At 75.1% G+C, this 461373-nt stretch carries 364 protein-coding genes, 6 pseudogenes, 3 CRISPR repeat arrays and 1 riboswitch (1 of these 374 cut by a window edge); of the genes and pseudogenes, 185 read left to right on the top strand and 185 right to left on the bottom strand.

Features of this window, described 5'->3' with window-relative positions:
* Positions 1-228 precede the first annotated feature (228 nt).
* Complete coding sequence (locus tag OG550_RS28150) at positions 229-3000, top strand: helix-turn-helix transcriptional regulator (protein WP_327684207.1); 2772 nt, start codon at positions 229-231, stop codon at positions 2998-3000.
* Positions 3001-3165: 165 nt separating this feature from the next.
* Here OG550_RS28150 and OG550_RS28155 read toward each other — a convergent pair whose 3' ends face one another.
* The 5 genes from OG550_RS28155 to OG550_RS28175 all read right to left on the bottom strand — a co-directional run bounded on the left by OG550_RS28155 (position 3166) and on the right by OG550_RS28175 (position 7380).
* Positions 3166-3588: a cold-shock protein gene (locus OG550_RS28155; RefSeq protein ID WP_327682171.1), complete on the bottom strand. Its 423-nt coding sequence runs from the start codon at positions 3586-3588 to the stop codon at positions 3166-3168.
* A gap of 419 nt (positions 3589-4007) precedes the next feature.
* Positions 4008-4667 carry a LysE family translocator gene (locus OG550_RS28160; protein ID WP_327682173.1) on the bottom strand — a complete coding sequence of 220 codons (660 nt, stop codon included), beginning with the start codon at positions 4665-4667 and terminating at the stop codon, positions 4008-4010.
* A 254-nt stretch (positions 4668-4921) separates the two neighbouring features.
* Positions 4922-5467, bottom strand: coding sequence for a dihydrofolate reductase family protein (locus OG550_RS28165; RefSeq protein WP_327682175.1), 546 nt, complete (start codon positions 5465-5467; stop codon positions 4922-4924).
* Between the two features lie 65 nt (positions 5468-5532).
* The gene (locus OG550_RS28170; RefSeq protein WP_327682177.1) at positions 5533-6396 is read right to left on the bottom strand and encodes a haloalkane dehalogenase; all 864 of its coding nucleotides are present in this window, start codon (positions 6394-6396) and stop codon (positions 5533-5535) included.
* Between the two features lie 168 nt (positions 6397-6564).
* Positions 6565-7380 carry an SDR family oxidoreductase gene (locus OG550_RS28175; RefSeq protein ID WP_327682179.1) on the bottom strand — a complete coding sequence of 272 codons (816 nt, stop codon included), beginning with the start codon at positions 7378-7380 and terminating at the stop codon, positions 6565-6567.
* Positions 7381-7460: 80 nt separating this feature from the next.
* On the opposite strand from OG550_RS28175, the gene OG550_RS28180 reads away from it, so the two are divergent.
* Complete coding sequence (locus OG550_RS28180) at positions 7461-8042, top strand: TetR/AcrR family transcriptional regulator (protein WP_327682181.1); 582 nt, start codon at positions 7461-7463, stop codon at positions 8040-8042.
* A gap of 496 nt (positions 8043-8538) precedes the next feature.
* On the opposite strand, the gene OG550_RS28185 is transcribed toward OG550_RS28180, so the two are convergent.
* From OG550_RS28185 to OG550_RS28215, 7 genes are all read right to left on the bottom strand, one after another.
* Positions 8539-10761 (bottom strand): MMPL family transporter, encoded by a 2223-nt coding sequence (locus OG550_RS28185; protein WP_327682183.1) that lies wholly within the window; start codon positions 10759-10761, stop codon positions 8539-8541.
* Positions 10762-10848: 87 nt separating this feature from the next.
* The gene (locus OG550_RS28190; protein ID WP_327682184.1) at positions 10849-12180 is read right to left on the bottom strand and encodes an alpha/beta hydrolase; all 1332 of its coding nucleotides are present in this window, start codon (positions 12178-12180) and stop codon (positions 10849-10851) included.
* Entirely contained in the window at positions 12177-13211 is a 1035-nt protein-coding gene (locus OG550_RS28195) for an NAD-dependent epimerase/dehydratase family protein (RefSeq protein ID WP_327682186.1), read from the bottom strand. The genes OG550_RS28190 and OG550_RS28195 overlap by 4 nt, the downstream gene beginning before the upstream one ends.
* Positions 13211-15607: an MMPL family transporter gene (locus OG550_RS28200; RefSeq protein WP_327682187.1), complete on the bottom strand. Its 2397-nt coding sequence runs from the start codon at positions 15605-15607 to the stop codon at positions 13211-13213. Before OG550_RS28200 ends, OG550_RS28195 begins: the two co-directional genes overlap by 1 nt.
* Positions 15608-15615: 8 nt before the next feature.
* The gene (locus tag OG550_RS28205; RefSeq protein ID WP_327682189.1) at positions 15616-17247 is read right to left on the bottom strand and encodes an FAD-dependent monooxygenase; all 1632 of its coding nucleotides are present in this window, start codon (positions 17245-17247) and stop codon (positions 15616-15618) included.
* Positions 17244-17987 carry an HAD family hydrolase gene (locus tag OG550_RS28210; RefSeq protein ID WP_327682191.1) on the bottom strand — a complete coding sequence of 248 codons (744 nt, stop codon included), beginning with the start codon at positions 17985-17987 and terminating at the stop codon, positions 17244-17246. The genes OG550_RS28205 and OG550_RS28210 overlap by 4 nt, the downstream gene beginning before the upstream one ends.
* Positions 17978-19015 (bottom strand): ScbA/BarX family gamma-butyrolactone biosynthesis protein, encoded by a 1038-nt coding sequence (locus tag OG550_RS28215; RefSeq protein WP_327682193.1) that lies wholly within the window; start codon positions 19013-19015, stop codon positions 17978-17980. Before OG550_RS28215 ends, OG550_RS28210 begins: the two co-directional genes overlap by 10 nt.
* Before the next feature lie 507 nt (positions 19016-19522).
* Here OG550_RS28215 and OG550_RS28220 point away from each other — a divergent pair.
* The 10 genes from OG550_RS28220 to OG550_RS28265 all read left to right on the top strand — a co-directional run bounded on the left by OG550_RS28220 (position 19523) and on the right by OG550_RS28265 (position 31230).
* Complete coding sequence (locus OG550_RS28220) at positions 19523-22675, top strand: AfsR/SARP family transcriptional regulator (RefSeq protein ID WP_327682195.1); 3153 nt, start codon at positions 19523-19525, stop codon at positions 22673-22675.
* 149 nt (positions 22676-22824) lie between these two features.
* Positions 22825-23715, top strand: a complete 891-nt coding sequence (locus OG550_RS28225; protein ID WP_327682197.1) for an aminoglycoside phosphotransferase family protein — start codon at positions 22825-22827, stop codon at positions 23713-23715.
* Positions 23716-23902: 187 nt separating this feature from the next.
* A complete protein-coding gene (locus OG550_RS28230) occupies positions 23903-24505 on the top strand; it encodes a DJ-1/PfpI family protein (RefSeq protein ID WP_327682199.1) in 603 nt (200 codons plus the stop codon).
* Between the two features lie 172 nt (positions 24506-24677).
* On the top strand, positions 24678-25832 hold the full coding sequence (locus tag OG550_RS28235; RefSeq protein WP_327682200.1) for an inorganic phosphate transporter: 1155 nt from the start codon (positions 24678-24680) through the stop codon (positions 25830-25832).
* Positions 25829-26089, top strand: coding sequence for a hypothetical protein (locus OG550_RS28240; protein WP_327682202.1), 261 nt, complete (start codon positions 25829-25831; stop codon positions 26087-26089). Before OG550_RS28235 ends, OG550_RS28240 begins: the two co-directional genes overlap by 4 nt.
* 217 nt (positions 26090-26306) lie before the next feature.
* On the top strand, positions 26307-27326 hold the full coding sequence (locus OG550_RS28245) for a DUF4129 domain-containing protein (RefSeq protein WP_327682204.1): 1020 nt from the start codon (positions 26307-26309) through the stop codon (positions 27324-27326).
* On the top strand, positions 27323-27868 hold the full coding sequence (locus OG550_RS28250) for a hypothetical protein (protein WP_327682206.1): 546 nt from the start codon (positions 27323-27325) through the stop codon (positions 27866-27868). Before OG550_RS28245 ends, OG550_RS28250 begins: the two co-directional genes overlap by 4 nt.
* 115 nt (positions 27869-27983) lie before the next feature.
* Positions 27984-29060 (top strand): AAA family ATPase, encoded by a 1077-nt coding sequence (locus OG550_RS28255; RefSeq protein ID WP_327682208.1) that lies wholly within the window; start codon positions 27984-27986, stop codon positions 29058-29060.
* Positions 29057-30502: a DUF58 domain-containing protein gene (locus tag OG550_RS28260; RefSeq protein ID WP_327682210.1), complete on the top strand. Its 1446-nt coding sequence runs from the start codon at positions 29057-29059 to the stop codon at positions 30500-30502. Before OG550_RS28255 ends, OG550_RS28260 begins: the two co-directional genes overlap by 4 nt.
* The gene (locus OG550_RS28265) at positions 30499-31230 is read left to right on the top strand and encodes a hypothetical protein (RefSeq protein WP_327682212.1); all 732 of its coding nucleotides are present in this window, start codon (positions 30499-30501) and stop codon (positions 31228-31230) included. Before OG550_RS28260 ends, OG550_RS28265 begins: the two co-directional genes overlap by 4 nt.
* Before the next feature lie 108 nt (positions 31231-31338).
* On the opposite strand, the gene dnaE is transcribed toward OG550_RS28265, so the two are convergent.
* The 5 genes from dnaE to cobF all read right to left on the bottom strand — a co-directional run bounded on the left by dnaE (position 31339) and on the right by cobF (position 43131).
* Entirely contained in the window at positions 31339-34890 is a 3552-nt protein-coding gene (gene dnaE, locus OG550_RS28270) for a DNA polymerase III subunit alpha (RefSeq protein ID WP_327682214.1), read from the bottom strand.
* 231 nt (positions 34891-35121) lie between these two features.
* Positions 35122-38586, bottom strand: a complete 3465-nt coding sequence (locus tag OG550_RS28275) for an SdrD B-like domain-containing protein (protein WP_327682216.1) — start codon at positions 38584-38586, stop codon at positions 35122-35124.
* Between the two features lie 214 nt (positions 38587-38800).
* The gene (locus OG550_RS28280) at positions 38801-39472 is read right to left on the bottom strand and encodes a TetR/AcrR family transcriptional regulator (protein WP_327682218.1); all 672 of its coding nucleotides are present in this window, start codon (positions 39470-39472) and stop codon (positions 38801-38803) included.
* A 256-nt stretch (positions 39473-39728) separates the two neighbouring features.
* On the bottom strand, positions 39729-41783 hold the full coding sequence (locus OG550_RS28285; protein WP_327682220.1) for an anthranilate synthase family protein: 2055 nt from the start codon (positions 41781-41783) through the stop codon (positions 39729-39731).
* 589 nt (positions 41784-42372) lie between these two features.
* Complete coding sequence (gene cobF / locus OG550_RS28290) at positions 42373-43131, bottom strand: precorrin-6A synthase (deacetylating) (protein ID WP_327682223.1); 759 nt, start codon at positions 43129-43131, stop codon at positions 42373-42375.
* 184 nt (positions 43132-43315) lie between these two features.
* Positions 43316-43538, top strand: a riboswitch (cobalamin riboswitch).
* Between the two features lie 225 nt (positions 43539-43763).
* On the opposite strand from cobF, the gene metE reads away from it, so the two are divergent.
* The 6 genes from metE to OG550_RS28320 all read left to right on the top strand — a co-directional run bounded on the left by metE (position 43764) and on the right by OG550_RS28320 (position 56773).
* A complete protein-coding gene (gene metE, locus OG550_RS28295; RefSeq protein ID WP_327684208.1) occupies positions 43764-46040 on the top strand; it encodes a 5-methyltetrahydropteroyltriglutamate--homocysteine S-methyltransferase in 2277 nt (758 codons plus the stop codon).
* 247 nt (positions 46041-46287) lie between these two features.
* The gene (locus OG550_RS28300) at positions 46288-48894 is read left to right on the top strand and encodes a tetratricopeptide repeat protein (protein WP_327682224.1); all 2607 of its coding nucleotides are present in this window, start codon (positions 46288-46290) and stop codon (positions 48892-48894) included.
* A 75-nt stretch (positions 48895-48969) separates the two neighbouring features.
* Positions 48970-49923, top strand: coding sequence for a Gfo/Idh/MocA family protein (locus tag OG550_RS28305; protein WP_327682227.1), 954 nt, complete (start codon positions 48970-48972; stop codon positions 49921-49923).
* A gap of 166 nt (positions 49924-50089) precedes the next feature.
* Positions 50090-51532, top strand: coding sequence for a glyceraldehyde-3-phosphate dehydrogenase (locus OG550_RS28310; protein ID WP_327682229.1), 1443 nt, complete (start codon positions 50090-50092; stop codon positions 51530-51532).
* A 374-nt stretch (positions 51533-51906) separates the two neighbouring features.
* Complete coding sequence (locus tag OG550_RS28315) at positions 51907-53619, top strand: glycosyltransferase family 2 protein (protein WP_327682231.1); 1713 nt, start codon at positions 51907-51909, stop codon at positions 53617-53619.
* Between the two features lie 16 nt (positions 53620-53635).
* On the top strand, positions 53636-56773 hold the full coding sequence (locus OG550_RS28320; RefSeq protein WP_442906088.1) for an acyltransferase family protein: 3138 nt from the start codon (positions 53636-53638) through the stop codon (positions 56771-56773).
* Between the two features lie 150 nt (positions 56774-56923).
* Here OG550_RS28320 and OG550_RS28325 read toward each other — a convergent pair whose 3' ends face one another.
* Positions 56924-58198: a serine hydrolase domain-containing protein gene (locus tag OG550_RS28325; protein ID WP_327682234.1), complete on the bottom strand. Its 1275-nt coding sequence runs from the start codon at positions 58196-58198 to the stop codon at positions 56924-56926.
* Positions 58199-58627: 429 nt separating this feature from the next.
* Here OG550_RS28325 and OG550_RS28330 point away from each other — a divergent pair, with 429 nt between their 5' ends.
* Complete coding sequence (locus tag OG550_RS28330; protein ID WP_327682236.1) at positions 58628-59044, top strand: YrdB family protein; 417 nt, start codon at positions 58628-58630, stop codon at positions 59042-59044.
* A 148-nt stretch (positions 59045-59192) separates the two neighbouring features.
* Positions 59193-59915: a DUF5995 family protein gene (locus OG550_RS28335; protein WP_327682238.1), complete on the top strand. Its 723-nt coding sequence runs from the start codon at positions 59193-59195 to the stop codon at positions 59913-59915.
* 95 nt (positions 59916-60010) lie between these two features.
* Here OG550_RS28335 and OG550_RS28340 read toward each other — a convergent pair whose 3' ends face one another.
* Positions 60011-61330 (bottom strand): NAD(P)/FAD-dependent oxidoreductase, encoded by a 1320-nt coding sequence (locus OG550_RS28340; RefSeq protein WP_327682240.1) that lies wholly within the window; start codon positions 61328-61330, stop codon positions 60011-60013.
* A 250-nt stretch (positions 61331-61580) separates the two neighbouring features.
* On the opposite strand from OG550_RS28340, the gene OG550_RS28345 reads away from it, so the two are divergent.
* Positions 61581-62297: a flavodoxin family protein gene (locus OG550_RS28345; RefSeq protein ID WP_327682242.1), complete on the top strand. Its 717-nt coding sequence runs from the start codon at positions 61581-61583 to the stop codon at positions 62295-62297.
* 99 nt (positions 62298-62396) lie between these two features.
* On the opposite strand, the gene OG550_RS28350 is transcribed toward OG550_RS28345, so the two are convergent.
* The 4 genes from OG550_RS28350 to OG550_RS28365 all read right to left on the bottom strand — a co-directional run bounded on the left by OG550_RS28350 (position 62397) and on the right by OG550_RS28365 (position 69776).
* On the bottom strand, positions 62397-65039 hold the full coding sequence (locus OG550_RS28350) for a TIR-like protein FxsC (RefSeq protein ID WP_327682243.1): 2643 nt from the start codon (positions 65037-65039) through the stop codon (positions 62397-62399).
* Positions 65040-65260: 221 nt separating this feature from the next.
* Entirely contained in the window at positions 65261-66256 is a 996-nt protein-coding gene (locus OG550_RS28355) for an AAA family ATPase (protein ID WP_327682245.1), read from the bottom strand.
* Positions 66253-68616: a VMAP-C domain-containing protein gene (locus OG550_RS28360; protein WP_327682247.1), complete on the bottom strand. Its 2364-nt coding sequence runs from the start codon at positions 68614-68616 to the stop codon at positions 66253-66255. The genes OG550_RS28355 and OG550_RS28360 overlap by 4 nt, the downstream gene beginning before the upstream one ends.
* Positions 68604-69776: a hypothetical protein gene (locus OG550_RS28365; RefSeq protein ID WP_327682249.1), complete on the bottom strand. Its 1173-nt coding sequence runs from the start codon at positions 69774-69776 to the stop codon at positions 68604-68606. The genes OG550_RS28360 and OG550_RS28365 overlap by 13 nt, the downstream gene beginning before the upstream one ends.
* 426 nt (positions 69777-70202) lie before the next feature.
* Between OG550_RS28365 and OG550_RS28370 the strand changes: the two genes are divergently transcribed.
* Positions 70203-71216, top strand: a complete 1014-nt coding sequence (locus tag OG550_RS28370) for a serine protein kinase RIO (protein ID WP_327682251.1) — start codon at positions 70203-70205, stop codon at positions 71214-71216.
* 130 nt (positions 71217-71346) lie between these two features.
* Here the strand turns inward: OG550_RS28370 and OG550_RS28375 are convergent, their stop codons facing one another.
* Together OG550_RS28375 and OG550_RS28380 are read right to left on the bottom strand one after the other, a co-directional pair.
* Positions 71347-71901, bottom strand: coding sequence for a hypothetical protein (locus OG550_RS28375; protein ID WP_327682253.1), 555 nt, complete (start codon positions 71899-71901; stop codon positions 71347-71349).
* 219 nt (positions 71902-72120) lie between these two features.
* Positions 72121-73440 carry a serine hydrolase domain-containing protein gene (locus OG550_RS28380; RefSeq protein ID WP_327682255.1) on the bottom strand — a complete coding sequence of 440 codons (1320 nt, stop codon included), beginning with the start codon at positions 73438-73440 and terminating at the stop codon, positions 72121-72123.
* Between the two features lie 424 nt (positions 73441-73864).
* Between OG550_RS28380 and OG550_RS28385 the strand changes: the two genes are divergently transcribed.
* The 4 genes from OG550_RS28385 to OG550_RS28400 all read left to right on the top strand — a co-directional run bounded on the left by OG550_RS28385 (position 73865) and on the right by OG550_RS28400 (position 81232).
* On the top strand, positions 73865-74200 hold the full coding sequence (locus OG550_RS28385) for a CU044_2847 family protein (protein ID WP_327682257.1): 336 nt from the start codon (positions 73865-73867) through the stop codon (positions 74198-74200).
* A 17-nt stretch (positions 74201-74217) separates the two neighbouring features.
* Positions 74218-78390, top strand: a complete 4173-nt coding sequence (locus tag OG550_RS28390) for a trypsin-like serine protease (RefSeq protein WP_327684210.1) — start codon at positions 74218-74220, stop codon at positions 78388-78390.
* A 697-nt stretch (positions 78391-79087) separates the two neighbouring features.
* Positions 79088-80329: a family 2 encapsulin nanocompartment cargo protein terpene cyclase gene (locus OG550_RS28395; protein WP_442906187.1), complete on the top strand. Its 1242-nt coding sequence runs from the start codon at positions 79088-79090 to the stop codon at positions 80327-80329.
* A 15-nt stretch (positions 80330-80344) separates the two neighbouring features.
* Positions 80345-81232 (top strand): geranyl diphosphate 2-C-methyltransferase, encoded by an 888-nt coding sequence (locus OG550_RS28400; RefSeq protein ID WP_327682261.1) that lies wholly within the window; start codon positions 80345-80347, stop codon positions 81230-81232.
* Positions 81233-81337: 105 nt separating this feature from the next.
* On the opposite strand, the gene OG550_RS28405 is transcribed toward OG550_RS28400, so the two are convergent.
* The 8 genes from OG550_RS28405 to OG550_RS28440 all read right to left on the bottom strand — a co-directional run bounded on the left by OG550_RS28405 (position 81338) and on the right by OG550_RS28440 (position 96793).
* Positions 81338-82342: a hypothetical protein gene (locus OG550_RS28405; protein WP_327682263.1), complete on the bottom strand. Its 1005-nt coding sequence runs from the start codon at positions 82340-82342 to the stop codon at positions 81338-81340.
* Positions 82335-87839, bottom strand: a complete 5505-nt coding sequence (locus OG550_RS28410; protein WP_327682265.1) for a tetratricopeptide repeat protein — start codon at positions 87837-87839, stop codon at positions 82335-82337. The genes OG550_RS28405 and OG550_RS28410 overlap by 8 nt, the downstream gene beginning before the upstream one ends.
* A complete protein-coding gene (locus OG550_RS28415) occupies positions 87836-89347 on the bottom strand; it encodes a lipase/acyltransferase domain-containing protein (protein WP_327682266.1) in 1512 nt (503 codons plus the stop codon). The genes OG550_RS28410 and OG550_RS28415 overlap by 4 nt, the downstream gene beginning before the upstream one ends.
* A gap of 139 nt (positions 89348-89486) precedes the next feature.
* On the bottom strand, positions 89487-90083 hold the full coding sequence (locus OG550_RS28420) for a DUF6058 family natural product biosynthesis protein (RefSeq protein ID WP_327682268.1): 597 nt from the start codon (positions 90081-90083) through the stop codon (positions 89487-89489).
* 70 nt (positions 90084-90153) lie between these two features.
* The gene (locus OG550_RS28425; RefSeq protein WP_327682270.1) at positions 90154-91470 is read right to left on the bottom strand and encodes an MFS transporter; all 1317 of its coding nucleotides are present in this window, start codon (positions 91468-91470) and stop codon (positions 90154-90156) included.
* 292 nt (positions 91471-91762) lie between these two features.
* Positions 91763-92920 carry a HesA/MoeB/ThiF family protein gene (locus OG550_RS28430; RefSeq protein ID WP_327682272.1) on the bottom strand — a complete coding sequence of 386 codons (1158 nt, stop codon included), beginning with the start codon at positions 92918-92920 and terminating at the stop codon, positions 91763-91765.
* Between the two features lie 310 nt (positions 92921-93230).
* Complete coding sequence (locus OG550_RS28435; protein WP_327682275.1) at positions 93231-95519, bottom strand: prolyl oligopeptidase family serine peptidase; 2289 nt, start codon at positions 95517-95519, stop codon at positions 93231-93233.
* Positions 95520-95929: 410 nt separating this feature from the next.
* Positions 95930-96793, bottom strand: a complete 864-nt coding sequence (locus OG550_RS28440) for a thermonuclease family protein (protein ID WP_327682277.1) — start codon at positions 96791-96793, stop codon at positions 95930-95932.
* A gap of 338 nt (positions 96794-97131) precedes the next feature.
* Between OG550_RS28440 and OG550_RS28445 the strand changes: the two genes are divergently transcribed.
* A complete protein-coding gene (locus OG550_RS28445) occupies positions 97132-97932 on the top strand; it encodes an MBL fold metallo-hydrolase (protein WP_327682279.1) in 801 nt (266 codons plus the stop codon).
* A 159-nt stretch (positions 97933-98091) separates the two neighbouring features.
* Here OG550_RS28445 and OG550_RS28450 read toward each other — a convergent pair whose 3' ends face one another.
* The gene (locus OG550_RS28450; protein ID WP_327682281.1) at positions 98092-99369 is read right to left on the bottom strand and encodes a carbohydrate-binding protein; all 1278 of its coding nucleotides are present in this window, start codon (positions 99367-99369) and stop codon (positions 98092-98094) included.
* A 438-nt stretch (positions 99370-99807) separates the two neighbouring features.
* On the bottom strand, positions 99808-100698 hold the full coding sequence (locus OG550_RS28455; protein ID WP_327682283.1) for a LysR family transcriptional regulator: 891 nt from the start codon (positions 100696-100698) through the stop codon (positions 99808-99810).
* 173 nt (positions 100699-100871) lie between these two features.
* Between OG550_RS28455 and OG550_RS28460 the strand changes: the two genes are divergently transcribed.
* The 5 genes from OG550_RS28460 to OG550_RS28480 all read left to right on the top strand — a co-directional run bounded on the left by OG550_RS28460 (position 100872) and on the right by OG550_RS28480 (position 105597).
* Entirely contained in the window at positions 100872-101897 is a 1026-nt protein-coding gene (locus tag OG550_RS28460) for a DMT family transporter (protein WP_327682285.1), read from the top strand.
* Positions 101898-101906: 9 nt separating this feature from the next.
* Complete coding sequence (locus OG550_RS28465) at positions 101907-103490, top strand: sensor histidine kinase (protein ID WP_327682288.1); 1584 nt, start codon at positions 101907-101909, stop codon at positions 103488-103490.
* On the top strand, positions 103478-104143 hold the full coding sequence (locus OG550_RS28470) for a response regulator transcription factor (RefSeq protein ID WP_327682290.1): 666 nt from the start codon (positions 103478-103480) through the stop codon (positions 104141-104143). Before OG550_RS28465 ends, OG550_RS28470 begins: the two co-directional genes overlap by 13 nt.
* 205 nt (positions 104144-104348) lie before the next feature.
* A complete protein-coding gene (locus tag OG550_RS28475; RefSeq protein ID WP_327682292.1) occupies positions 104349-105044 on the top strand; it encodes an alpha/beta fold hydrolase in 696 nt (231 codons plus the stop codon).
* Between the two features lie 172 nt (positions 105045-105216).
* Entirely contained in the window at positions 105217-105597 is a 381-nt protein-coding gene (locus OG550_RS28480) for a TipAS antibiotic-recognition domain-containing protein (RefSeq protein WP_327682294.1), read from the top strand.
* A gap of 251 nt (positions 105598-105848) precedes the next feature.
* Here OG550_RS28480 and OG550_RS28485 read toward each other — a convergent pair whose 3' ends face one another.
* The 4 genes and pseudogenes from OG550_RS28485 to OG550_RS28500 form a co-directional block, all read right to left on the bottom strand.
* Positions 105849-106304 carry an AraC family transcriptional regulator gene (locus OG550_RS28485; RefSeq protein WP_327682296.1) on the bottom strand — a complete coding sequence of 152 codons (456 nt, stop codon included), beginning with the start codon at positions 106302-106304 and terminating at the stop codon, positions 105849-105851.
* A gap of 167 nt (positions 106305-106471) precedes the next feature.
* Positions 106472-106795 (bottom strand): hypothetical protein, encoded by a 324-nt coding sequence (locus tag OG550_RS28490; protein WP_327682298.1) that lies wholly within the window; start codon positions 106793-106795, stop codon positions 106472-106474.
* 278 nt (positions 106796-107073) lie between these two features.
* A pseudogene (locus tag OG550_RS28495) lies at positions 107074-108198 on the bottom strand (glycosyltransferase family 4 protein); the annotation flags it as partial.
* A complete protein-coding gene (locus OG550_RS28500) occupies positions 108195-109709 on the bottom strand; it encodes a hypothetical protein (protein WP_327682302.1) in 1515 nt (504 codons plus the stop codon). The gene OG550_RS28500 and the pseudogene OG550_RS28495, both read right to left, overlap by 4 nt.
* A 369-nt stretch (positions 109710-110078) precedes the next feature.
* Between OG550_RS28500 and OG550_RS28505 the strand changes: the two genes are divergently transcribed.
* The 9 genes from OG550_RS28505 to OG550_RS28545 all read left to right on the top strand — a co-directional run bounded on the left by OG550_RS28505 (position 110079) and on the right by OG550_RS28545 (position 121419).
* Positions 110079-111125, top strand: coding sequence for a GNAT family N-acetyltransferase (locus tag OG550_RS28505; RefSeq protein ID WP_327682304.1), 1047 nt, complete (start codon positions 110079-110081; stop codon positions 111123-111125).
* 161 nt (positions 111126-111286) lie between these two features.
* On the top strand, positions 111287-112075 hold the full coding sequence (locus OG550_RS28510) for an aminotransferase class IV (protein WP_327682306.1): 789 nt from the start codon (positions 111287-111289) through the stop codon (positions 112073-112075).
* A 380-nt stretch (positions 112076-112455) separates the two neighbouring features.
* On the top strand, positions 112456-112656 hold the full coding sequence (locus OG550_RS28515; protein ID WP_327682307.1) for a hypothetical protein: 201 nt from the start codon (positions 112456-112458) through the stop codon (positions 112654-112656).
* A 249-nt stretch (positions 112657-112905) separates the two neighbouring features.
* Positions 112906-113703: an ABC transporter ATP-binding protein gene (locus tag OG550_RS28520; protein WP_327682308.1), complete on the top strand. Its 798-nt coding sequence runs from the start codon at positions 112906-112908 to the stop codon at positions 113701-113703.
* Positions 113700-116264, top strand: coding sequence for an FtsX-like permease family protein (locus OG550_RS28525; RefSeq protein WP_327682311.1), 2565 nt, complete (start codon positions 113700-113702; stop codon positions 116262-116264). The genes OG550_RS28520 and OG550_RS28525 overlap by 4 nt, the downstream gene beginning before the upstream one ends.
* A gap of 378 nt (positions 116265-116642) precedes the next feature.
* Positions 116643-117218 carry a hypothetical protein gene (locus OG550_RS28530; RefSeq protein ID WP_327682313.1) on the top strand — a complete coding sequence of 192 codons (576 nt, stop codon included), beginning with the start codon at positions 116643-116645 and terminating at the stop codon, positions 117216-117218.
* A complete protein-coding gene (locus OG550_RS28535; protein WP_327682315.1) occupies positions 117215-118810 on the top strand; it encodes a multicopper oxidase family protein in 1596 nt (531 codons plus the stop codon). Before OG550_RS28530 ends, OG550_RS28535 begins: the two co-directional genes overlap by 4 nt.
* Positions 118811-119109: 299 nt before the next feature.
* Positions 119110-120486 (top strand): DUF2252 domain-containing protein, encoded by a 1377-nt coding sequence (locus OG550_RS28540; protein ID WP_327682316.1) that lies wholly within the window; start codon positions 119110-119112, stop codon positions 120484-120486.
* A gap of 117 nt (positions 120487-120603) precedes the next feature.
* The gene (locus OG550_RS28545) at positions 120604-121419 is read left to right on the top strand and encodes a helix-turn-helix domain-containing protein (protein ID WP_327682318.1); all 816 of its coding nucleotides are present in this window, start codon (positions 120604-120606) and stop codon (positions 121417-121419) included.
* Here the strand turns inward: OG550_RS28545 and OG550_RS28550 are convergent.
* A complete protein-coding gene (locus OG550_RS28550; RefSeq protein WP_327682319.1) occupies positions 121404-121817 on the bottom strand; it encodes a hypothetical protein in 414 nt (137 codons plus the stop codon). The two genes, OG550_RS28545 and OG550_RS28550, sit on opposite strands and share 16 nt — an antisense overlap.
* A 400-nt stretch (positions 121818-122217) precedes the next feature.
* Here OG550_RS28550 and OG550_RS28555 point away from each other — a divergent pair, with 400 nt between their 5' ends.
* A complete protein-coding gene (locus tag OG550_RS28555; RefSeq protein ID WP_327682321.1) occupies positions 122218-123858 on the top strand; it encodes a hypothetical protein in 1641 nt (546 codons plus the stop codon).
* A gap of 183 nt (positions 123859-124041) precedes the next feature.
* On the opposite strand, the gene OG550_RS28560 is transcribed toward OG550_RS28555, so the two are convergent.
* On the bottom strand, positions 124042-127890 hold the full coding sequence (locus tag OG550_RS28560) for an RICIN domain-containing protein (protein WP_327682323.1): 3849 nt from the start codon (positions 127888-127890) through the stop codon (positions 124042-124044).
* A 931-nt stretch (positions 127891-128821) separates the two neighbouring features.
* On the opposite strand from OG550_RS28560, the gene OG550_RS28565 reads away from it, so the two are divergent.
* Positions 128822-130057: an IS30 family transposase gene (locus tag OG550_RS28565; RefSeq protein WP_442906188.1), complete on the top strand. Its 1236-nt coding sequence runs from the start codon at positions 128822-128824 to the stop codon at positions 130055-130057.
* Positions 130058-130131: 74 nt separating this feature from the next.
* Here the strand turns inward: OG550_RS28565 and OG550_RS28570 are convergent, their stop codons facing one another.
* Positions 130132-131061, bottom strand: coding sequence for a diacylglycerol kinase (locus tag OG550_RS28570; RefSeq protein WP_327682324.1), 930 nt, complete (start codon positions 131059-131061; stop codon positions 130132-130134).
* Positions 131058-132680 (bottom strand): FAD-binding oxidoreductase, encoded by a 1623-nt coding sequence (locus OG550_RS28575; protein WP_327682326.1) that lies wholly within the window; start codon positions 132678-132680, stop codon positions 131058-131060. Before OG550_RS28575 ends, OG550_RS28570 begins: the two co-directional genes overlap by 4 nt.
* Positions 132681-132700: 20 nt before the next feature.
* On the opposite strand from OG550_RS28575, the gene OG550_RS28580 reads away from it, so the two are divergent.
* Genes OG550_RS28580 through OG550_RS28590 form a run of 3 tightly spaced genes read left to right on the top strand, consistent with a single transcriptional unit; the run spans position 132701 to position 135493 of the window.
* Positions 132701-133300 carry a TetR/AcrR family transcriptional regulator gene (locus OG550_RS28580; protein WP_327682327.1) on the top strand — a complete coding sequence of 200 codons (600 nt, stop codon included), beginning with the start codon at positions 132701-132703 and terminating at the stop codon, positions 133298-133300.
* Between the two features lie 34 nt (positions 133301-133334).
* Entirely contained in the window at positions 133335-134909 is a 1575-nt protein-coding gene (locus OG550_RS28585; protein WP_327682329.1) for a glycerol-3-phosphate dehydrogenase/oxidase, read from the top strand.
* Complete coding sequence (locus OG550_RS28590; RefSeq protein WP_327682331.1) at positions 134906-135493, top strand: hypothetical protein; 588 nt, start codon at positions 134906-134908, stop codon at positions 135491-135493. Before OG550_RS28585 ends, OG550_RS28590 begins: the two co-directional genes overlap by 4 nt.
* A gap of 41 nt (positions 135494-135534) precedes the next feature.
* On the opposite strand, the gene OG550_RS28595 is transcribed toward OG550_RS28590, so the two are convergent.
* The 3 genes from OG550_RS28595 to OG550_RS28605 form a co-directional block, all read right to left on the bottom strand.
* Positions 135535-135828 (bottom strand): hypothetical protein, encoded by a 294-nt coding sequence (locus OG550_RS28595; RefSeq protein ID WP_327682333.1) that lies wholly within the window; start codon positions 135826-135828, stop codon positions 135535-135537.
* Between the two features lie 188 nt (positions 135829-136016).
* The gene (locus OG550_RS28600) at positions 136017-138626 is read right to left on the bottom strand and encodes a collagenase (RefSeq protein WP_327682335.1); all 2610 of its coding nucleotides are present in this window, start codon (positions 138624-138626) and stop codon (positions 136017-136019) included.
* Between the two features lie 400 nt (positions 138627-139026).
* Entirely contained in the window at positions 139027-139791 is a 765-nt protein-coding gene (locus tag OG550_RS28605; RefSeq protein WP_327682337.1) for an SDR family oxidoreductase, read from the bottom strand.
* A 72-nt stretch (positions 139792-139863) separates the two neighbouring features.
* On the opposite strand from OG550_RS28605, the gene OG550_RS28610 reads away from it, so the two are divergent.
* Both OG550_RS28610 and OG550_RS28615 read left to right on the top strand, forming a co-directional pair.
* Positions 139864-140847, top strand: coding sequence for a LysR family transcriptional regulator (locus tag OG550_RS28610; protein WP_327682339.1), 984 nt, complete (start codon positions 139864-139866; stop codon positions 140845-140847).
* 123 nt (positions 140848-140970) lie between these two features.
* Positions 140971-141546: a TerD family protein gene (locus OG550_RS28615; RefSeq protein ID WP_327682341.1), complete on the top strand. Its 576-nt coding sequence runs from the start codon at positions 140971-140973 to the stop codon at positions 141544-141546.
* 160 nt (positions 141547-141706) lie between these two features.
* Here OG550_RS28615 and OG550_RS28620 read toward each other — a convergent pair whose 3' ends face one another.
* Positions 141707-143647, bottom strand: a complete 1941-nt coding sequence (locus tag OG550_RS28620; protein WP_327682342.1) for a protein kinase domain-containing protein — start codon at positions 143645-143647, stop codon at positions 141707-141709.
* 96 nt (positions 143648-143743) lie between these two features.
* Complete coding sequence (locus OG550_RS28625) at positions 143744-145081, bottom strand: FAD binding domain-containing protein (protein WP_327682344.1); 1338 nt, start codon at positions 145079-145081, stop codon at positions 143744-143746.
* A 278-nt stretch (positions 145082-145359) separates the two neighbouring features.
* Here OG550_RS28625 and OG550_RS28630 point away from each other — a divergent pair, with 278 nt between their 5' ends.
* The 6 genes from OG550_RS28630 to OG550_RS28655 all read left to right on the top strand — a co-directional run bounded on the left by OG550_RS28630 (position 145360) and on the right by OG550_RS28655 (position 152005).
* Entirely contained in the window at positions 145360-147408 is a 2049-nt protein-coding gene (locus tag OG550_RS28630) for an NADPH-dependent 2,4-dienoyl-CoA reductase (RefSeq protein WP_327682346.1), read from the top strand.
* Positions 147409-147482: 74 nt separating this feature from the next.
* Entirely contained in the window at positions 147483-148163 is a 681-nt protein-coding gene (locus tag OG550_RS28635) for a PadR family transcriptional regulator (protein ID WP_327682348.1), read from the top strand.
* Positions 148164-148253: 90 nt separating this feature from the next.
* The gene (locus OG550_RS28640) at positions 148254-149153 is read left to right on the top strand and encodes a hypothetical protein (RefSeq protein ID WP_327682349.1); all 900 of its coding nucleotides are present in this window, start codon (positions 148254-148256) and stop codon (positions 149151-149153) included.
* 97 nt (positions 149154-149250) lie between these two features.
* Positions 149251-149658, top strand: coding sequence for a hypothetical protein (locus OG550_RS28645; protein WP_327682351.1), 408 nt, complete (start codon positions 149251-149253; stop codon positions 149656-149658).
* Between the two features lie 340 nt (positions 149659-149998).
* Entirely contained in the window at positions 149999-151390 is a 1392-nt protein-coding gene (locus OG550_RS28650) for an erythromycin esterase family protein (protein ID WP_327682353.1), read from the top strand.
* Positions 151391-151549: 159 nt separating this feature from the next.
* The gene (locus OG550_RS28655) at positions 151550-152005 is read left to right on the top strand and encodes a hypothetical protein (RefSeq protein ID WP_327682355.1); all 456 of its coding nucleotides are present in this window, start codon (positions 151550-151552) and stop codon (positions 152003-152005) included.
* A 78-nt stretch (positions 152006-152083) separates the two neighbouring features.
* Here OG550_RS28655 and OG550_RS28660 read toward each other — a convergent pair whose 3' ends face one another.
* The 3 genes from OG550_RS28660 to OG550_RS28670 form a co-directional block, all read right to left on the bottom strand.
* A complete protein-coding gene (locus OG550_RS28660; protein WP_327682357.1) occupies positions 152084-152737 on the bottom strand; it encodes a GNAT family N-acetyltransferase in 654 nt (217 codons plus the stop codon).
* Positions 152734-153039: a hypothetical protein gene (locus tag OG550_RS28665; RefSeq protein ID WP_327682358.1), complete on the bottom strand. Its 306-nt coding sequence runs from the start codon at positions 153037-153039 to the stop codon at positions 152734-152736. Before OG550_RS28665 ends, OG550_RS28660 begins: the two co-directional genes overlap by 4 nt.
* Before the next feature lie 168 nt (positions 153040-153207).
* Entirely contained in the window at positions 153208-154020 is an 813-nt protein-coding gene (locus OG550_RS28670) for an NAD(P)H-dependent oxidoreductase (protein WP_327682360.1), read from the bottom strand.
* Between the two features lie 98 nt (positions 154021-154118).
* On the opposite strand from OG550_RS28670, the gene OG550_RS28675 reads away from it, so the two are divergent.
* Together OG550_RS28675 and OG550_RS28680 are read left to right on the top strand one after the other, a co-directional pair.
* On the top strand, positions 154119-155120 hold the full coding sequence (locus tag OG550_RS28675; RefSeq protein WP_327682362.1) for a helix-turn-helix transcriptional regulator: 1002 nt from the start codon (positions 154119-154121) through the stop codon (positions 155118-155120).
* 269 nt (positions 155121-155389) lie between these two features.
* The gene (locus tag OG550_RS28680; RefSeq protein ID WP_327682363.1) at positions 155390-156013 is read left to right on the top strand and encodes a hypothetical protein; all 624 of its coding nucleotides are present in this window, start codon (positions 155390-155392) and stop codon (positions 156011-156013) included.
* 74 nt (positions 156014-156087) lie between these two features.
* Here the strand turns inward: OG550_RS28680 and OG550_RS28685 are convergent, their stop codons facing one another.
* Both OG550_RS28685 and OG550_RS28690 read right to left on the bottom strand, forming a co-directional pair.
* Positions 156088-156741: a DUF642 domain-containing protein gene (locus OG550_RS28685; protein ID WP_327682365.1), complete on the bottom strand. Its 654-nt coding sequence runs from the start codon at positions 156739-156741 to the stop codon at positions 156088-156090.
* Between the two features lie 242 nt (positions 156742-156983).
* A complete protein-coding gene (locus OG550_RS28690; protein ID WP_327682367.1) occupies positions 156984-157424 on the bottom strand; it encodes an ATP-binding protein in 441 nt (146 codons plus the stop codon).
* 441 nt (positions 157425-157865) lie between these two features.
* On the opposite strand from OG550_RS28690, the gene OG550_RS28695 reads away from it, so the two are divergent.
* The 3 genes from OG550_RS28695 (at position 157866) to OG550_RS28705 (ending at position 159334) form a co-directional block, all read left to right on the top strand.
* Positions 157866-158060, top strand: a complete 195-nt coding sequence (locus OG550_RS28695) for a hypothetical protein (protein WP_327682369.1) — start codon at positions 157866-157868, stop codon at positions 158058-158060.
* A 94-nt stretch (positions 158061-158154) separates the two neighbouring features.
* Complete coding sequence (locus OG550_RS28700; RefSeq protein ID WP_327682371.1) at positions 158155-158538, top strand: aegerolysin family protein; 384 nt, start codon at positions 158155-158157, stop codon at positions 158536-158538.
* 268 nt (positions 158539-158806) lie between these two features.
* The gene (locus tag OG550_RS28705; protein WP_327682373.1) at positions 158807-159334 is read left to right on the top strand and encodes a peptidylprolyl isomerase; all 528 of its coding nucleotides are present in this window, start codon (positions 158807-158809) and stop codon (positions 159332-159334) included.
* A gap of 506 nt (positions 159335-159840) precedes the next feature.
* Here OG550_RS28705 and OG550_RS28710 read toward each other — a convergent pair.
* On the bottom strand, positions 159841-160353 hold the full coding sequence (locus tag OG550_RS28710) for an ATP-binding protein (RefSeq protein WP_327682374.1): 513 nt from the start codon (positions 160351-160353) through the stop codon (positions 159841-159843).
* 126 nt (positions 160354-160479) lie between these two features.
* Between OG550_RS28710 and OG550_RS28715 the strand changes: the two genes are divergently transcribed.
* The 4 genes from OG550_RS28715 (at position 160480) to OG550_RS28730 (ending at position 162953) form a co-directional block, all read left to right on the top strand.
* Positions 160480-161361 (top strand): helix-turn-helix domain-containing protein, encoded by an 882-nt coding sequence (locus OG550_RS28715; protein WP_327682376.1) that lies wholly within the window; start codon positions 160480-160482, stop codon positions 161359-161361.
* The gene (locus OG550_RS28720) at positions 161358-161546 is read left to right on the top strand and encodes a DUF397 domain-containing protein (protein WP_327682378.1); all 189 of its coding nucleotides are present in this window, start codon (positions 161358-161360) and stop codon (positions 161544-161546) included. The genes OG550_RS28715 and OG550_RS28720 overlap by 4 nt, the downstream gene beginning before the upstream one ends.
* Positions 161547-161640: 94 nt before the next feature.
* Complete coding sequence (locus OG550_RS28725) at positions 161641-161880, top strand: DUF397 domain-containing protein (RefSeq protein WP_327682379.1); 240 nt, start codon at positions 161641-161643, stop codon at positions 161878-161880.
* 104 nt (positions 161881-161984) lie between these two features.
* The gene (locus OG550_RS28730) at positions 161985-162953 is read left to right on the top strand and encodes a DUF4331 family protein (protein WP_327682380.1); all 969 of its coding nucleotides are present in this window, start codon (positions 161985-161987) and stop codon (positions 162951-162953) included.
* 186 nt (positions 162954-163139) lie between these two features.
* On the opposite strand, the pseudogene OG550_RS28735 reads toward OG550_RS28730, so the two are convergent.
* Positions 163140-163379, bottom strand: a pseudogene (locus OG550_RS28735) (GNAT family N-acetyltransferase); the annotation flags it as partial.
* A gap of 109 nt (positions 163380-163488) precedes the next feature.
* Positions 163489-163650 carry a hypothetical protein gene (locus OG550_RS28740; protein WP_327682382.1) on the bottom strand — a complete coding sequence of 54 codons (162 nt, stop codon included), beginning with the start codon at positions 163648-163650 and terminating at the stop codon, positions 163489-163491.
* An 18-nt stretch (positions 163651-163668) separates the two neighbouring features.
* On the opposite strand from OG550_RS28740, the pseudogene OG550_RS28745 reads away from it, so the two are divergent.
* Positions 163669-163904, top strand: a pseudogene (locus OG550_RS28745) (transposase); the annotation flags it as partial.
* A gap of 109 nt (positions 163905-164013) precedes the next feature.
* Here the strand turns inward: OG550_RS28745 and OG550_RS28750 are convergent.
* A pseudogene (locus OG550_RS28750) lies at positions 164014-164175 on the bottom strand (IS5/IS1182 family transposase); the annotation flags it as partial.
* Positions 164176-164438: 263 nt separating this feature from the next.
* Here OG550_RS28750 and OG550_RS28755 point away from each other — a divergent pair.
* The gene (locus OG550_RS28755) at positions 164439-166250 is read left to right on the top strand and encodes a CocE/NonD family hydrolase C-terminal non-catalytic domain-containing protein (protein WP_327682384.1); all 1812 of its coding nucleotides are present in this window, start codon (positions 164439-164441) and stop codon (positions 166248-166250) included.
* An 89-nt stretch (positions 166251-166339) separates the two neighbouring features.
* Here the strand turns inward: OG550_RS28755 and OG550_RS28760 are convergent, their stop codons facing one another.
* From OG550_RS28760 to OG550_RS28770, 3 genes are all read right to left on the bottom strand, one after another.
* Positions 166340-166675, bottom strand: a complete 336-nt coding sequence (locus OG550_RS28760) for a hypothetical protein (RefSeq protein WP_327682385.1) — start codon at positions 166673-166675, stop codon at positions 166340-166342.
* Positions 166672-167187 carry a GNAT family N-acetyltransferase gene (locus OG550_RS28765; RefSeq protein WP_327682387.1) on the bottom strand — a complete coding sequence of 172 codons (516 nt, stop codon included), beginning with the start codon at positions 167185-167187 and terminating at the stop codon, positions 166672-166674. Before OG550_RS28765 ends, OG550_RS28760 begins: the two co-directional genes overlap by 4 nt.
* A 90-nt stretch (positions 167188-167277) precedes the next feature.
* The gene (locus OG550_RS28770) at positions 167278-168315 is read right to left on the bottom strand and encodes an aldo/keto reductase (RefSeq protein ID WP_327682389.1); all 1038 of its coding nucleotides are present in this window, start codon (positions 168313-168315) and stop codon (positions 167278-167280) included.
* A 127-nt stretch (positions 168316-168442) separates the two neighbouring features.
* Here OG550_RS28770 and OG550_RS28775 point away from each other — a divergent pair, with 127 nt between their 5' ends.
* Both OG550_RS28775 and OG550_RS28780 read left to right on the top strand, forming a co-directional pair.
* A complete protein-coding gene (locus OG550_RS28775) occupies positions 168443-169123 on the top strand; it encodes a TetR/AcrR family transcriptional regulator (protein WP_327682391.1) in 681 nt (226 codons plus the stop codon).
* 133 nt (positions 169124-169256) lie between these two features.
* A complete protein-coding gene (locus OG550_RS28780; protein WP_327682393.1) occupies positions 169257-171053 on the top strand; it encodes an immunity 49 family protein in 1797 nt (598 codons plus the stop codon).
* Positions 171054-171101: 48 nt separating this feature from the next.
* On the opposite strand, the gene OG550_RS28785 is transcribed toward OG550_RS28780, so the two are convergent.
* Both OG550_RS28785 and OG550_RS28790 read right to left on the bottom strand, forming a co-directional pair.
* Positions 171102-171608, bottom strand: a complete 507-nt coding sequence (locus OG550_RS28785) for a DUF2199 domain-containing protein (protein ID WP_327682395.1) — start codon at positions 171606-171608, stop codon at positions 171102-171104.
* Positions 171609-171697: 89 nt separating this feature from the next.
* Positions 171698-172372: an SRPBCC family protein gene (locus tag OG550_RS28790; RefSeq protein ID WP_327682397.1), complete on the bottom strand. Its 675-nt coding sequence runs from the start codon at positions 172370-172372 to the stop codon at positions 171698-171700.
* Positions 172373-172554: 182 nt separating this feature from the next.
* Here OG550_RS28790 and OG550_RS28795 point away from each other — a divergent pair, with 182 nt between their 5' ends.
* Positions 172555-173205 (top strand): TetR/AcrR family transcriptional regulator, encoded by a 651-nt coding sequence (locus OG550_RS28795; protein WP_327682399.1) that lies wholly within the window; start codon positions 172555-172557, stop codon positions 173203-173205.
* An 80-nt stretch (positions 173206-173285) separates the two neighbouring features.
* On the opposite strand, the gene OG550_RS28800 is transcribed toward OG550_RS28795, so the two are convergent.
* Positions 173286-176534 (bottom strand): putative bifunctional diguanylate cyclase/phosphodiesterase, encoded by a 3249-nt coding sequence (locus OG550_RS28800; RefSeq protein ID WP_327682401.1) that lies wholly within the window; start codon positions 176532-176534, stop codon positions 173286-173288.
* 256 nt (positions 176535-176790) lie between these two features.
* On the opposite strand from OG550_RS28800, the gene OG550_RS28805 reads away from it, so the two are divergent.
* The 3 genes from OG550_RS28805 (at position 176791) to OG550_RS28815 (ending at position 182525) form a co-directional block, all read left to right on the top strand.
* Complete coding sequence (locus OG550_RS28805; protein ID WP_327682402.1) at positions 176791-180507, top strand: thioester reductase domain-containing protein; 3717 nt, start codon at positions 176791-176793, stop codon at positions 180505-180507.
* Positions 180504-181484, top strand: coding sequence for a leucyl/phenylalanyl-tRNA--protein transferase (locus OG550_RS28810; RefSeq protein WP_327682404.1), 981 nt, complete (start codon positions 180504-180506; stop codon positions 181482-181484). Before OG550_RS28805 ends, OG550_RS28810 begins: the two co-directional genes overlap by 4 nt.
* Positions 181485-181721: 237 nt before the next feature.
* Positions 181722-182525, top strand: coding sequence for a serine hydrolase (locus OG550_RS28815; protein WP_327682406.1), 804 nt, complete (start codon positions 181722-181724; stop codon positions 182523-182525).
* A gap of 71 nt (positions 182526-182596) precedes the next feature.
* Here the strand turns inward: OG550_RS28815 and OG550_RS28820 are convergent, their stop codons facing one another.
* From OG550_RS28820 to OG550_RS28845, 6 genes are all read right to left on the bottom strand, one after another.
* Positions 182597-183685, bottom strand: a complete 1089-nt coding sequence (locus OG550_RS28820) for an aminotransferase class I/II-fold pyridoxal phosphate-dependent enzyme (protein ID WP_327682408.1) — start codon at positions 183683-183685, stop codon at positions 182597-182599.
* A 329-nt stretch (positions 183686-184014) separates the two neighbouring features.
* Positions 184015-185148, bottom strand: a complete 1134-nt coding sequence (locus OG550_RS28825) for an FAD-dependent monooxygenase (protein ID WP_327682409.1) — start codon at positions 185146-185148, stop codon at positions 184015-184017.
* A gap of 121 nt (positions 185149-185269) precedes the next feature.
* Positions 185270-185929 carry a GTP-binding protein gene (locus OG550_RS28830; protein WP_327682411.1) on the bottom strand — a complete coding sequence of 220 codons (660 nt, stop codon included), beginning with the start codon at positions 185927-185929 and terminating at the stop codon, positions 185270-185272.
* Between the two features lie 3 nt (positions 185930-185932).
* Positions 185933-186358 carry a DUF742 domain-containing protein gene (locus OG550_RS28835; protein ID WP_442906089.1) on the bottom strand — a complete coding sequence of 142 codons (426 nt, stop codon included), beginning with the start codon at positions 186356-186358 and terminating at the stop codon, positions 185933-185935.
* 7 nt (positions 186359-186365) lie between these two features.
* Complete coding sequence (locus tag OG550_RS28840) at positions 186366-186797, bottom strand: roadblock/LC7 domain-containing protein (RefSeq protein ID WP_327682412.1); 432 nt, start codon at positions 186795-186797, stop codon at positions 186366-186368.
* Positions 186794-189748 carry a sensor histidine kinase gene (locus OG550_RS28845; protein ID WP_327682414.1) on the bottom strand — a complete coding sequence of 985 codons (2955 nt, stop codon included), beginning with the start codon at positions 189746-189748 and terminating at the stop codon, positions 186794-186796. The genes OG550_RS28840 and OG550_RS28845 overlap by 4 nt, the downstream gene beginning before the upstream one ends.
* A gap of 891 nt (positions 189749-190639) precedes the next feature.
* Between OG550_RS28845 and OG550_RS28850 the strand changes: the two are divergent.
* Both OG550_RS28850 and OG550_RS28855 read left to right on the top strand, forming a co-directional pair.
* Positions 190640-192364: pseudogene (locus OG550_RS28850) on the top strand (2-isopropylmalate synthase); the annotation flags it as partial.
* Between the two features lie 30 nt (positions 192365-192394).
* Positions 192395-192877, top strand: coding sequence for a YbaK/EbsC family protein (locus OG550_RS28855; protein ID WP_327684215.1), 483 nt, complete (start codon positions 192395-192397; stop codon positions 192875-192877).
* A gap of 70 nt (positions 192878-192947) precedes the next feature.
* On the opposite strand, the gene OG550_RS28860 is transcribed toward OG550_RS28855, so the two are convergent.
* The 5 genes from OG550_RS28860 to OG550_RS28880 form a co-directional block, all read right to left on the bottom strand.
* The gene (locus tag OG550_RS28860; protein WP_327682416.1) at positions 192948-193523 is read right to left on the bottom strand and encodes an RICIN domain-containing protein; all 576 of its coding nucleotides are present in this window, start codon (positions 193521-193523) and stop codon (positions 192948-192950) included.
* Positions 193524-193574: 51 nt separating this feature from the next.
* Positions 193575-194225: a hypothetical protein gene (locus OG550_RS28865; protein ID WP_327682418.1), complete on the bottom strand. Its 651-nt coding sequence runs from the start codon at positions 194223-194225 to the stop codon at positions 193575-193577.
* A gap of 124 nt (positions 194226-194349) precedes the next feature.
* A complete protein-coding gene (locus OG550_RS28870) occupies positions 194350-194877 on the bottom strand; it encodes a GNAT family N-acetyltransferase (protein ID WP_327682419.1) in 528 nt (175 codons plus the stop codon).
* A gap of 279 nt (positions 194878-195156) precedes the next feature.
* Positions 195157-195561, bottom strand: coding sequence for a hypothetical protein (locus OG550_RS28875; RefSeq protein WP_327682421.1), 405 nt, complete (start codon positions 195559-195561; stop codon positions 195157-195159).
* Between the two features lie 122 nt (positions 195562-195683).
* Positions 195684-196847, bottom strand: coding sequence for an FAD-dependent oxidoreductase (locus OG550_RS28880; RefSeq protein WP_327682423.1), 1164 nt, complete (start codon positions 196845-196847; stop codon positions 195684-195686).
* 282 nt (positions 196848-197129) lie between these two features.
* Here OG550_RS28880 and OG550_RS28885 point away from each other — a divergent pair, with 282 nt between their 5' ends.
* The 4 genes from OG550_RS28885 to OG550_RS28900 all read left to right on the top strand — a co-directional run bounded on the left by OG550_RS28885 (position 197130) and on the right by OG550_RS28900 (position 199784).
* On the top strand, positions 197130-197867 hold the full coding sequence (locus tag OG550_RS28885; protein ID WP_327682425.1) for a hypothetical protein: 738 nt from the start codon (positions 197130-197132) through the stop codon (positions 197865-197867).
* A 434-nt stretch (positions 197868-198301) separates the two neighbouring features.
* Complete coding sequence (locus OG550_RS28890) at positions 198302-198517, top strand: hypothetical protein (protein ID WP_327682427.1); 216 nt, start codon at positions 198302-198304, stop codon at positions 198515-198517.
* Positions 198517-199146, top strand: a complete 630-nt coding sequence (locus tag OG550_RS28895; RefSeq protein WP_327682429.1) for a restriction endonuclease — start codon at positions 198517-198519, stop codon at positions 199144-199146. Before OG550_RS28890 ends, OG550_RS28895 begins: the two co-directional genes overlap by 1 nt.
* Positions 199147-199340: 194 nt before the next feature.
* Positions 199341-199784 (top strand): SRPBCC family protein, encoded by a 444-nt coding sequence (locus tag OG550_RS28900; RefSeq protein ID WP_327682431.1) that lies wholly within the window; start codon positions 199341-199343, stop codon positions 199782-199784.
* Positions 199785-199883: 99 nt separating this feature from the next.
* Here OG550_RS28900 and OG550_RS28905 read toward each other — a convergent pair whose 3' ends face one another.
* Positions 199884-201359, bottom strand: a complete 1476-nt coding sequence (locus OG550_RS28905; RefSeq protein ID WP_327682433.1) for a helix-turn-helix transcriptional regulator — start codon at positions 201357-201359, stop codon at positions 199884-199886.
* A gap of 264 nt (positions 201360-201623) precedes the next feature.
* Here OG550_RS28905 and OG550_RS28910 point away from each other — a divergent pair, with 264 nt between their 5' ends.
* On the top strand, positions 201624-202580 hold the full coding sequence (locus OG550_RS28910; protein WP_327682434.1) for an NADP-dependent oxidoreductase: 957 nt from the start codon (positions 201624-201626) through the stop codon (positions 202578-202580).
* A gap of 343 nt (positions 202581-202923) precedes the next feature.
* On the top strand, positions 202924-203697 hold the full coding sequence (locus tag OG550_RS28915) for an SDR family NAD(P)-dependent oxidoreductase (protein ID WP_327682436.1): 774 nt from the start codon (positions 202924-202926) through the stop codon (positions 203695-203697).
* A 3-nt stretch (positions 203698-203700) separates the two neighbouring features.
* On the opposite strand, the gene OG550_RS28920 is transcribed toward OG550_RS28915, so the two are convergent.
* On the bottom strand, positions 203701-204672 hold the full coding sequence (locus tag OG550_RS28920; RefSeq protein WP_327682438.1) for an NAD(P)-dependent oxidoreductase: 972 nt from the start codon (positions 204670-204672) through the stop codon (positions 203701-203703).
* A 76-nt stretch (positions 204673-204748) separates the two neighbouring features.
* Between OG550_RS28920 and OG550_RS28925 the strand changes: the two genes are divergently transcribed.
* Entirely contained in the window at positions 204749-205168 is a 420-nt protein-coding gene (locus tag OG550_RS28925) for a MerR family transcriptional regulator (RefSeq protein ID WP_327682440.1), read from the top strand.
* Here OG550_RS28925 and OG550_RS28930 read toward each other — a convergent pair.
* The 4 genes from OG550_RS28930 to OG550_RS28945 all read right to left on the bottom strand — a co-directional run bounded on the left by OG550_RS28930 (position 205116) and on the right by OG550_RS28945 (position 209638).
* On the bottom strand, positions 205116-205790 hold the full coding sequence (locus OG550_RS28930; RefSeq protein ID WP_327682441.1) for an ABC transporter ATP-binding protein: 675 nt from the start codon (positions 205788-205790) through the stop codon (positions 205116-205118). The genes OG550_RS28925 and OG550_RS28930 overlap by 53 nt on opposite strands.
* Before the next feature lie 88 nt (positions 205791-205878).
* Positions 205879-206682 carry an ABC transporter ATP-binding protein gene (locus tag OG550_RS28935; RefSeq protein ID WP_327682443.1) on the bottom strand — a complete coding sequence of 268 codons (804 nt, stop codon included), beginning with the start codon at positions 206680-206682 and terminating at the stop codon, positions 205879-205881.
* Entirely contained in the window at positions 206679-208925 is a 2247-nt protein-coding gene (locus OG550_RS28940) for a branched-chain amino acid ABC transporter permease (protein WP_442906090.1), read from the bottom strand. Before OG550_RS28940 ends, OG550_RS28935 begins: the two co-directional genes overlap by 4 nt.
* A gap of 14 nt (positions 208926-208939) precedes the next feature.
* Complete coding sequence (locus OG550_RS28945) at positions 208940-209638, bottom strand: hypothetical protein (protein WP_327682445.1); 699 nt, start codon at positions 209636-209638, stop codon at positions 208940-208942.
* Positions 209639-209755: 117 nt separating this feature from the next.
* On the opposite strand from OG550_RS28945, the gene OG550_RS28950 reads away from it, so the two are divergent.
* Positions 209756-210394 (top strand): hypothetical protein, encoded by a 639-nt coding sequence (locus tag OG550_RS28950; protein WP_327682447.1) that lies wholly within the window; start codon positions 209756-209758, stop codon positions 210392-210394.
* On the top strand, positions 210385-211866 hold the full coding sequence (locus OG550_RS28955; protein ID WP_327682449.1) for an ABC transporter substrate-binding protein: 1482 nt from the start codon (positions 210385-210387) through the stop codon (positions 211864-211866). Before OG550_RS28950 ends, OG550_RS28955 begins: the two co-directional genes overlap by 10 nt.
* A gap of 100 nt (positions 211867-211966) precedes the next feature.
* Here OG550_RS28955 and OG550_RS28960 read toward each other — a convergent pair whose 3' ends face one another.
* From OG550_RS28960 to OG550_RS28975, 4 genes are all read right to left on the bottom strand, one after another.
* Positions 211967-213163: a PP2C family protein-serine/threonine phosphatase gene (locus OG550_RS28960; RefSeq protein WP_327682450.1), complete on the bottom strand. Its 1197-nt coding sequence runs from the start codon at positions 213161-213163 to the stop codon at positions 211967-211969.
* Positions 213164-213245: 82 nt separating this feature from the next.
* Complete coding sequence (locus tag OG550_RS28965) at positions 213246-213668, bottom strand: MarR family winged helix-turn-helix transcriptional regulator (RefSeq protein ID WP_327682452.1); 423 nt, start codon at positions 213666-213668, stop codon at positions 213246-213248.
* Positions 213669-213707: 39 nt separating this feature from the next.
* Positions 213708-215030 (bottom strand): M48 family metalloprotease, encoded by a 1323-nt coding sequence (locus tag OG550_RS28970; RefSeq protein WP_327682454.1) that lies wholly within the window; start codon positions 215028-215030, stop codon positions 213708-213710.
* Between the two features lie 162 nt (positions 215031-215192).
* A complete protein-coding gene (locus OG550_RS28975) occupies positions 215193-215954 on the bottom strand; it encodes a universal stress protein (protein WP_327682456.1) in 762 nt (253 codons plus the stop codon).
* 626 nt (positions 215955-216580) lie between these two features.
* Between OG550_RS28975 and OG550_RS28980 the strand changes: the two genes are divergently transcribed.
* A complete protein-coding gene (locus OG550_RS28980) occupies positions 216581-217747 on the top strand; it encodes a CapA family protein (RefSeq protein WP_327682458.1) in 1167 nt (388 codons plus the stop codon).
* Between the two features lie 123 nt (positions 217748-217870).
* Here the strand turns inward: OG550_RS28980 and OG550_RS28985 are convergent, their stop codons facing one another.
* From OG550_RS28985 to OG550_RS28995, 3 genes are all read right to left on the bottom strand, one after another.
* A complete protein-coding gene (locus OG550_RS28985) occupies positions 217871-218569 on the bottom strand; it encodes a siderophore-interacting protein (RefSeq protein ID WP_327682460.1) in 699 nt (232 codons plus the stop codon).
* A gap of 122 nt (positions 218570-218691) precedes the next feature.
* Positions 218692-219378, bottom strand: a complete 687-nt coding sequence (locus OG550_RS28990; RefSeq protein ID WP_327682462.1) for a TetR/AcrR family transcriptional regulator — start codon at positions 219376-219378, stop codon at positions 218692-218694.
* Positions 219379-219382: 4 nt separating this feature from the next.
* Positions 219383-220750, bottom strand: a complete 1368-nt coding sequence (locus OG550_RS28995) for an MFS transporter (RefSeq protein ID WP_327682464.1) — start codon at positions 220748-220750, stop codon at positions 219383-219385.
* A gap of 317 nt (positions 220751-221067) precedes the next feature.
* Here OG550_RS28995 and dhbC point away from each other — a divergent pair, with 317 nt between their 5' ends.
* A complete protein-coding gene (gene dhbC / locus OG550_RS29000) occupies positions 221068-222264 on the top strand; it encodes an isochorismate synthase DhbC (protein WP_442906091.1) in 1197 nt (398 codons plus the stop codon).
* A 431-nt stretch (positions 222265-222695) separates the two neighbouring features.
* On the opposite strand, the gene OG550_RS29005 is transcribed toward dhbC, so the two are convergent.
* Both OG550_RS29005 and OG550_RS29010 read right to left on the bottom strand, forming a co-directional pair.
* Entirely contained in the window at positions 222696-223697 is a 1002-nt protein-coding gene (locus OG550_RS29005) for a proline racemase family protein (protein WP_327682466.1), read from the bottom strand.
* A gap of 246 nt (positions 223698-223943) precedes the next feature.
* Entirely contained in the window at positions 223944-224987 is a 1044-nt protein-coding gene (locus tag OG550_RS29010) for a GNAT family N-acetyltransferase (protein ID WP_327682468.1), read from the bottom strand.
* A gap of 619 nt (positions 224988-225606) precedes the next feature.
* On the opposite strand from OG550_RS29010, the gene OG550_RS29015 reads away from it, so the two are divergent.
* The 7 genes from OG550_RS29015 (at position 225607) to OG550_RS29045 (ending at position 241217) form a co-directional block, all read left to right on the top strand.
* Positions 225607-226824: a PQQ-dependent sugar dehydrogenase gene (locus OG550_RS29015; RefSeq protein ID WP_327682470.1), complete on the top strand. Its 1218-nt coding sequence runs from the start codon at positions 225607-225609 to the stop codon at positions 226822-226824.
* A 291-nt stretch (positions 226825-227115) separates the two neighbouring features.
* Positions 227116-227970 carry a DUF4132 domain-containing protein gene (locus tag OG550_RS29020; protein WP_327682472.1) on the top strand — a complete coding sequence of 285 codons (855 nt, stop codon included), beginning with the start codon at positions 227116-227118 and terminating at the stop codon, positions 227968-227970.
* Positions 227967-233141, top strand: a complete 5175-nt coding sequence (locus OG550_RS29025) for a hypothetical protein (protein WP_327682474.1) — start codon at positions 227967-227969, stop codon at positions 233139-233141. Before OG550_RS29020 ends, OG550_RS29025 begins: the two co-directional genes overlap by 4 nt.
* Positions 233138-234319 (top strand): ATP-binding protein, encoded by a 1182-nt coding sequence (locus OG550_RS29030; RefSeq protein ID WP_442906092.1) that lies wholly within the window; start codon positions 233138-233140, stop codon positions 234317-234319. Before OG550_RS29025 ends, OG550_RS29030 begins: the two co-directional genes overlap by 4 nt.
* Positions 234320-234502: 183 nt before the next feature.
* A complete protein-coding gene (locus OG550_RS29035; protein ID WP_327682476.1) occupies positions 234503-238399 on the top strand; it encodes a vWA domain-containing protein in 3897 nt (1298 codons plus the stop codon).
* The gene (locus OG550_RS29040; protein WP_327682478.1) at positions 238396-240600 is read left to right on the top strand and encodes a hypothetical protein; all 2205 of its coding nucleotides are present in this window, start codon (positions 238396-238398) and stop codon (positions 240598-240600) included. The genes OG550_RS29035 and OG550_RS29040 overlap by 4 nt, the downstream gene beginning before the upstream one ends.
* A 149-nt stretch (positions 240601-240749) precedes the next feature.
* A complete protein-coding gene (locus OG550_RS29045; RefSeq protein ID WP_327682480.1) occupies positions 240750-241217 on the top strand; it encodes a MarR family winged helix-turn-helix transcriptional regulator in 468 nt (155 codons plus the stop codon).
* Positions 241218-241281: 64 nt separating this feature from the next.
* Here the strand turns inward: OG550_RS29045 and OG550_RS29050 are convergent, their stop codons facing one another.
* From OG550_RS29050 to OG550_RS29070, 5 genes are all read right to left on the bottom strand, one after another.
* The gene (locus tag OG550_RS29050; protein WP_327682481.1) at positions 241282-241854 is read right to left on the bottom strand and encodes a GTP-binding protein; all 573 of its coding nucleotides are present in this window, start codon (positions 241852-241854) and stop codon (positions 241282-241284) included.
* Between the two features lie 123 nt (positions 241855-241977).
* Positions 241978-242358 (bottom strand): DUF742 domain-containing protein, encoded by a 381-nt coding sequence (locus OG550_RS29055; RefSeq protein WP_327682483.1) that lies wholly within the window; start codon positions 242356-242358, stop codon positions 241978-241980.
* On the bottom strand, positions 242355-242789 hold the full coding sequence (locus tag OG550_RS29060; RefSeq protein WP_327682485.1) for a roadblock/LC7 domain-containing protein: 435 nt from the start codon (positions 242787-242789) through the stop codon (positions 242355-242357). The genes OG550_RS29055 and OG550_RS29060 overlap by 4 nt, the downstream gene beginning before the upstream one ends.
* Positions 242789-245002, bottom strand: a complete 2214-nt coding sequence (locus OG550_RS29065) for a sensor histidine kinase (protein ID WP_327682486.1) — start codon at positions 245000-245002, stop codon at positions 242789-242791. The genes OG550_RS29060 and OG550_RS29065 overlap by 1 nt, the downstream gene beginning before the upstream one ends.
* Positions 245003-245473: 471 nt before the next feature.
* Complete coding sequence (locus tag OG550_RS29070; RefSeq protein WP_442906093.1) at positions 245474-246745, bottom strand: acyl-CoA dehydrogenase family protein; 1272 nt, start codon at positions 246743-246745, stop codon at positions 245474-245476.
* Positions 246746-247164: 419 nt separating this feature from the next.
* Between OG550_RS29070 and OG550_RS29075 the strand changes: the two genes are divergently transcribed.
* The 3 genes from OG550_RS29075 (at position 247165) to OG550_RS29085 (ending at position 252904) form a co-directional block, all read left to right on the top strand.
* The gene (locus OG550_RS29075; protein ID WP_327682488.1) at positions 247165-248241 is read left to right on the top strand and encodes a GAF domain-containing protein; all 1077 of its coding nucleotides are present in this window, start codon (positions 247165-247167) and stop codon (positions 248239-248241) included.
* A 355-nt stretch (positions 248242-248596) separates the two neighbouring features.
* Positions 248597-250162 carry a lipase maturation factor family protein gene (locus tag OG550_RS29080; RefSeq protein WP_327684223.1) on the top strand — a complete coding sequence of 522 codons (1566 nt, stop codon included), beginning with the start codon at positions 248597-248599 and terminating at the stop codon, positions 250160-250162.
* 207 nt (positions 250163-250369) lie between these two features.
* A complete protein-coding gene (locus OG550_RS29085; protein WP_327682490.1) occupies positions 250370-252904 on the top strand; it encodes a hypothetical protein in 2535 nt (844 codons plus the stop codon).
* A gap of 97 nt (positions 252905-253001) precedes the next feature.
* Here OG550_RS29085 and OG550_RS29090 read toward each other — a convergent pair whose 3' ends face one another.
* Positions 253002-254066: a lytic transglycosylase domain-containing protein gene (locus tag OG550_RS29090; protein ID WP_327682492.1), complete on the bottom strand. Its 1065-nt coding sequence runs from the start codon at positions 254064-254066 to the stop codon at positions 253002-253004.
* Between the two features lie 234 nt (positions 254067-254300).
* The gene (locus OG550_RS29095) at positions 254301-255092 is read right to left on the bottom strand and encodes a helical backbone metal receptor (protein WP_327684225.1); all 792 of its coding nucleotides are present in this window, start codon (positions 255090-255092) and stop codon (positions 254301-254303) included.
* A 439-nt stretch (positions 255093-255531) separates the two neighbouring features.
* Between OG550_RS29095 and OG550_RS29100 the strand changes: the two genes are divergently transcribed.
* The 3 genes and pseudogenes from OG550_RS29100 to OG550_RS29110 all read left to right on the top strand — a co-directional run.
* The gene (locus tag OG550_RS29100; RefSeq protein WP_327682494.1) at positions 255532-256623 is read left to right on the top strand and encodes an ABC transporter substrate-binding protein; all 1092 of its coding nucleotides are present in this window, start codon (positions 255532-255534) and stop codon (positions 256621-256623) included.
* A gap of 3 nt (positions 256624-256626) precedes the next feature.
* On the top strand, positions 256627-257706 hold the full coding sequence (locus tag OG550_RS29105) for a FecCD family ABC transporter permease (protein ID WP_327682496.1): 1080 nt from the start codon (positions 256627-256629) through the stop codon (positions 257704-257706).
* A pseudogene (locus OG550_RS29110) lies at positions 257703-258482 on the top strand (ABC transporter ATP-binding protein); the annotation flags it as partial. The gene OG550_RS29105 and the pseudogene OG550_RS29110, both read left to right, overlap by 4 nt.
* 275 nt (positions 258483-258757) lie before the next feature.
* Here OG550_RS29110 and OG550_RS29115 read toward each other — a convergent pair.
* From OG550_RS29115 to OG550_RS29130, 4 genes are all read right to left on the bottom strand, one after another.
* Positions 258758-259759, bottom strand: a complete 1002-nt coding sequence (locus tag OG550_RS29115) for an isocyanide synthase family protein (RefSeq protein ID WP_327682497.1) — start codon at positions 259757-259759, stop codon at positions 258758-258760.
* A gap of 108 nt (positions 259760-259867) precedes the next feature.
* A complete protein-coding gene (locus OG550_RS29120) occupies positions 259868-261268 on the bottom strand; it encodes a cytochrome P450 family protein (protein WP_327682499.1) in 1401 nt (466 codons plus the stop codon).
* Positions 261269-261324: 56 nt separating this feature from the next.
* The gene (locus OG550_RS29125; protein ID WP_327682501.1) at positions 261325-262770 is read right to left on the bottom strand and encodes an MFS transporter; all 1446 of its coding nucleotides are present in this window, start codon (positions 262768-262770) and stop codon (positions 261325-261327) included.
* Between the two features lie 353 nt (positions 262771-263123).
* A complete protein-coding gene (locus OG550_RS29130; RefSeq protein ID WP_327682503.1) occupies positions 263124-263711 on the bottom strand; it encodes a sigma-70 family RNA polymerase sigma factor in 588 nt (195 codons plus the stop codon).
* A 55-nt stretch (positions 263712-263766) separates the two neighbouring features.
* Between OG550_RS29130 and OG550_RS29135 the strand changes: the two genes are divergently transcribed.
* Entirely contained in the window at positions 263767-264042 is a 276-nt protein-coding gene (locus tag OG550_RS29135) for a zf-HC2 domain-containing protein (RefSeq protein WP_327682505.1), read from the top strand.
* A gap of 303 nt (positions 264043-264345) precedes the next feature.
* Here the strand turns inward: OG550_RS29135 and OG550_RS29140 are convergent, their stop codons facing one another.
* Complete coding sequence (locus OG550_RS29140) at positions 264346-265182, bottom strand: hypothetical protein (protein ID WP_327682507.1); 837 nt, start codon at positions 265180-265182, stop codon at positions 264346-264348.
* Positions 265183-265519: 337 nt separating this feature from the next.
* Here OG550_RS29140 and OG550_RS29145 point away from each other — a divergent pair, with 337 nt between their 5' ends.
* Positions 265520-266821 (top strand): cytochrome P450, encoded by a 1302-nt coding sequence (locus OG550_RS29145; RefSeq protein ID WP_327682509.1) that lies wholly within the window; start codon positions 265520-265522, stop codon positions 266819-266821.
* Between the two features lie 65 nt (positions 266822-266886).
* Here the strand turns inward: OG550_RS29145 and OG550_RS29150 are convergent, their stop codons facing one another.
* Positions 266887-267345 carry an Lrp/AsnC family transcriptional regulator gene (locus OG550_RS29150; RefSeq protein WP_327682511.1) on the bottom strand — a complete coding sequence of 153 codons (459 nt, stop codon included), beginning with the start codon at positions 267343-267345 and terminating at the stop codon, positions 266887-266889.
* Between the two features lie 120 nt (positions 267346-267465).
* Here OG550_RS29150 and OG550_RS29155 point away from each other — a divergent pair, with 120 nt between their 5' ends.
* Together OG550_RS29155 and OG550_RS29160 are read left to right on the top strand one after the other, a co-directional pair.
* Positions 267466-268095 (top strand): LysE family translocator, encoded by a 630-nt coding sequence (locus tag OG550_RS29155; protein ID WP_327682513.1) that lies wholly within the window; start codon positions 267466-267468, stop codon positions 268093-268095.
* 21 nt (positions 268096-268116) lie between these two features.
* Positions 268117-269607, top strand: coding sequence for a CoA transferase (locus OG550_RS29160; RefSeq protein ID WP_327682515.1), 1491 nt, complete (start codon positions 268117-268119; stop codon positions 269605-269607).
* 92 nt (positions 269608-269699) lie between these two features.
* Here OG550_RS29160 and OG550_RS29165 read toward each other — a convergent pair whose 3' ends face one another.
* Positions 269700-270344 (bottom strand): HdeD family acid-resistance protein, encoded by a 645-nt coding sequence (locus OG550_RS29165; protein WP_327682517.1) that lies wholly within the window; start codon positions 270342-270344, stop codon positions 269700-269702.
* A 260-nt stretch (positions 270345-270604) separates the two neighbouring features.
* Here OG550_RS29165 and OG550_RS29170 point away from each other — a divergent pair, with 260 nt between their 5' ends.
* Positions 270605-272665 carry an NAD-binding protein gene (locus OG550_RS29170; RefSeq protein ID WP_327682519.1) on the top strand — a complete coding sequence of 687 codons (2061 nt, stop codon included), beginning with the start codon at positions 270605-270607 and terminating at the stop codon, positions 272663-272665.
* A gap of 116 nt (positions 272666-272781) precedes the next feature.
* Here the strand turns inward: OG550_RS29170 and OG550_RS29175 are convergent, their stop codons facing one another.
* The 7 genes from OG550_RS29175 to OG550_RS29205 all read right to left on the bottom strand — a co-directional run bounded on the left by OG550_RS29175 (position 272782) and on the right by OG550_RS29205 (position 281548).
* On the bottom strand, positions 272782-273561 hold the full coding sequence (locus tag OG550_RS29175; protein WP_327682521.1) for an enoyl-CoA hydratase: 780 nt from the start codon (positions 273559-273561) through the stop codon (positions 272782-272784).
* 212 nt (positions 273562-273773) lie between these two features.
* Entirely contained in the window at positions 273774-274829 is a 1056-nt protein-coding gene (locus OG550_RS29180; protein WP_327682523.1) for an enoyl-CoA hydratase/isomerase family protein, read from the bottom strand.
* Between the two features lie 173 nt (positions 274830-275002).
* Positions 275003-276223, bottom strand: a complete 1221-nt coding sequence (gene fahA, locus OG550_RS29185) for a fumarylacetoacetase (protein ID WP_327682525.1) — start codon at positions 276221-276223, stop codon at positions 275003-275005.
* Positions 276220-277212: a hypothetical protein gene (locus OG550_RS29190; RefSeq protein ID WP_327682527.1), complete on the bottom strand. Its 993-nt coding sequence runs from the start codon at positions 277210-277212 to the stop codon at positions 276220-276222. The genes fahA and OG550_RS29190 overlap by 4 nt, the downstream gene beginning before the upstream one ends.
* Entirely contained in the window at positions 277209-278423 is a 1215-nt protein-coding gene (locus tag OG550_RS29195) for a homogentisate 1,2-dioxygenase (protein WP_327682528.1), read from the bottom strand. The genes OG550_RS29190 and OG550_RS29195 overlap by 4 nt, the downstream gene beginning before the upstream one ends.
* A 110-nt stretch (positions 278424-278533) precedes the next feature.
* Entirely contained in the window at positions 278534-279748 is a 1215-nt protein-coding gene (gene hppD, locus OG550_RS29200) for a 4-hydroxyphenylpyruvate dioxygenase (RefSeq protein WP_327682530.1), read from the bottom strand.
* A 402-nt stretch (positions 279749-280150) separates the two neighbouring features.
* Positions 280151-281548, bottom strand: a complete 1398-nt coding sequence (locus OG550_RS29205; protein WP_327682532.1) for a phosphoribosyltransferase family protein — start codon at positions 281546-281548, stop codon at positions 280151-280153.
* A gap of 247 nt (positions 281549-281795) precedes the next feature.
* Here OG550_RS29205 and OG550_RS29210 point away from each other — a divergent pair, with 247 nt between their 5' ends.
* From OG550_RS29210 to OG550_RS29275, 14 genes are all read left to right on the top strand, one after another.
* Positions 281796-283187, top strand: a complete 1392-nt coding sequence (locus OG550_RS29210) for a sedoheptulose 7-phosphate cyclase (protein WP_327682534.1) — start codon at positions 281796-281798, stop codon at positions 283185-283187.
* Positions 283180-283950 carry a cupin domain-containing protein gene (locus tag OG550_RS29215; RefSeq protein ID WP_327682536.1) on the top strand — a complete coding sequence of 257 codons (771 nt, stop codon included), beginning with the start codon at positions 283180-283182 and terminating at the stop codon, positions 283948-283950. Before OG550_RS29210 ends, OG550_RS29215 begins: the two co-directional genes overlap by 8 nt.
* Positions 283947-284351 (top strand): hypothetical protein, encoded by a 405-nt coding sequence (locus tag OG550_RS29220; protein ID WP_327682538.1) that lies wholly within the window; start codon positions 283947-283949, stop codon positions 284349-284351. The genes OG550_RS29215 and OG550_RS29220 overlap by 4 nt, the downstream gene beginning before the upstream one ends.
* A 200-nt stretch (positions 284352-284551) precedes the next feature.
* The gene (locus tag OG550_RS29225; protein WP_327682540.1) at positions 284552-285670 is read left to right on the top strand and encodes a 3-dehydroquinate synthase family protein; all 1119 of its coding nucleotides are present in this window, start codon (positions 284552-284554) and stop codon (positions 285668-285670) included.
* Positions 285671-285987: 317 nt separating this feature from the next.
* Positions 285988-286560: a hypothetical protein gene (locus OG550_RS29230; RefSeq protein WP_327682542.1), complete on the top strand. Its 573-nt coding sequence runs from the start codon at positions 285988-285990 to the stop codon at positions 286558-286560.
* Positions 286557-286967 carry a hypothetical protein gene (locus tag OG550_RS29235; protein WP_327682544.1) on the top strand — a complete coding sequence of 137 codons (411 nt, stop codon included), beginning with the start codon at positions 286557-286559 and terminating at the stop codon, positions 286965-286967. Before OG550_RS29230 ends, OG550_RS29235 begins: the two co-directional genes overlap by 4 nt.
* A complete protein-coding gene (locus tag OG550_RS29240; protein ID WP_327682546.1) occupies positions 286964-288193 on the top strand; it encodes a zinc-dependent alcohol dehydrogenase in 1230 nt (409 codons plus the stop codon). The genes OG550_RS29235 and OG550_RS29240 overlap by 4 nt, the downstream gene beginning before the upstream one ends.
* Positions 288190-289050 (top strand): cupin domain-containing protein, encoded by an 861-nt coding sequence (locus OG550_RS29245; RefSeq protein WP_327682548.1) that lies wholly within the window; start codon positions 288190-288192, stop codon positions 289048-289050. Before OG550_RS29240 ends, OG550_RS29245 begins: the two co-directional genes overlap by 4 nt.
* Positions 289050-290033 carry an SDR family oxidoreductase gene (locus tag OG550_RS29250; protein WP_327682550.1) on the top strand — a complete coding sequence of 328 codons (984 nt, stop codon included), beginning with the start codon at positions 289050-289052 and terminating at the stop codon, positions 290031-290033. The genes OG550_RS29245 and OG550_RS29250 overlap by 1 nt, the downstream gene beginning before the upstream one ends.
* Positions 290030-290635 (top strand): VOC family protein, encoded by a 606-nt coding sequence (locus OG550_RS29255; RefSeq protein ID WP_327682552.1) that lies wholly within the window; start codon positions 290030-290032, stop codon positions 290633-290635. Before OG550_RS29250 ends, OG550_RS29255 begins: the two co-directional genes overlap by 4 nt.
* The gene (locus OG550_RS29260) at positions 290632-291756 is read left to right on the top strand and encodes an NAD(P)-dependent alcohol dehydrogenase (RefSeq protein ID WP_327682554.1); all 1125 of its coding nucleotides are present in this window, start codon (positions 290632-290634) and stop codon (positions 291754-291756) included. Before OG550_RS29255 ends, OG550_RS29260 begins: the two co-directional genes overlap by 4 nt.
* A gap of 155 nt (positions 291757-291911) precedes the next feature.
* The gene (locus OG550_RS29265; protein WP_327682555.1) at positions 291912-292091 is read left to right on the top strand and encodes a hypothetical protein; all 180 of its coding nucleotides are present in this window, start codon (positions 291912-291914) and stop codon (positions 292089-292091) included.
* Between the two features lie 169 nt (positions 292092-292260).
* Positions 292261-292476: a hypothetical protein gene (locus OG550_RS29270; protein WP_327682557.1), complete on the top strand. Its 216-nt coding sequence runs from the start codon at positions 292261-292263 to the stop codon at positions 292474-292476.
* 53 nt (positions 292477-292529) lie between these two features.
* A protein-coding gene (locus OG550_RS29275) for an IS5 family transposase (protein ID WP_442906159.1) occupies positions 292530-293461 on the top strand; the annotation gives its coding sequence in 2 pieces (ribosomal slippage) (positions 292530-292908 and positions 292908-293461; 933 coding nt in all).
* 212 nt (positions 293462-293673) lie between these two features.
* Here the strand turns inward: OG550_RS29275 and OG550_RS29280 are convergent.
* Together OG550_RS29280 and OG550_RS29285 are read right to left on the bottom strand one after the other, a co-directional pair.
* Positions 293674-294831, bottom strand: coding sequence for an IS701 family transposase (locus OG550_RS29280; RefSeq protein ID WP_327682559.1), 1158 nt, complete (start codon positions 294829-294831; stop codon positions 293674-293676).
* Between the two features lie 70 nt (positions 294832-294901).
* Entirely contained in the window at positions 294902-297202 is a 2301-nt protein-coding gene (locus OG550_RS29285) for a sensor histidine kinase (RefSeq protein WP_327682561.1), read from the bottom strand.
* A 436-nt stretch (positions 297203-297638) separates the two neighbouring features.
* Between OG550_RS29285 and OG550_RS29290 the strand changes: the two genes are divergently transcribed.
* The 3 genes from OG550_RS29290 (at position 297639) to OG550_RS29300 (ending at position 302394) form a co-directional block, all read left to right on the top strand.
* Positions 297639-298271: a response regulator transcription factor gene (locus OG550_RS29290; RefSeq protein ID WP_327684227.1), complete on the top strand. Its 633-nt coding sequence runs from the start codon at positions 297639-297641 to the stop codon at positions 298269-298271.
* A gap of 341 nt (positions 298272-298612) precedes the next feature.
* On the top strand, positions 298613-300760 hold the full coding sequence (locus OG550_RS29295) for a sensor histidine kinase (protein ID WP_327682563.1): 2148 nt from the start codon (positions 298613-298615) through the stop codon (positions 300758-300760).
* A gap of 314 nt (positions 300761-301074) precedes the next feature.
* A complete protein-coding gene (locus OG550_RS29300) occupies positions 301075-302394 on the top strand; it encodes a M28 family metallopeptidase (RefSeq protein WP_327684229.1) in 1320 nt (439 codons plus the stop codon).
* 96 nt (positions 302395-302490) lie between these two features.
* Here the strand turns inward: OG550_RS29300 and OG550_RS29305 are convergent, their stop codons facing one another.
* The gene (locus OG550_RS29305; RefSeq protein WP_327682565.1) at positions 302491-304191 is read right to left on the bottom strand and encodes an acyl-CoA dehydrogenase family protein; all 1701 of its coding nucleotides are present in this window, start codon (positions 304189-304191) and stop codon (positions 302491-302493) included.
* A gap of 53 nt (positions 304192-304244) precedes the next feature.
* Positions 304245-304877 (bottom strand): PadR family transcriptional regulator, encoded by a 633-nt coding sequence (locus OG550_RS29310; protein ID WP_327682567.1) that lies wholly within the window; start codon positions 304875-304877, stop codon positions 304245-304247.
* A 247-nt stretch (positions 304878-305124) separates the two neighbouring features.
* Here OG550_RS29310 and OG550_RS29315 point away from each other — a divergent pair, with 247 nt between their 5' ends.
* The gene (locus OG550_RS29315) at positions 305125-305595 is read left to right on the top strand and encodes an SPW repeat protein (protein WP_327682569.1); all 471 of its coding nucleotides are present in this window, start codon (positions 305125-305127) and stop codon (positions 305593-305595) included.
* Between the two features lie 118 nt (positions 305596-305713).
* Here OG550_RS29315 and OG550_RS29320 read toward each other — a convergent pair whose 3' ends face one another.
* Positions 305714-307108 (bottom strand): class II fumarate hydratase, encoded by a 1395-nt coding sequence (locus tag OG550_RS29320; protein WP_327682571.1) that lies wholly within the window; start codon positions 307106-307108, stop codon positions 305714-305716.
* Between the two features lie 259 nt (positions 307109-307367).
* Positions 307368-308123: a carbon-nitrogen hydrolase family protein gene (locus OG550_RS29325; protein ID WP_327682573.1), complete on the bottom strand. Its 756-nt coding sequence runs from the start codon at positions 308121-308123 to the stop codon at positions 307368-307370.
* A 282-nt stretch (positions 308124-308405) separates the two neighbouring features.
* On the opposite strand from OG550_RS29325, the gene OG550_RS29330 reads away from it, so the two are divergent.
* On the top strand, positions 308406-310298 hold the full coding sequence (locus tag OG550_RS29330) for a cholesterol oxidase substrate-binding domain-containing protein (RefSeq protein ID WP_327682575.1): 1893 nt from the start codon (positions 308406-308408) through the stop codon (positions 310296-310298).
* A gap of 94 nt (positions 310299-310392) precedes the next feature.
* Here OG550_RS29330 and OG550_RS29335 read toward each other — a convergent pair whose 3' ends face one another.
* The gene (locus OG550_RS29335) at positions 310393-311052 is read right to left on the bottom strand and encodes a helix-turn-helix domain-containing protein (RefSeq protein ID WP_327682576.1); all 660 of its coding nucleotides are present in this window, start codon (positions 311050-311052) and stop codon (positions 310393-310395) included.
* 69 nt (positions 311053-311121) lie between these two features.
* On the opposite strand from OG550_RS29335, the gene OG550_RS29340 reads away from it, so the two are divergent.
* Both OG550_RS29340 and OG550_RS29345 read left to right on the top strand, forming a co-directional pair.
* Positions 311122-311958, top strand: a complete 837-nt coding sequence (locus OG550_RS29340; RefSeq protein ID WP_327682578.1) for an AzlC family ABC transporter permease — start codon at positions 311122-311124, stop codon at positions 311956-311958.
* On the top strand, positions 311958-312266 hold the full coding sequence (locus OG550_RS29345) for an AzlD domain-containing protein (RefSeq protein WP_327682579.1): 309 nt from the start codon (positions 311958-311960) through the stop codon (positions 312264-312266). Before OG550_RS29340 ends, OG550_RS29345 begins: the two co-directional genes overlap by 1 nt.
* A 43-nt stretch (positions 312267-312309) precedes the next feature.
* Here OG550_RS29345 and OG550_RS29350 read toward each other — a convergent pair whose 3' ends face one another.
* Positions 312310-312642, bottom strand: coding sequence for a hypothetical protein (locus tag OG550_RS29350; RefSeq protein ID WP_327682581.1), 333 nt, complete (start codon positions 312640-312642; stop codon positions 312310-312312).
* Positions 312643-312770: 128 nt separating this feature from the next.
* Complete coding sequence (locus OG550_RS29355; protein ID WP_327682582.1) at positions 312771-313298, bottom strand: GNAT family N-acetyltransferase; 528 nt, start codon at positions 313296-313298, stop codon at positions 312771-312773.
* 103 nt (positions 313299-313401) lie between these two features.
* On the opposite strand from OG550_RS29355, the gene OG550_RS29360 reads away from it, so the two are divergent.
* The 5 genes from OG550_RS29360 to OG550_RS29380 all read left to right on the top strand — a co-directional run bounded on the left by OG550_RS29360 (position 313402) and on the right by OG550_RS29380 (position 318523).
* A complete protein-coding gene (locus OG550_RS29360) occupies positions 313402-314592 on the top strand; it encodes an acyl-CoA dehydrogenase family protein (RefSeq protein ID WP_327682584.1) in 1191 nt (396 codons plus the stop codon).
* Between the two features lie 60 nt (positions 314593-314652).
* Positions 314653-315060, top strand: coding sequence for an ADP-ribosylation/crystallin J1 (locus OG550_RS29365; RefSeq protein WP_442906094.1), 408 nt, complete (start codon positions 314653-314655; stop codon positions 315058-315060).
* 226 nt (positions 315061-315286) lie between these two features.
* A complete protein-coding gene (locus OG550_RS29370; protein ID WP_327682585.1) occupies positions 315287-316165 on the top strand; it encodes an alkaline phosphatase family protein in 879 nt (292 codons plus the stop codon).
* A gap of 397 nt (positions 316166-316562) precedes the next feature.
* Positions 316563-317042 carry a hypothetical protein gene (locus tag OG550_RS29375; RefSeq protein ID WP_327682587.1) on the top strand — a complete coding sequence of 160 codons (480 nt, stop codon included), beginning with the start codon at positions 316563-316565 and terminating at the stop codon, positions 317040-317042.
* Between the two features lie 185 nt (positions 317043-317227).
* Positions 317228-318523: a multidrug effflux MFS transporter gene (locus tag OG550_RS29380; RefSeq protein WP_327682589.1), complete on the top strand. Its 1296-nt coding sequence runs from the start codon at positions 317228-317230 to the stop codon at positions 318521-318523.
* A gap of 138 nt (positions 318524-318661) precedes the next feature.
* Here OG550_RS29380 and OG550_RS29385 read toward each other — a convergent pair whose 3' ends face one another.
* The 11 genes from OG550_RS29385 to OG550_RS29430 all read right to left on the bottom strand — a co-directional run bounded on the left by OG550_RS29385 (position 318662) and on the right by OG550_RS29430 (position 332497).
* Positions 318662-319414 carry an MBL fold metallo-hydrolase gene (locus tag OG550_RS29385; RefSeq protein ID WP_327682591.1) on the bottom strand — a complete coding sequence of 251 codons (753 nt, stop codon included), beginning with the start codon at positions 319412-319414 and terminating at the stop codon, positions 318662-318664.
* Positions 319415-319617: 203 nt separating this feature from the next.
* Complete coding sequence (locus OG550_RS29390; protein ID WP_327682593.1) at positions 319618-321717, bottom strand: glycosyl hydrolase family 18 protein; 2100 nt, start codon at positions 321715-321717, stop codon at positions 319618-319620.
* Between the two features lie 846 nt (positions 321718-322563).
* Entirely contained in the window at positions 322564-323223 is a 660-nt protein-coding gene (locus tag OG550_RS29395) for a hypothetical protein (protein ID WP_327682595.1), read from the bottom strand.
* Positions 323224-323407: 184 nt separating this feature from the next.
* Positions 323408-324349 (bottom strand): ABC transporter substrate-binding protein, encoded by a 942-nt coding sequence (locus tag OG550_RS29400; protein ID WP_327682597.1) that lies wholly within the window; start codon positions 324347-324349, stop codon positions 323408-323410.
* Positions 324350-324549: 200 nt separating this feature from the next.
* Positions 324550-325242: an ABC transporter permease gene (locus OG550_RS29405; protein WP_327682599.1), complete on the bottom strand. Its 693-nt coding sequence runs from the start codon at positions 325240-325242 to the stop codon at positions 324550-324552.
* Positions 325239-325907 (bottom strand): ABC transporter permease, encoded by a 669-nt coding sequence (locus tag OG550_RS29410; protein WP_327682601.1) that lies wholly within the window; start codon positions 325905-325907, stop codon positions 325239-325241. The genes OG550_RS29405 and OG550_RS29410 overlap by 4 nt, the downstream gene beginning before the upstream one ends.
* Positions 325897-327114 (bottom strand): ABC transporter ATP-binding protein, encoded by a 1218-nt coding sequence (locus OG550_RS29415; protein WP_327682603.1) that lies wholly within the window; start codon positions 327112-327114, stop codon positions 325897-325899. Before OG550_RS29415 ends, OG550_RS29410 begins: the two co-directional genes overlap by 11 nt.
* A gap of 349 nt (positions 327115-327463) precedes the next feature.
* Positions 327464-327850, bottom strand: a complete 387-nt coding sequence (locus tag OG550_RS29420; protein WP_327682605.1) for a rhodanese-like domain-containing protein — start codon at positions 327848-327850, stop codon at positions 327464-327466.
* Positions 327844-328530 (bottom strand): cysteine dioxygenase, encoded by a 687-nt coding sequence (locus OG550_RS29425; protein ID WP_327682607.1) that lies wholly within the window; start codon positions 328528-328530, stop codon positions 327844-327846. Before OG550_RS29425 ends, OG550_RS29420 begins: the two co-directional genes overlap by 7 nt.
* Positions 328531-328724: 194 nt before the next feature.
* Complete coding sequence (locus OG550_RS32830; RefSeq protein WP_101948289.1) at positions 328725-328802, bottom strand: putative leader peptide; 78 nt, start codon at positions 328800-328802, stop codon at positions 328725-328727.
* Positions 328803-328849: 47 nt separating this feature from the next.
* Positions 328850-332497 (bottom strand): hypothetical protein, encoded by a 3648-nt coding sequence (locus OG550_RS29430; RefSeq protein ID WP_327682609.1) that lies wholly within the window; start codon positions 332495-332497, stop codon positions 328850-328852.
* 645 nt (positions 332498-333142) lie between these two features.
* Here OG550_RS29430 and OG550_RS29435 point away from each other — a divergent pair.
* The 3 genes from OG550_RS29435 to OG550_RS29445 all read left to right on the top strand — a co-directional run bounded on the left by OG550_RS29435 (position 333143) and on the right by OG550_RS29445 (position 336623).
* Positions 333143-333985 carry a nitrilase-related carbon-nitrogen hydrolase gene (locus OG550_RS29435; RefSeq protein ID WP_327682611.1) on the top strand — a complete coding sequence of 281 codons (843 nt, stop codon included), beginning with the start codon at positions 333143-333145 and terminating at the stop codon, positions 333983-333985.
* A 16-nt stretch (positions 333986-334001) separates the two neighbouring features.
* On the top strand, positions 334002-335417 hold the full coding sequence (gene hydA, locus OG550_RS29440; protein ID WP_327682612.1) for a dihydropyrimidinase: 1416 nt from the start codon (positions 334002-334004) through the stop codon (positions 335415-335417).
* 174 nt (positions 335418-335591) lie between these two features.
* The gene (locus OG550_RS29445) at positions 335592-336623 is read left to right on the top strand and encodes a TIGR03842 family LLM class F420-dependent oxidoreductase (protein WP_327682614.1); all 1032 of its coding nucleotides are present in this window, start codon (positions 335592-335594) and stop codon (positions 336621-336623) included.
* Between the two features lie 144 nt (positions 336624-336767).
* A CRISPR array of direct repeats spans positions 336768-337101; the repeat unit is 29 nt; unit sequence GGGAACACCCCCGCAGGCGCGGGGAGCAG.
* Between the two features lie 239 nt (positions 337102-337340).
* Here OG550_RS29445 and OG550_RS29450 read toward each other — a convergent pair.
* From OG550_RS29450 to OG550_RS29500, 11 genes are all read right to left on the bottom strand, one after another.
* On the bottom strand, positions 337341-337733 hold the full coding sequence (locus tag OG550_RS29450; protein WP_327682616.1) for a hypothetical protein: 393 nt from the start codon (positions 337731-337733) through the stop codon (positions 337341-337343).
* Positions 337730-338020 carry a hypothetical protein gene (locus OG550_RS29455; protein WP_327682618.1) on the bottom strand — a complete coding sequence of 97 codons (291 nt, stop codon included), beginning with the start codon at positions 338018-338020 and terminating at the stop codon, positions 337730-337732. The genes OG550_RS29450 and OG550_RS29455 overlap by 4 nt, the downstream gene beginning before the upstream one ends.
* A 564-nt stretch (positions 338021-338584) precedes the next feature.
* A CRISPR array of direct repeats spans positions 338585-344468; the repeat unit is 29 nt; unit sequence GGGAACACCCCCGCAGGCGCGGGGAGCAG.
* Positions 344469-344599: 131 nt separating this feature from the next.
* Positions 344600-345040 carry a type I-E CRISPR-associated endoribonuclease Cas2e gene (cas2e, locus tag OG550_RS29460; RefSeq protein ID WP_327682620.1) on the bottom strand — a complete coding sequence of 147 codons (441 nt, stop codon included), beginning with the start codon at positions 345038-345040 and terminating at the stop codon, positions 344600-344602.
* Entirely contained in the window at positions 345037-346011 is a 975-nt protein-coding gene (gene cas1e / locus OG550_RS29465) for a type I-E CRISPR-associated endonuclease Cas1e (RefSeq protein WP_327682622.1), read from the bottom strand. Before cas1e ends, cas2e begins: the two co-directional genes overlap by 4 nt.
* Before the next feature lie 5 nt (positions 346012-346016).
* On the bottom strand, positions 346017-346847 hold the full coding sequence (gene cas6e / locus OG550_RS29470; protein ID WP_327682624.1) for a type I-E CRISPR-associated protein Cas6/Cse3/CasE: 831 nt from the start codon (positions 346845-346847) through the stop codon (positions 346017-346019).
* Positions 346848-346849: 2 nt separating this feature from the next.
* Entirely contained in the window at positions 346850-347554 is a 705-nt protein-coding gene (gene cas5e, locus OG550_RS29475; RefSeq protein WP_327682626.1) for a type I-E CRISPR-associated protein Cas5/CasD, read from the bottom strand.
* Complete coding sequence (gene cas7e, locus OG550_RS29480) at positions 347551-348777, bottom strand: type I-E CRISPR-associated protein Cas7/Cse4/CasC (protein WP_327682628.1); 1227 nt, start codon at positions 348775-348777, stop codon at positions 347551-347553. The genes cas5e and cas7e overlap by 4 nt, the downstream gene beginning before the upstream one ends.
* Complete coding sequence (gene casB / locus OG550_RS29485) at positions 348774-349550, bottom strand: type I-E CRISPR-associated protein Cse2/CasB (protein WP_327682630.1); 777 nt, start codon at positions 349548-349550, stop codon at positions 348774-348776. The genes cas7e and casB overlap by 4 nt, the downstream gene beginning before the upstream one ends.
* Complete coding sequence (gene casA / locus OG550_RS29490; protein ID WP_327682632.1) at positions 349547-354289, bottom strand: type I-E CRISPR-associated protein Cse1/CasA; 4743 nt, start codon at positions 354287-354289, stop codon at positions 349547-349549. The genes casB and casA overlap by 4 nt, the downstream gene beginning before the upstream one ends.
* Before the next feature lie 167 nt (positions 354290-354456).
* Entirely contained in the window at positions 354457-354678 is a 222-nt protein-coding gene (locus tag OG550_RS29495) for a hypothetical protein (protein WP_327682634.1), read from the bottom strand.
* A 609-nt stretch (positions 354679-355287) separates the two neighbouring features.
* A CRISPR array of direct repeats spans positions 355288-357394; the repeat unit is 29 nt; unit sequence GGGAACACCCCCGCGGGTGCGGGGAGCAG.
* 105 nt (positions 357395-357499) lie between these two features.
* Positions 357500-358750, bottom strand: a complete 1251-nt coding sequence (locus OG550_RS29500) for a glycosyltransferase (protein WP_327682636.1) — start codon at positions 358748-358750, stop codon at positions 357500-357502.
* 142 nt (positions 358751-358892) lie between these two features.
* On the opposite strand from OG550_RS29500, the gene OG550_RS29505 reads away from it, so the two are divergent.
* The 4 genes from OG550_RS29505 to OG550_RS29520 all read left to right on the top strand — a co-directional run bounded on the left by OG550_RS29505 (position 358893) and on the right by OG550_RS29520 (position 360539).
* A complete protein-coding gene (locus tag OG550_RS29505) occupies positions 358893-359159 on the top strand; it encodes a GlsB/YeaQ/YmgE family stress response membrane protein (RefSeq protein ID WP_327682638.1) in 267 nt (88 codons plus the stop codon).
* 91 nt (positions 359160-359250) lie between these two features.
* The gene (locus OG550_RS29510) at positions 359251-359547 is read left to right on the top strand and encodes a barstar family protein (RefSeq protein WP_327682640.1); all 297 of its coding nucleotides are present in this window, start codon (positions 359251-359253) and stop codon (positions 359545-359547) included.
* A gap of 106 nt (positions 359548-359653) precedes the next feature.
* Entirely contained in the window at positions 359654-360121 is a 468-nt protein-coding gene (locus OG550_RS29515) for a helix-turn-helix transcriptional regulator (protein WP_327682642.1), read from the top strand.
* A 10-nt stretch (positions 360122-360131) separates the two neighbouring features.
* Positions 360132-360539 (top strand): VOC family protein, encoded by a 408-nt coding sequence (locus tag OG550_RS29520; RefSeq protein WP_327682644.1) that lies wholly within the window; start codon positions 360132-360134, stop codon positions 360537-360539.
* 115 nt (positions 360540-360654) lie between these two features.
* On the opposite strand, the gene OG550_RS29525 is transcribed toward OG550_RS29520, so the two are convergent.
* The 5 genes from OG550_RS29525 to OG550_RS29545 all read right to left on the bottom strand — a co-directional run bounded on the left by OG550_RS29525 (position 360655) and on the right by OG550_RS29545 (position 364450).
* Positions 360655-361245, bottom strand: coding sequence for a TetR family transcriptional regulator (locus tag OG550_RS29525; protein WP_327682645.1), 591 nt, complete (start codon positions 361243-361245; stop codon positions 360655-360657).
* 183 nt (positions 361246-361428) lie between these two features.
* Positions 361429-362445, bottom strand: coding sequence for an aldo/keto reductase (locus OG550_RS29530; RefSeq protein ID WP_327682647.1), 1017 nt, complete (start codon positions 362443-362445; stop codon positions 361429-361431).
* Positions 362446-362632: 187 nt separating this feature from the next.
* Positions 362633-363112 (bottom strand): (4Fe-4S)-binding protein, encoded by a 480-nt coding sequence (locus OG550_RS29535; protein ID WP_327682649.1) that lies wholly within the window; start codon positions 363110-363112, stop codon positions 362633-362635.
* Complete coding sequence (locus OG550_RS29540; RefSeq protein WP_327682651.1) at positions 363112-363414, bottom strand: GNAT family N-acetyltransferase; 303 nt, start codon at positions 363412-363414, stop codon at positions 363112-363114. Before OG550_RS29540 ends, OG550_RS29535 begins: the two co-directional genes overlap by 1 nt.
* A gap of 49 nt (positions 363415-363463) precedes the next feature.
* On the bottom strand, positions 363464-364450 hold the full coding sequence (locus OG550_RS29545) for a class I SAM-dependent methyltransferase (protein ID WP_327682653.1): 987 nt from the start codon (positions 364448-364450) through the stop codon (positions 363464-363466).
* Between the two features lie 214 nt (positions 364451-364664).
* On the opposite strand from OG550_RS29545, the gene OG550_RS29550 reads away from it, so the two are divergent.
* From OG550_RS29550 to OG550_RS29560, 3 genes are all read left to right on the top strand, one after another.
* Complete coding sequence (locus OG550_RS29550; protein WP_327682654.1) at positions 364665-366170, top strand: sensor histidine kinase; 1506 nt, start codon at positions 364665-364667, stop codon at positions 366168-366170.
* Complete coding sequence (locus tag OG550_RS29555) at positions 366167-366826, top strand: response regulator transcription factor (protein ID WP_327682656.1); 660 nt, start codon at positions 366167-366169, stop codon at positions 366824-366826. The genes OG550_RS29550 and OG550_RS29555 overlap by 4 nt, the downstream gene beginning before the upstream one ends.
* Before the next feature lie 886 nt (positions 366827-367712).
* Positions 367713-369260, top strand: coding sequence for a M20 family metallopeptidase (locus OG550_RS29560; protein ID WP_327682658.1), 1548 nt, complete (start codon positions 367713-367715; stop codon positions 369258-369260).
* 198 nt (positions 369261-369458) lie between these two features.
* Here OG550_RS29560 and OG550_RS29565 read toward each other — a convergent pair whose 3' ends face one another.
* On the bottom strand, positions 369459-370193 hold the full coding sequence (locus tag OG550_RS29565) for a winged helix-turn-helix domain-containing protein (RefSeq protein WP_327682660.1): 735 nt from the start codon (positions 370191-370193) through the stop codon (positions 369459-369461).
* Between the two features lie 161 nt (positions 370194-370354).
* On the opposite strand from OG550_RS29565, the gene def reads away from it, so the two are divergent.
* From def to paaE, 6 genes are all read left to right on the top strand, one after another.
* A complete protein-coding gene (def, locus tag OG550_RS29570) occupies positions 370355-371011 on the top strand; it encodes a peptide deformylase (RefSeq protein ID WP_327682662.1) in 657 nt (218 codons plus the stop codon).
* Positions 371012-371452: 441 nt separating this feature from the next.
* Positions 371453-372505, top strand: coding sequence for a 1,2-phenylacetyl-CoA epoxidase subunit PaaA (paaA, locus tag OG550_RS29575; protein WP_327684233.1), 1053 nt, complete (start codon positions 371453-371455; stop codon positions 372503-372505).
* Positions 372502-372795 carry a 1,2-phenylacetyl-CoA epoxidase subunit PaaB gene (gene paaB / locus OG550_RS29580; protein WP_030302229.1) on the top strand — a complete coding sequence of 98 codons (294 nt, stop codon included), beginning with the start codon at positions 372502-372504 and terminating at the stop codon, positions 372793-372795. The genes paaA and paaB overlap by 4 nt, the downstream gene beginning before the upstream one ends.
* 17 nt (positions 372796-372812) lie before the next feature.
* On the top strand, positions 372813-373694 hold the full coding sequence (gene paaC, locus OG550_RS29585) for a 1,2-phenylacetyl-CoA epoxidase subunit PaaC (RefSeq protein ID WP_327682664.1): 882 nt from the start codon (positions 372813-372815) through the stop codon (positions 373692-373694).
* Positions 373691-374374, top strand: coding sequence for a 1,2-phenylacetyl-CoA epoxidase subunit PaaD (gene paaD, locus OG550_RS29590; RefSeq protein WP_327682666.1), 684 nt, complete (start codon positions 373691-373693; stop codon positions 374372-374374). The genes paaC and paaD overlap by 4 nt, the downstream gene beginning before the upstream one ends.
* Complete coding sequence (gene paaE, locus OG550_RS29595) at positions 374375-375481, top strand: 1,2-phenylacetyl-CoA epoxidase subunit PaaE (RefSeq protein WP_327682668.1); 1107 nt, start codon at positions 374375-374377, stop codon at positions 375479-375481.
* Between the two features lie 138 nt (positions 375482-375619).
* Here paaE and OG550_RS29600 read toward each other — a convergent pair whose 3' ends face one another.
* Positions 375620-376555 carry an NAD(P)H-binding protein gene (locus tag OG550_RS29600; protein WP_327682670.1) on the bottom strand — a complete coding sequence of 312 codons (936 nt, stop codon included), beginning with the start codon at positions 376553-376555 and terminating at the stop codon, positions 375620-375622.
* A 76-nt stretch (positions 376556-376631) separates the two neighbouring features.
* On the opposite strand from OG550_RS29600, the gene OG550_RS29605 reads away from it, so the two are divergent.
* A complete protein-coding gene (locus OG550_RS29605; RefSeq protein ID WP_327682672.1) occupies positions 376632-377048 on the top strand; it encodes a winged helix-turn-helix transcriptional regulator in 417 nt (138 codons plus the stop codon).
* A 107-nt stretch (positions 377049-377155) separates the two neighbouring features.
* Here OG550_RS29605 and OG550_RS29610 read toward each other — a convergent pair whose 3' ends face one another.
* A complete protein-coding gene (locus OG550_RS29610; RefSeq protein WP_327682673.1) occupies positions 377156-378349 on the bottom strand; it encodes an NAD(P)-binding domain-containing protein in 1194 nt (397 codons plus the stop codon).
* A 191-nt stretch (positions 378350-378540) separates the two neighbouring features.
* A complete protein-coding gene (locus tag OG550_RS29615; RefSeq protein ID WP_327682675.1) occupies positions 378541-378915 on the bottom strand; it encodes a YbjQ family protein in 375 nt (124 codons plus the stop codon).
* Positions 378916-379061: 146 nt separating this feature from the next.
* Here OG550_RS29615 and OG550_RS29620 point away from each other — a divergent pair, with 146 nt between their 5' ends.
* From OG550_RS29620 to OG550_RS29630, 3 genes are all read left to right on the top strand, one after another.
* Positions 379062-379994, top strand: coding sequence for a hypothetical protein (locus OG550_RS29620; protein ID WP_327682677.1), 933 nt, complete (start codon positions 379062-379064; stop codon positions 379992-379994).
* 157 nt (positions 379995-380151) lie between these two features.
* Positions 380152-380724 carry a hypothetical protein gene (locus OG550_RS29625; RefSeq protein WP_327682679.1) on the top strand — a complete coding sequence of 191 codons (573 nt, stop codon included), beginning with the start codon at positions 380152-380154 and terminating at the stop codon, positions 380722-380724.
* Positions 380725-380783: 59 nt separating this feature from the next.
* Positions 380784-381497, top strand: a complete 714-nt coding sequence (locus tag OG550_RS29630; protein ID WP_327682681.1) for an aminoacyl-tRNA hydrolase — start codon at positions 380784-380786, stop codon at positions 381495-381497.
* A 104-nt stretch (positions 381498-381601) separates the two neighbouring features.
* On the opposite strand, the gene OG550_RS29635 is transcribed toward OG550_RS29630, so the two are convergent.
* The 3 genes from OG550_RS29635 to OG550_RS29645 form a co-directional block, all read right to left on the bottom strand.
* Positions 381602-382111, bottom strand: a complete 510-nt coding sequence (locus OG550_RS29635) for an SRPBCC domain-containing protein (protein ID WP_327682683.1) — start codon at positions 382109-382111, stop codon at positions 381602-381604.
* Between the two features lie 122 nt (positions 382112-382233).
* Positions 382234-383025, bottom strand: coding sequence for an ABC transporter permease (locus tag OG550_RS29640; protein WP_327682685.1), 792 nt, complete (start codon positions 383023-383025; stop codon positions 382234-382236).
* Positions 383022-383996, bottom strand: coding sequence for an ABC transporter ATP-binding protein (locus OG550_RS29645; RefSeq protein ID WP_327682687.1), 975 nt, complete (start codon positions 383994-383996; stop codon positions 383022-383024). Before OG550_RS29645 ends, OG550_RS29640 begins: the two co-directional genes overlap by 4 nt.
* 181 nt (positions 383997-384177) lie before the next feature.
* On the opposite strand from OG550_RS29645, the gene OG550_RS29650 reads away from it, so the two are divergent.
* Together OG550_RS29650 and OG550_RS29655 are read left to right on the top strand one after the other, a co-directional pair.
* Entirely contained in the window at positions 384178-385515 is a 1338-nt protein-coding gene (locus OG550_RS29650) for a sensor histidine kinase (RefSeq protein WP_327682689.1), read from the top strand.
* On the top strand, positions 385512-386177 hold the full coding sequence (locus OG550_RS29655) for a response regulator transcription factor (RefSeq protein ID WP_327682691.1): 666 nt from the start codon (positions 385512-385514) through the stop codon (positions 386175-386177). Before OG550_RS29650 ends, OG550_RS29655 begins: the two co-directional genes overlap by 4 nt.
* An 80-nt stretch (positions 386178-386257) precedes the next feature.
* Here OG550_RS29655 and OG550_RS29660 read toward each other — a convergent pair whose 3' ends face one another.
* The 3 genes from OG550_RS29660 to modA form a co-directional block, all read right to left on the bottom strand.
* The gene (locus OG550_RS29660; RefSeq protein ID WP_327682693.1) at positions 386258-387397 is read right to left on the bottom strand and encodes an ABC transporter ATP-binding protein; all 1140 of its coding nucleotides are present in this window, start codon (positions 387395-387397) and stop codon (positions 386258-386260) included.
* Positions 387398-387536: 139 nt separating this feature from the next.
* On the bottom strand, positions 387537-388478 hold the full coding sequence (locus OG550_RS29665) for an ABC transporter permease (protein ID WP_327682695.1): 942 nt from the start codon (positions 388476-388478) through the stop codon (positions 387537-387539).
* Positions 388475-389317: a molybdate ABC transporter substrate-binding protein gene (gene modA, locus OG550_RS29670; protein WP_327682697.1), complete on the bottom strand. Its 843-nt coding sequence runs from the start codon at positions 389315-389317 to the stop codon at positions 388475-388477. Before modA ends, OG550_RS29665 begins: the two co-directional genes overlap by 4 nt.
* Before the next feature lie 458 nt (positions 389318-389775).
* Here modA and OG550_RS29675 point away from each other — a divergent pair, with 458 nt between their 5' ends.
* Positions 389776-390843, top strand: a complete 1068-nt coding sequence (locus OG550_RS29675) for an RNA ligase (ATP) (protein WP_327682699.1) — start codon at positions 389776-389778, stop codon at positions 390841-390843.
* A 112-nt stretch (positions 390844-390955) separates the two neighbouring features.
* On the opposite strand, the gene OG550_RS29680 is transcribed toward OG550_RS29675, so the two are convergent.
* A complete protein-coding gene (locus OG550_RS29680; protein WP_327682701.1) occupies positions 390956-391360 on the bottom strand; it encodes a hypothetical protein in 405 nt (134 codons plus the stop codon).
* Between the two features lie 282 nt (positions 391361-391642).
* Between OG550_RS29680 and OG550_RS29685 the strand changes: the two genes are divergently transcribed.
* Both OG550_RS29685 and OG550_RS29690 read left to right on the top strand, forming a co-directional pair.
* Positions 391643-392269 (top strand): RNA polymerase sigma factor, encoded by a 627-nt coding sequence (locus OG550_RS29685; protein WP_327682703.1) that lies wholly within the window; start codon positions 391643-391645, stop codon positions 392267-392269.
* A 45-nt stretch (positions 392270-392314) separates the two neighbouring features.
* On the top strand, positions 392315-393496 hold the full coding sequence (locus OG550_RS29690) for a hypothetical protein (protein ID WP_327682705.1): 1182 nt from the start codon (positions 392315-392317) through the stop codon (positions 393494-393496).
* Positions 393497-393644: 148 nt separating this feature from the next.
* Here OG550_RS29690 and OG550_RS29695 read toward each other — a convergent pair whose 3' ends face one another.
* Positions 393645-395093, bottom strand: a complete 1449-nt coding sequence (locus OG550_RS29695) for a cation:dicarboxylate symporter family transporter (protein ID WP_327682706.1) — start codon at positions 395091-395093, stop codon at positions 393645-393647.
* Between the two features lie 226 nt (positions 395094-395319).
* Here OG550_RS29695 and OG550_RS29700 point away from each other — a divergent pair, with 226 nt between their 5' ends.
* Together OG550_RS29700 and OG550_RS29705 are read left to right on the top strand one after the other, a co-directional pair.
* Complete coding sequence (locus OG550_RS29700) at positions 395320-396960, top strand: sensor histidine kinase (RefSeq protein ID WP_327682708.1); 1641 nt, start codon at positions 395320-395322, stop codon at positions 396958-396960.
* Positions 396961-397121: 161 nt separating this feature from the next.
* On the top strand, positions 397122-397835 hold the full coding sequence (locus OG550_RS29705) for a response regulator (protein WP_327684235.1): 714 nt from the start codon (positions 397122-397124) through the stop codon (positions 397833-397835).
* Here the strand turns inward: OG550_RS29705 and OG550_RS29710 are convergent.
* Together OG550_RS29710 and OG550_RS29715 are read right to left on the bottom strand one after the other, a co-directional pair.
* Positions 397822-398253 carry a hypothetical protein gene (locus OG550_RS29710; protein ID WP_327682710.1) on the bottom strand — a complete coding sequence of 144 codons (432 nt, stop codon included), beginning with the start codon at positions 398251-398253 and terminating at the stop codon, positions 397822-397824. The genes OG550_RS29705 and OG550_RS29710 overlap by 14 nt on opposite strands.
* Positions 398214-398522: a hypothetical protein gene (locus tag OG550_RS29715; RefSeq protein ID WP_327682712.1), complete on the bottom strand. Its 309-nt coding sequence runs from the start codon at positions 398520-398522 to the stop codon at positions 398214-398216. Before OG550_RS29715 ends, OG550_RS29710 begins: the two co-directional genes overlap by 40 nt.
* A 272-nt stretch (positions 398523-398794) precedes the next feature.
* Here OG550_RS29715 and OG550_RS29720 point away from each other — a divergent pair, with 272 nt between their 5' ends.
* Both OG550_RS29720 and OG550_RS29725 read left to right on the top strand, forming a co-directional pair.
* Positions 398795-400300: a diaminobutyrate--2-oxoglutarate transaminase family protein gene (locus OG550_RS29720; protein ID WP_442906095.1), complete on the top strand. Its 1506-nt coding sequence runs from the start codon at positions 398795-398797 to the stop codon at positions 400298-400300.
* Positions 400301-400356: 56 nt separating this feature from the next.
* Positions 400357-401916, top strand: a complete 1560-nt coding sequence (locus OG550_RS29725; RefSeq protein ID WP_327684238.1) for a pyridoxal phosphate-dependent decarboxylase family protein — start codon at positions 400357-400359, stop codon at positions 401914-401916.
* 39 nt (positions 401917-401955) lie between these two features.
* Here the strand turns inward: OG550_RS29725 and OG550_RS29730 are convergent, their stop codons facing one another.
* The 7 genes from OG550_RS29730 to OG550_RS29760 form a co-directional block, all read right to left on the bottom strand.
* Positions 401956-402639: a signal protein gene (locus OG550_RS29730; RefSeq protein WP_327682714.1), complete on the bottom strand. Its 684-nt coding sequence runs from the start codon at positions 402637-402639 to the stop codon at positions 401956-401958.
* Positions 402640-402683: 44 nt separating this feature from the next.
* Entirely contained in the window at positions 402684-403481 is a 798-nt protein-coding gene (locus OG550_RS29735) for an inositol monophosphatase family protein (protein WP_327684240.1), read from the bottom strand.
* A 274-nt stretch (positions 403482-403755) separates the two neighbouring features.
* Entirely contained in the window at positions 403756-404973 is a 1218-nt protein-coding gene (locus OG550_RS29740) for a type III PLP-dependent enzyme (RefSeq protein ID WP_327682716.1), read from the bottom strand.
* Positions 404970-406781: an IucA/IucC family protein gene (locus OG550_RS29745; RefSeq protein WP_327682717.1), complete on the bottom strand. Its 1812-nt coding sequence runs from the start codon at positions 406779-406781 to the stop codon at positions 404970-404972. The genes OG550_RS29740 and OG550_RS29745 overlap by 4 nt, the downstream gene beginning before the upstream one ends.
* Positions 406778-407080, bottom strand: coding sequence for a hypothetical protein (locus OG550_RS29750; RefSeq protein WP_327682719.1), 303 nt, complete (start codon positions 407078-407080; stop codon positions 406778-406780). Before OG550_RS29750 ends, OG550_RS29745 begins: the two co-directional genes overlap by 4 nt.
* Before the next feature lie 62 nt (positions 407081-407142).
* Positions 407143-408918 carry an IucA/IucC family protein gene (locus OG550_RS29755; RefSeq protein ID WP_327682722.1) on the bottom strand — a complete coding sequence of 592 codons (1776 nt, stop codon included), beginning with the start codon at positions 408916-408918 and terminating at the stop codon, positions 407143-407145.
* Positions 408915-410198, bottom strand: a complete 1284-nt coding sequence (locus OG550_RS29760) for an ATP-grasp domain-containing protein (protein WP_327682723.1) — start codon at positions 410196-410198, stop codon at positions 408915-408917. Before OG550_RS29760 ends, OG550_RS29755 begins: the two co-directional genes overlap by 4 nt.
* A 733-nt stretch (positions 410199-410931) precedes the next feature.
* On the opposite strand from OG550_RS29760, the gene OG550_RS29765 reads away from it, so the two are divergent.
* From OG550_RS29765 to OG550_RS29780, 4 genes are all read left to right on the top strand, one after another.
* Positions 410932-412020: a (2Fe-2S)-binding protein gene (locus OG550_RS29765; protein ID WP_442906189.1), complete on the top strand. Its 1089-nt coding sequence runs from the start codon at positions 410932-410934 to the stop codon at positions 412018-412020.
* A 177-nt stretch (positions 412021-412197) separates the two neighbouring features.
* A complete protein-coding gene (locus tag OG550_RS29770) occupies positions 412198-412599 on the top strand; it encodes a VOC family protein (protein WP_327682728.1) in 402 nt (133 codons plus the stop codon).
* A gap of 50 nt (positions 412600-412649) precedes the next feature.
* The gene (locus OG550_RS29775; protein WP_327682730.1) at positions 412650-413192 is read left to right on the top strand and encodes an AAA family ATPase; all 543 of its coding nucleotides are present in this window, start codon (positions 412650-412652) and stop codon (positions 413190-413192) included.
* Positions 413189-413959, top strand: a complete 771-nt coding sequence (locus tag OG550_RS29780) for a dienelactone hydrolase family protein (protein ID WP_327682731.1) — start codon at positions 413189-413191, stop codon at positions 413957-413959. Before OG550_RS29775 ends, OG550_RS29780 begins: the two co-directional genes overlap by 4 nt.
* Positions 413960-413982: 23 nt before the next feature.
* Here the strand turns inward: OG550_RS29780 and OG550_RS29785 are convergent, their stop codons facing one another.
* Both OG550_RS29785 and OG550_RS29790 read right to left on the bottom strand, forming a co-directional pair.
* Positions 413983-414690: a bleomycin resistance protein gene (locus tag OG550_RS29785; protein ID WP_327682733.1), complete on the bottom strand. Its 708-nt coding sequence runs from the start codon at positions 414688-414690 to the stop codon at positions 413983-413985.
* A gap of 138 nt (positions 414691-414828) precedes the next feature.
* The gene (locus OG550_RS29790) at positions 414829-415341 is read right to left on the bottom strand and encodes a GNAT family N-acetyltransferase (RefSeq protein ID WP_327682734.1); all 513 of its coding nucleotides are present in this window, start codon (positions 415339-415341) and stop codon (positions 414829-414831) included.
* Positions 415342-415593: 252 nt separating this feature from the next.
* On the opposite strand from OG550_RS29790, the gene OG550_RS29795 reads away from it, so the two are divergent.
* Positions 415594-416142 carry a hypothetical protein gene (locus OG550_RS29795; RefSeq protein ID WP_327682736.1) on the top strand — a complete coding sequence of 183 codons (549 nt, stop codon included), beginning with the start codon at positions 415594-415596 and terminating at the stop codon, positions 416140-416142.
* Between the two features lie 86 nt (positions 416143-416228).
* Here OG550_RS29795 and OG550_RS29800 read toward each other — a convergent pair whose 3' ends face one another.
* From OG550_RS29800 to OG550_RS29810, 3 genes are all read right to left on the bottom strand, one after another.
* Positions 416229-416801 carry a GNAT family N-acetyltransferase gene (locus tag OG550_RS29800; protein ID WP_327682738.1) on the bottom strand — a complete coding sequence of 191 codons (573 nt, stop codon included), beginning with the start codon at positions 416799-416801 and terminating at the stop codon, positions 416229-416231.
* Positions 416802-416919: 118 nt separating this feature from the next.
* On the bottom strand, positions 416920-417927 hold the full coding sequence (locus OG550_RS29805; protein ID WP_327682740.1) for an ABC transporter substrate-binding protein: 1008 nt from the start codon (positions 417925-417927) through the stop codon (positions 416920-416922).
* A 164-nt stretch (positions 417928-418091) separates the two neighbouring features.
* Entirely contained in the window at positions 418092-418868 is a 777-nt protein-coding gene (locus OG550_RS29810; RefSeq protein WP_327682742.1) for a MerR family transcriptional regulator, read from the bottom strand.
* Positions 418869-419083: 215 nt separating this feature from the next.
* On the opposite strand from OG550_RS29810, the gene OG550_RS29815 reads away from it, so the two are divergent.
* The 3 genes from OG550_RS29815 to OG550_RS29825 are packed head-to-tail and all read left to right on the top strand — an operon-like array spanning position 419084 to position 422615.
* On the top strand, positions 419084-420733 hold the full coding sequence (locus OG550_RS29815; protein ID WP_327682743.1) for a flavin-containing monooxygenase: 1650 nt from the start codon (positions 419084-419086) through the stop codon (positions 420731-420733).
* Complete coding sequence (locus tag OG550_RS29820) at positions 420730-421725, top strand: alpha/beta fold hydrolase (protein WP_327682745.1); 996 nt, start codon at positions 420730-420732, stop codon at positions 421723-421725. The genes OG550_RS29815 and OG550_RS29820 overlap by 4 nt, the downstream gene beginning before the upstream one ends.
* Positions 421722-422615, top strand: coding sequence for an SDR family oxidoreductase (locus OG550_RS29825; protein ID WP_327682747.1), 894 nt, complete (start codon positions 421722-421724; stop codon positions 422613-422615). The genes OG550_RS29820 and OG550_RS29825 overlap by 4 nt, the downstream gene beginning before the upstream one ends.
* Positions 422616-422801: 186 nt before the next feature.
* On the opposite strand, the gene OG550_RS29830 is transcribed toward OG550_RS29825, so the two are convergent.
* From OG550_RS29830 to OG550_RS29845, 4 genes are all read right to left on the bottom strand, one after another.
* Complete coding sequence (locus OG550_RS29830; protein ID WP_327682748.1) at positions 422802-423938, bottom strand: serine hydrolase domain-containing protein; 1137 nt, start codon at positions 423936-423938, stop codon at positions 422802-422804.
* A gap of 20 nt (positions 423939-423958) precedes the next feature.
* Positions 423959-424897 carry a DUF6895 family protein gene (locus OG550_RS29835; protein WP_327682750.1) on the bottom strand — a complete coding sequence of 313 codons (939 nt, stop codon included), beginning with the start codon at positions 424895-424897 and terminating at the stop codon, positions 423959-423961.
* Positions 424894-425733: a hypothetical protein gene (locus OG550_RS29840; RefSeq protein WP_327682751.1), complete on the bottom strand. Its 840-nt coding sequence runs from the start codon at positions 425731-425733 to the stop codon at positions 424894-424896. The genes OG550_RS29835 and OG550_RS29840 overlap by 4 nt, the downstream gene beginning before the upstream one ends.
* Positions 425734-425957: 224 nt before the next feature.
* Positions 425958-426158 (bottom strand): hypothetical protein, encoded by a 201-nt coding sequence (locus tag OG550_RS29845; protein WP_327682753.1) that lies wholly within the window; start codon positions 426156-426158, stop codon positions 425958-425960.
* A gap of 180 nt (positions 426159-426338) precedes the next feature.
* On the opposite strand from OG550_RS29845, the gene OG550_RS29850 reads away from it, so the two are divergent.
* A complete protein-coding gene (locus tag OG550_RS29850; RefSeq protein ID WP_327682755.1) occupies positions 426339-427115 on the top strand; it encodes an SDR family NAD(P)-dependent oxidoreductase in 777 nt (258 codons plus the stop codon).
* 239 nt (positions 427116-427354) lie between these two features.
* Positions 427355-429280: an ABC transporter ATP-binding protein gene (locus OG550_RS29855; RefSeq protein WP_327682757.1), complete on the top strand. Its 1926-nt coding sequence runs from the start codon at positions 427355-427357 to the stop codon at positions 429278-429280.
* A 242-nt stretch (positions 429281-429522) separates the two neighbouring features.
* Here the strand turns inward: OG550_RS29855 and OG550_RS29860 are convergent, their stop codons facing one another.
* Positions 429523-430191 (bottom strand): lysophospholipid acyltransferase family protein, encoded by a 669-nt coding sequence (locus OG550_RS29860; protein ID WP_327682759.1) that lies wholly within the window; start codon positions 430189-430191, stop codon positions 429523-429525.
* A 282-nt stretch (positions 430192-430473) separates the two neighbouring features.
* Between OG550_RS29860 and OG550_RS29865 the strand changes: the two genes are divergently transcribed.
* A complete protein-coding gene (locus tag OG550_RS29865; protein WP_327682762.1) occupies positions 430474-430686 on the top strand; it encodes an EF-hand domain-containing protein in 213 nt (70 codons plus the stop codon).
* Positions 430687-430826: 140 nt separating this feature from the next.
* Here OG550_RS29865 and OG550_RS29870 read toward each other — a convergent pair whose 3' ends face one another.
* Positions 430827-433043: a bifunctional glycosyltransferase/CDP-glycerol:glycerophosphate glycerophosphotransferase gene (locus OG550_RS29870; RefSeq protein WP_327682764.1), complete on the bottom strand. Its 2217-nt coding sequence runs from the start codon at positions 433041-433043 to the stop codon at positions 430827-430829.
* Positions 433044-433835: 792 nt separating this feature from the next.
* On the opposite strand from OG550_RS29870, the gene OG550_RS29875 reads away from it, so the two are divergent.
* Together OG550_RS29875 and OG550_RS29880 are read left to right on the top strand one after the other, a co-directional pair.
* Positions 433836-434105: a hypothetical protein gene (locus OG550_RS29875; RefSeq protein WP_327682766.1), complete on the top strand. Its 270-nt coding sequence runs from the start codon at positions 433836-433838 to the stop codon at positions 434103-434105.
* A gap of 229 nt (positions 434106-434334) precedes the next feature.
* Complete coding sequence (locus tag OG550_RS29880; RefSeq protein ID WP_327682768.1) at positions 434335-434772, top strand: YjbQ family protein; 438 nt, start codon at positions 434335-434337, stop codon at positions 434770-434772.
* A gap of 124 nt (positions 434773-434896) precedes the next feature.
* Here OG550_RS29880 and OG550_RS29885 read toward each other — a convergent pair whose 3' ends face one another.
* Positions 434897-435496 carry a DUF1990 family protein gene (locus tag OG550_RS29885; RefSeq protein ID WP_327682770.1) on the bottom strand — a complete coding sequence of 200 codons (600 nt, stop codon included), beginning with the start codon at positions 435494-435496 and terminating at the stop codon, positions 434897-434899.
* Between the two features lie 240 nt (positions 435497-435736).
* Here OG550_RS29885 and OG550_RS29890 point away from each other — a divergent pair, with 240 nt between their 5' ends.
* Entirely contained in the window at positions 435737-435991 is a 255-nt protein-coding gene (locus OG550_RS29890; protein ID WP_327684316.1) for a hypothetical protein, read from the top strand.
* An 82-nt stretch (positions 435992-436073) separates the two neighbouring features.
* Here OG550_RS29890 and OG550_RS29895 read toward each other — a convergent pair whose 3' ends face one another.
* Together OG550_RS29895 and OG550_RS29900 are read right to left on the bottom strand one after the other, a co-directional pair.
* Entirely contained in the window at positions 436074-439184 is a 3111-nt protein-coding gene (locus OG550_RS29895; protein WP_327682771.1) for an SMC family ATPase, read from the bottom strand.
* A complete protein-coding gene (locus OG550_RS29900) occupies positions 439181-440350 on the bottom strand; it encodes an exonuclease SbcCD subunit D (RefSeq protein ID WP_327682773.1) in 1170 nt (389 codons plus the stop codon). Before OG550_RS29900 ends, OG550_RS29895 begins: the two co-directional genes overlap by 4 nt.
* Positions 440351-440648: 298 nt before the next feature.
* Between OG550_RS29900 and OG550_RS29905 the strand changes: the two genes are divergently transcribed.
* The 4 genes from OG550_RS29905 to OG550_RS29920 all read left to right on the top strand — a co-directional run bounded on the left by OG550_RS29905 (position 440649) and on the right by OG550_RS29920 (position 444335).
* Complete coding sequence (locus tag OG550_RS29905; RefSeq protein ID WP_327682775.1) at positions 440649-441893, top strand: hypothetical protein; 1245 nt, start codon at positions 440649-440651, stop codon at positions 441891-441893.
* A 207-nt stretch (positions 441894-442100) separates the two neighbouring features.
* Positions 442101-442829, top strand: a complete 729-nt coding sequence (locus OG550_RS29910; protein WP_327682777.1) for a hypothetical protein — start codon at positions 442101-442103, stop codon at positions 442827-442829.
* Between the two features lie 76 nt (positions 442830-442905).
* Positions 442906-443280 (top strand): glyoxalase, encoded by a 375-nt coding sequence (locus tag OG550_RS29915; RefSeq protein ID WP_327682778.1) that lies wholly within the window; start codon positions 442906-442908, stop codon positions 443278-443280.
* 254 nt (positions 443281-443534) lie between these two features.
* Entirely contained in the window at positions 443535-444335 is an 801-nt protein-coding gene (locus tag OG550_RS29920; protein WP_442906096.1) for an SGNH/GDSL hydrolase family protein, read from the top strand.
* Positions 444336-444469: 134 nt separating this feature from the next.
* On the opposite strand, the gene OG550_RS29925 is transcribed toward OG550_RS29920, so the two are convergent.
* From OG550_RS29925 to OG550_RS29935, 3 genes are all read right to left on the bottom strand, one after another.
* Positions 444470-445465 carry a nitroreductase/quinone reductase family protein gene (locus OG550_RS29925; RefSeq protein WP_327682780.1) on the bottom strand — a complete coding sequence of 332 codons (996 nt, stop codon included), beginning with the start codon at positions 445463-445465 and terminating at the stop codon, positions 444470-444472.
* Positions 445466-445842: 377 nt separating this feature from the next.
* On the bottom strand, positions 445843-447066 hold the full coding sequence (locus OG550_RS29930) for a polysaccharide deacetylase family protein (RefSeq protein WP_327682781.1): 1224 nt from the start codon (positions 447064-447066) through the stop codon (positions 445843-445845).
* Positions 447067-447266: 200 nt separating this feature from the next.
* Positions 447267-449111, bottom strand: coding sequence for an AMP-dependent synthetase/ligase (locus OG550_RS29935; RefSeq protein WP_327684244.1), 1845 nt, complete (start codon positions 449109-449111; stop codon positions 447267-447269).
* 537 nt (positions 449112-449648) lie between these two features.
* Between OG550_RS29935 and OG550_RS29940 the strand changes: the two genes are divergently transcribed.
* From OG550_RS29940 to OG550_RS29965, 6 genes are all read left to right on the top strand, one after another.
* Entirely contained in the window at positions 449649-452714 is a 3066-nt protein-coding gene (locus OG550_RS29940) for a sensor histidine kinase (protein ID WP_327682782.1), read from the top strand.
* Positions 452715-452776: 62 nt separating this feature from the next.
* Positions 452777-453196, top strand: coding sequence for a roadblock/LC7 domain-containing protein (locus OG550_RS29945; protein WP_327682784.1), 420 nt, complete (start codon positions 452777-452779; stop codon positions 453194-453196).
* 281 nt (positions 453197-453477) lie between these two features.
* On the top strand, positions 453478-453882 hold the full coding sequence (locus OG550_RS32835) for a DUF742 domain-containing protein (protein ID WP_442906190.1): 405 nt from the start codon (positions 453478-453480) through the stop codon (positions 453880-453882).
* Positions 453863-454510: a GTP-binding protein gene (locus tag OG550_RS29955; RefSeq protein ID WP_442906097.1), complete on the top strand. Its 648-nt coding sequence runs from the start codon at positions 453863-453865 to the stop codon at positions 454508-454510. Before OG550_RS32835 ends, OG550_RS29955 begins: the two co-directional genes overlap by 20 nt.
* A 656-nt stretch (positions 454511-455166) precedes the next feature.
* Positions 455167-455298 carry a hypothetical protein gene (locus tag OG550_RS29960; RefSeq protein ID WP_327682788.1) on the top strand — a complete coding sequence of 44 codons (132 nt, stop codon included), beginning with the start codon at positions 455167-455169 and terminating at the stop codon, positions 455296-455298.
* A gap of 82 nt (positions 455299-455380) precedes the next feature.
* Positions 455381-456196, top strand: coding sequence for a winged helix-turn-helix domain-containing protein (locus tag OG550_RS29965; protein ID WP_327682789.1), 816 nt, complete (start codon positions 455381-455383; stop codon positions 456194-456196).
* 145 nt (positions 456197-456341) lie between these two features.
* Here OG550_RS29965 and OG550_RS29970 read toward each other — a convergent pair whose 3' ends face one another.
* The gene (locus OG550_RS29970) at positions 456342-457124 is read right to left on the bottom strand and encodes an IclR family transcriptional regulator (RefSeq protein ID WP_327682791.1); all 783 of its coding nucleotides are present in this window, start codon (positions 457122-457124) and stop codon (positions 456342-456344) included.
* Between the two features lie 385 nt (positions 457125-457509).
* Between OG550_RS29970 and OG550_RS29975 the strand changes: the two genes are divergently transcribed.
* The 4 genes from OG550_RS29975 to OG550_RS29990 form a co-directional block, all read left to right on the top strand.
* On the top strand, positions 457510-458586 hold the full coding sequence (locus tag OG550_RS29975) for an ABC transporter substrate-binding protein (RefSeq protein ID WP_327682792.1): 1077 nt from the start codon (positions 457510-457512) through the stop codon (positions 458584-458586).
* A 140-nt stretch (positions 458587-458726) separates the two neighbouring features.
* Positions 458727-459749, top strand: coding sequence for an ABC transporter substrate-binding protein (locus tag OG550_RS29980; protein WP_327682794.1), 1023 nt, complete (start codon positions 458727-458729; stop codon positions 459747-459749).
* Between the two features lie 137 nt (positions 459750-459886).
* On the top strand, positions 459887-460693 hold the full coding sequence (locus tag OG550_RS29985; protein ID WP_327684248.1) for an ABC transporter permease: 807 nt from the start codon (positions 459887-459889) through the stop codon (positions 460691-460693).
* Positions 460690-461373 carry the 5' portion of an ABC transporter ATP-binding protein gene (locus OG550_RS29990; protein ID WP_327682796.1) on the top strand. 174 nt of this gene lie beyond the right edge of the window, so 684 of the gene's 858 nt are visible here — the first part of the coding sequence; it begins with the start codon at positions 460690-460692; the stop codon falls past the right edge of the window. Before OG550_RS29985 ends, OG550_RS29990 begins: the two co-directional genes overlap by 4 nt.

Raw genomic sequence — 461373 nt, forward strand, 5'->3', positions numbered from 1 at the left:
CAGGGGCTGACAAAGTGCCACTTTTAGTAGCGCTCCACCCTCGCCGTGATGACGTTTAGTAGTCGACCGGACTGCATATCGTGATGGCCTCAAGCCGGTCGGCCTGGTACGCTGTGCGGGCTGTCGACTCGAATCCTTGAAGGTTTTTCCTTCCGGCGGAGCCAAATTCCCTTCCCGGGAATTCGAATCTGCTGGATTCGTAATTAAAGTTTAGGGGGAGCTTTGATTTTGGTTGACCGGGAAGTAGAGCTGGAGCTGCTGGAGTCGGCCTTTGGCGACTGTCTGGCGGAGAAGTCCGGGGTGGTCGTTGTCGAAGCCGCCTCCGGGTGCGGCAAGAGTGAAATGCTAGAGGCTTTCGTCGAGCAACTTCCGAGAGCCGAAGTGATTGTCCTGAGGGCTAACTCCGCCTCAATGGAGAGTGCCAACCAGCTCGGTGTGGTGCGCCAGCTGCTGGGCGGCGGACGGGTCCCCGAAGAATTCGTGAACCGGTTCCAGGAGCTTTTGCGGAGGGCTGATCGGGCCGAGGCCATGCAGGAGTTCTCCGCAATGTTGCAGAAGCTCTCCACGGTCGCGCCGGTCGTGATCGCGGTCGATGACCAGCAGTACGCGGACTGCGATTCCCTGCACTTCCTGCTCCATGCGGCCCGCCGGTGCCGTGCCGCCCGGCTGATGATGGTCTTCACCGCATCGCTGGCCGGCACCATCCGCGACCCGCTGTTCAGCACCGAGCTGCTGCGCCAGCCCAACCTGCGGCGCATCCAGCTCAGGGGCCTCAGCCGGCGGGGGGTCGAGAGCATCCTGGAGCGCGACGCGGGCATCCCCGCCGACAGCCGGATCGTGGACGCCTTCCACGCCGCCACCGGCGGGAACCCGCTGCTGGTGCGGGCGCTGATGGAGGACTACCACGCGCTGTCCGACCGCGAGCGGTCGGACTCCGAGAACCCCCAGGCCGCTGCGGGGGGCGCCTTCGGCCGGGCTGTCCTGGCGTGCCTGTACCGGGACGGTGCCGCGGCCCTCGCGGTCGCGCAGGGCCTGGCCGTCCTGGGCGGTGTGGACAGCGGCGGCATCCTCGCCCGGCTGCTCGGCATCACCCCGACGGCGGTCGAGCAGGGACTGTGGGCCCTGAAGGCCGCCGGGATCGTCGACGGCCACTCGTACCGGCACCCGATGGCCAGGACCGCCGTGCTGGAGAGCCTGGACCAGCAGGCCCGGGTGGAACTGCACCTCCGGGCCGCGGCGCTCCTCTACTCGGAGAGCGCGACCACCACGGTCGTGGCCACCCACCTGAGGTTCGCCGACCAGGTCCGCTACCCCTGGGGCATCGCCGTTCTGCGGGATGCGGCGGAGCAGGCGCTCGCCGACGACCACGTCAAGTGCGCGTCGTCCTACCTGGAACTCGCGCATGCGATGTGCGAGGACGGTCAGCAGCGGATCAAGATCAAGCTGAGGCTGGCCGACGTCATGCGCCGGGTCAACCTCTCCGACGCGGAGCTGCACCTCAGGGAGCTGCTGTGTGCGCTGACTTCGGACCGCCTGTCGGTCTCGGAGCTCGCACCGCTGGCGAGGCTGCTCTACGCGCACGGCTGGATCGACGATGCGCGGGAGGTGCTCGACACGCTGGAGCGGCTGACGACGGCGGAGGTCCGCGCCGAGGCCGAGGTCCAGTTCATCAGGCCGTGGCTGTCCGCGACCCCCGCCCCCGTCCGGTCGGTGCCCGCCGCGCAGCCGCCGGTGCGGTCCAAGACGGTGCCGATGCAGCCGAAGGCGTCCACCGGTCGGCTGTCGAGGTTCGGACCGCCCGTCAGCCGACCGTCGGGGCGCCGTCGGCCGGACAGCGCCCTCCAGCTGGAGGAACTCCTCGACAGCTCGCCGTTGACCGATTCGACTCTCGACCCGATCGTGAGTTCACTTCGGGCCCTGCTCCATCGGGGCAGGATCGACATGGCCGGAAGGTGGTGCGACCGGTTCCTCAAGGAATCGTCCGCCAGAAATGCGCCGGGATGGGAGGCCGTTTTCTCGTGTATCCGCGCGGAGATCTCTCTCCACCGGGGTGAACTGGCCGGTGCGGAGGAATTCGCGAAGAGGTCGCTGCGTCATATTCCGCAGAAGTACGGAACCTCTTTTTCAGGGGCGCCCATCGGAATTCTCGCGATGGCGTACACGAACATGGGGAAGTGCGACGAGGCGGCTCGTCAGCTCGACCGGCCGCTGACCGACGCCCTGTTCAGGAGCGTCCACTGGCTGGGGTACCGCAGGGCGCAGGGCCGGTACTTCCTCGCCACCAACCGCTTCGATGTCGCACTGGGCGAGTTCCTCGCCGTGGGCCGGCTGGCGGAGCGCTGGGGCGTCGACGACCCGGCCGCGACACCCTGGCGGGCGGACGCCGCCGAGGCGCTGGTCGCCCTGGGGGACCGGGAGCGTGCAGAGGGCCTCATCGCGGAGCATCTCGCGAGGACGCCGCACAACGCGTGGCGCAGCCGCGGGGTCGCGTTGCGGATCAGGGCCTCGCTGGCCGCGGTCGAGAACCGGTCGGCGCTCCTCACCCAGGCGATCGACGAACTCCAGCTCTCGGGCGACAAGTTGGAGCTGGCCAGAGTCCTGTTCGATCTGGGTACCGTCCATCACTCCAGGGGCGAGTCGGGTCGGGCCGGCATGTTGTTGCGCCAGGCCAATCACATCGCCCAGGAGTGTGGAGCCAGGCCGCTGTCCGAGGAGGCCGGAGCCGCCGGGGGTACCAGGCCCGGTGCGGGCGAATCCCGGTTCGAGGAGAGCGCGGAGAACTCGGCCTCCGACAGCACGCTCAGTGAGTCGGAGCGGCGTGTCGCATGGTTGGCGGTGCGGGGGCATACCAACCGTGAGATCTCGTCGAAGCTCTGCATCACGGTGAGCACGGTCGAACAGCACCTCACCCGGGTCTACCGCAAGCTCGACATCACAGGGCGTCAGGAACTGCCGACCGGCATCCAGGTGCACGGTCTCCACTTCGCCGCAGTGCAGTGACGGGAGGCGCCGCGACCGGCGGCCGGGGATCCGGCCGCCGGTCGCGGCGCCTGGGACGCGTGTCCGGGTTCGCGGAGCCGGAACGGCGGGGAGGGCGGGACCGGTACCCGCGTCCCGCCCTCCCCGCCGTTCGACCCACCCGGAGCGGTGGGGCTCAGCCTGCGCTCAGGACTCGATCCAGCCGTGGGCGCGGGAGAGCTCGATCGCACAGGCGCGCACCTGCACCAGCTGGGCACCGGTCAGGGTCGGAACCGTGCGGAGCAGGGCTTCGGTCAGCTCCTGCTGGAACTCGGCGGCCGACAGCACGTCGCACAGGCCGTCCTCGGAGTCGAGCCCCGCCCGCACCGTCTTGGCGCTCGCCGGGGCCGCCGTGGTCTGCCCGCCTTCGATGAGGCGGACGTCGGACGCCTTCCGCCCGCGGTCACCCATCTCCGACTCGAAGGAGACCCGGATGCCCGGCTGGATCACGTGCTTCTCGCTGAGGAGGTCGTTCGCGTGCATGAAGATGTCCTCGCCGCCGTCATCGGGGGCGATGAATCCGTAGCCGCGCACCTCGTCGAATCGCAGAACTTTCCCTGTTGCCAACATCTGACCACAAACCTCGCAACCTCATGAAACGCAACCAATGACGCAACCAGCGCCGAAGGAAGATTAACAGCGGCCTGTATGCCGTGTAAAGATCTCCGTGGACGCCTGACGGAACTCCGCGGAATTCGCGGGCCGGGCAGCGGAATGTCGGGGAGCCTCGAATGTCGGGCCGTCGTGATCCCGGTATCCCGGGCCAGGGCGGGATACCCGGCGTCGCGGCCCCGGCGGGACTTGGCAAACACGCCTTAGCACGCTCGCCCGTCCGGGTGGATCGGACGGCGGTTCCCCGGCCGGGTGCCGACGGACGCGCCCGCGGCGGTGTGCTGACGACGCGGTGCCGGTCGGCCGGTCGGTGGGCCCGGCCGGCCGTCGGCCCGTGCGGACGGCGAGGTGTCGATCGGCGCTGTCCGGTGGCACCGCTAGTCCGGGGCCGTGACCAGCCGGACGGCCAGGGCTCCGAACACGGCGCCGCTGAAGACGTTCAGCCCCCGGGCCACCCGGCGGCTCCGCCGGAGCAGTGCCGCCAGCCTGCCGGCCAGTACGCCCACCGAGGCGTCGACGGCCAGTCCGACGGCCACCAGCGTCACGCCGAGGACCAGGAACTGCCCGGTCACGTGCCCCAGTCCGGGGTTCACGAACTGTGGCAGGAACGCGATGTTGAACATGATCACCTTGGGGTTGAGCAGGTTCGTGACGGCGCCCTTCCAGAAGGCGCGCAGCCGGCCGGACGCGGCACCGTCGGCCTCGCCCCCGCCGTCACCGGTGCCGTCGGTGCCGTCGGCGCCGAGCGGCGAGCGGTCGCGGAACGCCTGGACGGCGAGGAGGACGAGGTAGGCCGCGCCCGCCCAGCGCAACACGTGGTACAGCACGGGGAGGTGGGCGAACACCGACGAGAGGCCGAGCATGGCGGCCACCGCGTGCACCGTCGCCCCGAACGCCACTCCCAGGGCGGCCATCACCCCCGTCGCCGGCCCGCCGCGGCCGCCCATGGCCACCACGAACATCATGTCGGGGCCCGGGGTGACGCACAGGGCCAGAGCGGCGGCCACGAAGGCCAGGTACAGCGGTAGGTCCAGCATGACCAGCATCCTCCTTCTCCCGTGCTCCACGGGGTGGGACCGGGTTGCGTGCCAGTCTGACCATCAGATCGTGTGCGTGACAACGGCCTTCTGATCGTCGGACCGGGGGACGACTGCTTTCGGCCGTGGTTCCAGGCCGTGGTTCGAGGTCGTGGTTCGTGACCGGGATGCGTGACCGGGATGCGCGACCGGGCCCGCGTGGCCGGGGCCCGTCCGCCGGCCGCACCGGCGACCGGCGGACGGGCCCCCTCCCGTCAGGCGGGCTGGTAGGTCAGGTCCAGCACGCCGGTGGAGAAGGTGACCGAGCGGGTGAGCTTGAGCGGCACCCGGGCGGAGCCCTCGGGGAAGAGCCGCAGCCCGGTGCCCAGCACCACCGGGTGGACGAGCAGCCGGAGTTCGTCGACCAGCCCCGCCTCCAGCAGGGTGCGGGTGAGGCCGATGCTGCCGGTCAGGTTGATGTTCCCGCCGGGCTGCTGACGGAGCTCCTTGAGCGCCGTGACGACGTCGCCCTCGATGACGCTGGAGTTGTTCCACTCCACACCGGTCAGGGTGGTGGAGGCGACCAGCTTGCGGATGCCGTTGATGGCGTCGGCCAGTTCGCCGCTCTGGTGCGGCCAGGCGGCGGCGAACGCCTCGTAGGTCTTCCGCCCCAGCAGCAGGGTGTCGGCCGCGGCGTTCATCTCGCCGACGGCGGCGCCCATCTCGTCGTTCATGTAGGGGAAGTGCCAGGTTTCCGGCGCTTCCACGACTCCGTCCAGCGAGATGAACAGGCCGGCCACGATCCTGCGTTGTGCGGTCATACGATTCCTCCTGGGTGGTGGTGGGTGGTGTTCGGGATCCCGCCGGGCCTCGTCGTGCGAGGGCCTCAGCGGAGCTCGTGGCGCTTCGCCCAGCCGGTGAGGGCGGCGGCGATCGCGAGGGGCTGGTCCTCCGGCGTGTGGTGTCCGGCGACGGCGTCGCTGTGCTCGATCTCCAGGGCGGCGATGTTCTCCGCGCACCAGTCGACGATCTCCGGGCCCATCATGGCGCCGGGGCCGGGCGCGAAGGTGAGCAGCAGTTTGGGCACGTCGGTGCTGGTCGCCAGCCACCGGTCGTACGCGCGGATCCTGGCCACGACGTCGGCGGGCTCCTCGCCGAGCGGCATCGACCGCGGCCACTGGAGCAGCGGGCGGCGGCTCTCCCGGGTGGGGTAGGGGCGGCGGTAGACGTCGAGGTCCTCGGGGGAGAGGGGGGTGGCGACCGAGCCGGGAAGGGCCTGCTCGATGAAGAGGTTGTCGTCGAGGACCATGGCCTCGCCCACCTGCGGCGTCCGGATCGCCCGGAACAGGTGGCGGCCGCCCTCGGGGAACTCCTCCCAGGCCATCGGCTTGACGATGGTCTCGGTGAACGCGATGCCGCGCACCCGTCCGGGGTGCCGGGCGGCCCAGTCGAAGGCGAGGGCGCCGCCCCAGTCGTGTCCGACCAGCACCACCTCCTCCAGTCCGAGTGCGTCGAACCAGGCGTCCAGGTAGCGGGCGTGGTCGGCGAAGGTGTAGGCGAGGTCGGGCTTGCCGGACTCGCCCATGCCGATCAGGTCGGGGGCCAGCAGCCGGCCCGGCGCGCCGACGGCCGGGAGGACGTCCCGCCAGAGGTGGGAGGAGGTGGGGTTGCCGTGCAGGAAGACCGTGGGCGCACCTGCGCCGAGCTCCCGGTGGTACATGGTGGAGTCGAGTACGGGCTGAACGGGCAAGGGGTGCCTTTTCTTTCGGACGACCGGGGTCCCGGCCGTCGAGGCGTTCGGGCGTGTGCGCGGGTGTGTGTGCGGACGTCGGCGTGTCGGGCTGATCCGGGATCAGGGATCCGGGGCCGGGGGGGGCGGTTCCGTCCGGAGCGGCCCCCCGGCCCGCCGGCGCGGGGCTCAGCGGAAGGCGGGGGCGGTACGGGCGGCCCAGTCCGCGAAGGTGCGCGGTGCCCGGCCGAGGACGCGCTCGACGTCGGGGCTCACGGCCTGCTCGGCGGGCAGCGGCTCGCCGAGGATGGCGAGGGTGCCCTCCACCACCGGCTCGGGCATGAACGCCAGCATCTGCGCGCGGGCCTCGGCGCGGGTCTGCTCGACGAACCGCACCGCCTCGCCCACCGCCCCGCCGATCGCCCCGGCCCGCTCGCGCGGGGTGACCGGGGCCGGTCCGGTGAGTTCGTACGTCCGGCCCGCGTGGCCGTCCCCGCGCAGGACGGCGGCCGCGACCTCGGCGACGTCGGCCGGGTCGACGGTGGGCAGTCCGACGTCGCCGAACGGCGCGGCGGCGGTCCGGTCGGCCCGGATCGACTCGGCCCAGGCGTAGGCGTTCGAGTCGAGGCCGCCGGAGCGCAGCACCGTCCAGTCGAGACCCGAGCGGCGGACGGCCTCCTCGAAGGCCACGGGGTGGCGGTAGACCTCCGGCCGGGTGCCGGCGCCCTGGGAGGAGAGGAGGACGACGCGTCGCACCCCGGCGGCCCGGGCCTCGTCGAGGATCTCCTCGGGGGCCTCGCCGGCGACGAGCAGGAACAGGGCGTCGGCTCCGTGGAGGGCGGTGCGCAGGCTCGCCGGATCGGCCAGGTCGGCCTGCAGGTGCCGGACGCCGTCGGGCAGTCCGCCCGGTCGCCGGGAGACGCCGGTCACCTCCTCACCGGCCGCGGTGAGGATCCGGACGAGCTCCTGGCCGACGTTGCCCGTCGCACCCGTGATGACGATCATGAGAACCCCCGTGAGTGAGTTAGTTGGCTGACTTAGAAGGACCCTAGCCGACGCCGCGTCAGGCGTCTACACTTAGTCAGGTGACTGACTCAAAGAACTCCCGGCGAGCGCCGGGCAAGCGGGAACGGCTGGCGGCCGCGGCGGCCCGGGTGCTGCACGAGAAGGGGGTCGAACAGACCACCCTCGCCGACATCGCCCGCGCGGCGGACGTCCCGGTCGGCAACGTCTACTACTACTTCAAGACCAAGAACGAGCTGGTCGAGGCCGCGATCGACGCGCACGCGCAGGGCCTGCGGACCCTGACCGACGCGCTCGACGAACTCCCCACCCCGCAGGACCGGCTGAAGGCGCTGCTGAACGGCTGGATCGAGCAGCGCGAACTCACGGCCCGGTACGGCTGCCCCACCGGCAGCCTGGCCTCGGAGCTCGACAAGCGGGCCGACGGCCTCGACGGGGCCGTCGCCGAGGTCATGCGGCGCCTCGTCGACTGGGCGGCGCGGCAGTTCGGGGCGATGGGACGGGAGGATGACGCCCGCGAGCTCGCGGTCGCCCTGGTCGCCTCCTATCAGGGGATCTCGCTGCTCACCAACACCTTCCGCGAGCCCGAGCTGATGGCCGTCGAGGGGCGTCGCCTGGAGCGGTGGATCGACTCGCTCGCCTGATGCGGTGCCGGTGCCGGTGCGGGCGCCGGTGCGGGCGCCGGCGCCCCGCCGAACCCGGCCGCTGCCGACCGGAGTTCATCGGCCGGGCTGCGGAGGTCCGGGCTGCGGAAGTCCGGGGGGTCGGGCGTCCGGGGCGCGGGCGTCCGGGGGTCGGGGGTGGGGGAGTCGAACGCGTGCATGGTGGGGTGCACTCCTGCGGGCTGGTGTTTCTGACAACGGAAAAGCTACGTTGCTTTCCACTTCGCAGCAAAGCGATTGCCGCGTCAAATCACCATAACTGCAGGTGGAAGCCGAATTTTCGTTGCGGCGATCTCGAATAAAACGCAACGATGGCAGCTCATATCGTTGCAATGAAATGGGAGTGAACGCTATGCCCGGGGCCTGCCGGGAGGGCTCGGGCCCCGTCCGGAGGCCGGAAAGCCCGCACCACCTGCCCGGGTTGTGCGGGGCAGGTGGTGCGGGTGGGGGTGGGAAATGGCGGGTGGGTGGTGGCGGGTCAGTCGGCCGCGGCCTCGGTGAGGCCGAAGCGGGTGTGGAGGCGGCGGAGGGGGGCCGGGGCCCACCAGTTGGCGTCACCGGCGAGACGCATCACGGCGGGCAGCAGGACGGCGCGGATGAGCAGCGCGTCGACCAGGACGGCGAGGGCGAGGCCGACGCCGAGCTCCTTGAGGAAGACGACCGATCCGGTGGCGTACACCGCGAAGGTCAGGGCCAGGATCCCGGCCGCCGCGGTGATCAGCGGAGCGCTGCGCTGGATGCCGGTGGCGACGGCCGTCCGGGTGTCGGCGCCGCGGTCGTGCTCCTCCTTGATCCGGGACACGATGAAGACCTCGTAGTCCATCGACAGCCCGTAGGCGATGCAGAACATCAGGATCGGGATGCTGGGCTCCATCGAGCCGGCCGAGGTGAAGTCGAGCAGGCCGGCCAGGTTGCCGTCCTGGAAGCCCCAGACCAGGGCGCCGAACATCACGGTGAGGCTGAGCAGGTTGGAGACGGTGGCCTTGGCGGGGATCAGCAGGCTGCCGGTCATCAGGAAGAGCAGGATGAAGGTCGGCACCAGGATCAGCCCGGCCACCAGCGGCAGGGCGGAGAGCAGGCCGGAGCGGAAGTCCGTCATGTCCGCCGGGAACCCGCCGACCTGGACCTGGTACGGCGCGCCCTCGTCCCGGACCTGGCCGACCAGGCCGGGCATGTCGCCGGCGAGCGCGGCCTCCTCCGGGATCACGGTGAGCCAGACGCCCGAGCCGGTGGCGAACCGGGCGGAGTCGGCGGTCGGGCCGGTGCGCAGCCGGCCGTCGGTGTAGGAGCCGGTGAAGGTGTCGACCTGGAAGACGCCGGGCAGGGCGGAGAGCTTGGCCGCGTAGGCGTCGGTCTGCCCGGTGGTCCCCTTCGGGTCGGCGACACCGGTGGCGACGATCTGGAGGGCGTCGGTCTCACGGGCCGGGAAGCCGTCCCGGATCTGCTGCTGGACGACCCGGCTGGTGGCCTCGGCGGGCAGCACCCGCTCGTCCGGCAGGCCGAACTTGACGCCCAGGAACGGCGCCCCGAGGAGCAGCAGCAGGGCGACCACGGCGGTGCCGAAGGCGAGCGGGCGGGCCATCACCCGCTGGGTGAACCGGTACCAGCGGCCGTCCTCGACGGGGCCGGCTCCGGCGGCGTCCGGCCGCAGCACCCGGTGGCCGACGGCGGCGAGCGCGGCGGGCAGCAGGACCACGGCGCCGACGATCGCGGTGAGCACGACGAACACGCCCGCGTAGGCGAAGGAGCGCAGGAACGGGAACGGGAACGCGAACAGCGCGAGGAGCGAGATGGCCACCGTGATCCCGCTGAAGATCACCGTCCGGCCGGCCCGCTCGACGGCCCGCACCACGGCGGTGTGCTTGTCGTGGCCGGCGGCGCTCTCCTCGCGGAAGCGGGAGATCACGAACAGGCTGTAGTCGATGCCGAGGCCCAGGCCCATCACCAGGGCGAGGTTGGCGGCGAAGGTCGAGACCTCGGTGAACAGGGTGACGCCGCGGAGCAGCGTCAGGGTGGCGAGCACCGAGAAGAGGCCCACGCCGATGGTCAGCCCGGCGGCCGACCAGCGGCGGTAGACGGCGAGCAGGAGGAGCAGCACGGCGGGCAGCACGATCGCCTCGGCGCCGAGGAAGTCCTTCCGGGCCTGGGCGCCGACCTGCCGGAAGACCTCGTCCTGGCCGCCGACCTCGATCCTGACGTCGGCGGTCTCCCGGGTGAACTTCGGTGACAGGTCGGCGAGCCGCTCACGGGACTCGGTGGCGGTGCCGTCCAGCCAGGCCGTCACGAGGGCCTTGGTCCGGTCGGTGGAGGCCAGCGCGGGGCTGTTGCCCTGCCCCCAGTAGGAGCCGGTGGTCCGGACGCCGGCCGAGGTGCCGAGTTCGGTGGCCAGGGCCTGGCCGGCCGCGGCGACGGCGGGGTCGTCGACGGTGCCGTGCTTGGCGGTGACCAGCAGGATCATGTTGGGGCTGCCGTGGCCGAACTCGCGGTGCAGCACCTCCGAGGCCCGGTCGGACTGCGAACCGGGCGCCTCGAAGCGCGAGAGGGAGAGCGCCTTCTGGGCGCCGGCGCCGAGGGCGGCGGCGACCACCAGCAGCACGGTGCCCGTGATCAGGACCGCGCGCCGCCGGTCGACCAGCAGTCGGCCTAGCCTCCGCAACAGCGGCACCCGCTGGTCGGCCGCGGGTTCGAGGGTGAGCGTCATGACAACTGGTCTCCAGACGTGAGGTGGTGGGGCGGTCGGTGCGCCCTGGTCGGGGCGCGCCGGTCGGCGGCCCGGTTCGCAGCCGGGTCAGCCCAGCTGGTGGCCCGCCAGCCAGTCGGCGAGGGCGGTGTGGACCTGGGGGGCGTTGCGGGCCATGCCCATGTAGTGCCCGGCGGCGGGGACTTCGACCAGCTTGGTGTCGGTGGCCCCGGTGAACAGCGCGCGGTGCTCGGCACCGCCCTGGACCCGGGCGTCCTTCTCGCCGTAGAGGAACAGCACCGGGATCCTGATGTCCTTGATGTGCCGCATGTCGACCAGGACGGAGCCGAGCTGGGAGGCCATGTCCCCGCAGGGGTGCCGGTTCTGGTGCGGGGCGGAGAGGGCGAGGACGCCGGGCTCGGTGTCGTGGAAGTTGCCGGACTTGAACTCCTCGGTGCCGAGGTCGTAGTAGGCGTAGCCGCCGGGACCGCCGGCGCCGTCGACCGCCGAGCCGCCGCGCAGGCAGGTCTGGAGGGAGGAGAAGAACCGGGCGTTGGCCTGCGGGGTGAGGCCGAGGTCGGTCCAGTCCATGACGACCAGGCCGTCGACGTCCTGGAAGGAGTAGGCCTCGATCTGGGAGACCTGGCTGCCGTTGGACTGGCCGGCCAGCACGACCTTGTCGAAGGGGACGGCGGCCTGGCCGGGCTGTTCGGTCCGGTAGCTGCCGGCCCGCAGCTGCTCGACGATCTGGTGGGCGATGTCGGCCTGGCCCCCGATGCAGCTGCCGAAGCCGTCCGGCTTGTCGCTGGCGCCGTAGCCGATCCGGTCGATGGTGAGGGAGGCGTGGCCCTTCTTGGCGAGTTCCTCGGTGTGGTGGTAGCCGGGCGCGTCGAGGCGCCAGTACCACTCGCCGGCCGCGATGCCGTGTTCGTAGAGGGTGACGGCGCGCTTGCCGGCGCCGCCGTCGATGACCGCCTTGGGTGCGGTGAGGTGGCCGCTGACCTGGTAGGTCTTGCCGTCCACGGGGCAGGCGGCGAGGGTGCGGTTGACGTTCTGCACGGTGAAGCGGACCGGGATGTCGACGATGTTCTCGGCGGCCAGCCGGGTCTTGGTGTCGGCGGCGGCCTGTTCGGCGCCCGGCGGCAGTGCGGCGGGGCCGGTGGCGGGGCCCGTGGCCGAGGTGCCGGGCGCGGCGGGGGCGTCCGAGCGGGCCGCGACGGCGACCACCGCGGGGGACAGGGCGAGCAGCGCGGCCACGACGGTCAGCAGGGCGGCTTTCCTGGAACGGGGCACGGTCGCGGCCCTTTCGTTGTGCGGGGAGGGGGGTGGGTCCGGGAGGGAGCGGGAGTCGTCGGCGGAGCGGGGGCCGGTGGCGGCGGGCGCGGGACCGGCCGGGTCGGCCGGGTCGGCCGGGTCGGTCGACGGGACGGGGGGTGTCACGACGCCACCCGCCCCTGCTCCCGGTACCAGCTCGCCTCGTCGCTCAGGGTCTGGGCCAACGGGCGGAAGGTGACGCCGAGTTCCTTCTGCGCCCGGGCGGAGGAGAGCCGGGTCCGGGTGCCGTCGAGCAGCACCCGGACCCCCTCCCGCGTGGCCACCGGCGGTCGGCCGCGCAGCTTGGCGCCGTACTCCAGCGCGGTCGCGAAGGCGAGCGCCGCCCCGGCCGGGATCTGCCGGGGCGGGGTGGCACCGGTGGCGGCGGCGATGCCGGTGACGAGGTCGTGCAGGCCGTACCAGGAGCCGGCCACGACGTAGCGCCGCAGTCCGATGCCGTGGGTCAGGGCGCGGACGCAGGCCGCGGCGACGTCGCGGGCGTCCACGACGTGGTTCCCGGCCCGGGGGACGGCGCGCAGTTCGCCCTGCGCGACGGCGAGGAAGAGCCGGCCGGCCGAGGTGGGTCCGGCGTCGCCCGGGCCCCACATCCAGCCGGGCAGCACCAGGGGGACGGTGAGCTGCTCGCGGGCGCAGAACTCGGCGATGGCCTGTTCGGCGCGGACCTTGCTGGCCCGGTACCCGTTGCGCTGCCAGTCGGCGGGCGGCGGGGTGTTCTCGTCGGCGGGGAACTCGGTGCTGCCCCGGCCGATGGTGTTGATCGAGCTGGTGTGGACGACCCGGCGCACCCCGGCGTCGACGGCCTCGCGGAGCAGCGTGGCGACCGCGTCGACGTTGACGGCGTGCAGCCGGCCCAGGTCGGGCTGCGGCTGGTAGTACTCCCGGAAGTAGGCGGCGGTGTGGACGATTCCGCTCGCGCCGGGCAGCGCCCGGCGGTAGTCGGCGGGGTCGGTGATGTCGCCGGCCAGCACGGAGAGCCGTTCGTCGGCGGGCAGCAGCCGTCCGGCCTTGTCCCGGTCCCGGACCAGGGCGGTCACCTCGTGGCCGGCGGCGAGCAGGGCGCGGACCACGGCGCCGCCGAGCAGTCCGGTGGCGCCGGTGACCACGATGCGGCCCGGCGGGGTGCGGACGTCGGTCATCAGGACTCCTTCGCGGTGAGGACGGCGCCGGACCCGGTGTCGGGGCCGGGCGGGGCGGCGGGATCGGATGCGGCGGCGTGATCGGGATCGGTGGCGGGATCGGATGCGGCGCCGGGTGCCGCCCCGGCGGGACCGGCCGCACCGGCGGCGGTCTCCGGGGCGAGCGGCTCCTCGCGCAGCCCGAACCGCTCCTGGAACCGCTTCAGCGGCGCCGGCGCCCACCAGGTGGCGTGGCCGCCGAGGGCCATCACCGCGGGGACGAGCAGGCAGCGCACCACGGTCGCGTCGACGAGCACGGCGAGCGCCACACCGAGGCCGAGCATCTTGGTGTTGGTGATCCGGCTGGTGCCGATCGCCACCAGCACCACCGAGAGGATCAGCGCCGCGGCGGTGATCAGCCCGCCGGTGTGCTGGATGCCGTCGGCGACGGCCTTGCGCGGGTCGCGCCCGCGCCCGTACTCCTCCTTGACCCGGGAGAGCAGGAAGACGCCGTAGTCCATCGAGAGGCCGAAGGCGACGCAGAACATCAGCACCGGCAGGGTGGTCTCGACCGCGCCGGTCGGGGTGAAGCCGAGCAGTCCGGAGAGGTGGCCGTCCTGGAAGACCCAGACGACGACGCCGAACATCGCGGTCAGGCTGAGCGCGTTCAGCAGCACCGCCTGGAGCGGGATCAGCAGGCTGCCGGTGAGCAGGAAGACCAGCACCAGGGTGGCCACCGCGATCAGCGCGCCGGCCGGCAGCAGCCGCACCGCGATGGCGTGCTTGCTGTCCACCAGGGTGGCCGCCTGGCCGCCGACCGAGGGCCGGAGCGCCGGGAAGTCGGCGCCGGCCCGGCGGATCTCGCCGACCAGGTCCTGGTTGGCCTGGGAGACGTCGCCGCGGTCGGAGACGGGCACCACCGAGAGGTGGCCGAGGCCGTCGGCGGAGCGGAGGCTGTCGGCCGGGCCCGCGTCGCCGGAGGTGACGCCCCGCTCGTAGCCGCCGATCGGGGTGGAGACCTCGGTGACGCCGGGCAGGCCGGAGAGCCGGGCGGCGAAGCGGGCGAGCGCGTCGCGCTCCGGGCCGGGGATGGTGCCGTTGCCGGCGGCGCCGGTGTGCACCACCACGTCGATGACGCCGGTGGCGCTGGCGGTGAAGCCGTCCCGGATGGACTGCTGGACCACCCGGGACTCGGAGGCGGTGGGCAGCTGGCGGTCGTCGGCGGCGGCGAACTGGACGCGCAGGAACGGCAGTCCGGCGAGCAGCAGCAGGGCCGTGATGCCGAGCGCGAACAGCGGGGCGCGCCGCATCACCAGGGTGGCGGTGCGGTGCCAGCCGGCGCCGGGCTCCCGGTCCGGCCGGGCGGTCCGGCGGCCCGGCAGCCTGATCTTCAGCGCGTCGATCCGGCCGCCCAGCAGGGTGAGCAGCGCGGGCAGCAGGACGAGGGCCGCGGCGGCGGCGATCAGCACCACGGAGATGCCCGCGTACGCGAAGGAACGCAGGAAGTAGAGCGGGAAGAGCAGCATCGCGGAGAGCGAGACCGCGACGGTCAGCGCGGAGAACAGCACCGCGCGGCCGGCGGTGGCGAGGGTCGTGGCGACGGCCTCGCGGACCTCCAGCCCGCGGTCGCGCTCCTCGCGGAAGCGGCGCACGATGAGCAGCGCGTAGTCGATGGCGAGGCCGAGGCCGAGCGCGGTGGTGAGGTTCTGCGCGAACACCGAGACCTCGGTGAACCCGGTGATGACCCGCAGTGCCGCGTTGGTGCCGAGGATCGCGCAGATCCCGACGGCGAGCGGCAGCAGGGCGGCGACCAGGCCGCGGAAGACCAGCACCAGGATCAACAGGGTGATCGGCAGCGCGATCAGCTCGGCCCGCGCCAGGTCGTCGGCGATGGTGGCCTGCATCTCCTCGCGCACGGCGACGGTGCCGCCGAGCCGGACGTCCAGCGCCTCCAGGCCGGCCGGGCTGCCGCGGTAGTGCGGGGCGATCCGGTCGAAGACCTCCTTGGCGTGGTTCTCGTCGCCCTCGATGTGGGCGAGGATCAGCGCCTTGCTCCGGTCGGTGGAGCGGAGTTCGTCGACGCCGGTCTGCCAGTAGGAGGTGACGCCGACGACCTCGGGCTCGAAGGCGAGCCGCTCGCCGAGCCGGGCGCCCGCCAGGGCGGCCGTGGGGGCGTCGACCGAACCGCCGGCCTTCGCCGAGACCTCCAGGACGAGGTTCGGCGAACTGGCCGGGAAGGACCGCTCCAGCAGTGCGGCGGCGTGCGCCGACTCGGAGGCCGGGTCGCTGGTGCCGCCGTTGTGCAGGCGGTCGGTGACACCGGCGCCCACGACCAGCGCGTTGACCAGGAAGATCACCACGAAGAGGAGGGCGGACCAGGGCCGGGCGGTGACCGCCCGGCCGAGTCGCTTGAGCATCGGGTACCTCACGGAGCGGGGGTGGCGGAGCGCTGCCCGGTCGGCAGCGCGGAGAGCAACTCGCCCACCCGGCCGGGCCGGTCCAGGGCGACGACCCGGCCCACCACCCCGTCCGGGCGGAGGTAGCAGGCCAGGCCCGCCGCCCCCGGCCGCCCGGCGCCGGGCAGCCGGCCGGCCGCGAGGTCGTACGCCGCCGGCCCCGCCGGGACGGGCGCGGGCCCGTCCGGCGGGAGCAGCAGCAGGACGTCGGCGAGGTCGCGCACGCCGCGCCGGGTCAGCTCGGTGGCGGCCTCCTCGGCCGCCGTCGCGGCCCCCGGCCCGGATCCCGCGACCAGCACGGCGTGCCGGCCGGTCGCGAGGTACCGGTGAAGGGTGGTTGCCGTGGCCCCGCCGATCGGGTCGAGGGGGGTGTCACCGAGCCGTCGTCCGGGGGTGGGACCACCCGGCGCGGGCGTGCGCGTGACGGCCGGACTGGCCGTCAGATCGAGGTCCAGCTGGGCGAGTTCCGGAACGATGCGACGTTCCAGGGCGCCACTGCGGGACAGGGTGCCGAGCAGTAGGTCGCGCAGGGCGCGGGCCGGCCGGGGCTTCAGCAGCCAGAGCTTGGTCTGCCGTTCCGAGTTGCGGACGGCCTTGGCCGAGGTGGGGCGGCGTTCCGGGTCGTAGCTGTCCAGCAGCTCCGGAGCGGCGCCGCGCAGCACGGCGGCCAGCTTCCAGCCGAGGTCGAAGCCGTCCTGGACACCGGTGTTGAGGCCCTGGCCGCCGGCCGGGCTGTGGGCGTGCGCGGCGTCGCCGGCCAGGAAGACCGGGCCGTGCCGGAACCGGGCGGCCACCTTGGTGTGCACCCGGAACCGGCTGGTCCACCAGGTCTCCTCGATGGTCCAGCGGCCCCGGCCGCGGGCGTCCAGGAGCTGCTGGAGCTCGGCGTCGTCCGGCGGGCCGGTCCGGTTGCCCGGGGGCAGGTCGAAGAAGACCCGGTGGCCGCCCTCGGGCAGCGCGACCAGGACGAGCACGCCGTCCGGGCTGAGGTGGTACTGCGCCTCGGTGGGCGGCAGGTCGCCCTTGACCCGGCCGTCGCCGAGCACGAACTCCCGGTCGTAGCTGTTGCCTTCGAACGGGATGCCGAGCGCCTCGCGGACCGTGCTGCGGACCCCGTCGGCGCCGATCACCCACGGGACGGCGACGGTCTCGACCGCGCCGCCGGCCGTCTCCATCCGGACCACGGCCCGGTCGCCGGCCGTCTCCACCGAGGTGATCCGGGTGGCCCACTCGACCCGGCCGCCGAGGTCGAGCAGCCGCTCGTAGAGCAGTTCCTCGGTGACGGGCTGCGGGACGCACAGCGGCCCGGGGAAGCGGGTGTCCGTCAGGGTGCCGAACGAGACGCCGGCCAGCCGGCGCCCGTTGGACCAGTAGGAGGCGCCGCTGAGCGGCAGGGCCCGCTCGGCGACCGGCTCGGCCACGCCGAGCCGGTGCAGCGCCTCCAGCGCGCCGCTCCACATCACCAGGGCCTTGGGCTCGGCGGTGAAGCACTCCCGGCGGTCCACCAGGCGGACCGGAACGCCGTGCTGGAGCAGTGTGCAGGCCGCGGTGAGGCCGGTGGGGCCGGCGCCCACGACGAGGACCTGCGGCGGTGCCGTCATCGGAGCGTCCCTCCCGCCGGTCGGCCGAGCTCCTCCACCAGGGGGTGTCCGAGCCGGCTGGAGACCTCCCGCAGGGCCTGGGCGGTCAGCTGCTCGGAGACGTCCCGGACGGTCTGCGCGGTGTTCTCGAAGAGCACCGCGCGGAAGCCGAGCCGCCGGGCGGCGTCGATGTTCTCCGCGGTGTCGTCGATGAAGAGGCAGCGCTCGGCCGGGGTGTCCAGCCGGGCGAGCAGCCGCAGGTACAGTTCGGCGTCCGGCTTGCGGACCCGCTCGGCCGAGGAGTCGACGACCACGTCGAACAGCTCCGCCACCGGGAGGGTGGCCCGCCACCGCGGGCCCCACTCCACGACGTTGTTGGTGAGCAGCGCGATCCGGTAGCCGGAGGACTTCAACTGGAGCGCGAAGTCCACCAGTTCGGAGTTGGCCCGGCGGCCCTGGAACCAGAGCTCGCCGAACGGCCGGTCCCCGAGGACCGCCCCGGAGCCGGGCGGCAGCTCGGCCAGCAGGCGCTCGGTGAACTCCCGCTCGGTGATCGCCGCGACCTCCAGCTCGGCCATCGGGCTGATCCCGTGGCGCTTGGTGGCGGCGGCGAAGGCGGTGCCGATGGTCTGCAGGTCCAGGCCGGTGCGCGCGCCGAACTCGGTGAAGGTCTCGGCGAGCGGGTTGGTCAGGACGCCGCCGTAGTCGAGGACCACGGTGTCGATGCCCCCGGTGGGCGGGGCGAGCCGGTTCAGATCCACTGGGTCACCTCGATGGCGAGGGTGGCGACGGTGGCACCCTCCTGGGAGACCGTGATCGCGACCGGGACGGTGACGGCGCCGAGCGCGCCGTCGAAGGTGGCCTCGCCGACCTCGGCGGCGACCCTGGTCACCAGGTCCAGCTCGGCGAAGTCGGTGAACTCGGCCTTCGAGGCCGTGACCACCAGGCTCTCGGCGGGCAGGCCGTGCAGTTTGGCGACGGCGGCGACGGAGAGCTGCCGGGCCGCCTCCAGCTGGAGGTTGCCGGGCACGTGGTCGAGCTTGTGGTCGAACAGGTGGGGGTGGTCGGTGTCGACGACCAGCAGCGCCGAGGCGGTGCCCGACTCGCTGACGGACGGCTCGGTCAGCACGATGTTGAACGCGTCCCGCCGGCCGACCAGGGACGGCGCGGAGCGCAGCAGCTGCGGGTGGCGGGGCGAACGCCCGTCCAGCTTCTTGCGGTTGCCGGCCCGCAGCATCTGGAAGGCCCGGTTGGAGACGAAGGTCAGCGAGCCGGATCCGACGATGGCGGGCACGCCGTCCAGCCAGAAGGTGCCGGTGAACTCGAAGCCGAGCACCCGGCCCGCCGGGTTGCGCTGCGGGCGGACGGTGGTGGAGAGCACCGCCTGGGCCGGGCTCGACCCGATCCGCAGCGCCTCCAGGCCGAGGATGTTGAGGTTGAGCGCGCTGAAGATGAAGGCGCGGTCCAGCGGCACCTCCAGGTACTGGTGCGCGATCAGCACCCCGGACTGCCGCAGGACCTCGACCAGCAGCAGGAAGTCGTAGCCGCCGCCGCGCTCGCCGACCACGTGTCCGCGCGGCAGCTGGGCCGCCACCTCGAAGGTGTGTTCGTCGCTCTCCGGGGCCGGGTCGCCGACCCGGGCCGAGTCGGTGACGAACACCTCGGCGATGGCGGCGCGGTGCACCAGGCTGCGCGGCACGGTGGCGTCGAATCTCAGTTCGGCCACCGGCTTGCGGGTCAGGTGCTCCTCGAAGTCGCGTGACGGCAGCAGTTCGGGTGTGGCGTTCATGCTGGATCCCCCCGTGGGCAACGTCGGTTACCGGGTAGAAAGACATGGGTGTGGTGAGGTGGGGCGTCGTTGCGGCGGGCCGGTCCCCTCACCGTCCCTGGTCGGGGTTTCGGTGTCTCCCGGCCCGGGGTCAACTGTCCGGCCGGCCACTGACCAGCCGCTGAAGGCCGCGGGAAGGGGTCGGGAAGGGGTCGGAAGGGGTCGGGGCCGGACCGGGACGAGGCGGGAGGAGACGGAAGGTGCACCGGAAAAGCACAGAAAGGACACAATCGGACGTCCGGTCGGCGGCTGGCCGGAGGGGCGGCCGCAACGGCGGTGCGGCCCGCCGGAGTTCGCACTCGACATGTCCTTGCCCAATGGGCTCCGGCGCCCCAAGGATCCAAGCCGATAACGACAACGGTCCGGCCCCCGCACGGTGGTAGCGTCCACGGTGCGGCTGGAGTCGCAACAGCTTTGGGGGAAGCTTTGACCGGTGGGGTGTGGTTCGAGGTGCTCGGACCGGTACGGGTGAGAAGCGGACACGAAGAGGCGGAGCTCGGACCGCCCCGGCAGCGTGCCGTCCTGGCCGTCCTGCTGCTCAACAGCGGGCGCCCGGTGCGGACCGAAAGGATCGTGGACGTGGTCTGGGGCGCCGAGGCGCCCGAGCGGAGCGTCAACCTGGTGCAGAAGTACGTCTCCGGACTGCGCCGGGCACTGGCCGGACTCGCCACCCTGGCCTGGACGGACGCCGGCTACGTCCTGGCGCCGGCCGGCACGGTGGACGTCCAGCGGTTCGAGGAACTGGTCGCCGCCGGACGGTCGAGCCGGACGGCGGGCGACGCCGCCGGCGGCGCCGAGGCGTTCACCGAAGCGGTGGCGCTCTGGCGCGGCCCGCTGGCCCAGGGGGTCGACGGCCCCGGCATCGAACCGCTGCGGCTGCGGCTCACGGAGGCCCGGCTCGGCGCCCTGGAGGACCTCTTCGACCTGGAACTGGAACTGGGCCGACTGGCCGGCCGGATCCCCGAGCTGCGCCGACTGGTCGCCGAACACCCGCTGCGCGAGCGCTTCCACGCCCAACTGGTGCTGGCACTGGCCCAGTCCGGGCGGCAGGCGGAGGCGCTGGAGGTGTACGAGCGGGTCCGCCGCTCGCTCGTCGAGGAACACGGCCTGGACCCGGGACCGCACCTGCGCGCCGCCCAGGAGCGCGTCCTGCGCCTGGCCGCGGCCCCGGCGCCCGGACCGCACGGCGCCGGGTACCCGGCCGGAACGGCCGGACCCGCGGAACCGGGACGGCGGAGGGACACCGGCCACCCGCCGGCCCCGGAGCACGGCCCGGCCGCGGCACGCCGGACCGGGCCGGACCAGGAGCCCCGGCGGCAGGCCCGGCGGCCCGCGCCGGACATTCCCAGACCGGCCCAACTCCCGCCCGGACCACGCGGGTTCATCGGCCGCCAGCACCACATCGAACGTCTCGCCGAACTGCTCTGCCCCGCCGACGGCACACTGCCGCTGGTCTGCCTGGAGGGCACCGCCGGCGTCGGCAAGACCGCGCTGGCCCTGCACGCCGCCCACCGTGCCGCACCGCTCTTCCCGGACGGCCAGCTCTTCGCCGACCTGCGCGGCCACGGCCGGGCCGCACCGGCCGAGCCCGCCGAGCTCCTCGGCGGCTTCCTGCGGGCCCTCGGGGTCCCCGCCGAGCACGTGCCGCAGGGCGTCAACGAACGGATCGGCCTCTACCGTTCCCTGCTGGCCGGCCGCGGCGTCCTGGTCGTCCTGGACAACGCCCGGGACGCCGACCAGGTCCGGCCGCTGCTTCCGGGCGGCGGCGGCAGCGCGGTACTGGTCACCAGCCGGCGCCGACTGGTCAGCCTGACCGCCCGCGAGGGCGCCCACCGGCTCGTCGTGCCGGTGCTGCCCCCCGACGAGTCGCGCCGGCTCGTCGACGTCCTGCTCTGCCCGGGACAGGGGGACAACGCGGCCGCCGTCGACGAGATCGTCCGGCTCTGCGCAGGCCTGCCGCTGGCCCTGCGGATCGTCGCCGCCAACGCGGCCTACCGCTCCGACGTGCCGCTCACCCGGATCGCCCAGGAACTCGCCGTCGACCGGGTGGCCGCGATCTCCTCGCCCGACGAGGCGCAGACCGCACTGGCCGGCTCGATCGGCCTCTCCTACGACCTGCTCCACCCGGCCGCCCGCACCGTCTTCTGCCTGCTCGGCCTCGTCCCCGGACCGGACTTCACCCGGGACGCCGCCGCCGCGCTGGCCGGCTCGGAGTCGGCCGCGGCCGAACGGCAGCTGCGCGAGCTGGAGGTCGCCAACATGCTGGAGCGGGCCGACGCCGACCGGTACCGGTTCCCGCACGAACTCCTCCAGCTGTTCGCCCACGACCGCGCCCACCGGGAACTGGCGGTGTCCGAACGGACCGCGGCGCTGGGCCGGCTGCTCGGCTGGTACCTGGCGACGGCCACCGACGCGAGCGCCGGCGGCCGGGCCCAGCGCCGGACCGTCGACCCGGCGGGCGTCGTCACCCCCGACCCGCACCGCGGACCGCGCGAACGGCACACCGACCTGCACGCCGAGTTCGCCAACCTGACCGCCGTCGTCCGGCACACCGCCGAGTACGGACCGCTCCCCATCGCCTGGCAACTCGCCGACGCCCTCCGGGCGTTCTGCAAGCAGCACGCGCTGTTCGCCGAATGGTGCCGGCTCGCCGAAGCCGGTCTGGCCGCCGCCCGGGAGGCCGGCGACCGCCGGGCCGAGGCCGCCATGCTGCTCAACCTCAGCGACGCCAAGCACAACTCCGGACTGATCACGGCCGGCGAGGAGTACGCCCGGCACGCCCTGGCGCTCGGCCGCGAGCTGCGCCGGCCCGAGGTCGAGGCCTCCGCACTCGACCAGCTCGGCCGCGCCGCATGGCTCCGCGGGACCCTCCACGAAGCCCGCGCCCACCTCACCGCGGCCGTCGGCCTGCACACCCGCACCGGCGACCCGCTCGGCCTCGCCGTCTCGCTCGCCGCGCTCGGCCGCACCGAGTTCGACTCCGGCGACCCGGCCGAGGCCTACCGGCACTACACCCGCTGCCTGCGGCTGGCCCGCACCACCGGGACGGCCGCGATGGAGACCATGACCCTGGTCGAACTCGGCCTGGTGCACGCCGCGCTCGGCCGCCCCGGCAACGCCGCCCAGTCGCTGCGGGCGGCACTCTCGCTCGGCCGCACCGGGTACCACCGGCGTGCCGAGGCACTGGCCCTGACCGGGCTGAGCCTGCTGCACGCCGAGGCCGGGCGCACCGAGGAGGCCCGCGCCGCGGCCCGCGAGGGGCTGCGCGCCGCGGAGTCGCACGGCGACCGCTGGACCGAGGCCGAGTGTCTCAACGCCACCGGCGCCGCCGCGCTCACCGCCGACGACCCGGCCACCGCCGCGGCGCGGCACGGCGCCGCACTCACCCTGGCCGGCCGGCTCGGCTACCGGCGCGCCGAGCTGCACGCGCTGGTCGGGCTCGCCGAGGCCGCGCTCCGGCTGGGCAACGACGAGCGCGCCGCCGACTACGCCGGCCGGGCGTACGCCTCCGCCGCCGCGCTCGGCTACCGGCCGCTCGCCAACACGGCCCTGCGCATCCAGCGCCGCCTGCCGCCGGCCCGCGACCGCACGGAGGAGACGACCGTGCTCGGCGCCTACTGACGGCGGCGCGCGGTGCCCGGTGCGTGGTGCCCGGCGCGCGGTGCGCGGTGCCCGGCGCGCGCCGGGGGTGCTGCTCCACCGGCCTGCCGGACCGACGGTGCGCCGGATCTGGAAGGCTGGGCGGTTCGACGACGGACAGGGGTGCGGGGATGGGGATCGTGGAGATCGACGAGCGGACGGTACGGGCCCTGCTCCGGGAACAGCACCCGGACCTGGCGGGGCTGGACCTCCGGTTCGCCGCCACCGGGTGGGACAACCAGCAGTGGCGGCTCGGGGACGACTACGCCCTGCGCCTGCCGCGCACCGAGCGGGCCCCGGAGCTCCTGCGCAAGGAACAGCGGTGGCTGCCTGTACTGGGGCAGGGTCTGCCGTTGACCGTGCCCGCCATGGTGCGGACCGGTGAGCCGTCCGCGCTCTTCCCGCGCCCCTGGAGCATCGTGACCTGGGTCCCCGGCGAGCCGGCCGACCGCGCCCCGGTCACCCGCGCCGGGGACGCCGCGGACGCGCTGGCCGGCTTCCTCGCGGCGCTCCACCGGCCGGCGCCCGCCGGAGCGCCGGAGAACCCGGACCGCGGGGTCCCGCTCGCCCTGCTCGCGGACGGGTTCGAGTACGCCTTCCAGCCGTTCGCCTCCGACCGGCGGGCCGACGCGGTCCGCGAGGTCTGGGAGCAGGCGGTGGCGGCTCCCGTCCGGCAGGGCCCGCCGAGGTGGCTGCACGGCGACCTGCACCCGGCCAACGTGGTCGTCTCGGACGGCACGATCTCGGGCGTGATCGACTTCGGCGAGCTCTGCGCCGGCGATCCGGCGACCGATGTCGCGGCCGCGTGGCTGCTGCTCCCCGGCGGCGCGGACGAGCGGTTCCTCGCCGGCTACCCGGAGGCGGACGGGGCGATGATCCGGCGGGCCCGCGGCTGGGCGGTGCTGCGCGCCCTCCACCTGCTCGCGATCGGGCGCGCCGGGGACCGCGGCCTGCCCGGCGGGAAGCCGACCTGGGGCCCGGCGGGCCGGGCGGCGATCGACCGCGTCCTCGCCACCGCCTGACCCGCCTGACCCACTTGCCCGCCTGACCGCCTGACCGCCTGACCGCCTGACCGCCTGGCCGCCTGACCCGCCTGGCTGCTTGCCCGCCTGGCCCGCTGTACCCGCCTGCCCCGGCCGCCTTCGCCGTGCCCGCCACGGGGGGTAATTCCTTGGCGGGTGTTCCGGGCCCTCTGCTTGGATGGCGGCCATGAACGACGGAGCCGCACGGCAGATCGCGATCCTGCTCTTCCCCGGGGTCGAGGAGCTGGACGCGATCGGGCCGTGGGAAGTCCTCTCCTACTGGACCCGCAAGTTCCCCGAGGACGGCTGGGAGGTGAGCTGCGTCTCCCGCGACGGCGGCCCGGTGCTCTGCGCCAAGGGGCTCACCGTGCAGGCCCACCACGCACGGGACGCGATGCCCGCACCGGACGTCCTGCTGCACCCCGGCGGCCAGGGCACCCGCCCCCTGCTGGAGGACGCCGACCACCTCGACTGGGTCCGCGGGCTGGCCGCCACCGCCTCGCTGACCACCAGCGTCTGCACCGGTGCGCTCGTCCTGGCCCGGCTCGGGCTGCTGCGCGGGCGGCCCGCCACCACGCACTGGTCGACGCTCGACCGGCTCGCCGAGCTGGAGCCCACCGCGGACGTCCGCCGCGACGAGCGCTTCGTGGACGACGGCGACCTCGTCACCTCGGCCGGCATCTCGGCGGGCATCGACATGGCGCTGCACCTGGTGGCCCGGCTGCACTCGGTCGAGCGCGCCCGGCAGGTGCGGCACGGCATCCAGTACTACCCCGAGCCGCCGGTGTAGCGGGCGCCCGCCCGCCCGGGTGGCGCCCGGCCGGGCGGCCGGACCGCCGCCCGCCGGGTCGGCGGGAGGTCGGACCGCGCCGTTGGTCCGATCGGCTGGCGGCCGTGGGACGACCCGGCGCGCCGGTCCTCCCACCACCGGACCGGTGCGGGCGACGGGCTAGGTTCGGCCCGTGACCGGCAACGACGCGGTCCTGGCTCTGGTGGTCGCCACCGCGCTGGGGTTCGACTTCACCAACGGATTCCATGACACCGGCAACGCGATGGCGACCTCGATCGTCACGGAGGCCCTGCGCCCCCGGGCGGCGGTGGCGCTCTCGGCGGTGCTGAACCTGGTCGGCGCGTTCCTGTCGACCGCCGTCGCGGCGACCATCGCCAGCGGCCTGGTCGAGAGCGGCGACGTCACCCTCGTCGTCGTCTTCGCGGGCCTGGCCGGCAGCATCCTGTGGAACCTGACCACCTGGTACCTCGGCATCCCCTCCAGCTCCTCGCACGCGCTCATCGGCGGCGTCGTCGGGGCCACCATGGCGGCGGCGGGCGCCTCCGCCGTCAAGTGGCAGGGCCTCGTCTCCAAGGTGATCGTGCCCGCCACCCTGTCGCCGTTCATCGCCGGCACGGTCGCGGTGGTCGGCACCCACCTCGTCTACCGCCTCACCCGCGGCGTCCCCGAAGGCCCGCGCGACCACGGCTTCCGGCTCGGCCAGATCGGCTCGGCCTCGATGGTGTCCCTCGCCCACGGCACCAACGACGCGCAGAAGACCATGGGCATCATCACCCTGGCCCTGATCGCCAACGGCACCCTGCACGCCGGCGCCGAGTCGCCGACCTGGGTGATCACCTCCTGCGCGGTGGCCATCGCCCTCGGCACCTACCTCGGCGGCTGGCGCGTCATCAGGACCCTCGGCAAGGGCCTCATCGAGATCGGGTCGCCCCAGGGCATGGCCGCCGAGTCGGCCTCGGCCGCCGTGATCCTCTCCTCCACCGACTTCGGCTACTCGCTCTCCACCACCCACGTGGCCACCGGCTCGATCCTCGGCGCGGGGGTCGGGAAGAAGGGGGCGGTGGTGCGCTGGAACGTCGCCCGCCGGATGGTCGTGGCCTGGCTGTTCACCCTGCCCGCCTCCGCGGTGGTCGGCGCCGCGGCCTACTGGGCCGCGAACGGGATCGGCGGCACCCTGGGCGTCGTGGTGATCTTCATCCTGCTGGTCCTGGCCTCGACCGCCTTCTTCGCCGTCTCCCGGCGGACGCCCGTGACACCCGAGAACGTCAACTCCGCCTGGACCGGCTCACTGACCCCGGCACCGGAGATGAACGAGGCGGCCTCGTGACCTCCTGGATCAACCTCGACGCGCTCTGGCGGATCCTCCTGGTGGGCCTCCTCGCCGGAGCCGGCCTGCCGGCCCTGTTCTCCGTCGGACTGCGCGCCCTCAACCCGCCCGCCCGGGCGACCGCCCCCACCGCCACCCGGCCCGCCGGCGCCCGGTCGACCGCCGGTCCGGCCGGCCGCGCGCTCGCCGTCCTCTGCTTCGCCACCGTCCTCGCCGCCATCGGCTGGGGCATCTCCGTCATCGTCAACCACAGCTGACCACCGCACCGCCGTCCGGCCCCCGTCCGCAGGCGGGGAGCCACGGGGCGCCACGCGGAGCCACGGGTGGCGACGGGGCGGATCGGGTTGCGGGGGTGGGGAGTTCGGGTCGGCTGAGGCGGGCGGGGCAGGGGGCGTGACAGCGGGACAGTCGGCATGCGAAGCTGCACTCCGGTGCGCAATGGTCTGCACCACGGGGACGCCGGGGGGTATCCGTATGAACGACGACGCGGCGCGGGCCGGGCACCGGACGCCGGGCGCGGGCGCGCCCGGCGCGGGCACCCGACGGGTGGCGGGGGTCGTGCTGGTCGTGGCCGGGCTGCTGCTCGCCGCGGCAGCGCTCCGGCCGGACGGCGGACTGCTCGGGACGGCCGTCACCGGACCGGTGCGCACGCTCGGGCCGGTGGTGCTGCTCTCACTCGGCTGGCTGGTCGTCGTCGGGCGTTTCGCCTCGCGGCTGCGTGAGGAGGTCCGGCACCTGGTCGGCCCGACGCCGTGGGCCGAGCGCCTGCGGGAGGCCGCGGTCGTGCTGCTCGCCGGGGCCGCCGTCGCGGTCCCGGTGCTGATGGTGGTTCTCCACACCCGGGCGGTCGACCGGCCGGATCCGGCCGTCGAACCGAAGGCGCGACCGACGGAACCGGTGCTGCCGGACGACCAGGATACCGTCGGGGAGCCCGGTGCCCCGGTCGAGCCCCTCCTCGCGGTGCTCGCCGCCGCCCTGGTCCTGGCCCTGCTGGCCGTGCTCGTGGTCGTCCTCCTCCGGATGTTCCGCCTGCATCGGCTCGGACGGCGGCAGCCGCCCGGACTGCTCCCCGCCGCGCCGCCGCGGGCCGGGGACGTGCTGGCCGCCGCGGTCGACACCGGCCGGCGCGCGCTGACCGGCGACGACGCGCGGGCCGCCGTGATCGCCTGCTACGCCGCGATGGAGGGCACGCTGGCGGTCTCGGGGATCTCCCGGCGGGACTGCGACAGCCCGACGGAACTGCTGGAACGCGCGGTGGCCCACGACGGGGTGGACCCCGTCCACACCGGCGCCCTCACCGCGCTGTTCCGTGAGGCCCGCTACTCGACCCACCCGATGGACGGCTCCCACGTGGACCGCGCGCGGGCGGCCCTCGACGCCGTCGCCGCCCGCCTGGAGGCCCGGGCGGACGGTCCCCCGGGGCCGGACGGGGCCGACGGTGCCCCCGCCGTCGCCGGGGCGGGCCCCGCCGGTGCGCCGGGAGACGCCCGGTGAGCGCCGCCCGGCCCCGCCGGTCCGCCGCGGACCGGCGCCCGCGCGGCCCCGAGGTCAAGGTCACGCCGGGCTCGGTCCGGCACAGTCTGATCGAGCTGGCCGTACCGGCCGTGCTCGCCGAGGTCGTGCTCGGCCTGGTCGGCGGCCTCCCCGCCGCCGGGGCCGGGGCGGTCCTGCTGATCGCGACCGCCCTGCTCACCGGCCGGTACGTGGCCGGCGCGGGCTTCGGCGAGGAGGGGCTGCGCAGCCGCCCGCGGCTGCTGGAGGCGTACGAGCCGGGACTGGGCGACTGGCGCTGGACCGTCCGCCAGGGCCTGGACCCGCAGGGCGACGGCCAGGCCCTGCGCGGCCGGCTCCAACGGCTGTTCGCCGCCCGCCTGTCGGAGGCGCACGGCCTCACCCTGCCCGCCGACCGCGAGCGGGCCGCCGAGCTGCTCGGCCCCCGGCTCTGGCCGTGGATCGACCCGGACGCCCCGGCTCCGTCCGAGGACATCCCGGCCCCGGTCCTCCACGCCCTCGTCGGCCGGCTCGAATCCCTGTAGCCGGGGCTGCCGCGGCAGCCCCGGCCGCCCACGGCACCACCCGCACCGCGCCCGGTTCCCCGGCACCCCGGGCGCCCCCACCACGACACCGGACCAGTAGCCACTCAGGAGAGTCATGACCGCCGTACCCCAGGCCCCCGCCGACCCGGACGCCGCGCACGCCCCGCACACCGCGGGGGACGCGCCCGCCGGGGCGATCGTCCTGACGCCGCACCAGGCGGGCCTGCGCGCCCGCGAGGTGGTCAAGGAGATCGAACGCGCCGTGGTGGGCAAGTCCGAAGCCCTGCACCTGGTCATGCTCGGCGTCCTGGCCGGCGGCCACGTCCTGATCGAGGACCTGCCCGGGCTCGGCAAGACCCTGCTGGCGCGCTCCTTCGCGACCACCCTCGGCCTCGACTTCCGCCGGATCCAGTTCACCCCCGACCTGCTGCCCTCGGACGTCACCGGCGCCCCCTTCTACGACCGGCGCAGCGGGGAGATGGTCTTCAGGCCCGGCCCGCTCTTCACCCAGCTCCTGCTGGCGGACGAGATCAACCGCACCCCGCCGAAGACCCAGGCGGCGCTGCTGGAGGCGATGGCCGAGGGCCAGGTCTCCGTCGACGGCGCCACCCGGCGGCTGCCGCAGCCCTTCGCGGTGATCGCCACCGCCAACCCGATCGAGTACGAGGGCACCTACTCCCTGCCGGAGGCCCAGCTCGACCGCTTCGTGCTCCGGGTCCGGATGGGCTACCTGTCCACCGGGCTGGAGGCCTCGATGCTCCGGGCCCGGCTGGACCGGTCCGCGCCCGAACCGGTGCTGGAGCCCGTCAGCAGCCCGGCCGAGCTGCTCGCCATGCGCGCGGCCGTGGAGCGGGTCGAGGTGGACGACGACCTCGTCGACTACGTGGTCGCGCTGATCGACGCCACCCGGGGCGACCAGCAGGTCCAGGTCGGTTCCTCGCCCCGCGGCGGCCTCGCGCTGATCCAGCTGGCCCGGGCCCGCGCCATGCTGGAGGGCCGCGACTACCTGACGCCGGAGGACGTCAAGGCGCTCGCCGTGCCCGCCCTGGCCCACCGCCTCACGCTGCGGCCGGAGCTGTGGGTGCGCCAGGTCGAGACGGACGACGTGATGGCGCGGCTGGTCGACTCGGTGCCGGCGCCGCAGACCGTGCCGCGCGCGGCGGCGGACGGTTCGCCGGGCGGCACGCGGTGACCGCCGCGCCGCCTGACGTCGCCGCACCACCGGCCGCCGCCGCGCCGCCTGACGCCGCACCGCCCGCCACCGCCGGGCCGGACGGCCCCGCCGCGCCCGCCACCCCCGCCGCCACCGCGGACGCCGTCACCCTCCGCGTGCTGACCCGCAGCGCCTGGGCCACCGAAGCCGGACTCCCGAAGTCCCCGCCCTCCCCGCACTGGCGGGCCGGTGAGCAGACCCTGCGGCTGCTCACCGTCGCGGCCGTGGCGGCGGTCGCCGCCCTGGTCACCGGCCACCCCTGGCTGCTCGCCCTGGCGGCCGGCCCCGCCGTGCTGCTCGCCCTGGCCGCCCCCGGGAACGGCCGCCCCTCGGAGCTGGCCGCGGAGAGCACCGCCGAGCCGCGCCGCTGCTTCGAGGGCGAGCAGGTCACCGTGCGGGTGACCGTCCGGCACGACGGCCGGATCGGCCCGCTCGACCCGACCTTCGCCTTCGGCCCCGGCCTCACCCTGGAGGCCCTCACCATCGGCGACGACACGCTCGACCTGGTCCTGAGGGCCGGCAGCTGGGGCCGCTGGACCCTGGGCACCCTCGACCTCGACGTCTACGACTCCGGCGGCCTGGCCCGCCGGACGGTGCGCGCCGACCTGGGCGAGGTCGACGTCTTCCCGGTGCCGAGCGCCTCCCGCCTGACCCCGATCCCGGTCCGCCTGCCCGAACGGATCGGCGAGCACATCACCGCGCACGAGGGCACCGGGGTCGAGGTCGTCGGCGTGCGCCCGCACGTCCCGGGCGAGCGCCAGCGGCGCATCCACTGGCCGTCCACCACCCGCCGCGACGCCGTCCAGATCAACCAGTTCGCCGCCGAACGCGCCGCCGACGCGGTCGTCCTGCTGGACACCCTGGCCGACGTCCGGGACGCCGTCACCGGCCTCTCCAGCCTGGACGAGACCCTGCGCGCGGCCGGCGGACTGGCCCGGGCCTACCTGCGGCGGCACGACCGGGTCGGCCTGATCGCGGTCGGCGGCGACCTGCGCTGGCTCACCGCGGCCACCGGGGACCGCCAGTTCTACCGCATGGTGGAGAGCGTGCTGGAGGTCCGCCAGGACCGGCGCCACCGCGGCCCCGCCCTCCCGCGCCTGCCCCTGGCCGCCCTGCCGGGCCACGCACTGGTGTACGCCTTCACCCCGCTGGCCGACCAGCGGATCCTGGACGTGCTCGGCCAGGTCCGCGAGCGCGGCAACCCGCTCGTCGTGGTCGAGGTCCCGGCCGGCGAACCGGCGGCCGACCCCGGGGACGAGGTCGACACCCTCGCGCTGCGCCTCTGGCGCGCCGAACGCGAGGCGATGCGTTCGGCGCTGCGCGGGCGGGGCATTCCGGTGGCCCGCCACACCCCGGGCGAGGCGCTCGACCTGGGACTCGCGCCCCTGCTGCGCCGCCGGATCGGGAGGCCGGCCCGGTGACCACGAGCCAGCACACGACCACGACCGGCACCACGACCGGCGCCGCCGGCCCGGCCACCGGGCCGACCACCGGCACGACCGGGCCGGAGACCCGCCCGGGCACGGACACGGACACGGGCACGGGCACCGATGCGGCCACGGAGACGGACCGCGACGCGGCCACGGCCGCCGCCGTCGAGGCCGGACCCCCGCGCACGTCCACCGTCCGGGCCCGCCGGATCCAGCGCACGGCCGTGCGCTGCACCGGCACCGCCCTGGCCCTGACCGCCGCGCTCGGCGGCGCGACGGACCGGTTCGGCGCCGCCGCCCCGGTGGTGGCCGCCGTCCTCGGCTTCTGGGCCGCCCCGAGAGCCGAGGGCCTGCCGGTCCGCGCGACCACCTGGCCCGCCCGGCTGACGGCGGCCCGCACCACCCTGCTGGCCGCCGGGTCGGTCCTGCTCGCCGCACTCGGCGAGCCGCCGTTCTGGCGGGCGCTCGCCGTGACCGTGCTGCTCACCGGCTACCTGCTGCTCCTCGACGCCTTCGGCGCGCACCGCCGGACCGTCGGACCGGCCCGCGCGTGGGCCGCGCTGGCCGCGTCCTGCCTGGTGCTGCCGGTGGCGTTCGCACCGTCGTCGGCGGGCGAGTGGTCCCGGCCGGTGGCCCTGGTCGGCCTGGTCGCCGCGAGCTGGGGCGTGGGCCTGGCGCTGTGGCCGCACCGCCGGGGGAGGCGCGCCGTCCGGCCCTGACCGCAGCCCCCGCCCCGGCCCTGACCGCCGCCCCGGCCCTGACCGCAGCTCCCGCCCCGGCCCGTGAACCGCAGTCGTACTGCGCGGGCCGGGGCGCGGGCGCGGGCCTCAGACCGTGCCCTGCCAGGCCTGGGTGCCGAACAGGGTCTTGATGTCCGAGGCGAGGCCGTTCTCCGGGTTCACCAGGAAGCCCAGCTCGTACAGGATGCTCCGGTCCCAGCCCGTGGTGAGCAGCCGGACCGGCACGTCCCCCGGGTGGTCCTGGAGGGCGAGCTTGAGGTCGGACACCACGTCGGGGGTGATCTTCCCGATCGGGATGCTGATCTGGACGGGCGGCTTGGTGCCGAGCTCGGCGGAGGACACGTCGAGGGTGGTGATCTCCTGGCCGAAGATGCTCAGGCTGCCGTCGCGCTCGTTGAGCCGCCCCCTGGCCGAGATGACGTTGTCCTCGACCATCTGGTCGGCCATCAGGTTGTAGGTGGCGGGGAAGAACAGCACCTCGACCGAGCCGTCGCGGTCGGCGAGGGTGATGATCGCCCAGGCGTTGCCCGCCTTGTTGATCCGGCGGTCGACCGCGGTGATCAGCCCGGCGAGCCGGACCTCGCCCTCGGTGCGGCCGGAGCCCATGAGCTCGGCGATCGAGGTGTCGCGGTTGCGGGAGAGGATGTGCTCGGCACCGTCCAGCGGGTGGCTGGAGACGTACAGGCCGAGCATCTCCCGTTCCAGGCTGAGCAGTTGCTTGCGCGGCCACTCGCGGTCGGTGAGCTGGAAGTCCAGGCCGATCGCCGGGGATCCGGCGTCGGACTCCAGGGCGCCGAAGAGGTCGTCCTGGCCGATCGCCTGCTGCTTCTTGAGGCCGGTGACGGCGTCGATGGCGGTTTCGTGGACGGTGCTGAGCGAGAGGCGGGTGTGGCCGAGGGAGTCGAACGCGCCGGCCTTGACGAGCGAGTCGACGGTGCGCTTGTTGCACACCACCAGCTCGACCTTGTCCAGGAAGTCCGGGAACGAGGTGTACTTGCCCTTCTCGTCGCGGGTCTTCACCAGCGACTCGATGACGGGCACGCCGACGTTGCGCACCGCCTTCAGGCCGAAGCGGACGTCGCTGCCGACGGCGGTGAAGTCGACCACCGACTCGTTGACGTCGGGGGAGAGGATCTTGATCCCCATCTGGCGGCACTCGGCGAGGTACACCGCCATCTTGTCCTTGTCGTCCGCCACCGAGGTGAGCAGGGCGGCCATGTACTCGGCGGGGTAGTTCGCCTTGAGGTAGGCGGTCTGGTACGACACCAGGCCGTAGGCGGCGGAGTGCGATTTGTTGAAGGCGTAGCCGGCGAACGGGACCAGGACGTCCCAGACCGCCTGGATGGCCTCGTCGGAGTAGCCGCGTTCGCGGCAGCCGGCCTGGAAGGGGATGAACTCCTTCTCCAGGACCTCCTTCTTCTTCTTGCCCATCGCGCGGCGGAGCAGGTCGGCCTGTCCGAGGCTGTAGCCGGCCAGCACCTGCGCGGCTCGCTGCACCTGCTCCTGGTAGACGATCAGGCCGTACGTCGGGCCGAGGACCTCGCTGAGCGGGGCTTCGAGCTCGGGGTGGATCGGGATGATCTCCTGCTGGGCGTTCTTGCGCAGCGCGTAGTTGGTGTGCGAGTTCATGCCCATGGGGCCGGGCCGGTAGAGCGCGGACACCGCGGAGATGTCGGCGAACTCGGTGGGCTTCATCAGGCGCAGCAGGGCGCGCATGGGGCCGCCGTCGAGCTGGAACACGCCCAGGGTGTCGCCGCGGGAGAGGAGCTGGTAGGTGGTGGGGTCGTCGAGCGCGATCTTCTCGATGTCGACGTCGACGCCCCGGTTGGCTTTGACGATCTTGATGCAGTGGTCGATGATGCCCAGGTTCCGCAGACCCAGGAAGTCCATCTTGATCAGGCCCATGGCTTCGCACGACGGGTAGTCGAAGCCGGTGATGATCACGCCGTCCTTGTCCCGCTTGTGCAGCGGGATCAGTTCGAGCAGCGGGGTGGAGGAGAGGATGACGGCGGCGGCGTGCACGCCGGTGCCGCGGATCAGGCCCTCGATGCCCAGGCCGGTGTCGATGATCTTCTTGACGTCGGGCTCGTTCGCGTACAGCGCCCGGATCTCGGTGCCCTCGTTGTAGCGGGAGTGGCTCTCGTTGAAGAGGTCCGCCAGGGGCACGCCCTTGCCCATCACGTCCGGCGGCATGGCCTTGGTGATCCGGTCGCCCATCGCGAAGGGGTAGCCCAGGATGCGGTTGGCGTCCTTGACCGCGGCCTTGGCCTTGATGGTGCCGAAGGTGTTCACCTGGGCGGTGTACGCGGAGCCGTACTTGTCGGTGACGTAGCGCACCATCTGGTCGCGCTGGCGGTCGTCGAAGTCGATGTCGACGTCCGGGGGGTTGATGCGCTCGGGGTTGAGGAAGCGCTCGAACAGCAGGTCGTGCTCCAGCGGGTCCAGCTCGGTGATCCGGGTCAGGTACGAGACCATCGAGCCGGCCGCCGAGCCTCGGCCCGGGCCGACCGGGATGCCGTTGTCGCGGGCGTACTGGCAGATGTCCGCGACCACGAGGAAGTAGGCGTCGAAGCCCATCGGGCTGATGACGCCCATCTCCAGCTCGACCCGGTCCAGGACCTCCTGGCTCGGGCTGTCCCCGTAGCGCGCCTTGAGCCCGATGGCGATCTTCTTGCGGAGGAACGAGGCCTGGGTCTCGCCCTCGGGCACGTCGAACTGGGGCATCCGGTCGACGTAGTTGAAGACCTCGTCGTACGGCTCGATCCGCTCGGCGATCGCGAGGGTGTTGTCGCAGGCCTCCGGCAGCTCGCGGAACAGCTCGCGCATCTCGGCGGCGGTCTTGATGTAGTAGCCGGTGCCCTGGAACTTGAAGCGGTTCGGGTCGTCCTTGTTCTTGCCCACGCCGACGCAGAGCAGGCTGTCGTGCGCGTCCGCCTGGTCGGCGGTGACGTAGTGGGAGTCGTTGGTGGCCAGCAGCGGGATGTCCAGCTGCTTGGCGAGGCGCAGCAGGTCCTCGCGGACGTCCCGCTCGATGGACAGGTCGTGGTCCATCAGCTCCAGGAAGTAGTTCTCCTTGCCGAAGATGTCCTGGTAGGCGCCGGCGGCCTTGACCGCCTCCTCGTACTGTCCGAGCCGCAGCCGGGTCTGCACCTCGCCGGACGGGCAGCCGGTGGTGGCGATGATGCCGGACGCGTTGGCGGCGATCAGCTCGCGGTCCATCCGGGGCTTCATGTAGTAGCCCTCCATCGACGCGAGCGAGGAGAGCTTGAAGAGGTTCCGCAGGCCGGTGGCGTTCTGTGCCCACATGGTCATGTGGGTGTAGCGGCCGCCGCCGGAGACGTCCTTGCCGCCCTCGCCGTCCGAGCTCGGCCGCTGGCCGCCGGGCGACCAGAAGACCTGCTTCTTCTCGAAGCGCGAGCCGGGTGCCACGTACGCCTCGATGCCGATGATCGGCTTGACGCCGGTCTTGGCGGCGCTGTGGAAGAACTCGTAGGCGCCGAACATGTTGCCGTGGTCGCTCATCGCGATGGCGGGCATGCCCTGTCTCTCGGCCTCCGCGAAGAGCTTGCCGTTCTTCGCTGCCCCGTCCAGCATCGAGTACTCGGTGTGGACATGCAGGTGGGCGAAGGTGTCGGACACTGCGCTGAGGCTCCTTGCGGATCGGCGACCGGAGGGGAGCCACCAACCCTACGCGGAGCCGGCGTCCGACTCGCCGTTCCCGGGTGATCGACAGGTGTCCGGGACGGAATTCGTGTACGGGGGCGGACGCGCCGGTGGCGCCGCAGTTCTGCGGCGCCACCGGGGTCCTGCTCCGTCCGACCGGTCTGTTCAGCGGTCGGTCAGCGGTCGGTCACCGACCGGAGCGGTGGGTCAGCTGTGCCTCCCGGGTCGACGGTAGGCCACCAGGCAGAGCACCAGGCCACCGAGGACGGCGATGCCGCCGAGGAGGGTCAGCAGCGGTCCGGGCTGGCCGCCGGTGCCCGGCAGCGACGGGCTGCCCGACGGGGGGCCCGGGTGCTTGGTGTGGCTCGGCGGGACGCTCGCCGTCCCGGTGGCGGTCGCGCTGTGCGAGTGCGAGTGGGTGTGCGAGTGCGAGTGGGTCGGAGTGCGGGTCGGGGTCGGGGTCGGGGTCGGGCTCGGGGTCGGGGTCGGGGTCGGGGTGAGCGTCGGGCTCGGGCTCGACGTCGGGCTCGGCGAGGGACTGGGGGAGCCGGTCGGGGACGGGGACGGGGACGGGCTGGGCGAGGGTGACGGGCTCGGCGACGGCGAGGGCGACGGCGACGGGCTCGGCGAGGGGGACGGAGACGGCGACGGGGACGGGCTGGGCGACGGCGAGGGCGACGGTGACGGGCTCGGCGAGGGCGACGGGCTGGAGGTCTGCAGCACCACGCCCATGTCCAGGTCGAGGTTCCGCTGGCCGCCGGAGAGCGTCACGGTCTGGGTGGTGCCGGTGGCGGGGTCCGCGTCGGAGTCCTTGGCCGGGTCACCGCCTTGGCCGCGCGTGGTGACGGTGGCACCCGCGGGGAGGGTCGCCAGGTCGAACTGGACCTGGTAGGTGCCGTCGGGAAGGTTGTCGAACAGGTAGCGGCCGTCGGCGTCGGTCACGGTGGTGACCGGCCGGCCGTCCTTGTCCCGGACCGGCTGGCCGTTGCCGTCCAGCAGCTTCACCGTCACGCCGGGGATGCCGGGGTCGCCGGGCTTCTGGATGCCGGAGTGGTCGAGGTCCTGCCAGACGAGGTCGCCGAGGGCGTTGTTCGACGGGGTGGTCCGCTTGATCGCCACGCCGACCTTGGCGGGTTCGGCGGGCAGCAGCTGCCGGCCGCTGGAGTCGGTGGCCGTGTAGGCGAAGCTGTTCCAGGCGTACTCGTCGTCGGGAGCGTCCACCGGGGCGACCATCGGCCAGGTGAGGGTGAAGGACGCGCCCGAGGCGAGGGTGCCCGCGCGGTGGATCCTGAACCAGGTCGCCGTTCCCGGGCCGGGGAAGGCGGTGGTCCACACGGCGGCGGCGTCGCAGCCGGCCCGGTCGACCAGGACGCTCTCCACGCACGGGTTGGGGTTGGTGGTGTACTCGATCACCACGGTCGGGTCGCTGCTGGTGATCGCCTCGCTCAGCGAGGGCGTCCAGGTGCTGCCGCGCGGCGCGTCCTGGGTCAGCACGTAGTTGTCGCCCGGGGCGGGCAGCTTGTCGTAGGCGATGAACTCGGTGACCGGGTCCGGCGAGTCGTTGCGCACCGTCATCCGGTACGACATGCCGCCGCCGGGGGTGGTGGAGCCCAGGCTGACGTAGTCGGAGTCGAGGTCGCCCTTGACCTCCTTGAAGGAGCGCAGCACCGACGGCACCTGCACCTCGACGCCCGAGCTGGCGCGGCAGAGGATCTCGGTGGTGTTGCCGTTGGAGTTCAGGTCGAGCACGTCCGGCACGCCGCTGTCGAAGCCGCTGCTCATGCAGGTGACCGGCTGGGTGGGCTGGTCGACGGTGACGTAGACCTCGTTGTTCAGGGTGCCGCCCCGTACGCTGCCGGCCACCATGGCGTCGAAGAGCATCCGGTAGGCCAGGCCGTCGTGCAGGTACATCATGTCCGGCGCGCCGGCCGGCCACTGCATCCGGATGACCTGGCTGCCGTTCGGGCCGGGGCTGACGGTGATCGACTCCGGTGCCTTGGCGTCCGGGTAGTTCGGGTCGGGCCGGGCCGAGCCCTCGACGTAGACCAGGCCGGCGGGCAGCACGTCGAACAGGACCAGCGGGCGGTCCAGCGGGTGGGCGCTGCGGTTGTACGGGGTGACCTGGAAGGTGACCTTGCCGCCGGGGGAGGTGAGCGAGCCGGCGACGGTGGTCTTGGCGGCGCCCAGGTTGGTGCCCTGGGTGACGGTGGTGGAGGCGCAGGCGTTCGCGCCGGCGCTGGCGGTGCCGTCGGTGGCGCTGGTGTCCAGGCAGTTGGTCAGCGGGGTCGGTGCGGGGCGCCCGTCGTGGCCGACGGCCGAGACCTGGGTCACCAGCTGGACGGAGTTCCCGGGGCTCCAGCCGGTGGGGATCGGGCCGTTCCAGGTGAACCGGAGGCCGTCGAGCCAGCGGCCGACGGGGATGCCCAGGGTGTCGGAGGCGGGGTCGCCCGCACCCTCGGCGAATGTGACCCGCCGCGGGGCGGACCCGTTGAACGGGCTGCCGGGGGTGAACGTCAGCCAGGTCGGGTCACCGTCGAGCCGGTAGTCGAGGGTGAGGCCGATGCTGGTCGGGTTCCACGCCTCCAGCTGGATCGACTGCGGGAAGATCCAGTTGTAGAGGCCCTCGGTGGTGCCCGCGCCGGGGTCGGTCATGGTCAGGCTGGTGGCCGGACCGGCGGTGTTGGTCGCCGAGAGGCTGAAGGAGTTGATGTCCCCGGAGGCGACGGTCGACTGCCACACCTTGCTCGCGGTGACCACGACGCCGGTGGCCGGCGGCTGGAACGTGCCGGTGGTGGCGGCGTCGTCGTCCAGCTGCCGCTCGGGCTCGCCGAGCGGGGAGCCGAGCAGGTCGGTGGTGTTGGTGGCGCTGGTGCCGTTGGGGAAGTCGCTCTCCGGGAAGTTGACCACCAGGACGCCCGGGAGGCGGCAGCCGCCCCGGCCGTTGCCGGAGACGAACTCGCCGATGTCGTAGCCCCAGGTGTTGGGGCCGGGGGCGACCGGGGACCAGCCGGGTGAGCGGCCGGTGTCGACCACGGCGCCGGGCGGCAGGGTGTCGAGCAGCCGGCTGGTGGTGAGGTCGACGTTGGGGACCAGGTCGGTGGCGCAGGTGCTGAACTGGAAGGTGACCGTCCGCCCGTCACTGCTGGAGGTCTGGACGCCCTTGGTGACGGTGTACTGCGGCTGCACCGCGGCCTTGGTGTCGGCGGTCGCCGTCTGGGAGGTCTCCCCGTCGGCCGTCATGGTGGCCGCGTTGGTCGAGGCGGTCCCGTCGGGGGTGGAGAAGTTGGGGTACTTCATCACCACCGTGATGGTGGCCGTCGTCCCCGGGCTGAGGCTCTTCAGCTTGATGTCCATCGTGCCGCCCATCGCCCCCTGGGCGGGCACGGTCGAACCGGCCTCGTCGACCGTGGACGGGTCGGGCGTCCAGCCGACGAACTCCATGTTCGCCGGCAGGGTGTCGATGATCTCCCCGTTGGTGCACTCGGTCACCGAGCAGGTGTACCGGAGGGTGAAGGTGACGTTCTCCCCGGGGGAGGCGGTCGCCTTGTCGACACTCTTGGTGAAGGAGATCGCGGCCTGCGCCGGTGTGGCCAGCAGGCCGCCGCCCAGCAGGGTACCTGCGAGGAGGGCGAGCGACGAAACGATTCGCCCGGTTCGATGTGGAATGCGCATGCCGGTAAGTGCAACCGACCGGGGGACGCGCCCACGAGCGGCGCGGGGCCCGGTGACGGCCTGTCACCTGATCAGGTGACATCGGTCGGGCTGGGCGGAGGCACCCGTCCGACGGAGGCGGGGAGCGGGGAGCGGGGGTGGGAGCGCCGAGGGTGCGGCCGTCGAGGTCTTCGCGGCCTGGGGCTACGGGTGCGCGGGGCCGCGGGGCCGCGGCTCAGCGGGGGAGGAGGGCCTCGGCGCCGTCGAGGGCGCGGGCGACCGTGAAGGCGTGGAACGCGGCGGCGGCGTCCTCGGCGGTCCGCCCGCCGGCGGCGCGCTCCCGGGTGTACCGGGCGTACCGGGCCGCGGAGGCCAGGCCGGGGTGGTCCGTGGAGTCCTCGTACGCCGCGAGGACGTCGTGCGGGTCGTACCGGGCGGCCGGGGTCGCGGCGCGGTCGTCCTCGGACGCGACCAGCAGGAAGGCGCTGTCGAACAGGTAGCGGTAGACCGGGGCGGCGTCCGCGCCGAATCCGGCGCGCTCCAGGATGTGCACCCCGGTGTCGATGGCGGGCAGGGCGGCGGGGACGGTCGGGCCGACGAGGCACATCCGGCGGGCGACGCCCGGGTGCTGCCGCATCACCGCCCGCCCGTCGACCAGGAGCTCGGTGAACCACTGCCGCCAGGGGAGGTCCCGGTCCGGGACGGGCATGGCGGCGACGACGGCGTCGGTGACCTCGGCGACCACGGCGTCGCGGTCGCCGATGTGGTGGTAGATCACGCCCGGCCACACGTCGAGGGCCCCCGACAGCTGCCGGATCGACCAGTTGTCCAGCCCATGCGCCCTGGTCAGCTCCAGGGCGGCGGCCACGATCTTCTCCGCGGTGATGGGCGGGAGGCCTTCGGCCATGCGGGAGCGTCTGCGGGGGGACCGGATCATACGGCGACCCTAGTTCAGCGCCCGAGAGTCTGGCGAGAGCCGGTGCCGTGCGCCCGCCGGGCTGCGGCGCCGCCCCGGGGGCGCGTTGACCTGGCCTTTTCGATGTCAGCGGCGGCCCATCGGCGGGGGTTCGCACCGCCGCTTGGACGGCGTTCAAGAGGCGGTGCGGCCGGGACGGGAGGGGAGGCGGTCGGCGGCACCCGCTGCCGACCGCCTCCCGGCCCGCTCAGGCGGTTCCGGCCGGTTCGGCCCGTTCGGCCCGTTCGGCCGGTTCCGCCAGCAGATCGGCGAGCAGGCCGCCGAGGACCGCGGGGCCGTTGCGGGTGAGGACGGACGCCGGATGGAACTGCACGGAGGCGAAGTCCGGCCCGCGCAGGGCGTGGACCTCGTCGTCGGCGGGGTCGCGGGAGACCCGGACGCTGCCGGGCCGCCAGAGGGAGGGGAAGTCCTCGGAGCCGCAGCGGGCGACGAAGGCCGAGTGGAAGCCGACCGGCTCGGACCGCCCGAACAGGTCCACGACCCGCTGGACGCCCCGCTGCGGGACGGGTCTGCGGACGACGGCCAGGCCGAGCAGGGTGCAGAGCACCTGGTGGCCGAGGCCGACCGCGAGGAACGGGGTGCCGTTCGAGAGCAGCCGCGCGGTGGCGGTCCGGAGCCGGGCGATCCCGGGGCCGGTGCTCCGCCGGGGGTCGCCGGGGCCGGGACCGGTGACCACCAGGTCGTACCCGTCCAGGCCGTAGGCGTCGACGCCGAACGGGTCCGGGCCGGCGGGGTACTGGCCTGCGAGGTAGGGGCCGGCGAGGTGGGGGCCCGTGAGGCACGGGCCGGTGCCGTTCGGGCCGGTGGTGTGCGGTTCGTCGAGCCGGCGGACCTCGACGGTGGCGCCGAGGGCGGTGAGCAGGGTCCGGTCCGGGGCGGTCAGCGCGTCCCCGGAGTCCAGGACGAGGATCCGGCGACCTTCGAGCGCGGGCACCGGTCGTGCGCGCTCGCCCGGCGCCGACTGCCAGAAGGCGGCGAGCGGCTCGTTGCGGCCGGCGAGGGCCCGGCGGACGGCGGGGTGCGAGCCGAGGTCGGGCGGTTCCGGTGCGCGCTCCCCGGGCACGGGGGCGTCGGCTGCCAGGGCCCGGAGCAGGCCGGCGGTCTCGGCCGTCGTCCTGGTTGCCGCTCCGGCCGTCGCCGCCGGGTCCGACCCGTGCACCCGGGCCGGAGCGGGGTGGAACCGCAGACGGCCGGCCGCGTCGATGTCGGCGGTCCCGTCGAGCACGGCGGAGTCCAGGGCCTGGCGGCCGCGGCCGTCCCTGCCGATCAGCGCGATCACGCCGGGGTGGCCGTCCGGGGCGGCCCCGGCGGCGGGGGAGGTTCCGTCGTCGAGCGCTGCTCCGTCGTCGGGGGCGGTCGGCGCGGGGAGCGTCTCGTGGAGGATCTCCCGGACGTCGCGGGTGGTCCGGCCCTCGACCAGGTACTCGGTGTGGGCGAGCCGGTGCGTGCTCCGCAGGCGGGGACCGGTGATCCGGCCGCCGTCCTCGCAGAGCCGACCCGCCGTTCCGAGTCCTTCGTCGACCGCCCGGTAGAGCCCGGCGGCCTCCTCGGGGTCGGCCAGGAAGGCCAGGAGCCCCTCGGGGGCGGGCCCGTCGGACGGGTACCGGTGGGTGCCGCCGACCGGGTTCAGTACGACGGTGCCGCGGTCGAGGGCGACGTGGCGACGGGGCGAGGCTCCGATGAAGGCGTGGTCACCGGTGTGCACGACGAACGTCCAGTACGAGCCCGGGTGTCGTCCCAGCAGTCGCCGGAAGAGGGCGAGCGCGGCGGTCGGCGACCAGTCGGCGACGGTGGCCGCGAAGGGGCGCCCGGTGCCGGGCACGCCGGGCACGCCGGGCACGCCGGGAGCGCCGACGGGGCCGGCGTCCGGTTCGGTGAGGGCGACCGGTGTGCCGGGCAGCAGTCCGAGCACCTCCGCGACCGGGGCCAGCGCCTGCTCGGTGACGGTGAGCGCGGTCAGTCCACCCGGCCCGGTCAGTCCACCCGGCCTGGCCGGTCCCCCCGGCGCGGGGCCTTCGCCCTGTGGCAGGCGGGGGAGGAGGGCGAGGACGTGGTGGCGGCCGGGGGCGTCGGTGTCCGGCACCGGTACGGGCAGGTCGGCGATCCGGGCCGGGTGGCTCACCGTGCCGGTGAGGACGTCGAGGATGCCGGGACCGGTGGTCCCGGGGCGGTGCACCAGGGCGAACGGCGGCGGCGCGGAGCCGGTGATGAGGCGGAGCAGGCGCTGGGCGGTCCTGGTCATCGCCGCACGCTTCCGGCGGCGGTCGGCGGCGCACCCGGTGATCCGGCCGGTGAACCGGTCGGCGGTGCGCTCGGAGCCGCGGTCGGCGTGGAGTACGGGGCTGTCTGCGGGATCGTCAAGGGAGCGGTCCCTCCGGGAGGGTGGCGGCGGAGGTGGCGGGTGCCGCCCACACCCGGCCGCGCCGGACCCTGCCGCCCGGGGGCGGGGCCGGTCCGAGCTGTGCCGTCACGACAGGGGGTGCCGTCCCGACGGACGGAGCCGCTGCGATGGAGGCCGGAACGGTCCGGGCCGGCACGGCGGGGGTGGGTCTGGTCCGGACAGGGCTGGACAGGACGGCCGGCGCGACATGGTCGAAGGGCCATCTGCAGCTCCCGTTGGACGCTGTATATGAAGTGAGGCTAACCTTACCTACTCGCGGTCAACAAACGTCAAGCATTTCCTGTGCGACCCGTTCCGCGGACCCCGTCCCGCGTCTCCCGGCCCGCTCCCCGGCTCGCGGAACCCGTCCAGCGGACGCGGCCCCGCGGACCCCGTCCGCACACACGAATGCGCCGCCCCCGCCGGTGCGGGGACGGCGCATGGGCGGGCGTCAGCCCTCCGTGCGGCGGAGCAGGTAGGTGTCCATGATCCAGCCCTTGCGCACGCGGGCCTCCTCGCGCAGCTCCCGGATCCGCGGGGCGGTCTCCGCGAGCGGACCGGCGGCGAGGATCTCGTCGGGCGTGCCGAGGTAGGCGCCGTAGAAGACCTCCAGCCCCTCCGGGTCGACCGCGGTGAAGGCGGCCCGCCCGTCGAGCATCACCACCACGTCGTCCACGCCCTCGGGGAATCCCTCGGCGAGGCGCCGGCCCGTGGTGATCTGCACCGGACGGCCGACCCGGGTCAGCGTGGTGCGGTGCCGCGCGGCGAGCGCCGAGACGCTGCTGATCCCCGGGATCACCTCGTACCCGAACGCCGCACCCCCGCGCGCCAGCACCTCGTCGATCACGGCGATGACGCTGTCGTAGAGGCTCGGGTCGCCCCAGACCAGGAACGCGCCGGTCTCCTCCGGGCCGAGGTGCTCGGCGACCAGCCGCTCGACCAGGTCGGCCCGGCGGCTGCGCCAGTCCTCCACGGCCGCCGCGTACGCCGGGGTGGTGCGGTCCCGCTCCGCGTCCGACACCTCCACCACGCGGTGGCCGGGCCGGCCGTGCTCGCCCAGGATCTGCCGGCGCAGCCGGATCATGTCCTGGCGTTCCTCGTTCTTGTCGAGGATGAAGAAGACGTCGGTGCGGGCGAGGGCCTTGGCCGCCTGCAGGGTCAGGTGGTCGGGGTCGCCCGCGCCGATGCCGATGACGAAGATGTGCTGCATGACAGCGATTGTGCCGTCCGTCCGCTGTCCGGCCACCGCCCGCCCGTCCGCCGCGCTGTCCGCCGCCCGCCGTCCGCCGCCCGCTGCTCCTCTCCCCGCCCGCCCGTGTCGGCCACGGCGCCCTGCGCGCCCACGCGGCCATCCGCCATCCGGACAATCGCCGACGGCGCGGCTCGGGTGGGCCTAGGCTGTGCCCCGCAGTCGGTTCGCCCTGCCAGCCAGGCAGGCGCGTCGCAAGAGGGAACCCGGTGGGAATCCGGGACTGCCCCGCAGCGGTGAGTGGGAACGACCGCCGTCACATGCACTGGGCCCCACCGGGGCCCGGGAAGCGACGGCCACTAGGTGTCCGCCCTTCAAGGGCGGGCGTGCCCGCGAGTCCGAAGACCTGCCACTGCCCGCGTGCACCCCGTACGCGGTGATCTCGGTGACCTCGTGGGCGGGTCGGCGAAGCGGGCGGGCACGACTCGGTGCCGCGTCCCCGCTGCCGTACCTTCGCGTCCGCGTGCTCTCCCGGGATCGCAGCGCGACTCGCGAAGGAGAGTTCCGTGTCAACGAGTTCCACCACCCCGCAGGCCGCCGCGCAGGCAGGTCCGCAGGCCGCCGCGCCGCACTCCACCGCCCCGCAGGCCACCGTGTACGGCTACCCGAGGCAGGGGCCGAACCGGGAGCTGAAGAAGGCCGTCGAGGGCTACTGGGCCGGCCGCGTCGACGCCGACGCACTGCAGGCCACCGCCGCCGGCCTGCGCCGCGACAACTGGCGGCAGCTGGCCGAGGCCGGGATCGGCGAAGTCCCTACCGGCGACTTCTCGTTCTACGACCACGTGCTGGACGCCACGGTCGCCGTCGGCGCGATCCCGCCGCGCCACCGCGCCGCCGTCGACGCCGACCCGCTGGCCGGCTACTTCGCGATGGCCCGCGGCACCCAGGACGTCGCGCCACTGGAGATGACCAAGTGGTTCGACACCAACTACCACTACCTCGTACCCGAGTTGGGGCCGGACACGGTCTTCTCCGCCGACTCTGCCAAGCCGGTCTCCGAGCTGCGCGAGGCCCTCGCCCTCGGCCACCGCGCCCGCCCGGTACTGGTCGGCCCGCTCACCTACCTGCTGCTCGCCAAGCCCGCGCCCGGCGTGGCCGCCGGCTTCGAGCCGATCACCCTGCTCGACCGGCTGCTGCCCGTCTACGCCGAACTCCTCGGAGACCTGCGCGCGGCCGGCGCCGAGTGGGTCCAGCTGGACGAGCCCGCGCTCGTCCAGGACCGCACCCCCGCCGAACTGAACGCCGCCGCCCGGGTCTACCGCGAGCTCGGCGCGCTCACCGACCGGCCGAGCATCCTCGTCGCGACCTACTTCGACCGGGCCGGCGAGGCCCTGAAGGTCCTCGCCAAGGCCCCCGTCGAGGGCGTCGGCCTGGACTTCACCGGCCCCGGCGCCGCCAACCTCGCCGACCTCGCCGCCGTCGGCGGACTGCCCGGCAAGCGCCTCGTGGCCGGCGTGGTGGACGGCCGCAACATCTGGATCAACGACCTGGAGAAGTCGCTGACCACCCTCGCCACCCTGCTCGGCCTGGCCGACCGGGTGGACGTCGCGCCGTCCAGCTCCCTGCTGCACGTCCCGCTCGACGCCGGCCGCGAACGCGACCTCGACCCGCAGGTGGCCCGCTGGCTCGCCTTCGCCCGCCAGAAGACCGCCGAGATCACCACCCTCGCCCGGGGCCTGCGCGAGGGCGTCCACGCGATCACCGCCGAACTCGCCGCCAACCGCGCCGACCTCGCCTCCCGCGCCGCCTCCGCGCTCACCCGCGACCCCGCGGTCCGCGCCCGCGTCGCCGCCACCACCCCCGGGGACGCCCGCCGCGCCCAGGCCTACCCCGAGCGCGCCGAGGCCCAGCGCGCCCGCCTCGGCCTGCCGCTGCTCCCCACCACCACCATCGGCTCCTTCCCGCAGACCGCCGAGCTGCGCACCGCCCGCGCCGACCTGCGCGCCGGCCGCCTCGACGGGACCGGGTACCGGGAGCGGATGGAGGCGGAGGTCCGCGAGGTCGTCGCCTACCAGGAGAAGGCCGGACTGGACGTCCTGGTGCACGGCGAACCCGAGCGCAACGACATGGTCCAGTACTTCGCCGAGCAGCTCACCGGCTACCTGGCCACCCAGCAGGGCTGGGTGCAGTCCTACGGCACCCGGTACGTCCGGCCGCCGGTGCTGGCCGGCGACATCTCCCGCCCGCACCCGATGACGGTCGAATGGTTCCGCTACGCGCAGGACCTGACGGAGCGTCCGGTCAAGGGCATGCTCACCGGACCGGTCACCATGCTCGCCTGGTCGTTCGTCCGCGACGACCAGCCCCTCGCCGACACCGCCCGGCAGGTCGCCCTCGCACTGCGCGACGAGGTCACCGACCTGGAGGCGGCCGGCGCCGCCGTCGTCCAGGTCGACGAGCCCGCGCTGCGCGAGACCCTGCCGCTGCGGGCCGCCGACCGGCCGGCGTACCTGGACTGGGCGACCGAGGCGTTCCGGCTCAGCACCTCCGGGGTCCGCGCCGACACGCAGGTCCACACCCACATGTGCTACGCCGAGTTCGGCGAGATCATGACCGCGATCGACGAGCTCGACGCCGACGTGATCTCCCTGGAGGCGGCCCGCTCGCACATGCAGGTCGCCCACGAGCTGGCCGGGGCGGGCTACCCGCGCGAGGTCGGACCCGGTGTCTACGACATCCACTCGCCCCGGGTGCCGAGCGCCGAGGAGGCCGCCGAGCTGCTGCGCAGGGGGCTGGCGGCGATCCCCGCCGAGCGGCTCTGGGTCAACCCCGACTGCGGCCTGAAGACCCGGGGGTGGCCGGAGACCCGCGCCTCCCTGGAGAACCTGGTCGCCGCCGCCCGCGCGGTCCGCGGCGAACTGGCCGGCTGACCCCACCCCGCCGCACCCCGCCGGGGGGCCGCCTGCCCGCAGGCGGCCCCCGGCGGGGCCCACCACCCGCCGCCCACCGGCTCTCCCCGGCCCGGTCGGGCGGCACCGTGGTCGTCTTGTGGTGCGGAGAAGATTGCTGACAGGATCTCAGGCGGGTATGGCCCCGCGACGGAACCGCGGCGGGGCACCTCCGGAACGGCGCGCACGAGGAGGCCGGATGGCACGTGTCAACCTGCGGGCTGCATTCATGAGCGGCCTCTCTTCGACGGTGACGGCGCAACAGGTCTTCACCAACCGGGTCGACGAGGTGGCCGCCTTCGGCCGGTCGGTGGACGCGTTCCACCGGGCACTGGACGAGGCCGGGGTCTCGCCGGTCGTGGACCGTGCACAGGGCCGCCGCAACGTCCTGACCTTCTACGGGGTGGGGGGCATAGGCAAGACGACGCTCTCCCACGAGCTCGAACGACGCCTCCTCGCCGACACGCAGGCCGAGGGCCGTGACGACGTCGCGACGGTGCGGATCGACCTCTCGGAGGAGGGCGCCTGCGACACCGAGAGCCTGCTGCTGCGCCTTCGCGCAGGCCTGGGGCAGCTGGGGAGCCGCTGGCCCGCCTTCGACCTGGCGCTGGCGTCCTACTGGGCGCGCGCCCATCCCGGAGAGACGCTGCAGGAGTTCCTGGACGCCTCTCCGGCGCTTCGCCGTGCCTCGCGGAGCATCGGGCTGGGCGACCAGATCGCGGAGAGCGTGCGGCAGGTCGACCCCGCCGGCCTGGGCGGCCTCGCAGGGCTCGCCCACCGCGCGGCGCTGGCCACCTACCGGGCCGTCCGGGACCGCGTGCGGGAAGGGCGACTGCTCTCGGACTGCGAGCTGTTCGCCGAACTGGTCGAGGCGGACGCCGACTACGAGACGCTCTCGTACTTCCCCTACCTCCTGGCCTGGGACCTCGAAAGGCTGCCGGGCCGAGGCCGCGCGGGCCGGCGGCCGACGGTGTGCGTGTTCCTCGACACCTTCGAGGTGGTCAACGGCCGGGCCGACCGGGCGGTGGAACGGATCCTCCAGCGCTGCGTCTACCTGATGCCGAACGTGCTGTTCGTGATCACCGGCCGCAACCGCGTCGACTGGGCCGACTCGGGCGCGGGCGCCGAGATCGACTTCACCGGAGCGCAGTGCTGGCCCAATCTGCACTTCAGCAACGACACGGCGGAACCGCGCCAGCACCTCGTCGGATACCTCTCGGACTCCGACGCCGACAGCTACCTCAGTGAGGCGCTCACCCGGGACGGGGAGCCCGCCATGTCGCCGGAGGTCCGGGAGCGCATCATCTCGGGCGGCCAGGGCCTGCCCCTCTACCTGGACCTCTCGGTGTCGCACTTCGCCGCGCTGCTGGCGCGCGGCGGGCAGCCCTCGGTGGCGGACTTCGGCGGCTCGTTCACCGCGGTCGCCACCCGCTCGATCAGGGACCTCCCCCGCGACGAACGCGATCTGGTCCGTACGGCGGCCCTCACCGACCGGGTCGACGCCGCACTGCTGCGGGCCGGCCAGCCGGGCGTTCCCGACGGGAGCGTGGCCAGGTTCCTCCGCAGGCCGTTCCTCACCCACGACGACGCCTACGCCTTGCCGTACGCCCTGCACACGGCGCTGCGGCACGCCATCGGCGAGGCCGACCGGTCCCTCCCGGACGGCTGGTCCGACCGTGACCGGAACAAGGTCGCGGGCAGGCTGCTGACCTGGCTGGGCCGGGGCGTGGGCCCTTCGGGCGGGCGTGCCGCGACCGCGCAGGCCCTGGAGTCCGGCCTCAGGCTCTCGGCCGCGCACGGTGTCTTCGACGACTGGATGGCCCAGGCCACCCAGCGCCTGGTCGAGGCCGGCCAGTGGTCGGAGCTCGGCGCCGGGCTCACCGCCGGCCCGGCCGACGGGGCCGGGTACCGGGCGGTCCGCGCCGCGATACGGGGTGTCCAACTGCGTCGTACGGGCCGCGTGGAGGAGGCGATCGACCTCCTCGGCGGTGCCGGGGAGGGGCTGCCGCCCGACAGCCGCACGGCGCAGCTCCTGCGCATCCACCTCGCGCACGCCCTGCGCAACCACGGCGACTACTCGGCGGCGGCGGAGATCTACCAGGACCTGCTGGGTGGCGAGTTCGACGCGGCCGCCCGCTACTGGCTCTGCGACCACCACTACCTCAACGGGCGCTTCGCCACGGCCCTCGCCGCCCTGCGCGAGCAGCGCAGCCGGGGCCCGGAGGACGAGGGGGAGCGGCTCCGGCTGCTCGGCCACATCTGGCGGGTCAACGCGCGGTTCGACGAGGCGACCGCCGCCTACACCGAGGCGGTCGACCTGGCCCGGAGCGAGGGACTGGCCGCCGCCGAGGCGAAGGCCCAGGCCAACCTGGCACAGACGGCCTGCTGGTCCGGGGACGTGGCCGCGGTGTCGGCCGCGGCGGCCCGGGCCAGGGACCTGCTGGACCTCGTGCCCAACCCGGTCGAGCTGGTCAAGATCCGGTCCGCCGAAGCGGTGGCCCTCGCGATGAGCGGCGCCGCCCGCGAGGCGGCGGACGCCGTCGGCGACACCCGGCGGCTGGCGGACGGGATCACCTACCGCGGCGGCCACAACCTCGCGGACGTGGCCGAGATCCTGCTCGGCGTGCTGGCCGGAGACCACGACGCCGCCCGGCGGACGCGGTCCGAGCTGGACCACCGCACCCGGGCCTCCGGCGGGAACACCTACTGGGTGCCCATCGCGACCAGTTGGATCGACGGTGCCGGGCGGGCCGCCGAGCACGTGCCGGAGGTGGACTGGGTCGACGGCCCGGCCGGGTCGCTGGGACGCTGGGCCGAGTTGGTGACCCACCGGTGACACGCCGGGGCGGCCGGACAGCCGGTCCGTCCGCCCCGGCCGGCAGCCGAACCGCACGAGGAGAGCAGCACCGCAATGACTGACCTGGTACGCGTCGGCCTGGTCGGGGCCGGGATCATCGCCGAGACCCACCTCGCCGTGCTGGCCGAGCAGGACCGTGTGTCCCTGGAGTTCACCGTCGATCCCCGCCCGGGGAGGCAGCCCACCTTCCGCGGCGACCCGGCGCCCCACTACGCGGACCTCGCCGACGCCCTCCGGGCGCACCGGCCGGACCTGGTCGTGCTCGCCACGCCCACGGACACGCACGCGGACCTCGCGGTCGAGGCCCTGGCCGGATCCACGGCCAGGGTGCTCGTGGAGAAGCCCCTCGTCCACGACCTGGCCTCGCTCGCCCGGCTCAGGGGGCTGGACGAGGCGCTCGACGTGCGGGGGAGGCTGTTCACCGCCCACCACTTCGCCTTCTCGCCGGAGGTGGACTGGGCGGCGGCGCTGATGGCCGACCACCCCGAGTGGGGGCCCGTGACGACCGTCACCTCGGCGTTCTACGACCCGTACGTCCTCAAGGACGCCGAGGCCTTCGCGGCGTACGGCTCCAGCTGGATGGACTCCGGGGTGAACCAGCTCAGCATGCTCACCCGGTTCGTGGACTTCACTGAGCTGACATCCGCCCGGCAGGGCGACGGCGGTGCGAGCGCGTGGTGCACGGCGCGGTACCGGTCGCGCGGCGAGTCGGGCACGGCCCGGCTGCGCAGCAGTTGGCTGACCGGTTCCAGCAGCAAGGAGAGCAGCCTCGTCTTCGGTCGTTCGGGCGTCGAGGTCTGGATCGACCACACCGCGCTGACCGGTTTCGCGGCCCGGGGCGGCGACCTGCTGGCCGCCTTCGGCACCGACGGCCGGACGCCCCGGAAGATCGCCCACTACCGCCCGCTCTACGCGAGCCTGCTCTCCGACCGGCCCGACCCGGTCCTCGGGTTCGACGCCGCCGCGGGCATCACGGAGATCCACCACGCGGTGCCCGGAGCCGGTTAGCCGGAGGCGCCGACGAGGGTGCCGACCGGGGTGCCGAGGGGGTTCGGGGAGGGGTGCGGGGGGTGTGGGCGGGGCGGGGCGGGAGGGGCTCCCGGGGACCCGTTTCGGTGGGCGGGCGGGGCCGGAGCTAGCATGTGTACACCCTCCTAGCTCGAAAGATGGACTTGTGACTGTCAACGACGACGTGTTCACGGACTGGAAGAACCGCGAGGAGATCGCGGAGTCGATGATTCCGATCATCGGCCGACTGCACCGGGAGCGGGACGTCACAGTCCTGCTGCACAGCCGCTCCCTGGTGAACAAGTCGGTGGTCAGCATCCTCAAGACCCACCGGTTCGCCCGCCAGATAGCCGGCGAGGAGCTCTCGGTCACCGAGACGCTGCCCTTCCTCCAGGCGCTCACCACCCTCGATCTCGGGCCCTCCCAGATCGACCTCGGCATGCTCGCCGCGACCTACCGCGCGGACGACCGCGGTCTCTCGGTGGAGGAGTTCACCGCGGAGGCCGTCGCCGGCGCGACGGGGGACGGCAAGATCGAGCGCTCCGGCTCGCGTGACGTCGTGCTCTACGGCTTCGGCCGGATCGGCCGCCTCGTGGCCCGCCTGCTGATCGAGAAGGCCTCCGACAACGGCCTGCGCCTCAAGGCCATCGTCGTCCGCCAGGGCGGTGACCAGGACATCGTGAAGCGCGCCTCGCTGCTGCGGCGCGACTCGATCCACGGCCAGTTCCAGGGCACCATCACCGTGGACGAGGCGACCAGCACGATCATCGCGAACGGCAACGCGATCAAGGTGATCTACGCCAACGACCCCTCCGAGGTCGACTACACGGAGTACGGGATCAAGGACGCGATCCTGATCGACAACACCGGCAAGTGGCGCGACCGCGAGGGGCTGTCCAAGCACCTGCGCCCCGGTGTCGACAAGGTCGTCCTGACCGCCCCGGGCAAGGGCGACGTGCCCAACATCGTGCACGGCGTGAACCACGACACGATCAAGCCGGACGAGCAGGTCATCTCCTGCGCGTCCTGCACCACCAACGCGATCGTGCCGCCGCTGAAGGCGATGGACGACGAGTACGGCGTGCTGCGCGGCCACGTGGAGACCGTCCACTCGTTCACCAACGACCAGAACCTGCTGGACAACTACCACAAGGCCGACCGCCGCGGCCGCTCGGCGCCGCTGAACATGGTGATCACCGAGACCGGTGCCGCCTCGGCCGTCGCCAAGGCGCTGCCGGACCTCAAGGCGAAGATCACCGGCAGCTCGATCCGCGTGCCGGTGCCGGACGTCTCGATCGCGATCCTCAACCTGCAGCTGGCGCGCGAGACCACCCGCGAGGAGGTCCTGGAGCACCTCCGCGAGGTGTCGCTGACCTCGTCGCTGAAGCGTCAGATCGACTTCACCACCGCGCCCGACGCCGTGTCGAACGACTTCATCGGCTCGCGGCACGCGTCGATCGTGGACGCCGGCGCCACCAAGGTCGAGGGCGACAACGCGATCCTCTACCTGTGGTACGACAACGAGTTCGGCTACTCCTGCCAGGTCATCCGGGTCGTCCAGTACGTCTCCGGCGTCGAGTACCCGACCTACCCGGCCCCGGCGGCCTGATCGGCGAGGTCTCACGGAGTCCCCAAGGAGTCCCCAAGGAGTCCCCACGGCGGGGCGGCAACCGGTTCCCGGTTGCCGCCCCGCCGTCGTTCCCGTGTACACGGTCGCCGGGTGTGTCAATCGTGTGTCCTGCGGAGGAACGGACGCCGCGAGGAGGTGTCGTCCGGCCGCTCCGGCGGGCCGTGGCGGGTGCCGCCGCGGGGATGTTGGAGGACTGTTAACCCTGGTGTGGCCTGCTGCTTTACGGACGGGGGTGGGCGGGTCGGTCGAATGGTGCAGGGGTGTCGTCCGGCCGCCGGACGAGTGGCCGAATGGTCTATACCAATGCGGTACTGTGGCCGTGGAGCTGTCAGAAACACGGCTGTGGGGGCCATATGACCGTCCAAGAACTTTCACCTGCTCAGACGGGGCCTGCCGAGCCCGTCGGGCACCTTCCTCAACCTCCTTCGGATCAGGAGCTCTACTGGTACTTCGGACCACAGCGCCGCTGGGTGCTGGTCGCCACCTCGGCCGCCTTCGTCTTCACGGCCGGGACGATGTTCACGTTCGCGCTGCGGACGCCCGCGCTCTGGGTCTTCCTCGCGGTACTGGCGCTCAACGTGGTGGCGCTGGCGCTCTCCTCCTTCAACAGCCTGCGCAGCCGCCGGCTCACCCGGCAGTCGCACGAAGTCCTCGTGCACGCCTGGGATCCGGACGGACTGCCGACCGTCGACCTCTACCTGCCCACCTGCGGTGAGCCGCTGGACGTCCTGGAGAACGCCTACCGGGCCGTCGCCCGGGTCGACTGGCCCGGCGCGCTGACCGTCTGGGTGCTCGACGACGGCGACCGGCCCGAGGTGGCCGCGCTCGCCGCCGCGCACGGCTACGAGTACGTGGTGCGCCCCGACCGGGGCCACCTCAAGAAGGCCGGCAACCTCAACCACGCGCTCACCCTCAGCAAGGCCGAGTTCATCGCCATCCTGGACGCCGACTTCGCGCCCAGGCCCGACTTCCTGCGCCACCTCGTCCCGTACTTCGCCGACCCGCGGACCGGCATCGTCCAGAGCCCGCAGTGCTTCGACACCGACGAGACGATGGGGTGGATCCAGCGCGCCGCCGGCTCCGCCCAGGAGTGGTTCTTCCGCTGGATCCAGCCCTCCCGGGACGCCAGCGACGCCGCGATCTGCTGCGGCAGCAACGCCGTCTACCGGCGCACCGCCATCGACGCGGCCGGCGGGTTCGCCCGGCTCGACCACAGCGAGGACCTCTTCACCGGGCTCGGCCTGTACGCCAAGGGCTACCGCACCCTGTACGTGCCGGTCCTGGTCGCCAAGGGCACCTCGCCCGACAACCTCGCCTCCTACGTCAACCAGCAGTACCGCTGGGCGATGGGCAACCTGCACCTGCTCGGCTCGCCCGAACTCAAGCGGATCGGCGCGCCCTGGCGGATGCGGCTCTGCTTCTACGAGGGCATCGTCGGCTACCTCGCCGCCGCCGTGAACATCTTCGTCGCGCCACTGCCGCCGCTGGTGATGATGTTCTGGTACCCGGACCAGGTCAGGCCCTGGCACGTCCTGCCGATGCTCGCGCCGCTCTGGCTCTGGCACGTCCTGCTGCCCCGGGTCAGCCGCACCCGCTGGCGGATCGAGGTGATCCGCTCCAACGTGCTGATGAGCGTCGCCGCCGGCGCCGCGTTCTGGCACACCCTGCGCGGCCGCAGCGCCGCCTGGGTGCCCACCGGCGCGGGCAAGGCCAAGCCCGGCGGAATGGCCCGACGGGTGGTGCTGGTCTCGCTGGCCTGGCTGATCGCCTCGCTCGGCGCCGGCGCGGCCGGGCTCGCCCTGGCCGTCGCCCACTACGGATGGGAGCCCAACTGGGGCCTCGGCCTGTACCTCGCGGTCCAGGCGCAGATCGGCGTACCGCTGATCCGGGACCTCGTGGGCGAGATCAGGGGGGACGCCCGAAGCAGTGCGTCGTCCGTTCCCACGAGCCGCGTCGGCATGCTCCCCCGGCGCTGGCCGGAGGGGCTGGCCGCCACCGCCACGCTCGTGCTCACCGCTCTGCTCGCCTCCGGCTGGGTCCGCCCGATGCTGCCCTGGCTGGGTTGAAAGGTCGTCACCACCCATGGAAACGCCCGTGGTTCCGGAACTCCGTCCGGATGCCTACACCATTCCCGGCCCGCCGCCCGGCGGCGCCGGAGCCCGGGGGTCCGGTCCCCGGGGCGCCGTCTCCCGGGGTTCCGATGCCCCGGGCCCGGCGCCCCGGCCGGGGTTCCGGCCCGACATCGAGGGCCTGCGCGCGGTCGCCGTCCTCGCCGTCCTCGCCTTCCACGCCTCCGTCCCCGGCCTGGCCGGCGGCTTCGTCGGAGTGGACGTCTTCCTCGTCATCTCCGGCTACCTGATCACCGGCCTGCTGGTGCGCGAGGCCGTCACCACCGGCCGGATCCGGCTCGGCGAGTTCTTCTCCCGCCGGGCCCGGCGCCTGCTGCCCTCCGCCGCGATCGTGCTCGCCGCGGTCGCCCTGGTCGGCGCCTGGCTCACCGTCCCGCTGCGCCGCGCCGACCTGGAGCACGACGTCCTCGCGGCGGCGCTCTCCGTCGCCAACTGGCGGTTCGTCTCCCAGCAGACCGACTACCTGGCGGCCGGCCGTGACGAGAGCCCGCTGCTGCACTTCTGGTCGCTCGCCGTCGAGGAGCAGTTCTACCTCTTCTGGGGGCCGCTGCTCGCCCTCGCCTGCTACCTGGTCCTCCGGGTGGCCCGCAAGGGCCGCCCCGACCGCCGCGGACGCTCCCTGCGGCCCGTCGCGGCCGTGCTCGCCGCCGTCCTGACCGTCGGGTCCTTCGCGCTCTCGCTGTACTGGACCCGCGACTCCGTCTCCCTCGCCTACCTCGGAACCCCCTCCCGCGCTTGGCAGTTCGGGGTCGGCGCGCTGCTCGCCCTGCTGCCCTGGCACCTGCTGCCCGGGCCGCGCCCGCTGCGCCTGCTGGTCGGGTGGGGCGGTGCCCTGGCCGTCGTCGGCTGCGTGCTCGCGTACAACAACACGACCCCGTACCCGGGCGTCGCGGCGCTCGTCCCGACCCTCGGCACCGCCGCCGTGATCCTGGCCGGCACGCCGGGCCGGGCCGGCACCGGCCCGGCCCTGGGCGTGGACCGGGTGCTCGGCACCCGCGCGCCGCGCGCCCTCGGCCGCCTCTCCTACAACCTCTACCTCTGGCACTGGCCGGTCCTGGTCCTCGCCGGCGCCGAGTTCGGCGAGCTCGACTGGCCCGTCAAGGCGGCCCTCACGGCCGCCGCCGCACTGCCCGCCGCCGCCGTCATGCGCTGGGTCGAACGGCCGCTGCAGCGCAGCCGCACCGTCTCCGAACTCCCGCGCCGGGGACTCTCCCTGGGGCTCGCCGCGGTCGTCATCCCGGTGGTGCTGGCGCTGGTCGTCGGCACCGGGACACTGCGCAACCTCGGCCCCGCCGCACCCGTCGACCTCCAGGGCCTGCCGCCCGGCTCGCCGGACGGCACCTCGCTGCTGGTGCGCACCGCCACCCCGCCCAAGGGCGGTCCGGCCGTGGTGCCGGACGCCGTCCAGGCCCGCCAGGACTTCCCGCCGGACGGCGAGTGCGAGGTCGCGCCGAGCGCCGTCACCAGCCCCGACTGCCGCTTCGGCGTGGTCGACAGCCCGGACCGGATCGTGCTGCTCGGCGACTCGCACGCCGGCCAGTGGTTCTCCGCGCTGCTCGCCCTGGCCGCCGAACGGCGCTGGGCCCTGGAGGAGTTGGTCAAGCAGGGCTGCCCGCTCCCGGAACTCACGGTGGTCAACCCGCAGTTGGGCCGCACCTACCGCGAGTGCGACACCTGGCGCGCCAACGCCCTGGCCCGGCTCAAGGACGGCCCCAAGCCCCGGCTGATCGTCGTCTCGACCCTCAACCGGTACACCGACGACCGTCAACTCCTGCTCCAGGGATGGGAGAAGACCCTCGTCCCGCTGCGCGAGCTGGGCGTGCCGATCGTCTACCTGCGCGACACCCCGATCCCCGGCACCGACGTGCCGGCCTGCGTCTCCGGCCACACCGAGGACCCGGCCGCCTGCGAGTTCCCGCGCGAGAGGGCGCTGTGGGCCGACCCGCTGGCCGACGAGATCGCCGCCGGCCGCCAGCCCGGGGTGCAGACGGTCGAGGTCAACTCGGTCATCTGCCCCGGCAACGGCCGGAGTTGCCCCGCCATCCTGGAGCGCATCCTGCTCTACCGGGACGACACGCACCTGACCAACGTCGCCTCCGTCGTCCTCACCCCGCGGCTGGACCGGCTGCTGGTCGAGGCCGGCGCGCTGCCCGCCAAGGGCGCCGCCACCCCCGGCGGTTCGGGCGGACCTACCGGCCCGGTCGGCGCGGACGGCTGGACCCGGCTGCTCCGGGACGACTTCGACGGCCCGGCCGGCAGCCGCCCGTCCGCCGCGAACTGGCAGTACGACCTGGGCACCTGCTACCCCGGCTGCCCGGCGCCGCAGTGGGGCACCGGCGAGATCGAGACGATGACCGACTCGACCGCCAACGTCCGCCTCGACGGCCGCGGCGCCCTGGAGATCGTCCCCACCAGGGACGGGAACGGCCAGTGGTCCTCCGGCCGGATCGAGTCCCGCCGGGCCGACTTCGCCCCGCCGCCCGGCGGCGTGCTGCGGATCGAGGCCTCGCTCGCCCTGCCCGACGTCACCGGCCCCGCCGCCGCCGGGTACTGGCCCGCCTTCTGGACCCTCGGCGCCGACCTGCGCAACGGCTACACCGGCTGGCCGGCCATCGGCGAGCTGGACGTGATGGAGCAGGTCAACGGCCGGGACACGGTCTTCGGCACGATGCACTGCGGCGTCCTCGACGGCGGACCCTGCCAGGAGCCCCGCGGCCTCGGCTCGGGCGACCAGCAGTGCGGGGCGGAGTGCCGCACCGGCTTCCACCGGTACGGGGTGGAGGTGGACCTGACGGCCGGCGCCGAGCAGGTCCGCTGGTACCTCGACGGCCGCGAGTTCCACCGGGTCGAGGCCGCCCGGATGGACCGGGCGACCTGGGACAAGGCCGTGGGCCGCGGGCTGTTCCTGATCCTGAACGTCGCCGTCGGCGGCAACCTCCCCGCCGCCTTCGGGGGCGTCCCCGGCCCGGCCACGGAGCCCGGCCACCCGATGCGCGTCGACTACGTCGCCGTCTCGGCGAAGGCGAAGGCGGGCGCGGGTTCGGACCCGGCTGCGGGTGCGGGTTCGGCTGCGGGCGCCGCCAAGCCGTAGTCCGTGCGGTGCGAGGGACCGGCCCGGGCCGGGGAGCCACGTGCTCCCCGGCCCGGGCCGCGTTCCGGTACGGGCTGTGGCGGGCCGCGACGGGCTCGCGATGGGCCGTGCAGGCTCCGGCGGGGCCGCCGTGGCGGGCTGGGCGGGCCGTCAGCTTCCGGGCGTCGCGGTGGCGGCACCCGGGCCGGCACTGCCGCAGGTCGCCGTCCGGAGCAGGGCGTCGAAGGTGTCGCCGGCGGCCGCCGACTCGCGGTACGGGTTGAACGAGACGACGACCTGCCGGCGCCCGGAGGCGTCGCCCCTGACCATCGTGCCGTAGCCGGGGATGCCGCCACTGAGGCCCCAGTACTCGCCGCACGCGGTGGGGTAGCGGGTCAGCCCGAGGCCGTAGGTGAAGCCGAGCCCGGTGTCCACCTGCTTCTTCATCTCGGCGAGTTCCGCCGGGCGCAGCAGCCGGCCGCCGAGCAGCGCGGCGTTGAAGCGGGCCAGGTCCCGGGTGGTCGAGATCCCGGCGCCGGCCGGGCCGAACGCGGACGGGTTCAGGAGGGTGATGTCGGTCGGCCCGGTCGGCCGCTCGATGTACGCGTGGGCGTGCGGCCCGGGGACGACCGGCGAGGTGACGGGCATCGAGGTGTCGCGCAGCCCCAGCGGCCGGATGATCCGGCGCTCGATCTCCTCGTCCCAGGTGCGTCCGGTGGCGCGTTCGATGATCATCCCGAGCAGGACGTAGTTGGTGTTGGAGTAGTTCCAGGCGCCACCCGGCGGGCCGTACGGGGGGTGGGCGGTGGCGATCCGCACGACGTCCAGCGGGCGGTGGGTCGTCCAGCGGCCGACGGTCAGCCACCGCTCCAGGTTCTCCTCCCCCTTGGTGCTGAAGCTCTGGTCGTCGGTGAAGTTGTAGATCCCGCTGGTGTGGTTCAGGAGCTGGCGCACGGTGATCGCACCGCCGCCGGGGACGATCCCGGGGAGGTGCCGTTCGATCGGGTCGTCCAGTCCTATGCGGCGCTCGCCCACGAGTTGGAGCACCACGGTGGCGGCGAAGGTCTTGGTGACGCTGCCGATCCGGAACCTGGCACCGTTCGGCACCGGCGCGCCGGTCGCCAGGTCCGCGACCCCCGCGGTGCCCTGCCAGACCGTGCGGCCGTCCTCCCGGACCTCGGCCAGGGCCGCCGACGAGCCGCCCTCCTCGACCATGGCCCGCAGCGCCGCCCGCAGCGCCGCCGGGTCGGTGACGGTCGACGGTGCGGCGGCCCGGTCCTGCCCGAAGGCGGTGGCGGTCGGAGCGGACGCTGCGGCGGTGGCGGCCGAGGCTGCGGAGGCCGACGGCGTCAGCGTCGCGAGCAGGCCCGCACCGGCGAGCGCGAGGACGGCGGCGTGGCGCGCGAGCCGTCGTGCGGAGCGGGCGTGCGGTGTGGCGGTGGTCATCTCGGTTCCCTCCCGGTGGCGGCCGGATCACTTCCGGCCGCCTCCACTCTGCGTGCGGCGCCGCCGCTGAGGCCTCCCCCCGGGGTCGTGACCGCCTCCCCCCGCAGAGCCAGCCGGGGCCCTCCGGCAGAAGGACCGGCACCGGTGCGCGAGCCGGCCCGGCCCGGCGGTGCCGGACGGACACGGCGGGCGGCGGCGGCACGGCGGCGGTGGCACGGACGAGGTCGGTTCCGGTGGGCCGGTACGGCCGGGTCCGTGGGCCGGGGTGGGCGGTTCCCACGCCGTCCGACCGTCACCGGCAGGGGAGGAGTGAGTCGCACCGCCGGAGGGCGCGGGCCGGCCGCCAGATCCGGCAAAGGGCTCCGGCCGGCCTGTCCGCGCACCGGCCACCACTGTCATGCTGGGCGTACCGAAACAGAGGAGGAGCACGTGGCGGGGGACAGTGTCGGTACGGCCGGGCTCGATGCGCGGCCCTGGTATGCCGCGAACGAACTCGTGGCCTTCCTGCTCGAACTCGCCGCGCTGGGCTCGCTGGGCTGGTGGGGATTCGGCGCAGGCCACGAGGGCGTCCTGCGGATCCTGCTCGGCGTCGGGGCTCCGCTGGCGGGCATCGTGCTCTGGGCCCTGTTCGCCGCGCCCCGGGCGCGGCTGCGGCCGCGGCTTCCGCTGGTCCTCGCGGTGAAGGCGCTGGTGCTCGGTGGCGGCGCCGCCGCCCTGTGGGGCGTGGGGCACTCCGTCGCGGCGGGCGCCATGGCGGTCGTGACGGTCGTCAACATCGCGGTGGCCGAGGTCTTCCGCACCCCTCCCGTCGAACGCGGCCCCGACCGGGCCGCACCCGCCGGGTGACGGGAGGCGGCGCGGCCGTACGGCGGTTCGGGTGACCGGGGGCGGTGTGTCCGGGCTGCGCGCGGGCGTGGCGGCGGTGGCCGGTGTGTATACGTGGCAGCCGGGTGGGCCGCTCGCCCACCGGACACCGCTACGGAAGGGAACCCCCATGACCCAGCCACGGGCCAGGGCCGCGCAGAGCGTGGAGGAGGCCGTCGAGCGGATGCGCGCGATCGAGGCCCGGCTGGACCCGCGCGACGGCGTCGCCTGCTTCAACCGGATGTACCTGCGGGTCACCGGACTCGTCGGCGAGCGGCTGACCGCCGGCTGGTTCCAGGACCAGGCGCTCATCGAGCACCTCGACCTCGACTTCGCGAACCTCTACTTCGACGCGGTGGACGCCGCCGAGACCGGGCGCCCGGTCAGCGCCGCCTGGAAGCCGCTGTTCGAGGCCCGGGCGAACCGGGTGGTCTGGCCGATCCAGTTCGCCTTCGCCGGGATGAACGCCCACATCAACCACGACCTCCCGCTCGCCGTCGTGACCACCTGCATCGAGTGCCGCACCACACCCGACACCCCGCCCGTCCACGCCGACTACCTCAAGGTCAACGAGCTGCTCGCGCAGGTCGAGGCCGAGGTGCGGGCCTCCTTCGAGGCGCAGGTCGCCGCGGCCGCCACCGAGGCCGCCGGACCGCTGAAGCACATCGTCTCCAGCTTCTCGATCGCCCGCGCCCGGGACGCCGCCTGGGCCACCTCCGAGGCGCTCTGGCACCAGCGCAACCTCCGCCCGGTGTACGACGCCACGCTGGCCGCCGTCACCGGCACCACCGCGCTCGCCGGGCGGATGCTGCTCACCCCCGTCCTGCCGCCGGTCGAGCGGCCTGACGCCTGACGCCTGACTCCTGACGGCGGACGGCGGGCGCCTGGCCCTGATGGCGGCCGGCGGCCGGCGCCCGGCCGTGCCCGCGCCGGCCGGGATCAGGCCGCTCAGCGCAGCGGGTCGAACGGTGCCAGCGCCGCCGCCGGACGCCCCGTGGCGACCGTCTCGGCGAGCAGCCTCCCGGTGGCCGGCCCCAGCGTGATCCCCCACATCCCGTGCCCGCCCGCGACGAACACCCGGGGTGAGCGGGTGGCCCCGATCAGCGGCAGCCCGTCCGGGGTGCACGGTCGGCAGCCGACCCACTCGTCCCGGCGGTCGTCCAGGTCGGCGCCGCTCAGCAGCGGGCGGGCCGCCTCCGCGACGGCCCGGACCCGGCGGCCGTCCAGCGGCGCCTCCGGGCGGCGGAACTCCATCATCCCGGCCACCCGCAGCCGGTCGCCCATCGGCGTGCAGGCCACCCGGTGCGCGGGGAAGTACACCGGTCCGGCGGGGAGCCGCCGCACCGGCACGCTGAAACTGTAGCCGCGACCGGCCTGGACGACCGTGCGCACACCGAACGGGCGGGCCAGGGCGCCGAGGTGGACACCCCCGGCCAGCACCACCGCGTCGAACTCCACGGCGTCCCCGTCACCCGTGAACAGCTCGACCCGACCGCCCCGGTCCCGGAGCGCGCCGACGGCGGTGCCCGGCCGGATCACCCCGCCGCGCCCGCGCACCGACGCGGCCAGGGCGTGCACGAAGCGGCCCGGTTCCAGGTGGCGCTGGCCGTGCAGCAGCACCGCCGCGCCGATCCGCTCGGAGAGCACCGGCTCCACCGCCCGGGCCTGCGCGCCGTCCAGCAGCTCGTGCTCCACCGGCTGGCCCGCCGCCCGGAGGTGATGCAACTCCGCGACCAGGGACCGCCGTTCACCCTCCGTCCGGAACGCCGCGAGGAACGGCGCCCCCTGCACGGTGCGCGCCGCCACCCCGCCCGCCTCCAGGGCGTCGAAGGCCGGCAGCGCCACCTCGTTCAGCGGCACCAGCGCCGCCATCCCGCGCCGCCACCGTCCGGGCGTGCTGTGCCGGACGAACCCGGCCAGGAACCGCAGCAGCCGGGGGTCCGTGCTCGGCGGCACGTACACCGGCGAGGCCGGGCTGAGCACCGCCCGCAGCCCGTACCGCAGCACCGCCGGCTCGGGCAGCGGCGCCGCGAGCCCGGGCGTCAGCCACCCGGCGTTCCCCCGGGACGCGCCCGCGCAGACGTCCTCGCGGTCGAGGACGGTGACCTCGACGCCGTGCTCCTGGAGGAACCAGGCGGTGGCCAGGCCGACCATCCCGGCACCGACGACGGCCACCCGGCGGGGCCGACCGGCCGGGCCGGGGGAGCCGGGGGAACGGGGGGAGGCGTCGGGGGCGTCGGGGGAACCGGGCGAGGCGTTCGGGGACATGGGCCCTCTCCATCTGCTGTCGCTGCCGCCGCTGATCCGCAGCTCCTCCGATGGTGACCCGGACCGGGGCGGGTGTCGTCGTCCCCGCGGGTGGTCCTGACGGCCCGGCCGGTACCGGCGTCCCCCCGCCGGCCGGTCCGCCGCCGGTCCGCGGCCGCGCACCCGGCGCCCGGTCGGCGCAGCCCGGCGGGCGGCCCCCCGGACGCCGGGGTGGACTGGTGGGTGACCGCCCGCTGTGGAAAGGCCGCCGATGTCCTCCCCGCTCCCCAGCTACGCCGACCTGAGCGCCCTGGTGATCAACTGCACCCTCAAGCGCTCGCCGGAGCGCAGCCACACCCAGGGCCTGATCGACGTCAGCACCGGGATCCTGCAGCGCCAGGGCGTCCAGGTGGACGTCCTGCGCGCGGTGGACCACGACATCGCCACCGGCGTCTGGCCCGACATGACCGAGCACGGCTGGGAGACCGACGACTGGCCGGTCCTCTACAGCCGGGTGATGGCCGCCGACATCCTCGTCCTGGCCGGCCCGATCTGGCTGGGCGACAACTCCTCCGTGATGAAGCGCGTCGTCGAGCGGCTCTACTCCTGCTCCTCGCTGCTCAACGCCCAGGGCCAGTACGCCTATTACGGCCGGGTCGGCGGCTGCCTGATCACCGGGAACGAGGACGGCGCCAAGCACTGTGCGATGAACGTCCTCTACTCCCTCCAGCACCTCGGCTACACGATCCCGCCGCAGGCCGACGCCGGCTGGGTGGGGGAGGCCGGGCCCGGGCCGTCCTACCTCGACCCCGGCTCCGGCGGCCCCGGCAACGACTTCACCAACCGCAACGCCACCTTCATGACCTGGAACCTCCTCCACCTCGCCCGCCTCCTCAAGGACGCCGGCGGCATCCCCGCCCACGGCAACCAGCGCTCCGAGTGGGACGCCGGCTGCCGCTTCGACTTCGAGAACCCCGAGCACCGCTGAGCGGGGCCGGTCGGGGGACAGCGACGGTGGGAGCGCCGATGTCCGGGCGGGGCACGCCCTCGGCGGCGCGCTGTTCGCGGTGCGGCGGGCGAGTCGGCGTCAGGTGTGGCCGTCCGGGTTGAGCAGCGCGGAGGAGGTCTCGGCCGGATCGTCCGCTTCCTCCGGGAGGAAGGCGGGGATCTGCGGGCGCCGCGCCGGAACGGCCGGTCCGGGCATCGCCGGGTCGGCCTCCGCGCCGCCCGGACCGGGGTCGGCACGCTCGCCCGCGTCCCCCCAGTCGAAGTTGTCGTCCATGAGTTTGTTCCGGGCGACCGTCACCATGACGGTGAGGACGTCGTCGAAGTCCTCGGAGTTCACCCCGACCCGGAACAGCTGCTCCGGGTCGCTCCGGCGCAGCCAGCTCCGGCGGAACACGCCGCGCACGGCGGCCCAGAGGGCGTCGTGTTCGGGCCCTGAGGCCGGGTCGTCGGTGCCGGTGGGGATCAGCACTCCGGTGACGGGGTGGTTCTGGTCGTCGTACTCGCGCAGGGCGGAGCGGTAGCGTTCGCTGTCGGCCGCCCACGGGTCCACCAGCAGGATGCTGACCTGGTTGTCCTCGCGGGCCTGGTCGAGGCGTTCGCCGAGGTCCGGGCCGATCTCGTCCATGATGGTGGTGTGCCCGGCGGCGGTGAGCAGCTGCTGGGCGCGGACCACCAGGGACGGGTTGCGCGGCGGGTGGTAGGGGGCCCAGTGCCAGGGCTTGGCGCCGTACCAGCCGCCCGTGCGCGAGCCGATCTCCGCGGTGGTGTCGGGGGCCCGCCCGGCCGCGACGAAGAGCCGGACCATCCCGGCCGTGGGGGCGGAGCGCACCGGGGGTGTCACCGGGAAGTAGCCGCGGACGGCGCCGAGGTCGAAGTCGGGCAGTTCGGTGAGCCGGCGGCCGGCGGCGCCCAGGATCCGCTCGGCGACCACCCGGACGACCTGCCGGTACTCGGCGCCGAGCGGGTCGGTGTGCAGCAGGTCGCGCAGGCCGGAGCGGACGTAGGTCTCGCCCATGCCCTGCTGGACGTACTGGGTCGTCAGGACCTCGTAGGGCAGCGCGTCGGGCAGGGACTTCCAGAGCACCGGGATGAGCGCCGGGACGGCGTCGCCGGTCAGCTCCTCGTGCCGGCGGACCCGGCCGCGGAAGGCCGTCCACTCCTTGCCGCAGTAGAGGCTGGCGAAGTAGGCCGGGGAGTAGAGCGCCACCATGGTGCGGCAGCGGGCCAGCATCCGGGCCAGCTGCTGCTCCCAGTTGTCGCCGATGCGGAGCCGTTCGGTGTCCCGGAAGACGAGCTCCTCCGGTGGGATGTCGGGTGCGAGTCGGCCGAGTTCGTCTCTCAGGTCGTGGAAGAACTGGTTGAGGGCGACCTCCGACGCCAGGTGGTCCTGGCGTGCGTAGCTGAAAAAGAGGAGTGGACGCCGCTCTGATCCACCCGCGTCGGCGACGCCGGTCCTGGGGACGGGACGGCTGCTCCTCCGCGGTCCGACCGGGGGGACCGTCGGCGCGGACTGCCCCCGGGTCCGTGGGGTGCCCGGAAGTGCGGAGTCCGCCTCACGGCCGGCGGGAACCTGCGGGTCCGCCACACCCAGGGCGCGGCGCAGCGGTTCGGGTGCCCAGGCCAGCGGGGCGGAGCCGCTCGCGGTGGGCGGCGCGAGCCACGCGGGGAAGCGGGGGGAGCGGCCGGCCAGGGTGCGCAGCTGCTCCGTGATGTGGCGGGCGCAGGCGAAGTGCTCCGAGAGCGGGATGACGCCGAGCAGGGCGTTCCGGGCTTCGGGGTCGAGGACGAAGGTGCCGGGTCGGCCGTCGGTCGTCGGGGTGAGCAGGCCGGCGACGGCCAGTTCGGTGATCTGGGCGAGGTCGGTGCCGCCGTTCACGTAGGAGTTGACCAGCTGCATGACCGGGATGATCAGGTCGTCCCGAGCGGCGAGGTGCGTCGCCAGCAGGTGTGCCTCGGGGGAGAGTTGGGGGACGGCCTGCTGCCAGGACGGGGGGACGGTGTGGAGACCGGTCCGGAGCCGGAGTGTGCGGTTGCCGGGCGCACCGGCGACGGCTCGGGCCCAGTCGGAGAGTGCCGCGGGGAGGAGGGCGACCACCGGAGGAGGGAGGAGCCGGTCCAACGGCGCCGTGGTGTCCGCCGGTTCGGCGTTCAGACCGGTCTGGGGCCAGAGCCTCAGCGGTAGTGCGTGGACCAGGGCGGCGGGTCCGTGGGCGGTCCGGTGCCGGGACAGCGGACCCCGTCCGGTGTCCCACCAGTCCGGTCCGAGTCCGTCGCTCATGAGCAGCACCATGGTCCGGCCGTCGGCCGGGCCGGTTCCGGGGAGACGATCCGACGGGCGGTCCGTCCGGTACCGGCGGGTCTGCCTGAAGACGCCGGTGCGGCGGAGCAGGGAGTAGAGCTCGTCCGCGGTGCGCTCCCACAGTTCGGGCCGGCCGGAGACGTCGACGACGAAGGCCAGCCGCAGCCACGGTTCGGGCGCGGCGCGAAGTACGGGATGGAGCACGCCGCTCTGCGCGACGGCGTTCGCGGTGGCGGCTTCGTCGAGTTCGGTGAGCTCCCGGCCGGGAGCACGGCGCTTGAGCGGGCGCAGTGCCCGGCCGAGGGCGCGTGCGTGCGGCAGCGAGCGGGGGGAGGGCAGCGCGACCTCCTGCGCGGGCGCGGAACCCGCGGTCGCCGGTGAACCGGGTCTCGCTCGCGGGTCGGTGGCGTGGAGGGCGGGCACCGGTTGCCGCGGGCCGTGGACGGATTCCTCGTCGGGTGCGCCTGCCGGTCCGAGCGGAGGGTGACCCGGGTCGGCGGCAGCGGATCGCTCGCGGTGACGTACGAGTGGCGCGGCCGTTCCCGTGGGAATGCGCCGGGCCAGCCAGAGGGCGTCGCGCAGGGTTTCGGCGTCCAGGCCCGGGGACATCGTGGTCAGGGCCCGCCGCAAGGCCTCGTACACGGTCAGCCCGTGCCGTTGAGGGGGTGGAGGATCGCGTTGAGGAGTTCCCGTTCGTTGAGGTCCACGCCGCCGGTGCGGAGGTGGACGGCGTTGAGGATCTGGTCGGTGGCCAGGTCCTGGGTGTCGCGAAGGCGGAGGAACTCGGCGATGAGCCGCTCGATCTCGGCGAGGTCGGAGTCGGGCAGGTGCGCCCGGACGATCTCGCGCAGCTGGTCGCCGTCCGGCCGGGGCAGCTCCAGGGGGATGCAGCGGCGCAGGAAGGCGGGCGGGAAGTCCTGTTCGCCGTTGCTCGTGATGACGACGACGGGGAACTGGCTGCACTGGACGGTGCCGTCCTCGACCGTCGCGAACCCGCCGCTGTCGCTGGTGCGGACTCGGACGACGGGCACGCTGTCGGCGATCCGCGCGAGCTCGGGGATGTCGAACCAGCCGTCCTCGAACACCGTCAGCAGGTCGCCGGCGAGGTCGAGGTCGCCCTTGTCGAGCTCGTCGACGAGGAGCATGCGCGGGCGGGGCGACGGCACGAGGGCGGTACCCAGCGGGCCCAGCCGGACGAACCGGCCGATCGCCGCGTCGGGCGTGTCGTCCGGTCCCGCGGTGTGGGGAAGGCCGCGCTCCTGGAGCCGGCCGATCGCGTCGAAGTGGTAGAGCGCTGACTGGAGCGTGGAGCGGCTGTTGACCGGCCAGTGCAGGACCGGGCCCAGACCGAGTTCGCGGGCGACGGCGTAGGCCAGCGTCGACTTCCCGGTACCCGGGGGGCCTGTGACCAGGAGCGGACGGCGGAGGTGGATCGCCGCGTTGACGATGTCGAGGTGCGCCTCGTCACGGAAGACGTAGCGGGCACCGCGCTCCGGGACGGGGCCCGCGTGGTGGGCGCCGCCGGTGAAGGTGCGCCAGGGCGGCGGTTCGGGCAGCGGCGGACGTCCGGCCTCGCCGGTGCCCCGGTAGACCCGCCACTCGTCCGGTCCGGCGGTCTCGGGCTGGTTGTGGTCGGTCACTGCTGACTCTCGCTCTCCTGGTGGCTGACGGATCCCGGCTCGTGGCGCGTCCGGCGCGTCTGGCGGGGCAGGGGGCGGTCCGGCGGCTCCCACAGCACGGCGAAGGCGACGTCGGTGGGGAGGCAACGGTGATTGCGCAGCCGGGCGGGTAGCCGTTCCAGGTCTCCGGCCGGTTCGAGCGGGTCGAAGGCGGTGCGGGGGAGCGCACCGGTCGCGTTCCGGGCCCAGATGACCACGGGGTAGCCCCGCTCGTGCGCCGTCCGGACGAGGCGTGAACGCTCGGCGGGGCCGGAGGCGACGACGGCGCGGGCCGCGTTGTGGTGCATGGTGAGGTGGCGGTAGGCGAGATCGTTCTCGGCCTCCTCGTCGCCGAGGACGATCAGGTCGGCGTTCCCGGACGTCCACCGGTGGGTCCGGTCGCCGGTGAGATCGGTGCTGGTGGCGAAGCGGAGGACGACGGGGTGTTCGACGCCGAGGATGCCGGGGTTCGGGTTCGGGCTTCCGGGCCGTTCGGCGCGCCAGTCGTCGATCGGGAGGTGGCTCTCACCCGGCTGCAGCACGACCTCGACGATCTGCTCGGCGTCGGAGCGGTTGCCGTTGAGTTGTCGGGCGGCGGCCAGGATCCGCCGGACCACCTCCTGCTCCGTGCACGGTGCGTCGGGATGCGTCGAGTGGAGGGACATGTCGCCGTCGCCGGTGTCGACCCAGACCCAGCACAGGTAGCGGCTCCGGTCGCGCCCGACGCCGTCGTACGGCTCCAGTTCCGCGACGACCCGGGTCGGCCGGCTCCTCGGCCCGGTTTCGCGCACCCAGTGGCGGGCGGTGACGCGGAGGGTGTCGAGCGCGTCGGCGGAGACCCCGCGGAGGGCTGTCACGTCGTGGGCCCAGGCGTTCAGCCGGGCGTCCGCCGAGGGGTCGGCGGCGGTGAGCTCCCGCAGGTGTTCGACGAACCACACCACGTACGGGATGCCCGGCCGATCGTTCCGCCCGCCGTCCGGTCCGGCCGGTGCGCCCGCCGGTGCGCCCGCCGGTGCGCCCAGCCGGTCGAAGTGGTCGACCGCGGCGAACAGCAGCGCGCGGTCGTCCGTTCGTCCGGGCGCTTCCTGCCGCCCCAGCAGCCCGGCGGGCTGGGTCCGTTTGGCACAGCTGCGGATCTGTTGTGCCGTCGGTGTCGTCGAGCCCGTGAGAACGGAACGGAGCTCGTCGTACTCGCGGGGTGAGAGAACGAGTGGCGTGAGGTACTGGGAGAGGATCCAGGTGAGTCCGCCGAGTCTTCTGGCATCGCCCGGACTCACCCGGCCCGTGAACTCGACGAGAGCGGCGAGCCCCCGCGGCTCGCCGAGTAGTACCTCGGCCAGGGCGAGAGCGGATTCGCCGGGGGCGGGAGGCCGTCTGCCGAAGACCGTGGCCAGATCCCGGGCGCACGGAACGAGGTTCTGGCCGGGGAGTGCGTGGATCAGGGCCTGGACGACGACACGGGCAGCCTCCGGGTCCACCGGCGGGGCGTCGCGGAGGGTGCGGAGGAGTTGGTCGCCCCTCCAGTCCTGGGTCCACACGGACACCGGAGTCTGGTCGCCCGGCCGCCCGGCGCCGCCGGCCAGGAGGCGCCCCAACTCCCGGCTGAGGGAATCGAGATCGGGCATCAGGCGGTTGTGGCCCGGTCGGCGCAGCCACTGGAGCAGGGCACCCGAGAAGACGCCGCGGCCGAGCGCCTCGCGGGCGGACTGCCCGGGCGCGGCGGCGCAGGCCGCGAACTGGCAGACGTCGTCGCGCCGGACCGACCCGAGCGGGTAGACGGTCGGCCCGGGCTGGCCCTGGTAGGCCTCGGTGTACACGGCGCAGGTGTCGACCAGGTAGATCTGGTGGCCGATCCGCCACAGCTCCGGGTCGCTGGTCAGTTCGAGGAGCTCCGTGAGGTCGATGCACGTCGGGTTGGTGTCGGTGCTCTCCGGGAGGAGGAGCAGCCGCCGTCCGCCGTTCTCCATGACGCCGTGACCGGCCCAGTAGACGTAGAGCAGGTCTCCGCGCCGGCTCCCCTGGGAACGGAGGAAGCCGAGCAGCCGGGACCAGTCGTGGCGGCCGAGTTCGAGCGGTTCGATGCTGAGGCCACGGGCGTCCGCCGTCGCCTTGGCCCGGTTGGACTCGGTCGGAGCGAGCCAGAGCGAGACGTTCTCGGGTGGCACGCCGAGACCGCGCAGCCAGGCACAGAAGTCCACGGCGTCCGCGGCCGGTCCGTCGAGCGGGTGCTCCGGGTAGTCCTCGATGCCGACCACGACCGCGTGGACGGCCGATGGGTCGGGATCGGGGCCGGGGTGCTTCGGGCAGCCGGGGGCCGAGGCGGTCGGGCCTAGACCGACCATGCGGAGATGGCCTCCCACACCTGGGGGTTGCCCCAGTAGGCGGAGTGGGACGAGGGGAAGGGCTGGCGGTTGTCCACTGCGGTGTCGGTGGCGAACCCGGGGAAGACGGGGGCGGCGGTGAAGGAGAGCAGGTCTCGCGGATCGTAGATGTTGAGCCAGCGCGGACGGAAGTGCTCAGGCGGCGGGGAGGTGCGGTCGAGCGAGACCAGCGCGCCGATCTCGTAGAAGTGGGCTGCCTGACTGCCCACCGTGACCAGTTGGTCGACCCGCGGCAGGTCCTCCTGGATCAGCAGGTCGACGGTCGCCACCCCGCCCAGGCTGTGCGCGATGACCGTGACACGCTCACCCGGAGCGTCCTCGACGGTCCGCCTGATCAGGTCGCGAACGCCCTTGCCCCGGGCCTGGTAGCGCAGGATGTCACCGAGGAACGGCATCGAGGTGTCGCCGATCCGGCCACGTCGACGGGTCACCAACGAGGTGAGACCCAGCAGTACGGGTGCGGACGCCTTGCGCAGGAGGCCCCTCGCGGACCGGCCGTCGGTCGCGAGTTCGGCGCCGAGCAGCGCCATCAGGTCGTCCCGGGCACGACCGTCCACGGTGTCCAGGCCGTCCTCGGCCGCTGCTGCCAGGGTGTACGCGAGCACAGCGCGGGCGGTGGCCCGGCGCTGCTCGTCGCCGGTCCGGTCGGCGGTGCGGGCCGCGTCGCGCAGCTCCGGTCGCGTCCGGAGTTCGGCCAGGGCCTCCTCGAAGTAGGGCAGCAACTCCTTGTCGGCCAGCGCGTCCCGCAACTCCGGGCCGGGGGCGTAGTCCCGGATCGTGCGGAGGAAGACGGCCGACGGGGGTTCGCCGGCCCGCATCAGGCCGCCCTGCGGCGGCGGGAGCAGGGTGAGCAGCCGCAACTCGTGCCACGGGTCGTTGTACAGCACGCCCCAGGCGGCGATCTCGTCGTCGCCGGTCCGGCCGCCTCCGGTCCCGTCGTAGTCGGGCACCGACAGACCGCCCAGGGCCATCGACGAGCCCATCGCCTCGCCCCAGAAGCACCCGCGGATCGGAACGTCGGGCCGGATCCCCGCCACGCCGTCGCTGACCGACTTGAACGTCCGGGTGTACGACCGCGCCCGCACGCCGGTGCCGTGCACGAAGACGATCGATCGGTCCATGTGCTCCCCCGCTTCGGCACCTCGTCGAACGGCCGTCGGCCCACTGGGTGTTGCGCTTGGATTGTAGGGCGCCGGAGGTCGACCCGGGGGTGCAATCGGCAACCGGGCGGCCGCCGGCCGAAGGGGCCGCGGGACGCGGGCTGCCGGTTCGACTTCGAGAACCCCGAGCACCGCTGAGCGGGGCCGGTCGGGGGCGGGGAATTAAATCGGTTGCGCCGGCGGGGAGGGCGGCTAGGGTGATCCCTGTTCTCGCCGATGCGGTGCGAGGACCCGACGAAGAGGAGGTGTGTCCGGATGGTTGCCGCCGTCACGCGGCGCGCCTTGGTGTGCGCGCCATACGCCTTCCTCGTACGTCCTTTCCCCACCGACTGACAGCGCGCCGTACCGGCCGCGCCCCGGTGGGTCGTCTCCTCAGGAGCCACCGCAGTGCGCGAGCGTTTTTCCGACAGTGATTCCTTCTCCCGTATCCGCCCCAAGGGCGGGGCCCGGCGTGGTCGCCGGTCCGAGGGGCTGGACGGGTTCGAGGACTTCGAGCCCGAGTACTTCCCCGCCGGGACGGCCGGGTCCTCCGGGTTCTCCGAGTCCTCCGGGTTCTCCGAGGGCCTCGAAGGCCTCGACGAGTTCGCCCTCGTGTCCCGGCCCCCCGCCGACGGTCCGGCGGAGGGCGACCGCTGGTCCACCTGGGACCAGTCCACCCCCACCGAGAAGGGGCCCGAGCCGCGCCCCGACTGGGTGGTGACCGAGCTCGCGGCCGTCGACACCGAGCTCGGGATCGTCAAGACCGGCAAGGAGGCCGACGTCTTCCTGCTGGAGCGCGGTGTCCCCGGCACCGGGCGGCGCACCCTGATGGCCGCCAAGCGCTACCGGGACGCCCAGCACCGGATGTTCCACCGCGACTCCGGCTACCTGGAGGGCCGTCAGCACAAGGAGTCCCGGGTCTCCCGGGCGATGGCCAAGCGCACCGCGTTCGGCAAGGAGGCGATCGCCGGCCAGTGGGCGGCGGCCGAGTTCTCGGCGCTCAGCCGGCTCTGGACCGCCGGGGTGGCCGTCCCCTACCCCGTGCAGATCACGGGGACCGAGATCCTGATGGAGTTCGTCGGCGACGAGGCCGGTACGGCCGCGCCCCGGCTCGCCCAACTCCGCGCGGAGGAGGCCGACATCGAGGACCTGTGGGGGCAGCTCGGCCACAGCCTGTCGCTGCTGGCGGCCGACGGCTACGCGCACGGCGACCTCTCCGCCTACAACATCCTCGTCCACCACGGGCGGCTGGTGATCATCGACGTCCCGCAGATCGTGGACGTCATCGCCAACCCGCGCGGGCTGTCGTTCCTGGAGCGGGACGTGCGCAACGTCGGTGCCTGGTTCGTCTCCCGCGGCCTGCGCGAGGGGCGCGTCGAGGAGCTGGTCGACTCGCTCGCCCGGGACACCCGGCGGCGGTAGGCCCTCTCCTCCGGATCTCGCCGGGCGTGCGCCGCCGGGCCCGGCCGCCGAACCGTCGGCGGAGGGCCCCGGCGGGCGCGGCGGCACCCGTCACCGGCGGGTGCACCGGCGGTGACGGGTGCCGCCCGGCTCACAGGAGTTCCTGGGCGGCGAGCGACGCGCCCGCCGCGCCGCAGGCCCCGCCCAGGACCCCGCAGGCCACGCCGCAGAGCTCGTCCCCGACGAGGACGCCGAGGACGCCGCCGACGACGTCCGAGGCGACCACCGCCCCCTGGGAGGCCTTGAGCGCGACCGCCTCCGGGCCGGCCTCCTCCGTGCGCCGGAGGAAGCCGAGGCTGCTGGCCGAGGCGATCGAGGCGATCACCACCGCGTACGGGTGCGCGCCGGAGGTCCTGAAGTGCTCCAGCAGGCCGTCGACCCCCTCGGACTTCTCCCGGGGTGACGCCTCCGAGCGGATCAGGCGCAGCAGGTCCAGCAGTTGCTGCAGCTCCGTGTCGGTCAGCCGTCCCCGCCCGTGCAGGGTGGCGAGTTCCGCCTCGCCCCTGGCCACCAGCTGGTCCAGCGAGAGCCTCAGGAGCTCGGGGACCACCCGCAGGACCTCCGTGTGCGCTTCCCCGGCGTGGAGCGCCAGCTCCCGGATCGGGATGTCGGCATCGGGGTCGCTCGGCCAGCTGGCGTCGGTCATGGCGGTCCGCTTCTTCTCGGGTGGGGGCGTTGCTCGGGGTGGGGAGCGCGGCTTGGGGTGGGGAGCGCGGCTTGGGCGGGTGCGCGTTCGGCGGCGAAGCCCGGCCCACCGCCGTGCCGTGCTGGGATTATGGCGCCGCCGGCGCGGCCCCCCCGGGCGCCTCCCGCACGCCGTCACCCGGGTGGACGGTAAGTCACATCACCGCACGTCGGCGGCCCGTCAGCGGCCGCCGCAGAACGCCGTCTCCAGGAACCCCTTCATCGCGGCGAGTTGGGCCGCCTCGTCCTTCTCGTCGCCGCGCCCCGTGTAGGAGAGCGCGACCTGGCGGTCGGCGGTGCCCCAGAGCTGGGTGTCGTAGCCGAAGATGCCGCCGTTGTGCCCGAGCACCGGTCCGCAGGAGAGCTGGTACCGGGCCAGGCCGAGGCCGTAGTCGAGCTCGTGCGACCCGGGATCGGTCTGCACCGTGGAGGTCATCTCCCGCATCAGCCACGGCGGCAGCAACCGTCCGCCGAGCAGGGCCCGTTCGAAGCGCGCCAGGTCGTCCGTGGTGGAGATCAGCTCGCCGGCGGCGCCCGCCCAGGAGGGGTTGTGCTCGGTGACGTCGACGTACGTCTTGCGGACCGGCCCGGCCTCGTCGACGATCGTCCAGTACCCGTGGGCGTGCGGGCCGGGGATCGCGCTCGCGGTGCCGGGGAACAGGCTGCCGGCCATCCCGAGCGGCCCCAGGATGCGCCGGGTGACCTCCTGGCCGTACTCGCGCCCGGTGGCCTTCTCGATCAGCAGGCCGAGCAGCGCGTAGTTGGTGTTGGAGTACCGCCACTCGGCGCCTGGTGGGAAGTACGGCGGGTGCGCGGCGGAGACCGCGACCAGCCGGCGTGCGGTGACGGTGCGCTGCAGTCCGCCGTCGGCGACCCAGGCGCGGAAGACCGCCGGGTCGAACAGTTCGGGGAAGATCCCGTCGCTCTCGTTGGTCGGATCCCACAGGCCCGAGGTGTGGTTCAGGAGTTGGCGCACCGTGATGCCCGCCCCGTTCGGGACGAGGCCCGGCAGGTGCTTCTCCACGGAGTCGTCCAGGCCGACGCGGCGCTCGCCGACCAGTTGGAGCACGGTGGTGGCGACGAGCACCTTGGTCACGCTGCCGGCCCGGAACCGGCCGTCGGCGCGTACGGGCGAGCCGGTCGCCAGGTCGGCCACCCCCGAGGCACCCCGCCAGACCCCGCCGCGGTCGCGGATCTCGGCGATCGCGGACACCGCCCCGGCCTCGGTCAGCGCCGCCAGGGCCTTCCGCCGCTGCCCGGCGGCGGCCCGGCCGGCCTGGTCGGCGGGTTCGGCTGATTCGGTGGGTTCGGGAGCGAGGAAGGGTTCGGCCGGGCCTGAGGCCGGACCCGAGGCCGGACCGGAGTCCTCGCCGGGGGCCGGTGCGCCCGCGGTCGGGGCGGGCACGGGTGCGGGCACGGGTGCGGCGAATGCGGGAGCCGCGGAGGCGGCGAGGGCGAGGCCGACCACGGCGGCCACGATGGGGGCAAGGCGGTGTTTCACGGGTTCCTCCCCGGATGCGGGCGGACCGCGTCCGCCTCGGGTCCCAGCCTTCCGGCCGCCTGCGGCGCGATCGTCGCTCTGACTGAGGAGGCGGGTCTCGGCCCCTGGAGGTACGCGTGTACGCCGCCCGAAGGAGACGGCCCCGCAGGCCCGTTGGTCCCGCACCGTCCGCCCGGCCCCTCCCGCCCAGCCCCTCCCGCACCGCCTCCCGCGGCGCCCGTCGTGGCGCCCGCCCGTCGCGCCGCCCGGTGGCGGGGGCGGCAGCGGGGGCCGGGGCACCGCCGCCCGGCGCCGACTCCCGTACGGCGCGCACGCGTTCCGCCCCCGCCGGTCGGACCGTTCGCGCCGCCCGCAGGGGGCGGTGGCCGTACGATGGGGCCCGCGAGTTCGGCCCGTCCTGGCGGGGGAGACGGAAGGCTTCAGTGTGCCAACACACGTGATCACGTACGAGGTCGACGACGAGACCGTGGTCGGCTTCGAGGTGGAGGCGACGGACGCGTTCCACCCGGTCGGGGCGACCGAGGTGGCCGGACGGGTGCGGGAGGCCGTCGGGCCGGCCGTGGAGGCGGCGCGGGCGGTGCTCGCGCAGGTGGCCTCGATGGGGCCGGACGAGGTCGAGCTGAAGTTCGGCATCAAGGTGAACGGGACCGCCAACTGGCTGGTCGCCAGGGCGGCGACCGAGGCCAACTTCGAGGTGACGCTCACCTGGAAGCCGCGCGGGGAGGCGACCGGGGGCTCCGCCCCGGGCCCCGGGGAGTGACCGGGTCCGGGCCGGCGGTGCGGCGGCCGGGCTCGGGGAACTGGGTGGCCTCCGTCCACCTGGCCCAGCGGGGCGGCGCGATCGGCTCCGGGTTCCTGATCGACGAACGGCGGGTGCTGACCTGCGCGCACGTCACGAGGCCCAAGGGGCGGCCCGCCGAGGAACTCTGGGTGGCGTTCCCCAAGCTGCCCGACCTGATGGTGCGCCGGGTGAAGGTGGCCGAGGTCGTGCTGCCCGACCCGGACGTCCTGGACGGCACGCAGGCCGACGTCGCGGTGCTGGTCCTGAGCGAGCCCGTGCCCGCCTACGCGGCGGCCCGCCTGCGCCGGCCGACCCCGGACGACCTGGTGGGCCAGGCCTGGTGGTCGTTCGGCTTCCCGCACGGCCAGGTGCTCGGCAACTCGGCGGACGGGTCCGTCGGCGAGGCGCTGGCCTTCGGCTGGGTCCGGTTGGACACCGGCTCCCGCTACCCCGTGCAGCCCGGCTTCAGCGGGTCCGCGCTCTGGTCGCCCGAGTACGACGCGGTGGTGGGCATCGTCGGCCAGGCGAACGGCGGCAACGGGGACGCCCAGGCGATCACCCTGTGGATGGCCGACCTCTGCCTGCCCGAGCAGAAGCTGGGCGTCCTCGCGAGCTGGTCCGCGGAGGCCGCCGGGGACGGCGCCCTCGCCGCATGGGGCTGGACCCTGGACCGCGACCCGGAGGCGCGCCGCCACTGGCGCCCGCGCGCCCGGGGCGTCAGCACCGACGCGGAGCGCGGCTTCCGCTTCCGCGGCCGCAGCACCGCCCTCAACGAGATCGTCTACTGGCTGCACGAGGGCGCCGAGCGGCAGGCCCTCGTGGTGACCGGCTCCCCGGGCGTCGGGAAGTCGGCCGTCCTCGGACGGATCGTCACCACCGCCGACGCCGACGTCGTGGCGACCCTCCCGCCCGAGGACGACGCCGTCCGCGCCCGGGTGGGTTCGGTCGCCTGCGCCGTCCACGCGAAGGGGAAGACCGCCATGGCGGTCGCCGAGGAGATCGCCCGCGGTGCGTCGGCCGCCCTGCCGGCCGCCCCGCAGGACCTGGCGCTAGTGCTGCGGGACGCCCTGATGGCCCGCCGGCCCCCGCACTTCAACGTGGTGATCGACGCCCTCGACGAGGCCGCCACCCCCGCCGACGCCCGGGCCGTGATCACCGGCATCGTCCAGCCCCTGGTGGAGACCTGCAGCGACCTGGGCGTCCGGGTGGTCCTCGGCAGCCGCCGCCGGGACAACGGCGGCGGCCTGCTCTCCGTGTTCGGGACGGCGATGCGGGTCATCGACCTGGACACCGCCACCTACTTCTCCGAGGCGGACCTCGCCGCGTACGCCCTGGCCACGCTGCAGCTGGCCGGCGACGAACGGCCCGACAGCCCCTACCGGGACGAGGCGGTGGCCGGCCCGGTCGCCCACCGGATCGCCGCCCTCTCGGAGCAGAACTTCCTGATCGCCGGGCTGGTCGCCCGCACCCACGGCATGGCCGACCGGACGCCGGTCGCCCCCCGCGACGTCGCCTTCACCCCCACCGTCGACGCGGCCCTGCGCGAGTACCTGAAGCTGCTGCCGCCGGTCGACGGCGTCCCCGCCTGGGACGCGATGACCGCGCTGGCCTACGCGGAGGCGCCGGGCGTGCCGCTCGCACTGTGGCGCGCGGCCATCCGGGCGCTGTTCGGGGTGGCGGTGCCGGAGGACGCGCTGCGGGCCTTCGCCCGCTCCTCGGCCGCCAACTTCCTGGTGGAGACGATGGCCGCCGAGCCCGGTGACGCCGGCGGCCGGATCCTCCGGCTCTTCCACCAGGCCCTCGACGACGCCCTGCTCGGCGCCCGCGCCGACCTGGACATGACCGCCGCCGACGAGGGGAAGATCGCCCGGGCGCTCACCGAGCTGGGCCGGGCCACGGCGTGGACGGGCTGCCCCGACTACCTGCTGGCCGCCCTGCCCGGCCACGCGGCCAGGGGCGGAGTGCTGGACGACCTGCTGCTCGACGACTCCTACCTGCTCCGCGCCGACCTCGGCCGGATCATCCCGCTGGCCGGGGCGACCCCGGCCGGGTCCGCCGCGATGCCGAGGTCGCTGCTGCTGCGCAAGACCCCGCGCGCGATCCACGCCGGCCCGGCGGCCCGGGCGGCGCTGTTCAGCGTCACCGCGGCCCGGGACGGCCTCGCCGGGGGCGAGTTCGCCGCCGAGGCGCCGTACCGGGGGGTGTGGGCCGCGGTGACCGCCCGGCAGGAGGACACCGTCCTGGAGGGCCACCAGGGCACGGTCGCCCTGGTCTGCGAAGTCCCGGTGGGGGAGCGGTCGTTGATGGCGGCCGTCGACGACCGGGCGGTCCGGGTCTGGGACCCGACCTCGGGCGACCTGCTGCGCACCCTGCCCGGGGACGCCCGGTCGGTGCTGGCGGTGTGCGCGGTGCCGACCGGGCACGGCACGGTCCTCGCGACGGCGGGCGCCGACCACCTGGTGCGGCTCTGGGACCCGCTCACCGGGCAGCTCGTCCGGACCCTGGCGGAGCACACCGGCGCCGTGCGCCACCTCTGCCACGTCCGGCTGGGCGAGCGCGACCTGCTGGTCAGCGCGGGGGACGACGTCACCGTGCGGCTGTGGGACCCGGTGAGCGGCCAGAACCTGCAGACCCTGCACGACCACGCCGGACCCCTGGCGGCCGTCGCACCGGAGGCGCCCGCCGGGGGCTACGACATCATCGTCGCCCGCGGACCCGGTATGGGCGGGGCACGGAGCCTGCGGCTCTGGGGCGTGGTCCCGGCGGCCGACGGGCGGGCCGGTGACGCGGCCTCGGGAGGCCCGCCGGTCCGGTACTTCCCGGGCAGCCGTGACGAGACGACGGCGGACACCCTGGCGGCCGATCCCGGAGGCCGGTTCGTCGCCGAGCCGGCCGGCGCGGACGTCCGGCTCTGGAACCTGCGGACCGGGCGGCCGGGGACGGCCCTGGAAGGGCACCGGGCCCGGGTGCTCGCGGTCTGCGCGGTGCCGGTCCCGGGGGACCCGCTGGTGGCCGGTGCCGGATCGGACGGGACGATCCGGGTCTGGGAGACCGGGACGGGCCTGGCCCGCCGGGTGCTCCGCGGCCACACCTCCGCCGTCCGGACCGTCTGCGCGGTCTCGGTCGGCCACCGGGTGATGCTGGCGAGCGGCGGCGACGACGGCACGGTCCGGATCTGGGACCCCTCGGCCGACGGGCCGGAGGGCGCGGACGGCGGCCCGTCGGGTCGGGACGCCGCCCCCACCGGGGGCGGGGCCGTGGCCGTGGTCCGGGTCGGCGGGCGGACCGTCCTGGCCCACGCGGGCACACCGACGGGCCTGGTCCTGTGGGGCCTCGACACGGGCCGGGAGGTCACCCGGCACCCGCCGCCCCCGCCGACCGTCGTCGACCTGCACCAGCTGGGGGAGAACGGCGAGGTGTGCCTCGTCGGCGGCGGCTCCGGAGGCGTCCGGCTGTGGGACCCGGGGAGCGGCCGGACGGAGGTCCTGGGGACCGGCCCCGAGACGGCCCCGCCGACGGCCGTCTGCGGCCTGCGCCCCGCGGGACGCACGGTGCTCGCGGTCGGCCACGACAGCGGCGCGATCACCTTCATCGCCCGGGACACCGGCCGGCTGCTCCCCAGCCGGCACCGTCACACCCGCTCGGTGAGCGCGCTGCGCGAGGTGCGGGTGAACGACTTCGTCATGCTCGCCAGCGCCTCCGCGGACCACACCGTCCGGCTCTGGGGCGCGGCGGCGGGGGACCCGCTGCAGACGCTCCGCGGGCACGAGGGCGCGGTCACCTCGCTGGCCGAGCTGCCGGGCTTCGGACCACAGGGGGTGCTGCTCGCGAGCGGGTCCGCGGACCTCAGCGTCCGGCTCTGGGACCCGGTCTCCGGCGACCACCTGGCGACGCTGAACGGCCACAGCGGTCCGGTCACCGCGCTGAGCACCGTCCGGGTCGGGCGGGAGACCGTGCTGGCCAGCGCGAGCACCGACCGGACCGTCCGGGTCTGGTCGCCCCGGGCGGGGCAGCTGCTCGCCGAGATACCGGTGTACTCGCCGGCGATGGCGCTCGCGGCGGACGGGGACGTCCTCGTGGTCAGCCTGGCGGACGGCCTGCTCGCCCTCCGGCTGGCGCCCGCCCTGCTGCCCGGGCACGACCGTCGGGGCGTGGCCGCCGGGGCGTGACCGGCGGGGTGGGAGGGGCCGGTGGTGACGGTGTGGCTCTCCGCAGCCGGGCATGACCGGCTCCGGACGCGGTCCCGGCGGGGCGCGGAGAATCGAACGCGAGGATGGGTCGTATCGAACTCCGGGTCGATTCCGGTCGAACGCACTCTCGTCCGTCGGGCTGGTGTGTGTATCACGATAGGCATCGGTTTCGGGTGAATTGGCCCCCGGTCGCCCGATGGGCCGAACGGGTCGGCCCCCCGGGGGCCGGGATCCCGCCTGGCGTGCCGGAAAACCGTTCCCGCGCGGGCCGGGTCGGCGACGGGTCATGAGCGGGACGTCGTCGGCGCGCTTCAAACATGGAAGGCGGAGACGTTCACCCGATCGGGTGTAGAAGATCGTTCGGCTCGTTCCAGACCTGCCACCCCGCCTACCTTTGGGAAGCGAGCGGGACGGGTCCGCTTGAGGAGATCCCGTTCCCGGCGGACCGCCTGACGGTCCATCACCACCTGAAGTCCTTCTCGGAGGGAGACTCCCCCATGCCCCTGGGCACCAGGCCGGAGACCTCGCGGGCGCTGCGGCGCCCGCAGGCCGGTCCCACCGCGGCCGCGCGAGGCGTGCCGGCGAACGTGCAAGCGGAAGCGGTGCGGTCGTGAGCTCCGCGGCCCTGGACCGGATCCTCCGCGGTCCCAGCGGCCTGGGCACGGCGGGCCTGTACCTGCCGCCGCGCGGGGAGTCGCCCGATGCGCCGGCCGGCGGACCCGGGGCGCCGGGCGGAACACCCGCCGAGGCGGCGGACGCCGCTCCGGCGGCGGTGGGTGCGACCGCGGCGGTGGCGACGGCCCCTGCGCTGGGCGCGATCCCCACGGCGGGCGCGGTCCCCGGGGTCGGCACGATCCCCGGGCCCGGTGCGATCCCCGCGGCCGGCCCGGTCGTCGTGGCGGAGGCGGCCCCGGTGGCGGACGGTGGACCCCCCGAGGCCGGCGACCCCATCCCGGGCCTGTACTGGCACCCGGTGCCGGAGCCCGACCCCGAGCGGGTGGCGGAGGTCAGCCGCCGCATCAAGTCCTGGGCGGTGGACGAGGTCCAGCTCTACCCGCCGGAGTGGGAGGACCAGTTCGACGGCTTCTCGGTGGGCCGCTACATGGTCGGCTGCCACCCGGACGCCCCCGACATCGACCACCTGATGGTCGCGACGCGGCTCATGGTCGCCGAGAACGTCGTCGACGACTGCTACTGCGAGGACCACGGCGGCTCGCCCGTCGGCCTCGGCGGGCGCCTCCTGCTCGCCCACACCGCCCTCGACCCGCTGCACACCACGCAGGCGTACGGGCCGGACTGGGCGGAGTCCCTCGGGTCGGACGCCCCCCGGCGCGCCTACCGCTCCGCGATGGAGTACTTCAACGCCGCGGCCACCCCGGCCCAGGCGGACCGGTTCCGGCACGACATGGCCCGGCTCCACCTCGGCTACCTCGCCGAGGCCGCGTGGTCCGAGACCGACTACGTCCCGGAGGTGTGGGAGTACCTGGCGATGCGCCAGTTCAACAACTTCCGCCCCTGCCCGACCATCACGGACACCGTCGGCGGCTACGAGCTGCCCGCCGACCTCCACGCCCAGCCCGCCGTGCAACGGGTCATCGCGCTGGCCTCCAACGCCACCACGATCGTCAACGACCTGTACTCCTACACCAAGGAACTCGCCAGCCCCGGCCGGCACCTGAACCTGCCCGTGGTGATCGCCGAACGCGAGGGCGGCTCCGAACGCGACGCCTACCTGAAGGCCGTCGAGGTCCACAACGAGCTCATGCACGCCTTCGAGGCGGAGGCGGCCGCCCTGGCCGCCGCCTGCCCGGTGCCGACCCTGGTGCGCTTCCTGCGCGGCGTCGCCGTCTGGGTCGACGGCAACCACAACTGGCACCAGACCAACACCTACCGCTACAGCCTGCCTGATTTCTGGTAAGCAAGGAGCTGACCAATGACCACGACCGACATCACCACCCCCCTCAACGGCGCCGCCACCGTCCCCGGGCCGGCCACCCCCTACCAGGGTGACATCGCCCGCTACTGGGACCACGAGGCACGGCCCGTCAACCTCCGCCTCGGCGACGTCGACGGTCTCTACCACCACCACTACGGCATCGGCGACGTCGACCACTCCGCGCTGGGCGAGCCGGGCGACAGCGAGCGCGAGAAGAAGGTCATCGCCGAGCTCCACCGGCTGGAGTCCGCACAGACCGGTGTGCTGCTGGACAACCTCGGCGACATCGACGCCTCCCACACGCTCGTCGACGCCGGCTGCGGCCGCGGCGGCTCCATGGTGATGGCCCACCAGCGCTTCGGCGCCAAGGTCGAGGGCGTCACCCTCTCCGCCAAGCAGGCCGACTTCGGCAACCGGCGGGCCAAGGAACTGGGCATCGGGGACTCGGTCCGCGCCCGCGTCTGCAACATGCTCGCCACGCCGTTCGACACCGGCTCGGTCCGAGCGTCCTGGAACAACGAGTCCAGCATGTACGTCGACCTGCACGACCTGTTCGCCGAGCACTCCCGCATCCTGTCGGTGGGCGGCCGGTACGTGACCATCACGGGCTGCTGGAACCCGATCTACGGCCAGCCGTCGAAGTACGTGTCGCAGATCAACGCGCACTTCGAGTGCAACATCCACTCCCGCCGCGAGTACCTGCGCGCGATGGCCGACAACCGGCTGGTGCCGTCCGCCGTCATCGACCTGACCCCGGCCACCCTGCCCTACTGGGAGCTGCGGGCCACCGCGTCCTCGCTGGTCACCGGCATCGAGGAGGCGTTCATCAACTCCTACAAGGACGGCTCCTTCCAGTACGTCCTGATCGCCGCCGACCGCGTCTGACGCGCGTCCGCCCTCCACGCCGCCGCCCCTGCCCCCGGTCACCCGCCGGGCGCGGGGGCGGCGGCGTGCGCTGCGCCCGGCCCCGGCAACGGCCTCGGCCTCGGCCTACCGGAGGTGCAGCGACCCGTCGCCGTGGAGCACCGGCGGGGGACAGCCGGGATGGGGCCCGGCCAGGGCGGCCTCCGCGTCCTTGCAACTCTCTTGGAAGGAGCGGTGGTTGAGCAGCGAACGGTAGAGCTGGGCGCTGAAGGCCTGCGCCTGGCCGTCGGTGAGGGTGTGCGGCCAGCTGACCACCGCGCCGACCGTGCCGGCGATCGCCTCGCCCAGGTCCGACGAGTCGCAGACGTTCAGCACGGCGATCCGGGGCGGGTGGCGGGCCCGGGCGATCTGTTCGCTGAGCAGCGTGTGGTCGATGACCAGCCGGTCCTCGCCCTGGACGAGGCGCACCCCGCCGAACTCGCTGTGCGCCGCGATGTGGAGCACGGCCGGCCGGTAGCGGTCGAGGGCGGGGCAGATCTCCGGGAGTGCGACGGAGGTCCGCTCGAACACCTCGAAGGCACTGCCGATGAGCGTGTCCCGGACCAGCGCCACCTCCGCGCCGAAGTCGTTCTGCCCGGGGCGCGGGTCGCCGGAGAGGAAGAGGACGATCCGGGTGGTGGCCGTCGCGGTGCCGGTCGCTTCGAAGGGCGCGTACGAGTGGATGGTCGCACCCTCGGTCTGCGAGATGGAGAACGTCTCCGTCGAGTAGTGGGCCTGGATCACGGACGTACCGGCGACCGTGAAGCGCCGTGCATTGCCCCAGTCGGTGGTGAGCCGCGCCGGGGGCGGTGTCGTCCGCTCCGGTGAGTGCGGCTTGTCCGTCGTCTCGCTCCGGCGTTGGCGCAGTTCGTCCTCGGGAATGCCCAGGGCATCGACGATCGAGTCCCAGGCCGCACCCGTGTGCCGGAGCCGCCCGGCGGCGCGGAGCGCCGTGTCCAGGGCGTCCTGCGGGGCGAGGTACCCGCGCGCGTGGTGGAACACCTGGCCGAGCGCGTGGAGGTAGGTGATCTCCTCTGCGGTCAGCGGCCGCTCAGGCTGTGCCGGGACGCCGGGCGGCGGTGCATCAGCCATCGCCGCCGGGCCCGATCTCCGGGGCCGTGGGCGATTCGGCGAACGTGCCGGTGTACCCGAGGAGGGCGGGGGAGTCCTGCGGACGGCGGGCGGCCAGGTTGCGCAGGTGCGACGCTCCGGCGGCACGGAGCACCGGCGTGCCCTCCCGCGCGGCCCGCGCGAACAGCAGGTCCGGCGAACCGCCCTCGGAGAGGTCGACTCCGGAGAGGTCGATCCCGGGGATCCCGGCCGGATCGCAGCAGAGGATGTGGACGGCGAGGAGGTACGGCGCCCAGAACGGCACCCCGGCGAGCGCCGGGACGGCCATGAAGAAGGGGGCGATCGCCTCGGGCCTGCCCTGCTTGATGAGGTCCACCGCGAGGTCGACGGCCGTGGGCGGGTCGGTGACGGCGTCGTAGACCTCCGGGGCGCTGACGTGGGCGAGCAGTTGGAGGATGCCCAGGTGCAGCCGCGCTGCGGGATCCGACGGGTGATCGGACAGGATGCGGCGGACCAGGGGGTCGTGTTCCAGCTCGGGGTGTGCGAGGAGGTAGGCGAGGTCCTCCGGCCAGGTGGGGGTGGCGAGCCACGCACTGAGCGTCTCGAACGCGGAGTGGAGGGAGCGTTGTTCGTTCAGCACCGCTTCGAGTCCGTGCTCCTCGACGGCTCGCAGCAGACCCGCGAGTTCGACCAGACCGGTCGCCTCGGGGAAGAGCGTCGCGGAGACGTCGAGGACCTCGCGTTCGGTCGGGGTGGCGAGTTGGGCGGCGTGCTGCCGCAGGAACGTCTCCCGGTCCAGCCAACGGGTTTGTCCGAGCCACTGGTTGAGCCTGTCGACGGACTCCTGGGGGAGATCCGCCGTAGCCCAGGAAGGGAGATCCGGTGAGTCGTGCGGGACTTCACGGTGCTCCTCGGTGAACGCACGGACCTCGCGGCGGGCAGGTCCGATCCACGCGGGGTCGGTCGTGGCCTCGGCACTGTGAGCCGCAGCCGTCAGGTCGGCCGTGATGCCGAGGTGGTCGTGGCCTTGCGACATGCGCCAACGGGCGCGTTGGACCAGGAGTACGGCGGCCGGTCCCGGGGCCGACTCCGAGATCGCTTGGTCCCATGCCTGGAGCGCGGCCTGTCGGTCGCCTATGTCGGTCTGGTGGTTGGAGAGGTTGTTGAGGGTGCTGGCGAGGTTGGGGAGGAAGGCGGTGGGGTTGTCGTGGGCGAGGGTGCGGTAGATGTCGACGGCTTCGGTGATGGTGGTGAGTGCGGCCTGTCGGTCGCCGGCCTCTGCTTGGCGGTTGGAGAGGTTGTTGAGGGACATGGCGAGGTCGGGGAGGAAGGCGGTGGGGTTGTCGTGGGCGAGGGTGCGGCGGATGTCGACGGCTTCGGTGATGGTGGTGAGTGCGGCCTGTCGGTCGCCGGCCTCTGCTTGGCGGTTGGAGAGGTTGTTGAGGGTGCTGGCGAGGTCGGGGAGGAAGGCGGTGGGGTTGTCGTGGGCGAGGGTGCGGTAGATGTCGACGGCTTCGGTGATGGTGGTGAGTGCGGCTTGCCGCTCACCGTTGTGCGCTTGGCGGTTGGAGAGGTTGTTGAGGGACATGGCGAGGTCGGGGAGGAAGGCGGTGGGGTTGTCGTGGGCGAGGGTGCGGTAGATGTCGACGGCTTCGGTGATGGTGGTGAGTGCGGCCTGTCGGTCGCCGGCCTCCGCCTGTTGGTTGGAGAGGTTGTTGAGGGACATGGCGAGGTTGGGGAGGAAGGCGGTGGGGTTGTCGTGGGCGAGGGTGCGGTAGATGTCGACGGCTTCGGTGATGGTGGTGAGTGCGGCTTGCCGCTCACCGTTGTGCGCTTGGCGGTTGGAGAGGTTGTTGAGGGACATGGCGAGGTCGGGGAGGAAGGCGGTGGGGTTGTCGTGGGCGAGGGTGCGGCGGATGTCGACGGCTTCGGTGATGGTGGTGAGTGCGGCCTGTCGGTCGCCGGCCTCCGCTTGGCGGACGGAGAGGTTGTTGAGGGCGCTGGCGAGGTCGGGGAGGAAGGCGGTGGGATTGTCGTGGGCGAGGGTGCGGCGGATCTCGACGGCTTCGGTGACGGTGGTGAGTGCGGCCCGTCGGTCGCCGGCCTCCGCTTGGCGGACGGAGAGGTTGTTGAGGGACATGGCGAGGTTGGGGAGGAAGGCGGTGGGGTTGTCGTGGGCGAGGGTGCGGTGGATGTCGACGGCTTCGGTGATGGTGGTGAGTGCGGCTTGCCGCTCACCGTTGTGCGCTTGGTGGCTGGAGAGGTTGTTGAGGGAGCCTGCGAGGTCGGGGAGGAAGGCGGTGGGGTTGTCGTGGGCGAGGGTGCGGTAGATGTCGACGGCTTCGGTGATGGTGGTGAGTGCGCCCTGCCGCTCACCGGCGTCCGCCTGGTGGCCGGAGAGGTTGTTGAGGGAGCCTGCGAGGTCGGGGAGGAAGGCGGTGGGGTTGTCGTGGGCGAGGGTGCGGTAGATGTCGACGGCTTCGGTGATGGTGGTGAGTGCGCCCTGCCGCTCACCGGCCTCCGACTGGTGGACGGAGAGGTTGTTGAGGGACATGGCGAGGTCGGGGAGGAAGGCGGTGGGGTTGTCGTGGGCGAGGGTGCGGCGGATCTCGACGGCTTCGGTGACGGTGGTGAGTGCGCCCTGCCGCTCACCGGCGCCCGCTAGGCGGTTGGAGAGGTTGTTGAGGGTGCTGGCGAGGTCGGGGAGGAAGGCGGTGGGGTTGTCATGGGCGAGGGCGTGGTAGTGGGTGGTGGCTTCGGTGATGGTGGTGAGTGCGGCCTGTCGGTCGCCGGCGTCCGCCTGGTGGCCGGAGAGGTTGTTGAGGGCGCTGGCGAGGTTGGGGAGGAAGGTGATGGGGTTGTCGTGGGCGAGGGTGCGGTAGATGTCGACGGCTTCGGTGATGGTGGTGAGTGCGCCCTGCCGCTCACCGGCGTCCGCCTGGCGGACGGAGAGGTTGTTGAGGGACATGGCGAGGTCGGGGAGGAAGGCGGTGGGGTTGTCGTGGGCGAGGGTGCGGTAGATGTCGACGGCTTCGGTGATGGTGGTGAGTGCGCCCTGCCGGTCGCCGGCGCCCGCTTGGCGGTTGGAGAGGTTGTTGAGGGACATGGCGAGGTCGGGGAGGAAGGCGGTGGGGTTGTCGTGGGCGAGGGTGCGGTAGATGTCGACGGCTTCGGTGATGGTGGTGAGTGCGCCCTGCCGCTCACCAGCGTCCGCTTGGCGGTTGGAGAGGCTGTTGAGGGAGCCTGCGAGGTTGGGGAGGAAGGCGGTGGGGTTGTCGTGGGCGAGGGTGCGGTAGATGTCGACGGCTTCGGTGATGGTGGTGAGTGCGCCCTGCCGCTCACCGGCCTCCGCCTGGCGGATGGAGAGGCTGTTGAGCCAGTTTGCCCGGGCCGAGCGGGACTCCTCGGAGGCGTCGTCGGGGTACTCGGCGCGGCCGCGTTCGGCGGCGATCAGCGCGAGCCGGCGCAGGGCGCCGTGGCCCGTGGGCAGGACGAAGGCGAGTTCGCCGAGCGGGAGCGGGCTCGGGTCCGCGAGGGCGAGGTTCTCCAGCGCGCCGACGAACGGGCCGCCCTGGGCGGTGGCGACGGCGAGCGCCGTTTGCCACAGCTCCGGCGAACCTTCCAGGGCCAGCGTCGCCAGCGCTCGGCCGCTGGTGTCGTCCGGTGAGGTGGCGACGCGGGAGATGCCGACGCACGCGTTGATCCGCTCGTCCTGGTCGGCGGCGTCCAGGCAGGACTTGAGGAGTTCGGAGTCGGCCGCGAAGACCGTGGAGGTCAGGTGGGTGCCGAGCGGGTCCGGGCGGACGGAGACGGTGCCGTCCTCGGGGGTGGTGGGCAGCAGCTCCTCGAACAGGGCGACGATCTGGTCCCGGCGGTTGCTGTCCCGGGCGAGTTCGGGGATGGCTGACAGGACGTCGTCGAGGCGGTCCTCGCGCGGGGTGAGGAGGCTGATGCAGGCGCCGGCGTGGCGCAGGATCCGGCGGGTCCGCCTGGATGCGGCGCCGGTCCGCCGCGCGTACGTCCTTTCCCAGTACGTCAGTTCGTGTTCGAGGATCTTCTCGTAGAGGTCGCTCTCCGCCGTCGGGGCGACGTGGGCGCCCTGTTCGTGGACGGTGAGCCAGGCCAGCATGACCAGGTCGAGGGTGGTCCAGCGGCCGGTGCCGGGGTCGGGCGGCGGGAGGGTGGTGAAGGCGGTGGGCTCGGGGAGGCCGAAGGACCGCAGCGCCTTCCGGTAGACGGCGGCGTGCCGGGGGTGCCGGACGGCGAGCGGCAGTTTCTGGAACAGGTACCGGTGGCCCTCGCGGCGCAGCTCGGTGGAGATCTCCCGCTCCCACCAGTCGCCCACCGAACGGGCGGTGAGCAGCAGGCAGGTGGGTGCCTCGCGGGTGCGCAGGGCGCGCAGCAGGTTGATGACGTCGTCGGTCTTGTGGTCCTCGGCGTAGTCGACGACGACGAGGACGGGGGAGGCGACGCGGCTGAGCCAGGCGCAGTCCTGGGGGTAGGGGTCGCGGGCGAGGAAGCCGGTGTACCAGCCCTCCTTGCCGAGCCGGTGGGCGAGTTCGGCGGCGAGCCGGGTCTTTCCGGCGCCGCCGGTGCCGTGCAGGAGGACGATCCGGGAGCGCGGGCCGCCTGGGTCGGGTGCCTTGAAGTAACTGCTCAGGAAGTCGAGTTCGTCGCGGTCGAGGAAGCCGACGCCTTCGTGGCGGGCCCAGAGCCGGGTGAGCGGACCGGTCTCCTCGCGGCTTTCGGGGAGCGGCTGGTAGGGCGCGGCGAGGACGGCGGTGGCCGGCTGGCCGGGGAGCGGGAGGGGTTCGCTGCCGGGGTACCCGAGGCCGACGTCGAGGGTCACGGCGAGCCGCCCCGACTCGGCTGCCTCGCGCAGGAGTTCGGCGCCGTGGGCCGCGGACTCCTCCCAGGTCCGGGTCCGCTGCCGCCGGGGGTCGGCCGAGCCTGGCCGGGAGGAGGCGCCGGTGATGTCGAGGGCGAGGTAGCTGCCGGGGGAGTCGGCGGTGTCGGCGAGGCTGTCGAGGAAGTCCTCGGGCAGGGTGAGCGGGTCGGGTTCGGCCTCGTCGGCCCGGTAGTCGCGGTGGGCGCGGTTGGCCCAGGGGCCGTCCAGCCAGACGGCGACGACGGCGTGGGCGGGGGTGCCCGAACGGCCGGCGACGACGGCGAGCAGGGGGTGGAGGCCGGCGTCGAGGCAGGCTCCGGCGAAGGCGAGGGCGAGGTCCAGGCAGGTGGCGTGCCGGGGGGTGTGCAGGACCTCGTACGGGGGGCGGACGGTCTGGTGGCCGGGGTCGCTGGTGGTGGCCTCGTCGGCGTAGACGATGCCGCGGGCGGCGAAGGCCTCGTACAGGGTGCGGACCCGGTCGGCGACGGGCCCGTCGCCCGGAGCGGGCAGGTCCGTGCCGAGCAGGTCGGCGGGCGCTCCGTGGACGGGCTCGTTGGGCCGCTTGCGCTGGATGTAGGAGAGCAGGCGGTCGGGGGCGCCGGTGGTCCAGCGGGGCCAGGCGGTGCTCATGCGTCGGGCTCCGTCCCGTCGGCGAGGTCGAGGGCGCCGGGGTCGACGGCGCCGAGGTCGACGACACCGAGGATGTCCCCGGCGGTGAGCCGGCCGGTGCCGGGGACGCCGGTGGCCTCGACCTCCACCCGGTGGGTGCCGAGCGGGGGCGGCTCGATCTCGGCGTGCCAGGAGACGCCGTCGGAGTTCCGGACGGCGTCCTGCCAGCGGGTGGGGGTGAGCGCGGTGGAGCCGGGGCCGACGGGCCGGAGCCGGACGCGGACCTTGGTGTCCTCGCCGGGCTTCTCCGGGCGGGGGGCTTCTTCGCCGGATGCCTCACCGGGGTTGAAGGTGATGCCGAGGCCGACCGGGTGGCCGAACGGGAGGGTCTCGTCGAGGTCGAGGCCGAGCCAGGGGCGGTTCATGGCCTCGCCGCGCACCGCGTGCAGCGGCTCGTCCGTGTACTCGGCGAGCAGGTCGAGGACGGTCGGGGCGGAGCCCAGTGCCAGGTGGCGTTCGGGCGCCGGGTAGCGGACGTTCAGGTCGTCCTCCGCCTCGATCGGGATGGCGGAGATCGCGGGGACGCTGCCGTCGCCGTGCCAGTGCGGGTTGGGCAGCCAGGGCGCGGCCCGCTTGGTGACGGTGACGGCGGTCCCGGCGAGGAGGGCCCGTTGGGGGGTGGCGTGCCCGCGGCCGAAGACCGCCGCCAGTTGCGGGCTCTCGGCCCGGCCGGCGAGGTCCCGCCAGGCGTCCTCGATGTCCCTGTGGACCTCGAACGCGGCCTCGGCGGCCTTCGCGAACCCGGGGAGGTCGGGGAGGCCGGTCAGGTCGCGCGGGTACAGGGTGGCGCCGCCGTCACTGCTGCCGACGGCCCGGTAGCGGGGCATCAGCTCGTAGGCGGAGGGCCAGCCGCGCAGCACCCGGGTGAGTCCGGTGAGCCGCTTCGGGCCGACCTTGATCCCGTTGACCAGGTAGTCGAGGGCCTTGGGCGCGCCGCGGTGCGGGGTGCCGAGGGTGATCAGGGCCTCGCAGTGGGCGGCGCCGCCGCCGGGGCCGAGCCAGTACCGGGCGACCAGGCCGCCCATGGAGTGGGCGACGACGATGACGCGGCGGCGGCGCGCGCCGGGGAGTTCGCCGTCCAGCCGGGCCTTGACGTCGGCGCCGAGGCGTTCGGCGGCGTGCCGGATGCTGTGGCGGAAGTCGTACGGGAACAGCACCAGGTCCGCGTACGGGTCCGGTGCGCGGTCGGGGCGGGCGGTGTCGACGCGGACGTCGTCGAAGCGGTTGACGATCTGCCGCACCAGCCGGTCGTAGCCGGGGAGGACGTACGGGCCGATGAGCGTGATGTCGGGCAGCAGGTCCACGGGGACGAGGTCGGGGGCGCGGTCGAGGTCCAGCCGGTCGGGCCGGGTGAGGGCGGCCGCGAGGCGGCGCCGGCTCTGGTTCCACTCGACGGCCCCCCGGGGGGTCTGCAGGATGCTGCCGCCGATGCCCGGAACCACTACGACCAGGTGCCTGAGTCGCGCCACGGTGTCCCCTTGCCTGCGCTCTGTCCGGTGTGCCGTCGGACAGGACGCTAGCGTCACGGGGGCGCGCCAGGGCGGGAATCGGCCATTCTCGGGACCCGGCCGGGACCCGGTCGGGACACGGGCGCGCCGGTCCGGCGGCTCAGCTCCGGGGGTGGTCCCGGCGCACGGCGTCGATGCAGGTGTCCCGGGAGACCGGGCCGTCGAAGCGGAGGCGGTCGTACGGTGCGAACGGCGGTTCGAGCGCGTCGAGTTCGTCGACCATGGCGTGCAGTCCGGCCAGCCAGGAGGGGGAGTCCGGGGCGGGGTCGCGGAGCGCTTCGGCGATCGCCCCGACCAGCTCCTCCTTGCGCCGCATGGTGACCGGGTGGAGCCGGTGCAGGCAGACGTTCTGGCCGCTGAGGTAGGACTCGTACTCGCTCGCGCCGGTCTCCGGGTCGTCCCAGTGGCCGCGGAACCAGTCCGGCAGCTTTGCCAACCCGCCTGCTTCGTCGACGAGTTCGAGGAGGTCGGGGGCGACCATCTCGGTGCCGTCGGAGCGGAGGTAGGCGGGCAGCGGGAGGCGCTCGGCGAGCATGTGGCCGCGGACGGCGTCCGGGTCCTCGCCGTGGCGGGCGCAGAGCGCCTCCAGCGGGGCGAAGTGGCGGTCGACGTAGGCGTCGTCGGCCTCGGTCATCGGGTGTTCGCCGTTGACCGCGAGGTAGCGCAGGGCGAGCCGTTCCTTCGCCGTCGTCCCCATGGTGTGCCCTCCGGTGTCGCTCGGTTCCGCGGTGTCCGCACCCGTGTTCGGGTTCGTGTTCGGGTCCGCGCTATCCCGCCTCGGCCGTGCCCACCGCGTCCTGCGGGGTGTGGCCGGGACCGGAGTCGGCACCCGGGTCGGAGTCGGCGCCCGAACCGGACCCCGAGTCGATGCGCACCACCGGGGAGAGCGCGGCGCCGAGGAACACTACCGCCTGCACCGCGGCGGCGCACAGGAACAGCGTGCGGGTGGGGGAGGTCCCGGAGACGAGCCAGCCGCCCAGCACCGCGCCGAGCGGGATCGTCGCGTACGCGGCGGCCCGGCTGACCGACACCACGCGGCCGATCACCTCGGAGGGCACCACCTTCTGACGGGCCGTGAACCAGCTGACGATCACCACCGAGGTGGCGATCCCCTCCACGCCCCAGGCGATCAGCACCGCCCACCAGGTGGGCACCAGTACCGGCAGGACCATCGTCGCCCCGGACAGGCCCATGCCGAACGCCAGCAGCACGCCGAGCCGGTAGCGGTCGGTGAGGCGCGGCGCGAGCACGCCGCCCACCACCGCGCCGAGCCCCTGGGCGCCGAAGACCAGGCCGAGGACGACCTTCGGCATGTCCTCGACCTCCAGGATCAGGAAGAAGAGGCTGCCCTCGATCGTCCACGCCGCCAGGTTGGAGAGCGCCATCAGCACCGTGCCCCACATCACCGCCTTCATCGTCCAGAGCGTCCGCAGTCCCCCGGCGAAGTCCTTGGCGATGCTGTTGGCGGTGGTCGGTTCCGCGGCGCGGGGGCGGGTGTGGGCGATGGCGGCGATCAGCAGTGCGGAGGCGCCGAAGGAGAGCGCGTTGACCAGGGCGGAGAGCGAGACGCCGAGTGCCGCGACGAAGGCGATGCCGGCCACCGGGCCGATGAAGCCGAGTGCGCTGTCCACCGTCTGGGTCCAGGAGTTGACCCGGGCGAGGCGCTGCTCGGGCACCACGTCGACCAGGAAGCCCTGGAAGGCGGGGAAGTAGAACGGGCGGACGCAGGCGAGTAGGAAGGCGCACAGGTAGATCGCGGCCAGCGGCGGTTCGTCGAGCAGGGCGAGCGCGGTGACGGCGAGGGCCAGGACCGCCGAGGTGAGGTCGCAGAGGATCATCACCCGCCGCCGGTCGAACCGGTCCGCGATGACCCCGGCGACCAGGCCGATCGCGATGTAGGGGATGAACTCGATGGCGTAGGCGAGGGCGGTGGAGGTGGCCGATCCGGTGATCTTCAGGACCAGGACCGGAATGGCCAGCCGGTAGATCCAGTCGCCGATGCTGGATACCAGGAAAGCGGTGCGCAGCCGGAGGTCCGCCGAGTTCGCGACGGGATGGTTCTTGGTCAGCGGTTCCGTGGGCACCGGCGTTCTCCTGTGTGCTTTTCGGGGGTGCGGATCTTCGGGGGAGGAGGATCGGCAATCGGCATGGGAAAAGATCGGGAAAATAGTTGTGAAAGATGCATGGGAAGTGCGGGAAAAGTGCGGGGGAAATGCAGGGTCGGGAGGTCGGAGGGGATCGCGTGACACGGCCGCGGGGCCGGTCGGGGAAATGCGGTAAAGGCCCGCGGGCGGGCGTGCCGAAAGCCCGGCGGGCGCCGTCGGTACGGCGATCCCGCCAGGTCTCCCGGCCGGTCGGTGAACGGGGCGAACGGGTTCAGAAGGGGAGCTCCCGGTCGTCGCGGGCCAGCCAGGCGGCGGCGGCCGAGGGCCGGGCGTCGCGGCAGACCGTGCAGTCGGGGTCGCGCTTCCAGGTCTCGGCCTCGCGCACCCGCGGGTTGTGGAAGGTCTGCTCCAGCAGCCGGCCCACCGAGAGCGGCTCGCAGACCCGGGAGGCCAGCCGGACCATCTCGGAGACCATGTGGGCGGCGGCGACCACCACCAGGCCGTTGAAGGCGGCGGTGTCCTCGCCGTAGGCGCTGCCCTCGCGGTCGATGTCGTCGAGGACGTCCAGCACCATCCGGGACGTCGCGTCCTCGCGCCGCACCTGCCCGTACCAGCACTCCACGCACCCGCTGACGCCGGGCACCATCGTGTAGTGGATGGCCCGCTGGGTGTCGACGCCGCCGCCGATGAGCGTGGTGCCGGCCCGGACGCAGCCCTCGTTGAGCCAGTGGGCGACGTGCACCTTGGGGCGGTCGACGACGGCGATGACGATGTCGCGGTCGTGCACCACGGCGTAGACGTCGTCGGCGGACATCAGCTTGGCCTCGACGGCGTCGATCCGCACGCCGCTGTTGAGCCGGCGGGCGCGCTCGGCGGCGACGTGGACCTTGGTGCGGCCGACGTCCGGCTCGCCGTAGATGATCTGGCGGTTGAAGTTGGAGACCTCGATCTTGTCGAAGTCGACGATCCGGATGTCGGTGAAGCCGATCGCGACCAGGTCGATCAGGGTGTGCGAGCCGATGCCGCCGACGCCGAGGACGGCGACCCGGGCGTTGCGGATGCGGCGCTGGAACTCGTACTTGGAGGTCTCCAGCGAGGCGTAGGTCTCGAAGAAGCCGAGGTTGTTGGACCAGCGCTCGCGGGCGGCCGCGTCGAAGTCCTCGCCCCGGTCGGTGGCGTCCTGGATCAGGCCGGTCTCGTCGAGGTCGCGGACGGCGTCGTGCACGTCCTCGGCGGTGACGTCCGGGTACCCGGCGCTCAGGTCGCGGTGCACCGCGTCGAAGTCGCGGGTGCCGTCGAGGAGCCGGAGCAGCGCGAGCACGCGCCCGTCGGGGTCCTCCAGCGAGGTCAGGTCGCCGCCCATCCGGAAGTGCACGGACCCGTCGGAAACGAAGTAGGGGATGCTCGTCTTGAGCGCCGGACGTGCCACGAATACCCCTCGGAAGCTGATCGTCGGATTTCTTCGAATGAGGTGGCCGCGGATTCCCGGAGTGTCCTCGACGGGAAATGCCGGCCGGAGTCGGAGCGGAACCGGGGTGGGATCGGGAAAGGCGGCGGGGCGCCGCTGGTGAGGGCCCCGCCGCTTTCATTCTCAGCCCTTGGCGGTGCTGGCGGCGCTGCTGTAGCGCTTGGTGGACTTCTTGATCATCAGAATCACCTCCCCCCTCGGGTCTGGCTCCATGGTATTCACGGCGGAAGTTCCCGGACAAGATGTCGTACCGGTTTTCCGGTGAGATCTTTTAGGTGTGGCCGGGGTGAACGGAAAGTCCCAGGTATTCGGCGTGGAATGCCAGCACGTCGGCGAAATAGGCGAGCCGGCCGCTGCGTGCGCGGGCGCCGTGGCCGACCCCGGCCTCTTGACGGAGCAGCACCGGGCGTGCCGAGGCGGTCGCGTGCTGCAGCGCGGCGCACATCTTCCGCGCGTGCAGCGGGTCGACCCGGGCGTCGTCCTCGAACGCCGTCAGGAGCACCGCGGGGTAGCGGGTGCCCGGTACGACGTGGTGGTACGGCGAGTAGCCGAGCAGCCAGCCGAGTTCCCCGGGGTCCTCGCGGCTGCCGAACTCGTCGGTCCAGTACGGGCCGTAGCCGGTCAGCTCGTAGCGGGCCATGTCGAGCGGGGCGGCCGTGGCGGCCACGGCGGCGAACAGGTCCGGACGCTGGGTCAGTGCCGCCCCGACCAGGAGGCCGCCGGCGCTCTGGCCGAACGCGCCGAGCCCGTCCGGCGGACAGAGCCCCCGGTCGTGCAGGTGCCGTGCGGCGGCGAGGAAGTCGTCGATGCCGCGCTGCTTGTGCTCCCGCATGCCGGCGCGGTGCCACTCCTCGCCCTCCTCGCCGCCGCCGCGCACGGCCGCGACGGCGAACAGGCCGCCCCGGGCGGCCCAGGCGAGTGCGGCCGCGTAGTAGTCCGCGACCTGCGGTTCGCCGAAGGCGCCGTAGCCCTGGAGGATCGTGGGCAGTGGGCCGTCCGGGCGGTCGGCGGGACGGGTCAGCAGCAGCCGCACCTGCGTGCCGTCGGCGGAGGTGCACGTCGTCCAGGAGACGAGGACCGCGGGGGCCGGTGCTTCCGGGAGGCCGGTGGCGACGGGCGGTGCGGTGGCGGCTGGCGGTGTGGTGGCGACGGGCGGTGCGGTGGTGTGGCCCGGTGCGGTGCCGTCGGGCGCCGGCCAGGCCTCGGTGGTGTCCCGGCGGGCGTCGTGGCGGTGGACGGTCTCGGGCGTGGTGGGGTCCGAGTAGGTGAACCAGGCCTCGTGGCCGCCCTGGCGGAAGGTCAGGTCGGTGACGGTGCCCGCGCCGGGCAGCCGGACCTCGCCCAGCGGCGCTCCGGTGCGCAGGTCGTGCCGGGTGATCCGGCCGTGCCCGCCCGCCGAACGGAGCACCAGCAGCAGCGGGGTGGAGAGTCCGGGGCCGTCGAGGACGGCGAAGGAGTCCAGCACCTCGCGGTCGTCCTGCGGGATCAGCGTGCGCGGCCGGGCGTCCGGCGTCCGCGGGTCCGTCACCAGGATCCGGCCGCGGTCCGCGTCCAGATCGGTGAGCAGGTAGAGCAGGCCGTCGGTCGCGGGCCACGGGGTCGTCCAGCCGCCTTCGAGGGCGGGGATCGGCGCGAACTCCGGTTTGTCGTGCGGGGATCGGTGGAGGTCGGCGATCCGGACCCGGTTGCCGCCGGAGAGGCCGTCGGCGGTGACCACCACCAGGTGGCGGCCGTCGGCGCCGAGTACGGCGTCCAGGTCGGCGGTGCCGACGGCCGGATCGTCCTCCTCGGCCGGATCGTCCTCCTCGGTGGGGCCGTCCCCGGTGGGGCCGTCTCCGGTGGGGTGGCCCTCGGTGCCGTGGTCTGCTGCGGTCGGGGCGGCGGGCTCGAACTCCGCTCCGGCTCCGAGGAGTTCCGGATCGTCCGCCGGGTCCCCGCCGATCCGGTGCAGGTGGAGCCGGGCGCCGCCGTCCGGGCCGGTCCGGGTGTGGTAGAAGGCGTCGCCGCGGGGCAGCCAGGCGACGCCTCCGTACGGGCATCCGCCGATCGGCCCGTCCACCGTGCGGCCGGTGGCCACGTCGAGCACGTGCAGGGTGTACTCCTCCGACCCGCCCTCGGTGGTCTGGTAGGCGAGCAGCCGGCCGGTCGGGTCGGGTGTCCAACCTCCCAGCGCGGTACGGCCGGTGGGGTCGTGCCGCTGAGGGTCGAAGAGCACCCGGCGGGCTCCGGAACGGTCCGCGACCGTCAGCACGGGGTGCTCGGCGTCCGGGCCGCGGGCGGTGAAGAAGGCCAGCTCCGAGGTGGTCTGAGGAGACGTCAGGTGTGCGAATGCGGTCAGTCGCTCCATCGTCGTGCGGAACGGCGCCACCGCGGACCAGTCGCCGCGCAGCCGGTCGAAGAGCTCCCGCTGGCCGGCCGACCACGCCGCGGTCGCGGCGGCGGAGGCGTCCTCCAGGGCGCGGTACGGGTCCGGGACGCTGCGGCCGCCGAGGTCGTCGGCCGTGTCGCCGCGCAGGGCGGGCGGGTACTCCGGCCGCCCGGCCGTGTCGTTCGGCAGCATGGCCCCCTCCAACCCGCGTGCGGACGGAACGGCGGTCCCGGTCGGGGCGGCTGGCAGGGCGTCCGCCGTCCGGGTGGCCGACATCCTAACGACGCTTTCCGCGTACTCGTCAATGGCTGTGGCGGTCCGGCGGCGCCGCCGGGCGGGGCGGTGATCACGGGGGTGCGCGGTGGCGCACACGCACCACCGGTACGGCCGAAGGGGTCCTGGGTGCTCGCGCCGCCGGAGGCCCGGCGTCCGCGCCGGGGATGAGAATCCGCTGGGAGTACGGGTGTTCGTTTCGCGCCGTGGCGCCGCCGCCGCAGCGCGCCCCGTCCGCGCCTCCGTCCGCGCCTCCGTCCGCGCTCCGCCCGGGCGCGGACGGGCCCGGGCGGGCCGGCGCCCCGCCCGGGCCCGGATCCGGGGGTGGCTCACCCCTCGGTGAAGACCAGGTCCTCGACCTCGACGGTCATCCGCACGGCGTTGCCGTTGAGGACCTGGACCAGCGGCTTGAGGCTCAGCTCGGTCCGGTCGGCCGGGAGGACCTTGACCTGGTCCTGTGCGCCGGCCAGGAAGGCGGGGAGGCAGGTCAGGGACTCCCCGACCAGGTTGAAGTGGTCGACCAGCCGCCGGAACAGCTTGGGGAGCAGTACCAGTCCGGTGAGCGCCGCCATGTCGGGGATGACCGCCCCGGTGGCGGAGGTGGTGACGTCGTCCCGCCACAGCCCCGTCCTGTCGGTGCGGGCCCGGTGCGCGACGGTGGTCAGTTCGGCGCGGAGGTCCGGGAACAGCTTGCTGTAGAAGGTGGGGTAGGCCAGGCCCTTGGTGAGCAGGTCGTGGTTGGCGGTGGTCCGCAGCAGCGGGACGTCCACCTGGATCTGGCTGCCGTCGGCGCCGGGCGGGGCGCCGACGCCGATCAGGGCGACGCAGCGGCCGAGGTTGTCGGCGCCGGTGGTGGTGATCCAGCCGGGCGTGGTGGCGGGGGTGGCGGCGACGACCTTCTCGCCGTCGTGCTGGACGTTGGTGAAGCCGAGGAAGGCGAGCAGCGTGTCCCGGGCCGCGTGGGCGAACTCGTGGGGCTGGCTGACCTCGGGCCCGGTCCGGTCGTAGTGGGTCTCCAGGGCGTCCACGGCGTCGAGCCGGAGTCTGGTCTCCCCGGTGGCGGTGCTGTGTTTGACCGGACAGCCAGGGAGCCGGTCCCAGGCCTTCGGGTCGGTCGGGACGAAGCGGACGGTGTCGCCGTCCGGCTCGGATCCGATGATCTTGTAGGAGCCGTGGACCAGGAGCATCGTCATGGCAGCCTCTTCGCGGTGCTGGGGGAGCCGTCCGCCCGGTCGGGGGCGCCGGCCCGCGCGAGGGGCCGTCATGGTCGGTGGTGCCCGGTGACGGGCGGCGGCGGGGTGGCGCCACTGTAGGTTCGTGCCCGATCCGGTTCAACCACCCCCGGCGTGTTGCCCGTTCGGCGCGTCGCCGGTGCGCGCTCCGCCGACGGAGTGGCGCCTGCCCGGGTGGGGAGACCGCGAGCACGTCCGTCCGCCCGTCCGGCGCCTGTCCGTCCGCCCGCCCGGCGTCCGTCCGTACGGCGCCCGTCGGCCCGGGAATGGCGGCCGGGCCCGGGTGGTTGCGGACGATCATGCGCATCGGTGACATCGAGATCCTCCCCGTCCGCGACGGCACCGGCCGGGAGGCGGCGAGGGACATCCTCGGCCGCCCGGGGGTGGCCGACCCCTGGGAGTGCCACGCCGAGCACCTGCACCCGGACGGCAGCCTGGAACTCCCGCTCGGCGGGTTCTGCGTGCGGACCGGCGACCGGGTGGTCCTGGTCGACACCGGCCTCGGCCGCCACGACGACGGCCGGTACACCGGCGGCGCCCTGCCCGACGCGCTCGCCGCGTACGGCATCCGGCCGGACGAGGTGACCGACGTCGTCCTCACCCACCTGCACGCCGACCACATCGGCTGGGTGTCGGACGAGGGCCGGCCGGTCTTCCCGAACGCCGTCCACCGGCTGCACCGCGCCGACTGGGAGCACTTCGTCAGCGGCGGCGGTCCGGCGACGGCGGGCCCGGCGGCCGCCAAGTTCGCGCCGGTCGAGGACCGGCTCGAACTGTTCGACGAGGACTTCACCGTCGCGCCCGGGCTCGACGCCCGTCACGCCCCCGGCCACACGCCCGGGTCGACCGTCTACGTGGCCTCCTCCGGCGGGCGGCGCGCCCTGCTGCTCGGCGACGTGGTCCACTCGGTGGTCCAGCTCGCCGAGCGGGACTGGGAGGTGGTGTGGGACGTCGACCCGGTCGCCGCCTCGGCCGTCCGCAACCGGATCGCGGACGAGGCCGCCGACACCGGGGACGTCCTGGTCGCCGGTCACTTCCCCGGCCTGCGCTTCGGCCGGGTGGTCACCGTGGACGGCCCGCGCCGCTTCGTCGCGGTGTAGCCCGGAGGGGCGCCACGATGTCCCGGCGCCACGGCGCCACGGCGTCCCGGTGGCCCGGCGGGTGGTGGCGTGGCGCACGGCCGGCCCGTCGCCGGGCGGGCCGGTCGTGCGCCACGCCGTGTCACGCCATGCCGCCCCCGCGGGCGACGGGACGGACGTTCAGCAGGGGCCGTCGTCCGACCAGACGCCCCACTGCCCGCTCGCGGACGGGTTCTCGTTCAGCGTCCACCACTTGGCGTGGTACTTGTGGCCGTTGTACGAGACCTTGTTGCCGCTGGTGTACGTCGTGCCGGAGCTCCACGGCGGGTCGGTGCAGGCCCCCGGGCTGGTCGGCGGCGTGGTGGGCGGTGTGGTGTGCGTGGTCGGCGGCGTGGCGCCGGCGAACCGCACGGTGAACTTCGTGAAGTCCCAGTCGTTCTGGACCACGCTGGAGCAGGATCCGGACAGTCCCGGGTCGACCGTCCCGGGGCACTGCCGGTCCCGGTTGACCGACCAGTAGGTGTACCGGGCCAGCTTGTGCGCGAGCGCGAAGTCCAGCACCGCCTGGAAGTCCGCCTGGCGGAAGTACTCGGCGACGTCGGTGCGGCCGTTCATCAGCGAGACGCCCTCGTGCGCGTACGCCTCCGCCTCCGACCAGCCGAAGGTGGTCCGCAGGATCTGGTTGAACTTCACCAGCGCGTCGGTCTGCGCCGCCGCGCCGTTGAAGCCCCCGTCGAAGGGCATGATCGAGTAGTTGTCGGGCGTGAACCCCTGCGCCTTGGCCTCGTTGAGCATCTGCTGCCCGAACCAGCCGGTGCCGCCCGCGGTGGTGCCGGCGGTGGTGATCGAGACGTAGAGCCCCGGGTTGTCGCGCTGGAGGATGCGGGCCGCACCGATCTCGTTGCGGATCGCGGCGGCGTTCTCGTACTCGGGCTCCTCCAGGTCGAAGTCGATGGCCTTCAACTGGTACTTGGTGACGACCTTCTGGTACCCGGCGGCGGTGGCCTCCGGCGTCCCGCAGGTCTGCCCGAGCTTGGTGCCGCCGTACCCGCCGACCGACACCGAGACGTCGCCGCCCTTGGCCCGGACGGTCTGGATCACCGCGGGCATCACGGTGTCGGTGTCGATCGACGAGGTGCCGCCCCAGGCGGGGCTGCAGCCGCCCTTGTCCAGGATGAACGCCAGCTGGAAGGCCTTCTGGCCGGTGGCGTCCATCACGGTGGAGACGTCCGGCGGGCTGTTGTCCTCGGGCATCAGGTACGGCGCGGAGGCGTACCAGTTGCTGCCGATGCCGCCCGCGGCCGGCGCGACGGCCGCCGTGGTCGCGTTCGCGGCGACCGCCGCGAGCCCGCCGGCGACCAGCCCGAGCACCCCGGCCACCGCGAGGGCGGCCCGTTGCGGGCCGAACGGCAGCCGTCTTCTGGAGTGTCGTGGTTGTGGGGGAAGTGCGCGTTCCATGGATACCTCTCAGGAAACGGCGGAGGAAGGCCCGCCCGCACCGGTTCTCGGGGGCGGCGCGCCGGGCCGGGATCGCCCGCGGCGGGACCGGGTCGTCGGTCGTCGCAGGGCCTCCACTGGTATAGACCTGTCAGGAAGTGGCCGTCAACGGGGCGGGAAGCTCGTCCGCGTGCGATCCGGCGGGCGGCCGCCGCTGCGGGTGGTCCGGAGGGCGACCGCCCGCGTCCCGTTCGAGGGCGTTGCGCCACCGGCTGACCGGCCACGGCGGTCCGGCGCGGGGCCGTCCGGCGCCGGGCCGTCCGGCGCCGGGCCGTGCGGGGTGGGACGGCACCGGCCGGGTGCGGGTGCCCGACGCGGATTCCCCGCGGGCGCGGGTGCGGTGGCCTGGAGGGTGCGGTGGCGTCGCGGGTGCGATGGTCTGTCGGGCGCGGGCGGCGCTCAGGTGGCCGGGGCGTCAGACCTGCCGGTGCGGACGGCGGCGAGCAGGCCGCTGACGGCCGGTGACCACGGCCGCCCGGCCGGGCCGGTCAGCGTGAGCGTCCGGTGCACGGCCGGCCGGAGCGGGACGAGCACGCACTCCGGCGGCAGCATCGGCTGCGCCAGCGCCGGCATCACCGAGACGCCCACGCCCGCGTGCACCATGCCGATCAGCGTGTTGAGGTCCCGGATCCGGTGCCGGGGCGTGAACCGGATGCCCGCCCGGCGGTAGGCCTTCCGGACTTGCTGCTCGCAACCGCCCTCCGAGAGGAGGAAGTCGTCGTCCTCCAGGTCGGCGACGCCGACGGCCGCCTCGCCCGCGAGCGGGTGGTCGCGGCGCAGCAGCGCGTGCATGGCGTCCCTCCCGAGCGCGACCGCCCCCGGCGGCGCCGTCGCCGTGTCGACGAGGACCGCCGCGTCCACGGTGCCGGCCTCCAGCCAGACGGCCAGCTCGTCGTCCTCGCCCTCGAAGACCCGCACGGTCAGCCGCGGGTGCGCGGCGCGCCAGTCGCGCAGCAGGCCGGGGAGCAGGCCCTGGCAGACGGTGGTGGGCGCGGCCAGCCGCACCGTTCCGGTGAGCCCGCCCGAGTGGTGGGCGGCGATCGCGTGGACGGCCGCCGCGGAGGCGACCGCCGTCCGGGCGTGCGGCAGGATCCGCTCGCCCAGCGGGGTCGGCCGCGCCGGTGCGCCCCGGTGCAGGACGGGTGCGCCCAGGGCGCGTTCCAGGGCCGCCACCGCGTGCGAGACGGCGGACTGGCTGACGCCCAACTCGGCCGCCGCCGACCCGAAACCGCCCGCGTCGGCCACCGCGACCAGTGCCCTGAGCTGGGCGAGGTTCACCTCTGCTGCCATGAGACTTCCTCATCCACTGCGCACTATGACTTGTTGGACTCATGATCCGCCGACGCGCCACCCTCTGTCCACGCGGTCGGTCGGGCGGCCTGCGCGGTGCTCTCCGGAGGCCGCGCGGAGCGGCCCGCCGCCCGGAGCGAGGGACGAGGGACCGAGGAAGGCGGGTGGTCCGGATGCGACGGCACCGGTGGCCGGGGTTCGTGGCACTGTCGGCGATCTGGGGTGCGAGCTTCGCGCTGATCAAGGTGGCCGTCGACGCGGGGGTGCCCCCGGTCTGGGTGGCCTGCTGGCGGTGCCTCCTCGGCGCGGCCGCACTCTGGGCGATCCTCGCCCTCCGGCGGGAGGCCGCCCCGCGCTCGCCCGCCGTCTGGGGCCACTCCGCCGTGGTGGCCGTACTGCTGAACGCGGCGCCGTTCGTCCTCTTCTCCTACGGCGAGACGCGGATCAGTTCGGTGCTGGCCGGGGTGCTGAACGCCACCACCCCGCTGTTCGCCCTGCTCTTCGCGGTCGCCACCGTCGCCGAGGAGCGCCGTCCCGGTCCGCGCCGGCTCGCCGGGCTCGGGCTCGGCTTCGCCGGGGTGCTCACCGTCCTCGGCGTCTGGCGCGGGATCGGCACCTCCTCCGGAGAGGCGGCCGGCGGCCTCGCCTGCCTGGCCGCCGCCTGCTGCTACGGGGCCGGCTTCGCCTACCTGCGCCGCCACCTCGCCGGCCGGCCGCACTCGGCGACCGCCCTCGCCACCGCGCAGATCACCTGCGGCGGGGTGGAACTCGCCCTGGCCGCACCGCTCGCCGCCGGCGCCCCGCACTGGCCCGGCGCCGGACCGGCCGCCGCACTGCTGGTCCTCGGCGCCCTCGGCACCGGCGTGGCCTACATCCTCAACCTCGACCTGGTCCGCACCGCGGGGACGGCGGTCGCCGCCGCCGTCACCTACGTCACGCCGCTCTGGTCGACCGCGTTCGGTGCCCTGCTGCTCGCCGAACCGGTCGGCTGGAACACCCTGCTCGGCGGGCTCGCCGTGATCGGCGCGGTCGCCCTCACCCGTCAGCCGCCCGCCGGTGCCGGTGCCGGTGCCGCTGCCGCTGCCGCTGCCGGGGGAGGGGGAGGGGGCGGGAGTGGGAGCGGCGGAGGGGCGGCTCAGGGCGGCCGGCTCCGCCGGGGCCGGCGGAGCGGCCGGAAGGCGCGTCAGCCGGTCGGTTAGGGTGGCTCGATGGGCAAGGGGCGGGCAGGCGAGAGCGGTCGTACGGGTACGGCCCTCCACGGCGGGCACCCGGACGCCGCCGGGCCGGTCATCGCCGAACCGGCCGCCGCCGAACCGGACACCTCCCGCCGGAACGCCGGACGACCCCCCTCCGGGCCCGCGTCCGGTGCGGCCGAACCCCCTGACGGCGGCCCCGGGCAGCCGTCACCGCCGTCACCGCCGTCGCAGCCCGTCGCCGTCTGGGCCGCGCTGCGCGCCCACCCGCTCCGCTTCCCGTTCACCCGCCACGTGCCGCGCTGCTGGGCCTACCTGGTCGGCGGTGCGCTGCTCGGCCTGCCGGTGACGGTCCTCCTCGTCCTCCTCACCGTGCTCGGCCTCGCCCTCTCCGTGGCGGGCATCGGCCTGCCGCTGCTGCTCGCCGTCGCGCTCGCCGGCCTGCCCGCCGGGGCCCTCGAACGCCGTCGGCTCCGGCTGGTCGAACCCCACCCCGTACCGGACCCGCACCCCGTACTGCCCGGTGCCGGGCGCCGCGCCCGGCTGCGGACCCGGCTGCGCGAGCGGGCGACCTGGCGGGAACTCGCGCACACCGCGCTGGCCGTCCCCGCGCTCACCGCGGCCGGGCTCGGCCTCACCGCCCTGCTGGGGTTCTCCGCGGCGCTGGTCGTGAGTCCGGTCGTGGTCTGGGCGCTCGCCCCCGAGACCGTGATGCTGATCCCCGGCCACGCCGTCCCCGGACCGCTCCAGGCGCTCCCGGCGACCGCCGTCGGGTTCGCGGGCCTGCTGCTCGGCGCCTACGCGGGCGCCCTGCTGACCACCGCCCACGTCCGGCTGGCGCGGCTGCTGCTCGGCCCGCGCGAGGAGGACCACGGGGCGCAGGTCCTCGAACTGACCCGCTCGCGCGCCCGGTTGGCCGACGCCTTCGAGGCCGAGCGCCGCCGCATCGAACGCGATCTGCACGACGGAGCCCAGCAGCAGCTCGTCGCCTTGACCATGACCCTCGGCCTCGCCGCCCACGAACTGCGCGAGCGCGCCCGGCCGACGGGCACCGCGGCCCACCCGGCCGTCCCGGACCCGGCCGTCCCGGACCCGGCCGCGCGGACCGCCCCGGCCCCGACGGCCCCGGACCCGGCCGCCGTGCTCGTCGACCGCGCCCGGGCCGAGGCCCGGAAGGCCCTGGAACAGCTGCGCGACCTCGTCCGCGGCATCCACCCCCAGGTGCTCACCGACCACGGGCTGCCCGCCGCCGTCGCGGAGGTCGCGCTGCGCCACCCCGTCCCCGTGCAGGTCGACCTCGACCTGCCCGGCCGACTGCCCGGCCCGGTCGAGAGCACCGCCTACTTCACCGTCACCGAGGCGCTCACCAACGCCGCCAAGCACAGCGGTGCCACCGCCGTCACCGTCCACGGACGGGTGGCCGACGGCCGGCTGGTGATCCAGGTGACCGACGACGGCTGCGGCGGGGCCGACCCGGCCGCCGGAGCCGGACTGCAGGGACTGGCCGACCGGGTGGCGATCCTGAGAGGACGACTCATGGTGACCAGTCCGACCGGCGGGCCGACCAGGCTCCGGCTGGAGGTGCCGTGCTCCGGCTAGTCATCGCCGAGGACGCCGTGCTGCTCCGGGCCGGCCTCGTCGAACTGCTCACCCGGGGCGGCCACCGGGTGGTCGCCGCCGTCGGGGACGCCGCCGCACTCGCCGCCGCGGTGGACGCCGAGCGGCCGGACGCCGTCGTCACCGACGTCCGGATGCCGCCCGACTTCCACGACGAGGGCCTGCGCGCCGCCCTCGAACTCCGCGAACGCCACACCGGCCTGCCCGTCCTGGTCCTCTCCCAGTACGTGGCGACCCCGTACGCGACCAGGCTGCTCGGTGCCGCGGGCGCGCAACGGGCCGGGCTCGGCTACCTGCTCAAGGACCGGGTCGGCGACGTCGGCGACTTCCTGGACGCGCTGCGCCGGGTGGCCGGCGGCGAGACCGTGATCGACCCGGAGGTGGTCCGCGTGCTGCTCCGTCAGCAGTCCGCCGACCGCCCGCTCGCCCGGCTCACCCCGCGCGAGCGCGAGGTGCTGGGGCTGATGGCGGAGGGCCTGAACAACCAGGCCCTCGGGGCCAGGCTGAGCATCACGGAGGCGTCGGTGGTCAAGCACTGCGGGAACATCTTCATGAAGCTGGACCTCGACCCGGCCGAGGGCAACCGCCGCGTGCTCGCCGTCCTCGCCCACCTCGCGGACCTGCGCGGCGAGTAGGCGCCGGGCCGCAGGGCGTTCGCGCCCGGCGGCGCGCGCACGGCAGTACGCGCCCCGCACGCCCGAGACCGGCCGCCCGCCCGCGGCCGCCCGCCCGGCCGCGACCGGCCGCCCGGCCGCGACCGGCCGCCCGCCCGAGACCGGCCGCCTGCCCGCGCCCGCACGCCCCGGACCGGTTGTCGTACCCGGCGGCTACCGTGCCGCCATGACGGAATTCGTACTGGTGGCAGGTGCGTGGCTCGGCTCCTGGGCGTGGGACGACGTGGTCCCCGACCTGCGGGCGGCCGGGCACGGCGCCCATCCGCTGACCCTGTCCGGCCTCGCCGAGCGGCGCGGCGAGCCCGCCGGCCAGCAGGCCCACGTCCAGGACGTCGTCGACCTGGTCGAGCGCCGGGACCTCCGCGACGTGGTCCTCGTCGGCCACAGCTACTCCGTCGTCCCGGTCGGCCAGGCCGCCGAGCGGATCGGCGACCGGCTGGCGCACGTGGTGTTCGTCGACGCCGTCGTCCCGGTCGACGGCGAGCCGTTCGTCGCCGCCGGGCCGTGGGGCAAGGAGGTGGCGGAGGCGGTCGCCGCCAACGTGGGCTTCTGGCCGCCGCTCACCGCCGCCGACTTCGCGGGCCAGGGCCTCACCGACGAGCAGATCACCCGCATCGTGGCCGGGGCCACCCCGCACCCCGGCGGCAGCCTCACCGAGCCCGCCGCCCTCGCCCGCCCGCTCGGGGAACTCCCGGCGACGTACCTCACCTGCCTGCTCGACAGCCCCGAGCCGCCCGCCGCCGTGGCCGCCCTCCTCACCGGCCCCACCTGGCACGCGGCCGAGCTGCGGACCGGCCACTGGCCGATGTTCTCCGAGCCCCGTGAACTGGCCCGCGTCCTGCTGGAGGCCGCGGCCCGCTGAACGGGGAGCGCCCGGCCCCGGTCCCGGTCCCGGTTCCCGCAGCGGCTCGGTAAATGGCTTGCCGGTCCGGCGGGTGAGTGTCACTGTTCGGGCTGGATCGGCAGTCGGTCGATTTCGGCACGTCGACTTTCTCGTCGACTGAAGTCGCCGGACAACCACGAGAATTGGTGCCATGGGGAATCAGTACGACGACGAGTGCCGCCGGTCGATGGCCGAGGAGCAGGCGAAGAGCCTCGCCGAGACCGGCGACTGGGGCCACGTGGACAGGGAGCAGGTCCACCAGGACTGGGACGTCCTGTACAGGGAGATCGCGGTCGGCGTGGACGGCTCCCTGCCCGGGGACCGGCAGACCCAGGAGCTCGTGCGCAGGCACTTCGATATCGCCTGCCGCTTCTACACCCCTTCCCGGCGGGCCTACGTCGGTATGGCGCTCTTCTACGCGGAGGACGACGCCATGAGGGATTTCCACAACTCCTACCATCCCAGGATGGTGGAATTCCTGGGTGACGCCATGAGGATATTCGCCGACCGGGGTACCGGTTTCGCGTCGTAGGACGGGATCCGGGATTTCGGCGGTCGTTCGCCGCCGGGGTCGGCCCGGCACGTCGGTTCGGCACGTCGGCTCGGTGAGCGGGCGGGAGTGGGTGCGAGGACGGGGCGGGCACGGCCCTCCGGGATCGCGGAATTCCCCGCGCTCCGTGATCCGGGTGGAAGACCGTGCCCGCGGGTGCGTCGCCGCCGCCCGCGCCCGCCCCCGAGCGGTTCGGCGCGACCCGGGGCGACCCGGTTCGGCCCGGCGCCGACTCAGAGCACGGGAACGCAGATCTCGCACAAGCGGGCCGCCACCATGGGCGGGCGGTACCGCTCCAGGACCGGCCGGGCCGCGTCGAGGCCGAAGCCCGCGTCCGCCAGCGCGTCGAAAAGTCCGGCCCAGGCGCGCGACACCCCCTCGGCCGTGTGGTCCACGGTGAGGACCGCGTACCGGCCGCCGGCCAGTCGACCCTCCGCCACCTCGGGGTCGCGGATTCCGGTGCCCTGCGGCGGTACGACGAGGCAGGTGTCGTACCGGCAGTCCTCGGGCCGGGTCAGCGCCGGGTCGTCCCGGGCGATCCCCAGGACGGCCGAGTCGGGCCGGAGCAGACCGTTCTCCGCGGCCCATTTCTTGAGCCTCTCCATCTGGGCACCGTTCTCCGGCCCGTACGGGCCGGTGCGCCTCAGGTAGGCGATCCGGAATTCGGGAAGTTCCTCCACCGTGAACACTGATTTCTCCCTCGATCGGGCGGCAGGTATTTCACGGTAGCAAGGTATAAAAATTCCCACGGCCGGTACTAAAAGGAGAATGGAAATCGGGCCGGGTGTGCCGGTGTACGGGCGTACCGGTGTACGGGCGTACCGGTGTACGGGCGTACCGGTGCACGGGCGTGCGGTCAGGCGTCGGGCGCGGCCTCGTCCGTGGCGGCCGCGCCGCCCTCGTCGGCACCTCCGTCGTGGTCCGGGGCCGACTTCGGGGCGGTGTTCTTGTCGGTGGCGGGGAGGGGGAGGGTCTCGGGCCTCCGCTCCAGCCAGCGGTAGGACCACTCGCGGTGGACGGTCAGCTCGTCGGCCCAGGGGAAGGCCTCAGGGGCCAGCTCCCGGACGGCGCCGACGATCTGATCGGTCGCACTGTCGACCCGTGCGCTGCGGATGTTGGTGTCGAGCCCCTCCGGAACGTGGAACTCGAAGGTGAGCTTGAGAACGCGCCTGCTGGGCATGGGCCCTCCCCTGGGATATGACGAGGCGTCAGCATGTCACGGATCGGGGGAGGGGCTCCGCGGGTGACCTGTCTGGAGGTGATCGGCTACTCCCGGTCGGGCTCCGGGCGACCCGCTCGCACCGCCCGGGAGCCGGCGGACGCGGCGGACGGGCCTGCGGCGGCAGGCGCCTCGGCGCCCCCCGAGCGATCCGGTCCCTCGGCGCCGCCCAAGTCCTCGGCGCCGCCCAAGTCCTCGGAGTCCTCGGAGTCCTCGGAGTCCTCCGACTCGTTCGCGTCGCCGGGGGTCAGGAGGGCGGCCAGGCGATGGGCGGTGGCCTCCCAGGACCACTGCTCCCGCACCCACCGGCGGCCGGCCCCGCCCATGCGGGCCCGTTCGGCGGCGGGCGCGCGGAGTATGCGGATGATCGCCCCGGCGACGGCGGCATCGTCCCGCCCGTCGACGACGGTGCCGCTGACGCCGTCGAGGACGGCGTCCGGTGCGCCGCCCGAGCGGCCCGCGACGACGGGCAGGCCGGAGGCCGCGGCCTCCAGGAACACGATGCCGAGGCCCTCCGCCTCCAGGCCCGCCCGCCGCGTCCGGCAGGGCATCGCGAACACGTCGGCCGCCGCGTAGACGTCGGGCGTCCGTGCGTGCTCCCGGCCGCCGGCGAACACGACCGAGCCGGGCTCGGTGCACCGGAGCGCGAGGTCGCGCAGCCGCCGCTCGTCCGGACCCTGGCCGACCAGCACCAGTACGGTGCCGGGGACGGCCTGCCGGACCAGCGGGAGCGCGCGGATCAGGGCGTCCTGGCCCTTGCGGGGGACCAGCCGGGCCACGCAGAGGACGACCGGTGCGGCCGGGCCGCCCCCGGCCGGTCGGCGAGGGTCCTGCCGGGGCCGGAACAGGTCGGAGTCGACTCCGGGCACCAGTCGTTCCAGCCGGGCGGCGGGCCCGAGGGTGGGGGCGATCCGGTCCCGGGTGTACGGGCCGAGGTAGGTGACGACGTCGACGCTGTCGCCGATCCGCCGCAACAGCCGCCGGGCGACCGGGGTGCGCGCCCACCAGATCTCGTGGCCGTGCGTGGTGGCGACGGTCCGCCGGATCCCCGGGGCCTGGCGGCGGAGCCCGGGCGTCATCGCGGCGAGCGGTGCGGCGGCGCCGAACCAGACCCGGTCGCAGCCGTACGCCCGGGCGATCTCGGCGGCCCGGCGGGTGACCCGGCCGGTGGGCAGCAGCATCCGGGCCCGGTCGCGGATCACCGGGAAGGGGAGCGCGGCGTCGTGCCGGGCGGCCTCCGGTTCGTCCGAGGTGTAGACGACGACCTCGCCGCCGGGCAGCCGGGTGGCCATGGCGTGGACGAAGGTCTCGATGCCGCCCTGCCGGGGCGGGAAGTCGTTGGTGACGATGAGTGTGCTGCTCATGGGGTGGATGCGACCTCGGTTCGGGGGCGGGTGGTGCTGGTGCTGGTGCTGGTACGGGGGACAGGACGGGCGGCGGCGGAGTGCGGGGCTGAGGCTCGGGCCGTCGTGGGTGCGCGCGGGGGGCGGCGGGGCGCGGGCCGACCGCCGGTGTCCGTCCGCGTCGGCACCGGCACCGGTACCGGCACCGGTACGGGCGGGGCGGGTGCGGGCGGGACGGACAGGGCCGTGGGCGCGGCGGTGGCGGCAGCAGCGACGGCGGTGGCAGTGGCGGCGGCGTCCGGGCCGGTGCCTTGGGGATCCGTCCGCCGACGGCCGGTCCCGCCCAGCCGGGCGAGGAGGACGAGGAGGACGGGCAGCGCGAGGTAGCCGTACCGCCCGGCGGGCGCCAGCAGGAAGGCCAGGGCCAGCCCGAGCGCAAGCCGCTCGGCGGCGCCGACGGCGTCCCTGGGCGGGCGTCGGACCAGCGAGACGGCGACGGCGAGTCCGGCGAGCAGCAGGAGGGCGGTGGCCGCGTACCAGCCGGCCGGGCCGAGGTCGGCGAGCAGACGGCCGGGCAGCGGGCTGCTCGCCGGGGTGGGCAGCCCGCCGCGCCCGGTCGGGAAGGCGAACACCTGCTCCACCAGCGGACCGGGCGAGCGCAGCACGGCGGGCAGGACGAGCACGGCCGTGCCGGCCACGGCGGCGGCCGTGGCGCGCACCGCCGCCCGCCGACCCGCGGTGGCCGCCAGGAGGGCGGCGGTCACCGCGACCGCGGGCCAGGCCGTCCACTTGAGCGCGCAGGCCAGGGCGAGGGCGGACCCGGCACCGAGCGGCCTGGCCCGGCCGGCCAGGGCGAGCGCCAGGCAGCAGAGTCCGGTCAGCGGCAGGTCGACCCCGCTGACGCAGAGCGGCAGCGCGACCGGCGGCGAGGCGAGCAGCGCGGCGGCCGCCGTGCCGACGGGCACGCCGAACACCCCGGAGACCGGCGCTCCCGCGACGCCGAGCCGAAGCCGCTCACGCCGAGCCTGCCCGCGCCGCGCCCGCCTGGGTCGAGCACGTCCGGGCAGGACCCACCGGCGACCGCATGGGCCGGCCGCCGCCACCAGGCAGCCGAGGAACACGGCGGCACACCAGAGCCTGGCGTCACCGAGCACCCTGGCCGGCCAGCCGTCCGACCCGAGCAGCGCCCGGGGCAGCCCGAACAGCGCCATGCCGGGCAGGTAGGGCGTGTACTCGGCGACCGTGCGCGGGTCGGCCAGGTACGGCGTGCCGTGCCGGAGCAGCAGCTCGCCCGACCGTTCGATGACGGCGACCTCGCTCTGCCCCTGCCCGGTCGCGAGCAGGAGGAGCAGCGGCGCGGCGACCGCACCCACGAGCGCGACGACGGCCGCGTACCGGGGCGCCCACCGCCAGGGCAGCACCAGTACGGCCACCGCGGCCGCCACGTACCCCGCCGCGGCGCACAGCCCCCAACTCCGGTGCGGTCCCAGCCCGGAGACGAGCGGGAACGCTCCCGCCCACCCGGCGGCCACCAGCCACCCGCCGCACCACAGCAGCCGCCGCCCGCCGGGAGGGCGACGGCCGGAGAGGCCGGGATGAGCGTGGTGATCGGGGTGATCGGTGGAGCGCGGAAGGTCCGGACGGACGCGGTTAATCAGCACCACTTCATTGCAGCGGCGCAGGTCAGCGAGGTCATGACGGCCAGGTCGAGTCCTCTGGTCGGGTTTCCCCTACCACCGGCCGAGGCGCGGAGGCGGGCCGCGCGCCGAGCGGATGACGTGGTGCAAGGTACCGGCCCCTCTCCTGCGAAGTGGTGCTCCGAACACAGGAATTCGTATCCGATCTGACGTTCGGTGTCCATCGAATTACGTTCCGTGCCCACGGCTCGCTATCGTGGACGCGTGGCGAGGTCCTGGGATGCGGCGGTGGAGCGGATGCAGGCGCGGTTGGGGTCGGCGCCCGGGGTGCGGGCGGTGCGGGAGGGCGAGGGCCGGCGGTTCGCGCTCTGGGACCTCGCGTCGCGCGCCGAAGGGGAGTTGGGGGAGGTGGTGGACCCGGAGGCGCTCGGTCCGGCGGAGGAGCGGGCGCTGCGGGAGCGGCTCGGCGAGAGCGGCCGCGAGTGGCCCGACGGTGAGCTGTACCGCCGTCGCTTCTGGCTGACCGGCACCGAGGAGGAGGCCGACGCGGGGTCCGACGCAGGGCCGGGCGCGGGCCCCGGCCCGGGCTCCGCCGGCTCCGCCCCGGGCGGCGGCGAGGCGCCCCCCGTGGGCACGGTCGCGGTCGACAACTGGACGAAGGGGCCCGGCCAGTCGGCCGTCTCCTCGCTCTACCTGCGCCCCGCCGTGCGCGGCCGCGGCCTCGCCGCGACGGCGCTCGACCAGGTCTACCGGGCCGCCACCGCCGAGGGCCTGCCCGGCTACCGGCTGGAGGCGCACTGGACCTGGCAGCACGCCGTCCGCTACTACCTGCGCCGCGGCCTCTGGGTGGTCTCCTGGAAGCACGCCGTCGGACTGGCCCGGATGCCCCAACTGCCGCCCTACCGGGTGCGGGAGGAGGAGGGCCGGCTCGTCCTGCTGATCGCGGACCGGCCGTCGGAGCCGGCGGGCGGCTGGACGCCGCTGCTCAGCGCAGGGCGTGAGGGCCGCTGGCTGCGGCTGGACGAGACCGCGGCCCACCGGCAGGCCGACGGCTGGGTGCGCGACTACGCCCGTTCGACGCTCGCCCTCCACCTCGCGCTCGCCGGCCACCCGCTGGTCCGCGGCCCGCAGCGGTGGGCGGAGGCCTGGCGCTGGTCGGACGCGGGCGAGCCGGAGGGCCTCGCGTACCGGATCGAGCACGTCGAGCGGTCGGCCCGCGACGGCGGCCGCCCGGTCACGACCCCGTACCGCCCCACGGCGGCGGGTACCGCCGGCGACCCGGGCGGAGCACCCGGCGAGCCCGTGAACTGACCCCGCCCGCTCGGCTGCGCTCGCCCGCTCGGCTGCGCTCGCCCGCTCGGCTGCGCTCGCCCGCTCGGCTGCGCTCGCCCGCTCGGCTGCGCTCGCCCGCTCGGCTGCGCTCGCCCGCTCGGCTGCGCTCGCGCGGCAGCCGACCTGGGAGACTCGGCGGCATGGCAGAGATCGAGATCGACGGCGCGCCCGCCGACCCCGCACAGCTCGCTGCGCTGGGCCTGCTGAACTACGGGCACTTCACCACCCTGCGCGCCGAGGCGGGCCGGGCCCGCGGGCTGGGGCTCCACCTCGACCGGCTGGTCCGCGACTGCCGTACGGTCTTCGGGGCCGCGCTGGACCGGGAGCTGGTCCGGGCCCGGATCCGCCGTGTCCTCCCCGCCGACGGCGCACCGGTGATCGTCCGGGTCACCGTGTTCGACCCGGCGCTCGGCCTGGAGCGTCCGGCCGCACCCGCCGAGCCCCGGCTGCTGGTCACCACCCGCCCGGCCCCGGCGGCCGTGCCCGGGCCGCTGCGGGTCCGCACCGCCGCGTACCGGCGGGAGCTGCCCGAGGTGAAGCACGTCGGCCTGTTCGGGCTGCTCCACCACCGCCGGCAGGCCCAACTGGCCGGCTACGACGACGCGCTGCTCGTCGACCCGGACGGGCACATCACCGAGGGCGCCACCTGGAACCTCGCCCTGTACGACGGCCGTGAGCTGGTCCTCCCGGACGCCGCCGCCCTGCCCGGCGTCACCGAGGCGCTGCTCGCCGGTGCCCACCGGGGCCCGCAGCGGCGCGAGCGCGTCGCACCGACCGGCCTGGACCGCTTCGTCGCCGCCGTCGCCCTCAACGCGGGCGCGGGCGTCCGCCCGGTGGCGGCGATCGACGGTACGGCGTTCGACCCGGCCCACCCCGTCGTCGCCGAGCTCCGCGCCGCGTACGAGGGGATCGAGGCCGAGGAGATCTGACCCGGCGGACCGGCCGCGCGTGAGGCGGCCCAGCAGGGCGGACCGGCCGCCGTGCGCGGCGTTCCACCGGCTCTCCGGCCTCCGCGCCGAGCGGCCCCACCTGCGGTCCGGACCCGTTGCCCGGGTCGGCTCCCATCCGGACGGATGCCCGCGGACACACTGCGGTCGGCGTCCCCCGCCCCGCGCCGGGTGCGGTTTCGACCAGGCCTCCCCGCCAGGCAGGTCGGGGAGCGCCGGTCCGACTGCGCCGCGTCGTCGAGGATCAGCTGCGCCGGCGTGGTCGGCAGGAGCATCCCGCCTGCAGTGCCGACTGCCATGGGTGCTCGGCCGCCCACCGCTCGACCGGTCGGAACGGCTCCGGTTCCTGCTCCGCTTCTCCCGTGGCCGAGGCGCTCATGGGGCAGCGGCCGACCAAGCAACTGGAGGACAGGCTGGGAGCGATCGACGCGAGGCTGAAGGACCTGGCTGACAGCTACGGTCTGGCCAATGCGCCGGAGATCCGAGACGAGAGGGAGCGCAGACTGGAGGCCGTGCGGGAGCGGAGTCAAGCGCGCAGGGCAGCCGGACCGGGCCTCACCTGAAGGCCCTCGTGAGGAGCGTTCCTCGCCGGGTGCCGCTGTCCGTGCGGGCCGGGTGGGTACCCGGCGCGGGGCGAACCGCGGGGCGGCGCCGGGTGCGCCCCGCCCCGCCGGAGCCGGCGCCACCCGCGGAGGGCTCCGGGGGATAACCCCACCCCCGGTCCGCCAGCGGCCTCCATGGTCCGCCGCGCCCCGTCTTCCTAGCCTGGAACACGTCGACGACCAGCGACGATCTCCGAAGGAAGGCCCCTCATGGCACCGCGCCGCACCCGTCCCCAGCCCGAGCCGTACGGGCGCTCCGCCGCCCACACCGCGATCGAGCTGCGCGGCGTCCGGCGCAGCTACGGCCGGGGCGGCGAGACCGTGCACGCCCTGCGCGGTGTCGACCTGGCCCTCGGGCACGGCACCTTCACCGCCGTCATGGGCCCGTCCGGCTCCGGCAAGAGCACCTTCCTGCAGTGCGCGGCCGGCCTGGACCGCCCAACCGCCGGCGAGGTCTACCTGGGCGGCGAGGAGATCACCAAGCTGAGCGAGAACCGGCTCACCAAGCTGCGCCGCAGCCGAATCGGCTTCGTCTTCCAGTCCTTCAACCTGCTGCCCTCGCTGACGGTGCTGCAGAACGTGCTGCTCCCGCAGCGCCTCGCCGGGGAGCGCCAGGACCGGGGCCGGGCGCGGGAGCTGCTGGCCCAGGTCGGTCTCGGCGACCACGCGGGGCGGCGGCCGGGGCAGTTGTCCGGCGGCCAGCAGCAGCGGGTGGCGATCGCCCGCGCGCTGATCACCAGCCCGGACGTGGTCTTCGCGGACGAGCCGACCGGCGCGCTGGACACCCGGACCGCGCACGAGGTGCTGGGTCTGCTCCGGCACGCGGTGGACGCGATGGGCGCCACCGTCGTGATGGTGACGCACGATCCGGTGGCCGCCTCGGTCGCCGACCGGGTGCTGTTCCTGGCCGACGGCGCGCTCGCCGACGAGCTGCACCGGCCGGACCCGCGGACCATCGCCGACCGGATGGTCACGCTGGCCGCGCGCCCGGTGGGGGCTGCGGCATGAGCAACGGACTCGCCCGCGCCTCGGTGCGCTTCCGCCCGGCCTCCTTCGTCGGCACCTTCGTCGCGCTGCTGTTCGCCGCGGCCGTCGTGACGGCCTGCGGCACCCTGCTGCAGACCGGCCTCACCGCCTCCGTGCCGCCCGGCCGGTACGCGGGCACTCCGGTGGTGGTGGCGGCCGACCCGTCGGTCAGCATCACCTTCAAGTCCGCGGACGACACCGAGACGGAGAGCCAGGCGGTGCCGGAGCGGGCCCGCGTGGACGCGGGGCTGGTGGCCCGGATCGCCGCCCGGCCGGGGGTGGCCGCGGCCCGTCCGGACAGCGCGTTCCCGCTGCACGGCGCCGTCGGGGGTCCGTTGGCCGGCCCGCCGCCGACCGGCCGGGGCTTCGCCTCGCTCGGCATCGCCGGGCTCGGCGAGAAGCTGGTCGAGGGCCGCGCCCCGGCGGCCGGCGAGATCGTCCTGGACGCCGACACGGCGCGCGCCGCCAAGCTGGCGCCCGGCGCCACCGTCACGCTCACCGCGCCCGCCGGCGGCGGAAGCTACCTGGTCTCCGGCCTCGCGGCCCCGCAGCAGGCCGGCCCGTCCGGCCCGCGGACCCCGACGGTCTGGTTCGCCGACGGGACGGCCGACCGGATCTCCGGCCACCCCGGCCGGGTGGACGCGATCGCCGTCCAGCCCCGCGAGGGCGTGGACGGCAGGGCGCTCGCCGAGCAGGTCCGGCAGGCCGTCGGCGACGACGCGCAGGTGCTGACCGGGGACGAGCGCGGCACCGTCGAGCAGCCCGCGCTCACCGAGGCCCGCACCATGCTGACCGCGCTGGGCGGGTCCTTCGGCGGCACCGCCACCATGACCGCGGTCTTCGTGGTCGTGTCCACCGTGGCCCTGGCCACCGGCCAGCGTGCCCGGGAGTTCGCGCTGCTGCGCGCCATCGGTGCCACGCCCCGGCAGATCCGCCGGACCATCGCCACCGAGGCGATGCTGGTCGCCCCGCTCGCGGGGGCACTGGGCATCCTGCCGGGGCTGGCCCTGGCCCGCTGGTGGTTCGACGCGATGGTGGAGCGCGGTGCCGTGCCGGAGGCGGTGGAGCTGTCGGTCGGCCCGGTGCCGATGCTGGCCGCCGTCGGCGTGTGCACGCTCGCCGCGCTGGGCGCCGGGTTCGTCGCCGCCCGCGGCCCGGCCCGGATGCGGGCCGGTCAGGCGCTCGGGGCGGCGGCCGTCGAGGCCGGCCGTCCGGGCCGGGTGCGCACCGTCGTCGGGCTGCTCTTCGCGGCGGGCGGCGTGGCACTGGCCGGCCTCGCCTCGGCGCTGAAGGGCTCGGACGCCGCCAACACCGCGCTCGGTGTGGTGATGTGCTTCATGACGGCCGTCGCGCTGCTCGGTCCCTGGGTGGCCCGCGCCGCGGCCGGTGTCCTCGGGGCGCCGCTGCGGGCCGGTGGCGCGCCCGGCTCGCTGGCCGCCGACAACACCCGTGCCAACGCCCGCCGGCTGGCCTCCGCGATCACGCCGATCGCCATGGTCACCGCCTTCTGCGGCACCCTGCTCTTCATGCAGAGCACCATCCGGTACGAGACCGGGGAGCAGGTGCGGGCCGGCATCGCCGCCGACCACGTGCTCGCCTCCACCGGGCCGGGCCTGCCCGCCGGCACCGCCGAACGGGCCGCGAAGGTGCCCGGTGTGGAGGCGGCCGTGGGTGTGCTGCGCACCGGTGTCGTCTACCGCACCGGCCAGACGATGAGCACCGCCAACGCGCTGGGCGTCGCCGGTGACCCGGCCCGGCTGTCCAGGGTGCTCGACCTCGGGGTGCACCGGGGCTCGCTGGCCGACCTCGGACGCTCGGCGGACACCGTGGCGCTGGCCCGGGGCACGGCCGAGGAGCTGGGTGTCGAGGTCGGCGACCGGGTCCCGCTCTGGCTGGGGGACGGGACGGAGGCGAAGCCGCTGCTGGTCGCCACGTACGAGCGCGGGCTCGGCTTCGGGCAGGCGCTGCTGCCGCGGGCGGCCGTCGCCGAGCACGTCACGGCCGACTACGACAGCCAGGTGCTGGTCGCGGACGCGCCGGGGGCCGACCGGGCCGCCGTGGCGAAGCAGCTGGCGGGGGTGGGCGGCGGGACGGGCCTGCTGGTCACCGACCGGGCCGGGTTCGTCGCCCGGGCCGACAAGGACCAGGAGCTCGGTGCCTGGGCGAACACCGTGATGGCGGGGGTGCTGGGCGGGTTCGCGGCGGTCGCCGCCGCCAACACCCTGGTGATGACGGTGCTGGACCGGCGCCGTGAGGTGGCGCTGCTCCGGCTGGCCGGGACCACCCGGCGGCAGGTGCGCGGCATGATGCGCTGGGAGGCGCTGCTGGTCGCCGCGACCGGCCTGGTGGTCGGCGGGGTGATCGCCTGGGTCACCCTGGTGCCGATCGCCCGGGGGATCGCCGACGCGGCGCCGCACGTGCCGGTCGGGCTCGTGCTGCCGCTGGTCGCCGGGGCGGTGCTGCTCTGCCTGGCCGCGACGGCGCTGCCGGCCCGGGCCCTGCTGCGGTCCCGCCCGGTGACGATGGGCGGCGGTCGGCAGTAGCGGGACGGGGCTCCGGCCCGCCGGAGGCGACGGGGGTGTCGCCGACGGGACCGGAGCCCCGTCCCCGATGAGGGGTGGAACAGGCGCCCACCCACACAAGGGGGCGTGAACGGGCGGTGCGCGCGGGTCCGGCGCACCGCCCGTTCGGGTGACAATGCCGCGCCGAACCGGCGCCATCGGGTGGTAGGCGGACGGAAAGCCCTTGATCCACACCGATCGTGATGTCTGATCAGCTACGCTCACGGCCGCGTCCGTCCGGTGCCGCACGCCCGGGGACGCCGTCCCGTCCACCCCCCGCGCCGAGCCGAGCCGGTCCGGCACGCCCCGGCGTGCCCACCGTCGCCGCTCCGGCGCGCCCGGCAGAGAGAAGGCCGACCGATGAGCAGTCCCCCCGCGGCCCACCGGCCCAGCCTGCCGCTGCGCCCGCCACCCCGGTTGCCCCTGGTGCTGCTGCGGGCCACCGCCACCGCGCTCGCCGCCCTGGCCCTGGTCCAGACGGTGCTGGCCGCCGGCTTCCTGAACGGCCACTACGACGCGCTCGCGGCGCACGGGCTGACCGCGATGGCCCTGGACACCGTGGTGCTCGTCCAGCTCGTGGTGGCCGCCCTGGTCACCCTGGCCGGCCGGACCGGCCGTGCCTCGTCCGCCGCCGGGGCCTCGGGCGGCACCGGCCGGTCGGGCGGTGCCCGCGGACCGCTCTGGCCGCTCGGCACCACGGCCCTGCTGGCGGTCGCGGCCGGCGCCCAGACCGCCTTCGGCTACGACCGCGCGGTCGGGCTCCACGTGACCTTGGGCGTGCTGCTGGTCAGCGCGCTGCTGTTCGGCCTGGTCGGCGCCTGGCGGCTGCCGCTGCCCGCGCGCGGCGGTGCGCCCGCCGACCCGCCCGCCGACCCGCACGGCGACGCCGCGGGACGGCTGCCCCGTCCGAGCGGCTCGATGGAGGTGGCGCAGTGAACCGCCGCCGGTTCCTCGGCGTCGGCGCCGCGGTGCTCGGCACAGGTGCGGTGGGGGCCTTCGCCGTGCCCTCGGCGGCCCGGCTGCTCACCGAGGCCCGCCCGGGACGCCTGCTGACCAGCGAGGTCGAGCTCCCCGAGCCGTTCCGGGTGCCGCTGCCGGTACCGGCGGTCCTCGCCCCGGTCCGCTCCGACGGCACCACGGACCACTACGAGATCACCCAGCGGGTCGTCGGGCTGGAGATCCTGCCCGGCCTGCGGACCGAGGCCTGGACGTACGGCGGCACCTTCCCGGGGCCGACCCTGGTCGGCCGGGCCGGGCGCGCGATGGTGGTCCGCCACCGCAACGAGCTGCCGGTGCCCTCGGTGGTCCACCTGCACGGCGGCCACACCCCGGCGGACAGCGACGGCTACCCGATCGACCTGCTGCTCCCGGTCGGCTCCTCCGCCGAGCGCGCCGCGCACGCGATGGCGGGCATGGCGGGCATGCCGGGCATGCCGGCGACGGCCGGTGCCGGAATCCCGGGCCGGAACATCATCGGCGAGCGCGACCACACCTACCCGGGCCACCAGCGCGCCGCCACCCTCTGGTACCACGACCACCGGATGGGCTTCACCGGCCCCGGCATCTGGCGCGGCCTGGTCGGCTTCCACCTGATCCGGGACGACGAGGAGGACGCCCTGCCGCTGCCGCGCGGCGCGCGCGACCTGCCGCTGATGCTGACCGACCGCGCCTTCGCCGCGGACGGTTCCTTCCGCTACCCCTCGGTCGACCCCGGGCTGAGCGTCCCGGGCGTCACCGACGACTACATGAACGGCGTGCTCGGCGACGTCATCCTGGTCAACGGCGCCCCCTGGCCGCGGGCCGAGGTGGACCGCGCCCACTACCGGCTGCGCCTGCTCAACGCCTCCAACACCCGGTTCTACCGCCTCGAACTCGACCCGCAGCCCGCCGGCGGCGGTGCGCTGGTCCAGATCGGCGGGGACGGCGGCCTGCTGGAGACGCCGGTCCGGCACGACGCCGTCGAGATCGCCCCCGCCGAGCGGTTCGACGTGGTGGTCGACTTCTCCCGGTACCCGCCGGGCACGTCCGTCCGCCTGGTGAACCGCTTCGGCGGCGAGCGGACCGGCGAGGTCCTCCTCTTCGACGTCACCTCGCGGCCGGTGAACGACGACGCCACCGTCCCCGAGCGCCTCTGCACCCTGGAACGGCTCGACCCCTCGACCGCCGTCACCACCCGCACCTTCGGCTTCCGCCGCAGCCGGAACGACGGCTGGACGATCAACAACCGGCCGTACCAGCCCGGCCGCGCGCTGGCCGCCCCGGCGCTCGGGAGCACCGAGATCTGGAGGTTCTTCAGCGACGTCCACCACCCCGTCCACCTGCACCTGGACCAGTTCCAGGTGCTCTCCCGCAACGGCGGCGACCCGGGGCCGTACGACGCGGGCTGGAAGGACACCGTGGACCTGCGGCCGTCGGAGGGGGTGGAGGTGCTGGTGCGGTTCACCGACTACCCGGGGACGTACATGCTGCACTGCCACAACCTGGAGCACGAGGACATGGCGATGATGGCGGACTTCGTCGTGGAGTGAGCGGGTCGGGGTGCGGGCCGGGACGCGGGCTAAGACCGGCCCGCTCACCCGCTCACCCGCTCACCCGTTCGGCCGAGCGCAGGAGGGCCCGCCGCGCTCCCGCCCGTGCCGGGAGCGCCCGGGCTCGGCCTCCGGCTCCGCCCGGTCCCCGCTCCGGCCCCCGCCGAGGTCCGGCCCCGGCGCAGGCCCCGGCTCCGGCCCCGGCCCCGACGTGCCTCCCCGCGACGCTTGACCTAGCGTCGCGGGGAGGGGGTACCCGGCCGGGGGAGGGCCCGGGCCGCACCAGCGAGGAGCCGCGCATGACCAGTCCCGCCGAACGCCGCCGGCGCGGCCGGGCCGCCCGCAGCAGGGCCTCCCGCACGGCCCACGGCCGCTGGATCCCCGCCGCCGACCGCCCGGACCCGATCCGCCTCCTGGAACAGCAGGCCGAGGACCGGCTCGCCGACCTCCGCCCGATCCGCTACGGCCGGATGGCCGACTCCGCGTTCGCATTCCTGCGCGGCTCCGCCGCCGTCATGACCGCCGACCTCGCCGCCGTCCCCGACACCGGCCTGACCGTCCAGCTCTGCGGCGACGCCCACCTGCTGAACTTCGGCGTGTACGCCTCGCCCGAACGCGCGCTGCTCTTCGACGTCAACGACTTCGACGAGACCTACCCCGGCCCCTTCGAATGGGACGTCAAACGGCTCGCCGCCAGCGTCGCCGTCGCCGCCCGCGACAACGGCCACGACGAGGACCGCGTGCACCGCGCCGCGCTCGCCGCCGCCCACGGCTACGCCGTCGCGATGCGGCGCCTGGCCGAGATGGGCGAACTCGACGTCTGGTACGCCCGGATCGACACCGCCGACCTCCCGGCGATGCTCCGCAAGGGCGGCCGTCGGCGCCGGCAGGTGGAGGCCAACCTGGACAAGGCCCGCAGGCGCACCAGCCTCCAGGCCTTCGGCAAGCTCACCGAGCGGGGCGAGGACGGCAGAAGCCGCATCATCAGCGACCCGCCGCTGATCGAACCGGTGCCGCGCGACGAGCTGCGCCGGGTCGGCAAGATCTACAGCGACTACCGCGCCACCCTCGCCGAGGACCGCCGGGTCCTGCTGGACCGCTTCCAACTGGTCGACGTCGCCCGCAAGGTGGTCGGTGTCGGCAGCGTCGGCACCCGCTGCTTCATCCTCCTGCTGGAGGGCCGGGACGAGCGCGACCCGCTCTTCCTCCAGATCAAGGAGGCCGGGCGGTCCGTCCTGGAGGACTACCTGCCCGACAACCCGCCCGAGGGCCGCCCGCTCTCCGAGGCGCCGGTCGCCCACGGCGGCCGCCGAGTCGTCACCGGCCAGCACCTGATGCAGGCCGCCAGCGACATCTTCCTCGGCTGGACCACCGGCCCGGCCGGCCGCCACTTCTACGGCCGCCAGCTGCGCGACATGAAGGGCTCCGCCGACGTCGCCGACATGGCACCCTCCGACCTGCGCGCCTACGCCGACCTCTGCGGCCGGACCCTGGCCCGCGCCCACGCCCGCTCCGGCGACCGTCTCGCCGTCGCCGGCTACCTGGGCAGCGCCGACACCTTCCCCGAGGCCGTGGCCGACTTCGCCGTCCAGTACGCGGACCAGACCATCGCCGACCACGCCGCGCTGCTGACCGCGATCGACGACGGAACGGTGGCGGCGCAGAAGGGCATCTGAACGGGGATCCGGGCGCACCCCGGGCCGGGACCGCGGCCGCCGTAACCCGGGCGGGGGGAGCCGGCCCGGGGCACCGGGACCGGTTCCGGTGCCCCGGGCCGGTGTACAAATGGGCCCGTGGACTTCCCCCGGACCCTGCGCGAGCGCCGTACCCGCCGCCGCCTCAGCCAGCTCGAACTCGCCACCCGCGCCGGGACCACCCAGCGCCACGTCAGCTTCATCGAGTCCGGCCGCTCGGCACCCGGGCGCGGCATGGTGGTCCGGCTCGCCGAGTCCCTCGACCTCCCGCTGCGTGAGCGCAACGAGCTGCTGCTGTCCGCCGGTTACGCCCCCGTGTACGCCGAGCACCCGCTCGACGGTCCCGAACTGGCCCCCGTCCGGGCCGCCCTCGGCCACATCCTCGACGGCCATCTCCCCTACCCCGCACTGGTGGTGGACCGGTCCGGCGGCGTCGTCGCCGCCAACGCGGCGCTCGGGCTGCTGACCGAGGGGGCCGCCGCGGAGCTGGTCGGCCCCGGGACCAACGCCTACCGGCTGGCCCTCCACCCGGACGGCCTGGCGCCCCGCATCCTCAACTTCGGCGCCTGGGCCCGGCACATCCTCGACCGGACCACCCACCTGGGCGCGCTCCACGCCGAACTGCGCGGCTACGTACCGGCTTCGGTGGAGCCGCCGGCCGACCACCTCGGCTTCGCCGTCCCCCTCCACCTGCGGACCTCGGAGGGCGAACTGCACCTGATGACGACGATCACCACCTTCGCCACCGCGGTCGACGTCACGCTCGCCGAGCTGAGGCTGGAGGCCTTCCTGCCGGTCGACGAGCCGACCTCGGCCGCCCTCCGCGCCTACGCCGCGCGCACCGGGGGGGAGCACCGGCTAGCGCATCGACGGGCATGCCGACGGCCGAACCGGTTTGCTCAGGCCGGGAACTGATAGTCCGTCACGATCCGTCCCGCGCCGTCCAGGACGAGGACGTCGACCCCGCCCCCGACCACCTCGCCGCCGGCGACCGCCACCATCTCCCAGGTCAGCCTGACGGCGTCGCGGAGCCGGACGGCCTCGCCCGAGCCCCGGAACGTGAACTCCCCGCCCGCCACGAACTCCTCGTAGGCCCGCGTCACCCGCTCCTCCAGTGCGTCGTGCCCGCGCGCCTCCAGTGCCGTCCCGCCGAAGCCCAGTTCGGCCGCCTGCTTGCGGATCTCCTCCGGCGGCTGGAGCAGGTGCACGCCGTCCGGCGCCCAGAGCTCCTCCACCGCCGCCCGCCGGCGGGCCGCGTCGGACTCCGTCCAGAGCGCGACGTAGCGGCCCGCGATGTCCTGTGTCGTCGTCATGGCGTCTCCTCGGTGCGTGTGCTGCGTCCGGTCCTCTTCGGTCGTGATCCATCCTGCGGCCGTCCGCGGGGGCCGACAATTCCCGGCGGGGAATGCCGGACGGGCCGTCATCCGGCGGGGGTGCGGCCCCGTCGGACGGTGGATTGCGGGAGGCCGGACCCCCGCCGTAGGCCGGGGTCCTCGGCGGGGACGTGCACCAACCACCCTTGAGGGCACTGGATCTGATGGTGGTTTCGTTCCACTTTCACCCATCGGCATGTCTTCGACAAGCTTGTTTCCCGTCAGTAACATGAGCGGTCCGCGCGGCCGTGCGATCCGCGCGCCTCTCCGCACCCACCCACCCCCCGTTCCCGGGCGGCCGCGCGCACCTGTCCGCCGCCCGTGCTGAAAGAGCCCCCTGGTGAAGAGTCCCCTCGGTACGGCCGTCCGGCCTGCCCTCGTCTCCCTGCTCGTGCTCGGCGCCGCCGCCTGCGGACCCACGTCGGAAGCCCCGCGGGCCGTGTCGGTCGCCGTGGAGGCCGCCGGGCCCGCCACCGCGACGGCCGCCGCGACCGCGGCGCCCTCCGCGCCCGCGGCCCACGCGCCCGCGGCGGGCACCGCCGGCGGGCCGTCCGGCACCCCGCAGGCCAAGGCGGCCGCACCGGCCACCGGTTCGCCCGCCGCGCCGCCGGCCGCACCGGCCCTCCCGTCGGGCGCCGCCGCCCCGGCCACGGGCGCGCTGTCGGTGACGGCGGCCCCGGCCGACGTGCAGACGGTCGCCATCGGCACGCCCGCCGTCGACGGCGCCGCCGCCACCCCGGCGGCGGCCACCGGACTGCGGCTCACCGCCTACGATCCGGCCGCCGGGACCGCCGTCCTGGCCGCCGCCCCCGCACCGGCCCCCTCGGCCGCGTCACCGTCCGCCGCGTCACCGACCGCCGCCGCCCCGACCGCCGCCGCGACCCCTGCCCCGTCCTCGGCCGCGCCCTCCGCGCCCTCCACGGCCGCCGCGACCCCGGAGGTCCGGCCCGGCCGGCTCATCGCCAGCCCGCCGACCGCCGCCGCTCCGCAGGGCGCGCTGGTCGCCGTCACCGCCGTCCACCCGGGGGCCGACGGCACCCTCGCCCTCGCCACCCGCCCGGCCACCCTCCCCGAACTGCTGGGCGGCGCCGAGGCGGACGGCAAGGTGGCGGTCGACCCGCAGGCGATCAAGGTCACCCCGCTGGTCAAGAACGTCAGGGCGACCGTCGCCCGGGAGAACGGCACCACCAAGGCCGAGGCCTCCGGCACCCTGGAGGTCGACGTCAAGGCCCCCGTCCCGCTCCCCGAGGGGGCCACCGCCGAGGCGTCCGGCTCGCTCACCCTCCACCCGGCCGTCCGCTTCGCCTACCACGGCGCCGGCGCCGGTGCCCCGCGCACCGCCTCGATCGGCTTCGACCTCGGAGCCCGCGCCCACTGGAAGGTCTCCGGCGACTTCGCCCGCGGCGCCGCCGCCCCCGTCCGGATCCCGTTCGCCAAGCTCCAGGCCAGCCCGGTCCTGACGGTCGCAGGGCTCCCCGTGGTCGTGAACCTCGGCCTCACCTGCTACCTGGAGATCGGCGCCGACGGGGCGGTCCACGTCGAGGCCGAGCAGGAGGCCACCGGCACCTGGGCCGTCCACGCCGACTACACCGGGGGCCGGGGCTGGACCTCCGCCGCCGACGCCGCCGACACCAAGGTCTCCCCGGTGCGCCTGCGCCTGAGCGGCAGGGCGGAGGTCCGCGCCGCGCTCGGTGCCGAGGTCAGCCTCGGCCTCTACGACGCCGTGGGCGTCGAGGCCACCGTGGCCCCGTACCTCCGGGCACGGGCCGACGGTTCGCTGGCCGTGGACGTCCCCGGCGGCGGCCCGCAACTGCAGGGCGGCTGGGCCCTGCTGGGCGGCGTCGACCTCAACGGCGCGCTGCTCGCCCACCTGAAGGTCTTCGGCACGCCGCTGATCGAGGGCCGGCTCCCGCTGCCGGCGTTCCACCGCGAGTGGCCCCTGCTGGCGGGCTCCGCGCCCTCGCCCCGCCCGTCGGTCTGACGCGGGGCGGCCCCGCCCGGGCCGGGGCTGCCGGACGGCGGACGGCGGACGGCGACCCTCTCAGGCCGAGAGCCCGCTCAGTCCGAGAGCCCGCTCCCGGCCTGAGAGGGCCGGGAGCGGGCTCGACGGATCGGCGGAGCGGATCAGCGCCCGGCCGGGTGGATCACCGGTCGTGAGACGGCGTCAGGTGGTGCTCCACTGCTGGTTGGGGCCGCCGTTGCAGTCCCACAGGAACAGTTCGACACCGTTCTCCGCCCTGCCGGCCGGGACGTCCAGGCACCGCCCGGACGGCTGGTTGTAGATGGTGCCGTCGCTCCGCAGCTCCCACTTCTGGCTGTACCCGGCCTCGCCGGGCAGGCAGGTCCAGAGGAGGATCCGGGTTCCGTTCCAGGTGCCGTTCTCGGCTCCGGCGAGGCACTTCCCGTAGACGCGGAGGGTGCCGTCGGTGTGGAAGGTCAGGTACTGGTTGACGCCGTTCCAGCAGTCCCACAGCGTGATCGGCGCGCCGTCGCCGGCGTTGCTGGCGTCGAGGCACTTGCGGCGGTCGAGCACGGTGTGCAGGAGGCTCGGATCGTTGGCGGTGGTGGTCCAGGACTGGTTGGTCCCGCCGTTGCAGCCCCAGTGCAGGAGCTCGGTGCCGCTATTCCCGTTCCAGGCCGGGACGTCCAGGCAGGTCCCGGTCGACGGGTTGCGGACACTTCCGTCGGCGCGCAGTTCCCACTTCTGCCCGGGGATCTCGGATTCGAGGGGGCCCGAGGGGCAGCGCTGGACGGTGACCCGGCTGTCGGTGCCACCGGTCACGCACTTGCCCGAGACCCGCAGGGTCTTGTCACTGTGGAAGACGAAGTGCTGCTGGTCGACGTTCCGGCAGTCCTCAAGGGCCAGGGCGTCACCGTCGCCGGTGGCGCGGGCGTCGATGCACCGGCCGGTCAGCACGGTGTGGATGCTCACCGTGCCGCCGGGGAAGCCCAGGAGGGGCTGTCCCGCGAAGCCGTTGAGGGGGGTGCTGCCGGATCCGCCGGTGGTGGTCCCGCTCCAGTGGTCGAGCCCGCCACTGGAGTTGAGGGCCCACAGGTCGGCGATCCCGTCGCCGGCGAAGTCGCCCGAGGAGCCGACGGTCGGGTAGACCTGCGGGACGAGTGAGCCGATGACGTTCTCCGAGACGGGGTTGCCGAAGGCCGAGAGGTCGGCCTTGCCGTCGGCTGCCCTGCGGCTCGGGTACTGGAGGAGCCTGCCGGAGGAGGTGTCCCGGGTCCAGAGGTCCGGCAGCCCGTCCGCGGTGGTGTCGCCGGGGGCGATGAGCTGGAGGTTCCTCCAGTCGCCGGTCGAGACCAGCACCGGATTGTCCAGGGCGCCGGTGGTGGTGGTGCCGCGGAACAGCCAGAGCTGCGTGCCGCCCTGGCCGTCGTCCTCGACGGTGAGCAGGTCGGTGCGGGTGTTCGCGGCGACGGTGCCGTCCGCCGAGCCGAGTGCGAGGATCTGCTTCACCCGGCTCCAGTCGGAGGCGTAGGCGGCGCCGCACGGCTGCCCGTTCAGGAGCTTGCAGCGCTGGGGGAGCGGGCGCCGGACCGCCACCGTGAAGTTCGAGGTGAAGTACTGCGAGGTCACCGCGAAGGTGCCGGTCGTCAGGGTGTTGCGGTAGAGGGTCAGCTCGCCGTCGCGGTAGGCGAACAGGTCGTCGATGTGGATGCCGTTGCCGCCGCGGTGGGTGACGAGGGTGTCCTTCCACCCCTTGCCGCCCGGGCTGTTGGCCTTGTCGGAGGCCAGGATCCCGGCTGCGCCGGGGTCGGTGGCGGTCGGGTAGACCCGCAGGTTGTCACCGGCGTCGGGAAGCAGGAGGTCGACCCGCTGGTCCCCGGTGATGTCGCCGAGGACGGTCTTGGCGTTCGGGTCGCTCGGTGCGTAGAACGCGTAGGTGTTCTCCTGCGAGCGGTTGCCGGCCCGGTCGACCGCCTGGACGCGCAGGGTGTTGGTGCCCCACATGGTGGGAGTCAGGTTGATGACCGCGGAGCCGTTGCCGGAGGCGTCGACCCGGTTGGCGCCGCCCACCGGGATGGCCGAGTTGAAGGCGTACTCGTAGTACAGCACGCCGCTGGCGCTGTCCGTCGCGCTGACGGCGAACGCGCCGGCCTCGCCGATGTGCTTGGCCGAGCCGGGCAGGGTGCCGGACGCCGGGTAGTCCGCGGACGTGACGGTCGGCACCGCCGGCGGGGTGAGGTCCAGGCTGAACATGCAGCCGGCCGACGAGTCCGAGGCGAGCTCGCCGTCGCCGGTCTGCGCGCGCCAGTAGTAGGTGTGGCCGTCCTGGAGGTTGCCGGCCGTGACGGTGGCCACGTGGTGGCTGTTGCCGCGGTTGCCCCAGCCGCTGTCCCAGATCACCGGCTCACCGCCGGCGCCGACGTCGCGGACCTCGAAGCGGGCGTCGACCTGCTGGTTGTCCGGGTCGCCGACCCAGGCCGACAGGCGGACGCCGGTGGCGGCGTTGGTCGCGCCGATCCAGCCGCAGCCGTTGCCGTTGGCGTTCTGCGGGGCCGGTTCCATCCACAGGCTCCACGGCGCGAACGGGGCGCGGTTGTACTCGATGTACAGGTAGGGCAGCTTGGCGGGCGTGCGGGTGAAGCGCTTGAAGCCGATGTTGCCCTTGTCGCCGTCGCGCTTGGACTCGTCGGCCGCGAACAGCGCGAAGGTCAGCTGGCCGCGCCAGTGGTTGTCGGCCAGGTGCTGGCGGACGTCCCACTCGCCGGTCGTGGTGGCGCCGGGGCAGCCGTCGCCGCCGGCGCTGTTGAGCACGGACGTCCCCAGCGGGCCCCAGTCCCAGGGCTGGCTGTTCCAGCGGGTGGTGTCGTCGATGGGGTGCGTGGGGTGCAGTGTCACGCCGAACGTGGAGCTGCAGTTGTTGGCGGCGCCGTAGGACTGGGTGGCGACCACGTTGGCCTTCCGGATGACCTTGTCACCGAGGTCGCCGGTGCCGATCTGGAAGTAGTAGCGCTCCAGCCCCTTCTTGGTCTGCCACTGCTGGTAGCCGACGCCCGGGTCGTACCGGTCGCTGTAGTCGTTGTAGTGGGTCTTGTCCGGGTAGGCCTCCTGGACCCAGGTCCAGTTCTGCGTACCGCGGTTGGTGGGCGTCCACGGCGGGTCGATGTAGACCGGGTAGGTGGTGGTCGGGGCGTTCAGGAAGGCGCTGTCGGGCGTGACCGCTATCGAGGTGGCGGCCGGAGTCGCCGACAGCTGCGAGACGTTGGCACCGAGCCCGGGGCCGTCCGCGTCCGAGTACACCTTGAGGCCCTCGGAGTCGGCGGGCCCGGTCGCCGTGTCGGGGGCCGCGGCCGGCGCGTCCGCGGCGGAACGGGCCGCCCGGGCACCGGACTTGGCGGCCACGGCGGCGGCGGGGGTGGCGGGGGTCGTGCTGGAGTCCCACATGGTGGGAGCGGGTGCGCGGAAGACCACCCGGCCGTCGGCGTCGGTGGCGTTGAGGTTGCCACCGGCGTCGGCGCTCACCGAGACGCCCTCGGTCTTCAGGCCGAGGGTGAGGGCCTTCACCTTCGGGTCCTGCGCGGCGGCCGGGGTCTTGACCACCAGGACCTGCGTGAACCCGCCCGCCTGGTTGGCGGTGAGCTTCAGGTCGACGCCGGGCGCGACCTCGGCGTAGGTGGCGCTCTCGCCGTCCAGGACGGGCGTCGGCAGCGCACCGGGCCAGCTCAGCGTGAGCTTGCGGCCGTCCTGGTCGAGGGTGGCCAGCGGCCCGGACCCGCCGCCCGACAGCGTCAGCCGGTTGCTCGTCACCTTCGGCCGCAGCGAACCGTCCGACGCCCGGACGAGCGTCGCGTCGAGGTCCTTCCAGACCCCGTCCTGCCGGGCCCGCGCGGGAGCGACCGTACGCCGCAGGCCCAGCGTGCCGTTCGGGTTCGCCACCACCGTGTCGGTCTCGGTGGTCAGCGCCGGGATCTCGACCGGCTTGCCGGTGCGCCGGGCCTCGGCCAGCGCCGCGGCCTCGGCGGCCCGCTGCGCGGTCTCGGCGGCCGTACCCGGCACGGGCGGAGCCTCCGTCCCGGCGGTCGGGGAAGCCGGGGCGGCCGGAGAAGCCTGGGAAGTCCCGTCGGCGGCGAAAGCGGGGGCGGTGGAACTGAGCATGCCAACAGTCAGTACGATGCCGACCGATGCGGCCAGCATGGATCTGCGTCGACGGCTCCGATGGGGGGATATCGACCCCATAAGTGCAAAACCTCTCGTCAGTCGGTTGATTGCCGTGCGGATATCGGCGAACGGGAACCTAACACCCGTATGCAACGTCTTATTTGACGGTTGGTCGGATCTGTTGTGAGGCACCTCACAACTGCAAGCTCTCCGTAGTCGAGGCCCCGCTCGGAGCAGTCGGGTGCGCACGATCGGTGAGCGGGCATCAGTAACCCCGCATAGTAAAGAAGGTCAAAACACCCCCCCTCTTCGCACGCTGCGTGAGGTCGGGAGTGAACACCGATTCCCCCTGTTCGTTTCACCACTGCCGGTGCGCCGGTCGCCGATGGATCACGTTCGCGAACGGACGTTAGGCTTCGCGCGGGAATTCCTGTTCGCCAGGCCTTCGGGCGGGGCTGCTCCGGAATTCCGAGGGGCTTGCCGTGTCGGCACCACCGGACGGATTCCACGCCGAACGGCGGTCGCCGGGGAGCCGGCGGCCGGGCGTTCGGGGGCGGGGGCGGTGGCGGTGGCGGCGCCTTCCCCGCGGCCGCTGTGCCGGAAGGGCCCCGTGGCGGATCTTGGGTTCTAACGGTCCTCGCAACACCCGTGATCGATGGGAGTTGCGGGGACCGTGGGCGTTGGACGCGATGATCTTTCGGGGTTGAGGGAGCGTTTCCTTGCGCGGCTGGATGCCGTGGGGAACGTGACCGTGGTGGCGCGTGAGCTGGGGATGAACCGGAACACCGCCTTCGGCTGGGCCCGGAAGGCCGGACAGAGCTCGGTGCGCCTGCCACGGCGGCACCCCGGGCGCGACGAGTACGAGCGGCTCCGGGCCGGGGGTGTCGCGCGTCAGGAGGCGGCCCGGCGGGTCGGTGTGAGCGAGCGCACGGCCAGGGACTGGGACCAGGGCGTCAAGAAGAGTGCCATGACGCGGACCTATCCCGACGGCCGCCGTGTCGACTACGCCACCGGGACCGTCACGATGTGCGGTGTGACCACGGCACCAGTGGGCCTGACGGCCCTGGAACAGCAACTGCACCCGAGGTTCCTGACACTGGCCGAGCGCGAACGGATACGGGATCTCCAGGCACTCGGTCAGTCGTTGCGGGCGATCGGACGTGCCCTGGGGCGGCCGGCGAGCACGGTCAAGCGGGAGATCGACGCGAACTCGGGCGGCAAGGGATACCAGCCCTACGCGGCCCACCGGGCGGCCGCCGCACGCAGGCCCCGGCCCAAGGAGCGCAAGCTGCTGCGCGAGGGACGACTGCGCGGCTTCGTGCAGGACAGACTGCGCGTCCGGTGGTCACCGGAACAGATCTGCCACGCTCTACCGACGGAGCATCCCGACGACGAGAGCATGCGGGTGAGCGTGGAAACGATCTACCAGGCGCTGTACTTCCAGGCCCGTGGCGGCCTGAAACGGGAAGTACAGGCAGCCGTCCGCTCCGGCCGGACCCGCCGCAAACCCCGCCGCGACCCCGAGCGGCGCACCCCGCGGTTCATCGACCCGATGGTGATGATCAGCGACCGACCCGCCGACGTCGAGGACCGGGCCGTGCCCGGTCACTGGGAAGGGGACCTGATCATCGGCGCGGGCGGCCGCTCCGCGATCGCCACCCTGGTCGAGCGCAGCACCCGTTACACCATGCTGGTCCACCTGCCGGGCGGTGCCCACGACGCCGAGACCGTCCGCGACGGCCTCGTCCGCACCATCCAGACCCTGCCCGCCCACCTGCGCGGCTCCCTCACCTGGGACCAGGGCGGCGAGATGGCACGCCACAGGCAGTTCACCATGGCCACCGGCATGCCCGTCTACTTCTGCGACCCCGCCTCACCCTGGCAACGCGGTTCGAACGAGAACACGAACGGGCTCCTGCGGCAGTACTTCCCGAAGGGAACCGACCTCAGCCCGCACAGCCCCGAAGACCTCGAACACGTCGCCCAAGAACTCAACGGCCGCCCACGCAAGACGCTCGGCTGGGATACCCCAGCCGAGCGTCTACGTGATCTACTCACCACCTAAAACCAAGTGGTGTTGCGACGACCCCTTGAACCCAAGGATGCCGCGGGGCCCTGCGGTGTTCGGGGGTGCGGGGGTCAGGCGGGGGTGAGGAGGTTCAGGGCTCCCGGGGTGACGGTGACCTCGACGGGGAGGGGGGCCATGAACTCGCCGTCGGCGTAGGCGGTGATGCCGGGGGAGTCGATGCGGACGGCGGTGGTGCGGTGGGTGGTGACCTCGGGGCGCCGGACGTGGGTGCCCTTGAAGAGGGTGGGGAAGAAGCGGGCGACGCGGTGGCGGGGCATGGCGTCGACGAGGGTGAGGTCGAGGAGGCCGTCGGCGGGGTCGGCGTCGGGGCAGATGAGCATGCCGCCGCCGTAGCTGCTGGTGTTGCCGACGGCGGCGAGGGTGAGGTCGCGGGTGATCTCGGTGCCGTCGGCGAGGGTGAGGCGGAAGGGGAGGGGCCGGAGGTTGGCGAACTCGACCGCGATGGCGAGGTTGTAGCGCATCCGGCCGCGCGGCCAGCGGAGGCGGTTGGTGCGGTCGCTGACCAGCGAGTCGAAGCCGCTGGCGAGCACCGAGCCGAACCAGCGGGTGCTCCCGTCGGCGGCGGTGACGCGGCCGAGGTCGACGGTGCGGGTGTGGCCGGCGGCGACGACGTCGGCGGCGGCCTCGGGGCTGTCGCGCGGCAGGCCGTAGGCGCGGGCGTGGTCGTTGCCGGTGCCGGCCGGTATGACGCCGAGGGGGACGGACGTCCCGGCGACGGCCTGGATGCCGAAGTTGACCATGCCGTCGCCGCCGACGACGACCAGGGCGTCGCAGGGGGAGGCGCCGGGGGAGCCGGAGTCGACGGCGGCGCGGGCGAGTTCGAGGGACTCGGCGGCGGAACCGCCCGCCCGCGCGTCCACGGTGACACCGAGGTCGCGCAGGCGGGCGGTGGCGCGGCGGGCCGCCGGTTCGGCGTGTCCGGCGGCCGCTGCGGGGTTGGTGAGGAGAACGACGCGGGCGATGGTTCTCCGGCCGCTCACGGGATCAGCTTCCCCGGGTTGAGGATGCCCGCCGGGTCCAGCTCGGCCTTGACGGCGCGCAGGATGCGCACGCCCAGCTCGCCGACCTCGTCCGTCATCCAGGGGCGGTGGTCGGCGCCGACCGCGTGGTGGTGGGTGATGGTGCCGCCGGTCGCCACGATGGCGTCGCAGGCGGCGCGCTTGGCGGCGCCCCAGCGGGTCAGCGGTTCCTCGCCGAGGGCGGCGACGACGGTGAAGTAGAGCGAGGCCCCGGTCGGGTAGACGTGGGAGATGTGGCAGAGCACGAGGGCGCCGGGGAGGGCCTCGGTGAGCGCGGTCGTGACGGCGAGCCGGAGGTCGGCCAACTGCCGCCAGGAGGTGGCGGTTTCGAGGGTCTCGCAGAGCGCGCCCGCGCTGAGCAGGGAGTCCCGCAGGTAGGGGGCGTTGAACCGGCCGTGCTCCCAGGCCCGGGCGGGCGCCTCGCCGAGCGAGGTGCCGCCGGCCGCGAGCAGGACGGCCCGGGTCGCCTCGTGCCGTGCGGCGACCTGGTCGGCGGCGCCCTCGAAGACGGTGACGGCCAGGCAGCCGGTGACCGCCGGCTCGCCGCCGATCCTCTCGGTCATCGCGAGGTTGACCATGGTCTCGGCCTCGTCGGAGAGCCGGATGACGGTCGGGCCGGTGCCCTGCTGCTCCACCGCGCGCAGGGCGGCCGCGCCGGTGGCGAAGTCGGGGAAGGACCAGGCCTCGTGGGCCTTGGCGGCCGGGACGGGGTGGACGCGCACCCGGACGGCGGTGATCACGCCGAGGGTGCCCTCCGAGCCGAGGAACAGTTCCCGCAGGTCCGGTCCGGCGGCGGAGGCGGGGGCGCGCCCGAGGTCGAGGGTGCCGGCCGGGGTGACGACGCGCAGGCCGCGCACCATCTCGTCGAACCGCCCGTACCCGGCCGAGTCCTGGCCGGACGAGCGGGTGGCCGCGAAGCCGCCGATGGTGGCGAAGCGGAAGCTCTGCGGGTAGTGGCCGAGTTCGAAGCCGTGCTCGGCGAGCAGCGCCTCCGCCGCCGGGCCGGTGACGCCCGCGCCGAGGACGGCCTCGCCGGAGGTGGCGTCGAGGTCGAGCAGTCCGTCGAGGCGGCGCAGGTCCAGCGAGACGACGGCGGTGAGCCCGCCGCGCTCCGGGTCCAGCCCGCCGACCACGCTGGTGCCGCCGCCGAACGGGACGACGGCGATGCGGCGTTCGGCGCAGAGTGCCAGCAGGGCGGTGATCTCGTCCTCGCCGCCGGGCAGCACGACCGCGTCGGGGGCGTCCTGCGGCTCGCGGCTGCGGCGGCGCAGCAGGTCGGGGGTGGACTTGCCGCCGGCCCGGGGGAGGCGGTCGGCGTCGGCGGCGCTGACGTGCGCCTCGCCGACGACGGCGGCGAGGGCCGCGAGGTCGTCCGGGGTCAGGGCGGACGGCCGGAGCACGACGTCCGAGGCGTCCGGGCCGGGTGCGGCGTCGCCGGTGACGCCGAGGGCGGCGGCGAGCAGGCCCTTGACGTCGGCGGAGAGCTCCTTGGCGAGGGCCGGGTCGCCCCAGGCGTCCCACTTCATCGGGGGGAGCGGCAGCGCGGCGGGGGCCGTGGCCGCTTGCGTCTCGGGGGTCATGCGTTACAGTGTTACACATCATGTCAAGTAGTAACGATGACTCCGACCGGTCGCCCGAGCCCCGCGGGACCGACGACGCCATCCTCGACGCCGCCGCCGAGCTGGTCGTCCAGCTCGGCGTGCGCCGCACCCAGTTGGCGGAGATCGCACGGCGCGCCGGGGTCAGCCGGCCGACCGTCTACCGGCGCTGGCCGGACGTCCGTGCGGTGATCGGCGCACTGCTGACCCGGGAGATCGCGGCCACCCAGGGCGCCGTCCGGCTGGCCGGGGCGGACCGGGCGGCGTTCGTCGACGGCGTCGTCGAGGTCGCCGTCCGGCTGCGCGACCACCCGGTGCTCGGAGCGCTGCTGCGGTCCGCCGACTCCGACACGCTCTTCGAGTACGTGGTCGAACGCCTCGGCACCAGCCAGCGCGGTCTGCTCGAAGCGCTCCGCGCCGGCATCGCGCAGGGGCAGCGGCACGGCTCGATCCGGGCCGGGGAACCGGTCGAACTCGCCGCCATGGTGCTGCTGATCGCCCAGTCCACCGTACAGTCGCACCGGATGGTCGCGCAGTTGCTCTCCGAGGCCGCCTGGCGGCGCGAACTGGCCCGCGCCCTGGACGGATACCTCGCGCCGTGAACCGCAGCAACGCCACCCGCCACGGAGGCCGCAGATGACCACCACCGCCGGACCCTTCGCCGGGACCACCCGACTCAGCGCCCGCCGACGGGAGTTGGACCTCGAAGCACTCGCCGCCGAACCCGTCGTGGACCTGCTGGTCATCGGCGGCGGCGTCACCGGCGCCGGGGTCGCCCTCGACGCGGCCGCGCGCGGGCTCTGCACCGTGCTCGTCGAGTCCCGCGACCTCGCCTTCGGGACCAGCCGCTGGAGCTCCAAGCTGGTCCACGGCGGCCTGCGCTACCTGGCCTCCGGGCGGATCGGGGTGGCCCGGGAGAGCGCCCTCGAACGCGGCGTGCTGATGACCCGCACCGCCCCCCACCTGGTCCGTTCGCTGCCCCAACTCGTGCCGCTGATCGACGGGTTGTTCCGCCCGGGGCAGGCCGCACTGGTCCGGGCCGGCTTTCTCGCGGGGGACGCCCTGCGGCTGAGCGCCCGCACCCCCGGCGCGCTGCTGCCCCGGGTCCGCCGGGTCGGTGCCGACCGCGCCCGCGGACTGGTGCCGGGCCTGCGGACGGCCGGCCTGAACGGCGCGCTCGTCGCCCACGACGGCCAACTCGTCGACGACGCACGGCTGGTGGTCGCCCTCGCCCGGACGGCGGCGCAGTACGGCGTCTCCGTGCTCACCCGGGTCCGCGCCGACGAGGTGACGGGAGGCGGTGCCCGGCTCACCGACCAGCTCACCGGCCAGTCGTTCGCCCTGACCGCGCGGGCCGTCGTCAACGCCACCGGTGTCTGGGCCGGCGAGGTGGACCCGTCGATCCGGCTGCGGCCCAGCCGGGGCACCCACCTGGTCGTCGACGCCGCCGCGCTCGGCCGGCCCACGGCGGCGCTGACCGTCCCCGTGCCCGGTTCCACCAGCCGGTTCGTCTTCGCGCTGCCCCAGCAGCTCGGCCGGGTCGCGATCGGTCTCACCGACGAGGACGCGCCCGGCCCGATCCCGGACGAGCCCGAGCCCACCGACGCCGAACTCGACTTCCTCCTCGACACCGTCAACGCGGCCCTGGAGACCGCCCTGACCAGGGCCGACGTGCGCGGCGCGTTCGCCGGGCTGCGGCCGCTGATCGACACCGGCGACGGCGCCACCGCCGACATCTCCCGGCAGCACGCGGTGCTGGAGTCGCCCGACGGGGTGATCACGGTGGTCGGCGGCAAGCTCACCACCTACCGCCGGATGGCCGAGGACGCGGTCGACACCGCCGTCCGTCTGCGCGGCCTGCCCGCCCGTGACTGCTGGACCACCCGGCTGCCCCTGGTCGGCGCGCCCGGACACCGCGACAGCCGGCCCTGCCCCGAGGGCGAGGTACCGGCCTCCCTGGTCGCCCGGCACGGCGGTGCGGCCCGCGAGGTGCTCGCCGCGGGCGAGGCGCTCGGGGCCGGGTACGCGGCGCCGGTGGTGGAGGGCGTCGACGTGAGCCGTGCCGAGATCGCGTACGCCATGACGCACGAGGGCGCGCTGGACGTCGGGGACGTGCTGCACCGCCGGACCAGGATCGGCCTGGTCCCGGCGGACGCGGAACGGGCCCGGGCGGCCGTCGCGGAGATCGTCGCGAAGGCGGACCGGGCGTGACCGGGGCACCGGGCGTCACCGGGGCGTCGGATGCGGTCGGGGCACCGGGCGTGAACGGGGCGCCGGATGCGGCCGGGGCGTCGGCGGTGCCGGGGGAGGAGCGCCTGGAGGGGCTGGTCCAGTACCGGGTCGTCAAGTACACCGAGGAGGAGCGGACCGGGGCGCGTCCGGCCTGGACGTCCCACTCGGACATCGGCTGCTCGTTCGGCGGGGAGGTGCTCACCGCCGAGGCCTACGCGGAGACGGAGGAGCGCTACCTCGCGGCGGTCCGCGGGTTCGCGGCGGCCTACGGGGTCTCGGCCGTCCGGGTGGCGTCGCTGGAGATCGAGCCCGAGAGCACCTGGTGGGGGCGGGTGGGCGAGGGTGACGAACTCGCGATCGACGACGCCGTCGAGCTGGCGCGGTCGATGCTCCGGGAGGAGTTCGTCTGGTGCCTGCTGTCCGGCCCGGACGGCTTCTTCGCCCACTTCGGGTACGACTACTACATGTACCTCGGCGGGCCCGGCCCGGCCGAGGAGGCCGTCGGGGCGGCCCGGCGGTCCGGGCTCCAGGTGGACGGGTTCACCTCGCCGTACTGGGACTGAACCGCTGTGCGGCGGCTGCGCCGCCCGGCGCGTCCGGGTGTTCAGTGCCCCGTGCGCTCCGGCATCGGGTGCTCGGCGCCGCCGGTCTCCAGGACGCAGGTCAGTGGCCGCCCGGGCGCGCCGCTGCGCTCCAGCCGGACGGCGAGCGGCAGCGGGGGCTCCCCGGGCAGGTGGGCGGCCAGGGTGAGCGGGTAGACGCCGTACCCGTGGACGCGGTGGAAGGCGACCTCCCTGCCGTCCACCAGCAGCTCGGTCTCGGTGATCCGGCCGGACCGCACGTTCACCGTGACGGAGCGTCCGGCCCGGTCGAGACGGAAGCTGTGCCGCTGGCGCATGGATGACCTCCCGGGGTCCGCCGAGTCCCCCGCACGACCACGTCAGTCTACGTCCGCGCTCCGGTCCGGGCCGGGACCGCCGACGCGGGGCGGACGGGACCGCCGACGCGGACGCGCCCGGCCGGGGAGCCCCGGCCGGGCGCGCTCACGGACCGCCCGGAGCCTGGTCGGCTCCGGCGGGCCGGGGGTCAGAACCGGGTGCTGACCGTGACCCCGCTGAAGTCGGTGACCGCGTACAGGCTGAGGTAGCGGTAGCCGGCGGTGGGGTTGGTGACGGTGAGGGACTGGGTGGTGCCGGTGGCGGTGGAGGAGGCGGTGAAGGCGCTCGGCGAGGCCCAGGTGCCCGCGTTGTAGTACAGGTGCGCGGTGCCGGTGCCGCCGGAGGTGGTGACCTTCAGGGTGGTGGTGCCGGCGGGCAGGTAGACGTACAGGTAGTCGGTGTTCCCGGCGGTCGCGGCGCGGCCGGTCCGCGAGCAGTTGCGGCCCATCGCGTCGGTGCGCTGCTCGGTGCAGTTCGGCAGGGCGACCGGGGCGGCCGTCACGGTGACCGTGGTCGCGGTGGTGGCGGTCCGGCCGGTGTCGTCGGTGGCGGTCAGGGCGACGGTGTAGGAGCCGGCCGCCGCGTAGGTGTGGCTCGGGTTGCGCTCGTCCGAGGAGGTGCCGTCGCCGAAGGTCCAGCGCCAGGAGGTGATCCGGCCCGGGCCGGTCTGCACGGCCCGCTCGGTCACGTTGACGGTCGCGCCGTTCACCGGCGCGTCGAACAGGGCGGTCGGGCCGGCGGCGTAGCAGGCGCCGGCGGCGCAGGCGGTGAGCCAGGCGTCGAAGTCGGCGTCGTAGGAGGTGCCGACGCTGTTGTAGACCGCGTAGCCGCCGGCGTAGTCACCGGTGCGGAAGCGGGCCAGCATGGCCTGGACGTCGGCCGGGTGCTTCTCCAGCATGTACCGGACGGCCAGGTAGCCCCACGGGTAGACCCGGGTCGAGTCCGAGTTGCCGTAGGTGTTCTGGAGGATGGTGCTGAGCTTGTAGGTGTGCAGGGCGGCCTGGGCCATCGCGTCGGTGTCGGTGGTGGCGCGGTAGCTGTAGGAGATGTACTCGGCGAGGCCCTCGACCCACCAGATGTCGGGGACGGACGTCTGGGTGTTGTAGTTGCCCTTCATGTCGTAGATGCTGTCGAGGTAGTGCGTGTACTCGTGGTTGAGGTTCCACACCCGGGCGGGGTCGCTGTTGTTCCAGGCCTTCTGGTACATCACGGTGGCGGCGCGGCGGTCGGGGTCGGTGGCGTCCATGACGGTCTGGCCGCCGTTGTCCGTCGAGTTGCCGAAGATCGCCCACGAGTAGGTGGTGTAGTCGGTCTTGTTGGCGAAGATCCCGAAGGTGACGGTCTTGGCGTACTGGTTCGGGATCGGCCCGTCGTCCTTGACCACGTTGTGGAAGAACGCGTCCTGGTTGCGCAGGCTCGTGCAGACGGCGGCCAGTTCGGCGGCCGACAGGGCCTGGGCCTGGAGGGTGCGGTTGTCGCAGGCCAGCTGGTTCGGCAGGACCACCGAGGTGAGCTTGGCGGGCAGGTTGCAGATGCCGTAGTACGAGCACTGGCTGCTGTTGTAGTAGGCGGCCTGGACGGCCGTGTAGACGTACAGCGCCGCGTCGGGCGTGAGGAGCGGGGCGGCGTCCAGCACCCGCTTGACCTGCGGCTTCGCCACGGCCTCGACGGCGGGGCTGCTGCCGGCCATCCGGGCGAGGTCGTTGCCCGCGTTGGTGTCGAGGACGGAGTTGGGCCCGTTGAGCAGGTCCTTGTGCTTGATCGCGAAGTCGGCGAGCGAGGTGACGAGGCTCGGGTAGGAGCCGAGCGCGCTGACGAAGTTCGAGTTGGTGTTGCCCCGCCAGAGCGGGAACCTCAGCACGGAGTTGACCGCGCTGACCATCTGCGGGAACGCGTTGTACGAGTTGTCGTAGTCGTCCAGCACGCGCTTGTAGACGGGCAGGTAGTCGGCCTGGATGTTGGCGCTGTCGGTCTGCGTCAGCACCTCCTTGAGCACGCGGCCGTTGTCCTCGGTGACGTCGTGCCAGCGGGAGCCGGCGAAGAAGGCGTCCAGTCCGGCCTTGACGGCGGTGGTGAGCGCGCCGGTGTACGGCCCCGCCGCGTCGGGGTAGTAGGACTGGATGTAGTAGCCCACCCGCAGGTAGAGCACCAGCTGCAGGATGCCGGTCGAGTTGTCGCCGGTGTAGGTGGCCGCGAGGTCCTTGAAGGCGGCCGCGACGGTCAGCATCCGGGACTGCTGGAAGATGCCCGGGTCGGTGCCGCCGTTGTTGAAGAGCGCGGAGACGCAGTCCGGGGTCGAGCTCTTGAGGAAGGCGACCAGGTCGGCGCCGGTGTGGGAGGCGAAGTCGGCCGGGGTGCAGGTCGCTGCGGCGGCCTCGGTGCCCGACTGGGCGCGCGCCGCGGGGGACTCGGGCCGGGCGAGGGCGGTGGCCGGGGTCTGCGGGGCCGTGGTGGCCGGTTCGCCCATGAGGGTCTCGCCGAGCAGGGCCGCGGGCAGTGGCGCGGCGGGCGCGCCGGGGTGCTCGGACCCCGTCGCCGCGCCGGCCGTGGACGGTCCCGCCGGCTTCGCGGCGGCGGCGGCGAGAGCCGCGGCCGTGGCCGCGGCCGTCCCGGTCGGGGCCGTCGGGGCGGTCGCGGACGGTGCGGCGGTGACGGCGGGGGGTGCCGCGAAGGCCTGGGCCGGCAGCACGGCGGCGGCCGTGGCGCAACAGGCGACGACGCCGGCTGCGAGCGTGGAGAGACGTATGCGCAGGTGCACGCCGAGTCCTTCGTCGAGTGGGGGCAGCCTGACGTGGGGTCAAGCTGAAGGAAGGAGATCGGCGTGGATCCTGCCACCGAATGAACATCAGAACAATGTCACAGGTCATATCACACGAAGGTTTCGGCCACCTCGCCGCCCACGGCGCCCCGCCGGGTGTCCGGGCTGTGGCTGACCTGCGGCGGCGGGGACCGGTCCCGACCGGCCGGCGGGCGGCCCGCGGGCGGTGGGCCGCCGCCGGGGCGCGGGCCGGGAGGTCGCCGCAGCCGCGCGGACCGGCGGGACCGCGCGGACTGGCCGAACTGCGCCCCGGGCCGGGGCGTCGCGGGGCCCGCCGGCCGCGGTCGTCCCCGTCGGCCGCCGCCCACCGGGGGCCGGGCGGCGGCCGACGCTCGAAGGCTCAGGCGAGGCGGCCGCCGCCGTCGACGTGGAGGACCGTGCCGGTGACGAACGGGCTGGTCATGGCGAAGGTGACGGCGCGGACGAGGTCCTCGGTGGTGCCGGTGCGGCGGGCGGGGTTGCGGTCGGCGACGGAGCGCAGGAACGCGCTCTTGTCGGCGCCCATCCGGTCCCAGGCGCCGGTGTCGACGATGCCGGGGGAGACGGCGTTGACCCGGACCGGGGCGATCTCGACGGCCAGGGCCTGGACGAGGAAGGCCAGGGCGCCGTTGGTGGTGGCCATCACGGTGCGGGCGGGGGCGGGGCGCCAGGCGGCGACGCCGGAGAAGAAGGTGAAGGACGCGCCGTCGGGGCTGTCGGTCGCGGCCTGCGGGGCGAGGTGCTTGGCGAGCAGCAGCGGTCCGTAGACCTTGGCGGCGAACGCGCGGTGGACGTCCGCGAGTTCGAGCTCGGCGAGCGGGCCGTTGGCGGGCATGGCGGCGGTGGAGACCAGGTGGTCGAACCGGCCGGTGGCGGCGGCGAGGGCGGCGATCGAGTCCTCGTCGGCGAGGTCCACGGGGACGACCTCCGCCGGGCCGGTGAGCTCGCCGGCGGTCCACTCCAGCTTGCGGGGGTCGGGCCCGGCGAGGACGAGTCCGGCTCCGGCGGCGGAGGCGGCGCGGGCGAGGGCGCGGCCGGTGTTGGAGCCGGCGCCGACCACGACGACGCGGCGGCCGGAGAGCGGGAGGTCGAGGGGCAGAGGCGAAGGGGCGGGGTTGCTGGTCATGCCGACAACCCTGCGCTGAGCAGGCCGGATGCGTCCAAGGCTTGTTTTCTGGGAAAGCCATAAACTGCCTGCATGGCTACCCCCACGCTCCGCCAGTTCGAGTACCTGGTGACCGTCGTCGACACCGGCTCCTTCACCCGGGCCGCCGAGCTGCTGCACGTCACCCAGCCCGCGCTCTCGCACCAGGTGCGGGCGCTGGAGAAGGCGGTGGGCGGCGCGCTGCTGGAGCGGCTGCCGCGTGCGGTGCGGCCGACGCCGATGGGGCGGGCCGTCCTGCCGCACGCCCGCGCCGCGCTCGCGGACGCCGAACGGCTGCGCGCCGCGGCCCGCTCGGCGGCCGGACTGGACGGTGGGGAGCTGGAGTTGGCCACGGTGTACTCGGTGAGCCTGGGTATCCTGCCGCCGGTGCTGCGGACGTGGCGGCGCGCGCACCCGGGGGTGCGGATCCGGCTGCGCGAGTACGCGCACAACGAGGAGCTGCGGGCGGCCATGGCGGCCGGCCAGGCGGACGTGGCCGTGGGGACCCCGCCGGCCGACTGGGAGGGGCCGATCCGGGAGCTGGGCGTGGAGGAGTTCGTGCTGACGCTGCCCCCGGAGGACGCGGAGGACGCGGAGGGCGGAGGCGGCTCGGCAGGCGTGGACGGCCCGGACGGTGCGGACGGTGCGGGGCGGGCCCGGTGCCGGCGCGTCCCGCTGGCCGAACTGGCGGACCGGGACTGGGTGCACTACGCCCCCGGCAACGGGCTGGCCGACGTGCTGGACGCGGCCTGCGCCGAGGCCGGGTTCCGGCCGCGGGTGGCCGTGCGGACGGAGCAGACGGCGGCCGCCCCGCTGCTCGCGGCCGCCGGTCTGGGGGCGGCGCTGGTGCCGGCCAACATCGTGCCGGTGGGGTTCGACGGGCTGGTGCGCCGCCCGGAACCGCCGGTGCGGCGCGTGCTGGTCGCGTACACCCGGACCAGGCCCGACCCGCTGACGGCGGCCTTCGTCGACCTGCTGGCCCGGCGGGCGTGCCTGCTGCCGCCGCAGGTGGCGGAGCTGCTCGCGAACGGCGGGTGAGGGGGAGTCCGGGATCGCGGGGCGGCCGGAGGTGGCCGTATTCGGTCGGACGGATTCTCGTGATCTCTACAGTGTTGTAGATTCTTTTCCAGGGAGAGCAGCAGCGCAACCGAGGAGGGCACTGTGGGAGTTTCGCTGGCCAAGGGCGGCAACGTCTCGCTGACCAAGGAGGCGCCGGGCCTGACCGCCGTCATCATCGGACTCGGCTGGGACGTGCGGACCACCACCGGCGCCGACTACGACCTGGACGCGAGCGCGCTGCTCTGCAACGCGCTCGGCAAGGTGGTCTCGGACGGACACTTCGTCTTCTTCAACAACCTTCGCAGCCCCGACGGTTCGGTCGAGCACAGCGGCGACAACCTGACCGGTGGCGGCGACGGCGACGACGAGCAGATCAAGGTCGACCTGGCCGCCGTGCCGGGTGACGTGGCCAAGGTGGTGTTCCCGGTGTCGATCTACGACGCGGACGCCCGGCTGCAGAGCTTCGGCCAGGTCCGCAACGCCTTCATCCGGGTCGTCAACCAGGCCAACGGCCAGGAGATCGCCCGCTACGACCTCACCGAGGACGCCTCGACGGAGACCGCGATGGTCTTCGGCGAGCTGTACCGCAACGGCGCCGAGTGGAAGTTCCGCGCCATCGGCCAGGGTTACGCCTCCGGCCTGCGCGGCATCGCCACCGACTACGGCGTGAACGTCTGACGGCTCCCGGTGTGACGGCGAGCGGCGTGACGGGGAGCGGCGCGAGGTGCCGCCGCTCCCCGGGGCCGTCCGGCTGCGGTCGTCCGGCCCTGCGGGGGCGGCCCGGCGCGCACGGCCGCGGACCGGCGTGTGCGCGCCGGGTGGTCCGCGGGCCGGGCGGTCAGCCCCTCAGCTGGATCGAGGTGCGGGCGGCGAGCGGAGCACCGGAGACGCCCGAAAGGTCGGCCACCACCAGGTAGTTGCCGGCCGGCGCGGGCGTCCTCTCCGCCGGGGCGCACTGCGGCTTGCTGCGGCTGCGGTCCCAGGTGAACGTCTCGGCCAGCCCGTCCCCGGCCGGGATCCGGGCCCAGCCGCCGCCGCGGTCGTCCGGGCAGTCCGCGGAGGACCAGACCCGCTCACCGGAGACGGCCGTGACGGTGACCCCGGCGGCGGTGCGGCCGAGGTCCGCCCGGCAGTCCTGGGCGGCCGTGTTGCGGACGGTCAGGACCAGCCCGGGCTTCTCCTGCGACGGGTAGGAGGCCTGGGAGGCGGTCAGCTCCAGGGTCACCTGCGAGGACGTGCACACCGGCAGGGCCGTCACCCCGGCTGCGCCTGGCGCAGCGCTCGCACCGGTTCCGCCCGTACCGGTCGCGGCCGTACCGGCCCCGGTCGTGCTTCCACCGGTCGGGGCGTTCCCGGACGCGGTGGCGGCCCCGGGCGGGGCGGCGGCCCCGGTGCCCGCCGCGGACGGTGACGAACTCCCCGGTCGGGTGGTGCCGTTGGCGGCCGCTCCGCTCCCGGCGTCGTCGTCGCCCCGGTCGGGGAGCAGGTTCCAGGCGAGTGCGGCGGCCAGCGCCAGGGCGGCCACGGACGCGGTCGCCAGGACCGGGGTCCGCCTGCGCCTCGGCGGGCGTGCGGGCCGGGGCGCCCGGGTGGGTCCGGTCGGCCGGGGTGCAGGGGCCGCCTCCTCCACGGGAGGCCGGGAGCGGTCCGGCCCGTCGGGCGCCTCCCCGCTGCCGGGGGCGGCGGTCGCGGGGCCGTCGCCGTGCGGTGCCGCCTCCTCCCCCTGCGGCTCCGGGTACCCGCCCCGAGGTGCCGATTCCCTTTCCTGCGGTGCCGCCTCCCCGTCCGTCGGCTCCCTGTCCGTCGGCTCTGCGGCCGTGCTGCGCCGTTCGGCGGCCGCGCCGCGCGGCTCCGCGAGCGTGCCCGGGTCGAGGAGCGTCCTGTCGTGCGCCGCCGCCGGAGCCGCCGCGGTCGCGCTCTGTCCGGCCGCCGCGGTGGCGCCCAGCTCGGCGGCGGCGAGTGCGCGGTCGAGTTGGTCGGCGTCGGGGCGTAGTGCGGGGTCGCGGGCGAGGAGGCCGGCGAGGACGGGGGCGAGGGGGCCGGAGCGGGTGGCGGGGGGCAGGGGTTCGTCGAGGACGGCGGCGAGGGTGGCGAGGGTGGTGGCGCGGCGCAGCGGGTGGTGGCCTTCGACGGCGACGTAGAGGGTCATGCCGAGTGACCAGAGGTCGGAGGAGGGGTTGCCCTCTTCGCCGCGGATGCGTTCGGGGGCTATGTATTCGGGTGAGCCGATGAGGGCGCCGGTGGCGGTGAGGGCGGTGGAGTCCTGCATGGCGGCGATGCCGAAGTCGGTGAGGACGGGGGTGCCGTCGGTGCGCAGGAGGACGTTGCCGGGTTTGACGTCGCGGTGCTGGATGCCGGCGGTGTGGGCGGCGCGCAGGGCGGAGAGGACGCCGCGTCCGATGCGGGCGGCTTCGGGGACGGTGAGCGGGCCGCGGGTGATGCGGTCGGCGAGGCTGCCGCCGGCGACGAGTTCCATGACCAGCCAGGGGTGGGGGTGGCCGGGGGTGTCGACGATGTGGTGGATGACGGCGACGTTGGGGTGCTGGAGGCGGGCGAGGGCGCGGGCTTCGCGCAGGACGCGTTCGCGCAGTTCGAGGGCGCCGGCCGGGTCTGCGGCGGCCATCGCGGGGTCGGGCGGGCGGACCTCCTTGAGCGCGACCTCGCGGTGCAGCATGGTGTCACGGGCCCGCCAGACCAGGCCCATGCCTCCGCCGCCGAGGCGTTCGAGCAGTTCGAAGCGGTCGTCGATGAGCCGTGTCTCCGGCCCCCCAGTGTTCATGGCGGACATCCTGGCACCCCCGCCGCGCCGGAGTGCGGGACTCCGCGACACCGGGCGGCGTCGGGGCGGGGGTGCCGGTGCCTCGGCCCGGACCGCTCAACGGGCCCCGGGAGGGGTGGAGTTCGGCGGCCGGTCGAGGGACAGGCCGCCGAACCCGCCGGTGCCGGCGAGCTGTTCGCGCCACCAGTCGGCCATCCCGGCCTCGTCGATGGCCGTCCAGTCCGGTGCGCCGGTGACCTGCGCCCGGCCGAGCCGGCGGCCGAGGTCGACCAGCGCCCGCCCCACGGCGCCGCGTTCGCGGTCGTACCCGGGCAGCAGGTCGTCCCAGCCGTCGGCCGTGCGCCAGGCGGCCTCGAAGGCGCAGGCGTCCTGGAGTGCCTTGGCCGCGCCGCTGGTGTTGTGCGGGCGGACCAGGGTGGCGGCGTCCCCGGCGAGCAGCAGCCGGCCGGCGGTGCGGCGCGGGGTCGCGAGGTCGTGGATCGGCTGGAGGAGGATCCGCCCGACCGGGGTCAGGTTGACGACTTCGGCCCAGTAGGGCGGGAGGTGGCGGTCGGCGAGCTCGGCCAGTTCGTCGAGGCGGGCGGGGTCGAGCGAGCCGGCCGGGATGCCGTCGGGGTCGGCGGAGGTGTCGTCGACGGGGCGCAGCCAGGCGGGTGCGGATGCGTAGAAGACCCAGTTGACCAGGGTGGTGCCGGGGGTCAGGCCGGGGATGCGGTAGAGCACGACCTGGCCGCCGGGGTAGCAGGCGGTGATCACCTCGTGCGCGGGCCAGCGGGCGCCGCCGCCGGGCAGCCGGTCGAGCAGGCGGGCGTCGAAGCTGCCGCGCCAGCAGACGTACCCGGCGTACTCGGGCCGGGCGTCCGGGCAGACGGCGGCGCGGACCACCGAGCGGTGGCCGTCGGCGCCGACCACCAGGTCGTACGGCTCCCGTCCGTCGGCGGTCTCCACCCAGGCCTGCCGGTCGTCCCGGCCGCCGCCGCTGCCGACATCGTCGCTGCCGTTGCCGTTGCCCCGGTCACCGTCCGCCGTCCCGCCGCCGCCGACCGCCGTGACGGTCGTGCCCGCGCGGAACTCGACGCCGTCCGGGGCGCGTTCGCGCAGGCCCTGCCAGAGCACGCCCCAGTGGAACGAGTTCATCGTCATCGGCTGGACCCAGAGCACCCGGCCGCGCGGGCCGTGGGCGCCGCCGGGGTCGGCGGCGACCCAGTGGCGTTCGGTGAGCGGGTGGTGGCGGATGCCGTCGTCGAGGTGGCCCGCTCGGACGAGTTCGGCGTAGCGGTCCAGGACCACGCAGAGGCCCACGCCGCGGTCCTCCAGTCGGCCGGGGCTGCGTTCCAGGACGGTGACCCGCTCCGCCCCGCCCCGGGCGGCGGCCCTGGCGAACGCGCACCCCGCGATGCTGCCGCCGACCACGGCGACCGATCCACCCCGCACGGCCGTGCCCCCTCTCCGGGGCCGCGGTCGGCCCCGTCCGTTGTCCGATGACCATACGCCGCGAACTGACGATCCGTCAGCAAAGCACCGGGGGAGTTCGCGACGGGCGGGGCCGGAGGGGATGGAGGGGTGAAGGGGGCCGATGGGGCCGCCGGGGCCGGCGGCGGGGGCGGGGCATCGCCGCCTCTCTTATGCAACCAGTTGCATACGGGTCCGCTCCTACCCTACCGTGTGGTAACAACGAGCCGCCGCCTCGACGAAGCCCCCCGGAGACCCCGATGACCGCCACCCCGCAGCCGCCCCACCCCCACTACCCGCACCTGCTGCGCCCGCTCGACCTCGGCTTCACCACCCTCCCCAACCGCGTCATCATGGGCTCCATGCACGTCGGCCTGGAGGAGGCCCCCGACGGGCCGGAACGGCTGGCCGCCTTCTACGCCGAACGCGCCCGCGGCGGCGTCGGCCTCATCGTCACCGGCGGCATCGCCCCCAACGAGGCCGGCCGCCCCTGGGGCGGCGGCGCCATGCTCACCACCGAGGAGGAGGCCGACCGGCACCGCGTCGTCACCGACGCCGTGCACGCCGCCGGGGGCCGGATCGCGCTCCAGATCCTGCACTTCGGCCGCTACGCCTACCACCCCGACCTGGTCGCCCCCAGCGCCGTCCAGGCCCCGATCAGCCCGTACCCGCCGCGCGCCCTCACCGCCGACGAGGTCGAGCGGACCATCGAGGACTTCGCCCGCTGCGCCGCCCTCGCCCGCCGCGCGGGCTACGACGGCGTCGAGGTCATGGGCTCCGAGGGCTACCTGATCAACGAGTTCATCGCCGCGGCCACCAACCACCGCGAGGACGAGTGGGGCGGCCCGTACGAGAACCGGATGCGCTTCCCGGTCGAGATCGTCCGCCGGGTCCGCGAGCGGGTCGGACCCGACTTCATCCTGATCTACCGCCTCTCCATGCTCGACCTCGTCCCCGGCGGATCCACCCTCCCCGAGGTCGTGCGGCTCGCCCGGGCCGTCGAGGAGGCCGGCGCCACCATCATCAACACCGGCATCGGCTGGCACGAGGCGCGCATCCCCACCATCGCCGCCTCCGTGCCGCGCGGCGCCTTCGCCTGGGTCACCCGGAAGGTGATGGGCTCGGTCGGCATCCCGCTGGTCACCTCCAACCGCATCAACACCCCCGAGCTCGCCGAGCGGCTGCTCGCCGACGGGTACGCCGACCTGGTCTCCCTCGCCCGCCCGCTGCTCGCGGACGCCGACTTCGTCGCCAAGGCCCGCGACGGCCGCGCCGACGCCGTCAACACCTGCATCGGCTGCAACCAGGCCTGCCTCGACCACACCTTCAGCGGGAAGACCACCTCCTGCCTGGTCAACCCGCGCGCCTGCCACGAGACCGAACTCGTCCTCGCCCCGACCAGGACGCGCAAGCGCATCGGCGTCGTCGGCGCCGGACCGGCCGGCCTCGCGTTCGCCGTCTCCGCCGCCGAACGCGGCCACGCCGTCACGCTGTTCGACGCCGCCGACACCATCGGCGGACAGCTGGACGTCGCCCGGCGGATCCCCGGCAAGGAGGAGTTCGACGAGACCATCCGCTACTACCGCACCCGGCTCGCCGAACTCGGCGTCGAGCAGCGGCTCGGCGCCCTGGTGGAGGCGCCGGAGCTCGCCGCCGAGGCCTTCGACGAGGTCGTCCTCGCCACCGGCGTCACCCCGCGGATCCCCGCCGACCTCCCGGGCGTCGACCACCCGAGCGTGCTCGGCTACCTCGACGTGCTGCGCGACGGCGCGCCCGTCGGCGAGCGCGTCGCCGTCGTCGGGGCGGGCGGCATCGGCTTCGACGTCGCCGAGTACCTCACCGACCAGGGCGACGAGGCGAGCCTCAACCCGTCCGTCCACCAGCGCAAGTGGGGCATCGACCCGGAGTACCGCGAACGCGGCGGCCTCGCCCGGCCCGAGCGGCCCGCGCCCCCGCGCCGGGTCCACCTCCTCCAGCGCCGGACCGGCAAGGTCGGCGCCGGTCTCGGCAAGACCACCGGGTGGATCCACCGCGCCGAACTCAAGCACCGCGGCGTCACCACGGTCGCCGGCGCCCGGTACGACCTCATCGACGACGCCGGACTCCACTTCACCCTCGACGGTGAACCGCAGCTGCTCCCCGTCGACACCGTCGTCCTCTGCACCGGCCAGGAACCGCGCCGCGACCTCGACGCCGCACTGCGCGCCCTCGGCATCGTCCCGCACCTGATCGGCGGGGCCGACGAGGCCGCCGAGCTCGACGCCAAGCGGGCGATCAAGCAGGGAACCGAGCTGGCCGCCGCGCTCTGACCCCCGCCGCAGGAGGCGTGCGGCGCCTCCTGCGACGTCCCGGGTCGTGCCGGGGCACGGCCTAGGATCGACCCATGTCGCTGCCGCACGCCATCCTCACCGCCCTGCTGGAGAAGCCGTCCTCGGGGCTGGAGCTGACCCGGCGGTTCGACAGGTCGATCGGCTTCTTCTGGTCCGCCACCCACCAGCAGATCTACCGTGAGCTCGGCCGGCTGGAGACGTCCGGGCTGATCAGGGCGCTCCCGCAGACCGGGCCGGTGCGCGGCCAGAAGAAGGAGTACGAGGTCCTGCCCGCCGGCCGCGCCGAACTCGAACGGTGGACGGCCGGCGCGGACGCCCCCAAGACCGTCAGGGAGCCGCTGCTGCTGCGGCTGCGGGCCGCCGCCGTGGTCGGAACGGCCGGGCTGGAGGCCGAACTCCACCGGCACCTCGCCCTGCACCGGGCGCAGTTGGCCGACTACCAGGAGATCGAGCGGCGCGACTTCCCGCCGGGGCCGGAAGTCGACCCCGACCCGCTGCAGCACGCCGTGCTGCGGGCCGGCATCGGGCTGGAGGCCTTCTGGGTGCAGTGGCTCGCCGAGACCCTCGCCACGCTGCCGCCCGACGGTTCCGGTGCTCCCGGTGCTCCTGGAGGTTCCGGCGCTCCCGGCGGGCCGGGCGGCCCCTCCGGCCCCGGCGGCTCCTCCGGCCCCGGTGGCGCGGCCGCCGGATCCACCGCCCGGACGCCCGCCGAGACGGCCGTCAACCCCTCCTGACCTGCGGATCCGCCCTCCGGGCGGGCGGGTGCCGGGGCGCGGTGGGAGACTGGACGTCCGTCCCTGCCCGCACTCACGACCGGGGGCCGCATGTCTCTCCCGAGGCCTTTTCCCGCCCTGACGGCCGCGGTCGCCACCGCCGTGCTGACCCTCGGCGCCGCCGGGTTCGCCGCAGGCCCACCGCTCGCGCCGCCCGCGACCACTGCGGCCGGGGCGACCGCGGGGGCCACCGTCGCGGCCACCGTGGCGGCCGCCCCGGACCGTGCGGCCGCGGCCCCGGCCGCCGCACAGCTGCCCACCGACGAGCAGCTCAGGGCGGCCCTGCTCACCGTCGACGACCTGGGACCGGACTTCACCGAGATCCCGGCCGGCGCGAGCCCCTCGCCCGAGAGCGGCGCCTCCCCGGTGGCCGGCTGCGACGCGCTCCGCGCGCTGCTGAACCGGGAGACGGCGCAGGGACCGGCCGGACGCCCGCACCAGGGCGTCGAGTTCGAGGGCCCCACCGGCAACCCGCTGGTCACCGAGTCGCTCACGGCGGAGGAACCGGAGCGCCTCACCGCCGACTTCGCGACCGTCACCTCGGCGTTCACCGAGTGCCACAGCCTCACCTTCAACGACGACACCGGCACCGCCGTGACCTTCACCGTCACCCCGATCGCCCTCGGCGACCGGCCCGGCGCCCCGGCCGTGCGGCTGGACGGCGAGCTGGAGGGGATCCCGCTCAACGGCTACCTCGGCGTCGAACGCCTCGGTGACGTCGCGCTCTCCTACGGCTTCTTCCAGCGGGACTCCTCCTCCTCGCAACTCGCCTCCCTCTTCTACCGCGCCGCCGTCGCCAAGGCCGAACGCACCCTCGGCGCTCCGGCGGGCTCCACGGCGGCCCCCACCGCCCCGGGCACGCCGTCGACGCCGTCCGCGCCGGGCACGCCGTCCCTGCCGTCCGCCCCGCAGACGCCGCCCACCCCGGGTGCCCCGTCCGCGGCCGTCTGACGGACCGCCGCCCGGCCTCCCCCGCTACCCGGCGGCGCTGCCGCCCGGACCCCACGGCTCCCTGGCGCGGCCGTGCCCCGCGGGCCACAATGCGGGCATGCGCAAACGGCTCCTGGCCGGTCTGGCGGGCCTGTTCACGGTGGCGGCGTCGGCGGCGGCGTGCGGTGGGCCCGCAGGGCCGGCCCCGCCGTCCGCCGCCGCGCCGCGGACGCCCGCCGCCTCGCCGTCCCCGCCGCCGTTCGACCCGCTGGAGGACTGCGTCCTGAGCATCGAACCCTGGCTGCGGACGTACCTCGACGGCGGCACGGACCTCGGCGACTACCAGGAGATGGGCCTCTCCGGCGCACAGGGCGGCGCGCTGCGCGAACTCCAGCGGCAGGCCGCGGCGTTGAAGGCGCAGGGACCGCTGCCGCCGGACTGGGCCGCCACCGAGGTCCGCCGGGCCTGCACCGCGATCGTCGCGGCCAGGGCCACCATGACCGCGAAGCCGACGGGCTGGCCCTGACCGGATCGGCCGGGCCCCGTCGCCGTCGGCCGCCCCTGGGGCCGCTTCCCGTTCGGGCCCGCGGCCACTACCCTTTCGGACTCGCGGTGGCTTCCCGTTCGGGTCCGCCTCCGCCGGACGGTCGCGGGTACGCCGTCCGATGACGGGCCGTCAGTGACGCTCGCGCCCCCGTGGACACCGGGATCCGGCCGGGGCCGGAAGGCGAGCCGGGGGCCAACCACAGCCCTGAACAGGGGGTTTGCCCCCGGACGGTTCGGAGGACGGCCCCAGCGCGGCCCGCGGCCGCCCCGCGTGATGATCACTCCCGCCCAGCGGAACACCGGACTCAGGAGTGATCGGCATGACCACGCACACGAAGACGATCGGACGACGGGGCCTGTTCGCCGCGACGGCGGCGCTCGGGGCCACCGCCCTGCTGGCCCCGGCGGCCTTCGCCGCACCCGCCACCGGAGCCGAGCCCGCGTCCCCCGGTGCCGCGTCCCCCGGCGCCACGGCGTCCGACGGCCGGCAGGCCGCCGCCCTGCGCGCCCTGGAGCGCGCCGCCCAGCCCCTGCGCTCCACGGAGCCGGGCGGACGCACCACCGACCTGCGGGCGTTGGGCGCGATGATCGGGGACGCCCGGGTGGTCGGCCTGGGCGAGGCGACCCACGGTTCGCACCAGTTCTTCGCGATGAAGGAACGCGTCTTCCGCTACCTCGTCGAGGAGAAGGGCTTCACCACCTTCTCCCTGGAGATGAGCTGGACGGCCGGGCTGCGGATCGACGAGTACGTCCAGGGCGGCCCCGGCGACGCCCGGCGGACGGCGAAGGAGGCGCTGGCCGGATCACCCTGGGAGCGCGAGGAGTTCGTCAGCCTCATCGGCTGGATGCGGCGGTACAACGACCGGCACCCGGACCGGAGGGTCCACTTCACGGGCAACGACGTCGGAGCGCCGAGGCTCGGCGACGCGGCCTTCGAGCGGGTCACCTCCTACGTCCGTACGGCCCGCCCCCAGGACCTCGCGCGGATCGAGCGGCTGTACGCGGGCCTGCGCCCCCTGGACGACGTCTTCGCCTACCTGGGCCGGCCCGTCGCCGAGCGGCGCCACAACGCCGCCGTCGCCCAGCAGGCCTTCGACCTGCTGACCGCGGGCAAGGGCGCCGGCGGCGACGCCTACGAGTGGGCCGAGCAGCACGCCCGCAACATCGTCCAGACCTTCGCGTTCGCGGCCCTCGACCTCTCGGACCCGGAGTCGGTGTCCGCCGCGGAGCACTACCGCGACCGGGCCATGGCGGACAACACCGCCTGGTGGCAGCGCCGCACCGGCGACCGGATGCTGCTGTCCGCGCACAACGGCCACGTCGGCTACCTGTCCACCGACCCGGTGATGTACCCGACGACCCAGGGCGTCTACCTGCGCGACGCCTTCGGACGGGACTACGCCGCCATCGGCTTCACCTTCGACCGGGGGGCGTTCCTCACCGGGACCGACCTCGGCGGGGCCTGGCACGCGGTCACCGTTCCGGCGGCCACCCCGGACATGCAGGAGTACACCCTCGACCGGGTCCGGTACCGCGACTACTACCTCGACCTGCGGACGCTGTCGGCGGCGGGCCGGTCCTGGCTCGACACCCCCCGCCCCGTCCACGACGCCGGATCGAGCTTCAAGCAGCCGGCCCCCTCCCTCGCGGTCGGCCGGGCCTACGACATCCTGGTCCACCTCCACCAGGTCCACGAGGCCACCAAGCTCTGACCCCCAGGGGGTCCGGCGCCGCCGGGGCCCGGCCGGCCCTGCCCCGTGCCCGGAGCCGCCCGTACGATGACGAGCAGTCGGTCGGCCGGACCGGGCGGGGGCGGGGGCGGCGCGCGGACGGAACGGTGCCGCGGGGGGCTGCCGCGGGACGGGGGAGCGATGAGCGAGGAGAGCCCGGGCACGGACGCCGGGAGTACCGGGCCACTGCCCGCGGCACCGGTGCACCTGCCCGGTGACCCGACGCCGGTTCCGGCGGGGAGGGAAGGCGGCGGCTGCCTGGGCGCGATCGGCAGAACGGTGCGCGACCTCGTCCTGGAACTGGTCGGGGAGGTGGTCCTCGGCCTGGTGCTGGCGGTGCTCACCACCGCGTCGCTCGCGGGCGCCTTCGTCCTCGCCGTGCTCGCGCACCGGCAGAGCCCCGCCCTCGCCTACGCGCTGGGCGCCCTCGCGGTGGCCGTCGTCGCCCTCGGGATCAGGCAGCTGCGCCGACCGCGCGAGCAGCGCGGCCGGGCGGGCCGGATCCTCGGCTCCGTCACCTCGGTGCTGGGGGTGTGGCTGATGCTCTGCGTCGGCTACGCCTCGCTGAGCGAAGCCCTGGACCTGGCCACGTTCTGACCGGCCCCCGCCCGGGCGCCTGCCAGTCTCCCCGGCCCCATGCCGTCCCGCCCGGCCGCCCGGGCGCGCTCAGGGCACTCAGGCGCTCGGGCCGACCGTGTCCCGTCGGCGCCCCACCGCCCGGGCGACGCGCCGTTCCAGGGCGGCCCGCCGCTCCGGCCACTCCTCGGCGGTGATCGAGAACATCGCCGAGTCGCGCAAGCGGCCGTTCTCGCCCGGCGCCCACGAGGGGGACCAGTTGCGGAGCACGCCCTCGAAGGAGGCCCCCACCGAGGCGATGGCGGCGCGCGAACGGGCGTTGCGGGCATCGGTCTTGAGGTCGACGCGGGCCACCCGCCAGACCTCGAACGCGTGCCGGAACAGCAGGTACTTGGCCTCGGCGTTCAGCCCGGTGCCCTGCGCGGCGGCGGCCAGCCACGTCCAGCCGATCTCGACCGCGCAGAGCCCCTCGCCGGACGGCCAGGGCCGCGGGTCCCAGAACGCGGTGGCGCCGACGGCGCGGCCCGACTCCCGGTCGATCTGCGCGTACGGGGCGAGCCGACCGGTGGCGGCCCGGGCGAGCTGGGCGTCGACGTAGCCGGCGACCTCGTCGGGCCCCGGCACCCAGGTGAGGCCGAAGGACCCGCGTTCCTCCGCGACCGCCGCGGCGAGGTCCGGCACGTGTCCGTGGCCGAGCGGTTCCAGCCGGACGAGGGTGCCGTCCAGCGGCGGTGCGTCGAGCGGGAAGGTCATGGTCGGTTCTCCGTCCGGACGGTCGTGGCACGCGCGAGCAGGGTGCGGACGGTGGCGGCGGGCGGGGCCGCCGGGCGGCCCGGGAGGCGGCCGAGGTCCGGTGACCGCCGCTCCGACGCGCCTGCACGCACCCGGGGTTCGGGGAGCCGGGCGGGCCCCGGCGGCGCGTCGGCCGGGTCGGCGTCGCGACGGGCGGCACCCCGCCGCCGGGCGGCGACCACGGGCACGGCCGGACGGAGGGCGAGGAGGCGGTGGACGACCGGGCGCCCGAGGGCACCGGACGCGGCGGTCACGACGATCACGGCCGTAACTGTGCTGAGCGGGGGAGCAGGCGGTCAACAGGATTTCGAAGTGCGGGACGGTGCCGGTCCGTACCCCCGTGACGGGCCGGCACCGTCCCGCGTCGGCCGTCCTCCGGCCGAACGACCTGCCCGGGCTCGCGGGCTCGCGGGGCCCGGGGCGGCCGCCGGTCAGCCGCGCGGGCCGACGTGCAGGGCGAGGCCGTCCGTGCCGGGCTCCTCCACCCCCGGCAGCAGCCGCATGTCCCGCCCGTAGTCGCCGCCGTCGAGCCGCCGGAAGGGCACCGGCTCGTCGGTGAACAGCCCGTCCAGCCGCCGCCCGTACTCCTCGGTCAGCTCGGCGAACCGCTCCGGCGTGACGCCCGGCGACCCGTAGACGGCGAACGGTTCGAGCGGCGCGATGCCGGTGAACCAGAACACGCCGTGCTGCACCGGGAACAGCAGGTCCGCCAGCGGGCCGTGCGCGCCGCGGTCGGTGAACGCCGACTCCCGGGCCCCGGCCGTCACGGCCAGCAGCCCGCGCCGCCCGGCCAGCGCGCCCTCGCTGTACGGCGGCGGGACGGCCGGACCGTGCGCGAACTCGAAGGTGAGCACCCGGTCGATCCAGCCCTTGAGGATCGCCGGCACCGAGAACCACCACATCGGGAACTGCAGCACCACGGCGTCCGCCCGGCGCAGCTTCTCCTGCTCGGCGGCGATGTCCGCCGAGAGCCGCCCCGCGCGGGTGGCCTCGCCCTGGGCGGCCAGCACGTCCAGCCGCTCGTCCGGCGCGCGGTCCGGGAAGTCGTCGGCGTCCAGCGACGCGTGCCACTTCATCGCGTACAGGTCGGAGACCTCCACCCGGTGCCCGGCGGCCCGCAGGTGGTCGGCGGCGAACGCGGACAGCGCAGAGGTGAGCGAGCGCGGCTCGGGGTGCGCGGTGACGAGGAGGACGGTCTTCTGCGGGGCGGACGCGGTCTGCTGCTGCGGCGTGTGCTCGGTCATGGCACCACCCTCGCGCCGTCCGGGCCCGGCAGCCAGCACCCTGTGATTCCCGAGGAACGCCGTTCCTGGTACTGCGAGGGCCACCCATACTGGATCGCATGGACACCAGCACCGACACCGGTACCGACCCGGGCACCGCCACCCGCGGGGGCGAGGGCACCACCGACACCGCCGGCGCGACGGGTACCGCGGCCACCGGCGCGACCGCCGTCGTGGACGGGGTCGGCGACCCCGGCCGGGCGCTCGGCGCGTTCCTGCGGGCCCGCCGCGGCCGGGTGGCCCCCGAGCTGGTCGGCCTCGCCGGGGGCGGACGGCGGCGGGTGCAGGGGCTGCGCCGCGAGGAGCTGGCCCAACTGGCCGGGATCAGCGTGGACTACTACGTCCGCCTGGAGCAGGGCCGCTCCACCCAGCCGTCGCCCGAGGTCCTCGACGCGCTCGCCCGCACCCTCGGGCTGGACGAGGCCGAGCGCCGCCACCTCGACACGCTGGCCTCCGCCCGGCGGGCGCCGGTGCCCAGGCCCAGGGTCGGGACGGTGCTGCGCCGGATGCTGGACGCGCTGGGCGCCGACCTCCCCGCCTTCGTGACCGACCACCGCCTCGACGTCGTCGCGTGGAACGGCCCGGGCGCCGAACTCATCGGCGGCGTCGGCGAGGTGCCGCGCCGTGACCGCAACCAGGCCCGTTTCCTGTTCCTCGACCCGGAGTCCCGGACCGTCCACCCCGACTGGGCGGACCGCGCGGCGGAGGCCGTCGGCCAGCTGCGGGTGGCCGCCGGGACATGGCCGGACGACGCCGAACTGATCGCGCTGATCCGCCTGCTGTCCTCGCGGAGCGGCGACTTCCGGCGGATCTGGGACTCCGGCGAGGTGGTGATGTGCGCGGCCGGCCGCAAGCGCCTGCACCACCCGGCGACCGGGGTGCTCACCCTGGACTTCGAGCCCCTGAACATCCCGGCGGCCCCCGGCCAGACCGGCCTGGTGCTGCACGTGTTCAGCGCGGGCGAGGACGCCGGCACCGCCGCCGCCCTGACCCGCCTCGCGGCGGCCGGCAGCGGCGGCGGCACGGGCGGTGGCGGGGGCGGCGCGGAGCAGGCCGACTGAGCCGGTGCGGTCGGGGCGGCCCCGCCACCGGTGCGGTCCTCCCGGCCGGATCGTCGAGCGCTGCCGGGTGGGAGGGCGACTCGCCCCGACCGCCCGCGCGTGTGGCCGATGTGGTGTTTTCGGACAGAACGGGTGGTCGGGGCGGGGGATTCCGGTCACGGTTCGTGGGCACCCGGTCCTGCCGGGGTGGGTCTCGCATGCTGGACGGGTGCCCCGGCTCCGATCGGGTGGGGGTGCTTCCGTAGCTGTACCCACTCGGAGGTGGACGTATGAGGTCGGGGATTCGTACGTGGGTGTGCGGGGCGGGCGTCGCCCTGGCGATGGTGGCGGCGGGGGCGCCGGTGGCGGGCGCGACGCCCGCCGACACGCCGGTGCGGCCGGGGATGATCGACATCGCGGACCTGCCGCCGGACTCGCTGACCTGGATGGGAGGGGCGTCGGACCAGCCGGGCGGGAGCTTGATGCCGACCTGTCTGTGGGAGTGGGGCAGCGACGTGCCGGAGGAGAACATCTGGAGCGCCGACTTCTTCACCTCGGAGACGGCCGCGGCCGTCGAGCGGGTCTGGGTGCTGCCGACGGAGGCCGAGGCGGTCGCGCTGGCCGAGTCGCTCCGGCAGGCCTACGCGGGCTGCGCAGACCGCCTCCGCGCCGCGTACCCGGGTGACGTCGTGACCGGCTACGACCACGGCTCGGTCGCCGTCGAGGAGGGCGCGACCGTGGGCGGGGTGAAGCGCACCCGCACCTCCCCCTGGTCGTCGTACAACAACTACCTGTTCGGCGTGGGCAGGGACGGCAGCACCGTCGTCATCGTCGACTGGGAGAGCAACTGGACCCAGCCGGACGTGCCCGCCTTCAAGGAGACCGTCAAGGCGGCGGTCAACAAGCTGTACTGATCGGGCTGTTGTCCTGCGGCCCCGCGCCACCCGGCTCCGGCCGGGCGGCGCGGCGCCCCCGCCACCCCGCCCCGTCAGGGCAGGCAGAGCACCAGCAGGCAGCTGCGCACCTTCACGTCGTCGATGACCGGGCCGCCGTAGCCGGGGGTGGTGCTGGCGAAGGTGAGGGTGACGGAGGAGCCCAGCAGGTTGGTGAACGCGGCGGTCTGCTCGGTGTAGCCCATGGAGCGGAAGCCGTGCCCGGTGGTGTCGAAGGAGAAGTCGAGCACCGTCGTGCCGTCGACCCGCACCTGGCCGGTCTTGAGCGCGGGGGCCCACGCCGGGTTGCCCGCCAGCTTGAAGGTGACGAGGTACGTCGTCAGCGGTGCCACCGGGAAGGTCTGCGAGACGCTGCCGGTGGTGCTGCCGTTGAGGTCGAGCGACTGGTGGCCCTCGGCGACGTCCCAGAGGCGGTCGGAGGTGAGGTCGGCACTGTCGCCGCCGACTGTCCAGGGGCCGAAGGTCTGGCCGCCGAGGTAGTCGGTGAACGGCGACGGGGAGGGGACGACCGGGCTCTCGAAGCCCCCGTCGGAGAAGCCCGCCACCGCTGCGGTGGCACCGGCGCCGGGCGCGGCGCGGGGAGCGTCACCGGGCGCGGCCGAGGCGCTGCCGGCGGTGGCGGTCAACAGGAGGGCGGCGGAGAGGACGGCGGCGGAGACGGCGGTGGCGGACGGGCGGAGCGGGCGCATGGAGGCCTTTCCGGTCGTGCGACGCCACCCGCGCGCCTGGCGGCCCGGGTGGCGGGGTCTCCGGCCGGGAGCCCCTCCCGGAGTGTGCGGTCCCGTGCACGCCCCGCCAAGGGGCCGGGCGTGGTGCGCGGGAGCACGGTGACCACGGCGGGGGCGGGAGTGCCGTCCGCATGGCGCGCGACCGGAAGCGCACGCCCCAGTGCGCGCCCTGCTCGTCCCCGCCCCGCCGCCGGACCCGTCCCTCAATCGGCCTGCACCGGAGCGCCGTTGCCCTCCGTCGGGATGATGACGAGGACCAGGTCGGTGCCGGGCGGGTCCTCGCGGTGCGAGACGTGGAAGTCGTCGGTGAGGCGGGCGATCAGGCCGAGTCCGCGGCCCGAGGTGCCGAGCCCGGGGGCCGCGTCGGGGGCGGGCGGGGCCGGCGGGGTGAAGCCCGGCCCGTCGTCTCCGACGGTCACGGTCAGCCGTCCGTCGGTGAGTTGCCACCGCAGCCGGACGGCCGTGCCGGGCCGCTGACGGTTGCCGTGCACGATGGCGTTGGCCGCCGCCTCGTGGACGGCGAGGCCGATCCGGTAGCGGTCTTCCTCGCCGAACTCGCAGGCGTCGGCGATCTGTTCGGCCCAGGCCCTGGCGGCGTCGACGCTCGCCACCTCGGAGGGCAGCTCCGTCTGCGGGGGAGGCATCACCGTCGCTGCTCCTTGCCTGGTCACCGTCAACGCCGCGGGCGAGCCTAGGAGCCGGCGCGGTGGTGGCCCGGGCGGCGCTCGTGTCGTTCACTCGAACGAGTGGGCAAGGAGCGGGAAGTCGGCGGGTCCGACATCCTGGGAGCGTCGGCTCCCGGCCCGCACCGCCCCTGTGTGAGCCGGCGGTGCGGCGGCCGGAGTCGCCCTGACCGACGAGGGAGGCGCTCGACCGGGCGCACATCGTTTGTGTGCGCCCTTTCCTGGTCTGGCGCGAGCCGGTTGCACTCCTTCACGCCCCGCGGTGCCGTGCGCGGGAGCGGCGCGCCTGCGGCGAGTGGTGCGCATCCGACCGATTGACTGGCGCCGCGATGCAGGGCGGCCCCGCCCCGCCCCGCCGTGTGCGCCATCCCCGCCCGCGCCCGCCCTCAGGTGAGGACGGCAATGAAGGTTCTGACCCACAACGTGATGTCCCTGTCGTGGCTGATGCAGCAGGGCGAGGCCGCCGAGTCCGCGCACGTCGGCGGCCACGACCTGCTGGTCCTCCGGGAGCTCTTCGGCCCCGACCCGTCGGAGGGGCCGCTGAAGCGACTGGAGGGCAGGGGCCATCTCCACCGCCCGGTGACGGCGGGCTGCTGAGGCGGCGGTCGACGCCGGCGCGGAGCGCGCCGGACCAGAACGGCGGGGAAGGCACGGGGGCCACTGAAGTGGAACCGAGGAGAGGAAGGAAGCGATGTCCGAACAGAACTACATCGCCGTCACGATCGGCAACCGCACCACGACCGCACTGGAGGTGCAGAAGCACGACCTGTACTCGGGGACGTGGGAGGCCGAAGGCGACTTCCCGCCGGTGGAGGTCCCGGCCGGCAAGGAGCTGACCGCGTTCCGCGCCAGCGGCAGGCCGGGCACCGCGGCGGGCACCGAGGGTTACGTCGTCTACGAGCTGGGGGACGGGTCGGGCGCCACCGTCAAGGTCTACTGGGACGCCCCGTGGGGCAGCACCTACAACAACCTCAAGGTCGACTCGTCCGACTCCGGCATCACGGTCGAGGTGGAGGGCTGGTCGGGGAGCGGTGTCACGGAGGAGGTGACCCTCACCGTCCACGACGACCGCTGACCCGTCCGGCCGCCCGCGCGAAGCGGGCCCAACTCGTACACGTGCACGGGGAATTCACCGGGCCCCGCCCGTCGACCGACGGGCGGGGCCCGGTGCGGTCGGCGAGACGTGGACGGCCGTGCGGCTCGGGCTCACGCATTCGACCCCGGCGGGTGGTGGGAGACCCCGTCGGCTCCGATGCGGTCCGGATCGGCGTGGATGCGGGGTGTCGGCGCGACCGCGCTCCTACGGTGGGACGCTCCGTTGCCATTCCGAGGGAAGGTGCACCATGGCTGAACAGCTCTACGCGATCCTCAAGACGAACCAGGGCGACATCGAGGTGCGGCTGCTGCCGGACCACGCGCCCAAGACCGTGAAGAACTTCGTCGAACTCGCCAACGGCGAGCGCGAGTGGGTGAACCCCGAGACCGGACGGAAGACCACGGACAGGCTGTACGACGGCACGGTCTTCCACCGCGTGATCGAGGGCTTCATGATCCAGGGCGGCGACCCGCTGGGGAACGGCACCGGCGGCCCGGGCTACAAGTTCGCCGACGAGTTCCACCCGGACCTCGCCTTCACCAGGCCCTACCTGCTGGCGATGGCCAACGCCGGCCCGGGCACCAACGGTTCGCAGTTCTTCATCACCGTCTCCCCGACCAGCTGGCTGACGGGGAAGCACACCATCTTCGGCGAGGTGACCGGCGACGCCGGGAGGAAGGTGGTGGACGCGATCGCCACCGCCGAGACCAACCCGCGCACGGACCGCCCGGTCAAGGACGTCGTCATCGAGTCGGTCGTTGTCGAGACCCGCTGAGCCCTGCCGAAGGCCGTTGCCGGGCCGCTGCTTGGCAGGACCCGCCCCGGGGACAGTGCGTACGGGGGATGACGCGCTGTGCCCGGGGCGGTGCCCTGTAGAGACCTTGGCACAGTCGAAGGGCCGGTGGGAACACCTCGCGGAGATCGGGTGGGAAGAGGGGACCAAAGGCCCAATCCGCCCTCTTGTCGAAGAATGTGAACTTCCTTGCCCGCGTGGCGAATACGGTCCGGGGCGGGATTTGCGCGCCGTAGGGGCGGCGGACGTCGTAGGGGTGCGGCGGTCAGGGACTGGGGGCGGACGGGGGTGCTGGGGGCGAGGCGGTGGGGGCGGGTCGGGGGAGGGGGTGGTGGTGCCTGAGGACGGGGTAGGCCCAGGCGACGAGGGCGAGGAGGAGGGCGAAGGGGAGGAGCGTGTAGGCGGTCGCGGCGGCAGGGCCGGTGCCGGTGCCGGTGCCGGTGCCGGTGTTGGTGGGAGGTGGGGCCGAGGCCGACCGGCGGTGACGGTCAGGCGGCGGCATGGGCGGCGCCGCTCGGCTCGGTCGCGGCGGTGGGGGAGAAGTGGGGGGCGGTGAGGTCGAGTTCGGCCCACACGGTCTTGGAGTTGGGGTGGCGGGGGAGGGTGCCCCAGCGGTCGGCGAGGGCGTCGACGAGCGTGAGGCCGCGGCCCGACTGGGCGTCCGCGGAGCAGGTGGCGGGGAGGACGGGGTGGCGGTCGCCCCGGCAGTCGGAGATCTCGATGCGGAGCACGGTGGTGCGCGACCGGCGCACGGTGGTGAGGGTGAGCGCCAGTTCGAACCCGCGCCCCGGGGTGCGCCCGTGCACGGACGCGTTCGCGGCCAGCTCGGCGACGATCAGGAGGGCGGAGTGATAGCCCTCGGGGGAGAGGGAGTTGACGCCCCAGGAGCACAGTTGCTGTCTGGCGATCCGGCGGCAGATCGCAGCTCCCTTGGGGGTGGAGGAGAGGAGCGCGGAGTGGGCGCGCGGCGCGGCGTTGTCGAGGGGGAATTCGGACTTCATGAGGGAAATCGTGCTGGCCCGGAAGTACGCTGACCAGGCACCCGGTGAGTACGGAGAGTACTTGTAGGCGTGCGCACGGTTGCCTGTTCGGACTGTTGGGCGTGACCTGAAACAGGGGTGGTCGCAGTGGGTGACGTACGGGGTGGCGGAGAAAGCGGCGAGGCGCGGCCGGAGTTGGCCGAGGACCTCACGGAGGTGTCGGACTTCTTCCGCGCACTCGGCAAGCAGATCAAGCTGCTGCGGGAGCGCGCGGGCATGACGCAGAAGGAACTGGCCGGCCATGTCGGCTACACCGAGGCCCTGATCGGCGCGGTCGAGCGGGGAAAGCGCACCCCGCAGCCGGAGTTGCTGGAAGCAGCGGACAAACTCCTCAACGCGGGAGGGCTGCTGAACGTTGCGAAGGATGACGTCCAGCGGGCGAAGGCCAAGGCCCGCGTGCGGCATCCCGCGTGGTTCCGCGACTATGCGGGCCTGGAGGCGGAGGCGGTGGAGATCCACGAGTACAGCACCTTGGTGTTTCCTGGCCTGCTGCAGACCGAGGCGCACGCGCGTGCCCTCTATGGCATGCGACAGCCGCTGCTCACTGAGGAGATCATTGAGCAGCGTGTGGCCGCGCGATTGGCGCGACAGGAGGTCTTGAGTCGATGGCCCCGGGCGATCTTCAGCTGGGTGATCGACGAGAGCGTCTTGCATAGGCCGTTGGGGGGATGGGGTGTGCACAGCGGACAGCTGGAGCACCTAATGGCGGTGGGGCGGACTCGGGGGATGACGCTTCAAGTGATGCCGCTGGAGCGATTCGAGCATCCCGGTATGGGTGGCCCGTTCACGCTGATCACCCCTAAGGGGCGGTCGCAGAACGGCTACGTTGAGATCCAGCAGAGCAGTCGCCTGATCACGGATCAGGAGGAAGTCCGTATCATGAATGCGCGATACGGCACCCTCAGGGCGCAGGCGCTCACTCCTCAAGAGTCCCTGTCCCTGATCGAGAAGATGCTGGGAGAACGATGAGCACGAAGCTGGCATGGTTCAAGAGCAGCTACAGCAGCAACGAAGGTGGCCAGTGCGTTGAGGTAGCCGAGACGACCGCCGCTGTCCTCGTGCGTGACTCCAAGGACAAGTCCGGTCCCCATCTCACCTTCTCCCCGGCGGCCTGGCAGGCGTTCGTCCAGCTTGCCGCGTCCGTCGAGGTCTGAGTCGACGCTCCTCCGGGTGGCCCGCCGCTGTTCAGTGGCGGGCCACCGGCGTACCGTCGTGGTGCTGTCCGCTTCTCTCCGGCAGGGGGAGTCCATGAGCATCGAACCGGTGTGGATCAAGAGCAGCTATAGCACCAACGAAGACGCGAACTGTGTCGAGATCGCCTGGCACAAGAGCAGCTACAGCACGAATGAGGGCGCCGAGTGCATCGAGGTTGCCGAGACGACTGCTGCCGTCCTCGTGCGTGACTCCAAGGACAAGTCCGGCCCCCATCTCACCTTCTCCCCGGCGGCCTGGCAGGCGTTCGTCTCGTTCGCCCGCGCCACTGCCTGACCTACCCTCACCGAACCTCCGGCCGTCCGCCATCCGGCGGACGGCCGCGGTCTGTACGGGTGTCCTCCCCGTCCTGTACCGGCCGTCCTGGTAGCACTGCGGCCATGTCCCACCACCTCAGCGGTCCGAACCTCCGCTCGCCGCGCAGCGACGCCCGGCTCGACCTCACCGACCTGTTCGCCTTCCCTGCGGCCGGCGCCCCCGGCCGGACCGTCCTCATCCTGGACGCGCACCCGTACGCGACGGTCCCCGGCGCCGCGTTCCACCCCGACGCCGTCTACCGCCTCAACGTCGACACCGACGGCGACCACCGTGCCGACGTCGCCTACTCGTTCACCTTCTCCGCCCCCGACTCCCCGGGCGGCCAGACCGTCACCGTCCGGCGGGCGACGGGCGCGGCCGCCCAGAAGCACGAGGCGGGCGGCGACGTCCTGTTCGCCGACGTCCCGGTGGCGTTCGGCCCCACCCCGCACATCGCCGAGGCGGACGGGCGGCGGCTCTCCGTCGGCCTGCGCAGCGACCCGTTCTTCGCCGACCTCGAAGGGATCGTCGACAACTTCACCTGGACGGGCAAGGACGCCATGGCGGAGGCCAACGTCCTCGGCATCGCCCTGGAAGTCCCGGACTCGGACCTCGGCACCGATCCCGAGTTCGGCGTCTGGGCGCGGGTGAGCCTGCACGTCGACGGGCAACTGCTCTCCGTCGACCGGGGCGCCCACCCGTCCCTGACCGCGTACTTCAACGCGGAGGAGGTGAAGGACGCGTACAACGCGGGCGAGCCCGCCGACGACTGGGAGAAGTACCGGGAGCCGTGGACGGCGGTCCTCCAGCACACCGGCGACTACACGACCGAGGCCGCGACGGAGACGCTGAAGCTCGTCCTGCCCGACGTCCTCCGCTACGACCGCTCCCGCCCGGCCGCCTACCCCAACGGCCGCACGCTCACCGACGACGTGACCTCGGCGCGCCTCGCCCTGGTCTCGGGCGGCAAGATCACCTCCGACCACATCCCCCCGCACGCCGACCTGCTCCCCGTCTTCCCCCACCTCGGCCACCCCCACCCGGCCCGCTAGCCGCCCCCACCCGCCCACTGCCGCCCGTCCACCCGGCCGGGCGGCACCGCCGTGTGCACGGAGTGGCGGCGAATCGGCAAGTGGGCTGCCAGGGGTCCGAGTTCCGCTCCTGACGGCTGCCGTCCGGGCCCTCGATATGCTCGCATCCAGGCGTTTCCCATGGGCGGTGGCGCCGTCGGGATGTGTCGTGTGCGTGGGTGTGTAGCCGAGACCGTCGTTGACCCGTCGCATGTGCGCGTTGCTGTCGGCGGTGTCGGTCAGGAGGCCACCGAGGTCCGGATGGTCCCTGTGGGCCTGTCGGATCGACTCGGCCTTCATCCATCGGCCGAGGCCGTGACCTCGGTGCTCGGGCAGCACCCCCGTGCCGTAGTGCTGCCCGTCACCTGTGCCGTTGCCGGGGATGACGAGTTCGGTGAAGGCGGCGACGAGCCGCAGAGTCGAGCTCGGCCGCCTCTTGACTGACCCCTGACCTGACACGATCTCTGAGACGGCGAAACGCCGCGGCATGCCGCGGCGTTTCGTGCGTGCGCTCGGTTCAGCGCAAGCCGTCTGTGTCGTCGTACTCTTCGCCGACTGGGAGTGGCAGACGGTCCTCCCCCGGGTCATCGCTGTAGATGACCGCGGAGACCGCGCTGTCGTAGGCATCGTCGAGGCCGTTACCGCTTGCGCCGAGTATGTTCTCCCAGTCAATTCCCATACCTACGAGCCTACCCGTCTGGGCAGGTCCCGGGGCGGGTTCACCACGAAGATCCATCTGGCGTGCGAGCAGGGCCGGAAGCCGTTGTCGCTGCTGGTCACGGCAGGCCGGCGGGCGACAGTCCTCAGTTCGAGCCGGTCCTGAAAGCGATCCGGGTTCCCAGGCCCGGTGCTGGCCGGCCACGGGCTCGCCCGACTCGCCCGCTGCGGGTGCGGGGAGACAGGGCGTATTCCTCTCGCGCGAACCGCGCCTGGTCGACTGATGCGCACGTCTGCGATGGACAGCGAGAGGGGCTGGTGCTTCCAGGCGACTATCCCGCCGTCGCCACCCGGAGTCTGGCCGACAAGAACATCACGCTCGACGTCCAGGCGGACCCTTCGGCACTGGGAACACGATCGCCGCCAGCACCTCGCGATCCCCGTGGCGCTGCCGGCCACCACCCTGCGGGCGCACCGGAGCGTCCGGCACCACCAACTGGAACAACTCCCACAGATCGTCCGGCACCAGTCGCTCAACGATCAGCACACCCGGCGTCTACTCAACCCACCCAAATGACGTGTCTTCTTAGCATGCTCACGCCGTCGCGTGGGGGAATCGCCGCGGGATCAGTCGTATTTTCACTCCTCCCAGTGAATATGAAGCGGCATCAGTTTCCGCGCGCCCACGGTGACAAGGATGTCGTTCGGCGCCTGCGGGGCCGTGCCCGCCCGGGCCGGAGCGTCCCGCGCCGCCTCCGGGGGTCTGCCCCCGGGATCCCGTATCCGTTACCGAACTGAGGGTGGTTCCGCATGACTGCATCCGGTGGAGAGCCGACTCCGTCGATCACCGACGCGACGCTCAACGACATCGCGGCCAACGGCTTCTGGGGCCCCGACCTGAAGGTCAACCAGGCCGCCGTCGACACGGCCGAGGCCCTGCTCGCCGCCCTTCTGGGCGAGACCGGCGGGACTCTCCCGGCGGAGCTGTCGACCCTGGTGGACGGCATCCGGCAGCGTGCCACGATCGGCGTCCCGCGGATCGTGGCCGCGGACGGCGTCCGCCTGTCGGCCTTCTCCATCAAGCTGGGCGGTGAGGACCGCCGCCCGCTCGTGGTCCTGCCCGCCGGGTGGAACCCCTTCGGCTGGCTGCCGTTCCTCTACTCGTACCTCACGCTGGCGCAGCGCGGCTACCACGTGCTGGCCTACACGCCCCGGGGCCTCGGCACGCCGGGGCTCGTCTCGACGTCCGAGGGCTACATCGACGTCGCCGGGCCCAAAGACTGGGCCGACGGGTCGACGGTGCTCGACTACGCGCAGGAGCACTTCGCGCCGAACGGAATCGGCTTCCTCGGCGAGTCCTACGGCTCGGGGATCAGCCAGCTGGTCGCCGCGCACGACCCGGAGAACCGGGTCAGTGCCGTCGTCGCCCTGAGCACCTGGGGCAACCTGGCCACCAGCCTGTACGACAACGGCACCCAGCACCTCAAGGCCGTGGAGGCGCTGATCGCCTTCACCGGCGGCACGCTGGAGGAGAAGTTCGACGAGGAGGCCCGCCGGATCCTCACGGACTTCCTGAACGGCCGGAACCTCGACGAGGTGGTGGCCTGGGGCACCGAGCGGTCCCCGGAGGCCTACGCCGACGTCACCAACGCGCGGGGGATCCCGACCTTCGTCTCCAACACCTGGCACGAGACCCTGTTCCCGGCCGCCCAGACGATCGACCACTTCAACCGGCTCACCGTGCCGAAGCGGCTGAACCTGTGGATCGGCGACCACGGCGCCCCCGAGGGTCCCGGCCTGGCCGGCCTGCCGACCGGCCTGCCCTTCCCCGGCCTGCGCGAGCCGATCCGGGAGGCCTACGACTGGCTGGACCACCACCTGCTGGGCAAGGACAACGAGGTGTCGGCCGGGGCGCAGGTGAGCACCCAGGTCCTGTTCACCTACCGGACCACCCCGGTCCCGGGCGGCAGCAACCTGATCACCGCCCCGGCCCGCCGCGAGGAGCACGCGACCTGGGAGGACGTCACCACCGGCAGCGAGCGCTGGTACCCCACCGCCACCGGCGGCTCCGGCGACGGCGCGCTGACCGTGGAGCCGGCCGGCGACTGGTCGCGGGACTTCACGGCCGGTGAGCTGACCACCGCCACCGCGGTGGACGCCCTCCTGCAGACCGGCCAGAAGGAGTGGTACGGCAACCCCAAGATCTACGACCTGGCGAAGTTCGAGCGCCAGCAGCTGCTCCTCTGGTCGAGCGAGCCGCTGACCGGCCAGGACGGCGTGGGCCGCCGCATCCGCGGCGCGGCGACGCTGCGGCTCAACGTCCGCAGCACCGCGGACGCGGCCACCCTGGTGGCCTACCTGTTCGACGTCGCGCCGGACGGTACGGCCCGGATCATCACCCACGAGCCGTTCACGGTGGCCGAGCTGCAGCCCAACGAGGACCGCACCGTCCACTGGCGGCTCCAGCCCGTGGCCTACGACCTGCCGGACGGCCACCGCCTGACCCTGGTGGTCAACAGCCGCGACCAGCTGTACTCCTTCGCCGGCACGGAGGGCAGCACCACCACCGTCACCTCGGCGGCCGAGGGTGCGGCCGCCTACCTGGACCTGCCGCTCGGCTGAGCGTCGGGGTGCGCGACCGCGGTCGCACCGGAGCGGGCCGGCGCTGTGCGGCGCCGGCCCGCTCCGGCGGCCGGGTCCCGCGTCTCCGGTCAGGCGGCCGGCTGGACGCCGAGGAGGACGTCCCCGGTCCGGACGTCGACACCGTCCGGACCGGCGCCGAGCCCCGCGCTCGCCCCGGCGAGGAGCAGGCGGGCGCTGTGCGGCGGATCCAGCTCGTCGACCGTGACAGCGGGGTGGCGCCGGATCTCCACGAGGGAGAGCTCGACCGCGTCACCCCGCCGGTTCGTGCAGTGGAACCGTGCGCCGAGGCGCATGGGCGCCATGCACCGCACGACGACCGCGAGGTGGTCCGCGTCCACGGCGTCCACGTCGATGACGTGGACGCTCGGTGCCTGCTGCGCCGGTCGCGGCGCGGGCACGCTCATCCGGCGCTCACCGGCTTCGCGAGGACGCGCTCGCGGCGGACGCCGTCCGGGAGGAGGTCGCCCTCCTCGCCGGTGTCGGTGAAGCCGCGCCGCTCGTAGAGGGCGATGGCGCGGTCGTTGTCCGGCATCACGGCCAGCCGGAGGGAGGTGTAGCCCTGCGCGGCCGCCCAGGCCTCGACCTCGGCGACCAGCCGCTCGCCGACACCGCGCCCGCGCGCGGCCGGGCCGACCCACATCGAGATCAGCTCGGCGCTCGCCGGGTCCGGCTTCCCGTCCGCGTCCTCGCCGGGCACGCCGCTCGCCATGCCGGTCGGCACGCCGTCGACGAAAGCGACCAGGTCGCGGGCGCCGGGGATCTCCAGACGGGAGCGCCACCGCTCCTCGCGGTCGCCCTCGCCCTGCCAGGCGGCGAGGGTGGAGCCGAAGGCGTAGGGGGCCTCGGCCAGGGCGGCGAGGCGCAGTTCGCGCCAGAGCGGCCAGTCGTCGGAGGTCAGTGCGCGCAGTTCGATCATGCGGGCGACTCTGCCCGAGGTGACGGCCCTCCGACAACCGGGTTTCGGCCGGGCAGCGGCACCGGCGGGCCCGCCCGCTTCCCCGGCCCCTCAGCCGGCCAGCGGCGGGTTCAGGCGGGCGAAGCCCTCCTGGCGGCGGTACGGGAAGTAGGGGTACGGGGCGGTGCGGGCGCTCGCGGTGTCGAGGCGGGCGACCTGCTCCTCCGTCAGCTCCCAGCCGACCGCGCCGAGGTTCTGCCGGAGCTGCTCCTCGTTGCGGGCGCCGATGATGACGGACGAGACGGTCGGCCGCCGCAGCAGCCAGTTGATCGCCACCTGCGGGATGCTGCGCCCGGTCTCCTTCGCGACGTCGTCGAGCGCGTCGACGACGTCGTACAGCAGCTCGTCGTCCACCGGCGGGCCGTAGTCGGCGGTGTCGTGCAGGCGGCTGCCGGCCGGGATCGGGGCGCCCCGGCGGATCTTCCCGGTGAGCCGGCCCCAGCCGAGCGGGCTCCAGACCAGGGCGCCGACGCCCTGGTCCCTGCCGAGCGGCATCAGCTCCCACTCGTAGTCGCGGCCGATCAGCGAGTAGTAGACCTGGTGGGCGGCGTAGCGGGGGCGGCTGTGGGTGTCGGCGGCGGCGAGCGACTTCATCAGCTCCCAGCCGGAGAAGTTGGAGACGCCGGTGTAGCGGACCTTCCCGGCACGGACCAGGTCGTCCAGGGCGGCGAGCACCTCCTCGACGGGGGTGGCGGCGTCGAAGGCGTGCAGCTGGAAGAGGTCGAGGTAGTCGGTGCCGAGGCGGCGCAGGGCGGTGTCGACGCTCGTGATCAGGCGGGCGCGCGAGGTGCCGGCGTCGTTGGGGCCGTCGCCGGTGGGCAGCCCGGCCTTGGTGGAGATCAGCACCTTGTCCCGGCGGCCCTTGACCGCCTGGCCGAGCACCTCCTCGGAGGCGCCGTCCGAGTAGACGTCGGCGGTGTCGAACATGGTCAGGCCGGCGTCGATGGCGACGTCGAGCAGGCGGCGCGCCTCCTGGGCGTCGGTGCTGCCCCAGGCCCCGAAGAGCGGGCCGCGGCCGCCGAAGGTGCCGGTGCCGAGCGAGAGTGCGGGGACGGTGAGACCGGACGCCCCGAGCCGGCGGTACTCCATGGTGGTGCTCCCTCCGCGCCCCGGCGGCCCTGGTGTGCACAGGAGATCCGCTAACGGGACTTTGGTTCCGTTAAGATGCCTTGACCCTAGCACCGTGTCCGCCACTAACGGAACAGGAATCCCGTTAATGACTTCGGAGAGCACCACCCCCGACAGCCCGGGCACCCCCGACAGCCCGGGCACCCCCGACGCCCCGGGCACCCCCGGCACCCAGCGCCCCGGCGGCCGCACCGCCCGGGTCCGCGCCGCCGTGCTGCGCGCCGCCGAGGACGCCCTCGTCGAGACCGGCTTCGGCGGGCTCGACCTCGGCGACGTCGCCCGCCGGGCCGAGGTCGGCCGCACCACCGTCTACCGCCGCTGGGGCTCCACCGGCGCGCTGATGGCCGACCTGCTCGCCGACATGGCCGAGCAGTCCCTGCCCCGCGCCCGCACCGGCTCGCTCGGCGGGGACCTGCGGGCCAACGCCCGGCTCGTCGCCCGCACCCTCGCCGACCCGCGCCAGGGCGCGCTGTTCCGCGCCGTGCTCACCGCCGCCACCTGCGACGGGGCGGCCGCCGCGGCGCTGCACCGCTTCTACCGCGTCCGGGTCGCCGAGTGGGCGCCGTGCGTGGCCGAGGCGGTCGAGCGCGGCGAACTGCCGCCCGGCACCGACCCCGCCGAGGTGGTCCGCGCCGTCTCGGCCCCGCTCTACTACCGGATGCTGACCACCGCCGACCCCCTCGACGAGGCGGCCGCCGACCGCGCCGCCGACGCCGCCGCGGCCGCCGCCCGCGCGGGCGCCTACCTCCGGCCGCAGCCCCGGTCGTAGCCGTTCCACCGTCAGGCCCCGTTCCAGGCCCCGGTCCCGGCTTCGCTCCCGGCCGCTGCGACGGGCCCGGACGGCCGGGTGTCCGACCGCGCCCGTAGGCTGACGGACAGTTCAGTGAGCAAGGAGCGGGGCTGTGCGGATAGAGCGTCACCGGGTGGGAGAGGCGTTGCTTTCGGCGACGCGCGAGGACTTCACGAACCGGATCGGACGGGAGGTCCGCTCCCTGTCGAAGGCCGGACCGATCACCACCGGCGAATGGCAGTACCTCGCCGAGGAGTTCCTGGAGTACCTCGGCGCGCTCTCCGCCGACCGGCCCGCCCTGGACCTGCCCGAGGCCAGGGCCGTCCTCAAGGACGCCACCGAGGCCGCCGCCGGCGCCGTCGCGTACGCGGCCTACTTCCCGCACGTCGACTTCCACGTCTTCCTCGACTACGTGAACTTCGGGATGAGCTACGAGCCGGGCGACCGGGACCACGGGCAGGGCCGGAACGAGGTCCTCCCGCACGAGTGGGTCGACGCGTTCTGCCTCGCGATCCTCTCGGACAAGGCCGAGTACCACGGCGAGGCCTTCTGCTTCGCGCGGCAGAAGTTCGGCGCGGTGCGGGCCGGCGACCCCGTCGCCGAGCTCGCCACCGGCCTGCTCGCCCAGGCCGTCGGAGTCCTGGACGACGAGGACGCCTCCTACCCGCCGAGCACGCGGGAGCGGCTCGCCGCCGTCGACGACGCGCTGGAGCGGATCCGCAGGCGCGGCGAGGCGACCGGCGAGGACCTGCTCGACCGCCCGCACGCCGCCGCCCTGCGCACGCTGCGCGCCCTCGTCGCCGGGGACCGGGAGGAGTTCGACGCCGGACTGTCCGGCCTGCTGCTCCGGCAGAGCGCCCTCTCCGGCCCCGGCGCCCGGCCGGGCAGCCTGCTCCCGCTGGTCCCGCTCGCGCTCGCCGCCCTCGCCTACCGGGGCCCGGGCTGGTGGCCGGCCGTCGACACCGACTACCTGCCGCACGCCCTGGTCACCGGCTTCGAGACGCCCGGCCCGCGCGTCGGACCGTTCGGCCGGGACCGCCGCCCGGACGCGGTCGCCGCCCTGGCCGCCGGGCCCCTGGCGGTCGACCGGCCGGGCGGGCCGCTGCCCGTCTCCCCGGACGCCGAGGAGTTCCTCGTCCGGCAGGCGGAGGAGGCGTTCACCCCGGTCGACGGGGAGCCGCTCGCCGTCTGGCGGCTGGCGAGCACGGCGCGCTACGAGGAGATGTCCTTCCAGACCCGGGCCTCGCAGGCCGACGACGTCGGCGAGCGCGAGATCGCCACGCTGCGCCGGGCCTCCCGGATGGCGTCGACCGTGTTCCGGACCGCCCTCGCCGAACCGGGCGGCGAGGTGGAGGTGACGATCGACGGCCGGACGCTGCGCTACCCCGCCACCCGGGACCGGAACGAGATGGGCCCCTGGGCCTGGTGCAGGGCGGTCTCCCTCGCCCTGATCTCCGGCGCGCGCGAGGACCTCGCCCCGCTGGTCCACGCCGGTCCCGCCGTCGCCCTCCCGGAGGGCGCCGCCCGCTCGGCGTTCGCCTCCTACCCGGAGGCCCTGCACGACTACCTCCGGGCCGAGGACCCGGTGCCGGCGACGGAGCGGGCCCTCGCGGAGGTCCGGCAGGGGAAGGACTGGGGCTTCTTCCCGCCGCCCGTCGTCCTCTTCTCCCAACTGGTCGACGGGGACGAGGAGGGCTTCAACCTGGCGCTGGCGGACGCGCTGGAGGCCCACCGCGACCACTACCTCGTCGCCGACCGCGCGGACGGCTGCGACTCGGCGCTCGACCTCGGCGTGCTGGGGCTCGCCTGCCACGCCCGGCGCAGGGGCTGGCGGATCAGGGTCGAGTCCCCGTACCTGCCGCCGCGGGTGCTGGCCGCGGCCGAGCCGTTCCGGGGCTCCGGGCGGTAGTGCCCGGCCCCGCGGGGGAGGGCCCGGCCGCCGGACTCCTCCGGGGTGTCAGCCCCGGAGGAGCAGGTCCGCGAACTCCTGCACGCGGGCGGCGGTGATGCCCTCCCGCTGCTCGACCGCGAGCGGGTGGTCGGTGGGCTCCAGCTCGATCAGCGGGCGCAGGCCGACGGCGCGGGTGCGGACGTGGGTCTTGAGCATGAACGTCGACTCCGGGTAGGCCGGCAGCTCGGTGAAGAGCCACCCGAAGTACGGGGGCTCCTGCTCGCGTGCCGGGTCCTCCCACAGGTCGTGCGTCCGGGCGAAGTTGGCCTCGCTGAGGGAGACCCAGACGCCCCAGGAGAAGGTGTCGCCGCTGTCGCGCACCGGTATCTCGACCAGGCCGTGGACGAAGAAGTCCCGGCCCTTGATCATGCACTGGTCGGGGGTCAGCTCGCTGTCGCGGCGCCGGGCGTAGCGGGGCTTCCAGCCCTCCGGGGCCGCGGCTCCGTAGGACAGCGGCGGGCCGTCCAGGTGTTCCGCGCAGCAGGCGCAGGTGTGGTGGTGGTCGGCAGGCATGGGCCAGAGCCTAACGCGCTGGTCGGCGGTCCCGCCGGGTGCCCGGGGAGTGGGCCCCCGGGCTGCCCGGGGGCCGCGCGGCCGGGCGCTCAGCGCCCCCGGCCGTGGCCGTCGTCGCCGCCGCCGTGCGCGCGGGCCTCGGCGGCGGCCTTCAGGTCGAGCAGCCACGACTCCAGCCCCTGGCGGAGGACCTCGGTCGCGAACGGGACGTTCGCCTCGACCTGGGGGCCGCCGTGGGTCTCCTCGGTGGTGACGCGGACGCCGCCGCCGCGGATCGCGGTGAACCGCCAGACGTGGACGCCGTCGATGCGCAGGCCCTCGGCCTCGGCGGGGCCGGTCCAGCGGAGGCAGGAGCCGTTCTCGACCTGCCGGACGGTCGAGGTGATCTCCAGGCCGGTGGCGGGGGTCGCGGGGTTGGGCGGCAGCGGGGTCGTCCACCGGAACGCCGACCCCTTGCGGAGGGGGCCGCGGTCGAGGCGCTCCACCGTCCGGACGGGGGCCTGCCAGGCGGGCCAGCGCTCGACGTCGGTCTGGAGCCCCCAGACGGTGCGCAGCGGCGCGTCGATCACGATCCCGGTCCGGTGGCGGACGGGGGCGTCGGGGTCGACGCCCCTGCCCTGGCAGGTGAGGGGCCGTGCGTGCGCCGGGGTGGCGGCGCCGGCGGGTGCGGCGGCGGTGCCGAGCAGGGCGGCGGCGAGCGGGACGCCGATCAGGGCGGCGCGGAGGCGGGCGGCGTGGGTGCCGGTGCTGCGGGTGCCGGACATGGGTTCCCCTCGGGTGGTCGGGGGAGTGCGGGGCCCGGGCCCCGCACTCCCGCGCTGAGCTAGATGCTCATGCGTTCGTTAGAAGTTTTAACGCACAAGGGAGGGGAGGGGCAACGGGTTGCGTGATAGCTTCTAACCAACCCTTGGGCCTCTAGCGGAACCGGGGCGAAAGGCGGCGGATCATGACGAAGGCGGGCGCGGACACCCCCCGGGAGCGCTACCGGGCGCAGGTGCGCGCGGAGATCACCGGGCACGCCTGGGAGCAGATCGCCACGGCGGGGGCCTCCGCGCTCTCGCTCAACGCGATCGCCAAGCAGATGGGCATGAGCGGACCGGCGCTCTACCGCTACTTCACCAGCCGGGACGACCTGATCACCGAACTCGTCCGCGAGGCCTACCGGAGCCTCGCCGACACCCTCCGCACGGCCGCCGCGACCGGGGCCGACCTGGCCGGACTGGCCCACGCCCTGCGCGGCTGGGCCCTGGCCGACCCCCAGCGGTACCTCCTGATCTACGGCACGCCCGTCCCCGGCTACCGGGCGCCCGAGGACGTCACGGCCGTCTCGGACGAGATCATGACGACCCTGCTCGACGCGTGCGCGGCGCTCGTCCCGGACGGTCCGGCGACGCCGTTCGGCAGCTACCTGGCGGAGCACCGGGACTGGGCGGGCGGCCACCCCGCCGCGCCCGGGGCGCTGCACCGGTTCCTGACCCTCTGGACCCGTCTGCACGGTGTGCTGTCGCTGGAGCTCGCCGGGCACTTCGCCGGGATGGGCTTCGACCCCGCCGTGCTCTTCGCGGCCGAACTGGACGTGCTCGCGCACCGGCCCTGAGCCCGCGCCCCGCCCGGCGGTCCGGCGTCACCCGGCCCGGTGCCCCCCGCCCGGTGCGCCGCCCGGTGCACGGCCCGGCGTCACTCGGTGCGGCGCAGCGGCTCGGGGGCGGGCTCGGCCGGGGAGACGGCGGTGACCGGAGCGGCCGGAGCGGCCGTGGCAACCGGGGTGACCGTGGCGGCCGGGGCGGGCCATTCGGCGATGAAGGCGCGGGCCTGGTCGGCGGTGAGCGGGTGGGCGAAGAGGTAGCCCTGGCCGAGCGGGCAGCCCATGGCGGCGAGCAGGTCGCGCTGCTCGGGGTGCTCGATGCCCTCGGCGATGACCTGGACGTCCAGGGTGTCGGCGATCCGGGTGATGCCCTCGACCAGCGCGTACTGCTGCGGGGAGCCGCCGAGGCCGTCGATGAAGGACTTGTCGATCTTGAGGATGGAGATCGGGAACTCCCGCAGGTACGACAGCGAGGAGTACCCGGTGCCGAAGTCGTCGATGGCGATGCCGACGCCCAGCTCGGCCAGCGTCCGCATGTCGGTGTGGACGCGCCCGTCCCGGCGCATCAGCACGGACTCGGTGAGCTCCAGCACCAGCGACTCGGCGGGGATCCCGGAGGTCCGGACGGCGCCGCGCACCACGTCGACGAAGCCCGCGTCGCGGAACTGCCGGGCGGAGACGTTGACGTTGACCCGCAGCGGGGGGCGGCCGCCGGCGGCGCGGTCGGCGGAGCTCTGCCGGTGCCAGGCGGCGGCCTCCTGGGCGGCGCGCTCCAGCACCCAGGCACCGAGCGGCACGATCTGGCCGCTCTCCTCGGCGAGGGCGATGAACTCGTCGGGCAGCACCATGCCGCGCCGGTCGTGCGGCCACCGGACGAGCGCCTCGAAGGCCACCAGGTCACCCGTGGCCAGGTCGACGATCGGCTGGTAGTACAGCCGGAACGCGGACTCGGCGATCGCGGTGTCCAGGTTCTCGTTCAGCTCGTGCCGCTCCACCATCCCGGCCTGCAGCGCGGGCTGGTACGGGCACCACTGCCGCTTGCCGGCCGCCTTCGCCGAGTACAGCGCCAGGTCGGCGTGGCTGAGCAGCTCGGTGGTGTCCACGCTGTCCTCCGTGGTCGCCACCCCGATGCTGGCGGTCACCCGCACCGCGCCCGCGCTCAGCTTGAACGGTTCTCCGAAGGCGGCCAGCACCGTGTCCGCGATCCGGCCCACGTCGGCCGGCCGCACCGCGTCCTCGACCAGCACCGCGAACTCGTCGCCGCCCAGCCGGGCCGCCGTGTCGGAGGTGCGCAGCGCGGTGGAGACCCGCAGCGACACGGCGACCAGCAGTTCGTCGCCGACCGCGTGCCCCTGGGTGTCGTTGACCATCTTGAAGTCGTCCAGGTCGATGAAGAGCACGCCGGTGACGGCGCCGCTGCGCTCGCCCCGGGAGAGCGCGTGGCCGACCCGGTCCAGGAAGAGGACGCGGTTGGCCAGGCCGGTGAGCGAGTCGTGGAAGGCGCGGTGGGTGAGCTCGCGCTCCATCTGCCGCTGGTCGGTCACGTCGCGCAGGGTGAGCACCAGGCCGCCGACGGTCGGGTCGTCGCGCAGGTCGTTGCAGCGGACCTCGGCCTCGATCAGGGAGCGGTCGGAGCGCAGCAGCCGCCAGTGCTCGCGCTGCGTGTCGCCGCCGGAGCGGCTGCCGGCGCCGTCCGGGCCGCGCATCCGGGCGAGCGCGCCGCCGACGGCCCGGCTGTCCTCGGGCGGGACGAGGTCGGTGATCAGGGTGCCGTTGAGGTCCGGGTAGCCGAGGACGCGTTCGGCGGAGGAGGACGAGGCGTAGCGGACGGAGTCGTCGGAGTTGAGGATCAGGATGACGTCGCTGGCGCTCTGCACCAGGGTCCGGAAGTAGGCCTCGCTGTTGCGGCGGTTGATCTCCTGGCTCAGCGTGACGCGTTCGACGGCCAGGGCGGCCTGGGCGGCCAGGATCTCCAGCGAGCCCCAGAGGCTGGTCAGCTCCTGTTCCGTGCCGGTGACGATGAGCGCGCCGATCAGCGGGTCCCCGGAGGGGCGTTCGGCGAGCGTGAGCGGGCAGAGCAGGGCGCTGGGCATGCCGTCGAACCGGGCGGCGAGGTCGGTGCCGACGGCCTCGACGGGCAGCAGCCTGGTCTCCCGGTAGGCGGCCAGGGCGAGCACCTCGTCGGAGTCGCCGCCGTCGATCGGGTGGTGGCCGGCGCCGCGCTGGGCGTGCCGGACGTGCAGCACGCCGCCCTCGGTGACGGCGAGCAGGGCGACGTGGCCGTCCTCGGTCGGCATCAGCGTGGCGGCGGCGGCCTGCACGGCGTCGGCGACCTCCTCGACGGTGACCGCCGCGGTGAGCGAGGAGCCGGCCACGCGCAGCGCGCGTTCGCGCGCGACGGCCTGCCGGCGGGCCCGGACCACCACCGCCAGCCGGGCCAGCACGAGCAGGTAGATGACCGCGGAGAAGGCGCCGATCACACCGGCGTTGCTGGTGTTCCCGCTCAGCGACTCGATGATCAGGATGGTCGGCGCGATCAGCGAGGCGAGGGTGAGCAGGGCGAGCCGCCCGGGGCTGAGGTCGGGCTGCTGGCTGGGGATGGGCCTGGTCAGTTCGACCATCGACGGGTGCAGCGCCGCCGCGCCCCAGGCGGTGTAGAAGGCGGCCCAGCCGAGGTCCACGGGAGTGCCGATGTGCCAGTCGCCGTGCAGCAGGATCAGGCCGTAGGCGACGTCGGAGACCAGCAGGCCGACCGTGCCGACGGCGAGCAGCTGGAGCGAGCGGCTGAACCCGCCGCGCGGCACCAGCAGCCGCAGCAGCAGGGCGAGGACGACCACGTCGCCGAGCGGGTAGGCGATGGCGACGGCCTTCTGGAACCAGCTGAGGTCCGGGTTCCGGGTGTACGGGAGGATCAGGTAGATCCAGGCGAGCAGCGCCAGGCCCATGGTGAGGATGAGCGCGTCGAGCAGGCTCGCGCGGTCCTGATGCGCCGTCCGCCAGCGGATGAAGCCCAACACGCCCGCCGCGTACAGCAGGTACTCGGCCAGGTAGAAGCCGTCGGCGACGGACGGGAACGGGCTCCCCAGGTGCAGGAACTGCATCTGGATGACCTGGACCACCTCGCCCGCGGTGAAGCTGAGGTTGGCGAGCGCCAGCAGGTACCAGAACAGCGCGTGGGACGGGCGGTTGAGGCGGACGCCGACGACGATGGCGGCGACGCCGCCGAGGCCGATGCCCGTCCACCAGATGATCCGCTGTGAGGGGTTCGTGTAGTAGACGGCGGTGAACACCACCATCCACACCAGGTAACAGGCCATCAGGCGCTGTCGCCGACGAGTCAACGAGGCTACCTCCTCCACGACATCACCCTGCCGTTCGGGCGGGGGAGTTCGGGCGAGGACGGGGCGGTCGGGCCGCCCGTGAGCGGTCACCCGTGGTGACGGGCGGAGGGTTTTCCCAGCCTTTCCGGTCTTTCGGGCATGGGCTCACGAGCGTCCGAGCGGCGTTCGGTCGGACGTTTGAAATGACCCGTGAGTGCGTATAGTCGGAAATGTCGCACCTCCCAGCATTCTGCCGCCACAGCACGAGGTCAAGCCGGTGGATGATGCAGCAGACAGCGCGCGGGGCGCGCGTTCGGAGGCGAACTCCGGGCGTCACGCCGTGCTCTGCAATCAAGACGGTCAGTATACGATCTGGCCCGGTGACTTCACGGTACCCAGTGGATGGCGCACCGTGTTCGGGCCCGCCCCGCGCGACGAGTGCCGCGCCTACGTGGACCGCGAGTGGCGTGCGGCCGGGCTCGGCCTGGCCGGCCACGGCGCGGACGGCCCCGCAGGCGCCCCCGCGTCGACCGGAGCGCCGGTCGAATTGTGGGCCGGTGCGCCGGTCGCGGCACCGGGCGGCGCACGGAGCGGCGCACCGGGCGCGGCAGCGGGCAGCGCACCGGGTGGTGCGCCGCCCCCCGCGGGGACCGGCCGCACCGTGCACGGGCTGTTCCGCGCCCGGGCCGCGCACGACCCCGACGCCCTCGCCCTCATCACCGACGAAGGCGACAGGTTCACCTACGGTGACCTCGACCGCCGCAGCGACCGGCTGGCCGCCGCCCTGCGCGCCCGCGGCGTACGGGCCGAACGGGTCGTCCCGGTCTGCCTGGAGCGCGGCGCCGACCTGGTGACGGCCTGGCTCGGCGTCCTCAAGGCCGGCGGCGCGTTCCTGCCCCTTGACCCGGTCCACCCGGAACGGCGGCTGGCCGCACTGGTCGCCGACTGCGGGGCCGAGGTGGTCGTCGCGGAGCGCGGGCGGACCTTCCCCGGGGTGCGGGTGCTGGGGCCCGACGCCACGGCGCCGGGAGCCGCCGACGCACCGGAGGCCGCCGGGGGCCACGACGGCCCGCCGGTGCCCGAGGACCTCGCGGCGCCCGACGACCTCGCCTACCTGATCTACACCTCCGGGACCACCGGCACCCCCAAGGGCGTCCCGGTCACCCACCGCTCCCTGGTCTTCACCCTGGACCGGGTCGTCCACGCCTACGGACTCACCCCCCGGGACCGCGTGCTGCAACTCGCCGCCATCGGCTTCGACACCTCGCTGGAGCAGGTCTTCGCCGCCCTGGCCGCCGGCTCCACCCTCGTCCTCGGCGGCGCCCGCACCTGGGCGCCCACCGAACTCGTCCACCGGATGCGCGAACTGGCCCTCACCGTCGCCGACCTCACCCCCGCCTACTGGCACCACGTGCTGGGGCTGCTCCCCGCCGGCGGGCCCGCCCCCGAAGGGCTGCGCCTGGTCGTCGTCGGCGGCGACACCGTGCACGCCGACGACTGCCGGACCTGCCTGGACCGGCTGCCCGGCGTCCGGCTGGTCAACGCGTACGGCGTGACCGAGGCCGCCGTGACCTCCACCCTCTGCGAGGTCACCCCCGAGGTGCTGGACGCCCCCACCCACGGCTCCGCCCACCACCCGCCGCCGGACGGGCACGGCTCTCCGGACGGGCACGGCTCGCCGGACGGGCACGGGCCCGCCGCCCCCCACCCGGCGGCCGCGCCACCCCGGCACCCCGCCGCCGCACCCGTCCCGATCGGACGGCCGCTGCCCGGCGTGCGGGTCCACGTCCTGGACGCCCGGCTCAGCCCCGTCCGGCCCGGCGAGAAGGGCGCGATCTACCTCGGCGGGCCCGGACTCGCCCGCGGCTACTGGAAGTCACCCGGGCTCACCGCCGAGGCCTTCCTGCCCGACCCCTACGCCCCCGTCCCCGGCGAACGCATGTACCGCACCGGCGACGCGGGCCGCTGGCGCGCCGACGGCCTGCTGGAGATCCTCGGCCGCTTCGACGACCAGGTGAAGGTCCGCGGCTACCGCGTCGACCCCACCGAGATCGAGTCCGTCCTCGCCGCCCACCCCGACGTCCGCCAGGCCCGGGTGGCCGCCGACGACAGCGACGACGGCGCCCACGTCCTCACCGCCTACTACACGCTCGGCGACCGCGACGCCTCCGGGGCCCGCGCCCGGCGCCGGGAGATCCGCGCCTACCTGGCCGAACGGCTCCCGGACTTCATGGTCCCCGCCGAGTTCGTGCTGCTCGACTCCATGCCGCTCACCCCCGCCGGCAAGATCGACCGGCGCCGACTGCCGCACACCCGGCCGCAGTTGCAGCGCCGGGACGGCGAAGGCCCGGACGGCGCGGGCGCGGGCGCCGGTGCGGGCCCGGCCGCCGACGGCGGGCACACGGGCGGCGCCGCGGACGGCGGTGTGGACGGCCGCCGCCCGCAGGGCGGAACGACCGCCGGGGACGGCACCGCCGACGCCGTCGAGACCGGTATCGCCCACCTCTGGTCCGAACTCCTGGGCGCCGAACAGGTCGGCCCCGACGACGACTTCTTCGACCTCGGCGGCAACTCCCTGCTCGCCATGGAGATGATCGCCCGGGCCCGGATCATCTTCGGCATCGACGTCACCCGGATCCGCCTGCTCACCCGCTCGCTGCTCCGCGACGCCACCCTGCGCGCCTTCGCCGACGCCACCCGGGCCGCCCGTGCGGGCGACGAGGACCCCGGCGACGGCGGCACCGGCGGCCGGCCCGGGAGCGGCTCCGGCCGCCCCGGCATCGACTGGAACGCCGAGGCCCGGCTCGACACGCCCGTCCGCCAGTCCTGGCACCCCGCGCCCTCCCGCGCCGAACCCGCCGAGATCCTGCTCACCGGCGCCACCGGCTTCTGCGGCGCCCACCTCCTCGACACGCTGCTGCGCACCACCGGAGCCCGCATCCACTGCCTCGTCCGCGCCCCGGACGAGGAGCACGCACTGGAACGCATCCGCGCCGCCCAGCAGCGGTTCCTCCGGCACGACCTGGCCGACCGCCGGGTGGTCCCGCTCGTCGGCGACCTCGCCGAACCGCTGCTCGGCCTCACCCAGCACCGCTTCGAGGAGCTGGCCGACAGCCTCGACGCCATCCACCACCTCGGCGGCCAGGTCAACTTCCTCTACCCGTACCACCAGCTGCGCCGGCCCAACGTCGGCGGCACCCGCGAGGTGGTCCGGCTCGCCGGGCACTCGCGCGGCATACCCGTCCACTACCTCTCCACCCTCGCCGTGCTCGCCGGGTTCGGACCCGCCGGTGTCCGCGAGGTCACCGAACGGACCCCGCTGGCCCACCCCGAGAAGCTCGCGGTCGGCTACGTGGAGAGCAAGTGGGTGGCCGAACGGCTGCTGCACCACGCGGCGGCGGCCGGGCTGCCGGTCACGGTGATGCGCACCAACGACGTCACCGGTGACCTCTCGGGCGGCGTGATGAACACCGGCACCGAACTCTGCGCGCTGATCAAGTACTTCGCGGAGAGCGGGAGCTACCCGGACGTCCGGCTGCCGCTCGACTTCGTCCCGGCCGACCGGTTCAGCCGGGCCATCGCCCACATCGCCGCCCACGCGCCCGCCAACGGCGAGGTGTACCACATCACCTCACCTCGGCCCGCGGGCCTCCCCGAGCTCGCCGAACGGCTCCGCGCGCGCGGCTACCCGGTGGACGAAGTCCCCTACGGCCAGTGGGTCGACGACCTGGTCCGGTTCGCCGCGGGACACCCGACCCACCCGGTCACCCCGTTCGTGCCGCTCTTCGTCGACCGCGCGCCGGGCACCGGACTCTCCATCAGCGAGATGTACTTCCGCCCGACCTTCCCGCTCTTCGACCGGGCCAACACCGACCACGCCCTCGCCGGCAGCGGCATCCGGCTGCCGGCGGTGGACGCCGGACTGATGGACCTCTACCTGACCCAGCTGACCGCCGAAGGGTTCCTGACCCCGCCGCTGGGGGCGGCCCGGTGACGCCGCCGGGCACCGGGCCGGAGGCCGGGCCGAGCATCGGGCCGAACGTCTGGCCGGAGCCCTGGCCGGACGCCGCTCCCGAGCCCTGGCCCGAGCCCCGGCCGGAGCCCGGACTCCCGGGGGAGGCGGGGCTGTTCGACGCCGTCGACGTCGAACGGGCCCCCGCCGACGGCCCGGCCGCGTTCGGCGGCACGCTGGAGCCGGAGACGATCCTGGCCGCGTACCGGCGCGGGCTGTTCCCCCTGCCGGCCGCCGACGAGTACGCGAGCGCCTTCAACGAGGCCCGGTACGAGGACGCGGTCGCGGCCGGGGAGGTGGCCCTGCTGCCGGGCCCCGGCCACCAGGACCCGTACGCGTTGGCGTGGTGGTCCCCCGACCCGCGCCCGGTGATCGCCCCGGAGCAGGTCCGCCTCGGGCGCAAGCTCGCCCGGCTGCTCCGCAACCGCCTGGGCTGGTGGACCACCGCCGACCGGGCCTTCGAGGAGGTGCTCGCCGCCTGTGCCGAGGGGCGCGAGCCGCCCTGGCTCACCGCGGGGCTGCAGGACGCCCTGGCGCGGCTGCACCGGCTCGGCGCGGCCCACAGCGCCGAGGTGTGGGAGGGGGAGGAGCTGGTCGGCGGCGTCTTCGGCATCGTCGCGGGCCCCGTGCTCAGCCTCGACTCGATGTTCCACCGCCGCCCCGACGCCGCCCGCGTCGCCGTCGCCGACCTCGCCGCCCGGTTCGCCGCCGCCGGTGGCCGCCTCCTCGACGCGCAGTGGGACTCCCCGCACGTCCGCACCCTCGGCGCCACCTCCGCACCCCGCGCCCACTACCTCGCCGAACTCGCCCGCCCGGCAGGGACGGAGCCGCTCGACACCGGCGCCCACCCGGCGGCCCGGCTGACCCCGAAGCTCCCCCGGCACGGACACGGACACGGGCATGGGCATGGGCACGGTCATGGCGGCGGCCACGGCCACGGTGACCGGCACCGGGGCTGACCGGGAGGGCGCCGCCCGGTGCCCGGTGCCCGGCCGGGACGGCCGGCCGTGTCGCCGGTTCTGACCCGTCGCCATCCGGCCGCCACGGCCGGGCCCGGTGGCGGTCCGCGGGAGCGGGCGCCCGTCGGGGCAGGGGATCGGCCCGGCCCCGCCGCGGGCCCCGGCCCCGGGCCGGGGCCTGCTCCACCGGTGCCCCGGCCGGTTTCGGCGCCGCCGCGGCCGGGAACGGAGCCGACCATGTTGTCCGTGGTGGTGGCCCCCTGGGGCGGTGATCCGGTGTTCGTGCGGGCCGGGGACGAGCCGCACGACGCGGCGAGCACGATGAAGGTGGCCGTGCTGGCCGCACTGCACCGCGGCGGGGCGGACCTCGACGCCCGCGTCCCGGTCGTGAACGCCTTCGCCTCGGCCGCGGGCGGCGAGTTCGGCAACGACCCGGACTGGGACAGCGACCCCGTCCCCTGGGGCCTGCTCGGCCGGACGGCCCCGCTCCGGCTGCTCGCCGAGCGGATGATCACCCACTCCTCGAACCTCGCCACCAACCTCTGCCTCGCCCGTACCGGTCACGCCGCGGTGGCCGAGGCCTGGCGCCGCGCGGGCGCCACGCACAGCGCCAGCCCGCGCGGCATCGAGGACTACCGGGCGCGTGACGCCGGGCTGCACAACCGGGTGACCGCCCGCGACCTGGTCCGCCTCCTCCAGTCCCTCGACGGCGAACCGGAGCTGCTCGCACTGCTCGAACGCAACGCCTTCCGGGTCGACCTCGCGGCCGGCCTGCCGCCCGGCACCAGGGTGGCGTTCAAGAACGGCTGGTTCCCCGGGGTGCGCCACAGCGTCGGCCTGGTCCACCCGGACGACTGCCCGCCGTACCTGCTGGCGGTCTGCTACACCGGCCCGTTGGCCTCCGGCGCGGACGAGGCGGAGGCGGACCCGGCGGCGCGGCTGGTGGCCCGGATCTCGGCCGCGGTCTGGGCGCGCCGGCACGCCGTCGCCGCCCGTGCCGTCGCCGCCCGTGCCGTCGCCGCCCGGGAGGTCGGCGGGTAGGCCGCGCGGGGTCGGGCCGGTGCCGGTCGGGCTGCGCCCCGGCGGCGGTGGGCCCCTCCGGCCCGCAGGACCTACGGCCGGTCCTGGGCCGCCAGCGCCGTGAGGCCCTCCAGCGCAGCCTCGTTGAGCAGGTTGATCCGCACGAACCCGGGCCGGCCGGAGAGTTCGAAGTGCCGGCCGTCCAGGGCGAGCAGCCGTTCGGCGGGGGCGTTCGGCCGGGCGAACAGGAAGTAGCCGGTGTCGATCGGTTCCTGTGCGGCCAGGGCGCCCGCCGCGGTGAGCCGCTGGTGGCCGTCGCGGACGTGGTCGAGCAGCCGGTGGTTGCCCTCGATCAGCATCAGGTCGGCGGCCCGGTGGGCGAACAGCCGGTCGGCCATGGTCACGTCGCCGTGCAGGTTGAGGTGGAGCTCGGCGAGCGGTTCGCGCAGCGGTTCGGGGACGAGCAGGTGGGCGCAGCGGTAGCCGTGGATGGACAGGTACTTGGTCGGGCAGACCATCCGCAGCGTGTGCTCGGCGGGCAGTGCGGCGGAGTCCTCCCGGCGGCCGCCGTCCCAGCGCATGTACTGGAAGGTGCCGTCGACGAACACCAGCGATCCGGTGGCGAGTTGCCACGCGGCGAGCTGCTTGAGCACGAGCTCCGGAACGCGTCGGCCGGTGTACCAGACCGGGTCGGTGAGCAGCAGGACGGTCCGCTCGTCGGGCAGCCGGAGGCTGAACCCGGGCTGGTGGGCGTGCGCCTCGGTGAGCTTGACCGGCTCGATGCCGAACCGCCGGAAGAGGTAGGCGAACTTGTAGTAGACCGGCGGCAGGTAGTGGATGCGGGTGTGGCCGGTGAGCCGCAGCCAGGTGCAGAAGGTGGCGAGCAGGGCGCTGGAGCCGCCGGCCGGGACGACCTGGGCGGGGGAGCACGGTTCGCCGTCGTAACTCTCGTGCAGGCGGGCGATCTTGCCGCGCAGCGCGTGGTCCTCGTCGATCGCCGGGTAGCGGGTGACGTCGCCGAGCCGGTACGGCGGGGTGTGGGCGAGGTCGCCGAGGTAGTCGGCCACGAAGGGGTGGCCGCCGTTGTAGTCGGAGACGAACAGCCGTCCGTCCGGCTGCTGCCGGGCCCGTTCCACGGCTTCGTGCAGGTCGAGCATGTGGAACAGCGACGACGACGTCATCCGTCACCCCTCGGGCGGTCGGCCTCTTTGTCGGACGGGCGTCAAGTCTGTCCCCGGCCCGGCACGGACACAAGTCCGCCCCGGGCCGGGTTCGTTCACGCAGGACCGGTCGGGCCGGAGCGCACGCCGGCCGCGCACCGGCCGTCCGTCGGCCGTCCGTCGGCCGTCCGTCGGCCGCTCACCGGCCGCACGGGAGCCCGCTCGGGAGCTCGGACGGGAGCCGGAGGGGAGTCCGCCCACGGGCCTGCGGCGCCTGAGGAGTTCACGGGCCGTTCACGCCGCGGGGGCCGGACCCGCCGGGTCCGGCCCCCGCGGGGGGTGCGGGCCGCTCAGTACGGCTTGACGAGGACGTGGGCGGCGCCCGGGATGCCGACCTTCAGCAGCTCGTCCTCCTCCGGGGTGGTCGGCGTGCCGGTCTCCTGCTTGAGGATGGCCCGGGACAGCGCCTGCACCCACATCGCGCGCGGCCGGCGGCGCTCCTCCCAGGCGGCCAGCGCGGCGGGCACGGTCTCGGCGGCGTCCAGGCTCTGGGCGAGCACCAGGGCGTCCTCCACGGCCATCGCCGCGCCCTGGGCCAGGTGCGGGGTGGACGCGTGCGCGGCGTCGCCGGCCAGCACCACCCGGCCGACGTGCCAGGGCTCCTCGACGGTGACCTGGGAGATCCGGGTGTACACCACCGCGGCCGGGTCGGTGACCTGGGCCAGTGCCTCGGCGATCGGCCCGCCGAAGCCGGCCAGCCGCTCGCGCAGCTGCTCGTGGGCCAGCTCCTGGTCCGGCCGGAAGTCCTCGGCCTCGGCGAACACCGAGCCCAGGTACATCAGGTCCTCGCTGATCGGCGTGAGCAGCGCCTTGGCCTTGAGGTTGCCGGCCGACATCACGACGCCCTGCACCTCGGGCGAACGGGGCAGGGTGACGCGCCAGTTGGCGAAGCCGGTGTACTCGGGCGCGTAGGCCTCGCCGTAGAGCCGCTTGCGCAGCGGCGAGCCGATGCCGTCGAAGCCGACCACGAGGTCGTAGCGGCCGCTCTGCCCGTCGGACAGGGTGACCGCCACCTCCTCGCCCTCGTCGACGAGTTCGGCGATCGTGGTGCCGAACCGGATGCCGACCCCGGCGGCGGTGGCGGCCTCGCCGAGCAGTCGGGCGAGGGCGGGCCGGGGGATGCCGTTGTTGGACGGCGCGTCGCCCATCCGGGGCTGCGGGATCTTCGCGACGGTGGCGCCGGCCGGGTCGCAGATGGTCAGCACCTCCCACTCGAACCCGGCCTTGAGGCACTGGTCGAGGATGCCGATCTCGCGCATCACGTGCAGCGCGTTGGACGGCTGGATGATGCCGACGCCGAGCGCCTCCAGCTCGTCGCGCAGCTCCACGACGTCGACCCGGTGGCCGCGCCGGGCGAGGGCGGTGGCGGCGGTCAGGCCGCCGATGCCGCCGCCGTGGACGAGTACGCGCAGGGGTGGGGTCATGACGGGGTTCTCCAAGCGGAAGGGGAAGCGGGGAGGAAGGGGGCGGGAGCCGGATCGGGGGCCCGGCCGCCGGGTGGGACCGGGTGGGGCCGGGTGGGCCGGAGCCGGGCGGAGAAACGTTTCAGCCGACGGCCGACCCGGCCGCCGAGAGGTCCATCAGGTGGTCGACCAGGGCCAGCAGCAGGTCCCGCCCGTACGCGCGCTCCCGGACGTCGCCGAGCAGCATCGGCACCTGCGGGTCGAGGTCCAGGGCCGCCCGGATCTCCGCCGGGCTGCGGGTGTTGTGACCGTGGAAGCAGTTGATCGCGACCACGAACGGGATGCCCCGGCTCTCGAAGAAGTCGATCGAGGCGAAGCTGGTGTCCAGCCGGCGGGTGTCGGCGATGACGATCCCGCCGAGCGCGCCGTTCACGAGGTCGTTCCACATGAACCAGAACCGCTCCTGGCCGGGCGTGCCGAACAGGTAGACCACCAGCTCCGGATTGACCGTGATCCGGCCGAAGTCCAGGGCGACGGTGGTGGTCTCCTTGCTGTCGACGCCCGACAGGTCGTCCACGCCGACGCTGGCGCGGGTCAGCAGCTCCTCGGTGCGCAGCGGCGCGACCTCACTGACCGAGCCGACCAGGGTGGTCTTGCCGACGCCGAAGCCGCCGGCGATCAGGATCTTGACGGCGGCGGGGGCGATCGCCGCCCGGCCGTGGGCGGCCGGGCCGCCGGCGCCGAGGCCGTTCGGCCCCGCCGCGTGCGGTCCGGGGGAGGGGAGGGGTGCGGTCGGTGCCATGGTTCAGAGTCTCCGGAGTCCTTCGCGTACGGCCGTCAGAAGACCGAGGTCCACGCCCCCGCTGGCCCGGGCCACCGAGAGCGGCGGCCGGGCCAGCAGCAGGCCCTGCGAGATGAGATCGCCCAGCAGGATCTTGGTGACCGAGACCGGCAGGTTGAGGCCGGCGGACACCTCGGCGACGGCGGCCGGGCGGCGGCAGCGCTCCAGGATCAGCCGGTGCTCGGGCTGCAGCGCGCGCGGCCCGGACCGGGAACCCCTGGCCAGCGCCTCGGCCGCCGGGTCGTCGACGGTGGTCAGCAGGGTGATCAGGGTGAGGTCGTCGCGTTCGGGCAGGACCCGGCCGCGGGTGATGGTGTAGGGGCGCACCATCGTGCCCGCGCCGTAGTCCTCGTCGTCGTCCTCGTCGGGCTCGCTCCAGTGGGGGCGCACCGGCGGTTCAGCCCCGGTTCCGGGCCGCGAAGGCGTCGAACTCGTTGCGGGCCGGGGTGCTCATCTTCTGGCCGACCTGCTGCACCAGCGTGTGCATGGCCACCGACATCACCTCGGCGTCCACCTCCTGGGAGGCCACCACGGCCAGGTGGGTGCCCTGGGCGGCGGCGATGATGAACAGCCAGACCTCGGCCAGCTCGACGATCACCTGGTGCACCGGCCCGCCGTCGAAGAGCTGGCCGACGCCGCGGGCCAGGCTCTGCTGGCCGGTGGCGACGGCGGCCAGCCGCTCGGCGTCCGACCGCTCGATGGACCGCGAGTGGCTGACGACCAGTCCGTCGTCGGAGAGCAGGACGGCGCTTCTGGTACCGGCCACCGAGTCGACGAGTCCGTCCAGCAGCCAGTCCAGGTCCTGGTGGGTGGCGATCGTACGGTTCATGACTGCTCTTCCGTCCTCGTGGTTCGGGGATCCGCGGCGGGGAGGGCCCAGGGGGACGGGCCCGGTGCGGGAGTGGTGGGGCCGGCGGGAGTGGGGGGCGCCGGGGGGTTCGGGTACTCGGGCGCGGCGCCGTCCGGGGCCGGGCCGCCGCGCGCGGCGCGGGACTGGCGCTGGAAGGCGCCGATGGTCGCGCCCGAACGGCGGGGCGGCCGCTGGAACGGCCCCGCCGGGTCGCCCTGCCCGGCCTGGTCGCCCGGCCGGTCCTGCCCGGGCCGTCCGGTGCCGCCGGGGAGGCCGGGCAGACCGGTGCCGCCGGGACCGGCCGGGGGCTGCGGCGGGACCCGCAGCTCGGCGGCCAGGCTGGCCTGCCGGACGCGCTGCGGCAGCGGCGGCTGGCCGCCCTCCGGGGCGCTCAGCGGGATCGCCGAGGTGTACTCGCGGCGCTCGGCGAGCCGGTAGTGGTCGGCCGGCCGGTACTGCTCGTCGGCGTACGGGGCCTCGGCGGGGGTGACGGTCGCGTAGGCGATGTCCGGGTACGCGGGGGCGTCGTACGAGGCGGCCGCGGCCTCGGAGGCGCCGTGGACGGGGTCGCCGTGGTCCTGGGGGCCGTGGGGGGCTCCGTGGCCCTGCGCGGCGTCGTAGCCGGGCGTGCCGTACCCGGGCAGGTCGTAGCCCGGGGCCGCCGGGTAGCCCGCCGAACCGTGCTCGACCGGCTGCCCGGCCTCCGCCTCCGGCGTCACGTACTCGACGAGCGCGAACGCCTCGGCCGGTTCCGGCCGGGGGTTGCCGGTGAACCAGTCGGTGTCCGGCGGGATGTCGTCGTCGGCGAACGCCGGACCGCCGGGGTAGCCGCGGCCCTCGGAGAAGCCGTCGTCGTCGGCGGGGCCGGTGCCGGGAGCGGCGTCGGGGCCGGGGACGGGGCCGGAGTCGGCCGCCGTGCCGTCGCCGACCGGGAACGCCGCTCCGGCGTCCCCGCGCTCCTCCTCGGCGTCGACCAGGACCACCGGACCGGCGGTCGGCTGGCCCGGCATCTCCGTCACCGAGGCGAGCACCGCCTTCCCGTGCGCGCCGCGCTGGCGCCGCGCGAGCGGGATCGGCTCGACCGGGGCGGCGTCCGGCAGGCCAGGGTCCCCGTCGATGACGAGCTCGCCGGGGACGAGCACGACCACGCGGGTGCCGCCGAACGCCGAGGGCCGGAACTCCACCCTGATCCCGGTGCTCGCCGCCAGCCGGGCGACCACGTAGAAGCCGAGCCGGATGTCGTCGGCCCGGGCCAGCACGTCCATCCGGGGCGGGCTGATCATCAGTTCGTTGGCCGCGTCGTACTGGTCCGGGTCCATGCCGAGCCCGCGGTCCTCGATCTCGATGGCCAGGCCGCGCCCGACGACGGCTGCCCGCACGTCGACCGGCGTGGGCGGCTTCGAGAAGGTCGCCGCGTTCTCCATCAGCTCGGCGACCACGTGGGCCACCGGCCCGACCGCCCGCTCGGAGAGCCACGGGTGGCCCTCGACGTCCAGCATGATCCGGCGGTAGTCCTGCACCTCGCCCTGGGCGGAGCGGAGCACGTCCAGCAGCGGGACGGGCTTGCGCCACTTCCGCTGCGGCTGCCCGCCGGCCAGGATGACCAGGTTCTCCTCGTAGCGGCGCAGGCGCGCGGTGAGGTGGTCGAGGTCGAACAGTCCCTCCAGGATCTCCGGGTCCTCGTGCTTGCGCTCCAGCTCGTCGAGCTTGCGCAGCTGCTGGCCGATCAGCAGCTGGGTGCGGCGGGCGATCCGCTGGAGCAGCCGCTCGAACCCGCGGTGCTGCTCGGCCTGCTGGACGGAGGTCTCCAGCGCGGAGGTGCGGGCCATGTTGAGCGCCTGGCCGAGCTGCGCCAGCTCGTCGGTGCCGTGGGAGTGCGGTCCGGCCGTGATGGCCCGGCTCTCCGCCTCGACGTCCACCAGCTCGCCCTGCGCCAGCCGTTCCACGACCTGGGGCAGGGTCAGCTCCAGGTCCTGGGCCTGGACCTGGAGCTCCTTGATCCGGCGGCGCAGCGAGCGGGTCAGCCGCCAGCTGGAGAAGACCACCGCGAGGACCGCGAACAGGCCGATCAGGGCGGTCAGCGCGACGCGGGTGAGCAGCGAGATGATCGAGCCCTTCCCGACCTCCACCACGCCGTCGGTGCGCGCCTCCAGGGCGTTCACCAGCTGCGGGTTGACCTGGTCGAGGGCCTGCCGCCACTGGTCCTGGAGCTGCGGCAGCCGGATGCTGCCGCTGGCGTCGGCGGCGGCCGGCCGGGTGAGGGCCTGCTCGACGGCGGCCTTGGCCTGCCAGCCGGGGCTGTTGGCGAGCTGCTGCCAGAGGCCCTGCTCGTCGGCCGGCACGTACGGGACGACCTGCACGGTGAACAGGTGGTCCTGGGCGCCGATGGCCTGCTGGAGCAGCTGGTAGTCGGCGGTGCTGAGCTTCCCGGAGGGCCAGCCGCGGGCCAGGATGGCATCCTCGCGGGCCAGCATCTCCTTGGCCCAGAAGGCGTTGACCAGGGTCTTGGAGATCCAGGTGACCTCGCCGTTGTCGACGTGGCTGAGCGCGGTGAACAGCCGGAGGTCGACGGCGATCAGGTCGGTGTAGTACGCGTAGACGCTCTGCTGGTCGACGGCACCGCGGTCGACCGCGCTCCGCTGCTCGGCCAGCCGGCCGAGCGCGCGGCGGGCCTCGGCGACCGCGGTGCGCACCTCGCCGGGCGCGCTGTCGGCGGTCTCGCCGGAGAGGGCCTGGAACTTCACGACGGCCTCGTCGGTCAGCTGCCGCTGGCGCTTCAGCTGGTCGGCGACGCTGCCGGGCCGGGCGAGCGACTCGGCACTGAGCCGGCGCTCCTCCTGGAGGTTGTAGTAGACGATGTTGGACGGTTGTCCCGCCTTCTGCGCCAGCAGTCCCTGGGCCGCCTGGCGTTGGAAGTCGAAGAGCGTCACGCCGCTGGTGACCGCCCAGAGGACGGCCAGGGCGAGACTGGGGACGAGGGCGAGGACGAGCAGTGCCGTCCGCAGTGACAGGCGCGGACGCCTGCGGGGGGCCTTCGGCGTCGGGGGCCGCCGATTCGCACGCGCGCGCAGAGCTGTCTCCTTGGGGCTGGCGGCCGGTCCGTGAGGGCCGGGCCGTCCGGGGCACGGGCTTTTGACGAGGCGATACTAGTCATACGGTGTGTTAGGAGTGAAAGCGCGTTCGATCTTCGGACGACGCGCACACACGTCCTTAACATTGCGTCAGTGTGCGGTTAACACCGCGGACGGGCGCCGACCAGCGCCTGGAGCACGCCCCGGAGCGGCTTCGGTCCCCTGCGGCAGGTCCGGCGGAGGTGCCCCGGATCCGCCCGCGCTGTGCCCGATCGTGCCCCCGGTGCGCCCCCCGGTGCGCCCCCGCGATCCCCGCCGCGCCGGCCGGGGACCCGATGTCCGCTCCACGGAACCGGGTTGTCCTGCGCGGCGGAACGTGGTTACGGTACCCGCCATGCAGTCGTGGAGTCTCCTTCTCGGTGGCCGCAGCGGGGTCTGACCGACCGGCGCCCCGCTGCGGGGCGCCGTGCTGCCGGTCGTCACCCGGTAGCGACCGCGCGGAAGCCGCGCAGTGAAGGACCTCCACCCGTGACCGCAGCAGACAGCACCGCAGACAGCACCGCAGGCGACACCGCGGACATCACCGCAGGCACCACCGCAGGCGCCACCCGTGCCGTCGGCGAGGCGGGCACCGCCGGTGCCGCAGGAACCGCGCCCCTCCCGCCGGGCGGGGGGTTCCCCGGCCTCCGCACCCCCGCCGGCCCCGTCCCGGCCGGAGCCCCCGCCTGGAACCCGCAGCGCGGCAGCGCCATGCCGTTCCACCGCTACCGCCCCGCCCACCGGCGCGTCCCGCTGCCCGAGTCCGCCGACCGGGCCTGGCCGTCGCGGCGGATCGAGCGGGCCCCGCTCTGGGTCCCCGTCGACCTGCGGGACGGCAACCAGGCCCTCGCCGAGCCGATGGACCCGGCGCGCAAGCAACGCATGTTCGACCTGTTCCTGGCCATGGGCTTCAAGGAGATCGAGGTCGGCTACCCCTCGGCCAGCCGGACCGACTTCGACTTCGTCCGCCGCCTCGCCACCACCCCCGGCGCGGTGCCCGAGGACGTCACCGTCGTCGTCTTCACCGCGGCCCGCGCCGACCTCATCGACCGCACCTTCGAGTCCGTCGAGGGCCTGCCGAGGGTCGTCGTCCACCTCTACACCGCCACCGCGCCGGTCTGGCGCGACGTCGTCCTCGGCCGCAGCCGCGAGGAGGTGCGGACGCTGGTCCACGGTGCCGCCGAGCACATGGCCCGGCGCGCCGGCGACCGCCCCGGCCTGCGGTTCCAGTTCTCGCCCGAGGTGTTCAACCTGACCGAGCCGGACTACGTCCTGGAGCTCTGCGACGGCCTCACCCGGCTCTGGGACGCGAGCCCCGACCGCCCGGTGGTCCACAACCTGCCCGCCACCGTCGAGATCGCCACCCCCAACGTCTACGCCGACCAGATCGAGTACCTGCACCGGCACCTGGCCCGCCGGGACTCGGTGATCCTCTCCGTCCACCCCCACAACGACCGGGGGACGGGCGTGGCCTGCGCCGAACTGGCCGTCATGGCCGGGGCCCAACGGGTCGAGGGCTGCCTCTTCGGCAACGGCGAGCGGACCGGCAATGTCGACCTGTCGACCCTCGCGCTCAACCTGTACACCCAGGGCGTCGACCCGATGGTCGACTTCTCCGACATCGACGAGATCCGGCGCACCGTCGAGCACTGCAACCGGCTGCCCGTCCACGAACGCCACCCCTACGTCGGCGACCTCGTCCACACCGCCTTCTCCGGCACCCACCAGGACGCCATCAAGAAGGGCTTCGCCCACCACGCCAGGACCGCCGCCGACCTGGGCGTCCCGCCCGGCCGCGCGCCCTGGGACGTCCCCTACCTGCCGATCGACCCGGCCGACCTCGGCCGCGACTACGAGGCGGTGATCCGCGTCAACAGCCAGTCCGGCAAGGGCGGCATCGCCTACCTGCTCCAGGCCGGCCACGGCCTCGACCTGCCGCGCCGCCTCCAGATCGAGTTCTCCCGGGTGGTCCAGGAGTCCACGGACGACAGCGGGCGCGAGGTCACCGCCGACGAGCTGTACGCGCTGTTCCGGGCCACCTACCTGGACCCGGCGCTGCCGGCCGGGTGGCGGACGGGGGAGGACGGCGCCGGCGCGCACTGGGCCGAGGTCACCCTCGACGGCAGGACGCACCGGGGCGCGGGCAACGGGCCGCTCGACGCGGTGTCCGCGGCCCTCCGGGCGGCCGGACACCCCGTCGACATCCTCCGGTTCACCGAGCACGCCGTCCGCACCGGGCCCGACAGCGAGGCCGTCGCGTACGTGGAGGCCCGGGTCGGGGACGGCGGCGGCGGTGCTGGTGCCGGTGGTGCGGGTGGGGGTGCCGGTGCGGCGGGTGGTGCGGCCGGCGGCGTGGTCTGGGGCGTCGGGCGGGACACCTCCGTGCTGACCGCCGGCATCCGGGCCGTCCTCAGCGCCGTCGGGCGCGGGAAGGCGCGACCCGCCGCCGTGCGGCAGGATGGCGCGATGACGTCCCCCCTCCCCGCCCGCAGCCAGGCGGTCGCCGACGCCCTCGCGGCGGCCGGACTGCCCGGCGGGATCCGTGTCCTGCCCGACTCCGCCCGCACCGCCGCCGAGGCGGCCGCCGCCCTCGGCTGCGAGGTCGGCGCCATCGCCAACAGCCTGGTCTTCGTCTGCGACGGCGCGCCCCTGCTGGTCATGACCAGCGGCGCCCACCGCGTCGACACGGCGCACCTGGCCCGGCAGCTGGGCACCGGCCCGATCGAACGGGCCGGTGCGGCCGAGGTCCGCGAGGCCACCGGCCAGGCCATCGGCGGTGTCGCCCCCGTCGGACACCCGGCGCCGCTGCGCACCGTCGTCGACACCGCGCTCGCCGCCCACGAGGTGCTGTGGGCCGCGGCCGGCCATCCGCACACCGTCGTCCCGATGAGCTACGACGAGCTGCTGAAGCTGACCGGCGGCACCCCGGCCGAGGTCGCGCCCGAGTAGGGACCCGGCCGTCCTGCGAGGTCCTCCCGGCAGCTGCCCGGCGCCGGGAGGACCTCGCGCTCCCCCTCGGCTACCAGACCTTCTGCAGGGTGAACAGGTCGGCCTGGAACTGCATCTGGACGGCGTGCGCCGACCACCAGCCGCCCTGGACGGTCACCCAGCTGTGGCTGTTCTGCGCCTGGAGCGCGACCAGGTCGGTGCCGGGCACCGGCTTGCTCCAGAACACCTCCCGCGACTCCCAGTTGCACTCCTCGGTGAGGATCCAGGCGCCGTCGCCGGTGTAGCCGCTGTCGACGGCCAGGCACCACCAGCGCGCGTGGTCCTTCAACTTGTAGAACCTGCTGCCCGGGTGGGCGGGGTCGGGCCGGCTGCAGAGCTGCCACTGCTGGACGGCCTCGCCGTCCCACGGCGCCTGGATGACCGAGCCGTGCCCCTCCCGCTCCATCGACACCTGGAGCACCATCCGGTCGTTGCCGTACGTGTGCGGGGTGAGGATCCGGTACCCGCCGCCCTCGCAGCTGTAGCCGTCCATCGGGTCCGCGGCTGACGCGGCGGGAGCCCCGACCGTCAGCAGCGCGCCGACGGTGACGGTGGCGCCGAGGACGGCGCCGATGCGGCGGGCGGCCCTGCTCCTGTGCTGTGCCATGGTTCATCCCCTCCTGGTCGAACATGGTGGTCGGCGACGTGCGGAACCCCCCTACTTGCAGAGCTCCCTCTGGGCGGCCTCCCGGACGGTGCGCGCCGGCGCGGCGGGCTCGCAGGTGATCGTCCCCTCGTCGGGGAAGCTGAAGGTGGTGTACTGGCCGGTGCCCGACTGGCTGGCGTTGATCCAGTAGCCCTTGCCCGGGCCGGAGCGGGCGCAGATGTACCGGGACCACTCGCCGTCGACCCGCAGGACGCCCCGGTAGATCCCGTAGAAGCCGGGCGCGTTGAGGTTGACCACCCGGGTGAGCTCCGTCGTCCGGGTGTTGCCCCGCTGGTTGGCGACCTGGAACCCGACCTTGGTGCCGACGCTCGACAGGGTCGACGTGTAGGTGGCGCTGAACTCCGCGGAGTTGTTGATGCTCGTGGTGACCGAGGTCATCTCCGAGAGCTTCTTGGTCTGCTGGCCGGTCGTGCCGGGAGCGACGTTGAAGGAGGTGAACTCGGTGATCACCGGCGTGATGACGGCCGTGGTGATGTCGTCCCAGATGTGCTCGACATCCGGGTTGCAGGTCGCCGGCGGGGGAGTCGCGTGCGCGGGGGCCGCGCCGAGCCCGAGGCCGGTGACGGCGAGGAGTGCGGCGAGACCCGTGCCGAGGGCGGCTCGCCGACGGGGGAGAGCGCGTGCGGTACGTGCTGTTGTCACGAGGAGAGATCCCTCCGGTAGGGGGAATGGTCCCGAACTGACTACCGGAATCCTCCGTGGCGCCCCGGCACGGTTTCCATCCCAACTATCTGGAGGGAAAACGTGCCGGGGCGATTGTTTTCGGCTAGGCGATGCCGAACGGCGCCGCCCAGCGGGCCGTCCCGGACGGCAGCGGGTCACGCTCCGCGTCCAGGCTCAGCGCCATCCACGCCTCGTCCGGCGCGTCGACGGTGAGCACGATCCCGTGCGCCGAGGCCCGGCCGAAACCGAACCGCGGGTAGTACGACGGGTGCCCGAGCAGGATCACGAAGCGCTCGCCCCGCGCGCGGGCGGCGTCCAGCCCGGCCCGGACCACGGCGGATCCCGCACCGGACCGCTGACGGTCCGGGCTGACCGAGACCGGGGCGAGGGCGAGGGCGGGGACGTCGCCGATGAAGGCACGGGTGAAGGCCACGTGGCCGACCACGGTGCCCGACGGGTCCGTGGCCACGGTGGAGAGACCGCCGATCCACGCCTCGTCGCCCCGCAGGGCGTCGAGGAGGTCGGCCTCCATCGGCCGGCCGAACGCGGCCAGCGTCAGCTCACGGACGGCCGGGACGTCGGAGGACGCCTCGACACGGGTGTGCCAGGGGGAGGAGGAAGAAGAAGACATGGGGAAACCCTTGGAGGTGAAGGGTCCCAGCGTGCGAGAACGTCAGACCGGGACCCGGGAGGTGAGGACACTCGGGGCGCCGCGCAGCACGTGCGCAGCCGCTGTCACCGTGGCCACGATTCACCCTCCCTCTCTCCGAACGGCCCTGATCGGGCTCGGTCGAGCCCGGACGATCGACCGTAACACGGGCCGCGGGGCCGGTGCACACGGTTATCCGGCCCGCCCCGGGCGTACCCGGGGCCGTCCTGAGGCGGGCCCCGGGCGTACCCGGGGCCCGCCTCAGGACGCGCCGAAGACCCGGGCCAGGGCCGTCCGCGCCGCGATCCCCCCGGCCTCGCGGAACGCGCGGTCGTGGGAGTCCACCGGGTGGACGACCACGCGCCGCAGGACCGCCCGGCAGTGGACGGCGATCCGCCCGTCCCCGGCCAGCACCTCGCGCATCCCCTCGTCGAACGCGGCGAGGAGCCCGAAGACCTGGCGGTAGTCCTCGTCGCCGCCGGCGGCCCCGAAACGGAACCGGACGTCGTCCGGCAGGACGAGCTCGAACCCGGCCGGTCCGGTGCGCGGCTCGAAGTCCACCGCCACGACGGCGACCCCGCCACCGCACCCGCCGGCCTGGCGGAGGACCCGGGCCTCCACCTCACGGACGGGCTCGGGCGGGAAACGCACGGGGTCTGCGGACATCCCGCCATCGTAGGAGCCCCGGGCCGCGCACGGGACGTCGGACCGGCCGACGTCCCGTGCGCGGCCCGGCCGCATCCGCCGCCCGGTGCGCGGCCCGGTGCCCGGCCCGTGCACGGCGCGACCTAGCGGGCGGCCCGGTCCGCCGCCGGCCGCTGCGCCACGGCCAGCGACACCGCCTCCAGCGCGCTGGTGAACGACACCTCGCTCAGCACCCCCGGAGCCGCCACCTGGTCGCCGACCAGGTAGACGCCGTCGCCCCGGTCGACGGCCGGGCGGTCGCGCCAGGTGGTGCCCGGGAGGTCCACCGCACCGGTCCGGCCGGCGGCCACCGCCGTGCGCCGCCACACCACGCGCTCGCGCCACCCCGGGTACCCCAGGTCCAGCAACCGCTCGGCCCGGGCGGTCCCCTCCTCCCTGCGCTCCTTCGGGGCGAGCGGGAGCTGGGCCTGGATCAGCTGCTCCCCGGCGGGCGCCAGACTCACGTCCTGGGCCGTGAACCGCTCCACCCACCCCGGCCCGTCGAGGTCCGAGACGAAGAACGCGTCACCGCGCCGCGACCGGACGGCCAGGTCGAGCAGCAGCGTGCGGCCGCCCGCCCACACCAGGCCGTCGTCCCCGAGCAGCCGCCGCGCCGCGTCCAGCGAGGTCGCCACGACCACCGGCCCGCCGCTCCGCGGCAGTTCGTCCACCCGCGCGTCCGTCTCGATCCGCACGCCGAGCTCCCGCGCCCGCTCCGCCATCCGGTCGATCACCGACTGCCAGCCCCCCACCGGGTACTGCGCCTCCGGCGGGAAGCCCGCCGACCGGCGCAGCCGCTCCTGGACGAACGCGGCCGACAGCAGCCCGGGATCGTGGTGGAACGTCGAGACGGCCACGAAGTTCGCCGCGGCCCGGGCGGTCCGCTCACCGGCCACCTCGCTCGCCCAGCCCAGGAAGGTCCGGCCCACCGGGGCGCCGCGCCGCCGCGCCAGCCGCACGACCCCGACCGGCGGCAGCCGGTGCAGCCGCCCGTCCCGGTGGTAGCGCGTCCGCAGCGACTCGGCCACCGGGATCCGCGCGAGCGGCCCCACCAGCCCGCGCTGCCGCAGCCACGCCCAGTGCGGCCCGCGCCGGTAGAACGCGTGCGGGCCCTCGTTGGTCCGGTACGGCGCCTCCGCCGTCCGGGCCCGGCCGCCGAGCCGCGCGTGCGCCTCGTACAGGGTGACCGCCGCCCCCGCCTCGGCCGCCGAAACCGCCGCCGTCAGCCCGCCGAAACCGCCGCCGACGACGGTGATGTGCTGCGCCATGTCCTCGCCCCTCCGGGTACCTGGCCGCCGCTTCCGGCCGCCGTCGGCAAGGGGACGGAACAGCCCGCCGGAATGTGACGGCCTTCGGGCGGCGGGAGTGTCGGGAGGGGCGGGCACGGGCGCGGGAGCCCCCGCACGGGACGCCGGATCCGCCGACTCCCGGCTCCGCCCCGGGCACCCGCGTGCCGCTCCCGGCCGGCCCCCGCACTGCTCCCGCGCTTCTCGTGTGCCGCTCCCGGGCCGCCTGCTCCGGGGGCCGGACGCGGTCCCTAGACTTCCGGCATGCCCGCCCTCCTGCCCCACGTCCCCCGGCTGCCGGGGCCGTTCGTGCCCGCCGAACCGTCGGTGACCACGCCGCTCGGCGTGCTCGTCCTGCGCGCGGAGCTCGGCGGCAGGCCCGTCCCGTCGAGGCCGACGCGGCTCCACCGGCTGCCGGCCGGCGGGCTGCTGTACCGGTGGGAGCGGGCGGACGCCGATCTGGAACTGCTGCTCTGCCCGCTCCGGACACCGGCCTCCGAGGTCTCCCTCGCGGTCGACAACGGCTGGGGCGCCGTCTGGGGCCTCGACGCCCGCACGGCGCTCGACCGGGTCCGCCTCACCGCGTCCTTCCAGGCGGTGCCGGCCGACGTCTACAGCGGCTACGCCGGCGGCCAGTCGCTCGCCGCCGTCGAGCTCTCCGACCCCGGCACCGTCCTCCACCTCGGGGGCTCCGACGAGGAGGAGATCTGCGCCCGTGCGCGGTCCGGCTCCGGAGTCCCGCGCGCCTGGGCGGCCCGGCTGGACGAGGTGTACGCCCGAGGGCGCCGTCCCGCCTGGGGCGTCGAGTACCTCGACGAACACCAGGGCCTGCGCTGGACCCTCCCGCCCCTCGCCGCCGGGGACCACGTCCGCCTCCACGCCGCCGTCGGCTGGCGCACCCCGCGGCCGGACGACCCCGAGGACGACGAGAGCACCTGGTGGGCGGTGCTCACCGACCCTGAGCGCATCCTGGCCGCCGCCGAGGGGGACACGGCGGCCTGAGCGGCTGCGGGAGGTGACCGCGGGAGGTGACCGAGGGAGAGGGCGCGGGAGGGGCGCGACCTCGGTCTGGGCGGCGCGTCCCCGCCGGAAGGCGGCGCACAGCGCGCGGCCGCACGCCGGACGGATCCTGCCAAGCTGCGCCCGCCCGCCGTCCGTGCGCGTCACCGCAGGCCGGCCGCGCCGTCGGTGCCCCGCTCCCGGGGCCCGCGCCCGTGCCGCGCCGCCCGCCGCCCCGCGCCCGGGGCGACGGCCCAGGCCGGACGGCGGGCGCACGCCACCGGGACACCGGCGCACACCTCCGGCGCACCTGGCCGGTTCCGGACCACCCGGTGGTCCGTGTACCGAACACCGCCGGTCCGCTGTCGGTCGCCGCTGCTACACCCGAGGGGCGAGCCGGGGCGCACAGGGTGCCGACGGCCCGATCGGGAGGCAACGTGGCGGGCAACGACGACCGGCGACTCGTCCGGGTGCGGGAGCACTACCGGCGCCGCCCCACCCCGGGCGGCGGCGGGAAGAGGACCAGCGGGTGGCTGATCGCGGGTGCGTTGGCGGTCTTCTACCTCTACGGCCACTTCGTCGGCTTCTCCGAGGGCGACGCCGCCGCGCCGCCGCCGGCGGCTCCCACCCCGTCCGTCGTCGGGACGCCGTGATGGCGGCCCGGTTCCGACGGCCGCGCGGACCGGTCGAGCAACTGGCGGCGGCGCTCGTCGGCGTCGCCGTCGCGGTGGCCGTGCTCGCCACGGCGCAGGCGCTGCTGCGGTCCTGGATCTTCCTGGCCGTCGTCGCGGTGCTCGCGCTGGCGGCCGCGGCCTGCGGTCCGATGCTGGACCGCACCCGCACCGAACGGCTGGCCGGCCTGCGGCTGAGCCTCGCCGAGGTCGACGCGATGGGCGACCAGGCCTTCGAGTTCGCGCTGCGCGACCTGCTGGTCCGGGACGGCTGGGCGGCCGACAAGGTCGGCCGGCAGGGGGACCGCGCGGCCGACGTCATAGGCCTGCACCCGAAGCACGGCCGGATCGTCCTCCAGGCCAAGCACACCGCCGTCGGCGCCAAGGTCGGCGTCCACGTCATGTACGAGGTGAAGGGCACGGCCGGTCCGGTGCACGGCGCGGACGTCGCGGTGGTCGTCACCAACGGCGGCCTCACCCGCGACGCGATGGCCTGGGGGGACGAGTACGGGATCCACTGGGTCGACCGCGCCCGCCTGGAGAGCTGGGCCGCCCGCGGCCTGCCCCTGCACCACCTGCTGGCCCTGCCCCGCCGGAGGCTCGGGCGGTAGGGCGGCCGGGGGCGCGGTGGGCCCCGCGGGCCCCGCCGCGGGTCCGTACCGGGCCGCCCGGGAGGCGGGGCGGGGGCCGCTCTGGAATCCTGGCCGTGCGGTGCCACCCTGCCACGGGGCTGCGACGTCACCTCGTCGCGTCGCCGCGGCGTCACGTCGTCGTGGCACCCGACCGCATCCCGCGAGGAGTCGGCATGTCCGGAATGTTCGATGCGAGCGTCGAGGTCGACCGCCCGGTGGAGCAGGTCTTCGCCTACCTGGCGGACGGCCGCAACGACCCGGACTTCAGCCCCCGGGTCCAGTCGATCGAGAAGACCCCGGACGGCCCCACCACCGTCGGAACCGTCTTCCGCAGCACGGTGAAGGACGCCGGGATGAAGACCTCCCGGGAGTTCCGCATCACCGCGCTGGACGCCCCGCGCACCATCCGCTGGAGCGAGCAGAGCAAGAACCTGATCACCGCCGAGGGCGGCTACGACCTCGAACCGCTCCCGGGCGGCGGCACCCGGGTCCGGATCTTCAACGTCCTGGAGGGGCACGGGATCGGCAAGCTCCTGGTCTCCCCGGCCCTCCGCGCGGCCCGCAAGGACGCCCCCGCCTTCGGCAGCCGCATCAAGGCCGCCGTCGAGAGGTCGTGACGCCGCCCGGCTGACCGCCGTCCCGTCCGCCGCCCGGCGGACGGCTCCCGGGGCTGTGGGCCCGTCCCGCCCCGGTACCCGTGCGCCCCGCCCGCCGGGTCAGGACGCCGCGTAGAGGGGCGGCGGCGTCGAGGGCAGGCCCGCGCGGTGGGCGAGGGCGGCGGCCTCGCCCCGGGAGGCGACCCCCAGCTTGGCCAGGATGTTGGCCACGTGGAACTTCACCGTCGACTCGCTGATGTGCAGCGCCTGCGCGATCTCCCGGTTGCGGCGGCCCTGGGCGAGCTGGTCGAGCACCTCCAACTCCCGCGGCTGGAGGCCCTCCAGGGGATCCACCGAGGCGGCCGGCGCCACCGCCACGTGGAGCGGCAGGTCGACGGTGACCGTGGTGCCCCAGCCGGGGACGGCGTCGACCGTCAGCCGGCCCGCCAGGGCGGCGATCCGGTCGGCGGTGCGGTGGACGGCGAGCGCGTCCGGAGTGAGCAGCCCCGGACCGTCGTCCCGGACGACGGCGCGCAGCGTGCCGTCCACGAACTGCCAGCTCACGTGGAGACGCCCCAGCCCGTCCTGCTCCAGCATGGCCAGCACGGTGGACCGGACGGCCGCCCGCGCGGTGTGCGCGGTGTCGGCGGGGACGGACCGGTCGCCGGCCGTCGGCGCCAGCAGGTCCAGGCGGACCGGGGTGTGCCGCAGCAGCGGCCGCAGCACGTCGGCGAGACGGGCGAACGCGGTGGCCGCGGGCTCCTCGCTCAGCTCGCGGTCGAGGTCGGCGGCGCCGCGCAGGTCCAGCAGGGCGGTGACGGCCAGTTCGGTGGCGCTGCGCCGGGCGGTGGTGTCGTCCAGGGCGGCGGAGCGCAGCGGCGCGAGGATCGCCGAGAGCGCGGAGGCGTGCGCGCCGCTCAGCTCGGCGATCGCGCGGGCCCGCGCGCCGGCCGAGGCGCGGGAGGCGGCGGCGTGCGCCGGGGCCGCGTCGATGGCCCGGTGGTGCGAGTGGGTGGTCACCAGCTCCCACAGCTGCTGGAGCAGGCCGAGCGTCGGTTCGGGCAGCGGAGCGGGTGACCCGGTCGTGGCCCGCACCAGCACCAGCAGCGCACCGTTGCTGCCGGCCGGTGCCGAGGCCACCGCGACCGCCGGCCGGGAGCGCCCGGCGAGGACCGCCTCGCCCTGCCACGGCCGGCCGGGCGGCACCGACTCGGCGAGCCGGGCGAGTTCGGGGCTGGTGATCCGGGCGGCGAGCTCCTCGGGGCCGAAGGCGCTCGTCGGGGAGTAGGTGCAGACGCCGCTGAGCTGGGCGAGTGCGACGTGGGGGACGAGGTCGGCGAGCACCTCCGAGAGCCTCGTCATGATCGCCGGGCGGGGGGTGCGCAGCACCTCCACGACGCGGGCCAGCGCGGCCTCGGGGCGGTCCCAGGGGGACGGGGCCGGTTCGCCGCCGCGGGTCCGGTCGGCGCCGCGGGGCCGGTCCGGGGTGCGGGTCCGGTCCGGCGTGCGGGGCTGTTCGGCCGCCCGGGCCTGTTCCGCCCGCCGGGACGGCGCCGTCGCGCGGGCCCGGTCCGTGGCGCGTGCCTGTTCCACCATGCCGTCCAGCGTAGTGCGGGCCCGTCCGGCGCAGCCCGGCCGAACGGCCAGGCGGAACCGGCCGAACGGCGGGCCGGGGATCACCGCCGCGGCGACCAGGCTTGAACCGTCGCCCCGGCGCCGTTCCGGCCACCGGGTCCGCGACACCTTCCAGCCGCCCGGGCCGTTCCGGGCCGTCCGGGCCACCCCTGACGGCCCGTACCGGCTGTTCAGGCGGCCCGGCCGCCCCCGGCGGACACAGAGCGAGAGAACGGTGGGATCCCCATGACCGACGCCACCCCCGGCACCCTTCCGACCAAGGCCATCGGCTTCGCGGAGTACGGCGGCCTCGACGTGCTCGGCCCGATCGAGATCGAGCTGCCCGCACCCGGCGCCGGCCAGGTGCGGGTGGCGGTCCGCGCCGTGGGCGTCAACCCGCTGGACCACAAGGTGCGTTCGGGCTCGATCACCGAGTTCTTCCCGGTCGACTTCCCGGCCGTCACCGGCTACGAGGTGTCGGGCGTCGTGGAGGCGGTCGGCGAGGGTGTCACCGCCTGGCAGGTCGGGGACGAGGTGTTCGGCTCGGTCCACGGCGGCGGCTACGCCGAGCACGTGCTGGCGGCGGCCGACAAGCTGGCCCGCAAGCCCGCCGCACTCGGCTGGGAGGAGGCCGCGGCGATCCCGGTGGCCGCCGAGACCGCGTGGCGCTCGCTCGACCTGCTGGGCCTCGAAGCCGGCCAGACCCTGCTGGTGCACGGCGCGGCGGGCGGGGTCGGCACGGTGGTGCTGCAGTTCGCCCGGCAGCGCGGGATCCGGGTGGTCGGCACCGCGAGCGAGGCCAACCACGCGTACCTGCGCGAGCTGGGCGCCGTCCCGGTCGTCTACGGGGACGGGCTGGCCGAGCGGGTCCGGGCCGCCGCCCCCGAGGGTGTGGACCGGGTCCTGGACGTGGCCGGGCTCGGCGACGTCCTGCCGCTCTCCATCGAGCTGGCGGGGGGAGCGGAGAACGTCCTGACCATCGCCGACATCCCCGGGTCCGCCGAGCACGGCGTGCGGTTCACCGGTGGCACCGAGCCCGCCGACTACCAGGGCCCGGCCCTGGCGGGGGCGCTCGCCCTGCACGAGGAGGGCGGGCTGAACCTGCCGCTGCACCGGGTCTACCCGCTGGCGGAGGCGGTCGAGGCCCAGCGCGAGAGCGAGCGCGGCCACGTGCGGGGCAAGATCGTGCTCACCGTCGGCTGACCCGGTGACGTGCTGACCCGGTGACGTGCTGATCCGCTGACGCGCCGTCCTGCCGCCCTGCGGCCCCGCCGATGCGCCGAGGCGCAGTACGGGTGGCGGCACGGTCGGTCGGCAGGCCGGGGGCCCGGTCGTCCGGCGGCGCTGTGCGGCGGGGCCGAGGGGCTTTCGGCGGGGCCCGAGCGGGGCGGGTGGCGCGGCGTCGTGGGGGCGACCCGTCCGGACGCCGGGCCCGGGCATCCGCCCCCCGCCCGTCGGCGCGGGCGCTCCCACGGGGTGAACGCGTCGGGCGTTGCGTCGACGGGTGGCCGGGCCGAGGGGCCCGCCGCCGCTACAGTCCCGTCCCATGACGGAGACGGGTGGTCCCGGCGGCCGGCTGGCCGGGAAGTCGTGCGTGGTGACGGGCGCGGCGAACGGCATCGGCCGCGCCGTCGCCGAGCGCTTCGCCCGGGAGGGCGCGTCGGTCGTGGCGACCGACCTCGACGGTGACGGCCTGCGGCGGCTGGCCGAACGGCTGCCGCAGGCCGTCAGCACGGTCGTCGGCGACGTCTCCCGGGACGAGGACGCCCGCCGGATGATCCGCGCCGCCGTCGAACGGCACGGCCGGATCGACGTCCTGGTGGCCAACGCCGGGGTGATCCCGCTGATGGAGATCACCGAGGCGGGAGCCGAGGACTGGGACCGGGTGATGGCCGTCGACGGCCGGGGCATGTTCCTCACCTGCAAGTACGCGGTCGAGGCGATGGCCGCGGCGGCCGGCGGCGCCATCGTCTGCGTCTCCTCCATCTCCGGCGAGGCGGGGCAGCGGGGCCAGGCCGTCTACGGCCCCGCCAAGTTCGTCGCCTCCGGTCTCACCAAGCACCTCGCGGTGGAGTGGGCCGACCGGGGCATCCGGGTCAACGCGGTCGCCCCCGGCACGATCGCCACCGAACGGGTCGCCCGCCTTCGGCACGAACCCGGCGGCCCGGAGTACCTCGCCGCCATCGAGCGGCTCCATCCCATGCGCCGCCTCGGCGTGCCGGAGGAGGTGGCGGCCGCCGTCCTGTTCCTGGCCTCCGACGAGGCCTCGTTCGTCACCGGCGTGGTGCTCCCGGTGGACGGCGGCTACCTCGCCCAGTGACCGTCAGCCCGTGGCGGTGTCCGCGGGGACGGTTGCCGGTACGGGGGCCGCCGCCGCTCCCGCGATGGTCTCCACCAGGACGGAGACCCCGGCCGGACCGTGCCCCGCCGCGACCGCGCGTCCGGTGAGGGCCAGGGCGGCGTCCAGGACGCCGGTGTCCAGGCCCCGGGCGCGGGCGGTGCGGGCGACGTGCGCCAGGCCCGAGGCGCCGGAGGCCACCGTGCTCCGGTCGCCCGGGTGCCGGCCCTCGTCCGCCGACCTCGCCCACTCGTCCAGCAGAGCCGGCAGCATCCTCGGCAGACCCTGTGCGTACGGGGCGAGTTCGGCGGCGCGGACGCCCTCGGCCCGGGCCAGTGCGAAGGCGTGCAGACAGCCGTGCACGGTGGTCCAGAACAGGTCGAGCAGGGCGGTGTCGTAGACGGCCGCCCGGCCGGGATCGGCGCCGAGGTGGTTCACCGTCCCGGCGAGCGCGTCCAGGACGGGGCGGTGGGCGCGGAACACCTGCTCCTCGCCGCTGCACACGATCACCGCGGCCGGGCCGCCGATGGTCGAAACGGGGCTGAGGACCGCGGCGTTGAGAAGCCGCACGCCGTTCGCGCCGGCCCAGTCGGCGGTGGCGCGGGCCTGCTCAGGGCCGACCGATGTGGCGTTGACCAGGGTCCGGCCGCGCAGTGCGGGTCCGGCCGCGCCGAGCACGGCCCGTACGGCGGCGTCGTCGCGGACGCAGAGCAGGGTGAGCGGGGCGGCGGCGACGGCCCCGGCGGCGCTCGCGGCCGGCACCGCGCCCCGTGCGGCGAGGTCGTCGGCCCGCCCGGGGGTGCGGTTCCACACCGTCACCGGGTGGCCGGCCGCCAGCAGGGCGGCGGCCAGCGCCCGGCCCATCGGGCCCAGGCCGAGCACGGTAACAGGGGTGGGGGAAGGGCGGGTCGGGAGGTCGGATGGATTGCTGGTCGAGTACGACCGGTTCGCTGTCACGGCCGTTACGCTAGGCCTTCACGTCGACGTGAAGGTCAAGCGCCGGAGCCGGCGCGGGGACTGGAGGTGGCAGCCGGTGCGGATCGGAGAACTGGCCCGGCTGACCGGGGTGAGCACCCGGGCGCTGCGCTACTACGAGGAGCAGGGGCTGCTCACCCCCGAACGCCGTCCCAGCGGCTACCGCGAGTACGGCGAGCGGGACGTCCGCACCGTCCACGGCATCCGCACGCTGCTCGCGGCGGGCCTCAACTCCGCGGTGATCGGCGAGATCCTGCACGGCCTGCCGGCCCCGGGCGAACGGCGGCCCGGGCCGACCTGCCCCGAACTGGCCGCCGGGCTGGCCCGGGAGCGCGCCCGCATCACCGGCATGATCGGCGAACTGGAGTCCGCCCGCGGCCTGTTGGACGAGATAGCGGCGGCAGCGGCCCCGGTCGAACTGATCGTCACCCCGCGTCCGGAGCCGTTCTCAGCTCGGCAGGCTCCCCGGAGAAGCTGACCTCTCCCCGGTGCAGCACGTGCACGACGACGCCCGGCCGGTCGAGCGTGCGCGGGAGTTCCTGCGCCGTCACCAGCACGGTCCGGCCCTCGCGGGTGGCGGTGGCCAGCAGGTGCGCGTGCAGCCGGGCGGTCATCGCGGGAGCCAGACCGCGGTCCGGTTCGTCGAGCAGGAGGAGCCGGGGCGATGTGCTCAGGGCCCTTGCCACGGCGACGAGTTGCTGCTGGCCGCCGGAGAGTTCTCCGGCCCGGCGGGGGAGCAGTGCGGACAGTTCGGGGAACAGGGCCGTCGCCTCGCCGCCCGGCGCCCCGCCGCCGAGCGCCAGGTGTTCGGCGACGGTGAGCGAGCCGAACACCGCCCGCTCCGCCGGTACCAGCGCCAGCCCGAGCCGGGCCCGCCGGTGGACGCCGAGCCCGGTGACGTCCCGCCCCCGCCAGACGACCCGCCCGGCGGACAGCGGTACGACCCCGGCGAGCGCGTGCAGCACGCTCGTCCGCCCGGAGCCGTTGCGCCCGAGCAGCACGGTGACCCGGCCGGGGGGAAACGCCAGGTCCACGCCGTGAAGGGCTTCCAGCGGTCCGTACTGCACACGGGCCGAGAGGAGGGAGGCTTCGGCGGGCATGGAGTGCTCCGGGGGGGCGACGGGGGGGGCGACGGGGAGGGGGCGACGGGGAGGGAGGGGGCGCCGGGGAGGGGCGGGTGGTCGGCCGTCACCGCGGCTCCCCGCCCCACGCCCGGGCCACCCGGGCGTCGCCCAGGACCGCGGCCGTCGGTCCGGCGGCCACCACCCGGCCGTCGGCCATCGCGTAGACGGTGTCGGCGAGTTCGGCGACCAGACCGGGGTCGTGCTCGACCAGCAGCAGCGCCATGCCGTGGTCCGCGAGACCGCGCAGGACGGTGACGAGCCGTGCGGTCTGCGCGGTGTCCAGGCCCGCGGCCGGTTCGTCCAGCAGCAGGACGCGGGGTTCGCCCGCCAGGGCCCGGGCCAGTTCGACCAGGCGCAGCACGCCGGTCGGCTGTCCGCCGGCCGGTTGCGCCGCCACGTCGAGCAGGCCGAACAGGCGCAGGGCCCGCTCGGTTCGCTCCGCGGCCTGTTCGGCACTCCGCTCCGGTGCCGCCTCGGCGGCCTCTCCCCCCGCTTCTCCGGCCGTCGCGCGGTGCGTGCGCGGGCGCGGGCCCGACGGCTGTTCCGCGCCGACCCGGACGTTGTCGGCCACCGACAGGGTCGGGAAGACGGCGATCTGCTGGAAGGTGCGGGCCAGGCCCAGCCGCACCCGGCTGTGCACCGGGAGCCGGGTGACGTCCCGCCCGCCGAGGAGCACCCGGCCGGAGTCGGGGCGGACGGTGCCGGCGAGGCAGTCGAAGAGGGTGCTCTTGCCCGCGCCGTTCGGCCCGATCAGGGCCGTGACCCGGCCCGGCGGCGCGGCCAGGTCCACCCCGGCCACCGCCTCGATCCCCCCGTAGCGGCGGACCACGCCCCGGGCCGTCAGCCGGGCACCGGGAAGCCCGCTCACGGCCCCGCCTCCCCGGGGGCGGGTGCGGGTACGGGCGCGGCGGGGACGGGCGCTGCGGCGGCGGCACCGGCCCGCCGATCGGCGAGCAGTGCGCGCACCCGCCGCCCCGCCGGGGTGAGCCGGCCGGGCGGCAGCGCGGGAGCCGCCGGTCCGGACGGCCGCCCGGTGCCCGCGGGCCGGGCGGCCCACCGCGCCGCCGTCCACCGCCTCGCCGTCCACCGCCTCGCCGTTCCCGCGAGACCGCCCGGCAGCCGGCCGATCCCGGCCGCCAGCACGCCGACCGCGACCGCCGACACCCCCGCCACCGTCCCCGCGTCCAGGCCGATCAGCAGGGCCGCCGCCAGCACCGCCCCCAGCGCACTGTCCGCACCCGCCACCACCACCGCCGCGAACCAGAGCAGCCCGCGCACCGGGTCGAACGAGGCCGCGTCGAACGCCCGCCCGGCCATCCCCATCAGCCCGCCGCCGAGCGCGGCCAGCGCCGCCCCCGCCACGAAGGCGAACAGCTTCAGCCCCGCCACGTCGATCCCCGCCGCGGCCGCCCCCGGCTCGTGGTCGCGCAACGCACTCAGGGCCCGCCCGCGGCGTCCGCCGTGCAGGGCCCGTACCGTCACCAAGCCTGCTGCCAGCAGCAGGAGTTCGGTGACGTAGAAGGCCCGGTCCCCGGACAGGAAGGCGGGCCGGTCGAGCGTCAGCCCGGTGGTTGCGTAGGGCTGCTGGAAGACGAACCGGCTCAGCGTCGTCCCGACCGCGAAGGTGACGAGCGCCAGCGCCAGCCCCCGTCGGCGGATGGCCGGCCAGCCGGTCAGCAGCCCGAGCGGCGCGGTCACGAGCACGGCGAGCAACAGCGCCGGCGCGGCGGGCAGTGGCGGCAGCCCCGGGACCCGCCCGGACATCAGCAGCGCCGTGCCGAGCGAGCCCAGCCCCGCGTACCCGGCCTGGCCGAGCGAGATCTGCCCGCCGTACCCGGTCACCACCACGATCGACAGCAGGACCAGCGCCAGCGCGGGCACCGACAGCGCACCGCGGAGGTCGTCCTCGCGGAAGCCGAGCGGCAGCAGGAGCAGCACCAGACAGACCGCGCGCGCCGCCCACCTGCCCCCGGCACCCCTCTCCCCGAGGGCCCTGAGACCCCCGGTGCCCCTGCCGTCCTCGCCACCTCCGCCCTTGCCGCCCCCGCCCCCGCCGCCGCTACCGTCCCCGGCCGTCGCGCCGCGGGCCCCGGCCGCCGTCGGGACCCATGCCCCCGGCGCCGCCCCCGGGGCGCTCCGGCCACCCGGAATCCGGGGCCCGGCCAGCAGCGCGGCGACCAGCAGCGCCACCACGAACAGGTTCGCCTGCACCGCCTGGACCAGCGGCAGCAGCTGCCCGGCCGGCCGCAGCCTGGTCAGCTCGGCCTGCAGGACCCCCAGCCCGAGCCCGGTCACCACGGCCACCGGGATGCTCCGCAACCGTGCCGCCACCGCCACCGCCATCGTCTCCATCACCAGCAGCGGCAGCCCGTACGGGTCCAGCAGCAGGTAGGGCGCGAGGGCCACTCCGACGAGTCCGGCCGTGAACGAGCCGAACGCCCAGCCGGCCGCGGACACGTGGTCGGCGTCCACCCCGGCCAGTTCGGCGAGCCGCCGGTCGTCCACCACCGCGCGGACGCGGAGCCCGAACGGGGTGAACCGGGTGGTCACGCCCACCGTCACGGCGAGGACCAGGATGGCGACCAGCTGCGCCACCGCGTCCGGCCGCAGCGTGTGCCCGCCCGGAAGCCCGTTCGGCGTACCGCCGAACGGGGACGGCGCCCCGGCCAGCGGCGCGGTGCCCCAGACCATCACCACCACCCCGATGAGCAGCACGAACACGCCGAGCCCGGCCACCATGGTCTCGGCCGGTCCGGCACCGCGGCGCTGCAGCGGGCGGTAGACCAGCAGGTCGAGCAGGACGCCGAGGGCCGGCGCGACCAGCAGCAGGCAGCACGCCAGCGCCGGCCAGACCGGCCAGTGCCGCACCACGACGAGGTCGCGCACCAGGTAGGCGATCAGCATCGCCTGGGCGCCCTGGGCGAGGTTCAGCACGCCGGTGGCGCGGTGGCAGACGACCAGGCCGATGCCGCTCAGCGCGGCGGCGCTGCCGACGGTGAGTCCGGCGAGGGCCAGGTCGACGGTCAGGCCGGTCGCATCGGCCAGCTGGGTCACACGGGCCGGATCGGTGAGGGGCGCGGTGAGGGGCGAGGTGAGGGCGGAGACGGGCACCGGGGCAGCTCCCGTCAGACGGTCGGCGGGGCGGGGGCGTCCGGACGGCCGGGAGCGCCCGGGGTACCGGGTCCGTCGGGTCCGGCCCCGGGCGGGGCGGGCGGGTCGCAGAGACCGCAGGGTGCGAGCCCCCGGTCCCGGACGGCGGCCGCGTCGACCGGTGTGACGGCGGGTCTGTCCGCGAGCAGCACGCAGTCCGGGCGGTGGTAGAGCGTGCCGGCGGGGACGGCCAGCAGCGGTCCGGGGTCGTCCTCGCCCCCGTCCCCGGCTTCGGCCCCCTCGGCCCCCTCGGCCCGTCCGGCCGGGGCCGGCTCGACCAGCAGGGCGTGGAGCTGCTCGACCCGGCGGTCCGTCTCCGTCGGCCCCGCACCGGCGCCCGGCGGGGGAGGCGGAGGAAGCGGCCCGAACCGTCCGGGCGAGCGCAGCGCGACGAGGACGACGCCCGCCACGATCAGCGCCGCGCCGGGGATGGTCGCCGAGGCCAGGTACGGGATCTGCTGCTCGGCGAAGCTCTCGCCGGAGACCCCGTACCAGCCCAGCACGCAGAGCACCGTCCCGACCGCCGCGAGGACCCAGCCGGGCCACTCGTGGTTCTCCCGGGCGGCGCGCACCGCCCGGGCGGCGGCGGCCGGCACGCCGAGGCCGTGACGGCCGGGCAGCGCCCCGTCCGTGACGGACCGGGTGTTTCGTCCCCCGGATTGCGATTCGTCCATGGATCCGCCTTCATGGTGTCACCTGCGACATTTCCAGGATCGGCCTGGAACAGCATCCGGAGACCGGCGGACCCGACCCCAGCGGCGGCCGTCGTCCCGGCAGCCGAGAGGAACACCATGCACGTGAGGCAGAGCGGCACCCGTCGGGGCGACGACCCGGTCCTGCGGTCGGCGGGCGTCCTGCTCGCGCTGCTGCTGGCCGGTGCGGTGGCGGGGTGCAGCAGCAGTGATTCCGGGTCCGGGAGCACCTCGTCGCCGCCCGCCGGGGGCTCCGCGGCGGCCTCCGCTTCGGCCCTGGCCTCGGCCTTGGCCTCGGCGTCCGCCTCCGCCTCGGTGTCCGCCTCGGCGTCGGGGAGCGCGAGCGCCTCCGCCGGCGGCACCGCGCCCGCCGACCCGGCGACGGCGACGAACGAGGTCACCGCCAACTGGCAGAAGTTCTTCGACCCCACCACCCCGATCCCGGAGAAGGCCACGCTGCTCCAGAACGGTGACGTGCTGCTCCCCGCGCTCCAGGGCTTCTCGCAGGACCCGCGCCTCGGCCAGGTGCAGGCCAAGGTGACGAACGTGGCGTTCACCTCGGCGACCGATGCCACCGTCACCTACGAGCTGTCGCTCCAGGGCAGCGTGGTCGAGCCGGCCGCCACCGGCCAGGCCGTGCTGGACAACGGCACCTGGAAGGTCTCCCGCTCCACCATCTGCGGTCTGCTCGTCCAGGCCGCCACCGCCAGTGGCAGCCCGATCCCCGGATGCAGCTGATCCCGGTCCCGTGGCCCCGGGCCGTCGACGGCTCCCCCCGTCGGCGGCCCGCCCGCCGCCGGGCGTCGGCGGGCACCGCCCGGGCCCCGGTGCCGGTCCCCCCGCCGTCGGTCCCCGCCCTCGTGCTCGCCGTCGTCCTCGGCCTCCTCCTGGCGACCGGCTGCGGCACCCGCCTTCCGGACCAGGCGTTCAGCGCACGCCCCACCCCGGGCGGCGCATCCGGCGGCGCGACCGGAGGCACGTCCGGCACGGGCAACCCGGCCTCCGACACCGGTGTCACCCCGACCGAGATCCGGATCGGCATCGTCACCTCGCTGACCAGCCCGGTCGGCAGCGAGGTGTTCAGCGGACCGCGCTACGGCGCCCAGGCCTTCTTCGAGGACCTCAACGCCCGCGGCGGCCTGCACGGCCGCACCGTCAGGCTCGTCACCTGCGACGACGGCGGCAGCGGCATCGGCAACCAGGACTGCGTGCACCGGCTGATCGACCGGGAGCACGTCTTCGCCCTCGTCTCCGGCAGCGTCCTCGACTACGCCGGAGCCCCGTACGTCAGCGGCAAGGGCGTGCCGGACGTCGGGGGCCAGCCGATCGGCACGGCGTACGAGCGGTGGCCGCACCTGTACGGGATCTACGGCAGCGGCGCGCCGCGCGACGGGAACGCCGTCGGCTGGAACGGCACGCTCTACCAGACCACCGAGGTGTTCCGTTTCTTCAAGGAGCGGCTGGGGGCGGACACCGCCGCCGTGGTCGCCTACAACCAGGCCGACTCCGCCCGCTACGCCGCCCAGCTGCGGGCCGGCCTGGAGGCCGAGGGGTACCGGGTGCTCACCCAGACGGTGGACTTCGCGCTGCCCAACTTCCAGGCCGTCGCCGCCGCCGTCCGGGCCGACGGCTCGCAACTGCTCTTCGACGCCATGGACACCCGGGGCAACGCCGCGCTCTGCCGGGCCCTCGACGACTCGGGCACCCGGATCACCGCCAAGGTGACCAACGTGCAGAACTGGTCGGAGAGCGTCCGCACCGACTACCAGGCCTCGCCGACCTGCCGGAACGTGCTCTGGGCCACCTCCTCCTCGCTCAACTACGAGGACGTCCGGTACCCGGCGGTGGCCGCGTTCCGGGCCGCGACGGCCCGCTACCTCCCCGACCGGGAGCCGCTCCTGTCGGCCTGGGAGCTGGAGGGCTGGGCGGGCGCCCAGTGGCTCACCGACGCGATGGACCCGTGCGGCGCCGACCTCACCCGGGCCTGCGTCGAAGGGTTCATGGACCGCGCCGAGCCGTACGACGCGCACGGGCTGCTCCTGCCCGCCTCGTTCGTCCCGAAGCCGCCGCCGACCGGGCTCACCCGGGCCTGCCTGAACGCCGCCCGGTGGCAGGACTCGGCCGAGGACGGACGCGGCGGCTGGGTCACCCAGGTGGAGTCGATGACCACCACCTGCTTCGAGGTGCCGCAGCTGCCGTACCGGCCGTGAGCCGTCCGGCCGGGTGCCCGTGCGGCCCGCGTGGCCCGCGTGGCCTGTATCGCCTGTGTGGCCCGTGCGGCTCGTGCGGCTCCTCCGTGCCTCCGGGGGCTCAGTCGAGCCGCTCCACGACGACCATCGCCGCGTCGTCGTCCAGCCGGCCGCCGACGTGGGCGAGCAGGTCGTGCCGCAGGTGGTGCAGCAGGGCGGTCGGACGGTCGGCGCAGTGGGCCGTGAGCCGCTCGGTGAGCGGGTAGAAGCGCCGCTCGGAGTCCCGGGCCTCGATCACGCCGTCGGTGTAGATCAGCAGCCGGTCGCCGGGCAGGAAGGGGAACTCCTCGACCTCGTACGGCGCCGGGGCCAGCTCGCCGAGCCCCAGCGGGGGCGCCGGCCGGCGGGAGTCCAGCGGGGTGACGCCGTCGGCGCGCAGCAGCAGCGGGGGCGGGTGGCCGCAGTCGACCAGGCGGACCACCCGGCCGTCGTCCGGGATCTCCAGGAGGACGGCCGTGATGAACGACTCGCCGCTGTCCTCCGGGGCCGGCGGCGGCGGGTCGCGCGGCTGCCGCGCCCGCTGCGGCAGGTGCTGGGGCGGGTGCTGGGGCAGGTGCTTCGGCGCGCGCTGCTGTTCGGCGAGCTGGGCGAGGTCCCAGGCGATGCTGCCGTCCAGGTACCGGGCGAGTCCGGGGAGGTCGGCGTGCAGGTGCGCGGCGGCGCGGAAGGCGCCGAGCAGCAGCGCGGCGTCGCCGAGCGAGGAGAGGCCCTTGCCGCGCACGTCGCCGACCAGCAGCCGGGTGCCGGTGGCGGTGCGGGCCGCCGCGTACAGGTCGCCGCCGACCTGTGCCTCGGCCTCGGCGGCCAGGTAGACGGAGGCGAGGTGGAGCGGGCCGATCCGGTCGGGCAGCGGGCGCAGCAGGACGCGCTGGGCCGCCTCGGACACCGAGCGGACCTGGGCCAGCTCGCGTTCGTGCCGGTCGCGCAGGGCGCGCAGGACGACGATCAGGGCCGAGACGGCGAGCAGTGCACCGAGCTGGGTCTCGTGGTTGGTGGTGGTGACACCGTCGCGCAGGACGCCGATCACGGTCAGTGCGGCGAGCGAGAGCAGGGCGACGACGGCGGTGGCCCGGGCACCGGCGAAGGAGGCGGTGAGCGCGGGGGCGACGATCAGCAGCGGGCCGAGGTGGATCTCCGGCGGGGAGAGCACGTCGACCACGGTGATCAGCACGATCAGCGCGAGCGGCAGTGCCGTCAGCGCGCGGCGGTCGAGCCGCCACGGCCGGCGCCGGTCGCGGGGGAGCTGCCGGAGTGGCACCCCTCCTCTGTACACCGTCCGGGTGGTCCGCCGCACCCGGGGAGGTGCTCGGAGGGGCGGGGCCGGGGGCGGGAACGGCCGGTCAGTCCTCGGCGCCGTAGCGGGCCAGGTAGTCGGCGAACCGTGCGACGTCCTCGTCCGACCAGCCGGTGAAGCGGGCGGAGAAGGAGATCCGCCGCTGCTCGTTGGCCTCGCGCAGCAGGGTGAGGCCGGCTTCGGTGGCGCGCAGGATCTGGCCGCGCTGGTCCTCGGGGTCGGTCTCCCGCCGCAGCAGGCCGAGCTTCTCCAGGGCGGTGACCTGGCGGCTGACGGTGGACTTGTCGAGCATGAAGTGCGCGGCGACGTCGGCGGCCCGGCAGCCGCCGCGCTCGGTGATCAGGTCCAGGATGCTGTAGGTGACCAGGGAGAGGTCCGGATGCAGCTGCGAGGCCTTGTGGCGGGCGCGGCGGGCGAAGGCGGTCAGCTCACGCTGGATGGTGTCGATCGACGTCTCGCGGTCGGGCATGGTGGACCCACCTCCTCGGGCTTGCCGTTATTTGTTGCACTATACAACGGTTTCGGGCGGGGTGCGGCGGGCCTGCCACGCGCGGGCCGCCGCGATCCGGCGCGTCGCGCTCGGGTGGGTGGCGAACAGCAGCTCCAGTATCCGGGGCGGGTCGACGTCGGACACGTTGGTCAGTGCCAGTCTGCGCTGCATCGCGATGAACTGCTCGGCATCCGATGTGAGTTCGAGGGCATGCCGGTCGGCCCGGGCCTCGACCCGGCGGCTCACCGCACACTGCACCGGGCCGGACAGCGCGCCCAGCAGCGCCGCGCACGCCGCCATCAGCGGGAGCGAACGCGGATCGGCCGCGTCCGCGGCACCGGCGGCCGACAGCAGCGGACCCCAGCCGACCGCCAGACCGAGCAGCGCCACCACGACCGCCGCCCCCACGGCGCCCAGCACGGTGCCGGTCAGCACGTCCCGGTGCTTCACGTGCCCGAGTTCGTGCGCCACCACCAGCTCCACCTCGCGCGGCTCGGCGGTCGACAGCAGCGTGTCGTACGCGACGATCCGCCGCGTCGCGCCGAGGCCCGAGACGTAGGCGTTCAGGGCCGTCGTCCGGCGCGAGGCGTCCGCCACCAGGACGTCCCGCACGCGGACGCCGTCCCGTTCGGCGAGCGCCAGCAGCGCCTCGCGCTGCGGTCCGCTCTCCATCGGCGAGAACCGGTTGAACACCGGCTCGACGAGGAGGGGGTAGAGGAAGGAGAGCGCGGCCGTCAGCAGGGCGGCCGCACCCGCCGCCGGGATCCACCAGCGGTCCGGCGACCGGTCGGTCAGCGCGTACAGGCCGAACGCCACCGGCAGTGCCAGGGCGAGGGTGAGGGCGAGTCCGCGCAGGACGTCCACCGCCCAGCCGGCCCAGCCCTGGGTGACCAGCCCGAACCGGGCGCGCACCGTCCGGGCGCCCGCGCCGAACGGCAGCTGCGCCGCCTGCCCGAGGAGCACCAGCGCACCCGCGCCGGCCAGGACCTCCGCCGTGCGGGAACCGCCGAACCAGCCGCCGACCGCCGTCACCATCCCGGCCCCGGCCGGCGTCAGCCCCAGCACGAGCGTCAGCGCCAGACCGGCCAGCCGCCCGCCCAGCGCCCACGGGAGCTGGGCGCGGCGCAGTGCCCGGCCCCGGGCGCGCTGGGCGGGGGTGAAGTCGCCTCCCGGCCCGGAAGGGGGCGTGGGCGCCGGGGGCGTGGGGGCCGGGGCCGAGGGCAGCGGAGTGGTGGGGGCCGGGGTCGAGGGTGGCGGAGTCGAGGAGGGCGGGGTCGAGGAGGGCGGGGGCGCGGGGATGGGTGCGGGGTCGCCGGGAGGCAGGCTGACAGAGTCCGTCATCTGTAATCCGTCGTCTGAGATCCGTCGGCCGTCGTCCGCCGGCTGCTGCCGGTCGGCCGTCAGCCGTCGGGGGCCGGTGGTCGAAGCTCGAAGGTCGGGTGTCGGTGGCAGGGGGCGGCGGCCCGGCCGTCCACGGTCCGGCGCCGCCCGCGGATCAGCATGTCACTCCTCCGCCCGCCCCGTGGCGCCGTGGGTGCCCGCGCGCAGCAACCGGTGGCCGAGGTCGACCAGCGCGCGGCCGACCGCGAACTCGTCGCCCACCGCGGGCGCCGGGGCGTCGCGCGGGTTGCGGCGGGCGAGGGCGTCGCTGCGCAGCACGCGCCCGTCGGCGTCCAGGACGGCGTGCACCCGGGTGGTGTCGCGGTCCTCGACCACGTGCAGGTTCAGCTGCCAGTCCTTGGTGCGGACGGCCGCCTCCCCGCCCGGTGCCGCCCCCGCACCCGCCGCGGCCGCGGCCGGCCGGGGCGGCGGCCCGGCGCTGCCGTCCTCCCGGACGATCACCACCGGGCAGGGCGCGTGCACCGCGCACCGTGCGCTCACCGAGCCCAGCAGCGTCCGGGCGAAGGCCCCGCGGCCGCGGTTGCCGAGCACCAGCAGGTCCGCGCCCTCGGCCGCCTCCAGCAGCACCTCGGCCGCGTGTCCGAGGACGAGGCTCTCGTGGATCTCCACGGGCCGTTCGCGGCCGACCACGTCGTCCACCTCGTCGGTCAGGGTCCGCCGCGCCGCCTGCTCGTAGCCCTCGTTCACCATCGGCACGAACCAGCCGTACAGCGACGGGTACTCCCACGCGGCCACCGCCCGCACCACCGCCCCGGTCAGCAGTGCCTGGCCGACGGCCCAGCGCAAGGCCTCCTCCGACGGCGCCGAACCGTCGATCCCGACCACGATCCGCCGCCGGGGGCCCGCCGCCTCCGTGCCGGCCATCGTGCACCACCTGCCCTTCGAACCCCGGCCCCCGCCCGTCCCGTCCTCCCCCCTCTCACCTTCCTCCCCTCCTCCACCTTCCTCCCCTCCTCCACGCTGCGCGCCGGGGCGGGCCCGGCGCCAGGGACGTCCCGGCCGGATCGGGCGGACGGTTGGGACGGCAGGTCCTGCGGCCGGTGGACCGGGAGGCCCGGGCCCGCAAGGACGGACGCGCCGTCCGGTTCGCGTCCGCTGCCCCGGGAGGCGGCACCGGCCCGCATCCGCCGCCGCACCCCGTGGCGGCACACGGCGGGGGGTGCCGGGAAGGCCGCGGGGAAACGCCCGGGAAGGGCCGCCGCCACGCCCGGGGGCGTGTTTGCAAAGTCGCGTCGGACCAGGCCGCGGCGTTGGGCGCCCGGCTGGGCGTGCGCCCGGATCGTCCTCGTACTGGACGTACTCGGGCGATTCGGGTGTGCGTTCAGGCGGGATGCCCGGCGTCGCGGCCCCGGCGGGACTTTGCAAACACGCCCCAGGGGAGATCGAACGCGGGGCGACGGGCGGGTGCTGCTTGTGGCGGCGTGGCGGAGAGGGTGCGGGGGAGTGGCGTAGGCTGACCGCGCTCTTCGACCGACCCACGGGGGGAACACATGCGCCGTGCCGCGGCCGCCGTCGCACTGCTGCTCGGGCTGATACCCGTCGCCGCCTGCGGGCCGGACGACCCCGACCCGGCCGCCGTCAAGGCGGCCAAGGAGGCGAAGGCCGCCAGTGCGGCCGCCGACGCGGCCAAGGCCTCCCCCGGGGCGTCCGGCACCCCGGACGACCCCGCCTCCACCGACGGCGCGGCGGGCGCCCCCCGCCCCGACGGCAGCATCACCGTGGCGTTCGCGGGCGACGTGCACTTCGAGGGCCGCACCGAGGCGCGGCTGGCCGTGAAGGCGCCCGAGACGGCGCTCGGCCCGATCGCCAGGACGCTCTCGGCCGCCGACCTCTCCGTGCTCAACCTGGAGACCGCGATCACCGACCGCGGCGCCCCCGAGGCCAAGACGTACACCTTCCGCACCTCGCCCAAGGCGCTCACCGCGCTCAAGGACTCCGGTGTCGACGTGGTGTCCCTCGCCAACAACCACGCGGTGGACTTCGGCGCCGACGGCCTCGCCGACACCCTCGCCGCCAAGGCCTCCTCGCCGGTTCCGATCGTCGGCTTCGGCCGCAACTCGCAGGAGGCGTACGCCCCGTACGTGTCCACGGTGCGCGGGGTGAAGGTCGCGGTGGTCGCGGCCAGCCAGGTCGAGGACCTGACCAACCAGAAGTGGCGCGCAGGCGCGAGCAAGCCCGGCATCGCCTCGGCGCTGGACGCCACCGCACTGGTCAAGGCCGTCCAGGCGGCGAAGCAGCAGGCGCCGGTGGTGCTCGTCTACCTGCACTGGGGCGACGAGGGCAAGGCCTGTCCGACCACCGCCCAGACCACCATCGCCCGGAAGCTCGCGACCGCCGGCGCGACGGCCGTGGTCGGCACCCACGCGCACACCATGCTCGGCTCGGGCATGCTCGGCAACACCTACGTCGGGTACGGCTTCGGCAACTTCCTCTGGTACGGCACGTCCAACTACGCCAACTCCAACGAGACCGGCGTGACGACGCTGACGGTGACCCCGGCCGGGAAGGTGGTCGGCGAGGCGTTCGCCCCGGCGACCATCGACGACACCGGCGTGCCCGTCCCGCAGACGGGTGCGGCGGCGACCGCCGCGCTCAAGCGGCGTGACGGCCTGCGCGGCTGCACCGGGCTGACCCCCGCGCCCGCCGCGGCGCGCTGAGCCGACGCGCCCGTACGGCGTCCCGCCGCTCCGGCGCCCTCCCGGGGCCCCGGCGTCCGGGATCCCCGGGCGGCCCCGGCGGTCTCCGGCGGTCTCCGGCGGGACGGCGGACCCGGTGCGGCCTCAGCCCTTGTGGTCGGACTCGCCGTGCTTCCAGTAGCCCTTGGCGTGGACGCGTTCGCGCGGGAGGGACCAATCGGTGAGCAGGTGGCGCCTGATCCCGGCGACGGCGTGCGCCTCGCCAGCCAGCCAGGCGGTGGTGCCGTCGGGGACGTCGGCGGCCAGCAGGGTGTCGGCGAGCAGAGTGCCCTTCGGTCGGTCCGGGCGGCGGACGAGCCAGTGGCCGGTGAGGCCGGCCCGCTCCGGGAGGGGCAGGGTGGCCCCGGCCTCGCCGATCTCGACGAAGGCGGAGACCGGTACGCCCGGCGGGAGTTGTTCGACGATGGTGAGTGCGGCGGGCAGGGCGCTCTCGTCGGCGGCGAGCAGGACGTGCCCGGCGCCCTCGAACGAGGGCCGGCTGCCGCGCGGTCCGGCCAGCTGCGCCCGGTCGCCGGGGCGGGCGACGGCGGCCCAGCGGGCGAGCGGGCCGTTGCCGTGGAGGACGACGTCGATGTCCGCCTCCAGTTCCGCCGGGCGGTGGTGGCGGATGGTGTAGGCCCGGGAGTGGCCCTCGGGGATCGCCAACTTGACCCACTGGGTGGGGTGTTCGATGGAGAGGTCGCCCAGCGTGGGGCCGGTGAAGGTGAGCCGGACGAGTGCGGAGGTGAGCGGGGTGACCGCGACGACGTGCACGTCGAAGGTCGGTCGGGCGCGGCGGAACATGATGGCTCCTGAGGGGGCCCGGAGTGGACACGGGCCGGAGAAGGGGGAGTCGGGGAAACGCGGGGAGGCCCGTGGAAGGGCGGAGGGGAACAGGCGGGGAAGGGCGCGCGGCGGGCGGAGGGTCAGCCCGGCAGGTGCCGGTCGAGCAGTGCGTCGACGAACGCGGAGTCCAGCGGGCGGCGCAGCACCATCACCCGGTGGTAGAGCGGGGCGAGCAGGGCGTCGAGGAGGTCGGCGGCCCGGTCGTCGGAGTCGCTCCGCCCGTCGTTCCCGGCGTCGTCGCCCTCGGTGCCACCGGTGGGGCCGAGGCAGGCGCGGGTGTGCGCGACGTCGCGGGCGCGCAGGCCGTCCAGGAAGCCGCTGTGCAGCAACTCGGCCGTACGGGAGTCGAGTTGGGCGTGCCCGAGGAGGGCCTGGAGGACCCGGCCGGCCGGCTCCTCGCCGAGGAAGGTGGCGAACCGGTGGACGTAGGCGCGCAGATCGGCGGGGGTGGACGGGGAGTCGGGCCAGGCCAGGCCCGTGGTGGCGTCGAGGGCGAGGTTGTCGAAGAGGATGTCGACCTTGGACTTCCACCAGCGGTAGATGGTCTGTTTGGCGACCCCGGCCGCGGTGGCGATGCCCTCGATGGTGAGGCCCTCGAAGCCGTGTTCCACGAGCAGGTCGTCGGCCGCGTTCAGCACGGCCAGGCGCGCGGCCTCACTGCGGCGGCTGCTACCGGTGCTGCTGCCGGTGGCGGGGCGGGGCTGGGCGGCGATGGTGCTCGGGTCCTTGTGCGGGGGCGGCTGGCCGGGGGTGTCGGTCGTGGTCATCTTCTCATGCCTCCCCGGTCGGACCGGCCAGGGCGGACGGCGGGCCCGCCGTGTCCGCGCCGCCGCTCGCGCCGCCGCTCGCGCCGCTGTCCGTGTCGCCGGGGGCCGGGCCGGAGGGCGTCGCCGTCCTCGCGCGCGGGCGCCGGACCAGACCGGCCGCGACGCCGACCGCCAGGGCGGCGACCACCGCGCTGAACGTGACCCCGGCCGTCCGCAGCCCGGTGGCCTGGATGAGCACGCCGACCCCGATGACCGGCACCGAGAGCATCGAGAACAGCACGGCGAAGAAGGTGGAGACGGTCTCGCCGCGACGCTCCGGGGCGACCCCGCCGTTGATGGCGCCGAGTCCGGTGCCGATGGCGGCGCCCGCGGCGAGGCCGTTGACGCAGGCGCCGAGGAGCAGCGGCACCAGTGCCTCGGTGAGCAGTGCGCCGGCGACGAGTGCGGCGGCCAGGACGAGTCCGGCGCAGGCCAGCGGCAGGGCGCGGGCCGGGGGCAGCACGCGGACGAGCAGCTGCCCGACGGCGATGGCGGCGAACGCGACGGCGACGACCAGGCCGGTCAGCGCGTGGTTGCGCAGGTCGAGCACGGTGGCGAGGAAGAGCCCGCTGACCGCCGTCAGTACGCCGGTCGCGGCGAACCCGGCGCCGCCGGCGAGCGCGGCGCGCAGGAAGGCGGGGCGGATTCCGGCCGGGATGCGCAGGGGCTGGAGGCGGAGGCGGACCCCGGCGGCACGTATCGCGGCGGGGACGGTCTCGGGGACGGCGAACAGGCCGAGCAGGGCGGCGGCGGTGAGGACGAGGGTCGCCGTCCAGGGCAGCCGGAGCGGCGAGCCGGCCCATTCGGCCAGGATGCCGGAGAAGAGGGTGCCGCCGGCCAGGCCGCCCATGTTGGCGGCGAGGGCCAGGGTCTGGGCGCGCAGGCGCCGTTCGGGCGGGGCGAGGTCGAGCAGGGCGGCGGTGGCGGAGCCGGTGATCAGGGCCGCGCCGAAGCCCGAGAGGACCCGGGCGGTCAGCAGCCAGGGCAGCGAGTCGGCCGCCTCGAAGAGTCCGGCGGCCGCCGCGGCGAAGAGCAGGGCGGCGGCCATCACGGGGCGGCGGCCGATCTGGTCGGAGAGCCTGCCGAGGGTGAGCAGCCCGGCGACGACGCCCAGCGCGTAGACGGCGAAGATCACCGTGACCATGAACGGCGAGAAGCCGAAGGCGTGTTGGTAGAGCGGGTAGAGCGGGGTCGGGACGGTGGTGCCGGCCATCGTCACCCAGAAGGCGAGGGCGATGGCGGCCTGCGCGAGGGGGCGTGAGGGGGCGAGCGGACCGGCGGGCGGTCCGGCGGGTCCGGGTGGGGCGGTGCGGCCCGGCGGGGCGGAGGGCACGGGGAGGCTCCTTTGCGGAGGGGGAGGGCACGGCCGGCCCGTGCGTGACGGGCGGTGCCGTTCAGGGTGGGGCCACTTCGGCCGGTGGCGGGCTCCACGATCATGGACGCAACGTTGCGTCTCGATGCGACCGTACACCGGACGCAACGTTGCGTCTACCTTCATGTCCGGCGTCACGAGCCCCCGGCGACCCCTCGGCGGGGTCGTGCGATTGTGTTAGGTTAGGCTTACCTAATGTTGTTGGTCGGAGGGGACTTTCCTGTGCAGCAGTCCGAGCTCGCGCGCCCGGCGGCCACTCGCAGACTGGGGGAATCCAGGTGACCGCGGTGCATCACGCCCCCGCCGGGACGGACCACGCCGCCATAGGCGCGGCCAGCGGACTGCTGGGCCAGTACCGGGCCGCGCCCGACCAGGCGTTCTTCGCCTCCCCGACTCGCACCCTGCTCGCCGAGGGCGTGCACGCCAGGGTGCCGCAGGACGACCGGCCGCTGCCCGCCCGGGTCGCCGAGACGCTCGCCCAGGCCCGCCGGGACGGCGTCGAACGCCCGCTGGTGGTGGGCGCGGTGGCGTTCGACCACGACAGCCGGGCCGAACTCGCCGTCCCCGCGCGGGTCCGCGCCTGCGGTGCGCTGGGCGACGACCCGTTGATCGCCCTGCCCGCCCCGGCCGCCGACCGCATCGAGTGGGACGTCCGGCCGGTGCCCGCGCCGGAGGCCTACGGCGCGGGCGTCGCCGAAGCCGTCCGACGGCTCCGCGAGGGCGAGTTGAGCAAGGTGGTGCTCGCCCGGACGCTGGAGCTGAACGCCGCCGAGCCGCTCGACCTGCCCGCGATCCTGCAGCGCCTCGCCCGGCGCGACCCGGGCGGCTACACCTTCGCCGTGCCCGCCGGCTCCGGCCGCACCCTGATCGGCGCCAGCCCCGAACTGCTGCTCTCCCGCCGCGGCACGGCCGTCCTCGCCAACCCGCTGGCCGGCTCCGTGCCGCGCAGCGCCGACCTCGGCGAGGACGTCCGCCGGGCCGCCGCGCTCCTGGAGTCGCCCAAGGACCTGCACGAGCACGCCGTCGTGGTCGACGCCATCCGCGCCGCACTTGCCCCCTACTGCCGCACCCTGGACGTGCCGGAGCGCCCCACCGTCGTGCGCACCGCCGCGATGTGGCACCTGGCCACCACGATCACGGCCGAACTCGCCGACCCGGCCGTCTCGGCCCTGGAACTGGCCACCGCCCTCCACCCGACCCCGGCCGTCTGCGGCACGCCGACGCCGCTCGCCCGCGAGGCGATCCGCGAGATCGAGCCGTTCGACCGGGGCCTGTACGCGGGGATGGTCGGCTGGGGCGACGCGGACGGCGACGGCGAGTGGGTGGTCACCCTGCGCTGCGCCGAGGCGGACGACCGCACCCTGCGGGTGTACGCGGGGGCGGGCGTGGTCGCCGAGTCCCGCCCGGAGGCCGAACTCGCCGAGACCAGCGCCAAGTTCCGCACCTTCCTGGACGCCGCCGGAGTGCCGCGGTGACCGGTGCGGTGGACGGCCCGGCCGTCTTCGCCTCGACCGCCGTCTCCGTCGCCGTTCCTGCCGGCGGCGCCGGTCCCGCCGCGGGTTCCGGCTCCGTCGGGGTGCGGCGCCCGCCGCCGCGCCCGGCCCGGCGGCACCGGCCCGCGGAGGGGTAGCGGCCCGCCCCGAGACTGCGGTGGTCCGCGCGACGCCGCGACGGTGTGCCCCACGGCGCGGGGTGCACCGTCGCGGACCCGGTCCCTACGGCCGGGTCGCGCGGGAGCGCCGCGGACGCGGCGGGGGCATCCGCCGGGTTCCGGCGGGTGCCCCCGTGACGCGTCCACCGGTGGGTGCCGGGTGCCTCGGGCCGTCCGGCCTCCGTTCGTCCAGCTTCCGGTCGTCCGGCCTCCGGCTGTCGGGCCGTCGGGCTGTCGGGTCGGCGGGTCGTCGGGTCAGAGCTCGAAGCCGGCCGGGAAGGGGTCGTCGGGCGACAGGAAGTACTGCGCGGTGCCGGTGATCCACGCCCGGCCGGTGACCGTCGGCACGACCGCCGGGCGGCCCGCGACCGTGGTCTCCTCGACCAGGCGGCCGGTGAACTTCGAGCCGATGAAGGACTCGTTGACGAAGTCGGCGCCGATCGCCAGCTCGCCGCGCGCGTGCAGCTGGGCCATCCGCGCACTGGTGCCCGTCCCGCACGGCGACCGGTCGAACCAGCCGGGGTGGATGGACATGGCGTGGCGGGAGTACGAGGCGTCCGAGCCGGGTGCCTCGAAGTAGACGTGCTTCACGCCGCGGATCCGGGCGTCCTCCGGATGCACCGGCTCGTCGGTCGAGTTGATCGCCTGCATGGTGGCCAGGCCGGCGGTCGTGATCTCGTTCTTGGCCTTCCGGTCGAACGGCAGCCCGTAGTCGTCGAGCCGCACGATCGCGTAGAAGTTGCCGCCGTACGCCACGTCGTAGCGGACGGTGCCGAACCCGGGGACCTCCAGTTCGGCGTCCAGCCGCTCGGCGAACGCCGGTACGTTGCGCAGGGTGACGTGGCGGGCGACTCCGTCGGTGACCGCCACGTCGACCACGACCAGCCCGGCCGGGGTCTCCAGCCGTACGGTCGTGACCGGTTCGGTCACGGCGACCATGCCGGTCTCCACCAGCACGGTCGCGACGCCGATCGTGCCGTGGCCGCACATCGGGAGGTAGCCGGACACCTCGATGAACAGCACCCCCCAGTCCGCGTCGGGCCGGGTCGGCGGCTGGAGGATCGCCCCGCTCATCGACGCGTGCCCGCGGGGTTCGGTCACCAGCAGGGTCCGGATGTGGTCGAGGTTCTCGCGGAAGTGGATCCGGCGTTCCGCCATCGTCGCGCCGGGGATCACCCCGACGCCGCCGGTGATCACCCGGGTGGGCATGCCCTCCGTGTGGGAGTCCACCGCGTGGAAGATTCGATTGGTGCGCATGTCATCCCTCTGGGGTCTGGTCGGGGTCGGAGGCCGGGGTTCCCGGTCGGTCCGCCGCGCAGGGGCGATCCTCACGTCAGTGATATGTCACATGACACAAGCTAGGTGGCGTTCGAGGGGGTGTCAACGATGCGCCCGGATGCGCTCCGGGCGGCGGCGTCGCGATCGGACGGCCAGTCAAGTAGCGGTCTGGAAAAGCCGTTTCGCCCTTCCGTCGATGGCCGGTGACTGCCCGGGGCGTGCGGATCAGAGGAGCTTGACCAGTCGGCGGTGGCCCGGGCCCCACCGGTAGCCGAGGGCCGAATTGACCGCGACCATCGGGGCGTTAGAGGCCTCGACCTCGGTGTGCGCGGTCCGCACGCCGAGCGCGGCGAGGTGGTGGGCGGCGTGCAGCTTGAGCGCCCTGGCCAGCCCGCGCCCGCGCCAAGGGCGCAGGACACCGGTGTAGTCGATGTGGCAGACGCGCGGATCCGCGGTCTCACGGACGGCCGTGACGCCGACGATCCGGCCGGCGGCCTCGGCGGTGAACACCCAGTCCGGGCGGCAGCCCTGGCCGGCCAGGGCCGCCGCGTGCCACTGCTCGAAACCCGGTATCGCCTCGGCGAACCCGGGGTTGTCGCGCAGCGTCTCGCGGTAGAGCCGGTGGAGCTGGCGGGCCGCCTGCGGCGTGCCGGAGGTGGCGAGGGTGCGGAGGTCGATGCCGGGCGGTGGCGGCGGCGCGGGGGGTAGGGCGTCCAACCTGGCCGTCGCGGTGCGGACATGGGCGTCGATGCGGTGGCCGCGGGCGACCAGCAGGCGGAGGAGTCCTCCCTGGTCGCCGTCGGGGGTGCCGCCGCCGTCACCGGGTTCGCCCCCGGCCTCGGCCCCGCCCTCGCCCCCGGTCTCGGTGTCGACGCGGTCGGCCGGGCCGCCGTCCGGCAGTTCGCCGAGCAGTCGGCGCGCGCGTGCGCCGCGGGCCCAGGCCTCCAGTCCGTCCAGGAGGGGGAGCAGCAGCTCCGGTGCCCGGCCGGGCGCGCCGACGACGAGCGAGGCGACGTCGCCCGGCGGGGTCCAGGGAGCCCGCCAGGCGGTCGCGAAGGCGAGCAGCTCCCCGGTGGGCCCCGGGTCCACCAGCCGGATCCGGCCGTGCCCGACCAGCAGGCCGTCGGAGGTGGTGGCAAGGCTGCCGACGGGCGGCATCGCCTCGTCCTGCGCCCGGAGTCGCTCCGCCGTGACCGGGTCCGGCCCGGCGGCGGACAGCAGTGCGGCCAGCGCCGGGTAGTCGGTGGCGGGCCAGAACGGGCGGATCATGCTGCTCCCATCAGGTGCGTCACATGTGACACCTTACTGTCTGGGCGCGGTGTCCCGCACGGGAATCCACCGCCGCCGTCCGCGCCGTCCGGCCTCGTCCGGGCGCCGGGGCCGCCGGTCCGCCGGGCGGCTGCGGGCCAGGTCGCGCGGGGTGGCGGCGCGTCGCGCCCGATGGTCCGAGGGGCTGGGAGCCCGCGCCGTGACATCGCACCGGGCCGCTCGGGCCGCTCGGGCCGCTCGGGCCGTCGGCGCCGTGCCCGGGTCCTGCCCTGCACCGGTGCGCGCGGAGGCCGTGTCGACGGCCGTCCGGATCCCCCGGTGCGGCCCGCGACTTCCGTGCTCCTCCGGCTGTCCGCCGCCGCGCCGCGGGGGCCGTGCGGCGGCCGGGGGCGGAGGCGTCGACCGCGCGGCCCCGAGGGGTGTGCCGGGTGCGCTCGTCCCGGTCGGAGGCCCGGCCGGGACCCGTCGCCCGGCCGGGGGTCGGGGGTCGGGGGTGGGAGTCGGCCGCCGGACGGGCGCGGCGGGTTGCTGCCCGGGCCGGCCGGGGATGTGGTCTGCTGGGGACGCGTCCGCCGGACGTCCGCGCCGTCGTGCGTCAGCCGTCTCCGGGAGGTCACCGATGCTCCGCCGCTCCGCCGTCGCCGTGCTCGCCCTGCTGCTCGGACCGGTCGCCGCCGTGGGCTGCTCCTCCGCGGCCACCCCCGACCACGGCACGGGCCCGACGCCCACCGGCACCCTGGTGTTCTCGCCCGCCGCCACCGCCACCACCCCCGGGGCGCCCGCGCCTGCCGGGACCGCCCCCGCGACCCCGTCCGACGGCACTCCCGCGGCCGCGCCGTCGGCGACCGCCGCGGTGGCCGTCCGGGCCACCGTCGCCCAGGACCTCGACGCCCCCTGGGGGTTGGCGGTCCTCCCGGAGGGCGACCTCCTGGTCGCCGAACGCGACAGCGGCCGGATCGTGCGCGTCGCGGCCCCGGACGGCGCGAAGACCGAGGCGGGCACCGTCCCCGGCGTCGAGTCCGGCGGGGAGGGCGGCCTGCTGGGCCTCGCCCTCTCGCCCGGCTTCGCCACCGACCACCTGGTCTACGCCTACCTCTCCACCGCCTCCGACAACCGCGTCGTCCGGTTCGACTACGACCCGGCCCGGCCGGCCGGCGGGCAACTCGGTTCCCCCACCTTCCTGTTGGAGGGGATCCCGCACGGCTCGCGGCACAACGGCGGCCGCATCGCGTTCGGCCCCGACGGCATGCTCTACGCCGGGACGGGCGACGCGGGCGACACGGCGCTCGCCCAGGACCGGGCCTCGCTCGGGGGCAAGGTCCTCCGCCTCACCCCGGACGGCGCCCCCGCCCCCGGGAACCCGTTCCCCGGCTCACCGGTCTGGTCGACGGGCCACCGCAACGTGCAGGGGCTCACCTGGGATCCCCAGGGCCGCCTGTGGGCCTCCGAGTTCGGCCAGGACACCTGGGACGAGCTGAACCTGATCCGCCCCGGCGGCAACTACGGCTGGCCGACGGTGGAGGGCGTCGGCGGCCGTCCCGAGTTCGTCGACCCGGTCGCCCGCTGGCGCACCTCCGAGGCCTCGCCGAGCGGCATCGCCTACGCCGACGGGGCCGTCTGGCTGGCCGCGCTGCGCGGTGAGCGGCTCTGGCGCGTCCCCCTCGACGGCGAAGAACCCGCCGCCCAGCCGCAGGAGTTCCTCTCCGGGGCCTACGGGCGGCTGCGGACCGTGGTGGCCGACCGCGACGGCACCCTGCTGCTCGTCACCAACAACACCGACGGGCGCGGCGACCCGCGCGCCGGCGACGACCGCGTCCTGCGGCTGACCGTCTCGTAGCGCACCGGCGGGCGGGCGCCTTCCGGGTCGCGCGCCCGCCCGGGTGTCCGCGCCGCCCGTCCGCGCCCCGCTTCCCCGCCCCGCGTCCCCCTCCCGTCCGTCCTCCCGTCCGTCCTCCCGTCCGTCCGCCGGTCCGGTGCGGTGGCAGGGGTGATCCGGGCGGCATTAGTTCACCCGTTCGAGGGGTTTGGAATCGGGATCCGCTCGGGCCCCGCCCCCGCCGGTCGCGTTGTCAGTGTGTCCCGTTACGTTCCTTCCATCACTGACCGACCAGCTGGGAGGAGAGCGGCCGTGGCGTGGGTTGATACGGGTGCGGGGGGCTATCAAGTGGCCCTGGACGACGAGGGAAAGGTGCTCTGCCGCAACGCGGCCGGGCGCCCGCTGAAGAGCGTCCCCCCGAAGCTGAACGACGATCCGGTCGTCGTCGGCCTCAAGCAGCTCACCGAGTGGCTGGCCGCGCACCGGCGCGGCTGCCTGGAGACCGCCGAGCGGTGGATGGTCCGCTCCCTGCCGGTGCCCGTCGCCGTCGTCACCGCCGTCTGGGCCGACGAGGCCTGGCAGGAGGTCCTGCGGGACCTCGTCGTCACCGGCCCGGACGGCTCCGTCGCCGGGTTCCTGCGCGGCGCCGACGCCGAGCGCGGGATCGGCCTGGTCGACCTCGACGGGGACACCGTCCGCCTCACCGGCGACGAGCTGCGGATACCCCACCCGGTCCTGCTGGACGACCTCGACGAGCTGCGCGAGTTCGCCGTCGAACTCGGCGTCTCCCAGCAGGTCCAGCAGCTGTACCGGGAGGTCTGGCACCGGCCGGCCGACGGCACCGGCACCTCGGTCGACACCTACTCCGGCGGCCGCTACGGGGCGCTGCGCGACCTGCTCGGCCGGTGCACCCGGCTCGGCTACCGGGTCCGCGCGGGTCACGCCGTGCTTCCGGTCGTCGAGGACGGCCGCGCGCTGGAGGCCCGGGTCTGGGTCGGCGACTACTACGAGTACGACGAGTGCGAGACGGGCTCGCTCAGCTGGGCGGGCCCGGACGGCGGGGTCCTGCCGCTCGCCGAGGTCGGACCGGTCGCCTGGTCCGAGGGGATGCGGATGGCCGCCGCACTGTACGCCGGCCGCACGATCGAAGGGGAGGAAGCCGCATGAGCACCACCGGAGTCGAGCGCGGGACCGCACGCGGGACCGAGCTCAGCGAGCGACTGCTGGAGGCCGGGGCGGTCCTTCCGTCCGGCACGCTGCCCGACGCCGGCGCGCCCGACAGCGCCGCCGACATCCTCACCGCCCGCGGCTACAGCCACCCGGTGCTCGGCGACCGCCGGATCGTCCGGCTGGTGCCGGGGGCGCTCGGGCCCGCGGAGGACCTCGCGGTCGACTTCCTCGGCCTCGTCCCCGCCGCCGAGCCCGTCGAGGTCGGCCAGGTCCGCCAGGAGGCGCTCGGCTTCCCCGCCTGGGCACTCGTCCACGACCCGGCCAACGGGCACCACGCGCTGGCCCTGGTCAAGGAGATGGAGCGGCTCGGCCGGCAGGCCAAGTCCAAGCCCGGCCACGCCAAGGACGGCTTCGAGGAGCTCGCCAAGCGCCTCGGCCGCGCCGTGCCGCACTTCCTGCCCACCTACTGCGAGGAGGTCGGCCGGATCTTCGTCGAGCAGGGCAACCAGACCTACGCCGGCACCTTCTTCGGCAAGGCCCGCGAGGCCGAGCGCACCCACAACCTCACCGTCGACGAGGAGCGGCTGCGGGCCGTCTTCCTGGAGTTCGCCCTCGCCGGCGCCCTCACCGTCAAGGCGCTCCGCCAGTACGTCAAGGAGCTGAGCGTCCGCCTCGACCCGGTCACCGCCTGGCAGCGGTTCCGCCAGCTCTGCACCGAGCGCTCGGCCGCCGGGATGGCCCCCTACGCGGGGGTCGCCGAGGACGCCCGGGCCCTGCTCCGGGCGGCCGGGCTCGACCGCGACGAGCACGAGCGGGCACTGCTCGCCGAGCTGCTCGCCTCACCCGCCGTCAACCGGGCCCCCACCGCGTTCTGGAAGAGCTGGCACACCGCCGTCATCGAGCTCGGCAGGAGCGACGCCGCCGTCCGCGCCCGCCTGCTGGAGATCCTGCCCGACCCGGCCGGTGTCGAGGACCGCAACGCCCAGGACACCGCCTGGCTCACCGTCCTCGCCGAGAGCGGCGCCGACCGGCTGCTCACCGAACCGGCCGGCGGCACCGCCGGGGCCGGGGAGCCGCTCCCGGACGCCGCCCCGCCCGCCGAACCCGCCGCGGCCTGGCTACAGCGCTGGGTCAACCACCTCGGCCGGGGCTGGCGCGACAGCGGCCTCAGCACCGAGACGACCGCCCTGGTCGCCCGGATGACGGACCGCCTGCGCACCGAGGCCGTCCCGGTCGACCTCTTCACCGGGGTGCGCCGCAACCCCACCCAGATCGAGCTCCTCGACCTGCTGCTCGCCGCGGGCGTCCCGGTCGCCGACCCGGCCGACGGGCACACCTTCCACCTCCCCGCCTGGGTCCAGGTCTCCGGCACCGACGGGCGCGACCTCGCCGCCGTCGCCGCCGACCCCCGCTTCCGGCCGGCCCTGCGCGCCGCCGTCCCCGAGAGCTGGAAGGCCGCCACCGTCAAGGGCGTGGCCGCGGTGCCGGTGCTGCGCGAGCTGTTCGTCGAGTGGTCCGACGCGCGCGCCGACGAACTCTCCGCCGCCCGCGGCCTGACCACCGCCGTCGACCTCCTCCGCAGGCTGAGCTCCAGCCGCGACGCCCTCCGCACCGAGAACCCGGCCGCCGCCGAGCGGATCGCCGCCCTCGACGTGACCGGCCTGCTCGCCCGCTCCCTGCGCACCGGCATCCTCGACGAACTCGGCTGGCCCGCCCTGGAGGAGGCGCTCACCCGCCTCGGCGTCAAGGCGAACGAGGCCCCGGGCTTCGGCGACGGCAAGAAGCTCCCCGACGGCCTCGTCGTCGAGGACGCCTGGCCGCACCTCATCCTGGTGCGCGGGGACCAGGCCCTGGTGGTCGGCGCGGAGGGCATCCTGCTCGAACACGCCCTGCGCATCCCCGACAAGCAGGAGTCCTGGCAGCGGCCCCGGTTCCGCTTCGTCGACGGTGAACTGCTGGTGGCCTGGTTCCACGAGCGCACCCAGCGCGCCTACTGGTCCAACCGCCCCACCGAGGTGTTCGACCTCGGCGGCGAGACCATCGCCTACTACTACGGCGGCTCCGGCGACCCCGACGAGCCGTCCATCCCGCTGCCCGGCGGCGGCCGCAGCACCGGCGAGCGCCCGCTGCACGCCGGCGACACCCGGATGCCCGCCGAGCACACCGTGCTCGGCGACGGCACCGGCTACTGGACGGTCCGCGTCGGCCGCGGCGAGGCCGTGGTCACCGAACTCGACCCGGCCACCGGCACCCTCGGCCGGGCCGCCGAACCGCCCAGGATCGCCGCCACGGCGGCCGCCGGCCGGCTCGACGTCCGGCGCACCCGGCTGCTGCCCCTCCAGCCCGGCCTGGAGGGCACCCCGCTCGGCACCGACGGCTCCGCCCTCGGCCGCTGGCTCCGGTCCGACGGCCGCCGCACGACCGCCGGCACCGCCGACGGCACCACCCTCGTCCTCGACAACGCGAGCGGCCACGGCCGGCTCCACCCGCTCGGCCGGGTCGGCCTGCCCGGCGGCGCCCACCCGCTGCTCGTCGAACTGCCCAACGACCACCTCGCCCTCCTCCTGCCGACCGACGGCGCCACCGCGGCCGGTACCGACGGCCCGGCCGTCATCGAGGGCGACGACACCGCGGCCACCTCCGACTTCCAGCCCTGCCGCCCCGGCGGCCGGGGCGCCGCCGGCACCGCACTGGTGCCGCCGGTCGACCACTGGCACGCACTGCGGCCGCGCGACGAGGAGGGCTCCCTCCGACTGCGCGCCGTCACCACCGAGGAGGCCGCCCGGCTGATCGACGCCGCCTGGCCGGTCGACGCCGAGCCGGTCCCCGAGGACCGCCGGCGCTGGATCACCGTCCAGGGCGTGCGCCGCCGGATCGTCAGCGGCAAGGCCAAGAAGGGGCTCCCGGTCAAGGCCGTCGCCGAGGTCCTGCCCGGCGTCGGGGACCGGCTGCTGCTCGCCGGCGTCGCCGGACTCGCCCGGACCGCCGCCGACCTGCTCGACCAGATCGCCCGCTACCTCCCGCAGCCCGAGGCCGGGTCCCGCTCCGGCGAGGGCGGGGGCGCCTCCGCGCTCGCCTACCGGCCCGAGCACGGGACCGACCACGAGCTCAGCGAGGCCGTCACCCTGCTGATGCCCGCCGTCGGCGGCTTCGGCCGCAACTGGGACCGGGCCGCCAACTGGCGGGTCCTCAACAACCTCCGCGCCGTCACCGCCGTCCTCGCCGAACCGCCCGCGGCCACCGGGGAGACCTGGACCAGCCCGCTCCGGATCGGACTGCACGGCGACGACAACCACCACGGCTGGCTGCACCTGCTGGGCCGGCTCGGCACGGCCGCCTACGCCGCCGCCGCCCCGCTCACCTCCGACGCCGCGCGGGCCTCGCTCGCACTGCTCCTCACCGAGCTCACCAGCGGACCGCTGGCCGACCGCGGCGCCACGATCCGGGAGGTCCTCCTCACCGAGCCGCTCACCAACCCCCAGGCGACCTCCGGGAGCAAGCACGAGAAGCGGGCCGGCCAGGTGTGGCGGCTCGGCGACCGCACCGTCGTCATCCTCGGCTGCAGCCACCACGAGGACGACCGGGCGTACTGGCTCGCCGTCGACCACGACCCGAGCGGCGCCTTCGGCGCGGTCGCCCACTTCGGCACCGGCCGCGAGCGCACCACCGAGGAGACCCTCACCCCCGACTGGGTCGCCCGCTTCACCGCACTGCTCGCCGAGCACGGCGGCATCACCCACCGGCTGGACCGCGCCGCCGACTTCGGCGAGCGCACCGGCATCGGCGCCACCCGCGCCACCATCCTGCTCAGCCCGACCGCCGCCCTCGTCCAGTGGTACGGCGCCCCGCTGCCCGCCGACCGGCTCAAGGAGTACGGCCTCAAGTCCGCCGAGGCCAAGGCCGCCCGCGACTGGCTCCGGGACCGGGACCGGACCGCCCTCGCCGACGTCTGGGCCGCCCTGCTGCCCGCCGACCCGGCGGACCTCTGGACCGAGGGCCCCGACACCGCGGCCGCCGCCGCGACCTGGACGGACCGGCTCGGCGAGCTCGTCACCCTGCCCGCGGAGGCCCAGGCCACCGTCAGCGGTGTCGGCATCGAGCACATCGAGGAGGTCCTCAACGCCTCCCGCACCCCCTGGATCAGCCGCACCACCCGCCACCGGCTCCGCCCCGAGGACAAGGGCGGTGAACTGCGCCTCCAGCCCGAGGACCCCGGCGCCCTTCCCGCGTACGGCAGCATCATCGGCGCCGTCGACGCCCTCCGCTGGCTCGCCTACCACCTGCCCTACGAGAGCCCGCTGCGCCCGCTGCTGCCGGCCGCCGCCGCCGCGCTGCGCGCCCGCCTCGCCGATCCCGACCTGCTGCTCTCCTACGGGTACGTGCACACGGTCAAGGGCCGCTCGGTCGCCGAGGTGCTGCGCGCCCGGTTCGGCCTGCCCGCCGAGGGCGGCGCCGACGAGGACGGGCTGGTCCGCTGCGGCGAGGCCGTCGTCCTGTCGCCGGGTCGGGAGGGTGAGGAGACCTGGCTGCGCCCGGCCGGCCTCACCGGCGCCGACGACCCGGTGCTGGAGCTGCTCGGCGGCCTCGCCGAGGGCTACTGGTTCGCGAGTCAGCGGCCCGCCATCGGGGCGATCGTCGGCGGCGAGCCGGAGCGACTGGCCGCTCTGCCCGGGCCGGTCGCGCCCGCGTCCGCCGACCCGGACGCCGCCCCCTCCTGGCCGCACCACCCACAGGTCAGCGTGCCCGACCTCGTCGCCGAGGTGGCCAAGACCCACGAGATCGGCGAGGACGCCGCCGCGCTCTACCTCCAGCTGCTCGCCCTCCCCGACCCGACCGACCGCAACGTCGCCCGGTGGACCGGCTGGAAGCCCGCCCGCCTCAAGCGGGCCCGGGCCGAACTCGCCGCGACCGGACTCGTCCTGGAGGCCAAGCGGGCCCGGGCCGGCCGCACTCTCTTCCTCCCCGGCGGCTGGCAGGAGGCCAAGGCCCCCGGCCTGCCCGTCGAGACCTGGAAGTCCGGTCTCTACGAGCTGCCCACCCACCGGCCGGTGCTGCCCCGCCAGGTCGTCCCGGAGCTGTTCGCCCGGGCCTGGCAGCGCGTCACCGACGGGGACACCCCCGGCTACGAAGAGCTCCAGACCGGCAAGCGCAGGAAGGCCCGCCGATGACCAGCGCCACCACCACCGAGGAAGCCGACACCGCCATGGAACCCGCCGTCCCGGAGCCCGCCGCCCGGCAGATCGTGCCGCCCGAGGAGCGGTACGCCGCCGAACTGGAGTTCCTCGCCGCGTACGACTCCGGCCCCCGCCCGCCCGGCTGGCGGCTCACCCCGCGCGCCGTCGTCACCTTCGTGATGGGCAGCGGCGGCGAGAAGCTCAAGGCCGGCCGCAAGAGCCTCGTCGTCGAGCAGAAGTTCGTCGGCGAGCGGGCCCTCGTCGAACGCTGCGTCGTCACCCTCGCCGGCGAGCGCGGCCTGCTGCTCGTCGGCGAGCCCGGCACCGCCAAGTCGATGCTCTCCGAACTGCTCGCCGCCGCCGTCTGCGGCACCAGCGGGCTCACCGTCCAGGGCACCGCCGGCACCACCGAGGACCAGCTCAAGTACGGCTGGAACTACGCCCTCCTGCTGGCCAAGGGCCCCAGCCGGGAGGCACTGGTGCCCTCCCCGGTGCTCACCGCGATGACCACCGGCGCGGTCGCCCGGGTCGAGGAGGTCACCCGCTGCCTCCCGGAGGTCCAGGACGCCCTGGTCTCGCTGCTCTCCGAGCGGCGGATCGCCGTCCCCGAGCTGGCCGGCGGACCGGACGCCCAGCTGCACGCGGCGCCCGGCTTCACCCTGATCGCCACCGCCAACCTGCGGGACAAGGGCGTCAGCGAGATGTCCGCCGCGCTCAAGCGGCGGTTCAACTTCGAGACGGTCGGCCCGATCGGCAGTCTGGCCGCCGAGGTCGAGCTGGTCCGCCGTCAGTCCACCGCCGCCGTCGCCCGCGCCGGCGCCCCCTACGGGGTGGACGACGCGGTGCTGGAGGCCCTGGTCACGGCCTTCCGCGACCTGCGCACCGGCCGCTCCACCGAAGGCTGGGACGTCGAACGGCCCTCCACGGTGATGAGCACCGCCGAGGCCGTCTCGGTGGCCACCGCCCTCGGTGTCTCCGCCGCCTACCTCCCCGACGGCGGGGACCTCCTCGGCCGGCTGCCCGGTCAGCTCATCGGCGTCGTCCGCAAGGACGACCCGGCCGACGCCGCCCGCCTGCTCGGCTACTGGGACGGCCCGGTCCGCCGCCGCGCCGAGCAGGGCGCCGGCACCTGGCGCACCCTCTGGGACCTCCGGACGGCCCTGGAGACGTGAGCTGACCACGCGCACCGCCGCCGGGTCCGGCGGCGGTGCGCCACCCGGCACCCTGCGCCACCACGGTGCACCGGGAACCCCCGGCCGGCCCGCCGACCCGGCGGGTCCGGCCCCCGGACCCGCCCCACCCCCAGACCGATCCAGACCCGTTCCAGACCCGTTTCACACCGGAGAGGTGAACACATGAGCAGCGCGGTGCTGCCCGACCAGGCGGGCGTCGACGACCCGCGGGAAACGGTCGGGACGGAAGCGGCCCGGCTGGCCGCCTCCGGACTCGACGCGCCCGGGCCGTACCTGATCGGGGTGCGCCACCACGCGCCCTCGCTCAGCGCGGTCGTACCCGCACTGCTCGACGCCGCCCGACCCGAGGTGCTGCTGGTCGAGCTGCCGGCCGAGTTCCAGCCCTGGCTCGACTGGCTCGCGGACGAGTCCACCCGGGCGCCGGTCGCCCTCGCCGCCGCCCCCGGCGGCCCCGGGGGCCCCGGCGAGGAAGGCGGCGACGCGGGCAACGGCGCGGGTGGGCTCGCCTTCTACCCCTTCGCCGACTTCTCGCCCGAGCTGGCCGCCCTGCGCTGGGCCCGCCGCAACGGCGTGGCGACGGTCGCCTGCGACCTGCCGCTCGCCCACCGGGACACCGGGCACCGCCGGACCGCCCCGGCGGCGGGGGAGCGGACCGCCGCCGACCCCCGCCCCGGCGTGGCGGACGCACTCCGGCACCGCCTCACCGGCCGTGACGACGACGATGACCTGTGGGACCGCCTGGTCGAGACCGCCGCTCCCGGCTCCACACCGGAAGCCGTCCGCCGCGCCGCCCTGCTGGTCGGCTGGGCACTGCGCCGGGACGCCGAGGAGGGCCCCGGCGTCGACCCGTACGACCTGCGGCGCGAGGCCTGGATGAGGGCCCGGGTCGAGGAGGCCTCGGCGGGCGGCCGCCGGGTCGCCGCCGTGATCGGCGCCTTCCACGCCCCCGTCCTGACGGCCGCCCACCCGGCCGACCCCGCCCCGGCCGGTGGTCCGGCCGACCCCGTCGGCCCGGCGAGCCCCGCCGACCCCGCAAGCCTCACCGACCCTGCGAGCCCCGCCGGTCCCGTGGGCACCGGAGGGACCGCCCCGGCCGTCGGCCACGTCGTCTCGCTGATCCCCTACACCTACCCGCTGCTCGACGCCCGCTCCGGCTACCCGGCCGGCATCCGCGACCCCGAGTGGCAGCACACCGTGCTCGACGCCGCGGGCGACCCGGACCGGCTCGCCGAGGCGCTCACCGTCACCGCCGTCCGCATCTGCGGGGCGCTCCGCAACCAGGACCACCCCTCCGGCCCGGCCGACGCCCGCGAGATCGTCCGGCTCGCCGGTGACCTCGCCCGGCTGCGCGGGCTCGCCGCCCCCGGCCGGGGCGAGCTGGTCGAGGCGGTGCAGACCGTCCTCGCCCAGGGCGAGCCGCTGGGGCGCGGACGGGCCGTGGCCCGCGCACTGGAGCGCGTCCTGGTCGGCACCCGCACCGGTCGGCCCGCACCGGGAGCCCCGCGCAGCGGCCTCGCACCCGCGGTCGAGGCGCTGCTCACCGAACTCGGCCTCCCCGGCCCGGGCGACACCGCCGAGTCCGCCCCGCGCGACCTCCGTCTCGACCCGCTGCGCTCGCCCCTCGACCGGCGCCGCGAACTCCTCCTGCAACGGCTCGCCGTCTGCGGCGTCCCGTACGGCGAACCGGTCGCCACCGCCGGTGCCGGCGGCACCGAGACCCTCTCCACCCGCTGGCGCGTCCAGTGGACCCCGCCCGCCGCCGCGATGCTCACCGTCGCCGGCACCCGGGGCGTCACCCCGGCCCAGGCCGCCGAGGGAGCGCTGCGCGAGCACCTGCGCCGTGAGCAGCAGGCGGACGGCCCGACCGCGCGCGACGTCCTCCGGGGCCTGGCCGACGCGGCCGCCTGCGGCCTCCCCGCCCTGGCGGACACCCGCCTGGCCCAGCTCACCGCCGTCCTCCCCGACAGCGGTACGCTCCCCGAACTCCTCGACGCCCTCGCCCTCCTGGACCGCCTCGGCGCCGGCCACGTCCCCGGCCTCGCCGTCGGCCCGTCGCCCGGTCCCGGGCGGACCGCCGCACCGACCACCGCCGGACCGACCACCGCCGACCAGGACGCCGCCGATCCGGTCACCGACCGTGCCACGGCGGCGCGGTCGGCGGCCATCGCGGCCGCCGGCGAGGTGGTGACGGTGGCGGCGGTCCGCCAGCTGGAGGGGCTGGGGGGCTCGGACGACCCGGCCGACGCCCGGGCACTCGTGGAGCTGGCCCGGCGTGCGGACCTCTCCGGCGGCATCCGGCTCGGCCACACCCTGGCCGAACTCGCCGACGCCGGCAGCCCGCTGGTGCGCGGTGCGGCCGGAGCGGTGCGGGTCCTGCTCGGACAGGAGGAACCGGCGGCGTTCGGCGACCGGGCGGCCTCCTGGGTGGACGGCGCGACCGGGCCCGAGGCCCGGCACGCGCTCGCCCGGTCGCTCGCCGGGCTCCTGACGGCGGCCGAGGGACTGCTCACGAGCGCCCCCGAGGTGCTCGAACCACTGCTGGAGCGCGTGGTCACCCTCGCCGACGACGCCTTCCTGGACCGCCTGCCCGCACTGCGCGGCGGCTTCGACACCCTTAGCCCGGCCGCCCGCGACCGGCTGCTGACCCAGGTCGAGGAAGGCCTCGGCGCCCGCCTCGACACCCTGCCGGACGAGGTGCCGCCCGCCCTGCTCGCCGACTGGTCCCGCGCCGACCTGGCCGCCCGGACCGCACTCGGCCGCCGGGGACTCCTCCCGGCCGCGCCCACCGCCCCGGACCGTCCGGGCCCAACCCCGGCCCCCGCCACCACCGCCCCCGTCACCACCGCCGTCACCACCACCGCCCCCGCGACCCCCGGAGCCCCCGCCGCCACCCCCGCCCACGCGCTCGGCCCCGCCGAGCGGTGGCGGCTGCTGCTCGGCCGGCCGGGCAGCGGCGGCCTCGCCGGACGCTCCGCCCGGCTCGCCACCGCCCTCGACGAGCTGTATGGGACGGGACACGGCGAGGGTTCCGGTCCCGGACTGGACGGCCGGGGCGGCGCCGGCGGCGGGCGCGAGGCGCCGTACCCGGGGGTGCGCGAGTGGTCCGAGGAACTCACCGCCCTGTTCGGGCCGGGCGTCCGGGAGGAGGTGCTGGCGGCCGCCGTCGCCCAGGGCCGGACCGACGCCCTGGCCGCGATCGACCCCGGCTCCGTCCGGCCCTCCGTCGACCTGCTGCGCACCGTGCTGGAGCACGCGGGCGGCCTGCCCGAGGCCCGGATCGCCGGGCTGCGGCCGCTGGTCCGGCGCCTGGTCGACGAGCTGACCCGGGAACTCGCGACCCGGCTGCGCCCGGCGCTCACCGGGATCAGCGTGCCGCGCCCGAGCCGCCGTCCGGGCGGCGGGCTGGACCTGCACCGGACGATCCGCGCCAACCTCGCCACCGCCCGTCCGGCCGAACCGGCCCCGCCCGGCAGCCACGGCCACGGCCCCGGGGGCGGTGACGGCGGCGGCCTGGTGATCGTCCCGGAACGGCCGGTGTTCCGCACCAGGGCGCGCAAGGCGTCCGACTGGCGGCTGATCCTGGTCGTCGACGTCTCCGGCTCCATGGAGGCCTCGACCGTCTGGGCGGCCCTGACCGCGTCGATCCTGGCCGGGGTGCCCTCGCTGAGCACCCACTTCGTCGCCTTCTCCACCGAGGTGGTCGACCTGACGGACCGGGTGGAGGACCCGCTGGGCCTGCTCCTGGAGGTCCGGATCGGCGGCGGCACCCACATCGCCGCCGGCCTGAAGTACGCGCGGGAGCTGGTGACCGTGCCCTCCCGCACGCTGGTCGCGGTGATCAGCGACTTCGAGGAGGGCGGTCCGGTCGGCGGCCTGCTCGCGCAGACCCGCGCGCTGGTCGACTCGGGCTGCCACGTGCTCGGCTGCGCCGCACTGGACGACACCGGGACGGCGCGGTACTCGAAGGCGGTCGCGGGCCGGCTGGTCGCGGCCGGGATGCCGGTGGCGGCGCTCAGCCCGCTCGAACTGGCCCGCTGGGTGGGGGAGAAGGTCCGATGACGGAGACGGGAGCGACGGGAGCGGTGGGAGCGGTGACGGAGACTGCGGTGGGCTGGCCGGCGGTTCGGCCGGAGGTGGTCGCCGAGGTGGTGGCCGGGCTCTCGGCGCGGCTGCAGAAGCGGCTGGACGGCGCGGCGGCCAAACTGGCGGGCCGCCCGGTGGAGCGCACCGGGGACGAGTGGCGGATCGCGGTGGACGAGGAGGCGGAGCTCGTCCTGTACGCGCCGGGCGGGGTGATCGCCGACCAGGGCGGCGTCCGCTGCGGCTGTCTGCTGGCGCCCGCGTGCGTGCACCGGGCGGCGGCGGTCACGGTCTGTCCGATCGCGGAGGACGATCCGGCCGGGCAGTCGGCCGAACACGTCGCCGAACGGGAGGCCGCCGAGGCCTCCGGCGCGGACGCGGCGGCGGCCCCCACCACGGCGCGGGGCCCGGCCGCCCGCCCCGGCGGCGCCGACGCTCCGCTCCCCGACGTCCTTCCCGACATCCTCACCGCCGCCGAGTCGGCTGCCGTCCGGGGGCTGCACCGGGCGGGTGCCGCCGTCCTGGCGGCGGGGGTCGGCGGCGCGGGCGCCGTGCTCCAGGCGGAGCTCCTGCGGGCGGCCCACCGGGCGCGGCTGGCCGGGCTGTACCGGCCGGCCGCCGCGGCGGTGGCGGTGGTCACCCGCGTCCGGGCGGCCCGTTCGGGTGAGCCGGACCACCGGCTGGCCGACCTGGTCGCCGGCCTGCGCGAGCTCCTCGGTCTGACCGCGGCCCTGACCGCGGCCCCGACGACCGGGACCGGGACCACGACCACGACCACGGCCGGGACACCGAATACCGCCGGGACACCGACCGGCGCTCCGGCCACCGTCCCGGGCGGCATCGCCGGCCTCCGGGGCACCTCCCGCCAGGCGTACGGCGAGGCGGGCGGGCTGCGGCTGTACGGGCTGTTCAGCGAGCCGGTGCTGACCCCCACCCACGCGGGCGTGGTCACCTGGGCGGTCGACTCGGGCGGCGCCCTGCACACGATCGCCGAGGTCATGCCGCACACCGACGCGACGACGGCGGCCCCGCAGGCGGTCGGAGCGGGGAACCGGGCGGTCCGCCTGGGGGACGCGCTGATCAGCCACCGCGAGTTCACCCGGGCGGGGCTGGCCGTCCAGGGCGCCACCCGGTCGGCGGCCGGGCGGCTCGGCGCGGGCGCCTCGGTCCGGGCGGTCCGCGCGGCGGGCGCGGCGTGGTCGGCGGAGCCGGTCGCCGGGCTCTGGGCCGAGCCGCCGGCCGCCCAGGTCGAGCGGGCACTGGCGGCGGCGGCACTGCCCCCGGAGAGCCGGCCCGCCGGAGGCGAGCTGCTCTTCCTGGACGTGACACTGATCGGTGCCGTCCCGTACGGGACGGGCGGGGCGTCGCAGCTGCTGGCCGACTGCGGGGGGACGCTGGTCGCCCTCCGTGCGGCCCACGACCACCCGGGGCTGGCCCACCGGGGCAACCTCGCCCTGCTCGCCACCGCGCCGGGGCTGCGGCTGAGGGTGATCGGCCGGTTGGAGCGGGCCGCCCGTCCGGAGCTGCGGCTACTGGCGGTGGGGGCGCCGGCCGACGGCCCGCACCCGGGGGAGCCGGCGCTCGCGCTGCCCGCCGACCGGGCGGGCCGGGTGAACCTGGGACTGGAGCGGCTCCAGACGGCGGACCTCTCCGTCCCGATCCCGGCCCCGATCCCGGCCCCGATCCCGATCCCGGCCCCGACCGCCCCCGGCCCTTCGGGCACCCCTGCCCCCTCGGTCACCGTGGCGGCCGCTCCCGCCCCGGAGCCGCCGGAGGCCCTCACGGACCGGGCCGGACTCGCGGCCCCGGTCCACCTGCTCACCCGCCGGGTCGACCAGGCGGTGACCGGTGGCAGGGCCGCGCTGACGCTCACCGTGCGGACGGCCGACGGCGCCCGTTCGGTGGACGGCGACCGGGCTCGGCTGCGGTCGGCGGGCCTGGCCACCGGAGCCGCGCTGCTGGACGGCCTGCGCTCGGCGGCGGCGGACCAGCGGCGCGACGTCTTCGGCCGGGTGGTCGCGGACGACCACGAGGCCTTCGCCCTGGCGTGGCTGGCGGCGGCCTGGTACGGGGAGGAGCTGGCCACGGCACTCTGCGCGGGCGCCTGGACGTCGTCCACCGCCCTGACGCCACCCGCCGTGGCGGGGGCCGTCCAATCGCCGCTGTCATCGCAGCCATGAGGAGAGGTACTTGCACGAGCAGGTAAACGGCGCCGAATGGCATACTGGGAGGACGTGAAACGTTCGACCGGTTGTCATACCGGCGACCGGCAGCAGACGACCGGCACGGCACGGCACAGCGGGACGACCGGCACAGAGAGGCTCCAGCCATGGGTATCCAGGACGATGCCGCAGAGATCCGCGCTTCCGGCTGGCGCACGCTCGCCGCACTGCACGGCCTGATCGACTCGGCGCTGGAGAAGGCCCTGCAGGCCGAGCAGCGGCTCTCGGTGGTCGAGTACACGGTGCTCGACGCCCTCTCCCGGCAGGACGGCTGGCACATGCGGATGCAGCAGCTGGCCCGGGCGGCCGCGTTGAGCAGCAGCGCGACCACCCGGCTGGTGACCCGGCTGGAGGACCGGGGGCTGCTCAGCCGCTACCTCTGTGCGGACGACCGGCGCGGCATCTACACGGAACTGACCCCGCAGGGGCGCGAGCTCCTCCAGGCGGCCCGGCCGGTCCACGACGCGACCCTGGAGGCGACGCTCGCCAAGGCGGCCGACGTCCCCGAGCTGGCACCGCTGGTCCGGGCGCTGTACGAGCTGGAGCTGACTCCCACGGCACCGGTCAGGGCCTGAGCACCCGCCCGGCCCGTCCCCGCTCCCCGCTCTCCGGTCGAGGTGGGTCGGGGACCGGCCGCGGTCAGCGGTGCGCGGCGAGCGCCTCGCGGTGGACCCGGTCGAGGAGGGCGAGCAGCAGTTCCTTGCTGGAGGCGCGGTCCCGGACGTCGCACAGCACCACCGGCACGCCCGGGTCGAGGTCCAGGGCGTGCCGGACGTCGTCGGGGGTGCAGTCGCGCCGGCCGTGGAAGCAGTTGACCCCTATGGCGAACGGGATGCCGCGCTGCTCGAAGAAGTCCACGGCGGCGAAGCTGGACTCCAGCCGCCGGGTGTCGGCCAGCACGATCGCGCCGAGCGCACCGAGGGCGAGGTCGTCCCACATGAACCAGAACCGGAACTGCCCGGGCGTGCCGAACAGGTAGAGCACCAGGTCCTCGCGGACGGTGATCCGGCCGAAGTCCATCGCGACGGTGGTCGTGGACTTGCCCTGGATGCCGTCGAGGCTGTCGACCCCGATGCTGGCGCGGGTCATCCGTTCCTCGGTCTGCAGCGGTTCGATCTCGCTGACCGAGCCGACCATGGTGGTCTTGCCGACGCCGAAGCCGCCGGCGACGAGGATCTTGACCGCGCCCGGCACCAGGCTCTGGGTCGTCACGTCGGGTCTCCTGGGGAGGAACTGAGCGGAACACGGAACGGGGAGAACGGGAACAGCGGGGAGAACTGGGAGAACTGGCAAGCGGGACTGCCATGGGGACCGGGCGGAGCGGCCCGCGGCCGGTCAGAGCCGGCGGACGCCCTCGATCACGGCCCGGATCAGCGAGATGTCCGGGGCGTCGGCGAGTTGGACGGGTGCCCGGGTGAGGATCATCCGCGCCTCGACGAGGTCGTCCAGCAGCACCTTGACCACGCTCACCGGCAGGTCCAGGCTGGCCGCGATCTCGGCCACCGCCAGCGGGCGTTCGCGGCAGAGGTCGATGATCGCGGCCGGTTCGGGCGTCAGCCGGCTGGTGTCCGTGCGCGGGTCGGCGGTGACCACCAGGGTGATCAGCGCGAACCCGTCACGGACCGGCCCGGTGCGCCCGTTGGTGATGGCGTAAGGACGGACCAGATGGCCCGCGTCCTTGTCGAAGAACCAGGCCTCCTCGGCGTCGACGGTCACGCACTGCCACCCGCGCCCGACAGGCCGGCGTCGCTGCGCGGCGCCGCGGTGAGGTACTGGCCGACCTGCTTGACCAGCATGTTGATCTCGTAGGCCATCAGTCCGGCGTCGACCGCCTCGCTGGTGAGGACGGCGAGCCGGGCGCCCTGGCCCGCGGTCGTGACGAACAGGAACAGCTGGTCCATCTCGATCACGGTCTGCCGGACCCGGCCGCCGTTGAACCGGTGGCCGGCGCCGCGGGCCAGGCTCTGGAGTCCGGAGGCGACGGCCGAGAGGTGCTCGGCGTCGGCCCTGTCCAGGCCCTGGGAGAGCCCGACCAGCAGGCCGTCCTCGGAGAGGACGATGGCGTGCCGGGTCTCCGGGACCCGCGCCACCAGCTGGTCCAGCAGCCAGTTGAGGTCGCGCTGGGTGTCGGTGTGCTGCTGCGTCATCACTGCTGTTCCTTAGCTGCGGAAGGTGCGGCCGGTGCAGAGGGCGCGGCCGGTGCGTCCGAGTCGGGTGCCGCCTCGCGGGCGGTGCGGGTGCCGCGCTGGATGGCGGCCATGGTGGCGCGCGAGCGCTGTGGCGCGAGGTCGTCGGCGGCCGGGCCGGGCCGGCCGTACGGGTTGGCGGCGCCCGGGGCCGCCGTGCCGGGGGCGGTGCCGGTGCCGGTGCCTGCCGCCGTGGCGCCCGGGCGGGCGGCCGGCGGGAGCAGCGCGCCGGGGGCGTGGGCCTCCCGCAACTGCTCGGCGAGGCTGGCGTTGCGGACCCGCTGGGGCAGGACGCGGGGGGTGCGGAGCTCGCCGTCGGGGCGGTGGTCCAAGGCGGCCTCCCCGGCGCGCTCGTGCGTGGGTGCGGGCGTCCCGGCCGCAAGCGTGTCACCGCCGCCGCCGTCGGCCCCGCCGGTGCCCGGCGTCTCCGCGGATCCGTCCGCCCACCGCCCGGCGGGCGGGTCCACCGCTTCGCCGGACTGCTCGTCGTAGGGCCGGGGCAGGACGGGCCGCGGTACCACCACCGCGCCCGGCAGCCCGGGGATCTCCGCGCCGACGGCCAGGCCGCCGTTGACCGCGGAGCCGTCCTCGCCCCGTGCGCCGCCCATGGGGTAGCGCGCGAGCAGCTCGTCGATCGCCGGGCCGTTCCCGCCGTCGGACGCCCCGACACCGGGGATCCCTCCCGGGGGCGTACCGTCCGGGGGCGCGACCTCGCGCCGCACCGGCCCGCCCGTCAGTGCCGGAGAGGTGGCGGCCGGACCGGTGAAGGCCGGAGCCGCGAAGTCCTGGCCGGGGGCGGTGGTCCCGAGGTCCTCGGCCGCCGGAGCCGCGGGGCCCGCACCGGTGGAGCCCGCACCGCCGGCCGTACCGGAGCCGCGGGGCCCCGTCGTCGGCGTGCCCAGCAGTCCGCCGAGCACACCGGCCAGCGCGCCCGACAGCTCCTCGTCGATCTCGCCGAGGTCCGCGTCCGCACCCGGCAGGGGGTCGGGCACGGGCGTCCGGGTGACCCGGGCGCCGGCCGGCAGGCCGGGCACGGAGGCGGCCTGCTCGGCCTGCTCCAGCAGGACCGCCGGGACCAGCACCACGGCCCGCGTCCCGCCGTACGGGGAGGGGCGCAGGGTGACCTGGATGGCGTGCCGGGCGGCCAGCCGGGCGACCACGAAGAGGCCGAGCCGCAGGTCGTCGCCGAGCGCGGAGACGTCCAGTTCGGGCGGGTTGGCCAGGTAGTCGTTGAGGCGGTCGTACTCGTCCCCGGTCATGCCGAGCCCGCGGTCCTCGACCTCGACGGCCAGGCCCTTCGGGACCTCCTGCGCGGAGACCTGCACCTGGGTGTAGGGCGGGGAGAAGGTGGTGCCGTTCTCGATCAGTTCGGCGACGAGGTGGATCACGTCGGCGACGGCCTGGCCGCTGAGCGAGGAGCGGGGCACGCCCTGGACGACGACGCGCGCGTAGTTCTCGGTCTCGGAGACGGCGCTGCGCAGCACGTTGACCATGGGGACGGCGTTGCGCCAGCGGCGGGCCGGGAGGGCGCCGCCGAGGATGACCAGGTTCTCGGCGTTGCGCCGCATCCGGGTGGCGAGGTGGTCGACGGCGAACAGCTCGCGCAGCAGCTCGGGTTCCTCGTGCTCGCGCTCCAGCGCGTCGAGCATGCTGATCTGCCGGTGGATCAGGATCTGGGTGCGCCGGGCGATGTTGAGGAAGACCTTCTTCGTCCCCTCGCGCCCCTGGGCCTGGTGGATGATGGCGGCGACGGCGGCCTGGCGGACGGCGGCGAGGCCGTCGGCGGTCTGCTGCACCTCGTCGCCGACCCGCCGGGCGGGTGCCCAGGCGGGCGGGGCCGGGACGGACTCGCCGGACTGGAGCCGGCCGACCACCTGCGGGATCTCGTGCTGGGCGATCGCGAGGGTGTCGGCGCGCAGGCCGGAGAGCCGGGCCGACAGGGTGCGCGCGACGCGGACCCCGCGGACCAGGCTCCAGAGCAGGACGGCGGCGACGGCGGTGCTTCCGGCGTAGAGCGCGGTGCGCTCCCCGGAGTCGCGCAGCAGGTAGGCGGCGTAGCCCCAGGCGGCGGCGAGGCCGAGGCAGGGGACCAGCGCGAGCGCGAGGAGCGAGCTGCGGAGGGAGCCGGACCGGCCGGCGCGGTGGCCCGTGCGGGGGGCCGATATGCCTGGCATCTGATTCCTTGTAGCAGGGCCGAACGGCGGGGTCGCCCGTGTGCGGTACCGGCCGGGGCTTCGGGGGCGCCACGGCCGGCGGCTCCCGGAGGGGATGACGCTGCGTCACCGTCCGGGCGAGTGCAGCACGGCCGCCGACTGCAGGCACGCTACCAGCCCCAGGTGCCCTCCCTGCAACATCAACTGACGATATGTGAACGGCCGGTGACCGGGTCATCCGTCGCCGCGGGTGTCGTTCGACCAGGGAACGTCGCTGGTCAGCGGAGTTCCGGAAAACGCCTGACGGCTTTCCGGCGGCCGGGGTGCGGCCACCGGAAAGCCGTCAGGGACAGGTCAAGCGGGGCGGGGTCGGGGGAACGGTTCGTCCGGCCGCGCGGGCCCGGCGGGAGAGGACCCCTGGTGGGACCGCCCCTCGGGGGCGACCGGGGGCGCCCCCGAGGGGGACCGGGGGCGACCGGGCGACGGGCCGGCTCAGCCGGCCAGTGGCATCCGGAACACCGCGCCCACTCCCGCCGCCGTCTCGGCCTCCGCCTCCCGCTGGGCCAGTTCGGTCCACGCCCAGCTGGCCAGGCCGGCCAGTTCGGCGGACCACTGCTTCCCGTAGGTGCCCGAGGCCACCTGGCCGAGCCGCAGCCGCTGGATGTCGGAGGTGCCGGCCGGCGGGTAGACGTGGGTGGCGTCGCGCAGGTAGCGCTCGATGTGGAACTCCGTCTGCAGACCGCGGGCGGCGTGGATCTCCATCGCGTTGCGGGCCGAGTCCAGTGCGTACTCGGTGTTGATCAGCTTGGCGTTCATCAGCTCCGCGTCGCACGCCTTGCCGTGGTCCAGCAGGTGCGAGGCGTGGTAGGCGGCGAGCTTGGCGGTCATCAGCCGGGACTGCATCTCGCCCAGCTTCAGCGCGATGTTGGGCAGCTGGGAGAGCGGCTTGCCGTAGAGCATCCGTCCTTCCGCGAACCGCACGGTGTCCTCGACGATCGCCACGTGGATGCCGAGCGCCACGGCCGCGAGGTTCAGCCGTCCGTACAGGGTGGAGGAGGAGTACGCGACGTCCAGGCCCTGGCTCTCCCGGCCGAGCCGGTTGGCCACCGGGATCCGGCAGCCCTCGAAGACGATCTCGCCGAAGCTGAAGCCGTGCAGGCCGCTCTGCGAGCCGAGCGTGCCGGTGCGGAAGCCGGGGCGGTCGCTCTCCACCAGGAAGGCGGAGAGCCCCCGGCTGCCCTTGCCGGTCCGGAACACCACGCCGTGCACGTCGCCGATGTGCGAGTTGCCGACGAACCACTTCCGGCCGTCGAGCACGTACTCGTCGCCCTCGCGCCGGGCGGTGCCGGTCATGCCGAGGACGTGGCCGCCGGACTCCGGCTCGGTGACGGCGATGGTGGGCAGCGACTCCCCGGAGGCGAACTTCGGCAGCCAGTGCCGCCGTTGCACGTCGTTGCCGAAGTGGATGACCTTGGCGACGCCGAGCTGCGAGGCCTGGGCCATCGCGCCCATCGCCCCGCTGACCCGGGACAGCTCCTCGACGATCACGGTCTTCGCGAGGTGTCCGAGGCCCAGTCCGCCGAACTCGCGGGGGATGGTGACCCCGATCCAGCCACGGCGGGCGATCTCCCGGGAGAGCTCGAACTCGACCCGGCGGTCGGCTTCCATTCTGGCCACCTGCGGGCGTATCTCCTTCTCCGCGAACTCCCTTACCTCCGCTCGGAGGCATTCGTGTCGCTCGTCGGTGAAGTAATCCATCGCCATGCCGGGGTCCTCTCGGATCGTCTGGTGGTCGTGCCTCCGTCCGTGCAGCCGATCCGCTCCGGTCGCCCAGGTGTGGGGGTGGTGGGGTGGCGGCCGGTTGCCCCATTGCAGCCGGTGCGCGCGGAGTATCGGCGATGTCCAACGCTGCCCGAAGGAACCACCGTTTTCGGCAGGGCTCATTGTCATATGTGGCTTGGGAGTGCTCCATAGTGGATCTTCGATTGGCGAGATCCGGATCGTCCAAGGACGGCCGGGGATTGAGGCGGCCTCAGGAGGGGGAGATGATCGACCCCACTTTCCCCGGTCGGACGCGGAGTGGACCGGGCGTCGCCCACATGCGGCTTTGACTGAGCAGCGGCAAGCCGGATGTGGAGGGCTGGGAGCGCGGAAGGCGCCGCATGTCTGATTACATGTGCGCCATGACTGATGTGATGAGCACTCAAGGCCAGTTCCCGGGTGCCGCCGGGGAATCCGAACGGACCCGCAGGCTGCGCAGCCTGGGTCTCAACGAACCGACCGCGGACGAGGCCTTCGACCGCTTCGCCCACCTGGCCGCCAGCATCACCCGCGCCCCCATCGCGATGGTCAACTTCATCAACGACGAGCGCCAGATGTTCCGGGGGCTCTACATTCCGCCAAACTCGGCCGATCTCGCCACCGACGGAGGCTCCTCCTGGGCGGACCGCGGCATCGCCTTCGACCTCCCGACCCGCGAGATGCCGCTGAGCCACGGCTTCTGCCCGCACGTCGTCGCCCAGCGCTCCCCGCTCGCCCTCGACGACATCCTCGCCTACCCCCGGTTCGCCGGTAACCCGGTCGTCGACGAGCTGGGCGTGCGCGCCTACCTCGGCGCCCCGCTCGTCGACGACACCAACACCGTCATCGGCACCGTCTGCGTGCTCGACCGCGAACCCCGCCAGTGGGGCCGCGAACGACTGCGCGACATCCAGCACCTCGCCGAGGCCCTGCTCTCCGAGATCCGGCTGCGCGACAACCTGCTCGCCCAGCAGCAGGAGATGTTCGCGGCCTTCGACGGCTCGCCCTTCCCGATCATGCTCACCGACGGTCCCGGCCAGGAGATCCGCTACGCCAACGCCCAGCACGCCGACATCTTCGGCGCCCCCGCGGCGTACGGCACGGTTGGCCAGGCCTACCCCCAGCTCGGCATCGCCGGCCTCCAGCAGGCGGTGTCCGAGGCCTACCACACCGGCCGCACCACCGTCCTCAACGACGTCCGCATCCAGTCCAGCCGCCCCGAGGCCCAGCGGATCCAGCAGATCTTCAGCTTCACCTGCACCCCGCTGCGCACCGCCCGGACCGGCCAGGTCAACGGTGTGCTCACCGTCGGCATGGACGTCACCGCGCAGTCCCGCACGGAGGAGGAACTGGGCACGCTCGCCGCGCTCCTGGTCGACCGGCTCCAGCAGAACGGCACCGCCCCCGCGGGCCGTCCGGGCCTCGGCGCCGGCGGGACCGGGCTCGTCCTCCCGGGCTGACACCGCTTCCGCACCACCCCCGTGTCGCGCACCACGACCGTGTTCCGCACCACCGCGTTGCGCACCACCGTGGCGGGGCGCCTCTCACCCCCGAGGAGAGGCTCCCCGCCACGGTGCTGTCCGCGGTCGGTCGGTCGGCCGGCGGGCGGGTGGGCCCGGCCGGCGGCGCCCCGGGCCCGGCCGTCCGTTCCCCCGGTGAACCGCCGGGTGAACAGTCGGGGTGGACGGTCGGCATGAGCGGGCGGAGTCAGCCGGCCGAGTGAGCGGGCGGTGTGGACCCGCCCGGGTGAACCGCCCACGGCCGCTCCCGCACCCGCACCCCGCACGGCGTGACCCGGTGGTAGGCATGGGCCGCATGCAGTGGTTCGCCGCCCCCGAGTACTGGCTCAGCAGACTGCTCGTGCAACGGCTGCTGGCCGTCCTCTACCTGACCGGATTCCTCGCCGCCGCCCTCCAGTTCCGCGCCCTGATCGGCGCCGGCGGCATGCTGCCCGTGCCCCGCTTCACCGCCCGGGTCCCGTTCCGGCAGTCACCCGGCCTCTTCCACCTCCACTACAGCGACCGCTTCTTCGCCGCCGTCGCCTGGACCGGCGCCGCGCTCTCGGCCGCCCTCGCCGGCGGACTCGGCGACGCCGTCCCGCTCTGGGGGTCGGTCCTCTGCTGGGCGGCGCTCTGGGCCCTCTACCTCTCGATCGTCAACGTCGGACAGACCTGGTACTCCTTCGGCTGGGAGTCGCTGCTGCTGGAGGCCGGATTCCTCGCCGCCTTCCTCGGCAACGAGGACACCGCCCCGCCCGCCCCCGTGCTCTGGCTGATGCGCTGGCTGGTCTTCCGGGTCGAGTTCGGCGCCGGGCTGATCAAGCTGCGCGGCGACAGCTGCTGGCGGCAGCTCGCCTGCCTCCGCTACCACCACGAGACCCAGCCCATGCCGGGCCCGCTCAGCTGGTTCTTCCACCACCTGCCCGACCCGCTGCACCGCGTCGAGGCGGCGGCCAACCACGTCACCCAGCTCGCCGTCCCCGTCTGCCTCCTCCTCCCGCAGCCCGTCGCCGGCTACGCGGCCTGCGCCGTGGTCGCCACCCAGCTCTGGCTGGTCGCCTCCGGCAACTTCGCCTGGCTCAACTGGCTCACCATCGCCCTCGCCCTCGCCGCCGTCGAACCCGCCCGCCTCGGCCTGCCGGTCCACGACCGTACGTACGGAACCACGCCCGCCTGGTACGAGGCCGTGGTCCTGGCGCTGACCGCCGCCGTCCTCGTCCTCAGCTACTGGCCGGTCCGGAACATGCTCTCCCGCCGCCAGGTGATGAACCGCTCCTTCAACCGCCTCCACCTCGTCAACACCTACGGGGCCTTCGGCAGCGTCAACCGGCTCCGTCAGGAAGTCGTCGTCGAGGGAACCGACGAACCGGCGGTCACCCCGGGCACCGTGTGGAAGGAGTACGGCTTCAAGGGCAAACCCGGCGACGTGCGCCGCCTCCCGCGCCAGTACGCCCCCTACCACCTGCGGCTCGACTGGCTGATGTGGTTCGCCGGCATCTCACCCGCGTACGCCCGGCCCTGGTTCCTGCCGTTCGTCGCCCGGCTGCTGGTCAACGACCCGGACACTCTCCGCCTGCTGCGCCACAACCCCTTCCCGGACGCCCCGCCGACCCACGTCCGGGCGACCCTCCACCTCTACCGGTTCACCGATTGGCGCGAACTCCGGGAAACCGGCGCGTGGTGGCACCGGACCGCGCTCTCCGACTACCTCGCGCCGGTGGACCTCGCCGCCCTCGGCCGCGCCGGGTACCGCCCACCGCTCGGGAGACGGCTCCGCACGGTGCCCCCGGAACGACTCCGACGGCACCCCGGCCCGCCCGACCCGCCGTCGGACCACCCGCCCGGCCGAAGGCCCGACCACCCGCCCGGCCCTCCCGGGTAGCGGCCAGGCGAGCGGTGTGGCACGCCACACCCGACCGAGGGGCGGTGGGTGCGTGCAAGGCTCGAACGGGCACCCGTATTCTTGGCCTCCACAACCGGAAGCCCGACCGCGCACCCCGGGGCCCCACCCGCCGGAGCCCCTCGCGCACCCGGGCAGCCGACCCCCTCGCCGCCAGCCCCGCCGCAGTCGCCCAGAACCGGACCTCACATGACAGTGCTTCACTCGCGCAACGCCGACGCAGCCGACGCCGCAGACGCCAAGGACCACCTGGAGCAGACCCGCGGCCAGGCGGTCACCGCCGACACCGACCTGCGGGAAGAGCTCGGCCGGTACGCCGAACTCGGTGCCTTCACCCTCACCGCCGACACCCACGCCTGGTACGCGGCCGTCGACACCGTCGCCAGCCCCGAGGACGCCCGCGCCGCCTCGACCGTCCTCGCCGAACTGCGCGGCCACGACCTCCAGCAGACCTGGGAGGACGTCACCGCGCTCGCCGAGGACGTGAAGCTCGACGCGCCGGACACCGTCGGCAAGACCGCCGTCCTGGTCGAGATGCTGCAACTCGTCCACCGCACGTCGACCATCCTCACCGGCGCCGCCTACGACGCCGACCTCGGCACCCTCGCCGCCGCCACCGCCGACCGGTCCTGGCGCCGCGAGCGGGGCGTCAAGCTCTCCTGGCTGCGCGCCCGCTCGCTGCGCAAGCAGGCCGCCGCCCTCGCCGCCACCCCCGGCCGCCCCCGCCCGCAGGACCTCCACGAGGCCCTTGCGTCGGCCGAGGTCGAACGCCGCGCCTGGGCCGCCCTCGCACCCGCCGGCACCCTGCCCGTCCCGCCGGCCGACGGCGCGCTGGTGCACCGCACCGCCCAGGCCTTCGAAGCCATCGGCGCCGGCCTGCGCGACCTCGCCCGGCTGCTGCCCGGACACGACCTCGACGCGCTGTCCTTCCCGGACCTCGTCGACCTGGTCGACCGCCTTGCCGCGGACGAGGGCACCCTCTACCGCCTCCCCACCATCCGCACCCTGCGCGCCACCCTGGAGGACGCCGGCCTCGCCGACCTCCTCGCCGAGCTGACGGCCGCCCGCGCCGACCGCCGCGCCGCCGAGGCCGCCTACTCCGCCCGCCAGGCCCTGGCCGGCGGCCAGCGCGACGGCCTCGCGGGGAGCGGCGAGCCGGAGGCCCCGGCCGACGACGAGGCGACCGACGAGGCGACCGGCACCGAGGCCTCGGTCGAGGTCGAGGCCGAGGCCGTCGCCCCGGTTGCTGCCGACGCCGTCGAGACCGACGCCAGCACGGACGCCGACGCCAGCACGGACGCCGACGCCGCCGACGATACTGAGGACACCGAGGACCGGAAGGCCGAGGCCCTCGAAGCCGAGGACGACAAGGCCGAGGTCCTGGAGGCCGAGGAGGCTGACGGCGCGGTAGCCGAGGAGAAGCCGCTCGTCGTCACCCTCCCGGCTCCGTCTCCCGCCGCCGACGACCTGGTGGGAACCAAGCCCGCCGCGCCGGTCGAGGCCGAGGCTGCGGTCGAGCCGGAGGAGGCAGTCACCGAGGTGGTGGTTGCCGAGGAGTCTCCGGCCGTCGAGTCGGTCGTGCCTGTGGTTGAGGCTTCGGTCGAGGAGGTCGTCGCGGTGGCGGAGGAGCCTTCGGCCGTCGAGGCCGAGGTCGAGGTCGTCGAGGCGGCTGAGCTTGTTGTGGCTGAGGCTTCGGCTGTCGAGGCCGTGGCCGAGGTTGAGGTCGAGGTCGCGGTTGTCGAGTCGGTGGAGCCTGTGGTTGAGGCTTCGGTCGAGGAGGTCGTCGCGGTGGCGGAGGAGCCTTCGGCCGCCGTGGCCGAGGTCGAGGTCGTCGAGGCGGCTGAGCTTGTTGTGGCTGAGGCTTCGGCTGTCGAGGCCGTGGCCGAGGTCGAGGTCGCGGTTGTCGAGTCGGTGGAGCCTGTGGTTGAGGCTTCGGTCGAGGAGGTCGTCGCGGTGGCGGACGAGCCTTCGGCCGTCGAGGCCGTGACCGTGGCCGAGGTCGAGGTCGTCGAGGCGGCTGAGCTTGTTGTGGCTGAGGCTTCGGCTGTCGAGGCCGTGGCCGTGGCTGAGGTCGCGGTTGTCGAGTCGGTCGTGCCTGTGGTTGAGGCTTCGGTCGAGGAGGTCGTCGCCGTGGCGGACGAGCCTTCGGCCGTCGAGGCGGCTGAGCCTGTTGCCGAGGCTCCGGTCGAGGAAGACGCCACGGTGGCTGACCCCGAGGCGGCCGTGACTGAAGAGACCGAGCCCGGGACTGAGACCGAGCCGGTGGCTGAGGTGCCGGTCGTCGACGCCGGGCCGGAGCCGGTGGTCGAGGTCGAGTCGTCGGTCGAGGCGGCCGTGACCGAAGAGGCCGAGCCTGAGACCGACGCTGAGCCGGTCGCGGTGGCGGACGTCGTGAGTGACGTCGAGCCCGAGGCGCCCGCCATCGAGGAAGCTGCGGCCGAGGTGCCTGCGGTCGAGGAAGCTGCGGCCGAGGTGCCTGCGCCCGAGGCGGCCACCACGGTTCCGGCGGCGCGGCCGGAGAAGCCGGAGTTCACGCCCGGTCGCCCGGTGACCGCCTACTCCGCCGAGGAGCTGCTCTCGATCGTGCGCTGGATCGACGGGGACGGTGTCGAGCGGAGTGACGAGGAGCTGCTCCGGGCCGCGATGAAGGAGCTGGGCTTCGCCCGCCTCGGACCGCGTATCAAGGAGGCGCTGGGCACCGCCGTCACGGCGGCGCGCGCCTGACCGGATGAGCGGAGGGGCCCGGTGGATGCGGTGTGAACCGCATCCACCGGGCCCCTCCCGCTTCCCGGCCGGGAAGCCGGTGCTGCTGCGGGGCGGGTCAGCCGGCCTTGTTCCAGGGCTGGCTCGCCATCAGCGCCTTCACGTTGGCGACGTAGCCGGGGTTGGGGATGACCAGGCTGCCGGTGGTCGTGCCGGTGGCCGGGTCGGTGACGCTGTTGTAGTGGACGTTTCCGGCGCCCGCGTTGTAGGCGGCGATGACCAGGTCGAGCAGCGGGGTCTTGCCGGTGGCGGGGTCGGGGGAGAGGTCGTACTTCCCGCCGAACGAGGAGTCGCCGTAGTAGGCGATCAGCCAGTCCAGCAACTGGGTGCCGAGCTGCACGTTCCCGTTCAGCGTCTTCGGGTCCGAGGTGGTGCCGAACTTGCCGTTCATCCAGCTCACGGTGGCGGGCATGATCTGCATGGTGCCGATGCCGCCGTCGCAGGCGAGGATGCCGGACTGCCAGCCGCTCTCCTGCCAGGCGACGGCCTTCACCAGGTTGACCGGGAGGGCCGGGAGCTTGTCGGTGCCGCCGCTGCTGAGGAACAGCGTCCGGGGCGTTCCGGCGGCGGTGGTGAGCGCTGCGGAGACGGCTTCCTTGGGCTCGTCGGGCTGCGGCTTGGTCGGCGTGCAGCCGCTCTGCAGGGGCGGGACGTGCGGGGTCGCGGGCGCAGGCGGCGGCGGGGGTGCGACGGGGCCGGGCTTCGCGGTGGGCGCGGGTGCGGCGGCGACGGCGGCTCCTGCGGGCGGCGCTGCGGGGGCCGGTGCGGGCGGGGCCGGCTGGGCGGGCGCGGTCTCGGCGGGCTTGGCGGTGCCGGGCTTGGCGGTGTCGGCGGTCGGGCCGGTGCTCTTCGCGGGTGCGGAACTCTGGCTCGGCTTCGCCGACTTGCTCGCCGTACCGTGCGGCGAGGTGCTGGTGCTCGCGCTCGGCGTCGCGGTGGCGGTCGGGGAGGTGCTCGGCGTGGCGCTGGGCGACGCGCTCGGGGTGGGCACCGGCGTCGCGGAGGGCGAGGTGTCCGTGGTGGCCGCGACCGACAGTGGCGTGGGTGTGCCCCCGGCCTGTTCGTCCGCCTTCTTGGTGCCGCACCCGGCCAGGAGCGCGGTGGACACGGCTGCGGCCGACACGGCCACCAGCACCCTCCGCGAACCTGTTCTGCGCACGGCACTCACGCGTACTGCACTCACGTGCGTCGTCCCCCCGTATGTCATCGGCCGACCCGATGAGAGGCCGACATCGTACGACGGCCGATCACCGGACCCACGACAGGGGTGGGCACCCCGGCGGGCGCCCGGGCAACCGCCCGTTCGCACCCGTAGCCTTCCGTCGCCCGTTCGCCGTCAGGCCGCCCGTCCGGCCCGCTACTGCCGCAGTGTCCTTGCCAGTTGGTCGGCCAGCACCGCCGGTGCCTCGACCAGCGACGGTCCGTACCAGGTGAGGTGGCGACCGCTCACCAGGGCGGCGGGGACGCCGGGGAACGCCTCCGGGCCGTCGTCGGCGGTGAAGCGGTAGGGCTCGTCCGGGAGGACCGCCAGCTCCGGCCCGGCGGCGAGCAGGTCGGGCAGCGGGACGGCCGGGTACCGGTCGGGGTGGTCGGCGTGCAGGAGCCGGACGCCCAGGCGGCCGAGCAGGTCACCGGCGAAGGTGTCGCGGCCGAGCACCATCCAGGGGCGGCGCCAGATCGGCACGACGGCCCGTCGGGGCGGCCCGGACGGCGGCCGGACCGCCGCCCAGGCGGACCCGGCCGCGTCCAGCCAGGCCGGACGGGGCAGGCCGCACCCGAGGGTCAGCAGCCGGTGCAGCGAGTGGAGCGCCTGGTCGAGGGTCCGGATGTCGGTGACCCAGACGGGTAGGCCGGCGGCGCGCAGGGCGTCCAGGTCGGGGCGGCGGTTCTCCTCGTCGTTGGCCAGCACCAGGTCGGGGGCGAGTGCGACGATCCGGGCCACGTCGGGGTTCTTGGTGCCGCCGATCCGGGGGACGGCCAGGTCGGCCGGGTGGCTGCACCAGTCGGTGGCGCCGACCAGCAGACCGGGTGCGGTGGCGGCGAGCGCCTCGGTGAGCGAGGGGACCAGCGACACCACCCGCCGGACCGGGGCCGGTCCGAGCGGGACGGCCAGGCCGAGGTCGTCGAGCGGGTGCACACGGCCCGTCATCCCGTCACCCGTGAGCACGCCACCCGTCGTCCCGTCACCCGTCGTCCCGCCGCCCGCCACCGTGCCACCCGTCACCGTGCCGTCCGTTCCCGTGCCGCCCATCAGTGCACCTCTCGTCCCCGTGCCGCCCACCCGTGCACACCGCCCGCCGCCGTACCGCCCGCCCCGTGCTGCCCGTCCGCGCACCGCGCCCGCCTCCCCCGCCGGCGGGGAAGGGGGCGCGCGAAGGCGCGCGGGGCGGAGCAGGAGGTCACCGCGTCAGCCTAGGGCGTGTCGGCAAGGTCCCGCCGGGGCCGCGCGACTCCGCCGACATGCCCGAGGCGCATCGGAGGACGGCCATTCGGGCAAACTCGCGGGAACCGACCGCGCACCACGGCCGACTACCTGGTCCGGGTTCGTAGGACGGGCCCGAGCACGACCATTGACCAGGAGAGTTCTGATGCGCCCTCGCGTGTTCTGCGGTATCGCGGCCGCCGTTGCCCTGTTCGCCACCGGCTGTTCGAGTGACGGCGGGGGAAGCAGCGACGGTTCGAACGGCGGCGGTGGCGGACAGGCGACCGCCGCCGGCGCGTTCCCGGTCAAGGTCGCCGACTGCGCGGGCAAGGAGACCACGGTCAAGCAGGCCCCGAAGAAGATCGTCACCACCGACGCGGCCGGCCTTGAGATGCTGCTCCAGCTCGGCGCGGGCGACCGGGTCATCGGCACCGGCTTCCCGCCCGGCAAGGGCAGCCTGCCGGCCGACGTCGCCGAGCAGGGCGCCAAGGTCCCGGTGCTCGGCGACACCCTGATCCCCAAGGAGAAGCTGCTCGGCTCCGGCGCCGACCTCTACGTGGACACCTTCGGACCGATGCCGATGATGGGCGCGGCCGGCGCCGGGCCCACCGAGGAGGAGCTCAAGGCCGTCGGCATCCAGCACGTCCTGCTGCTCTCCACCGCCTGTGCCGGCGGCCCCGCCGCCGCCAAGGGCCCGCGCACCGACCTCGCCGAGGTCGAGAACGACGTCCGCCGGCTCGGCGCGGTCACCGGGACCGCCGCCCGCGCCGAGGAACTGGTCGCCGGGATGGAGAAGCAGATCGGCGAGGTGCGCACCGCCACCGCCTCGATTGCCGAAAGCGAACGGCCCGGCTACTTCCTCTTCGACTTCGATGCCGGTACAAAGCAACCGATGGCCGTCTGCAACAAGCAGGTCGCCAACGCGGTGATCACCCTGGCGGGCGCGCGCAACGTGTTCGCCGACTGTGACGCCGACTTCCGGCCGGTCTCCTGGGAGGACGTGGTGGCCAAGAACCCGGACTGGATCCAGCTCGCCGTGCGCAACCGCGGCAGCGAGGAAGCCAACCGGAAGGCCTTCGACGAGGCCGAGGCCTACCTGAAGGGCTTCCCGGCCACCCAGGGCCTGAAGGCCGTCCAGCAGGGCCACTTCCTGCGGATCGGTTCCGAGACCACCACCATCGCCGGGGTGCGCAACGCCGACACCGTCCGGCGGATCGCCGCCACCATCCACCCGACGCTCGTCAAGAACGGGCAGTAGGCCGTGGTCTCGGCCACCGTCGCCGCCCGGCGCAGCAGCGGCCGTACGCTGCGCGCCGGGCCGCTGGCCGCGCTCCTCACCGCCGCCCTCGTCGTCGCGCTGACCGCCGCCGTCTCGCTCGGCTCGGTGGACATCCCGCCCGGCGAGGTCTGGTCCGTGGTCGGCCGCCGGCTCACCGGGCAGAGCCCCGCGCCCGGCACCCGCGACCTCATCGTCTGGCAACTGCGCGTCCCCCGGGCCCTGTTGGCGGCGATGGTCGGAGCGGGCCTCGGCCTGGTCGGCACGGCCGTGCAGGCACTGGTCCGCAACCCGCTCGCCGACCCGTACCTGCTGGGCATCTCCTCCGGCGCCTCCCTCGGCGCCGTCGCGGTGATCGTCCTCGGCACCGGCCTGGGCCTGGAGATGAACCTCGGCGGTGTGGCCGGTCTCACCGTCTCGCTGGCCGCCTTCCTCGGCGCGCTCGGGGCGTTCTCCCTGGTCTGGCTGCTGGCCAGGCGCGGTGGGGGGTTCTCCCCGCTGCGCCTGGTGCTGGCCGGCATCGGCATCGGCCAGTTCCTGACCGGCCTCACCAGCTACCTGGTGCTGCAGACCGGCGACGAGCAGCAGACCCGGGGCGTGCTGTTCTGGCTGATGGGCAGTCTGGGCGGCGCCACCTGGGGACAACTCGCCGTCCCCGCGATCGCCGTGGCCCTCGGGCTGGCCCTGCTCCAGGGCCGCGCCCGGGGGCTCAACGCGTTGCTGATGGGTGACGAGACCGCGGCCGGCCTCGGGGTCGACGTGGTCCGGCTGCGCCGCGAGATCTTCGCCGTCACCAGCGTCCTCACCGGTGTCCTGGTCGCGGTCTCCGGCGCGATCGGCTTCGTCGGTCTGATGGTCCCGCACGTCTGCCGCCTCCTGCTCGGCGGCGACCACCGACGGCTGCTGCCGCTCTCCGCGCTCACCGGCGCGGTGCTGCTGGTCGTCGTGGACCTCCTCGCCCGGACCGCGCTGGACGGCCAGGAGGTGCCGATCGGCGTGGTCACCGCCCTGCTCGGCGCGCCCACCCTGCTCTACCTGCTGGACCGACGACTGGAGCGGAATTGAGAATCGCGGTCGAGGACCTGAGCGTCACCCTGGCGGGGCGGACGGTGGTCTCCGGCGTCCACCTGGTCGCCAAGGAGGGCGAGATCGCCGGCCTGGTCGGTCCCAACGGCAGTGGCAAGTCCAGTCTGCTGCGCACCGTCTACCGGCACCTGAAGCCGAGCGCGGGGCGGGTGCTGCTCGCGGGGCGGGAGCTGTCCGGGCTGACCCCGGCGCAGTCCGCCCGGCACATCGGCGCCCTGCCCCAGGAGCGCGGCGGCGACTTCGAGCTGACCGTCCGCGAGGTGGTGGCGATGGGCCGCACCCCGTACAAGAAGGCGTTCGCCGGGGACGACGCCGAGGACCACCGGCTGGTCGACGAGGCGCTGCACCGGGTCGGGATGGCCGACGCGGACCACCGCCGGTTCGCCCAGCTCTCCGGCGGTGAGCGCCAGCGCGTCCTGCTGGCGAGGGCGCTGGCCCAGCAGCCGGACGTCCTGGTGCTGGACGAGCCGACCAACCACCTGGACGTCCGGCACCAGGTCGAACTGCTCGCGCTGCTGCGCGAGCAGCGCCGTACCACGCTGGTCGCGCTGCACGACCTGAACGCCGCGGCCTCGGTCTGCGACCGGCTGCACGTGCTGCACCGCGGCACCCTGGTGGCTTCCGGGACGCCGCGGGACGTGCTGACCGCCGAGCTGCTCGCCGAGGTGTTCGGCGTGCGGGCGGCGGTGGTGGAGCACCCGCTCACCGGCGACCCGTTGATCGCCTTCGACCACCGCACTCCGGCCGCGGCACCGGGCGGACTCCGCGGACCGGGCGGACTGCACGGATTCGGCGGGACGGACCGCACGGACCGCGCGGGCGGGGGAGCGGACCGTCCCGGCGCGGGCACGGTGCCGGTGCACCCGGACGACAGGGCCCCGGTCGCGGCGTTACCCCTGGTCGGAGCGGGGACGAAGCGGGAGACGGGGCCCGGCGCGAAGCGGGAGCCGGTTCCGGGAGCGGTCCCGGAACCGGCTCCGAGGCCGGACCTGGAGCCGGGGCCGGCGACGCTGCCGGCCCCGGCCGAGCCTCAGGAGGTCTCGTAGTGGCTGGGCCGGCCGTTGCGCTCGACCAGGCGGCCGACCTTCTCGGCCTCCTCGCTGCGCTTCAGCTCCCAGCCGCCGTCCGGGCGGTGGAGCACCGAGGAGTGCCACGGGGTCATCCACACGTCGGAGTGCTCCAGCAGCCGGATGCCGAACTTCAGCACGCCGGCCTTCTGCGGGTGGATGGAGAGCCGGAACGACCGGGGGTGCTGCTCGGCGATCAGGTCGCCCCAGGCGCGGCTGCGCTGGATGACGCCGTAGGCGCGCGCACGGCAGTCGCGCTGCAGCGCCGACTTGGTGCCCTCGAAGCCGAAGGTGTCCTCGGTGAGGAACCGGGTGATCCCGCGGTAGAGCTTGGCGGTCTCCTCGTCGGTGAGGATCTGCTCGCGCAGCTCCTCCTTGGTGGGCGCGTACTTCTCGTGCACCCGGGCGCGCTTCTCGTCGAAGGGCAGGTCGCCCAGGACGGCCCGCAGGTCGAAGGTGGCGAGGTGGGAGAGGCCCTCGCGCTCGATCATCGCGGTCAGCTCGTCCGAGTACTCGTCGATGTGGTCGTCGGGGACGTGGATCAGGTCGCCGAAGATGTGCCCGTCGGAGCAGATCAGGATCTGGGCGCCGGGCTCGTAGAGCTTGCCGATCTGCTCGCAGAGGCCGTTGAGGAAGGTGAGCGAGAGCCGCTCGCCCTCGTCGGGCAGGTGGCCGAGCACCTTGGCCAGGTTGGGCGACTTGCACGGGAAGCCGGGCAGGGTGAACAGGATCGGGTCACCGGCGGTGATGAAGTCCGCCAGCTGCTCCAGTTGGAGCGGGAAGTCGTCGGGCGTGGTGTCGATCTCCGGGTCGGAGGCGCGGCGGTGCGGCAGCAGCAGGTCGACGATCTCGGCGGAGATGCGGGCGACGGTCTGCGGGTCCGGCGCGGTGTACCCGGAGCCTTCGTTGCCGGGCTGGGCGTTGCTGGGCTGCGAGTTGCTGGTGACGGTGCCGGCGGGCGGCATGCTGGTCCTCCACGGAACGGGGTACGGGCTTCGGGCAGGCGGAGCCACGCCCCGGCGACGGTCGCCGGGACGCTGTGGTGGATGCCGAACGGTGCTGGGACGAACCGGTCAGGCGCGCTTGTCGTAGGCGACCGGGAGCCGGTTCACCCCACGGGCCAGGACGGCGGGCACCCAGGCGAGCGAGTCGATCTCCTCGCCGTCGGCGGCCGACGGCCGGAGCCCGGGCAGACGGGTGAGCAACGTGCCGATGGCGATCTGGAGTTCGGCCCGGGCCAGGGCTGCGCCGGGGCAGAAGTGGATACCGTGGCCGAACGAGAGGTGGGCGTTGGGGGAGCGGTCGAAGTCCAGGACGTCGGCGTCCGGGAACTGCTCCTCGTCACGGTTGGCGGCGTTGAGCGAGACGATCACCGAGTCGCCGCCCGGGACGGTGGTCCCGTGCAGGTCGCTGTCCTCGGCGAAGAAGCGCCAGGTGGTGAGTTCGAACGCGCCGTCGTAGCGCAGGAGTTCCTCGATGGCGCGGGTGAGCAGCCGCGGATCGGCGGCTTCGTCGCCGGCCTCCGCGGTGAGTGCGGCCCGCAGCCGGTCGAGCTGCTCCGGGTGGCGCAGCAGGGTGATCAGCATGGTGGTGATCTGGTTGGTGACCGGCTCCTGGCCGGCGACCAGCAGCTGGAACACCATCGAGTCGAGCTCCTCGGGGCTCAACTCGCCGGCGTCGCAGGCGGTGACGAGCCGACCGAGCAGGTCCACCTCGGGCCCGGCGGGGTCGTAGGTCGCCCGCTTGTGCGCGACCACGTCGGCGATGTAGCCCTGCAGGCCGCGCAGTCGGCCCTCGTACGCCGGTCGGCCCGGGTCCTGCGGGCCGACCGGTTGCACCACCTTGCCCCAGTCGCGGTCGAAGCGGACGGCCAGCTCCTGCGGGAGGCCGATCACCTCGGCCAGTACGCGGAACGGGTAGTGGGCCGCGAAGCCCGCCACCAGGTCGGCGCCGCCGGTCGGTGCGGTCTCCGGCAGTTCGTCGACCAGGGCGTCGGCCAGCTCCTGGATGCGCGGGCGCAGCGACTCCACCCGGCGCGGTGAGAAGGCGTCCAGGACGAGCCGGCGCATCGTGGTGTGCTTCGGCGGGTCCTGGTGGAGCAGGTGCACCTGGAGCTGCGAGTGCTGGGGCTCCGGCATGATCGAGGCGAGCCGGCGCCACTCCTCGTTGCCGAGGTCGTGGTTCTTGCCGAACCTGGGGTCGTTGAGCGCCTCGTGCGCGGCCTTGTAGCCGGTCACCAGCCAGGCGCCCACACCGCTCGGGAACTTCACCCGGTGGACGGGTCCGGCGGCGCGCATCCGCCGGTACAGCGGATAGGGGTCGGCCTTGTACTCCGGCCCGTACAGCGGGACCGGGTCGGGGAGTTCGTCGTAGCCGAACGGGCAGCGCGGCGCGTCGGCGGCGGGTGCCGTCGACGTCGCCTCTGCCGAGCCGTTCGGGCCGGCCGAGGCCGGGTCGTGGACGGTGTCGGTCATGCGGGTGTTTCCTCCGGTCGGGATCTGTGGTGCGCAGGAGGAGGTGTGACGAAAAGTCACACTCTGCTGCGGATCGTCCGGTTGGTGCTGGTGCTGCTGGTGGTGCTGTCACCGCCGGTGGCACCGGCGGCGCGATTGGTGCGGTGGTGCAGGGTCAGGAGGACGACGGCGAGGACGGCGACGAGTCCGGCGAGGGTGAGCCCGGCCCGGATGCCGGCGACCTCGGTGGCGCCGTAGAGCGTGGCGGCGGTGCCGAGCGCCGGGCCGAGGGCGAACCCGAGGCTGCGGGCGAGCTGGACGGCCGAGCCGGCGGTGGCCATCTGCTCCCGGGGGGCGGAGCTCATCACCAGGGCCTGGATCGGCCCGCCGTTGAGGCCCATGCCGACTCCGGCCAGTGCGAGCCGCCAGGCGATGTCGGCCGAGGACCAGTCGGTGTCCACCGGGACGAGCAGGAGCAGGCCGAAGGCGGTCACGCCGGCTCCCGTGAGCGCGGTGGGGCGGGCGCCCCAGCGGTCGGCGAGCCGCCCGCCGAACCGGCCGGCCACCACCATGCCGAGCGGGAACGCCAGCATGGTGAGCGCGGTCGTGGTGGCGCTGGCCCCGTCGTCGCGGCGCAGGTACTGGGCGAGCAGGTAGTGGTTGGCGGCGAACCCGGCGGCCAGGGCCAGCACCGAGCCGTTCACGGCGACGGTGCGGGAGGCCCGCAGGACGGCCGCGACCGGCTTCCCGCCGGGCCGGCGCAGCCAGAACAGCGTCAGCGGCGCGGCGGGCAGGAGGAGCAGCAGCCAGAGCGGGGCGTCCGGCGCGAGGGTGAGGCCGAGCAGGACGGCGGCCACCGCGAAGCCGATCAGCGCGGCGTCGCCCAGCGAGCCGCGGTCGGGCAGTCGCAGCCGCCCGCCGCGCGGGGCGTCGCGCCGGGTGATCAGCCAGGCGGCCAGGCAGATCGGCAGCTTGACCAGGAAGATCGCCCGCCAGCCGACGTGGTCCAGCAGCAGGCCGCCGATCACCGGCCCGGTGACGGCGCCGAGCGGGCCGAGGGTGGCGGGCACGCTCATCGCGCGCCCGCGCAGCTCGGGCCGGACGGCGGTGGCCGCCAGGACCGGCATCAGGACGAACAGCACCGCGCCGAAGGCGCCCTGGGCCAGTCGGGCGGCGATCAGCCAGCTCGCCCACGGCGCGGCGGCGGCCAGTGCGCTGCACAGGGCGAAGCAGCCGACCGAGAAGAGCAGCGCCGAGCGGATGCCGACCTGGTCCAGCCACCGGCCGGCCGGCAGCAGCAGGGCCACCAGGGGGAGCTGGTAGCCGAGCACGGCCCACTGGGCGGTGGTGGAGGAGACGTCGAGGGCGTCGGCGATGTCGGTGAGCGCGAGGTTGACGACGTTCATGTCGAGCATCGCGACGAACGAGATCAGCCCGGCGGCCACGACCAGGCTCCACCGGTCCTCCGACCGCGCCGGGTCGTCACCCGCCTTGCTGGTGGCGGGCGACTGCTGCGCTGCCATGGGTCATCCTCCGTCCGTTCCCCGTGCCGTCCGGACACCACCTCGGCGGCGGCGTCCGGTACAGCAGTCGGAGGCACACGAGGGTGAGTTCCGAACAGGTGGGGGATTTTTATGACTTGGCCGGATCATGACGATCGTGGCCGATCCTGTCCGCCGGCACAGGGGCGGAGGGGCCGTCCGGGCCGGTGCGGGGGAGCGGAGGGGACGGAGCAGCGCGGGACGGGGCCGGGCGGGGCGGGAGGGTGCGGGACGGGCGCAGGGGGTGCGGACGCGCCGGAGGGCGGCGTGCGGCGGGGGGTTCCGCCGTACGCCGCCCTCCGGAGGCGAGGTCGTTCTGCCGGGTGCGGCCCGGGTCAGCAGGCGGCGGCCAGCTCGGCCGACGCTCCCTGGGGTGCGTCGCCGCTCTCGGCCGCCCGGAGACGGGCTATCAGCTCCTCCCGGGCGCGGGCGACCCGGGAGCGGACGGTGCCGACCGGGCAGCCGGCCACCTCGGCGGCCTCCGCGTAGCTGAGTCCGACCACCTGGGTCAGCACGAAGGCCTCCCGCCGCTGCTCGGGCACCCGGTCCAGCAGGTCGCCGAGCGCCACGCCGTCCTCGAAGCCGGCGGCGGGCGGGGTGCCCTGCCGCTCGGCGGCCTCCTGCCAGTCCGGCAGCGCGGCGCAGCGCGGCCTGGCGGCGGCGGTGCGGTAGCGGTCGATGACCGTCCGGCGGGCGATCGACAGCAGCCAGGTGCGGGCCGAGGAGCGTCCGGCGAACCCGGGCAGGCTGCGCAGGGCCCGGAGGAAGGTCTCCTGGGCGAGGTCGTCGGCGGACTGTACGTCGGTGAGGTGGGCGACGAACCGCCAGACGTCCCGCTGGGTGGCCCGGACGAACGCCTCGACGTCGGCGGAGCGGCCCTCCCGGGCGGCCAGGGCGAGCGCGGTCAGCTGTTCGTCATCCACGGCGGCCTCCTACCCGGGAGGTCGCACTTCGGAGGGGGTGCGGGACGATGGTCACATGAGATGCGCGCAACTCCGTACGGCTCTGTCCGCCCGCCTCGACGGCGAGCCGGCCGGTGTGCCGGACCGCCGGCTGGACAAGCACGTCGCGCGCTGCGCGGCCTGCCGGGAGTGGCTGGAGCGGGCGGAGCGGCTGCGCGGCACGCCGGCGGCGGACGGGGCCGACGGGCCCCCGGAGGACTGGTCGGTGAAGCTCCTCGGCCGGCTCGCGGCGGAGCGGGACGAGGAGGGGTCGGGTCGTCCCGGGCAGGGGGACGACGGGCGGACGCGGTAGGACGGTGGCGCCGGGCGAAGCCGGTGCGCCGTCGTAGTCAGGCATGGAAGGTCCTGAGGGGAAGACAGGGGAGGCGCCGCTGCGGGCGGCACCCTCGGCGTCGGTGGGCCGGTCGTGCCGCCCCGCCCCGTCGGAACGGCGGAGCGGCGGCACGTGCGGACCGGGCCCTGGCGGCACGGCGGCACCGGCGGCACCCGGGAGTAGCGGTACTCGGGAGTGCGCGGGGTCCGGCGGCGCGACGCAGGGCGACCTGCCCACCGCGCACCCGGGCGTCGGCGGTGTCCGGGAGGGTCGGCGGGCGCGTCAGGAGGCGGACGCGAGGGACGGCGGGCCGCGCCGGACCAGGGCGTGCGACAGCAGCACCAGGCGGGGCGGCCGGGTCCGGTGGCCGGCGGGTCTCGGCGCGACCGGCGGCCGGAAGCCGACCGGACAGCCGAACAGCGCCAGCAGCGGCACCAGCAGCGCCCCCGCCAGCACCGAGCCCAGGTCGCCGAGCAGTTCGAACAGTCTCGCCAGCGCCGCCTCGCCGCGCCAGAGCAGCAGCGCACAGGCCAGCGCGGCGAGCACGTGGGCGGCGATCATGCCGGGCGACATGCCGTGCGCGGCCATGTCGTGCGCCGCCGCCCCGTGGGCCGCCACCCCGGGCTCCGGCGCCGCGGCGCCGGCCAGCGCGGACGGGTCGCCCGCGCCGGACACCGAGCCGTGGGCGTGGTGCACGGCGGCCGCCGCCGGGGCGGCCGGCGGCACCGCGGGGTCGAGACCGGCCATCCGGGCCAGGTCGTCCGGGGAGAGGCCGGTCGGAGCGGCCTCCGGGTTGCAGAGCAGCAGCGAGGCCCAGTCGGTCCCGGCCAGCCGGCCGAGCCCGCCGCCCCCGGCGAGGGCACCGGCCTGTTCGAACGTCAGGTGCAGCGCGGTCTGCGCGGCCACCATCCAGACGCTGATCAGCCCGAGCCCGCGCCGCCGCCCGGCCAGCAGCCAGGTGACGCCGAGGGTGAGACCGAAGGCGCCCGCCAGTACCGGCGGGGAGACCCCGGCGCCGGCCATGGCGACGTGCGCCGTGGCGGCCAGCGCCACGCAGAGCGCGGCGAAGACCACGGCGCGCAGCGAGCGGATCCGGTCGGTCATCACGATGACACTCATCGTCGCACCCGCCTCCCCCGGCCAGTACCGCGCCCTCCGCTATTGGCCGGTTCCGCCCCCGTCCCGGTACGTCCGGCCACCTCGGGCGCCGTCCGTCCGGGCAAGCCGTTCGGGCGACCACCACCCTCCGGGAGCGGCGGGAACGGTGGGGTGGACGGGGATCCTGCGGTGGCCGGTTCACGACGGTGCGGGCGTCCCTGTTGCGACGTCTGCACCTGAATATCCGTTAGTCATGCCACCAGGACGGTTTGACAGCTTCACTTCCGGTACGTACTAGATGTGACCCTGCGATGTGACCCCGGACACACGGGGTGCGAGAGGGGCAGTGAGGACAGGCATGAGCACCGCCGCCACACCCGACGCCGATGCCGCATGTGAGGACGCCGGCCCGGCGGGCCCCGCCGTCCCCGCCGATCTCGCCGACCCCGCGTTCTGGCGGCTGCCCGCCCCCGACCGCGCCGCCGCCTTCGCGGACCTGCGCCGCCTCCCCGCCCCGGCCCGCTTCGGCGACGACACCGCCGGCCGCCGCCCCGGCCGCGGCTTCCACGCCCTCGTCCGGCACGCCGACGTCGTCGAGGCCAGCCGCACCCCCGCCGTCTTCCTCAGCGGCCCCGGCGTCACCACCCCCGAACCGGCGGGCTGGGTCCGGATGCTGTTCGGCGACTCCATGGTCAACCTGGACGACCCGCGCCACGCCCAGCTGCGCCGCATCGTCTCCCGGGCCTTCACCCCGCGGCTGATCTCCCGGGTCGAGGACGACATCCGACGGGTCGCCACCGACCTGGTCGACCGGGTGGAGCGGGAGCGGCCCGAGGACTTCGTCACCTCGGTCGCCGCCGAACTCCCCTTCCAGGTGATCTGCAACATGATGGGCATCCCCGAGGAGCCCCGCCGCGCCATCCTCGACCAGGTCAACCACGCCTCCGAGCACACCGGCGTGGCCCGCCCGCTGCGCGCCAGGCTCCGGATGCCCGGGCGCGGCCTGCTGGCGCTGGCCCGGATGCAGCGGATGGTCGCGGACCTCGGCCGCGAGCGCCGGCGCCGTCCCGCCGACGACCTCGTCACCGCGCTGGTCACCGCCGACGTCGACGGCCGCCGCCTGACCGGCCGCGAACTCGGGGCCTTCTTCTCCCTGCTGCTCGTCGCCGGGGTCGAGACCACCCGCAACGCCCTCGCCCACGGACTCCACCTGCTCACCGTCCACCCGGAGCAACGCGCCCTGCTCCTCGGCGACCTCGACGGCCGCCTCGGCGGCGCGGTGGACGAGATCGTCCGGCACGCCACGCCGATCATCCAGTTCCGCCGCACCCTGGCCGTCGACCACCGGCTCGGCGGTCCGGACGGCCCGCTGCTGCGCGCCGGGGACAAGGCGGTGCTCTACTTCGGCTCCGCCAACCGCGACGAGACCGTCTTCACCGACCCGGACGCCTTCGACATCACCCGCAGCCCCAACCCGCACCTCGGCTTCGGCGGCGGCGGGCCGCACTACTGCCTCGGCGCGCACCTCGCCCGGCAGGAGATGAAGGTGCTCTACCGCGAGCTGTTCACCCGCCTGCCCGAGGTCCGCTCGGTCGGCGGGCCGGACCTGATCCCGTCCAGCTTCGACCACCGCGTCCGGTCGCTGCGGTTCACCTTCTGAGCGCCGCCCGGGGCCGGTCGCCGCCCGGCGCCGTGTGCCCGTGCCCGTGCGTGGGTGTGCGGGGTTCAGGCGCCGGTGGGGATGCCCCGGTCGGCCTTGACCTGCTTCATCGTCAGGTGGGAGTTGACCTGGGCGATCCCCGGCAGCCCGGAGAGCACGCCGGTGATGAACCGCTCGTACGCGGCGATGTCCGCCACCGCGATCCGCAGCAGGTAGTCCGGCTCGCCGAACAGCCGGTGCGCCTCGACCACCTCCGGCAGCTCCGCCACCCGCCGCTCGAACTCCGCCACCGTGACCTGGTCCTCGTGGCGCATCGTGATCGTGACGAACGGTCGGAAGCCGCGGCCGACCGCCGCGCCGTCGAGCAGCGCGCGGTAGCCGAGGATCACGCCGTCCTGCTCCAGCTGCCGGACCCGGCGCAGGCAGGGCGAGGGGGTGAGGTCCACCCTGGCGGCCAGCTCGGTGTTGGTGAGGCGGCCGTCCTGCTGGAGCTCGTGGAGGATTCTGCGGTCGATGCGGTCCATAGCGCAACATTCTGCCAAAACACGGTGCGGACGGGCATGAAGTAGCCATCGTGTGCCAGCCGTGTCCGGCTACCGTCAGTGACCGGAAACCGCCCCGCAGAACACGACAGGTCACCACCCATGGACACCCACGCCCTCCTCCTCTTCCTGGGGGTCGACCTGCTGCTCGTCTGCACCCCCGGCCCCGACTGGCTCTACATCGCCGCCCGCGGCCTCGGCCAGGGGCGCCGCGCCGCGCTGACCGCCGTCGCCGGCGTCTGCGCCGGCTACGCCGTCCACACCCTGCTCTCCAGCGCCGGACTCGCCGCCGCCCTGCGCGCCGTCCCCGCGGCCCTGCCCGTCCTCCGCGCCACCGGCGCCGCCTACCTGCTGGTCCTCGCCGCCACCATGCTGATCGCGCTCCGCCGGGGCGAGGGCGGCGCCGCCCTCGCCGCACCCCGGCCGCAGCCCACCGCCACCGTGCTGCGCCAGTCCGTGCTCACCGCGCTGCTCAACCCCAAGGGCCTGCTGCTCTACCTCTCCCTGGTGCCGCAGTTCGTCGACCCCGCCGCCGGACTTCCGGTCGGCGGCCAGGTGCTCGTGCTCGGCACGCTCAACGTGCTGGCCTGCGCCGTCGTCTACGGCCTGGTCGCGCACGCCAGCGGACGGCTCGGCGGGCGCTTCGGCTCCGACCCCGCCGCCGCCCGCCGGATGACCGTCGTCTCGGCGGTGCTGCTGATGCTGGTGGCGGGGGTCACGGCGACCGCCTGACGACGGGAGCACAATGCGGGCATGACAGACCGTTCGATGCGCACACCATCCGGCCCCGGCCCCGGCCGCCCCGGTCCTGACTCCGGCACCGACCCCGGAACCGGCACCGGCGCGGGCTTCCGACCCGGTGCAGGCCTCCGCCCCGGTGCCGGGGCCGCCGGGGACGGGCCCACCGCCGACGCCTGGGCCGCCCTCGACGGTCCGGCGCCACTGCTGGAGCGGGTCTCCTTCCACGGCCCCGACGCGGTGCTGCCCTCCCGCCTCCCCGTCCGCCGGCTCGCCCGCGCCACCGTCGCCGCCTGCTCCCTGGCCGCCGCCGAACTCGCCGCCCTGCGGTCGGGCGGGCCGGTGCCGGAGGTCCGGATCGACCAGGGAGCCGTCGCCACCGCCTTCGTCAGCGAGCGCCACCTGCGGATCGACGGCCGGGCCCCGGTCTCCTTCGCGCCACTCTCCGGGTTCTGGCGGACCGCCGACGGCTGGCTCCGCACCCACGCCAACTACCCGCACCACCGGGACCGGCTGCTCGCCGCACTCGGACTGCCCGCCGACACCGGGCCCGACCGGCTCGCCGCCGTCCTGCGCGAGCAGCCGGCCGCGTCGGTCCAGGAGCGCGCGTTCGCGGCCGGGGCGCTCGCCGTGGCCGTCGCGCCGGCCCGGGAGAGCGAGCTGCCCCTGGCCGAGGCCCGGATCGCCGACGACACCGCCCCCCGGCCCCTGGACCCGGCTCCGCTCCCCGCCGCCGGGATCCGCGTCCTCGACCTCACCCGGGTCATCGCCGGCCCGGTCGCCACCCGCACCCTCGCCCTGCTCGGCGCCGACGTGCTCCGGATCGACTCACCCCGGCTCCCCGAGGCCGAGGACGCCCACGCCGACACCGGCCTCGGCAAGCGCTCCACCCGGCTGGACCTCGCCGAACCGGCCGACCGCGCCGTCTTCGAGGAGCTCCTCGCCACCGCCGACGCCATCGTCACCGGCTACCGCCCCGGCTCCCTCGACGCCCACGGACTCGCCCCCGGGGCACTGCTCGCACGACACCCCGGCCTCGTCGTCGCCCAGCTCGACGCCTGGGGCTGGACCGGACCCTGGTCGGGCCGGCGCGGCTTCGACAGCCTCGTCCAGGCCGGCGTCGGCATCGCCGACATCGAGGCCGGCGCCGACGGCCGCCCCGGCGTGCTGCCCGCGCAGGCCCTCGACCACGGCACCGGCTACCTGATCGCCGCCGGGGTGCTGCGCGCCCTCACCGCGCAGCGCACCGCCCGCCCCGGCGGCCGGCACCTGCGCTACTCCCTGGCGGGCACCGCCTCCTGGCTGCTGAACGGCATCCCGCCCACCGCCGACCCGCGCGTCCCCCCGAACGACGAGCCCTACGACCCGGCGCGGTGGATCACCGAGACCGACTCGCCGTACGGGCGGCTGCGCCACGCCCTGTCGCCCGTCGCGTACGAGGGCGCCCCGGCGGGCTGGTCGCGCCCGCCGGGGCGCTGGGGGACGGACGCCCCGGTCTGGCACTGAGCCGCCGGGCCCGCTGCGCCCCGCCCGGCCCCGTCCGAACGAACCGGGCGGCGCGGTGGGACGCGGCGGGACCGGCGGGACGCGGTGGGGCCTCAGACGCCGGAGGGGATCCGTTTCGCCGTGCCCCGGACCCGGAACGCCGTCACGATCTCGACCAGGCCCAGGATCACCAGCCAGCACCCGGCGAGGATGGTCAGCGCGGCGATCGAGCCGACCGGCCAGACCATCAGCAGCACGCCGGCCAGCGTGTTGGCCGCACCGGCGAAGGCCTGCCAGCCCCGGGCCGGCATGTCCGGGTCCGAGATCACGGCGGCGAGGTGGGTGATGCCCCGGAACAGCCAGCCGATGCCGATCCAGATCGCCAGCAGGAGCAGTGACTGTGCCGCGCTGCGGAAGCAGAGCAGGCCGAGCAGCACGCAGATCGCGCCGCTGATGAAGGCCAGCACCCGCAGCGCGGGCGTGGCGTGCGTACCGAACGCGGCGACCAGCTGGACGATGCCGATCACCAGCAGGTAGAGGCCGAACAGGACGCCCACCACCAGCAGCGTCTGCTTCGGCCAGACGAACACGATGATCCCGAGGGCGAGCGAGACGAGCCCGGCGACCAGCAGGACCTGCCAGGCGGCCTTGGCGAGCAGTCCGAGCGGGCCCCGTACCGGGGAGCCGTCGGGGGTGATGATCGGGGAGACCACGGTGGCGTCCTCCTGGGGAGCGGGGCTGGTGGGCGTACCTCTCACGGTCGGGCGGTTCGCGCGGGTCGGCGTTCCTCACGATCTCCGCACCCGCCGCGCCGCGCCCGCCGGATACACCCGTTCGGGCGATCGAGACGGCGGCCCGTGCCGCTGTTCACCCTCCCCGGAGACCGCCCCGCGCCGACCGCCCCCGGCGGCCGGGGCCCCGCTGCCGACGACCTCCGCCGGGTCCCCGTCGCGGTCGTATCCCCCAGGACACCGGTTGTCCATCTCAGGATCACCTGGTGTCGATATCGTCCGGCGATATGACTTCTGAAGGGTGGGGGACCCCTCCGGTCGAACCGATCGGCCAGCACTACATCGTCTGCGGCGGGAACGCGCTCGCCCACCGGCTCACGCTCGAACTCGTCGAACACTACGAAGTGCCCGTGGTGGTCCTCGTCCCGGACCGCACCCGCGACCACGCACCGCAGATCGAACAGCTGGACGGCGTCGCCGTCGTCGTCGAGTACAGCAGCGTCACCGAGGAGGCCCTGCGCGCCGTCCGGGTCGAGACCGCGCGCGGCATCGCCCTGGTCGAGGGCAGCGACCAGGAGAACATCCACGCCGCGCTCTCCGCCCAGGGCCACAACCCGGACATCCGCATCGTGCTGCGGATGTTCAACCAGCGGCTCGGCGAGAACATCGAGCGGCTGCTCAGGAACGGCACCGCGCTCTCCGGATCCGCCACCGCCGCCCCCGCCTTCGCCGACGCCGCGCTCTCCCGCCCCAACTCCGTCCAGGTCGGCGACCGCTTCCTGCACATCGCGTACGACGGGGACATCGACTCCAACCGGATCTGCGTCGTCGCCGACCGGATCGACCGCCAGGACCTCGGCCGGATCCGGCTGCTGCCCGAGCAGGAGGGGGACTCGGCCTCCTTCGTCCGGCTGGCCAGTGAGTTCGGCGACGACGGGCCGATCCGCTCCGGTGCCGCCGCCCGCCGGGCCGCCGCGGTCCCGGGGGCTCCCGGGGGTACCGGCCCGACCCGGGCTCCGGATGAGGCAGCCGGCGAGGCGGCTCCCGAGGAGGCGGCTCCGGGGGAGGCGGCTCCGGGGGAGGCGGCTCCGGGCGAAACGGGCGAGGAAGCTGACACGGGCGGCTCCGACGGGGCCGGGCCCGAGGCCGAGCCCGAGGTCGGGCCCGAGGCCGTCGAGCAGGCCGTCGAGCAGGCCGTCGGAGGCGACCCCGGCGGGAACGGCGGCGGGGTCGCCGCACTGCAGACCCTGCCGAGCGAACCGCCGGTCCGGATCGCCTGGTGGCGCCGGCTGCGCTGGCGGCTGCTCGACACCCTGCGCTACTTCACCAGCGCCCGGCTCCGGCTGGTGCTCATCACCGCCCTGGCCGCCGTGCTGCTCGCCTTCGGCCTGCTCTGGTACCTCAACCGGGACTTCGGCTGGTCGCTCTACGTCTCGCTGCTCGACCTGGCCGGCGCCGCCCAGCCGGACCAGCCCGCCGACGCCGCGGCCGGCACGGGCACCGGCGGCACCTGGCAGCGGATCGCCCAGGTGGTGATCACCTTCTGCGGCATCACCTTCGCGCCGGTCGCCACCGCCATCATGGTCGAGGTGCTCGCCTCCGGTCGGCGCGGCCAGCCCCGCAACCCGGGCGCGGGCACCCGCGACCACGTCGTCGTGGTCGGGCTCGGCAACGTCGGCACCCGGGTGGTCGCCCGGCTGCACGGCCTCGGCGTCCCGGTGGTCGGACTCGAACGCGACCCGCAGGCCCGCGGCATCTCCGCGGTGCGCGCGCTGGGCGTCCCGGTGGTGGTCGACGACGGGCCGCTCGCCGAACAGCTGCGCCGGGCCCGGCTGAAGCACTGCCGGGCGGTGGTCGCGGTCAGCGGCGACGACGCGACCAACCTGGAGGCGGCGCTGGAGGCGCGTGCCGTCCGGCCCGACGTGCGCGTCGTGCTGCGGATGTTCGACGACAACTTCGCCCATCACGTGTACGCGACGCTGGACAACGCGGCGTCCCGGTCGACCTCCTACCTCTCCGCACCGGCCTTCGCCGCCGCGCTGATGGGGCGTGAGGTGCTGGGCACGCTCTCGGTCTTCCGGCACGTGCTGCTGATCGCCGAGCTGCGGGCCGAGGTCGGCAGCGGCCTGATCGGCCTGAACCGGCACGACCTGGAGGACGAAGGGGGCGTCCGGGTCCTGGCCGTCCGGCTGGCCCGCAACCCGCAGCTCTACCACTGGAAGTACGCCGACCGGACCAGGGGGCTGGAGCCGGGCGACCGGGTCGTGGTCGCCGCGACCCGCAGCGGACTCGCCCGGCTCAACACGGTGCCGGTGGGTGCGGAGGACGAGCGGGCGGCGGCGGGCTGACGGACGGACGGCCGACGGCGGATCGGGAGGTCCGTCGTCGGCCGTCCGTCAGCCGTCGGTCGTCAGCGGCCCGTCGGCGACCGTTCGGCCGCCCCCGCCCCCGCCCCCGCCGCTGCTCAGCGGTGCTGGAACGACGCCGGCCGCTTCTCGGCGAACGCCGCCATGCCTTCCTTCTGGTCGGCGGTGGCGAACGCCGCGTGGAACAGGCGGCGCTCGAAGCGGACGCCCTCGGCGAGGGTGGTCTCGAAGGCGCGGTTGACCGCCTCCTTCAGCATGATGCTCGCCGGCGCGGACATCTCCGCGACCTTCTCGGCGGTGGCCAGCGCCTCGGCCAGCAGCTGGTCGGCCGGGACGATCCGGGACACCAGCCCGGCCCGCTCGGCCTCCTCGGCGCCCATCATCCGACCGGTCAGGCACAGCTCCATCGCCTTGGCCTTGCCGACCGCCCGGGTGAGCCGCTGCGAGCCGCCGATCCCGGGGATGACGCCCAGCTTGATCTCCGGCTGGCCGAACTTCGCGGTGTCCGCCGCGAGCAGGATGTCGCAGAGCATCGCGAGCTCGCAGCCGCCGCCCAGGGCGAAGCCGGCGACCGCCGCGACCACCGGCTTGCGCAGTTCGCCGAGCCGGTCCCACGGGCCCAGCCAGTCGTCCAGGTAGACGTCGGGGAACCGGTTGCCCTGCATCTCCTTGATGTCGGCGCCGGCGGCGAACGCCTTCTCCGAGCCGGTGATCACCAGACAGCCGATCTCCGGGTCCCGGTCGAACGCGGTCGCGGCGGCCACCACCTCGTTCATCAGCCGGGTGTTGAGCGCGTTCAGCGCCTCCGGCCGGTTGAGCGTGATCAGCCCGACCCGGCCCTTGCGCTCGACCAGGATCGTCTCGTAGGTCTCGGTCATCGCCGTTGACTCCCTCTTCCGCTGCTCGCGCCGTCCGGGGCGCGCTCTGACCACCCAACGATCTCCGACCCGGCCCGGCTCGCGCCAGTCTCGCTCCGCGAGACGGTCGTCACGGGCCCGACCCCGGGCCGGACCTCCGGCCCGGAACCCCGCGCGGGCCCCTCCACGGGCACCTCCGCGGGCCCGTGGAGTGCGGCCGAGCGGTGCCCGCCTCAGGCCATGCCCAGTTCGTCGCCCTCGCGCGGCGCCAGGAACCGGGCCACGTCCTCGTCGGTGACGGCGGCGAGCGAGGCCGGGTCCCAGTGCGGGTCGCGGTCCTTGTCGACGACCTGCGCCCGGATGCCCTCGACCAGGTCGTGGCTCTCCAGCGCCGCGCAGGAGATCCGGTACTCCTGGTCCAGCACCGCCTCCAGGGACGGCAGCGTGCGGGCCCGGCGCAGCGCGGCGAGGGTGACCTTGACGGCGGTCGGCGAGTTGCCGAGCACCTGTTCGGCGGCCTCCTTCGCCTCCGGGACCCCGGAGGCGAGCAGCCGTTCGACGATCTCCTCGACGCTGTCGGCGGCGTAGCACTCGTCGATCCACGCCCGCCGCTGCGCGAGCGCGGCGGGCGGCGCCGGCTCGGCGTGGGCGGTCACGACGGCGGTCAGGGCGTCCACGGTGGTGAGGTCGTCGGCGGTGCCGAGCGCGGCGAGCAGGGCCGGTACCTTCGCCGACGGGACGAAGTGGTCGGCGAACCCGCAGAGCAGTGCGTCGCCCGGGCCCATCGTGGCCGAGGTGAGTCCCAGGTGGGTGCCCGTCCCGCCCGGCGCGCGGGCCAGCAGGAGGCTGCCGCCGACGTCCGGGACCAGGCCGATCCTGGTCTCCGGCATGGCCACCACCGAACGCTCGGTGACGACCCGCACCGCCCCGTGGGCGGAGACCCCGACGCCGCCGCCCATGGTGATGCCGTCCATCACCGCGAGGTAGGGCTTCGGGTAGCGGGCGATCAGTGCGTTGAGCCGGTACTCGGAGCGGAAGAACGCGCGCGTGCCGGCCCCGCCGGTCCTGGCGTCGTCGTGCATCGTCCGGATGTCCCCGCCGGCGCAGAGCCCGCGCTCCCCGGCGCCGGTCAGCACCACGGCCTGCACCGCGTCGTCGTCGGCCCAGCCCTCCAGCGCCGCCAGGAAGTCCAGGACCATGCCGTGGGTGAGGGAGTTGAGCGCCCTCGGGCGGTCGAGCACGATCCGCCCCACGCCACCGTCCCGGTAGACCTGCACCTCGTCGCTCATCGGGCCCGCTCCCGTCCGTCGTCGGCACTGTGTCGCTCTGTCGTGGAACCCGGCGAAGATCCCCCGCCGTACCGTACCCGCGCGTCCGGCGCGGCACAGCACCGAGGGCGGCGCCGGCGGTCGCGGCGCCGCCCTCGGTGCGGCGGGGTGGTGGTGCGGCTTGCGGAGGCGCCCTACGGCACGATGCGGCCGGTGACCTCGCCGAAGCCGACCAGGGTGCCGTCCGGGCCGGGCGCGGTGGCCGAGATGGCCACCTCGTCGCCGTCCTCCAGGAAGGTGCGGACGGTGCCGTCGGCGAGCTTGAGCGGCTCCTCGCCGTTCCAGGTCAGCTCGATCAGCGCGCCGCGGGTGTCCCGCTCCGGACCGCTGACCGTGCCCGAGGCGAACAGGTCGCCGGTGCGCAGGGAGGCGCCGTTGACCGTCATGTGGGTGAGCTGCTGCGCGGCCGTCCAGTACATCGAGGCGAACGGCGGCCGGGAGACGGTGTGTCCGTTGAGGCGGACCTCCAGCGCGAGGTCCAGCGCCCACGGCTCGCCGCCGCGGTCGTCGAGGTAGGGGAGCGGCTCGACGTCCCGGACGGGCGGGGCGACGCGGGCGTGCTCCAGGGCGTCCAGCGGCACGATCCACGGCGAGAGGGAGGTGGCGAACGACTTGCCGAGGAACGGGCCGAGCGGCACGTACTCCCAGCCCTGGATGTCGCGCGCCGACCAGTCGTTGACCAGGCAGACGCCGAACACGTGCTCGCGGAACCGGTCCAGGGGCACGGGCGAGCCGAGCGCCGACGGCGCGCCGACCACGAAGCCGACCTCGGCCTCGATGTCCAGCCGCCGGGTCGGGCCGAAGGACGGGACGGCGTCCGAGGGCGCCTTGCGCTGCCCGTGCGGGCGGACCACCGGCGTGCCGGAGACCACCACGGTGCCGGAGCGGCCGTGGTAGCCGATCGGCAGGTGCTTCCAGTTCGGCGTCAGCGGCTCCGTGCCGGGGCGGAGGATCCGGCCCAGGTTGGTGGCGTGGTGCTCGGAGGCGTAGAAGTCGACGTAGTCGGCGACCTCGAACGGCAGGTGCAGTTCCACGTCCGCGAGCGGCAGCAGCGCGGGCGAGAGCGCCTCCCGGAAGGACTCGTCGGTGAGCCAGTGCGTCAGGTCGGCCCGCACCTGCGTCCAGGCCGAACGGCCCGCGCCCAGCAGCGGGTTGAGCGAGTCCGCGTCGAGCAGGACGGACGGCGCGCCGGCGGCGCGGGCGGCCGCGCCGGCGTCGAGGACGAAGTCCCCGATCCGGACGCCGATCCGCCGCCGGCCCGGCCGGTCGGCCGCCGTGAAGACGCCGTAGGGCAGGTTGTGCACGCCGAACGGGGAGTCCTGGGCGCTCGCCAGCCAGCTGCGGGGGGTGGTCAACGGTCCTCCTGGGACGGGGAGTCGGCCGACGTGGTCGATGTGCTCGACGCGGTCGGTGCGTGCGGGGGCGACGGGGGCGACGGCTGCGGTGCGGTGCCGGACGCTGCGGTGCGAGACGGCGCCGCAGCCGGGGCGGCCACCAGGCCGAGCCCGGCCAGGTCGGCCAGCGGTTCGGCGATGCTGCAGGTGCCGAACGCGGTGAACGAGTTCCGGATCACCGTGACCTGACGGTCGGTCAGCTCTCGCACCGACGCGGCCAGGACCTCGCCGGACCGCTCCGCCAGCACCTCGGCGGCGGCCTTCCGGTCGGTCTCCGCGGCCGCGAGCAGCACGTTCAGGAAGCCGTGGTGCTCGAACCCGGTCACCGGGTCGGTGTGCCGGACGGCGTGGTGCAGTCCGGCCGTGCACTTGTACGGCAGGCCGCGCTGGGCGCAGCCGGTGAGGAAGCCGGCCAGCTCGTCCTCGTCCGGGAAGGCGCCGGGGACCACGCCCCCGGTGCGGAACTTGGCCCGGTACGGGCTGTCGACCAGCACGTCCAGCACCTCGTCGAGGCCGTCGCCGCGCAGCAGTTCGCGCGGCAGCTCGACGGCGGCGGGGACGGCCGGCGGCAGCAGCAGGTCCAGTGCGGCGACCGCCTCCCGGGCGTCCCGGGTGGTCAGTTCGACCCCGGCGAGCTCGAACGGTGCGACGGCGGCGAGGGCCGGGCCGAGTTCGGAGCTGCCCCCCGGCAGCACCAGACCGACCCGGAGGACCGGTACGGGCCCCTCCGCCGCGGCGTCCGCGGCGGCGTCGGCCGCGCCCGCCAGCTCGCCCAGCCGGCCCGCCCCGCAGAGGAACGGGCCGACCGCGTCGGCGTACCAGGCGGTCCGGTGCGCGCGGTGCGCCGGGACGGCCTCGGCGACCGGCAGGTTCCCCGGGGGGAACACCGCCGCGTCGTCGAACAGCCCCCGGAACAGCTCGGGGACGACGGATTCCGGGGTGGGGCTCACTGCTGCGGCCCCCGACCGGCCCAGGTCCAGGCGTAGCCGGAGTCCTCGCTCGCCCGGCCGCCCTCGCCCAGCTCCAGCGGCCGGAAGGTGTCCACCATCACGGCGAGCTCGTCGAAGAACTCCGCCCCGATGGACCGCTCGTAGGCGCCCGGCTGCGGGCCGTGGGTGTGGCCGCCGGGGTGCAGCGAGATCGAGCCCTGGGCGATGCCCGAGCCCTTGCGGGCCGCGTAGTCGCCGCCGCAGTAGAACATCACCTCGTCGCTGTCCACGTTGGAGTGGTAGTACGGGACGGGGATCGACAGCGGGTGGTAGTCGACCTTGCGGGGCACGAAGTTGCAGATCACGAACCCGTTGCCCTCGAACACCTGGTGGGCCGGCGGCGGCTGGTGGATCCGCCCGGTGATCGGCTCGTAGTCCCGGACGTTGAACGCGTACGGGTAGAGGCAGCCGTCCCAGCCCACCACGTCGAACGGGTGGTGCGGCACGGTGTACCGGGTGCCCGAGATCCCGTTCGGGCCGCGGTGCTTGACCAGCACGTCGACGTCCCCGTCGCCGTCCGCGGCGGTGTCGGCGAGCAGCGGGCCGACCGGGCCGCGCAGGTCCCGCTCGCAGTACGGCGCGTGCTCCAGCAGCTGGCCGTACTTGGACAGGAAGCGCTTCACCGGGGTGATGTGGCTGTTCGCCTCGATGCAGTAGGCGCGCAGCGGCCCGTCGCCGGTCGGCAGCCAGCGGTGGGTGGTGGCCCGGGGGATGATCACATAGTCGCCCTGGCCGACCTCCAGCGTGCCGAAGACCGACTCCAGGGTGCCGGCGCCGGACTCCACGTACACGCACTCGTCGCCGAGCCCGTTGCGGTACAGCTCGCTCGGCGCCCCGGCCGCGACGTACGAGATCCGCACGTCGCCGTTGCCGAGGACGAGCCGGCGCCCGGACACGACGTCCGCGGACTTCCAGTCCTGGCCCGCGAACAGCTCGTGCAGCTTGAGGTGGCGGGGGAGCAGCGGGTGGTTGGGCACCGTCGACTGGTCCGGCAGCTCCCACGGCACCGCGTTCACGACGGCCGAGGGGATGCCCCGGTGGTAGAGCAGCGAGGAGTCCGAGGAGAACCCCTCCTCGCCCATCAACTCCTCGTAGTACAGACCGCCTTCGGGTGTGCGGTGCTGTGTGTGCCGCTTGGGCGGGATGCTGCCCAGCTGCCGGTAGTGCGCCATCGTCCTGTCCTCCCAGACCTTCCTACGGCTCGGCGGTGGCCGGCCCGGCGGGGTGGCGCCGGCCGGCGGGTTCCGGCCCGGCGGGCGGCCGCCGGGCCGGGGCGGCCGCCTCAGAGGTTGCCGCGGCGGTCCTGCTCGCGCTCGATGGCCTCGAAGAGCGCCTTGAAGTTGCCCTTCCCGAAGCCCAGCGAACCATGCCGCTCGATGAACTCGTAGAAGACGGTCGGGCGGTCGCCGATCGGCTTGGTGAAGATCTGCAGCAGGTAGCCGTCCTCGTCCCGGTCGACCAGGATGCCGCGCTTCTTCAGCTCTTCGATCGGCACCCGGACCTTGCCGATCCGCTCGCGCAGCTCGGGGTCGTCGTAGTACGAGTCGGGGGTGTTCAGGAACTCCACGCCACGGGAGCGCAGCACGTCCACGGTGGTGAGGATGTCGTTGGTGGCCAGCGCCATGTGCTGGCAGCCCGCGCCGGTGTAGAACTCCAGGTACTCGTCGATCTGCGACTTCTTCTTGGCGATCGCGGGCTCGTTGAGCGGGAACTTCACCCGGTGGTTGCCGCTGGCGACGACCTTGGACATCAGCGCGGAGTAGTCGGTGGCGATGTCGTCGCCGACGAACTCCGCCATGTTCACGAAGCCCAGGACCTTGTTGTAGAACGTGACCCACTCGTCCATCCGGCCGAGCTCGACGTTGCCGACCGCGTGGTCCAGCGCCTGGAACAGCCGCCGCGGCGAGCCCTCCGGGTGCTTCACCTTGCTCTCGGCGACGACGAAGCCCGGCAGGTAGGGGCCGTGGTAGCGGGAACGGTCGATCAGGGTGTGCCGGGTCTCGCCGTAGGTGGCGATCGCGGCGCGCCGCACGGTGCCGTTCTCGTCCGACTCGTCGTTCGGCTCCTCCAGGACGGTCGCGCCCTGGGCGCGGGCGTGCGCGATGCACTTGTCGACGTCCGGCACCTCCAGCGCCAGGTCGACGACGCCGTCGCCGTGCCGGCGGTGGTGGTCCAGCAGCGGGCTGTCCGGGGCGACGCCGCCCGTGATCACGAACCGGCAGGAACCGGAGCGCAGGACGTAGGCCTTGCGGTCGCGGACGCCCGTCTCCGGACCGGAGTAGGCGACCAGCTCCATGCCGAAGACGACCTGGTAGAACTGCGCCGTCTGGGTGGCGTTGCCCACGACGAACACGACGGCGTCCTGCGCGGTGACCGGGAACGGGTCGGTCGCGGGGTCGTGCTCGACGAGGCCGACGAGGCGGCGCAGCTGATCGGCGTCGAGACCGGCCTCGCGTTCCTCGGGGGTGAGCTCAAGGGCGTGGGACTGCGGGGTCATCGGTCGTTCCTCCACATTGAGGCCTCGGCATTGAGGCATCCGCTTGAGGCGGCCGCGCCGCGGGGGTGGGTGCGGGTGCGGCTGAGCGGAGAGCTTGCTCCAGTCGGGATGGTTGGGCAACAGGTCGGATTTCCACTGTTCAATGTGTACAAGGTGATCAGGAAATCCCTGGTCCCGCTGTGCAGAATGCCCGGTGGATCGAGAGGGTTCCACGAGTTCTGCGTAACGCCCGGTCCGGGCCGGTGCGGCGGCCCGGACCGCGGGAGCGGCCGGTGAGGACCTGGTCAGGGGCTGCTTCGGGTGCGGTGCGGTGCGGGTGGGGCTCGGGTCGGCCGGTGGTTCCGGCGTGGTCGGGGCTCGGGTCGGGCTGCGGGGCTGCCGGGCTGTCGGGCAGCGGGGCCGTCAGGGCGGTGCGAGGTGGTCGAGGAACCAGTCGCGGGCCAGGTCGGCGACCCGGTCCAGGGTGCCCGGCTCCTCGAAGAGGTGGCCGGCGTGCGGCACCACCGCCAGCTCACTCTCGCAGCGCAGCCGCTCGCGCGCCCGGCGGTTGAGGTCGATGACCAGGCCGTCCCGGGCGCCGACGATCAGCAGGGTCGGCGCGGTGACGCGGGCCAGCCGCCCGGCTCCCGCGAGGTCGGGCCGACCGCCCCGGGACACCACCGCACCCACGCCGTCGCCGAGCCGGGCGGCGGTCCACAGGGCGGCGGCGGCCCCGGTGCTCGCCCCGAACAGGCCGAGCGGGGCGGGACCGTCCCGGGCGGGCGGGTCCGTGGGCTGTTCCGCGGGCCGGTCTGCGGGCGGGTCCGTGGGCGGACCGGCGCGGAGGTCCGCGGACAGGTAGCCGGGCAGGCGGCGGGCGACGTCGGTCAGCCGGGTGCCGAGCAGCTCGACGTCGAAGACATTCCGCCGGTCCGGCTCCTCGTCCTCGGTGAGCAGGTCGAAGAGGAAGGTCGCCAGCCCGGCCCGGTTGAGGTGCGCGGCCACGTGCCGGTTGCGCGGGCTGCGCCGACCGCTGCCGCTGCCGTGCGCGAACACCACGAGGCCGCGCGCCCCGGACGGCACGGTCAGCCGGCCGGTCAGCCGGACGCCGCCGGCCGGGACGGCCAGGTCACGGTCGGACCCGACGGCGGCGCGGCCGGCACCCGCCCGGGCCCCGGCGGCCTCGGCGAGGTGGCGGAGGACCTCGGCGTCCCCGGTCTGGCCGAAGTCGGCGTAGAACTCGCCGATCGCGTAGAACGGCGACGGCGTCCCCACGCAGACCAGCTCGTCGGCGACGTCGCCCAGCCGGTCGGTCCAGTCGTCGGGGGCCACCGGAACGGCGAGCACCACCCTGGCCGCGCCCCGGGCCCGGACGATCAGGCAGGCCGCCCGCGCGGTCGAACCGGTGGCGATGCCGTCGTCGACCACGACCACCGTCCGCCCGCGCAGGTCCGCGGGCGGGCGGTCGCCCCGGTACCGGCGGGCCCGGCGCTCCAGCTCGGCGCGCTCCCGGGCCTCCACCTCGGCCAGTTGCCCGGGGGTGACCCCGGCCGGCCGCAGCACCTGGTCGTTGAGCACCCGTACGCCGTCCTCGCCGATCGCCCCCATGCCGAGCTCGGGCTGGTACGGGACACCGAGCTTGCGGATCACGCAGATGTCGAGCGGGGCGCCGAGCGCGGCCGCCACCTCGGCGGCCACCGGCACCCCGCCGCGCGGCAGGGCGACCACCACGGTGCCGGGGCCGCGCAGGTGGCCCAGGAGCGCGGCCAGCCGGCGGCCCGCGTCGGTGCGGTCGGCGAAGTGGGTTCCGGTGACGTGCATGGTGCGGCCTCCGGCTTCCACCGTACGTCGGCGGGGCGGGCGGGCGGCGGCGCGGGGCGGCGCGGGGGCCGGGGCGAACCGTCCGGGGCGGGGCGGCCAGGCCCGGTGCGGTCCCGGGCGGGGGCGGGACACGGATGGGCCCGGTCGCCCGTGTGACCGGGACGGCGGGCACGTCAGCGTGGAGAGCGGTACGGCCGCCCGTCCTGCGTCCGGCCGTACCACCCGACCTGCGCGAAGGAGCTCCCCCGTGTCCATCCCCCACCCCCAGCACCGCGCGGCCGAGGCCGCCCGCAGCACCCGAGGCATCCCCGGCGACCTCCCGGCCGCGCCGGGGCCGCACGCGGCAGGCCGCCATGTCGCCGGTCCCGACGCCGCAGGCCCCGGCCCCGCCGCCGCGCCCGCCCCTGCGGCCCCGGGCCCCGCCGCCCCCGGGCTGCACGCCACCGGCGACCCGGCGAACGGTGCCCCGGCCGCCGGCTGGACGGTCGCCACCGCGCTGCCCGTCAGCTACCGGGTCCGCTTCACCCCCGGCGTGCTGGACCCGCGGAACCCGGCGCTCGCCCGGGCCGGCGGACCGCCCGGCCGCCGGCTCGTGGTGGTCGACTCCCGGGTGCACGAGCTGCACGGCCACCGGCTCGACCGCTACCTGACCGCCCAGGGCGTCGAGTACGAGACGCTGGTCCTGCTCGCCCACGAGCAGGTGAAGACCATGGACTCGGTGTTCCAGGTCGCCGACCGGATGGACTCCTTCGGCATCTCCCGGCGCGGCGAACCCGTCATCGCCGTCGGCGGCGGCGTGCTGACCGACGTCGTCGGCCTCGCCTGCAGCCTGTACCGCCGCTCCACCCCGTTCGTCCGGGTGCCGACCACACTGATCGGACTGGTCGACGCGGGCGTCGGCGCCAAGACCGGCGTCAACCACGGCCGGCACAAGAACCGGCTCGGCACGTACCACCCGGCCGTCGACACCCTGCTCGACCCGGCCTTCCTCGCCACCCTGGACCGGCGGCACCTCGGCAACGGGCTCGCCGAGATCCTCAAGGTCGCGCTGATCAAGGACCGCGACCTCTTCGAACTCCTGGACCGCTACGGCCGGCACCTCCTCGACCAGCGGTTCCAAGGCCCGCGCGTCGCCGCCGCGGTACTCGGCCGCGCCGTCCACGGCATGCTCCAGGAGCTCCAGCCCAACCTCTGGGAGCACCGGCTGGAACGCCTCATGGACTACGGCCACTCGTTCAGCCCGACCGTGGAGATGCGCGCCCTGCCCGAACTGCTGCACGGCGAGGCGGTCTGCGTCGACATGGCGCTCACCACCGTCGTCGCCCAGCGGCGCGGGCTGCTGGACGCCGCCCAGGGCGAACGGATCCTGCGGCTGATGCGGCGGCTCGAACTGCCCGTCTGGCACCCGCTGATCGAGCCGCTCACCCTGGGCGAGGCACTCGCCGACACCGTCCGCCACCGCGACGGGCGGCAGCGGCTGCCGCTGCCGTCCGGGATCGGCTCCGGGGTCTTCGTCGACGACCTGGGCGTCCGCGAACTCGCCGAAGCGGCAGCGCGGTTGCGCACCTGGTCGGTGGCGGAGCGCTCGCGCGCGGGGGCGGCGTCCCGGGTGTGGGAGGGGAGTGGGACGCGTGCGTAGCGCGGTCGTGGTCGCGGACACCGGGGCACCGGCCGCCGTCCACGGGGTGCACGGCGCGGCCGGGACGACCCGGTGGACCTGCCTGGCCCGCAGGGCGGGGCTGACCGGGGCCTGGGAGGCCGTCGAGTGGGCGAGCGTCCCGGCCGGCGGGGTCAGCGGTGAGCACCTGCACACCCGGACCCGCGAGGTGTACGTGGTGCTGACGGGGGCGGGGGAGGTGACCCTCGACGGCCGGCCGTACCCGGTCCGGGCCGGCGACGCCGTGCTGACGGCGCTCGGCACCCGGCACGGGCTGCGCAACACCGGCACGGGGCCGCTGGAGTGGCTGGTGATCGAGCTGCCCGCCGAAACCCCCGCCGAACTCCCCGCCGGACCGCCGGCGGCGCACCCGGCCGTGGCGCCGGGAACGGCGCCGGAGACCGCCGCGGGCCGCTGCCGGCCCGTCGGCAGCACGGTGGTCACCGACCTGCGGCGGACCGGTCCGCTGGACCCGTCCGCGGTGATCGGCGGGCCGCTGCGCCTGCTGCACCACACCGGACTGTCGCCCGGCCGGCGGACCGACCTCGTGGCGGACGGCGTGGAGCACACGGTGTTCGTCACCGGCGGGGGCGGCCGGACGAGCGTCGGGGGCGCCCGGGTGCCGCTGCGGCCCGGCACCGCGCTCACCCTGCCGCACGGCACCGCGGCCGGTCTCGCCGCCGGACCGTCCGGACTGGCGTACGTGCACGCGGAGCTGGTGCTTCCGGGAGGTGGGCGGCGATGATCGTCACCGGAACCGGCGGGCCCCGGCTGCTGCTGGGCCCGGGCGTCCAGCGGATCCGCACCCGCTGCCTCGCCCGCCGGGGCATGCTGCACAGCGAGTGCGAGGCGTTCGAGCACGTGCGGCTCGGCCCCCGCGTCTGCTACGACCTCGCCGGACGCGGGTCCACCGAAGCCGCCTGGTACGTGCTGCGCGGCCCGGTGTCGCTGGTCGACCGTCCCGGGCGGCCGCTGCGCCTGCTCGACCGGGGCGCCCTCGTCCTCGCTCCGCGCGGGGAGTCCGTCCACCTGCACGGCGGGCCGTTCGGTGCGGAGCTGCTCTGCCTGACCGTCCTGCCGGCGCGGGTCAGCGGGGCGCTGCCGGAGCGGCGGCCGGAGGTCGGCGGGGCCCGCACCGACGGATGACGGGCGGACGGGGGACGGGCGGGAAAGGCCGACCGCCCTGGCCCGGTCCTCCCTCCCGCCCGGGTGCCCGGGCCGTCCCGGCACCCGGGCGGGACGGAGCCCGGATCCGGTCGGGGCGTGGTCGGGCCCGGCGGCTCAGGCGCCCGGGGCCGCGGGCGCCGCACGGTGGGTCTGCGAGCCCGATCGGGAGGAGGCCCACCATGCACAGCGACGTCCGGCTCGACCGGCGGATCCAGGCCGGTGCCGCGAACATCACCCTGGCGGTCCGCAGCGGCGAGGCGTCCTGGGCCGAACTCGGCGGACGGCTCGCCGGGTTCGCCGCCGACCGCTTCGTCCTCCTGACGGACGGCACGGCGTCCGCCGGCCACCTGGCCCGGGTGCGCGGCCTCGCCGCCGCCCAGGCCCCCAGTACCGTCCACGACCTGCGGGACGGCCCGCTCCCGGGCGGCTCGGCCCCGACCGGCCGGACCGTCCTCATCGCCGTCGGCGGGGAGCGGGCCTGCGGCGTCGAGGCCGACGTCCGGGTGCCGACCGACCTCGCCACCGCCTGCGGCCCGGCCCTCGCCGCGCACCGCCCCGACCCGGCGGGCGACGGCGGCGGGAGCCTCGCCGGCTCCGCACCCGCCCTGGTCTGGGTCCGCGCGGACCTGCTCGCCGCCCGCCCGGCCCCGGAGACCCGGGCAGGGATGGTCGCCGTCATCCGCCACGTCCTCGCCGTCTGCCCGGCGCAGTACGGGCCGCTGGCCGCCGTCCTCGACCCCGGGGCCCGGTACGGCGAGCAGGCCGTCACCGCGCTGCTCGCGATCTGCGCGGACGCCCGCGCCGCCCTGGTCTGCTTCGACCCGTACGAGACCGGCCCGGCCCTCGCGCTCGGCTACGGCCGGAGCCTCGGCCGGGCCCTGCGGACCGTCGCGGGCCCGGCCCTCGCACCGGGCGACGCCGAGGCCCTGGGCCTGCTGCTCGCCGCCCGCGTCGCCTTCCTGCTCGGCCTGTCGGACGGCGCGGCCGCCTGGTCCCACCACGAGCTGCTGGCCCGGAACGGTTCGCCGACCGCGCTGCCCGCCGGCGTGGACCCGGACCGCCTCGCCGACGCCGTCACCGGCGCCGCCGACCCCGGTCTGCTGCTGCTCGCCGAGCTCGGGCACCCGTACTGCGCCGACGGACGGCTGCTCAGCCCGGTGGGCGGCGCCGTGCTGCGGGCCGCCGCCCGGAGCCTGGGCGTGCGGGCCGCGCTTCCGCACAGCCGGGCCGCCGCACCGGACGCCCGGCCGGCCGAGGACCAGCTGCCCGTCCCGGCCGCGCTGTGCAGCGCCGCGTGAGCTGCCTGCCGGGGTGCGGCGCCGACCCGGCGCCGCACCCCGGCTTCGTTCGTCGTCCCGGCCCGGTGCCGCCGCCGGCCCGCGCCGGGTCCGGACGCCGCGCCGACCCGGGCCGGTGCAGGCCGGGGCGGTGCGGCCCGCGCCGCGGACGCCGCCCGGTCCCGCGCCGCCCCGGGACCGGCGCCGTCCGCGGACCCGGCCCCGGGCAGGAGCAGGACGGGACCGGGCTCCCGTGCGGCCGGGACGGCGGGCGCCACATCGTGGAGGTCGGAAGCGGCCCGGCCACGGACCGCCGGACAGCAGAAGGAGTCCTCGTCATGACGGGCACCGTCATCACCGACCTCCGCCGACGCGGCGCGGTCGACCCCAGCCGGGTGCTGACCGGACCGCTCCGCGTCGTCGGTCTGCAGTGGCTCGACCCGGGCCGCAGCGCCGAGGTCGCCGCCGAGGGCGTCGAGCGCGCCCTCTACATCACGGCCGGTTCGGGTACCGCCACCGTTCCCGGCTCCGAGTCGTCGACGGTCCCCGACGCAGGGATCCCGCTGGTCGAGGGCACGGCCGTGACGCTGCCGCTCGGCGCGCGCACCGTGCTCACCGCGGGCACGGCCGGCCTGGAGTACTTCCACGCCGTCCTCGCCGTCGTCGGCCACCCGGGCGGCGCCACCGCCCACCCGGCCGCCGAGCGCCCCACCACCGGCGGCCACCCGGACCACCCGGACCACCGGGAGAACCCGGACCACCCCGGTCATCCCGTCCACCCCGTCCCCCCGGAGAACCGCGGGACCAGGGAGCGCGGCGACGCGGCGGACCGCGCCGACGGCGCGCGCCGCCCGGGCGACCCGGACCACCCCGAGAACCCCCACAGCCCGAAGGGAGGCGAGCCCCGGTGATCGTCACCACCGCGACGGCCTCGGCCGCCGTCATCCTCGGCCCGAACGGCGAACGCGTGCGACTGCGCTGCCTGGCGCGCCGCTCCATGCTCGCCAGCGCCTGCGAATCCTTCGACCACCTGCGACTCAGCCCCGGCGCCCGCCACGCGCTGGCGGGGGAGCCCGGGACGGAGACCGTCCTCTACGTCCTGCGCGGCTCCCTGCTCATCGGCCGGACCGCCGACGAGCCGGACCACCTGGCCGTCGACGGCGATCTGCTCCTGGCGACCCGGGGCCGTGAACTCCGGCTGGAGGCAGGCCCGGTCGGCGCCGAGGTGCTCTGCCTCAGCCTCGCCGCGGCCCGTCGCACCACCGCGACCAGGGAGTCCCTGGCCCGGCGGCGCGCCGAACGACGGACCCGGCCGTGACCGGCCGCCCCGCCGAGCCGGGCCGGGGGCGGGGGCGGGCCGCCGCGCCCACCGGGACCATGACCGCGCTGCGGTTCGAAGCGCCGCACCGGGTCGCCCTCGCCCGGGTGCCCCGGCCGGCGGCGCCGGGACCGGACGAGGTCACCGTGCGCACCTCGCTGGTCGGCCTGTGCGGCACCGACCTGGAACTGTTCCACGGCACCGCCGCCTACCTGCGGGACGGCAGGGCCGGCTACCCGCTCGTCCCGGGGCACGAGTGGTGCGGAACGGTCACCGAAGTCGGCGGCGGCGTCACCGGGTTCGCGCCCGGCGACCGCGTGGTCGGCCACACCATGGTGCACTGCGGCCTCTGCCGGATGTGTCGTCGCGGCCGCCGCCCGCTCTGCGAACGCCTCACCGAGGTCGGCCTCTACGGCCGTCCGGGTGCCGCGGCCCGCTACGTGGTCCTGCCCGAGCGCTCGCTCTCCCCGGTCCCCGACGAAGTGCCGGACCGGGCGGCCGTGTTGGTCGAACCCGCGGTCACCGTGGTGGCCGGTCTGGAGCGGACGTGCTGCGGGCTCGGCGACCGGGTGGTCGTGCTCGGCACCGGCACGATCGGTCTGCTCGCCGTCCAACTCGCCGCCCGCCTGGGCGAGTCGGTCGACGTGGTCGGCATCGACCCGGCCGGGCGGGAACTCGCGCTGCGGTGCGGCGCGCGCCGTGCCCTGACCCCCGAGCAGGCGCGCGCCGCCGGCGCCCGCTACTTGCTCGCGGTCGAGGCCTCCGGGGCGGCCGAGGCGTTCGGGCTCGGCCTGTCCCTGCTCGAACCGGGCGGACGGCTCGCGGTGATCGGTGTGGCAGGACGGCCGTGCCCGGACTTCGACCCCGGCCAACTCGCGCTGCGCGGACTGGAGGTGACGGGTGTCCGGCACGGCCTCGACCACTACGACCGCACGCTCCGGCTGTTCCGTGACGGCGTGCTGGCGGCGGAGCCGCTGATCGCGGCGGTCCTCCCGCCGGCCGCCGGCCCGGAGGCGTTCCGGATGCTCGCCGAGGGGCGCAGCGGGCCGCCCAAGATCCTGCTCGACTTCGGCGCGGACGGCCCGGCCCCGTTCGTCCCCCGCCCGGCCGCCCCGGCGTCACGGCCTTCCCCCGCCCCCGCCCCCGCGCCCGCCCTCGCCCCCGCGCCCGCGCCACGGTCCGGCCCGGCCGCCACGACTCCCGCCGCCCAAGGAGACCCCGCGTGATCCTCGTACCCGCCGCCGTGCCCCGCACGGCCCCGGCGTTCCGCCGCCTGATCGACCCGAACCACCTGCCGTCGGCACGCGGCGGGCTGACCGTGGAGACCCTGCCGCCCGGTGTCCGTGTCGAACAACACCCCTCCCGGGTCGCCGAACTGGTGACGGTGGTGCTCTCCGGCCGGATCCGCGCGGCCGGGCGGGTGCTCGGCCCCGGCGAGGGCCTCTACCACCCGCCCGGCAGTTCCTGCGGCCTCACGGCGCTGCCCGGGGCGCCCGCCGCCGTCCTGACCGTCCGACCGGTGTCGGACGTCGGCGGCGGGCCCGCACCGCTCCCGTACGCCGTTCCGCTCGGCCCGCCGAGGCCCGGCACCCGGACCGCCTCCGCCACCCGGACCGTCCCCGCCGCGCGCCGGTCCGGCGACGAGGACCCGCACCCGTACGGCCCCGGTTCCGGTTCCGGTCCCGGCCCCCGCCCCGGTTCCGGCCGCCCCGTCGCCGCCGGCCGGATCGCCGGATCGGCCGGGATGGAGGTGCGCTGGCTGGCCACCGCCGACACGGTCGGCGCCCGCAGGCTCACCGTCGCCGCCTCGGCCTTCGCGGCCGGCGGCCGCCACGACCTGCACCGCCACCCGCACGCCGACGAGTTCTTCCTGGTCCTCTCCGGTGGCGGCGGCCATCTCACCGGGAACGCCGAAGTCCCGCTCCGGGCAGGCGACCTGGTGTACGTCCCGGCCGGCGAGTGGCACGGGTTCCGGCCCGGCCCGGCAGCGCCGACCACCGCCCTGTACGGCTACCTCGGCGCGTCGAGCCTCGCCGGCGCCGGCTACCAGCTCCGTCCGTCCGACGTACCGGAGGTGGCCTGATGGACACCGGGAACCCGCACCACGGGGCGCGCGGAGCAGGCACCGCCCCGCCCACGGTGGCGATCGTCACCGGCGCCAGCTCCGGCATCGGCCGGGCCACCGCCGTCGCACTGGCGCGGGCCGGGCACACCGTGGCCATCGGGTACCGGACCGACCGCGCCGCGGCCCGACGGACCGCGGCCCTCGCCGGCGGGACGACCGTGCTGCTGCCGCTGGACCTGGCCGACCCGGCCGCCGCGGCGCGGGCCGTGGACGCCGCCGCCGACCACCTCGGCGGGCTCGACATCCTGGTCAACTGCGCAGGGATCAACCGCCGTTCACCGGTCCTCGACGAGACGCTCGACGACTGGCAGCGGATCCTCACGGTCGACCTCAGCGGACCGTTCGCCTGCGCCCAGGCGGCCGCCCGCCGGATGGTCCGGCAGGGGCGCGGCGGGCGGATCGTCAACGTCACCTCCGTCCACGAGTTCACCCCGATCGTCGGCGGCGCCGCCTACTGCGCGGCCAAGGGCGGCCTGGGCGGGCTGACCAAGGTGCTCGCCCTGGAGCTCGCCCCCTACGGGATCACCGTCAACGCCGTCAGCCCCGGCGAGACCGCGACCCGGATGAACGGCTTCACCGACGAGCCCGACCCGGCCGTCGGCGCCCCCGTCGGCGCCCACCCCGCCGGTCCCGTGGACGGCGCCGGTCCTGCGGGCGGCCCCGGGGCCGACGACGCGGGCCGACCCGCCCGCCCGGCCATCCCGGTGGGCCGCCCGGGCCGGGCCGCCGAGGTCGCCGCGGCCATCGTCCACCTGACCGGGCCGGACGCCGCCTACACCACCGGCATCTCGCTCACCGTCGACGGCGGACTCAGCCTGATGAGCGCCGTGGCCAACCAGCGCGACGCCGCGCACGAGCGGCCCGGCGGCGCCCACCACCCGCCCGGCAGCCCGCCCGGAAGCCCGCCCGGCAGCCCGACTCCGGAGAGGAGCGCGTCATGACCCCGATCCCCGGCGCCCGCGCCGTCCACCACGTCGCCTACACCGTCCCCGACCTCGACCAGGCGGTGGCGTTCTTCACCGACGTGCTCGGCGCGCGCCTGCTCTACCGCGTCGGCCCGGTCGCCGCACCGCCCGGCGACCGCGACTGGATGACCCGCCAACTCGGCGTCCACCGCGACGCGGTGGCGCACATCGCGATGCTGCGCCTGGGCCCGGTCGGCAACCTGGAGCTGTTCGAGTACACCGCCCCGGGCCAGCGGCGCGAGCAACCCGCCAACAGCGACTGGGGCGGGCACCACCTGGCGATCGCCGTCGACGACGTCGACCGCGCCGTCGCCCACCTGCGGGCACAGCCCGGCGTGGAGGTCCTCGGCGAGCCGCAGACCATCGCCGACGGCGGCCCGATCGACGGCGACCGGTGGGTGTACTTCCGCACCCCCTGGGGACTGCAGCTGGAGGTCCTCGCGATGCCCGCCGGCATGCCCTACGAACGCGCCACGCGCCACCGGCTGTTCGCCCCCGAGGGCCCGTGGGAGCCGGGGGAGCCCGCCGCCGAGCCGGCCGTCGCCCCCGTCGCCCCCGCCCCCGGGGAGCGACGGTGATCGAGGCCGCCGCCGCGGTGGTGCGCGAACGCGGCGGCCCGTTCCGGCAGGAGACCGTCCTGCTGGACGACCCGCGCCCCGACGAGGTGCTGGTGCGGGTCCGGGCCGCCGGGATCTGCCACACCGACCTCAGCGTCCGGGCCGGCCGCACCCCCGCCCCGCTGCCCGCCGTCCTCGGACACGAGGGCGCGGGCACGGTGGTGGCGGTCGGCGCCGCCGTCACCAGGGTGCGGCCCGGCGACACCGTGGTCCTGACGTTCGACTCGTGCGGCGCCTGTGCGTCCTGCCTGGGCGGCCGCCCGGTGCGCTGCGAGCACTGGGCCGCGCTCAACCTCTTCGGCGGGCACCGGCTGGACGGCAGCCCGACGCTGCGCGGTACCGGCCGCCATCGCGCGGAGCCGCTGCACGGCCACTTCTTCGGCCAGTCCTCCTTCGCGACACTCGCACTGGCCGACGAGCGCAACACGGTCCGCGTCCCGGGACCGGCCCTGCCGTTCGAACTGCTGGCCCCGTTCGGCTGCGGCGTGCAGACCGGCGCGGGGGCGGTGTTCAACGTGCTGCGCCCCGGACCGGGGGACACCGTGGCCGTGTTCGGTGCCGGCGCGGTCGGCCTGGCCGCCGTCCTCGCCGCCCGCCTGACCCCGGCGGCGCGGATCGTCGCCGTCGACCTCCGCCCGGCCCGGCTCGCGCTGGCCGGGGAACTCGGTGCGACCGACGTCGTCGACGCGCGCACCGAGGACCCGGTGGCGGCGGTCCTCGCGCTCACCGGCGGGCGCGGCGCCGAACACGCGCTGGAGACCAGCGGGAGCGTCCGCGCGCTGCGGCAGGCGGTGGACGCGCTGGCCGTCGGCGGGACGTGCGGGGTGGTCGGTGCGCCGCCGGCCGGCAGCGAGGTGGGCCTGGACGTTCCCGCGATGCTGGCCCGGGCGCCCCGGATCGTCGGCGTCAACCAGGGGGCGAGCGAGCCCGGGCGGTTCCTGCCGGCCCTGATCGGCCTCTTCCGCGCGGGGCGGCTGCCGGTGGACCGGCTGGTGCGCACCTTCCCGTTCGCGGCGATCGAGGAGGCGGCCGCGGCGGCGGAGGCCGGAGAGGTGGTGAAGCCGGTCCTGGTACTGCCCTGAACCGCGCCGATGACCGCCGTCCCGACGGCCGGGCCCCTTCCGGGACCGGAACGGGACGGCGGACCCATGCGCCCGGGGCGCGCGTCCGCCCATGGTGGAGGAAGAGCGGCCGATCGGCTCGACCACTCGGAAGCGAAGAATCTGGAGCAGCATCCATGGCAACGAACACGGCAACGAAGACGCTCGGCGTCGCGTCCGTAATCGTCGGCTTCGCCGCAGCCACCGTCGTCATCAGGAGCGCCGTCGTCGGCGTGGCGGCCAAGGCGGGCCCCGCGGCCGAGGTCGCGGACTCCGCGCGGCGGTGCAAGCCGGGCGAGAAGGACTGCAAGGGCTGATCACCCGTCCGTCCTTCCCGTTCCCCCCAACCAATCCGTCCCCTGCCCCCGCCCCCGGCGCCGCCAGCGCCGGGGGCGGCTGCGCGGGGGCGGGGCCCGGTGAAGGACGGCGGGGGCGGCGACCGACGACGGCTGTCGCTTCCAGACGCTCCTGGTGGTCGGCGGCCCCATGCGCGGCGCCGTGTGGTTCGACGGGCGCTCGGCGACCGAGCGCCTGAACCCGCTCCTGAACGACGACGGCGAGGCCGCCACGTTCGCCGAGTGGTACCTCGACCGGCTCGCCCACGAGGAGGTGCTCGCGACACCCGAACAGCGCGCCGCGGCCCACGCGAACCGGGACGCCGGCGCACGCAAGCCCATCTGGTTCCGCTGGTTCGACTCCTAGGACTTGTCCGGCCGATCATGTGACTATCGCCCGTCTTGTTCGTTGGTTCGGGCATGGGGCGGGGAGATCTGACGGATGCCGAGTGGGAACGGCTGAGGCCGTTCCTGCCGGTCAGCAATAGGCGTTGTGGCCGGTGGCGGGACCACCGGCAGGTGATCGACGGGATTCTTCACCGGGTGCGGACCGGGGTGCACTGGCGCGATCTGCCCGAGCGGTTCGGGCCCTGGAAGACGGTCTACGAGCGCCATCGGCTGTGGTCGGCCGACGGCACCTGGGAACGCCTGCTGCAACAGGTCCAGGCCGCGGCCGACGCGGCCGGCGACATCGACTGGGACATCTCGGTCGACTCCACCGTCGTGCGCGCACACCAGCACGCGGCCGGCGCCCGGAGCGACCCGCCACCAGCCCTTGGACCAAAGGGGGATGGGCAGGGAGAACACCAGGACGAGACGCCGTGGCAGAGCCTCGTCGACCGCCTGGCGGAGGTGGTGCGGGAGGCGAGGGCCTGGGCCGCTCGCGCGGCGGCTTCACCACCAAGGTCCACCTGAGCGCGGACGGCCGCTGCCGCCCGCTGTCCCTGATCATCACCGCGGGACAGCGGGCGGACTGCACACAGTTCGAACCCGTCCTGGAGAAGATCCGGGTCCCGCGGACCGGCCCGGGCAGGCCCCGCAAGAGACCCGACAGCCTGGCCGCCGACAAGGCCTACAGCAACCGGCCGTGCCGCGCCTGCCTGCGCAGGCGCGGAATCCGGCACACCATCCCCGAGAAGACGGACAGCCGCGCCGCCCGCCTGCGCAAAGGCTCACGCGGCGGACGGCCACCAGGCTTCGACGAGGAGCGATACAAGAAGCGCAACACCGTCGAACGGGCCATCAACAAGCTCAAGCACGCCCGAGCCGTCGCCACCCGATACGACAAACGCGGATACGTCTACCTCGGCACCGTCACCGCAGCAGCCCTTGTTATCTGGCTCCGCACATGATCGACCGGACGGAACCTAGTACTGCAACGGTGCTTACTGTGATGAGGCTTCAGCTCCTGGGCTGTGGCCTCGTCTCTTGTAGTGGCTGGTCCGGGCCTGGTGCTGGCGTCGGCGGCGCCATCGGGACCAGTGCAGGACGTGGTCGATGCTGCGGCGGCCAGGCCGCGTGAGGCCGGTGATCAACCGGCGGATCTCGGGGACGGTGAGTGGGATCAGGCCTGGCGTTCGAGCAGGCCCGGCCCCTTTTCGAGGTGCTGGGCCCGCAAGACGGTGAGGTAGGCGTGGGCGGCCATGGCGAGGGTGACGTGCCGGTACCAGCCCGGGTAGCGGCGGACCTGGTAGTCGTCCAGGCCACACTGGCCCTTCGCGGTCTGGAAGCACTCTTCGATCGCCCAGCGGGCGCCGGCGACGGCTATCAGCTCGTTGAGGGTGGCGTCGGCGGGCGCGTAGGCGATGTAGTAGGCGACCTTCATCGGGTCGGTGACGCTGCGGCGGGCCAGGACCCAGTGCCTGCGGTCGGGTCGGTGCCACGGTCGGACCTCGACGCGGGCCCAGTCGTAGATCCGCAGACCATGGGCGCCCTCGCCGCAGGACCGGCGCTTCCACTTCTGCCGGGGTAGGCCGGCGACCAGGTCGTGGAGGCGGTGGTCCATGGCCTGCCGGGTGACGACGGTGTCGTGCCGGGTGGTGGCCACGACGTGGAAGACGTCGGCCTGCTCCAGCTCGAAGCGCCAGCTCTTGCTGTAGCCGTAGCCCGCGTCCGCGGTCACCCAGCGGAACGGGATTCTGTCGTCGATCGCGCGGCGGACCATCGCCCTCGCGAGCTGGACCTTGGTGGCGAACTCGCGCTCGTCGCCGATCCCCGCGTCCCGGCAGCGTTCCCGGTCGTCCGTCCAGGATTTCGGCAGGTAGAGAGCCCGGTCGATCAGGGTCCGGCCGTGCGTGCTCGCGTAGGCGAGGAAGACCCCGACCTGGCAGTTCTCGGTGCGGCCGGCGGTGCCGGAGTACTGCCTTTGGACCCCGGCCGACCGCACGCCCTTCTTCAGGAACCCGGTGTCGTCCACGATCAGCACACCGCCCGGGTCGGCCAGGTGCTCGATCACGTACTCGCGCACGTCGTCGAGCACCGCGTCCGCGTCCCAGTCGATCCGGTTCAGCAGCCGCTGGATCCGATCCGGGCCGCCATGGCCGGCCTCCTCTGCCACCGTCCAGCCGTTCTTGCGCTCCAGTGGAGCCAGTAGGCCCCGCATGTAGGCCAGCGCCGACTCCCGCGACTCGCTCCGCGCGAACCGGTGGGCAAACCGCTCATGCAACCCGGCAAGCCCGTCCGACCAACGACGAGCATCGACCTCGGATATGTCCCCACCCATGAACAGCCCAACGAGCGAACCCGACAACCGTCACGGTAAGCACCGTTGCAGTACTAGGCGTGCTGTCCCGTCAGCCGTCGCTCCGGCCCCCGGACGGGTACCGGGGCAGGACCGCCAGCACACGCGTCCCGCTGTCCCGGGACAGCCGGTCGACGGTGCAGCGGCCGCCGATCTCCGCCGCCCGGTCCGCCATCGAGCGCAGACCGACCCCGCCGGACGGCTCGTCCCCGGACGGCTGCGGCTCCCCGAGCCCGACCCCGACCCCGTCGTCCTGGACGGTGAGCGTCAGGTGCCGGTCGTCCACCCGCAGGGAGACCCGGGCCCGGGCGGCCCGGGCGTGCCGCAGCACGTTGTTCAGCGCCTCGGCGGCGATCCGGTACGCGGCCACCTCGACGGCGGCGGGCAGGTCGGGCAGCGGGTCCGGCTCCAGCACGGCGGTGACGGCGAGCCCGTCGCCGCTGAACGAGGCCGCCAGCTGCTGCACGGCCCGGGCCAGGCCGAACTCGCCGAGCTGGGCGGGACCGAGCCGGTCGGTGATCCGCCGGACCTCCTTGATCGCCATCGCCAGCTCCTCGGAGATCCCGTCCAGCGTCTCCGCGAGCCGTCCGGCCGCCTGGCGGCTCACGGCCGGACGGCCGTTCCCGCCCGGGCAGCCGGTGCCGCCCCCGGCCTCCGCCGGTGTCGCGGCCTCCGCCGGTGTCGCCGCTTCCACCGGTTCCGCCGCCCCCGCCATCGAGGCCGAGGCCGAGGCCGCGTTGTCCACCCGCAGCCGCAGCCCGGCCAGCGTCGGACCGAGCCCGTCGTGGATGTCCCGGCGCAGACAGCGCCGCTCCTCCTCGCGCGCCGCGACGATCTGCTCCCGGCTCGCCTGCAGGTCCTCCAGCAGCCGCAGGGAGGCGACGGCCGGCGAGGCCTGGTCGGCCAGCGAGCGCAGGATGTCGACGTCGCTCGCGTCCAGCCGCTCCTCGCCCGCCCGCAGCGCGACCGTCAACTCGCCGATCACCACGCCGTGGTGAACCAGCGCGAAGCCCTGGCGGTGCCCGTCCGGGCGGCCGACGGAGGCCAGCGGACGGTTCCCGGCCCGGGTGGCGACGGTCAGCGCGACGCCCGGCAGCCGCAGCTCCTCCGCGACGGCCGTGCACAGCGCGGCCGGCAGCCGGCCGGGCTCGACCACCTGCCGGACCTGACCGGCCAGCGCGCGCAACACCTGGTAGGGCTGGGCCCGTTCGCCGTAGTAGAGCCGGTCGACCAGGCCGACGGCCCGGCGGGTGGCCCGCGGCAGTCCCGCGCCCAGCCCGTAGACCAGGGCGATCAGCAGCAGCGCCGCCGCGCCCCGGCCCGGCAGCAGCCACCCGGAGAGCACGGCCGCGCAGAGCACGAACAGCAGGGTGAGGCCGGTGGCGAGCAGCAGCCCGGTGAGCACCGACCGGGCCGCCCGGTCCAGCCGCCACCCGCCGTCGCGGACCACCAGGTACGCGACGGCGACGGCCCAGACCGCGCCGGCCGCGGTGAACAGCGCATAGCTCAGCCAGTACTCGTACTCGAACCGGCGGGTGTAGTAGTCCTGCATGCCCGCCCAGAGCAGGTAGGCGCCCAGCATCCCCGCCACGTGCGCCCGGTGCCGTGGCGAGGCCGCCGCGTCCCCGCCGCCCCGCCCGGTCGGCGGCCGGACCAGCCGGGCCAGCAGGACGGCTGCCGAGACGCCGACCAGCAGGTAGTTGACCGGGTCGTAGAGGCCGTCCAGGCGGTCCGAGACGGATCCGAGGAGGCTCGCGGGCGCGGTGCCGGCGAGCGGGCCGGGGCGGCCGAAGACGGTCGACCGGTCCAGGAAGGACATCCCGTCGGGGACCACCCAGAGTGCGACCGCCCCGATGTAGAGCCACCAGCGCCGGGTGGTGAGCCGCCCGGCAGGCAGCCAGAGCGGCAGCACGTAGAACAGCGTCTGGCTGATCGTGTCGCAGACCCCGCGGACCACCGCGACCGCCCCCACGATCCCGGGGTCGGAGACCTCCACCCACACCGGTGCGGCGGCGGCGCTCGGCAGCATCGACGTCAGCGCGTAGACGAGCATCACCCAGCCGAGCGGACTTCCCGGCCGGTGCGCGTGCAGCAGCATCCCGGCGCCGGCGGTCGGCAGCGCGTAGAGCAGGATGGCGAGCTGGTCCCGGGGGCGGTCCACCCCGGGGTCGCCGAGGTGGACCAGCACGTAGCAGACCCAGGCCGTGGCGACCGCCAGGCAGAGCGCGGTGAGGATCGCGGCGCCGGTCAGCCGGCGCTGCGCGGGTGTCCGGCGCGGGGCGGTCCGGGCGGCCCCCCGGGCCTTGGACCGGGGCCGACCGGACCGGCGCCGGGGGGAGATCAGCGTGGTCATGGCACCGCCTCGGAAGGGACTGGGGATGGGCCCGTCGGCGCGCCGGCCGCCGGGCCGGTCGCCGGGACCAGTCTCGGCCGCCCGCCGTCCCGGGCGCATGGGGCAGCGGTCTCGTTCTCCCCGGTCCCGGTCTCCGTCCTCCCGTTCGCCCCGGTCGGCGCCGCCCGGCCCGGTCCGCCCGGCCGAGGGCCGGGGGCGGTTCGCGTGCCGTCCGCCCGCCCGCTCCGCGGCACGACCCCCCCGGCCCGGCGGGCGGCGACCCGAGCATGTCACGGAAAGTCACTCTCCTCTCGCTGGTAGTGTCGGCCGGGTGGACGAAGAGCACCCCTCCGCAGAGCCCCGGCAACCGGACCAGGCCCGGGAGCAGGACCAGGACCGCGGCCGGCGCCCGGACCGCGCCCCGGGCGGGCAGCCGGACACCCCGCCGGTCAGGGTCCTGATCGTCGACGACCACCCGCTGTTCCGGGAGGGGCTCAAGGCCGCCCTGGAGAGCGCCGAGGGCATCGCCGTGGTGGGCGAGGCCGAACGCGTCGCCGACGTGCCGGACGCCGTCGCACGCCACCGGCCGGACGTCGTCGTCATGGACCTCTCCCTGCCGGACGGCTCCGGACTGGAGGCCACCCGCCGGCTCGCCGCCGAGCAGCCGGCCCCGCCGGTGCTGATGCTCACCATGGCGGACGACGACGGCAGCCTGCTCGCCGCGCTCCAGGCGGGTGCGCGCGGCTACCTGGTCAAGGGCGCGGGCCGGGAGGAGGTGCTGCACGCGGTGCGCACCGTCGCGGCGGGCGGCGCCGTGTTCGGCGCCGACGTGGCCGAACGGATCACCACGCTGCTCGCCGGTGCGCGGGTGCGGGAGGCCGGCCAGCTCTTCCCCGCGCTCACCGCCCGGGAGGCGGAGGTCCTGGACCTGGTGGCCCGGGGGCTGGACAACCGGCGGATCGCCCGTGAACTGGTCGTCGCCGAGAAGACCGTGCGCAACCACGTCACCCACATCTTCGAGAAGCTGCACGTCGCGACCCGCGCCGAGGCGGTGGCCCGGGCCCGCGACATGGGCCTCGGCGACGGCTGACCGGCCCGGACCCGCCCGCCCGCGGCACCCGCCGCCACCGTCGTCCACAGCCCGCGCCGCCCGCCGTCGGCACCCGCCGATGCCCACCGCCGCCGCCCACCGCCGATGCCCGCCCGGCGGCCCGGGGAGCGGGGCACGGCGCGCGCCCCACGCCCGGACCGGCTCCGAAGCAGGACCCGGAAACGCGACCCCCGAGACGTGCCCCCGAGAGGCGACCCCGAGAGGCGACCCCGGAATCGCGCCCCCGAAACCCGGATCCGGGTTCCGGGACCGGAACCGGACTCCCGACCCGGGCCCCCGGGACGGCAGGACGCCGAGGATGCGGGGAAGGAGGCCCACACATGAGCAAGACGGCTGTCATCCCCGGCCTGGACCCGGCACCGCCGACCCCGACCGCCACCCGGCGGGCCGCCCTGGCCCCGGCGGTCTGGGCCTGCGGTCTGACCCTGCTCTGCGGCCTCGGCTGGGTGATGCTGGCCGTCACCCACCAGGACGCCCACTGGGCCACCCCGTTCTACCTCCACGACGGCGAGACCGTCCTGCTCGGCTTCGCGTTCGCGCTCTCCGGGCTGCTCATCCTCGCCCACCGCGCCGGTCCCGACGACCCGACGCGGCCGGGGAGCGCCTCTCCCGCCCCGCCCGTGGGCCGCAGCCTCGGCCGCTGCCTGCTCGCCGCCGGACTCGGCGGCTGCCTCTCCCGCTTCGTCCTCTTCGCCGGAGCGGCCGCCGACGCCGGACCGGCGGTGGAGGCGCTCGGGGCGGCCCTGCTGCTCGCCTCCGTCGCCCTGTTCATCTTCCTCTCCCTCGCGCTGCCCCTCTGGCTGCCCGAAGGGCGGCTGCCCGGCGGCCCGGGCCGCGTCCAGGTCGGCGCGATCGTCCTGTGGAGCGCCCTGCACGCCTGCGTGGTCCGCCTCGGCAGCCCGCTCCCGTACTACGGCGACGTCCTGGTGCCGCCCGGCCGGGGGCTGCCGCTGGACGAGTGGCGGGCCACCCTGGTCGCCTGGGGCATCGTCGTCACCAGCCTGGCGGTGGCCGCCGTCCGCTGGCGGCGCTCGGACAGCCCGCACCGCTCCGTGACCGCCGTCCTCGTCCCCTACCTGATCTGGTTGATCACCACCAACATCGCGCTCCGGATGGGGAGTTCCGAGAGCGTCGCGGCGGTCGCGTACTTCACCGGATCGGCGCTGTGGATGCTCGGCGCGGTCGGCTACGCCTTCACCCGCGACCGCTCCCACTACCTCGACCGGGCGACCCGCCGGATGTTCAGCGTCCTCGCCCTCACCGCCCTGCTGATCGCCGGGTACCTCGGCATCGCCCTGCTGATGCGCCGCCTGCTGCCGCAGGCCAGCAGCGCCGACGCCCAACTGCTGGCCGCCGGGGCGCTCGCCATCGGCGGACTGCTCGGCCCGACCACCCGCTGGGTGGTGCGCGCCGTCGACCGGTTCTACTACGGCGACCGGGCCCGCCCCTACCAGGTGGTGCGGGCGCTCGCCGAACGCCTGAGCCACGCCGTCAGCCCGGCCGACGCACCCCCGCTGCTCTGCGACACCGTGGTCGGCGCCCTCGGCCTGCCCGGCGCCCGGGTGGTCCTGCACACCCGCACCGGGCCGCACGAGCTCGCCTCGGTCGGCGAGCTCGGGCCCGACAGCCAGGTCTTCCCGCTCGGCTACGAGGGCGCGGTGATCGGCGACCTGTACGCGCCGCCGCGCGCCGGCCAGCCCGAGCTGGACGCCCAGGACCACGAGGTGCTGCGGTTCCTCGCCGACCAGGCCGCCCCGGCGATCGCCTCGCTGCGCCTGTACGAGGAGCTCCAGAGCGGGCGGCGGCAGATCGTGCTGGCCCGGGAGGAGGAGCGCCGGCGGCTCCGGCACGACCTGCACGACGGGCTCGGGCCCACGCTGTCCGGGCTGCGGCTCGGTGTCGACACCGCGCGGGCCGCGGTGCCCGAGGACTCCGCGGCGGCCCGGTCGCTGCGCGCCGTGTCGGCCGGGATCGGCCAGGCGATCGTCGAACTCCGGCGGATCACGGAGGGGTTGGCGCCCGCGGCGCTGGCGGGGGAGGGGCTGGCGGTCGCGCTGCGGCGGCTGGTCGGGGAGCTGGACGGGCCCCGGGTGCGGATCTCGCTCGCGCTGGACCCGGACCCGCCGCCGGAGCTGCCGGCCGCCGTCGAGGTGGCGGTGCTGCGGATCAGCGGGGAGGCGCTGAACAACGTCCTGCGCCACTCGGGCGCCGGGAAGGCCCGGTTGACCCTGCGGGTCCGGTCGGCGGCGGTGGTCGTCGAGGTCTGGGACGACGGCCGGGGATTCCCGGCGGCCCGGGCGGCGGGTGACGGCGGGGCGGGGTACCGCCCGGACGGTTCGGGCCTCGGGCTGCGGTCGATGGCCGAGCGCACCGAGGAGCTGGGCGGCTGCTTCACGGCGGTCAACCATGACGGCGGGGCCCTCGTCCGGGCGGCGCTGCCCCGTACGTCGGAGCCGGCCGGCGAGTAGCGGCGAGTAGCGGCGGCGGCGGTCGGGCCGGGCGGCGGGCCGCGTTCGGCGGCCGGACGGGACGGGGGACGGCGGCCGGACGCGGCAGGTGGCGGGCCGTCGGTCGCCCACCACCGACCGCCGTTCGTCACCCGCCGTGCTCCCGTCCCCTCTTGACGGACCCGCGGGTTCCCTCAATCATCATGGTCGCGTCAACTTCGCGACCCGACCTCTGCCATCCCGCGAAGTGCCGCGCTTCCGTTCTGCCCCACCAGAAACCGGAGCCTCCCTTGACCGAGCGCGCCCCGCGGCGATCCCGCCTGCGCCGATCCGCCCTGCCGGCGGTGGCCGTCGTCACCCTCGCCGCCGCCCTCCTCGCCCCCGCCGCCTCGGCGGCCCCCGAAGCCCCGGCGGTCCGGACCGCGACGGCGGGCGCGACCCCCGCGGTCGCCGCCGCCCCCGACATCCCGGTCGCCAACGTGAAGGCGCACCTCGCCCAGCTGCAGTCGATAGCCACGGCCAACGGCGGCAACCGCGCCCACGGCCGGACCGGCTACAAGGCCTCGATCGACTACGTGAAGGCCAAGCTGGACGCGGCGGGCTACACCACCACGCTGAAGACCTTCAGCTACAACGGCTCGACCGGCTACAACCTGATCGCCGACTGGCCGGGCGGTGACACCTCGCACGTCGTGATGGCCGGTGCCCACCTGGACTCCGTCACCGGCGGGCCGGGCATCAACGACAACGGCTCCGGTTCGGCCGGCGTCCTGGAGACCGCGCTCGCCGTCTCCCGGGCCGGCCTCACGCCCTCCAAGCACCTGCGGTTCGGCTGGTGGGGCGCCGAGGAGTACGGCATGGTCGGCTCCAAGAACTACGTCAACAGCCTGTCCGCGGCGGACCGTTCGAAGATCGAGACCTACCTGAACTTCGACATGATCGGCTCGCCCAACCCGGGCTACTTCACCTACCGCTACGACAGCGCGCTCGACGCCCTGTTCCGGAACTACTTCGCCGGTATCGGGATCACCACCGAGCAGGACTTCGAGGGTGACGGCCGGTCCGACCACGCCCCGTTCCAGGACGCGGGCATCCGGGTCGGCGGCCTGTTCAGCGGCGCCGACTACACCAAGACCAGTGCGCAGGCCGCGAAGTGGGGCGGGACGGCGGGCCAGCCGTTCGACCGCTGCTACCACTCCTCCTGCGACACCAGCGCCAACATCAACGACACCGCGCTGGACCGGATGAGCGACGCCATCGCGTACGCGATCTGGACGCTGGCCGCCGGGAGCACCACGCCGCCCACCGGCACGGTGTTCGAGAACACCGCCGACGTGCAGATCCCGGACTACGGGGCGGCGGTCACGTCCGACGTCGCGGTCACCGGCCGCACCGGCAACGCGCCGGCCGCGCTCCAGGTCGGCGTGGACGTCAAGCACACCTGGCGCGGCGACCTGGTCATCGACCTGGTCGCGCCGAACGGCACCACGTTCCGCCTCAAGGACGCCAGCGGCAGCGACTCCGCGCCCAACGTGCAGACCACGTACACGGTGAACGCGTCCGCGGTGGCCGCGAACGGCACCTGGAAGCTCAAGGTCCAGGACGTCGGGCGGCAGGACACCGGCTACGTCGACAGCTGGAAGCTCACCTTCTGACGACGGACCGCCCGGGCAGTGCACCGGGGGCGCCGGCCCGCAGGCCGGCGCCCCCGGTGTCCAGGTCCGTCCCGGCCCGCGGGCCGGGACGAACCGCTACGGCTGCATCTCGTACGCGCCGGAGAGCGCCTCGACCATGCCCCACACCTTCGCCGCCCGCGCGCCGTCCGCGACCGGGCGGCGGACGTGCGCCAGCGCCCACGCGGCCTGGGCCTCCGTCGTCGAGGCCTTGCCGTGCAGCTCGGTGGCGTGCGCGGAGAAGTCCCGCACCAGCGCGTCGAAGACCTGGTCGAGCAGGTCGGCGTCCAGCCCGGTCAGCGCGGCCTGCTCCAGGACCAGCTGGCCGTAGACGATCAGCGCGAAGAGCTGCCCGATCTCCAGCAGGAAGTCGAGGTCGGCCTGCTGCTCGGCGCTCGGCGCGTTGCCCAGCAGCAGCTCGCAGAAGCCGTCGGCCTGCTCGCGGAACCGGGCGACGTTCGGGACGTGCGCGTGCGCGTCGTAGGCGGTCCGCCAGTCGTGGAAGCGGATCGCGCCCAGACCGCGGGCCGGGCCCTGCCGGAACAGGAAGGCGTCGTCGGCGTCGTCCCGGCGGCTGGGCACCGGGGCGTACTCGGCCGGGTCGAACAGGTAGTTGGCCATGAACTTGAGGATCAGCGCCAGGTTGACGTGGACCGTGCCCTCCAGCTTCGGCAGGCCGCGGATGTCCTTGGCGGCCTTGTCGAAGTAGGTGTCCGCCTCGAAGCCCTTGGCCGCGATGACGTCCCACATCAGGTCGATGACCTTCTCGCCCTCCGTGGTGACCTTCATCTTGGTCATCGGGTTGAAGAGCAGGTAGCGGCGGTCCTCGGCGGAGGCGGTGCGGAAGTAGTCCACCGCGCGGGCGGAGAACAGCTTCATCGCGACCAGGCGCGCGTACGCGTCGGTCAGCTCGCGCCGCACGTGCGGGAAGTCGGTGACCTTCCGGCCGTACAGCACCCGGTTGTGGGCGTGCGTGACGGCCTCGTACATCGCGTGCTCGCAGATGCCGACGGAGGCCGTGCAGAGGTTGAACTTCCCGACGTTGACGGTGTTCAGGGCGGCGTCGAAGGCGGCCTTGCCGGTGTGCAGCACGTCCTCGGCGCGGACCGGGTAGTCCTCCAGGCGGAACTCGCTGACGTACATCTGGGCGTTCACGACGTTCTTGACCAGGTGGTACGCCTCGTGGCGGCTGTCCGCGGCGAAGAAGACGTAGCCCTCCGGCCCGTCGACGTCCGACCGGCGGCCGAACACCGAGACCAGGCCGGCGACGTTGCCGTTGCCGATGTAGTACTTGGAGCCGGTGGCGGTGAAGCCGCCCTCGCCGTCCGGGGTGAGGATCATGTCGGTGGAGTAGATGTCGGCGCCGTGGCTGCGCTCGGAGAGCCCGAACGCCATCACGTGGCCCTCCGTCAGGAGCTTCGCGGCGCGGGCCCGGACGGCCTCGTTCCCGCTCTGCCAGACGGGGCCGAGGCCGAGGATGGTGACCTGCCAGGTGTACCAGTAGCCGAGGCCGTAGAAGCCGAGGATCTCGTTCAGCTCGGCGATCCGCGAGGTGTCCCAGCGCTTGGCCGGGTCGGCGGCGGAGGGCGTCAGGAACTCGGCGAACAGACCCTCCCGGGCCGCGAATTCGAGGAAGTCCGCGTACCAGGTGCGGTCGATGTAGGTGTCGATCAGCGACTTCTTGCCGCGCGACTCGAACCAGTCCACGGTCGTGCGCAGCAGCCGGCGGGTCGGCTCGTCGAACTGCGCGGGGTCGTAGGTACGCGGGTTGAAGAGCATCGCGGGCTCCCGGGGGGTCGAGGGTGGGGAGGGACTGAGGGGGCTGGGAAACGTCAGGGGGTGCCGGGCACGGTGCCGGGTTCGGGCACCGCGCCCTCGCCGGTGGCGCCGCCGGCACGGGTTCCGCCGGTACGGGTTCCGCCTGCGCCGGCGAGGTCGCGCAGGGTGGTGAGCACGTCGTCCAGCCAGGCGAGCGTCATCCGCTCGTACTCGATCCCGCCGCGCAGCACCACGTGCTGGAGGCGCTGCCCGGCGTCGAGCGCGTCCGGCGCGGGGAAGTCCCGCTGCTCGCCGTGCAGGTAGCGGGCGAGCAGGGCGGCGTGACCGTCGCGGTGGCGCTCGACCTCGGGGATCAGTGCGGCCGGGTCGTCGAAGGCGGCGGCCCGGATCCGGACGGCCAGTTCGTGCCGGACGGTCTCCGGTTCGACGGGCTCGCGCAGCCAGCCGGCCAGTGCGGCCCGGCCGGGCGCGGCCGCCGAGTACACCTTCTTGTCCGGCCGGCCGTCCTGGGCGACCTCCTCGACGGAGATCCAGCCGTCCGCCTCCATCCGCCGCAGCACCCGGTAGATCTGCTGGTGGGTGGCGGTCCAGAAGCGGCCGATGGACCGGTCGAAGCGCCGGGCCAGTTCGTAGCCGGAGCCGGGCCGTTCCAGCAGCGAGACGAGGATCGCGTGCTCCAGTGCCATGGACGGCATCCTGCTATGCACCGAGTTGCATAGGCAATGGCGGCACGTCAGGTTGAGACGGAGGTCACCCGGGTGGAGCGGGCGTGCCGCGGGCGGGCCGGTGTCGGGCCGGGGTCGCCGGGAGGGCCGCCGCGGGTGGTGGCGGGGCAGGGTAGCCGCCGGGGCGAAAAGGTGCAAAACGGTCGATCGGCGCCAGAATGGTACTGGGCTAGCGCCCTCCATGTTCCAGCACTAGGAGGTGGTATCGGTGTCTACCCAGATTCCGATGGGCATGGAGCACCATCCGGACATCGTCGAACTACGGGAGCACTACGAGCGGCTCACCCTCACCCCGCGGGCCCAGGCCGTCGAGGCCCTGGCCGTTCTCGCCGGTCTGTTCCTGGCGGCCTCGCCATGGATCGTCGGCTTCACCGCGTTCAACACGCTGACCGTCACCTGCCTGATCGTCGGCCTCGCCTACTGCGTGCTGATGGCCGGCTACGGCTCGGCGTACGAGCGCACCCACGCGCGGGCCTGGGCGGCCACCGTGCTCGGCGCGTGGACGATCATCTCTCCGTGGGTCGTCTCCGGTGGAGTGGACCGCGGCAAGAACATCGTCACCTGCCTGATCACGGGCTGCGTGATGTTCCTGCTGGGGCTCGCCGCCATCTCGATGGCCACCATGACGTCGAACGGAGCATCGATGCGGCGCGGCCGGGCCGGTCGAGCCAGGGGCTGACGGACAGCGGAAGCCCGACACCCGGGGCGCGGAACGGCGAGGCCGCCGTCCGCGCCCCGGGCGCGTGCCCGGGCGCTCCTCCGGTGACGAGGGCCCGGCAGGGCCGGCCGGACGGGCGCTACGGCCGCGTCATCCGCAGGACGTCCAGCGCCTCGTCCAGCTGCTCGACGGTGAGCCGGCCCTCCTCCACGTACCCGCGCTCCAGCACCACCTGCCGGATCGTCTTCCGCTCGGCCAGCGACTGCTTGGCGACCTTCGCCGCCTCCTCGTACCCGATGTACCGGTTCAGCGGGGTGACCACCGAGGGCGAGGACGCGGCGAACTCGCGGGCCCGCTCGACGTTGGCGGTGAGGCCGTCCACCGCGCGGTCGGCCAGCAGCCGGGCGCTGTTGGCGAGCAGCCGGACCGACTCCAGGACGTTGCGGGCGATCACCGGGAGCATCACGTTGAGCTCGAAGTTGCCGCTCGCCCCGGCGACCGTGACGGTGGCGTCGTTGCCGATCACCTGGGCCGAGACCATCAGCACCACCTCGGGCAGCACCGGGTTGACCTTGCCCGGCATGATCGACGAACCGGGCTGCAGGTCCGGCAGGTTGATCTCGCCGAGCCCGGTGCGCGGGCCGGAGCCCATCCACCGCAGGTCGTTCGCGATCTTCGTGAACCCGACCGCGACGGTCCGCAGCTGCCCGCTCAGCTCGACCAGGCCGTCCCGCGCGCCCTGGGCCTCGAAGTGGTCCCGGGCCTCGGTCAGCGGCAGGTCGGTGGCGCGCGCGACCTCCTCGATCACGGCCGCCGCGAACCCGGGCGGGGTGTTGATGCCGGTACCCACCGCCGTGCCGCCGAGCGGCAGTTCCGCCACCCGGGGGAGGGTGGCCAGCAGCCGTTCCCGCCCGTGCCGGACCTGCGCCGCGTACCCGCCGAACTCCTGTCCCAGGGTGACGGGCGTGGCGTCCATCAGGTGTGTCCGACCGGCCTTGACCACCAGGGCGAACTCCGCCGCCTTGCGCTCCAGCGCCTCGGCCAGGTGCTCCAGCGCCGGGATCAGGTCGTGGGTGACGGCGGCGGTCGCGGCGATGTGGATCGAGGAGGGGAACACGTCGTTGGACGACTGGCTCGCGTTGACGTGGTCGTTGGGGTGCACCGGTCGGCCCAGCCGCTCGGTGGCGAGGGTGGCGATGACCTCGTTGGCGTTCATGTTGGACGAGGTGCCCGAGCCGGTCTGGAACACGTCCACCGGGAACTCGGCGTCCCAGCGGCCGCCGGCGACCTCCTCGGCGGCGGCCGCGACCGCCTCGGCGGTCTCCTCGTCCAGCACCCCGAGCCGGGCGTTGACGCGGGCGGCGGCCGCCTTGATCCGGGCCAGCGCGGCGATGTGCGCGCGCTCCAGGCGCTGGCCGGAGACCGGGAAGTTCTCCACCGCCCGCTGCGTCTGCGCCTGCCACTTCGCCGCGGCGGGCACCCGCACCTCGCCCATCGAGTCGTGCTCGGTCCGGTACTCCTGCTCGTCGGCCATCGTGCGCCGCACCTCCTGTTCGGCCCGGCGGGCGCCGCCCGCTCCGGCGGCCGTCCGGCGGCCGTCGCGGCGTGCGTCCCCGGGCCCTCGCTGTCGGTCCTGGGCCCGGGCCCAGGGCCGCAGCCCGGTCCCGGAGCCCCGGGGCCGGGACCTCGGCGCCGGCTCCCGGTCCTGGGTCTCGCTTCCGATCACCACAGCCGCGCGCGGGCCCCGGGTATTTCCGGACCGGCCGGAGGGACCGGCGCGGCCCGGGCGGGGGCTACCGCAGCTCGGCGCGGACGATCTCGCCCGCCGCCTCGCCGGCCTGGCCGACCAGGGCGCCGTCCGCCGCCCAGACGCCGGAGCCGCCCGAGGTGGTCGCGTACTCGCCGCTGGCGCCCGCGCTGGTGGACAGCACGCCCCAGACCCCGTGCGCGGCCGCCCGGTCGCGCATGTGGGCGTCGCGCCGGGCCAGCTGGGACTCGCTGTCGCCGTACAGGGTGGAGCCGACGTAGGCGTGGATGCCGAGCCCGGCGCTCCGCTCGGCGTGCGCGGGCTCGGCGACGTCGGCGCAGACGGCGAGGCCGAGGCGGAACCCGTCGAGCTCCAGGACGGACGGCTCCCCGGCCGGGGTGAACCGCTCGACCTCCCTGCCGTGCAGGTGGACCTTCCGGCAGACGACCTCGACGCCCGAGCCGCTCACGGCCAGCGTGCCGATGTACTCGCGCCCGTCCGGGTCGGCCACCGGCGCGCCGACCAGTGCGACGGCCCCGGCCCCGGCGCAGGCCGCCACCAGCGGCTCCAGCCGGGGGTCGCCGGGGGCGACGGCGGGCGCGTCCAGGTCGTACCCGGTGAGCGAGAACTCGGGGAACACCACCAGGCGGGCCGCGGCCTCCCGGACCGTCGCGGCGTGCCGTTCGACGTTGAGGGCGACCGTGTCGGGCCGTCCGGACGGTGCGCAGACGGGCTGGGCGACGGCGACGGTCAGGGGAGCGGGCTCCGGAGCGGGCACGGGCGCGGACACGGGCGCGGACACGGTGGGGCCTCCAGGTGTGATCGGACGCGATCGGACACGGCCGGGGCACGGTCGGGCATGGCCGGGAGCGACCAGGCGCGACCGGTCGTGATCGGGCGCGATCCGGGATGGTGATCAGTCTCAACCTATGAGCCCACCGCAGAACGGGGCAACAACCACTCGAACGAGTGAAGATCGTGAGGTGTCGTCCCGTGCCCGAACGGCCCGCTCCGTACGCTCACCCCGGACCGGGGAAAACACCCGGGTCCCGGTCCACCGGGACCCGATCGGCAGGGGGCGGGCATGACGACACCACGGCACGGCGACCAGGACAGCCCCGGCGGCCGGGAACCCTCCGACCGCCCCGGCCACCCCGACCGCCGCGACCCCGGACCCACCGGCCTGAGCCGCCGCCGCCTCCTCGGGGCCTCCGCCGCACTCGGCGCCACCGCCTGGCTGCTGCGCGGCACCGTCGGACCGGGAAGCGCCGAGGCGGCCGACCTCCCCGCCCCGCCCGGACTCCCCGCCGGTACCGAGGTCCACCGGCGCGTCTACCAGAACTGGTCCGGCGAGGTCCGGACCGACCAGCTCTGGACCTGCGCCCCGCGCACCCCGGAGGAGCTCCCCGCCCTCGCCGACTGGGCCCGCGCCCACGGCTGGCGGCTGCGCGCCCAGGGGTACCGGCACACCTGGGCGCCGCTCACCGTCGCCGACGGCACCACCGGGGCCGCCCGCGTCCTGCTGCTGGACACCACCCGCCACCTCACCGCGATCACCGCCGACTCGCCCACCACCGTCCGGGTCCAGACCGGCGCCACCATGGAGGCCCTGCTCGCCCACCTGGCCGACCGCGGCCTCGGCCTCACCGCCGTCCCCGCGCCCGGCGAGCTCACCGTCGGCGGCGTGCTCGCCATCGGCGGCCACGGCACCGCCGTCCCCGCCACCGGTGAACTCCGGCCCGACGGACACGGCTACGGTTCGGTCAGCAACCAGGTCACCCGGCTCACCGCCGTCGTCCACGACCCGGCCACCGACCGGTACGCCCTGCGCACCTTCGACCGGTCCGAGGCCGACAGCGCCGCCTTCCTGGTCCACCTCGGCCGGGCCCTCCTCACCGAGGTGGTGCTCCGGGCCGGCGCCGACCGGTCACTGCGCTGCGTCAGCCGCCTCGACATCCCGGCCGCCGAACTCTTCGCCCGGCCCGGCACACCCGGCCGCCCGCGCACCTTCGCCGAGTTCGTCGAACGGGACGGCCGCGCCGAGGCCATCTGGTTCGCCTACACCGACCGCCCCTGGCTCAAGACCTGGAGCGCCGCCCCGACCCGCCCGTTCGGCTCCCACGCCGTCGACGAGCCCTACAACTACCCCTTCTCCGACTCGATCCCGGAACCCGTCGCCCGACTGGCCGGCCAGATCGTCGCCGGCACCTGGGCGTCGGCCCCGCTCTTCGGCCAACTCCAGTACCTGATCGCCAAAGTCGCACTCACCGGGGACATCACCGAGATCCTGCTCTCCGGTGGCCTGATCCGCGACCTGCTCACCGGCGAGGTCCTCACCCACCTGCTCGCCGGCGGTCTGCGCTCCGACCTCTGGGGCCCCTCGCGCACGCTGCTCCAGTACGTGCGGCCCACCACCCTGCGGGTCACCGCCAACGGCTACGCGATCCTCGCCCGCCGCGCCGACCTCCAGTGGGTGGTGGCCGAGTTCGCGGACCGGTACCGGGCGCTGCTCGACGCCTACCGGGCGCGCGGCGAGTTCCCCGTCAACGGCTCGGTGGAGATCCGGGTCACCGGACTGGACGACCCCGCCTGGTCCGGCGTGCCCGGTGCCCGCCCGCCCCTGCTCTCCGCGCTGCGCCCGCGCCCCGACCGGCCCGAGTGGGACACCGCCGTCTGGGTCGACGTGCTCGCCTTCCCCGGCACGCCCGGGCTGAACCGCTTCGGCCGGGAGCTCGAACAGGCCCTGCTGCGCTCCTTCGACGGCACCCGGGCGGGTCTGCGCGTCGAGTGGTCCAAGGGCTGGGCCTACACCGAGGACGCGGCCTGGGCCGACCCGGACGTGCTCGACCGGGTCATCCCCGCGAGCCACCGGGACGGCGGCGGCCCCGGCTGGGACGAGGCGATCGCGGTGCTGGACCGGCACGATCCGCACCGGGTGTTCGGGAACCCCTTCCTCGACCGGCTGCTGAAGCCGTGAAGCGGTTTCGTCGTGCAGGCCGAGCGGGCGCCCGGCGTGGGCGCGGAGCCGTGGGCCGCACCGCCGTCGCGGCGCCCGCCGGCCCGGCGCCGGGTCAGATGTGCTCCATGACGATCACCGCCAGGGTGCCGGGCTCCAGGGCCCGGAACACGTGCGGGACGTCGCCCGGGTAGCTCACGTAGTCGCCGGGGCCGAGTTCGACCGGTGCCTCGGTCGGCCCGGCCAGCGCCCGCCCGGCTCCCAGCAGTACGTGCTCGACGGTGCCCGTCATGTGCGGGTCGGAGGCCCGGGTCTCGCCCGGCTGGGCGTCGATCCGGTAGACGTCGCGCCGCGCGTTGGGCGGGCAGGAGGCCAGCAGGGTCGCGGCGTAGTCGGCCCGCTCGGAGTGGGTGATCGGCCCCTCGCCGGCCCGGACCACCCGGACCACCGGGCGCGGCGGGTCGACCAGCCGGCTGAACGGCACGTCCAGTGCGACGCCGAGCGCCCAGAGCGTCTCGACGCTGGGGTTGCCCGCGCCGGACTCCAGCTGGGACAGCGTCGACTTGGCGATCCCCGCGCGCCGGGCCAGCTCGGCCATGGAGAGGCCGGTGCGTTCGCGTTCGCGCCGGATGGACGCCGAGATCAGCGCGATCAGCTCCGATCCGGTGCCCGGTCCCCGGCTGGCCTCCTGCCCGGGTCCCCGGCCGGCCGCGGGGCGGCCGCCCGAGTCGCCGCCCGAGCCGGCCGGGGGGACCACCTCGCTGTTGTCACTCATCCGCGTTCGCTCCACTGGTCCAGGCGTTCGCCTTGACGAACGGCAGCCATGGGGTTCACTCTACTGGACATGCGTTCGCTCCTCCGAACCCTTGAGCGTGCCACGCTCCGCGACATCGCCCTGGTCTCCCTCGCCGACGCCCTGGTCGGGGCCTCGTTCGGCGCCGTCACCGTCTCCGCCGGCCTCCCGCTCTGGGTACCGGTCGCCATGTCGGTGCTGGTCTTCGCCGGCAGTGCCCAGTTCGCCGCCATCGGCGTCGTCCTCTCCGGCGGCGGCGCACTCGCCGCCGTGGCCACCGGCCTGGTGCTCAACGCACGGCTGCTGCCCTTCGGTTTCACCGTCGCCGACGCGCTCGACGGCCCCTGGTGGCGGCGGCTGCTCGGCGCGCAGATCCTGTCCGACGAGTCCGTCGCCTTCGCCCTGCTCCAGCCCGACCGGCGCCGCCGCCGGGCCGCGTTCTGGGTCTGCGGCCTCGCCCTGTTCGTCGTCTGGAACCTCTCCGTACTGGCCGGCGCCGCGGCCGGCGGCATGATCGGCGACACCGACGCCCTCGGGCTCGACGCCGCCTTCCCGGCCGTGCTGCTGGCCCTGGTCCTGCCCTCGCTCACCGACCCCCGCACCAGGGCGGCCGCCCTCGCCGGCGCCGCGGTCGCGGTGGCCGCCACACCGTTCCTGCCGGCCGGGCTCCCGGTCCTGCTCGCCCTGGCGGGCCTGCTGTTCGCCCGCCGCCCCGGCGGCCCGGCCGCTCCCGCCGCTCCGGCTGACCCCGCCGACCCGGAAGCCCCCGCCGAACCGTCCGACCCGGACGACCGGACCGGTCAGGCCGACCCGGGCACCCCTGCCGACCCCGCCGACCAGGCCGTTCGCCCCGGCCGACCCGCACCCCTCGCCGAGGAGGTCCACTGATGCCCCTGCTCGCCATCCTGCTGCTCGCGGCCGGCACCTACGCGTTCCGGGTCGCCGGGCCCCTGCTCGGGGACCGGCTCACCGTCTCGGACCGGGTGCGCCACCTGCTCGGCGTCGCCGCCGCCGTCCTGCTCGTCGCGCTCGCCGCCACCGGCACCCTCACCCAGGGCCACGACTTCGCCGGATGGGCCCGCCCGGCGGGCGTCCTGGTGGCCGGCGTCCTCGTGCTGCGCCGCGCGCCCTTCCCGGTCGTGGTGGTGGCGGCCGCCGCGACGACCGCGCTGCTCCGGCTCTGCGGGGTCTCCTGAGGCGAGGCCCCGCGGGCGGCGCCGCCCCGACGCACCCCGCGGCTCAGCGGGCCCCGTCGGCGGCGGCCCCGTCGGCCAGCCGCTCCTGCTGGATCTCCGGGCGCTTGCTGTCCCACAGCAGCTCCCACACCTTGAAGACGCAGTGGTAGTCCCGCATGCTCCCCCGGGTGATCAGCAGGTAGCTGTCGCCGTCCCGGAGCAGGGTGCGCTGCCGGCTGTTGAACGGGTGCTGCGGCGTGTAGCCGGGGACGATCCGCCGCATCTCGGCGAGGGCCTCCTCGCGGTCGCCCTCGATCTCGGCGAGCACCTTGGTGCCCCAGATCCGGTCGTCGCCGACTCCCTCGGTCTCCTGCACGACCACTGCCCAACGCGCCACGGTCCACCCCTCACGTCTCGTCACATCGCATCCCGTCCGCATGCGAAAGCGGTCATCCTAGCGAGGCACGGCCGCGCGCCCGCCGCCGGAACCGGTTCCGGAGCCGCCGCGGGGACCGGCGACCGTCCCTACGCGCGCAGCGCCTTGTAGAAGAGCGTGGTCGCGTGCGGCGCCCCCGACGGGTCGGTCGCGTAGTCCGGCACCGTGCCGACCCGGGTCCAGCCCGCCGCCGCGTACAACCGCTCGGCGGGGCTGCCGGTCTCGGTGTCCAGCACCAGCGTCCGGATCCCGCGGTCCGCGGCCGCCCGTTCCAGCGCCGCCAGCAGGCGGCCGGCCAGCCGCCGGCCCCGGTCCGCCCGGTCCACCATCAGCTTGGCCACCTCCGCGCGGTGCCGGCCGTTGGCGGGCGCCGCCGGGCGCAGCTGCACCGTCCCCGCGATCCGGCCGTCCGCCTCGGCGCACGCGGCCCAGAGCAGCAGCCGCCCGGCCTCGACGTCGGGGGCCAGGGCCCGCCACCAGCCGGCCGCCTCGACGGGGTCGAGCGGGGCGAGGAAGCCGAGCGAGGACCCGCTCCCGACGGTGTCCACCAGGAGCCCGGCCAGCTGCTCCGCCGACGCCCGCAGTTCGTCCGCCGTCAGCAGCCGGACTGTGTACATGCTCACTCCCTCGCCTCCGGCCCTCCGGAGGCGGGACCCGTGCGGAATACTCGCCGGTACCCAACGCTGCGACCGGCACCCGCCGAGACTACAAGGAGCTTCGATGGCGAAGCCGACCAGGATCGACCCCGCCGACCTGCTCGCCGTCGGTGACCTGCTCACCGACGAGGAGCGGCTCATCCGCGACACGGTACGGAAGTTCGCCGACGAGCGGATCCGCCCGCACGTCGGCGACTGGTTCGAGCGGGGCGTCTTCCCGGCCCGCGAACTCGCCCCCGAACTCGGCGCCCTCGGCGTGCTCGGCATGCACCTCGACGGCTACGGCTGCACCGGATCCACCGCCACCGCCTACGGCGTCGCGTGCATGGAGCTGGAGGCGGCCGACTCCGGGCTGCGCAGTTTCGTCTCCGTCCAGGGCTCGCTGGCCATGCGCTCCATCCACGCCTTCGGTTCGGAGGAGCAGAAGCAGCGCTGGCTGCCCGGCCTCGCCGCCGGCCGCCTCATCGGCTGCTTCGCCCTCACCGAGCCGGACTTCGGCTCCGACCCGGCCAACATGCGCACCCGGGCCCGCCGCAAGGGCCCCGGCGAGAACGCCGACTGGGTGCTCTCCGGCTCCAAGATGTGGATCACCAACGGCAGCGTCTCCGACGTCGCCGTCGTCTGGGCGCAGACCGACGGCGGCGTCCGCGGCTTCCTGGTCGAGCCGGGCACGCCGGGCTTCACCGCCACCGACGTGCACGGCAAGCTCTCGCTGCGGGCCTCGGTCACCAGCGAGCTGGTCCTCGACGAGGTCGTGCTGCCCGCGGACGCGGTCCTGCCCGGCGTCAGCGGCCTGCGCGGGCCGCTCTCCTCCCTCAACGAGGCCCGCTACGGCATCCTCTGGGGCACCGTCGGCGCCGCCCGCGACTGCTACACCACCGCCCTCGACTACGCGAAGAGCCGGATCCAGTTCGGCCGCCCGATCGCCGGGTTCCAGCTCACCCAGCAGAAGCTCGTGGAGATGATGCTGGAGGTGGAGAAGGCGTACCTGGTCGCCGTGCGGATCGGGCGGCTCAAGGACGAGGGGGCGGCCCGGCCGGCGCACATCAGCTTCGGCAAGCTGAACAACGTCCGCGCCGCGCTGGAGATCGCCCGCAGCGCCCGCACGGTGCTGGGCGCCAACGGCATCACCACCGAGTACCCGGTCCTCCGGCACGCCAACAACCTGGAGTCGGTGCTCACCTACGAGGGCACCGGCGAGATCCACACCCTGGTGCTCGGCGAGGCCATCACCGGGGAGTCGGCCTACCACTGACGGCCGCGGCCCGCGAAATCCGCTCGTCCGCCGGGCCGTTCACGGCTACCTTGGGTGGCTGTGAACGGCCCGACGGCGCAGCCCTCCACCACCGCGACCACGCCCGCGACCACGCCCACGCCCACGACCACGCTCTGGCGCCCCACCGGCCCCGAGGAGCTGGCCCTGGTCGAGGCCGCCGACCGGCGCGCCTGGCCGCCCCGCCTGCCCGACCAGCCGATCTTCTACCCGGTGCTGAACGAGGACTACGCGGTCCGCATCGCGCGCGACTGGAACGTCCCCGCGTCCGGGGTCGGCTACGTCACCCGGTTCGAGGTGGAGACCGCCTTCCTCGCCCGCTACCCGGTCCGGCAGGCGGGTGGGCGGACCATCCTCGAACTCTGGGTGCCGGCGGAGGAGCTGCCCGAGTTCAACCGGCACATCGTCGGTCGCATCGAGGTCGTGCACGAGTTCCGGCCCGGGCCGTGACCCGTCCGGGCGGGCCCGGCCGCTGACGGTCGACGGGTGACGGCGTCCGTCAGCCGTCAGCCGCCGACCGTCGTTCCGCCGCCCCCGGCACCACCGGACGCCACCCCGACACCCGCCGTTCCCCTGGGGGACACCTGGCGGTCCGGCGGGCCGTGAAGCATGACGCGGTCGGTGGCGCCCGCGGGCGCGCCCGGCACCCGCACCGCGAAAGGAACGACCTCCCACCATGACCACACCGCCGCCGCCTCGCCCCCGGGTCCTCGTCGTCGGAATCGACGGCGTCCGGTACGACCTGCTGGACCAGGTCCCGATGCCGAGGCTCGCGGAGGTCGCCGAAGCGGGCTTCCTGGCACCCGTCACGGTGGCGGAGTCCACCCCCACCATGTCGGGCCCCTGCTGGGCCACCATCGTCACGGGCGTCGAACCCGCCAAGCACGGCGTCTGGGGCAACCACCTGGGCGGCAACCGGCTCGACGTCTTCCCCGACTTCACCACCCGGCTGGCCAGGCAGGACCGCCGCCGCACCTACGTCGCGGCCGGCTGGGACCCGCTGGTGATCGGCGAGTCCGGCGGGCCGCTGTTCCGCGCGCCCGGCCGGCTCAGCTACGTCGCCCCCGCCGAGGACACCCCCGAGGCCTGGGAGGCCGTCGACGAGGAGGTCACCCGGGAGGCCGTCGACGTCCTGCGGGCCGCCGACCCCGAGGTGTCCTTCGTCTACCTCGGCGCCGTCGACGAGACCGCCCACTTCCTCGGCTGCGGCGAGGAGTACCGCGCCTCGATGCGCACCGCCGACGAACGGCTCGGCCGCCTCCTCGACGCGGTCCGCGCCAGGCCCGGCCGCGCCGGGGAGGCGTGGACGGTCATCGTGGTCACCGACCACGGCCACGTCGACGCGGGCGGCCACGGCGGCCGCACCCCCGAGGAGCGCACGGCGTGGGTCGCCTGCGCGGGACCGGGCATCCCCGCCGCCCCGCCCACCGGGGAGATCCGCCACCCGGACGTCGCCGCCCAGGTGTACGCGGCCCTCGGCCGGCCGATCGACCCGCACTGGACCCTGGACGGCCGCCCGTTCCCGGTGGCGGTCCCCGTCCCGGTGCAGGCCTGACGGGACCCCTGCGGCAGGCCCGGCGGGGCTGGCCGGTGCACCCCGCCCCGGGCCGGGCCCGACCAGGGTGAACCCCGAGACCGGAGGGCCCCGCGTACGCCTGAAGGTGGAGAACGTACCCCCCAAGGATGGCGGACGGTCGCGACCTCCTGGTGACGCCCCGACAGTGGAGGGCGGGCCAGGATGGAGACAACCGGAACGACCGGCCCCGGACGGGGCAGGGGCGGACCCCGGGGACCCGGAGCGCGGGGGACCGGGCCAGGGCAAGGGCAGGAGCCGGGACCGGCGACGGTCACGGAGCACAGCGGTCGGACGAGCGGCGCCGCCCAGCGCGCCGCACGGCAGCAGAGGCGGTACCGCACGACGGCGGCACCGCACCAGGAGAGGACAGGCGGGCATGAACGGCATCGTGGGCAAGGTCGTACTCGGAGTGGCGGGCACCGGTATGGCCGTGGCCGCCGCGGCCGTGGCGGTCGGGCCTCGGGTCGCCGACTGGTACGACGGCCGGCACCAGGAGCACTCCACCTACGCCAGCGGCAGCGAGGCCAAGGCCTCCCGCCACGCCGTCCCGACCTGGCTGCCCGACAACGCCTCGTCCGTCCGGTACCTGATGTCCACCACCGGCGACGACCGCCTGCTGAGCGCCACCCTCCCGGAGGGCCGCCTGCCCGCCGGGTGCACCACCACCGCGCCCGGCCGCAGCGGCCACCAGGCGCCGGCCACCCTCAAGGCCGGCTGGTTCCCGGAGGGCGTCGTCTCCAAGGTCACCGGTTCCTGCGGCCACTACAACGTCACCCTGACGGGGAACCAGCTCTACGCGTGGCAGGACGGCGCCGCCGTCCAGGCCGCCCTGCGGGCCGAGCGCCTCGCGCACTGACGGGGCCGCGTCCCGGCAGGGCACCGCGGCCGGGCACCGTGCGCGGGCCCCGCGGAGGCGGGGCCCGAACCCCTGGACGAGGGTCCGGGGGTGGTCCACGCGGCGGACCCCGGCTGTCGGGGCACCGGGTCACTGGGGTAGGACGGAGCGAGCACGACTCCCGCGTCCGTTCCGAGAGGAGCCCCATGCCTGGTCCGACCGCCGGCCCCGCCGGTGACACGTCGACCGCCCTCGGCACCCCCACCGACCCCGGCACCGCAGACACCCCCGGCCGTGCCACCGTCGCCGTCCTCGGCGGCCTGGTCGCCCTCGGCCCCCTCACCACCGACCTCTACCTGCCCGGCCTCCCCGCGATCGCCGAGGACCTCGTCGCCGAACCGGCAGCCGTGCAGCTCACCCTCACCTTCTCCATGTTCGGCGTCGCCGCCGGCCAGCTGATCTTCGGACCGCTCAGCGACCGCCTCGGCCGCCGCCCGCCCCTGCTCGCGGGCCTCGTCATCTACACCGTCGCCAGCGTCGTCTGCGTGATCGCGCCCAACCTGCCCGTCCTGATCGCCAGCCGCTTCGTCCAGGGCGCCGCCGGTGCGGCCGGGCTCGTCATCGGCAGAGCCGTGGCCCGCGACCGCTTCGAGGGCGTCGCGATGATCCGCTTCCTCGCCTCGATCACCCTGATATCCGGACTGGCCCCGATCCTCGCCCCGCTCGTCGGGGCGCAGCTGCTCCTCGTCACCTCCTGGCGCGGCACCTTCGGCGCCCTCGCCGTGCTCGGCCTGCTGCTCACCCTGATCGCCTTCGCCGCCCTCCGGGAGACCCTCCCTCCCTCGGCCCGGCACGGCGGCGGCCTGGTGACGACCCTGCGCACCATGGGCGGACTCCTGCGCCGGCTGCCGTTCCTCGGCCTCGCGCTGACCAGCACCTTCGCCTTCGGCTCGCTGTTCGGCTACATCAGCGGCTCCTCGGTGGTGCTCCAGCAGGTCTACGACGTGTCCCCGCAGACCTACAGCCTGCTGTTCGGCCTCAACTCGATGGCGATCGTCGGCGTCACCCAGCTGAACGGACGCGTCCTCGCGCCCCGCTTCACCGCCGGCGCGCTGATGGCGGTGGGGCTCGGCACGTCGATCGCCGCGGGGACGTCCCTCTTCCTGGTCACCGCGGTCTGGGACCTCGGCCTGGTCCCGTTCTGCGCCTCGCTCTTCGTGATGATGGGCAGTCTCGGCATCGTCCTCCCGAACTCCGCCGCCCGCGCCCTCAGCCTGGTCCCCCCGCAGGCCGCCGGCTCCGCGTCCGCGCTCATCGGGACCGGGACGTTCCTCTGCGGCGCGGTCGTCGCGCCGCTCAGCAGCCTGGGCGGCAAGCCGTCGGCGATCCTGCTCGCGATCGTCGTGCTCTGCTGCTCGGTGCTGGCCGCCACCTCCTACGCGTTCCTCTGCCGCGCCGGACGGAAGACCCCGGCCGACGCCCCGGCCCCGGCCACCGCGTAGCGGGCGGGGGGACGCGCCCGCCCGGCCGGTCCGTCCGTCCCCCGTGGCGAGGCCGGGTGCCCGCCGCTCCGGGCGGTGCGCGCCACCCCGCCGGAGCGGCCCGCCGGTCCGGGGCGCGGCGACGGCCGCCGGTCCGCGTCAGCCGACCGTGAAGACCGTGCCGGGGGCCGCGTACCCGACCGGCCCCGGGTAGTGGACGGCCGCCCTGGCGACGGCGTCCGCCGGGGCGATCGCGCGGCCGACGTGGGTGAGGACGAGGCGGGCGACGCCGGCGGACGCCGCGGTGGCACCGGCCTGTTCGGGGCTGTGGTGTCCTTCGTCCGGCCCCTCGGCCTCGCAGAGCAGCAGGTCGCAGCCGGTGGCGAGGGCCGTCAGCGCGGCGCAGGGGGCGGTGTCGCCGGAGTACACCAGGGACGCCCGGCCGGTCTCGGCGCGCAGGGCGAAGGCGGGCATGCCGTGTTCCACGGCGCTGCTGGTGAGGGTGAGCGGTCCCAGCCGGGCCCGGTGGCCGTCCGTGAGCTCCGTGACGGCGAAGGCGGACTCGACCGGGCTGCGGTGCGGGCCGTTGGTGAGGAAGCCGGCCAGCCGGTCGGCGGTGCCGGGCGGACCGAGGAGCGGGATCGGCGCGGCGAGGGTGAGGTCGGCGAACAGCGCTCCGTAGTAGGCGGTGAGCAGGTCGGCGCTGTGGTCGGCGTGCAGGTGTGAGATCCAGATCCCGGCGAGCCCGTCCAGCCGGACGTACCGCTGCAACGGCCCGAGGGTACCGGTGCCGGCGTCCACCCACACGTGTGTGCGGCCGACGGACAGCAGATAGCCGGAACACGGGTTGTCGGCGGTGGGATACGGGGTCGCGCTGCCGAGGACTGTGACGGTGAGCGGTGCGGTGGCCATTGCGCGAGTGTAGGACCGGCCGTCCCGGCCCGGCCCTCGGCGGGAGGCTCCGGCGGAAGCGGCGTCAGGGGTGCCGCGACGGATGGTCGCGACACCCCTGACGGGACTTCCGGGAGCAGCGGGGGACCGGGGCTCCCGACGGCCGACACCGTCGGTCGTCCGACAGCCGTCAGCCGTCAGGCCCCGTTCGTCCCGCCGCCCGGTCAGGCGATGGAGAAGTCGTCACCGAGGACGTTGCCCTGGCCGTACCAGCCGTGCAGGTACACCGTGACGGTGCCCGAGGCGCCGGTGGTGAACGGGACGGTGAGCTTGGTCCAGCCGCTGGAGCTGGTCCACGCGGAGCCCGTGGCGCCGCCGCTCACACCGAGGTAGGCGTAGCTGCCCTGGACCCAGCCGGTCAGCGTGTAGGACTTGTTGGGCGCCAGCGTGACGGTCTGCTGGCACTGGCCGGTCTGCGCGGGGCCGGCCGCGGCCTGGAGCGCGTAGGAGCCGGAGTGGACCGGGGTGCTCACCACGGAGCCGCCGCTCTGGCAGGTCCACGGGCCGAGGCTGCCGGTCTCCAGGCCGCCGTTGGCCAGGCCGCCGGGCGGGGTGACGCCGGTGACGGTCAGCGTGTAGGTGCTGGTGTGGGTGCCGGAGGCGGCGGTGCCGGTGACGGTGAGCGGGTAGGTGCCCGGGGTGGTGGTGGCCGCCGTGGTGATGTTGAGCGTGGCGGGGGAGCCGGCGGTGACGCTGCCGGGGGTGGCGGTCGCGGAGACGCCGGCCGGGGCGCCGGAGACGGTGAGGCTGACGCTCTGCGCCGAGCCGGACGTCACGGCGGTGGAGATGTTCGCCGAGGTGCCGGCGCCGGCCGTCACGGTGCCGGCGACCGGGTTCACGCCGACCGAGAAGTCGTTCCCGGGCTGGGTGTTCGTCACGGTCAGCGTGTAGGTGCTGGTGTGGGTGCCGGAGGCGGCGGTGCCGGTGACGGTGAGCGGGTAGGTGCCCGGGGTGGTGGTGGCCGCCGTGGTGATGTTGAGCGTGGCGGGGGAGCCGGCGGTGACGCTGCCGGGGGTGGCGGTCGCGGAGACGCCGGCCGGGGCGCCGGAGACGGTGAGGCTGACGCTCTGCGCCGAACCGGACGTCACGGCGGTGGAGATGTTCGCACTGGTCGAGGAACCGGCCAGCACCGAACCGGCGTTGGGGCTCACGCCGACCGAGAAGTCGTTCGCGGGCGTGGAGTTGCTGGTGAACGCCTTGAAGATCTTGGTGAAGTCCCAGGTGTTCTGGGGGATGCTGGAGCAGTTGTCACGGGCGCTGGCGCCGGGGCAGCTGCCGTTGTCGCGCTGAAGCGCCCAGAAGGACAGGGTGTTGATGCCCTTCGAGACCGCCCAGTTGTAGACGGTGGTCGCGTTGGCGAGCGTGAAGGTCTCGGCCGGCCCGAAGTCGTCGACGCCGATCATCTCGGTGACGCCGATGGAACCCCACAGCTGGGCCGGGGTCTTGGCCGGGTACAGCCTCGCGAGCTGGTTGTAGAGGCCGGTCGCCGCGGTCTGGGTGTCGGCCGCCATGTCGTGCTGGGCGTTGTCGTAGTAGTCGAAGGTCATCAGGTTGACGACGTCGATCTTGGCGTTGTTGGTGACCGCGTTCCGCAGCACCGCGAGGCCGCTGTCGGCCAGGCCGGTCGGCGTGGTCGGCAGGGTGTACGAGAACTGGATCTGCCGGCCGTTCGCGGCGGCCCAGTCCTGCACCAGCTTGATCGCCTTGTTGCGGCGGTCGACACCGGCCGAGTTGTCCAGCGAGTCGACCTCGATGTCGAGGTCGATCCGGCTGATCTCGTACGTGGTGATCAGCTTCTCGTAGGCGGCCGCGATCTGGTTGACGTCGGTGCAGCTGTCGGCCAGTTCGGTGCCGGTGGTGTCGGCGGTGTAGCCGCCGAACGACGGGATGACGTCGCCGCCGTTGGCGCGGATGGTGGCGATGTCGGCGCCGAACGAGGACTGCGCGATCGGCAGCGAGGTGTCGCCGTTCCAGTACGGGGTGCACGAGCCCTTGGTGGCGGTCTGCAGGAACGCCATCGTCAGGTGCTTGGCGCCGGACTGGGCGGCCAGCGCGGCGGGGCTCTCGCCGGTCCAGGACTCGAAGTAGGGGGCGAACACCCGGGTCGGCAGCGGGGTGGCGGCGGCCTCGGCGGTGACCGAGGAGGTCGCCGACCCGGTGGGGGCCGCTCCCGCGGAGGTCGTCCCGGCGGCGACGAGTCCGGCCGAGGCGGCGAGGGTGACACAGGCCGTCAGGGCAGCCTGAAGCGTTCTGCGTAGACGCATTGGTTCTCCAACAGACGTGGTGGGGCTGGACGTTGGTGAAGCGTGCGGAGCCGCGCGGTGGAGCGGTGGGGCGATGAAGCGGGTTGAAGGGGTTGAACGGATGGGGCCGTTGAGCCGTGGAGCGGGGGCCGTGGGGGCGGGAAACGCGAACCGTGCGGCGGTGCGGGCATGCCGGCCCCGTGGACACGCGGCACGGACGGACGGCGGTGCGCGAACGCGCGTACGCCGCAGCGGGTCTTGGGGGCGGTTCGGAGCAGGGCAGGGCAGTGCCTCAGCCGCCGGTGGTCACACCCCCACAGTGCATCCCGGTCGGATCGACATGCTTATGGTTGGACTAGACCAGTCGTCTGTCAAGACTCCTAACAGTTCGTCAGCAGACGATGTACGCCGACCTCGTGGCCCTTCCGTGGACGACGGTTCCGCTTCCGGCCGGGCGTGGGGAGGCGGCCGGTCGGCGGCCGGTCGGCGAGTCGGCCGACGCCTCGCCGGGGGCCCGTCGGCCTCCACCGGTGTGGTCACGGTGGCGGCTGTGGTGCGAGGGGTGCCGGCGCTGCGGTGCGGACGCGACCCGGGGCCCGCCTGCGGCCGGGCGCGCGGCTGCGGCCGGGCATGCGGCTGCGCCGGAGCGCGCGGCTGTACCCGCGCCTGCGCCGGCGTCTGTGACCGCGGTCGCGGGCCGTGGTTCCGGGGCGCCGTCCGCGTCCGGCCGCTGCGGCGCGGCTGCCGGGGCGGGCGGTGCCGCGGGCACGGCCGCATGGGTGCCGTGGCCGCGCGCCGGTCGTCGCGCGCGGCCACGGCGGCCCGGAGCTCAGGACACCGGGCCGTCCGGGGATCCGCCGGACCGGCTCAGGCCGGAGGGCAGAGAGTGGAGCGCAGTGCGTCGAGGATCTTCTCCGCCTTCTCGGCCCCGAAACCCTGCGGATGGTCGGGTGTGGTGAAACGTTGGTCGGCCAGCTCGACCAGCTTGGCCGTGTCCTTGGGGAACTGGTACATCGACTGGCACTGGCTGCGGGCCCGCTCGACGGCCAGCTCCGGCTTCCCGCCGACGATCGCCGGGTCGATCGCGTCCAGCGCGGCGACCAGTCGGGCGGAGAGGTCGGCGGCCGGCTTGGTCGGGAGCCCCGCGTCGGTGGGCGGCGCCGGCTTGGGTGCGTCGGGGGCCGGCGCGCCCGGGGAGTCGGCGGCACCGGGGGTGCTCGGGGCGGGTGCGGCGGTCGAGCCGGGTGTGGCGGCCCCCGGGGTGGCCGGGGTGCCGGGGGTGGCCGCCGGGGACGGCGGGGCCCCCGTGGCGGCCCCGGACGCCGTCCCCGCGGTGGCCGCGTCGGTGGCGGCGGGCGCGGGGGAGGACGCGGGTGCCGTCGGCGTGGTCCCGGCGGACGTGGTGGGGGCGCCGGACGCGGAGGCGCCGGCCGCGGTGCCGCCGGAGTCCGAACCGGAGCTGGAACACGCGGCGAGGCTCACCGCGGCGAAAGCCGTGAGGGTGGCGGCGAGGAGACGAGTGCGCATGCGGTCACACTGTCATGTCCGCGCCGTTCAGGGGAAGATCTGCCGAGCCGGAGATCACGGCCGGCGGCGTGACGGCGTGACGGAATAACGGCGTGACGGTGCGGCCGACGGTCGCCGTACGCGCGCGGAGCCGGGTCGCCCGCGCGCGGGGCCGCCCTCGCGACCGGCCCCGCGCGGCGCGGCGTCAGCCCAGCCCGTTGCTCTTCAGCCAGTCCTTGGCCACCGCCGACGGGTCCTCCTTGTCGATCGCGACCTTCTTCATCAGCGCCAGCAGCCCCGCCGTGTCCAGCTTGGCCGACACCGCGTTGAGCGCGGACGCCGACGTCGCGTCCACCTTCGCCTTGTTGACCAGCGGCGTGACGTTCTGCGCGCCGAACAGGTTCTTCGGGTCGGTGAGCGGGACGAGCTTCAGCTGGGCGATCTTCGGGTCGGTGGAGAAGACGTTGCCGACCTGCACCGAGCCGTCCTTGACGGCGTTGGCGGTGGTCTCGCCGGTCGGCTTCCACTCCTTGAAGGTCAGCCCGTAGACGTCCTTGAGCGGCTGCTCCTGGCGGGACTTGAACTCCGGCGGACCGCCGATGGTGAGCTCGCCCGCCTTCGCCGCCAGGTCGGCGATGCTCTTCAGGCCGTACTTGTCGGCGGTCTCCTGGCTGACGCTCAGGGTGTCCTTGTCCTCGGCGGGGGAGGAGTCGAGGATCGCCAGCGAGGCCGGCAGCGTCTTCGCCAGTTCGGCGTTGACCGCCTCCTTGGTGGGTTCGGCCGTCTTGCCGCCGAGGTAGGCGAGCAGGGCGCCGTTGTACTCGGGCAGGAGGGTCAGGCTGCCGCTCTGCAGCTGCCCGTAGAGCACCTCGCGGCTGCCGATGTTGAACTTCTCCTCGACCTTGACCCCCTTGGCCTTGAGCGCCTGCGAGTAGATCGAGCCGAGCAGCACGTTCTCCGGGAAGTTGGCCGAGCCGATCACCACGGTGCCGCCGGACGCGGCGGCGGTCCCGGCGGAGCCGCCGGCCGTCGACGGCGCGGCGGCCAGCGGGTCGCCGCCGGACGAGCCGCAGGCGGTGGCGGTGAGGGCGAGCACGGAGAGGGCGGCGAGGGCGGCGGCCCGGTGGCCGGTTGCTCTGCGCGACACGGGTGTCGACATGGTGATACGGGTCCTTTCGGGATGTGCGTGTCGGGTGTCAGGTGCGACGGGGCTCCGGTCGGTCCGGGAGGCCCGGGTGATTCGGGTGATTCGGGGTGGCCGGGGCCCTGAGGGCGCCCGACCGGTGGCGGTGGTGGCGGCGGTGGCGGTGGTCGTGGCGGCCCTCGCGGCCGGGGCGGCCGGGGCGGTCACGACGGCTGCCGGGAGGAGGCCCGCTGCTGCGCGCGCAGGCCGGGCGGCAGTGCGTACCGGGCCAGCAGGGCGAAGAACAGCTGGGCGCCGACGGCGAGCAGCACGACCAGCAGGGCGCCGCCCACCGTCACCGCGAAGTCCCGGGTGGCCAGGCCGTCGATGACGTACCGGCCGAGCCCGCCGAGCCCGACGTACGCGGCCACCGTCGCGGTCGCGATGACCTGCACGGTGGCGGTCCGGAAGCCGGCCAGCAGGGCCGGGAGCGCGGACGGCAGGCAGACCTGCCAGAGGACCTGCGGGTGCGTCAGCCCGACGCCCCGCGCCGCGTCCCGGACGTCCGGGTCGGTGCCGCGCACCCCCTCGACCGCCGCGACCAGCAGCGGCGGGGCGGCCAGTGCGACCAGCGGGAACAGCACGGCGGTGTCGCCGACCCCGGCCAGCAGCACCGCCAGGGTCACCAGCCCGAGCGTGGGCAGCGCGCGGGCGGCGCCCGCCATCGCCGTGACCACGGTGACGCCCCGTCCGGTGTAGCCGATCAGCAGCCCGAGCGGGACGGCCAGCAGCGCGGCGTACAGCAGGGCCTCGCCGGACAGCAGCAGGTGTTCGGCGATCCGGTGCGCGATCGAGTTCGGACCGGCGTGGCGGTCCGGTGCGGAGAAGAAGTCCCCCAGCCAGCTGAGCCAGTTCACCGGCCCGCTCCCTTCTCCCGGACGGCCCAGGGCGCGAGGAGGTGACGGGCGCCGACCAGCACCAGGTCCACGGCCAGCGCGAGCGCGGCGATCAGCACGATGCCCGCCACGATCGGGGTCGGGAAGGTGCGCTGGAACCCGTCGATGAAGAGGTAGCCGAGGCCGCCGCGACCGATCAGGGCGCCGACCGAGGCGAGCGAGATGCTGGAGACCGCCGCGACCCGCAGTCCGGCCACCAGGTACGGCACGGCGGCGGGCAGCTCGACGGCGGCCAGCCGGTGCCACGGCCCGTAGCCCATGGCGGTCGCGGCCTGCCGGACCGGGTCCGGGACGGCGCGCAGTCCGTCCACGGTGGTCGGCAGCAGCACGGCGACCGCGTAGAAGGTGAGCGGGATCATCACGGTGGCCTGGGTGGCCAGGCCCGTGTAGGGGATGAGCACCACGAAGACGGCCAGCGAGGGCAGGGCGTAGACGATGTTGAAGACGGCGGCGAGCGGCTGGTAGAGGCGGGGGAAGCGGGTGCAGGCGAGCCCGAGCGGGACCGCCAGCAGCAGGCCGATCAGCACCGGGACCAGCGCGATGACGGCGTGGTCGGCCAGCAGGCCGCCGAGGTAGCCGAGATGGTCGCCGATCCAGTACCAGCGGACGATCGGTTCATCGTCCACCGCCGGCTCCGTCCGACTCGGAGGCGGCCACCGGGGTGGCTTCGGAGACGGTTTCGGAGACGGTTTCGGGGGCGGTTTCGCGGGCGGCGTCCGGTGCGGCTCCGGGGTGGGCTCCCGGGGCGGCCCCCGGCACCGGGCCGTCGGCCCGCCCGGAGCGGACGGCCGCCACCTCCGGGGCCGTGGCGAGCGCGGCCAGGACGGCCTCGCGGTTCGCCGTGCCCGTGACCCGGCCCTCGGCGTCGAGGGCGACCGCGACCGCGGCGGGGGAGAGCACCGCGGCGTCCAGCGCGCCGCGCAGGGTGTCCGTCCCGGGGCGGAACCCCGGCGCCGGGTGCAGGGCGGTGACCGCCGCGTCCCGGTCGATCCAGCCGATCGGCCGGCGCTCGTCGTCCAGCGCCAGCTCCCAGCCGCCGTACCGCAGCCCGTCCCCGACCGGGCGGACGGCCACGGCGCTCGCGGGGCGCAGACCGAGCCCGCGCAGGCCCCGGTCGCGGCCGAGGAAGGCGGCGACCTCCTCGTCCGCCGGTGCGGTGAGCAGCGTGTGCGGGTCCGCGAGCTGGGCGATCCGGCCCCGCTCGCGCAGCACCACGACCTGGTCGCCGAGCCGGACGGCCTCCTCGATGTCGTGGGTCACGAACAGGACGGTCTTGTGCAGCTCGGACTGGAGCCGCAGCAGCTCCTCCTGGAGCCCGGCCCGCACGACCGGGTCGACGGCGCTGAACGGTTCGTCCATCAGCAGCACCGGCGGGTCGGCCGCCAGCGCCCGGGCGACCCCGACCCGCTGCTGCTGGCCGCCGGAGAGCTGGAACGGGTACCGCTTGGCGGTCTCCGGAGCGAGCCCGACGAGGTCGAGCAGCTCGGCCGCCCGGGCCCGGGCCTTCTTCCGGTCCCAGCCGAGCAGGTAGGGCACGGTCGCGATGTTGTCGATCACCCGGCGGTGCGGGAAGAGCCCGGCCTGCTGGATCACGTACCCGATGCCGCGCCGCAGCTTGGCGGGGTCGAGCCCGGCGACGTCGGCACCGTCCAGGAGGACCCGCCCCGAGGTCGGCTCGACCATGCGGTTGACCATGCGCAGCAGGGTCGTCTTCCCGCAGCCGGACGGGCCGACCAGGACGGTCGTCCGGCCGGTGGGGACGTCGAGGTCGAGGCCCTCGACGGCGATGGTGCCGTCGGGGTGGCGCTTGCCCGCGCCGTCGAATCTGATCACGGGGAAATTCCTCGTCTCGGCGGCCCTTGGCGGCGGCGCCGATGGTTTCGGTCGGTCGATAGGCGGTGGAGAGTGGCGGACGGTCGGGTCGGTGGCGTTTTGTCGACAAACTGCGGCGCGCAAGACGTCATTGTCTGCCCGGGCGTTCCTCCGCCCGCGTGGCTGCCCAGCATCGAACCGGCGGAAACTCTGATCAGCCTATGACCTGTTCAACCTCCTGTCCCTGATTTCCCGGGCGGCGCCGGGCGACGGGCGACCCCTGGGGCGGCCGTGGCGCTCGTGCTGTCCGTGGTGTCCGTGGTCTCCGTGGTGCCTGCGACGCTCGCGGCCCGCGCCGCCGGACCGCGGATCAACCGCCCTGACGCGTCGGCAGCCCCGCGGCCGCCCAGCCGACGAAGCCGCCGTCGAGGTCGGTCGCCCGGTGCAGGCCCAGTTCGCGCAGCGACGCGGCCGCCAGACTCGACGCGTACCCCTCCGAGCAGACCACGACCACCGGCACGTCGTACCCGGCCGCCTCCGGGATGCGGTGACTGCCCGTCGGGTCGAGCCGCCACTCCAGCACGTTCCGCTCGATGATCAGCGAGCCCGGGATCTCCCCCTCCGCCGCCCGCTGCGCCGCCGGCCGGATGTCCACCAGCAGCGCGCCGTCCAGCTGCGCCCGGTAGGCCTCCTCGGCCCCGGGCCGGTGGACCCCCTCGCGGGATCGTGCCACCAGGTCGTCGATCGTGGTCACCATTGATCCGGTCCTTCCTCGGAGGTGCGGACCAGGCCACCGGCCCGCAGTTCGTAGTGCGCCATGTAGCTGAGCGGCGGTGAGTACGCGTGCAGGGTGACGGCCGGTCCGGACGCGGTGTTGCGGACGTCGTGCACGTACTCGGGTCCGAACGCGCGGGCGGTGCCGGACTGGATCCGGCGGATCAGCAGCCCCTGCTCCGGCCCGCCCAGGGACAGTTCCTCCAGCTCGCCCAGCGCGACGGTGAACGCGCCGCGCGAGCCGCCGTGGTCGTGGAACCCGGTGGACTGGCCGGGCAGCCAGCTGATCAGCCAGACCTCGTGGTCGTCGTCGGAGGCCAGCCGCCGGTACCAGCGCTCCTCGGTGGAGAGCCGGACGTGGTGGATCCACTGGTCGGGCTGTTCGGCCAGCTCCCGGACGATCGCCCGCAGGGCGTTCGGGGTGAGCGGCGCGCGGCCCTCCTCGGTGACGGTCACCGCGGCCCCGTCGGCCACCGCCCCGGGCGAGGGCGTGGTGTCGGCCACCGTGTCGGCCGCCGCGCCGGATGCGCCGACGGCGGCGCCGTCGGTGGGAGGGGAGGCCGCGGCCGGGGCGGTGGTGGGTCCGGCGGTGGTGGGTCCGGCGGTGGCAGGCCGGTCGGACGAGGAGGGGGCGAGCGTGCCGGGGGCGAGGTCCAGGCTCATGTGGGTGTCCTCGGGGAAGGCGGGGCGCTGAGGGATGCCGTGCGGCGGCGGGTACGGCCGGCCCGGGTGCCGTGTGCCGGCCGCGGGGCGGCCGGGGGGCACGGTCACGCCGGGAGGAGGCGCGTCAGGGGTGCGGGTGCGCGGCGCGGGTCCTGGGGGATGTCACAGGGCGGGGCCGGCGGGGAGGGACAGCGTCAACAGGCACAGATGGAACTCGCCTGGCGTCGGAGATCGACGTGCAGGCGGCAGACCAGAGTGGTGCCGGAGTCCATGCGCCGGATCCTTCCCGACGGAACGGGCACGAGTCAAGCGAGCGCACTCACGGTCGCGCGCCGCGCCCCTGCTCGGGCGGGGCGGGGGAGGCGGTCGGCGCACCGTCCGCCACCTCGGCCTCCGGCACGGGGGCCGGCCCGGGCACGGGGGCCGACGGGGGCGCGGGCCGGGGCTCCGGTCCGCGCCCGCCGCCGGTTCCGCCGCCCGCCCCGGTGCCGTCCCCGGCCCCGTCCGGCGGTGTGGTCGAGGTCCTGTCCGGTCCGGCGCCGGACCTGCTTCCCGGCGGGGTCCGGGTGCCGAGCACGGCCGCCTTCACCGCCGGTCCGGCCTGCTCGCCCAGGTACCGGCCGAGGGTCTGGTAGGCGTCGAACTGCCGGTGGTCGAACCACTGGTCGCTGGTGCTGTCGTTCGGGAAGGCCGCGTCGGCGACCGCGTAGGCGTGCAGTTCGTACGGCATGTCCGGGGTGAGGACGGCCTGGGCGACGATCAGCGTGCCGCGCCGGGCGGCCACCGCGCGGTCGTCACCCCCGGCGGCCTCGGCGCCCCCGTCCTCCAGGTCGTCCAGGTCGAGCGGCCACGGGTACTCGATGTCGCCGACCACCACGGCCCGCGCGGAGAGCCGGTCGGCCAGCCGCGCCGCCAGCCCCCGCAGGGGCGGCTGTCCGCCGCCCTCCGGGGACGGTCCGCCGCGGGCGCCGCCCCCGCCGCCGGCACTGCCCGGAATCAGCAGGTCGGGCTCGCGGAGCGTGATGGCGATGCCCAGCTCCTCACGGGCCAGGGTGATCGCCGCCGCCAGCGTGGCCGCGAAGGCCGAGTCGCCGCTGGCGTCGATGCAGACCGCCGTCCGCACGCCGTGCCGCAGCAGTTCGACGAGCCCGAGGTTCTCGTAGTGGCCGCCGTCGGTGGTGAGCAGGAACCGCGCGTCCATCGGGTACCGGCCGCACGCCTCGCGCAGCTGGTAGGGGAGCCGGCGGACGGCCGGCTGCGGCGCGTACCGCCAGTCCCGGTCGGCCGCCCAGAGCGGGGCGAGCGCCGCCGGATTGGGCAGCCACGTCCCCAGGCGCGCGTTGGTGATCGCGAACAGGCCCTGGTAGCCGCGTGCCTGGCGTCCCATCGCGGACGAGAACGCGGCACCCGAGACGGCCATCGCGGACTGCACGGTGAGGTCCCGGGCGATGTGCCGCCGGGTGCGCCGCTCCAGCAGGTCGGTGCGGGCGTACCCGACGTCCGGTCCGCCCACGTAGTCGGACGAGAAGGTGAACGACACCGCCCGGCGGCCGGGCGGCGTCCGTGCGTTGCCGGAGAGGTTGGCCGCCGCCGCGAAGATCACCTGGGGGAAGCCGGGGTGCCGGGCGCCGTAGTGGCTGAGGCGGGTCTGTTCGCCGAAGAAGTGGTACGGCCGGGCGAGCACCTCGCCGCCGTCACCGGTGGCACCGCCACTGGCATCGGTGGCGGTGCCGGGGTGGGCGCCGGGCCCTGCCGCGTCCGTCGCCGCGCCGTCGCGCTCGACGGCGCGGCGGACGGCGAAGGCCGAGGCGAGGCGCCGGCGGTAGAACGGGTGCAGGCCCATCCACGTCTGGTCGAGGTTGAGCCCGACGGTGCCGAGGACCAGCGGCAGCAGCACCTGGGCGGCCGTCGGCCAGGCGTGCCCGGTGGCCACCGCCCAGCCCAGCGTGAGCAGGGCGCCCGCGGTGAGCGCGGCCAGCGCCGACCAGAGCACCAGGTACTCGGCGATCCGCCCGGTGAGGCCGCCGCCGAGCCGCCGGGTGCCGCGCACCAGGCCGCCGAGGACCGCCGCCCCCTGCTCGACGGCGTGCCGGCCGTGCCAGAGGATGCCGAGCAGCAGGGCCAGGTAGCTGAGCAGCACGGTGAGGCTTATGCCGGCCCCCGTCTGCCGCGCGCCGACCGCCAGCGCCTGCTGCAGCCGGACCGCGCCCCAGGCCAGGCCGGGAACGGCGAGGACGCCGAGCGCGAGGAGCGCGGCCAGGGCGAGCGCGGCCTGCGAGAAGCGGCGGAGGACGCGCGGCAGCAGGCTGTTCCAGCCGAGCCAGGAGAAGGTCAGCAGCCAGAGCAGCCAGCCCAGGGCGGCGGCCGTGAGCAGTCCGGCCAGGGCCAGCAGGGCGGGCGCGCGGACGGCCGGCGGGCCGAGCCCGGTTCCCGGACCGGCGGCGCCCGGCCCTGCGGTGCCCGTGACCTCGGCGCCGGTGCCCCCGGTGTGCAGGCCGACGGGGGCCAGGTGGCTCAGATCGGTGAGCGGGACGAGGTGGTAGAACCGGCTCAGCCCGAGGCCGAGCACCAGGACGGTGGCGCCCAGCAGCCCGAGCGCCGCGACGAGGCCGCGCAGCAGCGTGCCGAGCGCGACCAGCCACTCGCCCGCGCCGTCCGCCAGGTACTTGGCGTGCCGCCGGAGGTGGTCCTCCTCGGGGGAGCCGGGCTCCAGCACGGTGTCCGGGGTCAGGCCGGAGCGGGCCCTGACCGGGCAGCCGGGCGCGGAGTCGGTGAGCGCCAGCTGCATCGCGCCGACGGTGTAGCCGCCGCCGGAGACGGAGACCAGGTAGCGGGCCTGCTTCAGCCACGGACGCAGGGACTGGAGCGCCCCGAGGGTGACGCAGGCCGACCGGATGCCGCCGCCGGAGACGCAGAAGCCGAGCCGGGCGTGCTCGCGGCCGGGCGGCACCCGGGCGGCGTTGTGCCAGCGGGCCTGCCGGGTCGGCGGCCCCTGGCTCCGGGGGCCGGGCGGCCACCGCCCGCCCCGCGCCGTCGCCACCGGCCAGGGAGGGATCAGCTCCGGTCCGCCGTCCGGCGGCGCGTCGGGTCCGCCCCCGGGTGCGCCCTCCGGTCCGTCTGCCGGTCCGCCCCCCAGTTCGCCCTCTGGTCCGCCCTCCGGCGCGCCGTCGGTGGACGCCCGGGCCGTCTCCTCCGGCGGCCGCCGCAGCACTCCGCGCACGGCCCGGTGCACCGTGGCGGAGCAGACGACGGTGCCGACCGTGCCCGCGGGCAGGAGCAGCAGCCACTTCACTATGGCGAACGCGGCTGCCGCGGCGAAGGGGGCGTCACCGCCCGCCGTCCCGGGGCCGGTCCCGCCCAGGCCGGCGTCCAGCAGCAGGTCCTCGACGAGGTCGCAGGCCCCGGCCAGCACGCCCGCGAGTCCGGCGGCGAGCGCGACCAGGCGCCAGTGCGGCCGGGTGAACACGTACCCGCCGAGCAGCCCGGCCGCCGCCAGCGTGAGCGCGTAGCCGCAGACCAGCCAGAGGTCGGCGTCCAGCGAGGCGCGGAACTCGGCGGTCCGGTCGGCGACCACGGCTGCCGCGGCGGTGCGGGAGCCGGCCAGTTGGAGCCGGATGTCCCGGGCGCCCTGGCCGGCCGCCGTCCAGCGGACGAAGAGCAGCCACCCGAGGGCGGCGGGCACCGGCACACCGAGCCCCAGCAGCAGCCCGGCCCAGGCCGGGACCGGGTGCGAGCGGGCGCGGTGCCGCTCGGCCGGACGCGAGCGGGACGGGTCCGAGCGGGCCGGGTCCGAGCGGACGGGGGACGACCCGGCGGGGCCGGGCCGCGCGGAGGGGGAGGGCGCGGAGGGGGAGGGCGCGGAGGGGGAGGGCGCGGAGCGGGACTGCGGCGGACGCGCGCGCGGCAGGCGTCGGCGCACCGGGGGCGAGGGCGGGGGACCCTCCGCCCCCTCGGGTACGGACGTCACGTTCACCTCCCCGTGCACACGTGGACCGGCCGTACGCCGGAGCCGGCCGCCGACGGCCGTTCACCGTCGGCGACCGTCCGGCGACGGACCGGAGCAGCATCATGGACCCTCTTGCCCGGACCCGCACCACCTCGCGCATGGATTCACCCGAATGAGTAAGGTGCGCGCTCCCGGGGTAGATGACCGTTTCATCCCACCTACGACACCCCGCGTGTCCGCGTAACAGGATCGCCCCGGGCGCGTTACGTCCGACGTATTGTCAGGCGACCGAGGCCGGGCCTACGGTCGACGCACCAACTTTCTACGCACGTAGACACCGCGTGCGGCCGTGCCGAGCCACGCCGCCGCGCGGCCCCGTACGCCGACTCGCAGGTGCCGACCGGCAGGTCGACGCACGCGAAAGCGCCCGGGAAAGCGCCCGGGAAGGCGCACGGGCAAGCCCGCGGGCAGGCCCGCGCCCTCCGCAGGCCGGCCTGCGGGAACGCGCGCGTCGGAAGGTTCCGCTCCGCGCACGGAGGAACGTCCGTGGAGCACCCGGCGGCTCCGCACGCGAAGCCGCCGGAACGACCGCAGGCAGAACCGCCCCGTCAACCCTCAGACCGCAGGCCCGACCCCCGGCCGGGCCGCGGAGTTGCGGAGGTACCCATGTCGCAGATCGTCCGTGCCGCCCTCGTCCAGACCCGGTGGACCGGCGACCAGGAGAGCATGATCGCCCTCCACGAGCGGTACGCCCGCGAGGCCGCCGCACAGGGCGCGAAGATCCTCGGCTTCCAGGAGGTCTTCAACGCCCCCTACTTCTGTCAGGTCCAGGAACCCGAGCACTACCGCTGGGCCGAACCCGTCCCCGACGGGCCCACCGTCCGGCGGATGACCGAACTCGCCCGCGAGCTCGGCATCGTCCTCGTCGTCCCCGTCTACGAGGAGGACCAGCCCGGCGTCTACTACAACACCGCCGCCGTGATCGACGCCGACGGCAGCTACCTCGGCAAGTACCGCAAGCACCACATCCCCCAGGTCAAGGGCTTCTGGGAGAAGTACTACTTCAAGCCCGGCAACCTCGGCTGGCCCGTCTTCGACACCGCCGTCGGCAAGGTCGGCGTCTACATCTGCTACGACCGCCACTTCCCCGAGGGCTGGCGCGCCCTGGGCCTGGCCGGCGCACAGATCGTCTACAACCCCTCCGCCACCAGCCGCGGCCTGTCCGCCTACCTCTGGCAGCTCGAACAGCCCGCCGCCGCCGTCGCCAACGAGTACTTCGTCGCCGCCATCAACCGCGTCGGCACCGAGGAGTACGGCGACAACGACTTCTACGGCACCTCCTACTTCGTCGACCCGCGCGGCCGCTTCGTCGGCGAGGTCGCCTCCGACAAGGAGGAGGAACTCGTCGTCCGCGACCTCGACATGGGCCTCATCGAGGAGGTCCGCCGGCAATGGGCGTTCTACCGCGACCGCCGCCCCGAAGCGTACGGACCGCTGGCCGAGGCGTGAGGGAGGCGACCGGACCGTGACCACCCGCACCGTCATCCGCGGCGGCCTCGTCATCACCGCCACCGAGGAACTCCGCGCCGACGTCCTCATCGAGGGCGAACGGATCGCCGCCCTCGCCACCACCGGCAGCGAAGCCGCCCTCGCCTGGACCGCCGACAACCACATCGACGCCGCCGGCCACTACGTCATCCCCGGCGGCGTCGACGCCCACACCCACATGGAACTGCCGTTCGGCGGCACCCACGCCTCCGACACCTTCGAGACCGGCACCCGCGCCGCCGCCTGGGGCGGCACCACCACCATCGTCGACTTCGCCGTCCAGCCCGTCGGCGGCAGCCTCCGCGAAGGACTCGACGCCTGGCACGCCAAGGCCGACGGCAACTGCGCCGTCGACTACGCCTTCCACACCATCGTCTCCGACGTCAACGACGCCGTCCTCAAGGAGATGGACGCACTCGTCGACTCCGGCGAATCCACCTCCTTCAAGCTGTTCATGGCCTACCCCGGCGTCTTCTACAGCGACGACGGACGCATCCTGCGCGCCATGCAGCGCGGCGCCGCCAACGGCGGACTGATCATGATGCACGCCGAGAACGGCATCGCCATCGACGTCCTCGTCGAACAGGCCCTCGCCGCCGGCCGCACCTCCCCCCGCTACCACGGCGAGGTCCGCCGCGAACTCCTCGAAGCCGAGGCCACCCACCGCGCCATCAAACTCGCCCAGGTCGCCGGCAGCCCCCTCTACGTCGTCCACGTCTCCGCCGCCTCCGCCCTCGCCGAACTCGCCCGCGCCCGCGACGACGGCCACCCCGTCTTCGGCGAGACCTGCCCCCAGTACCTCTTCCTCTCCACCGACAACCTCGCGGAGGAGGGCGCCGACGGCTTCGAAGGCGCCAAGTACGTGTGCAGCACCCCGCTGCGCCCCCGCGAGCACCAGGCGGCGCTCTGGCGCGGCCTGCGCACCAACGACCTCCAGGTGGTGTCCACCGACCACTGCCCGTTCTGCTACACGGGACAGAAGGAACTCGGCCGGGGCGACTTCTCGAAGATCCCCAACGGCCTGCCCGGCGTGGAGAACCGGATGGACCTGCTCCACCAGGCGGTGGTCGACGGCCACCTGAGCCGCCGCAGGTGGATCGAGGTCGCCTGCACCACCCCGGCCCGGATGTTCGGCCTGCACCCGCGCAAGGGCACCATCGCCCCCGGCGCCGACGCCGACGTGGTCGTCTACGACCCCAACGCCGTGCAGACCGTCTCCGCCGCCAGCCACCACATGAACGTCGACTACTCGGCGTACGAGGGCCGCACCCTCACCGGCCGCGCCCGCACCGTCCTCTCCCGGGGCACCGTCGTCCTCGACCACGGCACCTGGCTCGGCCGGGCCGGGCACGGCACCTTCCTGCGGCGGGACACCTGCCGGTACCTGGACTGAGCTCCCCGCCCGTCCGGGGCGGCGGGGCCGCCGGACCTCGCGGCCCCGCCGCCCCGGACGGGCGCTCGCCCCGGTGCTGCATTGCCCTCCTGCCGTCCCCTCCCCTCCCCTCCCTTCCCCTTTCCTTTCCTCCTCCCTCCTTCTCCCTTCCCCCTTCCGACTCCCGGAGCCCACATGGACATCGGCCTCGTCCTGCAGACCGACCCGCCCGCCCGCCTGCTCATCGACCGCATGATCCGCGCCGAGCAGGCCGGCTTCAGCCACGGCTGGACCTTCGACTCCTGCGTCCTGTGGCAGGAGCCCTTCGTCATCTACAGCCGCATCCTGGCCGAGACCAGCACGCTCACCGTCGGCCCGATGGTCACCAACCCCTCCACCCGCACCTGGGAGGTCACCGCCTCCCTCTTCGCCACCCTCAACGACATGTACGGCAACCGCACCGTCTGCGGCATCGGCCGCGGCGACTCCGCCATGCGGGTCGCCGGACGCCGCCCCGCCACCCTCGCCCGGCTCTCCGAAGCCATGCACGCCATCAAGGAGTTGGCCGAGGGCCGCACCGTCGAGGTCGACGGCACGGACATGCACCTGCCCTGGGTCGGCCCGGGCGCGGCCCTGCCCGTCTGGATGGGCGCCTACGGTCCCAAGGCACTCGCCCTGACAGGCCGCCAGGCCGACGGGTTCATCCTCCAACTCGCCGACCCCTACCTCACCGAGTACATGATCAAGGCGGTCCGCCGGTCCGCCGCCGAGGCAGGCCGCGACCCCGACACGCTCACCGTCTGCGTCGCCGCCCCCGCCTACGTCACCGCCGACGACTCGCCGGCCGCCCTCGCCCACGCCCGGGAGCAGTGCCGCTGGTTCGGCGGCATGGTCGGCAACCACGTCGCCGACCTGGTCACCCACTACGGCGAACACTCCGACCTCGTCCCCGAGGCCCTCACCGCCTACATCAAGGACCGCCAGGGCTACGACTACAGCCACCACGGCCGCGCCGGAAACCCCGACACCGCCTTCGTCCCCGACGAGATCGTCGACCGGTTCTGCCTCATCGGCCCGCCCGAGGCCCACCGCGCCCGCCTCGACCAGCTCCGCGCCCTCGGCGTCGACCAGTTCGCCATCTACGCCATGCACGACGCCGTCGAGTCCACCATCGACGCCTACGGCACCCACCTCATCCCGCACCTGCGGCAGGACACCCGCCCCTGACCGGGCAACAGCTCCACCACACCCCCGCCCGCCCGGCTGGCCGGACCCCACCCCGGCCACCGGGCTCCCCGCCCCGCCCGGACAGCCTCCACACCGCGGGCGGGGGGAGCAGACCGTGGTGGTCCTCACCGGTCCGCCGCTCTCGGGAGTACCCCCGCAGACGCGAGGAGCAGCGGTTCACCGCCGTCGAGTACGCGGGGGCCATGGGAACACCCCCGCAGGCGCGGGGAGCAGTAGCGGACCCCAGCGATGATCGAGTCAACGGGGGGAACACCCCCGCAGGCGCGGGGAGCAGACCGGGTAGGCCTTGCCGCAGTCGGCGATGGCGGGAACACCCCCGCAGGCGCGGGGAGCAGCAGTGCTGAATCAACAGTCCGACGCCCGTGAAGGGAACACCCCCGCAGGCGCGGGGAGCAGGAACGGCTCGCCCGCGAGCTGTCGGACTGCCTGGGAACACCCCCGCAGGTGCGGGGAGCAGCTGGGCGGTGCGGCGCACCGGCTCGGCCAGCGCCGCGGCCCGCTCGGCCGGCGAGAGCCGCGTGCACCAGGTCCACGACGAGCGTCTTGCTGCTGCCGGCCTGCCCGGCGACGAACACCACCACCGGCCGCTCCCGCCGGGCGGCCCAGGCCGGCACGGCTGGCAGGATCTCCCCGGCGAGGACACGCGTTCCCTCACCCGCGGGGAGCCTGCCCCCCTAGCACCCCCAACGGCGCCACCTATGGCTCCAGGCGGGGGTCGTCGATGCCGACGGTGACGACCCCGGGCGGATACAGCTCCGGATCGGCCGTCAGGATCAGGTGCTGCTGCGGACGCACCGGGGTGGGCAGGCTCGCGGCGATGGCGTGGGCCAGGCCCTGGCCGCCGTAGCCGTCGCGGACCATGGCCGCCACCACCACGGCGGTCGCCGCGTCCAGCGGCTCGAACTCCAGGGAGGGCAGCGCCAGGACCGCGTGCGCCGTCCCCTCGTCCTTGATCTCGGCCTCGACCAGGCACAGCACCGGGACGATCAGGTGCTGGAACGGACTGTGCAGAGCGGAATCCACGATCCGGTGCAGGCGCTGGTGACCGGCGGCCAGCGCGGACAGGGCGCCGGAATCCAGAACGATCACGCGCTGCGCCTCGGGGTCACTTTGGCGCGTGCATCCGCCGCGGCGATGTCGTAGACCCGCTGCAGCAGGTTCGGACCCTCGTCCAGCTCCGTGTCGGTGAGCGTCATCCCGAAGTGCTCCCGCAGCAGCCGGCGGCCCTCGGCCACCTGCTCCGCGATCTGCTCCGCGGTGGGCTGCGCCTCCACGAGCAGGGCCACCTGGGCGCCGATCGTGGTGCCTCGGGACGCCGCGAGAGCGGCCAGCCGGTCACGTGTATCAGGGGAGACCTTGATCGTCGCATCAGCCATAGTGCGATCGTACACCGCTGGTACACCGGCAGTGTACCAATCTGTCCGGCCCTGGACGTCGGCCCCCACCGATCGCGAACCGACCGGCTGCCAGGCCTGCCACCTCACTCCGTCGCCGTGCCCGGCCAGCCCCACCGCCCCGTACTGTGCCGATCGAGGTGAGCGGGTTCCTTCTACTTCTCTCCGCGAGGTCAGCCGGCTGGTGCAGTCGGTCACCCGGGCCGGAAACGAGGACGAGCTCTCGTGGATCGAGTGGAAGGAACACCTGGACCTCTCCAAGGAGAGCGACTTCCAGCACCCGAGCAGGCCGCCCAGTGGGCAGAGGGCTACGCCTACCTCGTCGTGGGAGCGGAACCCGGTTCGCGCCCAGGCACCACCCCCGTCGACCCGGGCGATCTCACCGACCGCGTGCGCGCCTACGTCGACGACCGCATCGGATCGCACCCGCAGTACATCGACATCAACGGCGCCAAGGTCTTGGTGATCGCCGTCGACCCGCCCAAGTCGGGCGACCCGATGCACACCCTTCGCAAGCGACTGCGCAACTTCGCAACCGGCGTCCTGGGAACACCCCCTGCAGGCGCGGGGAGCAGAGCCCGACGGGTACGGTCGAAGGGCTGATCGAGGGAACACCCCCGCAGGCGCGGGGAGCAGACGCGCGACCCGGGGTACGGCATCCACCGGCAGGGAACACCCCCGCAGGCGCGGGGAGCAGCGGCCGGGGCGGATGCCGAGCCGCAGGTAGCGGGGAACACCCCCGCAGGCGCGGGGAGCAGGCTTCCAGCGTGGACATGTAGGTGCGCAGCACGGGAACACCCCCGCAGGCGCGGGGAGCAGGCCACCACCCCACCCCGAACCGTCGAAGGGTTGGGAACACCCCCGCAGGCGCGGGGAGCAGTCGTTCCCGCCGGACTGGTGCAACATCGTGCCGGGAACACCCCCGCAGGCGCGGGGAGCAGTCGTCGACGGCTCGGAGGTGGAGGTACGGGTTGGGAACACCCCCGCAGGCGCGGGGAGCAGCTCGACGGCGACCGGGTCCGCCTCGACGACGTGGGAACACCCCCGCAGGCGCGGGGAGCAGATTCCGCCGTGGCGCTCTCCGGTCGGGTCCCAGGGAACACCCCCGCAGGCGCGGGGAGCAGCGACGTGCGCTCCTACTGCGAGGCCCTGCGCGCGGGAACACCCCCGCAGGCGCGGGGAGCAGGCCGTCCTGAGTAGAGGAACACGACCCATGAAGGGAACACCCCCGCAGGCGCGGGGAGCAGTCACCAACTCACCGGGGAGAAACCGTGAAGAAGGGAACACCCCCGCAGGCGCGGGGAGCAGACACCGAGCACCGCCGCCAGGGCCCGTACCGCGGAACACCCCCGCAGGCGCGGGGAGCAGAGCCGCGGGACCTGGCCGCCCCACTCCGCAGGGGGAACACCCCCGCAGGCGCGGGGAGCAGTCGAGGAGCTCCTGGGTCAGCCGGGCGGCCTCGGGAACACCCCCGCAGGCGCGGGGAGCAGGGTGCCTTCCTGGCTCCGTTGGTTTCACCGCGGGGAACCCCCCCGCAGGCGCGGGGAGCAGCGTCGATATCGATGTGCTGGACGTCGCGGACGGGGAACACCCCCGCAGGCGCGGGGAGCAGTGCCCGAAGACACGCCGGGTACGTCACAGACCGGGAACACCCCCGCAGGCGCGGGGAGCAGGAATCAAGTGCTTCGCCGGGTACGCTGAAGATGGGAACACCCCCGCAGGCGCGGGGAGCAGGGTCTCCAGCACGGCGAGGGCCTGGTCCTCCAGGGAACACCCCCGCAGGCGCGGGGAGCAGGACTCCCACCAGTGCACCGGGTGCGGCGAGGTGGGAACACCCCCGCAGGCGCGGGGAGCAGGCTGGCCCACCTCCACCCGTCGGACCAGGTGGAGGAACACCCCCGCAGGCGCGGGGAGCAGGCGCCAACCCCACCCCTCCCCCGGGGGGTGAAGGGAACACCCCCGCAGGCGCGGGGAGCAGGGTCTCGATGGTGGCGGAGTCGTACCACCAGGGGGAACACCCCCGCAGGCGCGGGGAGCAGCCGAACTCCGCGCCGAGTATGCGACGCGTGCCGGGAACACCCCCGCAGGCGCGGGGAGCAGCTCTTCGGCGGCGGCGCGGTAGTCCTGGGCCTGGGAACACCCCCGCAGGCGCGGGGAGCAGTGGTGTCGGTCACGATCGCATCCTCGGGATTCGGGAACACCCCCGCAGGCGCGGGGAGCAGCAACATCATCTTCGAGCTGAGGGACAGCACGGGGGAACACCCCCGCAGGCGCGGGGAGCAGTCCCTGATCGTGGCCGGATCCTGCGGCCCGTTGGGAACACCCCCGCAGGCGCGGGGAGCAGCACCGAGCAGCAGGTGCGATAGATGTTGTGCCAGGGAACACCCCCGCAGGCGCGGGGAGCAGGGAGACCCTCAGCTCTACCTCCCCGTGCACGAGGAAACACCCCCGCAGGCGCGGGGAGCAGCATCAGGTAGAGCGTGCCCTGCCGGGCCAGCAGGGAACACCCCCGCAGGCGCGGGGAGCAGTTTTCCTTCGGCGTAATGCGGCTGAGCATGCTGGGAACACCCCCGCAGGCGCGGGGAGCAGCGAGTGAGTTGATCGCTCGTTGGCACCCGGGGGGGAACACCCCCGCAGGCGCGGGGAGCAGTCGGACTCCCCGGTGGACCAGAACTTCGCGCGGGGAACACCCCCGCAGGCGCGGGGAGCAGCGGCCTTCCTGGGGTGGGGGATCATGCGGACGGGGAACACCCCCGCAGGCGCGGGGAGCAGTTCCGCCGGCCCGCCAGAGGACGGCGTAAGTGGGGAACACCCCCGCAGGCGCGGGGAGCAGTGCCGCGCGGTGACGACCGTGTCGACCCAGGCGGGAACACCCCCGCAGGCGCGGGGAGCAGAGGTCGTACGTCCGATCCTCGCCGCTCCGCTCGGGAACACCCCCGCAGGCGCGGGGAGCAGTCGTGGTCGACCGCTACAAGCTGCGGCGCCTGAGGAACACCCCCGCAGGCGCGGGGAGCAGATCGCCGCGGTCCTGCTCGCCCTGGTCGCGGTGGGAACACCCCCGCAGGCGCGGGGAGCAGTGGTAGATGCCCGACTGCGTCTCCTCCGCAATGGGAACACCCCCGCAGGCGCGGGGAGCAGGGGGAGGGCCGGGCCGGGCTCACCTGAGGAACACCCCCGCAGGCGCGGGGAGCAGCCGCCCGCGGTGAGCGTCCCGGCGGCGGTGATGGGAACACCCCCGCAGGCGCGGGGAGCAGGAGATGGAAGACTGTCGCATTGGAGATCCCTCCGGGAACACCCCCGCAGGCGCGGGGAGCAGCTACCTACGTAGTGCGGGGGGATCGGCGTTCTGGGAACACCCCCGCAGGCGCGGGGAGCAGGACCCGGTCCAAGTCGACGGCCCTGAATGGCCGGGAACACCCCCGCAGGCGCGGGGAGCAGTGGTTTCCCCAACGGTACGTCGGCTAGCGGGAGGGAACACCCCCGCAGGCGCGGGGAGCAGTGCCGCTCCGTCGGTGCGAGTTCGCATCCAGCAGGAACACCCCCGCAGGCGCGGGGAGCAGCGTCGCGCCCGGTGGGGGAGCCGACTCGACCTGGGAACACCCCCGCAGGCGCGGGGAGCAGCGCCCGTCCGTCCACTCGATCGACCGACCGGCGGGAACACCCCCGCAGGCGCGGGGAGCAGGGCTTCTTGGCGGCGGCGGCGCGGCGGGCGCTGGGAACACCCCCGCAGGCGCGGGGAGCAGGACCCGGTCCAAGTCGACGGCCCTGAATGGCCGGGAACACCCCCGCAGGCGCGGGGAGCAGTGGTTTCCCCAACGGTACGTCGGCTAGCGGGAGGGAACACCCCCGCAGGCGCGGGGAGCAGCGCCCGTCCGTCCACTCGATCGACCGACCGGCGGGAACACCCCCGCAGGCGCGGGGAGCAGCATCACTCGGCAGGCCGGGAGGAGCTGCTGCAGGGAACACCCCCGCAGGCGCGGGGAGCAGCATCACTCGGCAGGCCGGGAGGAGCTGCTGCAGGGAACACCCCCGCAGGCGCGGGGAGCAGCTGGACGACATGGCCGAGGAGTTCTCCGACTGGGGAACACCCCCGCAGGCGCGGGGAGCAGTGCTTCCCGGTCGTCTTGTTCACCGGAAGGAAGGGAACACCCCCGCAGGCGCGGGGAGCAGTGGCGATCGACCGGCTGATCGCCCGCCGGGACGGGAACACCCCCGCAGGCGCGGGGAGCAGCGCCGGAGCCGATGGAGAGCGCCCAGTGCGACGGGAACACCCCCGCAGGCGCGGGGAGCAGTGACGAATCCGCCGGTGAACGTCTGCGCGGCGGGGAACACCCCCGCAGGCGCGGGGAGCAGGGGTCGCCCTCTCGCGCGAGAGGGCGGGAGGTGGGAACACCCCCGCAGGCGCGGGGAGCAGACGCGCCTGCTGCTTCGGGTGGCCGGCCAGCAGGGAACACCCCCGCAGGCGCGGGGAGCAGCGATCCGCACCGTCCCGTTGTCCGCAATGCCCGGGAACACCCCCGCAGGCGCGGGGAGCAGCAGAACTCCAGATCCTGGTACGCCTGCTCGTGGGGAACACCCCCGCAGGCGCGGGGAGCAGGACAAGCTGATCGGCCCGATCACGCCCGACCTGGGAACACCCCCGCAGGCGCGGGGAGCAGCTGCACCCACTGCACGACCTCACCGATGGTGTGGGGAACACCCCCGCAGGCGCGGGGAGCAGCTCAACACCGTCCAGTTCTGGGACAAGCAGTCGGGAACACCCCCGCAGGCGCGGGGAGTAGATGGCGGTCAACCTGGCAGAGATCCGGGGCGAGGGAACACCCCCGCAGGCGCGGGGAGCAGCTCGTCCGGGCAGTAGGGGGTGCTGCTCACTGGGGAACACCCCCGCAGGCGCGGGGAGCAGTGGCGCGACGAGTGCGACGCCTGGGGGGCCGAGGGAACACCCCCGCAGGCGCGGGGAGCAGAGCGCTGACCCCACTTCTCAGGCCGGGCCCCGGGGAACACCCCCGCAGGCGCGGGGAGCAGCGGATGTCCGACCGCTCCCACACCCGGATCGGGGGAACACCCCCGCAGGCGCGGGGAGCAGCGGAAGCCGCTCGTGTTGAGGTCCAGGCGCACGGGAACACCCCCGCAGGCGCGGGGAGCAGTCACCCAGGAGGAATGGGATGTGGCACGGCGCGGGAACACCCCCGCAGGCGCGGGGAGCAGCCCATGGCGGTGCCGGTCCAGCCCGACAGCCCGGGAACACCCCCGCAGGCGCGGGGAGCAGGGACTCCTGATCGTCGGGAACGCCTTCATAGTGGGAACACCCCCGCAGGCGCGGGGAGCAGACACCCGGGCGGATGATGCGGAGCGCGTCCGCGGGAACACCCCCGCAGGCGCGGGGAGCAGCCCGCGCCCGGCGTCGCCCTGCACGAAGCCGAGGGAACACCCCCGCAGGCGCGGGGAGCAGGAACCGTTCGGGGCGGTGCTCGGCCCGGCCTGGGGAACACCCCCGCAGGCGCGGGGAGCAGTTCTCGTCGCCGCCGCCGCTGCTGCTCTTGTCGGGAACACCCCCGCAGGCGCGGGGAGCAGTTGATCGCCCATCCGGCCGCGCCGGGGGCGTAGGGAACACCCCCGCAGGCGCGGGGAGCAGTGATCCTCCCCGGGCAGAGCTGACCGGCCCCAGGGAACACCCCCGCAGGCGCGGGGAGCAGAGACCCTCCATCTTGAGCATCCGGTACGCGCGGGAACACCCCCGCAGGCGCGGGGAGCAGCGCCACCAGGCGGCCGGCGGCGAGGAGTCGTGGGGAACACCCCCGCAGGCGCGGGGAGCAGCCGAGCATGGCGCACAGGGCGTAGTGGCTCCGGGGAACACCCCCGCAGGCGCGGGGAGCAGCGGTATCCGTCCTGGCTGATCTGGACGTTGACGGGAACACCCCCGCAGGCGCGGGGAGCAGAGATGTAGGAGGCGTTGCGGTCGACCTTGACCGGGAACACCCCCGCAGGCGCGGGGAGCAGTGTGCCGGATGGCTTAAAATGCGGCACCCCGCAGGGAACACCCCCGCAGGCGCGGGGAGCAGAAAGTCTCACTCATGTCCTGATTCGAACGCCCGGGAACACCCCCGCAGGCGCGGGGAGCAGTGCCACGTCCAGTGCTTCGCCAGCGTCGCCGAGGGAACACCCCCGCAGGCGCGGGGAGCAGGCTCGCGCGGTCGGTGTTGCGCAACACGATGATGGGAACACCCCCGCAGGCGCGGGGAGCAGATCTGCCAGATGCCGACCGCGCCCGAGGAGGCGGGAACACCCCCGCAGGCGCGGGGAGCAGCAGCGCATCGCCGGAGCCCCCGACCACGCCCCGGGAACACCCCCGCAGGCGCGGGGAGCAGGTGTTCTTGGCTATGTTCATGTGCGATTTCCTTGGGAACACCCCCGCAGGCGCGGGGAGCAGAGTTCGTGAGCTGGGGGTTTGTCAGGACAGGTGGGCGGTCTGTGCAACTTGCCGAGTTTCGGGCATTTCGGTCTTTCCGGTGGATTCGGTGTGTCGGCGGTAGGAGCCGGGCCGCCATCGGCGGTCACGTGCTAGCGCGGACCGAAGCGGCGGCGCTTCGCGGCCTTGCTCCAGCCCGTCGCGGGATCTCCGTCCGTCGGTGCGCCCGCCGGTCGGGTCGTGGGTCCATCCGTCACGGAGTCATGGTCCGTGCCGGGCCGGGTGGCGGGTGTGCGGGGAGGCACTGTGCGGTGCGGTCGGTCGGAGGGTCGGTGGATCAGCGTCAGGCCCTCGTGGTCCACCGGGTGCCACCGGTGCTCGTGGGTCGCGAACGCGAAGCCCTGCTCGGTGTCCGTGCTGTACGCGAGCACGGCGCGGCCGCGGCCGCGGTAGGTCTGGACCTCCTCCCAGACCAGCTCGCGGATCCGGGCCGACGGATCGCCGACGAAGACACCGGGGGAGATCTCGGTGAGCCACCTGGTCAGCAGCCCGCGCAGGCCGGCGGGGCAGTCGGCGAGTACCAGGGTGATCACCAGACGCCCTCCGCACCGTAGTTGCGGCCGCCCGCCACGGTGCCGTCCCGGTCGGTCTGGAGTCGTACGCCCCCGTCCGTCCCGTCCTCGGCCTTCCCGCCGGCGGCCTCTTCGTCCGCGCGCCGGTACGGTGCGAGCAGGTGCTGGATGTCCGCGACCGCGCGGTCCAGCAGGCCGGCCGCGCGGATCCGTTCCCGGAGCGCCCGGCGGGTCCGTCCGGCGATGTCCTCCGGGCCTTCCGCGGCGGCGTCGAACGCCGCGGGGATGCCGAACGCGACCTTGTAGAGGTCCGCCACGTCCATCACGAACGACCGCTCGTGGCCCGAGTGCACGAACCCGAGCGCCGGTGAGCAGCCGAGCGCCACCACCACGGAGTGGGCGATCCCGTACAGGCACTGTGCGGCCGCCGTGACCGCCTGGTTCGGGGTGTCGCCCGCCGCGAAGTCGCCCGGGTCGTAGGTGCGCCGCACCCAGCGGACGCCGGTGCGGGCGGCCTCCGCGCGGTACGCGGCCTTGACCCGGTCGCCCTCCCCGCCGAGCAGTTCCCGTCGGGTCATGCCCGCCGGGTCGGCGTCGGGGAAGCGCAACCGGTACATCTCCCGTGCCACCTCCAGCCGATGGCGCCGGTTGGCCCAGGCCGTGGCCTGGGCCTCCACCAGTCCGGCCGAGCGGGTCAGGGCGCGTCCGCCCGCGTAGTACCGCACCCCGTGCTCGCCCACCCAGACGACGCCCGCGCCGGACTCGCCGAGCACGCTCATCGCCTGGTGGGTGACCCGTGTCCCCGGTCCCAGCAGCAGGACCCCGATCGTCGCTGAGGGGATGTACCGGACGCCCGAGTCGTCGGTGGCGGTGATCGCGTTGTCCTCGCGACTGACCACGCACCGCTCCAGGTAGAGGAAGGAGACCCGGTCGCCGACCCTGGCGAGTCCGCGCGGTGTGGAGGTCGGCCTGGTGGCGGGAGTCGCGCCCACCCCGGTCAGCTCCGCACCGGTGCGAGCGTCATCAGCCCGCAGCCGTAGGCCTTCGCCTTGCCCAGCCCCGCGGTGAGCGTGCGGCGCATCGCGTCCGGGTCGGTGACGTGCAGCCGGCCGTCGAAGGTCGCGGTCGTCAGGGTGACCTTGTGACGGCCGCCGTTCGTCCGGTCGTTCTTGCCGAAGGAGAGGTTCCGGGGGTGGTGGACGACAAGTTCCCGTTCGTCCCCCTCGGGCAGCAGCCGGTGCTCGGGTGCCTTCTCGACGATGGTGAAGCCGGCCCGTTCCTGCTGCTTCAGCAGCCAGGCGGCCTGGTGGCGGTGGGTCAGGTGCGCGGTCCGCTTGGTCGGTTCGTCGGGGGTGCGGCGGATGCTGTGCACCGGATTGGCGGTCAGCCGGAAGGCCCAGGTCGACCCGGTGGTGATGGTGGCGAGGAAGGCGCCGTAGTCGTACGTCTGCCAGCCGCCGGTGGTCGGCCAGCCGGCTTGCTCGACCAGGTGGGTGAGGTCGGGGCGCTGCGGGCTGACCAGGTGGAGCAGCACCTCGGTGCGGGAGTTGTGGTCGATCCGCCAGAGCACCCGCGGGGCGCCCGCGGCGGTGGCGGTCGTCGGGGCCGCGGTGGTCGGCGCCCCGGCCGTCGGCACTCCGGTCGTCGGGGCCGCGGTGGTCGCCGCCCTGGTCGTCGGCACCCCGGCCGTCGGGGCGGCCGCCGTCGGGGCCGCCGCCCCGTCGTCGGCGAACGACGCCATGACGGCGCCGTGCAGCAGTTGCGGCGACGAGAGCAGTCGGCGCGCCCCGGCGCGGGCGGTGTTGATGCGAAAGCGGGTGAGGAACATGTTCAGACCGGTTCCAGGGGACTCAGGTGGGCCGTCGGGTCGTGAGCGGGGCCGAGCGTCGGCACGTCCACCACGGAGGAGGTCACGCCGCGCACCGCGTACCGGCGGTGTCGGGGGTCGAAGCTCAGCGGCAGGTCGCGCAGGAGGTCCGCCCTCGCCTGTTCGGCCGGCTCGGCGTCGGTCAGGACGGTCAGCGGCACGGTCGGCGAAGGGTGGCGGGACAGGTGCCGGCGGGCGGCCTGCCACGGTTCCCGCTCCAGGGCCTGCCGGAGCCCGACGTCCCGGCGGACGCCGAGGTCCAGCGGCCCGCTCGGCGGGCAGGATCGGCGGCCGAGGTACGGCAGGAAGACCGGTGCGCGCAGTGCCGCGAGGAGGCCGTCGACCGTCGCGTCCTCACCCTCGACGGCCGCGACGAACACGGCGTCCGCCAGGTAGAAGCGTTCGGACAGGGGCATCGCCTTCCCCGTGTCCCCGTGGCGGGCGGTCTGGAGGTCCCGGACGGGGGTGCCGGGCTGGTCGATCCGGACCCCGAACCGCAGCGCGGCGAGATCGGCCGGGTCGGCGGTCCGGTCGCGGCCCAGCGCGGCCGCGAGCAGCCCCACCACGCCGCTCTTGGTCGGCGCGGCCTCCGTGGTCCGCCGGGCGAACCGTGAGGACGCGCCCCAGGACTGGAGCGGCCCCGCGAGCCGCAGCAGGAGCACGCTCACGCGTCCGGCCCCAGCCTGCCCGCCACCGCCGTGCCGACCGCCTCGACCAGCTCGCGGAGGCCCACGTCGGTGCCGAGGTCGGAGAGCGGGGCCGTCCGCTCGCCGACCCGCAGGACCCAGCTCTCCTCGGTCACCGCGCCGAAGGCCCGCTCGACCTCGGGCACGTACGCGGCCAACTGTGCGCAGGCGGCGGCGACATGACCGCCGGTGAGGCCGCCGCCACCGGGGAGCACCGCTTCCTCGAAGGCCCCGGCGAAGCTGATCGGGCGGGCCGAACGGAGCTTGACGATCACCGCGTCCGGGAGCGTCTGATTGGCGAAGGTGTTCATCTTGCCGCTGGGGATCGAGGTCACGAAGGCCTCGACGAAGGCCTGCACCGCGCGGCGGACCGGCTCGGTCGCGGGCTCGTCCGGGCGCATCCCGTCACCGAGGTTCTTCTTCAGCCCGTCCACGTCCACGGCCGCGTAGCGGTACAGCGTCGCGGAGTTGAAGTCGACGATGCCGATCATTCCGGCGCCCGGCTCGTCGTCGCCCCGCTGGTCGTCCACCGCGGTGAAGTAGTCGGACTCGTTTTCTACCGCGTGCACGCTGATCGCGTGCGCCACCTGCGCGGCGGCGTCCACGTTGATGTCGGAGGCGTCGGCGACCATGCGGCCGAACAGCGCGATGTCCACGGAGTGCCGGGTGTTGGCCGCTTCCCGGGCCCTGGCCCGGTTCTCCTTGGCCTTGAAGAACTCCTTCACCCCACCCGGCCCGCCCTGGCCACCGGGCCCGTTCAGCGCCTCCGCCGCGAGGTCGGCGAGCGCGTCGAGCTGGCGGTCGCTCAGGAAGAGCAGGTACGCGGACTCGGGCGCGGGGTCCTCGTCGCCGTTCCTCGCCGCGCTGTCCTTCTTCCGCTTGGGGGGTTCGACCTTCGCACCCGTCGCGGCGGTGATCGTCTCGGCGGCGGCCTGCCAGGCTTCCGGTTCCTTGAGCTCGACGCCCCGGGCGATGATCCGGGCCGCCAGCAGCTCGGCCGCCTTCTTGGTGCGGACACCCAGCTCGGCCGGGTCCAGCAGGCCGTCGAAGGCCTGGCGGGTCGCCCGCTTCCACGCCTGGCTGGACACCCGGGCCCGGCGCACCCCGCCGTACACCGCCGACTTCGGCGCGCCGGTGTCGTCCCGGTTGAGGTTGCTCGGCGGCACGGTCTGCAGGACGTGGACGTCCAGGATCGTACGGGTCACGATTGGTCCTTGTCGGTGTCGATGAGATCGGGGTCGGTGGCGGAGGCGGGAGAGAGCGGCCCGCCGGTCGTGGCGGATCCGTCGGCGGCCCCGTCGGCGCTCTCGCCGGAGCCTCCCGCCGCGGCCCGGGGCGGCCGGTAGGCGTGGAAGCCGCGGCCCCAGGCCCGGATCACCTCGGCCCGGCGCCCCGGCAGTTGCCACAGGTAGAGCTGGTCGGCGAGCACCCCGTAGTCGAGGGGGACGGCCGCCCGGTGCAGCAGCACCACGATCTCGCGCAGCCGCTGGGCGAGGACGTCGAAGGCGGGCGCGGCGCCGGCCCGGACGAACCGCTTGCGCAACGGCTCGTCCACGTCGTCGGCCGGCATCAACCGCCTCACCGCGGCGCCGAGTCCGGGGCCGTCGGGCCGGTGCATCCCGTGGCTGCGGTGCGACTGCTGGTGGAGCGACCAGAGGGTCACTGCGGTGTGCATCGCGTTCTCGGCCGCCGTGTCGGTCGGCCCGACCCGGCCGTCCGGATAGAGGAGCTCCAGGCCGGTGAGGCCCCAGAGTTCGGGCAGCGCGTCCACCGGCCGGCCGGCGCCGCGGCGGATCTGTGCGATCCGGGCCACGGCCGCCGCGTCGTCGCGGTGGTAGCCGTACTGGAGCCTGGCCAGACAGCGGTGGGTCGCGTCGCCCGTCCGGCCGAGGCCGGTGCGGCGGGGCGAGGGGACGGATGCGGGGACGGGTACGGGGACGGATGCGGATACGGAAGTGGGTGCGGATGCGGTGGTCATCGGTCGTCGTTCTCCGGAAGGTCGTCGTGATCGTCCTCGCCGGGGCCGTCCGGCGTGTTCGCACCCGTCGGCGGGGTGAGCGCAGTCGGGGTCTCCGGGGTCTCCGGTGACTTCGGCGCGTCCGGTGCCTCCGGGCTCGGGAGGGCCTTCGCCAGCGCGGCCAGGAAGTGCCCGTGCGCCCGGGCGTCGTTCAGCCAGACCCGGCCGCCGCCCCGCCCCGCCACCACACGTCCCTCCCGCGCCGCCCACGGTGCGGTGTCCACCAGGTCGGCGCCCAGGGCGGCGACGAGCCGCCGCGCCTGCCGGTGCCAGGCGTCGAGGGCCCGCGCCGGGTCGGTGTGCCGGCCGAGGTCCCGCAGCCAGAGCCGGAACGGGCCGTCGAGCGCGGCGTAACCGCGCTCGGCCGCGGCGGTCCTGGGGGCGTCGGCCTCGGAGCCGGCGGCCGCGGCGAGATCGGCGGCGAGGTGGCCGAGCGCCTGCACGGCCCGCTCCGCCGCCTCGACCGCGCTGACGGCCCGCTGCCCGTACCGCGGATCCTCCTCGTGCAGCAGGACCACGGCCAGCGCGACACCGTCGTCCACCAGCTCGTCGACGACCGACTGCTGGGTGCCGTACACCGCGCCGATCGTCCGCGCCCGGATCAGATGACCGGGCGGCAGCATGCCCTCGTTGGCCAGTCGGGCCACCCAGTCGAGCACCAGCGGGCGCAGCGCGTCCGGGGCTTCGCCGTGCTGGTCCTCACCGCGTCGGCGCCGCGCCTGCAACAGGGCGGGAAGCCCGCGCCAGGCCGCGCGCTCCGGCAGGTGCTGGCGCGGGAGGTACACCGGCGACCGGCCGAGCTTCTTCTCCTGCGGACGGCTGCGCCGCCAGCCGGAGAGCGGTTCGCTGAAGCGGAGGTCGTGCCCCGGCAGCGGGTCGCCGTACGAAAGCACCACCCCGTGGACCGCGCTCCCGTCGTGGTGCAGCCGGATCCGACGCGACTGCCAGGTGTACAGGTCCCGCGGCCCCGACGGACGGGCCGAGGGATCGGCCGCCCCCGGATCCGGCCCCGGGCCGTACGGGCCGCGCCGCCACGCCGGCCGGTCACCGGGGCGAAAACGCGCCCCGGTGGTGTCCGCGGCCACCAGGTTGAGCAGCAGGGTCGCCCGCAGGTCGTCCCCCTCGGCCAGCACGCCCCCGAGGCCACCCGCCCAACCGGTGCCCAGCGGGTACACCTTGCCGTTCCTCCCCCTGCCGTCACCCGCGGCGGCCGACTTGATGCCGGACGTGTCGAAGGCGTGCGCGTGCACCAACCAGCGCGCCGCCTCGGCGAAGGAGAGCCGCTCGGCCGAGGGCAGCCGCATGGTGAAGAACGGCTCGCCGTTCGGCACGTCCGCCACCAGCCGGTTGAGCGAGGCGACTTCGTCCTTCTCCGTGCGCAGGCCGGCGACCTGGAAGAACGGCTCCCGCGGGTGCAACAGGTCGAACCGCTCGCGATGCCGGTCCAGGTACGGGCCGACGGCGGCGAGGGCCCCGGGATCGTTCCAGAGGTCCTCCCAGTCCTCCAGTTCCACCGGGCCGTCGACGGCGTCGTGCAGGACCGCCAGCAGCAGGCGCAGCAGGGCGAACTCCTGCGTCGGCACGTCCCCGACCAGCCTGCGCAGACCGGCGGCCTCGGCGAACACCTCGCGCAAGGACAGCTCGGCGGACGTCCCGTCCAGCCGCTGCACCGGAATCCAGGGGCGGGACACCAGGTCGAACGAGGGCACGCTTCTCACCAATCTCACGTCACGGGCCCCGGCCGGGTGCACCGCCAGACCGTCACCCGCGCCGTACTCCACGTCGAAGCCGGCCAGTCGGGCCCGGCCCTGCTCGTCCAGCACCAGCACCAGCTCGCCGTCCAGCTGCGGACACTCCCTCGTCTGCCAGGCCGGGACGTAGAGGGCCTCCAACTCCCGGATCGCACGATCGATCACCCACGGCTTGGAGAAGTGGTACGGCAGCCGCAGACTGCTCGCCGCGAGCGCCTGCGCGGCATGCCAGGTGGGAGCCGTCTCGGTCGGGAGCGGCAGGCCGCCCCGGCCCCGGTCCAGCCAGGGGAGCGTCGTCAGGCGGCCGTCCGCGTGGCGCATCGCCACCATCACCTCCAGACTCTCCTCGCCGTCCCGGACCTGCGCCCGGCCCGACCGGTGGTCGTCCACGTCCCCGACCCCGGCATCGAGCCAGCCCACCAGCGAACGGCCCGCCCGGCGCACCCCGTCCAGCCGGAACACCTCGGCACGCGCCGTCCGCCCGGCGTCCGCCAGCCGCTGCTCCTCGGCGGCCTCGGCCAGCACCCCGGCCCAGCCGGGCGGCCCCACCGGCTGACCGCCGTAGGCGTGTTGGACCAACGGGCCGATGTCGTCCGGCAGCGTGAGCGGCACGCCGCCCTCCAGATGCGGCACCAGCACGGCGGCCGAGCGGAGCAGGTGGTGCCGCCCGTAGACGGCCACCGACCCCTTCACCGGACGTGGCTGCGGCTGCGCCGCCCAGTCGGCACCGGTGACCAGGCAGCGGGCCGTCCGCAGGCGGGCGGGCCGCTCGGCCTGCCCCTCGCCGCGCCGGTGGCGGTGCAGGCGGCCCGTCCGCTGCAGCAGCAGGTCCACCGGGCAGAGGTCGGTGACCAGGAGGTCGAAGTCGACGTCGAGCGACTGCTCCGCCACCTGGCTGGCGACGACGAGGTGGGGTCCGGCCGGGCGGTCGCCGGTCGGGCCGAACCGGGCGAGCAGGTCGGCGTCCTTACGGGCCCGGTCGAGGTCGACGAAACGGGAGTGCGCCACGGTGACGGCGTCGTCGCCGAACCGTTCGCGCAGCCGCTCGGCCGTCTCCAGCACCCGGTCCACGGTGTTGCGGACGACCAGCGCGCAGCCGCCGCCGGAGAGTTCGAGCGCCAGGCGGTCGGTGAGAACGGCGAGGTCGTCGTCGAGGCGCTCCAGCCGGACGGCCGTGCGGCGGGAGGCGTCGGCGGCCGGCATGCGCACCAGGGGCGGGCGGCCGGGGGCGACGGCGGTGAGCAGCGGGTAGCCGGCCGCGTCGGGACCACGGGCCGGCGCCGCTGCCAGGCCCGGCTGGTCTTCCCGTTCCTGCTCCTGCTCCTGTTCTCGTTCCCGATCCTGTCCCCGTTCCTGCTCGGGGTGGGCGTCCTCCTCCCCGCAGTACGCCCGTACGAGGGCGCGGCGGGTGGCGGCGGGAAGCGTCGCCGACAGCATGACCACCGGCACCCGGTAGGCGCCGAGCCAGGAGAGCACCCGCACCAGGTAGGTGTTCATGTAGGCGTCGTTCGCGTGCACCTCGTCGATCACGACGACCTTCCCGGCGAGCGCGAGGTGGCGCAGCGCGAGATGACGGTTCTTGAGGCCGGCGAAGAGTACCTGGTCGATCGTGCCGACGGCGAAGGACGCCAGCATGCCCTTCTTCCGTCCGCGCAGCCACTGGTGGGCGATCAGCCCGGAGGCCTTGCGCCTCGCGCGGTGGCCGGCGCCGCGCGGGCCGTCCTGGTCCACCGCCCGGATCCGCTGCCGGTCGGCGGCCATCATGCCCGCGTACTCGTCGTTGAGCGCCGCCTTCGCGTGCGCGAGGAACACCGATCGTGCCCCGTCGGCGGGCAGGTGGCCCAGCCAGGCGGTGAGCCGGGAGAACATCGCGTCGGCGGTCGCCCGGGTGGGCAGTGCCACGTAGCACCCGCCCGCGCCGGTCCGGGCGGCGAGGATCTCGGCGGCGGCCAGGGCGGCTTCCGTCTTGCCCTCTCCCATCGGCGCCTCGATCACCAGCAGCCCCGGTCCGGACAGCTCGCGCGCCAGCCGGACGGCCTCCACCTGTACGGGGCGCGGCTCCGCGCCCGCAGGGAGGTCGAACCGCGAGGCGATCAACGTGCCTGCATCGGCGAGTGGTTCGTCCGGACGCCAGGCGGGCGGAAGGCGCAGCCCGTTCCAGGCCGACGCGATGCGCTCCTCCTCCGAGCGGGGCGAATCCTCGGGGAAGTAAGGGAAGAGGTCCGGGTTGCTCGCGATCCAGTCGGCCATGATGACGACACCGGTCAGCAGGACCTGCACCGGCTGCGGGAGCTTCACGCCCTTGACCCGGTCGAGGATGTCCGCCGCCTCCAGCAGCTCCGTGCAGACGTCCAGGAACTCGAACTGCACGTCGCGCCAGAGCCCTTCGCTCTCACCCGGCGTGCGGAGCAGGTCCTCGCGCAGGTCGAGGTCGTGCACCTGCGAGTGCCCGGGGGGCACCCCGTGGTGCCCCCCGGCGACCACCGCCCACTGCCCGGCGGCCCGATGGGGCCAGTCGTGGCGCTCCACCAGCCATTCCTGGATGAGGAGTTGTCCGGCCAGTCCGTGCGGTGCCAGCCGGCGATCGTCGCCGTACTGCTTCTCCTCACGCATCGCCAGGCCGATGTCCCGCATCCGCTGGGCGAGTTGGGGGACCTGGCAGGCGAACGCCGGCGTGGCCTTGCCCACGTCGTGGGTGGCCGCCAACCACACCGTGAGGGTGCGGGCCTGATTCCGGTCGGCACCGGGAGCGATCGCCTCGGCGATCAACTCCCTGACGTTGTACGGGAGCCAGTGGTCCCAGAGGCGCGCCGCCACCGCACCGCTGTCCGCGAGATGGCGCCACAGCGGCAGCCAGGTGTCGGCGTCGCGGTCGTGCTTGGCCCAGACCGAACGCGCGGGAGCCGACAGCCTCCCGAGCAGGTCCGGACCGGTGGGTGGTCCGGTCACGCGGCGATTCAACACGGCCACTGCTCCCGGATGCGAGGGGAAGAACGATAGTGAACGGATCCGCTCGAACGTGGCCGATCTAGGCCGTAATCGAGCGCGGATGCCGGGCGCGGATGCCGGGCGCGCGCCGCGATCGGCGGTACGCGCCCGGCGCTCCCGGTGCGGCCTCAGCCCCTACGGCGCCGGCGCGGGCGCCGTGCGGGCGGGTTCGGACCGCGCAGCGCGGACACGGCGGCCAGGACGACCACCACCACGGCCACGACCGTGCGAACCCCACTGTCGGCAGCGGACGAGGAACCCGCCCCCGCCGTCACGCACGCGGTGAGCAGGACGGCCGCCCGCGCCGTCCCCTGGCTGTCCAGAGGGCGCTTGGCCGTTCGAGTTATCATGAACGAACTCCTTTCACGGAGGGTAGGCCGGACCCGAGTTCTTCCCGGAGCAGCGGGTCCGGCCATCGTCGTCTTGTGGTGGGCGAGCGCGCCCAGGCATGGCGGCACTCGGTGATCTGACTGACCATCAGGTCGCCTGAGGGGGATCATAGCGCTTCGTTAGGGAGCCAAGGCCAACCCGGCTTCGCTGCCTTCGAGTTGGGAACGATCACAGGACTTCTGGCGCCCGCCAGTAGTCCTGACTACGCTGTTCGACACTGCCCGCCAAGTCGACGCGCGCGGGGATGAGAGGCCGATATCGTCGGCATACTCACCTCGACGCCAGGTGTGTCCTGCGGCGAGAAGGTGCCTCACATGGCGGGCCACCCCGGCAACCCCCGCACGAGCGGGGAGCAGGTCTGTCGCGCCCGCCAGTAGGCCGACGACGCTGGGACCATCCCCGCAGGCGCGGGGAGCAGAGTGCGCAGGTGCTGCTGTCGAAGCGGGGAGCAGGAACACCCCCACAGGTGCGGGGAACAGTAGTGGAGACCGGCCTCCATGGCGAGGCCGAAGGAGTATCCCCGCGGACGAGGGGAGCAGCGGGCCCTCGAAGACGCTCACCTGGACCGCGGGAACACCCCCGCGGGTGCGGGGAGCAGGGGGCGACCATCGGCACCGCACCGAACAACCAGGGACCATCCCCGCGGGTGCGGGGAGCAGATGCACAGCAATGCAGAGACGTTCGCCGCAGTGGGAACACCCCCGCAGGTGCGGGGAGCAGGCATGTCCATCTGAGCAAGTTCCTTTCCCTTCGGGAACACCCCCGCAGGTGCGGGGAACAGCACGGCCCGGAACTTCGAGGCGTGGCGGGCCAGGGAACACCCCCGCAGGTGCGGGGAGCAGGCACACTGTGCAACTCGCCTGGGCTGCCACGGAGGGAACACCCCCGCAGGTGCGGGGAGCAGGTTCCAGTCCACCAGGTTGGCGACGGCCGACGGGGAACACCCCCGCAGGTGCGGGGAGCAGACCGCCTTGTTCCGCGCCCCAGCCCGGGCCTTGGGAACACCCCCGCAGGTGCGGGGAGCAGATCCATTCCTTGTCGTAGTCGTCGTCCCCGACGGGAACACCCCCGCGGGTGCGGGGAGCAGCTCCGCTCGGTGCTCGGAGAGGCCGCCGAGCAGGGAACACCCCCGCGGGTGCGGGGAGCAGGGCCTGGAGCACATGGACAACGGGGACTGGAAGGGAACACCCCCGCGGGTGCGGGGAGCAGGCGGTCAGCCACGGCCGTTCGCTGCCCCAGGGGGGAACACCCCCGCGGGTGCGGGGAGCAGTCCGGTGCCGACATCGAGGGCAACATCACCTGGGGAACACCCCCGCGGGTGCGGGGAGCAGAAGAGGCCGTCAACACTCACGGTCCAGTCCTCGGGAACACCCCCGCGGGTGCGGGGAGCAGGGACGACCCCCAGGCGTCCAACCAGTTCTGCCTGGGAACACCCCCGCGGGTGCGGGGAGCAGCGCCGCGGGCTGCTGCGGTGCGGGTGCCGCGGGGGAACACCCCCGCGGGTGCGGGGAGCAGGCCTGCCGATAGTCGCGCAGGTAGATTGCCTTGGGAACACCCCCGCGGGTGCGGGGAGCAGGGATTCCGGCTGATGGCCTTCGGGCACAGGATGGGAACACCCCCGCGGGTGCGGGGAGCAGAAGGCGGACGGCCAGCGTCTCGCGGTGCTGTCGGGAACACCCCCGCGGGTGCGGGGAGCAGTTGGCCAAGCCCCATTCGGTGCGGGCGTGCCGGGGAACACCCCCGCGGGTGCGGGGAGCAGACCCTCTCCGGGTTCGGCGTCAGCTCCCGGACGGGAACACCCCCGCGGGTGCGGGGAGCAGCTGGTGAACGCCGGGTCCGAGTGCCCTTCGAGGGGAACACCCCCGCGGGTGCGGGGAGCAGTCTGCACCTGGCGTAGGTCCGCGCCTGCAGGCGGGAACACCCCCGCGGGTGCGGGGAGCAGCTCCACGGCGCCGAGTACCCCGACGGCCGGGTGGGAACACCCCCGCGGGTGCGGGGAGCAGGCCGCCTCGGCGTTGGCCTTGGCCCTCGTCTCGGGAACACCCCCGCGGGTGCGGGGAGCAGGGCGCACCCGCCAGGTCCAGACTGAACACGGTGGGAACACCCCCGCGGGTGCGGGGAGCAGCCCACGCTGGTTCCCCCTCGGATGGTGATGTCGGGAACACCCCCGCGGGTGCGGGGAGCAGACCAATGGCCGGGCCGGCTCGCCCGGCACGGAGGGAACACCCCCGCGGGTGCGGGGAGCAGCGACCACTCGGCGGAGCTGCCACCACCGTGCCGGGAACACCCCCGCGGGTGCGGGGAGCAGCTCCGAACCGACCGGAATGGCCTCTACTGTTAGGGAACACCCCCGCGGGTGCGGGGAGCAGCAGACCACCGTCTACGACTTCACGGAGCCGCCGGGAACACCCCCGCGGGTGCGGGGAGCAGCAGTCCATCGGCTTGCCCAGCAGGATCGTGCGGGGAACACCCCCGCGGGTGCGGGGAGCAGGGAAATCGGTCCCGGCGTCCCCGATCTTCAGGGGGAACACCCCCGCGGGTGCGGGGAGCAGCAGGCGATGGCCCAGATGGCGGCGCTGCAGGGGGGGAACACCCCCGCGGGTGCGGGGAGCAGGCAACAGCCTGGTACCGGCCGCCGTCCCCCCCGTGGAACACCCCCGCGGGTGCGGGGAGCAGAGTTCGTGAGCTGGGGGTTTGTCAGGGCCGCTGGGCGGTCTGTGCAACTTGCTGTGATGCGGGCATTTCGGGCGCCTCGGCTGGGGGTCGGGTGCTGGTGGCAGGTTAGCGGTCCCGGGGGTCGGCGAGGCGGTTGATGGCGTTGAGGACCTTGATGGTGCCGTCCTCCGCGTCGAGGGCGGTGGACAGGGCGCGGGCGCAGTTGCGGTGGTGGGGGGTGTCGAGGGTCTGGCGGACGGCGGTGGCGAGGCGGGCGGCGGTGAGCTGGGGGAGGGGGACGGGGCCGGGGCTGGTGCCGAGTCCGGTGAGGCGGGCGGCCCAGAACGGGGCGTCGAGCTGGGCCGGGACGGGGATCGTGGGGACGCCCGCGCGGAGGGTGGCGGCGGTGGTGCCGGCGCCGGCGTGGTGGATGGTGGCGGCCATGCGCGGGAAGAGCCAGTCGTGCGGGGCGTCGCCGATGGTGAGGACGTCCTCGCTCTCGGCGGCGGCGAGGCCGCTCCAGCCGGACTGCAGCACGGCGCGGACCCGGGCGGCGCGGAGGGCGGCGAGGATCGTCCGGGTGAGGCCGTCGGGATCGGGCACGACCAGGCTGCCGAAGCCGACGTAGACGGGCGGCGGTCCGGCGGCGAGGAAGTCGAGGAGGCGCTGCGGGGGCTTCCAGTCGGGGTCGGGGTGCGGCCACCAGTAGCCGGCGACGTCGAGTCCGGGGCGCCAGTCGGCGGGGCGCGGGACGACGATCGGGGAGAAGCCGTGCAGGACGGGGTGGGAGGTCCTCGCGTGCGCCACGCTCCGCAGCGGAAGGCCGAGTCGGCGGCGCAGGCTCCGCACCGCCGGGGCGAAGAGGCTGTCGACCGTGGCCTGGACGGCGTGCCCGGCGAGCAGGTTCCCGCACTGGCCGAGTGACCTGGTGCCGGTGACGGCGGGGGCGAACGCCCTGGTGGGGGCGAGGGGTTGGAGGAGGAGGGTGATGGTGGGGATGCCTGCCGCCTCGGCGACCACCTGGCCGAGGGCGGCCGTGGTGCCGGTGGTGAGCAGCAGGTCGGCCCCGGGTGCGGCGGCCGCCTCGATGCCGTCGCCGAGTGCGGGCATGAACGACCGTGCGAGCCGGGTGAGTCGGACGATGCCGAGCGGACCGGCGCCGGCCCGCAGGAGCTCCTGCCCGCGTTCGGAGGCGAGTTCGGTGCGCGGGTCGACCGGCAGCGGACGGAACTCCAGGCCCGCGGACCGGACGGTGTCGGCGAAGGCGGTGTGCGTGGCGACGGCGACCTGGTGGCCGGCCGCGTGCAGCCGGGCGCCGAGCCCGGTGAAGGGGGCGACGTCGCCGCGTGAGCCGGCGGTGGCGATCAGGATGCGCATGGCCGCAGTATCCCGGCGGCGGTGGGCGGCACGGCCGGTGCCACGCCCGGCGCACCGGAACCACGGGGGCGCACGGGCGCGTCCACGTCGGTGGTAGGGCGGGCGTGGGGCCCGCCGCGCGGTGTGGAGGGCGGGAGGACGCATGAGCTTCGTGGCATGGATCGTGCTGGGCCTGGTGGCCGGAGCCCTGGCCAAGTTGCTGTTGCCGGGCCGGGATCCGGGCGGTCTGGTGGTGACCACCCTGATCGGCGTCGCCGGGTCGTTCGTCGGCGGCTGGATCTCCGCGCGTTTCCTGCACCGGCCGGTGACGGCCCAGTTCTTCGACCTCACGACCTGGGCGTCGGCGATCGGCGGCGCGCTGGTGCTGCTGGTGCTCTACCGGATCTTCTTCGGCCACTCCCGGAGCTGACCGCCGTCCGGGGCCGTCCGCGCCCCGGACGCGGCGGGCGTCGGTCCGGGCCCCGGCACGGGCCTCGGCGCGGGCGGGCTACGCTGCTGTGGTGGCGCACAGTGAGCTGATCGTGGACCTGCGCGGCCGGACGATCGACTCCCTCGACGACTTCTGGGACGCGGTCGCCGCGCCGTGCGGCCTGCCCGAGTGGTTCGGCCGGAACCTGGACGCCTGGGCGGACACCATCGGGACCCGCGGCATCTCGGCGGAGATCGACGCGCACGACACCCTGACCGTCCACGTCGACCGGCGGGGGCTCTTCGGCGGCGGCCGCCGCGAGGCCCGGGCCCTGGCCGCCACCTTCGACGGCGGGCGGAACCGGCTCGTCGTCCACGCCCGACACTGACGGGACGGGCCCGGGCCGTACTCCGGGCACTGCTCCGGGCCGCACCTCGGGGCGGCGCGGACGGCTCTCCGGCGCCCCCGTCGGACGGTCCCCGTACCCTTGAACCATGACCCCGGAAGACCTCGCCGCCCTCGCTCACCTGCGGCGGGCGCGGGACCTGATCGACCGGGACTACGCGCGCCCGCTGGACGTGCGCACGATGGCCCGGCACGCGCTGATGTCCCCGGCGCACTTCTCGCGCCGGTTCCGGGCGGCTTACGGCGAGACGCCGTACAGCTACCTCATGACCCGCCGGATCGAGCGTGCGATGGCGCTGCTCCGGTCGGGCATGAGCGTGACCGACGCCTGCATGGCGGTCGGCTGCACCTCGCTCGGCTCGTTCAGCTCGCGCTTCACCGAGGTGGTGGGCGTCTCCCCGAGCGTCTACTGCGGCGGCGAGCACGCCGCGGTGGCGGCGATGCCCGCCTGTGTGGCGAAGCTCCGCACCCGTCCGAGGCGCACCCGTCCGAGGCGCGGCGGACCGGGCGGCGGTTCGAGCAGGATTCGAGAAGCGGGCGATCCGGCCGCCGCCTAGCGTTGCGTGCATGGACATCGCACTCAAGTACTGCAACATCACCGTGAACGACCTGAACGACTCGCTCGCGTTCTACCGCGACGCGCTCGGCCTGGAGGTGCGCAACGACGTCGCGTCGGGTGACTTCCGCTGGGTCACCCTCGGCAGCGCCACCCAGCCGGGCCTGGAGATCGTGCTCTCCGAACCGCACGCCGGCCGCTCCCAGGCGGACGGCGACGCCCTGCAGGCGCTGCTCACCAAGGGCGTGCTGCCGATGCTGGTCTTCCGCACCGACGACCTGGACGGCACCTTCGAGAAGGTCCGCGCCTTCGGTGCCGAGGTCCTCCAGGAGCCCGTCGACCAGCCCTGGGGCCCGCGCGACTGCGCGTTCCGCGACCCCTCGGGCAACATGGTGCGCATCGCGCAGGCGGAGAAGTGACACCGGCCGGGCCTGCGCCGCGGTTCCCGGCGCGCAGGCCCGGCGCCCCCGCCGGGCCGGGGGGTGAGGGCCGCGGCTCCGGGTTCCGGACCTCGCGGCGTCCTCGGGCCGGACGTCAGGACGTGGCGGCCAGGCCTCCGAGGAGGAGCTTCCAGAGAGCCTCGAACCGCTCCGGGGCCGCCGGATCGGACCACTCACCCGCGTACGCCGGGTCGTGGAAGTGCGCGGTCGCCTCGAACACCGCGCGGGCCGTCGCACCGGTGTCGGTGGGCCGGAACTCCCCGGTCGCCACGCCGTCCTGGACGATCCGGCCGATCTGGCCGATCAGGGTGTCCAGGTGGGCCTCGACGGTGTGGCTGTTCTCGCCGACCAGCGTCATGTAGGTGGCGAAGAGCTGGGGGTCGTCGAGCGCCTTCCTCCGCTTGGCGGCGAACAGCGTCGCCAGCCAGCGGTGCAGGCGCTCGGAGGCCGGGCCCGGCTCGGCGGCGACGGACCGCAGGTCGTGGTGGGCCTGGTCCAGCCAGCGCTGGGTGACGGCCTCGCGTAGCGCCGCCTTGCTCGGGAAGAACCGGTAGACGCTGCCGTGGCTCACTCCGAGGGTCCGGGCGACGTCCACGACGGTGGCCTTCGCCGGGCCGAACCGCCTGAGGACGTCCTCCGTCGCGCCGAGGATCTGCTCGGTGGTGAGTGCGCTGTCCGTGGCCACGGGGAGGTACGTCCTTACGGGTGAGGAGTCCGCCCGCCGGGCGGGCGGACGGGCAGCGGGTCGACCGGCGGCGGTCGACCCGCAGGCCGACCTGCGGGCCGACGGCGGGTGCGGCTGCTGCCGGTACGGGTGTGGACGGTCCGGACCCGGCGGCGGGCGGGAGGCCGCGGCGGGTGCCGCTGCTCAGTGCTCGCTGTCGAGATGGGCCATCTGGGCGGCAGCGTACCTGTCCCCGGCGGCCGACCCGGCCGGGACCGCCGCCTCGATGGCCGCGAGGTCCGCCGCGGTGAGGGCCACGTCCAGGGCGCCGAGCGCCTCGGTCAGCCGGTCCCGGCGGCGGGCGCCGACCAGCGGGACGACGTCCTCTCCGCGCGAGGCCACCCAGGCGATCGCGATCTGCGCGACGGTGGCGCCGCGCTCGGCGGCGACCGCGCGCAGCGCCTCGACCAGCCGGAGGTTGTGGGTCAGGTTGTCGCCCTGGAAGCGCGGGCTGTGGCCGCGGAAGTCGGTGCCGGACAGTTCGCGGTCGTTCTGCCAGTGGCCGCTGAGCAGACCGCGGGAGAGCACCCCGTACGCGGTCACGCCGATGCCCAGCTCGCGGGCGACGGGCAGGATCTCGGCCTCGACGGAGCGGGAGATCAGCGAGTACTCGATCTGCAGGTCGCTGATCGGGTGGACGGCGGCGGCGCGCCGCAGGGTGTCCGCACCCACTTCGGACAGGCCGATGTGGCGGACGTAGCCGGCCTTCACCAGGTCGGCGATCGCGCCGACGGTCTCCTCGATCGGCACGGCCGGGTCGAGCCGGGCCGGGCGGTAGACGTCGATGTGGTCGGTGCGCAGGCGGCGCAGGGTGTAGGCGAGGGCGGTCTTGGTGGCCGCGGGGCCGGCGTCGTACCCGAGCCACTGGCCGTCCGGGCTGCGCTGGGCGCCGAACTTCACGCTGATCTGGACGCCCTCGCGGTCGCGGCCGCGCAGCGCCTCGTGGATCAGCAGCTCGTTGTGCCCCATGCCGTAGAAGTCGCCGGTGTCGAGCAGGGTCAGGCCGGCGTCGAGGGCGGCCCGGATGGTGGCGACGCTCTCGGCCTCGTCGGCCGGGCCGTAGAGGTCCGACATGCCCATGCAGCCCAGGCCGAGGGCGGACGTGGTGGGGCCGGTGGCGCCGAGGGTGCGCCGGGGGATCGGGTGGGCGGTGGTGGACATGGGCGCTCCTGGTGAGAGGGGGAGGGACTGGAGGGGGCCGGGGTGTGCGACGCGCGGAGGGTGGTGGTCGGCACGTTCGACTATGGCACGGCAACTGACAGATTTCAAAATCTGTCATCTGACATCTGTCAGTTGTCATTTGTCTGGCGAGCGGTCGGCCGGCGCCGCCACCCATCGCCGTGCACCGTCACCCCCCGTGCCCGCCGCACGCACCGCTCCGGTCGCAGTAGGGCTGCCCGGCGCTGCCGCCGCAGCCGCACAGCATCGCCCGCGTCGTCTCCCGGACCTCGCCCCCGGCGTCGGCGATCCGCAGCTGCCCGCGCAGCAGAAGCCGCCCGTCCGCCGTCCGCCGCACCGTCGTCGGCCGCTCCGGAGCCTCCGTCCCGCCGTCCGCCGACCGGTACGTCAGCGCCCCGGTCGGGCAACGCCGCACCACCTCGGCGATCACTCCCGGTTCGGCGGCATCCGGCATGATCCACGGACGCTTCGCCGTGTCGAACACGGACGGCAACCCGTGCACGCACTCCGCCGCATGCCTGCAGACCTCCGCGTCGAAGGACACCGTGATCCCGTCGCCCGGGTAGGCCCGCACGGGCCGACGGCGCCCGCCGAGCGTCCCGCCACCACCGGCTCCACCGGTCCCACCACCGGCTCCACCGCCGCCCATCAGTCGGCCACCCGGCTGCGGTTCTCGTACGCGAGGTCGACGTACTCGGGGTGGCGGAGCATCCACCCCTTGATGAACGGGCACGTCGCCAGCACGGCCAGCCCCCGCTCGCGGGCGTCGTCCAGCGCGGCCCGGGCCAGCGCACCGCCGACACCCTGCCCCTCGTAGGCCGGTTCGACCACCGTGTGCTGGTACACCACCAGCTCGTCGCTGCGCAGGTACTCCGCGAATCCGGCCAGGGTGTCACCGGCCCAGGCCTCGAAACGGCGGTCGCCGTCGGAGTCGCGAACGGTCACGGTCATCTGGCGCTCCTCACTGCTGGACGCGGAGCCGGGGACCGGCCCCGGTCCATCATCGAGCGGGTGCCGCCGTCCCGCTCGGCGTGCCGCCGGTACCCCCGGCCGCCTCGTCGCCACCTCCCGACCCGGCACCCGTCGGGGCCGGCGGACCGCCCGGCCCGCACTCCGCCCCGTTCGCGCTCCCGAACTCGGCCCCGGTCCCGGAGGCGCTCGCGGCCCCGGCCCGGACCCCGCCCCCGCCCGGCACCCGGAGCAGTCGGGCGCGGGCCGGCGGGAGGTTGCGCCACACCGTCCGGCTCCCGATCCCGTACTCCTCCTCGAACCGCCGCAGCACCCGCACCACCGCCCGGTGCCGCGCCCCGCGCCCCGGACCCGACGTCACCAGCCGCGCCGCCGACGTCCCCAGGTACCCGAAGTACGTCAGCTCGCCGCCCGGCACCAGCAGCCTGAGGTACAGATCCAGGATGTGCCGGACCTCGACCGGCTCGAAGTTGGTGAACGGCAGCCCCGAGACGATCACGTCGTACCGCTCACCCCCGGGACCACCGCCGCCCGCCCCGGGAGGCAGGCACTCCGGCAGGTCCTGCACCCGGCACGCCGACAGCCGCAGCCCGACCTCCGGCCCGCGCCGCGCCAGCACCTCGTCCCTCCGCAGCCGCTCCGCGAACCGCGGATTGGCCTCGACGGCGTGCAGCCGGTCGCCGGTCCGCAGCACCCGGACCAGCCGCCGGGTCACCGCACCCGTCCCGGCCCCCACCTCCAGTACCGAGATCGGCCGGTCCGGACGGCTGGTCGCCGGCACGGCCAGGGCGCCGACCAGACCGTCCCCGCTCGGCGCGAGGGCACCCGTCAGGTGGAACGTGCGCAGCGCCTCGGAGAGGAACAGCCACCGGTCGCCGCCGGCCGACCGCGTTCCGGCGGGTATGGGTGCGGGCAGGGCCGCGGGTGCGGGTGCGGTGACAGGGGCCGAGTCGGGGTCGGTGCGGGGCGGGTGGCCGGAGCCGGAGGCGGGACCGGTACGGAGCTGATCCATCGTCATGGAGTCGAAGCTACGGACGTCCGGGCCGGTCCGGATCCGCCGATCGTCAACCCGCACCCCCGACGAAAGTCGAGGGTGGTGGATGACCATAGGTAGGGGGCCACGGCCGGGGACACGCCATAGCATCGGGGCCGGACCGCCCCGGACCGGCCCCGCGCGAAGCGGCCGACGGGCGACCGAGGACGGCCGGAAGAGCGAGAAGGGAGGACACCGAGTGACCACGGACCACACCGCGCGCCCACCCCGCCGACCCCGCCCACCCCGCACCGCCCCACTCGGCTGGTACGCCCCCGGCCGGCACCGCCTGACCGAGACCCTGTTCCTCCTCACCGTCCTCGCCCTCACCGCCGAGGAGAGCGTCGTCCAGTGGCACGACACCGACCTCCCGCTGCGCCCGGTCCGCGTCGCCGCGGTCGCCCTCGCCTCGCTCTCCCTCCTGCTCGCACGCCGCTACCCGATCACCGCGGCCGTGCTCCCCATACTGGCCGGCGGCCTGCTCAACCGCGCCTTCCCCGGGCTCTTCAGCGTCTACCACCTCGCCTCGACCGGCCGCCCCGGCCCCGCGATGGCAGGCGGAGCGGCCATCGCGGGACTCAGCGCGCTCCGCGCCGCATCCCCCGCCGACTGGGCCGGCACCGCCGGATCCCAACTGGTCGTCGAGGCCGCGGCGATCTCCCTCGGGCTCTGGATGCACGGCCGGCGGGTCCTGATCCGGGCCCTGCGCGCCAAGGTCGACGCGCTGCGCCGCGAACGCGAACTCCGGGCGGAGCAGGCCAGGTCCGCCGAGCGCGCCCGGATCGCCCGCGAGATGCACGACGTCCTCGCCCACCGGCTGAGCCTCCTCGTCCTGCACGCCGGGGTGCTGCGCGACCAGGCCGCCGCCGGCACCGTCGCCGACGATCCGGCGCGCCTCGCCCACCGCCTGGAACTGATCCGGGCGACGGCCGCCCACTCGCTCGACGACCTGCGCGACGTCCTCGGCGTCCTCCGGGCCGACCCGGAGCCGCCCGGTCCCGCAGGCCCGACCGCTGCCCGGGACCGGCCCCCGACTGCCGGGCCGTCCCTCGATCCGCCACTCCACCCCGGACCGGGCCCCGCCACCGACTCCACCGACTCCACCGACTCCACCGACTCCACCGGCCCGGCGGGCCCCGGTCCCGCCGTCGGCCCCGTCACCGCCGCGGACTCCACGGCTGCCGCAGCTGCCACGGCCACCGCGCCCGGAGCGGTGCCCGCTCCGGCCCTGCGGCACCTCGCCGAGCTCGTCGGCGAAGCCACCGAAGCCGGTCAGACCGTCGAACTCGCCCTCGCCGGCGACCCCGAGGACGTCCCGACCACCCACCGCCTCGCCGTCCACCGGGTCGTCCAGGAGGCGCTGACCAACGCCCGCAAGTACGCGCACACCGCGCCCGTCACCGTCCGCGTGGGCTACGGCGCCCCGGCGACCACCGTCGAGGTGCGCAACGGTCCGGGGCGGCACGCCCCCTCCGGTGCCGGTGCAGGCGGGGGATACGGCCTGGTCGGGCTCGCCGAACGGATCGGCGCGCTCGGGGGACACCTCGACGCCGGCTCCGACGGGCAGGGCGGGTTCCGCCTCGCCGCCCGCCTGCCGACGCCCCGTCGGCCACCCGCCCGACCCGTAGTCCGTCCGCACGCACAGCCGCCCGGCCCGGCGGACCACCCCGGGCCCGAGCGGATCCCCCCGGGAGGAGCCACATGATCCGCACCATGGTCGTCGACGACGACGCGCTGGTCAGGCTCGGCCTCGTCGACCTGCTGTCCCAGGACCCCGCGCTCACCGTGGTCGCCGAGGCCGCCGACGGGCTGCAGGCCGTCGAACTGGCTCGCCACCGGCGCATCGACGTCGCCCTGATGGACATCCGGATGCCCCGGCTCGACGGCATAGCCGCCACGCGCCGGCTGCGCGAGCTGCCCGACGGCCCCCGCGTCATCGCGCTCACCACGTTCGACCTCGACGAGTACGTGTACCAGGCGCTCGCCGCCGGCGCCGACGGCTTCCTGCTCAAGGACACCCCGCCCGCCGACATCGCGCGGGCGGTCCACGTCGTCGCGGCCGGTCAGGGCATGCTCCACCCGGCCGCCGCACGCCGCCTCATCGACCGTTACCACCGCGCCGGCACGCCACGCGCGGTCGCGGCCCGCGGCCGCCTCACCGGGCTCACCCCGCGGGAGACCGACGTGCTGCGCGAACTCGCGCTCGGCCTCTCCAACGCCGAGATCGCGGGCGTCCTCGGGATGCGCGAGAGCACGGTGAAGGCGCACGTCAGCCGGATCCTCACCGCTCTGGGCGTCGGCAACCGCGTCCAGGTGGCGCTGCTGGCCCGGGATGCCGGGGTGGTCGACGACCCCGCCTGACGACACGGACCGGGGCTCCACCCGCCGACCGCCGACCCGGTCGCCCGTTCCGCCGAGCGGTCCCAACCGCCGGGCCGGTCCGGCGAGCAGCTCCGGCGGGAAGACCTGAGCGGCAGTACTGACGGGCGGCTCCGAGCCGGACCGGTGAACCGACGCGCGAAGCCGATCCGACGCGCAGGTGTGTGAGCTTGACGACGCCGACCGACGCCTCGGCCCGAACTCCCGTCCTGACCACTCGTCGCGACTCCGGACGGTATCCACCGATCCGTCCGACCATCGACTGATTCGGTGTGACCGAGTACGGTTCATCCGGATCCGACCCCTTACGCACGCGCCGCCCCGACCACCGTCGGCCAGTACCGTCAGCCGAGTCGATGTCACCCATCTGGCTTGGAAAAGCCGAGCCTTGGCGTCTTGCGCTGCCGAACCGGGGCGCCGGGTCCATGGTGGAGGTGGGCGCGATCCGGCGACCGCGTCCGCGCGCCGAGCCAGGCCCGCACGCCGTGCGCCGACCGTCGATCCGCGGCCGGACGTCCGGCGCGCGGCCCGGTCCCGGCACGCTGGGAGCAGGGCCACCTCGCAGGAAACCGAACGGTTCTTCTAGGCTCACATCTCGGCTTCTCTGCGGTGGTGCAGTGTCTGCGCCCGCCGTAGTCGATGCCGATGTCCACGGGGCCCCGGGACGACCGGGGCCGCCGGATCGAGCGAGGAGGACGTAAATGCCAAGCATGCCGCCCAGCCGTTCCAGTGCACTTGGACCAGACGGACCGTTCCGGCGGGACACCGTTCCCGCCGGACCCGGCCGCCAGGCCCGGCCCGGGCAGCCCGGGTGGTCGGGCCGACCGATGCGACCGCTGTATACCGGCGGCGGCCGGGGAGGCGAGCGTTGAGCCCTCAAGCCGTCCAGCCGTCCGCCACACCGACCGGCACCACCGCCACCACCGCCACCACCGGCGCGATCAGCACGACCGGCCTGATCAGCACGACCGCCGCCACCAGCACACCCGTTGCCCCCGACGCCACCCCCGCCCCAGCGCCCGTCGACACGGTCGCCGCCGCAGTCGCCACAGCCGTCACCACGGCTGAACCGACCAGCGCCACCGCCACACCCGGCACGGCCAAGCCCGGCACCACCGGAAGCGCCACCGCCCGAAGCCCCCTCGCCCCGGCCGCCCCCACTCCCGCCGCCGCACCACCCCCCGCAGCGGCCCCCCACACTCCGGCCGTCCCCGACAGCGAGGGCCAACCCGGCCCCACCGCGGCGCTTCCCGGCCTGCCCCTGGCCCTCACCACCCGGGCCCGCACCCTGGCCGGCGCCGTCCGCCGCCGCTGCGCGGACCTCGCCAGGATCGAGTCACCCAGCGGCGACGCGCCCCGACTCGACGCCCTCGCCGAGGAGTTGGCCGCCGGATTCCGCGCCACCGGTGCGACCGTCCGGCGCGAACCCGGCCCGGCCGGCGACCACCTGGTCCTCCAGTGGGACGGCCGCGACGAGACGCTGCCCCACCTCCTCGTGGTCGGACACCACGACACCGTCTGGCCCGTCGGGACCCTCGCCGACTGGCCGGTCACCGAGCAGGACGGCACCCTCAGCGGGCCCGGCGTGGTCGACATGAAGGGCGGACTCGCCATCCTGGAGGGCGCCTTCGCGCTGCTCGCCGACCTCGGTCAGCGCCCGCACCGCACCGTCCGCCTGGTCGTGGTCTCCGACGAGGAGGTCGGCAGCCCGGACGGCCGACGCCTCGTCGAACGCCAACTGCGCGGCGCCGCAGCCGTGCTGGGCCTCGAACCGCCGCACCCGGACGGCCGGCTCAAGACCGCCCGCCGCGGCTCGACCCGGGTACGGCTCACCGTCACCGGACGGGAGGCACACGCGGGCAACGACGCCGCCGACGGCGTCTCCGCGGTGGACGAACTCGTCGACCAGCTGGTCGCCGTACGCGGACTCGTCAGCCAGCCCGGCACGGAGCTCAACGCGGGCCGGATCAGCGGCGGCAGCCGCGCCAACGTCGTGGCCGGCCGGGCCGAGGCCGAACTCGGCCTGCGGTTCTCCACCACCGAGGCACAGCGCCGCACCCTGGACAACCTGGCCCGGCTCACCGCGCTCCGGCCGGGGGCGAAGGTGCGGACGGAGGTGCTGTCCAGTCGCCCGGCATGGCCCGAGAGGTCCGGCAACCCCCTGCTGCGCCACGTCCGTTCGCTCGCGGCGGTGCTCGGTCAGCAGCTGGACGGCGGACCGGCGGGCGGGGCGGGTGACACCAACCTGCCGGGTTCACGCGGACTGCCGACGCTGGACGGCTTCGGCGCGGTCGGCGGCGGTGCCCACGCGCGGCACGAGCACATCCGGATCGACCAGCTGGCGCCGCGGATCGCCTTGCTGGCAGCGCTCCTGGCCGTGCCGCTGCCGCGCCTGCGCGACCGTTCGGAGGGGTGAGCGGCTGCCGCTGAGATCCGGCACGGCCGCGCTCCGCAGGGGCTCGGCTGAAGGCTGACAAGCAGCGGATGACAGCTGACAGATTCCGATATCTGCCAGCTGCCATCCGCTTGTCGCCGCCCCCGTCGGAGGTCGAGACCACGAAGGCCGAGCCGCCGGACGTCGAGCCGCCGGACGTCGAGCCGTGGGTGCCGCCCGTCAGCCGCCTTCGCCGCTCCTACCGCCCTCTCCACCTGCGGCGTTCCCCGCCCGTCCGGGGTTCCCCCCGTCCCCGTCGGCGTCTGCGTCGGCGTCCGCGTTGGCGAGCAGCGGGAAGAGCCGGGTGACCGCCGCCACCGGCCGCGTGCCCGCGTGAGGGGTGCGCTGGCGGTACGGGGCGAGCAGGGCGCGGACGGCTGCGCCGAGGTCGGCCAGTTCGTCGGCGGTGAGGTGCAGGACGTCGCTGGACACGTGATCGCGCTGCCACTCGACGGGGGCGGCCGACCGTTCGGCGAGCCAGCGCCGGTAGCTGCTGTCCTCCAGGTCGCCGGTCAGCTCCGGGGGCAGGCTCCCCGCGGACCGGTCGGCCGGCTCCTCGGCCGACCCGGGCGGCATCAGACTGCCCTCCCACCGGAGCCGCCACGGGCGCGAGCGGCCGTCGCCGGTCGGCGCCTCCTCGATCAGTCCGTACCGGGCGAGCTGCCGCAGGTGGAACGAGCAGGTGCCGGAACTCTGGTGGATCATCTGCGCGGCCTGGTTGGAGGTGATGCTGCCCCACTCGGCGATCAGGTCGAGCAGTGCGGCGCGGACCTCGTGGTGCGGCAGCGGCCGGGCGCTCCGCAGTCGGGCGGAGCCCGGCTCGGAGCCGGCGGTGAGGCCCGGCGCGGCCGGGGGTGCGGGCTGGGCCGCAGCGTCGCCGGGCGCGGGGTTGGCGGGATTCCTGTCGCTGGTCACTTTGCAAAGATGCTACTTTGCAAAGTGTTTGGCAACCCTGAGGGGCTCCAAACGGGGCATATTCGGGCATTGGCCCGCCGTGTTCGCGCTTTGCAAAGTGTCACACTTTGCAAAGCGCGAACGAACACGGCGGGCAGGGGTGAGAAGCGGAGGGGTGTGTCATGGCTCGGCAGAATCCGGGGCAGGTGCGGGTGCAGGGCGAGGTGGTGGCCGCATATCCGGAGGTGCCGCCGGAGGCGCTGCGGGGGGAGGTGCGGCGGATCACCGTGGTCGGGGAGGAGGTGCTGCACCGGCGGTGCCGGGCGGTGGCGGAGGAGGAGTTCGGCACGCCGGAGCTGGCGCGGCTGGTCGACGACATGTTCGCCGCGATGTGGGTGGCGGAGGGGGCCGGACTCGCCGCGAACCAGATCGGCGTCGACCTCCAGGTCTTCGTGTGGGACTGCTTCGACGAGGACGGCGTGCGCCACGTCGGACACGTCCTCAACCCGGTGCTCGACGACCTGCCGGCCGGCGCGCGGCGGCTGGTCGAGGCGGAGGAGGGCTGCCTCTCCGTCCCCGGCCCGCACATGGAGCTGGTCCGGCCGGACTCCGCCGTCGTCCGCGGTCGCGACCTCGACGGCCGGCCGCTCGTCATCGAGGGCCGCGGGTACTTCGCCCGCTGCCTCCAGCACGAGGCCGATCACCTGGGCGGCGGCCTCTACATCGACCGCCTCTCCAGCCGGGGCCGACGCACCGCGCTGCGCCGGATGGAGGAACGCAAGGAGGAGGTCTTCGCCAAGCGCGCCGCGCGGGCCGGGGAGCTCGCCGGCCTGCGGTAGCCGTCGCGGCGCGGGCGCCCGGCCCGCACCCGGCCTGCACCGTGCCCGGCCCGCACCGTGCCCGTGCCCGGCCCGCACCGTGCCCGTGCCCGGCCTGCGGCGGGCCCGCACCGGGACCGCTTTCCGTCCGCCTTCCGCCCGCCCCCGGTCCGGCCGGGGGCGGGCGGAAGGTCGCGCCGTCGCGCACTCGGCCGGGCCGGACCGCCGCGTTCCCTTGTCAGGCCACCGCCTCACCGCGCACAATGGTACCGACCGAACGGTCAGTCGGTTGCCCGCGAGTGATCCGCGCGGGCCGCCGACCGCACCGGACATGCGGCACAGGGACCAAGGCACAGGCGAGAGGGGACCGCGGTGACAGCAGAGGTGGCCGAGCCGGTCCCCGAGCGGGCGCATCAACCGCAGGACACGGGCCGGACGGACGAAGCCGGTCGGGCGGACGAGATGAACGAGGTGAACGAGGCCCACGGCGCCGCCGCGGCCCGAGGGCCCCACGGCCCGAACCGCGAGCAGTTGTCGCCGGAGGAGCTCTTCGAGGCGGTCGTCGCGGCCGAGCAGCGGATCGAGCCCCGCGACTGGATGCCCGACGCCTACCGGGCGACCCTGATCCGCCAGATCGCCCAGCACGCGCACTCCGAGATCATCGGCATGCAGCCCGAGGGCAACTGGCTCACCCGCGCCCCGTCCCTGCGCCGCAAGGCGATCCTGCTCGCCAAGGCCCAGGACGAGGCGGGCCACGGCCTGTACCTCTACGCCGCCGCCGAGACCCTCGGCGTGGACCGCGCCGAGCTGACCGAGAAGCTGGTCTCCGGCCGCCAGAAGTACTCGTCGATCTTCAACTACCCGACCCTCACCTTCGCCGACGTCGGGGTGATCGGCTGGCTGGTCGACGGCGCCGCCATCTGCAACCAGGTCCCGCTCTGCCGCTGCAGCTACGGCCCGTACGCCCGCGCGATGGTCCGGATCTGCAAGGAGGAGTCGTTCCACCAGCGCCAGGGCTACGAGCTCCTGATGACGCTGATGCGCGGCACCGAGGCGCAGCGCCGGATGGTGCAGGACGCGGTGGACCGCTGGTGGTGGCCGTCGCTGATGATGTTCGGCCCCTCGGACGCCGACTCGCCGAACAGCGCCCGCTCGATGGCCTGGCGGATCAAGCGCCACAGCAACGACGAGCTGCGCCAGCGCTTCGTCGACATGACCGTCCCGCAGGCCGAACACCTCGGTGTGACCCTCCCCGACCCCGGGCTGAGCTGGAACGAGGACCGCGGCAGCTGGGACTTCGGCGAGCCGGACTGGTCCGAGCTGACCCGGGTCATCCACGGCCAGGGTCCGTGCAACGCCCAGCGGGTGGAACGCCGCCGGTCAGCCCACGAGGACGGCGCCTGGGTGCGCGAGGCGGCCGTCGCCTACGCGGAGAAGCGTCGTGCGGAGGACCGCCACCGGACGGAGCCGCGCCAGGCGGACCCGCAGCAAGCGGAACAGGAGAACGGGAAGTGACCGAGTCCAAGGCCGGCTGGCCGCTCTACGAGGTGTTCGTGCGCCCCCGGCGCGGCCTGAACCACGTGCACGTCGGATCCCTGCACGCCTCCGACGACCGGATGGCGCTGCTCGCCGCCCGTGACCTCTACACCCGCCGCAACGAGGGCGTCAGCCTCTGGGTGGTCCGCTCCGACGCGATCACCGCGTCCGCCCCGGACGAGCGCGACCCCTTCTTCGCGCCGAGCGGTGACAAGGTCTACCGCCACCCGACCTTCTACGACATCCCCGAGGATGTCCCGCACATCTGACCGGGAGCAGCCGAACCATGACCGACGACCACGTGTACCTGAGTCTCGCCGGGGCGTCCCCGGAGCCCGAGGGCGAGGGCCGCTGGGCCTACGGGACGGGCTTCGCCGACCCGCTGCTCGGGGTGGACACCGCCGTGCCGCCCGGTGTGGACGGCACCGACCTGGCCGCCTACTGCCTGATGCTGGGTGACGACGCGCTGGTGCTCTCCCAGCGGCTGATCGAGTGGTGCACCCGGGCCCCCGAGCTGGAGGAGGAGGTCGCGCTCGCCAACCTGGGCCTCGACCTCCTCGGCCAGGCCCGCCAGCTGCTGACCCGGGCCGGTCAGGCCGACGGTTCGGGCCGCACCGAGGACGACCTGGCGTACTGGCGCGAGGAGTACGAGTTCCGCAACGTCCGTCTGGTCGAGGCCCCGAACGGGGACTTCGCGTACTCGATCGCCCGGCTGCTCCTGTTCGCCACGGTGCGCGGCGCGCTGTACGAGGCGCTGGCCGGGCACCCGGATCCGGTGCTGGCGGCGGTCGCCGCGCGGGGCGTGAAGGAACTGGCCTACCACCGGGAGTACGCGACCGCCTGGACGCTGCGGCTCGGCGACGGGACGCCGTACTCGGCCGGGCGGATGCAGGCCGGGGTGGACGCGGTCTGGCCGCTGCTGGAGGAGCTGCTCACGGCGCACCCGGTCGAGCGGCGGGTGGGCGTGGACCCGGCGACGCTGCGCGAGCCGGTGCTGGCCTCGCTGGCGGCCGTGCTCGCCGAGGCCGGGCTGGCGGTGCCGGACGTGCCGGGGCTGGCGGCGGTCGGCGGCCGGGCCGGCCGGGACGGTGTGCACACCGAGGCGCTGGGCCCGTTGCTGGCCGAGTTCCAGGTGCTGGCCCGGGCGCACCCGGGGGCGACGTGGTGACCGGGGCCGACGTGGTGACCGGGGCCGGGGTGGTCGGGCGCGGCGGGGCCTGGGAGGTGGCGTCGGCCGTGCCCGATCCGGAGCTGCCCATGCTGACCCTCGCCGACCTGGGCGTGCTGGCCGGGGTGGAGGAGGACGGGGGCGCCGTGACCGCGTGGATCACCCCGACGTACTCGGGCTGTCCCGCCGTCGCCGAGATGGCCGCCGATGTGGACCGGCGGCTGCGTGCGGCCGGGTTCACGGACGTGAGGGTCCGGTTGCGCCTGGACCCGCCGTGGTCGACGGACCTGATCACCGCCGAGGGACGGCGCAAGCTGGCCGAGGCGGGCATCGCCCCGCCGCGCCCGGGGGCCGCTGCGGCCGCCGCCGGCGGTCCGGGCCTGCTGGGTCTCGGCCCGACGCGGCGCGCGACCGGGCCGGGCCCGGCGGCGGGCGGTACGGGCTCCGGCTCCGGCCCGGTTCCGGACGCGGCCGGGGGTACGCGGCCCGCCGTCGCGCCCCCCGTCCCCGTGCGGCCCGTCCCGGCTTGGGGCCACGACGCCCGGGCCACCCCCGTCGTCTGCCCGCTCTGCGGCGGCGCCGACACCGAGGAGCTGTCCCGCTTCGGCTCCACCGCCTGCAAGGCGCTGTGGCGCTGCCGCGACTGCCGCGAGCCCTTCGAACGTGTCAAGGAGATCTGAATGGCCGCCCCCGGACCCGCCCTCCGACCCGCCCGCCGCCCGACCTTCCACCCGCTGCGGATCGCCGGGGTGGAGCGGCTCTGCGAGGACGCCGTCGCGGTGACCTTCGCGGTGCCGGACGGGCTCACGGACGCGTTCGCGTTCCGGCCGGGGCAGACGCTGACCCTGCGCCGGGTGGTGGACGGAGTCGACGAGCGCCGCTCGTACTCGATCTGCGCCCCGGTCGGCGGTCCGCTGCGGATCGCCGTCCGGGAGGTGCCCGGCGGGCTGTTCTCCCGCTGGCTGGTGCGCGAGGCGGCGCTGGGGGAGGAGGTCGAGGTGCTGACGCCGACCGGCCTCTTCACCCCGGACCTCGCCGAACCGGCCGAGCACGTGCTGCTGGCGGCCGGGTCCGGGATCACGCCGATGCTCTCCATCGCGGCCTCCGTGCTGGCCGCCGACCGCACCTCCACCGTCACCCTGCTCTACGGCAACCGGCGCAGCGACACCGTGATGTTCGCCGACGAGCTGGCCGACCTGAAGGACCGCTACCTCGGCCGGTTCCAGCTGGTGCACGTGCTCTCCCGCGAGACCCGGGACGCCGAGCTGCTCAGCGGACGCCTCGACCCGGAGCGGGTCGGGGCGCTGCTGAAAGCGCTGGTGGACGTCGAGGCGGTCGGCCACTGGTGGCTCTGCGGGCCGTTCGGGATGGTCACCGGGACGAAGGAGCTGCTCGCCGGGCTCGGTGTGCCGGCCGCACGGGTGCACCTGGAACTGTTCCACGCGGAGGACGAGCCGGTCGCCGAGCGTGCGGACGACCTGCCGGGCTCGGGCGGCCCGGGCGAGGGGGAGCACAGCGAGGTCACCGTCGTCCTGGACGGGCGCGGCAGCACGCTCTCGCTGCCGCGCGACCGGTCGATCCTGGACGGCGCGCAGCGGTCCCGGCCGGACCTGCCGTTCGCCTGCAAGGGCGGGGTCTGCGGGACGTGCCGGGCCCTGGTCACCGGTGGTGAGGTGGAGATGCGGCGCAACTTCGCCCTGGAGGAGAAGGAGCTGGCGGCCGGCTACGTCCTCACCTGCCAGGCCCGGCCGGTGACCGACCGGGTGACGGTCGACTACGACCGCTGACGTCCGCTGACGACTGCTGCTGACCGGTGGCCGGTAGTCGGCGGGTGCCGGCCGGCGCCGCCGACCCGGGCGCCCGCCGGGCGCTCCGGGCCCGCGGTGGGTCCGCGGCGGGTCTGCGGTGGGCCCGGGGCACGGGGGTCACCCCGGCAGCAGCTCGGACCGGTGCGCCGCGAAGAACCCGGCCAGCGGGACGGGCCGGCGTCCGAGCAGCCGCCCGGTGGTGCCGTCGTCGGCGACGTCGAACCAGCCCTGCCGCCGGAACGGGTCGTTCTCGCCCCAGGCCTGCGCGATCGGTCCGGGCACCCCGAGCGCGGTCAGCGCCCCGGCGACCTCGGCGTCGGCCACCTGGCGGTGCCGCACCGGGCGACCGGTCGCCTCGGTGAGCGCGGCGGCCACCTCCGCGTCGGTCAGGCCCGGTCCGGTGACGCCCAGGACCGGGCCCGCGCCGCCCCGTCCCGCGCCGCTCCCTCCCGCCCGGTCCCGGCCGTCCGCCGTGGATGCGGCGGCGCCGGTGAGCACCCGGGCGGCAGCCCACGCCGTGTCCTCGCGGGTGATGTAGCCGACCCGGCCGCCGGCCGCACTGCTGGGGAGTTCGCCCGTCGCCACCGCGAGCCGGGCCAGGCCGGACAGCAGCAGCATCTGCGGCCAGACGTTGAAGCGCAGCACGGTGTGTCCAAGCCCGGAGCCGGCGAGCAGCCGTTCGGTCCGGCCGTGGTCGCGTGCTTCGGGGACGGGGTTGCCGGGTTCGGCGGCGCGGACCACCGAGGTGTAGACGACGTGCTCCACCCCGGCCGCGACGGCCGCCCCGATCGCGGCCTCGTGCAGGCGGAACCGTTCCGGCGACCGCGCCGTGCTGATCAGCAGCATCCGCCGGACCCCGGCCAGAGCCGGTTCCAGGGTGGCGGGGTCGGTGAAGTCGGCGGCTCGGGTGAGGACTTGGGGCCAGGTGCGGTCCGCGGCCGCGGCCGCCGGATCCCGGGTGAGCGCGACCACCTCGGACCGGTCGGCCAGGCCGAGTGCGGCGGTGAGTGCCAGCCGGCCCAGCCGGCCGGACGCCCCGGACACTGCGATCATGTGAACTCCTCGACTCCGTCGCTCTGTTGAGGCGATCATGGGTCGGGTGACCGTGTCCTCGAAAGAAGGAACATCCATGTCCACTGGTGCCGCCGCGGGGACTTCCGCCACCTCGGCCGCCGCCCCGGACGTCGGTCCGGCCGCCGCCCCGGACGCCGTTCAGGTCACCGCGCTGGACCGTGCCGAGTGCCCGGCCACGGCGGTGCTGCACCGCATCGGGGACCGCTGGAGTGTCGTGCTGCTCAGCCTGCTCGCCGAACGGCCCCGCGGCTACAACGAGTTGGACCGTGCCGTGGCCGACCTCAGCCGCCGTGTGCTGACCCGCGCGCTGCGCACGCTGGAGGCGGAGGGGTACGTGAGCCGCACCGCCCGGTCCGATCCGCCCTACCGGGTCGAGTACGCGCTCACCGCGCTCGGCGAATCGCTGCACGCGGTGCTGTGCGACCTGGGCGGGTGGGCCGCGGAGCACCGCGGCCGGCTGCCCGCGGGATGACGGTCGACGGTCGCCGGTCGACGGCCGCCCCACCCGGACCGGTCGACCGAAGGGCCCGGCCGCCGGGCGGAGGCCCCGCCCCCGGGAGGCCCCGCCGGGCCCGTGGATCAGCCGGCCACCGCGGCCCGGGCCTGCGCCCCGGCGCCGGCCGGGGCGCCGAGCAGCCCGACGATCTCGTTGACCGCCGCCCGTCCGGCCCGGTTGGCGCCGATCGTGCTGGCGGACGGGCCGTAGCCGACCAGGTGGACGCGCGGATCCGCGGTGGCGCGGGTGCCGGTGAGGGCGATACCGCCGCCGGGCGCGCGCAGGCCCAGCCCGGCGAGGTGGCCGACCTCGGGCCGGAAGCCGGTCGCCCACACGATCGCGTCGACGGCGAGTTCCTCGTCCGCCCAGGCGACCCCGTGCTCGGTGAGGCGGTCGAACATCGGGCGGCGGTGCAGCGCCCCCAGCTCCTCGGCCCGCCGGTAGGCGACCGAGGGCCCGAGCCCGGTCACGCTCACGACGCTGCGCACCGGCAGGCCCCGGCGGACCCGTTCCTCGACCTTGGCGACCACCGCGCGGCCGTACTCGGGGGTGAACGGTCCCTCGTGGAAGACGGGCGGCGTCCGGGTGGCCCAGACCGTCTCGCCGACCGCCGCCACCTCGGACAGCACCTGGATCGCCGACGCCCCGCCGCCGACCACCAGCACCCGCTTGCCGGTGAACTCCTCCGGGCCGCGGTAGTCGGCGTAGTGCAGCTGGCGTCCGGCGAAGTGCCCCGGGTAGTGCGGGAGGAACGGGCGGGTCCAGGTGCCGGTGGCGTTGATCAGTGCCCGGGTCGACCAGGTGCCGCCGTCGGTCTCGACCAGCAGCCGGCTGTCGGGGCTCGCGGACTCCGCGCGCACCGCCCGGACGGTCACCGGGCGTACGACGGGGAGCGCGTGCCGGGCCTCGTAGGCGGCGAAGTACCCCGGTACGACCTCCCGGGCCGGTGCCTGCGGGTCGGGCTCCGGGAGCTCGAAGTCGGGCAGGTCGTGGAAGCCGTGCACGGTGGCCATCCGCAGCGAGGGCGAGCGGTGGGCCCAGGCGCCGCCGGGGGCGGCGTCGGCGTCGAGGACGACGAACACGCCGCCGATACCGGGTTCCGTGCCGGCTTCCGCACCGGTCGCCGTGTCGGGCGCTGCGCCCGTGTCGGCCCGGTAGGGGGCGAAGCCGCGGCGGCGCAGGTGGTAGGCGGCGGACAGGCCCGCCTGGCCCGCGCCCACCACCACGACGTCGACCCGTCGCACCTCGTCGGAGTTGGTTGCACCGTAAACAGTCACGCCCGTGAAACATCGGGTGGCCGGGAGGTGTTCCCGACCCCCGCGAGCGAGCGCGGACCGTCGCGGCGTGCACCCCCAGGGCGCGCGTCGCGCGGCGTACGGCGCGCGCCGCACGGACGGCGGGCGCGGGGCGGTCCGGGTCGCTTCAGCCGCCCGGACCGCGCCCCGGCCCGCGGAGGACCGCCCGACGACTACGGCACGGCGGGGGAGATCACCACGGCCGTGCCGTAGGCGCAGACCTCCGTGCCCACGTCCGCGGCCTCCGTGACGTCGAAGCGGAACATCAGGACCGCGTTCCCGCCACGCGCCTTGGTCTGCTCGACCAGCCGCTCCATCGCCTCGTTGCGACTCTCCACCAGGGTCTTGGTCAGGCCCCGCAGCTCGCCGCCGACCAGCGACTTCAGCGAGGCGCCGATCTGGCTGCCGATGTGGCGGCTGCGCACGGTCAGGCCGAAGACCTCGCCGATCACGTGGTCGACCCGGAAGCCGGGGATGTCGTTGGTGGTCACTACCAGTACCTGGGCGTCCGGGTGCTGCCCGCCGCCGTATTCGTCGATGTTCGCCATGGGGCAATCCTGTGGGCGGCCGGGCCTCCCGGCACAGAGGCGCGCGGCCGCGGCCCCGGCGCGCGGCGGCCCTGTGACGGCGGGAACGCACAGGGTAGCCGGAACAGACCGGTGATCGGAGGCCCGAAAGGCCGTACCGTAGCCCCATGGGCGAGCGAAGCGATCATCCACAGGGGCCGGGCGCGGCGGAGGACTCCGGCGCGCAGGAGATCGAGGCGACGGTGGTGCTGGGCCTGCGGATCACAGACTGGCCCGCGCTGCGGGCTGCGGCGATCGCGGCCGTGGAGGAACTGAACTTCGAGGGCGTCGATCCGGCCGGGCAGCGCCGTGAACTGCTGCGCGAGGTGGCCGAGGACGCCAACGCGGCGCTCGGCGCCCTGCTGCACCCGGACCGGCTGGTGGCGGCGATGCCCGGCGTCGAAGCGCTCGGCGGCACGCTGGAGATCAGCGTCACCGAGGACTTCGCGCCGGACTTCGCCGAGCTGTTCCCGCTTGAGGGCGACGAGGAGGACGACGGCGGGTCGTCGGGCGACTGGACGCTCACCCCGCGCACCGCCTGTCTGCTCCACGCCCAGCTGATCGGTCTGGCGGACGCCGCCTACGACGACTTCGACGAGCACGAGGACGAACCGGTCGTCGACGGCGAGGAGACGGACTGGACGGTCTTCGGGAGGCTGCCGCAGCGCACCTGGCGCCTGCACCGCGGCTGGCGCCGTGCGATGGCGCGCGCCTTCGACGACCTCGCCGACGACCTCGCGCTCGGCGAGTGGCCGCTGCCGCGGTGCCTGGCCGAGGAGATCGCGCTGCGGATGGCGCTGGTCGACGCCCGGACGCTGCTCGGTGCGCAGCCCGAGTCCGTCGCCGACATGATGGGCGACCTGCCGGCCGACCTGTACGACTACGACTGGGACGGCTGCCACGACGAGCTGTTCGGCGTCTTCGGGCCGGACGACGGTGACCCGGAGCTGAGCGCGGAGCAGCGGGCCGAGCTGCTTCTCACGGCCACTCACCCCGAGGGCTGGTTCCTGACCTACGAGGACGCGGAGGAGCGCGACCCGCAGCGCGGCTTCCGGCGCTGACCGGCGCCGACCTGCCCTGCCCTGACCTGCGTCGCCCGGCCCGCCGACCGCCGGGGCCCTCGGTGCTCTCGGGGCCGTGGTCGGCCCGGCCCCGAAGGCCCCGGCCCGGGTGCGGCGGGCCGGGCGGGGCGGGGCGGCGGACGGTTAGGCTGCGTCCATGTCCGATCCATCCGGTATGTCGGCCGGTTCGTCCGAGGGTGCGTTGACGGCCGGGGCCCCGGCGGCCCGGGCGGAGGCGGATGCGGTGGCCGAGGAGGCGGCCGGGGCGGTGGCCGCCGAGGACTCCGTACTGGCGCGGCTCGCGCTCGGTCTCGAAGGCGTCGAGGCGGCACAGCGCGGGCGGACGGCTCTGGCGCGGGAGAGCTTCGAGCGGCTCTGGGCGGCGCTCGGCGAGCGCGGCGACGTGTTCCACCGCTGCGTGGTCGCCCACTACCTGGCGGACCTGCAGGCCGATCCGCGCGCGGAGCTGGAGTGGGACCGCCGGGCGCTGGCCGCCGCCGACTCGCTGACCGTCGAGCGCGCGCAGACCTACGGGGCCGCGCTCCAGGTGCGGGCGTTCTACCCGTCGCTCCACCTCAACCTGGCCTCCGACCACCTCAAGCTCGGCGAGCCGGACTTGGCGCGCGAGCAGTTGGAATGCGCCGTGCGGAGCCTGGACGCGCTTCCCGAGGACGTGTACAGCGCCGGTATCCGGGCGGCGGTGGACGAGCTGCGGCAGCGCCTGCGCTGAGCGGCCGCGGGTGGGCACCGCCGTGATCGCCGTGTCCCGGGGGCTGGCATGCTGGTCGGGTGACTTCTCCGTTCGACGCCCCCGTTCCCGACCCGACGCCCGAGGACCGCGACGCCCGGCCGCAGTACGTGCTGCCGCTGCTGGTCCGGCTTGAGCGGGCCGCGCCGCCCGGGAGGACCGACGCGCTGGAGACCTCGGCGCGTGCGGTCCTGACCCTGCTGAGCGACCGGCGGGTCACCGCGCCGGACGGCGAGTGGGCGGAGCTGGTCGAGGCCTGGGAGGACGCGCGGATCCGCAAGGTGGTCCGGCGGGCGCGGGGCGGCGAGTGGCGCCGGGCGGGCGAGCTGCCCGGGATCACGGTGGCCGGGCGGGAGGCGGAGGTGCGGGTGTTCCCGCCCGTCCCGCTCGACGGCTGGCCGAAGGAGCTCGCCAAGCTCCAGGTGTCCGGCACCGACCTGGAGGAGAGCGGACCGGTCGGCGCCCCGGAGCCGGGGGTGCCGGTGCTCTGGCTCAACCCGGAGCTGGAGATGAGCGCCGGCAAGACCATGGCCCAGACCGGCCACGCCGCACAGCTCGCCTGGTGGCGCCTGGACGATGCGCAGCGCAAGGAGTGGGCCGAGTCCGGGTTCGCGCTCGCCGTCCGTACGGCCGAGCCCGCTGGCTGGGGGGAGCTGGTGGCGAGCGGTCTGCCGCTGGTGCAGGACGCGGGCTTCACGGAGATCGCCCCGGGGAGCTGCACGGTGGTGGCGGACCACCCGGCGCTGCGCGGGTGAGCCGCCTGCGGGCGCCGGACCGGTGCCCGCCGCGCGACGCCTGACACCTGACGCCTGATCGGCACCGCTTGGCGGACAGAGGCCTTACGGACGGATGGCGGATCTCAGAATCCGTCATCCGTCCGACGTTCTCCCCCGCCCGCCGGCCGCCGGGCGGCCAGCCGCTCCGTGTGGCAGGCGAGCTCGGTCAGCTTCCACGTCCAGCCGGTCCCGTTCCGCGTGAGCCGGGTCCGGGTCGCGCCCGGGGGTGTGGCGACGGGTGCGGTGAGTCCGCTCTCCGTCATGCGGAGCCGGGTGTGGTCGCCCGGTTCCCGGGTCAGGGTGAACTCGACCAGGGTCTCGCCGCCCCCCGCCGGCTCCGTTTCGGCCGTCCTCCGGGACCAGCGGAAGGAGAACCGGCCCGGTCGTTCCACCGTCTCGATCCGGGCCGGCGGCCCGCCGTGCGCGTGCGCGCCGTGGCCGAGGGACATCCGCCCGCCCGGCCGGAGGTCGATCTCGGCGGGCCCGTCGGCGCCGAACCAGGCGCCCAGGAACTCCGCCTGGGTGAGGACCTCCCAGACCCGTTCGCGCGGTGCGGCGATGACGATCTCACGCTGGATGCTGCCGGTGACCATGCCGTGAACCTCCCCGATCCGTTGTCAGAGGGTTGCACGCCCGCGGCGTCATGTGCAACTCCAGGGTTGCACGTGGCTGGTGGGCGACGGTGCGGCAGGACGGAGTGGGTGCCGCGGCCGGCTCAGGCCTCGTACCGGCGGAGCGAGCGCAGACCCCCGTACGCGGCCGCCGCCGCCCAGCCGGCCGCGATCAGCAGGCCGGTCCAGTGCCCGTACGCGACCTGCGGGTCGTCGGCGTAGTGCAGCGCGTACTGGCCCGCGCGGTCCGGCAGGAACTGGACGGCGTGACGGACGACCGGCACGCCGGACAGCAGCGGGGAGAGCAGGAAGACGGTCGGCACCAGCAGGCCCATCGCCGCCGTCAGATTGCGCAGCACGGCGGTCAGGCCGAGGCAGAACACCACCAGCAGTGCCGGGTAGAGCACCCCGGCGGTGGCACTGCGGACGAGCCCGGGGCCCCTCCAGGCGGCACCGGGCGCGAACGCGGCGTAGGCGGCGACGGAGCCGCCGGCCCCGAGCAGGCCGACCCCCAGGCCGACGGCGGCGCCGAGGGCGAGTTTCGCGGCGTAGAGGCGGCCGCGGTGCGGGACGGCGGTGAGCGAGACGCCGATCATGCGGGTGCCGAACTCCTGCCCGATCAGCAGGACGCCGAAGCAGACCAGCGCGGCCTGGCCGAAGTTGAGGCCGTAGTGGATGCCGACGCCCGGGTCCTCGGTGAGGTCGGCGTCCTTCCCGCCGAGCGCGGCGGAGACGGCGGCTCCGAGGCCGACGGTGAGCAGCAGCGCGACGAGCGGGGTGACCCAGAGCGAGCGGAGGGTGGTGAGCTTGATCCGCTCGGCGCGGAGCACGGCGGACCACGGGGCGGTGTTCGACGGGGAGGCGTTCGAGGTGGCGGTGGCGGCGAGGGCGTTCATGCCGCCACCGCCCGGTACTCGACGCTGTCGGCGGTCATCCGCATGAAGGCCTCCTCCAATGAGTCCTGCCGGACTGCGATCTCGTACAGCACCACGCCGTTGGCGGCGGCGAACGCGGCGATCCGCTCGGGCGCCACACCCCTGACCTCCCAGGCGCCGCCGTCCACCGGCTCGGCGCCGACCTCCGGGCCCGAATCCGCGGTGCCGGTCCTGTCGCCGGCCGCTTCGCCGGTGAGGCGGGTGCCGAGACCGGGGGCCCGCAGCAGGGCGTCCAGCCTGGCCGGGTCGACCGCCCGCACCCGGACCCGGGTGCGGCCGTGGCGGTCGATGAACGCGGAGGCGGCGGAGTCCGCCAGCAGCCGGCCCCGGCCGATCACCACCAGGTGGTCGGCGGTCAGCGCCATCTCGGTCATCAGGTGCGAGGAGACCAGCACCGCGCGGCCCTCGGCGGCCAGCTCCCGCAGCAGCGTGCGGATCCACCGGATGCCCTCCGGGTCGAGGCCGTTCACCGGCTCGTCGAGCATCAGCACCGGCGGGTCGCCCAGCAGGGCGGCCGCCACACCGAGGCGCTGGCGCATGCCGAGCGAGAACCCGCGGATCCGCCGGCCCGCCGCGTCGGCGAGGCCCACCTGGGAGAGCACCTCGTCGACCCGGCGGTCCGGCAGGCCGCTCGCGGCGGCCAGCCAGTGCAGATGGCCGTGCGCCGTGCGACCCCCGTGCAGGGCCTGGGCGTCGAGCAGCGCGCCGACCCGCCGCAGCGGGTCGTCCAGCTCGGCGTACGGGCGGCCGTCGACCAGGGCACGGCCGGCGGTCGGCCGGGCCAGGCCGAGGATCAGCCGCATGGTGGTGCTCTTGCCGGCGCCGTTGGGCCCGAGGAACCCGGTCACCACCCCGGGCCGCACCTCGAAGTCGAGGCCGTCCACCACCCGCGCCCCGCCGTACTCCTTGGTGAGGCCCTCCACCTTGATCACGGCCGTCCTCCCTCTCTCCGTCGCTCTCCTCGGGCTCCCGGCGGTCCGCTCCCGGCGGCCGCCTCCCCGACGGCTTCCATGGGACCGCGGCGGACCCCCGCGGCGGATCCCGCCGGGGAGGGGATCCGGCTCCCTCCCGGGAGGGAGGCCGACCGCGGCGCCGACCTGGCAGGATGGCGCGATGCGCCGAATACTCGCGCCCCTGTCGAGCGCCGTCACCTATGCGCGCTGGCTGCACCTGGTGATCGGTGTCGTCTTCTCCGGCGTCGTCCTGATGGTCTATCCGGGCGTCTCCGGGGGGAGCCTGACCGAGATCCTGGTGCGCGCCGTCCCGGTGGACGCGGCGCTGCTCGTCCTGGCCGCCCTGGTGCCCGCGATGCGCCGGGCGGAGGGCGTGCAGGCGCGACTGCTGCTCGTCCCCGACCAGGAGCAGGACATCGCCACCGAACCCGCCCGGACCTGGGCCGACCGGCGGCGGACCGCGCTCTGGCTGGTCGGCCGGACCGTCCTCGGGACGGCCGTCGGCGTCCTCTCGATCCTGGTGCCGGTCGCCGCGGTCGACCTGCTCACCAGTGCGGCACCGGACCTGCACGGCGTCCGGCTCCCCGCCGTGGACGGGCCGTCCTGGTACCCGGCGCTGGCGCCGGTGCTGCTGTTCGGCCTCGGGTGGGTGATCGTCTGGGCCGGCCGGATCCAGCTCGCCATGGCGACGAGGCTGCTGGGCCCCTCCCCGGCCGAGCGGCTGGCCGCCGCCGAGCTGCGGGCCGAACGGCTGCTGGAGCGCAACCTGTTGGCCCGCGAGCTGCACGACTCCATAGGCCACGCCCTGACGGTGACGGTCCTCCAGGCGGGGGCGGCGCGGGCGGTCGCCGATCCGGCGTTCGTCGCCAAGGCGCTCGAAGTCATCGAGGAGACCGGCCGACAGGCGATGGACGACCTGGAACGGACCCTCGCACTGCTCCGCGACACCCGGGAGGGCGGGGCGGAGGAGTCCGCCGCGGCCGGGGGAGCCGGGGGCGTCGGGTACGCCGGGGGAGCAGCAGGATCCGCAGGCGGCGCGGGCGGCGCAGGCGGCGCCGGGGGTGCCGCGGGCGGTGGCCGGGGGGACGCCCGTGAACGGCCCGGGATCGAGCAGCTGCCCGCCCTGTTCGACACCGCACGGGCGGCCGGGAGCCCGGTCGAGGCCTGGATCGACGCCCCGGCGGCGAAGCTCCCGGGGGTGCTCTCCCGCGAGGGCTACCGGATCGTCCAGGAGGGCATCACCAACGCCCTCAAGTACGCGCCCGGCGCACCGGTCAGCGTCCGGATCGCCGTCCGGGACGGCCGTCTGGAGCTGCGCTGCGCCAACGCCCTCCGGACGGCCGGCGGGGCGGCGGCCGCACCGTCACCGCGCCGGGGCGGCAAGGGACTCCGGGGCATCGGGGAACGGGCCGTGCTGCTCGGCGGCGAGGCCTCGGCGGGGCCGGAGTCCGGCGAGTGGGTCCTGGCCGTTCGGGTACCCCTACGCTTGGGCGCGTGACGATCGACATTCTGCTGGCGGACGACGAGGAACTGGTCCGCGCCGGACTGCGCGCCGTGCTGGAGGCGCAGGGCGACCTGCGGGTCGTCGGCGAGGCGGCCGACGGTTCCGAGGCGCTCGCCCTGGCCCGCCGGCTGCGCCCGCACGTCGTGCTGATGGACGTCCGGATGCCCGGGGTCGACGGGCTCGCCGCCACCCGGGAGCTGGTCCGCGACGGGACCGCCCCCGGCGGGTACGCGCCGAAGATCCTGGTCGTCACCACCTTCGAGATCGACGACTACGTCTACCGGGCCCTGCGCGCCGGGGCCGACGGCTTCCTCCTGAAGCGCACCCGGCCGGCCGAGATCGCCCGGGCCGTGCGGCTGGTCGCGGCCGGCGAGTCGCTGCTCTTCCCCGCCCAGATCCGGCGCCTCGCCGCCGGGCAGGGCAACCGGGAGGCGCGCGAGGCGATGGCACGCGCCGCCCTGACCGAGCGCGAGACCGAGGTACTGCGCCTGGTCGCCCGGGGCCTGACCAACGGGGAGATCGCCGAGCAGCTGTTCCTCGGCGTGCAGACCGTGAAGACGCACGTCAGCAGTGTGCTGGCGAAGCTCGGCGCGCGCGACCGCACCCAGGCGGTGATCGCCGCCTACGAGTCGGGCTTCGTGGCGCCCACCGACTGACGCGCGGCCGGGTGGGCGGGCGACCGGGCGGGGACGGGGGCGGGGCGGACAGGGCCCCGGAACGGCGCGCCCGGCCCGGATCAGGCCGGGTACGCGTGCGTCTGGGCGGCCTTGACCGCGGCCCAGACCGTCGCCCCGGGAGCGAGGTCGAGCTCGGCGGCCGCGGCGGGGGTCAGGTCGGCGGCCATCGGGACCGCGCCGGACAGGTCGGCCCGGACCTGGTCGCCGTGCAGGTCCAGCCCGGTGACCGTCAGCTCCCAGACGTTGCGCGCGCTGCCCTCCGGCCGTTCGCGGTGCAGCGTGACGGCGGACGGCGGGAACGCCACGAAGGCCGGACCGGACAGCTCCTCGGTCGTGGCCAGCACGGTGCCGTCCGCCAGCGTGACCCGCCGGCCCTCGGCCGCGCCCTGGTACAGGTTGAGGCCGACCAGCCGGGCGATGTAGTCGGTGCGCGGCCGCCGGGCGATCTCCGCCGGGCTGCCGGACTGCACCTCCCGCCCGTCCTCGATCACCACCAGCCGGTCGGCCAGCACCATCGCGTCCAGCGGGTCGTGCGTGACCAGGACCGCCACCGCCTCGAACTCGGCCAGGTGGCGCCGGAGCTGCGCCCGGACGTCGAGCCTGGTGCGGGCGTCGAGGGCGGCCAGCGGTTCGTCCAGGAGCAGCAGCCGCGGGCGCACCGCCAGGGCGCGGGCGAGCGCCACCCGCTGCGCCTGGCCGCCGGAGAGCCGCCCCGGACGGACCTCGGCGTGATCGGCCAGGCCCATCCGCTCCAGCCAGCCGGCGGCCTCGGCGCGCGCCTCGCGCTTGGACCGGCCCCGGCAGCGCGGGCCGAAGGCGACGTTGTCGAGCGCACTGAGGTGGGGGAACAGCAGGTAGTCCTGGAACACCACGCCGACCGGGCGTTCCTCGGCGGGGGTGTGCAGCCGCCGGGCCGGGTCCTCCAGGACGTGGCCGTCGAGCCGAAGACGGCCGTCGGTGAGCGGCAGCAGCCCGGCGAGCGCGCGCAGGGCGGTGGACTTCCCGGCGCCGTTCGGCCCGAGCAGGGCGACCACCTCACCGGGGGCGGCGGCCAGCGAGAGGTCCAGGGTGAAGGCGGCGCGGTCCACCCGCAGCCGGGCGTCCAGTCCGGAGGACGGGGCGGTGGGCGGGGTGGAGGACGGGGCGGCGGGGCCCGCGGGACCCGCGGCGGGACCGGTGGGATCGGCGGGGTGTGTCATCGGCGGTGCGCTCCAGGGGTGCGGCCCGGGGTACTGCCCGGGCCGGGGTTCGGGCGGTGCCCCGGGCCGAGGGCCGGGAGGCCGCCCGGGACGGGGGCCGGGGCGGACGCCGGGGCGGGGCGGCGGGAGGCGGGCCCGGTCACGGCGCCGACAGCCAGCGGTCGCGCAGACCGGCCAGCACGGCCACCGACACCACCAGCAGCACCAGCGACAACGCGATCGCCGCCTCCGGTTCGGACTCCATCGCGAGGTAGACGGCGAGCGGCATGGTCTGGGTCCGGCCGGGGAAGTTGCCCGCGAAGGTGATCGTCGCGCCGAACTCGCCGAGCGCCCGGGCCCAGGCCAGCACCGCGCCGGCGCCGATCCCGGGGGCGATCAGCGGCAGCGTCACCCGGCGGAACGTGGTCAGCCGGGATGCCCCCAGGGTCGCGGCGGCCTCCTCGTAGCGCGGGTCGGCGGCCCGCAGCGCGCCCTCGACGCTGATCACCAGGAACGGCATCGCGACGAACGCCTCCGCGATCACCACGCCGGTGGTGGTGAACGGCAGGGTGATGCCGAAGGCCGAGTCCAGCCACGAGCCGACGATGCCGCGCCGGCCGAGGACCAGGAGCAGCGCCACACCGCCGACCACCGGCGGCAGCACCAGCGGCAGCGTGACCAGGGCCCGGACCAGCCGCCGGCCCGGCAGCTCGGTCCGGGCCAGCAGCCAGGCCAGCGGCACCCCCAGCACCAGCGACACCCCCGTGGCCGCCGTCGCGCAGACCAGGGAGAGGCGCAGCGCCTCCCACACCTGTGGGCTGGTCAGCTGGTCGGACAGCGAGCTCCACGGTGCCCGGACCAGCAGGCCGACCAGCGGGAGCACCAGGAACGCCAGGCCGAGCAGCGCCGGGAGCAGCAGCGTGAACGGGACGCGGCGGGACTTCCGGCGCCGCGGGCGGGCCCAGGGCGCGGCGGCGCGGCCCGGCGCGCCGCCGTCGCCGGACCGGTTGCCGGACCGGTCGGCGGACGACGGGCCGGGGCCGTCCCCGACGGGCGGGCCGGGGTCGTCCCCGGCGGACCGGCGGGCGGTGCGGCGGATCACGGCGCCTGGAAGCCCGCCGCGGTGAGCACCTGCTGCGCCTCGGGCGACGCGATGTAGGCGACGAAGGCGGCGGCGCCGTCCTTGTTCGGCGCCTTGGCGAGGGAGGCGATCGGGTAGTCGTTCACGGCCTGGGCGGCCTCGGGGAATTCCACGCCGTCGATCTTCGCAGCATCGGCCTTCACGTCGGTGCGGTACACCAGCGACGCGTCGACCTCGCCCAGTTCGACCTTGGTCAGCGCGCCCTTGACGTCCTGCTCCAGCGTGACGGGGGTGAGGGTGACGTTCCCGGCCTTGAGCGCGGTCAGGGCGGCGGCGCCGCAGGGCACCTCCTTCGCGCAGAGCGCGACCTTCACGCCGGGGGCGGCGAGGTCGGCGAGTCCGGCGATGTGCTTGGGGTTGCCCTTGGGGACGGCGATGGCGAGCGTGTTCTTCACGAAGGTCCTGGGCGTGCCGCTCGCGCCGCCCGCGTCGGTGACGGTCTTCATGGTGGCCGGGCTGGCGGCGGCGAAGACGTCGGCGGGGGCGCCCGAGTTGATGCTGGCGGCGAGGGCGGAGCTGCCGCCGAAGTTGAAGGTGACCTTGGCGCCCGGGTTGGCGGCCTCGAACTTCTTGCCGAGCTCGGTGAAGCTCTCCTTGAGCGAGGCGGCGGCGAAGACGGTGACGGCGCCGGAGGCCTTCGGCGCCGTCGCGGCGGCGGTGCCGGGGGAGGCGGGGGCCGAGGTGCCGGTGGCGCCCGCGTTCTTGGAGCCGCCGTCGCTGCCGTCGCTGCTGCAGGCGGCCGTCCCGAGGCCGAGGACGAGGGCCGTGGTGGCGGCGACGGCGAGTCTGCGGGTGTTCATTCCCTTGGTTCCCCTCCTGGACGCGCCGGAAGGGGCGCGGGGTCAACACCGCAGGTGCGGCGATTTCGGTGATTATAGTGCCGCAATTGCGGGCTAAGAGTCGTCTGTTTCATCGCACAGGCGAGGGCGGCCCTGCCTGCCGGGCCCCTGTCGGAAGACGCAAACCCCGGCCGTCCGGCCGCTGGTGCCACGGCCGGTGGGTGCTCGACGGGCGGGTGGTGGGCGTGGGACACGGAGGGGGCGTGCGGGCGGCGGGAGGGAGCGCGTGCGCACGGGGAGGGCGGCCGGGTGCGCGGGGTGTCGAGGGCCGAAAACCCTTCGCGCGCGGGCGGTCCCACAGGTCAGAGTGGCTCCCGTCCGCACGTCCCGCACGTCCCGTACGTCCTGCCGGCCCCCGGGGGCCGGCACGCCGTGCACAGAGCCGGCCGCCCGGTCGGGCCCGGGGGAGGAGTACGTCCATGTCCACGCTGCGAGTCACCGTCGAGCAACTGACCATCCTCGACCATCCGAACGCCGACGCCCTCGAACTCGCCCAGGTCGGCCTCTACCGCGCGGTGGTGGCCAAGGGGGCGTACCGCACCGGCGACTACGCCGTCTACATCCCGGAGCAGGCCGTGCTGCCCGCCCCGCTGATCGAGGAGCTGGGGCTGACCGGCCGGCTGGCCGGCGGGAACGCCGACCGGGTCAAGGCGGTCCGGCTGCGCGGCGAGCTGTCCCAGGGCATCGTCTGCCGGCCCGGCGCCCTGGCGGGCACCGACCTGGAGTCCGCCGCCGGCAGCGGGGAGGACTTCGCCGGGCTGCTGGGCGTCACCAAGTGGCAGCCGCCGATCCCGACCTCGATGAACGGCGAGGTGGTCCGCGCGCCGGACCTGCTGCCGTGGGTGGACATCGAGAACCTCAAGCGCTTCCCGGACGTCTTCACGCCCGGCGAGCCCGTCGTCCTGACCGAGAAGCTGCACGGCAGCTGCTGCCTGGTCACCTACCACGCCGCCACCGGCGAGGTGCAGGTGTCCTCCAAGGGCATCGGGGCCCAGGGGCTCGCGCTGGTCGAGGACGAGCGCAACCTGTACTGGCGGGCGGTTCGGGCGCACGGCATCCCGGCCGTCGCCGCGCGGCTGGCCGAGCGGCTCGGCGCCGAGCGGGTCGGCATCTTCGGCGAGGTCTACGGCGCCGGGGTGCAGGACCTCACCTACGGCGAGTCCGGCCGCACCGAACTCCCCGGCTACGCGGCGTTCGACGTCTCGGCCGTGGTGGACGGGCGGCTGTGCTGGCTGCCGGCGGCCGAACTGCTGGACGGGGAGCTGCCGGTGGTCCCGGAGCTGTGGCGCGGTCCGTTCGAGACCGGGACGGTCCTGGCGCTGGCCCAGGGGCGGGAGTCGGTCTCGGGGCGGGGACTGCACCTGCGCGAGGGTGTGGTGATCAGGCCGGTGACCGAGCGGTACAGCCCGGTGGTGGGCGGGCGCGCGATCGCCAAGGTGGTCAGTGACGCCTACCTGACCCGCAAGGGCGGCACCGAGTACGAGTAGGGCCGGTGCCGGTGCCGGGTGTGGTGGCCCGGGGCGGTGCCGGCCGGGGCGGACGGACACCGGGGGCGCCGCGCTTTCGGTGCGGCGCCCCCGGTGTCGCCTTCGCGGGCGGTCAGCCGCGCGACTGGAACGCGATCCGGGTCCAGCTGGAGCCCGGGCAGTTGCCCCAGACCGCCCACGGCTCGGGCCGGGCGCCGATCCAGAGCCCGGTGCTGGACGTGCCGTTGGCGCAGTACGTGATGGTGCGCAGTTCGCCGGAGTAGATCCGGCAGTTGCCCTCCCAGCGCCAGCCGTAGTCGGCGGTGATGACGCAGCGGTAGGAGGCGGTGATCGCGGTGGGCGACGCGACGCCCGAGCCGGCCGTGATGGTCTGGTCGGCGGCTCGGGGCCGCTCGGGGGCGGGGGCGGGGGCGGCCGGCCGGGCGGCGGCGGGGAGGGCGGTGGTGCCGAGCACGCCGAGGGCGGCGAGCGCCGCCATCCCGAGCTTGGCGATGTTCCGGGCGGTACGACCTGTCATGGCGTTGACTCCTCGCTCATCGGGTGTGGTCCCGCCCGGGAAGCGGGGGAATTCCAATTCCCTTACGCCGCCCGGGTGGTGACGTATTGCACACGAATGACTGCGGACAGTGGGGTGACGAACTATGATGTGATGTGCGTCACAAGCCGGGTGGTCGGTGTCCGCCGCCTGGGCTTTCGGGTGCCGATTTCCGAGGGGAGCGGCATGGATTCCTCGTCAGGCTGTCGGGGTGGGCGGGATCCGGACTCCGGCTCCGGGGGCGATCCGGCCGATTTCGACCGGGTGTTCACGGAATTGCTGCCGCGGCTCCACCGGGCGGCCGTTCAGCTCACCGGGAACCGGTTCGGTGCGGGGGACGTCGTCCACGACGCCTATCTGCGAATAGCCCGCCGTCCCGACCGGTTCCTCCGCCACCCGCAGCCCTACGCCTACGTGTTCACCACGATGGTCAACATCCTTCGCGACGAGTGGCGGCGCGACCGCCGTCGCATGCTCCTCCCGGAGGTGGGGGACGGCGTGGCCGGCCGGGCCGGCCGGGCCGACCCGTCGTGCGGCGGGGTGGGCGAGCTGCAGGCGCACTGGGAGGTGGTCCGGCTGCTGGGCTGCCTGACCGCCAAGCAGGCGCGGGCGGTGCTCCTGGTCGACCTCGACGGGTACGGCCTGGAGGAGGCGGCGCGGCTGCTCGGCGTGCACCGCTCCACCCTGGCGGTCACCCGGCGGCGGGCCCTGGTCCGGCTGCGGGCCGTCCTCGAACGGGAGCGCGAGGCGGGGGTGCCCCCGGCCCGCCTGCCGGCGCCCCGGCCCGAGCCGCCGTCGGAGCCGCCGTCGGAGCCGCGGTCCGACCGGCGGTCCGACCCGCCGTCCGGCCTGCCGTCCGATCCGCCGGACGGGCCCGACGCACCGAACTGACGGCAAGTCAGCTCCTCCGCCGACTCGGCCCGTACGCTGAAAATCGTGATCACGTACGAGGAGCACCGGCTCCGCTCGCTGGCCGATGAAGGCCGTTGGACCGAACTGCTGGGCGCCTACCGGCAGGCCCGGGCCGCCGCCGTCGCCGTCGACGGCCGTTCCGGCCTCGGCCGCCACGGCGGCCTCGCCGACCGCGACGGCCTCGATGGATGTGAGGGCTTCGACGGACGTGACCGCTGCGCCGGGCGGGGCTGGGACGGCACCCGGGCTCCCCTGGGCGGCCCCGTTGGCCCCGTTGGCCCTGTTGGACCCGGTGGCGGCGAGGGTGTCGCCGGTGTCGCCGGTGTCGCAGGTCCGCCGCCCGTGATCGACGACGCCGCCCGGACCCGGGCCGCCGTCGCGACCGCACCCCTCGGCCACCTGATCGCGTACGCCGCACCGCCCGAGGTCGCGGCCCGGCTGTTCGACGCGGACGGCGGTCCGGGTACCGCCGCAGGCGTCCGCGACCACGACGCCGGGCCGCTCTGGGAGGTGCTGGCGACCCGGCACTCCTGGCGGAGGCTGGCCCCGCTGCTCGGTCCGGCGGAGGTGCGGCGGCTGGTCGCGCAGACGCGGGTGCTGCTCGGCGAGGACCTCTCCTACGGCGCCGAGCCGGACCGGGAGGGCGTCCCCCTGCTTCTGGAGTCCTGGGAGGCGGTGGGCTGGGGCGAAGGGGTGAGGGTCAGGGAGTACCTGCCCGGCGGCGGTTCGCGCAGTGCGCTGCTGACCCTGCCCGCCAGCCGGGAGGGCCTCGGCCCGGTGGAGCTTCCCGAGCCGGGGGCGAGGCTTCCCGGGCAGCGGGCCACCCGGGCGCTGGCCGAGCTGGCGGGCTGGGCGGTGGCGGTCTGCGTTCGGGGTCCCGCGCCGTGCGCCGCTGCGCAGCTGGCGCCGGGGCGGCTGGTCACCGGCGGGTACGTGCCGTTCGCGCTCGCCTGCCCGGCGCTGGTCCAGGCGGGTGTCGCGGACCGGGAGCACGGTGCGGCGCACGGGCGGCTGGCGCTCTGGCGGGTGCTGACGGCGATGACCGGGGCGGAGCGTCCGGATCGGTCGGAGGTCAACGCGCTGGTCGCGCGGATGCGGTGCTTCACCTGGGCCGACCCGGCGGACCGGCTGCGGCACCTGCACCTCGTGCTGGAGGATCCGGCGACCGGCCTGAGCTGGGCGGTCAGCGGCTCCGAGGAGGTCTGAGCGGCGGCGTCGGCGGGCGGGGCGGCCACCTCCGGCGGGCGCGGGGCGGGCGTCGGTCCGGAGGACGGACGGGACCCCCGGCCCGGCGCCGTCCGGGGGGTTGGGCGGGGCGCCGGGCCGGGGGAGTCTCAGGGGGGCGGGCCGGGGGTCAGGCGGCCGCCGCCGTGCTCGGGGCGCCGTGCGCGGCCGGGACCGGCTCGGGCGAGGCACCCGGTACGGGAGCCGCTCCCGCACCCGCCGCACCCGCCGACTCCGCACCGTCGGCGGGGCCCGCGTGGGTGTCCACCAGCGTCCGCTCGTCGAACGGCACCGCACCCGTCAGCACCTGCCGGGCCCGCTCGCGGTCGAACTCGCCGGTCCACTGCCCGATCAGGACGGTGGCGACCGCGTTGCCCGCGAAGTTGGTGAGCGCCCTGGCCTCGGACATGAACCGGTCGATGCCGACGATCAGCCCGACGCCGTCCACCAGCGCCGGCTTGTGCGACTGCAGTCCGCCGGCGAGCGTGGCCAGTCCGGCTCCGGTGACCCCGGCCGCGCCCTTGCTGGCGATCACCATGAAGACGAGCAGGGACAGCTGCTCGCCGACCGACATCGGCTTGTCCATGGCCTCGGAGATGAAGATCGAGGCCATGGTGAGGTAGATCGCGGTGCCGTCCAGGTTGAAGCTGTAGCCGGTCGGGACGGTGATGCCGACGACCGGGCGGCTGACGCCCAGGTGCTCCATCTTGGCGATCAGCCGGGGGAGCGCGCTCTCCGAGGAGGAGGTGGAGAGGATCAGCAGGAACTCGCGGCCCAGGTAGCGCAGCAGCGTGAAGACGTTGATCCCGGCGACCAGCCGCAGCAGCGTCCCCAGCACCACGACCACGAACAGGGTGCAGGTCGCGTAGAAGCCGACCATGATGACGGCGAGGCTCTTCAGTGCGGCCGTGCCGGTCGCGCCGACCACGGCCGCCATCGCCCCGAAGGCGCCGACCGGTGCCACCCACATGATCATCGACATGACCCGGAAGACCAGTCGCTGGACGTGCTCCACGCCGCGCAGCACCGGTGCGCCGGCCGGGCCCATCGCCTGCAGCGCGAAGCCGGCCAGCAGGGCGACCAGCAGGGTCTGCAGCACCTTGCCCTCGGTGAGGGCGGAGAGCATGGTGGTCGGGATCATCCCGAGCAGGAAGTCGGCGGTGGACTGCGCGCCCCCGGCGGCGGCCTGGGCGTGGCCGGACTTGGCGAGCGCGCTGGTCAGGTGGAGGCCGCCGCCGGGCTCCAGGAGGTTGCCGACCAGCAGGCCGATGGCGAGCGCGACGGTCGACATGGCGAGGAAGTAGCCGAGCGCCAGGCCGCCGACCTTGCCGACCTTGGCGGCCTTGGTGACCGAGCCGATGCCCAGCACGATGGTGCAGAAGATCACCGGGCTGATCATCATCTTGATCAGGTTGACGAAGCCCGTCCCGATCGGCTTCAGCTCGACGGCGAAGCCGGGCGCGGCCAGCCCGACCACGACGCCCGCGACCACCGCCACGATCACGGCGAGGTAGAGGACGTGGGTGCGGTCCTTCCGTCTGGTGGTCCCGGCCTGCGGCCCTGCTCCGGTGATCGACATCTGCGGCTCCTTCGCCCAGCTGTGCCCTGCGGTCCTGGCGGCCCCGGGTGGTGGGCCGCTCCGACTATGTGGGGTGGAGTGACGGGGGTCACGTTTGCGTTCATAGAGTTCACGTGCCGCGGCCCGCGGCCGGCGGAGTCCCCGGGCGGGCCGCGGAGTCCGGGCACGGGCCGCGGAGTTCGGGCAGGGGCCGGCGCGCCGCGGGCCGTGGTGCACACTGGCAGGCATGTCCGCGCGTACCCTCCCCCCGCCGCGCCGGCTGGTGCGCAGCCTGGCCGGACAGCTCTTCGTCGTGCAGGTCGTCATCGTCGCCGCCGTGGTGGCGGGCGGCGCCGTGCTCGCCTACCTGTTCACCGCCGACCGCACCGAGGACGCGGCCCGCCGCCAGGTCACCGCCGTCGCCCGCGCGGTCGCCGACTCGCCGGCCGTCCTGGCCGCCGTCTCGGGCCCCGATCCGACCGCCGTCCTGCAGCCCTACGCCGAACGGGTGCGGGTGGACACCGGGGTCTCCTTCGTCACCGTGATGGACACGGCGGGCGTCCGCTGGACGCACCCCCTCCCCGAGCAGATCGGCCGGACCTTCCTCGGCCACATCGACTGGGCGCTCGCCGGGGAGACCCGCAGCGAGACCTACACCGGCACGCTCGGCCCCTCGGTGCGGGTGGTCACCCCGGTGCTGGACGAGCGGCACCGGGTGGTCGCGCTGGTGAGCGCGGGCATCACCGTGCAGTCCATCTCGGCCCAGCTGCGCGACCCGCTGCTCTCGCTGGCCGGCGTCGCGGTGGCCGCGCTGGCGGTCGGAGGGTTCGGCACCTACCTCGCCAACTCCCGTCTGCGGCGGCACACCCACGGGATGGGTCCGGCGGAGCTGAGCCACCTCTACGAGTACCACCAGGCCACCCTGCACGCGGTGCGCGAGGGGCTGGTGCTGCTCGACCGCCGCCACCGGGTGGTCCTCTGCAACGACGCGGCCCGCGAACTCCTGGGCCTGGAAGGGGAGCTGGAAGGCCGACCGATCGGGGAGCTGGGTCTGCCGGAGGCGCTGGTCGCCGCCGTGCTGGGTGCGGAGCCGGTCCGGGACGAGGTCCACCTCACCGCCGAGCGGGTCGTGGTGCTCAACGCCTCCACCATCGGTACCGGCCTCGGCCGGGTCATCGCCCTCCGTGACCACACCGAACTTCAGGCGCTGAGCGGTGAGTTGGACTCGGCGCGCGGGTTCGCCGAAGCGCTCGGCGCACAGGCGCACGAGGCCGCGAACCGACTGCACGCCGTCGTCTCGCTGATCGAACTCGGCCGCCACCGCGAGGCGGTGGAGTTCGCCACCGCCGAACTCGCGCTCTCCCAGCGGCTCACCGACCGGGTCGTCGCCGCCGTCGGCGAACCGGTGCTGGCCGCCCTGCTGCTCGGCAAGGCCGCCCAGGCCGCCGAACGGGGCGTGGAGCTGACGCTCACCGCGGACAGCTCTATAGACGACGGCGTGCTGCCGCCCGGGCTGCCCGCCCGCGACCTGGTCACCGTCCTCGGCAACCTGGTCGACAACGCCGTCGACGCGGCGATCGCCGGCGCCGCCGGGAGCCCGGACGCCCCGGAGGTCACCGTGACCGCGCGCATCGACGGCGACCACCTCCTCCTGCGGGTCGCCGACACCGGGGCCGGCATCGACCCGGCGGCCGTGGACGACGCGTTCCGGCGCGGCTGGAGTACCAAGCAGGACGGTCGGGGGCACGGGCTGGGGCTCGCCCTGGTCGCCCAGGCGGCCCGGCGCAACGGCGGCACCGTCGAGGTCGGGCGGGACCGCGGGGCCGTGCTCACCGTCCGGCTCCCGCTCGCCCGGGCGCCCCGGCCGCGCGAGGCGGTGGCGCCGTGAACGCGACCCGGGGGACGCCCCAGGACGGGGCCGCGCACGGACCCGCGAACCCGGCGCCGACTCCGGCCCAGGCTCCGACCCCGGCGCCGACTCCGGCCCAGGCTCCGACCCCGGCTCCGACTCTCGCCCAGGCTCCGGCGGGAGCCGGGCGGCGACCCGAGATCTCCGTCCTCGTGGTGGAGGACGACCCGGTGGCCGCCGCCGCCCACGCCCTGTACGTCGGGCGCGAACCCGGCTTCCGGGCCGTCGGCACCGTCCACGGCTGCGCCGACGCGCTGCGCTTCCTCGACCGCGCCCGTGCCGCCGGCAGGCCCGTCGACCTGACCCTGCTGGACCTCTACCTGCCCGACGGGCACGGCCTCCAGCTGTGCGGCACCCTGCGCGCGGCCGGCCACACCACCGACGTCATCGCCGTCACCTCCGCCCGCGACCTCGCGATGGTCCGCCAGGCGGTGTCGGCCGGGGTCGTCCAGTACCTGCTGAAGCCGTTCGGCGCGGCCGCCCTGCACGACCGGCTGGAGCGCTACGCCCGCTACCGCGACACCGTCGCCCGGGCCGGCGAGGCGACCGGGCAGGACGAGGTGGACCAGGCCCTCGCGCTGCTCCGCACCCCCGAACGCACGGCTCTCCCCAAGGGCTTGAGCGCACCCACGCTCGCCACCGTCGCCGCCGTCCTGCGAGAGACCCGCACCGGGCTCTCGGCCGCCGCGGCCGGCACCGCCGCGGGCGTCTCCCGGATCACGGCCCGCCGCTACCTGGAGCACCTCGTCGACACCGGCCTCGCCGTCCGCGAACCCCGGTACGGCACCGTCGGCCGCCCCGAGCTCTGCTACCGCTGGACGGGCGGGGGAGGGGACGGGATCAGGCCGGGATGAGCATGACCCGCTTGTCGCAGAGCGTCGCCATGTCGTCGATGTCGCCGGTGATCAGCATGACCGGCCCCGGCTGTGCCATCGCCGTCGCCGCGACGACCGCATCGATGGCGTACTTGTGGCCGTGGAGTCCGGCGGAGCGCAGGAGCGCGACGGCCTGATCCGTGAGCGGGCGGGTGACCTCCTCGACGCGGACCCTGGAGATGACGTACTGCCAACGGGGCTGGCGACGTTGGGGATTCATCGCTTCGACCAGCGTCAGCGTGCTGACCACGACCTCGATGTCGTGGCTCCTCGCATGCTCAAGCTGGGCGCTGATCGCAAGGTCGCCGTCGATGGCGAGGGCGAGTCCCTGGCAGTCGAGTACCAGTACGCCCCGGCTCAGCTGGCCCGGGCCTTGTCCGCCTGTTCGGCGAGCCATAGCTCGTACCTCCGCTCGGCTTCCTCGAAGTTCCGGGCGGCCTGGGCCCGTGCGGTGTCGGGGATCTCGCCGAACTGCTCGATCTGGTCGTCGACCAGTTCGGCGAGCCGTCGGCGCTCTATCTGTCTGCGGACGGCGGCCGTCACGAAGGCGCTGAAAGATCCTTTGCCCACAATGGCGCGGACCTCGTCGGCCACGTCCTCGGGCATCGACACGCTGTACTTCTTCACCGGGCGTGAGGCCGGCGCGGCATCCATCGGCTCGGACATGCGGCCAGGTTACCACCGGCGGTGTCAACTCCAGGTTGACCGTGTCGCCCGGACGGGCGGCCGGGTCGCGGTTGCGCCCCCACGGTTCCGGTGTGACCGGGTCTCGCCGCGGCGGACGCGTAACCTCTTGGCCGCACTGGTCGTTGAGGTGACGGGTCGTCCGTCCTCGCGGGCCCCCCGTCACCGATTCGGGTGGTTCCGGCGGCCCCGGGGCGGGGTGGGGGCGGTCTCCGTTCTAAAGTTAGGCTTACCTAACTTTCTGGGAGTCCGCCTTGACGCTCGCCGCCGAGCCCGCCACCGGTCCGACCGTCCCCACCGTCCCCCCGCCCGCCGCTCCTCCCGCCCCCGCCGCAGCCGTCCTGCGCCGCCAGCGGGTCCGCGAGTCCGCCGCCCGCACCTACGCGCGGTCGTTCCCGATCGTCCCGGTGCGCGCCAACGGCATGACCGTCGAGGGCGCGGACGGCCGCCGCTACCTGGACTGCCTCTCCGGCGCCGGCACCCTCGCACTCGGCCACAACCACCCCGTGGTGCTGGAGGCGATCCGCCGCACCCTGGACAGCGGCGCGCCCCTGCACCTGCTCGACATCGCCACCGCCGAGAAGGACGACTTCACCACCGCCCTGTTCGAGAGCCTGCCGCCCGCGTTCGCCGACGGCGCCCGGGTGCACTTCTGCGGACCCGCCGGGACCGACGCCGTCGAGGCCGCGCTCAAACTGATGCAGACCGCGACCGGCCGGGCCGGGGCCCTCGCCTTCACCGGCGCCTACCACGGCATGACCGCCGGCGCCCTCGCGCTCACCGGCAACGTCGCCGTCAAGGAGCCGCTGCCCGGCGGCGGCGAGGTCGTCCGGCTGCCCTACCCGTACGGCTACCGCTGCCCGTTCGGGGTCGGCGGCGAGGCCGGCGCCGACCTGTCCGCCACCTACGTCGAGCGCCTGCTCGACGACCCCTCCGGCGGGGTGGTCCGGCCCGCCGCCATGATCCTGGAGGCCGTGCAGGGCGAGGGCGGCGTCGTCCCCGCCCCCGACGACTGGCTGCGCGCGATGCGCCGGATCACGGCCGAACGCGGCATCCCGCTGATCGTCGACGAGGTCCAGACCGGGGTCGGCCGGACCGGCGCGATGTGGGCCGTCGAGCACAGCGGGATCGTCCCGGACGCGATGGTGCTCTCCAAGGCGATCGGCGGCAGCCTGCCGCTGGCCGTCGTCGTCTACCGCGAGGAGTACGACGGCTGGCGGCCCGGCGCGCACACCGGCACCTTCCGCGGCAACACGCTCGCCATGGCGGCCGGCGCGGCCACCCTGCGGTACGTCACCGCCCACGGCCTGGTGGAACGGGCCGCCACCGTCGGCGCGCGGATGGTCGAGCGGCTGCGCTCGCTCGCCGGGGAGCTCCCGGCGATCGGCGACGTCCGCGGGCGCGGCCTGATGATCGGCGTCGAACTGGTCGACCCCGACGCGGCGCCGGACGGCTGCGGGGCACGCCCGGCCGCGCCCGGACTCGCCGTCCGGGTCCGCGAGGCGTGCCTGGCGCGCGGGCTGATCGTCGAACTCGGGGGGCGGCACGACGCGGTGCTGCGGCTGCTGCCGCCGCTCACCCTCACCGACGAGCAGGCGGCGGCGGTGCTGGACCGGCTCGCGGACGCCATCGCCGCCGCCTCGGCGGCGGGTGCGGGTGCGGGCGCTGGTGCACCCCCCGGCGGGGGCGTCGGGCAGGGGACCGCCGCGGTGCCCGGCACCGGTGGCGGCACGGGCTCGCGCGCGGCGGGGTCCGCGTGACCGGGGCCGGGGCCGGGGACACGGCCGGGGAGGACGCGGCCGCGGAGGGCGGGCCGGTGCCCCCGGCGGCGCGGGCCGACGCCCTGGCCGGCGGCGTCGGCGGCCCGGCCGCGCTCGGCCCGCTGCTGGCCGCGGTCCTCGACGCGCTGGAGCGCGGCGCCACCCGGAGGGGCGGACCGCTGCCCGTCGGCAGCCCCGGCGACGTCGCCGCCCGGGTCGCCGCCGCGCTCGCCACAGAGCCCGGCCCGGACGCGCTCGCCCGTCTCACCGAACTGCTCGCCCACGGCGCCGCCGACCCCGCCGACCCGTTCTGCGCCGCGCACCTGCACTGCCCGCCGCTCGCCGTGGCCGTCGCCGCCGACCTCGCCGTCAGCGCGCTCAACCCCTCCCAGGACTCCTGGGACCAGGCCCCCGCCGCGACCGCGCTGGAGACCGCGCTGCTCGCCGAACTCGCCGCCCTCGTCGGCTACGACCCGGCCCACGCCGCCGGAGTGCTCACCTCCGGCGGCACCGAGTCCAACCTGATGGGCCTGATGCTCGCCCGCGACCAGCGGCTCGACGGCATCGTCGAACTGGACGGCCTCCCGGCCGGCGCCGCGCCCCGGATCTTCGCCTCCCGGGCCGCGCACTTCTCCGTCCAGCGCGCCGCCGCCCTGCTCGGTCTCGGCGAACGCGCCGTCGTCCCCGTCCCCGTCGACCGGGAGCTGCGGATGGACCCGGCCGCACTGGCCCACGCCATGGCCACGGAGAGCTGGGCCGGCCACACCCCGGTCGCCGTGGTCGCCACCGCCGGCACCACCGACACCGGCGCCGTCGACCCGCTGCCCGAACTCGCCGACCTCGCCGCGCGCTACGGGGCCTGGCTGCACGTCGACGCCGCGTACGGCGGCGGCGCACTGCTCTCCGACCGGCTCGCGCCGCTCCTCGACGGCATCGCCCGCGCCGACTCCGTCTCACTGGACTGGCACAAGCTCGGCTGGCAGCCCGCCGCGGCCGGCGTCTTCCTGGTCCGCCGCGCCGAGACGTACGTCTCGCTCGCCCGCCGGGCCGAGTACCTCAACCCGGCCGACGACGAACAGGCGGGCTACCCGAGCCTGTTGGGACAGTCGCTGCGCACCACCCGGCGTGCCGACGCCTTCAAACTGGCCGTCACCCTGCGCACCCTCGGACGGGCGGGCCTCGGCCGGCTGGTCGACGCCTGCCACGACCTCGCGCGGGGTGCTGCCGCGGCCGTCCGGGCCGATCCCGAGCTGGAGCTGCACGCCGAACCGGTCCTCACCGCCCTGCTGTTCCGCTACTGCCCGCGGGACGCGAGGGGCACGCTGGCGGCCCGGCCGGCGGGACCCGTGAGCCCGGCGGGACCCGCGGACCCGGTGGGGCCCGTGGACTTCGCGGACCTGGCGGCCCTCGACCGGGTCAACGCCGAACTGCGCCGGCTGCTGCTGCGGGAGGGCCGGGCGGTGGTCGGGCGGACCGAACTGCCGGGCGAGGGCCCCGGGCGCGTCCGGCTGAAGCTGACGCTGCTCAACCCGCACACCACGCCGGACGAGGTGACCGCCCTGCTGCGCGAGGTCGTCCTGGCCGGGCGGGAGGCGTGGGCCGGGCGGGCCGGGTGAGCCGGGCGGGACGGGTGAGCGCCGGGCCGTGCCCCCGGGTCAGACGGCGCCGGCGGGCACGGGCCTGGCGACCTCCAGGTGGTAGTCCACCGAGGTGCTGAACGAGCCCGAACCGCCCTGGAAGCTCAGTTCGTGGCTGCCGGCCGGGAGCGGCTCCAGCCGCACCCAGAGGCCGCACGACCAGGTGTGGAAGTGGTCCTCGACCCCGGTGAAGGGGTTGCCGTCGTGGGTGCCCAGGTCGATCGGGGTCGCGCCGAGCTCCTCGGCCTTCAGGGCCCTGCCGTCCAGGGTGGCGCTCCCGTGCGCCCCGTCCATGAACTCCAGGCAGTCGGAGGCCTCGCCGAAGGTGTTGACGATCGGGAACACCACCGGGAGCCCGAGCGGGACGGTGCACGTGCGGCGGGCCGCGCCGCCCCGGGTGCCGGCCAGCCGCCAGACGTCCTCCGCCTGCCCCTGGGCGCACAGGTGGCCGTCCTGGTCGGTGATCGGGTTGCGGGCCTCGCCGGTCGAGGCGGCCCAGTTCCACCAGCCGCCCTGGAGCTCGGCGGAGGTGAGCGCCCCCACCGTGACGGGGGTGGGCTCCGGGTACGGTTCGTCCTCCGCGGAGGGGGAGGACGAGGCGGCCCGGTCGGCGGCGGCCGGGTCGGGGTCCTGCGCGCCGGTGCAGGCGGTGGTCACGGCGAGGGCGCCGACGAGCAGCGCGACCAGTCGTCTCGGATACATGATCGAGATTCTAGGAGGGCCCCGGCGGCCCGTCCTCCGGGTTTTCAGCGGGTGAGCAGGATCTCCCGGGTGCGTTCCCAGGTGGCCGGGTCGGCGGCGACGAGGAGGCCGTCCTCGCAGCCGGGGGCCTCGGGGCGGTAGGGGGTGGCGTCGAGGCGGGCGGAGACGCCGCCGGCCTCGGTGACCAGCAGGGATCCTGGCGCGTGGTCCCAGGGCAGGGTCCGCCAGTAGAGGATGAAGTCCAGGGCGCCCTCGGCGACGTCCGGGTACTCGATGCCGGCGGCGTGACGGCCGGCGGTGATCTCGCCGAAGGCGCTGGTGTTGGCCTCGACCAGGCGGCGGCGGTCGGGGTCGAGGAAGCGGCTCTTCACCGCACCGCGCCACTTGCCGGGATCGGCGGCGGCGGGGGAGCGGGTGAGGCGGTGGCCGTCGCGCCAGGCGCCGGAGCCGAGTTCGGCGGTGTAGGAGGTCGCGGTGGAGGGCTGCCAGATCCAGGAGGCGACGGTCTCGCCGGCGCGCACCAGGGAGACCATCACGGCGTACTCGGGGCGGCCGGCGATGAAGTTCGACGTGCCGTCCACCGGGTCGACGAGCCAGACGGCGGGTTCCGAGTGCAGGGCCAGGGCCAGGGCGGGGTCGGCGGCGACGGCCTCCTCGCCGACCACCGGGAGGGGCAGCAGTTCGCGCAGCCGCCGGGCGATGATCACCTCCGCCTCACGGTCGGCCACGGTCACCACCTCGCCGGGGGCCTTCTCCATCACCTCGCCGGCGGCGAGCGCCCGGAACCGGGGTTCCACCACCTCGGCCGAGGCCTCGACGAGGATCTCCGCCACCTTGTCCATCAGCACGTGCCCGCTCCCTTCACCGGCTACCACTTTCGCACGTCAGTGCGGTGGGGGCCCGCGCCCGTCCACGGGGTGGGCGGGCCCGCGGCCTCCGGAGGCCGTCCCGGACGACGTCCCGGACGGCCTCCGGACGGCCCTCGGGTGACAGGCGTCGCCACCCGTCACCCGAAGGCCGCCGGCGGGGACCCGCCGTCGGCGTCGCCGAGTCCGGCCCTCCGTCGACCGTTGTGCGTCGCGGGCCGGTCGCCGGTCGCCGGTCGGTCGCCGGTCGTCACCCCAGGTGGTGGAACCCCGGGCGCGGGTGCATCAGGAACTCGTGATGGGAGATGTTCCAGGCGTAGGCCCCGGCCATGTCGAACACCACCCGGTCCCCCGCCCGGAGGCCGGCCGCGGCCGGGGCGGCGTGGGCGAGGACGTCCTTCGGGGTGCAGAGCTGGCCGGCCAGGGTGGCGCGGCCCCCCGTCACGGCCGGGCGCGGCCACGGGTGCGGCCAGGACTCGACCGGCAGGACGGTGAACGGCTGGTCGTGACCCCGGGTGGCCGGGGTGCGCAGGTGGTGGGTGCCGCCGCGGACCAGCACGAAGTCCTCGCCGTGGCTCCGCTTCACGTCCAGCACCTCGGTGGCGTACCAGCCGCAGTACGCGGTGAGCGCCCGGCCGGGCTCGATCCGCAGGGTCAGGCCCGGGTGCCGGTCGAGCAGCTTGCCGAGCCCCTCGCCGAACGCCGTCCAGTCGAAGCGGGCGGCCGGGTCCGCGTAGTCGACGGCCATGCCCCCGCCCACGTTGACCTCGTCCAGCCCGAACGCGTGCCGCTCCGCCAGCCGGGCCGACCAGCCGACGATCTGGTCGGCGAGTGCCAGCTGCTCCGCCGCCGCCAGCCCGCTGGCCAGGTGGGCGTGCACGCCGCGCAGCCGCAGGCGCCGCCGGACCGGGCCCAGCGGGCCGAGCGGATCGGTGAGCAGCCGGACGCAGGCCTCGGCCCGGACCGGGTCCAGCCCGAACGGCGTGGGCCGGCCGCCCATCGCCAGCGCCACCGAGTCCAGCGCCCCGCCCCCGACCGGCAGGTTGACCCGCAGCAGCACGTCCACCGCCGCGTCCGGCCGGTCGGCGAGGGCGGCGGCCAGCCGGTGCAGCTCCTGCTCGCTCTCGACGTGCCAGCGGTGCACGCCCGCGTCGACGGCGGCCGCGATCTCGGCGGGCGTCTTGCCCGGGCCGCCGAAGGCCAGCGGGGCGTCCGGCACCGCGGCCCGGACGTGCGCCGACTCGCCGCCGCTGGAGACCTCGTAGCCGTCCACGGCGGACCGCAGCGCGGTCAGCACCGGCACGTCCGGGTTGGCCTTGGCGGCGTAGTACAGCTCGACCCGCTCGGGCAGCGCGGCCCGGACGGCGGCCGCATGCGACCGCAGGGCCGCCAGGTCGTAGACGTAGCAGGGCAGTTGGTCCGGGGCCAGGTCGGCGACGTGGCGGCGGACCGGCTCGGTGGCGGTCATCGGGTCCTTCCGGCGGGGACGGGCGGGGCCTGGACGGCGCGCGGGACGCGGGCGGCCTCCGCGAGGACGGAGCGGGCCAGCGGGGAGGGGAGCCGGACGTACCCGGCCTCGCGGTCGCGCTTGCGCTCCCAGCGGGTGAGCAGGTTGGCCTTGGCCGGCAGCGGCACGCCGGCCAGCAGCGCGCGCAGCCGGGGCGGGTCGCCGTGGGCGGCGGCGTACTCCTCCAGGACGCGGCGGACGGCCTCCCAGAGCGCGCCCTCGACGGCCGGGTGCAGGTCGGCGATCGCGGCGAGCAGCTCGGCGACGTGGTTGACCAGCAGGCAGTAGACCACCCGGTCCCAGCCGCGTTCGGCGTCGTAGGCCAGGGCACGGGCGACCTCGGGCGGCAGGGAGTCGAGCAGGGCGGCGTGCCGGTCGGGGACGAGCTTGGTGCCCTCCAGGTCGCGGAAGAGCACCTGGGCGGGGCGGCCGGCCTGGTCCACGCCGATCAGCACGTTCTGCAGGTGCGGTTCGAGCACCACGCCGTGGTCGAAGTAGGCGGCGAGCACCGGCGGGACGAGCAGCCGGAGGTAGGCGGTCCACCAGTCGAGCGCCCGGCCCGCCCCGGTGGCGCCGTCCGCCCCGGTCACGCCGGGCCCGGCGCTCCCGCCGTGCCGGCCGGTGCCCTCGTGCCGGTCGTGCCCGCCGTTCTCGTCGTTCGTGTCGCCGAGCAGCCGGGAGACGTGGGCCGAGCTGGTCGGGTACTCGTCGGCGACGGCGGCGGCCAGCAGCGGGGTGACGCCGGGGCGCAGCACGCCGCCGAACCCCTCGCGGACGATCAGGCCGAACCCCTCGTACAGGGCCCGGTCGGGCTGGCCGTCGGCGCCGGGCAGGGCGAGGGTGCGGAACGCCGGTTCGCGGAGCATCGCCGCGTTCGGGAAGCGTGCGGAGAGGTCGGCCAGGACCGGGGCCAGCAGCCGGGTCAGGGCGACCGCGCCGGCGAGCTCGTAGGCGGCGTTCTTGCGCAGGCAGTTGGTGATCCGGACGTTGAGGCTGAACTTGAGGAACGCGTCCGCCCCGTAGAGGGTCCGCACGGACGCGGTGGCGGCGAACGGCGTGCCGCCGGGGCCGAGGTCCAGCACGTCCCCGCGGGCCAGGGCGCCGCGCAGCAAGGGGTGGTCCTCGATGAGCTGGTACTGCCAGGGGTGGGCGGGCAGCAGCCGGTAGCCGGCGGGGACGGGGGCGAGTCCGTCGAGCAGGTGGGTGACGTCCGGGTCGGTGGAGGTGCCGGCGGTCAGCTCGCTCCGGACGGCGAGGTGGCGCAGCCGGAACGCGGCCCGGGTCTCCGGTGCGTACGCGCGCCAGTCGCCGCGTTCGGCGGAGCGGGACTTGGGCGCGGGGTGGAAGCGGTGGCCGAGGAGCAGCGCCTGCTCGGACTCCAGGTAGCGGTCCGGTCCCGGTTCGGGGCGGTCGGTCAGGGCCGTCCGGACGGCCTGGTGGCTGGAGGTCAGCTGGGGGAGGAACTCGTCGTTGACGGTCCCGGTCCGCAGTTCGAGCTCGCCCTGGACGTACCGGGCGAGCTCGTGCCAGTTCAACTCTGCCCAACCGTCGGTCCGCTCCTCCTCGACCGGGCCGCTGAACCGGTGTGCGCCGAGCAGTGAGGTGCGGCGCAGCGCGATCCGGAGCTGGGCGCCGCGCCGGGGCAGGCGGATCAGCAGGCGGCCGCCGGTGACGGCCGTCTGGTGTTCGGGTGCGGAGACCTCGCGCAGCAGGCAGTTGAGCAGGGTGTGGGTCACCGCGTGGTCGGCGGTGGGCAGTTCGTGGGTCATGGGCGACTCCAACGGTGGCGGAGGGGGAGGTCGGGCGCGTCGTCCGCGGCGGTGGCCGGTGCGGTGGCGGTGGTGCTGACCGGTGCGATGGCTTTGCGGCCGCTGCCGGGGCCGCTGCTGCCGGGGCCGGGGCGGTCGGCGGTGCGGTCGTCGGGGCCGCGCCGGGGAGCGCCGGAGGGCCCGGTGAACGGCGCCGGGTGCGGCCACGGCGTCGGCGTGGGCGGTATGACCGCCACGAGCGGTGGCAGCGGTGGCAGCGGGGAGGGAGGGCCGGCGACGGTCGGCGGCAGGACGGCCATCAGCACATACTGCCGCTGCGGGTGGACCCGGGGCGAGGCCCCGGTGCCCGTGGCCGCGGCCGTCATCGGGCGGCGCCCGGTGCGGTGGCGCCCTGCGGGGACGGCAGCAGGTAGTTGGGGCCGGTCGTGTAGTGCTTGTTGATGTCGGCGGCGCCTGAGCGCTGCTTGCTGAGCAGGGTGCCGGCGGTGACCATCGCCTTGACGGGCAGCCGTTCGGTGTCCAGCAGGGCGGCGCGCAGGGGTGCGCCGGCGGGACCGATCCGGTCGACCGCCTCGGTCAGCCGTCGGCGCAACAGGGCCAGCAGGGTCGCCAGTTCGGCCCGGCCGTGGGCGGCGAGCCCGAAGGCCAGGGCGCCGGTGCAGAGGTGGCCGGTGATGGTGGCGAACAGGTCGGTGAGCGGCCGGTCGTCCGTCCCGAGGATCCGGGCGTCGTCGAACTCCGCCACGGCCGGGGCGGGGTCGCCGAGGGTGGCGGCGAGCCGGGCGGTGTGCAGGCGCGGGCCGTCGTCGTCCTTGTAGAGCAGGCGCAGGCCGCCGTGCTCGTCGAGGACGAGCGAGGTGTTCTGCTGGTGCGATTCGAGGGCGATGCCGTAGCCGAAGAGCGTGGTGTGCCAGTCGAGCAGGGGTTCCAGCAGCGCGTCGTAGAGGGCGACCGGGTCGCCGTCGAAGAACCGGTCGGCGAGACGGTCCACCACGAGCGGGCCGTGACCGCCGTGATCGCCGGAGCCGGCGTGGCCGGGTGAGGGGGCGAGCAGGGCCGCGAGCGGGACGGTGACGGACCGCTCCAGCCCCGTCGGGTAGCGGCGGAGCAGGACGGCGAGCAGCTCGTGCCCGGCGTGCGCCCAGGTCTGCTCGTCGGCGTGCAGGATCCGCCCGGCGAACCGCGGTTCGCGGGCCAGTACGGCCTCGATCAGCTGCTGGCCGGCCGCGCCGTCGCGGAGCGTGCCGGGCTTGATGGTGCGGCGGTTGAGCCGGCCGAGGGTGGCGGTGGCGAGCGGCAGCTTGAGGTGGTGGGAGGGGTCGTCGGCGACGGCGACCGTCCGCATCGACAGGGTGGGGACGACGGTCAGGTAGGGCCGGCTGGCCAGGACCGCGCGGTCCGCCAGGCCGGTGGCGCGCAGGGCCTCGTCGAGGTGTGCGCCGACGGTGAGCGGGTGGACCGGGAGGGTCTCCCAGGCCCGGTCGCCGCCGGGCAGGGCGAGGCCGAGCCAGCTCGGGGTGGGCCACCAGCAGGGCAGCGGCCGGTCGCCGTGCCGGGTGAGCGTGCCGACCGGGAGCGCGAGCCAGCGGAGCTCGAAGGCCGGGTGGAACTCCGGTGCGTGGGAGCGGAGTTGCTCCTCTTTGAAGCCGGAGCGGCCGCGTGCGGTCGGGTAGACGGGGTGGTCGAGGTAGGCGGCGAGGGTGTCGAGGCCGAGGGCTGCGGCGGGCCCGGTCCAGTGGGCCGGGTCGGCGCCGTACAGGTCGGTGAGCGTGCTGTGGACCTCGCCCCGGACCCGCTCGTGCAGCTCCATGGCGGCGAGGGTCTGCCGGCACTCCTCGGCGAACGCCTCCCAGCCGGGCCGGTCCTCCTCCTCGGCGAGGGGCGCGAGCGATGCCAGGATGCCCTCGGCACCCGTGACCCGGCGGCCGTCCAGGTCGATCGAGGGGAGCCTGGCCGCGTACTCGCTCTGGAACCCGTCGGGGGCGACCGGCACGGCGACCGCGCGTTCGGCGCTCAGCAGCCACGGGCCGTCGGCGCGTTCCTCCGGCACTCCTCGGGTGCGCAGCCCGAGCACGTCCTCGCGCAGCAGGGCGGACAGGACGCGCAGCGCGAGCCGGTCGGAGGCGGAGGTGTTCACGGGGTGATCTCCCAACGGTTTTCGGCGATGAACCGGGCGACGGCGGTGTCCACGGCGGCCTGGTCGGGGCCGACCGCCCAGACCACGCCCAGGTAGTCCCGGTTGGTGCGGTAGTGCTCGTGGCGTTCGCCGACCGCGCGCAGCGGCCGGTAGGCGAGCCGGACGCCGTCGCGCCGCTCGTCGTGCGGGGCGGGGGCGGCGCTGAGGGTGCCCGCCCGGTCGGCGCAGACCGGCTCGTTGCGGCCGCGCAGCGCACCGGCGGCGCACCGCTCGCCGAGGTCGGCGGGGAGTTCGCGGCCGAGGTGGACGGCGAGGACGAGTTCGAACAGCGGGATGCCGAGGAGTTCGGCGAGCATGAGGTCGCACTGGTCGCCTATGGCGCGGTAGTTGACCTCGACGATCCGGGCGCGGCCGTCCGGCTGGACGACGAACTCGGTGTGGCAGGCGCCGAGTCCGACGCCGGTCGCGTCGAGCTGGGCGAGCACCTGCGCGACCACGGCGGGCGGGTGTGCGGGGACGAACTCCAGCATCTCCTCGATGAAGTGCGGGGGCGCGGAGAGCCTGGTGCGGAACCCGCCGAGGACGTGCCGCCGCCGCCCGTCGCCGAGCGTCTCCAGGGTGTGCAGCGGCCCCTCCAGGAACTCCTCGACGACCAGCGCCTCGCCGCCCCGCCGGTGCTGGATCTCGGCGCAGCGCCGCACCAGTTCCGCGGCGTCGGGGACCAGCGAGACGTCCTCGCTGGCGACGCCCTCGCGCGGCTTGACCACGACGGGGAAGGTGAGGTCCGACTCGCGCAGCACGGAGGGGTCCCGGCCCGCCGGGAGTTCGACGGAGCGGACGGTGTCCAGTCCGGCGGCGGCCAGGTGGCGGCGGAGCTGGCCCTTGTTCTTGGCCCGCAGGGTGGCCTTCCAGTCCTTGCCCGGGAGCCCGAAGTACTCCGCGGCGAGGGCGGTCTGGGTCTGCAGGTGGTCGCTGTTGCTGAAGACGGCGAAGGCCGCGCCCGGTGCCCCGGCAGGGTCGGACGCGGTGCGGTCGCCGCCGGGCGGGGCCGCGGGCGCGTCGGTGGCCCGGTGCCGGGAGATCACTCCGACGACCTCGCGGAAGTCCCGGACGTCGCACTCCAGCACCTCGGGGACGCGTGCCAGGCCGGCGTAGGCGCTCCGGTGGGGACCGGCGTGGTCGGTGAGCACGGTGACGTCGAGTCCGAGCCGGGCGGCGGCCGGGAGGAAGCCCTGGGTGACCGAGTCGGTGGGGTTGAGGGCGAGCAGGTAGAGCCGCATGTCGGGGCGGGCTCCTCTCGGTGCGGGGGCTGGTGCGGTGGCTGGTGCGGTGGCCGGAGCGGGGGATGCGGTGGCCGGAGCGGGGGAGGGGAGGGCGGCGGCGGTCGGCAGGGGGCGGGCACCGCAGGGCCTACCCGCCCCGAGGGGGGCGATTCGCCGGCGGCCGGTTCCACCGGGCTCCGGCGCTCCCACCGCCCGCGACGGCCCGTGCGGGTCCGTGGCTGGTCCGGCGGCGCGGGCCCGGAGGCGTCGCTCCGGACGTCGGACGGGGCCGGGCGGGGCCGGGCGGCCCCGCGTGGCGCCCGCCGTGCCGGTGGCGTCGGCGCGCGCCGTGCCGGGCGCCGCGGCGGGGGTGTCCGGCGGCGGCGTCCCGTCCGGCGCCCCGACGACCCGGCGGCCGCGGGCCGGGCGCGGCCCCCGCCGGGCCGGGGCGCCCGGTGCCTCGCTCCGCCCGGTCACGGCGTCGGGCGGGCGGGTGCGCGGACCGCGGCGGCGGTGGCTGCGCCGACCGGCGGGAACGCGGGTCGGGCCGACGAGGGGCGGGGCTTCGCCGCGGCTGAGGGGGCCGGCGGATCGATGGTGAACACGGAGTCAAATATTAGGTTAGGCAAGCCTAACAACGTCAAATCCCGGCCGGATTGGGCCGTACGGGGACGGTCGGGGCGGGGTGGCGCGGAACGGCCTCCGCATGCCTATAAGGTGAGGCTCACCTAACACGATCTCGGGAGTGCCGATGATCTCCTCGGGCCCGCCCGTGCCCGCCGCCGTCCGCGCGGCGAACCCCCTGGACGCCGACTACCGGCGGCTGCTGGACCTCTGCCCCGTGCTCCGGGTCCGGCTGCTCGCGGACGACGAACCCGCGCCCTCCCGCCTCCAGGGCTGGTACTCCGCCGCCGAACTCGCGGGCGACCCGGAGGCGTTGGCCGACTCCCTGGCCGGCGAGGCCGCCCGGATCGCACCCGTGGCCGCCGGGTACGGCACCTCGCCGCGCCCCCACGTCGTCGCGTCCCGGCTGCTCCACCACTACCTCTGGTCGGTCTCGGTGCTGATCGCCGGGCCCTGGTACCTGGCCCGGCGCGTGCCGCTGATCGGCGGCGCGGACCTCTGGATGCACGCCGCCACCGGTGACCTCGCGCTGCGTCCGCGCGCCCACGTCACCCTGGCGGGGGAGGACGAGCTCCGGGCCGAGCTGCGGGCCGCCGTCGTCACCCACGTCGAACCGCTGCTCACCGCCTTCGCCGCCCCCGCCCGGCGCGGCACCAGGGCGCTGTGGGGCATGGTCACCGACGACCTCGCCTCGGCGATCTGGTACCTCGGGCGGATGCTCGACGCGACGCACCCGGCCGGGGAGGCCGGGGAAGCCGGGGAGGCCGGGGCGTCGGCGGCCGCCCGCGCGGCCGCCACCGTGGAGGCCGTCCTCGGGGGCGCCGTCCACGGTCCCGCCGAGCTCCGGGCCGTCTTCACGGAGCCGGCCGGTGCCCGGAGCGGCGCGGCCGGGGGCGAGGGGGAGTCCTGCGCGGCGGCCGGGGCTGCGACGCGGGCCCTCCGGGCGGAGGAAGCCGCACGCCCCGGCCCGTCCGAGGCCGCCCCGCACCCCGCCACCCACGAGGCCGCCGCCGTCGCCGCGGCCGGGGCCGTCCTGCCCGGGCACACCGAACCGCTCCCCGGGGCCGCCGACTTCCGCCTGCTGCGCGGTGAGGACGGACGCGCCCACCACACCCGGACCAGGCTCGGCTGCTGCCTCTACTACGCGATCCAGCCCGGCAACGCGTGCCTCACCTGCCCCCGCACGGCCGACGAGGAGCGGCTGCGCAGGCTCTGACGCCCCGTCGGCGCCGGGTGCGCCGGAAGCCCGGCCGGCGGGTGACCCGGCCGGGTCGGCGGGCGACGGCGCGTCAGGCCGGTGGCGCGGGCAGCCGCGCAGGTGGCGAGGCGGGTGGGCGCGCGGTGCACGGGCCGCCCGGTGCGGCCGGAGGGCCGCCCGGTACGCTCGGCCTCCATGATCGACTCCACCACCCACGTCCGCATCGCCCGCCCCTCCGGGGACCTGGCCGCCGCCGAACGCTTCTACGTCGACGCGCTCGGCCTCACCGTCCTGTGGCGCACCACCGAGCGCGTGTCGGGCGAGCACGACCTCCTGATGGTCGGCCCCGCGGGGGGCGGCTGGCACTTCGAACTCACCCACGACCCCGAGAACCCGCTGGAGCCGACCCCCACCGTCGACGACCTCTTCGTCGTCTACCTCGGCGCACCCGTGGACCCGGCCCTCCTCGACCGGCTCCGGGCCGCCGGGGGCACCCGGGTCCCCGCCCACAACCCGTACTGGGACGAGTTCGGCGTCACCGTCGCCGACCCGGACGGCTACCGCCTCGTCCTCTGCACCCGCAACTGGGCGTCCTGACCCGCCTGTCCACGCGCCGGTCCGCCGGTCCGGTCTGCGAGGATGGGGCGGTGCTGATCGTCATCGGAGGCCTCCCCGCCACCGGAAAGACCACGCTGGCCCGCGTCCTGGCCCGCCGGACCGGCGCCGTCCACCTGCGGGTCGACACCATCGAGCAGGCCATCCGGCGGGCGGGGCGCGCGGACGTGCCGATCGGACCGGCCGGCTACGCCGTCGCCTACGCGCTCGCGGAGGAGCACCTGCGCCAGGGCCTCACCGTCGTCGGCGAATCCGTCAACCCGCTCGCCGTCACCCGCGACGCCTGGCGGGACGCCGCCCTCCGGGCCGGAGTCCCCTTCCTGGAAGCGGAGGTCGTCTGCTCCGACCCCGCCGAGCACCGCCGCCGGGCGGAGCGGCGCACCGTCGACATACCCGGCCTGGCCCTGCCCGACTGGGCGGAGATCACGAACCGCGCCTACGAGCCGTGGCACCGTGACCGCCTGGTCGTAGACACCGCGGGCCGCCGGGTGGGGGATTGCGTGGAAGAGCTGTGCCGGGCCGTCGACACCTCGCGGACCGGGCACCCGCAGACAGAGGAGAACGGAACCACATGACGACGATCGCCGTGCGCGGCAGCTCCGTGGACGTCCCGACCGCCGACGGCGTCGCCGACGCCTACCTGGCCCACCCCGAGGACGGGCGGGCCCACCCGGGCGTCCTGCTGTACATGAACGCCTTCGGGCTGCGCCCGGTCCTGGAGTCGATGGCGGACCGGCTCGCCGCCGAGGGGTACACCGTGCTGGTGCCCAACGTGTTCTACCGGTACGGGCGCGCGCCGCTCGTCGAACTGCCCGCGCCACCCGCGCTGATCAGCACCCGCACCGACCCGACGCTCTTCGAGCGGCTCGGCCCGATGATGGACTCGCTCACCCCCGGGATCGTCGCCCGCGACGCCGGCGCGTACCTGCGGTGGCTGGCCGACTCCCCGGCGGTCGCGGACGGACCGGTCGGCATCACCGGCTACTGCCTGGGGGCGGACCTCGCGCTGCGGACCGCGGCCGCCCATCCGGACCGGGTGGCCGCGGCGGCCGGGTTCCACGGCGGCCTGCTCGCCACCGCGGAACCGGACAGCCCGCACCTGCTCGCCGAACGGGTCCGCGCGGAGCTGTACTTCGGCCATGCCGACCAGGACCCCTCGCTGCCGGTCGAGCAGATCGACCGGCTGGCGAAGTCCTTCGCCGACGCCGGTCTCCGGTACACCTGCGAGGTCTACCGGGGGGCGCCGCACGGCTTCACCCAGGCCGACACCGCCTCCTACCACCCCGAGGCCGACGCCCGGCACTGGGCGGCGCTGCTCGCGCTGCTGGAGCGCTCGCTCTGACCTTCCGTCGGGCGGTCAGGGCGTCAGGGTGAGATTCCGGCGAGCCGGTCCAGGTCGTCGCCGACGGACTCGCGTTCCGCCGCGGTGAGTCCGTCGGCGACGGCCGCGGCCCGTGCGGCGAAGGCGGCGGCCGAGACCGCGTCGGACATCCGGTCGGCCAGATCGGCGCGCAGGGCGAGCATCCGGAACAGCACGGCGGGCTCCGGGCGTTCGCCCTCCGAGGCCAGCGCCCGGTCCAGGAGCCGGGCGGCGGCGGTCAGGTCCTCCTTGGAGTCGGCGAGCAGCGCCGCGTGGTGCAGCGCCTTGGCGAACGGCTCGTCCGGGGGCGGGCGGTGGCCCTGGTCGTCGTCGATCGGCCGGACGATCCGCAGGCAGTTGCCGCCCGGATCGGTCATCAGGAACTGCCGGACGCCGTGCGACGTGTCGCCCACCGCGCCGATCCGCGGCAGGCCCCGGGTCGGCACCCGGCCGTAGGCGGCCTTGAGGCCCGCCCGGAAGGCGGCGTGCAGCCCGTCCACGTCGTCGGTGCAGATCAGGCAGGTGCTGAAGGAGCCGGCGGGGTCGTACCGCTTCATGCCGAAGAAGTGCAGCTGGATGCCGCCGCGCTCGACGACGGCGTAGGGGTTGGGGCTCTTCTGGTGGTAGGTGACCTCGAAGCCGAGGGCGGTGTAGAACTCCAGTACGGGCTGGAGGGTTTGGCAGGGCAGAATGGGAACTGTCGTCTCAGCCATGCCGACGGACTCTACGCGGCCCTGCCCCCGGGCGCACATGGCATTCGGTGCCGGTGCCCGTTCCGGTTCCGGTTCCGGCGGGAGCAACGGGCCTTGCCCACCGGGTTGTTGTACGGGTGGCGGCAGGCGGAGGGCGCGTCACGCGGGCGGGAGCCGTTTCGTCATCACGTACTCCGTGGTGGCACCGCCGGGGAGCGGGGCGCCGGGCTCGCCGGTGGCGGCGAACCCGTTGCGCCGGTAGAGGGCGACGGCGGCCTCGTTGCCCGGGACCACGGCGAGGCGCAGCGAGGTGGACCCGGCGTGTTGGGCCCACGCCTCGACCGCCGCGATCAGACGGTCCCCGAGCCCCCGTCCCCGCGCCCCGGGGCCGACCCAGACCGACCGCAGCTCGCTCACCCCGCCGGCCCCGCCGTCCGGCCCGGGCATGCCGCAGGCCAGTCCGACCGGTCGGCCGTCGCCCAGGACGGCCACCACGTGGACGGCGTCCGGCCGCGCGAACCGGGCCCGCCACCGCTCCTCCTCGCCGAGGTGCCAGTCCGACGCCCGGATGCGGAAGGCGTGCGGCGCGTCGGTGAGTGCGGCGAGCCGGGCGTCCCGCCAGAGCGGCCAGTCGGCGGGGTCGGCGGGGGTGAGGACGCGGAGGTCGGCCATGGCGGCAGTCTGCCCGGGGAGCGGCCGGTGGTCCACCGGGCCAGGCCGGAGGTCCACCCGGCCGGTCGGCCCCGCGGCTCGGCGACCCGGCGCGGGTCGGGTCGGGCCGGGTCCGTCCCGCGCCGCCGCGGCACCGGCGGGAGCGGTCCGGGCCGGCCGTGTCGACCGCCCGTATCCGACTGTCGCCGCCGACCGCTAGGTTGGGGAGGAGGGGTGGCCGGGCACGGTGAGGCGCAGCGGGGGGAGACCGGGGTGGAGCGTGCACGGCGCAGGCGGGGGGTCCGGGTTGCCGCGTCCCTCGGCGGGCTGGTCTGTCTCGGGGCGACCCTGTTCGTGGTCTGGCTGCTGCCCGGCCAGCGGATGGCGGCCACCCTCGGCATCGGTGCCGTCGACGGCCGGGTGGTCGTCGACGAGTGCTTCCGTACCTCGGACTTCGAGGGTGGCGGCGACGGCGTGGAGTGCGACGGCCGGTTCGTACCGGCGGGCGGCTCCGAGGTAGGGCGGCGTGTCCGGCTGAGGGAGGCCGGCGGTCTCCACCCCGCGGGCAGCCGGGTGGAGGTGCGGCTGGCCGGCGGCGACGCGTTCGAGGAGTCGATCGGGGCGTCCGTCGAGTTCGCCGGGCTCGCGGGCATCCTCCTCGCGCTGGGCGGCGCGGGGGTGGGCTGGTGCTTCGACACGGCCCGGCGGGGCGAAGCGGGTTCGGACGGCTGGATGATCGTCTTCTGCTTCGGCCCGATCGCCGCCGCCGTCCTGGGGGTCCCCCTCGTGCTCGTGCTCGCCCTGCTGGTCAAGCTGTTCTGACGGGGAGCGGCCGCCTGTCGCGCCACCCGTGCTCCGGGCGCCCCGCCTGCCTCGGGCGGCCCCCGCCTCACGACGGCGTCCCCGGACTACCCTCCGTCGGAGGTGTCCTGACGGCGCCGCTCCTCCCACTCGGACCGGAGCATGCCGAACAGCACCCGGTCGTAGCGGGCGCCGTCGAGCAGCACCGCGTCCCGGCGCCGCCCCTCCTCCCGGAAGCCGAGGCGGGTGAACGCGCGGGCGGCGCGCTCGTTGCCGCTCCAGGTGTCCAGCTCCATCCGGTGCAGCGGGAACGCGCCGAACAGGTGGTCCACCAGCAGCCCGAGCGCTTCCGACCCGTACCCGCCGCCCCAGAACTCCTTCTCGCCGATGGCGATCCCGACCTCGACGACCCCCTCGTACGGGTCGAGGCCCCGGTAGTCGACCAGGCCGATGGTGCGACCGCCGGCCGTCTCCTCGACGGTGAACACGGCGGTCTCGCGCGGGTCGAGCCGCAGGATCCGGCCGAAGCGCTCTGCCAGCGCCTCGGCGGTGGTCGGGCCGAAGCGCGGGTCGCCGGCCGCCGCCCAGCGCACCACCTCCGGGTCGTTGCGCCACCGGAGCTGGTGCTCCGCGTCCTCCGCGCGCGGCGCGCGCAGCCTCACTGCTCTGCCTTCGATCATGGACGGATGGTAGATCCGCCGCCCGCCCCGGTCACGCGGTTCGGGCACCGGCGGCCGACGGAGGGCCGGGGGAGGGGGCTCGGCGGTGCCGGTGGCGGTGCCGGGTGGCGGCGGGCGGTCAGCCGACGAGGTGCCGCCGGATCTGGTCGAGGACCTGACCCGCGCCGCCGTAGCCGATGCCGAGCATCCAGAGGTTGTCGTCCACCTCGTAGACCTTCCCGTCGCGCACCGCGTCGAGGCTGCTCCAGAGCGAGCCCGTGACGATCCTCGTGTGGTCGGACTCGGCCGGATCCCCGTAGACGGAGTAGAAGATGACGTCGGCCGCGGCCTGGTCGACCTGTTCGGGGCTGATCTCGATCGAGAAGCCGGGCTTGTCCTGGTTGGCGGGGCGGCCGACGCCGAGGTCCTTGAACAGCGAGCCCACGAAGGTGTCGTTGAGGTAGAGGCGGGTGGGCGCGCCGGCCAGGAAGCGGGCCATCTCGACCTTGAGCGCGGCCGCCTTCGCCGGGCCGCCGAGGGCGGTGACCAGCTCGCGCACCTTCGTCCGGTACGCCTCCTCCGCGGCGGCGGCCTCCGACTGCCTGCCCAGTGCCTCGGCGTGCAGCCGGACGTTCTCCTTCCAGGCAGGGCCGGTGGTCCTGCTCAGGACGGTCGGTGCGATCCTGGACAGCTCGTCGTAGCGCTTGTCGTCGCGGACCTGGTTGCTCAGGATGAGGTCGGGCCGCAGCGCGACGATCGCTTCCAGGTTGGGCGCGCCGATGGTGCCGACGGCCTTGACCCCGGCCAGGCGGTCGGCGGGCAGGTAGGCGGGGAACGGCGCACCGGCGGCCACCGTGGTGGCGCCGACCGGGGTGAGGCCGAGGGTGACCGCCGAGTCGAGGGCGTCGGTGTCGAGGACGACCACGCGGGCGGCGCGGGCCGGGACGGTGCTCTCGCCGCGCGCGTGCCGGACGACCCGGGGGCCGCCGGAGGACGCGCCCGGTGTGCTCGACCCGTCGGACCCGTCGGACCCGTCGGACCCGGTCACCCCGCCGGTCCCGCCGGAGCCGCAGGCGGCGAGCGCGAGGCCGGAGGCGAGGGCGAACAGTGTGCGGCGGGTGAGGGCGCGGGCGGCGGCATCGGGCATCGGGCGACTCCGTTCCGGCGGGCGGCGGGGCGCCCGATCCCTGCCCGGGGGAACGGATCGTTACGCCTCGGTGGCGGCCGGGGTGACGGTGGAGGCGGACGTGGCGGTGGAGGCCACGTCCGCGGGGGCGGGGCGGGGGCGGGGGCGGTGGCGGCCGCCGTCCGTCACTCCTCGCCCGGCTGCTCCATCCGCAGCCGCAGCAGCTCGTCGTACTCGGCGTGCACCCGCCGGTCCATCGCGAGCGCGAACTGGGCGTCGGTGACCGTGCGGGCGAGCGGGCGGACCCGCAGTATCTGCTCGGTCAGCCGGGCCGCCTCGCCCGGCGGCAGCGGGGCCTCGCCGGTGAGCGCGCCCAGGAACTGCTCGCGGACCAGCGCGGTGAAGATCTCGGCGATCGCGGTCACGTGCTCCTGGGTCCGCCGGCTGGCCTCCAGGACGACGGCGAGCGGCACGCCCTCCGCGACCAGTGCCGTCGTGGCGTCCATCAGCCGTCGGCTGACGTGGGTGATCCCGTCCTCCTCAAGGGTGACGAACCCCTGGGCGACGGACTCGGCGGTGTTCTCCCCGGTGAGCTGGTCGCCGAAGGCCGCCTTCAGCTCCTCCCAGTCGAGGTGCACCGGCACCTCGTCCGACCAGGGTGCGACGATCGCCGCTCCCAGGCCGATCAGCTCGGCGACGTCCCGGCCGCTCTCCCCGGCGCCGATCAGTTCGGCGATGCCGCCCAGGGTGTGGCCGCGTTCCAGGAGCTCGGCGATCATGCGCAGCCGGGCCAGGTGGGCCTCGCCGTACCAGGCGATCCGCCCCTCCCGGCGCGGCGGCTGGAGGAGCTTCCGCTCGCGGTAGAAGCGCAGGGTGCGGGTGGTGATGCCGGCGGCGTCGGCCAGTTCCTCCACCCGGTACTCGCGTCGTCTGTCCTCGGCGGCTGCGCTGACCTTGTCCACGGCGATCAGCATAGGACGGGTGGTCGCCGAACCGGGGTGGTCGTGCTTCTTCCATCGACTGTCAGCAAGGGCTACCCTGCCAATCGTGCCAGTGATTGCTGGCACGGTTGGGCTCGATCGGCGTTCAAGGTCCGCATGGCACGATCGGCGTGACCGGCGCCCCGCCGAGCAGTGGCAGCACGCACCCTCACGGCCCCATCCCAGGAGGACGCCGCATGGCATCCAGCAGCAAGCGCCCCCGCCCCGGAGCGACCGGTGCGACCGACGAGGCCGGTGCGACCGACGAAGCCGCGCCGGTCGCAGCGGTCGCACCGGTCACTCCGGCAGCCCCGGCCGCCCCGGGCGAGGAGTCCCGCGTCCCCCACGTCCGGGTCGCCGTCATCGGCTCCGGCTTCGGCGGGCTCGGCGCCGGCGTCCGGCTGCGCCGCGCCGGCATCACGGACTTCGTCATCCTGGAGCGCGCCGACTCGGTCGGCGGCACCTGGCGCGACAACAGCTACCCCGGCTGCGCCTGCGACGTCCCCTCCCACCTCTACTCCTTCTCCTTCGCCCCCAACCCCGAGTGGCCGCGCAGCTTCTCCGGCCAGCCGGACATCCGCGCGTACCTGGAGAAGGTCACCGACGTCTTCGGCATCCGCCCGCACCTGCGGTTCAACACCGAGGTCACCGAGGCCCGTTGGGACGCCGAGCGGGCCCACTGGCGGATCGCCACCACGGCCGGCCGGTGGACCGCCGACGCCGTCGTGGCCGCCGCCGGACCGCTCGCCGACCCGCAGATCCCGGACCTGCCCGGCCTGGACACCTTCCCCGGCAAGGTCTTCCACTCCTCCCGCTGGGACCACGACTACCGGCTCTCCGGCCAGCGGGTCGCGATGGTCGGCACCGGCGCCTCCGCCGCCCAGATCATTCCCGCGATCCAGCCGCAGGTCGGCAGCCTGACGGTCTTCCAGCGCACCCCGGCCTGGGTCCTGCCCAGGCGCGACCGCGAGATCACCGAACTGGAGAAGTGGCTGCACGGCCGGGTGCCGCTCACCGCGAAGCTCCGGCGCGGCGCGCTCTTCGCCCTCCGCGAGATCCAGGTCGACGCCTTCGTCCGACGGCCCGGCCTGCTCAAGGTGGTCCAGCGGCTCGCCGAACGCCACATCGCCGACGGCGTCGCCGACCCGGCCCTGCGCGCCAGGCTCACCCCCGACTACCGGATCGGCTGCAAGCGGATCCTGCTCAGCAACACCTACTACCCGGCGCTCGCCGCCGCCAACACCGAGGTGGTCTCCTCGGGCCTGAGCGAGGTGCGCGGTTCGACGCTGGTCGCGGCGGACGGCAGCGAGCACGAGGCGGACGCGATCGTCTTCGGGACCGGCTTCCACGTCACCGACATCCCCGTCGCCGCCCGGGTGTTCGGGGCCAACGGCACCAGCCTGGCCGAGGAGTGGAAGGACGGGGCGCAGGCGCTGCGCGGCTCCACCGTCCACGGCTTCCCGAACCTGTTCTTCGTCATCGGCCCCAACACCGGCCTCGGCAACAGCTCGATGATCCTGATGATCGAGTCCCAGCTCAACTACCTGGTCGACGCGCTGACCACGCTCGGCTCGGTCGGCGCCGCCGCCATGCAGCCCACCGCCCGGGCGCAGCGCCGCTGGAACCTCGAACTCCAGCACCGGATGGACCGCACCGTCTGGACCACCGGCGGCTGCCGCAGCTGGTACCTGGACAAGAACGGCACGAACACCGTGCTCTGGCCCGGATCCACCAGCTCCTTCCGCCGCGCCACCCGCCGGGTCGACCTGACCGAGTACGAGCTGATCCTCCGCGGGACCGGTGCCGCGGGCACGACCGCCACCGAGGCCGAGGAGGTCCTGGTATGAGCCGCCCTTCGATTCCCGCCGACTGCCTGCCGCCCGTCCCCACCGAGGAGTCGGAGGTCCGCTCCGCCGACGGCACCCGGCTGCACGTCGAGGTGTACGGGCAGCCCGGCGCGCCGACGGTCGTGCTCGCGCACGGCTGGACCTGCTCGACCCGCTTCTGGGCACCGGTGATCCACCGGCTCGCCGACCGCTACCGGGTGGTCGCCTACGACCAGCGCGGCCACGGGCGCAGCGAGGTCCCGCCCAGCCGGGTCCGCTACTCCACCCGCGCGCTCGCCGAGGACCTCTCCGCCGTGCTCGCCGGGACCGTCCCGGCGGGGGAGCGGGCCGTGCTGGCTGGCCACAGCATGGGCGGCATGACCATCATGGCCGCCGCGGGCCGGCCCGGGGTCGCCGACCGGACGGCCGCCGCCGTCCTGATCTCCACCGGCCCGTCCGACCTGGTCGCCGAACTGCGCGTGGTGCCGGGTGCGGTGCGCTCCCCGGGGCTGCGGCGCTTCCTGCACCGCCGGATCCTCCGCTCCCGGCTGCCGCTCGGCCCGATCGGGCCGGTCACCCGGGCGGCTCTCAAGTACGGGACGATGGGCGCCGGTTCGCCGGTCGAGCGGGCCGAGGTGACCGCCCGGATCGTGCACGCCTGCCCGACCGCGGTCCGGGCCAACTGGGCCCTGGTGCTGGACCGGCTGGACGTCCGCGCCGGACTGGCCCGGCTCACCGTGCCGACGGCGGTCGTCGTGGGCACCGACGACCGGCTCACCCCGCCGGTGCACGCGCACCGGATGGTCGCCGCGCTGGCCGACCCGCAGGGGCTGCTCCTGCTGCCCGGAGTCGGGCACATGGCGCCACTGGAGCGGCCGGCCGAGGTGGCCGCCGAGATCGACCGGCTCGCCGCCGCCCACCTGCCCGGTACGGCGGCCGCCGCCGCAGGGTCCGCGCCCGCCGCCGCGCCCGCCACCGGAACCGCCAGCTCCGAGAGGACCGCCGCCGCATGACCACCACCCCGCCGCTCTCCGCCCAGGTCGCCGTCGTCACCGGAGCCGCCCGGGGCGTCGGCGCGGCCCTCGCCCGCACCCTCGCCCGGCGCGGCGCGGAGGTCGCGCTGGTCGGCCTGGAACCGGACGAGCTCAAGGCCGTCGCCGCGCAGTGCGGTCCCGCCGCCACCGCCTGGGAGGTGGACGTCACCGACGTGGAGGCGCTCACCGGGGTCGCCGGCCGGATCAGGGAGCACTACGGCCGGATTGACACGGTCGTCGCCAACGCCGGCATCGCCATCGGCGGTCCGCTGCTGGACAGCGACCACCGGGCGTTCAGCCGGGTCATCGAGGTCAACCTGCTCGGCAGCGTGGCCACCGCCCGGGCCTTCCTCCCCGCCCTCGCCGACAGCCGCGGGTACCTGCTGCAGATCGCCTCGCTGGCCGCGCTCACCCCGGCGCCGCTGATGAGCGCGTACTGCGCGAGCAAGTCGGGAGTCGAGGCCTTCGCGCACGCGATCCGCGCCGAGGTCGCCCACCAGGGCGTCAAGGTCGGCGTCGGCTACCTGAGCTGGACCGACACGGACATGGTGCGCGGCGCCGACGAGGACACCGTCCTCAAGCAGATGCGGGACCGCCTGCCGTGGCCGGCCAACAAGACCTACCCCCTCGACCCGGCCGTGGACCGCCTGGTCGCCGGCATCGCCCGCCGCTCCGCCCACGTCTACGCGCAGGCGTGGCTGCGCGGCATGCAGCCGGTCCGCTGGATGCTGCCGTCCCTGATCGCGGCGGTCGGCTCCCGTGACGTCGCCCGGCTCGCCCCGCAGCTCGCGGCCACCGCCGCCTCCCGCCTGCGCCCCGTCGGCGCCGGCGGCGAGGCCGACACGGCGGCCGGCTCCGGGCGGCACTGACCCCGCCCCGGCCGGTCCCGCCTCGCGGGGCCGGCCGGGCTACGGGCCCCTCCGGCGTCCGGCGTCCGGCGCCTGAACGGGCGGACGTGGAACGGCCGTTGCCCGCCGTCCGGCGGCCCGCGCCTGCCGGGTGCTGACTGCCGGAGCTGCCCGCCGGGGCCTGCGTGCGAACCCTCGCCGGGACGGTCAACCCGTGGGCTCGGCCAGCAGCTTGAAGATGTCGTAGGCCGACTGGACGAAGCGCCCGTCGAGTGACGGGCCGGTGTTGGTGAGGGCGGCCACCGCGGTCGCGGTCTGCGGACAGAAGCCGACGAGGGCGGTGAATCCGCGGGTGGCCCCGGAGTGGAAGAGGAGGTCGCGGCCGTCCGCGGTCCTGCGCAGGTTCCAGACCAGGCCGAGCAGGTCGGCCGAGTGCGGAAGCCGCAGCCGCGGGCGGCCGACGTCGCGCAGGGCGCGTCCCAACCCGCTGTCGTCCGGCTCCAGATGGGCGGTCAGGTAGCGCAGGAGGTCGGCGCCGCCGGCCCGGACCGCGCCGGCGCCCGGGAGGCCGGGGATGCGCCAGGGCGGGAGCGGGTGGCGGCGCCGGTGGCCGGTGGCGCGGTGCGGGGAGTCGGGGGAGCAGGTGGTGGCGTGCAGGCCGAGGGGGCGGAACAGGCGGTCGGCGAGCAGCTCGGGGTAGCCGGTTCCGCCGGCCCCGGCGAGCAGCCGGCCGAGCAGGCCGACCCCGTAGTTCGAGTAGCCGAACCTCTCACCGGGCCGGTGGCGCACGGTGGTTCGGGCCAGGCCCGCGCGGAGTCGCCGTTCGTCGTAGCCGGCGTACGGGTTGGCGGTCCAGGCGGGGAGGGCGGTCGCCAGCAGGCCGGGCGGGAGCCTGGGCAGGCCGGAGGTGTGGGTGGCGAGGTGCAGCAGCCGGACCGGCCCGCCGTGCCGGACGTCGGGCGGCTGCCAGTCCGGCGGGAGGTGGCGCTCCAGCGGGTCGTCGAGGGCGAGTTCGCCGCGCTCGGCCATCACGGCGAGCAGCAGCGCGGTGTACGTCTTGGTGACGGAGCCGAGTTCGAAGACGGTGTCGGGTGTGCAGGGTTCCCCGTCGAGCGCGGTCCGGCCGTGGCAGTGGACGGCGGTCCGGCCGCCGCGTGCCACGGCCAGGGTCACGGCGGTGGCGTACGGCGCCGCGGCCCGGACGAGCCGGGCCAGCTGCTCCGCGCCCGGGCCGTCGGGGGCGGCCGGGGTGGTCCGGGCGGCCGGGGAGTCCCGCCCGTCGGAGGCCGCCCCGGCGGGCGGGAGGGGCCCGCTCGGCGCGGCCTCCGGGCCGGTGCGTGCCACGTCCGGGCCGGTCATCGCGTTCAGGCCGCGACGGCGGCGCCGCCGAGGGCGCGCGACATCGTGACGGTCCCGGCGACCACCGCGACGACGGCGGTGTGCTCGTGGTCGCGGAAGGCCTGCTCGGGATCGTCCGAGACGGGTTCGGAGTTGTCGCGCGGGATCAGGCCGTCCTCGCGCTGGACGGTGGCGAGCGCCTCCCAGCCCTGTGCCCCGGTGACCGGTTCGCCGATGCAGGAGTCGACGACCAGCAGCTCCCCGACGAGGTCCCACTGGCCGACCTCCAGCCAGATGTCGACCCAGACGGGCAGCCAGGCGCGGACGTAGTCGCGCATCGGCTCGGGCAGGTTCTCGGGCCTGGCGCCCCAGTCGGTGATGTGGAAGACGGTGTGGGTGATGTCGTAGCCGGTCATCCAGTCGACCGCCCACGGTTCGGGGGTGGCGCCGAGCCAGGTCCCGGCGGCGAGCGCGGCCCAGTCGTCGGGCTGGTTGCGCAGGCCCACCACCCGGCGCGCGTTGGCGACGGCGAGCCGGCGGCTGGGCAGGATCTCGGCGACCTGGACGGCCCGCAGCTTGGCGAGCGACTCCAGCAGCTCGTCCATCGGGCGGTGCCGGTAGCCGGCCCGGGCGAAGTGGACGTACGTCTCCAGCGGGTCGGTCATCACCAGGTGCCGCAACTGCCGTTCGTACAGCAGGTTGCCGTCCCGGAGCTGGGTCCAGCCGAAGTCCAGCAGCTCGCGGGCGATCCGGGCGTCGTGCGGGCCGGTGACGCCGTCGCGCAGGACGAGCGAGGCGGCCAGCGCGCATTCGCCGAGCGGCTTGTAGGCGTTGTTGGGGTCGGCGAGGTCGATGGTGATGTTGTCCGAGAGCTTGCCGAACCCGATCTCGTGGGAGGCGTGCAGCCAGCCCATCGCGCGCGAGCCGATCTGCTGCGCGGTGGCCAGGATCCGGTGGTCGGTCATGAGACGGCTCCGCTCAGCATGGCGTCCGCGATGGCGAGTTCGAGGGCGGTGCGGGCGCTGCCGTCGCCGACGACCTGGATCCGTTCCAGCACGGGGGCGATCTCCAGCGGTACCGGTCGGCCGTCGGCGGCCGCCCAGGCGAGCCAGCGGGCCAGTCGGGCGGCGACCCGGTGGTCGCGGCGGAGCATCGAGCGGACGGCGCCCCGGGCGAGCGCGAGGGTGTTCTCGCGGGCCGCGTCGTGGACGGGGCCGTCGAGCTCCGGGAGGGCCAGCGCCGAGAGTTGGGCCATCCGGACCGACCAGGCCTGCCAGGCGTGGGGTTCGAGCCGCGGGACGCGGTCGGGGCGCGGCGCGGCCAGGTCCGCTCCGGCGCCGGGGAGCCGGTCGAGGTCGCCGGTGGACGCGAGCGCCCGGGTCAGCAGGGCGCCGGCCGCCCAGTCCCGCCAGGCCGTGACGACGGCGGTGCCGTCGGGGCCGAGCCCGTCGGGGCCGAGCCGGTCCGGACCGGACCCGCCGGAGGTGCCGGAAGCGCCGCCCGGCGCGGAGCCCGGGGGGAGTGCGGCGGGCGGGAAGGCGAGGAGGGCCTCGGCCAGGAGCAGCACGGCCTGTTCGTCGGGGGCGGCCGCGCCGAGCGACTGCGGGGCGAGCAGGTCGGGTCCGAGCACCCGGGCGGCTGCGAGGACCGGGCGCGGCGCGCTGCCGGCGGTGGGGGCGGGGCCGGGATCGGCGAGCGCGGCCGCACCCCCGACACCCCGGAGGGCGTCGAGGGTGCGGCCCGCCAGCCGCTCGACCGCTGCGGCATACTCGTCGCGGAGCGAGAGATCGGCGGTTGGCATGGTTGCGTGATTCTCCTTGAGGGGGTGTCGCGGTGTCTCAGGGCGGTGGCGGGCCCGCACGACGGCGGTGCGTCCCCGTGTCGGTGGCGCCTCCGCGTGCCGGCGGTTCCGCCGGGCCCGGGCTCATGGCCTGCGGCCCCGGCCCGTCGAATCGCGGCGCCGGCCGGGCCGGTGGGCCGTTGGGCCGCGAGACTCCGCGCGTGGCCCGAACCGGAGGGTTCCGGCTACCGGGTCTTCTCCTTGGGCTGCTTCGGGGACAGCAGCAGCGCGAGTCCCACCAGCAGCAGCGCGGCGGCTTCCGGACGGTACGTGGGCGCGTCGCTGACGACGGCCTCGTCCTCCACCATCAGCGCACCGAGTGCGTCGAGTTCGGCCCGGGTCGCGAGCGGCGCCGTGGCCCTTCCGGTCAGGTGCTGAGCAAGCATCGGACGTGCCTCCTCATCGGATCTTCACCGCCTGGTCCGGCGATGCCCCCTCGACAGACGATACGAGTGCGAACCATCGGCCGCCACCGCAGTACGCTCCGTGACGGCCGCCCGGACGGGGCCACCCCCGCGCGCCGCCGAAGTACCGCCGGGTACCCGCGAGTAGGTACGGTCGGGTGCATGACCACCACTGCCTTGATCACCGGCGCGACCGCCGGCATCGGAGCCGCGTTCGCCCGCCGGCTCGCCCGGAACGGCCATCAACTCGTCCTGGTGGCCCGGGACACCGAGCGGCTGGAGCGTTCCGCCGCCGACCTGACGGGGAGGTTCGGGGTCGAGGTGGAGGTGCTCACCGCCGACCTCGCCACCGACGACGGCATCGCGGCCGTCGAGGCCCGGCTCGCCGACGCCGCCCGCCCGGTGGACCTCCTGGTGAACAACGCCGGCTTCGGCAACAGGGGCGCGTTCTCGACCGTGCCGCTCCAGGACGAGCTGGACATGCTGAAGGTGCACATCGAGGCGGTCCTGCGGCTGACCACGGCCGCGCTGCCCGGGATGCGCGAGCGCGGGCGCGGCGCCGTCGTCAACGTCGCCTCGGTGGCGGCCTTCCTCCCGCGCGGCACGTACGGGGCGAGCAAGGCGTGGGTGGTCAGCTTCACCCAGGGGGTGATGCGCGACCTCGGCGGCACCGGTGTGCGGCTGATGGCGCTCTGCCCGGGCTTCACCCGGACCGAGTTCCACGAGCGGGCGGGCATGGGCACCGGGAACATCCCGGCCTGGGGCTGGCTCTCCGCGGACCGGGTCGTCGACGAGGCCCTGCGCGACCTGGCGCGCGGGCGGGCGCTCTCGGTGCCGAGCAAGCGGTACAAGCTCGCCGTCGCGATCGCCCGGGTGCTGCCGTCCGGCAGGCTCGGCGGGGTCTCCTCCAAGGCGGCGCGCACGTACCGCACCACCTGAGCGCGGCCGGCGGGGCGGGCCGGGTCCGCCCGGCCCTGCCGGGTGTCCGGTGGGGCCGGGCGGGGCGGTTCCGGTGGGCACGGCGGCCTCGGGCGGCAGAGCGGAGATACTCTCACTATTAGCTTTGCTAACTATGAGCCTCTCTCGTTATGCTGGCGACCGACCGCCCGCCCACCCCGCCGTCGGCGCGCGCCCCGTGCGCCGCGCCCGCGCCGCGGCCGACCGAGGGAGGAGCGCCCGTGCGCCCCGAAGGCACCCAGTGGACCCCGCCCGCCCGGGACGAGGGCGAACCGCGCCCGCCGACCCAGTGGCGCCGCATCCTCGCCCTGTTCCGCCCCTACTCCGGCCGCCTCGCCGTCGTCGGCCTGCTGGTGGCGGCCTCCGCCGTGGTCTCGGTGACCACGCCGTTCCTGCTCCGCGCTGTCCTGGACACCGCCATCCCGCAGGGGCGGACCGGCCTGCTGACCCTGCTCGCACTCGGGATGGTCGCGACCGCCGTCGTCACCAGCATCTTCAACGTGCTGCAGACGCTCATCTCCACCACCGTCGGCCAGCGCGTCATGCACGACCTGCGGACCACCGTCTACAGCCACCTCCAGCGGATGTCGCTGGCCTTCTTCACCCGGACCCGCACCGGTGAGGTGCAGTCCCGGATCGCCAACGACATCGGCGGCATGCAGTCCACGGTGACCTCCACCGCCACCTCCCTGGTCTCCAACTTCACCGCCGTGATCGCCTCGGTGGTCGCCATGGTGGCGCTGGACTGGCGGCTCACCCTGGTCTCCCTGGTGCTGCTGCCGGTGTTCGTCTGGATCAGCCGCCGGGTCGGCCAGGAGCGCAAGAAGATCACCGGTGACCGGCAGAAGCAGCTGGCCGCGATGAGTTCGGCGGTCCAGGAGTCGCTCTCGGTCAGCGGGATCCTGCTCGGCCGCACCATGGGCCGCTCCGACTCGCTCTCCCGCGAGTTCACCGCCCAGTCCGACCGGCTGGCCGACCTTGAGGTCCGCGCCTCCATGGCGGGACGCTGGCGGATGAACACCATCCAGATCGTGATGGCGGCCATGCCCGCGCTGATCTACTGGGCGGCCGGACTGGCGGCGGCCGGCGGCGCGCCGATCGTCTCGGTCGGCACCCTGGTCGCCTTCGTCTCGCTCCAGCAGGGCCTGTTCCGGCCGACCGTCAGCCTCCTCTCCACCGGCGTCCAGGTGCAGACCTCGCTCGCGCTGTTCCAGCGGATCTTCGAGTACCTCGACCTGCCGGTGGAGATCGCCGACCCCGAGCGGCCCGTCGCCCTGGGGACGATCCGCGGCGAGGTCCGCTTCGAGGGCGTCGACTTCCGCTACGACCCGGAACAGGGGCGGCCCACGCTTGCCGGCATCGAGCTGAAGGTCCCGGCCGGCGGCTCGCTCGCCGTGGTCGGCGAGACCGGCTCGGGGAAGACCACCCTCAGCTACCTCGTGCCCCGGCTCTACGACGTCACCGGCGGCCGGGTCACCATCGACGGCGTCGACGTCCGCGAGCTCTCCTTCGACACCCTGGCCCGCGCGGTCGGCGTGGTGTCCCAGGAGACCTACCTCTTCCACGCCTCGGTCGCCGACAACCTGCGCTTCGCCAAACCGGACGCCACCGACGGGGAGCTCGTCGAGGCGGCGAAGGCCGCGCAGATCCACGACACCATCGCCGCCCTGCCGGACGGCTTCGAGACCCTCGTCGGCGAGCGCGGCTACCGCTTCTCGGGCGGCGAGAAGCAGCGGCTCGCCCTGGCCCGCACCATCCTGCGCAACCCACCCGTGCTGATCCTCGACGAGGCCACCAGCGCCCTCGACAACAGCACCGAACGGGCCGTCCAGCAGGCCGTCGACACCCTGGCGGCCGGCCGCACCACCATCACCATCGCCCACCGGCTCTCCACCGTGCGCGCGGCCGACCAGATCGCCGTGCTCGACCACGGGGAGGTCGTCGAGCTGGGCACCCACGACGAGCTCCTGGAGGCGGACGGCCGTTACGCCGCGCTGCTGCGCCGCGAGGCCCCGGCGGCCGTCGCGGTGGAGGCCGCAGTGGTGGAGGCCGTCGGGGTGGAGGCGCCGGCGGCGGAGGCCGCTGCGGCGCAGGCTCCGGTGGCCGGGCGGGACCGGGCTCCGGCCGCGGCCCTCGGGCGGGCCTGACCCGTCCGCCGTTCCGCGGGGGGCGGCCCGCCCGGGCGCTCGGCCCCCGGGGGCTCGCGGCGGACGTGCGTGGGACGTCCGGGACGTCCCGGACGTCCGACGGGCGCGCGGCAGGGCGGCGTCCTGCGGTTCGGTGCCCTGCGCGCCTCGGCATCCGGTGCGGCCGGTGCGGCCGGTGAGGCCGGGGCGGTCCGAGGCCGCTTCGGGGCCGGGTTCCTTCGGGCCGGGGCCCGGGGCTCGGCTCAGGCCGCCTTGGGGATCTCGTTGTAGCTCTCCACGAATTCCTGGCCGGAGAGCCGCTGGATCGCCGCCATCACGTCGTCGGTGACCTGCCGGCGGGCCTTGAGCGAGCGGGCCTGGCCGTGCAGCTCGTCGAAGTGCAGCGGCTCGCCGAAGCGGACCGTCACCTTCCGGATCCTCGGGACCCGCTTGCCGATCGGCAGGATCTGGTCCGGGCCCTCCAGCGCCACCGGTACCACCGGGACGCCGGCGGTGAGGGCCAGCCAGGCGACTCCCGTCTTCCCGCGGTAGAGGCGGCCGTCCAGCGAGCGGGTGCCCTCCGGGTAGATGCCGAAGGCCTTGCCGTCCTCCAGGATCTGCAGCGCCGACTCCAGCGAGGCCTGGGCCGACCGGTAGGTGCCGCGCTCGACGGGCACCGCGCCGATCGCCTCGAAGAAGCCCTTGGACAGCGCGCCCTTGAGCCCGGTGCCGGTGAAGTACTCGGCCTTGGCCAGGAAGTGCACCCGGCGCGGCGCGGTCAGCGGGATCACCACGCTGTCGATGAAGGAGAGGTGATTGCTGGCCAGGATCACGCCGCCCTTGCGCGGCACGTTCTCGATCCCCTCGATGGTGGGCCGCCAGATCCCCCGGGCGAGCGGTTTCAGCACCAGCCTGGTGGCGAGATCGAGCATGGTCCCTCCCTGGACGAGCACGCCCGAGAGGTGCCCGGGCCTGAGGTACGACGAGCGGCGGTCGGTCCCCGGCCGGGCCGGGATCAGACCCGCAGACTACGACACCCACCCCCGAGCCCGTCCACTCCCGCCGACCGTGGCGCTCACCACGGCCGGGTAGGGTACGGCCGTCGGAAACGCACATCAGCAGGTCTTCTGGATCGGCGGATCGGCTGATCAATGGATCAGCGGATCGGCAGCTCGGGGGATCGGCAGTTCATCAGTCCTCAGGAGGGGCCACCCATGGCAGACGTCGACACCATCCGCGCGGCGTTCGACAAGTTCGACGTGAACGGCAACGGCCGGATCACCGCCACCGAGTACGCCAAGGTCGCGCGCGAGCTCGGCGACCTGACCACCTCGATCGCCGTGGCCGAGGCCGTCATCAAGCAGATGGACACCAACCACGACGGCGAGCTGACCTTCGACGAGTTCCTGGCCGCGCGCCAGGGCTGAGTGAGGCCGCTCGGGCGGGGCTCCGGATCCTTCCGGGCCCCGCCTGCCGCTTTCCGGCGCCGACGGGTGACGGATCACCCGCGACGGGTGGCGGGCCGCCGGTGACGGGCCACGGGCCGCCGCACCGCCGCCGGTCCCGCTCAGCCGGTCGTCGGGAACACCCGCCGGACCACCCGCTCCGCTGCCCCGCCGTCGTCCCAGGGGCAGAACCGCTTCCGGAACGCCGCCCGCGCCTCCGGCTCGGGGTCCCCGGCCAGCAGCGCCGCCGCCAGCCCGTCCGCGTCCGTGGTCAGCGCGCCCGGGGGCTGCTCGAACAGGTCGAAGTAGACGCCGCGGTCCCGCTTGTACTCCTCCCAGTCCGGCGCGAAGACCACGACCGGCCGGTCCAGCACGGCGTAGTCGAACATCATCGACGAGTAGTCCGTCACCAGGACGTCCGCCGCCAGGTACAGGTCCTCCACGGTCGGGTGCGCCGACACGTCGAGGATCTCCGCCGCGCCCTCCTCCGCCGCCAGGTCGCCCGGGCCGCCGGTGTGGAAGTAGTGGGTGCGCACCAGCAGCGTGAACCCGGGCCCGAGCCGCCGTGCCAGCTCGCGCACGTCCAGCAGCGGCACGTACCCGCCGCGTGCCTCGCGGTGGGTCGGCGCGTACAGCACGGCGGTCCGCCCCGGCGTGAGCCCGAACCGCTCGCGCATCGCCGCCACCTCGGCCGGCGCGGCGACGGCGAGCCGGTCGTTGCGCGGGTAGCCGGTGTCGAGCATCTCGTACCGGCCGGGGAAGGCCCGGGCGAAGTGCTCGCTGGTGTGCGGGTTGGAGGAGACCAGGAAGTCCCAGCGGTCGACGGCCTCCTGGAGCCGGTCGAAGTCCATCCCGTCGGCGGCCACCGGGTGGTCCCTGAGGTCCATGCCCATCGCCTTCAGGGGCGTGCCGTGCTGGGTCTGCACGTGCACCGTCCCGGGCCGCTTCGCCATCGTGCGCGGGAAGTTGACGTTGTTCACGAAGTACTTGGCCGTTGCCATCGCCTTCAGGTAGGCGGGGGTGTTGACGATCACGTACGGCACGCCGGCCGGCAGGGTCGCCGCCTGCGTGCGGTTCTCCACCACCCAGACCCCGCGGACCCCCGGCGCCAGTTCCTTCGCCTTCTCGTAGATGGCGGCCGGGCTGCACGCGTACCCCCGGTGCCAGTACGCCGCGTACACCGCCAGGTGCTGGTCCAGCGGCAGCCGGCGGAACGCGTTGTAGGCGGTGAACCGGGCGCCGCTGCGCACCCCCTTCTTCAGGGCGGGCGCCACCGCGCGCGCCCCGCGGCCGAGTTCGCGCGGCAGCCGGCCGGTGCGGCGCAGTTCGCCGTACGCGCGCCGGGCGCCGCGCGCCGCGAGCCGGTACTGCACGCCGCGCACGCCGCCGGGGAACCGGTAGCCGGCCGGGCGGTGGCGGGCGAAGTGCCCGGCGATCCGGCGGAAGAACTCGGGGCGCGCCCCGACCGGCACCAGCCCCGGGGTGTCGTACACGGTGAGCGCCTGCTGGACGGTCCGCTCGAAGACCAGGGTGCGCAGCGAATCCGGGACGGGCGGGCCCGGCCGGGCCCCGGGGGCCCGGTCCAGGAAGTCGAAGATCGCGTCGTACTGGGCGAACGCGTCGGCGTGCCGGGGGGAGGCGGTGCTGGTGATCGCGCCGGCGCGGCCGCGCCGGTAGAAGTAGCAGGGGCGGTCGAGGTAGCGCAGCCGCCCGGCGGCGAGCAGCGCCGGGTAGGTGACCGAGATGTCCTCGTAGTAGCCGCGGCCGAAGGAGACCCCGAGGCCGAGCAGGAACTCGCGCCGGAACACCTTGTTCCAGACCGACATCACGGTCCTGAACAGCGCCGGGTGCTCGGCCAGCGTGCACCCGGCCACCAGGGGCGAGCCGGTCAGCACGTGCCGCCAGGGGTTGGGCTCCGTCCCGCCGTCGGGGTAGACGTGGGTGAAGTCGGTCAGCAGGACGTCGGCGGGGGCCTCGCCCCGGCGCTCGCGGTCGAGTTCGTCCGTGAGCTCGTCGAGGAGGGCGGTGACGGTGCCCTCGGGCACCCAGTCGTCGCTGTCGACGAACCAGACGTACGTGCCGCGGACCTCGGGGAGGGCGGCGGTGCGGGCGCCGCCGAGGCCCTGGTTCTCGGCGAGGTGGAGCACACGCAGCCGGGGGTCGCGGGCCGCGCGGTCGTCGAGGATCGCGCCGCAGCCGTCGGGCGAGCGGTCGTCGACCGCGATCACCTCGAAGCGGGACTCGGAGGAGGGGGTGTCCGCCAGGAGGGAGTCGAGGCAGCGCGGCAGGAACCGCTCCACCCCGTGGACCGGAAGCACGATGCTGAGGAGAACTGGCACGCTGGCCGAGTCTACCGAGCGCCGGGCGCGCACCTGTCCCACGGGGGCGGGCGGGGGCGGGCGGGGAGCGCCTGGGGCGGGTCGGGGCGGGCGGGGAGGGTGATCGCCGGGCCCGCGGGGCTCCCGGAGCCAGGGGGTTCCCGGGGCCACCGGTGCCGGACCCCGTACGGGGTGGCACCGGCGGCCTGGTGGCGGCCCGGCCGACCCTCTACGGCCGGCCGCCGGTCCGGGCATCACCCGAGCCTGGCCGCCGCAGCGTCGAGGCGGCCAGGCAGTGGCTCGGGGAAGCCGGAATCTTCATCAGTCGAACGGCCGGTGGGAGTGGCTCCCGCCCGCGCGGTCACTGAGAGATATTGCTTGGAGCCAACCTCCACGTCAATCCCTCGTCTGTGTTCACTTCTTAAACGGATAGTCTCACTGCGGTCGGCGGCCGCAAGAGGCCCTCCCGGGGATCCGCCCGCGCATCCTCCGGCCCGCGCATCCTCCCGCCCTCCTGCTCGTCCGCCGGCCCGCCCGCCCGGCGGCTACGAGGGGCGAGAGGCCGGTGACTCCGCGCGCCCGGCGTGCACGTTCGGGGCGGGCGCCGGGCGCGTGACCCCGACGCCCTGATGACGTACGGCCGGTCGTGCACCATCATTGATGCCTAGTCGTGACCGGACGAGCGGCCCCTGGTGCAGTGTCAGTTGACGCCGCACGATACGGTGGCAGCACACTAGGACGGTTGCGCGAAGGCCGTCCCTCACGGATAGTCTTCGCCTCACGGCCCTGGCGCCTCGTAGGGGTGGGAAACTGATGGAACAGATGCAAGTCCGGACTCGGCCCCGCGTGCCGGCGATCCAGTGCGGTGTCGGCGCGACCGGCCGCCGGATCGAGCGTCACCTGGCTGTGCTCGGCGCGCCCGCACTCCCGGCGGTGGACACCGCCGAGGCGCTCGGGTTGATAAGGGAGCTGACGCCGCGCGGCGCCAGCGCCCCGACCGCGCCGCCGCGCCGCCACACACGGGTCAAGCTGCTGGCGCCACTGCGCCGGCTGCGGCGGGGCCTCTTCGGCGGGCGCGGCTGAGGGCCTGAGGCCCCAGGGGTGTTCGCCACCCCTCGCACCCACCGGCTCCGGCCCGGCGGATCCCCACGGGACCGTCGGGTCTTCGGCGTGCCCTCCCGCCGACACCCGGCCGGGGCGGGGCCGACGCGTCAGAGGTCTGAACCTCTCAGCCTATGCCGACTTGCCACCCCGGTACGGGGAGTCGGCGAGGCTGGCCGCCGGGCCCCCGGGCGTGGGCCAGGATGACGGCATGGCGGACCACACCCACTCCACGACCTTCCGGACCACGACCTTCGAGATCACCACCGGCAGCCACGAGGTCGCACTCGACATCACCGACCGCTGCGCCCGGTTCCTCAACGACCAAGCCGCCGGACGCGACGGCCTGCTCAACGTCTTCGTCCCGCACGCCACGGCGGGCATCGCCGTGCTGGAGACCGGTTCGGGCAGCGACGACGACTTCCTGGCGACACTGCGCGAGCTGCTCCCGGCCGACGACCGCTGGCGCCACCGGCACGGCAGCCCCGGCCACGGCCGTGACCACGTCGTCCCCGGCCTGGTCGCTCCGCACGCCACCCTGCCGGTGCTGGACGGCCAACTGGCCCTGGGGGTGTGGCAGTCCGTGGTCCTGATCGACACCAACGGCGACAACCCCCGGCGGACGGTCCGGCTCTCCTTCCTCGGCTGAGGGAGCCGGGTCCGGCGGCTGCCCGGTCCGACGGCCGGCGGGGGCGGAGCCTCGGTCTCCTGACTCCCGCCTCGACTACGACTACGACTACGACCACGGGGACGGGTACGGGTACGGGGCGGGCTCACCCGGTCCGGGCGGGGGTCGCCGACCGGTCGACGGCGACGGCCACGGCGGCCACGGAGGCGAGGTACCGCTCTATCGCCAGGTACTGGCAGAGCACCGCGACGGGGCGGCCGAGGCGGGCGTACCAGGCGGCGAGCCGGGAGAAGGCGGTCACCTCGAACCAGACCTCGCCGGCCGCGTCCATGGACACCAGGAAGGACTCCTCGCCGCACTCCGGGTGGCCGGGCAGCGTCCCGTAGGCGAACCCGATCCGGTCCGGCTCGTCGACGGTCCACACCACCCGGCACGGGATCACCACCCGGGGGCGGCGGGTGCCGGGCAGGCTGAGGCGCAGCAGGACGGTCGCCCCCGGCTCGGCGGGTGCGTGCGGATAGACGGCGAAGCCGGTGCCCAGCTGGCTGCCCCAGCCCAGGACGTACCGCCCGGCCCGCTCCAGCACCCCGGGCCCGTGCCCGAGGTGGACGCGCCGCCGCAGGTGGGCGTAGCCGTCCGGCAGCCGGGCGTCCCGCGTCGCGCCGACCTCCGGGTAGCTGGGCGCGGCGGCGCGGGCTGCCAGCAGCCGTCGGTGCAGGGCGGAGGGCGCGGTGGCGTCGGGCATGCGGCCCACCGTATCGGCCGCGCCCCGGTGGGCTGACCGGCGGGCTGACCGGTGGGCGGACCGGCCCTCCCGGAGGCGGATCCGTCCGGCGCGGTCGTTCGGCGGGGTCGCTCCGCGCGGTGCGTCCGTGTCCGGGCTTCCTCGGCGGGGCGCTCCAGGTCCGTCCCTTCCGGGCTGCCCCTTCGGGCCGTCCTTCCGGGCGCCTTGCGGCGGGGCCGGGGTGCGGAGTAGGAAGGCGGCATGAGTGAAGCGGTCACGAACGACGGGGACGCCCGGGACGCCGAGGGCGTCGGGGACACCGGGGACGCCGGGGTCTGCGTCCTCGCCACGAGCGGTGCCGAGGCGGCGCTGGTGCACGATCCGGCGCTGACCGGACCGCGCGCGGACTGCGTCCTGTGCGGTGAGCCGACCGAGCTGCCCGCCGACCACCCGGGCGCCACGCTCTGTCCGGTCTGCACCTGGCAGCAGGCGCAGCGGATCGCCTGTTCGGGCTGACCGTCGGGCCTTCGGGTCCGTGGCGCCCGGTGCTCCTGGCCTCGCGGTCCGGGCTCCGGGGGGCCGGTCCCGTCCGGGCGGCTCAGGCGTCCTCCCTCCCCGCGAGGGCGAGCGTGGAGCCGTGTCGGCCCTTCCGGACCAGCAGCTGGGCCGGGATCCGGCTCCGCAGGTCGGCGACGTGGCTGACGATGCCGACGGCGCGGTCCCGCTCGCGCAGACCGTCGAGGACGTCCATCACCTCCTCCAGGGTGTGCTCGTCGAGGCTGCCGAAGCCCTCGTCGATGAAGAGGGTGTCCAGCGGCATCCCGCCGGCCTCGTCGGTGACGACGTCGGCCAGGCCGAGGGCCAGTGCGAGCGAGGCGAAGAAGCTCTCGCCGCCGGAGAGCGTCGCCGTGTCGCGCTCCGTGCCGGTCCAGGCGTCCACCACCCGCAGCGCCAGGCCCGAGCGCTTGTTGCCGGTGCCCCGGTCGTCGCTGTGCACCAGGGTGTAGCGGCCGCCGGACATCCGGACCAGTCGGTCGCTCGCCGCCGCGGCCACCTGCTCCAGCCGGGCCGCCAGGACGTACGACTCCAGCCGCATCCGCAGCCGGTTCTCGGTGGAGGTGCCGGCGGCGAGCGCGGCCAGCCGGTTGATCCGGCCGTACCCGGCCAGGGCCGGGGCGAGCGAGCGGGCCAGCTCGGTGAGCTGCCGCCCGATCGTGGCGAGCGCGTCACAGCGGGCGCGCGCCGCGTCCCGGGCGGCGTGCGCCCCGCGGAGCCGGTCGGTGGCGGCGTCGAGCCGCGCCCGGGTGCCGGGCAGGTCCGCCGGCGGGCGGGCCGCCGCCGAGGCCAGCTCGGGTTCGGCGAGCCGCCGCTCCGCCGCCGTCAGCTCCGCACGGTGCCGTTCGAGGCGCAGTTCCAGCCGCTCGCGCTCCTCCCGGCGCAGCAGGACGGCGGTGGCGTCCGCCGGGCCCGCGAACCCGGCGGCCAGCGCGGCCCTGGTCAGCTCGTCCTCGGCCTCCTTCAACCGGTACGCCGCCTCCGTGCCGGCCCGGGCCGAGCCCGCCAGCGCGGACACGGCGGAGGTGAGGCGGGTGAGCGCCGCCGCGCGGGCGGCGACCGACGGCGCGCCGCCCCGGGCCGCCGCCACCCGGCCGCCCAGCTCCTCCCGTTCGGTGCGGAGGGTGCCGATCCGGGCGGTGAGCGCGGCGCTCAGCTCGCGTGCGTCGCCGAGTGCGGCCAGCCGGGCGGCCTGTTCCCGGGTGGTCCGCTCGATCCGCTGGCCGACCGCGCCGAGCCCCTCCGCGATCCGGAGCGCCGCGCGGTGTTCCCGTTCCAGTTCGCCGAGTGCCTCGGCCAGGGCGTCGGTGCCCTCCTCCCCGGCGGCCCCGGAGGCGGCCGCATGGCGCACCCGGAGGCCGGCGAGCTCGCGTTCGGCGGCGTCGGCGGCCTGCTCGGCGGCGGCCTGGGCCGCCTGGGCGCGTTCCTCGTCCGCCGCGCCGACCTGTCCGCCGGACCGCCGGGCGGGTGCCGGGTGCTCGGGGGAGCCGCAGACCCGGCAGGGCTCGCCGGCCCGCAGCTGCTCGGCGAGTTCGGCGGCCATGCCGGTGAGCCGGAGCTCGCGGAGGTCCTGGCTGTGCCGGCGGGCGTCCAGCGCGTCGGAGCGCAGTGCGAGCGCCCGGGGCGCGGCCCGGTCGACCTCCTGCTGCAGTGCGTCCCGGCCGCGCGCGGCGGCCAGGCGGGTGGTGAGCTCACCGCGCCGGGCGTCCAGCCGCTCGACGCGGGCGGCGGCGTCCCGGGCGGCGGACTGCTCCTGCTGGAGGGCGGCGAACCGGGTGCCGAAGCCGGCCAGCCAGTCGGCCGCCTCCTCGGCGAGGTCCTCGGCGCGCTGCCGGTCGGCGGCCAGCGAGGCCTGCGCGGCGTCCAGCTCGGCGCAGCGCCGCTCGTCCGCCCCGGCGGCCTCCAGCCGGACCAGCTCGGCGCGCAGCCGTCGTTCGGCCCCGGCCAGCTCCTCGGCCTCGGCGTGCGCGAGCACGCGGCCCTCGCCGTCCGGCCCGTCGAGGCCGCCCAGCGACGCGCGGTGCCGGTGCTCCTCCTCGCGGGCCGCCCGGTGGGCGTTCGCGGCGGCGTCGCGCAGGTGCAGGACCGACTCGACCCCGACCGCGGCCAGTGCGGCGGTGAGCCTGCGCCGGTCGGCCGCCCGGGCCGGCTCGTCCTCGGCGAGGCGGGCGGCCTCGGCCGCCGCCCGCCGGTGGCGCTGTTGCCGGTCGGCCAGCTGCTCGGCGCCGGTCCGCGCCCGCTGGGCCTCCCGGTGGGCCTCCTCGGCGCCGGCCAGCGCGGCGTCGGCCACGGCGAGCTGCTCGGCCGCGCCGCCGCGCAGCACGGCGGCCCAGCCGAGCACGCCGGTGGTCGGTTCGGTGCCGGCCGGGACACCGGCGGACGCACCAGGATCGTCCTCGGCGGGCACCCAGCCCGCGGCGGGCTCGGCGCCCGGGCCGGCCGCCTGCTCGGCCTTGCTGGCGAGGTCGCGCAGCCGGCGGCGCCCGGCCTGGACGGCCGACTCCTGCGCCCGCCGCTGCTCGGCCAGCCAGGACTCCACGGACTGGAACCGCTCGGTGTCGAACAGCCGGCGCAGCAGCTTGCCGCGCTCCTCGGAGTCGGCCCGGAGGAAGCGTGCGAAGTCGCCCTGCGGCAGCAGCACCACCTGGCAGAACTGGTCCCGGCTCATCCCGATCAGCCGGTGGATCTCCTCGCCGGCCTCCTGGTGGGACTTGCTGACCGCCCGCCAGCCCGGTCCGCCACCGCCGTCGGCGCCCCCGGTGCCGCTGCCCGCGGCGCCGTCCCCGCCGTCGGTCGACCACTCGCGGAGCAGGGTCTGGGCGCGCTCGACCGTCGTGCCCTTGCCGACCTTCTTCGGCCGCAGCTGCTCGGGCAGGCGGGTGACCTCCAGCCGCCGCCCGCCGAGCGTCAGCTCCAGCCGGACCGAGGTCAGCCGCCCCGGGTCGGCGTGGTCGCTGCGCAGCCGGTTGGCCCGGCGGGTGCCCGGGACCTCGCCGTAGAGGGCGTAGCAGACGGCGTCGAGGACGCTGCTCTTGCCCGCGCCGGTGGCGCCGCGCAGCAGGAAGAGCCCGCCCGCGGCCAGCGCGTCGAAGTCGACCGTCTCGGTGCCCGCGAACGGGCCGAACGCGGTCACGGTCAGCCGGTGCAGTCTCATCGGGGCAGCTCCGCCTTCCGGTCGGAGGTCTCCCGGACGCGCTCGAAGCCCTCGCGCAGCCAGCCCAGCTCGTCGGCGTCCGGATCGGCGCCGGGGCGGACGTGCCGCAGGAAGCCCTCGGCGATCTCCAGGTCCGTCCGCCCGGTGACCCGGGCCGCGTACGAGGGGGAGGTGCCGGTCGCCGACTCCTCGGGATCGAAGAGCAGCTGGAGGGTGTGCGGGAAGCGCCGCCGCAGCCGCTCCATCGGTTCGGCCGGGCGGCTCGGGTCGGTGAGGGTCGCCTGCACCCAGGACCGCTCGGCCGGGGCGTGCCGTTCGTCGGTCAGCAGCTCCTCCAGCCGGCCGCGCAGCCGGGCCAGCGGCCGGGGCTGCGGGCAGTCGACCCGCTCGGCGCCGACCGAGCCGTCCGCCGCGAGGTCGACCAGCCACATCGTCTTGCGGTGGTCGGCCTCGGAGAAGGAGTAGGCGAGCGGGGAGCCGCTGTAGCGCAGGTGCGGGGCGAGCGTCTGGCAGCCGTGCAGGTGGCCGAGGGCGGCGTAGTGGACGCCGTCGAAGACGGACGCGGGCACGGCCGCGACGCCGCCCACCGCGATGTCCCGCTCGCTGTCGCTCGGCTCGCCGCCGGTCACGAAGGCGTGTGCCAGGACCACCGCCCGGGTGCCCGCCGGGCGCCCCGCGAGGTCGGCCCTGACCTGCTCCATCGCGGCGCCCAGCACCGCGGCGTGGCCGCCGCGCGCCAGACCGAACCGCTCGCGGACCAGCGTGGGCTCCAGGTACGGCAGCCCGTACACGGCGACCGGCCCGTGCTCGTCGGCGAGCAGCACGGGAGCGGCGCACTCGCCCGGGTCGGTCCGCAGGTGGACGCCGGCCCGGCCGATCAGGCCGGCGCCGACGCCGAGCCGGCGGGCCGAGTCGTGGTTGCCGCTGATGAACACCGTCGGCACGCCCAGGTCGGCCAGCCGGTGCAGCACGTCGTCGAACAGGGCGACCGCCTCCAGGCCGGGCAGCGCCCGGTCGTACACGTCGCCCGCGACCAGCACGGCGTCCACGCGTTCGGACCGGACCACCTCCACCAGGTGGTCCAGGAACGCGCGCTGGGCGTCGTGCAGGCTCTCCCGGTGGAACGAGCGCCCGAGGTGCCAGTCGGAGGTATGCAGCAGTCGCATGGTCCCCGACCATAACGGGCGTCACCGACAACGCGGTCCGGAACGGCCGCGGAGGCCGTCCGCCGGGACCCGTCCCGGGGCCGGTCCGGTCGCTCAGGGTCGATTGTCAGTGACGGTGTGTATGTTCCCGATCGCCGGCCGCCCCACGGGTTCGGGGCGGTCCGGTGCGGCGGGGCGGGCTCCGGCGCGCGCAAGGACGGGCACCTCCACGACCACGACCACGACCACACCCACGACCAAGACGTAGACCACGAGCACGAGCACGACCACGGGCACGACCGAACGGAAGGACACGACCATGACCGGGCAGTTCCGGTTCCTCGGACTCCTCGACCCCCTCCTCCTCGCGGACCTCCGCCACCGCGCCGACCCCGGGTCCGGCTCCGGTCCCGAGTCCGGCGCGCGCCGGACGGCGCAGCTGCGGGTGCCCGGCCCGGCCCGGCGGCGTCCCGGGCCGGGACGCCCGGCCGGCGCCGCCGCGGACGGCCCGCCCGGTGGTCGGCCCCCGGGCGGCGGGGCGGGCGGCCCCGGCTCGCCCGGGCGCTCCGGGCCCGGCGCCCGGGACCGGCGCAGGGGGCGTCCGCGCGGCGCGCCGCCGCCCCAGCCGGTCGCGCTCGCGCTGGTCGTCCGGGCCGCCGACTTCGCCGACCTGGCCCGGCTCGGCCTCTTCGGCGAGACGGCCTTCCGCGCCTACCTGCGGCGGACGGCGGTCCAGCTCCGCGCGCTGTACGGGCAGGGGCTGGAGGTCCACCTCCGGGCGCTCGACCCGGCCGACTACGAGGACTACTGCGAGGCGCTCGGCTTCGACCCGGCGGACGCGGCGGCGAGGGTCGCCTACGCGGCCGACCCCGAGCTGGCCGGGGAGCCGTTCGTCTACTCCGGGCAGCGGCTCGTCGCGCTGCTCCCCGAGCTGGCCGACGACCACCGGGCCAGGGTGCGGATCTCGCTCGCCATGGCCGCACTGCTGACGGCCGTCGGCGAGGGGCCGCCGGGGGAGCGGCGGCTGGTGGCGGTGATGCGGTACGCGGTCGGCGTCTGTCTCGCGCTGGCCGAGGGCGCGGGCGACGGCGTCCACCTGCTGACGCTCCGCTGCCACGGTCCCGAGGACGGCGAGCAGCTGGCCACGGCGGCGGACCTCCGGGTGGAGCGCGGGCGGCTCCTCGCCGGCGGGCGGGACACCGAGGCGTTCTGCGTGACGCTGGCGGCGGGCGTGGCCGCGGGCGGCGAGGGCGCCGTGGTCCTGCACGGTGATCCGGCGGTGCCCGGGGGCCAGACGGTGCGCGGCTGGGCGCTCGGCGGGGGGCGGCTGCGGCCGATGACCGTCCGGGAGGTGCTGGACTCGCTCGCCGACGACGTCGGACGGGGCATGCCCTTCCCGCCCGCTGCCGTCCCGCTGCCGGGCTTCCCGCTCCCGGAGGCGCCGTCGGGCGGTCCGGGGCCGTCCGCCGGGCACCCGCCGGGCGGCCCGGGTGCGCCCGGTGGAGGGGCGACCGGCGGGCGAGCCGGCGAGGGCGCCGGGGAGGGGGGTGAGCCCCTGGGGTGACCTGCCCGTTCGGCCCTGCGCGTCCACCAAGCGGCGCTGGGGACTGTTCATCGACCGCCTGTTCGGGGAAGATTTCGGGGAAGATCAACAGTGGGAACGGCCGGTGCCCCACGCCGCCGTTCCCGCCGCTCAGCCCCGAACCGCGCGCACTGCGGGTCCCCCCGCGCACCGTCGGTCCGGCGAGCCCGACACCGAAAGGGGGGACGCATGAGCCGGATCGAGTTCAGCGCGGAGATCGCCGAGCTGCTCGGAAGGGTGCGCCGGCGTCCCACCGCGGGCTGGCCGTGGCGGCCCGGCGAGGGGGTGCCCGAAGGGCTCCCGGTCAAGCAGTCGTGGGGGTGGCTGTTCACCCCCGACGGCCGGGTGCTGACCCTGGTCAACCCCAGGGACGGCATCGTCTCCCTGCCCGGCGGCTCGCTGGAGCCGGAGGACGCCGGGGATCCGGGCTCCGCGCTGGCCAGGGAGGCGGCCGAGGAGGCCCAGGCGCTGATCGGCACGCCGCACTACCTCGGCTACCTCTACGACCGGGTCGGTTCGGCCAACAACGGGCACGAGTGCGCCCGGGTCCGGATGGCCGCCGCGCTGCGGGCGGTGGGCCCCAGTACGCCGGACCCCGCCTCGGGGCGGCACTACCGGCGGCTCCTGGTCGCGCCCGGTCTCGCGGTCGAGCTGCTCGGCTGGGGCGCGCCCGGGCTGCGCCAGGCCCGCGCGGCGGTGGCGAGCGCCGTGCGGTGGCTGGGTGTGCCGGCGGCCGCCAACGAGGCCATCGAGGAGCTGCCGGTGGAGGGCTGCGAGGTGTTCCCCGGCGTGGCGCAGGCCGTCCCGGGGCACCCCGCGCCGACACCGGGTGCGCCGTCACCGGGTGCGCCGACACCGGGTGCGCCTCCACCGGGCTGCGCCGACGCCCGGCCGGACCGGCACCGGGCCGCACCGTAGGGTGGCGGACTGACCGTGCGCGGGAGCGGACGGGTGGCGTCGCAGCGGCCGGGGGCCGGGACGGGGGAGTGTGCAGGTGACGGTGCCGCACCCGGGTGGCTTGTTCCACCACGTGGAGCTCTGGACGGACGACCTCGCCGTCGCCGAGGCGCAGTGGGGTCCGGTGCTGCTCGCGCTGGGGTGCGAGCCGTTCCAGCACTGGCCGAGCGGGCGCAGCTGGCGGCTCGGTGACGCCTACCTGGTCATCGAGCAGTCGTCGGCCCTGCTGCCGGGCGGTCACGAGCGGCTGCGGGCCGGCCTCAACCACCTCGCCGTGCACGGGACGCGCGAGGCGGTGGCCGCCGCGCTCGCCGCGGGGTGGACGGTCCGGGTGGACACCGGCGAGGCGACGCACCTGATCGACCGCCAGGGGTTCGAACTGGAGATCGTCCACCGCGGCGCGGTGGACTGAGGGGCGTCCGCCCGTCCGGTCGCCCGCCCGCTCACCTGGTCGCGCGCGCCCGCCCGGTCATCCGCGCGCCCGCCCGCCGTCCCCCGAACGGGTACTCCGTCACCCCGGCGTGTGCGCCGTGCTTTCCGTCGTGGGCACGGCAGTTCACTCCACCGTTGTCAGACCGACTGTCAATTGCCTTGGCATGAGCGCTTCCCGTGGTACCTACCGCCTGGTATCAAATTGTGTGACGCACGTCACTCCCAGGAGGTGTCATGCTACGTCCTGCCCGTGCCATGTCCGTCGCCACCCTCGCGGCACTCCTCTCCCTGACCACCCTCTTCACGGCCGCCTCGGCCCATGCCGCCGGCGTCAACTACGTCGCGCTCGGCGACTCGTACGCTTCCGGCCTCGGGGCCGGCAGCTACACCGGCGAGAGCGGAAGCTGCAAGCGGAGCACCAACGCCTACCCGTACCTCTGGAAGAACGCGCACGCGCCGTCCTCCTTCGCCTTCGTCGCCTGCTCGGGCGCCAGAACCGGTGACGTGCTCAACAACCAGCTGTCGGCGCTCAACTCGGGCACCACCCTGGTGAGCATCAGCGTCGGCGGCAACGACGCGGGCTTCGCCAGCACCATGCAGACCTGCGTGCTGGACTCCGAGAGCGCCTGCCTCAACGCCGTCGCCACCGCGAAGAACTACGCCACCACCACGCTGCCCGGCAAGCTCGACCAGGTGTACGCGGCCATCCACGCCAAGGCGCCCAACGCCCGGGTGGTGGTGCTGGGCTACCCGCACCTCTACAAGGTGGGCGGCAGCTGCATCTTCGGCATCGGTGACACCAAGCGGGCCGCCATCAACGGCGCCGCCGACGTGCTCGACGACGTGCTCGCCAAGCGCGCCGCCAACGCGGGCTTCGCCTTCGGTGACGTCCGTTCCGTCTTCCGGGAGCACGAGATCTGCGGTTCCGCCACCACCTGGCTGAACAGCACCACCCTGCCGGTCGAGGAGAGCTACCACCCGAAGGCCTCCGGCCACTCGGGCGGCTTCCTGCCGGTCTTCTCCGCCCAGGCCTGAGCGGCGAGCCGGCCGCCCGGCCGGCCGTCGCCCCCGTGGGCGGAGCCCGCATGGGCTGAGCCCGTCTGAGTCGCGCCCGCCTGAGCCGCGCCCGCCGTCCCCGCTCCGATGAGCGGGGGCGGCGGGCGCACGGTTCACCGCCCCGGCGGGAACGGGATCTCCGCGAGGACCGGCAGCAGCTCGCGTTCCTCGTAGTCGAGGTGGGACTCCAGCTCGGCGGACATCCGGGCCAGCTCGGCCCGGAAGCGCTCCGGTTCGGCCGAGCCGACGTCCGACACCAGGGCCACCAGCTCGTCCTTGAGCCGGGCCACCACCCGGTGCTCCTCGGCCAGCCGGTCCAGCACCTCCCGCAGGTGCGGGTGGCTGCGGGCCAAGGCCGGGAAGACACCGCGGTCCTCACCGGTGTGGTGGACGGTCAGCCCCTGGCAGAACGCCAGGCAGTGCTGGCGGATCTGCAGGCCGAGCGCCGGGGCGCGCCCGCCGTCCGCCGCCGGCCCGCCCGCGAGGTACGCGTCGGTCTCGGCCCGTACGTGCCGAAGCTGGGCGCGCAGCCAGGTGTGCACCTCCAGCAGCTTGTCGGCGAGGTTGGCCACTTCGCGGGGGGCGGCCCCGTCCGGCTCCTCCGCGGGCCGTTCCAGGACGACGACCGGGAGCGTCCGGTCGGTGTGCGCCTGGTAGTCCCCGTACCCGGGGGCCGCCCGCACGACGGCCTCGAACAGCCGGTCCCGCCGGGCGCCCTCGCTGGGGACGGCGACCGCGTCGAACTCCTCGGCGCCGAGCTCCACCCCGACGACCGGGTTGGCGAGCAGGTTGCGGTACCACTGCGGGTGCTCGGGCGCCCCGGCCGCCGAGGCGATGACCAGGAGCAGGCCCTCGGCCCGGACGTACCCGAGCGGCACGGTGTGCGGACGGCCGGTGACGGCCCCGGTGGTGGTCAGCAGGAGCAGGTCGCCGCCCTCGAAGGGGCCGCCGACCCGGCCGGCGTTGGCACGGAACTCCTCGACGACCGCTTGATTGAACGACAGGGGCTCGGACGGCGGCGGGTCGGAGGACGGCGGCCCGGACGGCGGCGCGCCGGAGGGGAGGGAGTCGGAGGGGAGGGAGTCGGAGGGCAGGGGGTTGGAAGACATGGGGTTGGAAGACATGGGCATACGCCTGTGGATTCTCCGGACATCGGGAGTGAAGGCCGCAGCGGCGCAGGTGCGATGGGCGCAGCAGGACGGAGCGAGCGCGCGGACACCGCCGCAGCCGCTTGCGTCAGATCAGGGGAGCGGAGTGAGAACTCATCGCGCATCGTCCCTCTGTGAAAGGTGCCCGCTCGGTCGCCGGCCGGCCCAGTTCTCTTTGGCCGGCACCGCGCTGCACACGATCATTAGAGCCACCGCCCCCGTGATCTGTCAACGAGCGTGATCCGCCCGGCGTGGAGGGTGGCCGGCCCGTGGCGCGGGAGGGCGCGCCGCCGGTCCCGGGTGGGGACCGGCGGCGCGCCCGGGTACTGCGGGAGGGGTCAGCGCAGGTAGTCGGTCAGGCCGGCGGGCTTGAGGCCGGCGGCCTCGGCGGCGGCCAGGGCGCGCGGCAGGTCGGTGGCGAGGGTGTCGGTCCAGTGCAGCAGCACGACGTCGCCGGGCGACAGCGTGCCCTCGTGCCAGACGTTGGAGGCGCCCCAGCTGAAGTCGGCGTCGGCGGTCAGCACGTGGCGGAAGCCGCAGTTGGCGGCGGCCTGCAGGGTGACCGCGTTCCAGGCGAAGTACGGCGGGCGGAAGACGGTCGGCGCGGTGCCGAAGGTCCGGGTCAGGGCGTCACGGGCGTCGCAGATCTCCACCTGCTGCTCGGCGAGCGAGAGCGTGCTGAGGTCGGCGTGCGAGACGCTGTGGTTCTGGATGGACGAGCCGGGGGCGGCGGTGACCCGCTGGAAGAAGCCCGGGTCGGCGGCGGCCGGCATCGGCAGCGGGAAGGCGGTGATCGGCAGCTTGTGGTCGGTGATGAACTTCTCGGCCTCGGGGGTGCGCTGCCAGCCGTCGTCGACGGTGAAGAAGACCACCCGGTCGCTGGTCGGGACCGAGCCCGCGCCGGTCGCGGGGGCGGGCAGGGCGCCGTCCACCTGGACATCGTCGACGGCGAACGGGCCCTGCTGGTACCAGCCGTGGACGTAGAGGCGGACGGTGCTCGCGGTCGGCCCGGTGGTGAAGCGGGTGGTCAGCCGCTGCCACCCGCCGTTGGTGTTCTCCGTCCAGGAGGGGGCGGTCGGGCGGTCGGTGCCGGTGGCGCCGAGGAAGACGTACTTCCCGCGCACCCAGGCGGAGGCGGTGTACGTGCTGTTGGGCTGGACCGACACGGTCTGCACGCACTCGCCGGTGGAGCTGTCGCCGGCCGGGGTGACCCCGAGGGCGGAGGTCCCCGAGTGCGGGGCGGCGGTGGTGAGGGCGGCTTCGGCCGGGCCCCCGCTGCAGCGCCAGCCGGGCACGCTGCCCCACTCGGCGAGCGAGGAGGCGGGGATCTCGAACCCGGGGTTGGTGGCGAGGTTGATGCCGCCGGAGGGGGTGTTCGGGGCGTCCGCCGAGGCGGGCACGGCGAAGCCGGCGACCAGCAGCGCCGCCGAGGCGGCCAGCGCGGAGAGCCGCGCGGACAGGCGGGGCGTCAGGCGGGGCGACCGGCGCGGCGACGAGGGCGTCGACGGGCGCGGTGAGAGCCGCGGTGACAGGTGCGCGGACAGGCGCGAGGACAGGGACACGTGGCGACTCCTGCGTGGGGGACGCGCCCGTGGGGAGGGCGCGAGGAGAACGGGATGGGGCGCTCCCCGAGGGGCGGGAGCCGTTGGCGTGCCGCACTCAGACCGAGGCAAAACAATGGACTGGACCACTCGGATCGTCAAGGGATCGTCCGGTGGAACACGCGCCGTCCGCCGTGCGGCAAAAGGGACGAGACGATCCGTCAGGGGACGTATAGCTCTTCGATGTCCTGCGCGTAGTACTCCGTGATCGCCGCCCGCCGGAGCTTCAGCGAGGGCGTCATCAGCCCCTGCTCCTGCCCGAACTCGCGCGGCAGCAGCCGGAACGCGCGGATCGACTCGGCCCGCGAGACCGCCGTGTTGGCCGCCGCCACCGCCCGCTGGATCTCGGCGTGCAGATCGGCGTCCGAGAGCACCGCCCACGGGTCCAGCTGTTCGCGCCCGCGCGACTTCAGCCAGTGCGCCAGCGCCGCCGGGTCGAGCGTGATCAGTGCGGCCACGTACGGGCGATCGTCCCCGACCACCAGGCACTGGGAGACCAGCGGGTGCGCCTGCACCCGGTTCTCCAGGGCGGCGGGGGCGAGGTTCTTGCCGCTGCTGGTGACGATCAGGTCCTTCTTGCGGCCGGTGATGGTCAGGTAGCCGTCCGCGTCCAGGCTGCCGAGGTCGCCGGTGCCGAACCAGCCGTCGTACAGCGACTCGGCCGTGCAGCGCGGATGGTTGAGGTAGCCGCCGAAGACGCCGGGGCCGCGCACCCACACCTCGCCGTCGTCGGCGATGGCCACGGTGGCGCCGGGGACCGGACGGCCGACCGTGCCCGTCTTCTGGCGTCCGGCCGGGTTGGCGGTGATCGCGGCGGAGGTCTCGGTCAGCCCGTAGCCCTCGTACAGCTGCAGGCCGATCCCGGTGAAGAAGAGGCCGACCTCGCGGTCGAGCGTCGAACCGCCGCACATCACCCCGCGGACCCGGCCGCCGAGCACCGCGCGCAGCCGCTGGTAGGCCGTCCGCTCGTAGGCCAGGTGGCGCAGCCGCAGACCGGCCCCGGGGCCGGGCCCGCGGCCGAACACGCGCTGCTCCCGGGCGGTCGCCCAGTCGACCGCCACCTGGCGGGCCTGCTCGAAGAGCTCCCCGCGCCCGGCCTCCTCGGCCGCCCGGCGCGCCTGCTGGAACACCTTGTCGAGGACGTACGGGACGACGTGCAGGAAGGTCGGGCGGAACGAGGCGAGCGCGGGCAGCAGGAAGTCGGTCGAGACCTCGGGGACGTGGCCGATCCGGAACCCGCCGCGCACCGCCGCGATCTGCACCATCCGCCCGTACACGTGTGCCAGCGGCAGGAACAGCAGGGTGGACGCCTGGCCGCCGCCGGTGTCCGCGAAGACCTCGCCCCAGCCGTCGAGCAGGGCGTCGGCCGCCGAGGCCAGGCCGGCGTGCGTGATCAGGCACCCCTTGGGGCGCCCGGTGGTGCCCGAGGTGTAGACGACGGTCGCGACGTTCTCCGCCGCGACGCCGAGCCGCTGGCGGTGGACCAGCGAGTCCGGCACGCCGCGACCGTCCTCGACGATCGAGGCGACGCAGTCCCGGTCGAGCTGCCAGATGCCGGTCAGCTCGGGTAACGCGTCGCAGACCGCGCCCACGGTCATCGCGTGGTCCTCGTTCTCGACCAGGCAGGCGACCGCCTGGGTCTCGGCGAGGATCCAGCGGACCTGCTCCGGGGCGGCGCTCGGGTAGATCGGGACGGGGATCGCGCCGATCGACCAGAGCGCGTAGTCGAACAGCGTCCACTCGTAGCGGGTGCGGGACATCAGGGCGACCCGGTCGCCGTAGCGCACGCCCCGGGTGAGCAGGCCCTTGGCGAGGGCCAGCACCTCGTCCCGGAAGGCAGCGGCGGTCACCTCCTGCCACTCGCCCGCGGGGCCGCCGCGCGCGCCGTCCGGGCGGCGGGCCAGCTGGACCAGGCCGGGCGAGCGTTCGGCGGTGTCGTACAGCGAGTCGGCCAGCCCGCCGGTGACCGGAGGTCCCTCCGGGGCGGGGGTGGTGAACTCGCGCACGATCCCCCCGATCACCCCGATCCCGCCTGTAGGTGGAGCGAAACTATCGGATTGCTCCCCGACTGCCCAGGGTTGTGACCGTGACGCGACGAGATCGGCACCGGCCCACGGGGGGAGTGCCGGGGAGGGGCGGCCGGGGCGCCCCGGCAATGCGGCGGGATACGGGATCTTGGGAACGATCCGGACACGATCCGGGCGGGTGCGGGAAGAGGACGGGTTCGACCCTCGAACGAGTGGTCAGAGCGTAGTAGGCTCTCGCAGACTTCGGGCCGGGCCTCCCCGTCCGGGTCCGTGTCGGCATCGATCCGTACCCGATCCACACTTGGTCCGTACCACTGATCGTCAGCACCCCGTTCGTCCCCGTCCCCACCCCGCTCCACCCGGCTCCCGCTCCACCCGGTATCACCCGCCCCACCCCGCTCCCGCCCAGCCCGGCTCCCAAGCCCGGAGCCCAGGCCCGGACCCCGCCCGGACACCCGTCCGGGCAACCCGCCCCCGCACCCCGTCCGCGCCTGGCACTTCCCGACCGAGGACTCCATGCGTCTGCGCAGCAGCTCGATCCGCGCGAAGATCATCGCGCTGCTCCTGGTGCCCATCGTGGCCCTCACCGCCCTCTGGGTGTACGCGACGCTCGCCACCACCGGGGACGTCTGGAGCAGGCTGGAGACCAGCAGTACGTACGAGCGGTTCGGCGCCCCGGTCGACCGGTACGCGCACGACCTCCAGACCGAGCGCCGGGCCGCCGTCCAGCGGCTGGCCGACCCCGCCTCGCGGGCCGCCCGGGACGCCTTCGAGCACGCCCAGGCCACCACCGACCGCAGCCTGACCGTGCTGCGGCAGCTGAAGGACGGCAGCGACGGCGGCCGGCTCGACGAGGCCCAGCGCGGCCGCTTCCTCCAGGTCCTCGCCGCCGCGGACCAACTCGCCCCGCTCCGCTCGCAGATCAACCGCGCCGCACTCAACTGGGAGTTCACGCTCGGCCAGTACAGCGACCTGGTCAAGCCGACCTTCGGCTTCCGGTCCGCCTTCGTCGCCCGGCAGAGCGGACAACTCCCGCGCCAGGGGACCATCCTGATCGAGCTGGTCCGGGCCCGCGAGTACCTCGCCCAGGAGGACGCGGCGATGGAGGGGCTGCGCACCTCGACCGGCCGGCCCACCGCCGAGCAGTACCAGGTGGCCCTCGACGCCCTGCACAACCAGCAGGCGCTGTTCACCGTCTACATCGCCGAACTCGACCCGGCCGACCAGGCCGACTACATCGCCCTGCGCGGCGGCGAGGCCTGGGCCGCGCTGGCCCGGGCCGAGGCCGACTTCGTCGGCGCGGGCGGCCCGGACCGGGTGGTCCAGGCGATCAACGGCGACGACTGGCGGGAGACCGCCGACCGCGCGCTGGGCGACCTCGCGGCGATCAACACCAGGCTCGCCGGCACGATCGACGACCGCGAGCACTCCTACGCCATCGGACTCCTCTGGCGCGGCGGCATCGCCGGTCTGATCGGCCTGGTCGCGGTGGTGCTGTCGGTCGTCATCTCCTACCGGATCGGCCGCGGCCTGGCCCGCGAGCTGATCGGCCTGCGGAACGCGGCCAACGAACTGGCCGGCACCCGGCTGCCCTCCGTCATGCTGCGGCTGCGCAAGGGCGAGGCCGTGGACGTCGCGGCCGAGGCGCCCGAGCTGCAGTTCGGCCCCGCCGAGATCGGCCAGGTCGGGCGGGCGATCAACGCCGTGCAGCGGGCCGCCGTCGAGGCCGCCGTCGAACAGGCCGAGCTGCGCCGCGGGGTCTCGGCGGTCTTCGTCAACCTGGCCCGCCGCAGCCAGGTGCTGCTGCACCGCCAGCTGACGCTGCTGGACACCATGGAGCGGCGCACCGAGGACCCGGCGGAGCTGGAGGACCTGTTCAAGGTCGACCACCTCACCACCCGCATGCGCCGGCACGCCGAGGGCCTGATCATCCTGGCCGGCGGCTCGCCCGGCCGGGCCTGGCGCAAGCCGGTGCGGATGGTGGACGTGGTCCGCGCCGCGGTCGGCGAGGTCGAGGACTACGCGCGGGTGATCGTCCGGCCGTTCCCGGGGACCGGACTGCTCGGCAGCGCGGTCGCGGACGTCACCCACCTGATCGCCGAGCTGGTCGAGAACGCGGCGGTGTTCTCCCCGCCGAGCACCCAGGTCACCGTCCAGGGCGAGGTGGTGGCGCACGGCTTCGCGCTGGAGATCGACGACCGCGGGCTCGGCCTGAGCGAGGTGGCGCTCGCCGAGATCAACGAACGCCTCGCGGTGGAGCAGGAGTTCGACCTCGCGGACACCGACCGGCTGGGCCTGTTCGTGGTCAGCCGGCTGGCCCGGCGGCACGGCATCCGGGTCCACCTGCGGCCCTCGCCCTACGGCGGGACCACGGCGGTGGTGCTGATCCCGCGCGAGCTGCTGGCCGAGGCGCCGGACGGACTGTCCGAGCGGCCGCCGGCCGCGACCCCGGCCGCCGCGGTGGCCCCGTCGGCCGCACCGTCCGCCGGGCGGCGTCCCGCGGCGGGGCGGCGCGGCCAGCGGGACCTCGTCGCGGTGCCCGCGCTCGACGCGGACGGCACCGACCGGGACGGCTCCGGCGGTCCGGTCCTCGACGACGGTGCCGCGGGGACGGCCGGTGCCGACGGCCGGAGCGGACGGCACCGGGGCGCCGGTGGACCGCGCCCCTCGGCACCCGAACCGGCCCGCACACCGGGCGGCCTGCCGCGCCGCGCCCGGGGAGGCGGCGGGCCCGCCCTGGTCCCGGCCCCGGCCGGTGAGCCCGGCGGGGCGGGTACCGGGCGCCACCGCCGGGAGCAGGCGTCCGCACCCGCGGCGGTGCGGACCGACGCTTCCCCGGTCGGTGCTTCCCCGGTCGGCGGCGCCCCGCTCGACGGGAGGCCGGTCCACGTGGCGTCCGCCGGTGCGGCAGCCTTCGCCGGGAGGCCCTTCGACGGTGCGGCGGCCACGGCGGCCACGACCCCGGCGGAGGCCGCGACCCCACGGGGTGTCACGGCCACGCCCACCGCTGGAGCGGCCGGAGCCGCCGAAGCCGCCGGAGTCGGCGGGCCCGCGGCGCAGGGCGCGCTGCCGCGCCGCGTCCGGCAGGCCAACCTCGCCCCGCAGCTGCGGGAGCGCGCCGCCGCCCAGCAGGGCGCGCGCCCCGACGCCGGGGAGGCCGACCCGGCGCGCGAGCGCTCGCCCGAGGAGGCCCGGGCCACCTTCGCCTCCTTCCAGCGGGGGTTCACCCGGGGCCGGCGCGCCGACACCCCGCCGACGGCGGCACACCCGTCGGCGACCGGCGGATCCCGGTCCGGCGCCGCGTCCGGCGCCCCGTCCAGGCCCGGCGCCGCGTCCGCGTTCCCCTGGCAGCCGCCGAACCCGGACCGCCGCGCGATCTCCCCGGCGCCCGCTCCGGCGGCGCTCCCCGGACCCGCCGCGGGCGAACCGGCGCCGCTGGCCCGCCGCGCGCCGGTCCCGCCGCCGACCCGGATCACCCCCGCCCCGGTGCCGCTCGCGGAACCGAGCGCACCCACCGGTCCGTTGTCCGACGGACCGGCCGAACGCACCGCACCACCCTCTGCACCCGCAGGACCCGCCTGATCCGCACCATCGGTACGACCCGCACCACCCGCACCACCCGCTCCAGCGGAAGGAACAGATTCATGACCATGTCGACGCAGTCGTCCGGAGACCTCAACTGGCTCCTGGACGATCTGGTGGGACGCGTCGCGGCCCTGCGCCACGCGGTGATCCTCTCCAGCGACGGGCTGGCCACCGGCGCCTCCCGCGATCTCGACCGGGAGGACGCCGAGCACCTGGCCGCCGTCGCGGCCGGCTTCCACAGCCTGGCGAAGGGCGCCGGCGGCCACTTCAAGGTCGGTGGCGTCCGCCAGACGATGGTCGAGCTGGACGAGGCCTTCCTGTTCATCACCGCGGCCGGCGACGGCAGCTGCCTTGCGGTGCTGAGCGAGGCCGAGGCGGACATCGGCCAGATCGCCTACGAGATGGCCCTGCTGGTCAAGCGGGTCGGTGAGCACCTGGCCGCCGAGCCGCGCGCCGACGTGGCCCCGCCGGTGAGATGAGCGGCCCGATGGCGGAGGAGGAGCCGAAGCGGGTGCCGGACGGTCCGGGTGCGGACGGTCGGAGCACGGGTGACCGGGGCGAGGGCGGCCGGGGCGAGGGCGGCCGGGACGCCGTTCTCCGGGCCGTGAAGGCCCGTGCCGAAGACACCCGTGCCGAAGACACCCGCGCCGAAGACATCCGCGCCGCGGACGGGCCGGACCGGGCCGGTCCTGACGGATCCGGTTCCGGCGGGTCCGGCCCGGATCCGGCCGGTCCGGACGCGGACGGTTCCGGGCTCGACCTGTTCAGGCCGCGCACCCCGGTCGACGACCGCTGGTTCGACGACGACGCCGGCCCGGTGGTGCGGCTGTACTCGATGACCCGCGGCCGGACCAGGCCGGTCGAGGACGGCCTGTTCGACCTGATCTCGCTGATCACCGCCGCCGACCCCGCGCCGGCCGCGGGGGCCGTGCCCGCGCACGTGCTCGACCCGGAGCACCAGACCATCCTGGCCTGGTGCCGCCGGGAACCGCTCTCCGTGGCCGAGCTGGGCTCCTACACCGATCTGCCGGTCAGTGTGGTGCGCGTGCTGCTCGGCGACCTCTACGACGCCGAACTGATCAGCGTCACCCGACCCGTTCCGCTCGCCGAGCTGCCGGACGAGCGCCTGTTGCGAGACGTGATCAATGGACTCCGTGCGCTCTGACCCCACCGCGACCGCCGCCCCCGCCACCGCCTCCGGCTCCGCCGCCGACCCGCGCTGGCGGGGCGGTCCGGCGGCCGCGGTGAAGATCCTCGTCGCGGGCGGATTCGGCGCGGGCAAGACCACCCTCGTCGGCTCGGTGAGCGAGATCCGCCCGCTGCGGACCGAGGAGGAACTGAGCGAACTGGGCCGCCCGGTGGACGACACCGCCGGGGTGGAGACCAAGCGCACCACGACGGTGGCGATGGATTTCGGCCGGATCGACCTGCGGCCCGGGCTCGCGCTCTACCTGTTCGGCACGCCCGGCCAGGACCGGTTCTGGTTCGTCTGGGACGAGCTGGCGCGCGGTGCGCTCGGCGCGGTCGTGCTCGCCGACACCCGCCGGCTGGCCGACTGCTTCCCGTCGGTGGACTTCTTCGAGCAGCGCGGGATCCCGTTCCTGGTCGCGGTGAACTGCTTCGAGGGCAGTCGGGTGTTCGCCCCCGAGGAGGTCCGGGACGCGCTCGACCTGGACCCGGACATCCCGGTCGTGCTCTGCGACGCCCGTCTCCGGGAGGACGGCAAGGAGATCCTGGTCGCGCTGGTCGAGCACGCCGCGACCCGACGCCGGGTCGCCCCGATCCGGGGCTGAACCGCCCGGCGGGGGTCGGTCCGACCGCCCCGCGGCGGCCCCGTCTCATTCCGGCGTCCACATGTCGGACGATCGTGGCTCAGTAGGTTGCCTTGACCGGCCCGGCATGGAAGGCTCTGTCGACGAAGGCCGTCCGGCCCCTTGCCGGGATGCCTCGACATGCGGTGAACGCATCGCGTACAGCGCAGCGCAGCACGGGTCGTGCGGCGCGCCGTGACCAGAGGGGGAGGGCAGTGTCGTGAACGTCGAGCAGCGATGCGCCGCAGCCGCGCCCGCCCCGGCCCCGGTCACCCCGGCGCTGACCGTCCGGCGGTACATCGACCACGCATTGATCTGCAGCGCCTGCTGTCGGTGACCCGGTCACACCCCGCCGAACCCGTCACCGTCCTCCCGAGGAACCTCCCGGCCCGCGCGCCCCGTCAGGGCGTGCCCCGGCGGCGCCCTTCCGACAGGGACTGACGGTCCATCAAATCGTCGACCCGGCAGCACCGGACAACCCTCCGGTGGGCCGCCGTCAACCTGCCGCTTCGCGGAGAGCACCAGTGAACCTCGCCTGCCCCACCTCCCCTCCGGCCGCCACCACCACGACCGCCCGTGCGGGCGGGGCGGCCCGGACGGCACGGTGCAACGGTCCGTTCACATGGTTGAATGGGCGCATGAATCACGTCGTGGACAGCAGCAGGGGTCGTCACCTCGACCTTGAGCCGTTCTGGCCGTCCCGGCAGCCGCACCTGTTCGACCAGACGTGTCCGGGGTCGCCCAGCGCGTCCCGGCTCTCCCTCCGCTGACCCAAGGTCAGTTCTCGGCAGCACGCCCGGTCGACGCGCAGACGACTCCACCCCGTCCGTCACGCGCGAAATGAGCGGCATCATGTCTTCTTCCTCTACGGCCACCCTTCCCCTTCCCGCCGCGACCCCGCACCTGCGCGCGGTCCGCTCCGTCCCCTCGACCGGCGAACGATGGCACGGCGGGCCGGTCCCGCCGCGTCCGACGGCCGCTCAGCCCGCGCCTCCGGTGCCTTCGCAGGCTCCGCTCCCGCCGTACGGGGCGGGCGTCCCGCAGCCCGGCCAGCTCCCGGCGGCGCCGCAGGCGCTGCTCGCGGCGCTGCCCGAGGGCGCGGCGGTCGTCGCGGCACTCCCGCACGGCACGCTGCCGCAGGCGCTGCTGGCCCAGTACGGCGCGCAGTTCGGCGCCGCCGGGCACCCGATGGTCGGGTACCTCGTGCTGGTGCCGGCCGAGAACGCGTCCGCCACCGGTGCGGTCCCGGGTGTGCTCCCCGTCGCGACCGTCCCCGCGCCCGCCTCCCCGGCGGTCGCCCCCGCGGTCGCCGGCATCGGACCCGTCGGTCCGGCGCCGACCGGCACCGCGACCGCCTCCGTCCGCCCGGTCCGCCCCGCCGGGCGCGGCATCAGCGTGGACGTGGAGCGGCGCAACGCCTACGTCGACGGGCAGTTGCTCGACCTCACCTACCTGGAGTTCGAGCTGCTGGCCCACCTGACCGAGCACCCGCAGCGCGTCCACACCCGCGACCACCTGGTCTCCGCCGTCTGGGGCTACGGCCACGTCGGTGACGGCCGGACGGTCGACGTGCACGTCGCCCGGCTCCGCCGCAAGCTCGGTGTGGCCTACCGCGACAGCATCGTGACGGTCCGTCGGGTCGGGTACAAGTACACCCCGGTGGCGTGAACCGCCGCTGAGCTCCACCGACTTCCGCCGAGTACCGCTGAGCTCCACCGACTTCCGCCGAGCAGCACCGAGTACCGCCGAGCATCGCCGTACGGGCCGGGCGTTCATCCGAACGCCCGGCCCTCGGGCATGGGCTGACGATGCGTCAGGCGCGCTGGTCCGGCGGCAGCAGCAGGACGGCCAGGGCGGCGGCGCAGGACCGCGCGTGCCCGAGGAACCAGTCCAGCCGGTCGTCGGTGAGGTGCGCGGGCGTCGAGCGGACGGCCAGCGCGAACCGGGCCTGGCCGGCGCCGTCCAGCACCGGTACGGCCACCGTGCGGATCCCGGTCGCCGACTCGCCGTCGTTGAGCGCGTGGCCGGCGGACCGGACCTTCGCCAACTCCTCGTCCAGCCGCTCCGGTTCGGTGATGGTCCGGTCGGTGAACGGCGGCAGCGGGCCGAGTGCGGCCGCCCCCGCCTCGCCGGGCCGCGGCCAGGCCAGCAGCACCTTTCCCAGGGCCGTCGAGTGGAGCGGGCGGCGCAGTCCCAGCCCGGTGTCGGGGCGGACGGACGCGCCGACCAGGATCACCGCGTGCGGGCCGCTGCGGATCGCCAGGTCGGCGGTGGCCCCGGTGCGCCGGGAGAGCAGTTCCAGTTCGGGTGCGGCCAGGTGCAGGCCCCGCTGGTGGAAGGAGAGCTGGCCGAGCTCGGCGACGGCCGGGCCGAGCCGGTAGCGGGCGGTCTGCTCGTCCTGCTCCAGGAACCCGGCGCTGACCAGGGTGCGGGCGAGCCGGTGTGAGGTCGAGACCGACAGGCCCATCCGGCGGGCCAGGTCCGAGGCGCTCAGGTCGGGGCCGTTGTCGTGGAAGCAGTGCAGCAGCCCGAGGGCTCGCTGGACGGCCTGGGCGCCGGCCGGCGGGCTCTGGACGGCGGTGGCGGCCTCGGCCATGGCACCTCTCGTTCTGTCCGGCGCTCCGGCCGGTTCACCGGAGTCGCTCCCAGACTATGGCAGCGTGTGCTGCGGATTTGTGTCAACGACGTTGCAATGGGATGCCGTTCATGAACAAGTGATCCCACCATGTGGCAAAGGCTTGCCTCGCGCTCCCTCGTCGTGGAACGCTCGGCGCAGCGCACCGGACGAGCCCCGTCCACCGCGCCGGACCGCAGGAAGGAGCAGCGCCGTGACGACCCACCGGTGCCCCGCCCCCTGCGTCTGTTGTCGCTGACGCGCCGTCCGCGCCGACCGCCCACACCCCCGCCGCCGCAAGGCCGGTGCGCGCCAGTACCGCGCCCCGCCGCACCCGTGCGCACCCAGCCGCAGAGGAACCGTCACCGTGCCCAGCCACGCCAGCAGTACCCCCGGCCCCGCCCCCGCGGCCGCCGCCGATGTCCCGCCGGACCTCTGGTTCACCCGCTGCCCCGTCCCCACCGCGACCGGCATCGCCGCCGACCAGGGATGGCTCGCCCGGGAGTTCGCCGCCGACGGGATCGCCGTCCGCTCGCTCCAGGACGCGCCGCCCGAGGTGGCCGCCGACCACCACTACACGCACGCCCTCACCGGCCTGTTCCGCGAGGGCGGGAACGTCCCGGCGCTGTGGGCCCGCTCGCGGGGCGAGCGGACCAGGCTGATCGGGCTCACCTGGATCGAGGAGCGGCAGGCCGTCCTGGTCCGGGCCGGCAGCGGGATCGACGCTCCGGAGCAGCTGCGGGGCCGTCGCCTGGCCGTCCCACGTCATGGGATCGGGATCGACTTCTGGCGGGCGATGGCCCTCGCCGGCCTGCACGGCGCCCTGTCGCTCGCCGGACTCACCCTGGACGACGCCGAGTTGGTGGACGTCCCGGCCGAGCCGGGCGGCGGGCAGTGGGCCGCGGAGCTCGCCGCCCTGCGGGACGGCACGGTGGACGCGGTGTACGTGAAGGGCGCGCTGGCCGTGGAGGCGGCCCGGCGGATCGGTGCGGAGGTGGCCGTCGAGCTGGACGCGGCCCCGGACCGCCGGGCCCGGGTCAACAACGGCACGCCCCGGCCGATCACCGTCCACCAGAGCCTGCTCGACGAGCATCCGGAGCTGGTCGCCCGGTTCCTCGCGGTGCTGCTGGAGGCGGCCGACTGGGCCGCCGAGCACCCCGTCGAGGTGACCCGCATCCTCCAGGCGGAGACCGGCGCGGGGGAGGAGGGCGTCGCCGGGGCCTACGCGCCCGGCAGCCACCGCACGCTGCACCTGGACCTCTCCGAGGAGCGGCTCGGCCTGCTGGAGCAGCAGGAACGGTTCCTCCACCGGCACGGGTTCCTGGAGGCCCCCGTGGACGTCCGCGGCTGGGCCGACCCCGGACCGCTCCGCGCCGCCCGCGCCCTGCTCGCCGCCCGCCGCGAAGCGGGGGAGGCCGGACGGCAGCGGACGACCGAGGGCTGACCGGCCCTCCGTCCCTCTTTCCCCCCGGGCCGGCCGCCCGCGCCCGCCTCCGTCATCTCTTCCCCTCGCCCCGTCGCAGCCCCCGCCGGTACCCCCCTCCGAACGCCCGTCAGCCCCGCTCTCCTCAGGAGTCGACCCCCGTGAACCCCTCCCGCCTCGCGCTCGCCGCCACCGCACTGCTCGCCACCACCGCCCTGGCCGCCTGCGGCTCGTCCGCCGACGGGGCCAAGGCCTCCGCCGACGGCGGGGGCAGGTCCGAGGTGGTGCTCCGTGTCCCGGACCCCGGCAACAACGGCTTCCTCGCCCTCGGGAAGAAGGACGGCTCGCTGGAGAAGGCCCTCGCCGCCGTCCACACCAAGGTCGCCTGGACGGGGAGCGCCGGCCCGTTCGCCCCCGCGGCCCAGGCGCTCTCGGCCGACCAGCTCGACGTCGCCCAGGGATCGATCACCTCCGCCGTCGCCGCGCTCGCCCAGAAGCCGGGCTTCAAGCTGTTCGCGCAGACCGCCCCGGACGGGGTCGGCGAGGGCATCCTGGTGAAGAACGACTCCCCGATCAAGACCGTGCAGGACCTGGTGGGGAAGAAGGTCGCGGTCAGCCAGGGCGGCACCAGCGAGTACCTCCTGCTGAAGGCGCTGGAGAAGAACGGCGTCCCGGCCGACAAGGTCGAGCGGGTGTACCTGCGCGCCGACCAGACCTCGGGCGTCTTCAACTCCGGCCAGGTGGACGCCTGGGCCACCTGGAACACCTTCTCCACCCCGTCGATCGCCAACTCCGGTTCGCACTTCCTGGCCAGCGGCAAGGAGGTCGGATCCGACAACTACGCGGTCTGGGCCGTCCGCAACGGCTTCGCCGAGAAGCACCCCGAGGTCGTCAAGGCCTTCTACACCTACCTGCACGAGAACGGCCTCAAGGAGAAGGCCGACCCGGCCGCCTACCTCAACGTCTTCACCGACTCCGGCCCGACCGCCGTCACGCCCGCGGAGAAGGAGGTCGCGGTCAACGTCACCAGGCAGGGTGCCACCGCCGACGTCATCGGCGAGGCGGACATCACCCGGTTCGGCACCGTCGCGGCGTTCTTCGCCGACCAGAAGGTCACCAAGCAGCTGGTCGACGTCAAGCCCTACCTGATCGACGTCAGCAAGCTCGCGGACGGCGCCAAGTGACCGGCGGCACGGCCACCCGGACCGGCGCCGCTCCGGCCGGGGCCACCGCGCCCGCCACCGGGCCCGCCACCGCACCCGCCGCCGCGGCGGCCCCCGGTCCCGAGGACGGCGGCACCGCCGCCGCCCGGGCGGCCGGCCTGGTGGAGCCGCGCACCCGCCTCCAGTCGCCGCGCCCGCGGGCCCTCGCCCTCGTCCTGCGCACCCTGGGCCCGCTCGCGCTGCTCGGCGGCTGGGCCCTGGCCTCCGCCACCGGCGCCCTGACCCAGGACGTGCTCGCCTCGCCCGCCCAGGTCGCCGAGGCGGTCGGCGAGCTCTGGGGCAACGGCCAGCTCGCCGACGCGCTCACCGTCTCGCTCACCCGCGCCGGCCTCGGACTGCTCTTCGGCGCCTCCGTCGGCCTGGTGCTCGGCGTCGTCACCGGCTTCTTCCGGCTCGGCGAGGAGCTGCTGGACTCGGCCGTCCAGGTCCTGCGCACGGTGCCCTTCCTCGCCCTGGTGCCGCTGTTCATGGTGTGGTTCGGCATCACCGAGACCGCCAAGGTCGCACTGATCGGGGTCGCCACCAGCTTCCCGATGTACGTGTCGACCTCCGGCGGGGTGCGCAACTCGGACCGCAAGCTGATCGAGGCGATGCGCAGCTTCGGCCTGGGCCGGTGGGCGATCGTGCGCACCGTCGTCCTGCCCGGTGCGCTGCCCTCGCTCCTCTCCGGCCTGCGGCTCTCGATGACGCTCAGCGTGATCGCGCTGATCGCCGCCGAGGAGATCAACTCGACCGAGGGCATCGGCTACCTGATGGCCCAGGCGCAGAACTACTCCCGAACCGACATCCTCGCCGTCTGCATCCTGATCTACGGGCTGCTCGGCCTCACCGCCGACGGCGTCGTCCGTCTGCTGGAACGATTCCTGATGCCCTGGCGCAAGGCCACCCAAGGAGCCGGCCGATGACCACCCGGACCACCGAGACCACCCGGACCACCGGGACCACCGAGACCGCCGATTTCGCCCAGGCCACCGGGACCGGTCAGGTCGCCCAGGCCGCGCAGGAGCCCCGGAGCCGGCTCCCGGCCCCGGCCCCGGAGCCGTCCACCGGCCCCGGGTCCGGCGACGCCCCCGCCGTCCACCTCCGCGGCCTGCGCCGCGTGTTCGGCACCCGGGCGGTGCTGGACGGCGTCGACCTCGACATCGCCCGCGGCGAGTTCGTCGCCCTGCTCGGTGCCAGCGGCACCGGCAAGACCACGCTGCTGCGCATCCTCGGCGCGCTGGACCGGGCCGACGCCGGCACGGTGCTCGTCCCGACCGTCCGGACGGTGGTCTTCCAGGAGCCCCGGCTGGTCCCGTCCAAGCGGGTGCTGGCCAACGTCACCGTCGGCCTCCCGCGCGGCGCCGCCACCCGGGAGACCGGACTGAAGGCGCTCGCCGAGGTCGGCCTGGACGGGCACGCCGACGCCTGGCCGGCCACCCTCTCCGGCGGTGAGGCGCAGCGGGTCGCGCTCGCCCGGGCGCTGGTCCGCGAGCCCCGGCTCCTGCTGCTGGACGAGCCGTTCGCCGCCCTGGACGCGCTCACCCGGCTGCGGATGCAGGACCTGGTGGGCGATCTCGTCCGGCGCCACCGTCCGGCGGTCCTG

Origin of the sequence: Kitasatospora sp. NBC_00458 (assembly GCF_036013975.1) — a bacterium.
GTDB lineage: Bacteria > Actinomycetota > Actinomycetes > Streptomycetales > Streptomycetaceae > Kitasatospora.

Bases quoted from the DNA above. Each gene is read 5' to 3' on its own strand.
- OG550_RS28155 (WP_327682171.1), bottom strand. From the start codon at position 3,588: ATGTTGGCAACAGGGAAAGTTCTGCGATTCGACGAGGTGCGCGGCTAC.
- OG550_RS28160 (WP_327682173.1), bottom strand. From the start codon at position 4,667: ATGCTGGACCTACCGCTGTACCTGGCCTTCGTGGCCGCCGCTCTGGCC.
- OG550_RS28165 (WP_327682175.1), bottom strand. From the start codon at position 5,467: ATGACCGCACAACGCAGGATCGTGGCCGGCCTGTTCATCTCGCTGGAC.
- OG550_RS28175 (WP_327682179.1), bottom strand. From the start codon at position 7,380: ATGATCGTCATCACGGGTGCGACGGGCAACGTCGGCCAGGAGCTCGTC.
- OG550_RS28185 (WP_327682183.1), bottom strand. From the start codon at position 10,761: ATGACGCTCACCCTCGAACCCGCGGCCGACCAGCGGGTGCCGCTGTTG.
- OG550_RS28195 (WP_327682186.1), bottom strand. From the start codon at position 13,211: ATGACCGACGTCCGCACCCCGCCGGGCCGCATCGTGGTCACCGGCGCC.
- OG550_RS28200 (WP_327682187.1), bottom strand. From the start codon at position 15,607: ATGCTCAAGCGACTCGGCCGGGCGGTCACCGCCCGGCCCTGGTCCGCC.
- OG550_RS28205 (WP_327682189.1), bottom strand. From the start codon at position 17,247: ATGACGGCACCGCCGCAGGTCCTCGTCGTGGGCGCCGGCCCCACCGGC.
- OG550_RS28215 (WP_327682193.1), bottom strand. From the start codon at position 19,015: ATGAACGCCACACCCGAACTGCTGCCGTCACGCGACTTCGAGGAGCAC.
- OG550_RS28225 (WP_327682197.1), top strand. From the start codon at position 22,825: ATGGGGATCGTGGAGATCGACGAGCGGACGGTACGGGCCCTGCTCCGG.
- OG550_RS28230 (WP_327682199.1), top strand. From the start codon at position 23,903: ATGAACGACGGAGCCGCACGGCAGATCGCGATCCTGCTCTTCCCCGGG.
- OG550_RS28245 (WP_327682204.1), top strand. From the start codon at position 26,307: ATGAACGACGACGCGGCGCGGGCCGGGCACCGGACGCCGGGCGCGGGC.
- OG550_RS28255 (WP_327682208.1), top strand. From the start codon at position 27,984: ATGACCGCCGTACCCCAGGCCCCCGCCGACCCGGACGCCGCGCACGCC.
- OG550_RS28275 (WP_327682216.1), bottom strand. From the start codon at position 38,586: ATGCGCATTCCACATCGAACCGGGCGAATCGTTTCGTCGCTCGCCCTC.
- OG550_RS28280 (WP_327682218.1), bottom strand. From the start codon at position 39,472: ATGGCCGAAGGCCTCCCGCCCATCACCGCGGAGAAGATCGTGGCCGCC.
- OG550_RS28285 (WP_327682220.1), bottom strand. From the start codon at position 41,783: ATGACCAGGACCGCCCAGCGCCTGCTCCGCCTCATCACCGGCTCCGCG.
- cobF (WP_327682223.1), bottom strand. From the start codon at position 43,131: ATGCAGCACATCTTCGTCATCGGCATCGGCGCGGGCGACCCCGACCAC.
- OG550_RS28300 (WP_327682224.1), top strand. From the start codon at position 46,288: ATGAGCGGCCTCTCTTCGACGGTGACGGCGCAACAGGTCTTCACCAAC.
- OG550_RS28305 (WP_327682227.1), top strand. From the start codon at position 48,970: ATGACTGACCTGGTACGCGTCGGCCTGGTCGGGGCCGGGATCATCGCC.
- OG550_RS28315 (WP_327682231.1), top strand. From the start codon at position 51,907: ATGACCGTCCAAGAACTTTCACCTGCTCAGACGGGGCCTGCCGAGCCC.
- OG550_RS28320 (WP_442906088.1), top strand. From the start codon at position 53,636: ATGGAAACGCCCGTGGTTCCGGAACTCCGTCCGGATGCCTACACCATT.
- OG550_RS28325 (WP_327682234.1), bottom strand. From the start codon at position 58,198: ATGACCACCGCCACACCGCACGCCCGCTCCGCACGACGGCTCGCGCGC.
- OG550_RS28335 (WP_327682238.1), top strand. From the start codon at position 59,193: ATGACCCAGCCACGGGCCAGGGCCGCGCAGAGCGTGGAGGAGGCCGTC.
- OG550_RS28340 (WP_327682240.1), bottom strand. From the start codon at position 61,330: ATGTCCCCGAACGCCTCGCCCGGTTCCCCCGACGCCCCCGACGCCTCC.
- OG550_RS28345 (WP_327682242.1), top strand. From the start codon at position 61,581: ATGTCCTCCCCGCTCCCCAGCTACGCCGACCTGAGCGCCCTGGTGATC.
- OG550_RS28360 (WP_327682247.1), bottom strand. From the start codon at position 68,616: ATGGTCGGTCTAGGCCCGACCGCCTCGGCCCCCGGCTGCCCGAAGCAC.
- OG550_RS28365 (WP_327682249.1), bottom strand. From the start codon at position 69,776: ATGGACCGATCGATCGTCTTCGTGCACGGCACCGGCGTGCGGGCGCGG.
- OG550_RS28375 (WP_327682253.1), bottom strand. From the start codon at position 71,901: ATGACCGACGCCAGCTGGCCGAGCGACCCCGATGCCGACATCCCGATC.
- OG550_RS28400 (WP_327682261.1), top strand. From the start codon at position 80,345: ATGACCACGACCGACATCACCACCCCCCTCAACGGCGCCGCCACCGTC.
- OG550_RS28405 (WP_327682263.1), bottom strand. From the start codon at position 82,342: ATGGCTGATGCACCGCCGCCCGGCGTCCCGGCACAGCCTGAGCGGCCG.
- OG550_RS28410 (WP_327682265.1), bottom strand. From the start codon at position 87,839: ATGAGCACCGCCTGGCCCCGCTGGACCACCGGCGCCCCCGACCGCCTG.
- OG550_RS28420 (WP_327682268.1), bottom strand. From the start codon at position 90,083: ATGGGGACGACGGCGAAGGAACGGCTCGCCCTGCGCTACCTCGCGGTC.
- OG550_RS28435 (WP_327682275.1), bottom strand. From the start codon at position 95,519: ATGCTGCCGAACGACACGGCCGGGCGGCCGGAGTACCCGCCCGCCCTG.
- OG550_RS28440 (WP_327682277.1), bottom strand. From the start codon at position 96,793: ATGACGATGCTCCTGGTCCACGGCTCCTACAAGATCATCGGATCCGAG.
- OG550_RS28445 (WP_327682279.1), top strand. From the start codon at position 97,132: ATGCGCATCGGTGACATCGAGATCCTCCCCGTCCGCGACGGCACCGGC.
- OG550_RS28450 (WP_327682281.1), bottom strand. From the start codon at position 99,369: ATGGAACGCGCACTTCCCCCACAACCACGACACTCCAGAAGACGGCTG.
- OG550_RS28455 (WP_327682283.1), bottom strand. From the start codon at position 100,698: ATGGCAGCAGAGGTGAACCTCGCCCAGCTCAGGGCACTGGTCGCGGTG.
- OG550_RS28460 (WP_327682285.1), top strand. From the start codon at position 100,872: ATGCGACGGCACCGGTGGCCGGGGTTCGTGGCACTGTCGGCGATCTGG.
- OG550_RS28465 (WP_327682288.1), top strand. From the start codon at position 101,907: ATGGGCAAGGGGCGGGCAGGCGAGAGCGGTCGTACGGGTACGGCCCTC.
- OG550_RS28475 (WP_327682292.1), top strand. From the start codon at position 104,349: ATGACGGAATTCGTACTGGTGGCAGGTGCGTGGCTCGGCTCCTGGGCG.
- OG550_RS28480 (WP_327682294.1), top strand. From the start codon at position 105,217: ATGGGGAATCAGTACGACGACGAGTGCCGCCGGTCGATGGCCGAGGAG.
- OG550_RS28490 (WP_327682298.1), bottom strand. From the start codon at position 106,795: ATGCCCAGCAGGCGCGTTCTCAAGCTCACCTTCGAGTTCCACGTTCCG.
- OG550_RS28510 (WP_327682306.1), top strand. From the start codon at position 111,287: ATGGCAGAGATCGAGATCGACGGCGCGCCCGCCGACCCCGCACAGCTC.
- OG550_RS28520 (WP_327682308.1), top strand. From the start codon at position 112,906: ATGGCACCGCGCCGCACCCGTCCCCAGCCCGAGCCGTACGGGCGCTCC.
- OG550_RS28525 (WP_327682311.1), top strand. From the start codon at position 113,700: ATGAGCAACGGACTCGCCCGCGCCTCGGTGCGCTTCCGCCCGGCCTCC.
- OG550_RS28530 (WP_327682313.1), top strand. From the start codon at position 116,643: ATGAGCAGTCCCCCCGCGGCCCACCGGCCCAGCCTGCCGCTGCGCCCG.
- OG550_RS28540 (WP_327682316.1), top strand. From the start codon at position 119,110: ATGACCAGTCCCGCCGAACGCCGCCGGCGCGGCCGGGCCGCCCGCAGC.
- OG550_RS28550 (WP_327682319.1), bottom strand. From the start codon at position 121,817: ATGACGACGACACAGGACATCGCGGGCCGCTACGTCGCGCTCTGGACG.
- OG550_RS28575 (WP_327682326.1), bottom strand. From the start codon at position 132,680: ATGACCCCCGAGACGCAAGCGGCCACGGCCCCCGCCGCGCTGCCGCTC.
- OG550_RS28580 (WP_327682327.1), top strand. From the start codon at position 132,701: ATGTCAAGTAGTAACGATGACTCCGACCGGTCGCCCGAGCCCCGCGGG.
- OG550_RS28585 (WP_327682329.1), top strand. From the start codon at position 133,335: ATGACCACCACCGCCGGACCCTTCGCCGGGACCACCCGACTCAGCGCC.
- OG550_RS28595 (WP_327682333.1), bottom strand. From the start codon at position 135,828: ATGCGCCAGCGGCACAGCTTCCGTCTCGACCGGGCCGGACGCTCCGTC.
- OG550_RS28605 (WP_327682337.1), bottom strand. From the start codon at position 139,791: ATGACCAGCAACCCCGCCCCTTCGCCTCTGCCCCTCGACCTCCCGCTC.
- OG550_RS28610 (WP_327682339.1), top strand. From the start codon at position 139,864: ATGGCTACCCCCACGCTCCGCCAGTTCGAGTACCTGGTGACCGTCGTC.
- OG550_RS28620 (WP_327682342.1), bottom strand. From the start codon at position 143,647: ATGAACACTGGGGGGCCGGAGACACGGCTCATCGACGACCGCTTCGAA.
- OG550_RS28630 (WP_327682346.1), top strand. From the start codon at position 145,360: ATGACCGCCACCCCGCAGCCGCCCCACCCCCACTACCCGCACCTGCTG.
- OG550_RS28635 (WP_327682348.1), top strand. From the start codon at position 147,483: ATGTCGCTGCCGCACGCCATCCTCACCGCCCTGCTGGAGAAGCCGTCC.
- OG550_RS28640 (WP_327682349.1), top strand. From the start codon at position 148,254: ATGTCTCTCCCGAGGCCTTTTCCCGCCCTGACGGCCGCGGTCGCCACC.
- OG550_RS28645 (WP_327682351.1), top strand. From the start codon at position 149,251: ATGCGCAAACGGCTCCTGGCCGGTCTGGCGGGCCTGTTCACGGTGGCG.
- OG550_RS28650 (WP_327682353.1), top strand. From the start codon at position 149,999: ATGACCACGCACACGAAGACGATCGGACGACGGGGCCTGTTCGCCGCG.
- OG550_RS28655 (WP_327682355.1), top strand. From the start codon at position 151,550: ATGAGCGAGGAGAGCCCGGGCACGGACGCCGGGAGTACCGGGCCACTG.
- OG550_RS28660 (WP_327682357.1), bottom strand. From the start codon at position 152,737: ATGACCTTCCCGCTCGACGCACCGCCGCTGGACGGCACCCTCGTCCGG.
- OG550_RS28670 (WP_327682360.1), bottom strand. From the start codon at position 154,020: ATGACCGAGCACACGCCGCAGCAGCAGACCGCGTCCGCCCCGCAGAAG.
- OG550_RS28675 (WP_327682362.1), top strand. From the start codon at position 154,119: ATGGACACCAGCACCGACACCGGTACCGACCCGGGCACCGCCACCCGC.
- OG550_RS28680 (WP_327682363.1), top strand. From the start codon at position 155,390: ATGAGGTCGGGGATTCGTACGTGGGTGTGCGGGGCGGGCGTCGCCCTG.
- OG550_RS28685 (WP_327682365.1), bottom strand. From the start codon at position 156,741: ATGCGCCCGCTCCGCCCGTCCGCCACCGCCGTCTCCGCCGCCGTCCTC.
- OG550_RS28690 (WP_327682367.1), bottom strand. From the start codon at position 157,424: ATGCCTCCCCCGCAGACGGAGCTGCCCTCCGAGGTGGCGAGCGTCGAC.
- OG550_RS28695 (WP_327682369.1), top strand. From the start codon at position 157,866: ATGAAGGTTCTGACCCACAACGTGATGTCCCTGTCGTGGCTGATGCAG.
- OG550_RS28700 (WP_327682371.1), top strand. From the start codon at position 158,155: ATGTCCGAACAGAACTACATCGCCGTCACGATCGGCAACCGCACCACG.
- OG550_RS28705 (WP_327682373.1), top strand. From the start codon at position 158,807: ATGGCTGAACAGCTCTACGCGATCCTCAAGACGAACCAGGGCGACATC.
- OG550_RS28710 (WP_327682374.1), bottom strand. From the start codon at position 160,353: ATGAAGTCCGAATTCCCCCTCGACAACGCCGCGCCGCGCGCCCACTCC.
- OG550_RS28720 (WP_327682378.1), top strand. From the start codon at position 161,358: ATGAGCACGAAGCTGGCATGGTTCAAGAGCAGCTACAGCAGCAACGAA.
- OG550_RS28725 (WP_327682379.1), top strand. From the start codon at position 161,641: ATGAGCATCGAACCGGTGTGGATCAAGAGCAGCTATAGCACCAACGAA.
- OG550_RS28730 (WP_327682380.1), top strand. From the start codon at position 161,985: ATGTCCCACCACCTCAGCGGTCCGAACCTCCGCTCGCCGCGCAGCGAC.
- OG550_RS28740 (WP_327682382.1), bottom strand. From the start codon at position 163,650: ATGGGAATTGACTGGGAGAACATACTCGGCGCAAGCGGTAACGGCCTC.
- OG550_RS28755 (WP_327682384.1), top strand. From the start codon at position 164,439: ATGACTGCATCCGGTGGAGAGCCGACTCCGTCGATCACCGACGCGACG.
- OG550_RS28760 (WP_327682385.1), bottom strand. From the start codon at position 166,675: ATGAGCGTGCCCGCGCCGCGACCGGCGCAGCAGGCACCGAGCGTCCAC.
- OG550_RS28765 (WP_327682387.1), bottom strand. From the start codon at position 167,187: ATGATCGAACTGCGCGCACTGACCTCCGACGACTGGCCGCTCTGGCGC.
- OG550_RS28770 (WP_327682389.1), bottom strand. From the start codon at position 168,315: ATGGAGTACCGCCGGCTCGGGGCGTCCGGTCTCACCGTCCCCGCACTC.
- OG550_RS28775 (WP_327682391.1), top strand. From the start codon at position 168,443: ATGACTTCGGAGAGCACCACCCCCGACAGCCCGGGCACCCCCGACAGC.
- OG550_RS28785 (WP_327682395.1), bottom strand. From the start codon at position 171,608: ATGCCTGCCGACCACCACCACACCTGCGCCTGCTGCGCGGAACACCTG.
- OG550_RS28790 (WP_327682397.1), bottom strand. From the start codon at position 172,372: ATGTCCGGCACCCGCAGCACCGGCACCCACGCCGCCCGCCTCCGCGCC.
- OG550_RS28795 (WP_327682399.1), top strand. From the start codon at position 172,555: ATGACGAAGGCGGGCGCGGACACCCCCCGGGAGCGCTACCGGGCGCAG.
- OG550_RS28815 (WP_327682406.1), top strand. From the start codon at position 181,722: ATGTTGTCCGTGGTGGTGGCCCCCTGGGGCGGTGATCCGGTGTTCGTG.
- OG550_RS28820 (WP_327682408.1), bottom strand. From the start codon at position 183,685: ATGACGTCGTCGTCGCTGTTCCACATGCTCGACCTGCACGAAGCCGTG.
- OG550_RS28825 (WP_327682409.1), bottom strand. From the start codon at position 185,148: ATGACCCCACCCCTGCGCGTACTCGTCCACGGCGGCGGCATCGGCGGC.
- OG550_RS28830 (WP_327682411.1), bottom strand. From the start codon at position 185,929: ATGGCACCGACCGCACCCCTCCCCTCCCCCGGACCGCACGCGGCGGGG.
- OG550_RS28840 (WP_327682412.1), bottom strand. From the start codon at position 186,797: ATGAACCGTACGATCGCCACCCACCAGGACCTGGACTGGCTGCTGGAC.
- OG550_RS28855 (WP_327684215.1), top strand. From the start codon at position 192,395: ATGACGTCCCCCCTCCCCGCCCGCAGCCAGGCGGTCGCCGACGCCCTC.
- OG550_RS28860 (WP_327682416.1), bottom strand. From the start codon at position 193,523: ATGGCACAGCACAGGAGCAGGGCCGCCCGCCGCATCGGCGCCGTCCTC.
- OG550_RS28870 (WP_327682419.1), bottom strand. From the start codon at position 194,877: ATGTCTTCTTCTTCCTCCTCCCCCTGGCACACCCGTGTCGAGGCGTCC.
- OG550_RS28875 (WP_327682421.1), bottom strand. From the start codon at position 195,561: ATGTCCGCAGACCCCGTGCGTTTCCCGCCCGAGCCCGTCCGTGAGGTG.
- OG550_RS28880 (WP_327682423.1), bottom strand. From the start codon at position 196,847: ATGGCGCAGCACATCACCGTCGTCGGCGGCGGTTTCGGCGGGCTGACG.
- OG550_RS28885 (WP_327682425.1), top strand. From the start codon at position 197,130: ATGCCCGCCCTCCTGCCCCACGTCCCCCGGCTGCCGGGGCCGTTCGTG.
- OG550_RS28895 (WP_327682429.1), top strand. From the start codon at position 198,517: ATGGCGGCCCGGTTCCGACGGCCGCGCGGACCGGTCGAGCAACTGGCG.
- OG550_RS28900 (WP_327682431.1), top strand. From the start codon at position 199,341: ATGTCCGGAATGTTCGATGCGAGCGTCGAGGTCGACCGCCCGGTGGAG.
- OG550_RS28905 (WP_327682433.1), bottom strand. From the start codon at position 201,359: ATGGTGGAACAGGCACGCGCCACGGACCGGGCCCGCGCGACGGCGCCG.
- OG550_RS28910 (WP_327682434.1), top strand. From the start codon at position 201,624: ATGACCGACGCCACCCCCGGCACCCTTCCGACCAAGGCCATCGGCTTC.
- OG550_RS28915 (WP_327682436.1), top strand. From the start codon at position 202,924: ATGACGGAGACGGGTGGTCCCGGCGGCCGGCTGGCCGGGAAGTCGTGC.
- OG550_RS28930 (WP_327682441.1), bottom strand. From the start codon at position 205,790: ATGCCCGCCGAAGCCTCCCTCCTCTCGGCCCGTGTGCAGTACGGACCG.
- OG550_RS28945 (WP_327682445.1), bottom strand. From the start codon at position 209,638: ATGGACGAATCGCAATCCGGGGGACGAAACACCCGGTCCGTCACGGAC.
- OG550_RS28950 (WP_327682447.1), top strand. From the start codon at position 209,756: ATGCACGTGAGGCAGAGCGGCACCCGTCGGGGCGACGACCCGGTCCTG.
- OG550_RS28955 (WP_327682449.1), top strand. From the start codon at position 210,385: ATGCAGCTGATCCCGGTCCCGTGGCCCCGGGCCGTCGACGGCTCCCCC.
- OG550_RS28965 (WP_327682452.1), bottom strand. From the start codon at position 213,668: ATGCCCGACCGCGAGACGTCGATCGACACCATCCAGCGTGAGCTGACC.
- OG550_RS28970 (WP_327682454.1), bottom strand. From the start codon at position 215,030: ATGACGGACTCTGTCAGCCTGCCTCCCGGCGACCCCGCACCCATCCCC.
- OG550_RS28975 (WP_327682456.1), bottom strand. From the start codon at position 215,954: ATGGCCGGCACGGAGGCGGCGGGCCCCCGGCGGCGGATCGTGGTCGGG.
- OG550_RS28980 (WP_327682458.1), top strand. From the start codon at position 216,581: ATGCGCCGTGCCGCGGCCGCCGTCGCACTGCTGCTCGGGCTGATACCC.
- OG550_RS28985 (WP_327682460.1), bottom strand. From the start codon at position 218,569: ATGTTCCGCCGCGCCCGACCGACCTTCGACGTGCACGTCGTCGCGGTC.
- OG550_RS28990 (WP_327682462.1), bottom strand. From the start codon at position 219,378: ATGACCACGACCGACACCCCCGGCCAGCCGCCCCCGCACAAGGACCCG.
- OG550_RS29005 (WP_327682466.1), bottom strand. From the start codon at position 223,697: ATGCGCACCAATCGAATCTTCCACGCGGTGGACTCCCACACGGAGGGC.
- OG550_RS29010 (WP_327682468.1), bottom strand. From the start codon at position 224,987: ATGATCCGCCCGTTCTGGCCCGCCACCGACTACCCGGCGCTGGCCGCA.
- OG550_RS29015 (WP_327682470.1), top strand. From the start codon at position 225,607: ATGCTCCGCCGCTCCGCCGTCGCCGTGCTCGCCCTGCTGCTCGGACCG.
- OG550_RS29025 (WP_327682474.1), top strand. From the start codon at position 227,967: ATGAGCACCACCGGAGTCGAGCGCGGGACCGCACGCGGGACCGAGCTC.
- OG550_RS29030 (WP_442906092.1), top strand. From the start codon at position 233,138: ATGACCAGCGCCACCACCACCGAGGAAGCCGACACCGCCATGGAACCC.
- OG550_RS29035 (WP_327682476.1), top strand. From the start codon at position 234,503: ATGAGCAGCGCGGTGCTGCCCGACCAGGCGGGCGTCGACGACCCGCGG.
- OG550_RS29040 (WP_327682478.1), top strand. From the start codon at position 238,396: ATGACGGAGACGGGAGCGACGGGAGCGGTGGGAGCGGTGACGGAGACT.
- OG550_RS29045 (WP_327682480.1), top strand. From the start codon at position 240,750: ATGGGTATCCAGGACGATGCCGCAGAGATCCGCGCTTCCGGCTGGCGC.
- OG550_RS29060 (WP_327682485.1), bottom strand. From the start codon at position 242,789: ATGACGCAGCAGCACACCGACACCCAGCGCGACCTCAACTGGCTGCTG.
- OG550_RS29065 (WP_327682486.1), bottom strand. From the start codon at position 245,002: ATGCCAGGCATATCGGCCCCCCGCACGGGCCACCGCGCCGGCCGGTCC.
- OG550_RS29070 (WP_442906093.1), bottom strand. From the start codon at position 246,745: ATGGCGATGGATTACTTCACCGACGAGCGACACGAATGCCTCCGAGCG.
- OG550_RS29075 (WP_327682488.1), top strand. From the start codon at position 247,165: ATGACTGATGTGATGAGCACTCAAGGCCAGTTCCCGGGTGCCGCCGGG.
- OG550_RS29080 (WP_327684223.1), top strand. From the start codon at position 248,597: ATGCAGTGGTTCGCCGCCCCCGAGTACTGGCTCAGCAGACTGCTCGTG.
- OG550_RS29085 (WP_327682490.1), top strand. From the start codon at position 250,370: ATGACAGTGCTTCACTCGCGCAACGCCGACGCAGCCGACGCCGCAGAC.
- OG550_RS29095 (WP_327684225.1), bottom strand. From the start codon at position 255,092: ATGACGGGCCGTGTGCACCCGCTCGACGACCTCGGCCTGGCCGTCCCG.
- OG550_RS29100 (WP_327682494.1), top strand. From the start codon at position 255,532: ATGCGCCCTCGCGTGTTCTGCGGTATCGCGGCCGCCGTTGCCCTGTTC.
- OG550_RS29115 (WP_327682497.1), bottom strand. From the start codon at position 259,759: ATGCCGCCCGCCGGCACCGTCACCAGCAACTCGCAGCCCAGCAACGCC.
- OG550_RS29120 (WP_327682499.1), bottom strand. From the start codon at position 261,268: ATGACCGACACCGTCCACGACCCGGCCTCGGCCGGCCCGAACGGCTCG.
- OG550_RS29125 (WP_327682501.1), bottom strand. From the start codon at position 262,770: ATGGCAGCGCAGCAGTCGCCCGCCACCAGCAAGGCGGGTGACGACCCG.
- OG550_RS29135 (WP_327682505.1), top strand. From the start codon at position 263,767: ATGAGATGCGCGCAACTCCGTACGGCTCTGTCCGCCCGCCTCGACGGC.
- OG550_RS29140 (WP_327682507.1), bottom strand. From the start codon at position 265,182: ATGAGTGTCATCGTGATGACCGACCGGATCCGCTCGCTGCGCGCCGTG.
- OG550_RS29145 (WP_327682509.1), top strand. From the start codon at position 265,520: ATGAGCACCGCCGCCACACCCGACGCCGATGCCGCATGTGAGGACGCC.
- OG550_RS29150 (WP_327682511.1), bottom strand. From the start codon at position 267,345: ATGGACCGCATCGACCGCAGAATCCTCCACGAGCTCCAGCAGGACGGC.
- OG550_RS29155 (WP_327682513.1), top strand. From the start codon at position 267,466: ATGGACACCCACGCCCTCCTCCTCTTCCTGGGGGTCGACCTGCTGCTC.
- OG550_RS29160 (WP_327682515.1), top strand. From the start codon at position 268,117: ATGACAGACCGTTCGATGCGCACACCATCCGGCCCCGGCCCCGGCCGC.
- OG550_RS29170 (WP_327682519.1), top strand. From the start codon at position 270,605: ATGACTTCTGAAGGGTGGGGGACCCCTCCGGTCGAACCGATCGGCCAG.
- OG550_RS29175 (WP_327682521.1), bottom strand. From the start codon at position 273,561: ATGACCGAGACCTACGAGACGATCCTGGTCGAGCGCAAGGGCCGGGTC.
- OG550_RS29180 (WP_327682523.1), bottom strand. From the start codon at position 274,829: ATGAGCGACGAGGTGCAGGTCTACCGGGACGGTGGCGTGGGGCGGATC.
- OG550_RS29195 (WP_327682528.1), bottom strand. From the start codon at position 278,423: ATGGCGCACTACCGGCAGCTGGGCAGCATCCCGCCCAAGCGGCACACA.
- hppD (WP_327682530.1), bottom strand. From the start codon at position 279,748: ATGACCCCGCAGTCCCACGCCCTTGAGCTCACCCCCGAGGAACGCGAG.
- OG550_RS29205 (WP_327682532.1), bottom strand. From the start codon at position 281,548: ATGCACGTCACCGGAACCCACTTCGCCGACCGCACCGACGCGGGCCGC.
- OG550_RS29220 (WP_327682538.1), top strand. From the start codon at position 283,947: ATGATCGTCACCGGAACCGGCGGGCCCCGGCTGCTGCTGGGCCCGGGC.
- OG550_RS29225 (WP_327682540.1), top strand. From the start codon at position 284,552: ATGCACAGCGACGTCCGGCTCGACCGGCGGATCCAGGCCGGTGCCGCG.
- OG550_RS29230 (WP_327682542.1), top strand. From the start codon at position 285,988: ATGACGGGCACCGTCATCACCGACCTCCGCCGACGCGGCGCGGTCGAC.
- OG550_RS29250 (WP_327682550.1), top strand. From the start codon at position 289,050: ATGGACACCGGGAACCCGCACCACGGGGCGCGCGGAGCAGGCACCGCC.
- OG550_RS29255 (WP_327682552.1), top strand. From the start codon at position 290,030: ATGACCCCGATCCCCGGCGCCCGCGCCGTCCACCACGTCGCCTACACC.
- OG550_RS29265 (WP_327682555.1), top strand. From the start codon at position 291,912: ATGGCAACGAACACGGCAACGAAGACGCTCGGCGTCGCGTCCGTAATC.
- OG550_RS29270 (WP_327682557.1), top strand. From the start codon at position 292,261: ATGCGCGGCGCCGTGTGGTTCGACGGGCGCTCGGCGACCGAGCGCCTG.
- OG550_RS29280 (WP_327682559.1), bottom strand. From the start codon at position 294,831: ATGGGTGGGGACATATCCGAGGTCGATGCTCGTCGTTGGTCGGACGGG.
- OG550_RS29285 (WP_327682561.1), bottom strand. From the start codon at position 297,202: ATGACCACGCTGATCTCCCCCCGGCGCCGGTCCGGTCGGCCCCGGTCC.
- OG550_RS29295 (WP_327682563.1), top strand. From the start codon at position 298,613: ATGAGCAAGACGGCTGTCATCCCCGGCCTGGACCCGGCACCGCCGACC.
- OG550_RS29305 (WP_327682565.1), bottom strand. From the start codon at position 304,191: ATGCTCTTCAACCCGCGTACCTACGACCCCGCGCAGTTCGACGAGCCG.
- OG550_RS29310 (WP_327682567.1), bottom strand. From the start codon at position 304,877: ATGGCACTGGAGCACGCGATCCTCGTCTCGCTGCTGGAACGGCCCGGC.
- OG550_RS29320 (WP_327682571.1), bottom strand. From the start codon at position 307,108: ATGGCCGACGAGCAGGAGTACCGGACCGAGCACGACTCGATGGGCGAG.
- OG550_RS29330 (WP_327682575.1), top strand. From the start codon at position 308,406: ATGACGACACCACGGCACGGCGACCAGGACAGCCCCGGCGGCCGGGAA.
- OG550_RS29335 (WP_327682576.1), bottom strand. From the start codon at position 311,052: ATGAGTGACAACAGCGAGGTGGTCCCCCCGGCCGGCTCGGGCGGCGAC.
- OG550_RS29340 (WP_327682578.1), top strand. From the start codon at position 311,122: ATGCGTTCGCTCCTCCGAACCCTTGAGCGTGCCACGCTCCGCGACATC.
- OG550_RS29345 (WP_327682579.1), top strand. From the start codon at position 311,958: ATGCCCCTGCTCGCCATCCTGCTGCTCGCGGCCGGCACCTACGCGTTC.
- OG550_RS29355 (WP_327682582.1), bottom strand. From the start codon at position 313,298: ATGTACACAGTCCGGCTGCTGACGGCGGACGAACTGCGGGCGTCGGCG.
- OG550_RS29360 (WP_327682584.1), top strand. From the start codon at position 313,402: ATGGCGAAGCCGACCAGGATCGACCCCGCCGACCTGCTCGCCGTCGGT.
- OG550_RS29370 (WP_327682585.1), top strand. From the start codon at position 315,287: ATGACCACACCGCCGCCGCCTCGCCCCCGGGTCCTCGTCGTCGGAATC.
- OG550_RS29375 (WP_327682587.1), top strand. From the start codon at position 316,563: ATGAACGGCATCGTGGGCAAGGTCGTACTCGGAGTGGCGGGCACCGGT.
- OG550_RS29380 (WP_327682589.1), top strand. From the start codon at position 317,228: ATGCCTGGTCCGACCGCCGGCCCCGCCGGTGACACGTCGACCGCCCTC.
- OG550_RS29385 (WP_327682591.1), bottom strand. From the start codon at position 319,414: ATGGCCACCGCACCGCTCACCGTCACAGTCCTCGGCAGCGCGACCCCG.
- OG550_RS29390 (WP_327682593.1), bottom strand. From the start codon at position 321,717: ATGCGTCTACGCAGAACGCTTCAGGCTGCCCTGACGGCCTGTGTCACC.
- OG550_RS29395 (WP_327682595.1), bottom strand. From the start codon at position 323,223: ATGCGCACTCGTCTCCTCGCCGCCACCCTCACGGCTTTCGCCGCGGTG.
- OG550_RS29420 (WP_327682605.1), bottom strand. From the start codon at position 327,850: ATGGTGACCACGATCGACGACCTGGTGGCACGATCCCGCGAGGGGGTC.
- OG550_RS29425 (WP_327682607.1), bottom strand. From the start codon at position 328,530: ATGAGCCTGGACCTCGCCCCCGGCACGCTCGCCCCCTCCTCGTCCGAC.
- OG550_RS32830 (WP_101948289.1), bottom strand. From the start codon at position 328,802: ATGGACTCCGGCACCACTCTGGTCTGCCGCCTGCACGTCGATCTCCGA.
- OG550_RS29435 (WP_327682611.1), top strand. From the start codon at position 333,143: ATGTCGCAGATCGTCCGTGCCGCCCTCGTCCAGACCCGGTGGACCGGC.
- OG550_RS29445 (WP_327682614.1), top strand. From the start codon at position 335,592: ATGGACATCGGCCTCGTCCTGCAGACCGACCCGCCCGCCCGCCTGCTC.
- OG550_RS29455 (WP_327682618.1), bottom strand. From the start codon at position 338,020: ATGGCTGATGCGACGATCAAGGTCTCCCCTGATACACGTGACCGGCTG.
- cas6e (WP_327682624.1), bottom strand. From the start codon at position 346,847: ATGTTCCTCACCCGCTTTCGCATCAACACCGCCCGCGCCGGGGCGCGC.
- casB (WP_327682630.1), bottom strand. From the start codon at position 349,550: ATGACCACCGCATCCGCACCCACTTCCGTATCCGCATCCGTCCCCGTA.
- OG550_RS29495 (WP_327682634.1), bottom strand. From the start codon at position 354,678: ATGATAACTCGAACGGCCAAGCGCCCTCTGGACAGCCAGGGGACGGCG.
- OG550_RS29500 (WP_327682636.1), bottom strand. From the start codon at position 358,750: ATGCGCATCCTGATCGCCACCGCCGGCTCACGCGGCGACGTCGCCCCC.
- OG550_RS29505 (WP_327682638.1), top strand. From the start codon at position 358,893: ATGAGCTTCGTGGCATGGATCGTGCTGGGCCTGGTGGCCGGAGCCCTG.
- OG550_RS29515 (WP_327682642.1), top strand. From the start codon at position 359,654: ATGACCCCGGAAGACCTCGCCGCCCTCGCTCACCTGCGGCGGGCGCGG.
- OG550_RS29520 (WP_327682644.1), top strand. From the start codon at position 360,132: ATGGACATCGCACTCAAGTACTGCAACATCACCGTGAACGACCTGAAC.
- OG550_RS29530 (WP_327682647.1), bottom strand. From the start codon at position 362,445: ATGTCCACCACCGCCCACCCGATCCCCCGGCGCACCCTCGGCGCCACC.
- OG550_RS29535 (WP_327682649.1), bottom strand. From the start codon at position 363,112: ATGGGCGGCGGTGGAGCCGGTGGTGGGACCGGTGGAGCCGGTGGTGGC.
- OG550_RS29540 (WP_327682651.1), bottom strand. From the start codon at position 363,414: ATGACCGTGACCGTTCGCGACTCCGACGGCGACCGCCGTTTCGAGGCC.
- OG550_RS29545 (WP_327682653.1), bottom strand. From the start codon at position 364,450: ATGACGATGGATCAGCTCCGTACCGGTCCCGCCTCCGGCTCCGGCCAC.
- OG550_RS29555 (WP_327682656.1), top strand. From the start codon at position 366,167: ATGATCCGCACCATGGTCGTCGACGACGACGCGCTGGTCAGGCTCGGC.
- def (WP_327682662.1), top strand. From the start codon at position 370,355: ATGGCTCGGCAGAATCCGGGGCAGGTGCGGGTGCAGGGCGAGGTGGTG.
- paaA (WP_327684233.1), top strand. From the start codon at position 371,453: ATGAACGAGGTGAACGAGGCCCACGGCGCCGCCGCGGCCCGAGGGCCC.
- paaC (WP_327682664.1), top strand. From the start codon at position 372,813: ATGACCGACGACCACGTGTACCTGAGTCTCGCCGGGGCGTCCCCGGAG.
- paaE (WP_327682668.1), top strand. From the start codon at position 374,375: ATGGCCGCCCCCGGACCCGCCCTCCGACCCGCCCGCCGCCCGACCTTC.
- OG550_RS29600 (WP_327682670.1), bottom strand. From the start codon at position 376,555: ATGATCGCAGTGTCCGGGGCGTCCGGCCGGCTGGGCCGGCTGGCACTC.
- OG550_RS29605 (WP_327682672.1), top strand. From the start codon at position 376,632: ATGTCCACTGGTGCCGCCGCGGGGACTTCCGCCACCTCGGCCGCCGCC.
- OG550_RS29615 (WP_327682675.1), bottom strand. From the start codon at position 378,915: ATGGCGAACATCGACGAATACGGCGGCGGGCAGCACCCGGACGCCCAG.
- OG550_RS29620 (WP_327682677.1), top strand. From the start codon at position 379,062: ATGGGCGAGCGAAGCGATCATCCACAGGGGCCGGGCGCGGCGGAGGAC.
- OG550_RS29625 (WP_327682679.1), top strand. From the start codon at position 380,152: ATGTCCGATCCATCCGGTATGTCGGCCGGTTCGTCCGAGGGTGCGTTG.
- OG550_RS29635 (WP_327682683.1), bottom strand. From the start codon at position 382,111: ATGGTCACCGGCAGCATCCAGCGTGAGATCGTCATCGCCGCACCGCGC.
- OG550_RS29640 (WP_327682685.1), bottom strand. From the start codon at position 383,025: ATGAACGCCCTCGCCGCCACCGCCACCTCGAACGCCTCCCCGTCGAAC.
- OG550_RS29650 (WP_327682689.1), top strand. From the start codon at position 384,178: ATGCGCCGAATACTCGCGCCCCTGTCGAGCGCCGTCACCTATGCGCGC.
- OG550_RS29660 (WP_327682693.1), bottom strand. From the start codon at position 387,397: ATGACACACCCCGCCGATCCCACCGGTCCCGCCGCGGGTCCCGCGGGC.
- modA (WP_327682697.1), bottom strand. From the start codon at position 389,317: ATGAACACCCGCAGACTCGCCGTCGCCGCCACCACGGCCCTCGTCCTC.
- OG550_RS29675 (WP_327682699.1), top strand. From the start codon at position 389,776: ATGTCCACGCTGCGAGTCACCGTCGAGCAACTGACCATCCTCGACCAT.
- OG550_RS29680 (WP_327682701.1), bottom strand. From the start codon at position 391,360: ATGACAGGTCGTACCGCCCGGAACATCGCCAAGCTCGGGATGGCGGCG.
- OG550_RS29695 (WP_327682706.1), bottom strand. From the start codon at position 395,093: ATGTCGATCACCGGAGCAGGGCCGCAGGCCGGGACCACCAGACGGAAG.
- OG550_RS29700 (WP_327682708.1), top strand. From the start codon at position 395,320: ATGTCCGCGCGTACCCTCCCCCCGCCGCGCCGGCTGGTGCGCAGCCTG.
- OG550_RS29710 (WP_327682710.1), bottom strand. From the start codon at position 398,253: ATGGCTCGCCGAACAGGCGGACAAGGCCCGGGCCAGCTGAGCCGGGGC.
- OG550_RS29715 (WP_327682712.1), bottom strand. From the start codon at position 398,522: ATGTCCGAGCCGATGGATGCCGCGCCGGCCTCACGCCCGGTGAAGAAG.
- OG550_RS29730 (WP_327682714.1), bottom strand. From the start codon at position 402,639: ATGTATCCGAGACGACTGGTCGCGCTGCTCGTCGGCGCCCTCGCCGTG.
- OG550_RS29735 (WP_327684240.1), bottom strand. From the start codon at position 403,481: ATGGACAAGGTGGCGGAGATCCTCGTCGAGGCCTCGGCCGAGGTGGTG.
- OG550_RS29740 (WP_327682716.1), bottom strand. From the start codon at position 404,973: ATGACCGCCACCGAGCCGGTCCGCCGCCACGTCGCCGACCTGGCCCCG.
- OG550_RS29745 (WP_327682717.1), bottom strand. From the start codon at position 406,781: ATGACCCACGAACTGCCCACCGCCGACCACGCGGTGACCCACACCCTG.
- OG550_RS29750 (WP_327682719.1), bottom strand. From the start codon at position 407,080: ATGGCCGTCCTGCCGCCGACCGTCGCCGGCCCTCCCTCCCCGCTGCCA.
- OG550_RS29760 (WP_327682723.1), bottom strand. From the start codon at position 410,198: ATGCGGCTCTACCTGCTCGCCCTCAACCCCACCGACTCGGTCACCCAG.
- OG550_RS29765 (WP_442906189.1), top strand. From the start codon at position 410,932: ATGATCTCCTCGGGCCCGCCCGTGCCCGCCGCCGTCCGCGCGGCGAAC.
- OG550_RS29770 (WP_327682728.1), top strand. From the start codon at position 412,198: ATGATCGACTCCACCACCCACGTCCGCATCGCCCGCCCCTCCGGGGAC.
- OG550_RS29780 (WP_327682731.1), top strand. From the start codon at position 413,189: ATGACGACGATCGCCGTGCGCGGCAGCTCCGTGGACGTCCCGACCGCC.
- OG550_RS29785 (WP_327682733.1), bottom strand. From the start codon at position 414,690: ATGGCTGAGACGACAGTTCCCATTCTGCCCTGCCAAACCCTCCAGCCC.
- OG550_RS29790 (WP_327682734.1), bottom strand. From the start codon at position 415,341: ATGGCCGACCTCCGCGTCCTCACCCCCGCCGACCCCGCCGACTGGCCG.
- OG550_RS29800 (WP_327682738.1), bottom strand. From the start codon at position 416,801: ATGATCGAAGGCAGAGCAGTGAGGCTGCGCGCGCCGCGCGCGGAGGAC.
- OG550_RS29805 (WP_327682740.1), bottom strand. From the start codon at position 417,927: ATGCCCGATGCCGCCGCCCGCGCCCTCACCCGCCGCACACTGTTCGCC.
- OG550_RS29815 (WP_327682743.1), top strand. From the start codon at position 419,084: ATGGCATCCAGCAGCAAGCGCCCCCGCCCCGGAGCGACCGGTGCGACC.
- OG550_RS29820 (WP_327682745.1), top strand. From the start codon at position 420,730: ATGAGCCGCCCTTCGATTCCCGCCGACTGCCTGCCGCCCGTCCCCACC.
- OG550_RS29825 (WP_327682747.1), top strand. From the start codon at position 421,722: ATGACCACCACCCCGCCGCTCTCCGCCCAGGTCGCCGTCGTCACCGGA.
- OG550_RS29835 (WP_327682750.1), bottom strand. From the start codon at position 424,897: ATGACCGACCACCGGATCCTGGCCACCGCGCAGCAGATCGGCTCGCGC.
- OG550_RS29840 (WP_327682751.1), bottom strand. From the start codon at position 425,733: ATGCCAACCGCCGATCTCTCGCTCCGCGACGAGTATGCCGCAGCGGTC.
- OG550_RS29845 (WP_327682753.1), bottom strand. From the start codon at position 426,158: ATGCTTGCTCAGCACCTGACCGGAAGGGCCACGGCGCCGCTCGCGACC.
- OG550_RS29850 (WP_327682755.1), top strand. From the start codon at position 426,339: ATGACCACCACTGCCTTGATCACCGGCGCGACCGCCGGCATCGGAGCC.
- OG550_RS29860 (WP_327682759.1), bottom strand. From the start codon at position 430,191: ATGCTCGATCTCGCCACCAGGCTGGTGCTGAAACCGCTCGCCCGGGGG.
- OG550_RS29865 (WP_327682762.1), top strand. From the start codon at position 430,474: ATGGCAGACGTCGACACCATCCGCGCGGCGTTCGACAAGTTCGACGTG.
- OG550_RS29875 (WP_327682766.1), top strand. From the start codon at position 433,836: ATGGAACAGATGCAAGTCCGGACTCGGCCCCGCGTGCCGGCGATCCAG.
- OG550_RS29880 (WP_327682768.1), top strand. From the start codon at position 434,335: ATGGCGGACCACACCCACTCCACGACCTTCCGGACCACGACCTTCGAG.
- OG550_RS29885 (WP_327682770.1), bottom strand. From the start codon at position 435,496: ATGCCCGACGCCACCGCGCCCTCCGCCCTGCACCGACGGCTGCTGGCA.
- OG550_RS29890 (WP_327684316.1), top strand. From the start codon at position 435,737: ATGAGTGAAGCGGTCACGAACGACGGGGACGCCCGGGACGCCGAGGGC.
- OG550_RS29895 (WP_327682771.1), bottom strand. From the start codon at position 439,184: ATGAGACTGCACCGGCTGACCGTGACCGCGTTCGGCCCGTTCGCGGGC.
- OG550_RS29900 (WP_327682773.1), bottom strand. From the start codon at position 440,350: ATGCGACTGCTGCATACCTCCGACTGGCACCTCGGGCGCTCGTTCCAC.
- OG550_RS29905 (WP_327682775.1), top strand. From the start codon at position 440,649: ATGACCGGGCAGTTCCGGTTCCTCGGACTCCTCGACCCCCTCCTCCTC.
- OG550_RS29910 (WP_327682777.1), top strand. From the start codon at position 442,101: ATGAGCCGGATCGAGTTCAGCGCGGAGATCGCCGAGCTGCTCGGAAGG.
- OG550_RS29920 (WP_442906096.1), top strand. From the start codon at position 443,535: ATGCTACGTCCTGCCCGTGCCATGTCCGTCGCCACCCTCGCGGCACTC.
- OG550_RS29925 (WP_327682780.1), bottom strand. From the start codon at position 445,465: ATGTCTTCCAACCCCCTGCCCTCCGACTCCCTCCCCTCCGACTCCCTC.
- OG550_RS29940 (WP_327682782.1), top strand. From the start codon at position 449,649: ATGCGTCTGCGCAGCAGCTCGATCCGCGCGAAGATCATCGCGCTGCTC.
- OG550_RS29945 (WP_327682784.1), top strand. From the start codon at position 452,777: ATGACCATGTCGACGCAGTCGTCCGGAGACCTCAACTGGCTCCTGGAC.
- OG550_RS29955 (WP_442906097.1), top strand. From the start codon at position 453,863: ATGGACTCCGTGCGCTCTGACCCCACCGCGACCGCCGCCCCCGCCACC.
- OG550_RS29960 (WP_327682788.1), top strand. From the start codon at position 455,167: ATGAATCACGTCGTGGACAGCAGCAGGGGTCGTCACCTCGACCTTGAG.
- OG550_RS29965 (WP_327682789.1), top strand. From the start codon at position 455,381: ATGTCTTCTTCCTCTACGGCCACCCTTCCCCTTCCCGCCGCGACCCCG.
- OG550_RS29970 (WP_327682791.1), bottom strand. From the start codon at position 457,124: ATGGCCGAGGCCGCCACCGCCGTCCAGAGCCCGCCGGCCGGCGCCCAG.